The organism is Arsenicicoccus sp. oral taxon 190 (assembly GCF_001189535.1).
GTDB lineage: Bacteria > Actinomycetota > Actinomycetes > Actinomycetales > Dermatophilaceae > Arsenicicoccus.
Genome location: NZ_CP012070.1, coordinates 337,549 through 786,351, shown reverse-complemented (window position 1 = coordinate 786,351; position 448,803 = coordinate 337,549). Strand labels below are relative to the sequence as shown.

Annotated in this window: 425 protein-coding genes, 10 tRNA genes, 1 other RNA gene, 4 pseudogenes and 1 riboswitch (2 of these 441 cut by a window edge); of the genes and pseudogenes, 232 read left to right on the top strand and 208 right to left on the bottom strand. The window is 73.0% G+C overall.

Going from position 1 to position 448,803, the window contains the following annotated elements:
• Positions 1-526, bottom strand: the beginning of a protein-coding gene (locus ADJ73_RS03710; RefSeq protein WP_050347150.1) for a quinone-dependent dihydroorotate dehydrogenase. The gene continues 527 nt to the left of window position 1, outside the view; only the first 526 of its 1,053 coding nucleotides appear in the window; its start codon is at positions 524-526; its stop codon lies beyond the left edge, outside the window.
• A 115-nt stretch (positions 527-641) separates the two neighbouring features.
• Here ADJ73_RS03710 and ADJ73_RS03705 point away from each other — a divergent pair, with 115 nt between their 5' ends.
• On the top strand, positions 642-1,199 hold the full coding sequence (locus tag ADJ73_RS03705; protein ID WP_156188096.1) for a DUF402 domain-containing protein: 558 nt from the start codon (positions 642-644) through the stop codon (positions 1,197-1,199).
• 93 nt (positions 1,200-1,292) lie between these two features.
• Here the strand turns inward: ADJ73_RS03705 and ADJ73_RS03700 are convergent, their stop codons facing one another.
• Positions 1,293-2,483: a hypothetical protein gene (locus ADJ73_RS03700; protein WP_156188095.1), complete on the bottom strand. Its 1,191-nt coding sequence runs from the start codon at positions 2,481-2,483 to the stop codon at positions 1,293-1,295.
• A gap of 187 nt (positions 2,484-2,670) precedes the next feature.
• A complete protein-coding gene (locus tag ADJ73_RS03695; RefSeq protein ID WP_050347147.1) occupies positions 2,671-3,216 on the bottom strand; it encodes a YsnF/AvaK domain-containing protein in 546 nt (181 codons plus the stop codon).
• Positions 3,217-3,460: 244 nt separating this feature from the next.
• On the opposite strand from ADJ73_RS03695, the gene ADJ73_RS03690 reads away from it, so the two are divergent.
• Genes ADJ73_RS03690 through ADJ73_RS03680 form a run of 3 tightly spaced genes read left to right on the top strand, consistent with a single transcriptional unit; the run spans position 3,461 to position 5,548 of the window.
• Positions 3,461-3,895, top strand: coding sequence for an ATP-binding protein (locus ADJ73_RS03690; protein WP_050347146.1), 435 nt, complete (start codon positions 3,461-3,463; stop codon positions 3,893-3,895).
• Between the two features lie 40 nt (positions 3,896-3,935).
• Positions 3,936-4,799: a DUF5926 family protein gene (locus ADJ73_RS03685; RefSeq protein WP_050347145.1), complete on the top strand. Its 864-nt coding sequence runs from the start codon at positions 3,936-3,938 to the stop codon at positions 4,797-4,799.
• Positions 4,800-4,807: 8 nt separating this feature from the next.
• Entirely contained in the window at positions 4,808-5,548 is a 741-nt protein-coding gene (locus tag ADJ73_RS03680) for a glycosyltransferase (RefSeq protein WP_050347144.1), read from the top strand.
• Here the strand turns inward: ADJ73_RS03680 and ADJ73_RS03675 are convergent, their stop codons facing one another.
• The gene (locus ADJ73_RS03675; protein ID WP_050347143.1) at positions 5,549-6,571 is read right to left on the bottom strand and encodes an MFS transporter; all 1,023 of its coding nucleotides are present in this window, start codon (positions 6,569-6,571) and stop codon (positions 5,549-5,551) included. It abuts the gene before it with no gap.
• Positions 6,572-6,716: 145 nt separating this feature from the next.
• Between ADJ73_RS03675 and ADJ73_RS03670 the strand changes: the two genes are divergently transcribed.
• Entirely contained in the window at positions 6,717-7,355 is a 639-nt protein-coding gene (locus ADJ73_RS03670) for an ArsR/SmtB family transcription factor (RefSeq protein ID WP_050347142.1), read from the top strand.
• Here ADJ73_RS03670 and ADJ73_RS03665 read toward each other — a convergent pair.
• Positions 7,250-9,442 (bottom strand): hypothetical protein, encoded by a 2,193-nt coding sequence (locus ADJ73_RS03665; protein ID WP_156188094.1) that lies wholly within the window; start codon positions 9,440-9,442, stop codon positions 7,250-7,252. The genes ADJ73_RS03670 and ADJ73_RS03665 overlap by 106 nt on opposite strands.
• 106 nt (positions 9,443-9,548) lie before the next feature.
• On the opposite strand from ADJ73_RS03665, the gene ADJ73_RS03660 reads away from it, so the two are divergent.
• From ADJ73_RS03660 to ADJ73_RS03635, 6 genes are all read left to right on the top strand, one after another.
• Positions 9,549-10,949, top strand: coding sequence for a sensor histidine kinase (locus ADJ73_RS03660; RefSeq protein WP_050347140.1), 1,401 nt, complete (start codon positions 9,549-9,551; stop codon positions 10,947-10,949).
• Between the two features lie 31 nt (positions 10,950-10,980).
• Positions 10,981-11,667, top strand: coding sequence for a response regulator (locus tag ADJ73_RS03655; protein WP_050347139.1), 687 nt, complete (start codon positions 10,981-10,983; stop codon positions 11,665-11,667).
• A 78-nt stretch (positions 11,668-11,745) separates the two neighbouring features.
• Positions 11,746-12,675 (top strand): ABC transporter ATP-binding protein, encoded by a 930-nt coding sequence (locus tag ADJ73_RS03650; RefSeq protein WP_253272656.1) that lies wholly within the window; start codon positions 11,746-11,748, stop codon positions 12,673-12,675.
• Positions 12,672-13,967, top strand: coding sequence for an ABC transporter permease (locus ADJ73_RS03645; protein ID WP_050347138.1), 1,296 nt, complete (start codon positions 12,672-12,674; stop codon positions 13,965-13,967). Before ADJ73_RS03650 ends, ADJ73_RS03645 begins: the two co-directional genes overlap by 4 nt.
• 80 nt (positions 13,968-14,047) lie before the next feature.
• Entirely contained in the window at positions 14,048-15,013 is a 966-nt protein-coding gene (pheA, locus tag ADJ73_RS03640) for a prephenate dehydratase (RefSeq protein WP_050347137.1), read from the top strand.
• Positions 15,014-15,022: 9 nt separating this feature from the next.
• Positions 15,023-15,709, top strand: a complete 687-nt coding sequence (locus ADJ73_RS03635) for a peptidase E (RefSeq protein ID WP_050347136.1) — start codon at positions 15,023-15,025, stop codon at positions 15,707-15,709.
• Positions 15,710-15,726: 17 nt separating this feature from the next.
• On the opposite strand, the gene ADJ73_RS03630 is transcribed toward ADJ73_RS03635, so the two are convergent.
• Genes ADJ73_RS03630 through ADJ73_RS03615 form a run of 4 tightly spaced genes read right to left on the bottom strand, consistent with a single transcriptional unit; the run spans position 15,727 to position 18,788 of the window.
• Positions 15,727-16,191 carry an SRPBCC family protein gene (locus ADJ73_RS03630; RefSeq protein ID WP_050347135.1) on the bottom strand — a complete coding sequence of 155 codons (465 nt, stop codon included), beginning with the start codon at positions 16,189-16,191 and terminating at the stop codon, positions 15,727-15,729.
• Complete coding sequence (locus ADJ73_RS03625) at positions 16,188-16,883, bottom strand: phosphatase PAP2 family protein (protein ID WP_050347134.1); 696 nt, start codon at positions 16,881-16,883, stop codon at positions 16,188-16,190. The genes ADJ73_RS03630 and ADJ73_RS03625 overlap by 4 nt, the downstream gene beginning before the upstream one ends.
• Positions 16,883-17,623: a phosphatase PAP2 family protein gene (locus tag ADJ73_RS03620; protein ID WP_156188093.1), complete on the bottom strand. Its 741-nt coding sequence runs from the start codon at positions 17,621-17,623 to the stop codon at positions 16,883-16,885. Before ADJ73_RS03620 ends, ADJ73_RS03625 begins: the two co-directional genes overlap by 1 nt.
• Positions 17,624-17,627: 4 nt before the next feature.
• The gene (locus ADJ73_RS03615; protein WP_172669748.1) at positions 17,628-18,788 is read right to left on the bottom strand and encodes a diacylglycerol/lipid kinase family protein; all 1,161 of its coding nucleotides are present in this window, start codon (positions 18,786-18,788) and stop codon (positions 17,628-17,630) included.
• Between the two features lie 201 nt (positions 18,789-18,989).
• Here ADJ73_RS03615 and serS point away from each other — a divergent pair, with 201 nt between their 5' ends.
• The 6 genes from serS to ADJ73_RS03585 all read left to right on the top strand — a co-directional run bounded on the left by serS (position 18,990) and on the right by ADJ73_RS03585 (position 25,064).
• Entirely contained in the window at positions 18,990-20,324 is a 1,335-nt protein-coding gene (gene serS / locus ADJ73_RS03610; protein WP_050347133.1) for a serine--tRNA ligase, read from the top strand.
• A gap of 2 nt (positions 20,325-20,326) precedes the next feature.
• Positions 20,327-21,127 carry an HAD family hydrolase gene (locus tag ADJ73_RS03605; RefSeq protein WP_050347132.1) on the top strand — a complete coding sequence of 267 codons (801 nt, stop codon included), beginning with the start codon at positions 20,327-20,329 and terminating at the stop codon, positions 21,125-21,127.
• A 395-nt stretch (positions 21,128-21,522) separates the two neighbouring features.
• Complete coding sequence (locus tag ADJ73_RS03600; protein ID WP_050347131.1) at positions 21,523-22,638, top strand: M15 family metallopeptidase; 1,116 nt, start codon at positions 21,523-21,525, stop codon at positions 22,636-22,638.
• A gap of 8 nt (positions 22,639-22,646) precedes the next feature.
• On the top strand, positions 22,647-23,453 hold the full coding sequence (locus ADJ73_RS03595; RefSeq protein WP_050347130.1) for a hypothetical protein: 807 nt from the start codon (positions 22,647-22,649) through the stop codon (positions 23,451-23,453).
• Between the two features lie 65 nt (positions 23,454-23,518).
• On the top strand, positions 23,519-24,334 hold the full coding sequence (locus ADJ73_RS03590) for a TrmH family RNA methyltransferase (protein WP_050347129.1): 816 nt from the start codon (positions 23,519-23,521) through the stop codon (positions 24,332-24,334).
• A gap of 94 nt (positions 24,335-24,428) precedes the next feature.
• Positions 24,429-25,064, top strand: a complete 636-nt coding sequence (locus ADJ73_RS03585; protein WP_050347128.1) for a VOC family protein — start codon at positions 24,429-24,431, stop codon at positions 25,062-25,064.
• Between the two features lie 76 nt (positions 25,065-25,140).
• On the opposite strand, the gene ADJ73_RS03580 is transcribed toward ADJ73_RS03585, so the two are convergent.
• The 8 genes from ADJ73_RS03580 to purB all read right to left on the bottom strand — a co-directional run bounded on the left by ADJ73_RS03580 (position 25,141) and on the right by purB (position 32,421).
• Positions 25,141-27,432, bottom strand: a complete 2,292-nt coding sequence (locus tag ADJ73_RS03580) for a heavy metal translocating P-type ATPase (RefSeq protein ID WP_050349237.1) — start codon at positions 27,430-27,432, stop codon at positions 25,141-25,143.
• Positions 27,433-27,443: 11 nt separating this feature from the next.
• On the bottom strand, positions 27,444-27,662 hold the full coding sequence (locus ADJ73_RS03575) for a heavy-metal-associated domain-containing protein (RefSeq protein WP_050347127.1): 219 nt from the start codon (positions 27,660-27,662) through the stop codon (positions 27,444-27,446).
• A gap of 28 nt (positions 27,663-27,690) precedes the next feature.
• Positions 27,691-27,999 carry a metal-sensitive transcriptional regulator gene (locus ADJ73_RS03570; protein WP_050347126.1) on the bottom strand — a complete coding sequence of 103 codons (309 nt, stop codon included), beginning with the start codon at positions 27,997-27,999 and terminating at the stop codon, positions 27,691-27,693.
• 53 nt (positions 28,000-28,052) lie between these two features.
• Entirely contained in the window at positions 28,053-28,751 is a 699-nt protein-coding gene (locus tag ADJ73_RS03565) for a class I SAM-dependent methyltransferase (protein ID WP_050347125.1), read from the bottom strand.
• 9 nt (positions 28,752-28,760) lie between these two features.
• Positions 28,761-29,774, bottom strand: a complete 1,014-nt coding sequence (locus tag ADJ73_RS03560; RefSeq protein ID WP_050347124.1) for a GTP pyrophosphokinase — start codon at positions 29,772-29,774, stop codon at positions 28,761-28,763.
• A 30-nt stretch (positions 29,775-29,804) separates the two neighbouring features.
• Positions 29,805-30,359: a ribonuclease domain-containing protein gene (locus ADJ73_RS03555; protein ID WP_050347123.1), complete on the bottom strand. Its 555-nt coding sequence runs from the start codon at positions 30,357-30,359 to the stop codon at positions 29,805-29,807.
• Positions 30,360-30,367: 8 nt separating this feature from the next.
• A complete protein-coding gene (locus tag ADJ73_RS03550; RefSeq protein ID WP_050347122.1) occupies positions 30,368-30,892 on the bottom strand; it encodes a barstar family protein in 525 nt (174 codons plus the stop codon).
• Positions 30,893-30,987: 95 nt separating this feature from the next.
• Positions 30,988-32,421, bottom strand: coding sequence for an adenylosuccinate lyase (gene purB / locus ADJ73_RS03545; RefSeq protein WP_050349236.1), 1,434 nt, complete (start codon positions 32,419-32,421; stop codon positions 30,988-30,990).
• A gap of 167 nt (positions 32,422-32,588) precedes the next feature.
• Here purB and ADJ73_RS03540 point away from each other — a divergent pair, with 167 nt between their 5' ends.
• Positions 32,589-34,382, top strand: coding sequence for an HNH endonuclease signature motif containing protein (locus ADJ73_RS03540; RefSeq protein ID WP_050347121.1), 1,794 nt, complete (start codon positions 32,589-32,591; stop codon positions 34,380-34,382).
• A 66-nt stretch (positions 34,383-34,448) separates the two neighbouring features.
• On the top strand, positions 34,449-36,494 hold the full coding sequence (locus tag ADJ73_RS03535) for an NAD(+) synthase (RefSeq protein ID WP_050347120.1): 2,046 nt from the start codon (positions 34,449-34,451) through the stop codon (positions 36,492-36,494).
• Between the two features lie 30 nt (positions 36,495-36,524).
• Here ADJ73_RS03535 and ADJ73_RS03530 read toward each other — a convergent pair whose 3' ends face one another.
• From ADJ73_RS03530 to ADJ73_RS03515, 4 genes are read right to left on the bottom strand one after another with little or no spacing between them, the layout of a single operon-like run.
• Entirely contained in the window at positions 36,525-37,256 is a 732-nt protein-coding gene (locus ADJ73_RS03530; protein WP_050347119.1) for an ABC transporter permease subunit, read from the bottom strand.
• Complete coding sequence (locus ADJ73_RS03525) at positions 37,253-38,167, bottom strand: ABC transporter ATP-binding protein (protein WP_050347118.1); 915 nt, start codon at positions 38,165-38,167, stop codon at positions 37,253-37,255. The genes ADJ73_RS03530 and ADJ73_RS03525 overlap by 4 nt, the downstream gene beginning before the upstream one ends.
• Positions 38,164-39,042 carry an ABC transporter permease gene (locus ADJ73_RS03520; protein WP_050347117.1) on the bottom strand — a complete coding sequence of 293 codons (879 nt, stop codon included), beginning with the start codon at positions 39,040-39,042 and terminating at the stop codon, positions 38,164-38,166. Before ADJ73_RS03520 ends, ADJ73_RS03525 begins: the two co-directional genes overlap by 4 nt.
• On the bottom strand, positions 39,039-40,013 hold the full coding sequence (locus ADJ73_RS03515) for an ABC transporter ATP-binding protein (RefSeq protein WP_050347116.1): 975 nt from the start codon (positions 40,011-40,013) through the stop codon (positions 39,039-39,041). The genes ADJ73_RS03520 and ADJ73_RS03515 overlap by 4 nt, the downstream gene beginning before the upstream one ends.
• A 172-nt stretch (positions 40,014-40,185) precedes the next feature.
• On the opposite strand from ADJ73_RS03515, the gene ADJ73_RS03510 reads away from it, so the two are divergent.
• The 4 genes from ADJ73_RS03510 (at position 40,186) to ADJ73_RS03500 (ending at position 43,592) form a co-directional block, all read left to right on the top strand.
• Positions 40,186-40,587 (top strand): RNA polymerase sigma factor, encoded by a 402-nt coding sequence (locus ADJ73_RS03510; RefSeq protein ID WP_253272655.1) that lies wholly within the window; start codon positions 40,186-40,188, stop codon positions 40,585-40,587.
• Positions 40,527-40,727 carry a sigma factor-like helix-turn-helix DNA-binding protein gene (locus ADJ73_RS17765; RefSeq protein ID WP_367379595.1) on the top strand — a complete coding sequence of 67 codons (201 nt, stop codon included), beginning with the start codon at positions 40,527-40,529 and terminating at the stop codon, positions 40,725-40,727. The genes ADJ73_RS03510 and ADJ73_RS17765 overlap by 61 nt, the downstream gene beginning before the upstream one ends.
• 105 nt (positions 40,728-40,832) lie before the next feature.
• Complete coding sequence (locus ADJ73_RS03505) at positions 40,833-41,588, top strand: hypothetical protein (protein ID WP_050347115.1); 756 nt, start codon at positions 40,833-40,835, stop codon at positions 41,586-41,588.
• A 291-nt stretch (positions 41,589-41,879) separates the two neighbouring features.
• Positions 41,880-43,592 (top strand): ABC-F family ATP-binding cassette domain-containing protein, encoded by a 1,713-nt coding sequence (locus ADJ73_RS03500; RefSeq protein WP_050349235.1) that lies wholly within the window; start codon positions 41,880-41,882, stop codon positions 43,590-43,592.
• Positions 43,593-43,666: 74 nt separating this feature from the next.
• Here ADJ73_RS03500 and ADJ73_RS03495 read toward each other — a convergent pair whose 3' ends face one another.
• From ADJ73_RS03495 to galE, 8 genes are all read right to left on the bottom strand, one after another.
• The gene (locus ADJ73_RS03495; protein ID WP_050347114.1) at positions 43,667-44,395 is read right to left on the bottom strand and encodes a maleylpyruvate isomerase family mycothiol-dependent enzyme; all 729 of its coding nucleotides are present in this window, start codon (positions 44,393-44,395) and stop codon (positions 43,667-43,669) included.
• 24 nt (positions 44,396-44,419) lie between these two features.
• The gene (locus ADJ73_RS03490) at positions 44,420-45,202 is read right to left on the bottom strand and encodes a VOC family protein (protein ID WP_050347113.1); all 783 of its coding nucleotides are present in this window, start codon (positions 45,200-45,202) and stop codon (positions 44,420-44,422) included.
• A 201-nt stretch (positions 45,203-45,403) separates the two neighbouring features.
• Positions 45,404-45,898 (bottom strand): low molecular weight protein-tyrosine-phosphatase, encoded by a 495-nt coding sequence (locus ADJ73_RS03485; protein WP_050347112.1) that lies wholly within the window; start codon positions 45,896-45,898, stop codon positions 45,404-45,406.
• A gap of 25 nt (positions 45,899-45,923) precedes the next feature.
• Positions 45,924-47,546, bottom strand: coding sequence for a thiol reductant ABC exporter subunit CydC (cydC, locus tag ADJ73_RS03480; protein WP_050347111.1), 1,623 nt, complete (start codon positions 47,544-47,546; stop codon positions 45,924-45,926).
• Complete coding sequence (gene cydD, locus ADJ73_RS03475) at positions 47,543-49,210, bottom strand: thiol reductant ABC exporter subunit CydD (RefSeq protein ID WP_050347110.1); 1,668 nt, start codon at positions 49,208-49,210, stop codon at positions 47,543-47,545. Before cydD ends, cydC begins: the two co-directional genes overlap by 4 nt.
• A gap of 109 nt (positions 49,211-49,319) precedes the next feature.
• Complete coding sequence (gene cydB / locus ADJ73_RS03470; RefSeq protein ID WP_050347109.1) at positions 49,320-50,405, bottom strand: cytochrome d ubiquinol oxidase subunit II; 1,086 nt, start codon at positions 50,403-50,405, stop codon at positions 49,320-49,322.
• A gap of 20 nt (positions 50,406-50,425) precedes the next feature.
• Entirely contained in the window at positions 50,426-51,865 is a 1,440-nt protein-coding gene (locus ADJ73_RS03465; protein ID WP_050347108.1) for a cytochrome ubiquinol oxidase subunit I, read from the bottom strand.
• Positions 51,866-52,278: 413 nt separating this feature from the next.
• A complete protein-coding gene (gene galE, locus ADJ73_RS03460) occupies positions 52,279-53,295 on the bottom strand; it encodes a UDP-glucose 4-epimerase GalE (RefSeq protein WP_050347107.1) in 1,017 nt (338 codons plus the stop codon).
• A gap of 181 nt (positions 53,296-53,476) precedes the next feature.
• Between galE and ADJ73_RS03455 the strand changes: the two genes are divergently transcribed.
• Positions 53,477-54,562, top strand: a complete 1,086-nt coding sequence (locus ADJ73_RS03455; RefSeq protein ID WP_050347106.1) for an S-(hydroxymethyl)mycothiol dehydrogenase — start codon at positions 53,477-53,479, stop codon at positions 54,560-54,562.
• Positions 54,562-55,197 (top strand): MBL fold metallo-hydrolase, encoded by a 636-nt coding sequence (locus tag ADJ73_RS03450; RefSeq protein WP_050347105.1) that lies wholly within the window; start codon positions 54,562-54,564, stop codon positions 55,195-55,197. The genes ADJ73_RS03455 and ADJ73_RS03450 overlap by 1 nt, the downstream gene beginning before the upstream one ends.
• Positions 55,198-55,280: 83 nt before the next feature.
• On the opposite strand, the gene ADJ73_RS03445 is transcribed toward ADJ73_RS03450, so the two are convergent.
• Positions 55,281-56,723 (bottom strand): threonine/serine ThrE exporter family protein, encoded by a 1,443-nt coding sequence (locus ADJ73_RS03445; protein ID WP_050347104.1) that lies wholly within the window; start codon positions 56,721-56,723, stop codon positions 55,281-55,283.
• Between the two features lie 105 nt (positions 56,724-56,828).
• Here ADJ73_RS03445 and ADJ73_RS03440 point away from each other — a divergent pair, with 105 nt between their 5' ends.
• Together ADJ73_RS03440 and ADJ73_RS03435 are read left to right on the top strand one after the other, a co-directional pair.
• Positions 56,829-57,119, top strand: coding sequence for a YciI family protein (locus ADJ73_RS03440; protein WP_050347103.1), 291 nt, complete (start codon positions 56,829-56,831; stop codon positions 57,117-57,119).
• Positions 57,120-57,194: 75 nt separating this feature from the next.
• Positions 57,195-58,055, top strand: coding sequence for a class I SAM-dependent methyltransferase (locus ADJ73_RS03435; protein ID WP_050347102.1), 861 nt, complete (start codon positions 57,195-57,197; stop codon positions 58,053-58,055).
• A 66-nt stretch (positions 58,056-58,121) separates the two neighbouring features.
• Here the strand turns inward: ADJ73_RS03435 and ADJ73_RS03430 are convergent, their stop codons facing one another.
• The 6 genes from ADJ73_RS03430 to ADJ73_RS03405 all read right to left on the bottom strand — a co-directional run bounded on the left by ADJ73_RS03430 (position 58,122) and on the right by ADJ73_RS03405 (position 63,807).
• Positions 58,122-58,337 (bottom strand): hypothetical protein, encoded by a 216-nt coding sequence (locus ADJ73_RS03430; RefSeq protein ID WP_050347101.1) that lies wholly within the window; start codon positions 58,335-58,337, stop codon positions 58,122-58,124.
• Positions 58,334-59,143, bottom strand: coding sequence for an aminotransferase class IV (locus ADJ73_RS03425; RefSeq protein ID WP_050347100.1), 810 nt, complete (start codon positions 59,141-59,143; stop codon positions 58,334-58,336). Before ADJ73_RS03425 ends, ADJ73_RS03430 begins: the two co-directional genes overlap by 4 nt.
• A 66-nt stretch (positions 59,144-59,209) precedes the next feature.
• The gene (paaK, locus tag ADJ73_RS03420) at positions 59,210-60,526 is read right to left on the bottom strand and encodes a phenylacetate--CoA ligase PaaK (RefSeq protein ID WP_050347099.1); all 1,317 of its coding nucleotides are present in this window, start codon (positions 60,524-60,526) and stop codon (positions 59,210-59,212) included.
• A 106-nt stretch (positions 60,527-60,632) separates the two neighbouring features.
• Complete coding sequence (locus tag ADJ73_RS03415; protein ID WP_050346957.1) at positions 60,633-61,880, bottom strand: IS256 family transposase; 1,248 nt, start codon at positions 61,878-61,880, stop codon at positions 60,633-60,635.
• A gap of 157 nt (positions 61,881-62,037) precedes the next feature.
• Entirely contained in the window at positions 62,038-62,475 is a 438-nt protein-coding gene (gene paaI / locus ADJ73_RS03410; protein ID WP_216593666.1) for a hydroxyphenylacetyl-CoA thioesterase PaaI, read from the bottom strand.
• 87 nt (positions 62,476-62,562) lie between these two features.
• Positions 62,563-63,807, bottom strand: coding sequence for a 3-hydroxyacyl-CoA dehydrogenase NAD-binding domain-containing protein (locus tag ADJ73_RS03405; RefSeq protein WP_050347098.1), 1,245 nt, complete (start codon positions 63,805-63,807; stop codon positions 62,563-62,565).
• A gap of 62 nt (positions 63,808-63,869) precedes the next feature.
• On the opposite strand from ADJ73_RS03405, the gene paaN reads away from it, so the two are divergent.
• Together paaN and ADJ73_RS03395 are read left to right on the top strand one after the other, a co-directional pair.
• Positions 63,870-65,579, top strand: coding sequence for a phenylacetic acid degradation protein PaaN (paaN, locus tag ADJ73_RS03400; RefSeq protein WP_050347097.1), 1,710 nt, complete (start codon positions 63,870-63,872; stop codon positions 65,577-65,579).
• 77 nt (positions 65,580-65,656) lie between these two features.
• On the top strand, positions 65,657-66,577 hold the full coding sequence (locus ADJ73_RS03395) for an alpha/beta hydrolase (RefSeq protein WP_253272654.1): 921 nt from the start codon (positions 65,657-65,659) through the stop codon (positions 66,575-66,577).
• Between the two features lie 55 nt (positions 66,578-66,632).
• Here the strand turns inward: ADJ73_RS03395 and ADJ73_RS03390 are convergent, their stop codons facing one another.
• Positions 66,633-66,953, bottom strand: coding sequence for a DUF2853 family protein (locus ADJ73_RS03390; RefSeq protein WP_050347096.1), 321 nt, complete (start codon positions 66,951-66,953; stop codon positions 66,633-66,635).
• A 275-nt stretch (positions 66,954-67,228) separates the two neighbouring features.
• Here ADJ73_RS03390 and ADJ73_RS03385 point away from each other — a divergent pair, with 275 nt between their 5' ends.
• Positions 67,229-68,128: a GNAT family N-acetyltransferase gene (locus tag ADJ73_RS03385; RefSeq protein ID WP_050347095.1), complete on the top strand. Its 900-nt coding sequence runs from the start codon at positions 67,229-67,231 to the stop codon at positions 68,126-68,128.
• On the opposite strand, the gene ADJ73_RS03380 is transcribed toward ADJ73_RS03385, so the two are convergent.
• Both ADJ73_RS03380 and ADJ73_RS03375 read right to left on the bottom strand, forming a co-directional pair.
• Positions 68,102-68,602: an OsmC family protein gene (locus ADJ73_RS03380; RefSeq protein WP_050347094.1), complete on the bottom strand. Its 501-nt coding sequence runs from the start codon at positions 68,600-68,602 to the stop codon at positions 68,102-68,104. The two genes, ADJ73_RS03385 and ADJ73_RS03380, sit on opposite strands and share 27 nt — an antisense overlap.
• A gap of 176 nt (positions 68,603-68,778) precedes the next feature.
• Positions 68,779-69,108, bottom strand: a complete 330-nt coding sequence (locus tag ADJ73_RS03375; protein WP_216593665.1) for a hypothetical protein — start codon at positions 69,106-69,108, stop codon at positions 68,779-68,781.
• Between the two features lie 204 nt (positions 69,109-69,312).
• Between ADJ73_RS03375 and ADJ73_RS03370 the strand changes: the two genes are divergently transcribed.
• Positions 69,313-69,879, top strand: a complete 567-nt coding sequence (locus ADJ73_RS03370; RefSeq protein WP_050347093.1) for a GNAT family N-acetyltransferase — start codon at positions 69,313-69,315, stop codon at positions 69,877-69,879.
• Between the two features lie 10 nt (positions 69,880-69,889).
• On the opposite strand, the gene ADJ73_RS03365 is transcribed toward ADJ73_RS03370, so the two are convergent.
• From ADJ73_RS03365 to ADJ73_RS03340, 6 genes are all read right to left on the bottom strand, one after another.
• Positions 69,890-70,723 (bottom strand): LLM class flavin-dependent oxidoreductase, encoded by an 834-nt coding sequence (locus ADJ73_RS03365; protein ID WP_082176712.1) that lies wholly within the window; start codon positions 70,721-70,723, stop codon positions 69,890-69,892.
• Between the two features lie 227 nt (positions 70,724-70,950).
• Positions 70,951-71,541, bottom strand: a complete 591-nt coding sequence (locus tag ADJ73_RS03360; RefSeq protein WP_050347092.1) for a PIN domain-containing protein — start codon at positions 71,539-71,541, stop codon at positions 70,951-70,953.
• Positions 71,538-72,041, bottom strand: a complete 504-nt coding sequence (locus ADJ73_RS03355) for a helix-turn-helix domain-containing protein (protein ID WP_050347091.1) — start codon at positions 72,039-72,041, stop codon at positions 71,538-71,540. Before ADJ73_RS03355 ends, ADJ73_RS03360 begins: the two co-directional genes overlap by 4 nt.
• A 151-nt stretch (positions 72,042-72,192) precedes the next feature.
• Complete coding sequence (locus ADJ73_RS03350) at positions 72,193-72,846, bottom strand: MOSC domain-containing protein (RefSeq protein WP_156188287.1); 654 nt, start codon at positions 72,844-72,846, stop codon at positions 72,193-72,195.
• Positions 72,847-72,915: 69 nt separating this feature from the next.
• Positions 72,916-73,413 (bottom strand): nucleotidyltransferase family protein, encoded by a 498-nt coding sequence (locus ADJ73_RS03345; RefSeq protein WP_082177110.1) that lies wholly within the window; start codon positions 73,411-73,413, stop codon positions 72,916-72,918.
• Positions 73,414-73,541: 128 nt separating this feature from the next.
• A complete protein-coding gene (locus ADJ73_RS03340; protein ID WP_050349230.1) occupies positions 73,542-74,111 on the bottom strand; it encodes a TetR/AcrR family transcriptional regulator in 570 nt (189 codons plus the stop codon).
• Positions 74,112-74,142: 31 nt separating this feature from the next.
• On the opposite strand from ADJ73_RS03340, the gene ADJ73_RS03335 reads away from it, so the two are divergent.
• Positions 74,143-74,757, top strand: a complete 615-nt coding sequence (locus ADJ73_RS03335) for a dihydrofolate reductase family protein (protein WP_253272653.1) — start codon at positions 74,143-74,145, stop codon at positions 74,755-74,757.
• 370 nt (positions 74,758-75,127) lie between these two features.
• Entirely contained in the window at positions 75,128-75,454 is a 327-nt protein-coding gene (locus ADJ73_RS03330; RefSeq protein WP_050347088.1) for a glyoxalase superfamily protein, read from the top strand.
• Positions 75,455-75,458: 4 nt separating this feature from the next.
• Here ADJ73_RS03330 and ADJ73_RS03325 read toward each other — a convergent pair whose 3' ends face one another.
• The gene (locus ADJ73_RS03325; protein ID WP_050347087.1) at positions 75,459-76,280 is read right to left on the bottom strand and encodes an acyl-CoA thioester hydrolase/BAAT C-terminal domain-containing protein; all 822 of its coding nucleotides are present in this window, start codon (positions 76,278-76,280) and stop codon (positions 75,459-75,461) included.
• An 85-nt stretch (positions 76,281-76,365) separates the two neighbouring features.
• Between ADJ73_RS03325 and ADJ73_RS17245 the strand changes: the two genes are divergently transcribed.
• Positions 76,366-76,851, top strand: a complete 486-nt coding sequence (locus ADJ73_RS17245) for a hypothetical protein (RefSeq protein WP_050347086.1) — start codon at positions 76,366-76,368, stop codon at positions 76,849-76,851.
• On the opposite strand, the gene ADJ73_RS17435 is transcribed toward ADJ73_RS17245, so the two are convergent.
• The 5 genes from ADJ73_RS17435 to ADJ73_RS03300 all read right to left on the bottom strand — a co-directional run bounded on the left by ADJ73_RS17435 (position 76,815) and on the right by ADJ73_RS03300 (position 79,674).
• Complete coding sequence (locus tag ADJ73_RS17435) at positions 76,815-77,018, bottom strand: VOC family protein (RefSeq protein WP_253272652.1); 204 nt, start codon at positions 77,016-77,018, stop codon at positions 76,815-76,817. The two genes, ADJ73_RS17245 and ADJ73_RS17435, sit on opposite strands and share 37 nt — an antisense overlap.
• Complete coding sequence (locus ADJ73_RS16445; RefSeq protein WP_253272748.1) at positions 76,939-77,199, bottom strand: VOC family protein; 261 nt, start codon at positions 77,197-77,199, stop codon at positions 76,939-76,941. The genes ADJ73_RS17435 and ADJ73_RS16445 overlap by 80 nt, the downstream gene beginning before the upstream one ends.
• A gap of 10 nt (positions 77,200-77,209) precedes the next feature.
• Positions 77,210-78,466: an RNA polymerase sigma factor gene (locus ADJ73_RS03310; RefSeq protein WP_050347084.1), complete on the bottom strand. Its 1,257-nt coding sequence runs from the start codon at positions 78,464-78,466 to the stop codon at positions 77,210-77,212.
• Positions 78,466-78,855, bottom strand: a complete 390-nt coding sequence (locus ADJ73_RS03305; RefSeq protein ID WP_050347083.1) for a YciI family protein — start codon at positions 78,853-78,855, stop codon at positions 78,466-78,468. Before ADJ73_RS03305 ends, ADJ73_RS03310 begins: the two co-directional genes overlap by 1 nt.
• A 276-nt stretch (positions 78,856-79,131) precedes the next feature.
• Positions 79,132-79,674: a CGNR zinc finger domain-containing protein gene (locus ADJ73_RS03300; protein WP_050347082.1), complete on the bottom strand. Its 543-nt coding sequence runs from the start codon at positions 79,672-79,674 to the stop codon at positions 79,132-79,134.
• Between the two features lie 116 nt (positions 79,675-79,790).
• Between ADJ73_RS03300 and ADJ73_RS03295 the strand changes: the two genes are divergently transcribed.
• From ADJ73_RS03295 to ADJ73_RS03285, 3 genes are read left to right on the top strand one after another with little or no spacing between them, the layout of a single operon-like run.
• Positions 79,791-80,876 (top strand): EamA family transporter, encoded by a 1,086-nt coding sequence (locus tag ADJ73_RS03295; protein WP_050347081.1) that lies wholly within the window; start codon positions 79,791-79,793, stop codon positions 80,874-80,876.
• Positions 80,877-80,883: 7 nt separating this feature from the next.
• Positions 80,884-81,942: an alpha/beta hydrolase gene (locus ADJ73_RS03290; RefSeq protein WP_050347080.1), complete on the top strand. Its 1,059-nt coding sequence runs from the start codon at positions 80,884-80,886 to the stop codon at positions 81,940-81,942.
• Positions 81,939-82,706 (top strand): NUDIX hydrolase, encoded by a 768-nt coding sequence (locus tag ADJ73_RS03285; protein WP_253272651.1) that lies wholly within the window; start codon positions 81,939-81,941, stop codon positions 82,704-82,706. The genes ADJ73_RS03290 and ADJ73_RS03285 overlap by 4 nt, the downstream gene beginning before the upstream one ends.
• Before the next feature lie 120 nt (positions 82,707-82,826).
• Here the strand turns inward: ADJ73_RS03285 and ADJ73_RS03280 are convergent, their stop codons facing one another.
• Positions 82,827-83,219 (bottom strand): phage holin family protein, encoded by a 393-nt coding sequence (locus ADJ73_RS03280; RefSeq protein WP_050347079.1) that lies wholly within the window; start codon positions 83,217-83,219, stop codon positions 82,827-82,829.
• A 42-nt stretch (positions 83,220-83,261) separates the two neighbouring features.
• Here ADJ73_RS03280 and hisC point away from each other — a divergent pair, with 42 nt between their 5' ends.
• The 5 genes from hisC to ADJ73_RS03255 all read left to right on the top strand — a co-directional run bounded on the left by hisC (position 83,262) and on the right by ADJ73_RS03255 (position 89,582).
• On the top strand, positions 83,262-84,380 hold the full coding sequence (gene hisC, locus ADJ73_RS03275) for a histidinol-phosphate transaminase (protein WP_050347078.1): 1,119 nt from the start codon (positions 83,262-83,264) through the stop codon (positions 84,378-84,380).
• A gap of 65 nt (positions 84,381-84,445) precedes the next feature.
• Positions 84,446-85,627 (top strand): hypothetical protein, encoded by a 1,182-nt coding sequence (locus ADJ73_RS03270; protein ID WP_156188092.1) that lies wholly within the window; start codon positions 84,446-84,448, stop codon positions 85,625-85,627.
• Positions 85,628-85,891: 264 nt separating this feature from the next.
• Positions 85,892-87,070 (top strand): pyruvate dehydrogenase (acetyl-transferring) E1 component subunit alpha, encoded by a 1,179-nt coding sequence (gene pdhA / locus ADJ73_RS03265; protein ID WP_050347076.1) that lies wholly within the window; start codon positions 85,892-85,894, stop codon positions 87,068-87,070.
• Between the two features lie 3 nt (positions 87,071-87,073).
• Positions 87,074-88,054 carry an alpha-ketoacid dehydrogenase subunit beta gene (locus tag ADJ73_RS03260; RefSeq protein ID WP_050347075.1) on the top strand — a complete coding sequence of 327 codons (981 nt, stop codon included), beginning with the start codon at positions 87,074-87,076 and terminating at the stop codon, positions 88,052-88,054.
• A 22-nt stretch (positions 88,055-88,076) separates the two neighbouring features.
• Positions 88,077-89,582 (top strand): dihydrolipoamide acetyltransferase family protein, encoded by a 1,506-nt coding sequence (locus ADJ73_RS03255; protein ID WP_050347074.1) that lies wholly within the window; start codon positions 88,077-88,079, stop codon positions 89,580-89,582.
• Between the two features lie 319 nt (positions 89,583-89,901).
• Here the strand turns inward: ADJ73_RS03255 and purU are convergent, their stop codons facing one another.
• The 5 genes from purU to ADJ73_RS03230 form a co-directional block, all read right to left on the bottom strand.
• Complete coding sequence (gene purU / locus ADJ73_RS03250) at positions 89,902-90,768, bottom strand: formyltetrahydrofolate deformylase (protein WP_050347073.1); 867 nt, start codon at positions 90,766-90,768, stop codon at positions 89,902-89,904.
• A 79-nt stretch (positions 90,769-90,847) separates the two neighbouring features.
• The gene (locus ADJ73_RS17430; RefSeq protein ID WP_050347072.1) at positions 90,848-91,453 is read right to left on the bottom strand and encodes a class I SAM-dependent methyltransferase; all 606 of its coding nucleotides are present in this window, start codon (positions 91,451-91,453) and stop codon (positions 90,848-90,850) included.
• 139 nt (positions 91,454-91,592) lie between these two features.
• Positions 91,593-93,467 carry an MDR family MFS transporter gene (locus ADJ73_RS03240; RefSeq protein ID WP_082176709.1) on the bottom strand — a complete coding sequence of 625 codons (1,875 nt, stop codon included), beginning with the start codon at positions 93,465-93,467 and terminating at the stop codon, positions 91,593-91,595.
• Positions 93,467-93,943 carry a MarR family winged helix-turn-helix transcriptional regulator gene (locus tag ADJ73_RS03235; protein ID WP_050347071.1) on the bottom strand — a complete coding sequence of 159 codons (477 nt, stop codon included), beginning with the start codon at positions 93,941-93,943 and terminating at the stop codon, positions 93,467-93,469. Before ADJ73_RS03235 ends, ADJ73_RS03240 begins: the two co-directional genes overlap by 1 nt.
• 94 nt (positions 93,944-94,037) lie before the next feature.
• Positions 94,038-94,970 carry a maleylpyruvate isomerase family mycothiol-dependent enzyme gene (locus tag ADJ73_RS03230; RefSeq protein ID WP_050347070.1) on the bottom strand — a complete coding sequence of 311 codons (933 nt, stop codon included), beginning with the start codon at positions 94,968-94,970 and terminating at the stop codon, positions 94,038-94,040.
• A 78-nt stretch (positions 94,971-95,048) separates the two neighbouring features.
• On the opposite strand from ADJ73_RS03230, the gene ADJ73_RS03225 reads away from it, so the two are divergent.
• The 4 genes from ADJ73_RS03225 to ppk2 all read left to right on the top strand — a co-directional run bounded on the left by ADJ73_RS03225 (position 95,049) and on the right by ppk2 (position 100,229).
• Complete coding sequence (locus tag ADJ73_RS03225) at positions 95,049-97,064, top strand: bifunctional copper resistance protein CopD/cytochrome c oxidase assembly protein (RefSeq protein ID WP_082176708.1); 2,016 nt, start codon at positions 95,049-95,051, stop codon at positions 97,062-97,064.
• A gap of 9 nt (positions 97,065-97,073) precedes the next feature.
• The gene (locus ADJ73_RS03220) at positions 97,074-98,942 is read left to right on the top strand and encodes an NHL domain-containing thioredoxin family protein (RefSeq protein ID WP_050347069.1); all 1,869 of its coding nucleotides are present in this window, start codon (positions 97,074-97,076) and stop codon (positions 98,940-98,942) included.
• A 114-nt stretch (positions 98,943-99,056) separates the two neighbouring features.
• A complete protein-coding gene (locus ADJ73_RS03215) occupies positions 99,057-99,287 on the top strand; it encodes a DUF6458 family protein (protein WP_050349227.1) in 231 nt (76 codons plus the stop codon).
• 198 nt (positions 99,288-99,485) lie between these two features.
• Positions 99,486-100,229: a polyphosphate kinase 2 gene (gene ppk2 / locus ADJ73_RS03210; RefSeq protein ID WP_253272704.1), complete on the top strand. Its 744-nt coding sequence runs from the start codon at positions 99,486-99,488 to the stop codon at positions 100,227-100,229.
• 117 nt (positions 100,230-100,346) lie between these two features.
• Here ppk2 and ADJ73_RS03205 read toward each other — a convergent pair whose 3' ends face one another.
• From ADJ73_RS03205 to ADJ73_RS03190, 4 genes are all read right to left on the bottom strand, one after another.
• On the bottom strand, positions 100,347-101,093 hold the full coding sequence (locus tag ADJ73_RS03205; protein ID WP_050347068.1) for a DUF3618 domain-containing protein: 747 nt from the start codon (positions 101,091-101,093) through the stop codon (positions 100,347-100,349).
• Entirely contained in the window at positions 101,090-101,605 is a 516-nt protein-coding gene (locus ADJ73_RS03200; RefSeq protein WP_082176706.1) for a phage holin family protein, read from the bottom strand. Before ADJ73_RS03200 ends, ADJ73_RS03205 begins: the two co-directional genes overlap by 4 nt.
• A complete protein-coding gene (locus ADJ73_RS03195; RefSeq protein WP_050347067.1) occupies positions 101,602-102,342 on the bottom strand; it encodes a hypothetical protein in 741 nt (246 codons plus the stop codon). Before ADJ73_RS03195 ends, ADJ73_RS03200 begins: the two co-directional genes overlap by 4 nt.
• Positions 102,343-102,498: 156 nt before the next feature.
• Positions 102,499-103,101 carry an HAD family hydrolase gene (locus tag ADJ73_RS03190; RefSeq protein WP_050347066.1) on the bottom strand — a complete coding sequence of 201 codons (603 nt, stop codon included), beginning with the start codon at positions 103,099-103,101 and terminating at the stop codon, positions 102,499-102,501.
• Positions 103,102-103,223: 122 nt separating this feature from the next.
• Here ADJ73_RS03190 and ADJ73_RS03185 point away from each other — a divergent pair, with 122 nt between their 5' ends.
• From ADJ73_RS03185 to ADJ73_RS03140, 10 genes are all read left to right on the top strand, one after another.
• Positions 103,224-104,333, top strand: coding sequence for an ABC transporter ATP-binding protein (locus ADJ73_RS03185; RefSeq protein WP_050347065.1), 1,110 nt, complete (start codon positions 103,224-103,226; stop codon positions 104,331-104,333).
• Entirely contained in the window at positions 104,330-104,977 is a 648-nt protein-coding gene (locus ADJ73_RS03180) for an ABC transporter permease (protein WP_050347064.1), read from the top strand. Before ADJ73_RS03185 ends, ADJ73_RS03180 begins: the two co-directional genes overlap by 4 nt.
• Positions 104,974-105,762 (top strand): ABC transporter permease, encoded by a 789-nt coding sequence (locus ADJ73_RS03175; protein ID WP_050347063.1) that lies wholly within the window; start codon positions 104,974-104,976, stop codon positions 105,760-105,762. Before ADJ73_RS03180 ends, ADJ73_RS03175 begins: the two co-directional genes overlap by 4 nt.
• Positions 105,763-105,782: 20 nt before the next feature.
• Positions 105,783-106,715: an ABC transporter substrate-binding protein gene (locus ADJ73_RS03170; RefSeq protein WP_050349224.1), complete on the top strand. Its 933-nt coding sequence runs from the start codon at positions 105,783-105,785 to the stop codon at positions 106,713-106,715.
• Between the two features lie 435 nt (positions 106,716-107,150).
• Complete coding sequence (locus tag ADJ73_RS03165; RefSeq protein ID WP_050347062.1) at positions 107,151-108,848, top strand: nitrite/sulfite reductase; 1,698 nt, start codon at positions 107,151-107,153, stop codon at positions 108,846-108,848.
• Positions 108,845-109,042 carry a hypothetical protein gene (locus ADJ73_RS03160; protein ID WP_050347061.1) on the top strand — a complete coding sequence of 66 codons (198 nt, stop codon included), beginning with the start codon at positions 108,845-108,847 and terminating at the stop codon, positions 109,040-109,042. The genes ADJ73_RS03165 and ADJ73_RS03160 overlap by 4 nt, the downstream gene beginning before the upstream one ends.
• Complete coding sequence (locus ADJ73_RS03155; protein ID WP_050347060.1) at positions 109,039-109,746, top strand: phosphoadenylyl-sulfate reductase; 708 nt, start codon at positions 109,039-109,041, stop codon at positions 109,744-109,746. The genes ADJ73_RS03160 and ADJ73_RS03155 overlap by 4 nt, the downstream gene beginning before the upstream one ends.
• Positions 109,743-110,276, top strand: coding sequence for an adenylyl-sulfate kinase (gene cysC / locus ADJ73_RS03150; protein ID WP_050347059.1), 534 nt, complete (start codon positions 109,743-109,745; stop codon positions 110,274-110,276). The genes ADJ73_RS03155 and cysC overlap by 4 nt, the downstream gene beginning before the upstream one ends.
• Positions 110,273-111,193, top strand: coding sequence for a sulfate adenylyltransferase subunit CysD (gene cysD, locus ADJ73_RS03145; RefSeq protein WP_050347058.1), 921 nt, complete (start codon positions 110,273-110,275; stop codon positions 111,191-111,193). The genes cysC and cysD overlap by 4 nt, the downstream gene beginning before the upstream one ends.
• Complete coding sequence (locus tag ADJ73_RS03140) at positions 111,193-112,542, top strand: sulfate adenylyltransferase subunit 1 (RefSeq protein WP_082176704.1); 1,350 nt, start codon at positions 111,193-111,195, stop codon at positions 112,540-112,542. The genes cysD and ADJ73_RS03140 overlap by 1 nt, the downstream gene beginning before the upstream one ends.
• 3 nt (positions 112,543-112,545) lie before the next feature.
• Here the strand turns inward: ADJ73_RS03140 and ADJ73_RS03135 are convergent, their stop codons facing one another.
• On the bottom strand, positions 112,546-113,016 hold the full coding sequence (locus ADJ73_RS03135) for a DUF2231 domain-containing protein (RefSeq protein ID WP_050347057.1): 471 nt from the start codon (positions 113,014-113,016) through the stop codon (positions 112,546-112,548).
• A 54-nt stretch (positions 113,017-113,070) separates the two neighbouring features.
• Positions 113,071-113,787 (bottom strand): VIT1/CCC1 transporter family protein, encoded by a 717-nt coding sequence (locus tag ADJ73_RS03130; RefSeq protein ID WP_050347056.1) that lies wholly within the window; start codon positions 113,785-113,787, stop codon positions 113,071-113,073.
• 133 nt (positions 113,788-113,920) lie between these two features.
• Here ADJ73_RS03130 and ADJ73_RS03125 point away from each other — a divergent pair, with 133 nt between their 5' ends.
• Complete coding sequence (locus tag ADJ73_RS03125; RefSeq protein WP_082176703.1) at positions 113,921-114,262, top strand: ArsR/SmtB family transcription factor; 342 nt, start codon at positions 113,921-113,923, stop codon at positions 114,260-114,262.
• A gap of 75 nt (positions 114,263-114,337) precedes the next feature.
• Here the strand turns inward: ADJ73_RS03125 and ADJ73_RS03120 are convergent, their stop codons facing one another.
• The 3 genes from ADJ73_RS03120 to ADJ73_RS03110 form a co-directional block, all read right to left on the bottom strand.
• Positions 114,338-116,203 (bottom strand): acyl-CoA dehydrogenase, encoded by a 1,866-nt coding sequence (locus ADJ73_RS03120; protein WP_050347055.1) that lies wholly within the window; start codon positions 116,201-116,203, stop codon positions 114,338-114,340.
• A gap of 234 nt (positions 116,204-116,437) precedes the next feature.
• A complete protein-coding gene (locus ADJ73_RS03115; protein WP_050347054.1) occupies positions 116,438-119,002 on the bottom strand; it encodes a putative bifunctional diguanylate cyclase/phosphodiesterase in 2,565 nt (854 codons plus the stop codon).
• A gap of 92 nt (positions 119,003-119,094) precedes the next feature.
• Positions 119,095-119,168, bottom strand: a tRNA-Gly gene (locus ADJ73_RS03110).
• Positions 119,169-119,282: 114 nt separating this feature from the next.
• Between ADJ73_RS03110 and dcd the strand changes: the two genes are divergently transcribed.
• Together dcd and ADJ73_RS03100 are read left to right on the top strand one after the other, a co-directional pair.
• A complete protein-coding gene (gene dcd / locus ADJ73_RS03105) occupies positions 119,283-119,861 on the top strand; it encodes a dCTP deaminase (RefSeq protein ID WP_050347053.1) in 579 nt (192 codons plus the stop codon).
• Positions 119,858-120,469, top strand: a complete 612-nt coding sequence (locus tag ADJ73_RS03100; RefSeq protein ID WP_050347052.1) for an alpha/beta hydrolase family protein — start codon at positions 119,858-119,860, stop codon at positions 120,467-120,469. The genes dcd and ADJ73_RS03100 overlap by 4 nt, the downstream gene beginning before the upstream one ends.
• Positions 120,470-120,481: 12 nt before the next feature.
• On the opposite strand, the gene ADJ73_RS03095 is transcribed toward ADJ73_RS03100, so the two are convergent.
• Both ADJ73_RS03095 and ADJ73_RS03090 read right to left on the bottom strand, forming a co-directional pair.
• Complete coding sequence (locus ADJ73_RS03095; protein WP_050347051.1) at positions 120,482-120,913, bottom strand: universal stress protein; 432 nt, start codon at positions 120,911-120,913, stop codon at positions 120,482-120,484.
• A gap of 169 nt (positions 120,914-121,082) precedes the next feature.
• Positions 121,083-124,355 carry a (Fe-S)-binding protein gene (locus ADJ73_RS03090; protein ID WP_082176701.1) on the bottom strand — a complete coding sequence of 1,091 codons (3,273 nt, stop codon included), beginning with the start codon at positions 124,353-124,355 and terminating at the stop codon, positions 121,083-121,085.
• Between the two features lie 226 nt (positions 124,356-124,581).
• On the opposite strand from ADJ73_RS03090, the gene cysK reads away from it, so the two are divergent.
• Together cysK and epsC are read left to right on the top strand one after the other, a co-directional pair.
• Positions 124,582-125,514, top strand: a complete 933-nt coding sequence (gene cysK / locus ADJ73_RS03085) for a cysteine synthase A (protein ID WP_050349221.1) — start codon at positions 124,582-124,584, stop codon at positions 125,512-125,514.
• A 56-nt stretch (positions 125,515-125,570) separates the two neighbouring features.
• Positions 125,571-126,230, top strand: coding sequence for a serine O-acetyltransferase EpsC (epsC, locus tag ADJ73_RS03080; protein WP_082176700.1), 660 nt, complete (start codon positions 125,571-125,573; stop codon positions 126,228-126,230).
• Positions 126,231-126,303: 73 nt separating this feature from the next.
• Here epsC and ADJ73_RS03075 read toward each other — a convergent pair whose 3' ends face one another.
• Together ADJ73_RS03075 and ADJ73_RS03070 are read right to left on the bottom strand one after the other, a co-directional pair.
• Positions 126,304-126,714, bottom strand: a complete 411-nt coding sequence (locus ADJ73_RS03075) for a hypothetical protein (protein ID WP_050347050.1) — start codon at positions 126,712-126,714, stop codon at positions 126,304-126,306.
• Between the two features lie 30 nt (positions 126,715-126,744).
• Positions 126,745-127,128: a hypothetical protein gene (locus ADJ73_RS03070; protein WP_050347049.1), complete on the bottom strand. Its 384-nt coding sequence runs from the start codon at positions 127,126-127,128 to the stop codon at positions 126,745-126,747.
• Positions 127,129-127,317: 189 nt separating this feature from the next.
• On the opposite strand from ADJ73_RS03070, the gene ADJ73_RS03065 reads away from it, so the two are divergent.
• From ADJ73_RS03065 to ADJ73_RS03045, 5 genes are all read left to right on the top strand, one after another.
• Positions 127,318-127,404 (top strand) — tRNA-Ser (locus ADJ73_RS03065).
• A 276-nt stretch (positions 127,405-127,680) separates the two neighbouring features.
• Positions 127,681-127,884 carry a cold-shock protein gene (locus ADJ73_RS03060; RefSeq protein WP_013491183.1) on the top strand — a complete coding sequence of 68 codons (204 nt, stop codon included), beginning with the start codon at positions 127,681-127,683 and terminating at the stop codon, positions 127,882-127,884.
• 173 nt (positions 127,885-128,057) lie between these two features.
• Positions 128,058-129,743, top strand: a complete 1,686-nt coding sequence (locus tag ADJ73_RS03055; protein WP_050347048.1) for an LCP family protein — start codon at positions 128,058-128,060, stop codon at positions 129,741-129,743.
• 53 nt (positions 129,744-129,796) lie between these two features.
• Positions 129,797-129,884 (top strand) — tRNA-Ser (locus tag ADJ73_RS03050).
• Positions 129,885-130,074: 190 nt separating this feature from the next.
• Entirely contained in the window at positions 130,075-131,298 is a 1,224-nt protein-coding gene (locus ADJ73_RS03045; RefSeq protein WP_050349219.1) for an acyl-CoA dehydrogenase family protein, read from the top strand.
• A 64-nt stretch (positions 131,299-131,362) separates the two neighbouring features.
• Here the strand turns inward: ADJ73_RS03045 and ADJ73_RS03040 are convergent, their stop codons facing one another.
• From ADJ73_RS03040 to ADJ73_RS03025, 4 genes are all read right to left on the bottom strand, one after another.
• Entirely contained in the window at positions 131,363-133,483 is a 2,121-nt protein-coding gene (locus ADJ73_RS03040; protein ID WP_082176698.1) for an ArnT family glycosyltransferase, read from the bottom strand.
• Between the two features lie 101 nt (positions 133,484-133,584).
• Entirely contained in the window at positions 133,585-134,061 is a 477-nt protein-coding gene (locus ADJ73_RS03035) for a cupin domain-containing protein (protein ID WP_050347047.1), read from the bottom strand.
• A 28-nt stretch (positions 134,062-134,089) separates the two neighbouring features.
• A complete protein-coding gene (locus ADJ73_RS03030; RefSeq protein WP_050347046.1) occupies positions 134,090-135,562 on the bottom strand; it encodes a sensor histidine kinase in 1,473 nt (490 codons plus the stop codon).
• A gap of 31 nt (positions 135,563-135,593) precedes the next feature.
• On the bottom strand, positions 135,594-136,331 hold the full coding sequence (locus tag ADJ73_RS03025; protein WP_050347045.1) for a response regulator transcription factor: 738 nt from the start codon (positions 136,329-136,331) through the stop codon (positions 135,594-135,596).
• Positions 136,332-136,614: 283 nt separating this feature from the next.
• Between ADJ73_RS03025 and ADJ73_RS03020 the strand changes: the two genes are divergently transcribed.
• Complete coding sequence (locus tag ADJ73_RS03020; RefSeq protein ID WP_156188089.1) at positions 136,615-137,079, top strand: hypothetical protein; 465 nt, start codon at positions 136,615-136,617, stop codon at positions 137,077-137,079.
• Between the two features lie 273 nt (positions 137,080-137,352).
• On the opposite strand, the gene ADJ73_RS03015 is transcribed toward ADJ73_RS03020, so the two are convergent.
• On the bottom strand, positions 137,353-139,149 hold the full coding sequence (locus ADJ73_RS03015; RefSeq protein WP_050347043.1) for a phosphoenolpyruvate carboxykinase (GTP): 1,797 nt from the start codon (positions 139,147-139,149) through the stop codon (positions 137,353-137,355).
• A 152-nt stretch (positions 139,150-139,301) separates the two neighbouring features.
• Here ADJ73_RS03015 and ADJ73_RS03010 point away from each other — a divergent pair, with 152 nt between their 5' ends.
• Both ADJ73_RS03010 and ADJ73_RS03005 read left to right on the top strand, forming a co-directional pair.
• Positions 139,302-140,087, top strand: coding sequence for a WecB/TagA/CpsF family glycosyltransferase (locus ADJ73_RS03010; RefSeq protein WP_082176697.1), 786 nt, complete (start codon positions 139,302-139,304; stop codon positions 140,085-140,087).
• A gap of 557 nt (positions 140,088-140,644) precedes the next feature.
• Positions 140,645-140,717: transfer RNA gene (locus ADJ73_RS03005), tRNA-Arg, on the top strand.
• 134 nt (positions 140,718-140,851) lie between these two features.
• Here the strand turns inward: ADJ73_RS03005 and ADJ73_RS03000 are convergent.
• A complete protein-coding gene (locus ADJ73_RS03000) occupies positions 140,852-142,678 on the bottom strand; it encodes a condensation domain-containing protein (RefSeq protein ID WP_050347041.1) in 1,827 nt (608 codons plus the stop codon).
• 125 nt (positions 142,679-142,803) lie between these two features.
• On the opposite strand from ADJ73_RS03000, the gene ADJ73_RS02995 reads away from it, so the two are divergent.
• The 6 genes from ADJ73_RS02995 (at position 142,804) to ADJ73_RS02970 (ending at position 150,309) form a co-directional block, all read left to right on the top strand.
• Entirely contained in the window at positions 142,804-143,352 is a 549-nt protein-coding gene (locus ADJ73_RS02995) for a DUF5709 domain-containing protein (RefSeq protein ID WP_050347040.1), read from the top strand.
• A 199-nt stretch (positions 143,353-143,551) separates the two neighbouring features.
• Positions 143,552-144,760 (top strand): NAD(P)-dependent malic enzyme, encoded by a 1,209-nt coding sequence (locus tag ADJ73_RS02990; RefSeq protein WP_050347039.1) that lies wholly within the window; start codon positions 143,552-143,554, stop codon positions 144,758-144,760.
• Between the two features lie 280 nt (positions 144,761-145,040).
• Positions 145,041-146,429: a sugar transferase gene (locus ADJ73_RS02985; RefSeq protein ID WP_050347038.1), complete on the top strand. Its 1,389-nt coding sequence runs from the start codon at positions 145,041-145,043 to the stop codon at positions 146,427-146,429.
• Between the two features lie 16 nt (positions 146,430-146,445).
• Positions 146,446-147,828, top strand: coding sequence for a hypothetical protein (locus tag ADJ73_RS02980; protein WP_156188087.1), 1,383 nt, complete (start codon positions 146,446-146,448; stop codon positions 147,826-147,828).
• A complete protein-coding gene (locus tag ADJ73_RS02975) occupies positions 147,825-149,123 on the top strand; it encodes a hypothetical protein (RefSeq protein ID WP_050347036.1) in 1,299 nt (432 codons plus the stop codon). The genes ADJ73_RS02980 and ADJ73_RS02975 overlap by 4 nt, the downstream gene beginning before the upstream one ends.
• Positions 149,104-150,309, top strand: coding sequence for a YveK family protein (locus ADJ73_RS02970; protein WP_050347035.1), 1,206 nt, complete (start codon positions 149,104-149,106; stop codon positions 150,307-150,309). Before ADJ73_RS02975 ends, ADJ73_RS02970 begins: the two co-directional genes overlap by 20 nt.
• Positions 150,310-150,329: 20 nt before the next feature.
• Here the strand turns inward: ADJ73_RS02970 and ADJ73_RS02965 are convergent, their stop codons facing one another.
• Positions 150,330-151,547, bottom strand: coding sequence for a YveK family protein (locus ADJ73_RS02965; RefSeq protein ID WP_050347034.1), 1,218 nt, complete (start codon positions 151,545-151,547; stop codon positions 150,330-150,332).
• Positions 151,540-152,916: an oligosaccharide repeat unit polymerase gene (locus ADJ73_RS02960; protein WP_156188086.1), complete on the bottom strand. Its 1,377-nt coding sequence runs from the start codon at positions 152,914-152,916 to the stop codon at positions 151,540-151,542. The genes ADJ73_RS02965 and ADJ73_RS02960 overlap by 8 nt, the downstream gene beginning before the upstream one ends.
• A 353-nt stretch (positions 152,917-153,269) precedes the next feature.
• Here ADJ73_RS02960 and ADJ73_RS02955 point away from each other — a divergent pair, with 353 nt between their 5' ends.
• From ADJ73_RS02955 to ADJ73_RS02935, 5 genes are read left to right on the top strand one after another with little or no spacing between them, the layout of a single operon-like run.
• Entirely contained in the window at positions 153,270-153,806 is a 537-nt protein-coding gene (locus ADJ73_RS02955) for a DapH/DapD/GlmU-related protein (protein WP_050347032.1), read from the top strand.
• Positions 153,803-154,930 (top strand): glycosyltransferase, encoded by a 1,128-nt coding sequence (locus ADJ73_RS02950; protein ID WP_050347031.1) that lies wholly within the window; start codon positions 153,803-153,805, stop codon positions 154,928-154,930. The genes ADJ73_RS02955 and ADJ73_RS02950 overlap by 4 nt, the downstream gene beginning before the upstream one ends.
• Positions 154,931-154,945: 15 nt before the next feature.
• Complete coding sequence (locus tag ADJ73_RS02945) at positions 154,946-156,214, top strand: glycosyltransferase (RefSeq protein WP_050347030.1); 1,269 nt, start codon at positions 154,946-154,948, stop codon at positions 156,212-156,214.
• Positions 156,215-156,249: 35 nt separating this feature from the next.
• Positions 156,250-157,302 (top strand): GDP-mannose 4,6-dehydratase, encoded by a 1,053-nt coding sequence (gmd, locus tag ADJ73_RS02940; protein ID WP_050347029.1) that lies wholly within the window; start codon positions 156,250-156,252, stop codon positions 157,300-157,302.
• Positions 157,299-158,279 carry a GDP-L-fucose synthase family protein gene (locus ADJ73_RS02935; RefSeq protein ID WP_050349217.1) on the top strand — a complete coding sequence of 327 codons (981 nt, stop codon included), beginning with the start codon at positions 157,299-157,301 and terminating at the stop codon, positions 158,277-158,279. Before gmd ends, ADJ73_RS02935 begins: the two co-directional genes overlap by 4 nt.
• A 12-nt stretch (positions 158,280-158,291) precedes the next feature.
• Here the strand turns inward: ADJ73_RS02935 and ADJ73_RS02930 are convergent, their stop codons facing one another.
• Positions 158,292-159,536, bottom strand: a complete 1,245-nt coding sequence (locus tag ADJ73_RS02930; protein WP_172669693.1) for a right-handed parallel beta-helix repeat-containing protein — start codon at positions 159,534-159,536, stop codon at positions 158,292-158,294.
• A gap of 120 nt (positions 159,537-159,656) precedes the next feature.
• Here ADJ73_RS02930 and ADJ73_RS02925 point away from each other — a divergent pair, with 120 nt between their 5' ends.
• The 5 genes from ADJ73_RS02925 to ADJ73_RS02905 all read left to right on the top strand — a co-directional run bounded on the left by ADJ73_RS02925 (position 159,657) and on the right by ADJ73_RS02905 (position 164,790).
• Positions 159,657-160,313 carry a hypothetical protein gene (locus ADJ73_RS02925; protein ID WP_172669692.1) on the top strand — a complete coding sequence of 219 codons (657 nt, stop codon included), beginning with the start codon at positions 159,657-159,659 and terminating at the stop codon, positions 160,311-160,313.
• A 9-nt stretch (positions 160,314-160,322) separates the two neighbouring features.
• Positions 160,323-161,666 carry a hypothetical protein gene (locus tag ADJ73_RS02920; protein WP_050347026.1) on the top strand — a complete coding sequence of 448 codons (1,344 nt, stop codon included), beginning with the start codon at positions 160,323-160,325 and terminating at the stop codon, positions 161,664-161,666.
• A gap of 59 nt (positions 161,667-161,725) precedes the next feature.
• A complete protein-coding gene (locus ADJ73_RS02915; RefSeq protein ID WP_172669691.1) occupies positions 161,726-163,372 on the top strand; it encodes a serine aminopeptidase domain-containing protein in 1,647 nt (548 codons plus the stop codon).
• 56 nt (positions 163,373-163,428) lie between these two features.
• Positions 163,429-163,896, top strand: coding sequence for an ElyC/SanA/YdcF family protein (locus ADJ73_RS02910; protein WP_050347024.1), 468 nt, complete (start codon positions 163,429-163,431; stop codon positions 163,894-163,896).
• Positions 163,897-163,965: 69 nt separating this feature from the next.
• A complete protein-coding gene (locus tag ADJ73_RS02905) occupies positions 163,966-164,790 on the top strand; it encodes a hypothetical protein (RefSeq protein ID WP_050347023.1) in 825 nt (274 codons plus the stop codon).
• Here ADJ73_RS02905 and ADJ73_RS02900 read toward each other — a convergent pair.
• The 3 genes from ADJ73_RS02900 to ku all read right to left on the bottom strand — a co-directional run bounded on the left by ADJ73_RS02900 (position 164,787) and on the right by ku (position 167,540).
• A complete protein-coding gene (locus ADJ73_RS02900) occupies positions 164,787-165,632 on the bottom strand; it encodes an alpha/beta hydrolase-fold protein (RefSeq protein ID WP_082176694.1) in 846 nt (281 codons plus the stop codon). The two genes, ADJ73_RS02905 and ADJ73_RS02900, sit on opposite strands and share 4 nt — an antisense overlap.
• 63 nt (positions 165,633-165,695) lie before the next feature.
• Positions 165,696-166,559 (bottom strand): Fpg/Nei family DNA glycosylase, encoded by an 864-nt coding sequence (locus tag ADJ73_RS02895; RefSeq protein WP_050347021.1) that lies wholly within the window; start codon positions 166,557-166,559, stop codon positions 165,696-165,698.
• 3 nt (positions 166,560-166,562) lie between these two features.
• Positions 166,563-167,540, bottom strand: a complete 978-nt coding sequence (ku, locus tag ADJ73_RS02890) for a non-homologous end joining protein Ku (protein ID WP_050347020.1) — start codon at positions 167,538-167,540, stop codon at positions 166,563-166,565.
• Positions 167,541-167,600: 60 nt separating this feature from the next.
• Between ku and ADJ73_RS02885 the strand changes: the two genes are divergently transcribed.
• Complete coding sequence (locus tag ADJ73_RS02885; protein WP_050347019.1) at positions 167,601-168,569, top strand: ATP-dependent DNA ligase; 969 nt, start codon at positions 167,601-167,603, stop codon at positions 168,567-168,569.
• On the top strand, positions 168,562-169,443 hold the full coding sequence (gene ligD / locus ADJ73_RS02880; protein ID WP_050347018.1) for a non-homologous end-joining DNA ligase: 882 nt from the start codon (positions 168,562-168,564) through the stop codon (positions 169,441-169,443). Before ADJ73_RS02885 ends, ligD begins: the two co-directional genes overlap by 8 nt.
• A gap of 89 nt (positions 169,444-169,532) precedes the next feature.
• On the opposite strand, the gene ADJ73_RS02875 is transcribed toward ligD, so the two are convergent.
• Positions 169,533-170,450: a hypothetical protein gene (locus ADJ73_RS02875; RefSeq protein ID WP_050347017.1), complete on the bottom strand. Its 918-nt coding sequence runs from the start codon at positions 170,448-170,450 to the stop codon at positions 169,533-169,535.
• Between the two features lie 280 nt (positions 170,451-170,730).
• Here ADJ73_RS02875 and efeU point away from each other — a divergent pair, with 280 nt between their 5' ends.
• The 3 genes from efeU to efeB are packed head-to-tail and all read left to right on the top strand — an operon-like array spanning position 170,731 to position 174,085.
• Entirely contained in the window at positions 170,731-171,600 is an 870-nt protein-coding gene (gene efeU, locus ADJ73_RS02870) for an iron uptake transporter permease EfeU (protein ID WP_050347016.1), read from the top strand.
• A complete protein-coding gene (efeO, locus tag ADJ73_RS02865; RefSeq protein WP_050347015.1) occupies positions 171,597-172,769 on the top strand; it encodes an iron uptake system protein EfeO in 1,173 nt (390 codons plus the stop codon). The genes efeU and efeO overlap by 4 nt, the downstream gene beginning before the upstream one ends.
• The gene (gene efeB, locus ADJ73_RS02860; protein ID WP_050347014.1) at positions 172,769-174,085 is read left to right on the top strand and encodes an iron uptake transporter deferrochelatase/peroxidase subunit; all 1,317 of its coding nucleotides are present in this window, start codon (positions 172,769-172,771) and stop codon (positions 174,083-174,085) included. The genes efeO and efeB overlap by 1 nt, the downstream gene beginning before the upstream one ends.
• A gap of 126 nt (positions 174,086-174,211) precedes the next feature.
• Here efeB and ADJ73_RS02855 read toward each other — a convergent pair whose 3' ends face one another.
• The 3 genes from ADJ73_RS02855 to ADJ73_RS02845 form a co-directional block, all read right to left on the bottom strand.
• Complete coding sequence (locus ADJ73_RS02855) at positions 174,212-176,038, bottom strand: alpha/beta hydrolase (protein WP_156188083.1); 1,827 nt, start codon at positions 176,036-176,038, stop codon at positions 174,212-174,214.
• A 126-nt stretch (positions 176,039-176,164) separates the two neighbouring features.
• Positions 176,165-177,814: an FAD-binding dehydrogenase gene (locus ADJ73_RS02850; RefSeq protein WP_050347012.1), complete on the bottom strand. Its 1,650-nt coding sequence runs from the start codon at positions 177,812-177,814 to the stop codon at positions 176,165-176,167.
• Positions 177,815-177,874: 60 nt separating this feature from the next.
• Entirely contained in the window at positions 177,875-178,942 is a 1,068-nt protein-coding gene (locus ADJ73_RS02845; protein WP_050347011.1) for a threonine aldolase family protein, read from the bottom strand.
• A 142-nt stretch (positions 178,943-179,084) separates the two neighbouring features.
• On the opposite strand from ADJ73_RS02845, the gene ADJ73_RS02840 reads away from it, so the two are divergent.
• Genes ADJ73_RS02840 through ADJ73_RS02830 form a run of 3 tightly spaced genes read left to right on the top strand, consistent with a single transcriptional unit; the run spans position 179,085 to position 182,966 of the window.
• Positions 179,085-181,112: an MMPL family transporter gene (locus ADJ73_RS02840; protein ID WP_050347010.1), complete on the top strand. Its 2,028-nt coding sequence runs from the start codon at positions 179,085-179,087 to the stop codon at positions 181,110-181,112.
• Between the two features lies 1 nt (position 181,113).
• Entirely contained in the window at positions 181,114-182,346 is a 1,233-nt protein-coding gene (locus ADJ73_RS02835) for a sensor histidine kinase (RefSeq protein WP_050347009.1), read from the top strand.
• Entirely contained in the window at positions 182,343-182,966 is a 624-nt protein-coding gene (locus tag ADJ73_RS02830) for a response regulator (protein ID WP_050347008.1), read from the top strand. The genes ADJ73_RS02835 and ADJ73_RS02830 overlap by 4 nt, the downstream gene beginning before the upstream one ends.
• 51 nt (positions 182,967-183,017) lie before the next feature.
• On the opposite strand, the gene ADJ73_RS02825 is transcribed toward ADJ73_RS02830, so the two are convergent.
• Positions 183,018-183,629 (bottom strand): LysE/ArgO family amino acid transporter, encoded by a 612-nt coding sequence (locus tag ADJ73_RS02825; protein ID WP_050349216.1) that lies wholly within the window; start codon positions 183,627-183,629, stop codon positions 183,018-183,020.
• Between the two features lie 71 nt (positions 183,630-183,700).
• On the opposite strand from ADJ73_RS02825, the gene ADJ73_RS02820 reads away from it, so the two are divergent.
• Positions 183,701-184,588, top strand: a complete 888-nt coding sequence (locus tag ADJ73_RS02820) for an ArgP/LysG family DNA-binding transcriptional regulator (RefSeq protein WP_050347007.1) — start codon at positions 183,701-183,703, stop codon at positions 184,586-184,588.
• Here the strand turns inward: ADJ73_RS02820 and ADJ73_RS02815 are convergent.
• Positions 184,563-185,378, bottom strand: coding sequence for an HAD family hydrolase (locus ADJ73_RS02815; protein ID WP_050347006.1), 816 nt, complete (start codon positions 185,376-185,378; stop codon positions 184,563-184,565). The two genes, ADJ73_RS02820 and ADJ73_RS02815, sit on opposite strands and share 26 nt — an antisense overlap.
• Positions 185,379-185,512: 134 nt before the next feature.
• Here ADJ73_RS02815 and ADJ73_RS02810 point away from each other — a divergent pair, with 134 nt between their 5' ends.
• Genes ADJ73_RS02810 through ADJ73_RS02795 form a run of 4 tightly spaced genes read left to right on the top strand, consistent with a single transcriptional unit; the run spans position 185,513 to position 187,994 of the window.
• On the top strand, positions 185,513-185,773 hold the full coding sequence (locus ADJ73_RS02810) for a hypothetical protein (protein ID WP_156188082.1): 261 nt from the start codon (positions 185,513-185,515) through the stop codon (positions 185,771-185,773).
• A gap of 21 nt (positions 185,774-185,794) precedes the next feature.
• Positions 185,795-186,856, top strand: a complete 1,062-nt coding sequence (locus ADJ73_RS02805; RefSeq protein ID WP_082176693.1) for an FAD:protein FMN transferase — start codon at positions 185,795-185,797, stop codon at positions 186,854-186,856.
• Positions 186,853-187,536 (top strand): ferric reductase-like transmembrane domain-containing protein, encoded by a 684-nt coding sequence (locus tag ADJ73_RS02800; protein WP_082176692.1) that lies wholly within the window; start codon positions 186,853-186,855, stop codon positions 187,534-187,536. The genes ADJ73_RS02805 and ADJ73_RS02800 overlap by 4 nt, the downstream gene beginning before the upstream one ends.
• Positions 187,533-187,994 carry a hypothetical protein gene (locus tag ADJ73_RS02795; protein ID WP_050347004.1) on the top strand — a complete coding sequence of 154 codons (462 nt, stop codon included), beginning with the start codon at positions 187,533-187,535 and terminating at the stop codon, positions 187,992-187,994. Before ADJ73_RS02800 ends, ADJ73_RS02795 begins: the two co-directional genes overlap by 4 nt.
• A gap of 120 nt (positions 187,995-188,114) precedes the next feature.
• Here the strand turns inward: ADJ73_RS02795 and ADJ73_RS02790 are convergent, their stop codons facing one another.
• Positions 188,115-189,629 carry an amino acid permease gene (locus ADJ73_RS02790; protein WP_050347003.1) on the bottom strand — a complete coding sequence of 505 codons (1,515 nt, stop codon included), beginning with the start codon at positions 189,627-189,629 and terminating at the stop codon, positions 188,115-188,117.
• A 283-nt stretch (positions 189,630-189,912) separates the two neighbouring features.
• On the opposite strand from ADJ73_RS02790, the gene ADJ73_RS02785 reads away from it, so the two are divergent.
• The 6 genes from ADJ73_RS02785 (at position 189,913) to pntB (ending at position 196,788) form a co-directional block, all read left to right on the top strand.
• Positions 189,913-191,016 (top strand): energy-coupling factor ABC transporter permease, encoded by a 1,104-nt coding sequence (locus tag ADJ73_RS02785; RefSeq protein WP_050347002.1) that lies wholly within the window; start codon positions 189,913-189,915, stop codon positions 191,014-191,016.
• On the top strand, positions 191,013-191,867 hold the full coding sequence (gene cbiQ, locus ADJ73_RS02780; protein ID WP_253272650.1) for a cobalt ECF transporter T component CbiQ: 855 nt from the start codon (positions 191,013-191,015) through the stop codon (positions 191,865-191,867). The genes ADJ73_RS02785 and cbiQ overlap by 4 nt, the downstream gene beginning before the upstream one ends.
• A complete protein-coding gene (locus ADJ73_RS02775; protein ID WP_253272649.1) occupies positions 191,843-192,676 on the top strand; it encodes an energy-coupling factor ABC transporter ATP-binding protein in 834 nt (277 codons plus the stop codon). Before cbiQ ends, ADJ73_RS02775 begins: the two co-directional genes overlap by 25 nt.
• A 220-nt stretch (positions 192,677-192,896) precedes the next feature.
• Entirely contained in the window at positions 192,897-193,679 is a 783-nt protein-coding gene (locus tag ADJ73_RS02770) for a DUF4184 family protein (protein WP_050347000.1), read from the top strand.
• Between the two features lie 142 nt (positions 193,680-193,821).
• On the top strand, positions 193,822-195,390 hold the full coding sequence (locus tag ADJ73_RS16820) for a Re/Si-specific NAD(P)(+) transhydrogenase subunit alpha (RefSeq protein WP_050346999.1): 1,569 nt from the start codon (positions 193,822-193,824) through the stop codon (positions 195,388-195,390).
• Between the two features lie 3 nt (positions 195,391-195,393).
• Positions 195,394-196,788: a Re/Si-specific NAD(P)(+) transhydrogenase subunit beta gene (gene pntB / locus ADJ73_RS16815; protein WP_050346998.1), complete on the top strand. Its 1,395-nt coding sequence runs from the start codon at positions 195,394-195,396 to the stop codon at positions 196,786-196,788.
• Between the two features lie 126 nt (positions 196,789-196,914).
• Here the strand turns inward: pntB and ADJ73_RS02755 are convergent, their stop codons facing one another.
• The 4 genes from ADJ73_RS02755 to upp form a co-directional block, all read right to left on the bottom strand.
• Entirely contained in the window at positions 196,915-197,895 is a 981-nt protein-coding gene (locus ADJ73_RS02755) for a hypothetical protein (protein WP_050346997.1), read from the bottom strand.
• Positions 197,896-198,163: 268 nt separating this feature from the next.
• A complete protein-coding gene (locus ADJ73_RS17240) occupies positions 198,164-199,258 on the bottom strand; it encodes a PH domain-containing protein (protein ID WP_050346996.1) in 1,095 nt (364 codons plus the stop codon).
• 12 nt (positions 199,259-199,270) lie between these two features.
• On the bottom strand, positions 199,271-199,441 hold the full coding sequence (locus ADJ73_RS17120) for a hypothetical protein (RefSeq protein ID WP_172669690.1): 171 nt from the start codon (positions 199,439-199,441) through the stop codon (positions 199,271-199,273).
• Positions 199,442-199,619: 178 nt separating this feature from the next.
• Positions 199,620-200,258, bottom strand: a complete 639-nt coding sequence (gene upp / locus ADJ73_RS02745) for a uracil phosphoribosyltransferase (protein ID WP_050346995.1) — start codon at positions 200,256-200,258, stop codon at positions 199,620-199,622.
• 97 nt (positions 200,259-200,355) lie between these two features.
• Between upp and ADJ73_RS02740 the strand changes: the two genes are divergently transcribed.
• Positions 200,356-200,787, top strand: coding sequence for a nucleoside deaminase (locus ADJ73_RS02740; RefSeq protein WP_050349214.1), 432 nt, complete (start codon positions 200,356-200,358; stop codon positions 200,785-200,787).
• Positions 200,788-200,797: 10 nt separating this feature from the next.
• A tRNA-Ser gene (locus ADJ73_RS02735) sits at positions 200,798-200,887 on the top strand.
• A gap of 138 nt (positions 200,888-201,025) precedes the next feature.
• Here ADJ73_RS02735 and ADJ73_RS02730 read toward each other — a convergent pair.
• On the bottom strand, positions 201,026-201,844 hold the full coding sequence (locus ADJ73_RS02730; RefSeq protein ID WP_156188081.1) for a peptidoglycan-binding domain-containing protein: 819 nt from the start codon (positions 201,842-201,844) through the stop codon (positions 201,026-201,028).
• A 441-nt stretch (positions 201,845-202,285) separates the two neighbouring features.
• On the opposite strand from ADJ73_RS02730, the gene ADJ73_RS02725 reads away from it, so the two are divergent.
• Together ADJ73_RS02725 and ADJ73_RS02720 are read left to right on the top strand one after the other, a co-directional pair.
• The gene (locus tag ADJ73_RS02725) at positions 202,286-203,071 is read left to right on the top strand and encodes an enoyl-CoA hydratase/isomerase family protein (protein WP_050346993.1); all 786 of its coding nucleotides are present in this window, start codon (positions 202,286-202,288) and stop codon (positions 203,069-203,071) included.
• A 232-nt stretch (positions 203,072-203,303) separates the two neighbouring features.
• A complete protein-coding gene (locus ADJ73_RS02720) occupies positions 203,304-205,223 on the top strand; it encodes a S8 family serine peptidase (RefSeq protein WP_050346992.1) in 1,920 nt (639 codons plus the stop codon).
• Between the two features lie 121 nt (positions 205,224-205,344).
• Here ADJ73_RS02720 and ADJ73_RS02715 read toward each other — a convergent pair whose 3' ends face one another.
• The gene (locus tag ADJ73_RS02715; RefSeq protein ID WP_050346991.1) at positions 205,345-206,670 is read right to left on the bottom strand and encodes an alpha-amylase family glycosyl hydrolase; all 1,326 of its coding nucleotides are present in this window, start codon (positions 206,668-206,670) and stop codon (positions 205,345-205,347) included.
• A 106-nt stretch (positions 206,671-206,776) separates the two neighbouring features.
• Positions 206,777-207,112: a type II toxin-antitoxin system VapB family antitoxin gene (locus tag ADJ73_RS02710; RefSeq protein ID WP_050346990.1), complete on the bottom strand. Its 336-nt coding sequence runs from the start codon at positions 207,110-207,112 to the stop codon at positions 206,777-206,779.
• Positions 207,113-207,226: 114 nt separating this feature from the next.
• Here ADJ73_RS02710 and ADJ73_RS02705 point away from each other — a divergent pair, with 114 nt between their 5' ends.
• The 3 genes from ADJ73_RS02705 to ADJ73_RS02695 all read left to right on the top strand — a co-directional run bounded on the left by ADJ73_RS02705 (position 207,227) and on the right by ADJ73_RS02695 (position 209,450).
• Positions 207,227-208,789, top strand: coding sequence for a helicase HerA-like domain-containing protein (locus tag ADJ73_RS02705; protein WP_050346989.1), 1,563 nt, complete (start codon positions 207,227-207,229; stop codon positions 208,787-208,789).
• A gap of 1 nt (position 208,790) precedes the next feature.
• Complete coding sequence (locus ADJ73_RS02700) at positions 208,791-209,243, top strand: M4 family metallopeptidase (RefSeq protein WP_082176689.1); 453 nt, start codon at positions 208,791-208,793, stop codon at positions 209,241-209,243.
• 119 nt (positions 209,244-209,362) lie between these two features.
• A tRNA-Ser gene (locus ADJ73_RS02695) sits at positions 209,363-209,450 on the top strand.
• Positions 209,451-209,570: 120 nt separating this feature from the next.
• Here the strand turns inward: ADJ73_RS02695 and ADJ73_RS02690 are convergent.
• Positions 209,571-212,138, bottom strand: a complete 2,568-nt coding sequence (locus ADJ73_RS02690; protein WP_050346987.1) for a bifunctional FO biosynthesis protein CofGH — start codon at positions 212,136-212,138, stop codon at positions 209,571-209,573.
• 108 nt (positions 212,139-212,246) lie between these two features.
• Between ADJ73_RS02690 and ffs the strand changes: the two genes are divergently transcribed.
• From ffs to ADJ73_RS02680, 3 genes are all read left to right on the top strand, one after another.
• An RNA gene (gene ffs / locus ADJ73_RS16435) (signal recognition particle sRNA small type) lies at positions 212,247-212,343 on the top strand.
• A gap of 45 nt (positions 212,344-212,388) precedes the next feature.
• Positions 212,389-215,079 (top strand): DNA polymerase III subunit gamma and tau, encoded by a 2,691-nt coding sequence (locus ADJ73_RS02685; protein WP_050346986.1) that lies wholly within the window; start codon positions 212,389-212,391, stop codon positions 215,077-215,079.
• A 97-nt stretch (positions 215,080-215,176) separates the two neighbouring features.
• Complete coding sequence (locus ADJ73_RS02680) at positions 215,177-215,842, top strand: lysophospholipid acyltransferase family protein (protein WP_050346985.1); 666 nt, start codon at positions 215,177-215,179, stop codon at positions 215,840-215,842.
• Positions 215,843-215,896: 54 nt separating this feature from the next.
• Here the strand turns inward: ADJ73_RS02680 and ADJ73_RS02675 are convergent, their stop codons facing one another.
• A complete protein-coding gene (locus ADJ73_RS02675; protein WP_050346984.1) occupies positions 215,897-216,727 on the bottom strand; it encodes an LLM class F420-dependent oxidoreductase in 831 nt (276 codons plus the stop codon).
• 124 nt (positions 216,728-216,851) lie between these two features.
• On the opposite strand from ADJ73_RS02675, the gene recR reads away from it, so the two are divergent.
• Positions 216,852-217,451 carry a recombination mediator RecR gene (recR, locus tag ADJ73_RS02670; protein ID WP_050346983.1) on the top strand — a complete coding sequence of 200 codons (600 nt, stop codon included), beginning with the start codon at positions 216,852-216,854 and terminating at the stop codon, positions 217,449-217,451.
• Position 217,452: 1 nt separating this feature from the next.
• Positions 217,453-218,013: a DUF5063 domain-containing protein gene (locus ADJ73_RS02665; RefSeq protein ID WP_253272702.1), complete on the top strand. Its 561-nt coding sequence runs from the start codon at positions 217,453-217,455 to the stop codon at positions 218,011-218,013.
• 1 nt (position 218,014) lies between these two features.
• Here the strand turns inward: ADJ73_RS02665 and ADJ73_RS02660 are convergent, their stop codons facing one another.
• Positions 218,015-219,298, bottom strand: coding sequence for a glycosyltransferase (locus ADJ73_RS02660; protein ID WP_050346982.1), 1,284 nt, complete (start codon positions 219,296-219,298; stop codon positions 218,015-218,017).
• 182 nt (positions 219,299-219,480) lie between these two features.
• Between ADJ73_RS02660 and ADJ73_RS02655 the strand changes: the two genes are divergently transcribed.
• The gene (locus tag ADJ73_RS02655) at positions 219,481-220,605 is read left to right on the top strand and encodes an 8-amino-7-oxononanoate synthase (protein ID WP_050346981.1); all 1,125 of its coding nucleotides are present in this window, start codon (positions 219,481-219,483) and stop codon (positions 220,603-220,605) included.
• Here ADJ73_RS02655 and ADJ73_RS02650 read toward each other — a convergent pair.
• Positions 220,592-221,767: an AMP-binding protein gene (locus ADJ73_RS02650; RefSeq protein ID WP_050346980.1), complete on the bottom strand. Its 1,176-nt coding sequence runs from the start codon at positions 221,765-221,767 to the stop codon at positions 220,592-220,594. The two genes, ADJ73_RS02655 and ADJ73_RS02650, sit on opposite strands and share 14 nt — an antisense overlap.
• Before the next feature lie 127 nt (positions 221,768-221,894).
• Between ADJ73_RS02650 and ADJ73_RS02645 the strand changes: the two genes are divergently transcribed.
• A complete protein-coding gene (locus ADJ73_RS02645) occupies positions 221,895-223,163 on the top strand; it encodes an aspartate kinase (RefSeq protein ID WP_050346979.1) in 1,269 nt (422 codons plus the stop codon).
• Positions 223,164-223,247: 84 nt separating this feature from the next.
• Entirely contained in the window at positions 223,248-224,312 is a 1,065-nt protein-coding gene (locus tag ADJ73_RS02640) for an aspartate-semialdehyde dehydrogenase (protein WP_050346978.1), read from the top strand.
• 87 nt (positions 224,313-224,399) lie between these two features.
• Here ADJ73_RS02640 and ADJ73_RS02635 read toward each other — a convergent pair whose 3' ends face one another.
• Positions 224,400-225,539 (bottom strand): citrate/2-methylcitrate synthase, encoded by a 1,140-nt coding sequence (locus ADJ73_RS02635; RefSeq protein ID WP_216593663.1) that lies wholly within the window; start codon positions 225,537-225,539, stop codon positions 224,400-224,402.
• 81 nt (positions 225,540-225,620) lie between these two features.
• Between ADJ73_RS02635 and ADJ73_RS02630 the strand changes: the two genes are divergently transcribed.
• Positions 225,621-226,829, top strand: a complete 1,209-nt coding sequence (locus ADJ73_RS02630; protein WP_050346977.1) for a citrate synthase — start codon at positions 225,621-225,623, stop codon at positions 226,827-226,829.
• A gap of 3 nt (positions 226,830-226,832) precedes the next feature.
• On the opposite strand, the gene ADJ73_RS02625 is transcribed toward ADJ73_RS02630, so the two are convergent.
• Positions 226,833-227,810 (bottom strand): LLM class flavin-dependent oxidoreductase, encoded by a 978-nt coding sequence (locus ADJ73_RS02625; protein ID WP_050346976.1) that lies wholly within the window; start codon positions 227,808-227,810, stop codon positions 226,833-226,835.
• A 286-nt stretch (positions 227,811-228,096) separates the two neighbouring features.
• Between ADJ73_RS02625 and ADJ73_RS02620 the strand changes: the two genes are divergently transcribed.
• Positions 228,097-230,202 (top strand): PTS mannitol transporter subunit IICBA, encoded by a 2,106-nt coding sequence (locus ADJ73_RS02620; RefSeq protein ID WP_050346975.1) that lies wholly within the window; start codon positions 228,097-228,099, stop codon positions 230,200-230,202.
• Between the two features lie 151 nt (positions 230,203-230,353).
• On the opposite strand, the gene ADJ73_RS02615 is transcribed toward ADJ73_RS02620, so the two are convergent.
• The gene (locus ADJ73_RS02615) at positions 230,354-233,908 is read right to left on the bottom strand and encodes a TM0106 family RecB-like putative nuclease (RefSeq protein WP_050349211.1); all 3,555 of its coding nucleotides are present in this window, start codon (positions 233,906-233,908) and stop codon (positions 230,354-230,356) included.
• Positions 233,909-234,029: 121 nt separating this feature from the next.
• Here ADJ73_RS02615 and ADJ73_RS02610 point away from each other — a divergent pair, with 121 nt between their 5' ends.
• A complete protein-coding gene (locus tag ADJ73_RS02610; RefSeq protein WP_050346974.1) occupies positions 234,030-234,680 on the top strand; it encodes an NAD(P)-dependent oxidoreductase in 651 nt (216 codons plus the stop codon).
• Between the two features lie 22 nt (positions 234,681-234,702).
• Here ADJ73_RS02610 and rocD read toward each other — a convergent pair whose 3' ends face one another.
• A complete protein-coding gene (gene rocD, locus ADJ73_RS02605) occupies positions 234,703-235,920 on the bottom strand; it encodes an ornithine--oxo-acid transaminase (protein ID WP_050346973.1) in 1,218 nt (405 codons plus the stop codon).
• A 119-nt stretch (positions 235,921-236,039) separates the two neighbouring features.
• Between rocD and ADJ73_RS02600 the strand changes: the two genes are divergently transcribed.
• Positions 236,040-237,551: an amidohydrolase gene (locus tag ADJ73_RS02600; RefSeq protein WP_050346972.1), complete on the top strand. Its 1,512-nt coding sequence runs from the start codon at positions 236,040-236,042 to the stop codon at positions 237,549-237,551.
• Positions 237,552-237,633: 82 nt separating this feature from the next.
• On the opposite strand, the gene ADJ73_RS02595 is transcribed toward ADJ73_RS02600, so the two are convergent.
• The 5 genes from ADJ73_RS02595 to ADJ73_RS02575 all read right to left on the bottom strand — a co-directional run bounded on the left by ADJ73_RS02595 (position 237,634) and on the right by ADJ73_RS02575 (position 242,612).
• Positions 237,634-238,725: a threonine aldolase family protein gene (locus ADJ73_RS02595; RefSeq protein WP_050346971.1), complete on the bottom strand. Its 1,092-nt coding sequence runs from the start codon at positions 238,723-238,725 to the stop codon at positions 237,634-237,636.
• Positions 238,726-238,790: 65 nt separating this feature from the next.
• Positions 238,791-240,002, bottom strand: coding sequence for a globin domain-containing protein (locus tag ADJ73_RS02590; protein ID WP_050346970.1), 1,212 nt, complete (start codon positions 240,000-240,002; stop codon positions 238,791-238,793).
• 195 nt (positions 240,003-240,197) lie between these two features.
• Positions 240,198-241,364, bottom strand: coding sequence for an NAD(P)/FAD-dependent oxidoreductase (locus ADJ73_RS02585; RefSeq protein WP_156188079.1), 1,167 nt, complete (start codon positions 241,362-241,364; stop codon positions 240,198-240,200).
• A gap of 177 nt (positions 241,365-241,541) precedes the next feature.
• Positions 241,542-241,618 (bottom strand) — tRNA-Pro (locus tag ADJ73_RS02580).
• Positions 241,619-241,679: 61 nt separating this feature from the next.
• A complete protein-coding gene (locus tag ADJ73_RS02575) occupies positions 241,680-242,612 on the bottom strand; it encodes a metallophosphoesterase (RefSeq protein ID WP_050346968.1) in 933 nt (310 codons plus the stop codon).
• Positions 242,613-242,734: 122 nt separating this feature from the next.
• Here ADJ73_RS02575 and ADJ73_RS02570 point away from each other — a divergent pair, with 122 nt between their 5' ends.
• Complete coding sequence (locus ADJ73_RS02570; RefSeq protein ID WP_050346967.1) at positions 242,735-243,187, top strand: GatB/YqeY domain-containing protein; 453 nt, start codon at positions 242,735-242,737, stop codon at positions 243,185-243,187.
• 18 nt (positions 243,188-243,205) lie between these two features.
• On the opposite strand, the gene ADJ73_RS02565 is transcribed toward ADJ73_RS02570, so the two are convergent.
• Positions 243,206-245,689, bottom strand: a complete 2,484-nt coding sequence (locus ADJ73_RS02565; RefSeq protein ID WP_050346966.1) for a penicillin-binding protein — start codon at positions 245,687-245,689, stop codon at positions 243,206-243,208.
• A 187-nt stretch (positions 245,690-245,876) separates the two neighbouring features.
• Here ADJ73_RS02565 and ADJ73_RS02560 point away from each other — a divergent pair, with 187 nt between their 5' ends.
• On the top strand, positions 245,877-246,203 hold the full coding sequence (locus tag ADJ73_RS02560) for a WhiB family transcriptional regulator (protein ID WP_050349210.1): 327 nt from the start codon (positions 245,877-245,879) through the stop codon (positions 246,201-246,203).
• A 95-nt stretch (positions 246,204-246,298) separates the two neighbouring features.
• Here the strand turns inward: ADJ73_RS02560 and ADJ73_RS02555 are convergent, their stop codons facing one another.
• Together ADJ73_RS02555 and ADJ73_RS02550 are read right to left on the bottom strand one after the other, a co-directional pair.
• Entirely contained in the window at positions 246,299-247,498 is a 1,200-nt protein-coding gene (locus ADJ73_RS02555; RefSeq protein WP_082176688.1) for an ArsA-related P-loop ATPase, read from the bottom strand.
• The gene (locus tag ADJ73_RS02550; RefSeq protein WP_050346965.1) at positions 247,495-248,532 is read right to left on the bottom strand and encodes an ArsA-related P-loop ATPase; all 1,038 of its coding nucleotides are present in this window, start codon (positions 248,530-248,532) and stop codon (positions 247,495-247,497) included. The genes ADJ73_RS02555 and ADJ73_RS02550 overlap by 4 nt, the downstream gene beginning before the upstream one ends.
• A 50-nt stretch (positions 248,533-248,582) precedes the next feature.
• Here ADJ73_RS02550 and ADJ73_RS16805 point away from each other — a divergent pair, with 50 nt between their 5' ends.
• From ADJ73_RS16805 to ADJ73_RS02535, 4 genes are read left to right on the top strand one after another with little or no spacing between them, the layout of a single operon-like run.
• Positions 248,583-248,738: a DUF4177 domain-containing protein gene (locus ADJ73_RS16805; RefSeq protein ID WP_156188078.1), complete on the top strand. Its 156-nt coding sequence runs from the start codon at positions 248,583-248,585 to the stop codon at positions 248,736-248,738.
• Between the two features lie 36 nt (positions 248,739-248,774).
• A complete protein-coding gene (locus ADJ73_RS02545; RefSeq protein WP_050346964.1) occupies positions 248,775-249,251 on the top strand; it encodes a RidA family protein in 477 nt (158 codons plus the stop codon).
• A gap of 8 nt (positions 249,252-249,259) precedes the next feature.
• Positions 249,260-250,165 (top strand): NUDIX hydrolase, encoded by a 906-nt coding sequence (locus ADJ73_RS02540; protein ID WP_082176687.1) that lies wholly within the window; start codon positions 249,260-249,262, stop codon positions 250,163-250,165.
• A complete protein-coding gene (locus ADJ73_RS02535; RefSeq protein WP_050346963.1) occupies positions 250,162-250,995 on the top strand; it encodes an MBL fold metallo-hydrolase in 834 nt (277 codons plus the stop codon). Before ADJ73_RS02540 ends, ADJ73_RS02535 begins: the two co-directional genes overlap by 4 nt.
• On the opposite strand, the gene ADJ73_RS02530 is transcribed toward ADJ73_RS02535, so the two are convergent.
• Positions 250,977-251,654: a Crp/Fnr family transcriptional regulator gene (locus tag ADJ73_RS02530; RefSeq protein ID WP_050346962.1), complete on the bottom strand. Its 678-nt coding sequence runs from the start codon at positions 251,652-251,654 to the stop codon at positions 250,977-250,979. The two genes, ADJ73_RS02535 and ADJ73_RS02530, sit on opposite strands and share 19 nt — an antisense overlap.
• An 82-nt stretch (positions 251,655-251,736) precedes the next feature.
• On the opposite strand from ADJ73_RS02530, the gene nth reads away from it, so the two are divergent.
• From nth to ADJ73_RS02515, 3 genes are read left to right on the top strand one after another with little or no spacing between them, the layout of a single operon-like run.
• The gene (gene nth / locus ADJ73_RS02525) at positions 251,737-252,543 is read left to right on the top strand and encodes an endonuclease III (RefSeq protein ID WP_082176686.1); all 807 of its coding nucleotides are present in this window, start codon (positions 251,737-251,739) and stop codon (positions 252,541-252,543) included.
• Complete coding sequence (locus ADJ73_RS02520; protein WP_253272648.1) at positions 252,540-253,295, top strand: NUDIX hydrolase; 756 nt, start codon at positions 252,540-252,542, stop codon at positions 253,293-253,295. The genes nth and ADJ73_RS02520 overlap by 4 nt, the downstream gene beginning before the upstream one ends.
• A gap of 3 nt (positions 253,296-253,298) precedes the next feature.
• Complete coding sequence (locus tag ADJ73_RS02515) at positions 253,299-254,504, top strand: MarP family serine protease (RefSeq protein WP_050346961.1); 1,206 nt, start codon at positions 253,299-253,301, stop codon at positions 254,502-254,504.
• Between the two features lie 250 nt (positions 254,505-254,754).
• On the opposite strand, the gene ADJ73_RS02510 is transcribed toward ADJ73_RS02515, so the two are convergent.
• From ADJ73_RS02510 to nhaA, 4 genes are all read right to left on the bottom strand, one after another.
• Positions 254,755-255,684, bottom strand: a complete 930-nt coding sequence (locus ADJ73_RS02510) for an alpha/beta fold hydrolase (protein ID WP_253272647.1) — start codon at positions 255,682-255,684, stop codon at positions 254,755-254,757.
• Positions 255,685-255,784: 100 nt separating this feature from the next.
• Complete coding sequence (locus ADJ73_RS16430) at positions 255,785-256,441, bottom strand: phage holin family protein (RefSeq protein ID WP_082176685.1); 657 nt, start codon at positions 256,439-256,441, stop codon at positions 255,785-255,787.
• A gap of 164 nt (positions 256,442-256,605) precedes the next feature.
• Positions 256,606-257,472, bottom strand: coding sequence for a YwiC-like family protein (locus ADJ73_RS02500; RefSeq protein ID WP_082176684.1), 867 nt, complete (start codon positions 257,470-257,472; stop codon positions 256,606-256,608).
• Positions 257,469-258,773 carry a Na+/H+ antiporter NhaA gene (nhaA, locus tag ADJ73_RS02495; protein WP_050346959.1) on the bottom strand — a complete coding sequence of 435 codons (1,305 nt, stop codon included), beginning with the start codon at positions 258,771-258,773 and terminating at the stop codon, positions 257,469-257,471. The genes ADJ73_RS02500 and nhaA overlap by 4 nt, the downstream gene beginning before the upstream one ends.
• 199 nt (positions 258,774-258,972) lie before the next feature.
• Between nhaA and ADJ73_RS02490 the strand changes: the two genes are divergently transcribed.
• The 4 genes from ADJ73_RS02490 to ADJ73_RS02475 all read left to right on the top strand — a co-directional run bounded on the left by ADJ73_RS02490 (position 258,973) and on the right by ADJ73_RS02475 (position 262,824).
• Positions 258,973-259,275 carry a glycerophosphodiester phosphodiesterase gene (locus ADJ73_RS02490; protein WP_082177104.1) on the top strand — a complete coding sequence of 101 codons (303 nt, stop codon included), beginning with the start codon at positions 258,973-258,975 and terminating at the stop codon, positions 259,273-259,275.
• An 84-nt stretch (positions 259,276-259,359) separates the two neighbouring features.
• Positions 259,360-260,607, top strand: coding sequence for an IS256 family transposase (locus ADJ73_RS02485; RefSeq protein WP_050346957.1), 1,248 nt, complete (start codon positions 259,360-259,362; stop codon positions 260,605-260,607).
• A gap of 48 nt (positions 260,608-260,655) precedes the next feature.
• On the top strand, positions 260,656-261,222 hold the full coding sequence (locus ADJ73_RS02480; protein ID WP_156188077.1) for a glycerophosphodiester phosphodiesterase family protein: 567 nt from the start codon (positions 260,656-260,658) through the stop codon (positions 261,220-261,222).
• A gap of 51 nt (positions 261,223-261,273) precedes the next feature.
• The gene (locus ADJ73_RS02475; RefSeq protein ID WP_156188076.1) at positions 261,274-262,824 is read left to right on the top strand and encodes a hypothetical protein; all 1,551 of its coding nucleotides are present in this window, start codon (positions 261,274-261,276) and stop codon (positions 262,822-262,824) included.
• Between the two features lie 4 nt (positions 262,825-262,828).
• Here the strand turns inward: ADJ73_RS02475 and acs are convergent, their stop codons facing one another.
• Positions 262,829-264,790 carry an acetate--CoA ligase gene (gene acs, locus ADJ73_RS02470; protein WP_050346954.1) on the bottom strand — a complete coding sequence of 654 codons (1,962 nt, stop codon included), beginning with the start codon at positions 264,788-264,790 and terminating at the stop codon, positions 262,829-262,831.
• Between the two features lie 168 nt (positions 264,791-264,958).
• Between acs and ADJ73_RS02465 the strand changes: the two genes are divergently transcribed.
• The gene (locus tag ADJ73_RS02465) at positions 264,959-266,110 is read left to right on the top strand and encodes a toxic anion resistance protein (RefSeq protein ID WP_050346953.1); all 1,152 of its coding nucleotides are present in this window, start codon (positions 264,959-264,961) and stop codon (positions 266,108-266,110) included.
• Between the two features lie 4 nt (positions 266,111-266,114).
• Positions 266,115-266,750, top strand: a complete 636-nt coding sequence (locus ADJ73_RS02460) for a hypothetical protein (protein ID WP_156188075.1) — start codon at positions 266,115-266,117, stop codon at positions 266,748-266,750.
• 44 nt (positions 266,751-266,794) lie between these two features.
• Here ADJ73_RS02460 and ADJ73_RS02455 read toward each other — a convergent pair whose 3' ends face one another.
• The 3 genes from ADJ73_RS02455 to ADJ73_RS02445 are packed head-to-tail and all read right to left on the bottom strand — an operon-like array spanning position 266,795 to position 269,047.
• Positions 266,795-268,021, bottom strand: coding sequence for an MFS transporter (locus ADJ73_RS02455; RefSeq protein WP_050346951.1), 1,227 nt, complete (start codon positions 268,019-268,021; stop codon positions 266,795-266,797).
• Positions 268,022-268,028: 7 nt separating this feature from the next.
• Positions 268,029-268,340 (bottom strand): AzlD domain-containing protein, encoded by a 312-nt coding sequence (locus tag ADJ73_RS02450; RefSeq protein ID WP_050346950.1) that lies wholly within the window; start codon positions 268,338-268,340, stop codon positions 268,029-268,031.
• On the bottom strand, positions 268,337-269,047 hold the full coding sequence (locus tag ADJ73_RS02445; RefSeq protein WP_050346949.1) for an AzlC family ABC transporter permease: 711 nt from the start codon (positions 269,045-269,047) through the stop codon (positions 268,337-268,339). Before ADJ73_RS02445 ends, ADJ73_RS02450 begins: the two co-directional genes overlap by 4 nt.
• A gap of 250 nt (positions 269,048-269,297) precedes the next feature.
• Here ADJ73_RS02445 and ADJ73_RS02440 point away from each other — a divergent pair, with 250 nt between their 5' ends.
• From ADJ73_RS02440 to ADJ73_RS02430, 3 genes are read left to right on the top strand one after another with little or no spacing between them, the layout of a single operon-like run.
• Positions 269,298-270,521: a helix-turn-helix domain-containing protein gene (locus ADJ73_RS02440; RefSeq protein WP_172669689.1), complete on the top strand. Its 1,224-nt coding sequence runs from the start codon at positions 269,298-269,300 to the stop codon at positions 270,519-270,521.
• Between the two features lie 29 nt (positions 270,522-270,550).
• On the top strand, positions 270,551-271,198 hold the full coding sequence (locus tag ADJ73_RS02435; protein ID WP_050349205.1) for a histidine phosphatase family protein: 648 nt from the start codon (positions 270,551-270,553) through the stop codon (positions 271,196-271,198).
• Positions 271,199-271,235: 37 nt separating this feature from the next.
• Positions 271,236-271,712 (top strand): hypothetical protein, encoded by a 477-nt coding sequence (locus ADJ73_RS02430; protein ID WP_050346947.1) that lies wholly within the window; start codon positions 271,236-271,238, stop codon positions 271,710-271,712.
• Between the two features lie 136 nt (positions 271,713-271,848).
• Here ADJ73_RS02430 and ADJ73_RS02425 read toward each other — a convergent pair whose 3' ends face one another.
• Together ADJ73_RS02425 and ADJ73_RS02420 are read right to left on the bottom strand one after the other, a co-directional pair.
• Positions 271,849-272,316, bottom strand: a complete 468-nt coding sequence (locus tag ADJ73_RS02425) for an SRPBCC family protein (RefSeq protein ID WP_050346946.1) — start codon at positions 272,314-272,316, stop codon at positions 271,849-271,851.
• Positions 272,313-273,275 carry a hypothetical protein gene (locus tag ADJ73_RS02420; RefSeq protein WP_082176682.1) on the bottom strand — a complete coding sequence of 321 codons (963 nt, stop codon included), beginning with the start codon at positions 273,273-273,275 and terminating at the stop codon, positions 272,313-272,315. Before ADJ73_RS02420 ends, ADJ73_RS02425 begins: the two co-directional genes overlap by 4 nt.
• Before the next feature lie 208 nt (positions 273,276-273,483).
• On the opposite strand from ADJ73_RS02420, the gene ADJ73_RS02415 reads away from it, so the two are divergent.
• Positions 273,484-274,338 carry a LytR C-terminal domain-containing protein gene (locus ADJ73_RS02415; protein ID WP_172669688.1) on the top strand — a complete coding sequence of 285 codons (855 nt, stop codon included), beginning with the start codon at positions 273,484-273,486 and terminating at the stop codon, positions 274,336-274,338.
• A gap of 40 nt (positions 274,339-274,378) precedes the next feature.
• On the opposite strand, the gene ADJ73_RS02410 is transcribed toward ADJ73_RS02415, so the two are convergent.
• Together ADJ73_RS02410 and ADJ73_RS02405 are read right to left on the bottom strand one after the other, a co-directional pair.
• On the bottom strand, positions 274,379-275,200 hold the full coding sequence (locus tag ADJ73_RS02410; RefSeq protein WP_050346944.1) for a cytochrome c biogenesis CcdA family protein: 822 nt from the start codon (positions 275,198-275,200) through the stop codon (positions 274,379-274,381).
• A gap of 9 nt (positions 275,201-275,209) precedes the next feature.
• Positions 275,210-275,950, bottom strand: coding sequence for a DsbA family protein (locus ADJ73_RS02405; RefSeq protein ID WP_050346943.1), 741 nt, complete (start codon positions 275,948-275,950; stop codon positions 275,210-275,212).
• A 153-nt stretch (positions 275,951-276,103) separates the two neighbouring features.
• Here ADJ73_RS02405 and ADJ73_RS02400 point away from each other — a divergent pair, with 153 nt between their 5' ends.
• Genes ADJ73_RS02400 through ADJ73_RS02390 form a run of 3 tightly spaced genes read left to right on the top strand, consistent with a single transcriptional unit; the run spans position 276,104 to position 278,877 of the window.
• The gene (locus tag ADJ73_RS02400) at positions 276,104-277,195 is read left to right on the top strand and encodes an HpcH/HpaI aldolase/citrate lyase family protein (protein WP_050346942.1); all 1,092 of its coding nucleotides are present in this window, start codon (positions 276,104-276,106) and stop codon (positions 277,193-277,195) included.
• Between the two features lie 6 nt (positions 277,196-277,201).
• Positions 277,202-278,083 carry an HpcH/HpaI aldolase/citrate lyase family protein gene (locus tag ADJ73_RS02395; RefSeq protein WP_050346941.1) on the top strand — a complete coding sequence of 294 codons (882 nt, stop codon included), beginning with the start codon at positions 277,202-277,204 and terminating at the stop codon, positions 278,081-278,083.
• Between the two features lie 53 nt (positions 278,084-278,136).
• The gene (locus ADJ73_RS02390) at positions 278,137-278,877 is read left to right on the top strand and encodes a dienelactone hydrolase family protein (protein ID WP_050346940.1); all 741 of its coding nucleotides are present in this window, start codon (positions 278,137-278,139) and stop codon (positions 278,875-278,877) included.
• Positions 278,878-278,889: 12 nt separating this feature from the next.
• Here ADJ73_RS02390 and ADJ73_RS02385 read toward each other — a convergent pair whose 3' ends face one another.
• The 3 genes from ADJ73_RS02385 to ADJ73_RS02375 all read right to left on the bottom strand — a co-directional run bounded on the left by ADJ73_RS02385 (position 278,890) and on the right by ADJ73_RS02375 (position 283,778).
• Positions 278,890-280,266, bottom strand: a complete 1,377-nt coding sequence (locus ADJ73_RS02385; protein WP_216593662.1) for an FAD-binding oxidoreductase — start codon at positions 280,264-280,266, stop codon at positions 278,890-278,892.
• 116 nt (positions 280,267-280,382) lie between these two features.
• Positions 280,383-282,755, bottom strand: coding sequence for a transketolase-like TK C-terminal-containing protein (locus ADJ73_RS02380; RefSeq protein WP_050346938.1), 2,373 nt, complete (start codon positions 282,753-282,755; stop codon positions 280,383-280,385).
• Between the two features lie 3 nt (positions 282,756-282,758).
• Positions 282,759-283,778 carry a 1-aminocyclopropane-1-carboxylate deaminase gene (locus tag ADJ73_RS02375; RefSeq protein WP_050346937.1) on the bottom strand — a complete coding sequence of 340 codons (1,020 nt, stop codon included), beginning with the start codon at positions 283,776-283,778 and terminating at the stop codon, positions 282,759-282,761.
• A gap of 79 nt (positions 283,779-283,857) precedes the next feature.
• On the opposite strand from ADJ73_RS02375, the gene ADJ73_RS02370 reads away from it, so the two are divergent.
• Positions 283,858-284,511 (top strand): GntR family transcriptional regulator, encoded by a 654-nt coding sequence (locus ADJ73_RS02370; protein WP_050349203.1) that lies wholly within the window; start codon positions 283,858-283,860, stop codon positions 284,509-284,511.
• A gap of 89 nt (positions 284,512-284,600) precedes the next feature.
• On the opposite strand, the gene ADJ73_RS17690 is transcribed toward ADJ73_RS02370, so the two are convergent.
• From ADJ73_RS17690 to ADJ73_RS02345, 5 genes are all read right to left on the bottom strand, one after another.
• Entirely contained in the window at positions 284,601-284,966 is a 366-nt protein-coding gene (locus ADJ73_RS17690) for a biotin/lipoyl-containing protein (protein WP_050346936.1), read from the bottom strand.
• A gap of 25 nt (positions 284,967-284,991) precedes the next feature.
• Positions 284,992-285,252, bottom strand: coding sequence for a hypothetical protein (locus tag ADJ73_RS02360; RefSeq protein WP_050346935.1), 261 nt, complete (start codon positions 285,250-285,252; stop codon positions 284,992-284,994).
• A gap of 28 nt (positions 285,253-285,280) precedes the next feature.
• A complete protein-coding gene (locus ADJ73_RS02355; protein ID WP_050346934.1) occupies positions 285,281-286,849 on the bottom strand; it encodes an acyl-CoA carboxylase subunit beta in 1,569 nt (522 codons plus the stop codon).
• A 22-nt stretch (positions 286,850-286,871) separates the two neighbouring features.
• Positions 286,872-288,380, bottom strand: a complete 1,509-nt coding sequence (locus ADJ73_RS02350; RefSeq protein WP_082176680.1) for a methylmalonyl-CoA carboxytransferase subunit 5S — start codon at positions 288,378-288,380, stop codon at positions 286,872-286,874.
• Between the two features lie 62 nt (positions 288,381-288,442).
• Positions 288,443-290,044 carry a GGDEF domain-containing protein gene (locus ADJ73_RS02345; protein ID WP_050346933.1) on the bottom strand — a complete coding sequence of 534 codons (1,602 nt, stop codon included), beginning with the start codon at positions 290,042-290,044 and terminating at the stop codon, positions 288,443-288,445.
• 163 nt (positions 290,045-290,207) lie between these two features.
• Between ADJ73_RS02345 and ADJ73_RS02340 the strand changes: the two genes are divergently transcribed.
• The 4 genes from ADJ73_RS02340 to ADJ73_RS16425 all read left to right on the top strand — a co-directional run bounded on the left by ADJ73_RS02340 (position 290,208) and on the right by ADJ73_RS16425 (position 292,970).
• Positions 290,208-291,344 carry a glycerate kinase gene (locus ADJ73_RS02340; RefSeq protein ID WP_050346932.1) on the top strand — a complete coding sequence of 379 codons (1,137 nt, stop codon included), beginning with the start codon at positions 290,208-290,210 and terminating at the stop codon, positions 291,342-291,344.
• Between the two features lie 63 nt (positions 291,345-291,407).
• Complete coding sequence (locus ADJ73_RS02335) at positions 291,408-291,656, top strand: type II toxin-antitoxin system Phd/YefM family antitoxin (RefSeq protein WP_050346931.1); 249 nt, start codon at positions 291,408-291,410, stop codon at positions 291,654-291,656.
• A 148-nt stretch (positions 291,657-291,804) separates the two neighbouring features.
• Positions 291,805-292,077, top strand: a complete 273-nt coding sequence (locus ADJ73_RS02330) for a PIN domain-containing protein (RefSeq protein ID WP_253272646.1) — start codon at positions 291,805-291,807, stop codon at positions 292,075-292,077.
• Between the two features lie 449 nt (positions 292,078-292,526).
• The gene (locus ADJ73_RS16425) at positions 292,527-292,970 is read left to right on the top strand and encodes a pentapeptide repeat-containing protein (RefSeq protein ID WP_050346930.1); all 444 of its coding nucleotides are present in this window, start codon (positions 292,527-292,529) and stop codon (positions 292,968-292,970) included.
• A gap of 302 nt (positions 292,971-293,272) precedes the next feature.
• Here ADJ73_RS16425 and ADJ73_RS02315 read toward each other — a convergent pair whose 3' ends face one another.
• From ADJ73_RS02315 to ADJ73_RS02300, 4 genes are all read right to left on the bottom strand, one after another.
• The gene (locus ADJ73_RS02315; RefSeq protein ID WP_050346928.1) at positions 293,273-294,313 is read right to left on the bottom strand and encodes an MBL fold metallo-hydrolase; all 1,041 of its coding nucleotides are present in this window, start codon (positions 294,311-294,313) and stop codon (positions 293,273-293,275) included.
• 174 nt (positions 294,314-294,487) lie between these two features.
• On the bottom strand, positions 294,488-295,453 hold the full coding sequence (locus ADJ73_RS02310; protein WP_050349201.1) for a 2-hydroxyacid dehydrogenase: 966 nt from the start codon (positions 295,451-295,453) through the stop codon (positions 294,488-294,490).
• Positions 295,454-295,467: 14 nt separating this feature from the next.
• Positions 295,468-296,664, bottom strand: a complete 1,197-nt coding sequence (locus tag ADJ73_RS02305) for a pyridoxal phosphate-dependent aminotransferase (RefSeq protein ID WP_050346927.1) — start codon at positions 296,662-296,664, stop codon at positions 295,468-295,470.
• Positions 296,665-296,920: 256 nt separating this feature from the next.
• The gene (locus ADJ73_RS02300; RefSeq protein ID WP_253272645.1) at positions 296,921-297,784 is read right to left on the bottom strand and encodes a thioesterase family protein; all 864 of its coding nucleotides are present in this window, start codon (positions 297,782-297,784) and stop codon (positions 296,921-296,923) included.
• Between the two features lie 46 nt (positions 297,785-297,830).
• Between ADJ73_RS02300 and ADJ73_RS02295 the strand changes: the two genes are divergently transcribed.
• The 4 genes from ADJ73_RS02295 to ADJ73_RS02280 all read left to right on the top strand — a co-directional run bounded on the left by ADJ73_RS02295 (position 297,831) and on the right by ADJ73_RS02280 (position 303,901).
• Positions 297,831-298,454 carry a GNAT family N-acetyltransferase gene (locus ADJ73_RS02295; RefSeq protein WP_082176679.1) on the top strand — a complete coding sequence of 208 codons (624 nt, stop codon included), beginning with the start codon at positions 297,831-297,833 and terminating at the stop codon, positions 298,452-298,454.
• A gap of 23 nt (positions 298,455-298,477) precedes the next feature.
• Positions 298,478-301,099, top strand: coding sequence for an aminopeptidase N (gene pepN / locus ADJ73_RS02290; protein ID WP_050346926.1), 2,622 nt, complete (start codon positions 298,478-298,480; stop codon positions 301,097-301,099).
• Between the two features lie 94 nt (positions 301,100-301,193).
• Positions 301,194-303,155, top strand: a complete 1,962-nt coding sequence (locus ADJ73_RS02285; RefSeq protein ID WP_050346925.1) for a penicillin-binding transpeptidase domain-containing protein — start codon at positions 301,194-301,196, stop codon at positions 303,153-303,155.
• The gene (locus tag ADJ73_RS02280) at positions 303,152-303,901 is read left to right on the top strand and encodes a Rossmann-like domain-containing protein (RefSeq protein WP_050346924.1); all 750 of its coding nucleotides are present in this window, start codon (positions 303,152-303,154) and stop codon (positions 303,899-303,901) included. Before ADJ73_RS02285 ends, ADJ73_RS02280 begins: the two co-directional genes overlap by 4 nt.
• 147 nt (positions 303,902-304,048) lie before the next feature.
• On the opposite strand, the gene ADJ73_RS02275 is transcribed toward ADJ73_RS02280, so the two are convergent.
• The gene (locus ADJ73_RS02275; protein ID WP_050346923.1) at positions 304,049-304,987 is read right to left on the bottom strand and encodes a beta-ketoacyl-ACP synthase III; all 939 of its coding nucleotides are present in this window, start codon (positions 304,985-304,987) and stop codon (positions 304,049-304,051) included.
• 203 nt (positions 304,988-305,190) lie between these two features.
• On the opposite strand from ADJ73_RS02275, the gene ADJ73_RS02270 reads away from it, so the two are divergent.
• Positions 305,191-308,190 (top strand): S8 family peptidase, encoded by a 3,000-nt coding sequence (locus ADJ73_RS02270; RefSeq protein WP_216593661.1) that lies wholly within the window; start codon positions 305,191-305,193, stop codon positions 308,188-308,190.
• Between the two features lie 97 nt (positions 308,191-308,287).
• Here the strand turns inward: ADJ73_RS02270 and ADJ73_RS02265 are convergent, their stop codons facing one another.
• The 4 genes from ADJ73_RS02265 to ADJ73_RS02250 are packed head-to-tail and all read right to left on the bottom strand — an operon-like array spanning position 308,288 to position 310,746.
• Positions 308,288-308,962 (bottom strand): HAD family hydrolase, encoded by a 675-nt coding sequence (locus ADJ73_RS02265; RefSeq protein WP_050346922.1) that lies wholly within the window; start codon positions 308,960-308,962, stop codon positions 308,288-308,290.
• Position 308,963: 1 nt separating this feature from the next.
• Complete coding sequence (locus tag ADJ73_RS02260; protein WP_050349197.1) at positions 308,964-309,410, bottom strand: PTS sugar transporter subunit IIA; 447 nt, start codon at positions 309,408-309,410, stop codon at positions 308,964-308,966.
• Positions 309,410-309,640: a glucose PTS transporter subunit EIIB gene (locus ADJ73_RS02255; protein WP_050346921.1), complete on the bottom strand. Its 231-nt coding sequence runs from the start codon at positions 309,638-309,640 to the stop codon at positions 309,410-309,412. The genes ADJ73_RS02260 and ADJ73_RS02255 overlap by 1 nt, the downstream gene beginning before the upstream one ends.
• Before the next feature lie 35 nt (positions 309,641-309,675).
• Entirely contained in the window at positions 309,676-310,746 is a 1,071-nt protein-coding gene (locus ADJ73_RS02250; RefSeq protein WP_050346920.1) for an SIS domain-containing protein, read from the bottom strand.
• A 148-nt stretch (positions 310,747-310,894) separates the two neighbouring features.
• Here ADJ73_RS02250 and ADJ73_RS02245 point away from each other — a divergent pair, with 148 nt between their 5' ends.
• The 3 genes from ADJ73_RS02245 (at position 310,895) to nagA (ending at position 314,099) form a co-directional block, all read left to right on the top strand.
• Positions 310,895-311,623: a GntR family transcriptional regulator gene (locus ADJ73_RS02245; RefSeq protein ID WP_050346919.1), complete on the top strand. Its 729-nt coding sequence runs from the start codon at positions 310,895-310,897 to the stop codon at positions 311,621-311,623.
• Between the two features lie 74 nt (positions 311,624-311,697).
• Positions 311,698-312,951, top strand: coding sequence for a PTS transporter subunit EIIC (locus ADJ73_RS02240; RefSeq protein ID WP_050346918.1), 1,254 nt, complete (start codon positions 311,698-311,700; stop codon positions 312,949-312,951).
• Positions 312,948-314,099, top strand: a complete 1,152-nt coding sequence (gene nagA, locus ADJ73_RS02235) for an N-acetylglucosamine-6-phosphate deacetylase (protein ID WP_050346917.1) — start codon at positions 312,948-312,950, stop codon at positions 314,097-314,099. The genes ADJ73_RS02240 and nagA overlap by 4 nt, the downstream gene beginning before the upstream one ends.
• Before the next feature lie 64 nt (positions 314,100-314,163).
• Here nagA and ADJ73_RS02230 read toward each other — a convergent pair whose 3' ends face one another.
• Together ADJ73_RS02230 and ADJ73_RS02225 are read right to left on the bottom strand one after the other, a co-directional pair.
• The gene (locus tag ADJ73_RS02230; RefSeq protein ID WP_050346916.1) at positions 314,164-314,448 is read right to left on the bottom strand and encodes a hypothetical protein; all 285 of its coding nucleotides are present in this window, start codon (positions 314,446-314,448) and stop codon (positions 314,164-314,166) included.
• Between the two features lie 11 nt (positions 314,449-314,459).
• A complete protein-coding gene (locus ADJ73_RS02225; RefSeq protein ID WP_050346915.1) occupies positions 314,460-316,226 on the bottom strand; it encodes a sodium:solute symporter family protein in 1,767 nt (588 codons plus the stop codon).
• 119 nt (positions 316,227-316,345) lie between these two features.
• On the opposite strand from ADJ73_RS02225, the gene ADJ73_RS02220 reads away from it, so the two are divergent.
• Positions 316,346-317,539 (top strand): MFS transporter, encoded by a 1,194-nt coding sequence (locus ADJ73_RS02220; protein WP_050346914.1) that lies wholly within the window; start codon positions 316,346-316,348, stop codon positions 317,537-317,539.
• Between the two features lie 168 nt (positions 317,540-317,707).
• Here ADJ73_RS02220 and ADJ73_RS02215 read toward each other — a convergent pair whose 3' ends face one another.
• Positions 317,708-318,580: a hypothetical protein gene (locus tag ADJ73_RS02215; RefSeq protein WP_050346913.1), complete on the bottom strand. Its 873-nt coding sequence runs from the start codon at positions 318,578-318,580 to the stop codon at positions 317,708-317,710.
• A 207-nt stretch (positions 318,581-318,787) separates the two neighbouring features.
• Complete coding sequence (locus tag ADJ73_RS02210; protein WP_253272644.1) at positions 318,788-319,885, bottom strand: glycerophosphodiester phosphodiesterase family protein; 1,098 nt, start codon at positions 319,883-319,885, stop codon at positions 318,788-318,790.
• 174 nt (positions 319,886-320,059) lie between these two features.
• Between ADJ73_RS02210 and gdhA the strand changes: the two genes are divergently transcribed.
• The 5 genes and pseudogenes from gdhA (at position 320,060) to ADJ73_RS02190 (ending at position 326,223) form a co-directional block, all read left to right on the top strand.
• Positions 320,060-321,412: an NADP-specific glutamate dehydrogenase gene (gene gdhA / locus ADJ73_RS02205; protein ID WP_050346912.1), complete on the top strand. Its 1,353-nt coding sequence runs from the start codon at positions 320,060-320,062 to the stop codon at positions 321,410-321,412.
• A gap of 100 nt (positions 321,413-321,512) precedes the next feature.
• Positions 321,513-322,436: pseudogene (locus ADJ73_RS17760) on the top strand (hypothetical protein); the annotation flags it as partial.
• 392 nt (positions 322,437-322,828) lie between these two features.
• On the top strand, positions 322,829-323,527 hold the full coding sequence (locus ADJ73_RS16415) for a PEP-utilizing enzyme (RefSeq protein ID WP_082176675.1): 699 nt from the start codon (positions 322,829-322,831) through the stop codon (positions 323,525-323,527).
• A gap of 66 nt (positions 323,528-323,593) precedes the next feature.
• On the top strand, positions 323,594-324,388 hold the full coding sequence (locus ADJ73_RS02195) for a PEP/pyruvate-binding domain-containing protein (RefSeq protein WP_082176674.1): 795 nt from the start codon (positions 323,594-323,596) through the stop codon (positions 324,386-324,388).
• Positions 324,385-326,223, top strand: a complete 1,839-nt coding sequence (locus tag ADJ73_RS02190; RefSeq protein ID WP_253272642.1) for an AMP-dependent synthetase/ligase — start codon at positions 324,385-324,387, stop codon at positions 326,221-326,223. The genes ADJ73_RS02195 and ADJ73_RS02190 overlap by 4 nt, the downstream gene beginning before the upstream one ends.
• Positions 326,224-326,582: 359 nt before the next feature.
• Here ADJ73_RS02190 and ADJ73_RS02185 read toward each other — a convergent pair whose 3' ends face one another.
• From ADJ73_RS02185 to ADJ73_RS02165, 5 genes are all read right to left on the bottom strand, one after another.
• Positions 326,583-327,173: a DNA-3-methyladenine glycosylase I gene (locus tag ADJ73_RS02185; RefSeq protein ID WP_216593660.1), complete on the bottom strand. Its 591-nt coding sequence runs from the start codon at positions 327,171-327,173 to the stop codon at positions 326,583-326,585.
• The gene (locus ADJ73_RS02180; protein WP_050346909.1) at positions 327,170-327,805 is read right to left on the bottom strand and encodes a methylated-DNA--[protein]-cysteine S-methyltransferase; all 636 of its coding nucleotides are present in this window, start codon (positions 327,803-327,805) and stop codon (positions 327,170-327,172) included. The genes ADJ73_RS02185 and ADJ73_RS02180 overlap by 4 nt, the downstream gene beginning before the upstream one ends.
• Positions 327,798-328,295, bottom strand: a complete 498-nt coding sequence (locus tag ADJ73_RS02175) for an RNA polymerase sigma factor (protein ID WP_050346908.1) — start codon at positions 328,293-328,295, stop codon at positions 327,798-327,800. Before ADJ73_RS02175 ends, ADJ73_RS02180 begins: the two co-directional genes overlap by 8 nt.
• Before the next feature lie 10 nt (positions 328,296-328,305).
• Positions 328,306-328,809, bottom strand: coding sequence for a methylated-DNA--[protein]-cysteine S-methyltransferase (locus tag ADJ73_RS02170; RefSeq protein ID WP_050346907.1), 504 nt, complete (start codon positions 328,807-328,809; stop codon positions 328,306-328,308).
• 71 nt (positions 328,810-328,880) lie between these two features.
• Positions 328,881-329,516, bottom strand: coding sequence for a TetR/AcrR family transcriptional regulator (locus ADJ73_RS02165; protein ID WP_050346906.1), 636 nt, complete (start codon positions 329,514-329,516; stop codon positions 328,881-328,883).
• Positions 329,517-329,609: 93 nt separating this feature from the next.
• Here ADJ73_RS02165 and ADJ73_RS02160 point away from each other — a divergent pair, with 93 nt between their 5' ends.
• From ADJ73_RS02160 to ADJ73_RS02140, 5 genes are all read left to right on the top strand, one after another.
• A complete protein-coding gene (locus ADJ73_RS02160) occupies positions 329,610-330,887 on the top strand; it encodes an acetyl-CoA C-acetyltransferase (protein ID WP_050346905.1) in 1,278 nt (425 codons plus the stop codon).
• A gap of 1 nt (position 330,888) precedes the next feature.
• Entirely contained in the window at positions 330,889-332,241 is a 1,353-nt protein-coding gene (locus tag ADJ73_RS02155) for a 3-oxoacyl-ACP reductase (RefSeq protein ID WP_050346904.1), read from the top strand.
• Positions 332,242-332,248: 7 nt separating this feature from the next.
• Entirely contained in the window at positions 332,249-333,118 is an 870-nt protein-coding gene (locus ADJ73_RS02150) for a MaoC family dehydratase (RefSeq protein WP_050346903.1), read from the top strand.
• A 115-nt stretch (positions 333,119-333,233) separates the two neighbouring features.
• Entirely contained in the window at positions 333,234-333,578 is a 345-nt protein-coding gene (locus ADJ73_RS02145) for a PadR family transcriptional regulator (protein ID WP_050346902.1), read from the top strand.
• Positions 333,575-334,648: a hypothetical protein gene (locus ADJ73_RS02140; RefSeq protein ID WP_156188071.1), complete on the top strand. Its 1,074-nt coding sequence runs from the start codon at positions 333,575-333,577 to the stop codon at positions 334,646-334,648. The genes ADJ73_RS02145 and ADJ73_RS02140 overlap by 4 nt, the downstream gene beginning before the upstream one ends.
• Here ADJ73_RS02140 and ADJ73_RS02135 read toward each other — a convergent pair.
• Complete coding sequence (locus ADJ73_RS02135; protein WP_050346900.1) at positions 334,635-335,264, bottom strand: flavin reductase family protein; 630 nt, start codon at positions 335,262-335,264, stop codon at positions 334,635-334,637. The genes ADJ73_RS02140 and ADJ73_RS02135 overlap by 14 nt on opposite strands.
• Before the next feature lie 64 nt (positions 335,265-335,328).
• On the opposite strand from ADJ73_RS02135, the gene ADJ73_RS02130 reads away from it, so the two are divergent.
• The gene (locus ADJ73_RS02130; RefSeq protein WP_050346899.1) at positions 335,329-335,814 is read left to right on the top strand and encodes a hypothetical protein; all 486 of its coding nucleotides are present in this window, start codon (positions 335,329-335,331) and stop codon (positions 335,812-335,814) included.
• 30 nt (positions 335,815-335,844) lie between these two features.
• On the opposite strand, the gene ADJ73_RS02125 is transcribed toward ADJ73_RS02130, so the two are convergent.
• Both ADJ73_RS02125 and ADJ73_RS02120 read right to left on the bottom strand, forming a co-directional pair.
• Complete coding sequence (locus ADJ73_RS02125; RefSeq protein ID WP_050346898.1) at positions 335,845-338,376, bottom strand: glycoside hydrolase family 65 protein; 2,532 nt, start codon at positions 338,374-338,376, stop codon at positions 335,845-335,847.
• Complete coding sequence (locus ADJ73_RS02120; protein WP_050346897.1) at positions 338,373-339,086, bottom strand: HAD family hydrolase; 714 nt, start codon at positions 339,084-339,086, stop codon at positions 338,373-338,375. The genes ADJ73_RS02125 and ADJ73_RS02120 overlap by 4 nt, the downstream gene beginning before the upstream one ends.
• Positions 339,087-339,201: 115 nt before the next feature.
• Between ADJ73_RS02120 and ADJ73_RS02115 the strand changes: the two genes are divergently transcribed.
• Together ADJ73_RS02115 and ADJ73_RS02110 are read left to right on the top strand one after the other, a co-directional pair.
• Positions 339,202-340,131 (top strand): ROK family protein, encoded by a 930-nt coding sequence (locus ADJ73_RS02115; protein WP_050349194.1) that lies wholly within the window; start codon positions 339,202-339,204, stop codon positions 340,129-340,131.
• Between the two features lie 190 nt (positions 340,132-340,321).
• The gene (locus ADJ73_RS02110; protein WP_050346896.1) at positions 340,322-340,807 is read left to right on the top strand and encodes a DUF3817 domain-containing protein; all 486 of its coding nucleotides are present in this window, start codon (positions 340,322-340,324) and stop codon (positions 340,805-340,807) included.
• 91 nt (positions 340,808-340,898) lie between these two features.
• On the opposite strand, the gene ADJ73_RS02105 is transcribed toward ADJ73_RS02110, so the two are convergent.
• A complete protein-coding gene (locus ADJ73_RS02105) occupies positions 340,899-342,143 on the bottom strand; it encodes an MFS transporter (RefSeq protein WP_082176673.1) in 1,245 nt (414 codons plus the stop codon).
• On the opposite strand from ADJ73_RS02105, the pseudogene ADJ73_RS17755 reads away from it, so the two are divergent.
• The 3 genes and pseudogenes from ADJ73_RS17755 to ADJ73_RS02095 form a co-directional block, all read left to right on the top strand.
• Positions 342,043-342,426, top strand: a pseudogene (locus ADJ73_RS17755) (hypothetical protein); the annotation flags it as partial. The gene ADJ73_RS02105 and the pseudogene ADJ73_RS17755 overlap by 101 nt on opposite strands.
• Positions 342,427-342,838: 412 nt before the next feature.
• Positions 342,839-343,477: a hypothetical protein gene (locus ADJ73_RS02100; RefSeq protein ID WP_050346895.1), complete on the top strand. Its 639-nt coding sequence runs from the start codon at positions 342,839-342,841 to the stop codon at positions 343,475-343,477.
• Between the two features lie 209 nt (positions 343,478-343,686).
• Positions 343,687-343,899, top strand: coding sequence for an LPXTG cell wall anchor domain-containing protein (locus tag ADJ73_RS02095; RefSeq protein ID WP_050346894.1), 213 nt, complete (start codon positions 343,687-343,689; stop codon positions 343,897-343,899).
• Between the two features lie 16 nt (positions 343,900-343,915).
• Here the strand turns inward: ADJ73_RS02095 and ADJ73_RS02090 are convergent, their stop codons facing one another.
• From ADJ73_RS02090 to ADJ73_RS02080, 3 genes are read right to left on the bottom strand one after another with little or no spacing between them, the layout of a single operon-like run.
• Positions 343,916-344,119: a hypothetical protein gene (locus tag ADJ73_RS02090; RefSeq protein WP_156188070.1), complete on the bottom strand. Its 204-nt coding sequence runs from the start codon at positions 344,117-344,119 to the stop codon at positions 343,916-343,918.
• Positions 344,120-344,172: 53 nt separating this feature from the next.
• Positions 344,173-346,878, bottom strand: coding sequence for an ATP-dependent helicase HrpB (gene hrpB / locus ADJ73_RS02085; RefSeq protein WP_050346892.1), 2,706 nt, complete (start codon positions 346,876-346,878; stop codon positions 344,173-344,175).
• Positions 346,875-347,471 (bottom strand): NUDIX hydrolase, encoded by a 597-nt coding sequence (locus tag ADJ73_RS02080; protein WP_172669686.1) that lies wholly within the window; start codon positions 347,469-347,471, stop codon positions 346,875-346,877. The genes hrpB and ADJ73_RS02080 overlap by 4 nt, the downstream gene beginning before the upstream one ends.
• A gap of 85 nt (positions 347,472-347,556) precedes the next feature.
• Here ADJ73_RS02080 and ADJ73_RS02075 point away from each other — a divergent pair, with 85 nt between their 5' ends.
• Complete coding sequence (locus ADJ73_RS02075) at positions 347,557-349,968, top strand: nitric-oxide reductase large subunit (protein WP_050346891.1); 2,412 nt, start codon at positions 347,557-347,559, stop codon at positions 349,966-349,968.
• 472 nt (positions 349,969-350,440) lie between these two features.
• Here the strand turns inward: ADJ73_RS02075 and ADJ73_RS02070 are convergent, their stop codons facing one another.
• The 10 genes and pseudogenes from ADJ73_RS02070 to ADJ73_RS17110 all read right to left on the bottom strand — a co-directional run bounded on the left by ADJ73_RS02070 (position 350,441) and on the right by ADJ73_RS17110 (position 356,397).
• On the bottom strand, positions 350,441-351,505 hold the full coding sequence (locus ADJ73_RS02070) for a glutathione S-transferase family protein (protein ID WP_050346890.1): 1,065 nt from the start codon (positions 351,503-351,505) through the stop codon (positions 350,441-350,443).
• Positions 351,506-351,606: 101 nt separating this feature from the next.
• Entirely contained in the window at positions 351,607-351,759 is a 153-nt protein-coding gene (locus ADJ73_RS17415; RefSeq protein ID WP_253272641.1) for a DUF4334 domain-containing protein, read from the bottom strand.
• Positions 351,760-351,981: 222 nt separating this feature from the next.
• Positions 351,982-352,074: pseudogene (locus tag ADJ73_RS17750) on the bottom strand (GXWXG domain-containing protein); the annotation flags it as partial.
• A 40-nt stretch (positions 352,075-352,114) separates the two neighbouring features.
• Positions 352,115-352,585 (bottom strand): NUDIX domain-containing protein, encoded by a 471-nt coding sequence (locus ADJ73_RS02060; RefSeq protein ID WP_050346888.1) that lies wholly within the window; start codon positions 352,583-352,585, stop codon positions 352,115-352,117.
• 86 nt (positions 352,586-352,671) lie between these two features.
• Positions 352,672-353,073, bottom strand: coding sequence for a hypothetical protein (locus ADJ73_RS02055; protein ID WP_050346887.1), 402 nt, complete (start codon positions 353,071-353,073; stop codon positions 352,672-352,674).
• Between the two features lie 168 nt (positions 353,074-353,241).
• Positions 353,242-353,961 (bottom strand): hypothetical protein, encoded by a 720-nt coding sequence (locus tag ADJ73_RS02050; protein WP_050346886.1) that lies wholly within the window; start codon positions 353,959-353,961, stop codon positions 353,242-353,244.
• Between the two features lie 267 nt (positions 353,962-354,228).
• The gene (locus tag ADJ73_RS02045) at positions 354,229-354,930 is read right to left on the bottom strand and encodes a hypothetical protein (protein ID WP_050346885.1); all 702 of its coding nucleotides are present in this window, start codon (positions 354,928-354,930) and stop codon (positions 354,229-354,231) included.
• Between the two features lie 145 nt (positions 354,931-355,075).
• Complete coding sequence (locus ADJ73_RS02040; protein WP_050346884.1) at positions 355,076-355,933, bottom strand: fructosamine kinase family protein; 858 nt, start codon at positions 355,931-355,933, stop codon at positions 355,076-355,078.
• A 29-nt stretch (positions 355,934-355,962) separates the two neighbouring features.
• Positions 355,963-356,226, bottom strand: a complete 264-nt coding sequence (locus tag ADJ73_RS02035; protein ID WP_050346883.1) for a metal-sensitive transcriptional regulator — start codon at positions 356,224-356,226, stop codon at positions 355,963-355,965.
• 3 nt (positions 356,227-356,229) lie between these two features.
• Positions 356,230-356,397: a hypothetical protein gene (locus tag ADJ73_RS17110; protein WP_172669685.1), complete on the bottom strand. Its 168-nt coding sequence runs from the start codon at positions 356,395-356,397 to the stop codon at positions 356,230-356,232.
• Positions 356,398-356,470: 73 nt separating this feature from the next.
• Here ADJ73_RS17110 and ADJ73_RS02030 point away from each other — a divergent pair, with 73 nt between their 5' ends.
• Positions 356,471-358,096, top strand: coding sequence for an FAD-dependent oxidoreductase (locus ADJ73_RS02030; protein WP_050346882.1), 1,626 nt, complete (start codon positions 356,471-356,473; stop codon positions 358,094-358,096).
• 81 nt (positions 358,097-358,177) lie between these two features.
• Positions 358,178-359,989, top strand: a complete 1,812-nt coding sequence (locus ADJ73_RS02025) for a glycoside hydrolase family 15 protein (protein ID WP_050346881.1) — start codon at positions 358,178-358,180, stop codon at positions 359,987-359,989.
• Positions 359,990-359,999: 10 nt separating this feature from the next.
• On the opposite strand, the gene ADJ73_RS02020 is transcribed toward ADJ73_RS02025, so the two are convergent.
• Entirely contained in the window at positions 360,000-360,968 is a 969-nt protein-coding gene (locus tag ADJ73_RS02020; RefSeq protein ID WP_050346880.1) for an aldo/keto reductase, read from the bottom strand.
• Positions 360,969-361,048: 80 nt separating this feature from the next.
• On the opposite strand from ADJ73_RS02020, the gene ADJ73_RS02015 reads away from it, so the two are divergent.
• Entirely contained in the window at positions 361,049-362,293 is a 1,245-nt protein-coding gene (locus tag ADJ73_RS02015; RefSeq protein WP_050346879.1) for an AI-2E family transporter, read from the top strand.
• Positions 362,294-362,304: 11 nt separating this feature from the next.
• Here ADJ73_RS02015 and ADJ73_RS02010 read toward each other — a convergent pair whose 3' ends face one another.
• Positions 362,305-362,814, bottom strand: a complete 510-nt coding sequence (locus tag ADJ73_RS02010) for a metallophosphoesterase family protein (protein ID WP_050346878.1) — start codon at positions 362,812-362,814, stop codon at positions 362,305-362,307.
• Positions 362,815-363,028: 214 nt separating this feature from the next.
• Here ADJ73_RS02010 and ADJ73_RS02005 point away from each other — a divergent pair, with 214 nt between their 5' ends.
• The gene (locus ADJ73_RS02005) at positions 363,029-363,538 is read left to right on the top strand and encodes a DUF2087 domain-containing protein (protein WP_050346877.1); all 510 of its coding nucleotides are present in this window, start codon (positions 363,029-363,031) and stop codon (positions 363,536-363,538) included.
• A 71-nt stretch (positions 363,539-363,609) separates the two neighbouring features.
• Here the strand turns inward: ADJ73_RS02005 and ADJ73_RS02000 are convergent, their stop codons facing one another.
• Together ADJ73_RS02000 and ADJ73_RS01995 are read right to left on the bottom strand one after the other, a co-directional pair.
• Entirely contained in the window at positions 363,610-364,152 is a 543-nt protein-coding gene (locus tag ADJ73_RS02000) for a universal stress protein (RefSeq protein ID WP_172669684.1), read from the bottom strand.
• Between the two features lie 10 nt (positions 364,153-364,162).
• Complete coding sequence (locus ADJ73_RS01995) at positions 364,163-365,632, bottom strand: MFS transporter (protein WP_050346875.1); 1,470 nt, start codon at positions 365,630-365,632, stop codon at positions 364,163-364,165.
• Positions 365,633-365,925: 293 nt separating this feature from the next.
• Between ADJ73_RS01995 and ADJ73_RS01990 the strand changes: the two genes are divergently transcribed.
• From ADJ73_RS01990 to ADJ73_RS01980, 3 genes are all read left to right on the top strand, one after another.
• Positions 365,926-366,858 carry a cation diffusion facilitator family transporter gene (locus tag ADJ73_RS01990; RefSeq protein WP_050346874.1) on the top strand — a complete coding sequence of 311 codons (933 nt, stop codon included), beginning with the start codon at positions 365,926-365,928 and terminating at the stop codon, positions 366,856-366,858.
• Positions 366,859-367,071: 213 nt separating this feature from the next.
• A complete protein-coding gene (locus ADJ73_RS01985; protein ID WP_253272640.1) occupies positions 367,072-367,827 on the top strand; it encodes a hypothetical protein in 756 nt (251 codons plus the stop codon).
• Positions 367,828-368,093: 266 nt separating this feature from the next.
• Positions 368,094-368,486, top strand: a complete 393-nt coding sequence (locus ADJ73_RS01980) for a (R)-mandelonitrile lyase (RefSeq protein ID WP_050346873.1) — start codon at positions 368,094-368,096, stop codon at positions 368,484-368,486.
• Positions 368,487-368,668: 182 nt separating this feature from the next.
• Here ADJ73_RS01980 and ADJ73_RS01975 read toward each other — a convergent pair whose 3' ends face one another.
• Complete coding sequence (locus tag ADJ73_RS01975; protein WP_050346872.1) at positions 368,669-369,502, bottom strand: ABC transporter permease; 834 nt, start codon at positions 369,500-369,502, stop codon at positions 368,669-368,671.
• Positions 369,499-370,497 (bottom strand): ATP-binding cassette domain-containing protein, encoded by a 999-nt coding sequence (locus ADJ73_RS01970; protein ID WP_050346871.1) that lies wholly within the window; start codon positions 370,495-370,497, stop codon positions 369,499-369,501. The genes ADJ73_RS01975 and ADJ73_RS01970 overlap by 4 nt, the downstream gene beginning before the upstream one ends.
• Before the next feature lie 174 nt (positions 370,498-370,671).
• Between ADJ73_RS01970 and ADJ73_RS01965 the strand changes: the two genes are divergently transcribed.
• Positions 370,672-370,941: a hypothetical protein gene (locus ADJ73_RS01965; protein ID WP_156188069.1), complete on the top strand. Its 270-nt coding sequence runs from the start codon at positions 370,672-370,674 to the stop codon at positions 370,939-370,941.
• Here the strand turns inward: ADJ73_RS01965 and ADJ73_RS01960 are convergent.
• Together ADJ73_RS01960 and ADJ73_RS16800 are read right to left on the bottom strand one after the other, a co-directional pair.
• Positions 370,938-371,132: a hypothetical protein gene (locus ADJ73_RS01960; RefSeq protein WP_050346869.1), complete on the bottom strand. Its 195-nt coding sequence runs from the start codon at positions 371,130-371,132 to the stop codon at positions 370,938-370,940. The two genes, ADJ73_RS01965 and ADJ73_RS01960, sit on opposite strands and share 4 nt — an antisense overlap.
• A 166-nt stretch (positions 371,133-371,298) precedes the next feature.
• Positions 371,299-371,667 carry a hypothetical protein gene (locus tag ADJ73_RS16800; RefSeq protein WP_050346868.1) on the bottom strand — a complete coding sequence of 123 codons (369 nt, stop codon included), beginning with the start codon at positions 371,665-371,667 and terminating at the stop codon, positions 371,299-371,301.
• Positions 371,668-371,684: 17 nt separating this feature from the next.
• Here ADJ73_RS16800 and ADJ73_RS01950 point away from each other — a divergent pair, with 17 nt between their 5' ends.
• A complete protein-coding gene (locus ADJ73_RS01950) occupies positions 371,685-372,149 on the top strand; it encodes a hypothetical protein (protein WP_050346867.1) in 465 nt (154 codons plus the stop codon).
• Between the two features lie 195 nt (positions 372,150-372,344).
• On the opposite strand, the gene ADJ73_RS01945 is transcribed toward ADJ73_RS01950, so the two are convergent.
• Together ADJ73_RS01945 and ADJ73_RS01940 are read right to left on the bottom strand one after the other, a co-directional pair.
• Positions 372,345-372,782 carry a hypothetical protein gene (locus ADJ73_RS01945; RefSeq protein WP_050346866.1) on the bottom strand — a complete coding sequence of 146 codons (438 nt, stop codon included), beginning with the start codon at positions 372,780-372,782 and terminating at the stop codon, positions 372,345-372,347.
• The gene (locus tag ADJ73_RS01940) at positions 372,779-373,051 is read right to left on the bottom strand and encodes a DUF3253 domain-containing protein (protein ID WP_050346865.1); all 273 of its coding nucleotides are present in this window, start codon (positions 373,049-373,051) and stop codon (positions 372,779-372,781) included. The genes ADJ73_RS01945 and ADJ73_RS01940 overlap by 4 nt, the downstream gene beginning before the upstream one ends.
• A gap of 61 nt (positions 373,052-373,112) precedes the next feature.
• Here ADJ73_RS01940 and ADJ73_RS16795 point away from each other — a divergent pair, with 61 nt between their 5' ends.
• The 5 genes from ADJ73_RS16795 (at position 373,113) to ADJ73_RS01915 (ending at position 378,951) form a co-directional block, all read left to right on the top strand.
• A complete protein-coding gene (locus tag ADJ73_RS16795) occupies positions 373,113-374,342 on the top strand; it encodes a DUF429 domain-containing protein (protein ID WP_156188068.1) in 1,230 nt (409 codons plus the stop codon).
• Positions 374,343-374,566: 224 nt separating this feature from the next.
• Complete coding sequence (dnaK, locus tag ADJ73_RS01930; RefSeq protein ID WP_050346864.1) at positions 374,567-376,474, top strand: molecular chaperone DnaK; 1,908 nt, start codon at positions 374,567-374,569, stop codon at positions 376,472-376,474.
• The gene (gene grpE, locus ADJ73_RS01925) at positions 376,471-377,286 is read left to right on the top strand and encodes a nucleotide exchange factor GrpE (RefSeq protein WP_253272639.1); all 816 of its coding nucleotides are present in this window, start codon (positions 376,471-376,473) and stop codon (positions 377,284-377,286) included. The genes dnaK and grpE overlap by 4 nt, the downstream gene beginning before the upstream one ends.
• A gap of 139 nt (positions 377,287-377,425) precedes the next feature.
• Positions 377,426-378,490: a DnaJ C-terminal domain-containing protein gene (locus tag ADJ73_RS01920; RefSeq protein ID WP_050346863.1), complete on the top strand. Its 1,065-nt coding sequence runs from the start codon at positions 377,426-377,428 to the stop codon at positions 378,488-378,490.
• Between the two features lie 5 nt (positions 378,491-378,495).
• Positions 378,496-378,951 (top strand): heat shock protein transcriptional repressor HspR, encoded by a 456-nt coding sequence (locus tag ADJ73_RS01915; protein WP_050346862.1) that lies wholly within the window; start codon positions 378,496-378,498, stop codon positions 378,949-378,951.
• Positions 378,952-378,988: 37 nt separating this feature from the next.
• Here ADJ73_RS01915 and ADJ73_RS01910 read toward each other — a convergent pair whose 3' ends face one another.
• The 3 genes from ADJ73_RS01910 to ADJ73_RS01900 all read right to left on the bottom strand — a co-directional run bounded on the left by ADJ73_RS01910 (position 378,989) and on the right by ADJ73_RS01900 (position 382,216).
• Positions 378,989-380,680 carry a VWA domain-containing protein gene (locus ADJ73_RS01910; RefSeq protein WP_156188067.1) on the bottom strand — a complete coding sequence of 564 codons (1,692 nt, stop codon included), beginning with the start codon at positions 380,678-380,680 and terminating at the stop codon, positions 378,989-378,991.
• Between the two features lie 187 nt (positions 380,681-380,867).
• Entirely contained in the window at positions 380,868-381,671 is an 804-nt protein-coding gene (locus ADJ73_RS01905; RefSeq protein ID WP_050346860.1) for a carbon-nitrogen hydrolase family protein, read from the bottom strand.
• On the bottom strand, positions 381,668-382,216 hold the full coding sequence (locus ADJ73_RS01900; RefSeq protein WP_050346859.1) for an O-acetyl-ADP-ribose deacetylase: 549 nt from the start codon (positions 382,214-382,216) through the stop codon (positions 381,668-381,670). The genes ADJ73_RS01905 and ADJ73_RS01900 overlap by 4 nt, the downstream gene beginning before the upstream one ends.
• Before the next feature lie 132 nt (positions 382,217-382,348).
• Between ADJ73_RS01900 and ADJ73_RS01895 the strand changes: the two genes are divergently transcribed.
• Entirely contained in the window at positions 382,349-384,085 is a 1,737-nt protein-coding gene (locus tag ADJ73_RS01895) for a PHP domain-containing protein (RefSeq protein WP_050346858.1), read from the top strand.
• Positions 384,086-384,145: 60 nt separating this feature from the next.
• Here ADJ73_RS01895 and cls read toward each other — a convergent pair whose 3' ends face one another.
• From cls to ADJ73_RS01870, 5 genes are all read right to left on the bottom strand, one after another.
• Complete coding sequence (gene cls, locus ADJ73_RS01890; protein ID WP_441293937.1) at positions 384,146-385,642, bottom strand: cardiolipin synthase; 1,497 nt, start codon at positions 385,640-385,642, stop codon at positions 384,146-384,148.
• A gap of 9 nt (positions 385,643-385,651) precedes the next feature.
• The gene (locus ADJ73_RS01885; protein ID WP_050346857.1) at positions 385,652-385,960 is read right to left on the bottom strand and encodes a DUF3349 domain-containing protein; all 309 of its coding nucleotides are present in this window, start codon (positions 385,958-385,960) and stop codon (positions 385,652-385,654) included.
• A 122-nt stretch (positions 385,961-386,082) separates the two neighbouring features.
• A complete protein-coding gene (locus ADJ73_RS01880) occupies positions 386,083-386,445 on the bottom strand; it encodes a DUF3349 domain-containing protein (RefSeq protein ID WP_050346856.1) in 363 nt (120 codons plus the stop codon).
• Positions 386,446-386,450: 5 nt separating this feature from the next.
• Positions 386,451-386,756: a hypothetical protein gene (locus tag ADJ73_RS01875; protein ID WP_050346855.1), complete on the bottom strand. Its 306-nt coding sequence runs from the start codon at positions 386,754-386,756 to the stop codon at positions 386,451-386,453.
• Between the two features lie 15 nt (positions 386,757-386,771).
• Positions 386,772-388,001: an inorganic phosphate transporter gene (locus tag ADJ73_RS01870; protein WP_156188066.1), complete on the bottom strand. Its 1,230-nt coding sequence runs from the start codon at positions 387,999-388,001 to the stop codon at positions 386,772-386,774.
• Between the two features lie 345 nt (positions 388,002-388,346).
• Between ADJ73_RS01870 and clpB the strand changes: the two genes are divergently transcribed.
• Positions 388,347-390,902 carry an ATP-dependent chaperone ClpB gene (clpB, locus tag ADJ73_RS01865; protein WP_050346853.1) on the top strand — a complete coding sequence of 852 codons (2,556 nt, stop codon included), beginning with the start codon at positions 388,347-388,349 and terminating at the stop codon, positions 390,900-390,902.
• A gap of 88 nt (positions 390,903-390,990) precedes the next feature.
• Here clpB and bioD read toward each other — a convergent pair whose 3' ends face one another.
• Both bioD and ADJ73_RS01855 read right to left on the bottom strand, forming a co-directional pair.
• Complete coding sequence (bioD, locus tag ADJ73_RS01860; protein ID WP_216593659.1) at positions 390,991-391,692, bottom strand: dethiobiotin synthase; 702 nt, start codon at positions 391,690-391,692, stop codon at positions 390,991-390,993.
• The gene (locus tag ADJ73_RS01855; protein WP_441293936.1) at positions 391,689-392,789 is read right to left on the bottom strand and encodes an aminotransferase class III-fold pyridoxal phosphate-dependent enzyme; all 1,101 of its coding nucleotides are present in this window, start codon (positions 392,787-392,789) and stop codon (positions 391,689-391,691) included. Before ADJ73_RS01855 ends, bioD begins: the two co-directional genes overlap by 4 nt.
• A 165-nt stretch (positions 392,790-392,954) precedes the next feature.
• Here ADJ73_RS01855 and ADJ73_RS01850 point away from each other — a divergent pair, with 165 nt between their 5' ends.
• Positions 392,955-394,397, top strand: a complete 1,443-nt coding sequence (locus ADJ73_RS01850; RefSeq protein WP_082176669.1) for an amino acid permease — start codon at positions 392,955-392,957, stop codon at positions 394,395-394,397.
• A gap of 34 nt (positions 394,398-394,431) precedes the next feature.
• Here the strand turns inward: ADJ73_RS01850 and tenA are convergent, their stop codons facing one another.
• From tenA to thiM, 4 genes are all read right to left on the bottom strand, one after another.
• Positions 394,432-395,079 (bottom strand): thiaminase II, encoded by a 648-nt coding sequence (gene tenA / locus ADJ73_RS01845; RefSeq protein ID WP_050346852.1) that lies wholly within the window; start codon positions 395,077-395,079, stop codon positions 394,432-394,434.
• Positions 395,076-395,915 (bottom strand): bifunctional hydroxymethylpyrimidine kinase/phosphomethylpyrimidine kinase, encoded by an 840-nt coding sequence (gene thiD / locus ADJ73_RS01840; protein ID WP_050346851.1) that lies wholly within the window; start codon positions 395,913-395,915, stop codon positions 395,076-395,078. Before thiD ends, tenA begins: the two co-directional genes overlap by 4 nt.
• Positions 395,912-396,643, bottom strand: a complete 732-nt coding sequence (thiE, locus tag ADJ73_RS01835) for a thiamine phosphate synthase (RefSeq protein ID WP_050346850.1) — start codon at positions 396,641-396,643, stop codon at positions 395,912-395,914. Before thiE ends, thiD begins: the two co-directional genes overlap by 4 nt.
• Positions 396,640-397,455, bottom strand: a complete 816-nt coding sequence (gene thiM, locus ADJ73_RS01830) for a hydroxyethylthiazole kinase (protein WP_050346849.1) — start codon at positions 397,453-397,455, stop codon at positions 396,640-396,642. Before thiM ends, thiE begins: the two co-directional genes overlap by 4 nt.
• A riboswitch (TPP riboswitch) is annotated at positions 397,445-397,547 on the bottom strand. Its footprint overlaps the gene before it by 11 nt.
• Positions 397,548-397,657: 110 nt before the next feature.
• Between thiM and ADJ73_RS01825 the strand changes: the two genes are divergently transcribed.
• The 3 genes from ADJ73_RS01825 (at position 397,658) to ADJ73_RS01815 (ending at position 400,582) form a co-directional block, all read left to right on the top strand.
• Entirely contained in the window at positions 397,658-398,377 is a 720-nt protein-coding gene (locus tag ADJ73_RS01825; protein WP_172669682.1) for an LppX_LprAFG lipoprotein, read from the top strand.
• Complete coding sequence (locus ADJ73_RS01820) at positions 398,367-400,067, top strand: MFS transporter (RefSeq protein ID WP_253272638.1); 1,701 nt, start codon at positions 398,367-398,369, stop codon at positions 400,065-400,067. The genes ADJ73_RS01825 and ADJ73_RS01820 overlap by 11 nt, the downstream gene beginning before the upstream one ends.
• A gap of 104 nt (positions 400,068-400,171) precedes the next feature.
• The gene (locus ADJ73_RS01815; RefSeq protein ID WP_050346846.1) at positions 400,172-400,582 is read left to right on the top strand and encodes a hypothetical protein; all 411 of its coding nucleotides are present in this window, start codon (positions 400,172-400,174) and stop codon (positions 400,580-400,582) included.
• Between the two features lie 59 nt (positions 400,583-400,641).
• Here ADJ73_RS01815 and ADJ73_RS01810 read toward each other — a convergent pair whose 3' ends face one another.
• Positions 400,642-401,433 (bottom strand): exodeoxyribonuclease III, encoded by a 792-nt coding sequence (locus tag ADJ73_RS01810; protein WP_050346845.1) that lies wholly within the window; start codon positions 401,431-401,433, stop codon positions 400,642-400,644.
• A 63-nt stretch (positions 401,434-401,496) separates the two neighbouring features.
• Between ADJ73_RS01810 and ADJ73_RS01805 the strand changes: the two genes are divergently transcribed.
• From ADJ73_RS01805 to ADJ73_RS16395, 3 genes are all read left to right on the top strand, one after another.
• Positions 401,497-402,273, top strand: coding sequence for an SDR family NAD(P)-dependent oxidoreductase (locus tag ADJ73_RS01805; RefSeq protein WP_050346844.1), 777 nt, complete (start codon positions 401,497-401,499; stop codon positions 402,271-402,273).
• A gap of 39 nt (positions 402,274-402,312) precedes the next feature.
• Positions 402,313-402,867 (top strand): orotate phosphoribosyltransferase, encoded by a 555-nt coding sequence (gene pyrE, locus ADJ73_RS01800; RefSeq protein WP_050346843.1) that lies wholly within the window; start codon positions 402,313-402,315, stop codon positions 402,865-402,867.
• Between the two features lie 127 nt (positions 402,868-402,994).
• The gene (locus tag ADJ73_RS16395; protein WP_253272637.1) at positions 402,995-403,852 is read left to right on the top strand and encodes a LemA family protein; all 858 of its coding nucleotides are present in this window, start codon (positions 402,995-402,997) and stop codon (positions 403,850-403,852) included.
• An 84-nt stretch (positions 403,853-403,936) separates the two neighbouring features.
• Here ADJ73_RS16395 and ADJ73_RS01790 read toward each other — a convergent pair whose 3' ends face one another.
• Positions 403,937-404,602 carry a DedA family protein gene (locus ADJ73_RS01790; RefSeq protein WP_050346842.1) on the bottom strand — a complete coding sequence of 222 codons (666 nt, stop codon included), beginning with the start codon at positions 404,600-404,602 and terminating at the stop codon, positions 403,937-403,939.
• Positions 404,603-404,704: 102 nt separating this feature from the next.
• Between ADJ73_RS01790 and ADJ73_RS01785 the strand changes: the two genes are divergently transcribed.
• The 5 genes from ADJ73_RS01785 (at position 404,705) to ADJ73_RS01765 (ending at position 409,881) form a co-directional block, all read left to right on the top strand.
• Positions 404,705-405,436, top strand: a complete 732-nt coding sequence (locus tag ADJ73_RS01785; protein WP_050346841.1) for a TrmH family RNA methyltransferase — start codon at positions 404,705-404,707, stop codon at positions 405,434-405,436.
• Positions 405,437-405,693: 257 nt separating this feature from the next.
• Positions 405,694-406,722, top strand: a complete 1,029-nt coding sequence (gene fbaA, locus ADJ73_RS01780) for a class II fructose-bisphosphate aldolase (RefSeq protein ID WP_050346840.1) — start codon at positions 405,694-405,696, stop codon at positions 406,720-406,722.
• A gap of 11 nt (positions 406,723-406,733) precedes the next feature.
• Positions 406,734-407,156 (top strand): DUF3151 domain-containing protein, encoded by a 423-nt coding sequence (locus ADJ73_RS01775; protein ID WP_050346839.1) that lies wholly within the window; start codon positions 406,734-406,736, stop codon positions 407,154-407,156.
• A gap of 299 nt (positions 407,157-407,455) precedes the next feature.
• Positions 407,456-408,496, top strand: a complete 1,041-nt coding sequence (locus tag ADJ73_RS01770) for a helix-turn-helix domain-containing protein (protein ID WP_050346838.1) — start codon at positions 407,456-407,458, stop codon at positions 408,494-408,496.
• Positions 408,497-408,588: 92 nt separating this feature from the next.
• Positions 408,589-409,881 carry an adenylosuccinate synthase gene (locus ADJ73_RS01765; RefSeq protein ID WP_050346837.1) on the top strand — a complete coding sequence of 431 codons (1,293 nt, stop codon included), beginning with the start codon at positions 408,589-408,591 and terminating at the stop codon, positions 409,879-409,881.
• A 13-nt stretch (positions 409,882-409,894) separates the two neighbouring features.
• On the opposite strand, the gene ADJ73_RS01760 is transcribed toward ADJ73_RS01765, so the two are convergent.
• On the bottom strand, positions 409,895-410,227 hold the full coding sequence (locus ADJ73_RS01760) for a chorismate mutase (protein ID WP_050346836.1): 333 nt from the start codon (positions 410,225-410,227) through the stop codon (positions 409,895-409,897).
• A gap of 45 nt (positions 410,228-410,272) precedes the next feature.
• A complete protein-coding gene (locus ADJ73_RS01755; protein ID WP_050346835.1) occupies positions 410,273-412,495 on the bottom strand; it encodes a HelD family protein in 2,223 nt (740 codons plus the stop codon).
• A gap of 141 nt (positions 412,496-412,636) precedes the next feature.
• Here ADJ73_RS01755 and purD point away from each other — a divergent pair, with 141 nt between their 5' ends.
• The 5 genes from purD to ADJ73_RS01730 all read left to right on the top strand — a co-directional run bounded on the left by purD (position 412,637) and on the right by ADJ73_RS01730 (position 419,978).
• Positions 412,637-413,908, top strand: coding sequence for a phosphoribosylamine--glycine ligase (purD, locus tag ADJ73_RS01750; protein WP_050346834.1), 1,272 nt, complete (start codon positions 412,637-412,639; stop codon positions 413,906-413,908).
• Between the two features lie 11 nt (positions 413,909-413,919).
• Positions 413,920-414,930: a phosphoribosylaminoimidazolesuccinocarboxamide synthase gene (locus tag ADJ73_RS01745; protein WP_050346833.1), complete on the top strand. Its 1,011-nt coding sequence runs from the start codon at positions 413,920-413,922 to the stop codon at positions 414,928-414,930.
• A 120-nt stretch (positions 414,931-415,050) separates the two neighbouring features.
• Complete coding sequence (locus ADJ73_RS16785; RefSeq protein ID WP_050346832.1) at positions 415,051-415,476, top strand: hypothetical protein; 426 nt, start codon at positions 415,051-415,053, stop codon at positions 415,474-415,476.
• Positions 415,477-415,529: 53 nt separating this feature from the next.
• Entirely contained in the window at positions 415,530-419,420 is a 3,891-nt protein-coding gene (gene purL / locus ADJ73_RS01735; RefSeq protein WP_050346831.1) for a phosphoribosylformylglycinamidine synthase, read from the top strand.
• Between the two features lie 3 nt (positions 419,421-419,423).
• The gene (locus ADJ73_RS01730; protein WP_050346830.1) at positions 419,424-419,978 is read left to right on the top strand and encodes a protein-L-isoaspartate O-methyltransferase family protein; all 555 of its coding nucleotides are present in this window, start codon (positions 419,424-419,426) and stop codon (positions 419,976-419,978) included.
• A 95-nt stretch (positions 419,979-420,073) separates the two neighbouring features.
• On the opposite strand, the gene ADJ73_RS01725 is transcribed toward ADJ73_RS01730, so the two are convergent.
• Together ADJ73_RS01725 and ADJ73_RS01720 are read right to left on the bottom strand one after the other, a co-directional pair.
• Entirely contained in the window at positions 420,074-420,910 is an 837-nt protein-coding gene (locus ADJ73_RS01725; RefSeq protein WP_156188065.1) for a spermidine synthase, read from the bottom strand.
• 16 nt (positions 420,911-420,926) lie between these two features.
• Positions 420,927-421,973 (bottom strand): zinc-dependent alcohol dehydrogenase family protein, encoded by a 1,047-nt coding sequence (locus ADJ73_RS01720; protein WP_050346828.1) that lies wholly within the window; start codon positions 421,971-421,973, stop codon positions 420,927-420,929.
• Positions 421,974-422,028: 55 nt separating this feature from the next.
• Between ADJ73_RS01720 and ADJ73_RS01715 the strand changes: the two genes are divergently transcribed.
• The 6 genes from ADJ73_RS01715 (at position 422,029) to purM (ending at position 427,584) form a co-directional block, all read left to right on the top strand.
• The gene (locus ADJ73_RS01715; RefSeq protein ID WP_050346827.1) at positions 422,029-422,388 is read left to right on the top strand and encodes a sterol carrier family protein; all 360 of its coding nucleotides are present in this window, start codon (positions 422,029-422,031) and stop codon (positions 422,386-422,388) included.
• Between the two features lie 85 nt (positions 422,389-422,473).
• On the top strand, positions 422,474-423,340 hold the full coding sequence (locus tag ADJ73_RS01710; RefSeq protein ID WP_050346826.1) for an LLM class flavin-dependent oxidoreductase: 867 nt from the start codon (positions 422,474-422,476) through the stop codon (positions 423,338-423,340).
• 75 nt (positions 423,341-423,415) lie between these two features.
• Entirely contained in the window at positions 423,416-424,501 is a 1,086-nt protein-coding gene (locus ADJ73_RS01705) for a hypothetical protein (protein WP_156188064.1), read from the top strand.
• A 9-nt stretch (positions 424,502-424,510) separates the two neighbouring features.
• On the top strand, positions 424,511-424,846 hold the full coding sequence (locus ADJ73_RS16780; protein ID WP_156188063.1) for a hypothetical protein: 336 nt from the start codon (positions 424,511-424,513) through the stop codon (positions 424,844-424,846).
• A 30-nt stretch (positions 424,847-424,876) separates the two neighbouring features.
• Complete coding sequence (purF, locus tag ADJ73_RS01700) at positions 424,877-426,397, top strand: amidophosphoribosyltransferase (RefSeq protein WP_050346824.1); 1,521 nt, start codon at positions 424,877-424,879, stop codon at positions 426,395-426,397.
• Positions 426,398-426,477: 80 nt separating this feature from the next.
• Positions 426,478-427,584 (top strand): phosphoribosylformylglycinamidine cyclo-ligase, encoded by a 1,107-nt coding sequence (gene purM / locus ADJ73_RS01695; protein ID WP_050346823.1) that lies wholly within the window; start codon positions 426,478-426,480, stop codon positions 427,582-427,584.
• Between the two features lie 110 nt (positions 427,585-427,694).
• On the opposite strand, the gene ADJ73_RS01690 is transcribed toward purM, so the two are convergent.
• Positions 427,695-427,895 (bottom strand): DUF3073 domain-containing protein, encoded by a 201-nt coding sequence (locus ADJ73_RS01690; RefSeq protein ID WP_050346822.1) that lies wholly within the window; start codon positions 427,893-427,895, stop codon positions 427,695-427,697.
• 404 nt (positions 427,896-428,299) lie between these two features.
• Here ADJ73_RS01690 and ADJ73_RS01685 point away from each other — a divergent pair, with 404 nt between their 5' ends.
• The 4 genes from ADJ73_RS01685 to ADJ73_RS01670 all read left to right on the top strand — a co-directional run bounded on the left by ADJ73_RS01685 (position 428,300) and on the right by ADJ73_RS01670 (position 431,789).
• A complete protein-coding gene (locus ADJ73_RS01685) occupies positions 428,300-428,518 on the top strand; it encodes a BldC family transcriptional regulator (protein WP_050346821.1) in 219 nt (72 codons plus the stop codon).
• Between the two features lie 56 nt (positions 428,519-428,574).
• Positions 428,575-429,348 (top strand): SatD family protein, encoded by a 774-nt coding sequence (locus tag ADJ73_RS01680; RefSeq protein ID WP_050346820.1) that lies wholly within the window; start codon positions 428,575-428,577, stop codon positions 429,346-429,348.
• Positions 429,349-429,357: 9 nt separating this feature from the next.
• Positions 429,358-430,131 (top strand): hypothetical protein, encoded by a 774-nt coding sequence (locus ADJ73_RS01675; protein WP_050346819.1) that lies wholly within the window; start codon positions 429,358-429,360, stop codon positions 430,129-430,131.
• An 80-nt stretch (positions 430,132-430,211) separates the two neighbouring features.
• Positions 430,212-431,789 carry a protein kinase domain-containing protein gene (locus tag ADJ73_RS01670; protein ID WP_172669679.1) on the top strand — a complete coding sequence of 526 codons (1,578 nt, stop codon included), beginning with the start codon at positions 430,212-430,214 and terminating at the stop codon, positions 431,787-431,789.
• 237 nt (positions 431,790-432,026) lie between these two features.
• Here the strand turns inward: ADJ73_RS01670 and ADJ73_RS01665 are convergent.
• The 4 genes from ADJ73_RS01665 to ADJ73_RS01650 form a co-directional block, all read right to left on the bottom strand.
• Positions 432,027-432,103: transfer RNA gene (locus tag ADJ73_RS01665), tRNA-Phe, on the bottom strand.
• 56 nt (positions 432,104-432,159) lie between these two features.
• A tRNA-Asp gene (locus tag ADJ73_RS01660) sits at positions 432,160-432,236 on the bottom strand.
• Between the two features lie 77 nt (positions 432,237-432,313).
• Positions 432,314-432,386 (bottom strand) — tRNA-Glu (locus ADJ73_RS01655).
• Between the two features lie 135 nt (positions 432,387-432,521).
• Complete coding sequence (locus ADJ73_RS01650) at positions 432,522-433,619, bottom strand: PHP domain-containing protein (RefSeq protein ID WP_082176665.1); 1,098 nt, start codon at positions 433,617-433,619, stop codon at positions 432,522-432,524.
• A gap of 65 nt (positions 433,620-433,684) precedes the next feature.
• Between ADJ73_RS01650 and ADJ73_RS01645 the strand changes: the two genes are divergently transcribed.
• From ADJ73_RS01645 to ADJ73_RS01620, 6 genes are all read left to right on the top strand, one after another.
• Positions 433,685-435,058: an L-serine ammonia-lyase gene (locus tag ADJ73_RS01645; protein ID WP_050346817.1), complete on the top strand. Its 1,374-nt coding sequence runs from the start codon at positions 433,685-433,687 to the stop codon at positions 435,056-435,058.
• Positions 435,059-435,119: 61 nt separating this feature from the next.
• Positions 435,120-436,160, top strand: coding sequence for an L-glyceraldehyde 3-phosphate reductase (gene mgrA / locus ADJ73_RS01640; RefSeq protein ID WP_050346816.1), 1,041 nt, complete (start codon positions 435,120-435,122; stop codon positions 436,158-436,160).
• 312 nt (positions 436,161-436,472) lie between these two features.
• Positions 436,473-437,318: a sugar phosphate nucleotidyltransferase gene (locus tag ADJ73_RS01635; RefSeq protein ID WP_050346815.1), complete on the top strand. Its 846-nt coding sequence runs from the start codon at positions 436,473-436,475 to the stop codon at positions 437,316-437,318.
• 10 nt (positions 437,319-437,328) lie between these two features.
• Positions 437,329-438,369, top strand: coding sequence for an NAD-dependent epimerase/dehydratase family protein (locus ADJ73_RS01630; RefSeq protein ID WP_050346814.1), 1,041 nt, complete (start codon positions 437,329-437,331; stop codon positions 438,367-438,369).
• Positions 438,369-438,965 (top strand): dTDP-4-dehydrorhamnose 3,5-epimerase, encoded by a 597-nt coding sequence (gene rfbC / locus ADJ73_RS01625; protein ID WP_050346813.1) that lies wholly within the window; start codon positions 438,369-438,371, stop codon positions 438,963-438,965. The genes ADJ73_RS01630 and rfbC overlap by 1 nt, the downstream gene beginning before the upstream one ends.
• Positions 438,962-440,245, top strand: a complete 1,284-nt coding sequence (locus ADJ73_RS01620; RefSeq protein WP_050346812.1) for an NAD(P)H-dependent oxidoreductase — start codon at positions 438,962-438,964, stop codon at positions 440,243-440,245. The genes rfbC and ADJ73_RS01620 overlap by 4 nt, the downstream gene beginning before the upstream one ends.
• A gap of 76 nt (positions 440,246-440,321) precedes the next feature.
• Here ADJ73_RS01620 and ADJ73_RS01615 read toward each other — a convergent pair whose 3' ends face one another.
• Positions 440,322-440,942 (bottom strand): hypothetical protein, encoded by a 621-nt coding sequence (locus ADJ73_RS01615; protein WP_050346811.1) that lies wholly within the window; start codon positions 440,940-440,942, stop codon positions 440,322-440,324.
• 154 nt (positions 440,943-441,096) lie between these two features.
• Here ADJ73_RS01615 and ADJ73_RS16775 point away from each other — a divergent pair, with 154 nt between their 5' ends.
• Together ADJ73_RS16775 and ADJ73_RS01610 are read left to right on the top strand one after the other, a co-directional pair.
• Positions 441,097-441,267, top strand: coding sequence for a hypothetical protein (locus tag ADJ73_RS16775; RefSeq protein ID WP_156188062.1), 171 nt, complete (start codon positions 441,097-441,099; stop codon positions 441,265-441,267).
• A gap of 67 nt (positions 441,268-441,334) precedes the next feature.
• Entirely contained in the window at positions 441,335-443,080 is a 1,746-nt protein-coding gene (locus ADJ73_RS01610; RefSeq protein WP_082176664.1) for an MFS transporter, read from the top strand.
• Here the strand turns inward: ADJ73_RS01610 and ADJ73_RS01605 are convergent.
• Complete coding sequence (locus tag ADJ73_RS01605; protein WP_050346810.1) at positions 443,074-443,406, bottom strand: hypothetical protein; 333 nt, start codon at positions 443,404-443,406, stop codon at positions 443,074-443,076. The genes ADJ73_RS01610 and ADJ73_RS01605 overlap by 7 nt on opposite strands.
• 97 nt (positions 443,407-443,503) lie before the next feature.
• Here ADJ73_RS01605 and ADJ73_RS01600 point away from each other — a divergent pair, with 97 nt between their 5' ends.
• The gene (locus tag ADJ73_RS01600; RefSeq protein WP_050346809.1) at positions 443,504-444,238 is read left to right on the top strand and encodes a hypothetical protein; all 735 of its coding nucleotides are present in this window, start codon (positions 443,504-443,506) and stop codon (positions 444,236-444,238) included.
• Here ADJ73_RS01600 and ADJ73_RS01595 read toward each other — a convergent pair.
• On the bottom strand, positions 444,177-444,569 hold the full coding sequence (locus tag ADJ73_RS01595) for a DUF952 domain-containing protein (RefSeq protein WP_082176663.1): 393 nt from the start codon (positions 444,567-444,569) through the stop codon (positions 444,177-444,179). The genes ADJ73_RS01600 and ADJ73_RS01595 overlap by 62 nt on opposite strands.
• Before the next feature lie 80 nt (positions 444,570-444,649).
• Here ADJ73_RS01595 and ADJ73_RS01590 point away from each other — a divergent pair, with 80 nt between their 5' ends.
• The 4 genes and pseudogenes from ADJ73_RS01590 to ADJ73_RS17405 all read left to right on the top strand — a co-directional run bounded on the left by ADJ73_RS01590 (position 444,650) and on the right by ADJ73_RS17405 (position 447,486).
• The gene (locus tag ADJ73_RS01590) at positions 444,650-445,411 is read left to right on the top strand and encodes a GAF and ANTAR domain-containing protein (RefSeq protein ID WP_050346808.1); all 762 of its coding nucleotides are present in this window, start codon (positions 444,650-444,652) and stop codon (positions 445,409-445,411) included.
• 37 nt (positions 445,412-445,448) lie between these two features.
• Positions 445,449-446,135, top strand: a complete 687-nt coding sequence (locus tag ADJ73_RS01585) for an HAD family hydrolase (RefSeq protein WP_050346807.1) — start codon at positions 445,449-445,451, stop codon at positions 446,133-446,135.
• Positions 446,129-446,689 (top strand): annotated as a pseudogene (locus tag ADJ73_RS17410) (GTP cyclohydrolase II); the annotation flags it as partial. The gene ADJ73_RS01585 and the pseudogene ADJ73_RS17410, both read left to right, overlap by 7 nt.
• A 104-nt stretch (positions 446,690-446,793) precedes the next feature.
• Complete coding sequence (locus ADJ73_RS17405; protein WP_253272636.1) at positions 446,794-447,486, top strand: RibD family protein; 693 nt, start codon at positions 446,794-446,796, stop codon at positions 447,484-447,486.
• A 114-nt stretch (positions 447,487-447,600) separates the two neighbouring features.
• Here the strand turns inward: ADJ73_RS17405 and ADJ73_RS01570 are convergent, their stop codons facing one another.
• Complete coding sequence (locus ADJ73_RS01570) at positions 447,601-448,656, bottom strand: glycosyltransferase (protein WP_050346806.1); 1,056 nt, start codon at positions 448,654-448,656, stop codon at positions 447,601-447,603.
• Positions 448,653-448,803 carry the final stretch of a 6-pyruvoyl trahydropterin synthase family protein gene (locus tag ADJ73_RS17105; RefSeq protein WP_050346805.1) on the bottom strand. 233 nt of this gene lie beyond the right edge of the window, so only the last 151 of its 384 coding nucleotides appear in the window; its start codon lies beyond the right edge, outside the window; it ends in the stop codon at positions 448,653-448,655. The genes ADJ73_RS01570 and ADJ73_RS17105 overlap by 4 nt, the downstream gene beginning before the upstream one ends.

The following is a 448,803-nucleotide window of genomic DNA, read 5'->3' as shown; positions in this document are numbered from 1 at the left end:
GGCCCGCCAGTCGCCCGAACGAGTAGCGGTAGTCCGCCACCGCGTCCGGGAGCGGCGTCACCTTGGACTTGCCGATGCTGATGCCGAGGGTGCCGGCCGGGCGACGCCGGTCGAGCCGGTCGGCGAGGGCGTCGGCTCCGTCGTTGTTGAAGCCCATCCGGTTGATCACGGCGTCGGAGGCGGCCAGGGTGAAGAGCCGGGGCCGGTCGTTGCCCGGCTGGGGGTGCCGGGTGACGGTCCCCACCTCGACGAAGCCGAACCCGAGCGCCGGCCACACCGACAGCGCCCGGCCGTCCTTGTCCATGCCGGCCGCGAGGCCCACCCGGTTCGGGAAGCGGACGCCCGCCACGGTCACCGGGTCGTCGGTGCGGGTGCGGGCGGCCAGCGGCGAGAGCAGCCCCGGGCGGCGGTCCAGCCGCGCCAGCGCGCCCAGCGTGCGGTGGTGGACGGTCTCGGCGTCACCGCCCGAGAGGGCGTACAGGGTCGGACGCAGCAGGTGGTCGTAGGACCGGTCGAGGAGGGACACGGCAGCATTGTCGCAAAAGGGCGTCGGCGTACGGCATTGTCGCAAGGCGCCTCGTCGCACGGTCTCTCGCCCGCGTCGCCGTGGCACCGCCCGGACGCCGCGCTAGTCTGCCGGGGTGGACGGCACGAGGCATGAGGGGGGCCTCGCCCTGCGGGGCGGGGAGACCGTGGCGATCAGGTTCAGCAAGTGGGACGCGAGCCCGCACTGGGCCTACGACGGCTGCTACCTGGGCGCCGACGAGTTCGGGCACTGGGTGCGGGTGCCGGTGGGGGCGCGCATCGCCCGCCCGGGCCAGGCCTTCGACAACGAGCACGAGAGCGTCGTGTGCCTGCCCGTCGAGACGGGGCACGTCATCACGACCAACGCGGCGCCGCACAAGATCCGCCACTACGTCGACGTGACCACGGCGCCGATGTGGCGCCGGGTCGAGGGCGTCGCGACGGTGGCGATGGTCGACCTGGACCTCGACGTCGTCGAGCGCCGGACGGGGCGCACCTACATCGACGACGAGGACGAGTTCGCCGACCACCAGGTGCTCTTCGGCTACCCGCCCGAGCTGGTCACCGCCGCCGAGGCGCGGGCCCACCGGATGCTGCGGCTCGTCGAGTCGGGCGCCGAGCCGTTCGCCACCGTGGCGGAGGAGTGGTTGCGCCGCGCGGTCGCGGGCGCCTGACCCGTCCCGCCGCCGGCGCGAGCCGTATGCCGCGGAGCCCCCGGCCCCGCCGCGTGGCGGGGCCGGGGGCTCACGGCATACGGTCCTGGCCGGTCAGGCCGCCGCGGTGACCTTGTCGGGCGCGACGATGATCGGCAGCTGCGCGTCGAAGCGGCGCTGGAACTCCCGCGTGCTGTAGATCAGGCTCTTGGGCCGCGTGCTCTCCTGCAGCTGGTAGGCCCACTCGGCCGCCCGCATCCGCTGGTTGGGGGTGCCGTGGTGGCCGGGGCTGGTGAAGCTGCAGTCGCCGATCGTGTAGAAGACGGAGAGGAACTGCTTGACCCGCTTCCACTGCATCGACAGGCCCCGGGGGTGGGACAGGAAGTAGGCGGCGGACGCGTCGGCGTGCAGCTCGGTGCGGCGCGTGGTCTCGGGGGCGTCGATCGTGTCGGGGGTGATCATCCCGATCTCGAACTGCACGTGGTGGCCGAACTCGTGCGCCAGGATCGCCTGCGGGGCGACGTCGCCGAAGCCCAGCTCGTCGTAGGCGCGCAGGATGCCGTCGCCCATGATGATCCGGTCGCCGGGGATGATGCCCGGCACGACCTCGCGCCCGAAGGCGGTGAACGCGAACGCGTTGAGCGTGAAGATCGGGTGGTTGCCGCCCTGGAACTTCGGGTCGCTCAGGTAGTCCACGAGGGCGGGGGCCAGGGAGTCCGCCTGGGCCTTGGGGACGCCGAAGGCCACCTGCAGCACCCGCGACACCCGGACCGGGTCCAGGACCATCGACCCGTGCATCGCCATCAGGTCGATGTCGTCGCTGCGGATGTCCCAGAAGCCGCGGAGCTTGCGGAAGGTCTTGTCGAGCACCCCGGCGTGCGCGCCGAGGCGGTAGGCCGGGTCGCTGGACGAGCCGAAGAGCATCGCGTCGTAGGCGGCGTAGTCGAGCACCCCGTAGTTGTCGAGGATCATCCAGTCGACGCTGGTGAAGTCGGCCGTGGACTGCCGGATCCAGTCGCGGAAGACGGTCGGGCCGCACTGGTAGTCGCCCGGGTTGATGGCCTCGCGCGTGAGGCCGTGGCGCTGCGCGAGCTCGCGGCTACGGGCCAGCCGCTCGGGGGTGATCGTCGCGCGCAGCCGCGCGAGCAGGGCCTGGGCCTTGGCGTCGTCGGCCCGCACCAGCTGGGCGGACCTGGCGGCCGCTGGAGCGGCGGCCTGGGGGTGGGCCGCGAGCGCGGGGCCGGCGGCGAGACTGCCGATCAGGGTGGCGGCAGCGACCGCGGACCACATCCTTGTGGGCTTCATCAGGGGGCTCCCTCGAGTCGTCGAGACGTCCGGGCCGTATGGCGTCCCCCGCCGTCGGGGGGGGGGGCTACCCGGTGGCGACGAGTCTGCGGTGAGCGCCCGGCGGCGTCAAGGGATGCGGACGAGGCGCGGGGAAATGGCGCCGGGAAGAGGCGCCGGGAAGAGGCGCCGGGAAGAGGCGTGACGATCAGGCGTGGCCCACGTCCTCGGAGTCCACGTCGTCCGGCCCGGTCTGCTCGACCGTGACGACCTCCTTGGCGAGGTCGGCCTCGACCACCTCGTGGCGCGTGACTCGGTCGACGTGCACGCGGACCCGCTCGATCGGCACCACCTGGGTGACGATCCGCTCCTCGTGGAGGATGATCTCGATCCCGTTATCACTGTCCCTGTCACTGTCGCTGCCGCCGGCCCCGTTGTCGCTGCCGCCGCGGGGGCGGTGGGGCAGGCTCGCGTCGAGCGCGGCGTCCTTGGCGGGGTTGCCCTGGTCGGTGCCGCCGGCGGCGAGCTCGTCCGGGCCGAGCTCCTCGACGACCAGCTCCTCGCGCCGCACGGTCACGGTGCGCTCCTCGGTGACGACCCGCTTGGACAGCCGGACGCCGCCGCTGATCACGGGCCGGGTCTCGACCCAGAGCTGCTCCTCGTGGCGGGTGACGGTGCCGCCCTCCTCGCCCCGTCGGCCGAGGTGTGCCGTCCCGGGCTCCCGGTCGTCCTGTGCCGTGGTGTGGTCACGCATCGCTGGCTCCCTTGCTGCAGAGGATTCGCTTGCTCCGGTGAGTACCCGCGGCCGCGTGCCGGTATGCGCCCCTGCGGCGAGGACGTCCGGCCGCCCCGCCAGATCGACGGGCGGATTCGGGACTCCCCGCCCCGGGGCTGGGGTATCCGGCGAGCAGGCACGTCGACGGGCCGTCCCGGTCGGGCGGCGGCGCCGTGCGCCATACGCCTGGGTGGTCCGTGCCGCCCCGACCCAAGGAGAGCCGATGCCACCTCGTGTCCGCAACCTGGACGAGGTCGACGAGACCCGGTCGTTGCCGTGGGACGTCGCCTCCGCCGCCCTCGCCCGGGAGGAGCTCCGGTCGAGCCTCGCGGGCCAGCAGGTCTCGGACAGGACGGTCGACGAGGCGGTGCAGGTGCTGTCCGAGCTCGTCGCCAACGCCGTGACGCACGCGGTACCCCTCTCCGGTGACACCGTGAAGGTGCACTGGACGCTGCGCAAGGGGATCGTCGAGGTTGACGTCACCGACGGCGGCGCCGACACCCGGCCCCAGCCGCTGCCCGCCTCGCCGTGGCAGACCCGGGGGCGCGGCCTGCGCATCGTGCGGGCGTACGCCCACGAGTGGGGGGTGCTGGACCAGCCTGCGGGGCAGGTGGTGTGGGCCTCCCTCGGCGGCCCCTCGCGGCGGCGCACCCGCTGAGCCCGCGGGCGTCCGGTGGGCAGCGGATAGGGTTGCGGGCATGGGTAAGGCATCGCGTCGCAAGGGCGACACCAAGAAGTCCCGTCCCGCGCCGTTCGTCCGGCGCCCCTTCGAGGGGATCGAGGGCGAGACGGACCTGGTCGCGATGCGGGAGATCGTGCCCGCGGCCACCGCGACGCTGCGGCTGCGCGAGCCGGCGGGCGAGGTGAGCACCGCGACGGTGTGCACCGTGCTGCCGATGGCGTGGCCGGGCCTGCGCCGCGCCGACGGCGAGGTGCTCGTGGGGCTGCAGTCCGGCTCGGCCAGCAGCGACGCGAGCCGGGACCTGGCCCAGGTGCTGCTCGCCGCCACCACCACCGAGCCCGGCAACCCGGTCGTCGCGCTGCCGCTCGCCACCGCCGAGACCCCCCGGCTGCAGGACCTGCTCGACACCACCGCGCCGCTGGACCTGCAGGTCCACGAGGGCTTCGACTTCTGGGTCGCGCAGGAGGACCTCGACGAGGAGGGCAAGGCGTCCCTGGACCGGGCCAACGAGAGCGCGATCCCCACCGTCAAGCTCGACGGCGTGACCTCGGCCTACTGGTGCCTGATCGGTGAGCGCGCCTACGTGCGCCAGGTCCTGCCGGACGACGAGGACGCCGCCACCGACGCGCTCGCCCGGCTCCACGCCCGCGGCGAGAGCGCGCTCACCGAGGGGCACCGGCTGCTCGGCGCCTTCCGGGCGTGCGGGCTGCTCATCCCGGTGTGGGAGGTCGACCCCGAGGCGGAGCCGAGCTCCTGGGCCGACGCGGTGCAGGACATGCAGCGGCGCTACGCCGGGGCGCTGGCCGCGGCCGAGCCGCTGACCACCGACGAACGCCGGGCCCGGTCGGGCCTGCTCAGCCGCCAGATCACCCTGCGCTGAGGCAGCTCATGGCGAGCAGCGCCGACGACCGGGCGGTCGGGGTCGTCATACCGGCCAAGGACGAGGCCGACCGCATCGCCGCCACGATCAGCGCCGTGGCCGACCTGCCGCGCGTCGACCTGGTGGTGGTCGTCGACGACGGGTCGCACGACGACACCCAGACCGTCGCGCGCGACGCCGGAGCGATGGTGGCCCGCCACGCCCGCAACCGCGGCAAGGCGGCCGCCCTGGAGACGGGCGCCGCCGTCGTCGCGCGCCGTGACGCCCAGGAGGGGCGGGCGGGGGACCTGCGCCGGCTGCTGCTCTTCGTGGACGCGGACCTGGAGTCCTCCGCCGCGGCCGTCGGCGTGCTCGTGGACCCGGTCGCCGCCGGCGACGCGGACATGTCCGTCGCCGTCTTGCCCGCGCAGCGCACCGCCGGCGGCGGCCGGGGCATGGTCGTGCGGCTGGCGCGGGAGGGGATCGAGGAGCTGACGGGGTGGACCGCCACCCAGCCGCTGTCGGGGATGCGCTGCCTGACCCGGGAGGCGTTCGAGGGCGCGAGCCCGCTCGCCCGCGGCTGGGGCGTCGAGACCGCCATGACGATCGACGTCCTCGACGCCGGGCTCCGGGTGGTCGAGGTGCCGTGCGAGCTGCACCACCGCGTGTCCGGCGCCGACTGGCGCGGCCAGCTGCACCGGGCCGACCAGTACAAGGACGTGCTGCGGGCGCTCGCCGTCCGCCGGCTGCGCCGCCGCCTCGGCCGCTGATCACGCCGCCCGCGTCCGGACCCGGCGATAGCCCAGCGTGCCCAGCGTCCCGATGGTCAGCCCGACTGCGCCGATGACCAGGTAGGACCCCTGCGGGCCGAAGACCAGGTTGAGGGTGCCGCCCAGCGTCAGCGCCACCAACGTGCAGGAGCGCGCCGCGCCCTCCACGGCGGCGAGCACCCGACCCTGCTGCTCCCCGGGGATCTCGGTCAGCAGGATCGCGAAGAGCAGCGCGTTGAGGACGCCGAGCAGGGACGTCAGCATGACCTGCGCTCGCCGATCCGTGGAGCGCACGACCCCGGCGAGCAGCACCCCCAGGGTCGCGCTGGCGCCCGCCGCGGCCTCGGCCCAGCCGTAGTCGGCCGGGCTCGCGTGCAGCACGTCCCGCAGCACGTAGACCTCGACCGCGTTGACCGCCTCGATGGCGAGGATGAAGGGCAGGACGGCGGCGAGCAGCACCCCGACCGTGGCGTGCCGGCGCAGGATCGCGACGGCGGGGCCGGGCGACAGGCTCAGGGGCGTGGGCTCGGCGGCGCGCCGCCGCCGCACCCGCACGGTCAGGGCCGCGAGCGTCAGGGCGAGGAAGCTGGCGGCGTCCGCCAGCAGCGCCTGGTCGGCGCCGTGGTGCTGCACGAGGACCCCGCCGAGCGCGGCGCCGACCGGGTCGGCCGCGGTGCGCAGTCCCTGCCGCAGCGAGACCAGCGCACCGGTGTGCGCGGTGCCGGCGACGAGCGGCAGCAGGCTCGCCCAGACCGGGGTGGTGAAGGCGAAGGCCGTCTGCAGCAGTGCGACGAGCGCCAGGGTGGTGGCGTAGTCGTGGGTGAAGGCCAGTGCCGCCGCGGCCGCGGCCTGCACGAGGCTGCCGACCAGGAGCACCGTCCGCGAGTCGGCGCGGTCGGCGACCGACCCGACGAGGCCCATCGTCAGCACCAGCGGCAGGGCGAAGCACGCGAGCAGGCCCGAGATCGCGTAGGGGCTGGTGGTGGAGTCGTGGGTGCGCAGCATGAGCGTGACCAGCGCCATGGCGTCGCCCACCTGCGATGCGGCGCCCGCGACCAGCAGGATCCGGGGGTCGCGGGGGCGCAGCGCCTATAGATGACTCTGAAGGGACTCTTTCACAGTTATGAAGGTAGTGCTTCACGAGTCGAGGGGCAACTAGGCTCAGCAGGTGCCCCACCCCACGACGGAGCTGCGCATCTCGGATCCCCGGGCCCTGCGCGCGCTCGCCCACCCGGCCCGGCAGCGGCTCATCGACGAGCTCTACGCCGGCGAGGTCCTGACGGCCACCGAGGCCTCCCGCCTGGTCGGCCTCACCCCCTCGGCGACGAGCTATCACCTGCGGGCGCTGGCCGGCTGGGGGATCGTGACCCGGGACGAGCCGTCCGGCGACGGCCGGGAGCGGCCGTGGCGGGCGGCGGCCGGCTCGCTGTCGGTGACGCCGGAGGCGCACCGGCTGGTGGGCCCGGGGGACAGTCGCACGTTGCTGGACGCGTGGCTCGGAGACCTGTCCGCCGGCCTGGACCGGCTCTCGGAGTCCGTGGCCGGCGGAGGCTCCGGCAGGTCCTCGCGCGACCGCCTGTGGCTGACCGACGACGAGTACCTCGAGCTGCAGCGGCGGCTGGAGAGCCTGCTGCGGGACTACGGTGCCGCGTCCGGGCGGACCCGGCAGGCCCACCCCGAGGACGCGAGGCCCTGGGACGTCTACGCCCTGCTGCTCCCGGCGGAGTCACGCTCGGCGGAGTCACCCTCGGCTGAGTCGCGCCCGCCGGAGTCGCGCTCGCCGGACGAGGCGACCGACCCCGCCTGACCGGCTCGGTCGCCGCGCTCGTGCAGCACCAGCGCGACGAGCAGCGGCACCACCAGCATCCCCCCGACGGCCGGGATCGCGACGCCGGAGTCGTTGGTGGCGAAGCCGATCAGCCACATCACCAGCACCGCCGCGAGCCCGGCTCGCAGCAACGGCACCCGCTCGTATGCCGGGCGCAACGGCCTCCCGAGCCACGAGTCGGGCCGCGCCACCGCCCACGCGGCGGCCACCAGCGCCACCGGCACGAGGAACGCCAGGGGGGCGGTGAGCAGCATGTCGAGGTTCTGCTGGGCCTTGCGCAGCACGACGTCGGTGGCGCCCCCGTCGAGCGCCGTCTGCACGAACCTCCCGAGGTGCGAGCGCGACGACGCGGGCCGCAGGTAGTCCAGGACCGCCAGGGCGGTCACGAGGGTCACCGTCACCACGCCCAGCACCAGCACGCGCAGCCACGTGACGCGGGCGCCGAGCGCCACGATGGACAGCAGGGCCACGGCGGGGAGCAGGGCGATGGGGCCGCCGAGGTCGGCGCCCCACTGCGGGGCGCCGTCGACCACGACGGCGGCCAGCCCGACCGCCAGCGCGAGCAGGGCGCCGGCCCGGGGGCGTCCCCGGCGCCGGCCGACCGTGGCGATCCCGACCATGAGCAGCAGCACCGACGTCGCCAGCAGCGAGAACGCGACGTTGCCGAGGCCGTAGAACCGGCCGCCGATGGTGGGCTGCTCGCCCAGCAGCGTCGCCTGCGTGAGGTGGGAGCCGGTGACGGCGTCACCCCCGACGACCAGCGTCGTCAGCGCGGCGACCGCGGCCGGTGGCCCCAGCGGGTGACGTCGCCACGGCCCGAGGAGAGCCACCGCGGCGAGCGGGGCGGCCAGCAGGTAGATGACGAGCCACAGGGTGGGCACGGGCGCCGGGGAGCGCCACCACGGCACGAGGCCGGCGAGGTAGGTCGCGGCGGGCACGCACGTCATCGCCACCAGGCCACGGCGCAGCAGCCCGACGGCCTCGGCGCGGCCGCGGCGCGCGAGCAGCCATGCCGCCAGGCATCCCAGCAGCTGGAGCAGGGCCCAGGTCGGCCAGAACCCGAGCGCGACGGGCTGGACCAGGTCGGCCGCCGCCGCGTCGTCGCGCATCGCCTGCGCCCGCGCGGCGGCGTCCCCCGCCGGATGGACCGTCAAGGTGGCGCCGCGCCAGGACGGGTCGGGCCGCGCCCCGGCCCAGGCCGCGATCGTGGGGGCGAGGTCGGTGAGCAGCACGTAGCCGTCCTGCCGGGTGGAGCTCGACGCGAGCGTCCCGGACCCGCGACCGGCGACCACGACCGGGTGCAGCCGGGCGGTGGGCCCGTCGTCGGCCAGCGCCGCGACGATCACCGTGGCGCCGGTCGGCGTCGCCGCCAGCACCGCCCCGACCTGGGCGTCCAGCGCCCGCACCTGAGCGGCCCGGTCCCCGCGGTCCACGCTCACGCCGCCGGGGTCGACGAGCGTGACCGGGCACCCCGCGAGGTCCTGCCGCAGCGTGCCGGGCTGCAGCGGCCGCCACCGAGCCACGCGCCCCTGCGGGTCGGCCGCGGCGATCCCCGCGCCCGGCCCGAGCGCCGTGACGCAGTCGCCACCGGCGGTCAGCGCCTGGGCCAACGACCCCAGCCGTGCGTCCTGCTTGGTGGCTCGCGCCGCCGCGAGGTAGTCCGACCAGCCCGGCACCTGCGCTCCCGAGACGGGAGGCAGCGGCGGGCACGGCGGGGAGGCCTGCGACCCCGGCTGGGCCGCGCGGGTGCCCGCGCCCAGCGTCAACCACCCGTCGACCGGGCAGGTCGACAGGTGCACCGAGCGCACCACGAGGGACGCCGACGCGCCCCGCTGCAGCAGGCCCCACAGGTGCGGGGTGGCGGCCGGGCCGAGGTCCTCCGCCGTCAGCCCGCCGACCCCCACGAGCACGACCGGAGCCGTGCCGGACGTCGCGCGGGCGGCCGGTGCACCCGGTGCGGCGGCTCGGGCGGCCGGTGCCCCGAGCCCCAGCAGCCAGGCCATCAGCAGGATCCCCATCACGAGGACGCGCAGCAGCCGCGGGGGAGCGGCATACGGCCCAGGCACGGGGGTGAGGTCACGCGGTCAGACTAGGGCGCCTGTCCGACAGACCCCTGCAGATCCCCCTGCGGGGGGAGGTGCGCGCCCGGCAACCCCACCTAGGCTGGCGCCCATGTCCCGGACGAGCACCTCCGTCGCGGAGCGGCTCGGTGCCTTCTTCGCGGTCGACGACGAGTGGGAGCGCCCCGCGCCCACCGCCCGGCAGCGCCGCAACGACGTGTGGGTCGCCCTCGCCACCTGGGTGTGGGGCGCGGTCGGGATGGAGCTGCTGCGCAGCGTCGCCGACCCGAGGTACGTCGACCACCCCTGGTGGGTGCAGCACCTGCTCATCGCGCTCGGGACCGTCCCGCTCGTATGGCGCCGCAGCCACCCGCTCCTCGTCGGGGGCGGCCTGATGCTGCACATGTTCTTCGTCGGGATCACGGTGCCCGAGGTCATGCGCGGGTTCACGATGCAGTGCGTCTACGTCTTCGCCCTCTTCACGGCCGTCGCGTGGGCCCGCAACCGCCGCCCGATGCTCGCCATGGTCGGCGGCGTGCTGGTGCTGATGTTCGGGTGGATCGCGTGGCAGTACGCCCTCGGCACCGCGGTGCAGGAGATGCTCGACCGCAGCCGCGACGCGAAGCCGCCGAGCGGGCTCTTCCCGCAGATCCCGGCCGCCGTGGCCCTCGACGTGGTGATGAACGCCGTCTACTTCGGCGGCGGCATCGTCGGTGGTCAGGCCGCGTGGCGCCAGGCCCGCTCCCGGGCCCTGCTGGAGGACCAGTCGCGTCAGCTGGCCGAGCAGGCCGACGAGCTCGCCGACCGCAAGGTCGTCGAGGAGCGGCTGCGGATCGCCCGCGAGCTGCACGACGTCGTGGCCCACCACGTCTCGGTGATGGGGGTGCAGGCGGCCGCGGCGCGCCGGGTCCTGGACCGCAACCCGCAGGCCGCGGCGGACGCGCTGACCCACGTCGAGGAGTCGTCGCGGCAGGCCGTCGGGGAGATGCGCGGGCTGCTCGGCACGCTGCGGCGCACCGACCGGCGCACCGACCGTGGCGCCGACGGCGCCGGGTCAGGGCCGGGGGCCGCATCGGACGCCGGGCCCGGCTCCGAGGACCGTGCGCCGCAGCCGGGGGTCGAGCAGGTCGCGACCCTGGTGCAGGAGGCGGCGGGCCCCGGCTTCGCCGTGACCTACCAGGTCGTGGAGGACCGGCCGGGGGCGCTCACCGAGGTGCCGATGCCGGTGGGGTTGTCGGTCTACCGGACCGTCCAGGAGGCCCTCGCCAACGTGCGGCGCCACTCCACGGCCCACGCCGCAAGCGTGGTGGTGCGGCTGGGGGCGCAGGGAGGCCACCGCTACGTCGAGGCGGAGGTGCTGGACGAGGGGCGGCCGCGGACCGGCACGTCCGGGTCGGGGCTGGGCCTGCTCGGGATGCGCGAGCGGATCGCCTCCCACGGCGGCACCTCGGAGATCGGGCCGCGGGCGACCGGTGGCTACCGGGTGCGGGTCCGTTTCCCCCTGCCCGGCTGACGCGACGACCGCCGTCGGTAGGGTGGCTCGCATGGGGGACGAGCGACTGCGGGTGCTGCTGGCCGACGACCAGGCGCTGGTGCGCAGCGGGTTTCGGCTGATGCTGTCGGTGGAGGACGACCTCGAGGTGGTCGGCGAGGCCGCCGACGGCCGGCTGGCCGTCGAGCAGGCCCGCGCCCTGCGCCCCGACGTCGTGCTGATGGACGTGCAGATGCCCGTCATGGACGGCATCGAGGCCACCCGCGCCATCGCCGCCGACGGCCTCGCCAAGGTCCTCATCCTCACCACCTTCGACAACGACGACTACCTCTTCGACGGGCTCCGCGCCGGCGCCTCCGGCTTCCTGCTCAAGAACGCCGACCCCGACCAGCTCGTCGACGCCGTCCGCGCCGTCGGCCACGGCCACGCGCTGCTCGCCCCCGAGGTGACCCGGCGGGTCATCGCCCAGATGACGGCGGCCCCGGACCCGGCGGCGGCGGGGGCGGCGGCCCCGCCGGCTCGGCATACGGGCCTGGACGTGCTCACCGAGCGCGAGCGCGAGGTCCTGACGCTCGTCGCCCGCGGGCTGTCCAACGCCGAGATCGCGGCGCAGCTCTTCGTGGGGGAGGCGACGGTCAAGACCCACGTGTCCAGCTGCTTCGCCAAGCTGCACCTGCGCGACCGGGTCCAGGCGGTCGTCCTCGCCTACGAGTCCGGTCTCATCCAGCCGGGGGAGTAGCCCACCGCGCAGATCCTCCCCCGGGGGGAGGTGCACCGCGTCGCCCCACTCCTAGATTGGCTCGTGCGAGCAGGTCGTATGCCGGGAGCCCGTTCCCGCAACCGCTCGCTCGAGGAGGGGTGCGAGGTGCTCGAGATCCAGGGCCTGACCCGCCGCTTCGGTGACGTCACCGCGGTCGACGGGGTGTCCTTCGCCGTGCCGCGGGGTCAGCTGATCGGCTTCGTCGGCGGCAACGGCGCCGGTAAGACCACGACCATGCGGATGATCATGGGGCTGCTGCAGATCCACGCCGGGGAGGTGCTGTGGGAGGGGCGCCCGGCGACGACGGCGGACCGGCGGCGGTTCGGCTACATGCCCGAGGAGCGGGGGCTCTACCCCAAGCAGGGCATCGCCGACCAGCTCGTCTACCTGGCGCGGCTGCACGGGATGTCCCGGCAGGACGCTCAGCGGGCGACGGCCGAGCACCTGGACCGGTTCGGTCTGGGGGAGCGCGCCAAGGACAAGCTGGAGTCGCTGTCCCTCGGCAACCAGCAGCGGGTGCAGATCGCCGCGGCGGTGATGAGCCGGCCGCAGGCGCTGATCCTCGACGAGCCGTTCAGCGGGCTGGACCCGACCAGCGTCGACACGATGGTCGACCTGCTGCGCGAGCACACCCGCGCGGGCGTGCCGGTGCTCTTCTCCAGCCATCAGCTCGACCTCGTGGACCGTCTCTGCGACGGCATGGTCGTGCTGAGCAAGGGCCGCGTCGTCGCCCAGGGCACGGCGGACGCGCTGCGGGCGAGGGGGCCGCAGCGTCACCGCATCGTCCTGGGCGGCGACGCCGGGTGGGTCCGGGGACTGCCGGGCCTGCACGTCGTCGACGTGGACGGGTCGAGCGCTGTCCTGGAGCTGGTCGAGGCCGGCGCCGACCGCACCCTGCTCACCGAGGCCCTCGCACGCGGCCCGGTGGTCGAGTTCGCCCGCGTGCGACCCTCCCTGAGCGAGATCTACCGTGAGGTGACGGCATGAGCAGCACGAAGACCCAGCAGACGCGGCAGTCCCATCAGTCCGAGCAGGACCGGCAGGACCGGCAGACTCGGCAGGACCGGCAGGACCCGCAGGCCCAGCACGCCCCGCGCGACGCGTGGCAGCTCGTGGCGGGCCGGGAGATGGCCGTCAAGGTGCGGGACCGCAACTTCATCATGAGCACGGTCGTCACGATGGTGCTGATCCTGGCCATGATGGGCTTCCAGGCGTGGATGGCGTCCCGGTCCAGCACGACGACCGTCGCGGTCGTCAGCGCCGAGGGCCGGTCGCTGGCCGAGTCCGTGGGCAAGGCCATGGCGGGCAAGGAGGACCAGGGCGGCCAGGGGGACGGTGACTCCCTCAAGGTCGTGCAGGCCGCCGACGAGGCCGCCGGCCGACAGCTCGTCCTCGACGACAAGGCCGACCTGCTGCTGGTCCAGCACGGCCAGGGCTGGCAGGTCGCCGGCAACGACGAGCCGTCGGATCGCATCCCCACCTACGTGCGTCAGGTGGTCAACGCCCAGGTCCTCGCCCAGACCGCCGCCAAGGCCGGGACCACTCCCCAGGCGATCGCCCAGCAGACGACTGTGACCACGGCCGGGCTGTCCGGCAAGGACCAGGTCCAGAGCGTCGCTCAGCTGGTCCTCGGCGGGATCTTCGCGGCGCTGTTCTACATGGCGGCGCTGATGTTCGGGATGCAGATCGCCCAGTCGGTCATCGAGGAGAAGCAGTCGCGCATCGTGGAGATCCTTGCGTCGGCGATCCCGGTCCGGCAGCTGCTGGCCGGCAAGGTCGTGGGCAACACGATCATGGCGACGGCGCAGATCGTGCTCTACCTGGGCATCGGCCTGATCGGGGTGTCGTTCACGCCCTACAAGGCGATGCTGACCGGCCTGGCGGGCAGCGCGGTCTGGTACATCGCGTTCTTCCTCGCCGGCTTCCTCGCCCTGTCGTGCATCTGGGCCGTGGCGGGCTCGCTCGCCACGCGCAACGAGGACCTGCAGCAGACCACGACGCCGCTGACGATGGTGCTCGTGCTGGGCTTCTTCGGGTCGATCGGAGCGCAGGGCAGCGTCAAGGCGGCCCTGTCCTACATCCCGGTGATCTCCTCGATGATCATGCCGGGGCGGCTCTACGACGGGTCGGCCGCCTGGTGGGAGGGCCTGCTGGCGCTCGCGCTGACGATCGCCTTCGCCGCGGTGGCCATCGTGCTCGGGGAGCGGATGTACCGCCGCTCGCTGATGCAGACCTCGTCTCGGATGACGTTCAAGCAGGCGCTCCGCTCCGCCGACTGAGCCATGATCGTGGACGTCTTGTGTCGCGAGCGCGCCCAAGACGTCCACGATCGGGGCACACAGAGGGAGAGGGAGTGGGCATGCGCTACGCCTACCTCGGGCCGGCCGGCACGTTCACCGAGCAGGCGCTGCTGCAGCGCCCCGAGGCCTCGGCGCCCGACGCGGAGCGGGTGCCCTACGGGTCCGTCGACGCGGCGCTGGCGGCGCTGCGGGCGGGTGACGTGGACGCCGCGGTCGTCCCGATCGAGAACTCCGTCGAGGGCGGCGTCTCGGCCACCCTCGACGCCCTCGCCACCGGCGACCCGCTCGTCGTCATCGGCGAGATCCTCGTGCCGATCACCTTCGTCCTCGCCGCCCGGGCCGGCACCACCCTGGCCGACGTCCGCGCGGTCGGCACCCACTCCCACGCCTGGGCCCAGGTGCGCGGCTGGATGTCTAGGAGGCGGCCGGAGCCGACATACGTCCCGACCCTGTCGACGGCGGCAGCCGCGGCGGGGCTCGCCTCCGGCGACGACAGCCCGTATGACGCGGCCGTGTGCGCGCCCGTCGCCGCCACCGTCCACGGGCTGCAGGTCCTGGCGAGCGACATCGGCGACAACGCCGGGGCCGTGACCCGATTCGTGCTCGTGGCGCGGCCGGGGGAGGCTCCCGCCCCGACGGGCGCGGACAAGACGACCATGGTGCTCTTCCAGCGCGCCGACCACCCCGGTGGCCTGCTGACGCTGCTCGAGCAGTTCGCGGCGCGGGGCATCAACCTGACCCGGCTCGAGTCCCGCCCGACCGGCGAGGGGATGGGGCGCTACTGCTTCTCCATCGACGTGGAGGGCCACCTGGCCGACGAGCGCGTCGGCGAGGCGCTCATGGGGCTGCGGCGGGTCTGCGCCGACGTCCGCTACCTGGGGTCCTACCCGCGCGCCGACCGGCTCGCCGCGACGGTCGAGCTGGGCACCAGCGACGACGACTTCGTGGCGGCCCGGGACTGGCTGCACGCGCTGCGCACCCCGCAGGCCACCCCCGGGCAGGCGGGCTCTGCGCGCGCTGGCTAGGGTCGAGCCATGACGCACATCCTCTGCATGGGTGGTGGCGGCTTCTCACAGTCGCCGGACAACGCAGCCACGGCGCTCGACCGCTACGCCCTCGAGCTGACCGGCAAGGACAACCCGCTCGTGTGCTTCGCGCCGACCGCGTCGGCGGACGACCCGCAGTACATCCACCGGTTCCTGACGGCCTTCGGGTCCCTCGGGGTCCAGACGATGGTGCTGACGCTGTGGGAGGACGCGCGGCACGCGCTGGAGCGCTTCGGCGACATCGACCTGCTCTACGTCGGCGGCGGCTCGACCGTCAACCTCGTCGCGCTGTGGGACGCGCACGGCGTCAGCCAGGCGGTCCGGGACCTGCGGGCCGAGCGCGACGTCGTCTTCGCCGGCGTGAGCGCGGGCGCCAACGTCTGGTGCGAGGGCTGCACCACCGACTCCTTCGGCGGCATCGACGCGTGGCGCGGCGGCCTGGGCTTCGTGCGCGGGTCCTTCTCCCCGCACTTCGACTCCGAGGCGGAGCGGGCGCCGCAGTTCCTCAGCTGGGTACGCGAGGGCGAGCTGCCCGTCGGGTGGGCCGCCGACGACGGGGCTGCCCTGCACGTCCTGGACGGCAAGGTGCAGGCCTGCGTCGCCGAGCGCGACGCCGCCAAGGTCTACCGGGTCGACCGCCACGGCATCACCGCGCAGCAGATGACGCGGCTCTGAGACTGCCTGAGACGCGGTCAGGCGGTGACCGGCCGCCGCTCCAGCCAGCGGCGCAGGCCGGCCTCGCCGGACCGCATCATGTGGGCGTGGTTGAGCCGCAGCAGCCGGTGGCTGGTGATCGGCAGGCGCTGCAGCTTCTCGTGGGTGAGGTGCACGTCCTGGGTCCAGCGGGCCGCGGTCGTCGTGTCGCCCTGCCAGCTCAGCTGCCACTGGGCGTAGCCCTCGAGGTCTTCGGACAGCCCGACCCGCAGCACCCCCTGGTCGAGGTCGCCGACCTGTCCGGTGAGCACGACGTCGAGGGTGACCGGCAGCAGCGACCGGATGCCGAGCCGGCGCCGGTCGCCGTCGAGGGGCTGACAGCTGCGGATCTGCGGCCACCACGCGGCATAGCTGTCGACGTCGTCGAGCACGGCATAGGCCTGCTCGAGCGGGAGGGGCACCTGCCACACGTGCTCGAAGTGGTAGTGGTGCAGGGCGATCATGACGAGCGGGCCTCCTTGCGTCGCAACCAGAGCCAGGCCAGGACCGCGCAGACGATGCCGTTGAGCAGGCCGACGGCGACATCGATCGCGTGATGCATGCCACGGTACAGCCGCGCATAGGACACGAGCAGCGGGATCAGCACACAGACCACCTGGACGACACGGCGCAGCACGACGTTGTCGATGCGGTGCGCCATGAAGGCGAGGGTGAGGTAGAGCGCGGTCGAGGCGCCCACGTGCCCGCTGGGGTAGCTGGAGGTCGGGGGCGCCGGGTCGAGCTTGCTGACCTCGGGCCGCGGCCGGTCGGTCAGGTTGGTGGCGGCCACGAAGATGCTGGCCTGCAGCGCGATGGCGATCCCGGGGACGACCGCGAACCACCACTCCCGGGTGCGCCACCACACGAGCAGCATCATCAGGACGCAGAAGCCGATGACGTACTCCGTGTTGCCGATGTGCGACCACACCATGGTGATGGAGTTCCACAGGCTGGTGCGGTGGGACTCGAGGTCCTTGCTGATGGGCTCCTCGGCGGTGCTCCAGCTCTGCATCGGCCCGATCAGCGCCAGCCCGAAGCCGTAGATCGCCAGGAAGACCAGGACGCCCGGCGCGATGGCGCGCACGAGCAGGTCCTTGAAGGCCGCCCCCGCGCGGGGGCGGGAGCGGTCGAGGTCGTAGCGGAGCAGGAACGGCATCAGGGCCTCTTTGGTCGGGTGGTCGCCTCGGTCGAGGGGCCGGTGGGGTCGGTGGGGTCGGTCGGTATGCCGGGGGCGTGGTCACCGCTCGGCCGCACGAAGCCGCGCCAGGACCCGTAGACCAGGGCCGCCGCCAGCAGCAGGCCCGCCGTCACGTCGGACGGGTAGTGCACCCCGAGGAAGACCCGGTCGAGCATCACGGTGACGGTGACGACGGCGGCGAGGGTGACGGCGACGGCGCGCTCCATACGGGTGCGCAGGAGGGGCCACAGGAGCACGGTGAGGGTGAGGCACACGGCCGCGGTGTTGGCGGCGTGACCGGAGGGGAAGCTGTAGCCGGGGGCCTGCGAGACCGGGTCGTCGACGACCGGGCGCGCGCGCTGGACGAGCAGCTTGACCTGCAGGAAGAGGTTCCAGCCGAGCATCATCGTGACGAAGGCCCACAGCGAGCGGGCCTTCATGCCCTTGGCGAGCCAGGTCCACAGGCAGACCACGGTGGCGGCGACGTAGGCGCGCCAGGGCTGCCAGACCTCCTGCCAGACGATCAGGGCCGTGCGGAAGCCGTCGTGGCGCCGGGTGACGTCCGTCGCGTCGCGGATCGCCTGGACGTCGAGGTCGATGATCGGCGCGAACCGCTCCTGCACCAGCACGGCGAGCACGATGACGGGGGTGCTGAGCAGCAGGGCGGTGCCGACGGCGCGGGCGAGCCGGACCAGATGGTGACGGTGGAGTCGGGGCACGGGCTCACCGTGCGGCCGAGGCGCCCGAGGGGGCCGGGCGGTTGGGGTCGACGCGGACGCGCAGGGCCGAGGGCAGGACGGTCGCCTCGATGCGGGTGCGCTCCCCGATGGTGTCGCCGTCGACCTGCACCTGGACGTGGCGGTCCGCGGCGACGGTGACGCGGCGGGTGGTGTGGTGGGTGACGCGGTGGTGGCCCTTGCGCTGCGCGGTCGCGAGGCGCAGCGCGACGGCGCCCCAGCCGACGCCGCCGGTGGGGGACAGGACCAGGGCGTCCAGGTGGCCGTCGTCGATCTCGGCCTCGGGCATCAGCGTCAGCCCCTGGATGCGGCCGACGTTGCCGATCAGGACGCTGCGGGTGCGACGGGTGAAGTCCTCGTCGTCGGTGGTGACGTGGGCCTTGAACTGCGGTCCCCACAGATGCTTGACCCCGGAGACGAGGTAGGCGGGCCACCCCATCGCCGACTTGAGCTTCTCGGGGGCGTCGGCCATCACGTCGGCGTCGAATCCCATGCCCGCCATCACCAGGAAGTGGATCTTGCCCGGGCCGCGGTCCTGCGGCGCCAGGGCGTCGGCGTCGATGGGCGCGTCGTCGACCTCCGGCTCGCCGTCGACCGGCACGGGCGTGACCGTCAGCAGCCCGACGTCGACGGGCCGGTCGTCGCCGGTCAGGGCGATGAGCAGCGCGTCGCGCAGCGAGGCGATGGGCAGGTCGAGGTTGCGGGCCAGCAGGTTGCCGGTGCCGCCGGGCAGCAGCCCGAGGGGGATCGTGGAGCGGGCCTCGGTCAGCTCGCTGCCGACGGCGCGCACGGTGCCGTCGCCGCCGAGGGGGCAGATCACGTCGACCCCGGCCGCCATGGCCTCCTTGGTCTGGCCCGAGCCCGGGTCGTCCTCGGTGGTCTCGAACCACAGCGGCTCGTCCCAGCCCAGCTCCGCGCAGACCTCGGTGATCTCCGCGCGGACCTGCTCGACGTCGTCGAACTTCGTGGGGTTGACCACGACCGCCGCGCGGGGTCGCCGCGGCTCGGCGGCAGGCTCGGGCCGCGACTCGGGGGCCGGCGACTCCGGCTCCGGCTCGGTCGCGTCGGCACGCTGGCGGCCACGTCCGGCCACCACGGCGACGACGAGGAGCAGCACGACGACGGCTACGAGGATCCACACCCACATCTCTGGCACGGCTTGACGTTACCCGTGAGGAGGATCACCTAGTCGGCGGTTGCCCCACACGGGGGACCCGTGGCGTCCTGCCGCGAGCCCAGCAAGGCCGTATGCCGCCCCACCCCCCTCCCGGGTGGCGCATGTGGCCGGGCGGGCTCGTCCGGCATACGAGGTGGAGGGGTGTCACGGCAGGCCACTAGGCTCGGGTGCGTGATCGACATCAAGCTGCTGCGCGAGGACCCCGAGCGGGTCAAGAAGTCGCAACGTGCCCGCGGCGAGGACGACACCCTCGTCGACCAGATCCTCGAGCTGGACCAGCGTCGCCGGGCGGCGCAGTCCCGGTTCGAGCAGCTGCGGGCGGAGCAGAAGTCGGTCTCCAAGGACGTGGGCGGCCTCATGGGGCAGGCCCAGCGGGCCAGGAAGGCCGGTGCCGACGACGCCGACCAGCTGATGGAGCAGGCCCAGGCGGCCCGCGCCAAGGCCGGCGAGCTCAGCGACCAGGTCAAGGAGCTCGAGCAGGCCGCCGACGAGGCGGCCCGCGAGATGGACGTCATCGCCCACCGCATCGGCAATGTCATCGTCGACGGGGTGCCGACCGGCGGCGAGGAGGACTTCGAGCTGCGCGAGACCGTGGGCACGCCACGGGACTTCGCGGCCGAGGGCATCGAGGTCAAGGACCACGTCGAGCTCGGCACCGCCCTCGGCATCATCGACCTGGAGCGCGGCGCCAAGGTCGCCGGCAGCCGCTTCTACTACCTCAAGGGTGACGGCGCGCGGCTGGAGTACGCCCTCATGGCGCTGTGCCAGCAGATCGCGATGGAGGAGGGCTTCGTCCCCCTCGTCGTCCCCAACCTCGTCAAGGGCCAGACCATGGCGGGCGCCGGCTTCCTCGACAGCCACGCCGACGAGGTCTACCAGCTGCCCGCCGACGAGCTCTACCTCACCGGCACGTCTGAGGTCGGCCTTGCGGGCTACCACCTCGACGAGATCATCGACCTGACCGACGGGCCGCTGCGCTACACGGCGACGTCGACCTGCTACCGCCGCGAGGCGGGCAGCCACGGCAAGGACACCAAGGGCATCTTCCGGGTCCACCAGTTCCAGAAGACCGAGATGTTCGTCTACTGCCGACCCGAGGACGCCGAGGCCGAGCACGACAACCTCCTGCGCATCGAGCGGCGCATCCTCGACGCGCTCGAGCTGCCCTACCGCATCATCGACGTCGCCGCGGGCGACCTCGGCGGACCGGCCGCGCGCAAGTTCGACTGCGAGGCGTGGGTGCCGAGCCAGGAGCGCTTCCGCGAGCTGACGTCGACCTCCAACTGCACGACCTTCCAGGCGCGTCGGCTCGGCATCCGCGAGCGTGACCCGCAGGGTGGCGGCACGCGCGTGGTCGCCACGCTCAACGGGACGATGGCCACCAACACCCGCCCGATCGTCGCGCTGCTCGAGAACCACCAGCAGGCGGACGGGTCGGTGCGCATCCCTGAGGCGCTGCGGCCCTGGCTCGGCGGCCGCGAGCTGCTGCAGCCGCTCGGGCGGTGAGCATGGGCCCTCGTGCCCGGATGGTCTGCCTGGACATCGACGGCACGACGATCAACCACGCCGGCGTCATGTCCCCGGCTGTCCGCCAGGCGGTGCAGGACGTCGCGGCCGCCGGCGTGCACGTCGTCATGGCGACGGGGCGGGCCTGCGTGGCGACGATGCCGATCATCCGTGAGCTGGGCATCGAGGCCGGCCGGGCCGTGTGCTCCAACGGCGCCGTCACGCTGCGGCTCGACCCCCGCAAGAAGAAGGGCTACCGGTTCACCGAGGTCGTGACCTTCGACCCGGGGCCCTCGCTGCGGCTGCTGCGCGACAAGATGCCGGGCGCGCTCGCGGCGGTGGAGGAGCTCGGCAAGGGCTTCAAGGTCAACGCGCCCTTCCCGACCGGGGAGCTGGACGGCGAGATCCGGGTGGTGGGCTGGGAGGAGCTCATCGACACCCCCGCGACCCGCGTCACCCTGCGCCAGCCCGACGCCCCGGTCGAGGACTTCCTCGAGCGGGTGCACGCGGTGGGTCTGCACGGGGTGTCGTATGCCGTGGGCTTCTCCGCGTGGCTGGACATCGCCCCGGAGGGTGTGTCCAAGGCGTCCGCGCTGGAGCTCGTGCGCCGCAAGCTCGGCGTGGACCCCTCCGACACCGTGGCGGTGGGCGACCAGCGCAACGACCTGGAGATGCTCGCCTGGGCGGCCCGCGGCGTCGCCATGGGCAACGCCCCCGACGAGGTCAAGGAGGTCGCCGACGAGGTGACCGGCCACGTCGACGACGACGGCCTGGTGACCGTCCTGGAGTCGCTGCTGCCCTGACGGGTGCTTCGCTGCAACCCCAGCCTGACCCGGTGCGTCACTTAACGTGAGTGGATCAGCACGCTGAGTCTCACAGGGGGGACGTCGTGGACCGACGCATCAGGAGTGCCGGGGGCCTGCGGGCCCGGCCACGGTCGGCTCGGCGGGCCGCCGCAGCGGCTGTCGCGGTGGGGGTCGCGCTGATCGGTGGGGTGGCGCTGCCCACGACACCGGCCGTGGCGGTCGAGACGCCCGCGCCGACCGACGCTCCTACAGGTGCCCCGACGGACGCTCCTACAGGTGCCCCGACGGACGCCCCGGAAGGCATCCCGACAGGCGCCCCGACCGACGGGCCGACGGTCCCGGCGCCGCGGCCCACCCCGGTCCCGCGGACCGGGCAGGCCCAGAGCGTCCGGATGTCGCTGCGCTGCACCGGCTGCACCGGGCCCTGGCAGTGGGTGGCCGGCGTCGGCCAGACCACCGTCGTCGGCACGGTGCTCCCGCTCCGGGCCGGCACCCCGGTCGCCATCGAGCGCAAGGCGCCGGGGGCGGCGGCATACGTGCGGGTCGCGCAGGTGAGCACGGGGTCGGCCGGGACGTTCGCGTGGACCGGGCCGATGTCCCCGGTCGGCGCGACGAGCTACCGCGCTGTGCTGGCGGACCGGACCTCGTCCGCGCCGGTGGCCGTCACCGTCACCCCCGCGAGCGTGACCGCCGCGGCGCCGACCGCCCTGGACACGCTCGTCGACCCGACGGTCACCGGGGTCGCCACCCCGCGCGCCGCCGGGCTGCCGGTCCGCGCGGAGGTGCTCACCCCGGTCGGGTGGCGGCCCGCGCGGGTGGGCACGACCGGTCCGGGGGGAGGGTTCGCGCTGCCGGTGGCCTACGGCCACGGCGCCGTCGGGGTGATCACGGTGCGGACCGCGCTGACGCTCCCGACCGGCGCGGTCGTCGCGAGCCCGTCCCGCGGGATCACGCGCCTCGCCGTCCTGAGCCCGGTCGTGCGCCAGACGGTCGCGGCCGACGTGCCGCGCACCTATCGCGCCGGCTGCCCGGTCGGCCCGGCGAGCCTGCGCACCATCGACATGAACCACTGGGGCTTCGACGGGCGCATCCACCGCGGCCGGCTCGTCGTGCGGACCGCCAACGTGGGGCCGATCCTCACCAGCTTCCAGACCGCGTTCTCCGGGAGGTTCCCGATCCGGGAGATGCGCGACGCGAGCGTCTACGGCGGCGACGACGTCGTCTCGATGGAGCACGACAACACCAACGGCTTCAACTGCCGGCGCGTCACGGGCAACCCCTACCGGCTGTCGCCGCACAGCTATGGCACCTCGGTGGACATCAACACCGTCGAGAACCCCTACCGCATCCCCTCCGGCGTCTGGCTGCCCAAGAACGGTCAGGCCTACGTCCGGCGCACGCCTTATCGCCCCGGCATGCTGACCCCGTCGACGCCGTTCACCAAGGCGCTGATCGGCCAGGGCTTCACCTGGCTCAGCGGCTTCGACTGGCAGCACTTCCAGCGGTGACGGATCGTATGCCGTCCCGCCTCCTCGTTGCGTCGGCGCTGGTGGCTCTGCTGGGGTCGACGGCCGCCTGCTCGGGCGGGTCGACGACGTCCGCCGGGTCACCGAGCACCGCCACCGCAGCGGCGAGCAGCGGGTCGACCACCGCGTCGGCAGCGGCGTCGGCACCCGGGTCAGGCGCCGCGGCGCCGACCGCCGCAGCGAGCACCACGTCGACCGCCGGGCAGACCGCCGCGCCGTCCGTGGTCGAGCCTCCCGTCGTCGAGCCGCCCCGGCCGACCGCCCCCGCCGCCACCGTGGCCGGGCCGCTGGACCAGCGTGGTCTGCCGACCCCTTCCGGGTGGTCCACCGCGGTGGGGGACGGTGCGGACGGCGGCTACATCCCCAACGGCACCTGGGTCAACGCTCGCGACCCGCGCTCGACCGTCCACGAGCTGCTCGGCCTCGGCTGCCAGGGGGTCCCGGCGACCTACCCGGTGCCGACGGCGGCCCTCGAGGGCACCTACCGCGGGCCGGGCGGGGCGCCGGGGACCGTGGTGGCCGTGCAGCTGGCCGACCCGGCGGCGGCGCGCCGCCTCCTCGACCTCTACCGCCGGCAGGCCGAGTCCTGCCAGGGTCGGCCCGACGCGGCGTTCACCTACCAGCCGCTGCGGAGCGGCCCCGAGCTGGTGGACCGTCGGGTCTTCGCCGGGGAGCAGGCGTCGTGGCTGGAGGTCGTGGGGGTGCGGGGGAGCCGCGTGACCTTCCTGATGCTGCAGGAGAGCGCCGGTCGCCTCGCGCCGCAGCAGATCGAGGCGATCGTGCGCGACGTGACCTGAGCGCGGGCACAGAACCACCCCCTCCCACGTCCGAGGAGCTCCGCCTCGTGTCATGCTGTGGCCCTATGTCCGAGCTCGTGATCACCTCCGCCGCCAACCCTCGTCTGCGCGCCCTGTCCGGGCTGCGACGTCGTCGTGCGCGCGAGGAGAGCGGTGTGACCCTCCTCGAGGGTTACGAGGAGCTGGAGCTGGCGCTGTCGGCGGGCATCCGGCCGCTCACCCTCTACCACTGCCCCGAGCTCATGCTCGACCCGGCGGCGCAGGCGGCCGTGGTGCGGCAGGTGGCCGCGTCGGGTGCGGAGGTGGTCCGGCTCGGGCGGGCGGCGTTCGAGAAGGTTGCCTACCGGGAGGGCCCCGACGGCTTCCTGGCGGTGGTGGCCTCCGTGGTCCGGGGCATCGACGAGCTTCCGCTGCCGGCCGATCCGTTCCTGCTGGTCTGCGAGGGTGTCGAGAAGCCGGGCAACCTCGGCGCGATGCTGCGCACCGCCGACGCGGCCGGGGTCGACGCGGTGGTCGCGGCGGACCCGGTGACCGACTGGGGCAACCCCAACCTGGTGCGCGCGAGCAAGGGCACGGTCTTCTCGGTGCCGGTGGCGACGGCGTCGACCGCGGACACCCTGCGCGCCTGCCACGAGCGGGGCGTGCTCGTCGTCGCGGCCACCCCGGACACCGACGTGGAGTACACCGACGTCGACTTCACCGGCCCGGTCGCCATCGCCGTGGGCGCGGAGAAGACCGGCCTGACCGACTCCTTCCTCGACGCCGCCGACGTCCGGGTCCGGATCCCGATGACGGGCCGGGCCAACTCCCTCAACGTCGCGACCTCGGCCGCCATCGTGATCTACGAGGCGGTCCGGCAGCGTCGCGCGGCCGCTCGCTGACCGCTCGCCCCCTCGTCGCGGCCCTGGTCGCGCCCCCTTCCGGACCTCCCGGACCGGGTGCGGAGCACCCGCGCCCGTGTGTGAGGATGTGCCCATGCGCGTCGACCATGTGTCCTATGCCGCCGAGCCGGACGGCTCCATCGCGACCGCCGAGCGCCTCGCGGCCCGCCTCGGGGTGGAGCCGGTCTACGGCGGGGTGCACCCGCGCTTCGGGACCCGCAACATCATCCTGCCGCTCGCGCACCACCGCTACGTCGAGGTCGTGGAGTGCCTTGACCACCCGGTGACCGACAAGGTGCCCTTCGGTCAGGCGGTGCGCACCCGCTCGGAGCAGGGCGGCGGCTGGATGGGCTGGGTCGTGTGCGTGGACGACATCGCCTTGGTCGAGGCGCGCGTGGGTCGCGAGTCCGTCGAGGGCAGCCGCACCCGCCCCGACGGGGTGACCCACCGGTGGCGCCAGCTGGGCGTCAAGGGGTTGATCGCCGACCCGCAGCTGCCGTTCTTCGTGCAGTGGGACGCCGGCTCGGAGCACCCCTCGGAGGTCGCGCACACCGACATCACGATCAGCCGCCTCACCATCGGGGGTTCCCCGGACCGGGTGCGGGACTGGCTGGGCATCGACGCCACCGACACGTCCTCGGTCATCGACTTCGAGTTCGTGGCGCCGGCGGGGCACCCGGGTCTGCTCGCGGTGACCTTCGAGACGCCCCGCGGCGAGATCACCATCTGAGCCACCCGGGCCGTATGCCGCCAGGGCCCCCGCACCACCGGCTCGCGGGGTGAGGGGCCCTGGGGCGTCGCGGGGCTCAGGCCCGACCCGAAGCCCGGGACCGTCCGAAGGCCCGCAGCCGCAGGCTGTTGGTGACGACGAGGACGCTGGACAGCGCCATCGCGGCACCGGACACCATCGGGTCGAGGGCGCCGAGCACGGCCAGCGGGATCGCGACGAGGTTGTAGCCGAAGGCCCACGCGAGGTTCTGCTGGATGATCCGCAGCGTCCGGCGGGACAGCGCGATCGCGTCGGCGACGGCGCCGATCTCGGGGCGGACGAGCACGATGTCGGCGCTGTCGATGGCGACGTCGGAGCCGGTGCCCATCGCCATACCGAGATCGGCCTGGGCGAGGGCGGCGGCGTCGTTGACGCCGTCGCCGACCATGGCGACCACGCGGCCCTGCTCCTGCAGCCGGGCGACGGCGGCGTGCTTGTCGGCGGGCATGACCTCGGCGATGACGTCGGCGGGGTTGATGCCGACCTGCTCGGCGACCTGGCGCGCGGTGCGCTTGTTGTCGCCGGTGAGGAGCATGGTGCGCAGCCCGAGGTCGCGCAGCGCCTGGAGCGAGTCGGGGGAGGTGGGGCGGATCTCGTCGGCGACGGTGAGGGCGGCGTAGGCGACCCCGCCCCAGCCGACGTAGACCGTGGTGCCGACCCGGTCGCCCTCGAGGTCGCCAGGGACGACGTCGAAGAGGCTGGCGCGGCCCACCGTCACCTCGGTGTCCTTGATGGTGGCGCGGGCGCCGAGGCCGGGCAGGTTGGTGAAGTCCCGGATCGGCTTGAGCTCGATGCCGCGCTGGCGGGCGGCCCGCACGACGGCCAGGGCGACCGGGTGCTCGGACCCCGCCTCGACGGATGCTGCGGCCTGCAGCGCCGCGGTGGGCGTCAGCCGGCCGGAGGGGGTGACGTCGACGAGGGTCGCGGTGCCGGTCGTGATGGTGCCGGTCTTGTCGAGCACGACGGTGTCGATGCGGCGGGTGGACTCCAGGATCTCCGGGCCCTTGATGAGGATGCCCAGCTCGGCGCCGCGGCCGGTGCCGACGAGGAGGCCGGTGGGGGTGGCGAGGCCGAGCGCGCAGGGGCACGCGACGACGAGGACGGAGACGGCGGCGGAGAGCGCGGCGGCGGCGCCCTGGCCGGCGACGAGCCAGCCGAGGAAGGTCAGCGTCGCGATGACCAGCACCGCGGGCACGAAGACCGCGGAGATCCGGTCGGCCAGCCGCTGGACGGGGGCCTTGCCGGTCTGGGCCTGCTCGACGAGCCGGGTGATGGAGGCGAGGGTGGTGTCCGAGCCGACGCGGGTGGCGCGCACGACGAGACGGCCGTGGGTGTTGAGGGTCCCGCCGGTGACCTCGCCGCCGGGGGCGACCTCGACCGGCAGCGACTCGCCGGTGACGAGCGACCGGTCGATGGCGGAGCTGCCGTCGACGACGACGCCGTCGGTGGCGATCTTCTCGCCCGGGCGCACCACGAACTGCTCACCGACGGCGAGCTGCTCGATCGGGATGCGCACCTCGCGGGTGACCCGGTCGGTCGGGTCGATCCGCTGCACCGCGACGTCCTTGGCGCCGAGCTCGAGCAGCGTCGTCAGCGCCGACCGGCCCGCGGTGCGGGCCCGGTGCTCGGCGAGCCGCCCGGCCAGGAGGAAGGTCGTGACCACGGCGGCGACCTCGTAGTACATGTGCCCGGTGCTGCCGACGACGGTCGCCACCAGGCTCCACAGGAAGGCCGCGGTGACGCCGATCGAGACGAGGGTGTCCATGGTGGAGGCGCGGTGCCGGGCGTTGATGGCGGCCGAGCGGTGGAACGGCCAGGCCGCCCACAGCGCCACGGGCGCCGTCAGCGCCAGCTCGGCCCACGGTCGGGCGGCGCCGAGCAGGTGGTGGGCCGCCGGGACCATGGCCAGCACCACCACGAAGACGGTGAGCGGCAGCGCGACCTCCAGCCGGGTCCGCAGCGACGCGCGGCTCATCACGCGGTCCACGGCGTATGCCGGACCGCTGCCCACCTGGGCCTCGGGCGTCGTCTCGGTGAGGGCCTCGCCCCGGCCACCCCGCCGGGCGTCGGGCGTCAGGTCCGTGGCGGTGTAGCCGGTCTGCTCGACCACCGTGACGAGGTCCGCGACGCTCAGCGTGGCGGGGTAGGTCACGTGGGCCTTCTCGGTGGCGAGGTTGACGCTCGCCTCGACGCCGTCGAGCTTGTTGAGCTTGCGCTCGACCCGGCTCGAGCACGACGCGCAGGTCATCCCGCCGATGGCGAGGTCGACCGAGCGGGTGTCGGTGGCGGCCGGGCTGGAGGTGGGGCTGGGGGTGGGGCTGGGCGACATACGGGTGGCGGTCACGAGACCACCGTGTAGCCCGCCTCGTCCACGGCGGCCGCGATCGCGGCCGCGTCGACGGGACCCTCGCTGGTGATGATGACCGGGGAGTCGCCGCCCGCGACCAGGTCGATCTGGACGTCGGTGACGCCCGGGATCTCCTTGAGCTCGGAGGTGACGGCGCTCGTGCAGTGGCCGCAGGTCATGCCGTTGACGGTGATGGTGGTGGTCTGGCTCATGACGGATCTCCTTGACGCTCGGGTGGTTTCAGCTCTTGACGAGACGGGCGATGGCGGCGGAGGCCTCGGCGACCTTGGTGGCGGCGGCCTCGTCGGACTCGCGGGCGGCGCCGACGACGCAGTGGCCGATGTGGTCCTCGAGCAGGCCGAGGCTGACGGCCTGCAGGGCCTTGGTGATGGCCGAGATCTGGGTGAGGACGTCGATGCAGTAGGTGTCCTCGTCGACCATGCGCTGGACGCCGCGGACCTGCCCCTCGATGCGCTTGAGGCGCTTGAGGTAGGCGTCCTTGTGGTCGGTCTCCACGTAGGCCGGCGGGGTGTGGGTGTCGACGCGCATGATGGGAGCAACTCTATACCCCTAGGGGGTATTCCCCGACCTGCCGCGCGGGCCTACTCGTGCGGGCGCTGCAGGACGCGGCGGACGTTGACCGACCGCAGCTCGTAGGACCTGCCGTCCCGCTCCTCGGTGACGCCGAAGGGCGACTCGTCGCGCCGGTGCTCGGTCCAGTCGGCGTAGACCTCGTCGACGATCCGGACCGCCTCCTCGGTGGTCAGTGCGAGCTCGGCCTGGGCCGGGCGCGTCTCGCCGTCCGCCACCTCGTGCCGGTCGGTGGCGATGACCAGCACCACCACGCCGCCAGGGGCGGTGGCGTCGCGCATCCGCGCCAGCAGGTCCCGGAAGGCCTCGACGCTCGACACGTGCTCGAGCGTCGAGACGCCGAGGACCAGGTCGGCCGGCCCCCTGTCGAAGCGGTAACCCTCCTGGTCGGCCACCACCGGGATGACGACGTCGGCCACGGACTCGCGGGCGGCCCGCTCCTTGAGCGACTGCACGGCGGTGTCGAGCAGGTCCACGGCGACCACCCGCGACCCGGACGGCAGGGTCCGGGCGAGCGGGATCGTATGCCGCCCCGAGCCCGCCCCCAGGTCGTAGACGCGGACCGGCCGGGTGCGGTCGAGGTGCTGCAGCGCCCCCATGACGATCGGGGCGGGCTGGTTGAGCCACGCGTCGGGGTCGTGCGCCTCCGGAGCGGAGTAGAGCTCCTCGTGGTAGCGGATCGTCTCTGCCCGGCCCTCGTCGAATCCCATCCCCCCAGGCTAGGTCCCGCGCGGGGCGGGTGGGGCGAGGAGCCGCTCGAGGCGGGCGGCGAGCAGCGGGCGGCGGTGGCTGTTGCCGTGCAGCGCGACGTAGCGCTCGCCGAAGGACCACAGCAGCGCGTCGTCCAGCCGTCGCACCGCGCCGGGCGGGTAGTGGTAGGCCATGTGCTGCTCGATGGCGGCGTGGTCGACCCCGCGCAGGACCTCGCGCAGCTCGGCCAGGGACGTGACCCCGAGCTCCAGCAGCAGCCCGGACACCCACGAGTAGTGGTCGGTGCGCGACCACCCCGCGTCGGTGAACTGGCCGGCGAGGAAGGCCGCGAGGTCCTGCCCGCTGATCCGCGGGTCGTCCTCGTCCTGGGCGGCGGCGGGCTCGGTGCCCTCGCGCAGCCGCTCGCGGATCGTGGAGAACTCCTGGTCGGCGAGCTCGAGCAGCCCTGCCGCGAGGGTGAACCTGCGGTCCAGGTCGGGGCCGTGCTGCTCGGGCACCGAGCCCTTGTAGCGGATGTCGTGCTCGAACTCCGCCCAGGCGTGCTGCAGCACGGTGCGGACCTGCACGGACGCGGTGCGCCCGGCCATCGGGCCGCCGGCACCCTCGCGCGCGGGGTCGAGCTGCACGGTCAGGTGGCGGCTGGAGTAGCCGAACCGCCCCTCGGCGGCGGTCTCCTGCCCCATGTCGCGGTCCTCCAGCAGCTGCAGCTGGTCGGCGAGCAGCTGCGCCACGGCGGCGACGTCGGACAGGACGTAGGTCACGACACGGACGCCGACCTGGTCGGTGATGTCCGTCTCGGGGCGGGGGTGGACGAGCCGTCCGGCGACGCGGCGGGCGGCCTTCCCGGCATACGACTCGACCGTCTTGGCGCGGCCGGTCACCGCGAGGTAGTTGATGCCGGCGTCGTCGAGCAGCTGGGTGACCAGCGCGACGTAGGCCTCGGTCGCCGCCTGCACCCGCGGGAGGTCCTGGGCGTACCGTGCCGTCGCGCGCGCGATCCGCTGCGCCTGCCTACCTGCCATGGGGCAAGCCTGCACCACGTTGCGTCTGCGTCACGCGTCGGTGACCTCGCAGTAGCTCTGGTAGTGGTCGCCCGTGTAGTACCAGTGCTCGGGGGTGCGCGGCGCGGTCCCCCCGGTGATGACGCGGCGCGTGCCGCGGGTCGAGGCGCCGGGCGTGTCGACGGTGTACTCCCGGTAGTAGCCGCGCGCGGCCTGGGGGAGCAGGCGCTCGCGGTTGCCGAAGGTGACCCCGTCGTTGCGCGGGTGCTGGAACGGTCCCCCGGCGCGGACCGCGCGGATGACCCCGGGCACCTGGGGTGGCAGGTCGGCCACCGAGCACGCCCGGATCCCCCCGGAGCTCGTCGGTCGGCCCGGTCCGCGCGGGGCGTCCGTGGTGGGGGTGCGCTGCGCGCCGGTCGTATGCCGAGCGCCCGCCGTCCCGCCTCCGGAGGTCGCTTCCGCGCCAGTGGTGGTGCCGGCGGTCGTGCCGGGGCTCGTCGTGCCGCAGCCGGACAGCGCCAGGGCGGCGCCGAGCAGCAGGGCCGCCGGGCGCTCCGCGGCGCGGCGGGTGGAGAGGCGGTGGGTGGAGAGGCGGGGGGACGGCATACGGCCGGTCACTGGATCGAGGGGTCGGTCGGGTCGAGGGCGGCGGCCTCGGTGGCCGGGATCATCACGGTCTCCAGGACGCGTTCGTGCTCGTCGCCGGGCTGCTGCGCGGATCGGTCGCTGCGCCAGAGGAACTCGTGGGCCTCGGAGAGGATCGACACGAGCTCGTCGAAGCCGGCCCGGTCCGCGTCGCGGAGCACCTCGGCGTCGGACCACAGCAGCACCAGGCGGCGGGTGCGGGGCCACCACAGGTCGAGGTCGCGCAGCGCGTCGACGAGCCCGTCGAGGTTGGTCGCGGCGCTGCCGGGCAGCCGCAGCGCGCCGGCCACGGCGGTCTGCGCGGCGCGCAGCCCGGTCAGGCGCGCCCCGGGGACCGGGATCACCTGGAAGTCCTCGTCCAGCAGCAGGGCTCGCGCGCGAGAGGCCCCCATGTCGGGGTGCTCGACCCACCAGACCCCGGGGGCGAGCTGGTCGCCCGCGCGCTGCAGCCGGCGCGGCACGGTCGTCCAGTGGTCGATCGGGCTGGTGGACATGGCGGACCTCCTTGCGACCGGCGGTGGGGCGCCGGGTTTCTCGTCAGTGTGCCCCTCCTGGCGCGCCGAGCGGGGGACCTGCCCGCGATGCGACCTCAGCAGGTGGGTCGGGCCCGGTCGTCGCGGCCCAGGTAGTCGACGAGCGCCGACGCCTGGCCGACGTAGGTCTGCGGCGTCATCGCGGCGAGCCGCTGCTCGACGTCGCCCGGCAGCCCCAGCCCACGCACGAACTCGACCAGCTCGGTCTGCCCGATGCGGCGTCCGCGCGTCAGCTCCTTGAGCCGCTCGTAGGGGTTGTCCATGCCCGCGACGCCCTGCGCGCCAAGCGCCCGCATCGCCGACTGCACCGGCTCACCGAGCACCTCCCAGTTGCCGTCGAGGTCCGCGGCCATGCGCTCCGGCACGGCGTCGAGGCCGGCGAGCCCGCGAGCGACGTTGTCCAGCGCCAGCATCGAGTGGCCATAGGCCGTGCCGACGTTGCGCTGCATCGAGGAGTCCGTGAGGTCGCGCTGCAGCCGGGACTGCACGAGCGTGGAGCCGAGCACGTCGAGGAGCGCGCACGACACCTCGAGGTTGGCCTCGGCGTTCTCGAAGCGGATCGGGTTGACCTTGTGCGGCATCGTGCTCGACCCGACCGTGCCCTGGCCGCGCACCTGGGCGTAGTAGCCCATCGAGATGTAGGTCCAGAAGTCGGTGCACACGTTGTGCAGGATCCGGTTGAAGCGGGCGGTGTCGGCATACAGCTCGGCCTGCCAGTCGTGGCTCTCGATCTGGGTGGTCAGCGGATTCCAGGTCAGGCCAAGGGCTTCCACGAAGGACCGCGAGATTCCCGGCCAGTCGGCGGCCGGGACGGCGGCGAGGTGGGCGCCATACGTGCCGGTGGCGCCGTTGAGCTTGCCGAGGAACTCCTGGCCCTCGATCCGCCGCAGCTGTCGGCCCAGGCGGTGCGCCATGACCGCGATCTCCTTGCCCATCGTCGTGGGCGTCGCCGGCTGGCCGTGCGTGTGGGCGAGCAGGGGGACCTCGCGCAGGTCGCGGGCCATGTCGGCGAGCTGGTCGACGACCGAGCGGGCCTTGGGCAGCCACACCTCGCGGACCGCGCCCTGGACCATGAGGGCATAGCTGAGGTTGTTGATGTCCTCGCTGGTGCAGCAGAAGTGGATGAGCTGCTTGAGCTGCGCGGAGTCCTCGGGGGCGATCCGGTCGACGCGGCGCTGCAGGTAGTACTCGACCGCCTTGACGTCGTGCACCGTCTCCCGCTCGATCTCGGCGAGCTCGGCGATGTCCTCCGCGCCGAAGTCGCCGACGATCGCCCGCAGCTGCGCGATCTCGTCCTCGGTGAGGGCGCGGACGCCCGGGACGACCTGGTGCTGGGTGAGGTGGATCAGCCACTCGACCTCGACGTGCACGCGCATCCGGTTGAGCGCGGCCTCCGACAGGTGGTCGACCAGCGGCGCGACGGCCTTGCGGTACCTGCCGTCGAGGGCGCCGAGGGCGATGGGAGGGGTCACGTCAGCGAGGGAGGCCATGGTCGTCATTCTGCCAGGCAGGCCGTATGCCGCCTGCCGCCTCCTCCAGGGGTCATGACCGGGGCCTGCCGTGGCTGTCGGTGGTGGGATGATTCGCATGCGTGATCTACCCGCGTGATGGGGTGACTGGTCTGGCCGATCCTGTTGCCGCCGAGTAGAATAGGGGCATGACCACGGCCATCGGTGAGACGCGCGAGCGGGCCTTTGTGGCGCCCGATCTTGCGGGTGTCGCCGAGGCGATGGTCGGTGCCGTCCGGGAGCGCTACGAGCGGGCTGGTGCCGGCCCCGGCCGTGGATCGGACCCCGCGCGCGAGGACGCTGCGCGGGAGGACCTTGCGCGTGAGGACCTGGCCGAGCTGGTCACGCTGCAGCGGGCGATCGGGCTGCTGCAGGCGGCGTTCGTCGAGGGCCATGCCCGGCTGGTGGCTCACCTCGCCGCCGACCTCCTCGACGACCCGGTCCTTGGCGGGGGCCCCGCCAGGGCTGCGCGCGGGGCGGCCACGCTGGCCGGCGACGAGATCATGGCGGCGACCGGGATGGGACCCGGCGAGGTGCACCGGCTTACCCGTCTGGCGACCGCACCCGTCGGCGTGCGTGCGGAGATCGTCGCGGCCCTGCGGGAGGGGCGCACCCTGATGTCGCGGGCCACCGCCATCAGCGACGAGGTGCACCACCTGCCCGACGAGCAGCCCGAGGCCAAGGAGCGGGTCGCCCAGCACGCCCTCGCCCCACGCCGCGGCCACGACCGCCACGACGTGAGCCCGGACGGGCTCATCAAGCACGCGACCTTCCGGACCCGGCTGTCCTCGGCCATGTGCCGGGAGGAGTCGCGGCTGCCGGACCACGAGCACACCCGCCGCTCGCGACTGGCCGAGCGCGGCGTCTCCGCCGGCATCGATGCCCACGGCGTGGGGTCGCTGGCGATCACGGGGGCCGCCGACCAGGTCGCCGCTGCCCACGAGCGCATCGACGTCCTGGCCCGGCGCCTCAAGGCGGCCGGGGAGGACGACGGTCGCACGCTCCCGCAGCTGCGCAGCGACATCGCGCTGCACCTGCTGAGCCACGGCCACGATGACCAGCAGGTCCCGGTCGGGGCGGTGCCCCGCGCGCAGATCCAGGTCCGCGTCGGCCTGCTCACCCTCCTCGGGCTGTCCGACGACCCCGCCTGGATCGAGGGTTACGGCCCCGTCCCCGCGGAGGTCGCCCGGGACATCGCCCTGCGCCCCGAGTCCGTCTGGCACCGCGTGGTCACCGACCCCGTGACCGGTGCCGCCCTGACGGGTGTCCCGGCGACCGGTGCACGCGCGACCGAGGCGCACGCGCACGGTGACGGCACGGGCCGCCGGGTGGGCTACCGCCCGACCGCGGCGATGCGGGCCCAGGTCGAGGCCCGCGACGTGACCTGCCGGGCTCCCGGCTGCACCTGGCCGGCCGTGCGCTGCGAGCTCGACCACGCGGTCCCCTGGCCCCAGGGCCGCACCTGCCCGTGCAACCTGATCGCGCTCTGCAAGGGGCACCACCAGCGCAAGACCTACCGCCGCTGGTCCCACACGCTGCACCCGGACGGTTCGGCGACGTTCGTCACCCGCCTCGGGCAGACCCTCACCACCTCGCCGTGGCAGGACGACGACCCCACCCCGGCGCCCTGGGTCGTCTCACCGTGCGCCGTCTCACCCTGTGCGGCCCCGCGGGACGCCGGTCAGGAGCCGGGGTGGGCGGCATACGGCTCGAGCGGGCCCGCGGTCCCGCGGGCGTCACGATCAGCCGTCGAGGACCACCTGCGCCCGCTCGTGGCGCCCGACCTGCTGCGGGAGCTCGCGCACGTCGGCCCCGACGGCCCGCCCGCCGCGCGCCGGACCCACGACTGGCGGGACAATCTCGCCCTCCGCCTCGAGTGGCTGGCCCCGCCCCGGCACCAGCCGACCGGCAGGGGCATCCGCGGGGACGACCCCCCGTTCTAGGCCGTGACGCGCAGTCGTGACGACGCGCAGCCTGGATGCGTGGGGGCCGGATGGCAGGATGGCGGCATGCCAGCCGAGACGTTCTACAACGCCTACGCCCAGGGCTTCGCACGCGTCGCCGCGTGCACCTCGCCGACCCACATCGCCGACCCGGCGCGCAACGCCGACGGGATCGTCGCGGCGGCCCGAGAGCTGCACGACGACGGCGTAGCGGTGGCGGTCTTCCCCGAGCTCGGCATCAGCGGCTACGCCCTGGACGACCTCTTCCTGCAGCAGCCGCTGCTCGAGGCCGTCGACCGCGAGCTCGCACGCGTCGCCGCCGAGACCCGCGAGCTGCGGCCGATCCTGGTCGTGGGCGCCCCGCTGCGGCACCGCAACCGGCTCTACAACTGCGCCGTCGTGATCCACCGCGGCGAGATCCTCGGCGTGGCACCGAAGGCCAACCTCCCCACCTACCGCGAGTTCTACGAGCGGCGGCACTTCGCTCCCGGCGACGACATACGCGGCGAGATCGACGTCGCGGGCGGGCGGGTGCCCTTCGGGCCTGACCTGCTCTTCGTGGCGACGGACGTCCCGGGCTTCGTGCTGCACGTCGAGATCTGCGAGGACATGTGGGTGCCGGTGCCGCCGTCGGCCGAGGCTGCGCTCGCCGGCGCCACGATCCTCGCCAACCTGTCCGGCTCCCCGATCACCGTGGCCCGCGCGGAGGACCGCAAGCTGCTGGCCCGGTCGGCGAGCTCGCGCTGCCTCGCGGCATACGTGTATGCCGCCGCAGGCGAAGGTGAGTCGACCACCGACCTGTCCTGGGACGGGCAGACCTTCGTCTACGAGAACGGCGACCTGCTCGCCGAGTCCGAGCGATTCCCGGCGGGGCCGGCGCGGTCCGTCGCGGACCTCGACCTCGACCGGCTGGTGGCCGAGCGGCTGCGGATGGGGACCTTCGACGACAACCGGCGCACCCACGCCGACCGCACCGAGTGCTTCCGCACCATCGAGCTGCAGCTGCAGCCGCCCACCGGGGACATCGGCCTGCGCCGCCGCGTCGACCGGTTCCCGTTCGTCCCGGACGAGGCCGAGCGGCTCGCGCTGGACTGCTACGAGGCCTACAACATCCAGGTGTCCGGGCTGGAGCAGCGGATGCGCGCGATCGGTCACCCCAAGGCCGTGATCGGGGTCAGCGGGGGCCTGGACTCCACGCACGCGCTGCTGGTGTGCGCGCAGGCCATGGACCGGCTCGGGCGGCCGCGGACCGACATCCTGGCCTACACGATGCCCGGGTTCGCGACGACCGAGCACACCAAGTCCAACGCGGAGCGGCTGTGCGAGCAGCTCGGCGTGACCTTCGCTGAGCTCGACATCCGCCCCGCCGCGACGCAGATGCTGCGCGACATGGGCCACCCCTTCGGGCGCGGCGAGGAGGTCTACGACGTCACCTTCGAGAACGTCCAGGCCGGGCTGCGCTACGACTACCTCTTCCGCCTCGCCAACCACCAGGGCGGCATCGTCGTGGGGACGGGCGACCTGTCCGAGCTCGCGCTCGGCTGGTGCACGTATGGCGTCGGCGACCAGATGTCCCACTACGGCGTCAACACGGGGGTCCCCAAGACGCTGATGCAGCACCTGATCCGCTGGGTCGTGTCGTCCCGGCAGTTCTCCGACGAGGTGGGGGAGACGCTGACCTCGATCCTCGACACGGAGATCACGCCCGAGCTCGTGCCGACCCGCGAGGGCGAGGTGCCGCAGTCCACCGAGGCGTCCATCGGCCCCTATGCGCTGCAGGACTTCTCGCTCTACCACGTGCTGCGGCGCGGCTACCGGCCGTCCAAGATCGCCTTCCTCGCGTGGCACGCCTGGCACGACGCCGAGGCCGGCGACTGGCCCCCCGGCTACCCGCAGGACAAGCACGTTGCCTACGACCTGCCGGAGATCCGTCGGTGGCTCGAGGTCTTCTGCAAGCGCTTCGTGACGCAGCAGTTCAAGCGGTCGGCGCTGCCCAACGGCCCCAAGGTCGTCAACGGTGGGTCGTTGTCACCGCGCGGCGACTGGCGGATGCCCTCCGACGCCTCACCAGCCCTCTGGCTCGCCGACCTCGACACCCACGTCCCCTCCTGACCTCTCTCAGGTGAGGGCACGCCCTCGTGCTCAGTCGTCGCCGGTCAGCGACAACCCCCGCAGCCGGTATGACGCCCACCCCGCCCCCGCGAGCAGCACGACGGCCACCCCGACCAGGGCATACGTGAGCCCGAGCTGCACCGAGGTCAGCACCGACATGCTCCCCGCCTCGGCGGCGATGCGGGTGCTCCAGGCGCCGATCGACAACCAGCTGACCCCGCCCAGCAGGCCGCCGAGGACGCCCTCCCAGATCATGAGGTACATCAGGCCCCACACCACGGCGTGCTTCGTCATCGACGACAGGGCCATGAAGAGCCCGCAGTAGGCGACGGACGCCGCCGCGGCCCCCGCGCCCCAGCCGAGCGCCTTGGGGACGCTGCCCTGGTCGAGCAGCAGCGACGCCAGCACCATCGGCACCGCCCCCAGCACCAGGGTGGTCACGATGCCCGCGACGAGCTTGCCCCCCACGACGTGCCAGCGCGGGATCGGTTTGGACAGCAGGTAGTAGATCGTCCCGTCGTCCATCTCGTTGCCGAGGAGGCGGGTGACGACGAGCAGCGCGAGCAGCGGGACCACGACGACGAGCCCGAGCCCCGCGAGGATGGCGCGGCCCACCGGCCCGTCGGGGGAGACCGTCTCGCCCCCGGCGAACCGCGCGACCGCGCAGATGATCAGCAGCACGAGGGGCAGCGCGAGCAGCCCGAGCGAGCGGGTCCGGCCGAGCAGCGAGGAGAACGCGAGGCGGATGATGGTGGGATTCATGAGGACACCAGGTAGGAGAAGACGCTCTCGAGCGATTCGTCGGTGGGGCTGACCTCGATCAGGCGCACCCCTCGGGCCTGGGCGACGCGCGGCAGCACGTGCGTGAAGCGCCCGAAGTCGGTGGCCTCCACGTCCAGACCGCCCTTCGCGCGCAACGAGACTCCCCGGACGCACTCGTCGGAGACGAGCGCCGCCCCGAGCACGCGGTCGTCGGAGGAGCGGACGACATACCGGTTGGGCCGGTCGGTCATGAGCCGCCGTATGGCGCCGAAGTCCCCGCTCGCGGCGTGGCGTCCGGCCACAACGACCTCGATCTGGCGGGCGACCTGCTCGACCTCCTCCAGGATGTGGGAGCTGAACAGGACGGTGCGGCCGTCGGCCCCCATGTGCCGCAGCAGGTCCATGAGGTGCAGCCGCTGGCGGGGGTCCATGCCATTGAAGGGTTCGTCGAGGAGCAGCACCGCCGGGTCGTGGACCAGGGCGCTGGCCATCTTGACGCGCTGCCGCATCCCCTTGGAGTAGGTGCGGATCACGCGGTCGGCGGGGTCGGTCATCTCGACGAGACCGAGGGCCCGCTCGGTGGCCGCGCCCGGGTCCGCGAGCCCGTGCAGCTGCGCCATCGAGCGCACGAAGCCCCGGCCCGTGAGGTGCTCCATGATGCCTTCGCGCTCGGGCACGAGCCCCAGCAGGCGGTAGACCTCGGGGTTGCGCCAGGTCGGGGTGCCGTCGAGCTCGACGTGGCCGGCCGACGGGGACAAAAAGCCGGACATGAGCGCGATCAGCGTGGACTTGCCCGCGCCGTTGGGCCCGAGGAGGCCGGTGACGCCCGGCCCGACCTGCATGGTGACGTCGTTGACCGCCACCACGTCCCCGAACCACCGCGAGACGCCCTGCAGCGCGAGCGTGCTCATGCCGCACCCGCCTTGGCGTAGCGGCGCAGCACCACGGCGGTCGCGCCGGCCAGGGTCAGCGCCAGCACGGCCAGGTAGAGCCACCCGTCGCCGCCGCTGACGGTCGCCGGCAGGTCGGTCGGGAAGCCGAACCACCACGACTGCAGCCCGTCGGCGAGGGTGAACGGGTTGAGGACCCCCGCCCAGGAGCCGCGGATCCCGATCGGGCCGTTGCTGGACTGCACGATGGCGGCCACCGCGTTGGCGACGCCGCTGCTGACGATCAGCGTCGCGATGATGGCCACGACGGCGATCCCGCGCTTGGTGGTCAGCGAGGAGATGGCCCCCGAGACCACGGTGAGGACGGCGGTCAGGACGAGGATGCCGGGGACCGCCTTGAGGGCGTGCAGCGACTCGTCCTGCCAGGGCAGGCCACCGAGCAGCGCGCCCAGCCACAGCACCAGTACGGGGAGCCCGATGATGATGAGGGTCCCGGCGGCGAGCGAGGCCAGCCGCGCCATGACGTAGGTGGTGCGGCGCAGCGGCCGCGCGAGGTAGAGCGTGATGCTGCGGTAGCGCAGGTCTCGGGAGAAGATCACCGGCGCCTGCGCCGCCACGAAGATCGAGGTCAGCATCTGCATGATCATCGGGTAGCGCTCGTAGGGCACCGGCAGCTGCCCGATCTTGGTCATCACGGTGATGGCGACCATGATCAGCGCCGGCAGGACCGAGCACACGAGGATGCCGATCGGCAGCAGCCGGGACTTGAGCGAGCGCCCCAGGCCGAAGATGTGCCGCAGCCCCGTGACGAAGAGCGACCGCGCGACGGCCGCCTCCCCGAGCCGTTCGCCGTCGTATCCCCGGTAGCCGAGGTCGTGGATCTGGGCCGTGCTCATGGCTGCATCGCCTCCTCCGGGGGTGCGAAGACGTCCTGGATCCGGTGCCGCCCCTCCTGGATCCGCACCAGCCCCAGGTCGAGGTCGATCACGGTGTCGCGCACCAGGTCTCGCACGTCGGACCCCTCGTGCAGGCCGTCCGGGGGCGGCAGGACCTCGACCGCGCCCGCGACCGGGTGGCAGCGCAGGCCACGCCCCGCCAAGGCGTTGCCCAGCAGGTCCCGCTCGGTCGCCGACCCGAGCACCTCCACGAGCAGGGTGCCCGTCGTCTCGGTGAACTCCGACGTCGCCGACGACCGCAGCAGGCGGCCCGCGTCGAGCACGATCACGTGGTCGCTGACGCGCTCCAGCTCGCCCAGCAGGTGGCTCGTGACGAGCACCGCGATCCCGAAGTCGGTGCCGATGCGCCGGACCAGGTCGAGCATGTCCTCCCGGCTCGTGGGGTCCAGGCCGTTGGTCGGCTCGTCCAGCAGCACCAGGTCGGGGTCGTGGACCAGGGCCTGCGCCAGCTTGGCGCGCTGCTTCATGCCGGTCGAGTAGCCGCCCATCTCGCGGTACCGCTCCTCCGCGAGCCCCACGTGGCGCAGCACGTCGGCGGCCCGTTCGCGAGCGACGGCGTGGGGCAGGCCCGACATACGACCCATGTGGACCACGAACTCGCTGGCGTTGACATCCCCTGGGAGACAGTCGTGCTCGGGCATGTATCCCACCCTGGCGCGGATCGCCGCGCCCTCGGTGCGCACGTCGTGGCCGAGGACCTCCGCCTCGCCGGACGTCGGCGGCAGCAGGCCCAGCAGGATCTTGATCATCGTGGACTTGCCGGCGCCGTTGGCACCCACCAGGCCGGTCACGCCGCTGCCGACCGTCAGGTCCAGGTCGTCGAGCGCCCGCACCCGCGGGAACTCCTTGGTGAGCCGGCGGGTGCGGATCACCGGTGCACCCCTGCTGTCGACGTCCCCCTCGTCTGTCATGCCCCTCACCATAGGGGCTCGCCCGGAGCCGCCACCATGGGTGATCCCCCTGATCACGACCTACCGCCGGTAGCGCACCTGACCGGCCTCCCGTGACCAGGCGGGTCGTGCTACCGGCGGTAGGTTTTCAGCCCGGTGGCACACCGGCCTGACTGCCGGACAGGAGAAGGGTGTGAGACACGACAGCGAACGCGCGGAACGGTTCACCCGGGCCTACGCGGCGATCTACACCGACCTCCTCAGGTTCGTCCAACGGCGGGTCGAGACCGGGGCCGAGGACGTGGTCGCGGAGGCGATGACCGTCGCCTGGCGCCGCGTCGACGACCTCCCCGCGCCCCTCGACGACGCCCGCGCGTGGATGTTCGGGATCACCCATCACTGCCTGCTCAATCACCGCCGGTCGGGTCGTCGTCGTGAGGCCCTCGGTGTGCGTATGGCGACCGTGGGCCCGGCCGAGGAGGCGGCACCCGACGGTGCCGACCTCAGCGCCATCCGGCTCGACCTGGCCCGCGCCTGGCACCTCCTCGATCCCGGGACCAGGAGGTCATCGCGCTCACGGCCCTGGACGGCCTGACGTCCGAGCACGCCGGCCGGGTGCTCGACATCAGCGCCACGGCCTACCGCCACCGCCTGTCCCGCGCCCGCGCGGCCCTGCGCCGTCACCTCGACGGCACCGCCGCGTCCACGCCCACACGTCAGGAGATCTCGTCATGACCTGCACCGACGACCAGCTCGACGCCGCCCTCCGATCGCTCGATGTCGCGGACGCCCACCTCAGCCCCGACCAGGTCCCGCAGGAGAGCCCTGCTGAGCGAGCTGATGACCGCACCCGGCAGCACCCTGAGCGAGCTGCCCGCAGGCCGTCGCCGCCCTGGCGTCGTGCGGTGGCTGGTCCCCGTCGGTGCCGCGGCTGCGCTGGCACTGGCCTTCGCCCTCGCGGATGGGCCGGGAGAGCCCCATGCCTATGCGTCGTGGAGCCCCACCCCCCAGCCCGTCGAGGCCAAGCCCCTCGCGACGGCCGAGAAGGCGTGCCTCGACAACCTGCGGGACGACCTGGCGCGCATGGCCAAGGACGTCGCCGACCAGCGACCGACCACCGACCCGGACACCATGCGCACCGTCGTCGCCGAGAAGCGCGGTGGCTTCCTCTTCCTGGCCATGAGCGCGCCGGACGGCAGCACCCAGCAGTGCTTCTTCACGACGTCGGACCCGGCGACGGTCAACGGCGTCACAGGCGGCCTGGCCACCGCGTCCTCGGCCGCACCGGTCGCACTGAAGGACGGGCAGATCGAGGCCTGGGGCGGTGGCAAGAGCTCGGGACCGGAGGGGACCTACTCCTTCACCACCGGCCGCCTGGGCCCGGGCGTGAGGGCGGTCACCATCCGCACCCAGGGCAGGGACGTCAACGCGACGGTGAATGCCGGCAACTTCGCTGCCTGGTGGCCGTCGACCCCCACCCCGGCCGATGCCCCGTCCCCGGGCGAGACCTATGACCTCACCCTCGCGGATGGTCGCGTGGTGCGGAACGCCCCCAACGTCGCGACGAGCGGCCGGCAGCCGACGGGCGGGCGCTGATCGCAGGGACGTGGTGGGCCCAGCCGTCGGGGGAGGCTGGGCCCATCCCTGCGTGAGGCGGGCGGGCTCTCGGCATACGGCCCCCTCCGTGACACATCGACCGGCCCTGGTGAGATTGGCCGGTTTTGGTCAAGTCGACCGGCTTTGGTGAGATCGACCGGCCCTGGTGAGATCGACCGGCCTTGGTCAGATCGGCCTGGTCGAGGAAACCCGGCGGATTCTGCTGCCGCCGGTAGGCGGAAGCACGAAACCGGTGGAGCCGCGCCGGACACTGATGCCAGGGTGGCCGGCGTGGGACACCTCGACCTCAACCAGATCTCCTTCACCCTCCCCGACGGGCGACCGCTGCTCGACGAGGTGAGCTTCCGGGTCGGCGACGGCGCCGTGGTGGCCCTCGTCGGCCCCAACGGCACCGGCAAGACGACGCTCCTGCGCATCGTCGCGGGCGACCTCGACCCCCATGGCGGCGCCGTCACGAGGTCGGGCGGCCTCGGCACCATGCGGCAGTTCATCGGCAGCGTGCGCGGCGACGAGACCGTCCGGGACCTGCTCGTCGAGGCGGCGCCCGAGCGGATCGCCCACGCCGCCAAGGCCGTCGACGCGGCCGAGCTGCGGATCATGGAGGTCGACGACGAACCCGCCCAGATGGCCTACGCCCAGGCCCTCGCCGACTGGGGCGACGCCGGCGGCTACGACTACGAGACCCTCTGGGACACCGTCACGGTCGCGGCGCTCGGCGTCCCGCTCCAGCAGGCGGAGTACCGCCGCGCCGCCACCCTGTCCGGTGGCGAGCAGAAGCGCCTCGTCCTCGAGGCCCTCCTCCGCGGACCCGACGACGTGCTGCTCCTCGACGAGCCCGACAACTACCTCGACGTCCCCGGCAAGCGGTGGCTGGAGCAGCGCCTGCGCGAGACCGCCAAGACGGTCCTGCTCGTCAGTCACGACCGAGAGCTGTTGAGCCAGGCGGCGACTCGCGTCGTCACGCTCGAGCCCGGCGCGGCGGGCGCGACCGCGTGGACCCACCCCGGCAGCTTCGCGACGTGGCACCAGGCCCGTGCGGAGCGCAACGCCCGCCTCGAGGAGCAGCTCAAGCGCTGGGAGGAGGAGCACGCCAAGCTGCGGCAGCTCGTGCTGATGTACAAGCAGAAGGCCGCCTACAACGCGGACATGGCGGCGCGATACCAGGCGGCCCAGACCCGGATGCGGCGGTTCGAGGAGGCCGGGCCTCCCGAGAAGGTGGCCCGCGAGCAGCGAGTCCGCATGCGGCTCACCGGTGGTCGCACCGCCAAGCGGGCCGTCGTCTGTCAGCAGCTCGAGCTCCTGGCCCCGGATCCGACCGCAGCAGAGGCTGATTCGCTGATGCGGCCGTTCGACCTCGAGGTCTGGTACGGCGAGCGCGTCGCCGTCCTCGGCTCCAACGGCTCCGGCAAGTCGCACCTCCTGCGGCTGCTCGCGGCCGGCGGGTCCGACCCCGACGTCGAGCACCAGCCGGTGGGGGACGCGACGCCGCCCCGGGTGCGGCATACGGGCCTGGCACGGCTCGGGTCGCGGGTCCGGCCAGGCTGGTTCGCCCAGACCCACGACCACCACGCGTATGCCGGCCGCTCGCTCCTCGACATCCTGCATCGCGGCGACGACCACCGGGCGGGGCGGACCCGGGACGAGGCGGCTCGCGTGCTCGACCGGTACGAGCTGGCCCGGTCGGCGGAGCAGACCTTCGACTCGCTGAGCGGTGGCCAGCAGGCGAGGTTCCAGATCCTCATGCTGGAGCTGTCCGGAGCGACCCTGCTGTTGCTCGACGAGCCGACGGACAACCTGGACCTGCACTCGGCGGAGGCGCTGGAGGAGGGGCTGGCGGCGTTCGAGGGGACGGTGCTGGCGGTCACCCACGACCGGTGGTTCGCGCGGGGGTTCGACCGGTTCCTGGTGCTCGGGGCGGACGGCGAGGTCTACGAGTCGGACGAGCCGGTGTGGGACGAGACGCGGGTGCGCCGCCGCCGGTAGCCGAGGACGTGCCCTACCGGCGGCCGCCGGCCGATCCACCCTGCCGGCGGCCGCCGGCCGGGCAGCTCAGCACGCTAGGGGACGAGCTGCTCGGCCAGGAAGGCTCGCGCCGGCGCGCCCTCGCCCACCACCAGGAGGCTGCTGCGCGGGGCGCGACCCCACAGGGCCAGGTAGAGCTCGACCGCTCCGCTGCGGATCTCCCCGACGACCTCGCCCTCCTCGCCGCGGGTCGCTACGACCTGGCCGTCGTCCTCCTGGACGCACCACACCGACCCGGTGTCGGTGGCCCGGATCGCGAGCGGCAGCGGCAGCGCCCTGGCCGGGTCGGAGATGCGGTTGGGGACGAAGAGGTGGAGCAGCTCGTCGATCCCGTCGTCCGCCACCTCGGGGGTGATCTCGGCCTCGACGCCGTGGGCGTGCGCCAGGTCGGCCCAGTGGATCGTCGACTCGTGCAGCTGGCGCCGCACCCAGAAGCCCACCGTGCGGTCCTGCCGGTCGAAGGTCCAGCACTCCTCGGTCACGTCGGCCCCGGACAGCCGCTCGAGCAGCTGCTTGCCGCAGGCGGCATACCACTCGCCCAGGGTCTGGCCGTCGGACATCTCGCGCGGCCCGAGGTGCGGCCGCGTCGTCCCGAGCGTGGCCTGCCGGGCCCACAGGTGGACCCGGCCGAGGTGGTCCACGACGTCCTCCACGGTCCACCCGGGGCAGGTCTCGACGGGCACGTCGGGGGACAGGTTGGGGCCGTTGCCGGCGATCGCCGCGATGACGGCGCGGAGGGCCTCCAGGCGCTGCGCTGCATCCATGGTCTGCACCCTAGCCTCAGCCGCTCACTCGTCCAGGTGGTCCGGGCGGATCACGCTGAAGACCTCGCCCTGCGGCCCCCGCAGCACCGCCTGCTCCCCGAACGGCCCGCTCACCACGTCCATCAGCACGTCTGCGCCGAGGCGCCGCGCCGCCGACACCGTCGCCGCCGGCACGTCGGTGCACACGTAGGTCATCCAGTGCGGCCGGAAGCTGTCGTCGTACTCCGGGCCGATCAGGCCCAGCCCGGCGACGGGCCGGCCGTCGACGGTCACCATGGTGGCGTACGCGAGCTCGCCGTCGTCCTCGGTGAACTCCTCGTAGGAGTAGCCGAGCACCTCGCTGTAGAAGCCCATCGCCTCCTGGGGGTCCCGGGTCATCAGCTCGTTCCACACGGGGGCGTGGTGCTCGTTGTAGCGCTCGGTGCCGATGGCGGGCTCGGCCTGCCACAGACCGACGTGCTCGCCGGTGGGGGTCACGACCAGGGCGATCTGGGCGAGCCCCGGGACCGGGGTCGGCGGCAGCAGCTGCTGCGCGCCCTCGGCCTTGGCGTGACCGACGCTGCGGTGGATGTCCGTGACGGCGAGGTAGGTGGTCCACACCGCGGGCCACGGCGCCGCGGGCGGCTTGGGCCCGATCCCCGCGACGCGCTTGCCGTCACGCAGCATCAGCAGGTAGCCGTCCGGCCCCTCCTCGACCTCCCACCCGAAGACCTGCCCGTAGAACCTCGCCGCCGCCCTCGGGTCGTCGCACATGAGGTCGGGCCAGCACGGCGTGCCCTCGGGCCAGGTGGTGTCGCGGATCGGCATGGGGACTCCTTGGTGGGTCGCGGGTCCAGCTGAGTCGTGGGTCCAGTTGACCAGAGGGCGCGGCTCGTGTCAGCGAGGTGGGGATACCAGCCCGTATGGCGCGCCCCGCCCGGCCGGGCCGCCGAGGTCCCGCGCCGCCGAGGTCCCGGGCCGCCGAGGTCCCGCGCCGCCGAGGTCCCGCGCCGCCGAGGTCCCGCCCGGTCACCGCGCCGCCAGCTGCTCCTTCACGTGCTCGACCACGCCGCGCATCGCGGCCTCCACCTCGTCGCGGCACCGGTCGAATCCCGCCGCGTCGCCGTAGTAGGGGTCGTCCACCTCGAGCGTCCCGGCCGCCACCGCGTCGTCGTCGAACTCCCGCATCAGCCTTACCTTCTCGCGGTCGGCGTCGGTGGGGGCGCCGCGCCGCAGCTCCCGCTCGTGGCCGCGGTCGGCGACGAGGACGAGGTCGCGGTCGGCATACCACTCGCGCTGCCACTGGCGGGCGCGGTGCGCGGAGCCGTCATACCCGCCGGTGGTCAGCGAGGTGAGGGTGCGGGGGTCGGCGCCGTCGCCCTCGTGCCAGCCGCCGGTGCCGGCCGAGTCGACCGTGACCTGCTCGCCGAGCCCCTCCTCCTCGAGGAGGTGGCGCAGGATCACCTCCCCCATGGGGGAGCGGCAGATGTTGCCCGAGCAGATGACGCAGATGCGGTAGGTCATGGCCGCCAGTATCCCGCGCCCGCGGTCAGCCCAGCCGCAGCTCGCGGTCGAACCCGGCCACCCCGTCCTCCCGGTGGCTCACCATGACCAGGGTCCGGTCGCCGCGCGAGGCCAGAAGGTCGCCCAGGACCGCGGTGGCGGTGGCGTGGTCGAGGTGGGCGACGGGTTCGTCGAGCAGGAGGACCGGGCGGCCGGAGAGCAGCGCGCGGGCGAGCCCGAGGCGGGCGCGCTCGCCGCCGGAGACGCCGCGGTGACCGGTCCCCAGCATGGTGTCGAGGCCGTCGGGCAGGCCCGTCAGCCAGGCGTCGAGCCCGGCCCGGCGCAGGGCCGCCACCAGGTCGTCGTCGGTGGCGGCGGGACGGGCCAGGCGGAGGTTCTCGCGCACGGTGGAGGCGAAGACGTGGGGTTCGTCGTCCAGCACCGCCACCCGGGCGCGCAGCGACGCCACGCTGACGTCGCGGCTGTCCACCCCGCCGAGGGCGTAGCGGCCCGAGGCCGGGTCCAGGTGCGTGGCGAGCACGGCCAGCAGGGTCGACTTGCCGGACCCGTTGGGCCCGGTGACCAGCACCGACTCGCCGGGCTCGAGCGCCGCGGTCACGGGTCCCACGACGGCTCGTCCGGAGGTCCAGCGCGCCGTCACCTCGTCCACGGTCAACCGCGGAGGCCGTATGCCGTCCGCCCCTGGCGCCTCGCCCGGCCCGTGCTCCCCGAGGGGCGCCTCCTGGCCGAGGAGGGCGTCCAGGCGGGCGCGGCTGCCCTCGGCCCGGGCCCACGCGCCCATGGCGTCCGGCAGCGGCGTGAAGGCGTCGGCCGCGGCCACGGGCGTGAGCACGAGCAGGGCGGCGATGGCGTCGTTGAACCCGTGCTGCACGATCCCGTAGGCATAGACGGCCATCGCGATCGTCCCGGCCGCGCAGACGATCCCGGTGAGGGCCATGCCCAGCGCGCGGCCGCGGGCTCGGCGGGCGTTGGCGCGCGCGAGGCGGTCGTGCGCGGCCGCGAGCCAGGCGTCCGAGCCGCGGGTCGCGCCGATCGCCTGCAGCTCGAGCGCGTGGGACGTGACGAGGGACGCGACCCGCGCCACCTCGGCCCGGGCGTCCAGCCAGTCCCGTTGCGCCGCGCGCTCGCTGGCCAGCACCAGCCACGCCACGAGGGCGCACCCGACGAGGACCGCCGCCACGATCCCGGCCGCGGCGAAGGAGAACAGGGCCGTGGCCAGGACCGTCAGCACGCCCGCGAGGGCCGAGCCGACGACGGGCACCACCACCCGGATCTGCGCATAGACGCGGTCCTCCAGGTCGTCCACCGCGCCCGTCAGCACGTCGCTGCGGGACCGCCGGCCGAGGCGGGCCGGCGTCAGCGGCACCAGCGCGGCGTAGGCCTCGACACGCTGCTCGGCGAGGTCGCCGAGCGCGACGTCGTGCGACCGCACCCGCTCCGCGTAGCGCAGCACCGGCCGGGCCATGCCGAACGCCCGCACCGCCACGATCGCCGCCATCAGCGTCAGGATCTGCGGGCGGTGCGAGGCGGCCACGATCAGCCACCCGGAGGTGGTGGTGAGGGCGATGCCGCTGGCGGTGGACAGGCCGCCGAGGAGGGCGGCGACCCCGAGGCCGCGGGGCATGCGCCATACGGCTCGGGTGCTCATCGGGCCCCCTCCTCGGTGAGGACGAGGGAGGGGAGGGTGACGTGCTGGTCCGCCACGGCCACCAGCCCGGGTCGGTGCGTGACGACGACGACCGCGCGGCGCTCGGCGAGGGTGCGCAGCACGTCGTCGACGAGGGCGGTGGCGTGGGGGTCGAGGTGGGCGGTGGGTTCGTCGAGGGCGATCAGCGGGGCGTCGCTCAGCAGGGCGCGGGCCACGCCGAGGCGGGCGCGCTGCCCCGCGCTGAGGCCGAACCCGTCGTCCCCGAGCGCCGTCGCCAGCCCGTCGTCGAGACCGCGGACGAGCCCGCCGAGGCCGACCTGGTCCAGGGCTGCCAGCAGGTCGGCGTCGGGGATCTTGCCGGCGCCGAGGGTCAGGTTGCTGCGGATCGACCCCGACGTCAGGAACGGTCGCTGCGTGACCAGGTGGGCCGACGTCGCGAGCCGCGCCGTGCCCGACGTCGGCCGCCGCAGCCCGCACAGCAGCTCCAGGGCGGTCGTCTTGCCCGCCCCGGACGGCCCCGTGACGACGGTCAGGCCGCGGGGGACGCGCAGCGTGAGGTCGCGCAGGACCTCCGTCGTGGCGCCCGGGTAGGCGTAGCCAACGCCCACCAGCGCCGCGACTATCTCCTTGATCTCCCGCGATCCCCGCCCTTCCCGCGATCGTGGACGCCTTTGGTCGCCAGGTGACCCAAGACGTCCACGATCGGGGGAACAGGTGGGGGGAGGGGTGGGGGTTGAGGCGGCGTCGGCCACCGCGGCGAGCGCCTCGGCCCCGTCGGCCGCGTTGTGGAACTCCTGCCCCACCCGGCGGATCGGCCAGTAGGCCTCCGGCGCCAGCAGGATCGCCGCCAGCCCGGGCCCCAGCTCGATCGAGCCCCACGTCAGCCTGATCCCGACCGACACCGCGACGAGCGCGACCGAGATCGTCGCGAGCAGCTCCAGCGCCGCGGACGACAGGAAGGCCAGCCGCAGCGTCGCCACCGTGGCGCGCCGGTGCCGCACCGACACGTCGCGGATGGTGTCGGTCTGGCGCTCGGCCCGGCCGTAGCCGGCGAGGGTCGGCAGCCCGCGCATCATGTCCAGGAAGTGGCCCCCGAGCGCCGCCATGGCCTGCCACCGCTTCCCGGACGCGTCGGCCGTGGCGTGGCCGATCAGCGCGGCGAAGAGCGGCAGCAGCGGCAGGGTGAGCACGACGATCAGCGCCGACCACAGGTCCACGAAGGCCAGCGTCACCACGGCCATCACCGGCAGCGCCCCGGCGGCGACGAGGGCGGGAAGGTAGCGGGCGACATACGTCTCGATCGACGTGGTGCCCTGCGCGGCGAGGGTCTGGGCGGCCGCGGGGGCGGGGCGGTAGTCGGCGGGGTGCGCGAGCCAGGTGCGCAGCAGCAGCTCGCGCAGCCCGCAGCTGACGCGGGTGCCGGCGCGGGACGCGACGATCTCGTTGGCCGCGGTGAGCACCGCCCGTATGACGAGAACGCCCGCCAGCCACATCACCGCCGGCAGCACCGACCCGCCCCGGACGACGGTCACGACGACCGCCGCGACCGCGAAGGCCTGGCCGATCGCGGCGACCCCCTGCGCGGTCCCGACGAGGCCCAGCGCGAGGACGTCGCGGCGGGCCCCGGGGAGCAGCTGGAGCAGGCGGGGGTCGAACGGCTTCACGCGGAGCAGCTCCTCGTCGGACTCGTCGGTCTCGCCCCACGACGATCGTGAGGGTCTCGTCCACCCATGGTGGACGAAACCCTCACGATCACGGGGAGGTCGGCGGGGCTCAGCGGGCGCGGTGCGCGCCGCCCTCGGCGAGGTGCTCGGCCTCCAGCTCGTGCACCTCGCGCGGCTCGTGGGCCGGCGGGATGTGGTGGACCGAGATCCGCTTGCGGAAGATCCAGTAGGTCCACGCGGTGTAGGCCAGCACGATCGGGGTGAAGACCACGGCCGCGCCGGTCATGATCTTCAGCGTCAGGTCGGTGCTGGCGGCGTTGGTGTGCGTCAGGCTCCAGGCCGGGTTGGTCGACGAGGGCATCACGTCGGGGAAGAGCGCCGTGAAGAGCGCCCACACGGCCAGCGCGATCGCGGCGGCCGTGCCGGCGAAGCCGATGCCCTCCCGGCCGGCACGGGTCATGACCAGGCCGACGACCAGCGCGACGGCGGCGAGGATCGCGAGCACCCAGGAGCCGGCGTTGCCGGTCTTGAGCATGGTCCACACCAGGAAGACCACGGCCACCGCGGCCGCGGCGAGCCCCGACCTCCACGCGAAGGCCCGAGCCTCCTCACGGATCTCGCCGCTCGTCTTGAGCGCGACGAAGACCGCGCCGTGGGTGAGGAAGAGCAGCAGCGTGGTCACCCCGCCGAGCAGGCCGAAGGGGTTGAGCAGCGTGAAGAGGTTGCCGGTGTACTCCTTGTGCTCGTTGATCGGCACCCCCGCCACGATGTTGGCGAACGCGACACCCCACAGCAGCGCCGGAAGGAAGGAGCCGATGACGATGCACAGGTCCCAGTTGCGGCGCCAGCGGTCGTCGTCGCGCTTGTGGCGGTACTCGAAGCCCATGTTGCGGATGATCAGGGCGACCAGGATCAGCAGCAGCGGCAGGTAGAAGCCGGAGAAGAGGGTGGCGTACCAGTGCGGGAAGGCCGCGAAGGTCGCGCCGCCCGCGGTGAGCACCCACACCTCGTTGCCGTCCCAGTGGGGGCCGATCGTGTTGAGCAGGACCCGGCGACGGTTGTCACCGTCCAGCTGGTCGCGCCCCTTGCCGAGGATCGGCAGCAGCATGCCGACGCCGAAGTCGAACCCCTCGAGGACGAAGTAGCCGGTCCACAGGACCGCGATCAGGATGAACCAGATGACCGAGAGTTCCATGTCTGTGACTCCTCAGCGCCTCAGTAGGCGAAGACGAGGGGCTTGTCCTCGCCGGCGTCCGCGGGTGATTCGGTGTCGGCGGGCTCGGCCCCGACACGCGTGTACTTCAGGAAGAGCTTGACCTCGACGACCGCCAGGGCGGCATACAGGAGGGTGTAGACGACCATCGAGACCAGGACCGACCAGGCGGGCACGGACGGGCTGACGCCCGTGGCCGTCGACATCTGGCCGAAGACGATCCAGGGCTGACGCCCGACCTCGGTGAAGATCCAGCCGAAGGAGACCGCGACGACCGGCAGCAGCGGGCTCCAGATCACGACGTGCTTCCACCAGCGCGCGGTCGGCGGGGTCCCGCCCTTGCGGGTCGCCCACAGGGCCAGCGCCGACAGCAGCATCGACAGGAAGCCGACGCCGATCATCAGGCGGAAGGTCCAGTAGGTGGTCGGGATGTTGGGCACGTAGTTGGTGGCCGGGTCGGCGGTGAGCCGGTTGGCGGCGTACTTCTGCTGGTAGTCGGCCTGGATGTCGCGGATCCCCTTGACCTCGCCGTCGAAGGAGCCGGTGCCGAGGAAGCTCAGCAGGCCGGGGATCTTGATCGAGTAGACCTCGCGGGACCCGTCCAGCGAGCCGATGGTGAACGGTGAGAACCCGGCGGGCTTCTCGGTGTGGTAGAGCCCCTCGGCGGCGGCCATCTTCATGGGCTGCACGTCGGTCATGACCTTGCCCTGCAGGTCGCCGGTCACGATCACGCCGAGCGAGGCGACGAGGGAGACGATGGCGCCGACCCGGACGGCCTTGCGGTACATCTCGCGGTCGCGGTCGGCGATCCGGCCCCGCCGCAGGTAGTGCCACAGCGCCACGCCGACGACGACGGCGCCGCCGGTCATGTAGGAGGCGGTGATGACGTGGGGGAAGGTCACGAGCTGGACCTTGTTGGTCAGCACGGCGATGAAGTCGGCCATCTCGGCGCGCCCCGACTGCGGGTTGAAGCGGAACCCGACCGGGTGCTGCATGAACGAGTTGGCGGCGAGGATGAAGTAGGCGGACAGCACGGTGCCGATGTGGACGATCCACATGGTCCAGGCGTGCAGCCGCTCCGGGATCCGGCCCCAGCCGAAGATCCACAGCCCGAGGAAGGTCGACTCGAGGAAGAACGCGAGCAGCGCCTCGAACGCCAGCGGGGCGCCGAAGATGTCGCCGACGAACCGCGAGTAGTCCGACCAGTTCATCCCGAACTGGAACTCCTGGACGATGCCCGTGACCAGGCCGAGCGCGAAGTTGATCGTGAAGAGCTTGCCGAGCCACTTCGTCAGACGGAGGTACTCAGGCTTGCGGGTCCGCACCCAGGCGGTGTGGTAGCCGGCGACGATCGCCGACAGGCCGATGGTGATCGGCACGAAGAGGAAGTGGTAGACGGTGGTGATCGCGAACTGCCACCGGGCCAGGTCCAGGTTGTCCATGGACTTCTCCGTCGTGAGACGTGATGTTGACCCTTTGAATATTAACGATCGGTAACCGCGCCACGAGCCGCCCCCTGGCGTCTGCAACCCCGGCGTGACCTGCGGTTTTAGGCAACATCAGTGTTGTGCAAATCGCCCGGTTTTGCCGGACTCTGCACGGGGAGTGGGGGATTCGCTTCGGCGGTGACGGGCGGGTCGCGCCGCCGCGACCGGCTGCTTGTGACTGACTTCACAAGCACAGGACGTATGGCGGGCCGCCTCGCCCGCTCCCGTCCTGCGGGCGGGCGGGCGGGGTGGCAGTCCCGCCCCCGGCCCCGCCAGAGTGGTCGCACATCCGCCGCCAGCGGCGCGCAGACGTGGCATGTGCGACCGCTCTGTGCCGCGCCGAGCCGCCGCCATACGGCCAGGACGGCTCAGCTGGGGTAGCCCTCGGGGTTGCCGGACTGCCAGCGCCAGGTGTCGGCGCACATGTCGTCGACGGTCCGCGTCGCCTGCCAGCCGAGCTCGGCGTTGGCGCGCGAGGGGTCGGCATACGAGGCGGCGATGTCACCGGGTCGCCGCGGCGCGATCTTGTAGGGCAGATTGCGCCCCACGGCCCGCGAGAACGCCGCGAGCATCTCCTTGACGGAGGTCCCCTGGCCGGTGCCGAGGTTCCAGGTGGAGACGGGCTCGCTCACCTCGCCCAGACGGTTCAGGGCCGCGACGTGGCCGGCAGCGAGGTCCTCGACGTGAATGTAGTCGCGCAGACCCGTCCCGTCGGGGGTGTCGTAGTCGTCGCCGAAGATGTTGAGGTGCTCGCGCCGACCGACGGCAACCTGGGCGATGAACGGCACGAGGTTGTTGGGGATGCCCTGCGGGTCCTCGCCGATGGTGCCGGACGGGTGCGCGCCCACGGGGTTGAAGTAGCGCAGCAGCGCGATCCGCATCTGCGGGTCCGCGACGGCGACGTCCCGCAGGATCTGCTCGATCATCACCTTGGTCCAGCCGTAGGGGTTGGTCGCCGACGTCGGGAAGTCCTCCTTCATCGGGACGGGCGCGTCCTCGCCGTACACCGTTGCGCTGGAGGAGAAGACGAGCTTCTTGACGCCGTGGCGCTGCATGGCGCGCACGAGCGAGAACGTCGAGTCGAGGTTGTTCTCGTAGTACTCGAGCGGCTTCTCCACGGACTCGCCGACGGCCTTGAAGCCCGCGAAGTGGATGACCGCGTCGAACTTCTCGTGGGCGAAGAGGTGCTCGGTCTTGTCCCGGTCGGTCAGGTCGAAGCCGTGGACCTCGATCGGCTGCCCCGCGAGCGCCTCGAGCCGCGCCATCACGGACGGCTTGGCGTTGGAGAAGTTGTCGACGACGACCACGTCGTGGCCGGCGGCAAGGACCTGGAGGACGGTGTGCGAGCCAATGTAGCCGGCCCCACCGCTGACGAGAACGCGCATGGCACCACCTTAGGCGGAGCAGCGCCGGCCCGGCCGAGGCTCCCGGGATCCCGGTCGAGCGCAGCGCCTGCTGCACGCGAGACGGGCGCTTCCGGCATACGACCGGTTGATCGTCAGGGACCGCGGGCAAGGACATAGTGAGCGCAGGGACAACCGGCCGCGAGGCCAGGAAGGGGCGCGCATGCCCACCACCGTCAAGGGAGTGATCTCCCGAGCCAAGGGCGAGCCGGTCGAGCTCGTCGACATCGTGGTGCCCGACCCCGGGCCGGGCGAGGCCGTCGTCGACATCGAGGCGTGCGGCGTGTGCCACACCGACTACCACTACCAGCAGGGCGGGATCAACGACGAGTTCCCGTTCCTGCTCGGGCATGAGGCCGCCGGGCGGGTCAGCGCGGTGGGCGAGGGCGTCACCGAGGTTGCGGTGGGGGACTTCGTGATCCTCAACTGGCGCGCGGTGTGCGGCGAGTGCCGGGCCTGCCGCCGCGGCCGCCCGTGGTACTGCTTCAACACGCACAACGCCACCCAGAAGATGACGCTCACCGACGGCACCGAGCTGACGCCGGCCCTCGGGATCGGCGCCTTCGCGGAGAAGACGCTGGTCGCGGCCGGTCAGTGCACCAAGGTCGACGAGCGCGCCGGGGCCGAGGCGGCGGGTCTGCTGGGCTGCGGCGTCATGGCCGGGCTGGGCGCCGCGATCAACACCGGGGGTGTCGGCCGGGGCGACTCGGTGGCCGTCATCGGCCTCGGCGGAGTCGGTATGGCGGCCGTCGTGGGCGCGCGCCTCGCCGGCGCGGCCACGGTCATCGGCATCGACACGGACCCGCGCAAGCTGACCAAGGCCCGCGAGCTCGGCGCGACGCACACCATCGACCCCGCCGACGGGGACGTCGTCGAGGCGGTCCAGGCGCTCACCGACGGCAACGGCGCCGACGTCGTGATCGAGGCGGTGGGCCGCCCCGAGACCTACGAGCAGGCTTTCTACGCCAGGGATCTCGCGGGGACGGTCGTGCTCGTGGGCGTGCCGACGCCGGAGATGAAGATCGAGCTGCCGCTGCTCGACGTCTTCGGGCGGGGTGGGTCGCTCAAGTCCAGCTGGTATGGCGACTGCCTGCCGTCTCGCGACTTCCCGATGCTCGTGGACCTCTACCTGCAGGGGCGGCTCGACCTGGACGCGTTCGTGTCCGAGACGATCTCCCTGGACCAGGTCGAGGAGGCCTTCGCCACGATGAAGCGCGGCGACGTGCTGCGATCGGTGGTGACGCTCTGATGGCCGGCGACGTGCAGGTCCAGCAGCTCGTCACCTCGGGCACGTTCTCCCTCGACGGGGGGACGTGGGACGTCGACAACAACGTGTGGATCGTCGGTGACGGCGACGAGTGCGTGGTCTTCGACGCGCCGCACGACGCGGAGGCCATCGTGGCCGCGGTCGGGGACCGGACGCTCAAGGCCATCGTCTGCACCCACGCCCACGACGACCACGTCAACCGGGCGGCCGAGCTGGCGGAGGCGACGGGTGCCCAGATCCTGCTGAGCTTCCACGACCTCGAGCTGTGGCAGCAGACCTACGACACGCGCCAGCCGGACGAGGACGTGGTCGACGGCGAGACCGTCGAGGTCGCCGGGGTCACGCTGCAGGCCATCGCCACGCCGGGGCACACGCCGGGCGGCACCTGCTTCTACAGCGAGGAGCTGGGCTGCGTCTTCAGCGGAGACACCCTCTTCCAGGGAGGCCCGGGCGCCACGGGACGGTCGTTCTCGTCATACGACACGATCGTCGACTCGATCCGCACCCGACTCTTCGCGCTGCCCGACGACACGATCGTGCACACCGGGCACGGCCCGGACACGACGATCGGGGCGGAGAAGGCCGGTGCCGCCGGGTGGGAGGACCCCTCCGCCTGACCCCCCGCCGCCGGTAGCCCGATCCGCCGGGCTTCCTTCCCCAGGCGGGTCGCACTACCGGCGGCAGGTCTGCCTCGGCGAGGTCACGAGATCGTGGGCCGCTCCGATCTCGACTCAGCCTCCGACTCAGCCTCGGCCCCAACCTCCGATTCGGCCTCCGACTCCGCCTGCTCGTGCAGCGCCCCGATCGTGTCCACCAGGTAAGGGCGCCGGAAGGTCGGCGCGCTCAGCCACTGAGCGGTCAGGACGTGCGGGTTGGTGTGGATCGTCTCGTCCCCCTGCAGGCGCAACCGGTCGTGCCGCACCCGGCGGGTGTGGCCGATGACCTGCGCGGCGATGAACTGCCCCAGGACGGCACCGGCGCCCGTCGACAGCGCCACGCCGCCCGCCTCGAGGAAGGACGAGCTGCCCGGGTGGTGCAGAGCCATCGCGACGAAGCCCTGGTAGACGAGCATCCCCGGCAGGAGGGGCGCGAGGACCACGCCGAGGGCGCCCGACGAGGGGATCTTGATGTATGGCGCGATGAGCACCGTGATGACGCCGAGGGTGGTGGCTGCGGTCGCGGCGGAGACGAGCTTGCCCCAACCGATCGCTTGCATCCCGACGTAGACCAGGTAGACCAGCGCGGCGAGGGCGGCGACGGCCGGCATACGTCTCCACCGGAGCTGGCTCGCGATGGCGAAGCCCACCGACACGACCACCGCCGCCGCGGTGGTGGCGAGCAGCCCGTTCGCGGAGCCCGTCACGTCCTCGATCCGCAGCCGCACCCCGAGCCTGCTGGCCACGCTGATGGCGAGGATGACGCCAACCACCTGCCCCGAGGTGTTGAGAGCGACCTCGACCAGACGCCCCGCGGCGGTGATGAACCACCCCGTGAGGAGGTCGTGGGCCGCGCCGAAGGTCGCCGCCCCTGCCAGGCGACTCACCAGGGCGGCCGTGATCACCAGCGCCGATGCCTCTGTCGGGGCGATCTCCTGGGCGACGACGGCCGCGGCGCCGCCCGCGATGGCGTGGCTGAAGAAGCCCGGCAGCTCCGCGCGCGTGAGCCGGGAACCGGTCAGCTCGATGAGGATCGCGGTGAGGCACGCGAGCGTGCAGGCGGCCCAGTCGCCGCCGAGGAGCCACGCGAAGCCGGCCGCCATCAGACCCCAGCCCGCCAGCTGCACCGGTGGGGTGTGGCCGACCTGCTCCGGGTCGAGCTCGTCGAGGCGGTGCAGCCCCTCCTCGATGGTCAGCTCTCGGGTGATGACTGCTTCGACGATCTGCTCGGTCTCGGTCACGGCCTCGAGGTTGAAGCCGGACGCGCCGATGTTGTGCACCACTGCGATCGGTGGCTGCTCCGGGCGCAGCAGGCTGAGGCTGATCTGGCCCATCGTCACGCTCGCCGTCGCCCCCGGGAAACCGCGGGCGCTGGTGACGGCGAGGAGGACGTGGGTGACGTTGGCGGAGGCCGCGCCGTTGCGGACCATGAGGTCCCCGGCACGCAGGGCGAAGGTGAAGACGGCGTCAGCCGGGTCGAGGGGCACCGGTCCACGCTGCCACGAGTCTCTCTCGACGGTGCGCCTTGCCCGGCAAGGTTATCCGGTCGGGCCCATCGTCCGTCATCCCTGGGTCTCGCCTAGCCTGAGGGCATGGCCTACTTCGCTGTCCGCTACTCCTACTCCGACGACCCCCGCCTCGACGAGATCCGGCCCGAGCACCGCGCGTTCCTCGGCCGGCTCGCCGAGTCGGGGTCGTTGCAGGCGTCCGGTCCCTACGTCGACGTGAAGCCTGCGTCGGCGCTGCTGATCTTCCGCGCCGACAGTGCCGACGAGGTGCGCTCGCTGCTGGAGGACGACCCCTTCCAGCAGCACGGTCTCGTCGCCGGCATCGACGTCACCGAGTGGAACCCCGTCATCGGCATCTTCGCCGACCAGCGCTGACCTGCCGGGGGTAGGGGGGATCTGCCGGCCTTCCTTCACCAGGCCGATTCCTCTACCGCCGGTAGGTTCTTGCGCATGAGCGAGCAGCAGGGCGCCGACGTCGAGGTCGACTGGGCTGACGCCCGCGACGCCAACCGCGCCAACTGGGACGAGCGAGCAGCCCTCCACGAGGTCGCCTACGGGATCGAGCGATACGCGGCGGACCCGGCCTATGTCTCGACGGTGGTGAGCGACGACCTGCCGGTGCTCTGTGCCCACCTGCCCCAGGGCTCGCTCCGCGGCCGTGACGTGGTGCACCTGCAGTGCCACATCGGCACCGACACCATCAGCCTGGCCCGCGCCGGCGGTCGTATGACGGGCGTCGACTTCTCGCCCTCGTCCCTCGCCGCCGCACGACGGCTCGACGCCGCGACCGGGACCGGCGTCACCTGGGTGGAGTCGGACGTCCTCGACGCGCGCTCCGCGGTGACCGGCGACTTCGACGTCGTCTACACGAGCATCGGCACCATCGGCTGGCTCGGCGACCTCGCCCGCTGGGCCGAGCAGGTGGCCGGGCTGCTCCGGCCGGGCGGCATCCTCTTCATCCGGGACGGCCACCCCATGCTCTACGGCCTCGACGACACCGCCCCCGACCTGCGCATCCGCCACCGCTACTTCGCGGACGGCCGCGCCCAGACCTGGGACGAGGACACGACCTACATCGGCGACGGCCGGCTCACCAGCACCCGCACCTACGAGTACCCGCACCCGGTCTCGGAGACCATCGGCGCCGTGCTGGGCGCCGGCCTGGTGATCGAGCGGTATGACGAGGGCCGCACGCTGCCCTGGCGATTCGCCGATCGCATGGTGGAGGTCTCGCCGGAGCGATACGCCTGGCCGGAGGGGGAGCGCGACCTGGTGCCGTGCACGTTCACCCTGGTGGCGAGGAAGGCCTGAGGTGGGGCGGGGCGGTGGGACGGCGGGCCGCGCGACCCGGCCGGTGCGGTCGGCGGCGGGCGGACGTCATACGGGCTGGTGACGCTCGAGGCGGCGCACCGACGGGAGCGCCGCGGCGGCTACCGCCGAGACCGCCATGACCGTGGCGACCACGAGGAGCCAGCGCTGCTCGCCGACGGCCTCCGCGACGACGCCGGTGAGCGCCAGCCCGGCGGGGCGCGCGGCGAACGACCCGACCTGGTCGAAGGCGTAGACGGGCTGCGGGACCGGCTCGACGATCACGTGGTGAGCTGCTCGGGCAGCGGCCCGGTCGTCTCCTCGAGGGCGTCGCAGAGCAGCGAGGTGAGGCCCGCGGTCAGCGCGCCGTGGGGGGAGTGGCGGGGTTCGCCGCCGGGCAGCACCCAGCTCGAGACCTGCTGGATCCCCCTGGCCGCGTTGACCGCCCACACGGGCTTGTCGAGCAGCGCGTCGACGGTGACCCGGCCGCGCCGCAGCGGGTGCGAGGTGTCGGCAAGGGAGATCTCGAGGCACTCGATGGTCACCGACGGCAGCGACAGGTCGTCCACGGGGCGCGTCACGAAGGCCTCGCCGTCCCACCACACCAGCGCGGAGTACGTCGCCTCCAGGGCCTCGGGCAGCCGGTCCTCGACGCGCCACAGGAGGGCGTCGTCCGCACCCATCGCGCGGGCCCTCGCCTGCAGGTCGCCCTGCACGATGAGGTCAGGTCCCTTGACGTGCGGCCACTTTCGCGGATCAGGGACGTCGGCCACCCACAGCGTCACGTCCACCGGCGCGTCGGTCGCCTTGCGCAGCCACAGGGCGACCGCGTCGTTGTAGGCCTCCAGTCGCGGAAACCACTTGTCGGCCCGGGGGATTCGCTCCAGGACCTCGTCGACGACCACGTCGATGTCCTGGTGGCTGACGAAGAAGTCCGCCGTCGCCGCGAACCGCTGGATGTGTCGCTCCGGCCGCCGGGCGCGGCCCTCCTGCACGAGCCAGGAGTCGATCACCTGCGGGGGGTGGTCGCCCGGAGGCTGCGGGCCCCACCACCAGCGCTCGCCGTCACGGACGGCCTCGGTCTTCTTCACGAGCGCATCGTGCCACGTATGCCGCGCCCGCTCAGCACGTGGTCACCGCCCCTCGCGTCCGTCCCGTCAGCGCAGGTTGCGCTCGTCCACGATCCGGCGCGCCTTGCCGACGGAGCGCTCCACACCGCCCTCGCCGAGCACCTCGATCCGCGCGGACGTGCCGATGCGGGACTTGATGTGGTGCTGCACCTCGCGGACGATCGCGGCGCGACGTGCCTCGTCGACGCCCGGCGAGGCCTCGACGCGGACGGTCAGCTCGTCCATGCGGCCGGGGCGGGTGAGGACGCACTGGAAGTAGGGCGTGAGCCCGTCGACGGCCAGCACGATCTCCTCGATCTGGGTGGGGAAGACGTTGACGCCGCGGACGATCATCAGGTCGTCGGTGCGGCCGGTGATCTTCTGCAGCCGCCGCATCGCGGGGCGCGCGGTGCCGGGGAGCAGCCGGGTGAGGTCGCGGGTGCGGTAGCGCAGCACCGGCATGGCCTCCTTGGTCAGCGACGTGAAGACCAGCTCGCCCTCCTCGCCGTCGGCGACCGGCTCGTCGGTCAGCGGGTCGACGATCTCGGCGAGGAAGTGGTCCTCCCACAGGGTCAGCCCGTCCTTGGTCTCGACGCACTCCTGCGCGACGCCCGGGCCCATGAGCTCGGACAGCCCGAAGATGTCGGTGGCGTGCATGCCCGCGCGCTCCTGGATCTCCTGGCGCATGGCCTCGGTCCAGGGCTCGGCGCCGAAGATGCCGATCTCCAGCGAGGTCTCCCGCGGGTCGATCCCGAAGCCCTCCATCGCGTCGAGCATTGAAAGGAAGTAGGACGGCGTCACGCAGATGATCCGCGGCCGGAAGTCCTGGATCAGCTGGATCTGCTTCTCGGTGTTGCCGCCGCTCGCCGGGACGACGGTGCAGCCCGCGTGCTCGGCGCCGTAGTGGGCGCCCAGCCCGCCGGTGAACAGGCCGTAACCGTAGGAGTTGTGCAGGATGTCGCCGGGCCGGCCGCCCGCGGCGCGGATGCAGCGCGCCACGAGCGTGGCCCACGTGGTGATGTCCTGCTTGGTGTAGCCGACGACGGTGGGCTTGCCGGTCGTCCCCGACGACGCGTGGATGCGCACGACCTCCTCGCGCGGCACGGCGAACAGCCCGAAGGGATAGTTGTCGCGCAGGTCCTTCTTCGTCGTGAACGGCAGCAGCCGCACGTCCTCCAGGGACGTGATGTCGTCGGGGTGGACCTGGCGCTCCTCGAGCTGACGCCGATAGTGGGGGACGTGCTCGTATGCCGCCCGCACCGACGCCTGGAGGCTCTGCAGCTGGTGTGCGCGGAGCTGGTCCACCGACCATCGCTCGGCCTCGTCGTAGAGGTCGGGGCGCTCCTCGATGGGGGGCAGTGTCATGGCGACTCCTTCGTCGGTGGCTGCAGGCGGCTGGGCGCAGGCGGTGGGCGCAGGTCAAGTCCGCTGGGGTGGTGTATGAGGTTGATCCCTCGGTTGGGCGTGTCGGTCAGGCCGTGAGGGCCTGAAGTTCGAGGTCGGTGCTCACCTCCTCGGCGTGCTGGGTGTCGACGGCTTGGGCGCGGGCGAGGACGTCGAGTCCGAGGTAGCGGCGGCCTTCGGCCCACTCGTCGTGTTGCTCGGCCAGGACGGCGCCGACGAGCCGGATGATGGATGCGCGGTCGGGGAAGATCCCGACCACGTCGGTGCGTCGGCGGATCTCGCGGTTGAGCCGTTCGTTGGGGTTGTTCGACCAGATCTGACGCCAGACCTCCTTTGGGAACGGCGTGAACGCGAGGATGTCGGCACGAGCGTCCTGGAGATGTTCGGCGACGGCGGGAAGCTTCTCGGCCAGGGCGTCGACGACACGGTCGAACTGGGCGTGGACGGCGTCGGTGTCGGGCTGGTCGTAGATCGAGTGCAGCAACGCCTTGACCCATGGCCAGGACGACTTTGGGGTCGCGGACATCAGGTTCGCTGCGTAGTGGGTGCGGCAGCGCTGCCAGGCAGCGCCCGGGATGGTCGCGGCGATCGCGTTCACGAGCCCGGCGTGCGCGTCGGACGTGACGAGCTTGACGCCGGCCAGGCCGCGGGCTGTGAGGTCGCGGAAGAACGCGAGCCAGCCGGCGCCGTCCTCGCTGGTGGTGACCTGCACGCCGAGGATCTCGCGGTGCCCATCAGCGTTCACGCCGGTGGCTACCAGCACGTGCACCGGCACCACCCGCCCACCTTCGCGGACCTTGAGCACGAGCGCGTCGGCGGCGACGAAGGTGAACGGCCCGGCCTCTTCGAGCCGACGGGTGCGGAACTGCTCGACCTGCTCGTCGAGCTCCTTGGCCATCACCGAGACCTGGGACTTCGACAACCCGGTGATGCCGAGGGTCGCCACCAGCTTGTCCATCCGCCGGGTCGAGACCCCGAGCAGGTAGCAGGTCGCCACCACACTGGTCAGTGCTCGTTCGGCACGCTTCCTGCGTTCGAGCAGCCACTCCGGATACAGGCTTCCCTGGCGGAGCTTGGGCACTGCGACGTCGAGAGTCCCGACCCGGGTGTCGAGGTCGCGGTGGCGGTAGCCGTTGCGGGAGTTGACCCGCTCCGGGCTCCGCTCGTTGTAGCCGGCGCCGCACACCGCGTCGGCCTGGGCGGAGAGCAGTGCGTTGACGAACGTGGTGAGCAGCTCCCGCATCAGATCAGGGCTCGCCTGGGACAGCTGCTCGTCGAGGAAGCGGGCAGGGTCGATACTGGGTACAGCGGTCATCGTTGTGGTTCCTTCTTCGAGTCGGTTTTCGCAGATCACTCGAAGGATCCACCCGGTGGCCGCGCCTACGTTGGAGGCACGCGCTCACTCAGGTCCGTCGTACACCACTCTGCTGGACTTCACTTGGGCGCAGGTGGTGGGTGCGGTCGATGGCCGCTCAGGCGGAGGGGCGGGGCTTGAGGGCGCGGGACCGGCCACGGAAGTGGGCGATCAGCTCGCCGTCGCTCTCCCGGGTGACGGTGACGTCGGTGATGCCGTTGCGGCCGTAGCGGGCTCGTTCGACCCCCTCGGCGAGGAGGACGTCGCCGAGGGCCGCCGACCGCACGAAGTCGATGTCGCAGCCGGCCGCGACGGTCAGCTCGCCCCCGGCGTTGCAGGCCAGCGCGAAGGTCGAGTCGGCGAACGTGAAGATGTAGCCACCGTGCGTGATCTGGTGCCCGTTGACCATCGTGTCCGTCACCGGCATCCGGGTGCGGGCCCGGCCGAGACGGTCGTGGGCGTCATACGAGACCTCGAGCAGCTCGATGCCGAGGTGCCGCGAGGCGCCGTCCTGGTCCCACATCGTGCGGACGTGGGCCAGTGCGGGATCCAGCATGTGACTCCTTCGTCATGACCTACCGGCGGTAGGTGAATCAGCCTGCGGAACGAGGGCCGGTCGATCTGCCTGCCCCCGGTAGGGGCATCAGCCGGGGGTGCTGACCCCGGCGGGTGTGACCACCTGAGGGAGGTGCAAGCCCTTGGAGGGGCGGTAGCGGCCGGTGGGGTAGATCGCGGCGAGCTCCTCGAGCTGCGCCCCGACCACGTCGAGGCCGATCTCCCGGCCCCACTCGATCGGCCCGCGCGGGTAGTTGGTGCCGAGCCGCATCGCCGTGTCCACGTCCTCCGGGGCAGCCTCGCCGCGCGCGACGACGGCCACGGCCTCGTTGACGAGCATCGCCACGGTCCGGGCCACCGGGTCGGTGCGCACCGGGCCGCCCACGAGCGCCGTCACCGCGGCCAGGTCGGGCTCGGCGTCCAGCGGCTTGCCGGCGTCGTCATACCGGTAGACGCCGTGGCCGGTCTTGCGCCCCAAGGCTCCTTGGGCCACGAGGTCCTGCTGGAAGGCGGTCGGCTCGTAGCGGGGGTCGTGGTCGGTCTGCTCCCACACCGACGTGCCCACCGCGAGGTTGACGTCCTGCCCGATGAGGTCGGTCAGCTCCAGCGGCCCCATCCGGAACCCCGCCTGACGCAGCGCCTCGTCCACCGTCGCCGCCGAGCAGATCCCCTCCTGCACCATCCGCTGCGCCTCGCCGTAGAACGGCCGCGCCACCCGGTTGACGATGAACCCGGGGGTGCTCGTGCACCGCACCGGCGTCTTGCCCCAGGCCGTCATGAGCTCGACCGCCTCGGTCATGGTGTCGGCGCCGGACCGGGCGCCGCGCACGACCTCCACCAGCCTCATCAACGGCGGCGGGTTGAAGAAGTGCAGCCCGATGATCCGCTCGGGGTGGGCGATCCCCTCGGCGATGGCGGTGATCGACAGCGACGAGGTGTTGGACGCGAGGATCGTGTCCGCGTCCTGCCGGGACGCCAACGTGGCGAAGATCTCACGCTTGGCCTCGAGGTCCTCCACCACCGCCTCGACGACGAGCCGGCACGAGGGCAGGCTCCGCAGGTCGTCGACGCAGCTCAGCCGCGACCGGGCCGCGTCGGCGTCCTCCTGCGTGATCCTGCCCTTGCCGGCCAGGGTCCCCAGCGTCGCCCCGAGCCGCTCGACAGCGGCCTGAGCAGCGCCTTCGCGGGCATCCACCAGGATCACGTCGTGGCCGGCCTGGGCCGCCACCTGGGCGATCCCCGAGCCCATCGCCCCCGCGCCGACCACGGCGACGCAGCCGCGCCCCCCGGCGGCGTCGACGGCATCGCTGGACACGCTCGCATGGTCCGTCATGGGGGCATCGTGGCACGTCGGCGGGACTGCGGCGAGAGGAACCGCTCGTTAGGATCGGGCACGTGACGACCCAGGCAGCGACGCCCAGCCATCCCTTCCTCGACGCCCACGCGGCCACCCTCGACGAGGCCGCCGAGGCACTGCGCACCCGCAGCTACTACTCGCGATACCCGGCCTCGCCGAGCCCCCGGGTCTACGGCGAGGGCGCTGCCGAGGCCGGCCAGGAGGCGTATGCCGCCCACCTCGGTCGCCCCTTCACGGAGCTCGACGACCAGCCGAGCAGCGGGGATCGGGTCGGCGACGAGGTCTCGCCATACGGCCCGACGCTCGAGATCACCTATCCCGTGCTCGACCTCGACCGGGCGCTGCCCGCGGCCCGCGAGGCCATGAAGGCGTGGCGCGACGCGGGGCCCCGGGTCCGGGCCGCGGTGTGCGTGGAGATCATCGACCGGCTCAACAAGCGGTCCTTCGAGATGGCGGGCGCCGTGATGCACACGAGCGGACAGCCGTTCGTGATGAGCTTCCAGGCCGGCGGCCCGGAGGCGCAGGACCGGGCCCTGGAGGCCGTGGTCGCCGCGCTCGTCGAGCAGGAGCGCATCCCGTCGTCGGTCACGTGGGAGAAGCCCGCCAAGGGCGACCCGATCCGGATGCAGAAGGACTACAAGGTCGTCGGCCGCGGCGTCGGTCTGGTGATCGGGTGCAACACCTTCCCGACCTGGAACGCCTACCCCGGCATCTTCGCCTCGCTCGCCACCGCCAACGCCGTCGTCGTCAAGCCGCACCCGCGGGCGGTGCTGCCGCTCGCCATCACCGTGGCGGTCGCGCGCGAGGTGCTCGCGGAGGCGGGCTTCGACAAGGCCCTCGTGCAGCTCGCGGCGGACCACGACGGCGGGACGCTCGCCAAGGACCTCGCCGAGCGCGACGAGATCGCGATCATCGACTACACCGGCGGGCCCGGGTTCGGGGCGTGGCTGGAGACCGAGGCGGCGGCGCGCGGCAAGCTCGTCTACACCGAGAAGGCCGGCGTCAACACCATCGTCGTCGACTCCACCGACGCGCTGAAGCCGATGCTCGGCAACCTCGCGTTCTCGCTGTCGCTCTACTCCGGACAGATGTGCACGGCGCCGCAGAACATCTACGTCCCCAAGACCGGCGTCGACACCGACGAGGGTCACCTGTCCGTCGAGGAGTTCGCCGACAAGCTGGGTGCGGCGGTGGCGCGGTTCACCGGTGACGACGCCAAGGCGGTGGAGATCCTCGGCGCGACCGTCAACGACCAGGTCCGCACCAACGCCGGGTCGCTCGCCGACATCGCCGCCGAGGGCGAGGGGCGGGTCGTGCTCGACACCCGGCCCGTGACCCACCCGGCGTGGCCGGACGCCGTGGTCCGCACCCCCGGCATCGTGCAGGTCGACGTCAGGCACGAGGACGTCTACACGCAGGAGTACTTCGGGCCGGTGTCCTTCGTCATCGCGACCGAGTCCACCGAGCAGTCGCTCGCCCAGCTCGGCGACACGATCAAGGAGCACGGCGCGATGACCGCGTCGGTCTACTCGACGTCGGAGTCCGTGCTGGAGGAGGCGCGCGAGGCCGCCGCCGACGGTGGCGTCGCCCTGTCCGAGAACCTCCTCGGCCAGGTCTTCGTCAACCAGACCGCGGCGTTCTCGGACTACCACGGCACCGGCGCCAACCCCGCCGCCAACGCGGCGTACTCCGACGCGGCGTTCGTGGCCAACCGGTTCCGGGTGATCACGGCGCGCCGCCACGTCTGACCCGGGGCCGCCGCCCTCCCTCATGTGGGACGGCGGTGGCCACGGGGCGGCATACGCCGCGCTCCTAGGATGAGCGCGTGCCACGCATCACTCGTATGACGACCCTCGGGGCCGCCGCCTCCCTCGCCGCCACCGCTCTCGTCGGGGGCACGATCGGCTCGCTGGCGGCGGCCCGCCAGATCAGCGGGCCGCAGCGGCCGGCGCTGCCCTACGGGTTCACGCCGTTCGAGGTGGGGCTGGGCGAGGTGAGCGAGGACGTGCGCTTCGCCGCGGCCGACGGCACCCGGATCGCGGGCTGGTGGCTCGACCGGCCCGAGGCCACCCAGGTCGTCGTGGTCGCGCACGGTCACCGCGGCTCCAAGGCCGACATGCTGGGGATCGGACCGGGGCTCTACCGTGAGGGATTCGCGGTGCTGCTCTTCGACTTCCGCGGCTGCGGCGACTCCGACGACGGGCCGCAGTCGCTGGCCCACTACGAGCAGCAGGATCTCGAGGCGGCGATCGAGTGGGCTGCCGCGCGGCGCCCGGACGCCGAGCTGTCGCTGCTGGGCTTCTCGATGGGGGCGGCCACCTCGATCATGGTCGGCGCGCGCGACCCCCGGGTGCGACGCGTGCTCGCCGACTCCCCCTTCGCCGACATGCACGGTGTCGTGGCCGCGGCGGCGTCGTCGCTGCGCCTGCCACCCGTGCCGCTCGTGACCCTCGTCGACCACGCGACGCGGCTGCGCTACGGCTATGGGTTCGGGGAGGTCGAGCCCCTTGAGGTCGTCGGGGACCTCGCGCCCCGCCCGTTGCTGATCGTGCACGGGAGCGAGGACTCCGTGATCCCCGTCGAGCACGCGCACCGCCTGGCGGAGGCGGCCGGGGAGGGATCGCAGCTCGTGGTCGTCGACGGCGTCGACCACTGCGGCGCCTACTTCGAGGACCGGCCGGGCTACATCCGGCGGGCGGCGGGCTTCCTGAGCGGGGCGGGGGCCGCCCCCGGACGCCTCGGGTAGGGGCTGTCGGATGCCCCCGCCAGGACCGGCGGGACCGGCGGGACATCGTGGCTGGTCAGCCCTTGAAGACGTCGAGCTTGCCGAACTTCTCGGCCAGCAGGTAGTAGACGGCGAGGCGCGGGTTGGACTTGCCGTCCTTCATCGACGCCAGGACGTCCTTGATGGCGGCGTCCAGCTCGGCGTCGCTCTGGGTGAGGCCGAGCTTCTTCTTGAGGAAGTTGTCGCGGACGGTCTCGAGCTCGGCCGGATCGCTCGCGGACACCGTGGCGGCGTCGCGGTTGCTCAGCGCGAGGCGATAGGTGGCGGCCATCTTGTCGATGACGGCTTTGTCGGCGTGCGGGGCATAGGCCAGGACGCTCTGGTGGTGGTCGGTCATGCTGGCTCCTCCGTTGCTGGGAAGGTGTCGTGCCTTGGTGACGTCGTCACGCTACGCGCATGGCGGGGGGTGGCGTGGCGTGACGCGCTCGATCGGCATACGTCGGACCGGGCGTGCACCTGGGGTGGAGGGCACGATGAGGGGGCCGGCCGCGAACTCGCATGCACAACGACCTCCCGGGCAGAGTCGTCCTGCGGCGTTGCTCCGAAGTGCATGTGAGTGTCTGTCGCTCTGGCGGCGTCTGCCGCCGATCCTGCGGGTCATAGGCTGGCCGCGTGGCGGCATCGAGCGCAGACGTCCAGGTCCGGCGGGTCACCGAGCTCCCCCTGACCGTGCTCGCCGAGCACCTCACGGCCGGGTTCAGCGGGTATGCCATGCCCGTCGCCCTGGACGCCGAGGCGCTCGCCGACCGGGTGCGGGTCGAGGACATCGACCTGCACGCGTCCTTCGAGCTGTGGTCGGCAGGCGCGGTCGTCGCCACGGTGCTCGTGGCGCGCCGTGGGAGCCGGGCGCGCGTGGCCAGCATGTGCGTCCCGCCGGGGCTGCACGGTCACGGGTGGGGGCGCGTGGCCATGGATCAGGCTGTGGCAGAGGCGCAGTCGCGCGGCGAGGAGCTGCGGCTGGAGGTCCTGACCGACAACGACGCGGCGGTGCGCCTCTACGAGCGGTGCGGGTTCGAGCGCACGCGCCAGCTCGTGGGATTCGAGGCCGGGGCTGTCGAGCTGGCCGGTCGGGCCACGTCCGACGACGTGGTCGCCCTCCAGCCGGTCCCGACGGGCCGGGTCGCGGACGCCGTCGCGGCTGCGGGGGCGGACCTGAGCTGGCAGCTGTCCGCGCCCTCGCTGGCCGGCCTGTCCGGACAGTGGCGAGGCTGGGCCCTCGGGCCGGCACTGGCCGTCGCACGCCCCCGGGGCGAGACGCTGCAGCTCCTCGGGCTCGTCACCGAGCCGGGCGCGCGTCGCCGCGGGCACGCGCGGCGCCTCCTCGCCGCCCTGGCCGGGCGCGTGGTCGGCGACGCCCCCTCGGTCAGCCGGGTCGGGGTGATCTCGATCGTCCCCGCAGGCCTGCTGGACGACTTCGCGGCCCGCGCGGGCCTGCACCCCGCACCGGTGCGCCAGTGGGAGATGGTCCGGGCGCTCACGCCCGGGTCAGGCACCGGATCGCGGCTCGGCTGACTGCTCGATCGGTATGGCGGGCTCGTGGTCGACCGGGAAGCTCACCGACCGGGCGATGAAGCACAGGGCCGGCACGTCGGCGTGCAGCCTATGGGCTACCTCGGCGTCGCTGCCCTGGGAGATGGTGACGCGGGGTCGCAAGGTCACGCGCTCGAACTGACCCGACCCGTCGGCCTCCGTCGTCATGACCCCGTGCGGATGGTCCTCGTAGGCCACGACGGTGACGCCGGCCCGGGCGGCGAGGTGGAGGTACCACAGCATGTGGCACTGGGCGAGGGACGCGACGAGCAGCTGCTCGGGGTTCCACCGGGACGGGTCGCCGCGGAACGCCGGGTCGGCGGACCCCGCGATCGGGGGCAGGCCCGGAGCCGTCACCTCGTGGTCGCGGGCGTAGGCGGCATACGAGCTGGTCCCGGGGCCCTGGTTGCCGGTCCAGGTGACGGTCAGGTCGTAGGTGTGCTGGTGCGTGGCCATCGCGCCTCCTGCGTCGTGCCTCCGTCGTTGTGCCTCATTCGTCGTGCCTCATTCGTCGCTCGCAGGGTATCCACCCCTCCCGACAGCGTGGTCGGTTTGTGCGACGGGACGACCACCAACGTCCACGATCGGGGGAGGGGAGTGTCAGAGATGGCGCCGCCGGATCCGGCGGGGGGTCACGCGCCCGACGAGCGGGCTGGAAAGGCGCCGAGGAACGCGCACACGAGGAGCAGCTGGAGCGCGCCGACGCCGCCCCACAGAGCGTGCGGCCAGGAGAACGCGCCCAGCACGAGGCATTCGCCCGCGATCCAGCCGAGCATGACGGTGCCCGCGAGGGTGTGCGCCGTGACCCACCACCGCGACCGCCGCAGGTGCAGCGCGACGCCGACCCACTGAGGGCCCCCGACGACCAGCCCGAGCAAGATCGCCGCCAGCACCTGACGGCCGGCGAAACCGGTGCCGTCGAGCATCGGCGCGAACCATCGGGGCACGGCCAGCAGCTCCACGAACCCACCAGAGTCGACAGCGCCTGGAAGACCGCAAGACCCAGCATCCACCGACGCAGTGCCCCCATGATCTGTCCCCCCTCGTGCCCGAGCCCACCACCAGACTTCCGAGTGCCCGCTGGCCGTGACATCCGGTGCGACCCTGACCGGCCCCTGAGGTCTCGCCGGAGGCGCTGCCACGGCCCGTCGGGGAGGATGGCCCCCATGGCCCTCGAGACACCGACGCTGCACACGGACCGCCTGGTGCTGCGCCCGCTCGCCGAGTCCGACACCGACGCGCTGTGGGCGCTGCACACCGACCGGCATGTGCTGCGCTACTGGGACGAGCCGCCGTGGATGGAGCGGTCGCGGGCGCTGCAGCTCGTGACGCGCAGCCGCCAGCGGGCAGCGGACGGATCGGGGGTGCGGGTCGCCGTCGCCTGGCGCGACGCGGACGAGTGCGTCGGCTGGGTGGCGCTGCTGCGCTGGAACCCCGACTTCCGCAGCGCTGCCATCGGACTCATCTTCGGGCAGTCGGCGTGGGGGCAGGGCGTCGCGACCGAGGCGGCACGGGCGCTGCTGGGGTGGGCCTACGGGACGCTCGACCTCAACCGAGTCCAGGCCGAGGTCGACACGCGCAACGTGGCGTGCGCGCGGGTGCTGGAGAAGCTCGGTTTCGTGCGCGAGGGGACGATGCGTCAGGACTGCATCGTCGAGGGCGTCGTCTCCGACTCTTGGGTCTACGGGTTGCTCGGCAGCGACTGGGAGGCTGCCGAGGACGGGCGCGCCTGACCGCGGGCGGTCAGCTCACGGCGCCCAGCAGCTCGGCGAGGCGCAGCACGCGCTCGTCCCCGGCAGGAGACCCGTCGTCGTCGAAGGCCGCGACCGTCGCGGTCGTCACGCCGTGCTCGCGCAGGGTCGCGAGGCGCTCGTGCAGCTGGTCGGTGGTGATGTCGTCGCGGACCGGGAGCAGCGCCACGATCTCGGGCTCGCCCTCCTGGCCGGCCTGCGCGCGCGCCGCCCGGACCTGGCCGACGGCCTCCCGGAGACGGTCGACGTCGGGGATGCCGCGGCGCACCACGTCGTCGAGGATCGCCCCGGCCGCCAGCCCACCCGCGACGGCCAGGGTCTTGGGGCCGCGACCCCCGACGAGCAGCGACGGCACCTCGTGCGGCGGCCACCGCAGCGTCACGTCGTCGAGCTGGACGTAGCGACCGGCATACGACACGGTCTCTCCGCGCAGGAGGGCCCCGATCGTGGTGAGGTGCTCGCGCAGCAGGGTCAGCGGGGACTCGACGCCCACACCGGCCTGGCGCATCCAGTCGGCGACGCCGTGCCCGAGCCCCGGGCGGAACCTCCCCGGGCACATCCGCGCCAGGCTCGCGATCTCCATCGCGGTCAGGCTCGGGGCGCGCAGGGGCACCGGCATCAGGCCGATCCCGACGCGCAGTCGCGTCGTCGCGCCCAGGACAGCCGCGGCCGGGCCGAGCCCCGACGTCGCGAAACAGTCCTCCCAGAGCCACAGCTCGTCGACGCCGGAGTCCTCCGCGGTCTGGGCGACGCGCAGGATCTGCTCGGGCGGCAGGTCGGGCGGCGCGACGAGACCGACGGTGGGCAGCGGCGCGGATCCAGTCATGGGGGCCTCCGAGGGAGTGGGCTGGCGCGACCCAGCCTGGCACCCTTTGGTGGTCGGCGTCAGGTGGGTATGCCGCCCCCTTGCGCCTCCTCAGCCACGGTCGCGTCTCCAGGGGAGGAGGAGAAGCTCTACGAGCCGCCTTCGGTGCGACTGCTCCGCACGTGAAATCAGGTGCCGTGCTTCAGGTGTGCCCGGTGGCATGTCCGGGCCTCCTGCGTGGGCCCGGCTCAGGCAGGAGGGAGTTCAGATGTGTGTCGCCAGAGCTGTCGGCGCGCAGCAGCGGCCAACTCAGGCACGCCGCAGGCCGCGAGATGCCTCAGCAGCATCTCGGGTGTGATGGGCGGTTGCCGGGTGGCGCTGGCCTGGCGGTGCAGCGCCTCGATCGTGGCCGTCGGCGCGAGGTCCAGCTGATCAAGGAGGAACAAATCCGGCGGCTGAACGCTGATCCCCAGCTCATTCAGCTCTGAGGTGGGGAAGTCCCTGACGTTGGCGGTAACGATGGCGTCGGCCCGACCTCGGACGGCCGCGGCCACGACGTGTCGGTCGTCGGGGTCGGGCAGAGAGATGCCGTTGACGAGCGCCTGCCAACCGGTGACCAGCGCGTCAGGGAAGGCGGAGGCCATCGCGGCCGTGCGTCCCCTCGCCCGTCCGTCGGCGAGCTCGGGGTGGACGCGCTCGATGGCGGTGGTCGTCTCGTCGAGGATTCGATCGCTCCACAGCGGGCGGTAGAGGTCGTGCTCGGCGAGGCGCAGAAGTGTGTCGGCGAGGGCGACCGGGACGAGAACACAGGCGTCAAGCAGCGCGGTATAGCGGCTCACTGCCGGGAGTGCTCGCGTCGCGCACCAGCGAGGGCCTGGGTGTAGTCGGGCACGCTGTCGTAAAGGCCCGCGTCCGCGGCGTCGCGGGTCATGTCATCCAGGGCCGCCCGGCGGCCGGCCCGCTGGGAGTCCTGGTAGTCGATGACGTCCTGCAGTCTTACGCGGCGATGGCGGCCGGCGGCGGGGCGCTCGAAGGGGATGCGCCCGGACTCGAGGAGCTTGACGAGGGTGGGTCGGCTGATGCCAAGGAAGTCCGCCGCTTCCTGGGTGGTCAGGAGCTGATCCACGGGGGCGACGGTGATGGCCTTGCCCGCACGCATGGCGGTGGCGGCATTGACGAGGACCCGGTACGCCTCCAGCGGGAGCGGGACGGTTTGGCCGTCTGGGCCCACGAGAGCGGCGGGCTGGTCGTGCTGGGTCAGGAACGTCGACAGGTCCAGCATCGTCTCGAGGTCCTCAGGTGGCAGGACGGTGAGTCGGTCGTGGGCAGCGCTGGTCATGTGAGAAGCGTACGTCATTTCGCAATATTCGAACGGAATCGGGGCGTCGAATTCTTGCTCCGCGCCCTGAGAAGGTGAGGGCGCCCGACCTCGCCGCCGGGACCGTGATCCGGCACCCGGTGCGCCTCGCGCTGCCTGCGTCGCCGGCCGATCACCTCGGCGCTGGTGACACGGTGACGAGGTCACCCACGGCGACCGTGCCGGGCGTGCGGACGTCGGCATACATGGCCAGGAACATGTCGCGCTCGGCCGCGAGCGGCTTGAGCCACCTCCCGTCCGGTATGGCGCCGTCCTGGGCGACGTCCACCATCCGGCAGCGGGGGATCCGTTGTGCCCCGACGAGAGTCACGGAGCCCAGGGAGATCTCGCGTCCCGCCCAGGTCTCCTCGACGAAGGGTTCGGAGGTCTCGAGGAGCACGTTGACACGGAGGCGGCGAGGGTCCGCGTCGATGTCCCACCGGCTGCGGCACCATTCGAGGGTGGCGGTCCCGACCACCGACACGGCCCCCATGTCCTGGTGCGGGACGTCGGCCTCGGGCAGCACCATGACGGGCGTCCCCATGCGTCGGCTGAGGTGATGATCCAGGTCCTCGTCTCCCACCAGCCAGCTCCCCTCCGGTCCCGTCACGACGACGCCGCTCTCGCTCACGGCGGCCCGGTAGTCGAAGACCGCATCGCGTCGGCGGAACCTGCGGGTGTCCTTGCCGGACGCGAAACATCCCTCGCGGTCCGTCACGGCATACCAGCGGTCGAGCACGAGGCCGCGGGCATCCACATCAACGGTGCCCAGGGACTCGCCACCCATCGACTTCACGGGGTACCGCCGCAGTGCTCGCACCGTGATGTCCGTGACGCGAAGGCTAGCTGCCCCCTGTCACCAGGGGTCGTGGGTCAGGGATGGCCAGCGGGAGCGGTACTCGGCCACCTTGGTCTCGTAGACGTGCTGGGGCGCGATCCGGCGGTTGGGTCGCATGTGCAGGGCGAGGACGTCCTCGAGTCCGAAGGGGGCGTGCACGCGCAAAGCGTCCCGGTCACGGGTGATGCCGACGCAGCAGGTGGTCGAGGCAAAGGAGTCGATCGCGTCGGCGGCGCTGCGGTATGGCGCGATCTGGGTGCCGAACTTCGCTTCGTACCAGAGGTGTACGCGTGCCTCGTTACGGATCTCGACGCGGGCGTCCAGGTCGTCGAACAGGTCAGCAGCTCGACGGATGACAGCGTCCTCGGCCTCCCACGACAGGTCACAGTCGTCGAAGTAGAAGATGTCGTAGTCCTTGATGCCGTAGCCGGGCGGGCGACTGTCCACGGCGTTCCAGACGTTCTGGAACACAGCGCCGGCCGTCAGCCACCACTCGGCCAGCCCCAGGGACGGCATACGGTCGAGGATCGCAGCGCACACGGGGTCGGCACGCACGGCATCGACGACCCACTGCTGCGAAGGAGCCCGGGCATCCGCCGTCGTCCAGGCCGGTATGCCGCCCGCCGGGCCTCGGTCTCCGGGGGTCACGAACCGCCGCCCAGCGCGGTCGCCGCGAGGCGCACCTCGTCGAGGGGATCCCGCTCGGGAGCGAGGGGCACCGTCAGTGCGTCGAGGAGGATCCCGTTGACGAGGTGATGCAGTCGTATGACGTGATCCCGCCCTCCGGGTAGGCCGCGGTCGGTGTGGAAGGCGACGTCGGCGTCCAGACCGTCACGGAGGAATGTCGTCAGGGGTTCAGCCACGCTGGGGTTGCGGGACGCTTCGAGCCGCAGCTCGAGGAGGGCCCGGGCCAGGGTGGGTCGGGCGAGGAGCCGCTCCACCACGTACGCGGCATACTCCGGCCCAGCGTGGTCAGAGGGTAGTCGTTCCAGGTCGGCCAGGCGGTCTTCTGCCGGCGCCAGGAGCGCGAAGATGCGCGACGCCATGCCGGTGAGAAGGTCCGCGCGCGAAGGGAAGTAGTTGGCTGTCGTCCCCGCAGGGAGGTCGGCCTCGACGTCGACTGCTCGATGTGTGACGGCGCGTGCACCGTCGCGACCGAGGACTTCGAGCGCTGCGTCCAGGACGGCGGCACGGCGTGCGGGGTTGGCGACCACGTGGACAACCATAGACGCTCAACTGCCACGTGTGTTGTACTTCGGCAACCAGAACAACTGTAGTGATTGGAGCGGCATGCGTGACCTCGTCTACTACGTGGCTGTCTCGATGGACGGCTTCATCGCCGATGACGCAGGTGGCGTCAGCGCCTTCCCGCAAGCGCCGGAGACGGTGGCTGCGCTCTTCGAGCGGTACCCGGAGACCTGTCCAGCCCCGCTGCGGGAATCGCTCGGTGTCACCGCGACGCCACGTCGTTTCGACACCGTCGTCATGGGGCGCCGCACCTTCGAGCCTGCCCTGGCTGCGGGCTGGTGCGATGGTGCGTACACGCACCTTCGGCAGGTCGTCGTGACGCATGACGACCTGCCTGAGTGCTCAGGTCTGACGGTGCTGACGGGGGACATCGCATCTCAGGTCGAGACGATGAAGCGCGAGACGGGCAAGGACATCTGGTTGTGCGGGGGCGGGACTCTCGCAGCCCAGCTGGTCGAGGTGATCGACGAGATCCAGATCAAGGTCAACCCCGTGATGCTCGGCTCAGGCACCCCGCTGCTCCCCGCCCCGGGCGGACCGAAGGCCTGCCGCCTCGTCGCGGTCGAGGCGTTGCCTAGTGGCGTTGTGCTCCTCACCTATCGGTGCAGATAGGGAGGTGGCCCAGGGATCGCACGACGCTGGTCGGGGCGCTAACGTGGTGGCGGCCCCGGTCGGCCTGCCCTCTGCGCTTGTGGTGAACGACCGGTCCTGCCCATCCGTAGGACGATCTGACACCTTGAGCGCTACGTCTGGCAACGCAGAGACCCGGCCGCGCGCGGAGAGGCTGACCATGGTCACCACCGACGACGCCAAGGCCTTGGCCTAGACGCTGAGCCGACGCTCCGAGCTGACTCACTCCCAGGTCAGGGAGGAGGTGGCGCACGTCGCGGGCTTCCGGGACTGGAACACGTTTGTGGCATGCGCGCCGGGGGCCGCGTCCGGGGATGAGGTGGGAAGCCAAGGCGTCATCCCGGTCCTGCGAATGTTCGACCGCGTCCTGGCGCGCGAGTTCTACTGCGCCTTCCTCGGTTTCGAGTGGCAGTGGGAGCATCAGTTCGCGCCCGACCTGCCCGTCTATGCCCAGGTCGCGCGAGAAGGGCGCGTCCTCCACCTGTCCGAGCACCACGGTGACGCGACGCCCGGAGCGAAGGTCATGATCACGACATCGGGCATCCGCGACCTGCAGGCACACCTCGTCGACAAGGCCTATCGCAACGCGCGCCCAGGCCTCGAGGGCAACGACTGGGGCTTGACGATGACGGTGACCGACCCCTTCGGCAACACGGTCGTCTTCTGGGAACGCGCCTGAGCCGTCAGGGCTCGATGACGAGGAGGCGGGCGATGTGCGGCCACGCGGCTCGGCCCAGGCGCTGCGGAGCCCCCTCGTCACCACCCACCTGGTAGGGCCGGTCGAGGCTGGGTGCGGCTTCGCCGGGCAGCACGACGGGATGGCCGGCCCGAGCGTCGGTGACCACGGTCGTCGTCAGCCCTGCCTGCGCGCGGCGAGCCGCGATCCGGGTGGCACTCGCCGCCGACGGCCACACCTGGTCGTCGCCACCAGCGACCAGGACGACCTCGCCCGCGATCTGCTCCACCGGGATCGTCGCCGCCGCCACCGCAACTGGGCCCGCCAGCGCGCGACTGTGCTCGTAAAGGCCTACGAAAGCCGGCTTCCCAGGCGGCGGCTCCCAGCCCCGGTCGAGCGGCACGAACGGCACGGGCCGGCCGCGCCACGTCCACTTGCTGCGCACCGGGTCGTCATCGGCGCCGGCCTGGCCCTCCCACGCGACATCGGTGGGCGCGAACGCCACTACGCCAGACGGTCGTCGATCGATGGCGGTGGTGAGGAGCGCAGCTTCCGCGCCATACGAAAGACCAAGGACGACAAGGCGATCGCACTCACGAGCCAACTCATCGAGAGCCTGGACGAAGACCTCGAGCGGCACCTCCAGCGGCACCCGCGGGAGACCCTCGCCGCCGAACCAGCGCATCCCCAGCGCCGTCACACCGCGCCGCGCCAGCATCTGCACGCGGCCCGTGTCGATGCGGCCGCTGGAGCCGGCAAGCACCAGCGCACCGGTGCCGTTGGGGGAGTCGGGGCGCGCCCAGCACAGGTTGTCAGCTCGGACGGCCATGGCGGGCAGGGAGATCAGTGCGGGACACGGTCATGAATCCATGGTCACTGATGCTGGAGCGCGCGGCGTCGGCTTGGATGGAGGCATGGCGAGCGTCGTGAGGTCAGTTCAGCGCAGCGGGGTCCACGGTTTCAGCAAGGAGCCGGTGGACTCGATAACCCTGGTGGAGGGCATCGGGGTGGAGGGCGATGCGCACGCCGGCGTGACCGTCAAGCACCGCAGTCGCGTGGCCAAGGATGCCAGCACGCCCAACCTGCGGCAGGTGCACCTGATCCACGACGAGCTGTTCGACACGGTCGCAGGGGCGGGGCATGAGGTGGGGCCGGGCCACCTTGGCAAAAACATCACCACCGACGAGGGGTGCGGGTGGCTCGCCATACGATCGTGGGCCCAGGCGCACGTCGATCGCGTCCGTAGTCATGACGACACCGTCTTGCCTCAACACGGCGACCAGGTCACGTCCCCGCGGGCCATCACCAGTCGATCGGCTGTCCAGGGAGACGACGAGACGCATGAGTCCTCCTGCGGGCTGCGTCAGTCGGGGCGGACGACGCTGAGACAGAAGGGGTGACCCGCGGGGTCGAGCAGGACCCGCCTCCGGTCCGGCATCGGCTGGTGGTCGGCCAGGCGGGCGCCGATCGCGACGGCGGCGGCGACGTCACGATCGAGATCCTCCGCCGCCAGGTCGAGGTGCAGCTGCTGGTGCTGAGGTCCGTGAGGCCACGTGGGGGGCGGCATACGACTCGACGCGCATGAGGGTCAGCGCCGGGCCGGGTTCGGACCCGGCTAGGCAGATCACGCTGCGGTCGGGCAGCGCGAACACCTCCTGGTAGCCGAGGAGCTGGGCGTAGAAGGTGGCGAGAGCATCGGGGTCGGGGCAGTCGATCGAGATGGAGGCCAGCGGCGCGACGCGAGTCATGGCCCCCACGCTAGCGAGGGGCACTGACACACCCCAACCGGTCCCGGCGCGACCGCAGGTAGGCGCGCTCAGCGTCGTTGCGGCACAGGCGGAGGGCGTCGTCATACGCCTCGACCGCCCGGCCCGTCAGGCCCAGCCGGGCGTTCAGCTCGGCCCGCACGGCAGGCACCCGATGGCTGCGCGGCAGCCGGTCGTCGAGGTCGTCCAGGAGGGCGAGTCCCGCTGCCGCGCCATCAGACTCGGCGACGGCGACCGCGCGGTGGAGCCGCACGACCGGGCTGCCGGTGAGCGCCTCCAGCCGCTGGTAGCGGTCGACGATGGTGCGCCAGTCGGTGTCCTCGGAGGTCGGCGCGACGTCGTGCACGGCAGCGATCTGTGCCTGCAGTGTCAGCTCCAGCGCGTATGACGCGTCCGGGGTCACCGCGGCGAGCAGGCCCATCCCTTCGGCGATCTCGGCGCGCCGCCACTGCGACCGGTCCTGGTCGACGAGCAATACGAGGCCGCCCTGCCCGTCCACGCGGGCGTCGCGGCGGGCGTGCTGCAGCAGGAGCAGGGCCAGCAGGGCGCGCGGTACCTGCTGAGTCGGGACGAGTTCGACGAGGAGACGGGCCAGCCGGACGGCCTCGCCGGCCAGGTCCGCGCGCAGCAAGTCCGGGCCCTCGCCGGGCGCGTAGGCCGCCGTGAAGCACAGGTAGGCCGTGCGTGCCGCGGCCTCGACCCGCGCCGGCAGGTGGTCGCGGTCGGGCAGGGAGAGTGGGATGGCCGAGCGGGCGACGCGTCGCTTCGCCCGGGTGAGCCGGGCGGCCATCGTGGGCTCGGGGAGGAGGAACAGGCGCGCGACCTCCGAGGTCGGCAAGCCCAAGACCAGCCGGAGGGCAAGAGCGGCCTGGGCCTCCGGCGAGAGGGCGGGGTGGCAGCACAGCAGGAGGAGTCGCAGTCGTTCGTCGGGCAGGTCGGCGTCGAGGACCGCCTGCTCCACCGGGCTCGCGATGCTGCGCTCGCGCGCGATCTGCTCCACGACGAGCAGGGGCACCTTGCGACGCGCGGTCGCCGTTGCGCGCTGCTGGTCGATCAGGCGGCGTCTCGCAGTGGTGAGCAGCCACGCGGCGGGCTCGCGCGGGGTGCCGTCCTTGGGCCACGTGCGCAGCGCGGCCTCGACCGCATCGGCCAGCGCGTCCTCGGCCAGGTCGAGGTCCCGGCAGCGGACCGCGAGCAGGGCGAGCAGGCGCCCCCAGTGCTCGCGGCACGCTGCCTCGACCGGGTCCATCACACATCCAGGGTGGGACGGATCTCCATGACGTAGGTCGGCATCAGCTCGAGCAACCCGACCAGCGTGTCGAGGTCGGGCGCATCGATGAGGTAGAGCCCCCCGATCTGCTCGACCGCCTCGGCGTAGCACCCCTCGGTGAGGATCGTCCGGTCGCCCTGACGTCGGAGGACGGTCGCGTCGTCGGCGCCGGCGAGCGCCTCGCCCGCGACCATCCGGACCCGCTCGTGCGCGGTGACCGCCCGGGCGAAGGTCTCGTGCTGCGCCATCACCTCGCGCTGCTCGGCCTCGTCGAAGTCGCTCCACCCGCGCTTGGCGGGATCGGCGTAGTCGACGAGCAAGACCACGTAGCGGGTCAGGTCGCGGTCGGGCTGGGCGGTGTCGGGCATGGCTGGCTCCTGGTTCCGGAGGGAGTGGTCATCATCATGACGATCGAGGACGCCCCGGATCGACAAGCCGGGTCATCCCGTGGGGCAGAAGCGGTGGGGCGGGCCGTGGCTTGTGTGGCGACGATGGTCAGGTCGTCGTGCACCTTGATGCCACGGGACTGCAGCTCGAATGAGGCACCCGTCTCCGCGTGGCGTACTGCGTCGACGACGGAGTCCAGGGCAAGATCAGCCGGCCTTCGCGACATCGACCTGGTCAAAGAAGGCCGGTCGATTCTCCTACCCCCGGTAGGTCTTGCGGGAGCGGTAGGCCTGGACGGCCATGCGGTTGCCGCACCCGCGCTCGCAGTACCGGCGTGACCTGTTCTTGGACAGGTCGACGATCACGCCCGAGCAGTCCTCGGCCTCGCACACCCGCAGCCGGTCGAGCTCGCCGGACCGCACGACGTCGACCATCGCCATGGCCGACTCCACCGCGATCCGGTCCGCCAACGGCGCGGAGCTGGAGATCGCGTGCAGGTGCCAGTCCCACCATCCCTCGTGGCGGACGACCTGGGGCAGCGCCTGGTAGCGCGCGAGCAGCTCGTTGACGAGGCCGACCACGCCCTCCTCGTCCAGTTCCCAGAGTCGGTGCAGCTCGCGGCGCAGTCGTATGACGCCTGCCAGCTCCCGCTCGTCGTGGGTGCGGGACCCGGTGTAGCCGAACTCGGCCACGAACTCCTCGAGGTCTTCCCGCGTGCTCAGGGTCGCGGGCTCGACGCCGGTGTTGACCAGGGCGGCCATCGATACCAGAGCGTCACGGGTGTCATGGGCAAAAGTCATCTTGACTCCTTACGTCGCCCAGGTCTAGCGTCATCAGCGTAATCCCGTTTCGCTGATGACGCCCGCTGTCGTGCGTCACGACAGCCGTGCCCTGATACGCCCGAGAGGAGTGCCCCATGACCGCCATGACCAGCACCGCCGGCGCCACCCGCGCCACCCCCGTCGAGGAGACCCGCGTCCCCCGCGCCTTCGACCCGACCCTCACCGACCCGGTCGACGGCATGGACCTGCGCGACCTCGAGGTCGCCGAGGCGCTCCCGCCCGTCTCCGACGCCGAGGCGACCGAGGCCCGCACCGGCCGGGGCAGCTCGCACGGGCTCGTCCTCGCCCTCATCTCCGCGGCTGCCTTCGCCACCAGCGGTTCCTTCGCCAAGGCCCTGCTCGAGTCCGGCTGGTCCCCGGGCGCCGCCGTCACCGCCCGCATGGCCGGCGCTGCGCTCGCGCTGGCGCTGCCGGCGGCCTGGGTGCTGCGCGGCCGCTACCGCGCGCTCCTCGACAACTGGGGCATCATCCTCGGCTACGGCTTCGTGGCCGTGGCCGGCAGCCAGCTCTTCTACTTCAACGCCGTCAGCCACCTGTCGGTCGGGGTCGCTCTGCTGCTGGAGTACCTCGCCCCGATCCTCATCGTCGGCTACCTCTGGCTGCGCACCCGCCGCCGCCCGGCGCCCGCCACCCTCCTCGGCGCCACCTTCGCGATGGCGGGCCTGGCCCTGGTGATCGACCTCTTCGGCGGCATCGGCATCGACCCGGTCGGCCTCCTGTGGGGCCTCGCCGCGGCCTGCTGCAACGCCACCTACTTCCTCCTAGGCGCCCGCGAGACCAAGGGCCTGCCGCCGATCGCCCTCGCCGCGGGGGGCATGCTCGTCGGCGCCGCGGTCCTCGCCCTCTCCGGCCTGGTGGGTCTCGTCCCGATGGTCGCCTCCACGGCCCCCGCGGTCCTCGCTGGCCTGACCGTGCCGGTCTGGGTGCCGATCGCCGGCCTCGCGGTGGTCGCCGCCGCCGTGGCCTACGCCTTCGGCGTCGCCGCCACCCGGCGCCTCGGCTCCACCGTCGCGTCCTTCGTGGGGCTGACCGAGGTCGTCTTCGCCGTGATCTTCGCGTGGATCCTGCTCGGCGAGCTGCCAGGTCTGGTCCAGCTGGCCGGCGGGGCGCTGATCCTCGCGGGCGTCGCTACGGTCAAGGTCGGCGAGTCCCGGGCATGATGGAGGGGTGTCCTCGCCCCGCCCTCCGGTGACCCTCCGCGCGACCCGCTCCGTCCTGCGCGGCCTCGCCCGGCTGCCCGCTCCCGTGATCCGGGCCGTGGCCGGGCGACCACGGCGCGTCGACGGCTACACCCTGCGCGGTGACGTGCAGGCGGCCCTCCGGCTGCTCGAGGTGTCGCCCGGCAGCGACGCCGCCGAGCTCACCCCCGAGCAGTGGCGCGCCGAGATGGAGACCGAGGCGTGGCTCTTCGGCCACCGCCCGCACGTCGCGTCGGTCCGCGACGCTGCCGTCCCGGGGCCGGGCGGCGACATCCCGGTGCGCGTCTACAACCCGCGACCCGACCGGCCCGCCCCCGGCGTCGTCGTCTACTTCCACGGCGGCGGCTTCGTCTCCGGCTCCCTCGACACCGTCGATCCCGTATGCCGTTTCCTCGCCCGCTACTCCGGCTGCGTCGTGGTCTCGGTGGACTACCGCCTCGCGCCGGAGCACGCCTTCCCGTGCGCGGTCGAGGACGCGGTGGCGGCCTTCCGCCACGTGCGGGACCACCTCGGCGACTACGCCGCGCCGGACGCGCCGGTCGCCGTGATGGGCGACAGCGCCGGCGGCAACCTCGCGGCCGTCGTGTGCCACCGCACCGTGGAGGACGAGGCCGGCGGCCCCGACCTGCAGGTGCTCCTCACGCCGGTCGTCGACTGGAGCCGCAAGGCCCGCTCCTACACGTTGTTCGCCCAGGGCTACTACCTGACCGAGGCGACGATGGACTGGTACTCCCACCACTACCTACGCGAGCCGGAGCAGGCCGGCCACCCCGACGCGTCGCCCCTGCTGGCTCGCCACCTCGGGGGCCTGCCCCCGGCATACGTGCTGGTCGCGGCGTTCGACGTGCTCCGCGACGAGGGCCTGGCCTACGCCGCCCGCCTCGAGGAGGCCGGGGTGCCCGTGACGCTGCGCGTCGACGAGGACGGCACCCACGGCGACATCAACGCCATGGGCCTGTCGAGGGCGAGCCGGGACCTGGTCATCGAGGTCAGCGAGGCGGTCCGCGACCTGCTGGTGCGCCGGTGATCGTCCACGAAGTGGCGCCCGGCGTCGTCCAGCTCGACCTCGCGGGCGCCGATCCCGACCAGCTCGCCGACGTCGAGGCCCTCCGGGCGCGGCTCGCGGCCGGCATCGAGGGCGGCTGGCGACGCATCCAGGTGCACCACGCCCCGGAGGACGCCCGCACCCACCGCCTGGCGGCCCGCCTCGGCCTGCGCCGCGAAGGCGTGCTGCGCGGCCTCGGCCCCAGGCACGGGGACGTCGTGGTCATGGCCCGCCTGGCGGACGACCCGGGCCCGGAGACACGCGAGGGATTCCTCGGCGTGCTCAACACGACGATGCCCACCAAGCGCAACATCGCCCAGGCGCTGCTGCGCGACCCGCAGGGCCGGGTGCTGCTGTGCGAGCTCACCTACAAGCGGGAGTGGGACCTGCCCGGCGGCATCGTCGACCCCGGTGAGCCACCCTCGACGACCGCCGAGCGGGAGGTCACCGAGGAGCTCGGGATCGACCTGCAGGTCGGCGACCTCCTCGCGGTCGACTGGCTCCCGCCCTACCGCGGGTGGAGCGACGCGACGCTGTTCGTCTTCGACGGCGGCGACCACGACCCCGACGAGCTGCAGCGACGGATCACCGTGCAGCCCCGCGAGATCCGCGCGGTCCACTGGGCGACGCCGCGGGAGGTCGCCGAGCATTGCGCCCCCTACGTCGTCACCCTGCTGAACCACCTCGCGGCGACCCCGCGGGGCAGGGGGACGGCATACCTGATCGACGGGCGCCCGCGCCCCTGACCGTCCATTGGTCACCAATGGACGGATCAGGCCCCATATGAACGTTCCATCGCGGCATTGGTGACCAATGGCGGACGGTGGGGGGTGGCGGACGGTGCGCGGTGCGGACGGTGCGGGGGCTCAGAGCTCGTCGGCGTCGGGCAGCAGGATGTTGAGCAGCAGCGAGACGAAGGCCACCACCAGGGCGCCGAGGATCGCGTCCCAGAAGAAGTGCTCGACCCGGAAGTCCAGCCCGAGCGGCCCGGCCAGCCACGACGTGAGCTGCAGCATCAACGCGTTGATCACCCACGTGAAGAGCCCCAGCGTGAGGATGATCGCCGGGAGCGAGAAGAGCTTCACGATCGGCTTCACCACCGCGTTGAGCAGCCCGAAGAGGATGGCGACCAGGAGGATGGAGACCAGTCGCGTGGCGAGCGACGGCTTGTCCTCCCCGAGGTGTATGCCGGACACGACCATCGCCGCCACCCAGAGCGCGATGCCGTTGACGAGCGTCTTGATCGCGAAGTTCTTCATGCGCCTATGGTGGCACGCGAGGCCGGGCCTAAGGTGTGCACCATGACTGCTGCCGACGACGCCACCAGCCAGCCTCGACCCGTCCGTCTGCGCGAGGCGCTGGGCGGGGTCCCTGCCTACGCGCCCGGCCGGCCCGCCCCCGAGATCGCGGGGATGACGACGTTCAAGGTCAGCAGCAACGAGAACCCCTACCCGCCGCTGCCCGGCGTCCTCGAGATCGTCGCGGCCGCCGCCCGGACCATGAACCGCTACCCCGACATGGCGGTCACCGAGCTCACGCAGGCGCTCGCCGACTTCCTGGGCGTGCCGCACGACCACATCACCACGGGCACCGGCTCCTCCGGCGTCCTGACCCAGCTGGTCACCGCCACCTGCGACGCCGGCGACGAGATCGTCTACGCGTGGCGGTCGTTCGAGCTCTACCCGATCGTGACGGCGCTCGCGGGCGCGGTGGGCGTGCCGGTGCCGCTGACCGCCGACCACCGTCACGACCTCGACGCCATGGCCGACGCCATCACCGACCGGACCCGCCTGGTCATCGTGTGCAGCCCCAACAACCCCACCGGCCCGTCCGTCCACAGCGACGAGCTCGAGGCCTTCCTGGCCAAGGTGCCCCCGCACGTGCTGGTGGTCCTGGACGAGGCCTACCTGGAGTTCGTCCGCGACCCCGACACCCCGGACGCGCTGGACGTCTACCGCCGTCACTCCAACGTCGCCGTGCTGCGCACCTTCTCCAAGGCCTACGGGCTGGCGGGGCTGCGCGTGGGCTACGCGGTGGCGCCTGCCGAGGTCGCCACGGCCCTCCGCAAGACCGCGCTGCCCTTCGGCGTCAGCCGGATCGCCGAGGACGCGGCGGTCGCCAGCCTCGGGCTCTTCGCGGAGCTCGACGAGCGGGTCGAGGCCATCGTCGCCGAGCGGGAGCGGGTCGCCCAGGGGCTCGCCGCCCAGGGCTGGCGGCTGCCGGACACGCAGGCCAACTTCATCTACTTCCCGCTCGGTGAGCACTGCACGGAGCTCGCCGAGGCCTGTCGGGACGCCGGGCTGGTGGTGCGCCAGTATGGCGACGACGGGGTGCGCGTCACCATCGCCGAGCCCGAGGCCAACTCGCGGCTGCTCGAGCTGGCCGCAGGGTTGCGGGAGCGCCTCCAGCCCGATGACTAGTCACGGTGGACGGTTTACCCCGACTTCACTTGTTGGTGCCCAGGGCGTGACCCACCATGGGACTCGTGGGGAACCTTGGGCCTGGTGACGGGCGGACGCGACGTGGGGGGACGGCCTGGCGGCCGACCCTCGCGCTGGCGTCGCTCGGGGTCGGCAGCACCGCGGTGCTGGCCGCGCTGAGCCTGTCCACCGGCACCCTGGGCGGCGCCCACGGCAGTGCGGGGGCACCGCCGTCGCGGGCCCTCGCCCAGGCCGCCACCGCGGCCGACGACCTGGCGTCCGCGTCCTCCGCAGGGGCTCCCGGGACCCTCGCGGCGCGGCCCGACCGGGTCCGCGCGGTGCCGCTCATCGTGCAGCAGCCGCAGCGCACCGAGGCGACCGACCCCGACACGTCCCTGGACATCGCGCTGCCGTCGATCCTGTCGGCGGCCCCCCGCGGTCAGGTGCTCGAGCAGGTCGTCTTCGACCCGGCCGAACGGCGGCTCGCGGCGCTGCGCGACGTCGCGCCCGTCATCCAGGTCGCCGCGCCCCTCACCGGTCTGAGCGGCGACAGCCTGCTCGGGGCCTTGGTGAGGGCGGCCCAGCTCGTGCCCGCCGGGGTCGACCCGGGCGGAGCGACCCCCCTCGAGCAGTCGCCCCTGATCGCGCTCGCCGCCCCGGCCCCCACCCTGACGCTGATGATGGCGCCCGCCGAGCCGGGCACCGACCTCGCGGCCGGCCCCGGAGCCTGGCCGGGGACCCCCTCCAGCCCGCCGGACGTCCCCTCACCGACCAACCCCGACCCGGGGGACTGGCTGCGACGCGCCCACGAGCCCGACCCGGAGCCGACCACCCCGGCCCCGACCGACCCGACCTCGGGGGCGCCCACCACCGGCGGGTCCGCCCCGGCCCCCGCCCCCCCCAGCCCGACCGGCCCGTCGACCCCCACGTCGCCCGCCCCGGGGGAGAGCACGACCCCGAGCACCCCGACGCCGACGGCTGCGCCCACGAGCACGGTCACCGCGTCGCCCACGCCGGGGGTCTCCCCGCAGCCGTCCCCGACCACCCAGCCCCGTGGCGAGACCACGCCCAGCCCCACCTCCGGGGCTCCGGCCGCCGGCTCGGGTGCCGGGGGCGCCGGCTCGGGCGCTTCCGGCGCGGGAGGCGGCGCCGCGAGCGCCATACCGGCTGGTCCGACGGCCCAGACGACGGGCACGACTACGGGCACGGCCACGCCGCCTGCCCCCGCACGCACCAGCACGCCCTGACGCCGCCGGTGACGGCCGCCCGCGACGCGGCTCGCAGCTGCCCCGGGGCAGGGCCGTGGCAGACACACGCGGCCCCGGCAGGTACGCTGCCCTCGCTAGGCCCAAAGCGTCCACCGAGGCGCGTCGACCGCCACGATCGGCCGGCCCGGTCCGCCCGCGCGACCCGCGCAACGACCGAGCCTGGGCGGAGACCCCGCCCCGCGTGGCCCGAGCCCGGTCTGCGCAGCGACCCTGCGCGGCCCGACGGATCGAAGGAGATCTGACATGAGCGACCCCGTCGTCGCCCCGGGAGATGGCGAGCCCCGTCCCCGGCAGGACCGGACCCCCGCCCGCAACGACGCCTACGGCGGCCCGGAGATGATCCAGCTGCTGACACCCGAGGGTGAGCGCGTCGACCACCCGGAGTACTCCCGCTACGTCGAGCACCTCACCGACGAGGACCTGCGCGGGTTCTACCGCGACATGCTGCTGATCCGCCGCGTGGACACCGAGGGCACCGCGCTGCAGCGCCAGGGCCAGCTCGGGCTGTGGGTCTCGCTGCTCGGTCAGGAGGCCGCCCAGATCGGCGTCGGGCGGGCCATGCGCAAGCAGGACCACGCCTTCCCCGGGTACCGCGAGCACGGCGTGGGCTGGTGCCGCGGGATCAAGCCGTTGCAGGTGATGTCGCAGTTCCGCGGCGTCGACCAGGGCGGCTGGGACCCCCGCGAGGTCGGGATGCACCTCTACACCATCGTCATCGGCAACCAGGTGCTCATGGGCACGGGCTACGCCATGGGGATCACCCTCGACGGCGCCGTCGGCACCGGCGACCCGGACCGCGACGCCGCCGTCGTGGCCTTCTTCGGCGACGGGGCGACCGCCCAGGGCGACGTCAACGAGTCCTTCGTCTTCGCCGGCGTCAACAACGCCCCCATCGTCTTCTTCTGCCAGAACAACCAGTGGGCTATCTCCGAGCCCAACGAGCGGCAGACCCGCGGCCCGCTGCACCACCGCGCCAACGGCTTCGGTTTCCCCGGCCTGCGGGTCGACGGCAACGACGTGCTGGCGTCATACGCGGTCTCCAAGGCGATGCTGGACCGCGCCCGCGACGGGCAGGGCCCCTCGCTGATCGAGGCCTACACCTACCGCATGGCCGCGCACACCACGTCCGACGACCCCACGAAGTACCGCGTCGACGCCGAGGTCGAGGTGTGGAAGCACCGCGACCCGATCCAGCGGCTGCGCGCCTACCTGACCCGCACCGGCAAGGCCGACCAGGCGTTCTTCGAGGCCGTGGACGCCGAGGCCGACGCCATCGCCGAGGAGATCCGCACCGGCACGGTGGGGATGCCCGACCCGGACCCGCACGGGATGTTCGACCACCTCTACGTGGACGAGTTCCCCCTGGTCGAGGAGCAGCGCGCGGAGTTCGCTGCCTACGCCGCGAGCTTCGAGGAGAACTGAGCGATGACCAAGCTCACCATCGCCAAGGCCATCAACGCCGGCCTGCGCGCCGCCATGGAGCGCGACCCCAAGGTCGTGCTGTGCGGCGAGGACGTCGGCAAGCTCGGCGGCGTCTTCCGGATCACCGAGCACCTGCAGAAGGACTTCGGGGAGCACCGGGTCATGGACTCCGCGCTCGCCGAGTCCGGGATCATCGGGACCAGCGTCGGTATGGCGCTGCGGGGGTACCGCCCCGTCGCGGAGATCCAGTTCGACGGCTTCGTGTACCCGGCGTTCGACCAGATCGTGTCGCAGGTCTCCAAGATGCACTACCGCTCGCGCGGCAAGCTGCGGCTGCCCATGGTGATCCGCATCCCCATGGGTGGCGGCATCGGCGCGGTCGAGCACCACAGCGAGTCCAACGAGGCCTACTTCGCCCACACGGCGGGGCTGCGCACCGTCTTCGTGTCCAACCCCGAGGACGCCTACTGGGGCATCCAGCAGGCCATCGAGTCCGACGACCCGGTGATCTTCTACGAGCCCAAGCGCCGGTACCACGAGAAGGGTGAGGTCGACCTCGAGGCGCCGTCCGCGCCGCGAGGGCTCTACGGCGCCAACGTGATCGTGGCCGGCACCGACGTCACCGTCGCGTGCTACGGGCCGATGGTCAAGACCTGCATCCAGGCCGCCGCGGCCGCCGCGGAGGAGGGCACCTCCATCGAGGTGATCGACCTGCGGTCGGTCAGCCCGCTGGACATCGACACCGTGTGCGCGTCGGTCGAGCGCACCGGCCGCCTCGTCGTGGTGCACGAGGCTGCGTCCTTCCTCGGGCTCGGCGCCGAGATCGCCGCCCAGGTGCAGCAGCGCAGCTTCTACCACCTCGAGGCTCCGGTGCAGCGGGTCGCGGGCTATTACCTGCCCTACCCGCCGAGCAAATACGAGGACCACTACCTGCCCGACCTCGACCGCGTGCTCGACGGCGTCGACCGCGCGCTGGCCTACTGACCCCGAGAGGACCGCACCTGTCATGGCCATCAAGAAGTTCAACCTGCCGGACCCGGGCGAGGGCCTGCTCGAGGCGGAGATCGTGACCTGGAAGGTCAAGGAGGGCGACGCCGTCAAGGTCAACGACATCGTCGTCGAGATCGAGACCGCCAAGTCGCTCGTCGAGCTGCCGATCCCGTGGGCCGGCACCGTCGCCCAGATCCTCACCCCCGAGGGCGCGACCGTCGACGTCGGCACCCCGATCATCGCCATCGACGACGGCACCGGCGGCGGGGACGCCCCCGCGCAGCCCGACGACGCGTCTGCTGCCGCGGCCCAGGCCCAGCTCAACGAGGCCTCCGCAGCGGGCGGCGACGACGCGAGCGGCGCCGGCGCCACCGAGGAGCGCGTGTCGGTGCTCGTCGGATACGGCCCCAAGGTGACCGACGCCAAGCGGCGGCCCCGCAAGCACCAGCGCGGCCCGCTGCCCACCCCCAGCGAGACCAAGAACCCCGAGACCTGGGGTGGCCTCGCCACCGTCGCCGCCGTCACCGAGATGACCCACCCGACCGTGGTGGACCCCCACGGCGTCGACGTCGACGTCTCCGACGGCGCCGGGACCCGGCCGGGCAAGGCCCTCGCCAAGCCCCCGGTCCGCAAGTACGCCAAGGACCAGGGCGTCGACCTGGCCGCCGTCACCGGCACCGGCGACGGCGGGATCGTCACCCGCGCCGACGTGGACGCCTTCCTGGCCGGCGGGGGCCAGGGCGCGGGCGCGCCCGAGCCGCAGCAGGGCCGGGCAGCGGGCGCGGCGGCATACGGCACGGGTGGTGAGCGGGAGGTGCGCATCCCGATCAAGGGCGTGCGCAAGATGACCGCCCAGGCGATGGTCGGGTCGGCGTTCACGGCGCCGCACGTCACCGAGTTCATCACGATCGACGTGACCGAGATGATGGCGCTGGTCGAGCGGCTGAAGCGCGACAAGGAGTTCAAGGACGTCCGCGTCTCGCCGCTGCTCGTCGTCGCCAAGGCCCTCGTCGTGGCGATCCGGCGCAACCCGGGCGTCAACGCGACCTGGGACGAGGCCGCGCAGGAGATCGTGCAGAAGAACTACGTCAACCTCGGGATCGCCGCCGCGACCCCGCGCGGGCTGATCGTCCCCAACATCAAGGACGCCGACCGGATGACGATGCTCGAGCTGGCGCAGGCGATGGGCGGGCTGGTCGAGACGGCGCGAGCCGGGCGCACCCAGCCGGCCGACATGTCGGGCGGCACGATCACGATCACCAACGTCGGGGTCTTCGGCGTCGACACGGGCACGCCGATCATCAACCCCGGCGAGTCGGCGATCCTGGCCTTCGGCGCGGTGCGTCGTCAGCCGTGGGTCGTGACCGGAGCTGACGGGTCCGAGGAGATCGTGCCGCGGTGGGTCACGCAGCTCGCGCTGTCCTTCGACCACCGGCTGATCGACGGCGAGCTGGGCTCGCGGTTCCTGGCCGACGTGGCGGCGGTGCTCGCGGACCCCGCCCGGGGGCTGGTCTGGGGCTGAGCCGTCCTGGCCGTATGACGGGGGCGGGGTCGGCGCGTGGGCGCCGACCCCGCTCGTGTCCGTCGGCGACTCGGGGTGCGGCCCGGGCCTGACGACCGGTGGCCGGGCGGATGGCCGGCGGCCGTTCCCCGTGTCGCCTGCCGTTCCCGGTCTCGGTGGCCGTTTCCGGTCTCGGTGGCCGTTCCCCGTCTCGGCGGCCAGCTTCCGTCTGGGGCTGCAGCCGGAGACGGGGGCTGCATGTCAAGACGGGGGATGCAGGTCCAGACGGGGGACGGAGGGCGAGACGGCGACCGCGGGACCGCAGCCAGAGCGCTGCGGCTCAGCGGAAGACGATGGTGCGGTGGCCGTCCCGGATGATCCGGTGCTCCGCGTGCCACTCCACGGCCCGGGCCAGCACCTGCGTCTCGACGTCCCGGCCGATCGCGACCATGCGGTCCGGCGCGGCCCAGTGGTCGACGCGGGCGACGTCCTGCTCGATGATCGGCCCCTCGTCGAGGTCGGCGGTGACGTAGTGGGCCGTCGCGCCGATCAGCTTCACGCCGCGCGCGTGCGCCTGGTGGTAAGGCTTGGCGCCCTTGAAGCTCGGCAGGAACGAGTGGTGGATGTTGATGGCCCGCCCGTCCAGCGCGCGGCACAGGTCGTCGGAGAGCACCTGCATGTAGCGCGCGAGCACCACCAGCTCGACGTCCAGCTCCTCGACCAGCTCGAGCAGCCGCGCCTCGGCCTCAGGCTTGGTCTCGCGGGTGACGGGGACGTGGTGGAAGGGGATCCCGTAGCCCTCGACGAGTGCGCGGAAGTCCTCGTGGTTGGACACCACGGCAGGGATCTCGATGTTGAGGGCGCCCTGCCGCGCGCGGAAGAGCAGGTCGTTGAGGCAGTGCCCGAACCTGCTGACCATGAGCAGCGCCCGGGTCGGCACGGCCGCCTCGTGCAGGTCGAAGCTCATGCCGAACCGCCCCGCCACCCACCGGAACTCCTCGCGCAGCCGCGCCAGGTCGGGCACCGGCCCCCGGAACTGCACCCGCATGAAGAAGGCGTCGTCCTCGGTGTCCCCGAACTGGCTGGACTCCTCGATGGTGCAGCCGTGCTCGACCAGGAATCCGCTGACCGCGTGCACGATGCCCACCCGGTCGGGTCGGCTCGTGAGGGTCAGGACGTATGACGGGTCGGTGGTCGCCGTGGTCACGGGGGTCTCCTGCGGGGTCGAGGGCTCGGTGGTCGACGCTGCGTCGGGGCGGCAGCCACCCACTGTGCCGGTCGCGAGGTCAGCGGTGCAGCAGCGTCCGCAGTCGGGACAGCGGGTCCCGGCGGGCGGGGGCGCGGCGGTGGAGGCTGACCGCGTAACCGCCTCCCGCCCAGGCGTCGCCGGCCCACGTGGCGTACCGGTCGGCGAGCTGGAGGCCCGCTGCGGCGCACGCGGCGTCATAGTCCGCCAGGGAGACCGGCGCGACGTCGGCGGCGAGGTGCTGCGGGTCGAGCCCGAAGCCGGCGACGAGGGTGCCCGCGGGGCTCAGGCAGCCCGCGAGGTGCTGCAGGACCTGGGGCAGCGTCCCGGGCGCGAGGTGTGGGACCACGTCGCCCGCCATCACGATGACGTCGAAGCCCCCGCCGATGATGCCCTGCGGGATGTCGAGGTCGGCGAGGTCGCTGAGCCAGAACGGGATCCGCGGGTTGGCTTCGGCGGCGACCCGCAGCCGCGACAGGTCCGCGTCGACGCCGACTACGGGGTGCCCGAGCTCGTGCAGCCGCAGCGCCACCCGCCCCTCGCCGCACCCCGCGTCGAGCACCCGGCCGCCCTCCGGCAGCAACGAGGCCACCAGGGTGGCCTCCGCGTGCGGGTCGTCTCCGGGGCGCTGCCGTGTCTCGCTCATGGCGCACACGGTAGCCAGGCCCGGTCCGCGGTCAGACGTCGGTCCGCGGTCAGACGTCGGTCTGCGGTCAGACGTCGGTCTGCGGTCAGACGCGGGTCTGCCGTGAGACGCGCATCCGCGGTCAGACGCGCATCCGCGGTCAGACGCGGGTCCGCGGGTCCGAGGGGCGGTGGCGCCCCCGGCGGTCCGGGTCGAGGTGGTCCCAGGTGTCCTGCAGCTCGTCGAAGGTGTGGCCACCCGTCTCGAAGGCCGCGGCGTCGAGCAGGAACTTCTCGAGGGAGTCGTGCAGCCGCTTGTCGGACTCGTTGGCGTCGGCGTCGACCGGGTCGAGCGTGATCGCGGCCTTGGCCTCCTGGGCTGCCATCGCGGCGCGGGCCGACTGGTTGGACAGCACCAGGTTGGGCAGGAACGCGAGGACGAGCACCCCGATGCCGCAGACGATCGCACCGAGCAGGAAGACGTGGTCCATGGACGTCGCGAACCCGGCCTTGATGGGGTGAGCCAGGGTGGGGTGCAGCTTGTTGATGACCGAGGAGTCGCTGCCGACGTTGCCGAGCGAGCCCATGCCTTGGCCCGCGGCCATCGCCTTGACGAGTCCGGCCGACTCCGGGGAGTAGGCGGACACGGCGGGGTCGCGCAGCGCCGCGACGAAGGCGGGGTCCTTGGTCGCGCTGGCGAAGGCGTCCTTGATGCTGTCGCCGAGGGAGTTGAACAGCACCGACAGGAAGATCGCGACGCCGAGCGTGCCACCGATCTGGCGGAAGAAGGTGGCCGAGGAGGTGGCCATGCCCATCTCGCGCGGCTCCACGGCGGCCTGCACGGCGAGCGTCAGCGGCTGCATCGTGTTGCCGAGCCCGAGGCCGAAGAAGAACATCAGCGTCATGACCCAGCGCAGGTCGGTGTCGGCGGTGATTCGCGACAGGGCGATCAGGACCAGGGTCATCAGCACGACGCCGATCAGGGGGAAGATCTTGATGCGTCCGGTCCTGCTCATGAGCTGGCCGGAGACGATCGAGGCGATCATCATGCCGAGCACCATCGGGAGCATCTGGAAGCCGGACATCATCGGCGACGACCCGTGCACGATCTGCAGGTAGAGCGGGATCGACATCATGCCGCCGAACATCCCCGCGCCGATGACGAAGCCGCCGGTGAGGGAGATGACGATGGTGCGGTTGCGGAAGATCCGCAGCGGGATCAGCGCGTCGTCGCCGGCGCGGTGCTCGGCCCAGACGAATGCGGCCAGCCCGGCCAGGCCGATCGCGAAGCAGGCTAGCGACGCGGCGGACGTCCAGCCCCAGGTGCGGCCCTGCTCGGCGACCAGCAGCAGCGGCACGAGCCCGATGGCGATGGTGGTGGCGCCAGCCCAGTCGATGCGGGCCTTGCGGGGGGTGTGCGACAGGTGCAGCGTCGCCATGACGGCGGCGAAGGCGACCAGGCCGATCGGGACGTTCATGAAGAAGATCCAGCGCCAGCCCGACAGGCCGAGGATGGAGCTGCGCTCGGCGAAGAAGCCGCCGAGGACCGGGCCGATCACGCTGGAGGTGCCGAAGACCGCGAGGAAGTAGCCCTGGTACTTCGCGCGCTCCCGGGGCGGCACGACGTCGCCGATGATGGCGAGCGCCAGCGACATGAGACCGCCGGCGCCGAGGCCCTGGACCGCGCGGTAGGCGGCGAGCTGGTACATCGACTGCGCCAGGGTGCACAGCAGCGAGCCCGCCACGAAGATGGCGATGGCGGCCAGGTAGAACCGCTTGCGGCCGTAGATGTCGGAGAGCTTGCCGTAGATCGGCGTGGAGATCGTCGACGTGATCAGGTAGGCCGTGGTGACCCAGACCTGCTGGTCCAGGCCGGACAGGTCGTCGGCGATGGTCTTGATGGCGGTGCCGACGACGTTCTGGTCGAGGGCGGCGAGGAACATGCCGGCCATGAGGCCGAGGATGATGGTGACGATCTGCCGGTGGGACAGCTCGCCGTCGGGCCGCGAGGCTGCGGCGGGGGTGGCGGTGGACATCAGGCTCCCTTGGTGGTGCGGTGGTTGCGGAGGTAGGTGTCGACGCTGGTGACGAGGCGCTCGAGGTCGGCGGTCAGCTGGTCGAGGTCGGCCTGGTCCCAGTCGTGCAGGATCTGGGCGAAGAGCTCGGCGCGCTGCCGGCGCAGCGTCTCGACGGTCTGGCGGCCCTCGTCGGTGACGGTGATGACGAACGCTCGCCGGTCCTGCTCGTCGGGGGCCTTGCTGACCAGACCGAGCCGGGTCAGCGCGGTGACGTATCTGCTGGTGGTCGAGACGTCGGTGTGGCAGGCGGCGGCGATGTCGGAGACGCGTCGCTGCTGCTCGTGGACGGTGAAGAGCACGGGCAGCGCGCCGTGGTCGAGACCGGGGACGGTGGGGGGTGCGTGGTGCTTGACCAGGAAGCCGCCACGGATGACGCCGCTGATCGCGGCGGCGAGGGCGGTGATCGACTCCTGGGGGGTGCGCGAGTCAGTCATTTGGTTGCAGCATACAACTGTTTTGTTTGAACGTGCAACTTCGGATGTCCGGACGGTTGCGTATGGCGCCCCGTCCGCCTCGCCGACCCCCGCGTCAGGGGATGAAGGCCAGCGTCCCGAGCACCCGCCGGGCCACGTCCTGGTCCCCGCCGGCCACCGAGTAGGTGACGGCGTCGGGGGAGCGACGGCCGGCCGCCAGCCGCTCGAACGCACTGGTCGACAGCTTGATGGTGGTGATCTGGGTGTTGGGGTCGATGGCGCGCATCGTGGTCGTGGTGTTGGCGCCGCCGCTCGCCTCGGCGTCGGCCTCGCCGCCGAAGAGCACCGTGCCCACGGGTCGCGGGTCGTCCCCGGTGCCGGCCTCGACACGCACCCCGATGCGAGCGGTGACGGGACCGGTGAGCTCCAGGATCACGGTGTCGCCCACCGGGACCTCGGCCTTGCGGGCGATGCGGGCGGGGACGGCTCGGACCGCCGCGGCCACGAAGACCGCCGCCGCCGAGGAGTCGAGGTCCCCCGGGGCGTCGATGGCGGCGCGGATGTCCTGCTCGTGCACCCAGACGTCCATGCACCGGATCCGCAGCAGGTCCCCGGCAGGCACCGCGGGCCCGCCGGCCCCGGGGGCGTCGACGCCGGGGACGATGGAGTCGAGCTCGAGGCCGGGGCTGCCGAGGGTCGCGGTGCGGCGGGCGAGGAGGTACTCCAGCTCGCGCACCAGGTCCATGCCGGAGCGTCCCCGCCGGGCCTCCACGCCCCGCTCCATCCACCGGCCGAAGTCGTGCCGCACGTGCGCCGGCGGCTCGCCGTCGCCCCACGGGTCGGGCACGTCGTCGATCCCCTCGAGGTGGGCCTCCACCGCGGCCACGTGGGCGACGTGGTCCTTGATCGTCCAGCCGGGGCAGTCGGTGGGCAGGTCCCACTGGTCGTCGTGGAGCCGGTGACCCAGGTCGATCACGGCCTGGACGGTGTGCGTGAAGGCCGCGACGAGGCCGGGCAGGTCTGTGGGCGGTGCCGGGTGGATGGGCATGCCAACACCCTAACGACGGGGACCGCACGCTGCGTCCCTGCGCGTCGATGACGTCCCGGCGGGGCCTAGGCTGGTGCGGTGACCAGCACCACCCGCCCGGCCCGCCCGACCTCGACCCCGCACCCCCGCTCGGCCGTCCCGGTCGTCCCGCTGGTCACCGCCCTCGTGGCGGCGGTGCTGGCCGGCCTGGTCGGGGGCGCGTTCGCGGCGATCGCGCCGGGCATCGACGACGCGGGGGCCCTGGTCCGGTGGAGCCTGCCGGTGGTCCGGGTGGTCCACGACATCGCGCTGACGACGACGGTGGGGCTGCTGCTCGTCGGGACGATGCTGGTCCCGGACGACCGCGACGGCACGCGGCGGGTCGCGGCGGCCCGCGCCGCCAGCGCCACCGGGATGGTGTGGGTCGTGGCGGGCCTGGTCGGGGTGGTGCTGACCTTCGCCGACGCGGCGGGGATGTCGCCGGTGGATCCGCGGTTCGGCGACCAGTTCGGCGCCTTCGCCATGAGCTTCGACGCGATCCGGGCCATGGTCATCTCCGCGCTGCTGGGCATGGTCGTGACCATCGGCGCCGCGGTGGGCCGCAGCCGCTACGCCCTCGTGTGGATGCTCGTGCTCGGCCTGGTCGCGCTCTTCCCGCTCGGGCTGGCCGGCCACGCGGCAGGCGCCACGGCCCACGACACCGCGGTCACCTCGCTGCAGTACCACCTGCTCGGGGCGGTGCTGTGGCTCGGCGGCCTCGTCGGCATCCTCATGCTGCGGCCGCTGCTGGACGGCGCGGCGCTCGCCACCACCGTCGCGCGGTACTCCACCGTGGCCACCTGGTCCATCGCCTTCGTCGCCGCGTCGGGCGTGCTCAACGCCGCGATCCGGGTCGGGTCGCCGAGCGGGCTGGTCACGGCATACGGCCTGATCCTCGCGCTCAAGGTGGCCGCCATCGTTGCGCTCGCCCTGATCGGTCTGCGGCAACGACGGGCGTATGTCGCGCGCCTGCGCGCGAACCCCACCCTGGCCGGCGGGTTCGCGAGGTTCGCGGCTATCGAGACGGCCGTCATGGGGCTCGCGATCGGGCTGGGCGTGGCGCTGTCCCGCTCCGCGCCGCCGGTGCCCCAGCTGCGGCCCGGGCTCAGCCCGGTGGAGTCGCTGACCGGCTACCCGGCACCGGCCGAGCCGCAGAGCTGGTCCTGGCTGACGACCTGGCGCGTGGACTGGCTCTGGCTGTCGCTGTCGCTGATCGCCGTCGGGCTCTACCTGCACGGCGTGCGCGTGCTGCGACGCCGCGGCGACCGGTGGCCGCTGGTGCGGACGGTCTGCTGGCTGGTCGGGCACGCGATCTTCCTGCACACGACGCAGGGCGCCCCCGGCGTCTACGGCAAGGTGTCCTTCTCGTGGCACATGTCGATGCACATGGCCCTGTCTATGGCGGTGCCGATGTTCCTGGTGCTCGCGGCACCGTCGACGCTGGCGCTGCGGGTGCTGCGGCCGCGACGGGACGGCTCGTTCGGGCTGCGGGAGCTCCTGCTCGCCTGCCTGCACTCCCGGTGGGTGGGCTTCATGGCGAGCCCGGTCGTGGCGGCGGTCAACTTCTTCGGCAGCTTGATCCTCTTCTACTACTCGCCCCTCTTCGAGCTCGCGCTGCGCACCCACACCGGGCACGTGCTGATGGTCGTCCACTTCGTCCTGGCCGGCTACGGCTTCGCGTGGGTGCTGATCGGCATCGACCCCGGGCCGCGCAAGTGGCCGGCGCCGATGCGGCTCGTGCTGCTCCTCGCGACGCTGGGCTTCCACGCGTGGTTCGGGATCGCGATCATGTCCGGCGGGGATCTGCTCGCGCCCGACTACTACCGCTCGCTGCAGCTGCCGTGGGGCTGGGACCTGCTGCAGGACCAGCAGGACGGTGGCGGGATCGCCTGGGGCGTAGGGGAGTTCCCGACCATGGTGCTCGCGCTGCTGGTGGTGGCGGACTGGGTGCGCTCGGACGCCCGCGAGACCCGGAGGTACGACCGGGAGGCGACCCGCGACGAGGACGCCGAGCTGCGGGCCTACAACGAGCGCCTCGCCACGATGGCGCGCCGCGACCAGCACCCGACGTCGTAGCGTGACGGCATGACCGACACCCCCGCCCGCCGATCCCGGCTGCGCGCCCCCGAGCTGCGTGGCCGCGGCTGGCTCAACACCGGCGGCCGTGACCTGACCCTCGCCGACCTGCGCGGCCGGGTGGTCGTACTCGACTTCTGGACCTTCTGCTGCGTCAACTGCCTGCACGTCCTCGACGAGCTGCGGCCGCTGGAGGAGGAGCTCGCCGACGCGCTGGTGATCGTGGGGGTCCACTCCCCGAAGTTCGTGCACGAGGCCGACCCGGACGCCCTCGCCGCCGCCGTGGAGCGCTACGCCGTCCACCACCCCGTCCTGGACGACCCGGAGCTCGTCACGTGGCAGGCCTACACCGCGCGGGCCTGGCCGACGCTGGTCGTCGTCGACCCCGAGGGCTACATCGTGGCCAGCATGTCCGGGGAGGGGCACGCGCACGGGCTCGGGGTGCTGGCCCGCGAGCTGATCGCCGAGCACGAGGCCAAGGGCACCCTGCGCCGCGGTGACGGCCCGTATGTCGCCCCGCCGCCGCCGGCCACCCGGCTGCGCTTCCCGGGCAAGGCGGTGGAGCTGGGTGACGGCAGCGTCCTGGTCAGCGACACGGCCCACCACGAGCTGGTCCGGCTGGCACCCGACCTCGAGACCGAGACGGGACGCTGGGCGGCCGACCCGGCGCTGCAGGAGCCGCAGGGCCTCGCGCTGCTGCCTCCCGACGTGGCCGCCCGCGTGGGGGTCGACGTCGTGGTCGCCGACAGCGTCGGCCACCGGGTGCGCGGGCTCCACCTGGGCTCGGGGCGATGGGTGACCCTCGCCGGCACCGGGTCGCAGCTGCGCGAGCGCGGCGGCGGCGGCCCGGCCCTCGACCAGGACCTGTCGACGCCGTGGGACCTCGCGTGGTGGCAGGACCGGCTCGTCGTCGCGATGGCCGGCACCCACCAGCTGTGGGCGCTCGGCCTGCGGGCAGACCCGCGGGACAACGACATCCAGGTGCTGGCGGGCACGTCGGCCGAGGGGATCCGCGACGGCGCGGGCGACGAGGCGTGGTTCGCCCAGCCGTCGGGGCTGGCGGTGTCGACCGACGGGGCGAGCCTGTGGGTCGCCGACGCCGAGACCTCCGCGCTGCGTCAGCTGACGGTGGCCGACCCGGAGCGGGGGATCGACGGCGGCGTGCACGTCCGGACCGTCGTGGGTCGCGGGCTCTTCGACTTCGGGCACGTCGACGGCCCGGCCGCCGAGGCGCTGCTGCAGCACCCGCTCGGCGTCACGGCCCTCCCCGACGGCAGCGTGCTCCTCGCCGACACCTACAACGGCGCGATCCGACGCTACGAGCCGCAGGGCGACCGGGTGTCGACGCTCGCGACCGGGTTGGCCGAGCCGAGCGACGTGCTGGCTGCGCCGGTCGACGCCGACGGGGTGGTCGACCTCACCGTCGTCGAGTCAGCGGCCCACCGGGTCGGGCGGTTCGGCATACGGCTGGAGGGTGACGACGTGCGCGGGCTCAGCCACACGACCCGGCGCCCCAGGACCGCGCTCGCCCCCGGCGCCGTGGACCTCGTGGTCGACTTCGTCCCGCCGACCGGGCAGAAGCTCGACACGCGGTGGGGCGACCCCACCCAGCTGATGGTCTCCAGCTCGCCGGCGGCGCTGCTGCGGGAGGGGGCGGGCACCGCGCAGGGGCTGCGCCGACGGCTCGAGCTGGACCCACGCGTCGGCGACGGGATCCTGCACGTGTCGGTGCGGGCCGCCGCCTGCGACGGTGACGCCGTGACGGGCGAGGTGCCCGAGCACGCGGCCTGCCACCTCTACCAGCAGGACTGGGGGATCCCCGTCGTGCTGGCCGACGAGGCGCCGCGGGAGCTGCGGCTCGACCTGCGTGGGGCCTGACGCAGCTGAAGCCGAACGGGTGAATCGCCGCCCGGTTGAGGCCTATCTGTCCTCACGCTGGGTAATCCTCTCGTGAGCCCGGTCCCCTGCCGGGCCGTGATGATCGGAGTGACCATGGGCACCGGACTCGGCATCTTCCTGCTTGTCGTGGGCGCCATCCTCAAGTTCGCCGTCAAGGACTCCGTCCAGGGCGTCGACCTGGAGATGATCGGCCTCATCCTGATGGGCGCCGGCGTGCTGTCCCTCGTGCTGACGCTCATCATGCAGCAGCAGCGCCGGCACACCCGCCACGACGCCGTCATCGAGCGCCACGACACGACCCTGCCCCCGAGCGACCGCTACTGACCGGCCGGTCCGCGTCGTGCGCGAGGGCGACCCCGCGCGCACAATGGGGCGATGGCACGCCCCAAGACCCCTGACCGACCCACCACCGCTGCCCGAGGGAGCCGACCCGGCCCCGAGGTCGAGGCCGTCCGGCAGCCCAAGCTGCCCAAGCAGGCCTACGAGGACGAGCTGGCTCGGCTGCAGGCCGAGCTCGTCACGATGCAGCAGTGGGTCAAGGAGACCGGCCACCGCGTCGTCGTGATCTGCGAGGGCCGTGACGCCGCCGGCAAGGGCTCGGCGATCAAGCGGATCACGGAGTACCTCAACCCCCGGTCGGTGCGGATCGCCGCGCTGCCCGCACCGACCGAGCGCCAGAAGACCCAGTGGTACTTCCAGCGGTATGTCGAGCACCTGCCCGCCGCCGGGGAGATCGTCGTCTTCGACCGCAGCTGGTACAACCGGGCCGGCGTGGAGCGGGTGATGGGCTTCTGCACCGACGAGGAGTACTCCCGCTTCCTGCGGCAGGTGCCGGTCTTCGAGCAGATGCTGCTCGACGACGGGATCCTGCTGCGGAAGTACTGGTTCAGCGTCTCCGACGTCGAGCAGGAGAAGCGCTTCCGGTCACGGCTGGGCGACCCGATGCGCCGCTGGAAGCTGTCCCCCATGGACGTCGAGTCGATCACGCGGTGGGAGGACTACTCCCGGGCGAAGGACGCGATGTTCGCCCACACGGATCTCCCGAGCAGCCCGTGGTTCGTGGTCGAGTCGGAGGACAAGAAGCGCTCGCGGCTCAACGTCATCAAGCACCTGCTCGACTCCATCCCCTACCTGCGCCTGGAGCCTCCCACCGTGGAGATCCCGGACCGCCCCAAGGCGCGGGGCTACGTCCGGCCGCCGCGCGACCAGCAGCGCTACGTCCCCGACCATGCCGCGTCGCTGGTGAAGAAGGGCAAGAAGAAGTAGCCGCCCTTTCCCCCACCTTCTCGCGATCGTGGACCTTTGTGGCCGGAGACGACCACAAAGGTCCACGATGTCGGGAGGGGGAGGGGCGGGCAGCCCCGCCCCCGGGAGGGGCTCAGGTCAGCGGTCGGAGCGCTGCTGCTCCTGCACCGTCTCCTTGGAGTCCTTGGCCTGGGCCTTCACCGTCTCGGCGGCGTCCTGGCCCTCGCCCTTGACCTTCTCCACGCTCTCCTGGGCGCTGTCCTTCAGGGAGGCCGCAGCGTCCTGCAGCGGCTCCTTCAGGTTGTCGGCGGCCTCCTGCGCGATGGACTTGGCGCCCTCGACGAGCGGCTGGCCCTTCTCCTGGGCCGTCTCCTTGGCGCGGACGGCCAGCTCACGCTCCCGCTCGGAGACCGGCAGCAGCGAGCCGACGAGCCAGCCGGCGCCGAGCGCGATCAGGCCGGCAGCGAGCGGGTTGCCCCGGGTCTGCCGACGAGCCATCGCGGGGGCCTGCTCGAGGTTGCTGCGGGCGGTGCCCGCGGCGTCGCGCAGCCGGTCTCCGGTCTCGGACGCGGCGTCGCCGACGCGGTCGCCCGCGCCGCTCAGCCGCTGGCCGAGCCCGTCACGGTCGTCGGACACGTAGTAGCCGCGGTCCGCGTCGTAGCGGTAGCCGTCGTCGTCCGAGCCCATGATCCGCTCCTTCAGGCCGCGGCCCGCGCCGACGACGCGGTCCTGGACCTTCTCGGCCTGGCGCCGCGCGACGTTGCCGGGGTCGACGGCCTCGCCGAGGGCGTTGACGTTCTGGCTGAGGTTGCCTCGGGTGCGTTCGATCTCGCGGCGGAGGACCTCGGGGTCGTTGCTGCTGGTGGGGTTGGTGTCGTAGCTCATGCCCGGTTCTCGTTTCCCTTGAGCGCATCCGGGACCTGCTTGGCGGTCTCGATGGTGCGCGGTGCTCCATTGACGTTCTTGAGGTCCTTGCGTCCCATGGCGGCGAGGACGGCCGCGACGACCGCCCAGAGGACCGCCACGACGAGCGCAGAGACGGTGAGGTTGTCCATCAGCGAGCCGAGGCCCCACCACAGGGCCACGGACAGGAAGAGCAGCACGAAGTGCGCCGCCACCCCGGCCCCGCCGAGGAGGCCGACGCCCTTGCCGGCCGACTTGGCGGACTGCTGCACCTCGAGCTTGGCCAGGGCGGCCTCCTGGCGCAGCAGGGTCGTCATGTCGTTGGCGATGTCGCCCAGCAGGGCGCTGACCGACGACAGCTCGCCCTTCTCGTACGTCTGGTGCGAGCCCTCGAGGGGCTCGGCCGGGCGCACGTCGTGATGGGTGGCGGGCTCTCGCGCCGCGCGGCCGGCCCCGGCGGCGGTGGCGCCGTGGGAGTCGTCGTACGTGCTCATCGGCGCACGTCTCCGGAGCCCCAGGGCTCGTCGCGCTCCGGCAGCGAGCCGCGGTGGCCCGTCTCGGTGCCGAGGGGCGCGGTCGTGCCGGTGACGGTCGTGCCGACGGCCGGGGTGACCTCCTGGTCGTAGACCTCGGTGGTGGTGCGCTCCTGGCGGGGGTAGCTGGTCTCGACGTAGCCGGTGCCGCCGGTGTAGCCCGCGGGCCGCGCCGGGTAGCGGCGGGTGTCCTCACGGGCGGAGTCCGCCTGCAGACCGCGCGTGAGCCGGCCGCCGATCAGGCCGAGCAGGGCCGCGCCGGCGAGGAAGGTGCCGGGGTTGCGGCGCGCGTAGCGACGGACCTCGTCGAGCACGTCCGCCGGCTCGCGCTGCTCGAGCCAACGGGCGACGTTGTCGACCTGCCCGGCCGCCTGCGACACGAGGCCGGACGCGGTGGACGTCTGCGCGCCGTGCGCCATCTGGTCCAGCTCGCCGGAGACGGTGCGCATCGCGTCGGCGAGGCGCTGCTGCTGCGTGGAGAGCTGGGAGGTGGTCTCCGAGCGCACCTGGTGGAACAGGTCCTGCGCGTGGCCCTTGGCCTCGGAGGCCAGCGCCTGGGCCTCGCCCTTGGCGGTCTCGGTGACCTGCTGACCGCCTTGCTGTGCCGTGCTGGCAAGGTTCTTCGCCTCGTCGGCGGCGACGTCCTTGGTGGACGTGTCGTCGCGCGTGGCCGTCGGATCGAACGACTGGTTCGACATGGCAACCCCCTCTTAGGGTGAACGGTGTCGTGCCTGGTGGCGCGCCCGGGGCTGGAGCGCGAGGCGACGCCGGAAGGGCGTCACGTGGGTGGCCGGTGCATACCCACGGTGCCGGGATGAAACCCTGCGTCGTTCAGCAAACCGTTTCGCCGCAGGTCAGAGCGTTGCGAGGAGCCCAGGCAGACCGTCGAGGGTGGGCAGGGTGGGGGCGTCCTCGGAGTCGCGGCGGTCGCGCCGGTTGACCCAGACCGCGGCGAGGCCCGCGTCCAGCGCGCCCCGCACGTCGAGCGCGTGGTCGTCCCCGACGACGACGGTCTCCTGCGGGCTCGCGCCGACCGCGGCGCAGGCGGCGAGGTAGGCGCGCGGGTCCGGGCGGGCGGCCGGCAAGTCCGAGGGCGTCAGCAGGGTCACCTGGTCGGCGGCGACCCCGAGGGCAGCCAGGGCCGCGCTCGCCTGCCCCAGGTCCTCGTCGCCGCCGTCGGCGAGGATGCCGACCCGCAACCCCGCCTCCAGCAGCTGGTCGACGACGGGGCGGGCGTCGGCATACGGCCTGATCGCGCGGGCGTAGGCGGCCCGGAAGTGGTCCATCGCGTGGCGTCCGGGCAGCGCGGGCCGCACCCCCGCCCGGTCCAGGCCGGTGAAGTCCACGTCGAGCTCGCGCCCCACCTCCGCGAACGCGCGCGCCAGCGCCGCCCCGTGGTCCACGAGCGTGCCGTCCAGGTCCAGCAGCACCGCGCGGAGGCGGCCTTCGGTGCCCATGGGCCCTAGCGTATGCCGACCCGAAGCCCGACGAACGGGGTTGCATCCTGACGTGTGTCGGTGGCGTGTGATGGACTCTCTCCACGACGAAGGGTCCTGGCGGCCCAGGGAAGCGAGTGCCGATGATCCGGTTCGACGACGTCACCAAGACCTACCCCGACGGGACCACCGCCGTGGGCGGCCTCTCGCTCGAGGCTCCGACCGGCCAGATCACCGTCTTCGTCGGCCCCTCCGGCTGCGGCAAGACCACGAGCCTGCGCATGATCAACCGGATGATCGAGCCGACCAGCGGCACCATCAGCATCGACGGCGCGGACACCGGGTCGATGGACCCCGACGAGATGCGGCGGGGCATCGGCTACGTCATCCAGCACGCCGGCCTCTTCCCGCACCGCACGATCCTCGACAACGTCATGACGGTGCCGCGGCTGCTCGGCACCGACAAGGGCCGGGCCCGGTCGCGGGCGATGGAGCTCATGGAGCTCGTCGGCCTCGACCCGGCCCTGGCCAAGCGCTATCCCGCGCAGCTGTCGGGCGGTCAGCAGCAGCGGGTCGGGGTGGCCCGCGCGCTGGCGGCCGACCCGCCCGTGATGCTCATGGACGAGCCCTTCTCCGCGGTGGACCCGGTGGTGCGCGAGCAGCTGCAGGACGAGTTCCTGCGCCTGCAGGGCGAGCTCGGCAAGACCATCGTCTTCGTCACGCACGACATCGACGAGGCGGTCAAGCTCGGCGACCAGATCGCCGTGCTGCGCGTCGGTGGCGCGCTGGCCCAGCTGGACACGCCCGAGCGGCTGCTGCGGGACCCGCACGACGACTTCGTGGCCGACTTCGTGGGCCGGGACCGCGGCTACCGCGGGCTGGCCTTCCAGCGGGCGCCGCGGCTGCGGCTGCACGAGGAGGCGACGGTGCGGCTCGGCGACAGCCTGGCGTCCCTGCGGGAGGCGGCCGCGGGCCAGGACTGGGTGCTGGCCCTCGACGACGAGCGGCGGCCGCAGGGATGGGTCCGGATCGCCGCCGTGCGCGACGCCGTCACCCGCGACGTGCTGCACCGGGGCGGGACGACCGCCCGGGAGTCCGGCTCGCTGCGCGGGGCCCTGGACGCAGCCCTGTCCTCGCCGACGCGCAAGGGCGTGATCGTCGACGACGCCGGCGTCTTCGTCGGGACGGTGCGGGCGACCGAGGTGCTCGAGGAGATCGAGCGCACCCCCGCCGACGCCGAGGCGCGACCATGACCTGGCTGCAGGACAACTGGTCCGACGTGCTCGTGCTGGTCCGCCAGCACGTGTGGCTCGCGGGGCTGCCCCTCGTCGTCGGGCTGCTCGTGGCGCTGCCGCTGGGGTGGCTGGCCACCCGCTTCGGCTGGCTGCGGCAGCCCCTGGTCATCGGGTCCGGCCTGCTCTACACGATCCCGTCGCTCGCGCTCTTCATCCTCATGCCGCTGCTCATCGGCACCCAGATCCTCGACCCCACCAACGTCGTCGTCGCCATGACCCTCTACACCGTCGCGCTGCTCGTGCGCACCGTCGTGGACGGCCTCGGGTCCGTCCCGGACGACGTGCGCCAGGCCGCGACCGCGATGGGGATCGGCCGGGTGCGGCGGCTGCTGACCGTCGAGCTGCCCCTCGCGGTCCCGGTGATCGCCAGCGGCCTGCGGGTCGCCGCGGTCAGCAACGTCTCCATCGTCAGCGTCGCGGCCCTGATCGGCGTCCCCCAGCTCGGCACCCTCTTCACCGACGGGTTCTCCACGGCCTTCATGGACCCGATCGTCGTGGGGATCGTCGCGTGCGTCCTGCTGGCCTTCCTCTTCGACCTCGTCATCAACCTGTTCGCCCGGGCCCTGACCCCCTGGCGTCGAGGGACGGGGGCCCCGGCATGATCGCCTCGCTGCTGCAGTGGCTGTCGGACCCCGCGAGCTGGTCCGGCCCCGCCGGCATCCCCACCCGGCTGCTCGAGCACCTCCTCTACACCGCGGTCACGGTCCTGCTCGCCGCAGTGATCGCCATCCCGGTCGGCTTCTGGATCGGGCACACCGGCAAGGGCCGCATCGTCGTCGTCAACCTGCTGAACGGCGCCCGCTCCATCCCCACCCTGGGGCTGCTCTTCCTCGCGATCATCCTGCTCGGCCCCCGGCTGCACGGCGACGCCGCCTTCCTCGTGCCCGTCGTGCTGGTCCTCGTCGTGCTGGCCATCCCCCCCGTCCTCGCGGGGGCCTACAGCGGGATCGAGCAGGTCGACCCGGCCGCGCGCGACGCGGCCAGAGGGATGGGCATGACCGGCAGCCAGGTGCTGCGCCAGGTCGAGATCCCCTGCGCCATGCCGCTGGTCATGTCCGGCCTGCGCTCGGCGACGATGCAGGTCATCGCGACCGCCACCATCGCGGCCACCGTCAGCATCGGGGGCCTCGGGCGCTACCTCATCGACGGGCAGGCCGCCCGCGACTACGCCCAGATGGCCGGCGGCGGCATCCTCGTGGCCGCCCTGGCCCTGCTGGTCGACCTGCTGCTGGCGGCGGCGCAACGGCTGGTCGTCTCGCCCGGCCTGAGCGGCGCGGCGGGCCGCCCCGGTCGACGCAGCAGGCGCGGCATACGGACCACCGACCCCACCGCCCCCGAGCCCGACGAGTCCTCGACCCCCGACCGCACGACCGCGCCCGCGGCGTGACCAACCTGGAGGAGACCACCATGACGCGCACCACCCTCACCATCGCCACGGGCGTCGCCCTCGCGCTCGGGCTCTCCGCGTGCGGCGGCGGCAGCGACCCCCTCGCCACCAGCTCGTCGTCCGCCGGTGGCTCCGGTGCCTCCGGCAGCGGCGGCGGCATCACCGTGGGGTCCGCCGACTTCCCCGAGTCCAAGCTGCTGGCCGAGATCTACGCCGGAGCCCTGTCGGCCAAGGGCGTCAAGGTCGACAAGAAGCTCGGCATCGGGTCCCGGGAGACGTACATCCCGGCGCTCAAGGACGGCTCGATCGACGTCATCCCGGAGTACTCCGGCGCCCTGGACCGCTACGTCAACAAGGACGCCAAGGCCCAGACGTCCGAGGCGATCCTCACCGAGCTCAAGGGCGCCCTGCCGGCGCACCTCGAGGTCCTCGACCCGGCCAAGGCGGAGGACAAGGACGCCGTGGTGATGACCAAGGCCAAGGCCGGCGAGCTCGGGGTCACGTCCATCGCGGACCTCAAGGGCAAGGCCGAGCAGCTCACCATCGGCGGCCCCGCCGAGTGGCAGTCCCGGTCCTACGGCATCCCCGGCCTCGAGAAGACCTACGGCCTGAAGTTCAAGGGCTTCCGCAAGCTTGACGCCGGCGGGCCGCTCGCGGTGCAGGGCCTCAAGAACGGCCAGGTGGACCTCGCCAACATCTTCACCACCGACCCGGCGATCAAGGTCAACGACTTCGTGGTCCTGCAGGACCCGCAGAACTTCTTCGCCGCGCAGAACGTCCTGCCCCTCGCCGTCAAGGGCAAGCTCGACGCCAAGGGCAAGGAGGCGCTGAACGCCGTCTCCGCCAAGCTGGACACCCAGGGCCTCACCGACATGCTGACCAAGGTGTCGGTCGACCACAAGAAGCCCGAGGACGTGGCCACCGAGTGGCTGAAGGCCAACTCCCTGGGCTGAGCCCGCTCGCCGCGTCCCCTCATCCCCTTCTCGCCAGATCGTGGACGTCTTGTATCCCCCCGCGGCACAAGACGTCCACGATCTGTGTGGGGTGGGGGGGCGGCCGGGTGTTCGCATAATGAGAAGTTATCCGGATCTATGGTCTGGGTTATGCGTATGCCGCCCCGCCGTGGCAGCATCGTCGTCATGGACGCCACCGACTTCCGCGCCGTGACCCGCCGTCACGTCGATCTCGGTCGTCGCGTGTGCGCGGCCTGTCCGGCCTGACCGGCCGACGGCTCCCACCCGCACCGCCTTCCGCCGCGTCGCCTGCACCCGCGCCACCTCCCACCCGCGACGCGGTGGCACACGGGGTCGGCATACGCGCTCCCACCCCTCGACCTCCCAGGCCGCCCCGCCAGACCGGGCTGCGGTCTCCGGCACCCCGGAGGACCCATGACTGCGACGACCACCCGCTCGGACCAGGCCCGACGGCCCTCGGCGAGCACCGAGAAGGGCGAGGGCCAGTGGGCTCTCGGCCAGCGCGAGCCGCTCAACCACAACGAGGCGTTCAAGGCCGAGGAGGACCCCCTCGCGGTCCGGGGTCGCATCGAGGACGTCTACGCCCGTGAGGGATTCGCGTCCATCCCGAGCGACGACCTGCGCGGCCGGTTCCGGTGGTGGGGGCTCTACACCCAGCGGCGCCCCGGCATCGACGGCGGGCAGACCGCGACCCTCGAGCCGCACGAGCTGGACGACGAGTACTTCATGATGCGGATCCGCGTCGACGGCCAGGCGCTCACGCTGCCGCAGCTGCGGGCCATCGCCGACGTGTCCGAGCGCTACGGCCGCGGCACCGCGGACGTCACCGACCGGCAGAACATCCAGCTGCACTGGGTCCGCATCGAGGACGTCCCCGCGATCTGGAGCGCCCTGGAGGAGGTGGGGCTGTCGACGACGGAGGCCTGCGGCGACGTGCCCCGCGCCATCCTCGGGTCCCCCGTCGCGGGCATCGCCGCGGCCGAGCTGGTCGACCCCACCCCGGCGATCCTGGAGATCAAGCGTCGCTACATCGGCAACCCCGAGCTGTCCAACCTGCCGCGGAAGTTCAAGACCGCCATCTCCTGGCAGTGGGACACCGTCCCGGAGATCAACGACGTCTCCTTCGTCGGCGTCGTGCACCCCGAGCACGGTCCGGGCTTCGACCTGCTCGTCGGCGGCGGGCTGTCCACCAGCGCCCACTTCGCCCAGCGGCTCGGCGCCTGGGTCCCGCTCGAGGAGATCCCCGAGGTGTGGGAGGGCGTCTGCGCGATCTTCCGCGACTACGGCTACCGCCGGCTGCGCAACCGCGCGCGCCTGAAGTACCTCATGGCCGACTGGGGCGCCGAGCGCTTCCGCAAGGTCCTGGAGGGGGAGTACCTCCACCGCGCGCTCGTCGACGGCCCCGCCGCCGAGGCGCCCAGCGCGCCGATCGACCACGTCGGCATCCACGAGCAGAAGGACGGTCGCGTCTACGTCGGCGTGGCCCCCACCGTGGGGCGGGTCCGCGGCACCACGCTGAGAGGTCTCGCCGACGCGGTGGAGCGCCACGGCGGCGGGCGGGTCGCCTTCACGCCGCTGCAGAAGGTCGTGGTCCTCGACGTCGACCCCGCCCAGGCCGAGGCGCTGGTCGCCGACCTGGCCGCGGTCGGGCTGCCCGCCCGCCCGAGCGCCTGGCGCCGAGGCACCCTGGCGTGCACCGGGATCGAGTTCTGCAAGCTCGCGATCGTCGACACCAAAGACCGCGCCACCGCCCTCGTCGCGGAGCTCGAGGAGCGACTCGCCGACGTCGAGCCGCAGCTCGGGCAGCCCGTGGGGATCAGCCTCAACGGCTGCCCCAACTCGTGCGCCCGGATCCAGACCTCCGACATCGGGCTCAAGGGGCAGATCGTGCGCGACGCCGACGGCAACCGGGTCCCCGGATACCAGGTCCACCTCGGTGGTCAGCTGGGCGCCGAGGCGGGCTTCGGCCGCAAGATCCGTGGGCACAAGGTCACCGAGGCCGAGCTGGGTGACTACGTCGAGCGGGTCGTGCGCCGGTACGTCGCTGACCGGCAGGGCGACGAGACCTTCGCGCAGTGGACGACCCGCGTGGACGACGAGGCCCTGTCGTGAGCGCCACCCACGTGCCGGGCGCCGACGGAGCCCAGCGCGCGGCCGTCATGCACTGCCCATACTGCGCCGAGGAGGACCTGCGGCCCGTCGAGGAGCCGCGCGGTGCGTGGCGCTGCCTGGACTGCACCCGGGTCTTCGTGGTGCGGTTCGTCGGGCTCTCGCACGAGGGGATCGGGGAGGGGGCCGGCGCATGAGCACCAGGACGCTGCGGTCCGAGGAGGACCTGCGCGAGCTCGTCGAGCGTGACGCCGCCCACCTGGAGACGCTCTCCGCCCATGACGTGATCGCCTGGGCAGCAGGGGAGTTCGGTGAGCACTGGGCCGTCGCCGGCTCGATGCAGGACGGCATCCTCGCCCATCTCGTCGACCAGGTGGCTCCGGGCACCCGGCTCTACTTCCTCGACACCGGCTACCACTTCCCCGAGACGCTGGCGACCCGCGACGAGACCGTGCGCCGCACCCGCCTGGACGTCATCACCCTCACGCCCGCCCAGACCGTCGCCGAGCAGGACGCGGTCCACGGCCCCGCCCTGCACGACCGCGACCCCGACCTGTGCTGCGCCCTGCGCAAGACGCATCCCCTCGACGACGCCCTCGGTGAGCTCGAGGCCTGGGCAACCGGCGTGCGGCGCGTCCAGTCACCGACCCGCCGGGACACCCCCGTGATCGGCTTCGACGAGCGTCGGCTCATCGTCAAGGTCGCCCCGCTGGCGGCCTGGTCCGACCAGGACGTCGCGGACTACGCCGAGCGCCACGACGTGGTCCGCAACCCGCTGCTCGACCGGGGCTACCCCTCGATCGGGTGCGCGCCCTGCACCCGCCGCGTCGCGCCCGGCGAGGACCCTCGCGCCGGCCGGTGGAGCGGCACCGCCAAGATCGAGTGCGGGATCCAGCGGTGAGCGGCGCGACGGTCTGGCTGACCGGTCTGTCCGGCGCCGGCAAGTCCACCATCGCCGAGGCGCTCGCCGACGACCTGCGCGCCGAGGGCCGCCGGGTCGAGGTGCTCGACGGCGACGAGATCCGCACGAACCTCTCGGCCGGACTGGGGTTCTCGCGCGCGGACCGGGACACGCACGTGCAGCGCGTCGCCTACGTCGCGCGGCTCCTCGCCCGCAACGGCGTCCTCGCCCTCGTGCCGGTCATCGCGCCGTATGCCGCCACCCGCGCCACCGTCCGCGCCGACCACGAGGCGGCGGGCGTGCCCTATCTCGAGGCGCACGTCGCGACCCCCGTCGACGAGTGCGCCCGGCGTGACGTCAAGGGCCTCTACGCCGCGGCCGCCCGCGGGGAGGTCGCCACCCTCACGGGTGTCAGTGACCCCTACGAGCCGCCGGCGGCTCCCGACATACGGCTGGACACGACCGACCAGGAGCTGGCGGAGAGTGTCTCCGCCCTCCGAACCCTGCTCACCGACAAGGGGATCCGATGACGACCACGCTGACCACGGCGCCCCGGGCGTTGACGACCCTGGACTCCCTCGAGGCCGAGGGGATCCAGATCATCCGCGAGGTGGTGGCCGAGTTCGACCGCCCCGCACTGCTCTTCAGCGGGGGGAAGGACTCGGCGGTCCTGCTGCACCTGGCCCTCAAGGCGCTCGCGCCGGCGCCGCTGCCGATCACGCTGCTCCACGTCGACACGGGCCACAACTTCCCCGAGGTCATCGACTTCCGCGACCGCGTCGTCGCCGCGCACGGCCTGCAGCTGGTCGTCGCGCACGTCGAGGAGTGGCTCGCCGACGGCCGGCTGACCGAGCGCCCGGACGGCACCCGCAACCCGCTGCAGACCATCCCGCTGCTGGACTCCATCGCCGAGCACCGCTTCGACGCCGTCCTCGGCGGGGCGAGGCGCGACGAGGACCGGGCCCGCGCCAAGGAGCGGGTCTTCTCGATCCGCGACGCCTTCGGCGGCTGGGACCCGCGCACGCAGCGCCCCGAGCTGTGGCAGGTCTACAACGGTCGCCACGCGCCGGGCGAGCACACCCGCGTCTTCCCGCTGTCCAACTGGACCGAGCTGGACGTGTGGCACTACATCGAGCGCGAGGGGGTCGAGCTCCCGTCGATCTACTACGCGCACGAGCGGGACGTCCACGCGCGCGACGGGATGTGGATGACCAGCGGCCCCTGGGGCGGGCCGCGCGACGGCGAGACCGTCGAGCGGCGCAGCGTGCGCTACCGCACGGTCGGCGACGGATCCTGCACGGGCGCGGTCGAGTCCACCGCCGCGACCATCGCCGACGTGATCGCCGAGGTGTCGATCAGCCGGCTCACCGAGCGCGGCGCCACCCGCGCGGACGACCGCCTCTCCGAGGCCGCCATGGAGGACCGCAAGCGAGAGGGCTACTTCTGATGGGCACGAGCACGTATGACGCGGCCGGCGTCACCGGGGTCACCGACATCTCCGGGGTGACCGACGAGATCGCCGCGACCCGCCGCCAGCTGCGGCTGGTCGTCGCGGGGTCGGTCGACGACGGCAAGTCCACCCTCGTCGGGCGCCTGCTGCACGACACCAAGTCGATCCTGGCCGACACCTACGACGCGATCGAGGCGGCCAGCCGGCGCCGCGGGTCCGAGCAGGTGGACCTGGCGCTGCTGACCGACGGGCTGCGCTCCGAGCGCGAGCAGGGCATCACCATCGACGTCGCCTACCGCTACTTCACGACGCCGCGGCGCAGCTTCGTGCTGGCCGACACCCCCGGCCACACGCAGTACACCCGCAACACGGTCACCGGCGCCTCCACCGCCGACGCCGCGCTGGTGCTCGTCGACGTCCGCAACGGTGTGCTCCCGCAGACCCGCCGCCACCTCGCGGTCATGGCGCTGCTGGGGGTGCCGCACGTCGTGGTCGCGCTCAACAAGATGGATGCGATCGACTGGGACCAGCGTCGTTTCGAGGAGGTCGGGCGCGAGGTGGCGGGCATCGCCACGCGTCTCGGCCTCGGGGACGTGCGGATCGTGCCGATCTCGGCGCTCACGGGGGAGGGGGTCGTCAGCGCCGAGCCGGTCGGCTCGCCGGACGTGCCGCGGTGGTATGCCGGGCCGCCGCTGCTCACCCTCCTGGAGGACCTCGACGACGCGGCGGCCGAGGTCGACCGCCCGCTGCGGCTGCCCGTGCAGCTGGTGATCCGGCCGCGGACCGCCGAGCACCCCGACTACCGGGGGCTGGCCGGGCGGATCGCGTCCGGTCGGGTCGCCGTCGGGGACGAGATCACCGTGACGCCAGGCGGCCTCACGAGCGTCGTGACCGCCATCGACACCCCCGCCGGGCCGGCCCAGGTGGCCGGGGCGGGGGAGTCGGTGACGGTGCGGCTGCGCGACGAGCTCGACGTGGGACGCGGCTCCGTGCTGTCGTCGACCGAGGCGGGCCCCGTTGCGGTGCAGGAGATCTCGGGGACCGTGTGCTGGCTGGACGAGCGCCCGGCCACGCCCGGCCAGCGGGTGCTGGTCAAGGCCGGCACCCGCACGACCCGCGGGATCCTCACCACCGTCGGGGACCACTGGGACGTGGACACCCTGGAGTGGGTGGCGCCCGGGGCTCCCGTGCAGCTCAACGACATCGCGCGCGTCGAGCTGCGGCTGGCCGAGCCGGTGGCGGTCGACGACTACCGCGACGACCGGGCCACTGGGGCGTTCCTGGTGATCGACCCCGCGTCCGGGGCGACGCTGGCCGCAGGGCTCGTCGGAGCCGCCCTGCCGTAGGGGTCAGGGCGTGATCTGGTCGCCCCACACCGCGCGGGCGCCGGTGTGGCCGGTCACCACGGTCTGGTAGCAGACCGCCACGGACGCCAGCACCAGCACCACCGCAGTGATCATGGCGAGGGGGTTCCTGGCCTCCACCCGGCGACCGGCGGGCAGCAGCAGGAAGACCGCCAGCAGGACCAGCACCATGAAGATCACGCAGGCGACCTTGAGCAGGTCCCCCGCCTCGGTGTGCTCGTGGAGGGTGGGGTTGCCGCCGCCGAGGCGGTGCTCGAGCTTCTCCCCGGACTCGCCCGCCACGAAGCCGGTCACGCCGGTGGCGACCGCCAGCAGCGCGAGCGGCCACCGCAGACCGAGGCGTCGGGCGGGCGCGACCGCGTAGAGGACGGCGAGCAGGGCCGTGAGGGGGGCGAGCACGACCACGGCGTGCACGACGAGGGCGTGGACGGGCAGGCCGTCGAAGAGGTCGAACATGGGGTCTCCTGGGGGTCGGGGAGGGGTGGTCGAGGGTAGAGGTGCTGGTGGGGGTCAGGCGGCGGCCACGCCGAAGAGATGGCCGATGGTCCAGGTCAGGGCCATGGCCGCGCAACCGCCGATCACGTTGCGGGCGATGGGGGCGCCCTTGGGCGAGCCCGAGATCGCGGCGCTGGTCCAGCCCGTGGCCAGCAGCCCCACGACCGCCGCCACGATGGTGCACCAGATGCGGGCGCCGGAGGGCACGAGGATCATCGTGAGCAGCGGCAGCAGCGACCCGACGGTGAACGCCAGGGCGGAGGCCAGGGCCGCGTGCCAGGGGTTGGTGAGCTCGTCCGGGTGCATCCCGAACTCCGTCTGCAGGTGCGCGGCCAGCGCGTCGTGCTGCGTCATCTCGTGGGCGACGCGACGCGCGGTGTCCTCGGTGAGCCCCTGCCGCTGGTATGCCGTGACCAGCTCGGCCAGCTCGGCCTCGGGGTCGGCGGCCAGCTCGCGGGACTCGAGGGCGACGACGGCTCGCTCGGAGTCCCGCTGGCTGGAGACGGAGACGTACTCGCCCATGGCCATGGCGGCGGCCCCGGCCAGCAGCCCGGCCACGCCGGCGCCGATGATCGTGGCGGAGGCGCCGGGGTTGGCGGCGGCCACGCCGATGAGCAGGCCCGAGCCGGAGACGATGCCGTCGTTGGCGCCGAGCACGCCGGCACGCAACCAGTTGAGGCGAGCACCGAGTCCGCCCCGGTCGGGGTCGGGTCGGGTGGAGGCGGTTGTCATGGTGGTCCTAGCGGTGGTGGAGGGGAGCGGCGGCGCCCGCGGGCTCGCCGTGGGAGGTCGGCCGATCCATGGTGCGACGAGCCTCACCCTTTGTCAAACACTTCTAAGAATATTGGATCATTAGAATGACGGCATGGACGATGCCCTGAGCCGCTACGACCGCGACGACATCCAGTGCGACGACTTCGTGCGGGCCGCGGCGATGTTCGCGCTCATGGGCTCCCCGGTGCGGGTGCAGCTGCTGTGGCGGCTCGCCGAGCGGGAGTATGACGTCACCTCCCTCGCCGAGGCGCTCGGCGTCAGCGTCGCGACGGCGAGCCACCACCTCGGGCGGCTGCGCCTGTCCGGGCTGGTCTCGCACCGGGCCGACGGCCGCCGGCAGGTCTACTCGCTCGACGACCCGCACCTCGTCCACCTGGTCAGCGACGGCGTCGACCACTTCGCCGACCTGCGGCGCCGCGACCGCCGCGCCTGACCCACGTGCGAGAGCCCGCCGCCCCACGGTGATCCGTGGGGCGGCGGGCTCTCGGCATACGAGCTGGTCAGCGGGTCAGAAGGCGCCCTCCGGGACGTCCATGAGGTCGAGCCCGGTCATCTGGGCCATGACCATCTCGGACCGCAGCCGCGGCAGCACGTTGCGGGCGAAGAAGGACGCCGCCGCCACCTTGCCTAGGTAGAAGTCCTTGTCCTTGCCGCTCGCGCCCGCCGCCAGCGCGGCCTGGGCGACCTCGGCCTGGCGCAGCAGCAGCCACCCGACGACGAGGTCACCGGCGGCCAGCAGCAGCCGGGTGGTGTTGAGGCCGACCTTGTAGACGTTGCGCAGGTCGCCGTCCTGGCGCGGGTCGGAGTCCATGAGCTCGCCGGCCATGAAACCGAGGATCCCCTGGACCGACTCGAGCGCCTTGCCGAGCTGGGCCCGCTCCTCGGCCAGGGCCTCCGGGCCGCTCTCGCAGAAGGTCTCGATCTGCTCGGCCAGGGCTGCCAGCGCGGTGCCCTTGTCCCGGATGATCTTGCGAAAGAAGAAGTCCTGGCCCTGGATCGCCGTGGTGCCCTCGTAGAGCGTGTCGATCTTGGCGTCGCGGACGTACTGCTCGACGGGGTAGTCCTGCAGGAAGCCCGAGCCGCCGAGCGTCTGCAGCGACTCGGTGCCGAGGAGCACCCAGGCGCGCTCGGACCCGACGCCCTTGACCAGGGGCAGCAGCAGGTCGTTGATCTTCATGGCCAGCCGCGCGTCGGCGTCGTCCTCGGGGATGGGCGCGGCCGGGTTGGCCTCCTGCGCCTGGGCGACCTTGTCCTGCTGCACCGCCGCGTAGAGGACGAGGGCACGCAGGCCCTCGGCGTAGGCCTTCTGCAGCATCAGCGACCGGCGGACGTCCGGGTGGTGGGTGATGGTGACGCGGGGGGCGTCCTTGGCGGGGGTGGTCATGTCCGCCCCCTGCACCCGCTCCTTGGCGTACTCCAGCGCGTTGAGGTAGCCGGTGGAGAGCGTGGCGATCGCCTTGGTGCCCACGAACATCCGGGCGTTCTCGATGACCTTGAACATCTGGGCGATGCCGTCGTGGACGTCGCCGAGCAGGGTGCCGACGGCGGGCGTGCCGTTCTGACCGAAGCTGACCTCGCAGGTGGTGGACACCTTGAGGCCCATCTTGTGCTCGACGTTGGTGACGAAGGCGCCGTTGCGCTCGCCGAGCTCACCGGTCTCGACGTCGACGTGGTACTTCGGGACGATGAAGAGCGACAGGCCCTTGGTGCCGGCGCCCGCGCCCTCGGGGCGGGCGAGGACGAAGTGGACGACGTTGTCGACCATGTCGGACTCGGCGGAGGTGATGAAGCGCTTGACCCCGTCGATGGTCCAGGTGCCGTCGCCGTTGTCGGTGGCCTTGGTGCGGCCGGCGCCGACGTCGGACCCGGCGTCGGGCTCGGTGAGCACCATCGTGCAGTGCCAGCCCTTGTCGACGATGAGCTTGGCGAGCTTCTTCTGCTCCTCGGTGCCCAGGTAGTAGAGCAGGTTGGCGAAGGAGTAGCTGGCGGCGAACATGTGGACCGCGGGGTTGGCGCCGCAGACGAGCTCGGCCACCGACCACCGCAGCGACGGCGGGACCACCATGCCGCCGAGCTCGGCGGGGACGTCGAGGTTGCCCCACTCGGCGTCGATGTAGGCCTTGTAGGAGGCCTTGAAGGACTCGGGCATGGTCACCGAGAAGGTCTTGGGGTCGTAGACCGGGGGGTTGCGGTCGGAGTCCAGCAGGCTGTCGGCCAGCTCGTTCTCAGCCAGCCGGGCGACCTCGTGGAGGATCTCCTTGGCGGTGTCGGCGTCCACGTCCTCGTAGATGCCGTGCCCCAGGACGTCCTGGCGGCCGAAGACCTCGAAGAGGTTGAACTCGATGTCTCGCACGTTGCTCTTGTAGTGGCCCACGCGGGGTCCCCTTCCCTGACGTTCTGCCTGTCTGGGCGCTGGCAGGTATGACGTGCCCCGGCGGCTGGCGCCGAGGTCTCTCCATGATGCTACTGGCGAGTAGCGAGCGCAACCACTACCGCGATTCCGTGACCTCGGCCACGTGCGCCGGTCCCGGCCGTATGACGTGCCGGTGCTGCTGGCCGCGGGGCTGCTCGGGCTGCAGGGCTGCTCGGGGCTGCAGGGCTGCTCGGGCTACAGGTCCAGGGCGACGCCGCCGGCCAGCTGGTGGGCCAGCGGCAGGATCTGGGTCGCGGGCAGCGGCCGGGCGTAGAGGTAGCCCTGGGCGGCCGAGATGCCGAGCATGCGGGCCCGCGCCTCCTGCACCCGGGTCTCGATGCCCTCGGCGGTGATGGTGAGGCCGAGCTCGCGTCCGAGCCGGGACACCGCGGCGACCACGGCCTCGTCGCCGCCGGACTCGCCGAGGCCCTGGACGAAGGTCCGGTCGATCTTGAGGATGTCCAGCGGCAGCGACCGCAGGTTGGCCAGCCCGGAGTAGCCGGTGCCGAAGTCGTCGATGGCGACCCGGATCCCGAGGGTGCGCAGCTCCTCCAGGGTCGCGACGGTCTCGGCGGTCTGCTCGAGGACCACGGTCTCGGTGATCTCCAGGATGAGCAGCTCGGGCGGCAGCCCGGACTCGTCGAGCACCCGGCGGACCGTCGCGGCGAAGGTCGGGGCGACGAGCTGGTGGACGCTGATGTTGACGGCGACGGTCAGCGGGTAGCCCTCGCGGTACCACTGGAGAGCCTGGTCGACGGCCTGCTCCAGCACCCACGTGCCGATGCTGATGATCGAGCCGAACTCCTCGGCCAGCCGGATGATCTCCTCGATCCCGATGAAGTCGCCCTCGGGGTCGGTCCAGCGCAGCAGCGCCTCGACGCCCGAGACCTGCTCGGCGCGCAGGTTGATGATCGGTTGGTAGAGGACGGTCCACCGCTCCGGGCCCGGGGGTCGGGCCAGCCGGCGCCGCAGGTCGCGGGTGCGGGCGAACTGCGCCAGCATCGTGGGCTCGAAGCTGCGCACGGTGCCCGGACCCTCCCGGGTCGCCTGGCGCAGCGCGAGCTCGGCGTTGCGCACCAGCTCGAGCCCGGTGTGGGCGCCCACGCACAGGCCGCCGCAGGTGCGCAGGGTCACGTCGGGGACGAGGTCGGGGCGGTTGATGGTGTCGACGATGCGCTGCGCCTCGGTCAGCGCCTGCGCCCCCGAGGTGCCCGGCCGCAGCAGCACCGCGAAACGTTGGTCGCTGAAGCGGGCCAGGGCGTCGCCGGAGCGGATGGTGGCGCGCATCGTGCGGGCGACGGTGCGCAGCAGCTCCTCTCGCGAGTCGTCGCCGAGGGTGTTGTCGGCGAGCCCGGCGGGGGCGATGTCGAGCAGCAGCAGCGAGATCTCCCCGCTCGCGGACTCGTAGAGCCGGTGGCGGACCGCGCGGTCCAGGCTGGTGCGGTTGGGCAGGCCGGTGACGACGTCGTGGTAGGTGACCTGCTGCAGCCGGGACTGCAGACCCACCCGCTCGGTGACGTCGCGCACCGCGACGAGGTAGCCGCTGGGCAGGGGGGTGATCACGGACTCGACGTGGACGACGGCGGCGGTCGCGGTGGTCAGCGCCGACTCGAGCCGCAGCGTGGGCTGCATCCGGGCGGTCGGGGCGTGGGTGAGGTGCGCGAGCACCTCAGGCGTCACGTCGGGCAGGACGTCGCTCACGTGCTGGCCCGTGAGGTCGCTCTCGCGCAGGCCGAGCATGGTGCTGAGCGCCGCGGAGGCGAAGAGCACCCGGCCGGTGCCGTCGAGCTCGAGGATGATGTCGCGGGTCTCGCTGACCAGGAGCTGCATGTGGCGTGCCTGCTGCTCGATCGACCCCGCCAGACGCCGGTTGTGGTAGCCCTCGTAGATGTGCAGCGCCACCAGGAGCAGCAGCGCGACGCACAGGGCACGGGCGGTGCGCATGTCCAGCGGGACGGCCTGGGCCGTCGTGAAGATCACGGCCCCCACCACGAGGGTGAGGACGCTGACCACGAGCAGGTCCCGGTGCGGGTTGAGCAGCGAGCGCCCCAGCGTCGGCGTGGGCCGGCGGGCGACGGCGACGGCCGCGACGACGATCAGCGACGCCTGACCCACCCACAGCGCCTCGCACAGCACCCAGGGCTGACCGGACGGGAAGACCGAGGCCAGCATGTCGCCCACCATCGCGGCCAGCACGGACAGCCCGAGCAGGGTCTGGATCCACCGCGACCGCCCGGTGCGGCTCGGTATGACGAGCAGCCACGAGATGATCGCCGCCACGATGCCGCACACCAGGCCCATCGTGACCAGCTGGGCGTCCAACGTGGTGGGGGTGCGCTGCCCGGTCAGCCACGACTGGGGGTCCAGGTGCCAGGTGAGCAGCCAGATGCAGTCAATCAGCAGGGTGAGGTGCAGCAGGGCGGTCGGCAGCTGCCGGGGCGTGGTCACCGTGAAGAACACGAACGCCGGGATCATCAGCAGCGCCGCCATGGCGTAGAGCACGGTCGCCAGCTGCCCGGTGCCGATGGCGGGGTCCGTGAACATCAGGTTGCCCAGCCCGTTGGCGAGCATCGCCAGCGACACGAAACCCCATCCGATGCGCTGCATCACGCAGCTGCGTGCCCCGGCCACCACCGCGGCGGCCGCGGCGACCAGGGCGGTGATCCACATCAGGGGGCCCGCGAGGTCGCGGTCGAGGACGGCGACGACGGGTGGGGCGAGGACCAGGACGGCACCAACGATGCCTGTCCGTGAGTCCATAGGCCAATAGTGGGCCATGAACGGCCACGGAGCCACGAGAACCCACGGATGAGGGGGGGTTGATCGGCATACGTCCGCAGAAAGCGGACAACTGGAGCGGGTGACGAGAATCGAACTCGCACTAGCAGCTTGGGAAGCTGCTGTTCTGCCATTGAACTACACCCGCGAGCAGCACGACTGCTGGCGTGTGAGACAGCATACCCAATCTCGTGGGTGGTGCCGGCACGGCACGCGCGAGCGGTCGCGCCCCGGGCCGCCGCGCTGACGGTAGCGTGGCGTCGTGCTCCTCTCCGACCGCGACATCCGCGCCCAGATCGACGCCGGACGTGTCGTCCTCGACCCCTTCGACCCCGCCATGGTGCAGCCGTCCAGCGTGGACGTGCGCCTGGACCGCTACTTCCGGTTGTTCGACAACCACAAGTACCCCGTCATCGACCCGTCGCAGGACCAGCCCGAGCTGACCCGACTGGTGGAGGTGGAGCAGTCCGAGGGTTTCGTGCTGCACCCCGGCGAGTTCGTCCTGGGCTCGACGCTCGAGGCCGTCACGCTGCCCGAGGACCTCGCCGCCCGGGTCGAGGGGAAGTCGTCGCTCGGCCGGCTCGGCCTGCTGACGCACGCCACCGCGGGGTTCGTCGACCCCGGGTTCTCGGGCCACGTCACGCTCGAGCTGTCCAACGTCGCGACTCTGCCGATCGTGCTGTGGCCGGGCATGAAGGTCGGCCAGCTGTGCTTCATGCGCCTGACGTCGGCGTCCGAGCACCCCTACGGCAGCGACGTCTACGGCTCGCACTACCAGGGGCAGCGTGGACCCACGGCCAGCCGGTCCTTCCACAACTTCCACCGGACCGACCTGGGATGACCCGCGCCCGCGTGGCGCTGCTGCACGCACCGGCGAAGGTGCGCGGCATCGCCCTGCTGCTGCACGGCGGCCCCGTCAGCAGCACCAAGCCCGATCTGCGGCTCAGCCCTGCCTACCTGCGGATGCTGGCCTTCGGCCCCACCCTGGTCGCGCGCTCGCACGGCCACCTGGTGGTCGCGGCGCTGCGCTACCGGATGCAGGGGTGGAACGAACCCGACGCGCCGGCCGTGCAGGACGCCGAGGACGCGCTGGACCGGATCCAGGCTCGCTACCCCGACCGGCCGATCGCGGTGATCGGGCACTCCATGGGTGGCCGGGTCGCCCTGCGGGTCGCCGGGCACAGCGCCGTGCGCGTCGTCGTGGGGGTGAGCGCCTGGCTCCCCGAGACCGATCCGCGTCCCCCGGTGGACGGCAGGTCGGTGCTGCTGCTGCACGGCACCCACGACCTCATCACCCCGTGGAAGCGCAGCCGGCAGCTCGCCGAGGACCTGCGGGCCGACGGCGTCGACGCGACCTTCGTGCCGCTGCCGCGCCGTGGCCACAACCTGCTGCTCACCACCGACCCGCACCGGGCCGTGGCGGACTTCGTCGTCGACCGGATGGGGTAGCCGCCCGCGGCCTCAGCGGGCCGGGTGGCTCTGGCGCAGGTCAGGGGCGGCGTGGTCGGCGCGCACGGCGAGGACGGCGCAGGGAGCGTCGAGCAGGACCTGCTTGGTGGTGTCGCTGACGATGCGCTTCTCCACGTGGCTGCGGTCCGTGATGCCGATGACGACGAGCGAGACGTCCTCGTCCTCGGCGACCCCGATGATGGCATCGGCCCCGGTGACGCCGTCGGTCTGCTGCGCCCACCGCCAGGGGACCCCGGCGTCCGTCATGACCTCGGTCAGGTGCGCGGCCTCCTCGTGCGTGAGCTCGACCGGGATGCTGTCTCGCCACTCCCGGGTCGCGTTGACCACGACCACCTCGCTGGCGGTCGCCCTGGCCTCGGCTGCGCAGTGTCGCAAGGCAGCCCGACCGGGCTCGGTCGGCGCGTAGGCCAGGCAGATCGTCATCGGGGCTCCTGCAGATGAGGCGTCCGGCCCACCTTAGGTGGTGGTCGGGAGCCGTGCGGACAGGGGGTCCCCTCGCGGGGGTTCGCGTGCCCCGGCGCGTAGACAGCGGGAGGGGCCGCCCGTGATCGGGCAGCCCCTCCCGTGTGCGTCCCGGCAGACCGTCAGGGACTCAGTCGTCCCACGGGTCCGGGACCTCCTCGGCAGGCCGTATGGCGGCCTCCGGCTTCGTGGGCCCGGGCTCGGCGGGGGTCGCCGGGGCAGGGGCGGGCGGAGTCGCGGGCTCGGGCTTCGGGGCGGCCTCGGGAGCAGCCGGGGCTGCGGCGGCGGGGGTGGTGTCCTCGTCGTCGTCCCAGGGGTCCTTGACCTCATCGGTCGCGGGGACGGGCGCGGGGGCGGGCGGAGTCTCGGGCTCGGGCTTCGCGGCGGCCTCGGGAGCAGCCGGGGCTGCGGCGGCGGGGGTGGTGTCCCCGTCGTCGTCCCAGGGGTCCTTGACCTCATCGGTCGCGGGGACGGGCGCGGGGGCGGGCGGAGTCGCGGGCTCGGGCTTCGCGGCGGCCTCTGGAGCAGCCGGGGCTGCGGCGGCGGGGGTGGTGTCCCCGTCGTCGTCCCAGGGGTCCTTGACCTCATCGGTCGCGGGGACGGGCGCGGGGGCGGGCGGAGTCGCGGGCTCGGGCTCCGCAGCGGCTGGGGTTGCCGCGGCGGTGGGCTCGTCGTCCCACGGGTCGGCCACCTCGGACGTGGCGGCTGGGCTGGCTGCGGGCTCCGGCTTCGCAGCGCCCTCGGGTGCCGGGGTTGCCGCGGCGGCGGGCTCGTCGTCCCACGGGTCGGCGACCTCGGAGGTGGCGGCCGGGGCGGCTGCGGCCTCGGGCTTCGCAGCGGCTGGGGTTGCCGCGGTGGGGGTGGTGTCCTCGTCGTCCCACGGGTCTGCCACGTTGGCGGCCTCGGTCCCGGCCGTGCCGCCGGTGGCGGGGACGCGGACGTCCTCCTGGGCCTCGGCGGTGGCTTCCTCGGCCGGGGTGGTCCGGGTCTGGCGGTTGTCCTCGTCCGGCTTCACGTCCCCTCGGGGGACGTCGGCCCCGGCAGCAGCGCCAGCAGCACCGGCAGCGGCCGCCGCGGCAGGCGTGCCGGCCTTCTCCTCCTGCGCCGCCTCGTCGCGGTCCGCCTCGGCGACACCGGCGTCCTGCTCCTCGCCGCGTCGGACGGCGGCGAGCAGCATCTGGGCGACGTCGACCACCTCGACCGACTCGACGGCCGGGTCGTCGGCCTCCTTGGCGGTCACCCCGTCGGACAGCATGACGCGGCAGAACGGGCACCCGACGGCGATCCGGTCGGCACCCGTGGCCAAGGCCTCCTCGGTCCGGTTGAGGTTGATCCGGGTGCCGAGCTTCTCCTCCATCCACATGCGGGCACCGCCGGCGCCGCAGCAGAAGGACGTCTCGCCGTGCCGCGGCATCTCCCGCAGCTCGACGCCGGGCAGCGACCCGATGAGCTCGCGGGGCGGGGCATACACGTTGTTGTGCCGGCCCAGGTAGCACGGGTCGTGGTAGGTGACCACGGGCGCGCTCGAGGCAGGGTTCTTGGCGGTCGACTTCGCGGGGGCGTCGGCCGGGCGCGAGACCGGGACGAGCCGCTTCTCGCGCACCAGGCGGTTGAGCAGCTGCGTGTGGTGCAGGACCTCGTAGGAGCCCCCGACCTGCGGGTACTCGTTCTTGATCGTGTTGAAGCAGTGGGCGCAGGTCACCACGATCTTCGTGGCTCCGGCCTCGTTGAGCTGCTCGACGTTCTGCTGCGCCAGCATCTGGAAGAGCACCTCGTTGCCGGCGCGACGGGCCGAGTCGCCGGTGCAGGTCTCGCCGTCGCCGAGGACGGCGAACGACACCCCGGCGGTGTCGAGCAGCTCGGCCACGGCGCGGGAGGTCTTCTTGGCGCGGTCCTCGAAGGCGCCCGCGCAGCCCACCCAGAAGAGGTAGTCGACGGAGGACAGGTCCTCGACGTCCTTGCCCACCTGCTTGACCGGGAACGGCAGGTCCTTGGCCCAGTCGAGGCGAGCGCGCTGCGCCATACCCCAGGGGTTGCCCTTGGACTCCATGTTCTTGAAGAGCCCGCCCAGCTCGGCCGGGAAGGCCGACTCGATGAGCACCTGGTTGCGTCGCAGGTCGACGATCGCGTCGACGTGCTCGATGTCGACCGGGCACTGCTCGACGCAGGCGCCGCAGGTCGTGCACGACCACAGCACGTCCTCGTCGATGACCGCCTCGGGACCCAGGGCGTCGTATGCCGTGAGCGGGTGCTCCTCGTCGTAGCCGGTCTGGCCCACCAGCGGCGTGTGGGCGAGGGCCCGGGTGTGCTCGGGCAGGGCGTGCCGGGCCTCCTCGGACGCCATCATCCAGGGCGCCTTGGCGTGCGCGTGGTCGCGCAGCGTCATGACGAGCATCTTGGGGGAGAGGGGCTTGTCGGTGTTCCAGGCGGGGCACTGCGACTGGCACCGCCCGCACTCGGTGCAGGTGGTGAAGTCGAGCAGCTGCTTCCAGGTGAAGTCCTCGGCCTTGGCGACGCCGAGCGAGGTGTCCTCCTCGAGCTCCTCCATCGCCTCCAGGGAGAAGGGCTTGCCGTCGATGCCCATCGGCTGCAGGGCGCCGAGGGAGGTGCGGCCGTCCGCGTGGCGCTTGAACCAGATGTTGAAGAACGCCAGGAAGCGGTGCCAGGCCACGCCCATCGTCGGCTGCAGCGCGATCGTGATCATCCAGGCGAAGGAGACCAGGATCTTGATCATGGCGACGAGGTAGATGGACTCGCGCAGCCAGTGCTCGGACAGGCCGCCCCAGACCGGGGCCATCCAGAAGGTCAGCGGGAAGTGCAGCGGCAGGTTGACGCCCGGCTCGGTGAGCCGCAGCAGCGCGGCCTCCTGCGAGCGCAGCGACAGGATGCAGATGGTGACCGCGAGGATGGTGAACTCGACGTAGTAGGCCTGCCACCAGGTGGACCCGAAGAAGCGGGAGCGCCGGCCCTCGACGCCGGCGGCGCGGCGGGGGTGGTTGCGCTGGCGGACCACCATCAGCAGGAGGATGCCGGCGAACCCGGCCCACGCGAAGAGCTCGATCAGCCACTCGAAGGGCGGGAAGTGGCCGATGATCGGCAGCCGGTAGTCCGCCCACACGAGCTGGAAGAACGCGTTGACCAGCGTGGCGAAGAGGATGAGGAAGGACAGCGCCGTGAACCAGTGGGCGATCGAGACCCACGGCAGCCGCGCCATACGCGTATGCCCCAGGAACTCGCGCACCAGGGTCATCGTGCGGGCGGCGGGCTGATCGGTCCGGGACCGGTCCGGCTGGCCGGTGCGGAAGAGCCGGGTGAAGCGGAAGACCTGCCGGAAGAGCAGGATCCACCCGATGCTCGGGATCACGAAGCACAGCACGAGGGCCGTGATCTGCAGCGCTGACATGCGGTGATCCTACGGGCGGGTACGGACATCGGGGGAGACCGGACGGGGTGGTGTGACGGGTATCGCCTAGGCCATCGGGGTCCGGTGGGTGGGATCCGGCTGCGCGACCACGCCAGGCATAACACAATGTTGGCTAGTCAATAATCAGGGAATGCACCTCGTGGCCCCGCCGTTGGCCAGGGTGACGGACCCACTCGCCGAGACCCAGATCGGAGCCTGCACGCGCATGCCTATCTATGACGACGTCACCGCCCTCGTCGGCCGCACCCCGCTGGTGCGCCTCAACCGCATCATCGAGGCGGCGGACGGCACGACCGTCGCGGCCAAGCTCGAGTTCTACAACCCCGCCAGCTCCGTCAAGGACCGCATCGGCGTCGCCATCGTGGACGCCGCCGAGGAGTCCGGGCAGCTCAAGCCCGGCGGGACCATCATCGAGGCGACCTCCGGCAACACCGGCATCGCCCTGGCCATGGTCGGCGCGGCCCGCGGCTACAAGGTCGTCCTGACGATGCCCGAGACCATGAGCGCCGAGCGCAAGGCCCTGCTCAAGGCGTATGGCGCCGAGCTCGTCCTCACCCCCGGCTCCGAAGGCATGAAGGGCGCCGTCAGCAAGGCCGAGCAGATCGCGGCGGAGCGCGGCGGCGTCCTCGCCCGTCAGTTCGCCAACGCCGCCAACCCCGAGATCCACCGCCGCACGACGGCCGAGGAGATCTGGGCCGACACCGACGGCAAGGTCGACATCGTCGTCGCGGGCATCGGCACCGGCGGCACCATCACGGGCGTCGGCCAGGTCCTCAAGGAGCGCAAGCCGGACGTGCGGCTCGTCGCGGTGGAGCCCGCCGAGTCGCCGATCCTCAACGGCGGCCAGCCCGGCCCCCACAAGATCCAGGGCATCGGCGCCAACTTCGTCCCCGAGGTCCTCGACACCGAGATCTACGACGAGGTCATCGACGTCGACATCGACCAGTCGGTCGAGTGGGCCCGCAAGGCCGCCACGCAGGAAGGCCTGCTCGTGGGTCTGTCCTCCGGCGCGGCGCTCTACGCCGCCTCGCAGGTGGCCGCCCGCCCCGAGAACGCCGGCAAGACCATCGTGGTCATCATCCCGTCCTTCGGCGAGCGCTACCTGTCCACCGTCCTCTTCGAGGGCATCACGGACTGAGGTCCGTATGCCGGACCGCCCGCGTCCCCACCTCCGACACGAGACGAGCTGACGTCATGACGACCTTCTCCACCGCCGAGGCCCGCCGCCTCAAGGGCAGCATCAACCTGCCGCCCCTGATCACCCAGCGCGAGGGGCACGTGGGGCTCGTCCAGGGCGTCCTCGAAGACCTCGACGCCGCCATCGAGCGCGACCCGGCGGCGACCGGTCGGCTGCAGATGGCGCTCGTGTCGCCCGGCCTGCACGCGATCTGGGTGCACCGGGTGTCCCACCAGCTGTGGCAGCGCGAGTCGCTGCGGCTGCCGGCGCGGCTCCTGTCCAACCTGGCCCGCGCCGTCACCGGAGTGGAGATCCACCCGGGGGCGACCATCGGCCGACGGTTCTTCATCGACCACGGCATGGGGGTCGTCATCGGGGAGACCGCCGAGATCGGTGACGACTGCATGCTCTACAACAGCGTCAACCTCGGGGGGCGCTCCCTCGCCAAGGGCAAGCGTCACCCCACCCTCGGCAACGGCGTGACCGTCGGGTCGGGCGCCCGCGTCCTCGGCGCGATCACGCTGGGCGACGGCTCGCAGGTCGGCGCCAACGCCGTCGTCGTCAAGGACGTCCCGGCCAACGCCGTGGCCGTCGGCATCCCCGCCCAGGTCAAGGTGCCGAGCCCTGGTCAGAGCCCCACGGACGCGATGTACGACGACCCCGCCGTGTGGATCTGAGGCCACCGCAGCCACGCGCGACGGCGCCCGCCCCTCCTCGGGGCGGGCGCCGTCGCGGCATACGGGCTCGGCGTCAGCGGCCGGACTCGAACTTGACCTCGTGGGGCTCCACGTCGCTGCCCTTCTCGACCCCGATCTGGTTGCCGGAGTGGTCGCGGGACACCTTGGAGCGCACCGTCGAGGCGGCGTCGCTCGCCCGGGTCTGCGCGGAGCTGGCGAGCGTCTGCGCGCGCTCCTGCACCACGGGGGCCTGCTCCTTGACCTTGTCGGTCACCTGGGCGGCCAGCGCCTGGGCGCGCTCCTGCACGACGGGCGCCTGCTCCTTGACCTTGTCCGTCGCGAGCGCGACCTTCTCCTGGACGCGCGGGTCGTGCCAGACGGTGTCGGCCTGGGCCTTGATCTGCTCGTAGCGGGCGTGCCCGGCACGCGCACCCAGCACGTAGCCGAGGCCGGCGCCGACGATGAACATGAGTCGCTTCTGCATCTGGTCCTCCTGGTGGTGGTGGCCTGTGGCTCAGCTGGGGTGGCCGTTGGCTTCGCTGTCGGCGGGGACGCCCGGCATGCCCACGGGGTTGCCGGTGTAGCCGGGGCCGCCGGACACCGAGCCGGGGGTGCGCCCGCCGGTCGTGGTCCGCGACGGCTGGCTCGTCGTCTGGGTCGACGCCGGGGTGGTGCCGCCGGAGACCGCGTCGACCGCCTTGTCGACCAGCTTGTGCGCCGGCCCGGGGGTCTTGGCCTTGACGGCGTCGGCGGCCTCGGCCACCTTCTGCTGCACCGGCTCGCTCTGCCAGGCCTTGGCGGACTGGCGCTTGATCTGCTCGTAGCGCGTGCGGCCTGCCCGCGCGCCGGCGACGTAGCCAACGGCCAGCCCAGCCAGGAAGCTCAGCTTGTTCTGCATGGGTCGTCCTCTCCTCACGTGCTCTGTCGGAGTCCTCTTGCCCCGTTCGTGCCCAACTTATGACGACAACGCCTGGGTGATCCGGCATTCTCCCAGGGGCGCGGTCGTCTCGCCCACCGGACGAGGTGGGGTGTCGCGGCCCGGTACCCTGGAGCGGCGGACGCGCGGCGCAGACCCGGGCCTCCGCGAGGAGGGCTCGCATAGTGGCCGAGTGCGGCGGTCTTGAAAACCGCTAGGGGTGCAAGCTCCTCGTGGGTTCGAATCCCACGCCCTCCGCCCCGCGTCCCCACGGCACCCGAGGCCCGTCATCGAGTCAGGTCACCAAGTGTTCACCTGTCATCGCTCGCGACCGGGGTGCCCGATGATAGGTTGCTGGTGGTTGCTGAAGCAGTTCCTCGCAAGACGTAGATGTAGCCCTCTGACCGCCACCCCGGCGAGCGGGGGTTGTTCACGAAGACCGGGCATGTCCCGTGCAGTGGGGTGTTAGGCAATCTGACCGGTGGGCGTCCTGCCGGCCGGTCGTCAGCCAGACAACGAAAGTAGTTAGATCCCATGGCACAGGGCACCGTTAAGTGGTTCAACGCTGAGAAGGGCTTCGGCTTCATCGCTCAGGATGGTGGCGGTCCGGACGTGTTCGTCCACTACTCCGCGATCCAGAGCAACGGCTACCGCTCCCTCGACGAGGCGCAGCGCGTCGAGTTCGAGGTCACCCAGGGCCCCAAGGGCCCGCAGGCGGACGCCGTTCGTCCTCTCTGACCTGACTCGGTCACCCCGGCCCGACGGCCGGACCGACTGATCGCAGACCCCCGACAGGCAACCTGTCGGGGGTCTGCGGCGTCGTGGGAGCAGATCACGGAGCACCCCGTCGATACACTCGACGGGTAGCGCTGTGCCGAACTACTCCTGACGCCCTGATGAAAGGTCGGTCTGTGGCTGATCATGACGACGCCTCGCGGACTCCCGCGACGCCGGGTGACCCCGGGGCGGACCATGCGACCCGGCCGGGGCAGGGGGACCAGGATCTGACCCGCCGCGAGCTGCGCGCTCGCAAGGCCGCCCGGCGCCGCCCCGTGCTGCGGGCGATCGTCATCTCGCTCGTCGTCCTCCTCGCCGCCGTGCTGGGGCTGGGCGCCTACGCCGTGCTCCGCTTCAACGGCAACATCAAGGCCCTGGACATCCAGAGCAACCTGCTGCGCCCCAAGTCGGACGCCACCACCGACCCGACCAGCGGGCACACCGCGATGAACATCCTGCTCATGGGCGTCGACAGCCGCGCCGGCGCCAACGCCGGCTACGGCAACGCCGACGACGCCAGGTCCGGGGAGCGCTCGGACACCACGATGCTGGTCCACCTCGCCGCCGACCGACGCTCGGCCGTCGTGGTGTCGATCCCGCGCGACACGATGATGCCCGCCCCGCCCCGCAACGGTCAGCGCAGCGGCAGCTCCGGCGCCGCGTCCACCGCGACCACGTCGAGCCCGGCCGGGGCGTCGGCGACGGCCACGCCCCCCGGGTGCAACATCGACGCCCCGAGCAGCGAGTGGAAGGCGCAGCAGTTCAACAGCAACATCGAGGAAGGCGGCGTGACCTGCGTCATCGCGACGGTCATGCACAACACCGGCCTCAACATCGACCACGTCATGACGGTGGACTTCACCGGCTTCAAGCAGATCGTCGACGCCATGGGCACCGTCGAGATCTGCACCACCAAGCCGGTCAAGGACCAGTACAGCGGCCTCGACCTGCCCGCCGGGCGCCACCAGCTCGACGGCGAGGAGGCGCTGGCCTTCGTGCGCACCCGCCACGGCGTCGGCGACGGGAGCGACATCGGCCGGATGCGGCTGCAGCAGGACTTCGCGGCGGCCGTCGTGCGCAAGGCCACCTCCACCGGTGTCCTGCTCAACCCCGGCAAGCTGTATGGCGTCCTCGACGCCGCCACCAAGTCGCTGACCACCGACCCCCAGATCGCCAACGTGTCCGCGCTGTCGAGCCTCGCGGGCCAGCTGCGCGAGCTGAAGCCCGCCAACGTCCGCTTCATCACGGCGCCGACCGAGACCTACAAGCCCAACCCGGACCGGCTGCAGCTGAGCCCGGCCGCGCAGGACCTGTGGACCCTGCTGCGGGAGGACAAGCCGTGGCCGACCGCCCCGGCCGCCACCGCGAGCGCCTCGGCCACCCCGACCGTCACCCCGACCGTGGCCCCAAGCGCGGTCTCCGTCGCGATCGAGAACGCCGCCGGCACCGACGGCCTCGGCACCCAGGTGTCCAGGGCGCTCACGGTCCAGGGTTTCCGGGTCACCCGCGTCGCGTCCGCGGCCGCGCCCTCCGACGGGGTCGTCGTGCACCACTCGGCGTCGCAGATGGCCGCCGCCCAGGAGGTCGCCCTGGCCTTCCCGGGCGCCACCCTCAAGGCCGACGGCAAGGCCGGGCAGGCCGTCACGGTGTCGGTGGGGCGCGGCGCCCCCGCCGTGGTCCTGGTGCCCAACCGCGAGGGCGCGCAGCCGCTGCCCGCCCAGCCGCTCAAGGCCGCGCCGGTCCCCGGCTCGTCGGCCAGCCCGACGCTGCAGGCCAAGGCCGCCAGCGACGATGTCTGCAGCGACACGTCGAAGGGCTGATCGGCCGTTTTGCCCCTGCCAGCGCCCGACGGGTAGCCTGTGCGGGTTGCACTGGAGGTGTCGCATAGTGGCCTAGTGCGCCCGCCTGCTAAGCGGGTTGAGGTTGATAACCTCTCGCGGGTTCAAATCCCGCCACCTCCGCGCCGTCGTCCTCGGACACCTGACCCCAGGCCGGACCCTCATCGGGTCCGGCCTGGCGTCGTTCGTGGGGCCGGCCGCAGCCGGGCCGGTGGCGGTGCGGGCGAGGGGCGGCGTCTCGGCATACGGGCAGGGATCTGCACAGGGTGACCCCGCGCACATCGCCTGGACAGGCAAGCCTTACCGTGATGGCGTGGACTTTTCTCTCTCTCGCACGCAGGAGCAGTGGCAGGCCGCCATGGCCGAGTTCCTCGAGGCCGAGGTCTACCCGGCCGAGCCGATCGCGCGAGCCGAGGTCGCGGCCCTGACCCCCGAGCAGCGGTGGCAGCGGCCCGAGGTGCTGTCGCGGCTCGTCGAGGCGGCTCGCGGCGCCGGCCTCTGGGGCCTGTGGCTGCCCGAGCCGTATGGCGGAGGCCTGTCCCACCTCGACTTCGCGCCCGTCGTGGAGCTGTCCGGGCGCTCGCCCCACCTCGCGCCGGAGGCGATCAACGCCAACAGCCCCGACATCGGCAACATGGAGCTGCTGCAGCGGTTCGGGACGGACGCGCAGCGCGCCGAGTGGCTCGAGCCGCTGGCGGCGGGGGAGTTCCGGTCGTCCTTCGCCATGACCGAGCCGGACGTCGCGTCGTCCGACGCGGGCAACATCGCGACCTCCATCGAGGTCGACGAGGCCGCCGGGCAGGTCGTGATCAACGGCCGCAAGTGGTGGTCCAGCGGCGCCATGTCCCCGGACTGCCGGGTCCTGCTCGTGATGGGCAAGTCCAACCCGCGCGGCCAGCGGCACCAGCAGCACTCGCTGGTCATCGTCCCCATGGACACCCCCGGGGTGCAGGTGGAGCGGGCGATGACGGTGCTGGGCTTCCCCGACGCCTGCACGGGCGGGCACGGGGAGATCAGCTTCACCGACGTGCGGGTGCCGCTGAGCAACGTCGTCGGCGACCTGCACCGCGGCTTCGGGCTCGCGCAGGCGCGCATGGCACCCACGCGACTCATGCACTGCCTCAAGCTGATCGGTGTGGCCGAGCGCGCCTTCGACCTGATGGCGCAGCGGGTGCCCAAGCGGGTGGTCTTCGGCCGGCCGCTGGCCCAGCAGGGGCTGGTGCAGCAATGGATCGCCCACTCCCGCGTCGAGATCGACCAGGCGCGGCTGCTCGGCTACCGCGCCGCCTGGTCGCTGGACCACAAGGACGACCAGGACTCCGCGGCCGCGATCTCCGCGCTCAAGGTCGTCGCCCCCGCCATGGCCTCACGAGTCGTGGACCGGGCCATCCAGGCGCACGGCGCGCTGGGCCTCTCCCAGGACACGCCCCTGGCCGAGCTCAACGCCTACGCCCGGCAGATGCACATCGCCGACGGACCCGACGAGGTCCACATGATGGCGGTGGCGCGGCACGAGCTGCGGCGCTACTCCAGCTGATCGGCGGGCGCGAGCGGCCCGGCCCGGGGACCTCCCCGGGTCGGGCCGCTCGCGTCGTCCGTCGTCAGGACACCGGCTGCGTGAGGTCGTAGAACGTCGACCCGCCGATCGTGACGCTCTGGTAGTGGGACGCGGCCCACTGCAGGATCTGGCTCGACGTCGAGGTCGACGACCCGCCGCCGCCCATGCCCTGCGAGGCGAGCAGGTAGTGGATCCTGCCCTGCGCCACGTAGGCCTGGAACTGCGCCAGCGTCGGCGAGGGGTCGCTGCCGTTGAAGCCACCGAGGGCCATGACCGGCAGCTGCGTGCCGAGCTGGAGGCCGGCGGCGTTCTGCGAACCCACGGCGGCGGCCACCCAGGTGTAGCTGCTCGCGTCGGCCGACAGCGCGCTCACCACCTCCGTGCTCGGCGTCGAGGCCGAGAGCAGCCCGCCCATGCCGGCGCCGGTGCCAGGCGTCCCGCCTGTCGTTGTGCCAGGCGTCCCGCCTGTCGTCGCGCCAGGTGTCCTGCCTGTCGTCGCGCCCGGCATCGCGCCGGGTCCCCCGCCAGGCATGCCACCGGGCATGCCACCGGGGCCGCCCATCCCCGACCCGGTGCTGGGGCCGGCGCTGACGATGGACCCGGTGTGGCCGGTCGAGACGGTCTGGGCCGAGTAGGCCGCGGGCCCCGCGAGGACCGAGACCAGGGCGGCGCCGGCGATGACCGGCACCGCGGCCCGGTGGACCCGGTCCAGCACCAGCAGCAGCAGGGTGGCGGCGAGACCGGTCACGACCACGACCCAGCGCAGCCAGGGCAGGAAGTCCGCCGAGCGGGCCAGCAGCACGAAGGACCACGCGGCGGCGATCGCGGTGGCGGCGGCGAGGATCGCCATACCTCGACGGTCGTGACGCGACCACGCCTCCACGGCGCCGATGCCGACGAGGGCGGCGATGGCCGGGGCGAGCGCCACCGTGTAGTAGGCGTGGAAGATGCCCGCCATGAAGGAGAAGGTCAGGCCGGTGACCAGCAGCCACCCGCCCCACAGGACAAAGGAGGCGCGGAGCCGGTCGGTCCGGGGCCGGCGCCCGCGCAGCGCCAGCCCGGCGACCAGCAGGAGCAGCGCGGAGGGCAGCAGCCAGGAGATCTGGCCGCCGATCTCGCTGTCGAAGAGCCGCGTGATGCCGGTCGAGCCCCAGCCGCCGCCCCCGCCGACGGACCCGGTCTCGTCCCCCGTGAGTCGGCCGAAACCGTTGTAGCCGAACGTGAGCGACAGGAAGGAGTCGTCCTGCGAGCCGCCGACGTAGGGCCGCATCGACGCGGGGACCAGCTCCACGATCGCGACCCACCAGCCCGCCGAGACGAGGAAGGCCACGCCCGCCAGCAGCAGGTGCCGCACCCGCCGTCCCAGGGTGACGTCGGCCGCGAGCAGGTAGGTCAGCGCGAACGCCGGGACGACGAGGAAGACCTGCAGCGTCTTGGTCAGGAAGCCGAACCCGAGGAACACGCCCATCGCCACGAGCCAGCGGGCCCGTCGCTCGTCGAGGGCCTTGACGGTCGCCCACGCCCCGAGGGTCATCAGCAGGACCAGCAGCGCGTCCGGGTTGTTGAAGCGGAACATCAGCGTCGCGACCGGTGTCAGCGCCAGGGTGGTCCCCGCGAGGAGGCCGGCCACGGGGCCCGCGTGCCGCTTCACCGTCGCGTAGAGCACCCCCACCGTGGCGACGCCCAGGAGCACCTCGGGCAGCAGGATCGCGAACGAGCTGAGCCCGAAGACCCGCACGCTCAGCGCCATGAGCCACAGCGAGGCCGGCGGCTTGTCGACGGTGATCGCGCTCGCGGCGTCCGACGAGCCGTAGAAGAAGGCCTTCCACGACGCGCTGCCGGCCTGCGCCGCCGCGGAGTAGAAGGCGTTGGCCCACCCGGAGGCGGTGAGGTTGACCAGGTAGAACGCGGCGGTCGCGCAGAGCAGGATGATCAGGGCCGGGCGCGCCCAGCTGGGGTCGCTCTCGGGGCCGCGCCACAGGGCGGCCGGGCGGTTGGTGGTCCTGGTCCTGCTCCCGGCTCGCGTCGGGCTTGCGCTGGGGGCGTATGCCGCCCCGCCGCCGCCGATCGTGGCGGATCCGGTTGCCGGGGTAAGGGTCTCGCGCTGGCCGCGCCTCGACCGCAGGGCGGTGAGGGGGTTGCGCAGGGGGGTCGAGGTCGTCATACGTCCACGGTCGGCTGCCCGGTTGTGGAGCGGCTATGCGCCTGCTGAGGTGCTGCTACGACACGCGAGAGGTGCCCTGCCGACGGCAGGGCACCTCCGGGTCAGGCGTGCTTGTCCTCCGCGCCGTCGCCCGGCTGGACGGTCCAGGTCGGCGGCTCGTCCTTGCCGGACTCCTCGTCGCGCTCGGCGTCGGCCGCCGTGGCCTGCACGATGCCCTGCGCGTGGTGGCTGGGCGCGTAGACCGCGTAGACCTGCAGCGGCTCGTCGCCGGTGTTGATGACGTCGTGCCACATGCCGGCCGGGACCTGGATGGACCAACCGTCCTCGACGTCCTGCTGGAAGCTGAGGTCGTCCTCGGCGGGCCCCATCACGCACCGGCCGGTGCCGGCGTCGACCCGCAGGAACTGGTCGGTCTCGGGGTGCGCCTCGAGACCGATGGACTCGCCGACCGGGATCGACATGAGGGTGACCTGGAGGTACTTGCCGGTCCAGGCGGTGGTCCGGTAGTTGGTGTTGTCCTTGGTCGCGGTCTCGATGTCGAAGGCGTTGGGCTGGGGGCCGTTGTCGACGATCTGCATGAGTCGCTCCTGTCCTCGCTGGGGTGTGTCAGGCCCATCCTCGCGCGTGGTCGGTCGCCGGGTCCACGCGCCCCCCGCGCAGCGGCAGCCGCACGGTGAAGGTCGTCGACCCCGGCACCGACGCGACCGACACGTCGCCGTGGTGCGCCTTGACCACCGCGTCGACGATGGACAGCCCGAGCCCGGTGGAGCCGGCGGCCCGGTTGCGCGCAGTGTCGCCCCGCGTGAACCGCTGGAAGAGGTTGGGCTGCAGCTCCGGCGCGATGCCTGGTCCGTCGTCGTGGACCTGCAGCACGGCGTGAGACCCGTCGACGGCCAGGGAGGTGCGCACGACGGTGCCCGCGGGGGTGTACTTGTGGGCGTTGGCGAGCAGGTTGACCACCACCTGGTGCAGCCGGTCGCGGTCCCCGGTCGTCTCGATCGCCACCTCGGGCAGGTCCATCTCCCAGCGGTGGTCCCGCGCCGCGACCTGGGCGTCGCTGACGCACTCGAGGACGAGCATCGACAGGTCGACGGGTTCGTGCTCGAGCGGGCGACCGGCGTCGAGGCGGGCGAGCAGCAGCAGGTCCTCGACCAGGGTGCCCATCCGTAGCGCCTCCGACTCGATCCGGTCCAGGGCGTGGCGCACCCCGGCCGGGACGGGTTCGCGCTCGCGGCGGGAGAGCTCGGCATACCCCCTGATCGACGACAAAGGGGTGCGCAGCTCGTGCGACGCGTCGGCCACGAACTGGCGCACCCGGGTCTCCGACTGGTGCCGGGCCGTGAGGGCGTCGCCGACGTTGTCGAGGAGCGTGTTGAGGGCGTGCCCGACCTGACCGACCTCGGTGCGCTGGTTGGCGAGGTCGGCGGGGACGCGTTCGACCAGGGCGACCTCGCCGGAGGCCAGCTCCATCCGGGACACCTCGGTCGCGGTGTCGGCGACCCGGCGCAGCGGCCGCAGGTTGCGGCGGACCAGCCACGTGCCCAGCAGCCCCACGAGCAGCAGCCCGGTGAGGGAGGCGAGCGTGATGGTGCGCAGCAGCTCCCCGACGGCGTGGCGCACCCCGGTGAGGGGGACGCCGGTGACGATCGTGGTTCCGGCCCGGTAGGACGCCACCAGGCGGTAGTCGCCCAGCCCGTCGCCGAGGCTGACGGTCTTGGGACGCTCAGAGGCGCCGGAGCTCTCGACGGCGGCGGTCTGCTGGCCGGTGAGCTGGGCATAGCTGCCCCGGCTGATGACGTACCCGGTCAGCAGGTCCCCGTCCTGCAGGCAGGCGCGCAGCATCCCCTCGCCGGTCCCGGGCGGCCGGTTGGTGCACTGGCGCACGACGCCCCCGCCGTCGTCGCGCGGGTCCCGGCCGATCATCTGCCGCTGGTCGGCGAGCTGGGCGTCGACCTGCTGGGTGAGGCGTTGCTCCATGACGAGGACGGTGGCACCGCCGATCGCCACGGTCACGGCGAGGAAGAGCGCGACCACCGACGTGACGAGCTTGGTGGTCAGCGACCAGTCCTGGGGGCGCATGGGCTCCCTTCCGTATGCCGAGGGGGCCGGGTCAGGCGCCGGCGGGCTTGAGCACGTAGCCGACGCCGCGCATGGTGTGGATCATCGGCTCGCGGCCGGCGTCGATCTTCTTGCGCAGGTAGGAGATGTAGAGCTCCACGACGTTGGCCTGACCGCCGAAGTCGTAGTTCCACACCCGGTCCAGGATCTGCGCCTTGGACAGGACCCGCCGCGGGTTGCGCATCAGGAACCTCAGCAGCTCGAACTCCGTTGCCGTCAGCCGGATCTCGTCGCCTCCGCGGCGCACCTCGTGGGCGTCCTCGTCCATCACCAGGTCCCCGACGACGAGGTGGGACTCGGGGGCGGTCTCGGTCAGCACGGTGCGCCGCATCAGCGACCGCAGCCGCGCGACGACCTCCTCGAGCGAGAACGGCTTGGTGACGTAGTCGTCGCCCCCGGCGGTCAGCCCCGCGACGCGGTCCTCGACGGCGTCCTTGGCGGTCAGGAAGAGCACCGGGATGTCCGGGTCCTCCTGGCGCATCTTGCGCAGCACCTCCAGGCCGTCGAAGTCCGGGAGCATCATGTCGAGGGCCACCGCGTCGGGCTTGAACTCGCGGGCCGTGCGGACCGCCTCCAGCCCGGTGGCGGCGGTGCGGACCTCCCAGCCCTCGTAGCGCAGGGCCATGGACAGCAGCTCGGCGATGTTGTTCTCGTCGTCCACGACGAGGACCCGGACGGGGGAGCCGTCGAAGCGGTGCAGCGCGGGGGCGGCGGTGGGGTGCGTGCTCATGGGTCTCATGGTCCGGGGCCTCCCTGTGGCCGGCGCTGGGGAATCCTACGCGCTTCCTGTGACACCACTATGCCGTGGTCGGGGTGGGGGCGGGCGGTGTCGGGTGGTGTCGGTGCGGTGTCGGGTGGTGTCGGTGCGGTGCCGGGGGTGTCGGTGCGGAGCCGGGCGCCGGCCACTCCTAGCGCGGCGAGGGCCGCACCACAGCGACCCCACAGGCGCCAGGTCGAAGGTCCATGGCATGCCGATCGACGGCCCGCCCGTCACCTGCGACAAGGAGTCAGCCATGGATCCCCTCAAGTACGACGCCACCAACCCGGCACCGTCCTCCCCTCCCGATGCTGCCGCCCGGCCCCCGCGATGGTCGGGTCGCAGGACCGCAGCCGCCGCTGCCGTGGCGGTCGGGCTCGCCACCGTTGGCGGCGGAGCGGTCGCGGTCGCGGCTCCCGTCGTCAACAGCCACACCCAGGGCGGCGAGCGGGGGCCGGGTCGCGGTCACCCCGGCCGCGGGGGCTGGGGCGGCCAGCTCCCCGGTCAGCAGGGCCAGCTCCCCGGTCAGCAGGGAGCCGGTCAGCAGGGTCAGGCGCCCGGTATGCCGGGCCAGCTGCCCGGCGGGTCCCCCGGTCAGGCCGGCGGCTCCGGCTCGGGTGGTTCCGGCTCGGGTGGGTCTGGTTCGGTCGACTCGACCCCGGGCTCGGCCTCGGGCTCGGCCGGGGGCGCTGCCGCGGGTGGGACGGGGGTCGCGTCATGACCTGGCTGCTGCGACCGCACCATGCCGTGCGACGGCGGACGCCGGGGCGGGACCTCTCCGCGATCCCGGTGTGCGGTGGTGCCTCGGTGCCGCCGCTCGAGGCTCAGCGCCGGGCGGCGGCGCGGCGGGCTACCCGCGGGGCCTGACGGACGCGGTGCCCGTCGCCGATCGACGGCGGTGTGCGTGCCGCCCCCAACACAGATCGTGGACGTCTTGTGTCGCCATACGGCACAAAACGTCCACGATCGTGGGAGGGGAGTGGGGAGGGCCCGGTCAGGCCTGGGCGACCCGCTCCTTGAGCCCGTCCAGCTCGGCGCGGAGCTCGGCGGGCAGCTCGTCCCCGAACTTGCCGAACCACTCCTCGACCATCGGCAGCTCCTTCTCCCAGCCGGCCTTGTCGAAGGCGAGGGCAGTGGCGAGCTGCTCGTCGGTGAGCTCGAGGCCGTCGGTGTTGATCTCCTCGGGCTTGGGCAGCAGACCGATCGGCGACTCGACGCCCTCGGCCTTGCCCTCGAGGCGGTCGACCACCCAGGCGAGGACGCGGGAGTTCTCGCCGAAGCCCGGCCACACGAACTTGCCGTCGTCGTCCTTGCGGAACCAGTTGACCTGAAAGATCTTGGGCAGCTTGTCGGCGTCGCCCTTCTGGCCGATGGTGAGCCAGTGCTGGACGTAGTCACCGGCGTTGTAGCCGATGAACGGCAGCATGGCCATCGGGTCGCGGCGCACGACGCCCACGGCGCCGGTCGCGGCGGCGGTCGTCTCCGAGGAGAGCGTGGCGCCCATGTAGGTGCCGTGCGTCCAGTCGCGGGACTGGGCGACCAGCGGGATGGTCGTGGCGCGGCGCCCGCCGAAGAGGATCGCGGAGATCGGCACGCCGTTGGGGGAGTCGTACTCCGGGGCGACCATCGGGCACTGGTTGATGGGGGTGCAGAAGCGGGCGTTGGGGTGGGCGGCCTTGGTGCCGGACTCCGGCGTCCACTCGTTGCCCTTCCAGTCGATGAGCTCGGCGGGCTTGTCGTCCGTCATGCCCTCCCACCAGACGTCGCCGTCCTTGGTGCGCGCCACGTTGGTGAAGACCGAGTTGCCGGCCTCGATCGTCTCCATCGCGGACTTGTTGGTGCTCCAGCCCGTGCCGGGGGCCACGCCGAACAGACCGAACTCGGGGTTGACGGCATACAGCCGGCCGTCCTCGCCGAAGCGCATCCAGGCGATGTCGTCGCCGACCATCTCGGCCTTCCAGCCGGGGATGGTGGGGGCGAGCATGGCGAGGTTGGTCTTGCCGCAGGCGCTGGGGAAGGCGGCGGCGATGTAGTGGGTCTTGCCCTCGGGGTTGGTGAGCTTGAGGATCAGCATGTGCTCGGCCATCCAGCCCTCGTCGTGGGCGATGGCCGACGCGATGCGCAGGGCGTAGCACTTCTTGCCGAGCAGGGCGTTGCCGCCGTAGCCGGACCCGAAGGACCAGATCGCGCGCTCCTCGGGGAAGTGGACGATGTACTTGGTGTCGTTGCAGGGCCACGGGACGTCCTGCTCGCCCTCGGCCAGCGGTGCGCCGACGGAGTGCAGGCACTCGACGAAGTCGGCCTGCGTCTCCTCCATCTGCTTGAGCACGTCCGAGCCGACGCGGGCCATGACGCGCATCGAGGCGACAACGTAGGCGGAGTCGGTGATCTCGACGCCGTACATCGGCTGGTCGGCCTCGAGGTGGCCCATCACGAAGGGGATGACGTACATCGTGCGGCCCTTCATGCACCCCTGGTAGAGGTCGCGCATGATGCCCTTCATCTCGTCCGGGGCCATCCAGTTGTTGGTGAAGCCCGCGTCCTTCTCTTCCTTGGAGCAGATGTAGGTGCGGTCCTCCACGCGGGCCACGTCGTTGGGGTCGGAGGCGGCGTAGTAGCTGTTGGGCTTCTTGTCCTCGGCGAGCTTGATGAAGGTCCCGGAGTCGACCAGCGCCTGGTTGAGCTGCGCGGCCTCCTCGTCCGTGCCGGTGATCCAGTGGATCTGGTCCGGCGTCGTCAGAGCGGCGATCTCCTCGACCCAGGCCGCGAGCTTCTTGTGCGTGGTGGACATGTGGTACCGGCCATCCCTTCATTGCCGACGTTGGCAAGATCTGTGCTGTCACCGTAACCGCTGGCCCGGACCCCGGCCACAGCGCGGCGGCGATGTGCGGGCAACCTCACACTGAGGCAGACCTTGCCTGACATAGTTGAGTCGAGACCCGTATGACGAGACGTGAGGACGGCCCGGTGCAGCAGCTACGGATGGGCGGGGTCGTGGTCGACCTCGCGACCGAGCAGGAGACGATGGAGATCTACCGCGCGGCACTGCGCGGCGAGGGTGAGCCGGTGGCGATCGAGTCGGCCAACCTCGACCACCTCCACTGGTTCCCCACCGGGTCGCACGACCGCTCCGCGTCGGGCGGGCTGCGCTGGCTGACGCTGATGGACGGTGCACCCTTCGTGCTGACCGCCAAGCGCGTCACGGGGGTGGACCACGAGCGCCTCACGGGCGCGGACCTGCTCGAGCCGATGCTGCGGGCGGCCGCCGAGGAGGGCGCGTCGGTCGGGTTCTTCGGCGGTATGCCGGAGCTGCACGCGCGGCTGCGGGGTGAGCTGGAGCGGCGCCTGCCCGAGCTGCGGATCGCGGGCATGTGGGCGCCGGAGCGCTCGGACCTCGCCGACCCAGCGCGTGCCGCGAGGTGGGCCGAGGTGGTGCGCGAGTCGGGCGCGGACGTCGTGGCCGTGGCCCTCGGCAAGCCGCGCCAGGAGGACTGGATCCGCGAGCACGGCGTCGCGTCCGGGGCCCGTGCGCTGCTGGCCTTCGGTGCGGCGGCGGACTTCATCGCCGGCACCGTCGAGCGGGCGCCGCAGTTCTGGCAGGACAACCACCTCGAGTGGGCCTACCGACTGTCGCGCGAGCCCAAGCGCCTCGCCCGTCGTTACCTGCTGCAGGGGCCGCCGTCGCTGGTGCGGCTGCTGACCCGGACCGAGCGGCTGCTGCGGTACTGAAGCTGCGCCGGTACTCAACCGGTACTGGGCTGCGTCTGGACCAGGGGCGCTGGGACTGCCGCCGACGGCGAAAGCGCAGGCGGGCGCCAGTGGGTGGTTTTCACCGCCGTCCTCGATGGTTGAACCCACCCGATCAGGCCAGCGCCCCGACCGGCGGACTCCATCGGAGTCGCTCCACCACCGCCGCCGCCGGCGAGACCGCAGCCCAACGCGATCGGGTGGCTTTCACCGCCGTCTTCGACGGTCGAACCCACCCGATGAGGGCAGCGCCCCGACCGGCGGACTCCATGGGAGTCGCTCCACGACCGCCGCCGGCGGCGAGACCGCAGCCGGGCGCCGTCGGGTGGCTTTCACCGCCGTCCTCGATGGTCGAACCCACCCGATCAGGCCGCGGCCTTGGACGCCGCCCCCTGCGGGCGCACTCGACCACCGCCGCCGGCGAGACCGCAGCCCAACGCGATCGGGTGGCTTCGACCAGCGTGCCGACCCGATTTCATCTGGCGGGCACCCTGCGGTAAAGTTGCTCCTCGTTGCGACCCCCTCGGGGAGCGGCGACTGCACCCGTAGCTCAACGGATAGAGCATCTGACTACGGATCAGAAGGTTAGGGGTTCGAATCCCTTCGGGTGCGCTCTGTGTTGAGACAGAAGAAAAGGCCCTGGTCAGCGGAAACGCGAGCCAGGGCCTTTTGTCGTGTGCAGGCGCGTCAGTGCTGAGTCAGTCATCTTGTCAGTCATGTTGCGGGAGACGAGGGAACCGCCACCGCTAGCCGGGGCCGGGCGTGAAGGTGGTGCGGAGCCGGCATCCTGCCGGGGCGGCGCGGTGGACCTGCTCGCCGACCAGGTCCTCGTCGGCCCCCGGGGCGACCGTGATCCGGGCGACGAGTCGGCGACCCTCCCAGGCCGCCGTGGCGTCCTGCACCCCGGGCACGGCGGCCATGGTGGCGGCGACGGCGCCGGCCTCGACATACCGGCCGTGGACCTCCCGGCGCTCGTCCAGGGCGCCGCGGCTGACCAGGGTGCCGTCGGGGTCCTGGGAGACGAGCCACCCGGTCGGGTGCCGACCGGCCTCGGTGACGGCGACGAGCTCGCCGACCTGGTGCCAGCCGACGGGGTGGCCGAGCCGGTCGAGGACGACGTAGCCCCTCGGCGTCCCGCCGTCCAGCCCGGGCACGGCGAGCCCGTCCACGTCGACGACGGCACCCCATGGAGGCAGGTCGGCCGACCGCGCGGGCACCCGCGGCGTCGCCAGCCGCGCCGCCGTCTCGATCTCGGCGGCATGCCTGGTGTCCTGCTCCGCGACCACCACGCCCGGGCGCGACACCCGCGCCATGTATGCCGCGAACCTCTCGGCCCAACAGCGGGTCTCGTCCGCCGTGTAGAGCTCGCGGTGGGACTGCACCTCGACGGCGAGGGAGCCGTCGTCGAGCGGGCGGACCGTGAGCAGCAGGTCGTAGATCGGGCCCCGCTGCAGCGCGTCCGTCGCGAGACTGACGCCGGGGATGACGGGGTCGGCGTCATACGGCATGACGTTGACGACCGGGCCGTGGAACCGGCCCGCGCGCCAGGCCGACGGGACCGCCTCGAAGATCTCCTCCGCCTGGACGCCCTGGTGGGGCCGGGTCGCGCGGGCGTCGTCGACCGCGCGGCGGGTGACGTCCACCAGCCGGTCGTCCGCGTCCACGCGGATGCGGAGCGGGACGACGGTCATCATCTGCACCGGGACCCGCCTGGCCAGCGCGGACGCGCGGCCCGTCACCGGCGTGCCGATGACGGACTCGTGCTGCTCGCTGACCCGGGCGACGAAGGCGCCGGCCGCGGCGATCAGCGGGTAGGTCCACACCCGGTTGCCGAGCACGAGCGCGAGGTCGTCGCGCACCTCGACCGGTATGACGACGTCGTGCCGGTGAGGGTGGTCCGCGACGGGACGGTTGGCGTCGGCGGGGGACAGGCGCTCCGGTGCGCCGTGCAGGTAGTCGCGCCAGAACGCCTGGCCCTCAGGGGATCCGACGGTCCCCGTGGCGGCCACGAGGTCGGCCAGGGTCGGGAAGGGGGCGTCGTCCAGGGGCGTCCCGTTGACCGTGTGGAGGTAGTGCTCGATGACGCGGTGCCGCACGATCCACCCGCCGAAGCCGTCGACCGCGGCGTGCAGGCCGCGCTGCAGCCACCACACCCGCCCCGGCGCCACGACGAGGGTGTGGCTGAGGACGGGGGAGTCGGTCGTGAGGTCCCAGGGGCTTTCGCTGACGTCGCGGACCAGGGCGAGGGCCCGCGCGGCCACCTCGTCCGGGGTCCGGTCGGCGGTGCCGGTCAGGTGGCGGATCTCGACGGCGCCCGCGCTGGTGGGGGCCACGTGCTGCGTCGGGGGCTCCGTGGTCGTGTCGAAGCGCACCCGCAGCGCGTCCATCTCGTCGGTGGTCCGGCGGACCGCGTCCGCCAGCGCGTCGACGTCGACCGGGCCCGCCAGCTCCGACACCAGGGCGACGTGCCACGCGCTGCAGGTGGGGTCGACGAGGTGCCCGGACAGCATCCCCCGCTGCGGCGGCAGCAGCGGCAGCCGGGAGGGGGGCGGGTGGTCGGTCGTGCGGGGCACGCCCGGGGCGGGCTGGCTCAGCGTGACTCCTTGGTCCGCATGCGTCAGGGGAGCGTGACGAGTCTAGGCGCGATGGTGGGACGGCAGGCGGTGAAAGCAGCGACCGGTCTGGCAAGGTGGGCGTCATGAGCGACCAGTTCGACCTCGAGCCCGGAGACACCACCGACGACCAAAGCAGCTTTAGCGTCGACGACGAGGACCAGCTGTCCGCGGAGGATCAGCTCACCGACCGTGGCGTCGACGACCTGCTCGACGAGGGCTACTCCCCGCCCGAGCGTCCCCGGGAGGTGGAGAGCTATGGCATCACCGCCCAGGAGCAGCACGACGGCGAGACCATCGACATGCGCCTGCAGGAGGAGCTCCCGGACGACCCGACCGACGAGCATGACCCGCGGGCGCACGTCCGACCTGGTGAGGACCGGGTCGGCGGCGACGACTCCGACGCCATCGCGGTCGAGGACGACTTCCTCGGCGACCCGGAGGTCGGCGACCGGCGGGCCGGGCGGCTCATGGCGCCCGACGAGGGGGCGCACGAGGACGAGGAGAAGGACCTCGTGGCCGTGGACGAGGGGTTCAGCGGCGGAGCCGCGTCGGCCGAGGAGGCCGCGGTGCACATCATCGACGGCGACGGCGACGGCGACGAGGCCGACCGGGAGTACCCCCGTCTCGGCTGAGGCTGTGAGCGAGGTCTCGATGACGGGCACGGCTACCGGCGCGTAGCCTGGGCGGACCGTTGCGACGGTCGAGCTGATCCGACAGCGCCTCCCACCCGAGGCGGCGGGGGTGCTCGACAGCCGACATCCCCGGCGTGACGACGACCGATCGGGTCGACCTGACAGACCGCGAGCCGCTGCCTGCCGCCGAGGAGCCCTCATGTCCTATGCCCACGCCACCCGCCTGACCACCACCCCGGACCCGCACCAGCCCGATCCGGCGGACCCCGTCTTCGCCCTGCACCGCGGCGGCAAGCTCGAGACGGCCCTGCGCTGCGAGGTCAAGGACGCCCGCGACCTGTCGCTGGCCTACAGCCCGGGCGTGGCCAAGGTCTGCTCCGCCATCGCGGACGACCTCTCCCTGGTCGACGTCTACACGACCCGCGCCTCGACCATCGCGGTCGTCAGCGACGGGACCGCCGTGCTCGGGCTGGGGGACATCGGGCCGCACGCCGCGATGCCGGTGATGGAGGGCAAGGCCATGCTCTTCAAGGCCTTCGCCGGCATCAACGCCGTCCCGATCTGCCTGGACACCACCGACGCCGACCAGATCGTCGAGATGGTGGCGGCGCTCGCGCCCACCTTCGGCGGGGTCAACCTGGAGGACATCAGCGCGCCCCGCTGCTTCGAGATCGAGGAGCGGCTCAAGGCTCGGCTGGACATCCCGGTCTTCCACGACGACCAGCACGGCACGGCCGTGGTCACGCTGGCCGGTCTCACCAACGGCGCCCGCGTCCTCGGCCGGGAGCTGGGCTCGCTGCGCATCGTGATCACGGGCGCCGGCGCGGCCGGAGTCGCGATCACCCAGATGCTGCAGCGGGCCGGGGTGCGGGACATCGTCGTGTGCGACCGCCAGGGCATCATCGGCCCGGAGCGGCGCGACCTGCCCGAGCACAAGCGGCAGCTCGCGGCGACCACCAACCACCGCGGGCTGTCCGGTGACATCTCGCGGGCGCTGCGGGGCGCCGACGTGCTGATCGGGGTGGCCGGGGGCTCGGTGCCCGAGAGCGCGGTGGCCCGGATGGCCCTGGACGCCATGATCTTCGCCCTCGCCAACCCCGACCCCGAGGTGCACCCCGACGTTGCCGCCCGGCACGCCGCGATCGTCGCCACCGGCCGCAGCGACTACCCCAACCAGATCAACAACGTCCTCGCCTTCCCGGGGATCTTCAAGGGGGCCCTGGCCGCCGGGGCGACCCGCATCACCGAGGGGATGAAGCTGGCCGCCGCCCAGGCCATCGCGGACTGCGTGCCGGAGCCGACGCCGGAGCAGGTGGTGCCCAGCCCCTTCGACCCGCAGGTGGTGACCCGGGTCGCCGACGCCGTCGCCGAGCGTGCTCGCGCCGAGGGGGTGACTCGGTCGCGCTGACCGCGGGCACGGCATACGGCGGTCCCCTGCATGGGCGCATCCATGATCACGGGACGTGTTTGACAAGGCCCGTATGGGTGAGGGGGTTGTGCGAGTTGGCGGGAACGATACGTGCGCGTAACCCGGGTGCGGGACCCTCTAGGGGAGGTCAGGGAGGGCCTTGGTCCGGGCGTCGTCTCGTCGGGGCCGACCGTGCTGGTGGAGCAGGAAAGAAGTCATGTCAGACGTGATGGAAGTGCCCGGACAGCATCGCCCGCCGGCGGCGCCCGCCCGTGGCCGCGTGCTGACCGACCCTGAGCTCCACGAGTACGTCCCCACGCTGTGGACCCGGGTCCGCGGGGTGCGCACTATCACCCTGGCCTCGGACATCAGCGCGTGCCTGCTCGCCTGGCTCGTGACGGGGGCCTCGGCTCGGCCGGCGGTGCTTGTCAGCCTGGTGCTGGTCGTCCTTTTCCTTGGCAGCCGACTCTACGAGTCGCGCCTGAACCTGGCGGTCCTCGACGACCTGCCCGCCATCGTCGGGCGCTGGGTCATCGCGTGCGCCCTCGTCGCCATGGTGGGTGCCGGGATCGACAACCGGCCGGTGTCCAACGTCCTCGACGAGGTGCACCTGCTGGCCTACCCGCTCACCCTGCTGGTGCTCCTCGTCCTCGGGCGTGCGATCGCGTATGGCGTCATCCGCTGGGCCCGCCAGACGGGTCGCGTCGGTCACCGCGCGCTCATCCTCGGCGCCGGCGTGGTCGGCCACGAGATCGCCCACCTGCTGCAGGAGCACCCGCAGTACGGCCTGCGCCCCTACTGCTTCCTGGACTCCGACCCCAAGGTCGCCGAGTCCATCGACGGGCTCCCCACGCTCGGTGACCCCACCATGCTCGAGCACACGCTGGCCGAGCACCGCATCCACGTCGTCATCGTGGCCTTCTCCGCGATGAAGGAGTCGGAGATGGTGCCCCTCATCCGCACCTGCGACCGGCTGGAGGCGGAGCTCTTCGTCGTGCCGCGTCTCTACGAGCTGCACCACCTCGAGGGCGACATGGACACGGTGTGGGGCATCCCGCTGGTCCGGCTGCGCCGGGCTGCCTACCGCTCCCCGATGTGGCGCGTGAAGCGGCTCGCCGACATCGTGATGTCCGGGCTCGCGGTGCTGGTCCTGTCGCCCGTCATGGCGCTCGTCGCCCTGGGCGCACGGCTCGACGGTGGCCCCGGCATCATCTTCCGGCAGGAGCGCGTCGGGGTGGACGGCCGACCGGTGACCGTCATGAAGTTCCGCTCGATGCGACCCGTGAACGAGACCGAGTCCCAGACCAACTGGAACATCGCCAAGGACAACCGGCTGAGCAGGTTCGGCAAGTTCATCCGCAAGACCTCGCTCGACGAGCTGCCGCAGCTGATCAACATCCTGCGCGGGGACATGAGCGTGGTCGGCCCTCGGCCGGAGCGGCCCTACTTCGTCAGCCAGTTCCAGGAGATGTACCCGTCCTACGGCGCCCGGCACCGCGTGCCCTGCGGCCTCACGGGGTGGGCCGCCGTCAACGGGCTCCGCGGCGACACCTCGATCGCCGAGCGCGCCAGGTTCGACAACTACTACATCCAGAACTGGTCGCTCTGGCTCGACATCAAGATCATCCTGCGGACGATCGGCTCGGTCGTCACCGGTGCGGGTGGCTGACCAGCCCAGGAGCCGGGTGACAGTCGTGGACAGCGCCGGCCCCTCGACCCCCGCGCCGCGACGGCGACTGAGCCTGCTCGACCTGCGGGCCCGGCTCGCCGGCTCGCGACGCAACGGGTTGATGTTCGCCGACACCGCGATCAACGCCCTCACCGGGGTGTTCCTGGTGGCGGGGGCGGCCCGTCACCTGGATCCACGTCAGCTGGCGGCATTCTCGCTGGCCCAGCTCATGGTCACGACCATGATCGGGATCCTCCGCAGCGCGGTCTACGGCCCGGCCATGGCTGCCCAGCGCGCGACGGGCCGTGCCGTGGTGCCCGCGGACTGGGCCCTGGCCATCTCCGCGCCGACGGGGGTCGTGCTGAGCGCAGGCCTGGTCCTGCTCGTGCCCGGGCTGGGCGCGGACCGGCTGCGCGCCTTCTTGCTCATGGCGGTCGTGGCGGCGGTGGTGCTGGCCCAGGACGGGCTGCGGTCGGCGCTGCTGTCCCGCGAGCTGCCGGCCTGGGCCCTCGTCGCCGACGCGCTCACCTTCGTGGCCCTGCTGGCCCCCATCGTCCTGGGTGTCATGCCGGGGTCTGCCATCGGCGTGCTCGTGGTGTGGGCCGCCACCGTGGGCCTGGGGCTGCTCGTGTCGGTCGTGGGCCTGGTGCGCAGCCGACACGCCAACCACGTGCGACAGTCCCTGAGGTCGGCGTGGACGTTGGGGCGATGGGCGACCCTGGACGCCGTCTTCGCAGCCATCGCGTACCTCCTGCCCATGTTCATGGCGACGCTGTACGTCGGGAACTCGGCCGCAGGCACCTACCGCGTGCTCCAGACGGCGTTGGGTCCGCTCAACATCATCCAGACGACGGTCGTGACCGTCTTCGGGCTGGACGCCTGGCAGACGGCGACGCTGGAAGGGCTTCGCGCCCTCAAGCGCAAGGTCAACGTGCTGTTCGGCGGGCTGTTCGGTCTGGCAACCGCGTGCGCGGCCGTCGGCCTGCCCGTGATGATCGCCATCACCCATCTCTCCGACAGCCACCTCTCGCGCATCGCGTTGATCGTCGCCGCCCACGGGGTCATGACCGCGACGACGACGCCTTTCCTGGCGGCGTCTCTCGCCCTCGGCTACCAGAAGTTCGGGGCGATCATCCGGTTCGTCGTGCTGATCGCGTGCGTCGGCGTCAGCCTGCCGGTGGCGGGTGCGCGATGGGTCCCCTGGCACGACCCGATCGGTACCGCGATGCTCTTGTCCTCCGGCTTCACGCTGGCCGGCTGGATGATCTCCTATGCCGCGGCCTCCCGGCGAGAGGAGGCGCTGCTGGCGGGCGACGACCGCCGTCCCGTCGGGGCGGGGGGTCGCAAGCTGCAGGGCTACCGAGGGCGGCATCGTTCGTCCGGCAGACTTGACCCGTGACCTTGCCCCTCGCCGTGGCCCTGGTGCTTGCCGCGCTGGCGGGTGCGCTGGTGCGATCCCGCCCCACCGCGCTGCCCGGCCTGCTGTGCGGCGGGATCCTCCTGCTCGTGGCGGCAGCGAGCCCCCACGTGTGGAACTGGGCCAGGGTGCGCAACGGGTCCGGCCTCCCGACCGACTACATCGCTGACGTGTCGCTGGACTCCGAGGCGGCACAGGCGTTCCTCTTCGCGGCGGTCGGGTGCTTCCTGGGCGGTGTCCTGGTCGGCGTGTTCGTGCCGCCTGGGCCCAAGGTGGCGCCCCTGGGCGCCGACCGGGTCGCGCGCCTGGTGCGATGGGCGTCCGTGGTGCTGCTGGTGATGTGGTGCCTGGGGGCGGGCCCCAGCCTGTGGTACCGAGCGGTGTATCTCGAGAGCGACGGCATCAAGGCCTTCACCAACATCTCCAGCCTGCTCGGTCCGCTGGTGGGCGTGGCGGGTCTGGCCACCGCTCGTCAGGCCCCCACCCGACGCGACCGCCTCATGGCCTACGCCCTGGCGGGGGTGTGGTTCATCCTCACCTCCTCGCTGGGCTCCCGGGTGTCGCTGCTCTTTCCCGTCCTGGGCTTCGGACTCTTCCTGCAGTGGGTCCTCGGCCGGCGCTCGTGGCGGTGGGGGATCGTCGCGGCTGCTCTGACCTACCCGTTCATCTACGTCTGCCTGGCGGACTTCGCCCTGACCCTCCTGGTCAGGTCAACCCCTCACGGTCTCAGCATGTACCTGACCAACCTGAGCTCCCCGCAGGTGCCCCAGCTGGGTGATCCGGCCGGATGGGTCGCCCCGGTCCAGTGGCTGGGGTCCTCGATCTCGGCCTCCACGGTGATCACGGAGTTCTCGGTGGCCTACAACCCCGGCGCGGAGGTGCTGCTCGTCAACGCCAACCCGATGCCCTCCGGGCTCGCGTCCGCGGTGGATCCCTTCTCCGCCGAGCGGTTCTGGCCCTACGAGTGGATCCCGCTGTCGTTCGCCGGCGAGTGGTACGGCGCGCTGGGACCGATGGCCCAGGTGCTCCTCTTCGCCGGCATCACCGGGTATGCCGGGGCGGCGACCGAGGTCTTCCGGCGGCGGGGACTGCCGATCGGCACAGCCATGGTCCTGGCGCTGGTGCTGCTGTCCATGCTGATCTCGATCCAGTACCCGTCCAGGATGTTCTGGAGATTGATCAGCATGATCGTGCTGCTGCCGTTCGGGGCGCCCGTCCTGACCGCCCTGCTTCGCAGCGTCCCTACCAGGAGTGTGTATGCGTCTGTTGTCCGATGAGCGCGTCCGTCGCTGGCTCCTGCCGGTGCTGGCGGCGCTGGCGTGCGCCGTGCTGGGTGGCCTGCTCGGAGCCGTCGCCGTCCGCGGTGAACCCGCTGTCTACACGGCCTCCGGGAGCGTCCTGCTCACCCCGGGCGAGACGTCGGTCGGCAGCGATGCCATGGCGAACTCGACCTACATGCAGAGCCAGGTCCAGACGTATGCCGAGATGGTGGGGACCCCGCTCGTCCTCGGACGTGTCGTGAAGGAGCTGGGCCTGTCCGAGAGCGCGAGCCAGCTGAGCGGGCGGGTGTCCGGCAAGGCGACGCTCAACACGGCCATCATCGACGTCTCCGCGCGCGCGGCCTCTCCCGAGGAGGCCGTGAAGATCTCCGACGGTGCGCAGCGATCCCTGATCGCGACGGTGGAGGCGATCTCCCCGAAGTCCTCGAGGGGCGGAGCCCCGCTCGTCGAGGCCCGTGTCCTCCGCGCAGCGTCGGCGCCAGCGGGCCCGACGTCGCCCAAGCGGTCGGTCTGGGTCCTGATGGGAGCCGCCGTCGGCGCGGGCCTGGGCTGGCTGGTGGGCAGCCTGGCGAGCAGGCTGCGGGAGCGGGCTCGCCGCACCGCGCGCCACCACATGATCCCCGAGAACGACAAGGCGGACGATGCTGTGGTCGCGGTCGGGCGTCGGGGCCCTCGCGCCGCGGCCTACCGCGCTCTGGTCGCCCCGCTGCTCGGTGGGGCGCCCACGGACGAGGCGCGCACCGTCGTGGTGCTGGGGGACGACCGCGACCAACGCCATGGCGTCAACATCTCGCTGGTGCTCGCCGAGACCGGGCACCGCGTGGTCGCGCTCCTGCAGCGAACGGTTTCCGACGACCTTCCGGTGGTCACGTGGCGCGAGCTGATGACCGAGCAGCGACCGCCGTCGGAGGCCTCCCGCAACGCCCCGGTGTGGGTCGTCGACTGGGACGGTCTGGTCGCCCACGAGGTGCTGAGCCGACTCAAGCAGCGGTTTCCGCACGAGCCCGGCCGCCCCCTGATGGTCCTGGCCGCCTGCGGCTCTCTCGACGACACCCTCGGCAGCAGCTCGTGGATCGCGGAGGGAGGCACCGTGATCGCGACCGACGAGAAGGAGGGGCGGTTGGCGAGCAACCTCCTCGGGCCGGAGGATCTCGGTCGACTCGTCGTCCTCGGGGACGGCTGAGGGCTCATCGCTCTGCTGGCTCAGCCCCGCGAGGTCGCCCTCTCGGGCCAGGGGACCTCGTAGGCCCGAGCGGCTCGCCGGGTACGACCGATGTGGTTGACGACGAGCCCGACCCCCGGAGCCCCCGCGTCGACCAGACGCGCGACGGCGTCCTGGACGTCCTTCAGTCGAGCACGACGGGCGTCCACGACGAGGACCACCGCGTCGACGTCGGTCACGAGGGACTGAGCCAGCGCGGACGCGGATGCGGACGGCGCGTCCACCACCAGGGTGCGGGCCGGTGCCCGGCCGGCGATCACGGCGCGCTCGTCGGCCCCGCCCACCCCGCCGGACAGCTCGAGCAGGTGAGCGTCGTCGCCATCGTCCAGCCGGTCCGCGAGGAGCCACCGCGCGACGGTGCTTGAGCCTGACCCAGGCCGCACGGGTAGCACCAGCAGCACCGGCCGGGCTCCGTCACGCAGGCGGCCGGCCAGCAACGACCTGGCCTCCTGGAGCTGGCGATCAGCGCAGGACGTCCCTGGGGCAGCCCCGTCCAGCTCCGGCAGGTGAGGGAGAGCGGTCAGGACCGGAGCCCCGACGACATCCCTGAGCTGGCCGGCTGAGTAGACGCGCGGCCGCAGCAGGGTGCCCAGCAGGAGGACCCCGACCATCCCGATCAGGCCCAGCCCTGCCCCCAGGGCGATGTGGGCCGCGGCTCCGAGTCCGTCCTCGGCGACCGGGGTGCTCGGGGGGCTGATGGGCACCAGTCGGATGAACCCGCCGGGGGAGACCGCAAGCTTCTCCACCTCTGCGACCTTGGTCGTGAGCTGACGGGCCCAGGCATCGGCGAGTCGCCGCGCCTGCTCCTGGTCGGAGGAGACGGCGTGGATCACGATGTCGCTGGTGCCGGTGGGCGCGGTGAAGGACATGGACCGGAGCAGGTCGTCGTTGCTGCGGGACGTGCGCAGCTGACCGCGCACCTTGGCCGCGATCTCGTCGCTGCCGGCGAGGTCCTTGTAGGACAGGACCCGCCCCTGGAGCACGTCCGCGCTGGGCGGCTGGGCCGTGCTGGAGGTCGCCACGAAGCGCACGGAGGTCCGGACGTCGGAGGCATAGGTGGTGGCGTGCAGGGAGTGGGTCAGCCAGCCGAGAGCGGCTCCCAGCGCCGCCGACAGGAGCAACCAGCCGAGGTTGCGGCGCAGGGCCTCACGGGCGATCCCGGGGGCGAAGCGGTGGTCGACGTACTGCACCTCAGGCATGTCGTCTCCTTCGGGTGCCCTCTACGGGCCTCGGACGGGTGGTGGCCGGGCCACGGGGTGAGCGGGCCGACACGGACCAGATGGCGACGGCTGCGACCGCGAAGATCGAGACGGCCTGCAGCAGCGATCCCCGGATCAGCAGCAGCGAGTAGAACGGGAAGACGCACCCGGCCAGGGAGGGGGCGCTCTGATGCAGGAGCTCGAGGTGGTGTCGCCGATCGAGGACGCGAGCCAGGAGTCCCACCAGGAAGAAGCCGACGAGGACGCCCGCGATCCCGAAGTTGACGTAGAACTCCGACCAGAGCGGCGCGGACAGGTTCTTGAACCCGTAGGACTTGTACTGAGCGAGCAGGATGCCGGTGTCGAAGGGTTTGTCGGGCCACGCGGTCCGTGGCACCCAGAACAGCAGGACTCCGGCCAGCTGCCGACCGAACGAGACGCCCTCGTGAGCCACGAGGTCGACGGTGTTGACGATCTGCGCGAACGCATCGAAGTCGCCCGACTGCAGCGCGCCCACCGCGCTGCCGGAGTCGCCGCCGGGGGTGGATCCCCGGAAGGTGTTGAGAAGTGGAAAGACGACGATCAGACCCGCCAGGGCGGCGACCGCGACGGCGCGGAAGCGACGCTGGGTCGCGTAGCCGCCCACCGCCGCGAGCACACCCAGCACGACGGTCCCGACCATGAATCGCGGGCTGCTCAGAGGGTTGTTGAGGTAGGCGAGGGCCACCCCCGTGATCCACGCCAACACGAGCCACCGCCGCCGGTCGTGACCGCGCGACAGGCGGTAGATCTGCAGCTGAGCGATCAGCGCCACGAGCATCCCCATGCTGGCCCAACCACCGATGAGTGCCCCGACCACGGTGTTGGGGAACGCCTGCTCCTGCACGGCACCGAAGGCGTAGCGGTTGAGGAAGAGGCTTCCCGGGCCGACCTTCCAGACGTAGACGATGCTCATGATGAAGGCAAAGGCGCTCAGCGCGATGGTGCGGTGATGGCTGACGTCGGGCAGGGTGGTCCGTGCCGACAACGGGATCTTGCGGCCAACGGCACTTCCCGCGAGCGCTCCGAGAATTCCCACGAAGACGACGCCCCAAGCCGTCGAGAAATAGTGTGGGTCCAACCTCGGGGTGGTACCGATCTCGTCACCCAGTCGCTGCTGCACGAATGGTGCGCAGCCCATGAATACATAGGTGAAGAGCCAGAGCACCATCTCGTACAGATGTCGCGACGCGGATGCGACGATCCAGGCATATCGCGCTCCGGCGATGAGCATCACCCCGACGGCAGCCCAGGGGATCTCGGCGCGAAGGGGACTCTGGGTGGCGCCGATGAGGAGCGCCGGGACCACCGCGCACAGCAGCGCGGCCATCAGCCCTCCCAACCCCAGCGCGAGTCGCGACCCCTGCTCCACTCATACCCCCATCGTTGCGGAAGGAATGTCCGCCCGCCGCCTGGAAGTATGAATGACGGGCGCCGGGCAGGGGAAATGCTGAAACCATTTTGCCGGCTATCGGCCCGCCATTCACTCTCACGCCGTGAAGCGCCGCCAAAAGGTTGCTCAACGCATGCGTCCGACTACCTTGGGTGACCTTTCCGATTCGGTGGGTGTGCGAGCCCCGGAGGTGCTCAAATGATGCGGGATCTCGCCTCTAGGCTGGGTCCCGCATCAGGTGGGCCCGCGCTCGAGCAGGCCCTTGTCTGCCGAGTTGCGAGGAGAGACCCGTGCCCGTCCGACGTCGCTTGTCGACCTTCACCGGGTTCGGTTACGACAAGGGGAGGCCGCTGCCGGTCTGCGCCGCCTGGGTGGTCGTCGAGCCCCTGCTGCGGTCGGTGCTCGTCCCGAGCTCGCTCCGGGTCCGGGTGCTGCGAGCCTTCGGCGCCGAGATCGGGACCGGGGTGCTGCTGCGCCACGACGTCCGCATCCACTGGCCGTGGAAGCTCCGCGTCGGCAACGACTGCTGGGTCGGGGTGGGGGCCTGGCTCCTCAACCTCGAGCCGATCACGATCGGCGACGACGTCTGCATCTCCCAGGGCGTCCTGCTGTGCACCGGCAGCCACCAGGCCGACAACCCTGCCTTCGAGTTCGACAACGCGCCGATCGAGGTCCAGGACGGCGCCTGGATCGCGGCCCGCGCCACCGTCCTGCGGGGCGTCACGATCGGACGGGACGCCGTCGTGGGGGCTACCGCGCTCGTGGTCAGGGACGTCGAGCCGGGAGCGCGCGTGCTGGCTCCCCGCGCGGAGGTGCGGTCGGCGTGAGGGTGCTCCAAGTCGTCTCCCTCGTCAGCCCCCAGGGCGAGTATGGCGGACCAACCCGGGTGGCCCTCGCCCAGTGCCGGGCCCTGCGCGACGCCGGGCACGACGTGGTCCTGGCGGCGGGCAGCTGGGGCTACGACCCGGTGCCGAGCGAGGTGGAAGGCGTCCGGGTCAGGCTCTTCCGCGCGGTCGCGCCGGTGCCGGGCAGCTTCCACGGCCTCGCCAGCCCAGGGCTGGTGTCCTTCGTCGCCCGCGCGGGCGCCACGGCCGACGCCGTCCACGTCCACCTCGCCCGTGACCTCGTCACGCTCCCGGCCGCGCTGGCGACGCTCGTGCGACGGCGGCCCTACGTCCTGCAGACCCACGGGATGGTCATCCCCTCGACCAACCCGCTGGCCGGTCCCCTGGACCTGACCATGACCCGGCGGGTGCTTCGAGGGGCGGGACGCGTCTTCTACCTGACCGATGCCGAGCGCGACGGCCTGCAGCAGGTCGCCGCCCCGCTGCGGCTCGAGCAGCTCCGCAACGGCATCGACCTGCCGCCGGCGACCCCGCTGCCGTCCGAGACCGGCGCCGCGCCCCAGGTGCTCTTCCTCGCCCGGGTGCAGACCCGCAAGCGGCCCCTCGACTTCGTGGAGATGGCGGTGCGCCTGGCGCCGCGCCACCCTGGCGTGAGGTTCCGCATGGTCGGCCCCGACGAGGGGCTCGGCGACGAGGTCAGGGCCGCCATGGCCCGCAGCGGTCTCGGGGACCAGCTCGTCTGGGACGGCCCGCTCCCGCCGGACCGGACCGCCGCCGCCATGCGTGCCGCCGACATCTATGTCCTGCCGTCCGTGGACGAGCCCTACCCGATGTCGGTGCTGGAGGCGATGTCCCTGGGTCGTCCTGTGGTGGTGACCGACTCGTGCGGGCTGGCTCCGATCATCGCGCGCCGGGCCGCCGGCGACGTGGCGCCCGAGGGCCCCGCGGGGGTGGCCCAGGCGGTGGACCGGCTCCTGTCCGACCCTGCGCTGCGAGAGCTGGCCGGCGCCCATGCTCGCGAGGCCATCCGTGACGAGCTCGGCATGGAGTCCGTCGTCGCGCAGCTCGAGCGCTCCTACCTCGACCTCACCACCCGCACCAGCTAAGGACCGCGTCCCCTCATGAAGATCCTCATCGTCTGCCTGAACTATGCGCCCGAGCCGTCCGGCACCGCGCCATACACGGCCGGTCTCGCCCAGGGCCTGGTCGACCTCGGGCACGACGTCCGCGTCATCGCAGGCATCCCGCACTACCCCAGCTGGACCAACTACACGGGCTTCACGGGCCGCCGCCGGGACGAGGTCGTCGACGGGGTGCCGGTGACGCGGCTGTGGCACACCATCCCCAGCTCCGGCGGCGGCCCCGGCCTCGGCCGAGCGGTCATGGAGCTCACGTTCGGCATCCACACGTTGCTGGTGCGGTGGGGCAGGCCCGACCTGGTGCTGACCGTGAGCCCGGCGCTGATCTCGTCCGGATTCGCGCTGGCCCGCGCGCGGCTGAGCCCCGGGCGCCCCCGCACCGCCATCTGGGTGCAGGACATGTACTCCACCGGCCTCGCCGAGCTGGGGAGCGCCGGCGCGGTCGCGGCTGCGGCCTTCACGCTGCTCGAGCGCGGGGTGCTGGGTCTCGCCGACGGGGTGTCGGTGATCCACGAGCGGTTCCGTCGCTACGTGGTGGAGGAGGTCGGTGTCGACCCGCGCAAGGTGGCCGTCAACCGCAACTGGGCCCACCTGCGGACCGACCCTCACGGCGTCGACGTCCGCCAGATGCGGGCCACGCTCGCCGGGGACCCGGACCGTCCGATCGCGCTGCACGCCGGCAACATGGGCGCCAAGCAGGGCCTCGAGAACGTCGTGGAGGCCGCTCGGCTGGCGCAGGGCCGCGGCTCTGACGTGATGTTCGTGCTGGTGGGCGACGGCAACCAGCGTGCCCGGCTCGAGGAGCTCGGCACCGGCTGCGCCAACCTCCGGTTCGCCCCGGCGCTGCCGGACGGCGAGTTCCGGGCCGCCCTGGAGGCCGCGGACGTGCTCCTGGTCAACGAGAAGGCCGGGGTCAAGGAGATGGCGGTGCCGAGCAAGCTGACCTCCTACTTCCGCGTGGGTCGTCCCGTGGTGGCCGCGACCTCGGACGACGGCTCCTGCGCCGACGAGGTGCGGGCGGCGAACGCCGGGCCCGTCATACCGGCCGGGGACCCGGCTCTCATGCTGAGCACCATCGAGGCCCTGGTCGCCGACCCCGACCGCTCACGCACGTATGCCGAGTCCGCCACCGCCTTCGCGGCAGCCAACCTGTCGGCCGCGGCGGCCATCTCCGGCTTCTCGACGTGGCTGCGCGGCCTCGCCGAGCGCCGCCGGGCCGTCGCGGCGCCGGCGCTCGCCGACTCCCACTGAACTTCTTCGCACCACTACCCCTCGGAAGGCACCACATGACCAAGCGCGCGCTCATCACGGGCATCACCGGGCAGGACGGCTCCTACCTGGCCGAGCTCCTGCTCAGCAAGGGATACGAGGTGCACGGGCTCATCCGTCGTGCCTCGACCTTCAACACGCACCGCATCGACCACCTCTACGTGGACCCCCACGACGAGGGCGCCAAGCTCTTCCTGCACTACGGCGACCTCAGCGACGGCGCGCGGCTCGTGACGCTCGTCGGGGAGATCAACCCCGACGAGGTCTACAACCTCGCGGCGCAGTCCCACGTGCGCGTGTCCTTCGACGAGCCCGAGCACACGGCGGACACCACAGGGGTGGGGTCGATCCGCCTGCTCGAGGCCATCCGGGTCGCCGGTGTCCGACCGCGCTTCTACCAGGCGTCGACCTCCGAGCTGTTCGGCGCCACGCCGCCGCCGCAGGGCGAGGACACGCCGTTCTACCCGCGCTCGCCGTACGGCGTCGCCAAGCTCTACTCGTACTGGATCACGAAGAACTACCGCGAGGCGTACGACATGTTCGCCGTCAACGGGATCCTCTTCAACCACGAGTCCCCGCGCCGCGGCGAGACCTTCGTGACCCGCAAGATCACCCGCGCCGTGGCCGCGATCAAGGCCGGCCGCCAGAAGCACCTGTACATGGGCAACATCGACTCGGTCCGCGACTGGGGCTACGCACCCGAGTACGTCGAGGGCATGTGGCGGATGCTGCAGGTGGACGAGCCGGAGGACTTCGTCCTCGCGACGGGTCAGGACTACACCGTCAAGGACTTCCTGGCCATGGCCTTCGAGCACGCCGGCCTGGACTGGGAGGAGCACGTGCGCTTCGACGAGCGCTACCTGCGGCCCACCGAGGTGGACGCGCTCATCGGAGACGCCTCCAAGGCCAAGGACAAGCTGGGGTGGGAGGCCAAGGTCCACACCCCCGAGCTCGCGCGCATCATGGTGGACGCCGACATCGAGGCCCTGGAGCGCGCCGGCACCCCGTGGATCGACACGCCGACGACCCGCGGGCCGGGCACCCCCATCCCCGGGGCCGTGGCGCGATGACGGCCGCGGACGGGGTGGACTACACGCCGGGTCCCCTCGACCGGGACGCCGTGACATATGTCGCGGGCCACCGGGGACTCGTGGGGTCGGCGGTCTGGCGGCACCTGGAGTCCGCCGGCTTCGGTCGGCTCGTGGGGCGGTCGTCCTCCGAGCTGGACCTGAAGGATCGCGAGGCCACCTTCGCCTTCTTCGCCGAGACCAAGCCGCGCTACGTGGTGCTCGCGGCTGCCAAGGTGGGCGGGATCCTCGCCAACAACACCTACCCGGTGGACTTCCTCTCGGACAACGTCCGCATCCAGGTCAACGTGCTCGACGCCGCTCTGGAGCACGGGGTGGAGCGGGTGCTCTTCCTCGGGTCCTCCTGCATCTACCCCAAGCTCGCCGAGCAACCCATCCGGGAGGACTCGCTGCTCACGGGCCATCTCGAACCCACCAACGACGCCTACGCCATCGCCAAGATCGCTGGGATCCTGCACGTCCAGGCGGTGCGTCGGCAGTACGGCCTGCCGTGGATCTCGGCCATGCCGACCAATCTCTACGGCCCGGGCGACAACTTCGATCCCGCGGGGTCTCACGTCATGCCGGCCATGATCCGGCGGTATGACGAGGCCGCGGCTGCGGGTGCCCCGGTCGTGACCAACTGGGGCTCGGGCTCGCCGCGACGGGAGTTCCTGCACGTGGACGACATGGCCGCCGCCTGCCTGCACCTGCTGGAGCACTACGACGGCCCGGTCCAGGTCAACGTCGGCACCGGGACCGACGTCACCATCAAGGAGCTGGCGGGCATCGTCGCCGACGCCGTCGGCTACGAGGGATCCATCGAGTGGGACACCTCGAAGCCCGACGGCACGCCCCGCAAGCTCCTGGACGTGTCCACCCTCCGTGACTCGGGTTGGGCGCCGCGCATCAGCCTCGAGGAGGGGGTGCGCGCGACGGTCGAGTGGTACCGCGCGCACCGCTCCGAGCGACGCGGCTGATCGACCCGACGATCAACCCTGGGATCGGTTGTTCTTGCTCAGGAGCCGTTCGACGCCGTAGTCGCCCACCACCGGGCGGCCACCACCGCCGACGTCGAGGTTGTCCTGGACCACGACGTCGGCGGGCCACCCTGCGCCGCCGTGGCCCACCCAGACCGCCGTCGACGTGGTCCCGGGCGGAGTGGTGTGCCGAAAGGTGTTGGCCTCCACGCGAACCCGGGTGCTGCCCGACAGGACGATCACGTCGCTCTGATAGGCCAGCGGACGGGTGCCCACGTCCACGAAGGTGTTGCCGCGCACCACGACGTCGACCGAACGGTCCTCGACGTGCACCCCGCTCATGGAATATCCCCGGAACCGGTTGTCCGAGACGATGGCACCGCTGACGTGCGCCAGGCCGACCCCCCATCCGGACAGCTCGCCGCGCGACCTGTTGCTGGAGAAGTCGTTGTCGAGGATCTGCACGTCCTGCATGACACCGGCCGGGGCGTTGAGCTCGAGGTCCGACGCATGGTTGTCCGAGAAGCGGCTCCCCGACACCACCAGGTCGCGGACGGTGCCTTGGCCCCCTGAGGTCTGGAACAGCGCGTAGTCGGCCTGCTGCACGGCACTCGCGTCGATGCGAAGCCCACGTATGGTCTCGCCCTTGGCCGCCACGAGCTGGATGCCGTGGCAGGCCGAGGACCAGCGGTTCCTCGCGCAGTCGAGCCTGACTTGGGCCAGGGACGCCGCGCTCGACGAGCCGATCCCGACGAGGACGGCCGGAGCAGCCCCGGTCCGCGCCAGGCTGAGATCGGCAAGAGCGGGCCGGTCTCCGGTCAGGAGGAACAACGGGCCCAGCTCGGTGTCGGGTGGCTGCACGGCGAGGGTGGTGAGATCACTGCCGGCCCCCCGCACGGTGACGCCCGACGGGACCGTCACGGGGCGGTCCAGACGAAGACGCAGTGCTCCTTGAGGCAGCAGCAGCGTGGCCGGGGCGCGCCGGGCGGCCTGCTGCAGCGCCGTCGTGAGCACACCTCCGTCGATGACGCGGCCGTCGGCGAGCAGGCCCACCGACCTGCCGTCGACGATGCGCCCGGCTGCGGTCGATGCCGCGGCGGACACCCGGGTGCTCGGGACCGCGGGAGAAGGTGCCGCGTCACGGTGGCCGACGAGGGCGACGATCACGGCAGCCACTGCAGCCAGTGCCGCCGTGACCAGCACGGCAGGTCGGCGCCACATAAGTCGTCTCCCTTTTCTGATCTCGTCGTGGTTCATGCCGACGATGCGATGCGTTGCGTAGCCACGGGATGCATCCCAGCGAACATGGTAGGCCGAAGGGTTAAGACTGCAACGGGCCGGCTTTGTGTCTGAAGAGGCACCGTTAGCATCGCGTTCATGGGGGAAGTAACGGGGGTGTACCGCCGGGTGGACTATTGGACACTCGTGCAGAAGCACAGCAAGAGCCTGATCGCAGCCGTCGTGCTGGGTCTGGCTACAGCATTCTGCGCACATCAATTCCTACCGGGTGCGTATGTCGCTCGCACGGCAGCTCTGGTCGGGGTCGGGCCGGTGAAGTCGGTGCAGGACGCGGTGGCCGCCGACACGGCCGCTCAAGGGGGGGCCAGGACAGCGGTCTACCTCGGCGGGTCGGACCTGGTGGCCCAGGATGCTGCTCGTCAGCTCGGCTCCACCGCCTCGGCCCACCAGCTTCTCGACAGGGTGGCCGTCGAGTCGGACCTCGGCTCGAGCCTCGTCGTGATCTCCTCGACCGGCAGCTCTCCGTCCGAGGCCAAGGACCTGGCTGACGCGTGGGTGCGCGCCCTGCAGCGCGCCTTCGAGGCCCCGCGGGCCGGACGCTCGATGACCCTGGAACAGCTGGGGCCCACCACCACGCCGACGCGTGCGACCGCTCGGCCGTTCGTCCTGGAGCTCGCCGCCGGCGCGCTCGGCGGCCTCCTGGTGTGGGCGATCCTGTGGCGGGTCGGGGAGCGCCGACGTGCCAGTCATCGACCGATGCGCCGTGCCCGCCCCGCACTGGGTCGGGTGGAGTGAGAAGGTCTCGTGCACCCGTCTGCCGAGACCGCCGGGCCCCCTGCGAGGTCCTTCCCGCTGCTGAGGATGTGGCGCCAGCCCGACGGCCGGATCGCCCTGGTCTACGCCGCGTCCGTCGGCCTGTCGCTCCTGGCGTCATACGCACTGCTCGTGGCCGCGCCGCAGCTGCAGGAGTTCGCTCGCTTCGGCGTCGTCAAGCGGCTGACCCTTCCCGCGACCTACGCCCTGGTGCTCGCGGCAACCGTGTTGCCGTATGCCGGCGAGTGGTGGTCCCGTCGACCGCCGTTGTGGTGGTGGCTCATGGCCGTGAGCCTGGGCGTCGGCGTCATGTGGGCTCCGCTGCGCAACGGTGCCGTCACGGTGGTGGCGTTCGTGCAGGACGTGCTGCTCCTGGGGGGCTTCCTGGTCCTCTTCCTGGCGGCATCCCAGCCCGCGACGTGGAGCCGTGAGGCTCGCCGCCTGATCGTGGGGACCACGGTGGTGGGGGCCTTCGCGGCACTGCTGTCAGGCTTTCAGGTCGGTCCATTCGTCGCCGTCACGGCGCCAGGGGTGGCCGGGCTGATCTACCTGGGGCTGGGCGCGCGGCGCACGTCCTCCTGGGGGCTGCTGCTCGGTGCGGTGGGGGCCGCGGCGGTCGGCTGGCAGCTGGTGCACACGCCCAACCTCAGCATGGCGGTGCTGGGCCAGGTTCTGGCCTGCGTCGGTGTGCTCGTCATGATGCTCCTCCCCGCGCCCGTGCGCCCGGCAGTCCTCGTCCTGGGCGTCACCGGCTTCCTCTTGGCCCTCTCCCGCGACGGCACCATCAACCTCATCCAGGGTCGTTTCGCGGGCGTCCAGGACGTGACGCTGGCTCAGCGTGGGTGCGAGTCGCGGGCCGTGCTGCGTGCCCTGGACGGCCGCTTCTGGGAACCCCTGCTCGGCCTGGGGCCCGGAGGTACGGTCGACCTGCGCCTCTGCCCCGACGTGGAGACGCTCGTCGCCGCCGGGCGCGACCTCTCGGCCGTGGATGACGTGCACCTGCTCCCGGCGTGGGTGCTGATGAAGGCGGGGGCCCTGGGGGCGTCCTGGTTGGCCCTGCTGCTCGTCGGCCTGCTCGCGAGCACATGGGCGGTGGCTCGACACCGTCGCCCATCAGGCTTCGACGTGGTGATGGTGATGGCTGCGCTGGCAGGTCTGGTCGCTGCGCTGCCTGCCGGGACCAACGCCCTCTCCAACCCGTTGGTCCCGATCGCCCTGGGAATCCTGTGGTCTCGTCATGGGGCGGGCCGCGGCCCTGAGCTCCCGCCGGAGGGTGGTTCACGAGTTGAGGCTCGGCCTTGGCCCAGGGACACTGAGGGGGTGGCCGGGGGATGATGATGTCCGACAGCGACACCGGGGCCGGCGTGGGTCCCGTGGGGGACAGGGACGAAGGGATGGACACGATGTCGACCGTGGGGGAGCCGACCTGGATCGGTCGGCCGGGTCGGGCGTTGGCCGGGTGGGTGGAGATGCCGTCGTCGCGACGAGCGCGGGGGGTGGTGATCCTGGCCCCCACCATGGGGCGAGAAGGGGTGTCGTCCTACAGGTCGCTGCGTGCGCTGGCGGTGCGTCTCGCCGAGCGTGGGTTCGCCAGCGTGCGTTTCGACTGGCGCGGAGACGGCAACTCGGCGTCGGCCGAGGGGGCCGACGTCGTCGCCGGCTGGGTCGAGGACCTAGATGTCGTGCACGACGAGGTGCTGCGGATCGCGGGGGAGCTGCCGGTGCACCTGGTGGCGTTGCGTCTGGGCGCGTCGATCGCGCACCGCTGGGGTCGGCCTGTCTCGGGACGCACGATCCTGTGGGAGCCCATCTCGGGACGCGCCTACCTCCGCCTTCACCAGAAGCTGCGGGTGCTCGGCACCGACATCCCGGTGATGCCCCAGGAGTCCGGGACCGAGCTGAGCGGGTCCTTCTTCACCCCCGCCCAGGTGCAGCACCTCAAGGGTCTGGCAGCGCCGAAGCCTGCTGCGAGGCTGCAGGACCGAGCCTCCCTGCGTGTCGAGGAGGACCGCGACACCGCTGAGCACCTCTACTTCGCCGCCCCTCGGTACGCCCGGATCCCCTACGCCGCCATCGACGCCATCATCGATGACCTCGAGGAGGCGTCCCCGACGGCGTCGCCGCTCGCGGCCTGGCACGGCGTGTCCACCACGGCCTTCACCGTGGACGATGCGGCCGTCACCGAGACCTTCGTCCGGGTCGGTCCTCATGCGCTGCACGCGATCGAGACCCGGCCGACGGGTGAGGTCCTGCAGGCGTGCGCCTTCACGAGTGCCGGCGGCGAGCCCCTGGACGGTCCCACAGGGCTGTGGACCCAGGCTGCTCGCCGTGCCGCCGCCCGAGGGGCCCTCTGCCTCAGGTCCGAGAGGCGCGGTCTGGGGGTGCACCTGGATCCGGCCGTGCCCGTCGAGCCCAACCCGTACACCCTCGCAGCGGTCGAGGACGCCGCCGCGTCGATCCAGCACCTCCGCTCGCGTACCGACCGTCCCGTCGTGGCCGTCGGCCTGTGCGTCGGAGCCTGGCTCTTCCTGCGGGCCTGCGCGACAGCCGCCCCCGATCGGATCCTGGCGTTCGACAACATCGTCTGGCAGCCCGACCCCCGGTTCGTGGAGCGCTACTTCAAGGAGCCGTTGCTCCGCAGATTCCTGACCGAGAGCCCGGGCGTGGGTGATGACGCGGACGAGGGGATCCGAGCGCCGGGCGCCAGGACGCGGATCAAGGAGGCGCTCAAGCGGGGCCGGGAGGTCTCCCGCCGGCGTCCGCTGCCGGTGCGCCGGGTGCTGGCGCGTCGTGGCCTGGCCGAGTACCCCTACGAGCTCCTGTCCCTGGCGCCCCGGACGACCCGGATCGATCTGCAGTTCGGGGCAGCCGCGGCGCGCCACTTCGACGACGTCCACGGACAGGAGTCGTTGGCTCGACTCCGCGCGGAGGGCCGACCGATCGACGTGGCGCAGTGGGACGACCTCGACCATGCCCTGCTCGCGGAGACCGCGAGACGCCGGTCGCTGGAGTCCGTCGTGCGCGCGGTCACCGGACCGTGAGCAGACGCCTGCGCCTCGGCTGTCTGGCATCGCTGGGTGTTGCACTCACAGTCGTCGTGGCCCTGGTCGTCGTCATCCTGTTCCCGCGCCACGACCCCGTGGGCCGGTCGGACGCCATCGTCGTGCTCGGGCCATCTGTCGACGAGCGCATCACGCAGGCCGAGCTGCTCATGCAGCAGGGCGTCGCCGGGACGTTGGTGGTCTCCGCTCACCCCGCTGACATCGGGCGTGTCCCCGCCGTGTGCTCGCAGCAGAAGGCCTACCCCGTGGTGTGCTTCGACCCCGACCCCTCCACGACCCAGGGCGAGGCCAGGGCGGTGGCCGGCCTGGCGCGGGAGCGGGGCTGGACCTCACTGCAGGTCATCACCTTCGACCCGCAGGTCGAGCGAGCCAGGCTGATCCTCGGACGGTGCTTCCCCGGTCGCATCTCGATGCTGGAGCACAACGAGGGCTACGACCTGCCCCTCATGCTCGCCTACCAGAGCGCGGGATGGGCCAAGGCCCTGCTCTCACCCGGGTGCTGAGCCTCGCTCACAGGCGACCCACGGCCGGCATACGCCGGAGCCCTGGGACGTGCGGGGTAGCGTGACACCGTGATCCTCGCCGTCGTCATGCTCGCCCTCGGCGTCCTCGCGTACGGCGTCTCCGGTGCCCGCCTCCACCGCGGCTCGCAGTCGGAGGGCGGCCCGTTGCGGTCGGCGAGCTGGTGGATCGGCACCGGACTGCAGGGGGCGGGCTTCCTCTTCACGCTGGTGGCCCGCAGGTTCCTGCCCCTGCTGCTCGTGCAGGCGTGCGTGACCTCGGCGCTCGCGGTCACCGCGATCATCCAGCACGTGCAGGGGGTCCGCCGGCTGCGCGCCTCGGACGCTGCGGCCGTGGTCTCCGTGGTCTTCGGGATCGCGGCGCTGGGCTTCGTGACGGTGACCGGGCCCCCACCGCCGATCGAGCCGCTGCACATCTGGGTGCTGCTGGTGTGCGCCGCCCTGTGCGCGGGTGGCCTGGCGCTGCCGGGCGGCCCGGTGCGCAACGGGCTGCTGTCCGGCTTCGGCTTCTCCTTCTCCGCCATCTGCGCCCGACTGCTGGTGGGCGACCACGCGCACCCGCTGTGGCGCTTCTGGGAGCTGCCGCTGCTCAACTGGGTCGCGGGGCTGCTCATCGTCTCGGGCATGGCCCTCGGGCAGATCCACCTGACCAAGGGGTTGGCCCGGGGGCACGCGGCACCGGTGCTGGGCTGCAACTACGCGATGGCGACGGTCTTCCCGGCGGGGTTCGGGCTCGTCCTGCTGGGGGAGCACCCCCGACCGGGCTCGCTGCTGCAGCTGGTCGTCGGCCTGGTCCTCGCCCTCGCCGGCGCGCTGTGGCTGCTGCGCGCGGAGGACGAGGCAGGCATGCTCGACGACCGCGACGCGCACGCCTAGGCCCGGAAGCCGCGCGCCACGAACCTCAGCTGGTCCAGAGCCACCGACCCCCAGTAGTCGGCGTCGTGGCCACCGGGCGTGAGGTGGAACTCCGGGACGGGCCGCGCCCGCGGCAGGAAGTCCCAGTTGCACTGCAGGAAGGGGTCCCGGTCGCCGATGTCGACGCGCACCGGGATCCCCTCGAGCCGCGGCCACAGGGCTCGGATGTCGTGCTGCGCGAAGTCCTGGGCCGAGTCGTAGGCGCCCTGGCTCTGCTCGAACGACGGGATGAACGGGGTGCTGGCGGCCACGACGGAGGACACCCGCTCTTTCCCTACGGTCGCGCCGAGGTAGAGGGCCCCCACCCCGCCCATGGAGTAGCCGTAGACCGCGGGCCGTGACACGTCCAGCCCGAGCCCCTTGAGCACGGCGACGAACTCGTCGGTGATCAGGGCGGCGCTGTCGGTGCCGTCGCTGCGGGGATGCCACCACGTGTCCCCGCCCTTGATCCCCGCGCACGCGAAGGCGGGCAGGCCCTCGGCCTGCAGCTGGCGGGACGTCTGCGGCCAGCGCAGCGCCCACGGCGTGCTCTGGTCGCCGCCCGTCCCGTGCAGCGTCACCAGGACCGGGATCCGGCTGCCGGGCGGGTGCCCCGGGGGATACAGCACGAGCCACGGCGCCTGAGCACCCTTGAGGTGCTTGGACGCGAAGGCGCCGTCGACATACTGCACACCCTCGGTGCTGGACGGCACCACCGAGGGGCTCGTCGTGGCGGGGGAGGGCCCTTTATCATCGGTGCAGGCGGCCAGTGCCCCCACGGCCGTCGCACCCGTCATCAGGCCCAGCAGCTGGCGACGGTCCATGGTGGCAGCCTAGGCCGGGAGCCTGTCCGCGGCCCGGGCGGGCACCCGCGCGGACCGCTCAGGTCACCGTCGGCGCTGGCACCGGCCGCACCAGTAGAGCTCGCGGCCGCCCAGCTTCTCCGAGCGGATCCGGGACGCGCACCGCAGGCACGGCTCCCCGGTGCGCTTGTACGTCGCGAACTCCCGCGGGTAGGTCGTCCCGAGCGCCCGCCCGGTCAGCTCGGGCGGCACCTCCCCGGCCGCCACCCGCGCCTCGGCGTCGACCACCTGGTCCTCGAGGGTGAGGATCTGGCCGAACGCCACCCCGAGCGGCAGCAGCCGCACCAGATCGGCCCAGATCAGGTCCCAGGAGGCGCGCCGCAGCTCCCGGCCGGGCCGGCGCGGGTCGAGCCGGTGCCGCCACAGCACCTCGCAGCGATAGACGTTGCCGACCCCCGCGACCACCGCCTGGTCGAGCAGCAGCTCGGCGATCGTCTTGCGGGACCGAGAGATCCGGTCCCACGCCTGCTCCGGGTCGGCGTCCGGCCGCAGCGGGTCCGGACCCAGGCGACCGATCACGGACGCGACCTCGTCCGGCGTCACCAGCGCGCACACCATCGGCCCGCGCAGGTCCGCCACGTGCTCGGCCGAGCTGACCCGCAGCCGCACCTCCCCCTGCACGGGCACGTCATCAGGCCGTATGCCGTCACCCACCGGGGTCACCGCGAAGTTGCCGATGAGGCCGAGGTGGACGTGCAGCCAGCGGTCCTGCTCCAGCTCGACGAAGAGGTTCTTGCCGGCCGCCTGCGCCCGCACGAAACGGGTGCCGTCCAGCAGCGCCGCCGACTCCGCGAACCGCCCCTGCGGGGAGGTGATGCGGACGGGCAGGTCGGCATACGCCCGGTTGAGGCGCCGCGCGAGCGCGTGGATCGTGTGTCCCTCCGGCACCGGTCAGCCGGCCTTCTTGGTCTGTCGCTTGGCGGTCGACTTGGCCGCGGTCTTCTTGGCGGTCGTCTTCTTCGCGGTCGACTTCGCGGCGGACTTCTTGGCGGCCGGCTTGTCGTCGTCCGCTGCCTCGTCCGCCGGCTCGTCCGCCGTCTCGTCCGTGCCGGCCTCGTCCTGCGAGTCGCCCAACGCGCCCTCGCCCCGCGCCGCCTTGGCCCGGTCGACCGAGCGCTGCAGCGCCGCAAGCAGATCCACCACGTCGCCGCCCTCGTCGTCGCCCTTGGCCTTGGGCGCGGTCGTGACGTCGCCACCGGCCAGCTTGCGCTCCACCAGGGCCTGCACGGCGGCGTGGTAGTCGTCCTCGTAGTCGTTGGGCTCGAAGTCGTCCACCATCGACTCGATGAGCAGGTCGGCCATCTTGACCTCGCGCTCGCTGGGCTCCGGGATGTCGTCCAGCACGTCGAACGACGGCTTGCGGATCTCGTCCGGCCACAACATGGTCTGCAGCACGATCACGTCGTCCTTGACCCGCAGCACCGCCATGGACAGCCGGGTGCGGACGGCGACGGTGGTCACCGCCATACGGTCCGTGGAGCGCAGCGCCTCCCGCAGCAGCGCGTAGGGCTTGACGGCGCTCTTGTCCGGCTCGAGGTAGTAGGACTTGTCGAGCAGGAGCGGGTCGATCTGCCCGGCGGGCACGAACTTCTCGACCGAGATCTCCTTGGAGCTCTTGGAGTCCAGGCTCGCGAGGTCCTCGTCGGTGAGCATCACCATCTTGCCGTCGGGCGACTCGTAACCCTTGGCGATCTCCGAGTAGGGCACCTCCTCGCCGTCCGCCGCCGCGACTTTCTTGTACTTGATCCGCGAGCCGTCGCTCTTGCGCACCTGGTGGAACTGCAGGTCGTGGTTCTCGGTCGCGGTGTAGAGCCGCACCGGCACGGTCACCAGCCCGAAGGACACCGCGCCCCTCCAGATCGCTCGCATGACCTGCTCCTTCGTCGTCGATAGCTCACCGATCGGCATACCCATCAGTCAGGATGAGGTATGCGCACGATGCTCGCCACCCCCACCCGCGTGGTTCCCCCGGGTGACGGGTGGGCGCACGAGGTCAAGTGGGACGGCATGCGCATCCTCGCCGACCGCTCCCCGACGGGGCTGCGGCTCCGGGCCCGGTCGGGGGCCGACGCCACCGCACGGTTCCCCGAGCTGGGGGGTCTCGCGAGCGCCGGCCCGGACCTGCTGCTGGACGGCGAGGTGATCGCGCTGCAGGGCGGGGTGCCCTCCTTCGCCGCGCTCAGCGAACGCATCCACGTCGCGGATCCCCGTGCCGCGCAGGTGCTCTCGGAGGCGCGGCCGGTGACCTATATGGTCTTCGACCTGCTGCGCGTCGGCGGCCAGGTGCTGATCGACCAGCCCTGGTCGGTGCGGCGCTCGCTGCTGGAGCGGCTGGACCTGGAGTCCTTCGGCGGTGGTGGCGTCGCCTGGAAGGTCCCCGGCACGTATGACGACGGCGAGCTGCTCCTCGACGTCACCCGCCGCCAGGGGCTCGAGGGGGTGGTGTCCAAGCGCCGGTCGTCGACCTACCAGCCCGGCACTCGCAGCGCCGACTGGCTCAAGCTGCCGCACCGCGCGACCGTCTCGGTGGTGGTGGGCGGCTGGCGCCCCGAGACGTCCGGGCGCGACCGCGTCGGGGCGCTGCTGGTCGGGACGCCCACCGCCGACGGGTCGGGGCGGCTCGAGCTGGACGGCCGCGTGGGGGCCGGTCTCGCGGGTCGCGCCGGGGACGCGCTGCGGCCGCTGCTCGACGAACGTGCCTGCGAGACCTCGCCGTTCGCGACGGAGGTGCCCCGCGAGGACGCCACCGGAGCCCGGTGGGTCCGGCCGACGCTGGTCGTCGACGTGCAGTCCCTGGGGCGGTCGGGAGGGGGGCGGTTGCGGCAGCCGGCATACGTCGGGGTGCGCACCGACCTGACGCCCGCGGACCTGGCGGCGCAGGAGGTGACCGATGGCTGAGTCCGCGGACCACGTGCGGGTCGAGGTGGACGGGCGGACGCTGCGGCTGAGCTCGCTGGACAAGGTGCTCTACCCCGAGACCGGGACGACCAAGGCCCAGGTCATCTCCTACTACGCGCAGGTGGCGCCGCTGCTGCTCGAGCAGCTGCGCGACCGGGCGGTCACCCGCATCCGATGGCCCTCGGGGACGGGCGGGCCATCGTTCTTCGAGAAGAACCTGCCCCGCGGCGCGCCCTCCTGGATCCGCACGGTGACGCTGCCCGCGCCCGGCTCGACGAAGGCCCGCGAGACCATCACCTACCCGATCATCGACTCCGTCGCGGGGCTGACGTGGCTGGCCAACCTGGCCGCGCTCGAGCTGCACGTCCACCAGTGGCGGGTGTCGCCGTCGGGGGAGGCGCTGCACCCGGACCGGCTGGTCGTCGACCTCGACCCGGGGCCAGGCGCGGGGCTGGCCGAGTGCTCCCAGGTGGCGTTGTGGGCGCGGGACATCCTGTGCGACATGGGGATCCAGGAGCTGTGGCCGGTCACGTCGGGCTCCAAGGGACTCCAGCTGTATGCCGAGCTCGACGGCAGCCACCCCGTCGCCGTGGTGCGCGAGGTGGCCCAGGGGTTGGCGGTGGCGCTCGAGGCGGCCCACCCCAGGCTGGTGGTGTCGTCGATGGTCAAGGCCAAGCGCGGCGGCAAGGTGCTGGTCGACTGGAGCCAGAACACCGCCTCCAAGACGACCATCTGCCCGTGGTCGCTGCGGGGGAAGCTCGGCCGGCCGACGGTGGCGGCGCCGCGGGAGTGGACCGAGCTGGAGGATGCCGCGTCGGGGCGGGCGCTGCTCGAGCAGCTGTCCCTGGACGACGCGCTGAGTCGGATGGCTTGAGGGTCCCGCCCGGGCCACCCTGCCCCTGACGCTGAGGCGCCATTGGTCACCAATGACGTCTTGAGGGCACTTTTGAACGATCAGGTGCGTCATTGGTGACCAATGGCGAAGGGCTCGCCGAGGAGGCGGGCCTGCTCGGCCATCGCCGTGCGGAGGCGCCTGACGACTCCGCCGACGGCAGGGTAGTCGCGGGCGGTGCCCACCACGACTCGCACGTCCTGCTCCTCGACGCGCCTGATGCGGGCGACGTCGGCCTCCCGCTGCTGAGCCGAGGCGTAGTGCCACAGGCCGTCGTACTCGAAACCGACGCGGAGGCGGCGCCAGTACATGTCGAGGTAGGCAACCAGTCGGCCGAACGAGTCGTAGATCGCGGCGTTCAGCTCCGGCTCGGGCAGGCCGGCCTCCAGGAAGCGCAGCCGCAGCAACGTCTCGCGCGGTGAGGCGCTGCCCTCTCTGACGTGCTCCAGCGCAGCGAGCGCAGCCACGGCTCCGGGATGGCCGGGTCTGATGGCTGCCGCCAGGTGGTCCAGGGTGCGCCCGCTGCGCCACCCCACGACGGCGTCTCCCAGGATGATCAGGTCCTCGTGGGGCAGCTCCCCGGCCAGCTGTGCGAAGACATGCTCGTGGGCGACGACCGGCGTCCCCAGCCCGGGCAGGCGCAGGTGGGGCGGCACCGGACCGCGGTGGTCTCGCACCTCAGGGCGGCGGGAGGCGTGGGTGGACCCCGGGACCAGTACGTCGATGAGCTGCTCGGGGAGCCACTCGGACGGCAGCGGGAGCTCGAGCAGGCGGGCGGCAGTGACATGGCTGAGCGCCGCCCCCTCGGGGAGGACCACGGAGAGCATCCGGGCCTGTTCGAACGCAGACGTCGGACGGGCGAGCGCATAGACACCGTGGAAGACGCGGGTCAGCTGGCGCAGGTCGGCGACGCTGAGCCCGGCGCTGAGGGCATCGGCGCGGGTGAAGGCCGGATGCCCGGCAAGCGACGGGGGCAGGACGAGGGACATGCAGCGATGGTGGTGGCCCGGCCCCGCTGCGTCATACGGTCATCCACAGGCGGGGAAGTGAGCCGTGAGATGTCCACAGGCTCGTCGCCCCTGCGTGTCCGCCATTGGTCACCAATGACGGATTTGATCGTTCATGAAGGCCCGTGAGACGTCATTGGTGACCAATGGCGACGCCGGGGGTGGGCGGGGGCGGAGCGGAGGTGTGGGGGAGGTCATGTTGAGTTCTGAGGCGAGGCTGGCCTAAGTGAGGCAAGCCTTATCGTCTCGATCGAGGATCGTCATGCTCGCGAACTACCTGATCGGCCTCCGGGAGGGCCTGGAGGCGTCGCTCGTCGTCGTCATCCTCGTCGCCTACCTCGTGAAGTCCGGCCGGCAGCAGCTGCTGCCCCGCATCTGGGCGGGTGTCGCCGCGGCCGTCGCCATCTCGCTGGCGTTCGGCGCGGTCCTGACCTTCGGTCCCAAGGGGCTGACGTTCGAGGCGCAGGAGGCGATCGGCGGCGGGCTGTCCATCGTGGCAGTGGGATTCGTGACCTGGATGATCTTCTGGATGGCGCGCCACTCGCGGGCGCTGTCCGGCGAGCTCAAGGGCGCCGTCGACCGGGCCGTCGAGGGGGCCCGCGGCGGTCTCGTGCTCGTCGCGATGCTCGCCGTCGGCCGCGAGGGGCTCGAGACCGCGCTCTTCCTCTGGGCTGCCACCCAGGCCGCCGCCCGCGACAACGCCTCCACCACCGCCCCCCTCGTCGGGGCGCTGCTCGGGCTGCTCACGGCGGTCGCGCTGACCGTCGCCGTCTACAAGGGCGCCCTGCGGCTCGACCTCGGCGCCTTCTTCCGCTGGACCGGCGGCTTCCTCGTGCTCATCGCCGGCGGGGTGCTCGCCTACGCCGTGCACGACCTGCAGGAGGCCGGCCTCCTCCCCGGCCTGCACACCCTCGCCTTCGACGTGTCGCACATCATCGAGCCCAGCTCGTGGGGCGCCACCCTGCTCAAGGGCATCTTCAACTTCTCGCCCGCGATGACCGTGCTCGAGGTCACCGCCTGGCTCGCCTACGTCATCCCGGTGATGGCGCTCTTCGTCACCAAGGTGCGCCGCCCCACCCCACCCGCCGGCCGGGAAGCCGCGACCGGCATACGCCAAGGAGCCTCTGCATGACCCGCCTCGCCACCTCCGGCGCCCTCCTCGCCGTGGCCGCGCTCGCGCTGACCGCGTGCACCGACAACGCGCCCGCCTCGGGCGGCGGCACCCAGGCCGCGGCGGCCAAGGGCGCCCTCACGGTGTCCTCCACCGACACCGAGTGCCAGGTCTCCGCGGCCGAGGCGCCCTCGGGGACGGTGAAGTTCAGCGTCACCAACAACGGCTCCACAGTGACCGAGTTCTACCTGCTGGGGCAGGACGGCCTGCGCATCGTCGCCGAGGTGGAGAACATCGGGCCCGGCCTGAGCCGCGACCTGGTGACCAAGGTCGCGCCCGGCAGCTACTTCACGGCGTGCAAGCCGGGGATGGTGGGGGACGGCATCCGCAAGGCCTTCACCGTGACCGACTCCGGGGTCGGCCTCGAGGCGCAGGGCGCCGACAAGGAGCTCGTCGACACCGCCAACCGGCAGTACTCCTCCTACGTGAAGGACCAGACCGAGCAGCTGCTCGCCGGGACCAGGAAGTTCGCCGCCGCCTACAAGGCCGGCGACGTCGCGACCGCCAAGGCGCTCTACGCCCCGACGCGCGCGCACTGGGAGCGGATCGAGCCGGTGGCCGAGAGCTTCGGCGACCTCGACCCGATGATGGACGCCCGCGAGGCCGACCTCGAGCCCGGTCAGCAGTGGACCGGCTGGCACGTCGCCGAGAAGGACCTGTGGCCGCCGAAGACCGGCCACACCGCCCTCACGGCCGCCCGCCGCGCCGAGATCGCGGACAAGCTCGTCAAGGACACCGAGACCCTGCACGCCCGGACCCGCACCATGACCTTCACCGCCGACCAGATCGGCAACGGCGCCAAGAGCCTGCTCGAGGAGGTCGCCAAGGGCAAGGTCACCGGCGAGGAGGAGATCTGGAGCCACACCGACCTGTGGGACTTCCAGGCCAACGTGGACGGCGCCCGCGTCGCGTGGGAGGGGCTGCGACCGCTGCTCAAGCGCAAGGACCCAGGGCTGGACGCCCAGCTGCAGCTGCGCTTCGGTGCCCTGCAGAAGCTGCTGGACCAGCACCGCAGCGGCGCCGGCTTCGTCACCTACGACACGCTCTCCAAGGAGGAGGTGAAGGCGCTGTCCGACGCCGTCAACGCGCTGTCCGAGCCGTTGTCGCGACTGACCGCCGCCGTCGTCTGATGGGCGAGTCCCTCTCTCGTCGTGGGCTGCTCGGCTGGGGCGCTGCCTCGGCCGCGGTGGGTGCTGCCGGCTTCGCCGGTGGTATGGCGACCGCCTCCGCCTCGCCGGGGCAGGCCGGCCCGGGCGGCTCTGGCGGGTCTGGGTCTGGCGGGTCTGGGGCTGGTGGCTCCGGCTCGGGCGCGACCGACAGCCACCCGTTCTACGGGACCCACCAGGCCGGGATCGTGACGCCGGCCCAGGACCGGCTCCACTTCGCCGCCTTCGACGTGACCACCACTGCCCGTGAGGATCTCGTCGCGCTGCTCACCGCGTGGACCGCCGCTGCCGCCGAGCTCACCGCCGGCCGACCGGTCGGCGGCGACCCCACCAGCTATGACGCGCCACCCCACGACTCCGGCGAGGCGGAGGGCCTGCACGCGTCGCGGCTGACGCTGACCTTCGGCTTCGGGCCGTCGCTCTTCCGGGACGCGGCGGGGCGGGACCGGTTCGGCCTGGGGGCGCGGCAACCCGCTGCGCTGCAACGACTTCCGCACTTCCCCGGTGACGCGCTCGACCCCCGCCGCTCCGACGGAGACCTGTGCGTGCAGGCCTGCGCGGACGACCCGCAGATCGCGGTGCACGCCATACGCAACCTGGCCCGGATCGGGATGGGCGTCGTCTCGCTGCGGTGGTCCCAGCTGGGCTACGGTCGGACCTCGTCGACCTCGACCGCGCAGGCCACGCCGCGAAATCTCTTCGGCTTCAAGGACGGCACCGCCAACCTCAAGGCGGAGGACCCGTCCGCGCTGGACGCCCACCTGTGGGTGGGGCGCGGCGACGACGCCCGGGCCGGGTGGCTGGCCGGGGGCTCCTACCTCGTGGCCCGCCGGATCGCCATGAACCTCGAGACCTGGGACCGGACCTCGCTGCGCGAGCAGGAGGCGATCATCGGCCGGGACCGACGCGAGGGGGCGCCGCTGTCGGGCGGCAAGGAGTTCACCGGCGTCGACTTCGGCGTCGCCGGTCGCGGCGGCAAGCCGCTCGTGCCCGCGAGCTCCCATGTGGCGATGGCACATCCGTCCCGCAACGGCGGCGTGCAGATGCTGCGGCGCGGCTACAACTACACGGACGGGTCGGACGACCTCGGGCGGATGGACGCGGGGCTGTTCTTCATCGCCTACGTCCGGGACCCCCGCAAGCAGTACATCCCCATGCAGACCCGGATGGCCAAGCAGGACGCCCTGCAGGAGTACCTCCAGCACCGGGCGTCGGCGTTGTTCGCCATACCGCCGGGTGTCCGCGAGGGTGAGCACCTCGGTCAGGCCCTCTTTACCTGACCGCCCCCCATCCGCGATCCCCGCCCCCATCCGCGATCCGCGCCCCCATCCGCGATCGTGGACGTTGTGTGCCGCGGGGCGACCACAAACGTCCACGATCGCGGGAGAGGGGAGGGGGCACAGTGGCTAGTCGAGGCGGGTGAACAGCTCGTGGTCGGGGTTGCAGGTCACGTCAGCGGCCGGGACCAGCCGGTTGACGAGGTACTGCGTGCGGACCTTGTCTACGCACCCGCTCACCCCGAGGGCGCCGTGGCCGAAGCCGTTGCGCAGCGTCACCAGCCGTGAGGTCGGCAGCAGCTTGCGGTAGGCCACCGCCCCGCTGTAGGGCGTCGCGGGGTCGTGGTGGTTGCCGATGATGAGGACGGGGGCGGAGGTCTTCTTGGTGAAGGGGCCCCGGTAGGCGTCCCCGGACATCCCCGGCCACCCCGGGCAGGGGCTGGCCGCCCACAGCCAGGCCGGCCCGAATCCCGGTGCCTCCCACTTGGTCCGGCGGTCGGCCATGATGAACGACCGGGGGTCGGCGGGGTTGACGGAGTCCGAGCACAGCACCCCGTGGAAGCCCGCGTCGTAGACCGGCGCGTCGGGCTCCGGCTCCGCAGCCGCAGCCGCACCCGAAGCAGAACCGGCGGGGGCGAGCGACAGCGACGGGCCGTTGGTGCGGTGGGCCCGCTTGGGCGCGGCGGACCCGGTCAGCGGTGCCGGCACGGGGTGCTTGCGGTCGACCTTGGCGACGAGGGCCTTGAAGCGCTTCACGACGTCGGCGGTCCCGGCGCGCGGCGCGGCAGCCGCAGCGCGGCGCGTGGCCGGAGTCGAGGGGGCGATCTGCTCGCGCAGCTGGTGGATCAGCTGCATGAGCATCGGGATGTCGTCGGGGGAGTAGAGCACCCGCAGCGCCTGGCCGATGACGTCGTCGTAGCGCAGGTAGTTGCCGTCCCCGAGGTCCACGGGCTCCTTGGACAGCTTGGCCAGGATGGCGTCCCAGTCCTTGCGGACCGTCTTGGCCTCGGCGCAGCGGGCCGTGCCGACGCGCTCGCACTCGGCGAAGGCGGACATCAGCGCCTCCTGGGCGCCCTTGTGCGACAGCAGCCGCTCCGTGACGGGCTTGGTCCGGGCCTCGTTGCCGCGGCCGGTGGTCCAGGCGACGGGGTCGAGCACGCCGTCGACCACGAGGGCCCGCACCTTGTCCGGGAAGAGCGCGGCGTAGGTCTCGCCGAGGAAGCTGCCGTAGGAGATGCCGTAGTAGCTCAGCTGCTTGTCCCCGAGGGCGCGCCGAGCGAGGTCCATGTCGCGGGCCGTGTCGGCGGTGGACATGTGCTGCAGGATCCGGGGCATGTTGGTCCGGCAGGTCTTGCGGTAGGCCCGGTCGTAGGCGAAGTGCTCCTCGAACTCCTTGTCCCACAACGGGAACGCGTGCTCGGAGAGCTGCGGCATGACGTCACCGGGCTTGCCCACGCACCGGGCGAGGTCCTGGCCCTCGATCCCCCGCGGCCCCACCCCGATGATGTCGAAGCGGGCCCGCACCTGCGGGCCCAGCAGCTGGGCGAAGAGCGGCACCGACTGGGTGGCCGGGCCGCCGGGGCCGCCCGGGTTGGTGAAGAGCGACCCGATCCGGTTGCCCGGCTTGTCGGCCGGCCGGCGGCTCACGTCGAGCTTGGTCGTGCCGAGCGCCGGGTTGTCGTAGTCGAGCGGCACCTCGAGCGTGCCGCACTGCAGCCCCGGGCCGCAGCGGGTCCAGGTGATGCGCGGCGTCGCCATGGCTCGCAGCGCCGCGGCCCGGGCCGCGTCGTCCTTGCGGACCGAGGCGTATGCCGCCGCGGGGCCGCCCGCCCGCGCCGCAGGCGTCGAACCGGGCGTCGAAGCGGGCGTCGCGGCGGTCGCCGGCAGCGTGGCCGCGACGGTCGTGGACAGGGTGGTCAGCGCGATCACGGCCGCAGCCGTGCGGTGTCGAGTCACGAGATCTCCTCGGTGAATCAGGTCGGTCCCCCGGATGCGCGGTGGCCCCCCACACCCCGCCGACCGGTCCATCCTGACCCGGATGGACCAACACCGCCACCCGTCCGGGTGAACAATCTGGCGCGCTCACGCCGTGGCTGCAGCCACCGCCCGCCCGGCCTGCCGCCCGCTGAAGAGGCACCCGCCGAGGAAGGTCCCCTCCAGGGCGCGGTAGCCGTGCATCCCGCCACCCCCGAAGCCGGCGGCCTCGCCGGCGGCATACAGGCCGGGGAGCACGGCGCCGCCGGGGCGCAGGACCCGCCCCGACAGGTCGGTCTCGATGCCGCCGAGCGTCTTGCGGGTCAGCACGGACAGTCGGATCGCGATCATCGGGCCGTGCTCGGGGTCCTCGAGGCGGTGCGGCGGTGCGGTGCGGATCAGCTTGTCGCCCAGGTAGTTCCGGGAGTCGCGGACGTGCGCCAGCTGGCCGTCCTTGCCGAAGGGGTTGGCGACCTGCAGGTCCCGGGCGCGCACCTCCCGGCGCACCTGCTCGGGGTCGAGGCCGGCACCCGGCTCCAGCGCCGTCATCTGCTCGATCAGCCCGTCAAGGGTGGGGGCCTGCAGGAAGTCCTCCCCGTGGTCGAGGAAGGCCTGGACGGCGGCCGGGACGTCGGTCGTCGCGCGCTGGGCGACGCCCCGCCAGGACCGTTGCGTCAGGTCGAGGTTCTGCTCCTGCCCGGACAGCGCGAGCTCCTTGCCGGCGATGGTCCGGGTCAGCACGAACCAGCTGTGGTCCGCACCGGTCCGACGCAGGTGCGCCAGCGTCCCCAGCGTGTCGAAGCCGGGGTAGAGCGGCCCGGGCAGCCGCCGGCCGTGCGCGTCCAGCCACAGCGAGGAGGGACCGGGCAGGATCCGGATCCCGTGGCCCGGCCAGATCGGGTCCCAGTCGTGGACCCCCTCGGTGTAGTGCCACATGCGGTCCGGGTGGATCAGGCTGGCGCCCGCCGCGTGGGCGATCCCGATCCCGCGGCCGTCGACGTGCGCGGGGACGCCGGTGACCATGCGGGTCGGCACCTGCCCGAGCCGGGGCGGCCAGGCCGCGCGGACCAGCTCGTGGTCGCCGCCGATGCCGCCGGTCGTCAGCACCACCGCCTGGGCGCGGATCTCCTGCTCCGCCAAGACGGTTCGTGAGGTGGGTCGACCCCGCTCGGCGTCGTCCGGCTCCAGCACCGACACCCGCACCCCGACCACCTCGTCGCCCTCCACGACGAGCGAGTCCACCCGGTGCCGGAAGCCGAAGCGCACCAGCCCGCGGTGCGCCAGGTCCCGCACCCGCCGCTCGAAGGGCTCGACGACGCCGGGCCCGGTGCCCCACGTGATGTGGAAGCGCGGGACGGAGTTGCCGGGCCCGAGGGCGGCATACCCACCGCGCTCGGCCCACCCGACGACGGGGAAGAGCCGGTGCCCGAGCTGCCGCAGCCAGGACCGCTTCTCGCCGGCGGCGAAGTGCACGTAGGCGCGCGCCCACTCCCGCGGCCAGTGGTCCTCCGGCCGGTCGAACCCGGCGGTGCCCTCCCAGTCGGCCCACGCCAGCTCCTCGCTGTCGCGCACCCGCAGCCGTCGCTGCTCCGGCGAGTCGACGAGGAAGAGACCCCCGAAGGACCAGTAGGCCTGCCCGCCCAGGGACTGCTCGCCCTCCTGGTCCAGCAGCAGCACCTGCCGCCCCGCGTCCGCGGCCTCGCACGCGGCCACGAGCCCGGCCAGCCCGGCTCCCACGACGATCACGTCGGCGTCCATGGCACCTCTCCCACGCTGGAGTCGTCCTTCCCGGACCTCACCGTATGCCGCAACCGCCCGTCACGCCGGGTTGTCGCCCTCGCGCGCCAGCTCCTCGGCCAGCGCCGCCACGAACCCGTCGACGTCCTCCGGGGTGGTGTCCCACGAGCACATGAGCCGCACCACGTGGGTGGCCTCGTCCCAGACGTAGAAGGGGTAGTGGGCCTGCATCCGCAGGGTGACCTGCGGCGGGATGACGGCGAAGACGCCGTTGGCGGCGACCTCCTGGGTGAGGGTCACCCCGTCGAGGGCGCGCAGCCCCTCGCCGAGCCGCCGGGCCATGGCGTTGGCGTGCCGGGCCGTCTCGAGCCACAGGTCCTCGGAGTAGAGCGCGAGCAGCTGCGCGGACAGGAACCTCATCTTGGAGGCGAGCTGCATCGACAGCTTGCGCACGAAGTCCATCCGCCGGACCGCGTCGGGGTTGACCACGACGACGGCCTCCACGCCCATCAGCCCCGCCTTGGTGCCGCCCAGGGACACCACGTCCACGCCGACGTCGGTCGTCATCTCCCGCAGCGAGACCTTTAGCGCCGCAGCGGCGTTGGCGATGCGCGCGCCGTCCATGTGGATGACCATGCCGAGCGCGTGGGCGTGCTCGGTGACCGCCCGGACCTGCTCGAGGGTGTGGACCGTGCCGACCTCGGTCGACTGGGTGATGCTGACGACGCGCGGCTGCGCGTGGTGCTCGAAGCCGAACCCGTAGGCCTCCCGGTCGATCAGCGCCGGCGTCATGATGGCGTCCGGGCTGTCGACCGTGACGACCTTGATGCCCGCGACCTTCTCGGGGGCGCCGCACTCGTCGACGTGGATGTGGGCGTGCCCGGTCGCGATGACCGCGTCCCAGCGGTCGGTCATCGCCGACAGGGCCACGACGTTGGCGCCGGTCCCGTTGAAGACCGGCCAGCACGAGGCCTGCTCGCCGAAGTGGCGGCGGGTCACGTCTTGCAGCGCCGCGGTGTAGGGGTCGGCGCCGTACGACCCGACGTGGCCGCCGTTGACCACGGCGAGCGCGTCGAGCACCGCGGGGTGCACCCCCGCGTAGTTGTCGCTGGCGAAACCCGTGCGCGTGACGTCGTGCAACCTCTCCATGCCCGGACCCTAGCGCGGCCACGGGAGCGCCTGCGGGGTCCATCGAAAGGATGACCCGCGGCCTGACCGCCCGGCGGATGGGGTCGCCCGGGAGCGGGGGTGGACTGGAGGCATCGTCCCGCCACCTCTCCCAAGGACCCTCATGCTCACCTGGCGTCACCTCGCCGACCGGGTCACCTCGCGCCGCGGCGCCTGGGTCACCCTCGCCCTCGTCCTGCTCGTCACCACCGCCCTCATGGGGGCCCTGCGGGGCGCCACCGTCGCGCGCGGCGACGAGACGCTGCCGTCGTCCTCGGAGTCGGCGCGGGTCGCCGAGCTGCAGCGGGAGTTCCCCGGCCACGAGCTGTCACCCGTCGTGGTCGTGATCACCCGGTATGACGAGAACCCACTCGCCGCAACCGATCTCGCGTCGGCCCAGCGCGTGAGCGCGGCCGCTGCCGGCGCCGTGGCCCAGCAGCCGTCCCGCCCGGTCCCCTCGCAGGACGGGCGTGCGGTCCTCGTCAACGTGCCGGTCCGGGCCGACCGCCCCGGCACCGAGGTCGCCCCCGACGTCGACGCGATGCGCTCGGCCATCCACGCCGCCACGCCCGCCGGGCTGCGGGCCCAGGTGACCGGCGGGCCGGCCTTCGGCGCCGACGTCGCCTCCGCCTTCCGGGGCGCCGACCTGCGGCTGCTGCTCGTGACCGTCGGCATCGTCGCGGTCCTGCTGCTGCTCACCTACCGCTCCCCGGTGCTGTGGCTGGTGCCGCTTGCGGTGGTCGGCCTCGCCGATGGGCTGGCCGGGACGGCCACCAAGGCGCTCGGGTCCGCGCTCGGCCTCAGCTTCGACAGCGGCATCGTCAGCGTCCTCGTCTTCGGCGCGGGCACCAACTACGCGTTGCTGCTGATCTCGCGGTACCGCGAGGAGCTGCGCCGCACCCCCGACCACCGCGAGGCCCTGCGGGACGCCCTGGTCGCCACCGGGCCGGCTGTGCTGGCCTCCAACGCCACCGTCGTGCTGGCGCTGCTCACGCTGGTGCTGGCCGTCATGCCCGGCACCCGCGGCCTCGGGCCGACGTCGGCGCTCGGCCTGGTGATCGCGGGGGTCTTCGCCCTCACCGCGCTCCCCGCGGCGCTCGCGATCTGTGGCCGGCGCGTCTTCTGGCCCTTCGTGCCCCGGCCCGGGCACGAGCAGGCGACCGAGTCGGGGACCTGGGGGCGGATCGCGGCCCGGGTCGTCGCCCGCCCCTTTCCCGTCCTGCTGGTCGGCGCGGTCGTGGCGGCCCTGATGGCGGCCGGCCTCCTCGGGACCCGGGTCGGCCTCGCCCAGACCGAGCAGTTCCGGGTCGCCTCGGAGTCGCAGCAGGGCCTGGAGGTGCTGGCCGCGCACTACCCCGCGGGGGAGTCCGCGCCGTTGGTGATCATGGCGCCCCAGGGCGAGGCGGCGGCCGTCGAGGCGGCGGCACGGCATACGCCCGGGGTGACCCGCGTGATGCGCACCGGGACCGCGGGGGAGACGGTGCGGCTCATGGCCGTCGCCTCCGCCGAGCCCGGGTCGACCCAGGCCCAGGACACGGTGCGGGCGCTGCGCGACGCGGTCCACCCGCACTCCGCCCTCGTGGGGGGCCAGACGGCGCAGCAGGTCGACGCCCTGGCCGCCGCCGGCCGTGACCTGCGGGTCGTCGCGCCGCTCATCCTCGGCCTCGTGCTCCTCGTGCTCGTCCTGCTGCTGCGCGCCGTCGTGGGGCCGCTGGTGCTGCTCGCCGTCAACGTCGTCAGCGCGCTCGCGGCGATCGGCGCCGGGACCTGGGTGGGGGAGCGGCTCCTCGGCTTCCCCGGGCTGGACGTGCACGTGCCGCTGCTGGCGTTCCTCTTCCTGGTCGCCCTCGGGATCGACTACACGATCTTCCTGGCCCACCGGGCGCTGCACGAGGCGACCGAGCACGGCACCCGCGCCGGCATCGTGCGGGCCGTCGCCCACACCGGCGGGGTCATCACCAGCGCCGGGGTGGTGCTGGCCGCCGTCTTCGCCGCCCTCGGGGTGCTGCCGCTGGTCACCCTCGGTCAGCTCGGGCTCATCGTCGGGCTCGGCGTGCTCGTCGACACGCTGCTGGTGCGGGCCCTCGTGGTGCCCGCGGTGTGCGGGGCGCTCGGGGACCGGCTGTGGTGGCCCCGGCGGCTAACCTCCTGACATGAGCACCGTCGCGCGCATGCACGTCGGCCTGCACGTGCTGTGGGGCCTGCTGCTCGTGCTGGCGACGGTGCGGGCGGTGTGGCTCGGGGCGTCGCCGTGGCTCGTCGTGCCGGCCGCCCTCGCCGAGGGAGCCTGGTATGCCGCCGGCCACCGTCTCGCCCGCCCCCGATCCGCAGGCCAGCGTCTCCCGAACGAGCGGCACGGCACGGGGACCTCGTCGGCGCGGTGGTGGCTGGCCGGCCTGGTCGTCGGCTGGGTGCTGCTGGTGTCGCTGGTCTCCGTCGAGTTCTCCTGGCTGGTCTACCCGCTCATCCTGATCGCGGTGGCGATGCTGCCGACGCTCGCGGCCCACCCGCTGGCGGCGGCGATGACGCTGCTCGTCGTGGTGCTCCAGCTGGGCAGTCGGCAGCAGGCGACCGCGGGGCTCGTGATCGGGCCCGTCGTCGGGGCGCTCGTGGCGATCGGCACGGCGGCCACCTACCAGCGGCTCGTGCGCGAGTCGGAGGAGCGGCGCCGGCTGGTCGAGCAGCTCCTCGCCACCCAGGAGGACCTCGTCGCCGTGCACGACGAGCTCGCGGCGACCCAGCGCGAGGCGGGGGTGGTCGCCGAGCGGGCCCGCCTCGCCCGGGACATCCACGACACGTTGGCCCAGGGCTTCAGCTCGGTGGTGCTGCTGGCGCGCGCGGGGCAGGCCGACCCCACGTCGGCCGCCCGGATGCTCGACCAGATCGAGACGACCGCCGCGGACAACCTCGACGAGGCGCGGCGGGTGGTGCAGGCGCTCACCCCGGCGCCCCTCGAGACCGCTCCGCTGCCCGGTGCGCTCGGCCGGCTGCTGGACCGCCTCGGCGCCCAGACCGGCATGAGCACGTCGCTGGACGTGGACGGCGAGGCCCGCCAGGTGCCCACCACCGTCGAGGTGGCGCTGCTGCGGGTGGCGCAGAGCGCGCTCGCCAACGTCCGCCAGCACTCGGGCGCGCAGCGGGTGGGGCTCACCCTCACCTACGACGACGACGCGGTGACCCTCGACGTGCTGGACGACGGCCGCGGCTTCGACCGGGCCCGGGTGGAGGCGACCCCGGTGGGGCTCACCGGATTCGGGCTGCGGGCGATGCGCGAGCGGCTGGCGGTCCTGGGTGGGCGGCTCGAGGTGGAGACGGCGCCGGGCGAGGGGACCGCCGTTGTGGCGACCATCCCCCTCACCGGCCAGGGTGCAGGAGGTGCGGCATGAGCGTGCGCGTCGTGATCGTCGACGACCACCCGGTGGTGCGGGCAGGCCTGCGGGCGCTGCTGTCCACCGACCACCGCGTCGAGGTCGTCGGGGAGGCCGCCTCCGGGGAGGAGGCCCTCGTCGTGGTCGCCCGCCGGGCGCCCGAGGTCGTGCTCATGGACCTGCGCCTCGGGGCCGGCATGGACGGCGTCGCCACCACGACCGCCCTGCTCGGCCGGCCCGACCCGCCGCGGGTGCTCATCCTCACCACCTACGACACCGACGCCGACATCGTGCGGGCCGTCGAGGCGGGGGCCTCCGGATACCTCCTCAAGGACGCGCCGTCCACGTCGCTGGTCGAGGCGGTCGAGCAGGCCGCGCGCGGCGAGACGGTGCTGGCGCCGCGGGTCGCGCAGCTGCTCATGACGCGCCTGCGCGACCCCCGCCCGGACCTGTCGGCGCGCGAGGTCGACGTGCTGCGAGGCGTGGCGGAAGGCCTGAGCAACAAGGCGATCGCGCGCTCGCTCTTCATCAGCGAGGCGACCGTCAAGACCCACCTCGTGCACTGCTTCGACAAGCTCGGGGTGGACTCGCGCACCGCCGCGGTCGCCGAGGCCCGGCGCCGTGGGGTGGTGCGCTGAGCGAGCGCGACCTCGGCCGGTGGCGGGGCGGGGGGACGGCATACGGGCGGGTCAGGCACCCACGACCAGGCTCACCCCGAGCGTGATCATGACGACCGCGATGACCAGGTCGAGCACCTGCCACGCCCGCGGGCGCGCGAAGACCGGCCGCAGCCACCGCGCGCCGTAGCCGAGCGCGGTGAACCACAGCAGCGACCCGCAGGTCGCCCCGAGGCCGAACCACCACCGCCCGTCCCGGCCGTGCGTCGCCGACAGCGACCCGAGCATCACCACGGTGTCGAGGTAGACGTGGGGGTTGAGCCAGGTGAACGCGACGGTCGTCGCCACGGCCGCGCGCAGGCTGGTGACGCCGCGCTCCTCCGGGGTCATCGCGCCCGGGTGCCGCGCGGCCAGGGCGCTGCGGATCCCGAACTGCACCAGGAAGATCGCGCCGCCCCACCGGGCCACCGTCACGATCGTCGGGTGCGCGGTGATGAGGGCACCGACGCCCGCCACGCCGGCCAGGATCAGGACCGCGTCGGACAGCGCGCAGATCGCCACCACCACGCCGACGTAGCGTCGGACGAGGCCCTGCCGCAGCACGAAAGCGTTCTGGGCGCCGATGGCGACGATGAGCCCGAGGCCGGTGAGCAGGCCCGACAGGGCGCTGTGCAGGGGTGACATGACCACGACGCTAGGTGGTGGGCGTCGGTGCAGTCCAACGATAGTTTCTGCACGATCATTAGCATGGCTTCATGCGTCTCGATCCCCAGCAGCTCGCGGCCCTGCGAGCGGTGGTGCAGCACGGCACCTTCGACGCGGCGGCGGTCACGCTCGGCGTCACGCCCTCCGCGGTGAGCCAGCGGGTCAAGGCGCTCGAGCGGGAGGTCGGCCAGGTGGTCGTGCGGCGGGTCCGACCGTGCCGGCCCACCGGCGCCGGCGAGGTGCTCCTGCGTATGGCGACCCAGCTGGCGCTCGTCGAGGCCGAGGCCGAGGCGGCGCTGCGGCCGACCGAGGCAGGCCCGGTGCCGCTGTCGGTGGCGGTCAACGCGGACTCGCTCGGAACGTGGTTCCGCCAGGTGCTGGCAGCGGTGGCGCAGGACCAGCAGGTCGCGCTGACGGTGCTGGCCGAGGACCAGGGCCACAGCGCCGAGCTGCTGCGCAGCGGCGCGGTGATGGCGGCAGTGACGGCGGATCCCGCTGCGGTGCAAGGGTGCTCGGTGGTCGAGCTGCGACCGATGCGCTACCTGCCGGTCGCGACGCCGGCGCTGGTCGAGCGGCACCTCTCGCGCGGACGCAAGCGGGACGGCCTCGCCCGCATGCCGATGGTGCGCTTCAACGCCAAGGACGACCTGCAGCACGAGGTGCTGCGCCGCCTCGACGCCCCCGACCCCGCCGTCGTGCACCACGTCCCGTCGACCGAGGACTTCGCGGTGGCGGTGCGGCTCGGGCTGGGCTGGGGGATGCTCCCCGAGCAGCAGCTGGGCGACGACCTGCAGGCGGGACGGTTGGTGCGGGTCGCGCGGGGCGCGGTGAGCGTGCCGTTGTACTGGCAGCGGTGGCGGATCGAGTCGGCCGCCCTGGACCGGCTGACCGGGTGGGTGCGGGCCGCCGCGGTCAGCGGCGCAGCGCGGCCTCGATGACCTCGGCGACGCCGTCCTCGTCGTTGGCAGGGCACCGGTGGGACGCGGCGGCCACGGCGTCCGGGTGTGCGTTGGCCACGGCGTAGCCACGGCCGGCCCACGCGAGCATCGGGACGTCGTTGGGCATGTCCCCGAAGGTCCACACGTCCGCCGCGTCGATGTCCCGCTCGCGGCACCAGCGCTGCAGCGCGGTGGCCTTGGTGACGCCGGGCGCGGTCATCTCCGCGAGACCGGGGGCGCCGGAGTAGGCCAGGTGCGCCAGGTCGCCCACGACCGCCGTGGCCCGCGCGATGAACTCGTCGCCGGTCAGCGAGTCGTGCCGCGCCAGCAGCTTGCCCGGCAGCTCGTCGGCGAGCAGCTCCTCGAGCGGGGCGACCCGGCGGGCGTCCGTGACCTGCTCGCCGCCCGGCCCCCGCAGGTCCAGCAACGACGGCTCGGCGCCCAGCCCGGACCGCCCCTCGACGCCGAAGGCGGTGCCCGGCAACGCGGTCCGCAGCCGGTCGGCGACCTCGAGCGCGGCCTCCAGGGACATGGTGTGCTCCTCGACCACCGCGCCGGCGTGCAGGTCCAGCACGAAGGCGCCATTGGTGCACAGCACCAGCCCGTGCGAACCCACCTGCTGGGCAAAGGGGTCCATCCAGCGCGGCGGCCGGGCCGTGGCGACGATGACGACGCAGCCCGCGGCCTCCGCGGCGACGATCGCCCGCGCGGTGCGCTGGGAGATCGTGCCGTCCGAGCGCAGCAGGGTCCCGTCGAAGTCGGTGGCGAAGACGCGCGGCGGGACCGTCATACGGCCCACTCTCGCACGGCCGAGCACTCACAGGGATGCCACAGGACGAGCCCACGAGGGCCATAGCGGGCGCCGGTGGAGTGGGGGACATCGACCAGGACGGCTCCGCGCCGACGACACCGAAGGAGCAGGACATGGGAAGCGCCAAGCAGATCGGTGCCCGGCGGATCCGGCAGGCCACCGCCACCATCGCGGGCGTCGGCGTCGCCGTGACCGCCGCGGCCCTCGGCCTGACGGTCTCCGACCACGTCGGGTCCACGACCGCGGCGACGACGGCCGCCACCTCGACCAGCACGAGCAGCACCACCACCAGCAGCACCACCGACACCAGCGCGACCACCGGCGGCCTGACCGCCGCCCAGGGCGCCCCGGTCGCCCACTCGGCCGGCAGCTGACCTGCGACAGGAGACACCACCATGCAGACCATCACCGAGACCCGCGGCCCCGCCCTGGAGTGGGCGCTGTGGTCGACCACCATGCGGCTCGTGACGAGCGACGCCCGCGCCCTGCCCGCCGCCAAGCGGCTCGTGGACCAGGAGCTGGTCCAGGTCGAGCTGGCGGCGAGCAGGTTCCGCCACGACTCGGAGGTGATGCGCCTCGCCCGGGCCGGGGGCCGCCCGGTCTCGGTCAGTGACACGCTGCTCGACCTGACGGACGCCGCGCTCGCCGCGGCTGTCGTCACGGGCGGCGCGGTCGACCCCACGATGGGGTCGGCGCTGGCCCGGCTCGGCTACGACCGCGACCTGACCGGTGTCGGCCACGCGCGCCCCTTCGCCGGCGGCACGGTCCGGGTCGTCCCGGCCGCGGCACCGGGCTATCGGCGGGTGCGCGTGGACCGCGCCGCCGGCACCATCACCGTGCCCCCGGACGTCACCCTCGACCTCGGCGCCACCGCCAAGGCGTGGGCGGCCGACCGGTGCGCCCGCGTGGTCGCCGACCAGCTCGGCACGGGGGTGCTGGTCAGCCTCGGCGGCGACGTCGCCACGAGCGGCCCGGCCCCGCGGGAGGGGTGGACGGTGTCGATCCAGGACCTGCCCGACGACCCCGCCGCGCTGGTGAGCCTGCCGGCCGGGTGGGCGCTCGCCACCTCGAGCACGCGCCGGCGCCGCTGGCAGGTCGAGGGTCGCGAGCTCAACCACGTCCTCGACCCGGCGACCTGCCTGCCCGTGACCCCGTGCTGGTCCTCGGCTACCGTCGCGGCGCCCAGCTGCGTCGAGGCCAACACCTGGTCGACCGCGGCCCTGGTCGCCGGACCCTCGGCGCCGGGTGTCCTGGCCCGGCAGCGCCTGCAGGCGCGGCTGCTGCACCTGGACGGGCAGGTCACCTTCGTGGGCGGGTGGCCCGCCGACGCCGAGGCCCTCACCCAGGACCAGGCGCGTATGCCGATCGCCCCCGCCGGCGACCTGGCTGCCGGCCACCGGTCCGCCGACTCCCTCGCCGCCCACCCTCTCCCCGTGAGCGCGGGCGGTGCGGCATGAACGAGGCACTCTGGGCCCTCGGCCGCGGCACCGGCGTCAGCGCCCTCGTGCTGCTCACCCTCGCCACCGTCCTCGGGCTGGTGCTGGGGGCCGGCTTCCGGCACCGGCAGCTGCCACGGTTCGCGCTCACCGAGATCCACCGGCGCGCGTCGCTCGGGGCCACCGGGCTCCTGCTGCTGCACGTCGTCTCGCTGCTGCTCGACCCCGAGGCGCAGCTGCGGCTCGTCGACGCCGTCGTGCCCTTCCTCAACGCCCGCAACCCGCTGTGGTGGGGGCTCGGGACGCTGGCGGTGGACCTGCTGCTCGTCGTGATGATCAGCTCCCTGCTGCGCAAGCACCTGCGGCACAGCACGTGGAAGGCGCTGCACTGGCTCGCCTACGCCCTGTGGCCGGTGGCGCTGCTCCACGGGATCGGCGGAGGCACCGACGCCGCGACGCCGTGGCTGCGGCTCACCGCGATCTGCTGCTCGGCCGCGGTCGGTGCCGCGGCGGCCTACCGCCTGACGCGTCGTCGCGACCCCGGTCCTCGTCTGATCGGCGGCCCGGCACGATCGGGCGGCCTCTCGGTCGGCGCTCGGGTGGCCGTGCCGCGCGAGCTCGTGCGGACCGGGCCGCTCACCAAGACCACCACCATCGACGTCGAGCGCGCCTCGACCCGCACCCCAGGAGACCCCTCGTGAGCACCACGCCGTCCGCCACCCCCAGCAGACCCCGCCCCGACCGGGACGGGCCCGGCCCGCGGCAGGCCGGAGCCTCCGCCGTCCGCACCGCCACCGCGGTCCTCGCGGGGACCGGTGTCGGGGTGGCCCTCGCGGTCGGCGGCATCGCCGCGGCCGGTCACGGCACTGCGAGCGCCGCTACCGGCGGCCGGAGCACCGGGCAGCTCGCCCCGGTGCCGCAGCAGCAGGGCAGCAACCTCGACCCCGGCCAGGGCCAGCAGGGGCTGCAGGACCAGCAGGGTCAGCAGGGCCAGCTGGACCCGAGCCAGCAGGACCCCAGCCAAGGGCAGCAGGGGTGGGGGCAGCAGGCTCCCGGCATACCGGGAAACAGCGCACCCGGCTGGAGCCAGCAGGACCAGGGGACCACGGGCCTGACCCCCGGGCAGGGACCCGCCATGGGCCGCAGCCACGGCAGCTGACCGCCGGGACGACGACGGGCCCCGGGGAGAGTCTCCCCGGGGCCCGTCGTGCGCCTGCGACTAGTAGCGCCCGCCTGCGACTAGTACCTCCCGCCTGCGGCTAGTACCTCCCGCCTGCGGCTAGTACCGCCCGCCTGCGGCGGGGTTGCCGTGGTGCTCGTGCGTCGTCGCCGAGTCCCCCATCCGGTGCAGCCGGCTGTGGGTGCGGGAGTAGACGAAGTAGATGACGAACCCGAGCGCCATCCACAGCAGGAACCGGATCCACGTGTCCAGCGGCAGGTTGAGCATCAGGTAGAAGGACACCAGCGCGGCCAGCCAGGGCAGGACCGGCGACCCGGGCACCCGGAACGAGCGCTCCAGGTCGGGGCGCCGCTTGCGCAGCACCGGCACGGCGACCGAGACCAGCACGAAGGCCGACAGCGTCCCGATGTTGACCATCTCCTCGAGCTTGCCGATCGGGGTCAGCGAGGCGACGAGGGCGACCAGCAGGCCGACGGTGATGGTGATGCGGACCGGGGTGCCGGTGCGGGGGTTGGTCTTGCCGAAGGCCGGCGGCAGCAGCCAGTCGCGGCACATCGCGAAGATCACGCGGGTGCCACCGATGAGCAGCGTCATGACGACGGTGAAGAGGCCGGCGACGGCGCCGGCGGAGATCAGCGTCGACGCCCAGCCCTGGCCCACCGACTCGAAGGCGGAGGCGAGCGCGGCCTTGGGGTTGATCTGGTCGTACTTCACCATGCCGGTGACGACCAGCGAGACGGCGATGTAGAGGATCGTGCAGATGACCAGCGAGGCGATGATGCCGATGGGCAGGTCCTTCTGCGGGTTGCGGGCCTCCTCGGCGGTGGTCGCGACGACGTCGAAGCCGATGTAGGCGAAGAACACCAGGGAGGCGCCGGCGAGGATGCCGCCCCAGCCGTAGGTCGTCGGGTTGAGCCCGAAGAGCAGCTGCACCAGCGGCTGGTGCATGACGCCCGCCTCGGCGGCCTTGGGGGCGACGGCCTCGGGGATGAACGGCGCGTAGTTGCTGGTGTGCACGAAGCGCAGCCCCGCCACGATGACGAACAGCACGATGAAGAGCTTGACCGCCACGAAGACCAGGTTGACCCGCATGGACTCCTTGATGCCGTAGGCGATCAGCGCGGTGATGACCGCGACGAGCAGGAACGCCGGAAGGTCGAAGTGCGAGCCGGGCGCCATCGACTCCGGCCACGTGATGCCGAGGTGCTTGAGGAAGACGACGAAGTACTGCGACCAGCCCTGCGCGACCACGGACGCGCCGAGCATCATCTCGAGCAGCAGGTCCCAGCCGATGATCCAGGCGACGAGCTCGCCGAGGGTGGCGTAGGAGAACGTGTACGCCGATCCCGAGACCGGCACCGTCGACGCGAACTCCGCGTAGCAGAGCGCCGCGAGACCGCAGGAGAAGGCGGCGATGACGAAGGAGATGACGATGGCGGGGCCGGCATACTGCGCGGCGGCGCGTCCGGTGAGGGTGAAGATGCCCGCACCGATGATGACCCCGATGCCGAAGACCGTGAGGTCCACCGCGGTGAGGTTCTTCTTGAGCTGGTACTCCTGCTCGGTGGTCTCGGCGATCGATGTCTCGATCGACTTGGTGCGGAACAAGTTCATCCGGTCAGCTCCTCGAGGGGTGTGCGGCGGGGGTCGCGGCGCAGGGACGCGCGTGATGCGACCCACAGCCTGCCCCCAGACACCGGGACGGGGGAAGGTCGTGGCGGCTGATCAAGCCGCACCGTGACCAGATCGTGCCGGACTCGTCCGTATGCCGGACGGGTGACGTCCGGCGCGCGACGGTGGTGTGCCGCCGCCCCCTCGCAGCGGCGGCACACCCGACCACCTCACCACGTCAGGACCTGTATTGCAATAACTTCGCAACAGTGCCCATGATGGCGCCATGCACATCCCTGACGGGTTCCTCGACGCCCCCACGTCCCTCGGCACCGGCGTCCTGGCGGTGGGAGCGGTCGGGCTGGCCCTGCGCCAGGCCCGCAAGGAGCTCGGGGAGACCGGCCCGGTCCTCGCGGGGCTCGTGGCGTGCTTCGTCTTCGCGGTGCAGATGGTCAACTTCCCGGTCGGGGCGGGCACCAGCGGCCACCTGCTCGGCGGCGCCCTCGCCGCCACCCTCGTCGGCCCGTGGACCGGGGTGCTCGTCATGACCACCGTCCTGCTCGTGCAGGGGTTGGTCTTCGCCGACGGCGGTCTGACCGCGCTCGGCGCCAACGTCACCGACATGGGGATCGTGGGCGTCCTGGTCGGCTACCTCGTCGTGCGGGGGGTGCTCGCGGTGCTGCCGCGCCGACCCGGCTCGGTCGTCCCGGCCGCCGCCGTCGGCGGGCTGCTGTCCGTGCCGGCCGCCGCGCTCGCCTTCACCGCCATGTATGCCGTGGGCGGCACCGCCCCCATCCCGCTCGGACGGCTCGCCGCAGCGATGCTCGGCTGGCACGCGATCATCGGCGTGGGGGAGGCCGTCATCACCGCGGCGGTCGTCGCCGCCGTCGTCGCCTCGCGGCCGGACCTGGTCCACGCTGCTCGCCACCTCGTCCCGGACCTCGAGCTGGTCGACGCCGAGGGCCGCCGCACCGTGGTACGGGCCGACGCCCCGGTGGCGCGCCGCTCGACCCGGCTGACGCCGCGGTTCGCGGGCGGGCTGCTCGCCGCGAGCCTGGTCGTCGGCGGAGGCCTCAGCCTGCTGGCCAGCAGCCACCCCGACGGGCTGGAGTACGTCGGGGAGACCCTCGGTTTCGGCAGCACCGCCACCGACTCGGCCGCCGCCTCGTCCCCGCTCGCGGGCTACTCGCTGCGCTGGCTGGGCGACGGCACGTGGGGCTCGGTCGTGGCCGGGATCCTCGGGGTGCTGCTCACCCTGCTCGTCGGGGTGCTGCTGTCGAGCATGGCCGGGCGGCGCCGCGAGGGGCTCGAGGGGTCTCAGACGTCCGCGGGGGCCGAGGGGTGCACGGAGGAGACGCTCGTCGGCTCGGAGCAGAGCGAGCGCCGGTGAGCGCGACGGCCATCCGGCGTCCCCTGGACCCGCAGGACCGGATCGTCCTCGACGCGACCGCCCACGGTCACCAGCACGGTGGCGGCCCCGGCGAGGAAGGCCTGGTCATCCCCGGCGACACCCTCGTCCACCGGCTGCCCGCCCAGGTGAAGGTGGTGGTCCTCGTGGCCTTCGCCGTGGTCGTCGTGGCCGCCCCCCAGGGTGCCTGGTGGCTGCTGCTGGCCGACGCGATCCTGCTCGTCGGGGTCGTCCTGGCGGCGCGGCTGCCCTGGTCCCACGTGCTGCGGCGGCTCCTCGTCGAGACACCGTTCGTCCTCTTCGCGCTGGTGACGCCGCTGGTCGCGACGGGTCCGCAGGTCAGGGTCCTCGGCATACCGCTGTCCGTGCCGGGGCTCGTCGCCGCAGGCACCATGCTGGCCAAGGCGACCCTCGGGGTGCTCGCCGCCGTCGTCCTCGCCTCGACCACCTCGCCGCGCGAGCTCATCGCCGGGCTGGACCGGCTCCGGCTCCCGTCGGCGTTCGTCGCGATCCTGACCTTCATGGTCCGCTACCTCGGGGTCGTGACCGGTGACCTGCACCGGATGCGCGTGGCTCGCGAGTCGCGCGGCTACACCGGTGGCCGGACCGGCCACCTCGTCGCGGTCGCCGGGGGAGCCGGCGCCCTCTTCGTCCGCTCCTACGAGCGCGGCGAGCGGGTGCACCAGGCCATGCTGGCCCGCGCGTATGCCGGCCGCCTGCCGTCGGCCACCTCGGCGCGCGCCGCGACGGCCGCCGAGTGGACCCGCGGACTCCTGCTGCCGCTGGCCGCGGCCGTACTCTGGGCGGGATGGCTCCTGCTCGCGCCCCGATGACCGACCCGTCCGCCACTGCTGCGGCCGCCGTTCCCGCGGCGGACGCTGCTCCCGCCGCGCTGGACGTGTCCCGCCTAGCCTTCGCCTACCCCGACGGGCGGCAGGTGCTCTTCGGCGTCGACCTGCAGGTCGCGCCGGGGGAGCGGGTGGCGCTGCTCGGCCCCAACGGCGCCGGCAAGACGACCCTGCTGCTCCACCTCAACGGCATCCTCGGGGCGGTCAGCGGAGGCACCGGCACCGGCGCCGTCACGGTGGCCGGGGTGCCGCTGCGGCGCGAGTCGCTCGCCGACGTGCGCCGCCGGGTCGGGATCGTCTTCCAGGACCCCGACGACCAGCTCTTCATGCCCACGGTCGGCGACGACGTCGCCTTCGGCCCCCACAACCTGGGGCTGCGCGGCGCCGAGCTCGACGAGCGGGTGCGCTGGGCGCTCGCGCAGGTCGGGATGCAGGACGTGGTGGACCGGCCGCCGCACCACCTGTCCTTCGGCCAGCGGCGCCGGGTCGCGGTCGCCACGGTGCTCGCGATGCAGCCCGACGTGCTGGTGCTGGACGAGCCGTCCTCCAACCTGGACCCGGCGAGCCGGCGCGAGCTGAGCGAGATCCTCACGTCCCTCGACGTGGCGATGCTGATGGTCACGCACGACCTGCCCTACGCCCTGCAGCTGTGCCCACGCTCGCTGCTGCTCGACGACGGCCGGATCGTGGCCGACGGGCCCACCCGGGACCTGCTGGCCGACGACGAGCTGATGCGGGCCCACCGGCTCGAGCTGCCCTACGGCTTCGACCCCCTGTCGGTGCCGGGCGCCTGAGGCGGGGCGAGAGGCCCCTCGCATGCTGCTCGTGACGCCCCCGATGTGCCACGAGCCCCCTGAACCGACGCGAGGAGCCCCTCACTCGTCACGCTATCAACCTGTGACCTGGATCGGACACAATTCGGACACAGTCGGCGGATCCCGACACCCTCGGTGGTGACCAGTGGCTCGCCGCGACCTCCCGGGAGGCCCCAGCCGGTGACGGCATGCTGGGGGTGTGCCCTTCACCCTGGCCCACCCCGCCTTCGCGTTGCCGCTGCGCCGGCTCGGGCTCCCCGTCGCCGCCCTGGCGGCGGGCTCGATGGCGCCGGACCTGCCGCTCTACGCGGCAGCCGTCGGGCCGGTCCCGGTGGCCGGGCGGTATGCCCACACCCACTCCGCGGTCGGCATCGTCACCCTCGACCTCGCGCTCGGCCTGGCGCTCTGGGCGGTCTGGGAGTGGCTCCTGCGCGCACCGGTGCACGACGCGCTGCCCGACGCCGTCCGGCGGCGGGCGCACGCCCTGGTCGGCCCCGGCCCGCGGGGGCCGGTGGCCGGGCTGACGGTGGTCCTCGCGGTGGTGCTCGGCGCGGCCAGCCACGTGGGCGTCGACGAGCTCACCCACCCGGGGCGGTGGGGCGCCACCCACGTGTCGTGGCTGGCGCAGACCCACCTCGGCCTGCCCGGCACCGCGTGGCTGCAGCTGGCCGGCGGCGCGGGCGGCCTGCTCGTGCTGGGCGCCGTGACCGCGCTCGGCTGGTGGCGCTCACCCGTCGTCGAGCGGCCACGGCGGTGCCCGGCATACGCGCCGTGGATCGCGCGCGCGGCGGCGCTGGCGACCGGAGTGGTGGTGTCGGCCGCGACAGTCGCGGCCGTGGCGGGGGTCGGGACGCATCAGGTGGCCTACCACGTCGCGACGCTCGGGGTGCTCCTCATGGGTGGGGTCCTGCTCGTCGCCGCGGTCGGCTGGCACCTCGCCCGAGCCCGGGCCGAGGCGGCGGAGCAACCCTCTGAGACTTGACCACGACTTGACCACGACCTGACCACGGCCTGACGGGGGGTGCGCCGTCATCCGGGCCCGGGCATGGACATACAGTGAGGGCGCCCGCGACGCCGCGGCGAGGCGCCCACGAGGTGCCTCCCCTTCGACGGAAGGCCCGCCCATGCAGATCGGCATCCCTCGCGAGACGGTGCCCGGCGAGACCCGCGTGGCCGCCACGCCCACCAGCGTCGAGCAGCTGGTCCGCCTCGGCTACGACGTCGTGGTGGAGACCGGCGCCGGCGCCCTCGCCAGCGTCGACGACCGGGCGTATGCCGACGCTGGAGCCACGGTCGCCGAACGCGCCACCACGTGGGCCGCCGACGCCGTCTACAAGATCAACGCCCCCACCCGCGACGAGCTGGACCAGCTGCGGGAGGGCGCCACCCTGGTCAGCCTGGTCGGCCCGGCCCTGCACCCGGAGCTGCTGCAGGAGCTGGCCGCGCGCCGCCTCACCGTGCTCGCGACCGACGCCGTGCCGCGGATCTCCCGCGCGCAGGCGCTCGACGTGCTGAGCTCCATGGCCAACATCTCCGGCTACCGCGCCGTGGTGGAGGCGGCCCACGAGTTTGGCCGGTTCTTCACGGGGCAGGTCACGGCCGCGGGCAAGGTCCCGCCGGCCACCGTCCTCGTCGCCGGGGCCGGGGTCGCGGGCCTGTCCGCCATCGGCACCGCCGTCTCGCTCGGCGCCGTGGTCCGGGCCACCGACGCCCGCGCCGAGGTCGCCGAGCAGGTCGAGTCGATGGGTGGGGAGTTCCTGCACGTCGACGTGGGCGAGCAGCAGGTGTCCACCGACGGCTACGCCCGCGAGACCTCCGAGGCCTACGACGTGGCGGCGCGGCGGCTCTACGCCGAGGCCGTGCCCGCGAGCGACATCGTCATCACCACGGCCCTGATCCCCGGCCGGCCGGCGCCCCGCCTCATCACCGCCGACATGGTCGCCGCGATGCGACCCGGGTCGGTCATCGTCGACATGGCCGCCGCCACCGGCGGCAACGTCGAGGGCAGCGTCCCCGACCAGAAGGTCGTTACCGACCACGGCGTCACGATCATCGGCTACACCGACCTGCCCGCCCGGCTGCCCGGGCAGGCGTCGCAGCTCTACGCCACCAACCTGGTCAACCTCACCACGCTCATCACGCCCGGCAAGGACGGGCAGATGGTCCTCGACATGGAGGACGTCGTGCAGCGCGGCATGACGGTCGTGCTGCAGGGGGAGGTCCTGTGGCCGCCCCCACCGATCCGGGTCTCGGCGGCCCCACCCCCGGCCACGGGTGCCGGCGCCGGCGCGACCGCGGGCGGCGCGACCGTCGCCGCCCCGCCCGAGGCGGCTGCACCCAGGCCGCGGGCGCCATACGTGCGTCCCGTGCTGGCCGTGCTCGGACTGGTGGCCTTCCTCGCGCTCGCCGCCTCCGCGCCTCCGTCCTTCCTCGGCCACTTCATGGTCTTCATGCTGGCCTGCGTGGTCGGCTACTACGTCATCGGCAACGTCCACCACGCGCTGCACACGCCCCTGATGTCGGTCACCAACGCCATCAGCGGCATCATCATCGTGGGGGCGCTCGCCCAGCTCGGCCGCGGCGACCTCGTGGTCAACGTGCTGGCCTTCGCCGCCGTCCTCGTCGCCAGCATCAACATCTTCGGCGGCTTCACGGTGACCCAGCGCATGCTCTCGATGTTCCGGAGGGGCTGACCGATGACGACCGCCCTGTCCTACGCCGCGCACATCGTCGCCGGGCTGCTCTTCATCCTCGCGCTCGCGGGGCTCTCCAAGCACGAGTCGGCCCGCCGCGGCAACACCGCCGGCATCATCGGCATGGTCCTCGCGCTGGTCGCCACCATCGCCCTGGTCACCTCCCTCAGCGGCGTCAGCGCCCTCGGCCTGATGCTCGTCGCCATGGTCATCGGCGGCGCGATCGGCGTGCACCGGGCGCTGCGCGTCGAGATGACCGGGATGCCCGAGCTCATCGCGCTGCTGCACAGCTTCGTCGGGCTCGCGGCCGTGCTCGTGGGCTACAACTCCTGGCTCGCCACCACCGCCGGCGAGACCGCCGAGGGCTCCCTGCACCGGATCCACAACGGCGAGGTCTTCCTCGGCATCTTCATCGGCGCCGTGACGCTGACCGGGTCCATCGTGGCCTTCCTCAAGCTGTCGGCGCGGATCAAGTCCGCACCGCTCATGCTGCCCGCGCACAACCTGGTCAACCTCGCCGCGATCGTGGCATCCCTCGGGCTCATGGTGTGGTTCGTGCCCACCGGCAACGCCGTGCCGCTCGCCCTCATGACCGTGATCGCGCTCGCCCTCGGGTGGCACCTCGTGTCGTCCATCGGCGGCGGCGACATGCCGGTGGTCGTGTCCATGCTCAACAGCTACAGCGGGTGGGCCGCGGCCGCCGCCGGCTTCATGCTCGGCGACGACCTGCTCATCATCACCGGCGCGCTGGTCGGCTCCTCCGGTGCCTACCTCTCCTACATCATGTGCCGCGCCATGAACCGCTCCTTCCTGTCGGTCATCGCCGGCGGCTTCGGCTCCGACGGGGCCGTGACCGGCGAGGCCAAGGACTATGGCGACCACCGGGAGACCTCCGCCGACGAGGTCGCCGAGCTGCTGCGCGACGCCCGGTCCGTGGTGATCACACCCGGGTACGGCATGGCGGTCGCCCAGGCGCAGTATGGCGTCGCCGACCTCGCCGCCCGGCTGCGCGAGCGCGGGGCACAGGTGAGGTTCGGCATCCACCCGGTCGCCGGTCGCCTGCCCGGCCACATGAACGTCCTGCTCGCCGAGGCCAAGGTCCCCTACGACATCGTGCTCGAGATGGACGAGGTCCAGGACGACCTGGCCGCCACCGACGTGGTGCTGGTGATCGGGGCCAACGACACCGTCAACCCCGCCGCGCTCGACGACCCGTCCAGCCCCATCGCCGGCATGCCCGTCCTCGAGGTGTGGCACGCACGAGACGTGATCGTCTTCAAGCGGTCCATGTCGACGGGGTACGCCGGCGTCCAGAACCCGCTGTTCTTCAAGGACAACACCCGGATGCTCTTCGGGGACGCGAAGGAGCGGGTGGACGACATCCTGCGCGCGCTCTGACGGCGGCTCGGGCGGGCTGCGGGGCACCGCTGCGGCACGTGGTGGCGGCGGTCGCCGGGGATCGGGTGGGTTTGTCCGGCGTCGTCGGTGGTGCTTCCCACCCGGTGTGGTCGGGGTTGGGCGTGCTCAGGCGGCGAGCGGGCGTCCCGCCATACCGGGCGGGTAGCGGCGGCACGGGGTGAAGCAGGGCCGGCCACCCCGCGCGACCCGGGCGGTGTCGATGCGCATTGCCAGCTCGCACGCCTGGGTGAAGACCAGCTGATGGCTGGTGCGGATCGTCGACCAGCCGAGACCCAGGTGCTCGGTGTCCAGCGCGAGGTCGGCCAGACGGAACATCCCGTCGTGGAACGCAGATCCGTCGTGCTCGAGCAGGAGTCGTTCCCGCTCGTAGGCTCCGTCTCTGCGATGGCCGGTGCCGGGCACCACGAACTGCCGCGTGGCCGGCGGCAACCGATGGGCCCGCTCGACGTGGGTGACATACCCGTGCTCGAGATGGCTCGCGGTGCCGGTGGCCACATCCTCGAGCACCGCGACGAGCAGCGCCCGGCGCGGATGGCGACGGCGGGCGCCCAGCCGCGCGAGGAGTCGGGGCGCCTGGGTGAGGCCACGTTGGCAGGCCGCAGTCAGGAACCCGATCGCGTCGCTGTCGCTGCCCGTCGCAGCCAGGTCCAGCACGACGTCCTCGACGCGCAAGGTCGGAAGGTCTCGCGGCAGTGGTTCGGCGTGGACGTCGGGACGGTGCCGCACGAACGCGTAACCGGATTGCGGCGCGATGGTCCGGCGATGCGGCACGGCGATCTCGATGATGGCCGGCGGCCGGTCGAGCAGCCCGAGGTGGTGCCCCGCCGCACGCCCGGCGAGCGCGGCGCCGCGGCCGGCATGCAGCACCCCAGCCCAGGCCCGGCGCTCTGCGTCCAAGGGCGCGCGGTTGTTGGACGCGCCGCTCACGAGATAGATGCCGGGCAGCACGGTGGTCGCTCGCGCGGCCACCCCGTCCACCGACGGGCGGGACAGACCTGCTGCCAACAGCTCGGCGCGCGCGAGCAGGCCGCCGCGACGCTCGGCCAGCTGCAAGAGATGCGGCGGTATGGCGGTCCGGGGGTGCATGCCGCTCAGCGTGACGGAGCCGCGTCCCGCTGTGGCGTCGACCTGCTCCCCCTGTGGACGAGTGCGCGGATCGCCGCGTCGCCGGGCTCGCCTGTGGACAGACAGCGGGTGGGATCCACCGTCGTGGTCGGGGTGGCGGAGGCGTGGTGGGGCAGTGGGTGGGTTTGACCGTGGTGTTCGGTGGTGAAGTCCACCCGATGTGGGGCGGGGTCGGGAGGACGCGAGGCGGCTGGGGGCGGTTCGGCCGGGCGAGGGCTACGGGGAGCCGTCAGGACAGCGGGTCGTCGCCGCTGCGGTAGATGGAGGTGCCGCTGTCGTAGCCGCGCTCCGGCTTGCGGTCGTAGCGCTCGGCGAAGCGTTCCCAGCTCGAGAGGAGCTCCCGGGCCTCAGCGTCCTGGGCCAGCGGCGGCTGGACGACGGGCAGGTCGGCGGTGTCGTGGCCGTCCCGCGGCGGAAAGTAGCCCCGGCGGGTGTCCCGGCCTCGTGCCGCGTCGCGCTCGCCGCGCCACCGGCCCTGGCCACGATCCCCGCGATCCCGGTCCCCGGGACCCCGGTCCCGGCGATCCCTGCCGTCGCGATCCCTGCCGTCGCGATCCCGCTCCCCGCGATCCCAGCCGTCGCGCTCCCGCTCCCCGCGACCTCCGTCGCTGCGACGACCGCCCCCGTCGCGTGCGGCATACCGGTCGTCCTCGTCTCGCCAGGTGGAGCCGTTGCGGTGCCCGGCGACCCGCTGCATCCGGGCCGGCCCGGGCTCGACCTGCACGACATCGCCCCACCGGTCGCCGTCGTGCTCGTCCGGCCAGTCGTGGGCCTCCTGCACGTCCTCGTCGACATCGGTCACGCGTTCGCGGTCCTCGACGCCGAAGATCTCGGCGCACAGGGCCCGGTAGTTGTGGTCCGGCTGCGGCACGAACTTGATCTCGGACAGGGCCTGCTGCTGCCCGGCCGACTCCATCACGAAGGTCCCCCACCCGAAGATCCGCCCCGCGATCGAGCGGTGGTAGGACATGTCGGTGACCTTGGACAGCGGCATCATCGCGACCTTGCGGATGATGAAGCCGTAGGTCATCATCAGCCGCTTGTCCGTGGCGATGACCCACTGCTTGCGCCACTCCCACACCATCCAGACCGCCCGCGCCACCGCCGCGAACCACACCCACCACAGGACGTCCACGACGTTGGCGGCCGTGCCGCTCACGTTGGCGTCCACGGCGATGACCAGCACCAGCACGGCCAGCGCGGTCGCGACGGGCTCGGCGACGACGACGGGGTGCTGGTGGATCGCCACGACCAGCTGCTCCCCGTCCAGGACGTAGCGGCGGCGCACCGACGGTGGCAGCTGCGGCTCGTCAGACGGGTCCACGTCGGCTCCGGGTCAGCGGTTGAGCAGCTTGTCGAAGAAGCGGCCGAGCGACTGGACGGCCTGGACGAGGATGTCCCAGACGGTGCGCACAATGTCAGCGGCTCGGTCGGGCGACACGATGATCGCGTAGATCAGGAACGCGACGAGCAGCCACAGAAGGACCTTCTTGATCTTCGGGTTCACGAGGTGGGCTCCTTGCTGGGGGCGCTGCAGGGGCAGGGATCAGCGACCAGTCAAGCAGCGCAGCCGGTCCCGTCGCCGAGCGGCTCGCCGCCGGTCGTGGTCGAGATTGGATAACGGGCGGGTCGCGGCGCGATCACGGCGGTGGGGCCGGGTGGCGGGCCGCGGCATACGGCTCGGCTCAGACGACGCCGTAGAGCCGGTCTCCCGCGTCGCCGAGCCCGGGGACGATGTAGCCGTGCTCGTTGAGGCGCTCGTCGATCGCGCCGGTGACGAGCCGCACCGGGATGCCGATGTCGGTGATGGAGTCGCGCACGTGCTCGATCCCCTCGGGCGCGGCGAGCAGGCAGACGGCGGTGATGTCGTCGGCGCCCAGGTCGCGCAGGAACTCGAAGGCCATGACCAGCGTGTGCCCGGTCGCGAGCATCGGGTCGACGACGAAGACCTGGCGGCCGTGCAGCGACTCCGGCAGGCGGTTGGCGTAGGCGCTGACCTCGAGCGTCTCCTCGTCGCGCACCATCCCGAGGAACCCGACCTCGGCGCTCGGCAGCAGCCGCACCATGCCCTCGAGCATGCCCAGCCCGGCGCGCAGGATGGGCACGATGACGGGCTTGGGGTTGGCGAGCTTGATGCCCTTGGTCGGCGCCACGGGCGTCTCGATGTCGATCGGCTCGACCCGCACCTCGCGCGTCGCCTCGTAGGCCAGCAGCGTCACGAGCTCCTCGGCCAGCCGCCGGAAGGTCGGGCTGTCGGTGCGCTTGTCGCGCAGGTAGGTGAGCTTGTGGTTGATGAGCGGGTGATCGGCCACGTGAACCTGCATGGGGGAAACTTATCCCGTGACCGACCCCATCGCCGCGTCGCACCCCCGGCCGGTGCCCGACGACGGCTTCCCCGTCGACCCGCGCTGGCCGGGCTGGATGGCCGACGCCCTCTCCCTGGCCTCCTCGTGCGACGCGGACGTCCCCGTCGGTGCCGGTCTGTATGACGAGAGCGGGGCCCTGGTCTCGCGGGGCCGCAACGAGCGGGAGCGGCGCGGCGACCCGACGGCTCACGCCGAGGTGGAGGCGCTCCGGGCCGGCGCGGCCGCGCTGGGGCGGTGGCGGCTCGACGGATGCACCCTCGTGGTGACCCTGGAGCCGTGCGTGATGTGCGCGGGGGCGCTGGTGTCGGCGCGCGTCGACCGGGTCGTCTTCGGGGCGTGGGACGCCAAGGCCGGAGCCGTCGGGAGCGTGTGGGACGTGGTGCGCGACCGGCGGGCATTGCACCAGGTCGAGGTGGTCGGCGGGGTGCTCACGCAGGAGTGCTCGCAGGTCCTGACGGATTTCTTCGCCCGGCGCCGCTCCGTGTAAAGTCTCCGGCGGTGGCGTGTCCGAGCGGCCGAAGGAGTACGCCTCGAAAGCGTATGAGGGTTTACGCCCTCCGTGGGTTCAAATCCCACCGCCACCGCCAACCTCGAGGGCCCTGCGCATCGCCTGATGCTCGGGGCCTTCGGCATGTCCGGTCGCGCACACCGGGCGCCCGCCGGACGGAGCGACGGCCCGCGTGACGGCATCCGGCCAGGGGTGGGCGCCCTGGCCGGACGCGGTCTCAGCGGGGCGCGGGCTGGTTGGCGGCGAGCAGCGCCCGCCACGTCGCCGGGTCGGTGCGGCCGGTCGGCGTGACCCCGTGACCGCGCTGCCAGTCCGTGAGCGCCTGACCCGTGGCCGTGTCGAATCTGCCCGTCGCCGCCGTCCCGACCGCCTGCTGCAGCACCCGGACCGAGGGGTTGCGCGAGCCGGGGCCGAGCGGGAGGCCGGAGTACCTCACGAGCGCGCCCAGCAGCGGCGTCGCGCCCGCGGGCGTGGCGGGACGGGGCAGGACGGGGCAGGGGCGGGCGCGCGGGGCGGCATACGGCTCGGCCCAGGTGAGGTCGGGGGTGCGGCAGGGGCCGAAGTCGCGGGACGCGACCCGCCCGGTCCACCACGAGGTGCGGCCCATCGCGCCCTCCCAGGACAACGAGACGTGGACGTGGTCGCGGTGGCAGGGGGTGTCGAGGCGCGGGTCGGGGCGGGCCGCGCAGCCGGAGTAGGGACGCCACCCCTCGGAGAGGCGGTAGCTGGACCAGATGCGGTCGTTCCAGATGAGGTACATGACGCCGAGGCGGCGGGCGTTGCCGGCTGGCACCCCCTGCTCGTCCGGCCCGGTGAGCCAGGCGACGGCCGACTCGGCCTGCGCGAGGCTCTCGGGCCGGCGCGCCGAGGCGAACCAGTCGACCGCCCGGCCGTCGTAGTGCTCCGTGGTCGGCAGCGCGTCCGTGCCGCAGGGCCGCGTGATGGCCGTGGACGTGCCCGGGTAGGTCCGGCGCAGCAGCGCCGCGAGGGCCACCGTCCCCGGCTTGGCCTGCTCGTCGCACGAGGTCGCCGGCACGTATGCCGCCGGCAGCTCGATCGCGGGGCTTAGGTCCCGGGCCCTGCTGGGGGTGGCCGGGGCCGGGGTGGGGGTGCTCGCGGCGCGGACGCCGGCTGCCGGCTTGTCCGCGGGGCCGGATGTGGGGCCGACCGTGAGGCTGGGCATGGCGGCGGCGCCGGCCAGGGGGACCGTCGCGAGCGCGAGGGCGGTCAGGAGGGTCGCCGAGGTGAGCCGGCGCCGGGCGGGGGAGGGCGGAGCGGCCGTACGGGTCGGGGCGGGACGGTGCCGCCCGGCCAGGGGTCGCAGCATGAGTGGTGCCTCTCTCGTCGGGACCGCCGCAGGGTCCGGGCGATCGCGCCTCGACTGTGGCAAGTGCGGCAAACCCCGCGAAAGGGGCAGGAACGAACGTTCACCACCCCGTCGGACGACGTTGTCCCGCTGGTGTGGTGGAGTGTGCCCATGACCCGCTTCGAGGGCCTGCGCACCACCGTCGAGGGTGGGGTCGGCAGGCTCGTGGTCGACCGACCTGCCAAGCGCAACGCCATGAGCCTCGCGATGTGGCGGGCGCTGCCGGACGCTCTGGCGGCGCTCGTCGCGGACCCCGCCGTGCTCGTGGTGGTCGTGGCGGGTGAGGGCGAGCACTTCTGCGCGGGCGCGGACATCGGGGACCTGCTCCGCGGGCCCGACCCGCAGGACCCCATGCAGCTCGTGCGGGAGGCCGACCTGGCCGCGCAGCGGGCGCTGCTGGCCTGCCCCAAGCCCACGGTCGCTGCCGTGCGCGGCAGCTGCATCGGGGGTGGCCTGGAGCTGGCGATCTCCTGCGACCTGCGGGTCGCCGAGGAGACCGCACGCCTCGGCATCACCCCCGCGCGCCTCGGAGTCGCCTACGCCCCCACGGGGATCCGGACGCTGCTGGAGCTCGTGGGGCCGGGCGCCGCGCGCCGGCTCCTCTTCACCGCCGGGATCGTCGACGCGGTCGAGGCGCACCGGATCGGCCTCGTCGACGTCATGGCCGGGCCGGGCGACCTGGAGGACGCGCTCGGGGAGCTCGTCGACGAGCTCGGCAGCCGGTCGCAGCTGACGATCGCGGCGGCCAAGGAGTCGATCCGGCTGATCCTGGACGGCGCCGATCCGGAGCCGGCGGCGCAGGCGCGCTACCGGGAGACGATCGCCAGCGGTGAGCTCGCCGAAGGGGTGGCCGCCTTCGCGGAGCGGCGGGCCCCGGTCTTCCGCTGGCGCCGGTGAGGTGCGGCAGTTGGTGAGGTGGTGCTGCCGGAGCGGGCTGTCCGTTTTCGGGGTCGTTGTCGGATCTGTCGGGGTGATTCGTCCCGATTCGTCACGCCCAGCCGGGTGAGGTTTGGGCGGTGGGCGGGGCCTGATGCCCACAGATGACGAACACTTTGCGTGATCTTTCATCACGCTGTGTGGCTGTTCGCGCCTCCCCGGACCGCGGCCGCCGCTGTCCGAAGGAACCCCCATGCCCCTGCGCCCCCACGCCCGCGTGCTCCGCCGCGCCGGTGCGCGCCCCGTCGCCGCGCTCGCAGCCGCAGCCCTGGCCGGCATCGGTCTGGCTGCGCCCGCCCCGGCAGCTCCCGTCGCCCCCGCGGCCCAGTCGTCGGCCCCTGCAACGGGCCCGGCCGTCACCGCCGATCCGGCGCCCGTCCCTGCACCCGCCCCGGCGCCCAACCCCACGCCGCTCCCGCCGCTGCCGGCGCCGGCCCCCGCGGCCGGCCGCCAGGCGTGGACGACGCCTGGCTCCTCGGTGCGCACCGCCGCGCGCGTCGTGGCCGCGCCGGCGCTCGCCACGGGCGCCCGGCAGGTCCGGGTCGTGACCACGCAGGTGGTCGCTGGGAGCCCCGTCGTGTCGACGAGCACCGTGGCGGCCACCCAGGCGGTGGCGGCGGTCGACAAGGCGCAGGACGCCCCCGGCGCGGTCGCCGTGGCCGTCGACACCCGAGTCGCGACCAGCACCTACAACGACCCGCTGCGCCCCGAGAAGTGGGACCTCACGGCCCTCGGCGGCGAGACCTTCCACGCGCGCGTCGCCACCTCTCGGGTGACCGTGGCCGTGGTGGACACGGGCGTCGACGGGACCCACCCCGACCTGCGGGGGGTGCTCGTGCCAGGCGCCGAGTTCCTCTCCAAGAAGCCAGGATCCACGGCCTCGACCGGGTCGGGCGCGGTCGACGCCAACGGTCACGGCACCCACGTCGCCGGCATCATCGCGGCGGTCGCCGACAACCGCATCGGGACGGCGGGGCTGGCCCCGGGGACCCACGTCATGCCGGTGCGCACCATGGGCGCCGACGGGTCCGGCTGGTGCTCCGACGTGGCGCGCGGCATCTACTACGCGACGCAGCACGGCGCCGCGGTCATCAACCTGTCCCTCACCGGGGGGTCGGACGCCACCCTGGCCAAGGCCGTGGAGTACGCCACCTCCCACGGCGTCGTCGTGGTCGCCGCCGCCGGCAACGATCGTCTCGCGGGCAATCCCATCAGCTACCCCGCGGCCTACCCCGGCGTCATCGGGGTCGGTGCGGCCACCCGGACCAGGGCCGCGGCGCCCTTCTCCAACACCGGCTCCTACGTGGATCTCGTGGCGCCCGGTGTGGACATCGTCTCGACCTATCCCACGCGCAAGATCGCGTCCGGCTACGCCGCCATGGACGGCACGTCCATGGCCACGCCGATGGTGAGCGCCACCGTCGCCGGCCTCAAGGCCGCCCGCCCGTCGCTGACGCCCGCGCAGGTCCAGGCCGTCCTCGCGAGCACCGCCACCGACCTGGGTGTCCGGGGCACCGACCAGACCTTCGGGGCCGGGCTGGTCAACCCGGTCCGGGCGCTGTGCACGGTCTCGCTGTGCCCGGCGACGCTGGGCTGGTCCGCGCCGACCTGGACGCCCGCCTTCGGCACGCTCGCCCGCCCGACGCTGGTGGTCCGCACCGCCATCGGCGCGCCCGTGCCCGGCGCGCCTGTCCAGGCCTGCTACCGCCTCGCCACCAGCGGCTCGACCAGCTGCGTGACCCGCCGCGCCGACGCCGCCGGCCGGGTCGACCTGTCCTTCGCGGCCCGCACGCTGACCACCGTCACGGCCCGCTTCCTCGGCACCGCGACGGCGACCCCGGCGACCAGCGTCGCCACGGTGCGCACCACCTACGCCGTGCGAGCGGCGGCCGCCCCCCGCGCGGTCACCACCGCGGTCTCGCCGCGGCAGACCACCGTCAACCTGGACCGGTGGGACACGCGCCGTCGGTCCTGGGCCTACGCCCGCACGCTGCGCACCACCCCCGGTGGGGCCGCCACCTTCACCGGGGTCGCGCCGGGGAGCTACCGCGTCTACGTGCCGGGCTCCTCGGTCCTGGCCGCAGCGGCCACCGGGGCGGTCGTGGTCCGCTGACCCCGGTCGTGGTCCACTGACAGCGGCCGTGGTCCGCTGACCCCGTCCGCTGACCCCACCGGTCCTGTGCCGCCCCCTTCGCGGTCACGCCGCCGCGCGGCAGGGGCGGTATACGGCCTGATCAGCGGAGCAGCAGCAGGTATCCCCAGGCGGGGAGCGTGACCGGCTCGCCCTCGACGATGGTCACCTCGGCGTCAGTGCCAGTTCCGGCGCCGTCGGCGAGGGCGTGCCGGTAGGTCCCCGGCGCGAGCGCCTCGCGGAAGGCCACCTCGACCGGCTCGGCGGACAGGTTGACGGCCACGAAAACCCGTGACGCGTCGTCCTGCCGCACGAAGGCGAGGACCCGGTCGTCCGCGGTGGTCGGCACCGGCAGCATCGGTGCGCCGTGCTTGCCGCTCCACAGCGCGGTCGTGTCGCGGCGCAGCGCCACCAGGCGGCGGTAGAACGACCCCATCGGGTGGTCCTGCCAGACGATCTCGTCCTTGTCGAAGAAGGACAGCCGCTTGTCCATGCCGGCCTCCTGGCCGTTGTGGATCAGCGGCATGCCCTTGCTGGCGACGGACAGCACGATCGCGGCCTGCAGGGCGTCGCCGAACTGCTCGTACTCCGTGCCCTCCCAGGCGTTCTTGTCGTGGTTGGAGACGAAGAGCATCCGGATCGAGTCGCGCTGGTAGGCCTTGGCGTCCCACGCGTAGTAGACGCGCAGCGCCTCCAGGTCGGCCTTGCCGTGGGCGATGTGGTGCAGGGCGTCGTTCCAGCTCCAGGCGTAGGTCATGTCGAAGGCGCGGTGGTGCAGGTCCCGCGCCTCCCACTCGGCGAGCAGGAAGATCGGCTTGATCTCGTCGAGCACCGCGCGGACGGTCTCCCAGAAGTCGGTCGGCACCATCCCCGCCACGTCGCAGCGGTAGCCGTCGACGTCGACCTCTCGCACCCACCAGGCCATCGCCTCGGTCATCCACTCGCGCAGCGCGGCGTGGGAGTAGTCCAGGTCGATGATGTCGTCCCAGTCCCACCACGGGGTGGGGCGGAAGTCGCCCTTCCAGTCGCGGGCGTACCACTCGGGGTGCTGCTCGACGAGCACGTTGTCCCAGGCCGTGTGGTTGGCGACCCAGTCGAGGATGACCTTGAGGCCGAGGTCGTGGGCGGCGGCCACGAAGGCCTTGAGGTCCTCGACGGTCCCCAGCTCCGAGCTCACCGAGTAGTAGTCGCGCACCGCGTAGGGGGACCCGAGCCGCCCCTTGCGGTTGACCTCGCCGATCTCGTGGACCGGCATGAGCCACAGGATCCCGACGCCCAGCTCGGCGAGCCGCGGCAGGTGCGCCATGGCGGCGCGGATCGTCCCCTCGGGCGTGAAGTGGCGCGTGTTGATCTGGTAGATCGTCGCGTTCACCGACCAGGTCGGGTGCTCGAAGGGGGTCTCGGGGGCGGGCTGGAAGCTGCGGGTCACGCCGCCCAGGCTCACACCGCGCCCCGTCGGGCCGCAACCGAGCCCGTATGCCGAGGCCCGCTGCCCGGCGGGGCTGCGGCATACGGCCGCCCACTGGGCCCGTGGGTCACAGCTCGCGCAGCGGCTCTCCGACGGGGGTGCCGGGCGCGTCGAGGTTGAGGACGCGGGCATGCAGGTGGGGTCGCTGCTGCAGCGCCGCCCGCAGCGCGCGGTGCAGCCCGTCCTCGACGTAGAGCTGGCCGCGCCACTGCACCACGTGCGCGAAGAGGTCGCCGTAGAAGGTCGAGTCCTCCGAGAGCAGCTGGTGCAGGTCCAGGGTGGCGCGGGTCGTGACGAGCTGGTCCAGGCGCACCAGGCTCGGCGAGATGCTCGCCCAGTCGCGCGTCGAGGTCATGCCATGGTCGGGGTAGGGGCGGTCCTCGCCGACGGCCTTGAAGATCACGCTCCGTAGCGTAGTCGTCGCGCGTGCTCGCGGATGGGATACCCGTCGGACTCGTCGCGGCTTCGGCTTCGGCTTCGGCTGCGGGGGTGGGGGTGCCCGTCTAGAGTCAGCACCGTGACCGACGCCAGCACCACGCAGATCGACACCATCCGCTCCGGCTACGCCTTCGACGGGCCGGCCCTGGACTTCGGGGCCGCGGTCGTCGACGGCCAGGCGCACCCCGACGCCCCGGTGCGGATCCCGTTGTCCGTCATGAACCGTCACGGCCTGGTCGCCGGCGCCACCGGCACCGGCAAGACCAAGACGCTGCAGCTCATGGCCGAGCAGCTGTCGCGCGGCGGGGTGCCGGTCTTCCTCGCTGACGTCAAGGGCGACCTGTCCGGCATCGCCTCGCCCGGCGTGGCCAACGACAAGGTGTCGGCGCGGGCCGCGGACGTCGGGCAGACCTGGGAGGCCTCCGGCTTCCCGACCCAGATCTTCTCCCTCGGCGGCCAGGGCAAGGGCATCCCGCTGCGCGCCTCGGTGACGAGCTTCGGCCCCACCCTGCTGTCGAAGGTGCTGGGGCTCAACGACACCCAGGAGTCCAGCCTCGGCCTGATCTTCCACTACGCCGACAGCAAGGGCCTGCTGCTGGACGACCTCAAGGACCTGCGCGAGGTCATCACCTACCTCGCCGGTGACGAGGGCAAGGCCGAGCTCAAGTCCATCGGCGGCCTGTCGAGCGCCACGGCCGGGGTGATCCTGCGCGAGCTGGTCACCTTCCAGAACCAGGGCGCAGACGTCTTCTTCGGGCTGCCGGAGTTCGACTCGGCGGACCTGCTGCAGGTGGGCGAGGACGGCCGCGGCCTCGTGTCTTGCCTGGAGCTGCCCGCCGTCCAGGACCGGCCGCAGCTCTTCTCCACCTTCCTGATGTGGCTGCTCGCCGACCTCTTCCACGACCTGCCCGAGGTCGGTGACGTCGACAAGCCCAAGCTGGTCTTCTTCTTCGACGAGGCGCACCTGCTCTTCGACGACGCGTCCAAGGCCTTCCTCGAGGCGATCGAGCAGACCGTGCGGCTCATCCGGTCCAAGGGCATCGGCGTCTTCTTCGTCACCCAGTCCCCCAAGGACGTGCCCGCCGGGGTCCTCGGCCAGCTCGGCAACCGGGTGCAGCACGCGCTGCGGGCGTTCACCCCGGACGACGCGAAGGCTCTCAAGGCGGCGGTGTCGACCTACCCGCGCTCCGGCTACGACCTGGAGCAGCTGCTCACCCAGCTCGGCACCGGCGAGGCCGTCATCACCGTCCTGTCCGAGCGCGGCGCCCCGACGCCGGTGGCCTGGACCCGGATGCGGGCGCCGCAGTCCCTCATGGGCCCGAGCGACCCCGCCGTCATGGACCAGCTGATCGCCGGCTCGCCGCTCGCCGCCAGGTACACCACCGCCGAGGACCGCGAGTCGGCCTACGAGAAGCTCACGGCCGCGCAGCAGGCCGCGCAGCCGGCGCAGGCTCCGGACCAGGGGACCGCCCCGACCTCGCCGGCACCCGCACCGGCTCCCAAGCCGGCCAAGGAGGAGCCGGGCCTCGTGGAGCAGGTCGTCCAGTCCTCGGCGTTCAAGTCGATGCTGCGGTCGGCGGGCACCCAGATCGGGCGGGAGATCACCCGCTCGCTCTTCGGCACCGCCCGCCGTCGCCGCTGACCTGCCTCAGGTCGTCACGTCCGCCGGGGTCAGCACCCCAGGCAGCGCGCCGTTCCGCTACCTGGACAAGCCGAGCAAGGACGGCCGCAGCGCCGACTGCTGGTCCTCCAAGGTCGGCCGGCTCAACGTGCACTACTCCTCGGGACCGCTCAACCACTGGTTCTACCTGGCCTCCGAGGGCTCGGGCGCCAAGACCGTCAACGGCGTGAGCTCCAACAGCCCGACCTGCAACAACAAGCCCGTCACCGGTGCCGGCCGCGACGTCGCCGCCAAGGTCTGGTACGCCACGCTCACCAACGAGCTGACCTCCCGCTCCGGCTACGCCGAGGCGCGCGAGGGGGCGATCCGCCAGGCAAAGGCGATCTACGGCAAGGGCTCCGCGCAGTGCACCTCGGTCGCCGCCGCCTTCGACGGGATCGCCGTGCCCGCCGGGACGCAGACCTGCAGCAACTGACCCGCTCGCGCCTGCGGCCACGACGCGCCTGCGCCGTGGTCGGGGCCGGTGAACGGCCGGCGACGGGGCGGTGACGCTCGATTGTGAGCGGGGCCGCCCCATCCGGTACATTTCTCGGCGGAGGATTCGCATAGTGGCCTAGTGCGCACGATTGGAAATCGTGTTGGGATAAAACCCTCGGGGGTTCAAATCCCCCATCCTCCGCCAGTCCAGAGGCCCCGCACCGTTCGTCGGTGCGGGGCCTCTGCGCGTCGGTCGGCGCCCGTCCCCGCCCGGCTCGGTCGACCGCCCGGCTCGGTCGACCGCCCGGCCCCGGTCGGCCCGCGATCAGGACGTGGGCTGCAGCGGGGCGTAGGTCGTCGAGCGCTGGCGCAGGGGGCGCCCGATCCCGTCGGTGATCTCCCGCAGCTCCGCGACCGTCTTGGCCGAGCCGTGCTCCGAGCCCGCCATACGGCTGATGGTCTCCTCCATCAGGGTGCCGCCGAGGTCGTCGGCGCCGCCGCGCAGCATGAGCCGGGTCCCGTCGACGCCGAGCTTGACCCACGAGGTCTGCACGTGGCGGATGCGGCCGTGCAGCAGGATGCGGGCGACCGCGTGCACGGCCCGGTTGTCGCGCAGCGTCGGCCCGGGTCGCGCGACCCCGGCGAGGTAGACCGGCGCGTTGGTGTGCACGAACGGCAGCGGCACGAACTCCGTGAACCCACCCGTGCGGTCCTGGATCCCGGCGAGGGTGCGCAGGTGGCCGACCCAGTGGCGGGGGTGGTCGACGTGGCCGTACATCATGGTCGAGGAGCTGGGGATGCCGAGCGCGTGGGCGGTCTCGACGATCTCGATCCACTGCGCGGTCGGCAGCTTGCCCTTGGTCAGCACCCAGCGGACGTCGTCGTCGAGGATCTCGGCGGCCGTGCCCGGGATGGAGTCCAGGCCGGCCTCGCGCAGCTCCTCGAGCCAGGCGCGCGGCGAGACGCCGGCCTTGGCGGAGGCGGTCGCGATCTCCATGGGGGAGAAGGCGTGCACGTGCAGCTGCGGCTGGACGTCCTTGATGGCCCGCACGATCCGCGCGTAGTCGCCGGGCCGCAGGGCGGGGCTGATGCCGCCCTGCAGGCACACCTCGGTGGCACCGAGCGCCACGGCCTCGCCCGCCCGCTGCGCGATGTCGTCCAGGGACAGGGTGAACGCGTCGGCGTCGGTCTTGCGCTGCGCGAACGCGCAGAACCGGCACCCGACGTAGCAGACGTTGGTGAAGTTGATGTTGCGGTTGAGGACGTACGTGACCTCCTCGCCCACGGTCTCGCGGCGCAGCTCGTCCGCCAGCCGGGTCACGGCCTCGAGGTCGTCGCCGTCGCACGTCAGCAGCGCCAGGTAGTCCTCGTCGGACAGCCCCGCGGGGTCCTGCTCGGCCCGCGCCAGCGCCTGCCGGGCGTCGGAGGGCGTCGACACCTGCAGCCCGTATGCCGCGCCCGCCGCGCCACCGTCGCCGGTGGCGCTCCTCGTCGCCCGCTCGGCGACGGCCGCCCAGTCGCCGTAGACCTCGCCGAAGTCGCTGCGTCGGTCCTCGCTGCGGCCGGTCGTGTCGATGGAGGCGTGCAGGTCGACCCGGCCCCGGCTCGCGGCCAGCCCGCTGGTGGCGAACCCGCCGTCCGGCTCCTGCCACGTCCGTCCCTGCGGCCGCGCGTCCTCCCGGGCCAGGCCCGTCGTGGGGTCGGCCAGCGCGGCGACGTGTCCGTGCAGGCGCGGGTCGATCCACGGCTCGTCGCGGGTCAGCGACCCCTGCACGAACCTCGGGTGGGCGGTGAGGCGCTCGCGCAGCTCGAGTCCGGCGGCTGCGGTGGCCGCGCGCAGGCGCTCGATCTCGGGCCAGGGACGCTCGGGGTTGACGTGGTCGGGCGTGACGGGGGAGACGCCGCCCCAGTCGTCCACCCCCGCGGCCAGCAGCCGGGAGCAGTCGTCGAGGTCGGTGAGGTTGGGTGGCGCCTGCACGCTGGTGCCCGGGCCGAGCAGGATGCGGGTGACGGCGATCGTGGCGAGGTACTCCTCGAGCCCGACGTCCTCGGCACCCCGCATCGCGGTGTCGTCCTTGGCGCGGAAGTTCTGGACGATCACCTCCTGCACGTGGTGGTACTCCCGCGCGAGGCGACGGATCGCGAGGATCGACTCGACGCGGTCGGCCGGCGTCTCGCCGATGCCGACGAGGATCCCGGTCGTGAACGGCACCCCGACCCGTCCCGCGTCCTCGATCACCCGCAGCCGGACGACGGGGTCCTTGTCGGGCGAGCCGAAGTGAGGGCCGCCGGGCTCGGTCAGCGCCGTCGAGGTGGACTCGAGCATCATCCCCATCGACGGCGCGACGGGCTTGAGGCGCTGCAGGTCGGACCAGCTCAGGACGCCGGGGTTGAGGTGGGGGAGCAGGCCGGTCTCCTCCAGCACCCGGATCGCGGCGGCGCGGACATACGCCAGGGTGTCGTCATACCCCTTGCTGTCCAACCACTCTCGCGCTGCGGGCCAGCGGTCCTCGGGCCGGTCGCCGAGGGTGAAGAGCGCCTCCTTGCAGCCCTGGGCGGCGCCCTCCCGAGCGATCTGGACGACCTCGTCGAGCGAGAGGTATGCCGCCTCGACGCGTCCCGGGGTCGTCGCGAACGTGCAGTAGTGGCAACGGTCCCGGCACAGCCGGGTAAGGGGCACGAAGACCTTGCGGGAGTAGGTGACGACGCCCGGGCGCCCCGCCCGGGTCAGGGCGGCGTCCCGGACCCGGGTGGCCACGGCGGACAGCGCCTCGAGGTCAGCGCCGCGAGCGCCGAGCAGCACCTCCGCCTCGGCGGCGTCCAGCGCCTTGCCGTCCCTCGCCCGGGCGAGGGCCCGGCGCATCGCGTGGCTGGACCCGGTGTCGTGCGTCATGGCCACCACGCTACGTCGGGGCGCCGACAGACCCCACCGCCCGTCCAGGGGGAGCACGGCGCGGGCGCCGGGATTGGTTGGGCGGCCCGGGGCTGGACTACGATGGGAGCCGGCCCCCCGCGTGGTGGTACCTCTCCCAACTCCCCCAGGGCAGGAATGCAGCAAGGGTAAGAGAGCTCTTCCAGGTGCGCGGGGGGTCCTGCATGCCACGGCGTACCCCTTGTCGGTGGTGACGGCTAGGGTCTGACCCGTGAGCACAGCCCTCTACCGCCGCTACCGCCCCGAGGCGTTCGCCGACGTCATCGGGCAGGAGCACGTCACCGAGCCGTTGATGCAGGCCCTGCGCAGCGGGCGCATCAGCCACGCGTACCTCTTCAGCGGGCCCCGCGGCTGCGGCAAGACCACCTCCGCGCGGATCCTGGCCCGCTGCCTCAACTGCGAGCAGGGGCCGACCGACACCCCCTGCGGCACCTGTGAGTCGTGCGTGGCGCTGGCGCGTGGCGGGAGCGGGTCCGTCGACGTCATCGAGATCGACGCCGCGTCCCACGGTGGTGTCGACGACGCCCGTGACCTGCGGGAGAAGGCGTCCTACGGCCCGGCGCGCTCGCGCTTCAAGGTCTACATCATCGACGAGGCGCACATGGTGACGCCGCAGGGCTTCAACGCGCTGCTCAAGATCGTCGAGGAGCCGCCGGAGCACGTGAAGTTCGTCTTCGCGACGACCGAGCCGGAGAAGGTCATCGGGACGATCCGCTCCCGCACCCACCACTACCCCTTCCGGCTGGTGCCCCCGGCCCGGCTGACGGACTACCTGCAGCAGCTGTGCGACACCGAGGGGGTCAAGGTGGCCCCGGGTGTCCTGTCCTTCGTGATCCGGGCCGGTGGCGGCTCGGTGCGGGACTCGCTGTCGGTGCTGGACCAGCTGATGGCCGGCGCCGGGGACGAGGGGCTGACCTACGAGCGCGCCGCCGCGCTGCTCGGCTTCACCGAGGTCGAGCTGCTCGACGCCACCGTGGACGCCCTCGCCGCCGGCGACGGCGCCTCCGTGTTCCGCCAGGTCGACCGGGTCATCGAGTCCGGGCAGGACCCGCGGCGCTTCCTCGAGGACCTGCTCGAGCGGTTGCGCGACCTCATCGTGGTGCTGGCCACGGGGGAGGGAGCGGGTGCGGTCCTGCGGGGGGCGCCCGAGGACCAGCTGGAGCGGATGCGCGCCCAGGCCGCGGCCTTCGGCGGCGGGGCGCTGTCCCGGGCCGCCGACGTGGTCAACACCGGCCTCACCGAGATGACCGGGGCGACCTCGCCGCGGCTGCAGCTGGAGCTGGTGTGTGCCCGGCTGCTGCTGCCCGGAGCCGTGGGGGAGCAGGGGTATGCCGCCCGCCTGGACCGGCTCGAGCGTCGCCTGGAGCTCGGCGGGCACCCCGGAGCAGCGGCGTCCCCGCTGCCCACCGGGGGACCGACGGCCGCTGGTGGTCGGGTGTCGGCCGTCGCCGACCAGGGCGTGGACCAGCGCGAGTCCGTGGCGGCGTCCGCCGCGCGGGTCACCGAGGAGCCGTTGCGACCGGCCCAGGCCGCCGACCAGCAGCCCCCTGCCAGCGGGGGCGTCTCCGCCGAGGAGCGTGAGGCGCTGCAGCAGCAGCACGCGCGCCAGGACGAGGCGCAACACGGTGAGCAGCGGGAGAGCGCAGCAGCGGGCCCGGCCGGCGGCGGCCAGCCTGGCGGGGCTCAGCCTGGCGGGGGTCGCCCTTGCGAGGCTCAGCCTGGTGGGGGCCGGCTGGCAGCGGAGCAGCCCGGAAGCCCGCAGCGCGGCGCGGACCACACCGTGGGCCGGGCGTCCGGTGCCGCCAGGCCGGCCGCGGCCCCGGGCGGCGTCGACGCCGACATGCTGCGCCGTGCGTGGCCCGACGTCCTCGCCCGGGTCTTCCGGGAGAAGCGCGTCACCTGGACGATGCTGTCCGAGCACGCGCAGGTGCTGGAGTTCGACGGGCGCCGCGTGGTGCTCGGCATCAACAACCCCGGCGTCGCGCGCAACTTCTCGACCAGCAAGGTGCACCCGGAGGTGGTGCGGCAGGCCCTCATCGACGTCATCGGCGTCGACGCGGTCGTCGAGGGCGTGCCGCTCGCGTCCCACGCGGCCGAGGCACCGCGTCGGACGACGCCGCCGCAGGCCGCGCCCCCGCCCCGCCCGACCGAGGCTCCGGCCCCACCGGCCGGCCACGGGCCCGCGGACCGTAGCGGCACCACGGACCGCACCGACACGGCTGCCCGCAACGACGCCCCCCACGGCAACGACGCGCCCGACGGCAACGGCGGCGCCATCGCCGGTGCTGCTGCTCGTGCCGGTGCGCCGGGCGGCGCGGCCGGCGGCGGAGCCGCCCCGAGCGCCGGTTCACCGGGGCTGCGGGAGGCGCTCGGCGTCCCCGACCGCGCCCCCGACCCGGGCGGCGGCTGGGAGGCCGGTGGTCCGGCCCCGGACTGGGCGACCGCCGGTGGACCCGACACCGCGGGCGATGGCGAGCAGCCGGGCGGGGAAGACAACGCGGGTGGTCCCGGTGCGGCCACCGCGCCGCCGCCCCCTCGCCACGGCGAGGCGCCCGGCGGTGACCCTGACGGCGGCACCGGCGACGGCCCTGACGACGACACCGGCGACGGCCGCGGCGACGTCAGCGATGACCCCGGCCCGAGGTCCGACGAGGGCCCGCAGGACGACGACGAGCCGGTCGACGAGGAGAGCGTGCCGGTCGACGTGGCCGCGCTGTCGCCATACCAACGAGCCATGCAGCGAGCCCGCCGCGAGGAGGAGCGGTCTCCCCAGGTCAGGCGCGTCTCCGACGACGACGTCAGCCGCGACGACGAGAGCGTGGACGACGCCGGCGGCACCGCCGGCCCCCAGGTGATCGCCTCGGTCCTGGGCGGCACGATCATCTCCGACAGCCAGGCCTGACCGCGGTGCGACGCGGACGCGGTGGACCCGCCGGGTGCGCGATGCGCGGCACGGCTAGGCTCGCCCCGCACGCCCACCACGACGCCTGCGAGGGTTGATGTTCTACCGAATCGTCCACTCGGTGCTCAAGCCGCTGACCCATGCGGTCTACCGGCCCACGATCGAGGGCATCGACAACGTGCCGCGGTCCGGGCCGGTCATCCTGGCGAGCAACCACTTGTCCTTCATCGACAGCTTCGTGATCCCGCTCGCCGCGCCCCGCCAGGTGGCCTTCCTCGCCAAGGCGGAGTACTTCACCGGCACCGGGGTGAGCGGCACCATCCGGCGCGAGCTCTTCGAGGCGGTGGGTGCGATCCCGGTCGACCGGGACTCCTCCCGGGCCGCCCAGCAGTCGCTGCAGGCGCAGCTCGACGTGCTGCGAGCCGGCGGCGCGACCGGCATCTACCCCGAGGGGACCCGCTCCCGGGACGGCCGCCTCTACAAGGGCAAGACGGGGGTCGCGTGGCTGGCGCTCGAGGCGCGCTGCCCCATCGTCCCCGTCGGTCTGCTCGGCACCGAGCAGATCCAGCCGGTGGGCGCCTCCCTGCCCAGGCTGGCCAAGGTCGTCGTGAGGTTCGGCACCCCGATCCAGGTGGGCGACCGGTTCGACGACGTGCCCGCGGGTCGGGCCCGCCGCGAGCTGACCGACGAGGTGATGACCGCGATCCAGGCCCTCACCGGGCAGGAGCCCGCCGGCGTCGCCAACGACCGGTCGACGCAGTAGCCGCGCCCAGCATCACGAGCCGGCCCCGAGCCGGCGGTCCCCGTCGGCCGTCGATCAGGAGGAGCGACCGGCGTTGACCTCGTCGCGCCACCGCAGCCACGGCTCGACCATCGCCAGGTCGTGGTCCGGGCCACCGGTGCCCATCGTGAAGGTCGTCGCGCCGAGCTCGAGCAGCGGCCCTCCCTCGACCTCCGGCGCCTCCGGCTGGCGTCCCTCGCGACCCCGGCCCCCGACCCCCACGGACACCTCGATCTCGGCGGGGTCCCGGCCCACGTCCGAGCAGTGACGACGCAGCACCTCCAGCTTGTGCGCCAGCTCCTCGCCACCGGTGAAGGTGTGCCACACGTCGGCGTGCTCGGCGACGATGCGCAGGGTCTTGCGCTCCCCGCCGCCACCGACCAGCACGGGGATCGGCCGGGTCGGCGGTGGGTTGAGCCGCTCCCAGCGAGCCTTGATCCGCGGCATCGCGGCCGCCAGGTCGTCGAGCCGGGACCCCGCGGTCCCGAAGTCGTAGCCGTACTCGACGTAGTCCCGCTCGAACCAGCCCGACCCGATGCCGAGGATCAGCCGGCCGTCGCTGATGTGGTCCACGGTGCGCGCCATGTCCGCCAGCAGGTCCGGGTTGCGATAGCTGTTGCAGGTCACGAGCGCCGCGATCTGCACCCGGCTCGTCTGCTCGGCCCACGCCGCCAGCGTCGTCCAGCACTCGAAGTGGGCCCCGTCCGGGTCGCCGTAGAGCGGATAGAAGTGGTCCCACGTGTAGACGATGTCGACGCCGAGGTCCTCGGCGCGCCGCACGGCGTCGCGCAGCTGGGGATAGGTGGCGTGCTGGGGCTGCAGCTGGACGCCGATGCGGACGGGACGCGAGGCAGGGGTGCTCGTCATACGTCCACTGTCACCCACGACGGCGCGCGCCACCACCCAGGCTGACGAGAGGGAGGCTGCGCCCGGACGACTCCGCGCGGCGTGGGCGCCGGGTTTGTCGGTGGCAGGGCATAGGCTCGCGGTTGTGTATGAAGGCGCGGTCCAGGACCTGATCGACGAGCTCGGCAGACTTCCCGGGGTCGGTCCCAAGAGTGCGCAGCGCATCGCGTTCCACATCCTGCAGGCCGACCAGGCCGACGTGAGCCGGCTCGTGGAGGCGCTCAATCAGGTCAAGGCCAAGGTGCGGTTCTGCGTGGTGTGCGGCAACGTCGCCGAGGCCGAGCAGTGCCGCATCTGCCAGGACCCGCGCCGCGACCCAGGCCTGATCTGCGTGGTCGAGGAGCCCAAGGACGTCGTGGCCATCGAGCGGACCCGCGAGTTCCGGGGCCGCTACCACGTGCTCGGCGGCGCGATCAGCCCCATCGACGGCATCGGGCCCGACGACCTGCGCATCACCGAGCTCATGTCCCGGCTGGGCTCGACCGAGGTCACCGAGATCATCATCGCCACCGACCCCAACCTCGAGGGCGAGGCCACCGCGAGCTACCTGGCCCGGCTGCTCGGGCCGATGGGCCTACGGGTGAGCCGCCTCGCGAGCGGGCTGCCGGTGGGTGGAGACTTGGAGTACGCCGACGAAGTCACGCTCGGGAGGGCGTTCGAGGGCAGGAGGATGCTCAGTGTCTGACATGACCATGGCCGACGACCTGGCTGGCGTGGAGCGCCGGACCGCTGAGGACGTCCGCGCCTTCTGCGACATCGTGACCGACGTGGCCCGCGGCGACGCCCCCGACTCGGCGATCCCGTTCCTGCTGCTGGGGCTGTCCCAGATCTTGATGGCCGGGGCCCGCCTCGGCGCGATCCAGGACGTGATGCCCGACGAGCAGTTCGAGGCCGACCCGGGCGAGGACGCCGACACCGACCCGATCCGCGAGGGCCTGTCCACGCTCTTCGAGGGCCTGGACGAGTACGCCGACGTCGTGGACCCGGTCACCTCGGGCGAGCTGGTGCAGGGCTCGCTGTCCAACGACCTCGCCTCGATCTGCGTGGACCTCGTGCACGGGCTGCGGCACCACGACGCCGGTCGACCCGTCGAGGCGCTGTGGTGGTGGCAGTTCTCCTACCTGTCCAGCTGGGGTGACCGCGCCGCGTCGGCCCTGCGGGTGCTCCAGTCGATCCTGGCGCACATCCGGCTGGACGCGGACGCGGACACCGTCGCCGAGGCGGAGTTCGAGGCGCTGCACACCTGAGTCAGCGCGCGAAGGTCGCGTCGAGGTGGGCGACGGCCGCCGCGACGCCGTCCTCGTCGCGCACCTGGTCGCCCAGCCTGCGGGCCGCGTCGACGCACCCGGGGGACAGAGCCGCCCGTATGCCGCCCGCCAGCCGCTCCGCCGTGAGCTGTCGTCGCGCGAGGGGCGCTGGGCCGCAACCGAGCTCGTGCACCCGTCGCCCCCAGTAGGGCTGGTCGCCCATGTGGGGCACCACGACCTGCGGCACCCCGGCGCGGAACGCCGCCCCGGTCGTGCCGGCCCCGCCGTGCCCGACCACGGCCGCCACCTGGGGGAAGAGTCGGCCGTGGGGTGCCCCCTCGATCAGGAGGACGTCGTCGCCGGTGATGTGCAGGTCGGCGTGACCGCGCAGCACCACGGCGCGCACCCCGGCGGCCCGGCAGGCCTCGCCCACGACCCGTGAGATCCCTCGCGGGTCAGCGCTGCTCATCGACCCGAAGCCGACGTAGACCGGCGGTGGCCCGGCCTCGAGGAAATCTACCAGGGCGGCGTCGAGGTCGTCCCCTCGACCGGGGCTCTCCAGGCCGGGGGCGCCCGCGGGCGCGTCGGGCAGCGTCCACCACCCCGTGACCTGCACCGGCATCGGCCAGTCCGGCGCGGGCGGGACGACGTGCGGGCTCACCGCCAGCAACGTCGGCGTGGAGCGGATGTCGTCGCGCAGCTGCCGCAGGGTGGGGCGGCGGCTCCCGAGCCGGCGACGCAGCTCGGCGGCGATCGGGGCGATGACGGGCTGGACCGCCGTGGAGGTCAGCGCCCCGAGCACCCGGTTGAGGGTGCTGCGGCGGCCGGGGAGGGCGGCATACACGTAGGACGACCCGAGGGAGGTCTGCACCGCGGGCGCGAACAAGGCGATGGCGTGGCCGATCCGGGTGGCGCGGGCGAGGGCCCAGCCGGCCTCGAAGGTCAGCGTGCTCGACACCAGCACGTCGTGGCCCGGGGCGGCGCGCAGCAGCGTGGTGGTGACGACGTCGGCGGCGAGGGTGCTGACCTCGTGCATCAGCCGCAGCTCGCCGACGAGGGTGCGGGAGGTCCCGCCGAGCCAGCGGCGCCCGAGGTCGGTCCGGGACAGCTCGGCCACCGACACCCCGAAGTCCGTGTAGCCGAGCCCCTGCTCGCGGATCCACGCCTCGAAGTCGAGCGTCGCGGCGACGGTCACCTCGTGCCCGGCCGCGCGCAGCCCGAGCCCCAGCGCGACGAAGGGCTGCACGTCGCCGCGCGAGCCCCACGCGAGCAGCAGGTAGCGCACGGGACGAACCTATCCGAGGCCTGAGCGCAACGGGGCCGGGCGGTCGGGAGCCCAGCCCCGCCCCACAGAGCGGTCACAGATGCGACGTGAGCCGTCAACGCGCAGATGTCGTGTCTGCGACCAGGGTGTGCCCACGCAGACCCGGCGACCGGTCGACCGGCTGCCTCCGGTACGTTCGTCCCATGCCGACCCCGCTGCTGCGACACCTCGCGGCGCAGGACGACCGTCGCGAGTCCCTCGGCCTGACGCGACGGCTGCGCGCCCGGGACGGCGAGCGGCTCGTGGACCTGGCGGGCAACGACTACCTTGGCCTGCTGCGGCACCCGCGGGTGCGGCTCGGCGCGACCGACGCGGTGGACACGTATGGCGGCGGCGCCGGCGCCTCCCGTCTCGTCTCCGGCACGTTGGCGATCCACGACCGGCTGGAGCAGGAGCTCGCCGAGCTGACCGGCGCCGCAACGGGTCTCGCGCTGTCGACGGGATACCACGCCAACCTTGCGGCGGTCACGGCGCTCGCGGACGCGGACACCACGATCGTCTCCGACGCCCACGTCCACGCCTCCCTCATCGACGGCTGCCGGCTCGCCCGGGCGCGGGTGGTCGTCGCGCGCCACCACGACGTCGACGACCTCGTGCGGCTCGTCCGCGAGGCCACCACGCCGCGGGTGCTGGTGGTCGTCGAGTCGGTCTACTCCGTCCTCGGCGACGCCGCCCCGCTCGCCGAGATTGTCGGCGCCACCAGCGATCTCGGGGCCACGCTACTCGTCGACGAGGCGCACGGCATCGGGGTCCGCGGCGACCGCGGCCAGGGGCTGGTCCACGAGCTCGGGCTCGCCGGGCGCGGGGACGTCGTCGTCACCGCGACCCTGTCCAAGTCGCTCGCCGCGCAGGGCGGCGTCGTCCTCGCCCACGAGGCGATCCGCCACCACCTCGTCAACACGGCGCGGCCCTTCATCTACGACACCGGCCTGGCCCCCGCGGCGGCCGGCGCCGCCCTCGGTGCCCTCGCGGCGCTGCGCGAGGAGCCGTGGCGCCCAGGCAGGCTCGCCACGATCATGGCCGCGCTCGCGGACGCCGTCGACGTGCCCCGCCCGGCCGGTGCCGTCCTGAGCATCCCCATGCCCGGCCCGCACGAAGCCGTCGCGGCCGTCGCCGCCGCGGCCGAGCAGGGCGTGCGGATCGGCTGCTTCCGCCCGCCGTCGAGCCCCGACGGCGAGTCCCGGCTGCGGCTCACCGGTCACGCGGACCTCACGGACGACCAGGTGGCCCAGGCGATCTCGGTGGTGCGCGCCGTCAGCGGGCGCTGAGCGCAGCGCCCGCCAGAGCCCGGGCGCGCACCCGGTCCGGCTTGCCCGGCCCCCGCACCGGCAGGCTCGCCACCAGGTGCAGCACCCGCGGCAGCGCGTGCGAGGGCAGGTGGTCGGCCAGGCAGGCCCGTATGCCGTCCAGCCCCGGGGTCGCCCCCTGCCGGGGCACCGCCACCACCGCCACCGCCTCGCCCCACTCGGGGTCGGGGACCCCGACGACCATCGCCTCGGCGATCCCCGGGCAGCGGGCCAGGCCGATCGCGTCCTCCACCGCGGTGGGGGCGACCTTGAGGCCACCCGAGTTGATGAGGTCGTCGAGGCGTCCGTCGACGACCAGCCGCCCGGTCGCGTCACGATGACCGTGGTCGTAGGTGCGATACCAGCGCGCCTCGTCCGCGTCGGTGGTGAAGGCGCCTGCCGCGTCGGGACGGTCGAGGTAGCCCAGCGCCACCTGGGTGCCGCCGAGGTGGATCCGGCCGCCCTCGCCGAGGTGGGTGAGCACGTGGGGCAGCGGGCGTCCGTCATACAGGCAACCGCCCGCGGTCTCGCTGCAGCCGTAGCCGTCGACGATCGCGAGACCCCGCCTGAGCGCCCGGTCCCGGTCGGCGGCCGGGAGCGGCGCGGCCCCCACGAGGATGGTGTCGTACTCCCGTGCCGCAGCGACCGCCTCGGGACAGGCCAGCACCCGGCGCAGCTGCGTCGGCACCAGCGTGACGTAGTGCCGGGGCGCCCGGGGGTCCCACCGTCGGGTGAGGTCCACGAAGGCCTCGGGCCCGAAGTGGCCCGGCGTCACCGCAGTCGGCGCGAAGCCCGCCCACAGGTTGCGCAGGATCACGGTGATGCCGGTGATGTGCGTGGGCGGGACCGCCAGCATCGACTGGCCGGGGCCGCCGAGGACGTCCTGCACCCCGCCGACCGCGAGCTCGAGGGCGCGGGCCGGCAGCAGCGCGGGCTTGGGGCGCCCGGTCGTGCCGGAGGTCGCGACGACGACGGCGGTCTCGTCGGGGACCCGGGTGACCCCGACGTCGCCGCGATCCAGGGCGCCGGGCACCGCGACCGCGGGTCCGGTCCCCGCCATCGCCGCCTCGAGGACCGACAGGTCGGCCACCACCTCCTGCGCCGTGGCTCCGGGCGGGGGCCAGGTGACGACGGGGCGGCTCATGGGGCGACTCTAGCCACCCCACCTGAACACCGTTCAGGTGGTGTCTCGACATGCGGCGTTGCACAGGACCGACCACCGAGATCGCTAGGCTGGGCGGGCCCGATCCCCGTCCCGAGAGGCGAGACCTGTGAGCCTGGTGGTCATGAAGTTCGGCGGTTCGTCCGTCGCGGACGCCGACAGCGTCAAGCGCGTCGCGCGCCGGATCGTCGAGACCAAGCGGGCCGGCAACGACGTGTGCGTCGTCGTCTCGGCCATGGGTGACACCACCGACGACCTCATCGACCTCGCCACCCAGATCAGCCCGCTGCCACCGCTGCGCGAGATGGACATGCTGCTGACCGCCGGCGAGCGCATCTCGATGGCCGTCATGGCCATGGCGATCGCCAACCTCGGCCATACGGCGCAGTCCTTCACCGGCAGCCAGGCCGGCATCATCACCGACGAGCAGCACGGCAAGGCGCGGATCCTCGACGTCACGCCGGGCCGGGTGCGCGCGGCCATGGACGCCGGCCACATCGCGATCGTCGCCGGCTTCCAGGGCGTCTCCAGCGAGACCAAGAACATCACCACCCTGGGCCGCGGCGGCTCGGACACCACCGCCGTCGCGCTCGCCGCCGCCCTCGAGGCCGACGTCTGCGAGATCTACACCGACGTCGACGGCGTCTTCACCGCGGACCCGCGCATCGTGCCCTCGGCGCGCAAGATCGACCGCATCTCCTCCGAGGAGATGCTGGAGATGGCCGCCAACGGCGCCAAGATCCTCATGCTGCGCTGCGTCGAGTACGCCCGCCGCTACAACCTCCCGATCCACGTGCGGTCGTCCTTCTCCCACAAGGAGGGCACGCTCGTCATCGACCCACCCGAAGGAGCAGATGTGGAAGCGTCCCTGATCTCCGGTGTCGCGCACGACCGCAGCGAGGCCAAGGTCACCGTCGTCGGCGTGCCCGACCGGCCCGGCAAGGCGGCCGAGATCTTCGAGGTGCTGACCCAGGCCGGCGTCAACATCGACATGATCGTGCAGAACGTCTCCGCCGTGGAGACCGGCCTCACCGACATCTCGTTCACCCTGCCCAAGTCCGACGGCCCGCAGGCGGCGCAGTTCCTCGGCCGGGTGCAGGAGCGCATCGGGTTCACGGCGCTGCAGTACGACGACCAGATCGGCAAGCTGTCCCTCATCGGCGCCGGCATGAAGTCCAACCCGGGCGTCTCGGCGACGTTCTTCAAGGCGCTGTCCGAGGCCGGCATCAACATCGAGATGATCTCGACCTCCGAGATCCGCATCTCGGTGATCACCCGGGACGACCAGCTCGACGACGCGGTGCGCTCCGTGCACACCGCCTTCGGCCTGGACTCCGCCTCCGGCGAGGCCGTCGTGTATGGCGGCACCGGCCGCTGACCCGCCCTGGCCGGCCCGGCGGCGGCGACCACGCGCCGCGGGCTTGCGGCATACCCACCCCGCTCGTCGCACAAGGAGACTGACATGAGCACTGGCGTCAACCTCGGCGTCGTCGGCGCCACCGGCCAGGTCGGCACCGTCGTCCTGCGCATCCTGGAGGAGCGCGACTTCCCCGTCGCGTCGCTGCGGCTCTTCGCGTCGGCGCGCTCGGCCGGCAAGTCCCTGACCTACCGCGGGCAGGAGATCACCGTCGAGGACGCCGCCACGGCCGACCCGAGCGGGCTGGACATCGCGATCTTCTCGGCGGGGGCCACGACGTCCAAGGCGCAGGCGCCGCGGTTCGCCGAGGCCGGGGTGGTCGTCGTCGACAACTCCTCCGGCTGGCGCAAGGACCCGCAGGTCCCGCTCGTCGTGTCCGAGGTCAACCCGGGCGCCATCAAGGACCGCCCCAAGGGCATCATCGCCAACCCCAACTGCACGACCATGGCCGCGATGCCGGTGCTCAAGCCGCTCGCCGACGAGGCGGGGCTGGAGCGGCTGATCGTCTCCAGCTACCAGGCCGTGTCCGGGTCGGGGCTGGCCGGGGTCGAGGAGCTCGCCGGGCAGGTCCGGCGCGGCACCGACGCGGGGGAGGGTGCCCTCGAGGGGCTGACCCACGACGGGTCCGCCGTCGACCTCGGCGAGCCCTCGAAGTACGTCGCACCCATCGCCTACAACGTCCTGCCCATGGCCGGCTCCATCGTCGACGACGGGTCGCTCGAGACCGACGAGGAGCAGAAGCTCCGCAACGAGTCCCGCAAGATCCTCGACCTGCCCGAGCTGCGGGTCTCCGGGACCTGCGTGCGGGTGCCGGTCTTCAGCGGGCACTCGCTGTCGATCAACGCGGAGTTCGCGCGGCCGCTGTCGGTCGAGCGGGCCACCGAGCTGCTGGCGTCCGCGCCGGGGGTGGAGCTGCGGGAGGTCCCCACGCCCCTCGAGGCGGCGGGGGCGGACCCCTCCCTGGTGGGCCGGATCCGTCAGGACCAGTCGGTGCCCGACGGCAAGGGGCTCGTGCTCTTCGTCGCGGGGGACAACCTGCGCAAGGGCGCGGCGCTCAACGCCGTGCAGATCGCCGAGCTGGTGGCCGACGAGCTCGGGCTGCGCCGCTAAGCCCCCCCGCCTCCTCCCTCCCCCCTCCCCCCTCCCTGCGATCGTGGACGGTTGTGGCGCCCAGGCGACACAACCCGCCCACGATCGTCAGGGGTGGGGGCGACGCACCGGCGGGCCCACGTAGCGCGCCGCCGGCCGGTAGATCTTCGTCGTCGCCGCCTGCTCCAGGATGTGGGCGCTCCACCCGATGACCCGGCTCACCGCAAACGTCGGGGTGAACATCGACCGCGGGATGCCGCACTGCTCCATCACGACCCCCGCGTAGTACTCCACGTTGGCGTAGAGCTGCCGCCCGGGCTTGAGCTCGGCCAACGTCTCCTCGACCACCTGCTCGACCGCGACGGCGAGGTCGGCGAGCGGGCCGCCGAGCCGCAGCGCCTCCGCCTTGAGCATCTCGGCCCGCGGGTCGTGGGTGGTGTAGACGGCGTGCCCGAAGCCCATGATCCGGTCGCCCGCCTCGACCCGCTCGCGGACCCACGCCTGCGCCCGGTCCACCGCACCGATCTCGTCCAGCGCGTCCAGGGCCCGGTCCGGCGCGCCGCCGTGCAGCGGCCCCGCGAAGGCCCCCAGCGCCGCGCACATCGCCGAGCCCACGTCGGCGCCCGAGGAGGCCACCACCCGCGCGGCGAAGGTCGAGTTGTTGAAGCCGTGGTCGACCGTCGCGACCAGGTAGCGGTTGATGGCCCGCTCCTCGGGCTCGCCCGGCCGCTCGCCCCGGACCAGCCACAGCCAGTTGCCCGCGGCCGACAGCGCCGGGTCGGGGTCGAGGACGGGCAGCCCCGCCCGACGCCGGTGCAGGGCCGCGAGGATCGTCGGGGTGGCCGCGGCGAGCCGCAACGCGTCGGCGCGCACCTGGGCAGGGGTGGCGCCATACGTGGGGTGGGCGCCGGTCGCGAGGTGCGACAGCACGGTGCGCAGCTGCGCGAGCGGCGCGCCCTCGACGCCGGTGCGGGCCTCGCGATCGATCAGCTCGAGCGTCTGCTCGTCGAGCACCCGCAACGGCGCGAGCTCCGCCCGGAAGGCCTCGTCCTGCGCCTCGTCGGGCAGCGCCCCGGTCAGCATCAGCCACCACACCTGCTCGAGCGTGCAGCGCTCCACGAGGTCGAGCGCCGAGTGCTCGCGGTAGTGGTAGTAACCCTCGGCGCCGCGCACGTCGCCGATCGTGGTGTCGGCGACGGGGACGCCCTTGAGGCCGGGCGGGACGACGAGGTCTGCGATGTCGGTCATGCCGCTAGAGTCAGTCTGCATCAACAGGTTGTCAACGTTGATCGAATCCATGGTTGACGCCCTCAACGCGGGAGGCCACGTATGCCGAAGAAGTCTGTCTCGCAAGGGGATCTGCTCTCCACGGCCCAGGTCGCCCGGCTGCTCGGCGTCAAGACGCAGACGGTCTACGCGTACGTCAGCCGGGGCCAGCTGCGGGCGGTCCGACGCCCGGGGGAGCGGACCAGCTACTTCCGGCTGGCGGACGTCGAGGCGCTGCGCGACCGGGTCGGGGCGCCGGGGCGCGGGTCCGGCCTGGCCGAGTCGATCCGCACGTCGATCACGCTGCTCGAGCACGACCGGCTGCGCTATCGCGGCGTCGACGCGTCCACGCTCGCGGCGACCGCCACGGTGGAGGAGGTGGCCGGGCTGCTGTGGGAGGCGGAGGCGGGCGGCCTCTTCACCGTCGACGTGGCGCTGGCGGACCGGGTGCGGGACGGCCTCGAGGTGCTGCCGACCGGCACCCGGACCGTGGAGCGGCTGCGGCTCGCGATGCTGCTCGCCGGGGTCGACGACCCGCTGCGGCACGACCTCGACCCCGGCGCGGTACGACGACGGTGCGGGAGGGCGCTTGCCAGCATCGCGGCGGCGCTGGCCCCGGGACCACGGGCGGGGGCGGCATACGGCGCGGGTGACCTGGCGACGGCCTGGACCGGTGCGGTCGGGGGAGACCCGGCCGACCCGCGGCTGCGGGACCTGGTGCGGCGGGCGCTGGTGCTGCTGGCCGATCACGACATGGCCGGCTCGACCACCGCGGTGCGGGTGAGCGCGAGCGTCCGCGCCGACCCCTGCTCGTGCCTGCTCGCCGGCCTGGCCGCCATGGACAGCCCGCTGCACGGCGCCGCCGGGGTGGCCGCCCGCGGCCTGCTCGAGGACCTGCTGCGCGACCCGGCCGGGACCCTCGGGCGGGTGCTCGCGCAGGAGACGGACGTGCCGGGGTTCGGGCACCGGATCTACCGGGAGCAGGACCCGCGGGCCGAGCACCTGCTCGGGGTGCTGCGCGAGCAGGGGCTCGGCGAGCTGGCCGGGCCGACGCGGCTGCTCGAGGAGGCGCTGTGGGAGCGGCGGGGCCTCTTCCCCAACAGCGACTGGGCGCTCGCGGTGCTCACCCGCCGGCACGGGCTGGCGGTGGACGCCACGGAGACGCTCTTCGCCGCTGGCCGGCTCGTGGGGTGGGTCGCCCACCTGCTGGAGGAGTATGCCGCCCCGCCGCTGAGGTTCCGGCTGGCCGGGGTCTACCACGGCCCCCGGTGAGCCTCACACGGTCGCGAGGATCTCCAGGGCGCGCTCGCGCCGCTCGAGGCCGGGGATCGCGTTGGTGACCATGAGCTCGTCGGCGCCGGTCTCGGCCCGGAAGTCCTCGAGGTAGCGCGCGACCTCGTCGCGGGTGCCCACGGCGGTGCGGCTCATCATGTGCTGCACCTGCAGGCCGAAGGCCGTGCCCATGGCCTCCTCGACCTGCTCGTCGGTGAGGTCCGCGCCGCGGCGCCCGGCCATCGCCCGGACCCGCAGGCGCAGCACCTGCTGGTGGAGCTCCTCGGCCTCGGCGGCGTCGTCGGCGGCGATCACGTTGAGCGCCGCGATGGCATGGGGCTGGGCCAGCTGCTCGGACGGCTGGAAGCGCTCGCGGTAGAGCCGCATCGCCTCGTGCAGCGCGTCCGGCGCGAAGTGGCTCGCGAACGCGTAGGGCAGCCCCAGCGCCGCCGCCAGCTGGGCACCGAAGGTGGACGAGCCGAGGATGTAGAGCGGCACCCGCGTCCCCCACCCGGGGTAGGCGTGGATGCCCGGGACCAGGGTGTGCTCGGAGAGGTAGCCCTGCAACTCCTGCACGTCCTGCGGGAACCGGTCGGAGGCGCGGGGGTCGCGCCGCAGCGCGGCCCAGGTCTGCTGGTCGGTGCCCGGGGCGCGACCCAGCCCGAGGTCGACGCGGCCCGGGTGGAGCTCGGCGAGCGTGCCGAACTGCTCGGCGATGACCAGCGGGGAGTGGTTGGGCAGCATCACGCCGCCGGCGCCGACCCGGATCGAGGTCGTCGCGGACAGCACGTGCCCGATCAGCACGGACGTCGCCGCGGAGGCGATGGTCCGCATGTTGTGGTGCTCGGCGAACCAGATCCGCTCGAACCTGCCGGTCTCCTCCGCCTTCTGCGCCAGGCGCACGCTCTCGAGGATGGCGTCGCGGGTGGACTGGCCGGGCAGGGCGGTGGCGAGGTCGAGGATCGACAGCGGAGTGGTCATGGGTTCGTCAACCGGGCGCGTCCGGGCGGGATTCCCCGAGCCGTATGCCGAACCGCCCGTCCGAGTGGCGGCGCCCTGGGTGGACGTATCGCGGGGAGGCGGGGGGATCGTCATACGAATGTTGGTTTGCGCCCGGGATGGAGGTCTCTCGGGGGCTCAGGTGTCCGTTCGGGACCCGGAAATTTCTGACTTGGGGGTCTTCTGCTCTTGACTGGGCAGAAGTGGGCGATTACAAAGGTAATCACAGATCTTCGACGGTGAAGGTCCCCTCGGAAAGGAACGGCCAGTGGCCAGTACCACGGCAACCTCGGGTGGGGCGGAGCGCGTCTCGGCCCGGGTGCACGTCCAGAAGTTCGGCACCTTCCTGTCGAACATGATCATGCCCAACATCGGCGCCATCATCGCGTGGGGCCTGCTCACCGCCTTCTTCATCCCGGTCGGTTGGACCCCCAACGAGCGCGTCGCGACGATCGTCGGGCCGGCCATCACCTACCTGCTGCCGATCCTGATCGCCTACACCGGTGGCTTCAACGTCTACGGCGTCCGCGGCGGCGTCGTCGGTGCCTTCGGCGTCATGGGGGTCATCATGGCGACCTCCGACCCGCTCTTCATCGGCAAGGACGGGCACGGGTCGCCCATGTTCCTCGGCGCCATGATCATGGGCCCGCTCACGGCGTGGACCATGAAGAAGATCGACTCGCTGTGGGACGGCAAGATCAAGCCAGGCTTCGAGATGCTGGTCAACAACTTCGCGGCCGGCATCTGGGCCATGATCATGTCCATCGCCGGGATGTTCCTGCTCGCGCCGGTCGTCCGCGTGATCATCGGCTGGCTGGGTGACCTGGTCAACTTCCTCGTCTCCCACAACATCCTGCCGCTGACCTCGATCGTCATCGAGCCCGCCAAGGTCTTCTTCCTCAACAACGCCATCAACCACGGTGTCCTGACCCCGCTCGGCATCCAGGAGGCGTCCGGCTCGGCGCACAAGTCGGTCCTCTTCCTGCTCGAGGCCAACCCCGGCCCCGGCCTGGGCCTGCTGCTCGCCTACATGCTCTTCGGGCGGGGGATGGCCAGGGCGTCCGCCCCCGGCGCCGCGATCATCCACTTCCTCGGTGGCATCCACGAGATCTACTTCCCCTACGTCCTCGCCAAGCCGAAGCTCATCGCGGCCGTGGTGCTGGGCGGCATGACCGGTGTCTTCACCAACGTCCTCTTCCACGTCGGTCTCCGGGCCCCCGCCGCGCCCGGCTCGATCATCGCGGTCTACGCCCAGACGGCGGGCGACAGCTACCTCGGCGTCACGCTGTCCTGGATCCTCGCGGCTGCTGTCACGTTCCTGGTCGCGGCGTTCCTGCTGCGCACCGACAAGAGCGACGACGGTGACCTGACCGCCGCCACCGCGCAGATGGAGGCCAACAAGGGCAAGAAGTCCTCGGTGGCGTCGGCCCTGACCGGTGGCTCCGCCGCCGCGGCCGGTGGCGTCGCGACCGAGGGCCACACCGGGCCGATCCACAAGATCGTCTTCGCCTGCGACGCCGGGATGGGCTCGTCCGCCATGGGGGCCTCGGTGCTGCGCCGCAAGGTGCAGGCCGCCGGCCACCAGGACGTCACCGTGGTCAACAAGGCCATCTCGACGCTCGGCGACGAGTGGGACCTCGTCGTCACGCACCAGGACCTCACCGACCGCGCCCGGCAGCGGACCGGCTCGGCCGTCCACGTCTCCGTCGACAACTTCATGAACTCCCCGCGGTACGACGAGATCGTCGACCTGCTCGAGCGGACCAACCGCGACGAGCACGGCGAGCACGGCGAGCACGGTGCGCACGGCGAGCCGGCCTCCGTCGGGGCTGCCCACCACGGCGGCGCCACGACCGGCGCCACGGCGGGCGTGGCCACCGCGACGTCCGCGGGCGCTGCGACGGCCGCGGGCGCCGGGCACGCCGAGCGCGCGGACCACGCGAGCGGCGTCCTCGGCCGTGAGGGCATCGAGCTCCACGGTCGTGGTCGCGGGCGTGACGAGGCCATCGAGGAGGCCGGTCGCCTGCTGGTCGCCCAGGGCAGCGTCGACGAGTCCTACGTCGCCTCGATGCACGAGCGCGAGCAGTCGGTGTCCACCTACATGGGCAACCTGCTGGCCATCCCGCACGGCACCAACGAGGCCAAGGGTTCGATCCGCCGCACCGCGATGTCCTTCGTGCGGTATGCCGACCCCATCGACTGGAACGGCAACGAGGTGAAGTTCGTCGTCGGCATCGCCGGTGCCGGTGACGACCACCTGGCGCTGCTGGCCAAGCTGGCCCAGGTCTTCCTGGACGAGGAGCAGGTCGCTCGCCTGGAGGCCGCCACCTCGGCCGACGAGGTGGAGCAGATCCTGTCCTCGGTCCAGGCCTGACCGGCCCCCTCACCCCGGCGGGGCCGCCGCGTAGACCGGACTGCGGCGGCCTCGTCGGCCCCAGACCCCAGGAGGGGCTGTTGCGCTCGAGCGCGGCGGCCCCTCCTGGCATGTCCGCCGTGGACCGGACCCGACATCCGGTGGGCCCGCCTCAGTGGCCCTGTCCCGGCGCGGCCTCGGTGACGGCGGATCCGCAGAGCCGGATGAATCTCCCGAGCTGCAGGAGCTGCTCAGGGGTCGTGGGGGTGAGGTCCGTGAGCACTCGCGACCGGACGACGACGGCGAGCCACTGGGCTCGGGAGATGGCGACGTTGAGGCGGTTGCGGCTGAGCAGGAAGTCTGTGCCCCGCGGCAGGTCGGTCAGCGCGGACGCCGTCATCGACATGATCGCCACCGGCGCCTCCTGCCCCTGGAAGAGATCGACGGTCCCGACCCTCACGTCAGGCAGGCCCGCGCGGTCCAGCGCCTCCCGCAGCTCGCCGACCTGCGCGTTGTAGGGCGCCACCACCACGAACCCGTCCTGACCCAGCGGTGTCGCGACTCCGCCCGGCGTGGTTCGCCACGGTGTCCCGAGCAGGCCCCGCACGACCTCGACGACGGCGTCGGCCTCCTCGGGCGAGCTGCTGGATCTGTCCCGGTGGTCGACCGTCACGACGCGCAGACCGGGCTCGACGTCGGCCAGCGACCGGCCCAACGTCTTCGACTCCTCCGAGCGCAGACGCCCGGCATACGCCAGGTGCGAGATGGGCTCGCACACCGCCGGGTGCATCCGCCACGTCCGCTCGAGGAAGTAGCCCAGCTCGGCGGGGAGGGTGTCGTGCCCGTCCGCGAGCCAGCCGAGGGCGGACTCGTCGACCGGCTCGGGATGGAAGCCCTGGGACACCTGGGGGAGCTGTTGGGGGTCGCCGAGCAGCAGCAGCCGGGAGGTGCTGCGGGCCACGGCGAGGGTGTTGGCCAGGGAGTACTGCCCGGCCTCGTCGATGACGAGCAGGTCGAGCTCGCCCTCGTCGACGGCCTTGACGTTGCAGAAGTCCCACATCGTGCCGCCGACGACGCAGCCACGGGACGCGGCCCGGTGCTCGTCGAGGAAGCCCCGCACGGCGCGGGCGTCCTTGAGCGGCGTCCACGCGGGGTCCTCGTGCCTGCTCTTGGGCTTGCCCACGTCCTCGCCGGGGACGCCGGCCGTGACGACCTTGTCGAAGACGTTCTCCACGGTCTTGTGCGACTGGGCGACCACGCCCACCCGCCAGCCCAGCTGGACCAGCTTGGCGATCATGAGGGAGGCGACATACGTCTTGCCGGTCCCTGGGGGGCCCTGCACCGCCAGGTAGGACCCGTCGAGCGCCTGCACGGCCTCCGTGATCGCGCTCACCGCGTCGCCGTCCACCACGGGCGGCAGGCGGTCCAGACCCTCCAGCCGCGGAGGACGTCGGCGCAGGATCTCGACCCCCGGGTGCGGTGGCAGCGTCGCGACGCCACCGGCCGCGTCCACCCGTGACGCCAGGGTCAGCAGAACGTCCTTGATGTCCTCGACCCGGGGGCCTCGTCCGACGGTGAGGGCCACCGGGAGGTTGTCATGCTCGTCCGCGCCCTTGGCGAGGCGCTCCTCGATGGTCAGGCTCAGCCGCCCGCCGGGCACCACCTCGGCCGCGGTCACCGACAGGGTGCTGGTCGCCCCCATCGCCTCTGGGCTCGCCGCCTTGATGCTGACGGGCACGGGGGCGGGGTAGACGAGGAAAGCCGCCCCGTCGCCCTTGCCGAAGGACATGCCTGGCTCATGCCGCCCCACCGCCGACAGCACGCGGCGGACGCTGCGCTTGCCGGTGGGCTTGCCCCAGCCGTCCAGGACCTCGACGCGGTCCAGCACGATCGCGTCCTTGGTCTCCGGCCAGTCGTCCAGCGAGGACTGCAGCCGGTCGAAGTGCGCCCACCAGAACGGCTTCTCCTCGCGTCGGTGGTAGTCGACGGCCGCCGCAACCATGGCGACGGCCTGGCGGTCCGCGTCCCGCTCGTCGGCCGGGCCAGCCAGGGCGAGCAGCCGTTGCACGACCACCGCCCCCGGGTCGGCGCCGTCTCCCCCCGCCGGGGCGTCGCCATCGGGCTCGGCGTCGACCAGGGAGTCGCCGGCCACACCCTCCCGGGCGATCCCGGACTCGGCGAGCCGGTCGAGCAGCCAGTCGCGCAGGCGCAGCGTCGAGACGCAGTCGTACTCGTTGTAGTCGGCGATGGACTGCAGCAGCCGGTCAGCCTCGTCGACGTCCCCCCGCGCCCGGGCCTCGCTCCACCGGTGGTACTCCACGATGGAGTCGCCGGCGGTCGTGACCTCGCCGCCGCGCAGGTCGTCGCCCATGTAGAGGGGCTCGAGCTTCTTGATGGAGTAGGACGGCTGGGAGACGCGCAGGGACCGCTTGACCACGGTGTAGAGGTCGACCAGGACGCCCTCCTGCAGCAGCCGGTCGACGGCCTCCTCGCCGACCCCGTGCCTGCCCGCGAGGCGCAGCAGGGCGGTCCGCTCGTAGGCGGCGTAGTGGTAGATGTGGAGGCCCGGGTGACGGGCCCGACGCTCCTCGACGTAGGCCAGGAAGTCGACCAGCGCCTGCCGCTCCTCGACCCGGTCGTGCGCCCAGAACGGACGGAAGGTCCCGTCGGTCTCGACCACACCGAAGAGGTACTCCAGGCCCTGGTCGCCCGCCTCGTCGCCGGCCCACATCGGGTCGCCCTCGAAGTCGAAGAAGATGTCGCCCTCGTCGGGGGCCGGGATCGCGCGGATCGCCTCGGGCGTGTGGACCTCGAACTCGACGGGCCGCGTCGACCCGTCGGGCGGGCACTGGCGCACCTGCAGCCGAGCCTGGGCGCGCAGCTTGTCGAAGGTCGTCCGCGCCATGCCCTCGACCGGCTCCTCGCACGCGGCGAGCTCATCGATCGTGCGGATCCCGGCGGCCAGCAGCTTCTTGCGCTGCACCGCGCGCACTCCCGCCACCAGCCAGACGTCGCGGTGCGCCGCCACCTCGGCGGAGCACACGTCGCACGACCCGCAGGCCGTCACCCCCTCGTCGCCCCAGGCCACGGGCGCGTCGGCGGCCAGGCGACGCTCCACCAGGGAGCGCAGGCGGGCGTGGCGCTCGGTGTGCACGGCCTCGATCTCGGCCACCGGATAGGTGGGTCGGGAGCGGTCACCCAGCACCAGGGTCACTCGGTCCGTCGGGTCGATGCCGCCCCGACGGAGCTGGTCGGCATAGGCCGCGAGCTGCAGCAGCGCCGGCACCTTGGCGTGGCGCGCGAGCTTGGTGTCGTGCACCTCGTAGGCGGGGCGCTCCGGCGTCCACGAGTCGGCGCGCACGAGGAAGTCGGCGAAACCGAGGAATCCCCCGTCGTAGAGGCAGCCCTGGTAGACGACGGGGACGCCCTCGCGCATCGCGGCGAAGGTCGCCTCGCGGGCCGCCCAGAGCGCGATCGGCGTCGGTCGTGGCCGCTCCATCCGACGCACGCCCTCCTCGCCGTGCAGCGCCAGCCACCGCTCGAGCTCCACCTGCTCGTGCGCGTCCCCCAGGGTCGCGAGCTGGGCCATCATCGGGTCCGGCGCCGCGTCGGCCCGGGGCACCCGCCCGAGCATCACGTCGAGGTCGCGCAGCAGCGCCAGCTCGCAGTCCGTCGCCCGGGACAGGTCCGTGGCGCTGATGACGACGTCGTCGCCGATCTGATGCATGTCGACCCCCTTGGTCCTCTGCACGGGAACCTAGCAACGACCACCGACAGACCCTCGGAACACGCGACGCCGGGGAGCCGTTGACGCGGGGGACAGCACCGCCCCCCGCGAAGGAGCCAGCATGTCCCGCATCGTCGTCCTCGGTGGCCACGGCAAGGTCGCCCTCCTGCTCGCCCCGCTGCTGGTCCAGGCCGGGCACGAGGTCACGTCCGTGGTCCGCAACCTCGACCACGAGCGGGAGGTCGCCGCGACCGGTGCGACGCCCGTGGTCGCCGACCTGGAGCAGCTCGACGTCCCCGGGATCATGGAGATCATCACGGGCCACGACGCGGTGGTGTGGTCGGCGGGGGCCGGCGGCGGCAACCCGTCGCGCACCTACGCGGTGGACCGCGACGCGGCGATCCGCAGCATGCAGGCCGCGATGGAGGCCGGGGTGCCGCGCTACGTCATGGTGTCCTACCTCGGCGCGGGCAAGGACCACGGCGTGGCGCAGGACGACCCCTTCCACGCCTACGCCGAGGCCAAGGCCGCCGCGGACGACCACCTGCGCGGCACGGACCTGGAGTGGACCATCCTCGGCCCGACGACCCTCACGCTCGGGCCCGCGACGGGCCGGATCGAGGTGGGCGACCACCCCGCGAGCGGGGAGGTGTCGCGCGCGGACGTGGCGCAGGCGGTCGTGGACACCCTGGCCGACCGGGGCACGATCCACCGGCGGATCGGCTTCGCGTCGGGCGAGACCCCGATCGCGCAGGCCCTGCAGGCCGTATGACGCCCGCCGGCTCGCCCACCCCTCAGTCCCGGTCGGCGAGCGACTCCCGCACCACCCGCACCAGCAGGTCGACGTCGTCCTCCGTCGCGACCAGCGGGGGCGCCAGGCGGATGGTCGAGCCGTGGGTGTCCTTGGCGAGGACGCCGCGGGCCATCATCCGCTCGATGAGCTGACGGCCCGACATCAGCGAGGGGTCGACGTCGACGCCGGCCCACAGGCCCCGCGCCCGCACCGCGACGACGCCGTGGTCGCTCAGGGCCTCCAGGCCGGCCGCGAGCTGCGCGCCGAGCTCGGCCGACCGGCGCTGGAACTCGCCCTCCTGCAGCATCAGGCACACCTCGTGGCCGATCGCCGCGGCCAGGGGGTTGCCGCCGAAGGTCGACCCGTGCGTCCCCGGCGTGATCACCCCGAGCACGTCGCGGTCCGCGGCCACCGCCGAGACCGGCATGATGCCGCCTCCGAGGGCCTTGCCGAGCACGTAGACGTCGGGCACGACGTCCTCGTGGTCGCAGGCGAAGGTCCGGCCGGTGCGCGCGAGCCCCGACTGGATCTCGTCGGCGACCATGAGCGTGCGGGTCTGCGAGCAGATCTCGCGCACCTCCCGCAGGTAGCCCTCCGGGGGCAGGACGACCCCGCCCTCGCCCTGGATCGGCTCCAGCAGCACCGCGACCGTGGTGTCGTCGACGGCGCGCCGCAACGCGTCGGCATCGCCATACGGCACCGCCCGAAAACCGGGCGTGTAGGGGCCGTAGTCGCCGCGGGCCTCCTTGTCGTCGGAGAACGACACGATGGTGGTGGTGCGGCCGTGGAAGTTGCCGTCCATCACCACGATCGACGCCTCGCCCTCGGGCACCCCCTTGACCTGGTAGCCCCACTTGCGGGCGACCTTGAGGGCGGTCTCCACGGCCTCGGCGCCGGAGTTCATCGGCAGGATCTGCTCCTTGCCGGTCAGCCTCCCCAGCTCGTGGGCGAAGGGGCCGAGCTGGTCGTTGTGGAAGGCCCGCGACGTCAGCGTCAGCCGGTGCATCTGGTCCTGCGCGCGCCGCACCAGCCGGGCGTTGGCGTGCCCGAAGTTGAGCGCCGAGTAGCCGGCCAGCGCGTCCAGGTAGCGGTGCCCCTCCACGTCGGTGACCCAGCAGCCCTCGCCGCGGGCGAGGACCACCTCGAGCGGGTGGTAGTTGTGCGCGGACGTGGCCTCGACGAGGTCGATGTGCTGGGACGTCGTGGTGGGGCGGGTCATCGTGCGGGTCTCCTCGGTCGGTCGGCCCGGGGCACGGGCGTGGTCAAGGCCGTATGACGGGGGCCTGATGCCACGGTAGGCCCCCGGCATACGGCCGGGAAGGGGCTAGGGTCCGAGGCGTGAGCCCGCGCAGCCTCCTGCTCCGTGACGTCCGCCCGATCGGCCTCGACGACGACGCCGCGGGTCCCCCCGACCTGGTGGACGTGCTCGTGGAGGCCGGGATGATCCGTCAGGTGGCGGCCGGTCTGACCGCGCCCGCCGACGTGCCGGTGGTGGACGGTGGCGGCCGCTTCGTCGCGCCGGGGCTCTGGGACCACCACGTGCACCTCGAGCAGTGGGCGCTGCAGCAGGTGCGCCTCGACACGGCGGGCACCTCGTCCGTGGACGAGGTGGTCGCCCTGCTCCGCGACCACATCGCGCAGCTGGGCGAGGGGGACCCCGGCAGCGTCGTCCACGCGTGGGGCCACCGCTCCGCCGGGTGGTCGCGCCGCGGCACCGCCGCCGAGCTGGACGCCGTCTGCGGGTCCCACCCCGTCGTCCTCATCAGCGGGGACGGCCACCACGGCTGGCTGAGCTCCTCCGCGCTGCGCCGGCTCGGCCTGCCGACCGGCGAGGGCACCGGCGTGGTGGAGGAGGCCGAGTGGTTCGCGGCCTACGCCCGCCTGACGGAGGTGTTCGGGCCCGACCCGCACCTCGAGGACGGCCTGCGGCTCGCGCTGGAGGACGCCGCGGCACGAGGCGTCGTGGGGATCGTCGACCTGGAGTTCAGCGGGTCCTACGGCCCCTGGCCCGACCGGGTCGCGCGGGGCCTGGACACGCTGCGCGTCGTCACGGCGACCTACGAGGACGGCCTGGACGATGTCGTCGGGCGCGGGCTCCGCACCGGAGATCCGTTGGGGGACAGCGGACTCGTGACCATGGGGCCGCTCAAGATCATCAGCGACGGCTCGCTCAACACCCGGACCGCCTTCTGCTGCGCGCCCTACGGCGGCGGCGGCGATCACGGGGTGCAGAACTACCCGCCGGAGCGGCTGCGCGAGGTCGCCGCCCGGGCGCACGCCGCGGGGCTCGAGTGCGCGGTCCACGCGATCGGGGACGCCGCGGTGCGCGACGCCCTCGACGCGTTCGAGGCGACGGGGGCGCGCGGCTCCCTCGAGCACGCCCAGCTCGTGCGGTGGCAGGACGTGCCCCGGATGGCGGCCCTCCGCCTCCGGGCCAGCGTCCAGCCCGCCCACCTGCTCGACGACCGGGACGTGACAGAGACCTGCTGGGGCGACCGCACCGACCGCTGCTTCGCGCTGCGGGCCATGGCCGACGCCGGGGTGCGTCTGGCCCTGGGCTCGGACGCCCCCGTGTCCCCGCTGGACCCGTGGCTCGCCATGGCGGCCGCCGTGCACCGCTCGGCCGACGAGCGCGGGGCCTGGCACCCGGAGCAGGCCCTGACGGTGCGGGAGGCCTTCGCCGCCTCGGTGGACGGCCAGCGCGTGACGCGCGGCGCGCGCGGCGACCTCGTCCTGCTCGACGCCGATCCGACGGTGTGGCACGGGGACTCGGCCGAGGTGGGGGCACGTCTGCGCGGGCTGCGGCCGACCCTGACGGTGGTGGCCGGGCGGGTGGTGCACGGCGCCTGAGGCGGGATCGGGTGGGGTCCACCAGCGAGGACGCTGGTGGACCCCACCCGATCCCGTCCGGCGCAGCCCGACCGACGGCCGGTCAACCCAGGAGCCGGCCCAGCAGCTCGGCGGACGCCTCGATCGGGCGGGCCGCGACGTGCGGCGTCACGGTGACCTCGGTCCACACCCACCCGGGCAGGTCCGCCGCGCGCCACTGGTGGGGCAGCGCCACCCGGTCCCGCTCCATCACCGACACCGCCCGATCCCGCAGCTCGGTCGGCGTCCCCGGCGCGAAGACCCGGAACGCCAGCGACCGCACCTCCTGCGGCGCCACCACGAACCCCCGCCCGGGCAGGGCCGCCGCGAGCTCCCGGGCGTACGCGTGCAGCTCACCCATCCTCGGCAGCATCGTCTCCAGCCCGTGCAGCGCCGCCAGCGCGACCGGGTATGCCGTGAAGACCGTCCCGCCCAGCCGCCGCCGCCACAGCCGCAGCTCCTCGGCCACGTCCGCGCTCGCGCCGACCGCGGCCCCCGCGAGGCCGCCGAGCCCCTTGTAGAAGGACACGTAGGTGGAGTCGGCGAGGGCGGACACCTCGTGGGGCGGCACGCCGAGGCCGGCCGCCGCCTCCCACAGCCGCGCCCCGTCGAGGTGCAGCGGGATCGAGCGGTACCGGCAGGTGGCCGAGATCGCCTGCAGCTCAACGAGGTCCGGGAGCAGGTAGCCGCCGTCCCGCAGCGGCAGCTCCACGAGGACGGCGCCGACGTGGCCGGGCAGCGCCTCCACGTCGACCGCTGTGGGCGTGACCGGGCCGGTGGTCAGGTGGCACACCTCGAAGCCGTGCAGGACCCGCGGGCCGTCCTCCTCGTGCACCAGCAGGTGCGACAGGTCCGGCATCGCCACCCGCCGCGACCCGCTGCGGTCGCACCAGACCCGCAGCGCCGCCTGCTGGGCCATCACCCCGCTCGGGAAGAACACCGCAGCCTCGGCCGCGAGCTCCTGCGCCACCCGGGCCTCCAGCAGCGCCACCGGGCCGCCGTCCCCGTAGAGGTCACGCTCGGTCGAGTCCGCACCCGCCACCGAGGCCAGCGCCCGCAGCTCGTCCGCCATCGTCACCGGCGGCCTCGCGAACCAGTCGGTGCAGCCGCCCTTCGCTGCCTCGAGACGGTCATCGGGGGCCGGGGTGCGCGTCATACGGCTGATCCTGGCACGCGGACGGCCCGCCCCTGGGTGCTGGGCGGGCCGTCGGTGCGCGTCGGTCAGGCGGCGTCCGGGTTCTGCGCCCACAGGTCGGGGCCGAAGACCTCGTAGCGGATGTGCTCGGCCGGGACGCCCTTGGCCAGGAGCGCCTTGCGGGCGGCCTGCATGAAGGGCAGCGGGCCACACATGAAGACCTTGGCGCCCGAAGGGATCTCGGCGTCCGTCAGGTCCATGAGGCCGGCGCGCGCCGGGTGGATGGTGGGGGCGTTCTCGGCGTCCTCCTCGTACCAGAACTGACCGACCACGTCGTGCATCGCCTCGGCCTGCCCGCGCATCGAGGTGTAGAGCGCCTGCGTCCCGTGCGAGCGGTCGGCGTGGAAGACGCGCACCGAGCGGTGCGGCTGCCGCTGGGACAGGTCCTCCAGGATCGCGGCCATGGGGGTGATCCCGATGCCGGCGGAGACGAGCACCAGCGGGTCCTCGGAGTCGTCGAGGATGACGTCGCCGGCGGGCTGCGACACGTCCAGCACGGTGCCGACGACCGCGTTGTCGGCGAGCCAGTTGCTGACCTGGCCGTCGGGCACGTCGTCCCCGCCGTGCACGCGCTTGATGGTGAGGCGGAAGGCCTCGCGCCCGGGCACCCCGGAGATGGTGTACTGCCGCGGCTGGCGCTCGCCGCCCGGCAGGTCGACCGCCACGGCGACGTACTGACCGGTGCGGTGCTCCGGCAGGTCGCCCTCGACGGGCTTGATAACCAGCGAGAAGGACTCCTCGGTCTCGTCGCTGCGCTCCACGACGGAGTACCGACGCCACGGGTGCTCGGGGTCGGTCCCGCCGAGCGCGTAGAGCTTGCCCTCCTCGGCGATCAGCTGGCACGCGAAGAGCCAGTAGACCTCGTCCCACGCCGCAGCGATCTCGGGGGTGACGGCGTCGCCGAGCACGTCGCCGATCGCCCACATGAGGTGGTGCCCGACGATGGTGTACTCGTAGCTCTTGATCCCCAGCGACACGTGCTTGTGCGCGATGCGCTGCATGATCGGCGTGAAGTCCGGGGCGTCCGGGTCGATCAGGTTGACGGCGTAGGCCACGACGCTGGCGGCCAGGGCCTTGGGCTGCTCGCCGATGGCCTGGTTGGCCTTGTTGAACACCCGGAGCAGCTCGGGGTGCGCCGCGAACATGTGCGGGTAGAAGCGCTTGGTGATCTCTTCGGCGTGCTCGGCAACCACGCCGGCAGTGGCCTGGACGACGGCGGTCGACTCGGGGGACAGCACGGATGAGCTCCTTCGGTCAGGTCCCGCAGGACTGAGAAAAATGGAAATAAAAGGAACGCCGTCAGGGTAACCCCATCCGCCCCCCGCCGCCCCCTCTCGCGATCGTGGTCGGTTTTGGCGCGCAGGTGACCAAAAGGGACCACGATCGCGGGGTGGCGCGGGGTGGCGGGGGGTGGCGCGGGGGCGCCTGGGCCCTCAGGGTTGCGCGAGCACGGCGTCGATGGGGGCGCCGTCGCGCACCAGCGCCTCCGCCCGCTCGTAGTCCTCGTCGGCCTCGTAGGTGAGGGCGCCGACCACGACCCCGTCGCGGGAGTACCACACGGTCAGGGAGCCCGGTCGCTCGTCGACCCGGACGTCGTCGAAGCCGTCGCCCCAGGCGGTGTACTTGAGGGTGCGGTCGCCGATCTCGGACCAGAAGCCCGGCACCGCGTCCCACGCCTCGTCCCCGCCGGCGGCGTTGCGCGCCGCGATCTCGCCCATGGTCAGCGCGTCGCCCCAGTGCTCCACCTCGATGGGCCTGCCGGCGGCCGCGTGGTGGGCCCGGGCCACGTCGCCCGCCGCCCACACGCCCGGCACCGAGGTCCGCAGGTGGTCGTCGACGACCACGCGTCCCTCGTGCATCTGCACGCCCGAGCCCTCCAGGTAGTCCGTGGAGGGGGCCACCCCTAGCGCGGCGAGCACCAGGTCGGGGGAGTGGGTGGTGCCGTCGGACAGGTGCACCTCGCGGCGCGCCTGCACCCCGGTGACCTGCACGTCCGTGACGAGGACGACGCCTTCCTCGGTCAACCAGTCTCGCAGCAGCCGGGACGCCCGCTCGCCGAGACGCTCCACCTGGGGGCCGCGCTCGGTGGTCACGACGGTGACGTCGACGCCCCGCCGCGCCAGGGATGCCGCGGCCTCGCACCCGATGAAGCCGGAGCCGATCACGACCGCGGTCCGGGCGTGCGTCGCGGCCTCCACGAGCCGGCGCGCGTCGGCGAGGCTGCGCAGCTGCCGGACCTCGGCGTCGGGGTCCGCACCGGGCAGCGGTGCCGGGTGCGTCCCCGAGGCGAGCACGAGTGCGGCATACGGGATCTCGCGGCCCCCCGCGTGGACCACCTGCCGCTGGGGGTCGACCCGGTCGACGCGGGTCCCGAGGTGGAGGGTGATCCCCTGCAGGTCCGGGTCCGCCTCGTCGATCGGGACGGGCTCGGCCGGGGCGACGCCCGCCAGGACGTCCTTGCTCAGCGGGGGTCGCTGGTATGGCGGGTCGATGTCGGCGCTGACGATGACGACGGGACCGTCACCTCCCGCATCCCGGTAGGCCTGGGCCGCGGACACGCCCGCCGGCCCGGATCCGACGACGACCAGTCCGTGACTCATGGTGTGCTCCCTCGGGTGCGCGTGGGCGGCTTCGCACGGGCGCATACCCGGGGGCAACCGGGTCATTCGGGAGCCGCCTCCACCACGGGTGCCGGGGCGGCCGCGCCCGACAGCTCGACCACCCCCGCCAACGCCACCGGCCCTGGTCCGCGAGCTGCGGACCAGGGCCGGTGATCATGGTCGGGGTGACAGGATTTGAACCTGCGACCTCGTCGTCCCGAACGACGCGCGCTACCAAGCTGCGCCACACCCCGTGATGACTGGTCGAGGATAGCCGACGAACGCCGCGGGAGACGAATCCGTCCGGCTCCGCGCTCAGCTGCGGGCGCGCAGCGTCAGCAGCGTGGCCTCCGGTCGGCAGGCGAGCCGCACCGGCGCGAACGGCGAGGTGCCGAGCCCGGCCGAGACGTTGAGCCACGCGGCGTCGGTCGGGGCCTGGTCGGACGGGGCGTTGTCGCAGCCCTCCCACCAGCGCGACAGCCCCTTGACCCGCTCGGTGCCGAGGTCGCAGTTGGTGACCAGTGCGCCGTAGAAGGGCACGCACACCTGGCCGCCGTGGGTGTGCCCGGCGATGATCAGGCGGGCGCCGTCGTGGGCGAAGGCGTCGAGGGTGCGCAGGTAGGGCGCGTGGGCGATCCCGACGGTCAGGTCGGCGTCGGGGTCGGCGGGCCCTGCGACCTCCTCGTAGCGGTCGCGCCTGATGTGGGGGTCGTCCACGCCGATGAGCTCGAGGGCGCGGCCGTCGACCTCGAGGGTCGAGCGGTGGTTGTTGAGGTTGACCCACCCGGCCGTCTCGAACCCGGCGATCAGGTCCCCGGTCGGGAGCGTGCGCCGCTCGCCCTTCACCCTCGCGTGGTCGGAGGTGAAGTAGGTGAACGGGTTCTTGGCGTGCGGGGCCAGGTAGTCGTTGGAGCCCATCACGAAGGCCCCCGGCAGCTCCAGCAGCGGCTCGAGCGCCCGCATCGCGACCGGGACGGCCTGCAGGTGGGCGAGGTTGTCGCCGGTGTTGACGACCAGGTCGGGCTCGAGCGCGGCGAGCGAGCGCACCCACTCGACCTTGCGCTCCTGGCCGGGCACCAGGTGCATGTCCGACAGGTGCAGCACCCGCAGCGGCGCCTGGCCGCGGGGCAGCACCGGCGCGGTGACGCGGCGCAGCACGAAGGCGTTGCGCTCGACGACCGAGGCGTAGGCGACCGTCGCGGCGCCGGCCGCGGTCAGTCCGGCGAGGGTGCGCAGCAGAGTCTTCATCGCCGTCATCGTCGCAGACTTCCCGGCCGTATGCCGTGCCACCGCGGACCTTCGTGCTGCGTCGGGGGCGGTGGCGGCATACGCGCGTGCCCTCGCGGGGCCGGGGGGAGCAGACTGGGCCCATGACCACTCTGAAGCAGACCCTGCAGCACGACCTGACCGAGGCGATGCGCGCCCACGACAAGGTGCGCACCGCCACGCTGCGGATGGCGCTGACGGCCGTGACCACCGCCGAGGTGGCGGGCACGGCGCACGAGCTGACCGACGACGAGGTCCTGAAGGTGCTGGCCAAGGAGGCCAAGAAGCGGACCGACGCGGTGGAGGCCTACCAGGCGGCGGGCCGCGAGGAGCTGGCCGCGGCGGAGACGGCGGAGCGGGAGGTGCTGGAGGGATACCTGCCGGCGCAGCTGGAGGACGCGGCGATCGAGGCGCTGGTGGCCGAGGCGGTCGGCGAGACCGGCGCCACGGGGATGGCGCAGATGGGTCAGGTCATGAAGGTCGCGCAGGCCAAGGCCGCCGGCCGGGCAGAGGGTGGCCGGGTCGCGGCCGCGGTGCGGCGGGCCCTGGCGTCCTGACGCCCCTCGACGCGAGGGTCAGCGGGGCGCCGGGGCCGGCGGCGCAGCAGGCGGAGCGGCCGGGGCCGGCGCGGCAGGCGCCGGAGCGGGTGCTGCCGGGGCAGGAGCTGCCGGAGCAGGTGCTGCGGGTGCCGGAGCCGGCGCCGCGGGCGCCGGCGCGTTGGGCCGCGGAGCCGCCGCGCGGGCGCGCTGACCGGTGGAGACCCGCAGCGTGATCGTGCTGCCCTTGGGCGCCTGGCTGGTGGGTCGGGTCCGGGCCACGGTGCCGCGGGGGTAGCCGGAGGCGACCCGGCCGCCCACGGTCACCTGGAAGCCGGCCGCCTCCAGGGTGGTCGTGGCCTCCTCCACCGACATGCCCCCCACGTCGGGGATCGCGGTGCTGGTGCCGTCCGCGACGGGCTGCGCGGCGTTGCCGAAGGGCACGACCGGCAGGCCCTCGTGGGCGGCGCTCATGATGCCCTGCCAGATCGGTCCGGGGATCAGGTAGCCCATCGCCTTGGGGTAGAACTGCGAGCTGCCGTCCGTGGCGTGCAGCCGCAGGTTGCGCCACGAGCCGTCGTTGCTGTCGGGGGTGCCGGCCCACACGGCGGTGGAGTACTGCGGGGTGGCCCCGACGAACCAGGTCTCGTTGTCGGCGTCGGTGCCGGTCTTGCCGATGGCGGGCCGACCGATCTGGCGGGCCTTGCCGGTGCCGTCGGTCATGACGCCCTGGAAGATCCCGGCCGCCTGGTTGGCGATGTTCTCGTCCAGCACCCGCTTGCAGCCGGGCAGCTTGAGGTCGACCTTCTTGCCGGCGCTGTCGGTGATCGCCTCGATGGGGGTGTTGGGGCAGGAGATGCCGCGGTTGGCGATGATGGCGTACATCGACGCCATGGTCTCGGGGCTGGCGTCCTCACCCAGCAGCAGGATCTGGGGGTAGGTGCTGAGCGGCTTGCCGTCCGGCGCCTCGGAGGCGCGGCTGGAGTTGTGCATCCCCATCTCGAGCGCGGTGTTGCGGATGTTGCACGTCCCGATGTCCGCGGAGAGGGCGAGGAAGGCCGTGTTGATCGAGTTGCGGGTGGCCCCGCCGATGGTCTCCCCGGGCTTGGGGTTGTCGCCCTCGGCGTTGCCGATCTTCAGCGGGCCGCCCGGCTGGCAGCCGGCCTGGAACTCGCGGGGGTACCACGGCGTGCCGGGCGGGCGGATCCCCGGGATCGGGTAGCTCTCGCCCTTGCCCTGCTTGAGCGCCTCGACGACGGCGAAGAGCTTCATCGTCGACCCCACGCTGAAGCCGCCGGACGCGCCGTAGCGGTAGTCGGCGGCCCAGTTGACCTGGGTCGATCCGGGCGCCGCCTTGCCCGAGGGGTTGTAGCCCGTGGACTGCACCATCGCCCGGATCTTGCCGGTGCTGGTCTCCACGGTGGTCGCGGCGGACCCGAACTTCGGGTAGTCCTGCGCCGAGATCACCCGGCCCATCGAGGCGGCTGCCTGCTTCTGCAGCTCGGGGTCGATGGTCGTGACGATGCGGTAGCCGCCACGCAGGACCCGCCCCTCGCGCTCCTGCGGGGTCGCCCCGAGCGCCGGCAGCGTCTTGAGGTAGTTGACGACGTAGTCGCACCAGAAGGGGTAGGTCGCCGCCGCGCAGCTGTTCTTGGGCGGGTCGGACTTGACGACGCCGAGCGGCGAGGCCTTCGCGGCCGCGAGCTGCTTGGCGTCGATGTACCCGTAGCGGTGCATCGCGTCCAGCACCACGTTGCGGCGGGCCAGCGCGGCCTTGGGGTTGCGGATCGGGTCGTTGGCCCCGGGCTGCTGCACCACGCCGGCCAGGGTCGCCGCCTGCGGGACCGTGAGCTTGGCCGCGGTGGTGCGGAAGTAGTGACGGGCGGCGGCCTCCACGCCATACGCCTGGTCCCCGAAGTAGACGAGGTTGAGGTAGTTCTGGAGGATCTGCTCCTTGGTCATCTGCTTCTCGACCTGGACGGCGTACTTCAGCTCCTGGAGCTTGCGGGACGCCGTGACCGCCTTGGCGGCCTTGGCCGCCTGGGTGTCACCGCGGTCCAGGGCGGACTTCTCGAGGGTGACCTTGACGTACTGCTGGGTGAGGGTGGAGGCACCGCGCGGCGCGCCGCCCATCGCAGCCCCCGCCACGGCCGAGCCGATGCCCTCGAGGTCGACGCCGCCGTGCTCGTAGAAGCGGTGGTCCTCGATCGACACCTGGGCCTTCTGCATCCAGGGGGAGATCGCCGTGATGGGGACGATGATGCGGTTCTGGACGTAGAGCGTCGCGATGACCGTCTTGCCGTCCGCCGCGAGGATCTCGGACTGCTGCTCGGGCACCACGGAGGTGAACTCCGTCGGCAGCTCCTCGTAGACCTCGACCCCGGACTTGACGACGGTCCCCATCAGCGCCGTCGCCGGGATCAGCAGCCCCGCGCCGAGGAATCCGCCGACCACCGCCACCGCGAGGAAGGCCGTCAACAGGCTCATCACGGTGGGGATGGCGCTCAGTCGTCCCTGCTTCATGGGGCCCAGCGTACTTTTTTTCGACCCACCCGTAACCCACCGAGGACGTGCGCGTTTACAGCCTGAGAGCCTGACCCGGCAGCGCAGTGACTAGTCCTTCTGGACCACCGTAACCGCCTGATCGAGTCATTGGGCCGGAATCAGCAGACACGTACCCTCATGGGTGAACATCTGGGAGGCAGACGACATGACTGTTCTGACTGCGCGCGCGGGGGAGCGTGCCGGACAGTGGATCCAGGAGTGGGCGCCGCTCGGCAACTGCGTCACCCAGGATCCGGACGCGTTGTTCGTCCAAGGTGCCGCCCAGCAGCAGGCGAAGCAGATCTGCGTCGGCTGCCCCGTCATCGCCGAGTGCCTGGCCGACGCCCTTGACAACCGCACGGAGTTCGGCGTGTGGGGTGGCATGACCGAGCGCGAGCGTCGCGCCCTGCTCAAGCGTCGCCCGGACGTCCGCAGCTGGCGCCCCGTCCTCGAGGCCATGATGACGCGCAGCAAGGACCACAAGGTCGCCTGACGCGTCCGGCCCGAGGCGTATGCCGGCTGACGCCTGACCTCACCTGATCATCTGACGAGCGGCCGAGCCGGTCCGGCCAGGTCGCTCGGGCTCGCTCACAGCGACGCCGCGACCCCGCGCAGGCCCTCGAGGTCGTGGACGTCGGTGGCCGCGACCGGCACCTGCGGCACCAGCAACCCCGGCAGCAGCCTCCGCTGCTCGGCCACGACCTCGGCGTGCCGCTGGGCCACGTCGTCCGAGGCCGCACCCGTCGTCAGCAGGACCCGCGCCGCCCGCGCGGCGTCGTCCTCCCCCGTCACGCGCTCGGCCAGCGCCCGCATCTCTCGTGCGCCCGGTGTCCCCGTCACCGGGCGCACGAGCCTGTTGACGACCAGGGCCGCGAGCGGCATCTCCTCGCTGCGCAGCCGCCGCACGAAGTAGTCGGCCTCCCGCACGGCCGCCGGCTCGGGGGTGGTCACGACGACGAAGGCCGTGCCCGGCTCGGACAGCTGGGCATAGGTGCGGTCGGCCCGCTCGCGGAAGCCGCCGAACATCGTGTCCAGCGCCAGCACGAAGGTCTGCACGTCCGCCAGCAGCTGGCCCCCGAGCAGCCTGCCGAGCACCCCGGCCGCCAGCGACATCCCGCCCGTCAGCGTGCGGACCCCGAGGCGGCCGCCGACCCGCGCCGGGGCGGTGAGCAGCCGCACCAGCCGGCCGTCGAGGAAGGACCCCAGCCGCGCCGGCGCGTCCAGGAAGTCCAGCGCCGACCGGCTCGGTGGCGTGTCCACGACGATGAGGTCCCAGCGCCCGTCGCGGTCGGCCTCGGCGCGCAGCTGCCCGAGCTTCTCCATCGCCATGTACTCCTGGGTGCCCGCGAAGGAGCTCGACACCGAGCGGTAGAACGGGTTGGCCAGGATCTGCTCCGCGGCCTGCGGCGACGCGTGGGCGAGCACCACCTCGTCGAAGGTGCGCTTCATGTCCAGCATCATCGCGTCGAGGTGGCCGCCCGCGGACTCGTCCACCCCCGCCACCCGCCTCGGCGTGTTGTCGAGCTCGGCCAGCCCGAGGGCCTGCGCGAGCCGCCGGGCCGGGTCGATCGTCAGCACCACGACGCGTCGGCCGGCCTCCGCCGCGTCCAGCGCCAGCGCGGCCGAGGTGGTCGTCTTGCCCACCCCTCCCGAGCCGCAGCAGAGCACGACCCGGGTGCGTGGGTCGCGCACCAGGTCGGTGAGCCGCTCCTCCGTATGCCGCTCCTCCGTATGCCGTGCCGCCGCGTCCCGTGCCGCCTCGGCGGGCCGGGTCTCGTCATGGGTCACAGGTCCTCACCCACCTGCTCGGCCACCGACCGCGCCAGCTCCCGCAACCCTCGCGGCCCCACCCCTGCGGGCAGGTGGGGGAGCAGCACCGTGGGCAGGCCCAGCGGGTCGAGCAGCTCCTGCTGGGCGCCCTCGGCCTCCAGCCGGGCCGCGTGGTCACGGGCATGGGCGACGAGGCCGGCCGCCAGCGCGTCCGGGTCGGGTGCGCCCGCGCGGCGCAGCGCGTCCGCCACCTGCGAGGCCCCCACCCGGTCGTCCACGACCGCGTCGAAGACGTCCAGGTCCCCCTCCGACAGGCCGTCGTCCCGCACCTGGTCGACGACCACCATCCCCGGGTGCAGGCCGGCCTCGCGCAGCTGGGCCACCGCCTCGACGGTCTCGGCCACGGGCATCTCCTCGAGCAGGGTCACGAGGTGCACGACGACCTGGTCGGAGTGCACCAACGTCGTCACGGCGTCGGCCTGGTGCCGGATCGGGCCGACCTTGGCGAGGTCGGCGACCTGCGTGTTGGCCTCCAGGAATCTCACGACCCGTCCCGTCGGGGGCGCGTCCACCACGACCTGGTCGTAATGGTCCGGGGCGCCGCGGGGCCGCTGGTGGGCCGGGGTGCGGCGGGTCGCCTCGTAGAGCTTGCCCATCACGAGCACGTCCGCGAGCCCGGGCGCGATGTCGGTCGCGAACTCCACGGCCCCGACCTGGTCGAGCAGCGCCCCTGCGGGCCCGAGCCTGTAGTAGAGCCGGAGGTACTCCATCAGGGCGGCGCGCGGGTCGACGGCCAGGGCGTAGAGCTCCCCGCCCGCGGGGGTCGTCTGCACAAGCCGCTCGTGGTCCCCCACGGGGCTGCACCCGAGCACCGGGGCCAGCGCCTGCCGCTGCTCCACCTCGGCCAGCAGCACCCGGCGACCCCGCTCGGCCAGGGCCAGCGCGAGCGCGGCCGCCACGGTGGTCTTGCCCGTCCCGCCCTTGCCGGTGACGACGTGGAGCCTCGGTCGACGCCGCGGGCCGGCGGGGGACCCGGGGGCGGCGATCGGCATGGTGACAGGCTAGTGCTCCCGCTGTCGGTGGTGGTGGATAGAGTGCCGACATGACCACCTGGGAGTACGCCACCGTGCCGCTGATCGTCCACGCCACCAAGCAGATCCTCGACCAGTGGGGCGAGGACGGCTGGGAGCTCGTGCAGGTGCTGCAGGGTCCGGAGGGCAACCTCGTGGCCTACCTCAAGCGGCCCAAGCAGGGCTGAGCGGCATACGCGAGCGTCCGTCGAAGGAGACATGCCATGAGTGAAGTCGAGCGTCGCCTGGCCGAGCTGGGGCTGTCGGTCCCCGACGTCGCGGCCCCGGTCGCGGCCTATGTCCCGGCGCTGCAGGACGGCCGCCGGATCCACACCTCCGGGCAGCTGCCGATGGTGCAGGGCTCCCTCGCCGAGACGGGCAAGGTCGGCGAGGGCGACGGGCTCGTGCCCCCCGAGCGCGCCAAGGAGCTCGCGCAGGTGTGCGCCCTCAACGCCATCGCCGCCGTGAAGTCCGTCGTCGGTGACCTGGACCGGGTGGCCCAGGTCGTCAAGGTGGTCGGGTTCGTGGCGAGCGACCCGTCGTTCACCGGCCAGCCCGGCGTCGTCAACGGCGCGAGCGAGCTGCTCGGCCACGCCTTCGGCGAGCACGGCGTGCACGCGCGGTCCGCGGTCGGGGTCGTCGTGCTGCCGCTGGACGCGCCGGTCGAGCTCGAGATCACCGTCGCGCTCGCCGACGACTGAGCAGCGGCGTGGAGCGCGAGCACGGCGTCGTGCGCGACTTCCCCGCGGGTGGGCTCGGGTCGCGCGCGCGGGCGTGGCTCGACGGTGACGCCGAGGTGCGCCGCTACCAGGAGCCGCGGTATGCCGCCACCGTGCAGCTGGTGCGCGAGGCGCGCACCGGTGGTGCCCCGGGCGGTGGGTCTGCCGACGGTGTCGAGGTGTTCATGCTGCGCCGCGTCGCCTCGATGGCCTTCGCGCCGCGCATGATGGTCTTCCCCGGCGGCGGGGTGGACCCGCGCGACGCCGACCCCGCCCTGGTGGCCGACCACTGGGCCGGGCCGTCGCCCGCGCGGTGGGCCGAGCGGATGGACTGCCCCGAGGACGTCGCGCAGCAGCTGGTCGTGGCGGCGGTGCGGGAGGTCTTCGAGGAGTGCGGGGTGCTGCTGGCCGGGCCCGATGCCGGCTCGGTGGTCGCCGACGTGCGCGACGCCGGCTGGCACGCCGACCGGGTGGCGCTCGAGGCGCGCGAGCTGTCCTTCACCGAGCTGCTGCGGCGGCGCGGGCTGGTGCTGCGGTCCGACCTGCTGTCCTACCGCGCCCACTGGGTCACCCCGGAGTTCGAGCCGCGCCGCTACGACACGGCGTTCTTCGCGGCGCTGCTCCCGACCGGGCAGGTCCCCGACGACGCCACCTCCGAGGCCGACGCGGCGGGGTGGTGGCGCCCGGCCGACGTGCTCGCCGGCGCGGCCGACGGCTCCGTGCTGATGCTGCCGCCGACGATCGTGGCGGTCGAGGAGCTGGCCCGCGCGGCCTCCTCGGCGGCCTTCGTCGCCGAGGAGCCCCTGGTCTGGTCGATCTCGCCGCACCTGGTCGAGGACGACGAGGGCGGCATCTGGATGCGGGCGCGGGTGCCCGACACCGGAGCCGCCTCGTGACCGCCCCCGGCGCCCGGCTCGCGCCACCGCCCCCGACCGCCACGCCCTGGCTCGGCGGCGCGGTGACCGAGCGGGCGACCTGCGTCCTCGCGCCCAACCCCGGGCCGATGACCCTCGACGGGACCAACACCTGGCTGCTGTCCGAGCCGGGCAGCGAGCAGGTCGCCGTCGTCGACCCCGGCCCCCTCGACGAGGCTCACCTGCAGGCGGTGCTGGCGGCCGCGACCGCACGAGGGGCCCGGGTCACCCACACCCTGCTGACCCACGGCCACCCCGACCACGCCGAGGGCGCGGCGAGGTTCGCGGAGCTGACCGGGACCACGGTGCGCGCGATCGGCAGCGGGCCGCAGGACCTGCACGAGGGCTCCGTCATACGGGTCGGGGAGCTGGAGGTGGTCGTGCTCGCGACCCCCGGCCACACGGGCGACTCCGTGTCCTTCGTGGTCGCGGCCGACAACGCCGTGCTCACCGGAGACACGCTGCTCGGGCGCGGCACGACGGTGGTGGCCCACCCGGACGGGGTCCTCGAGGACTACCTGGCGTCGCTGCGACGGCTGCGGTCCCTCACCGGCTCCGGGGCCGTCACCCGCATCCTGCCTGGTCACGGGCCCACGGTGACGGCCGCCGACCACGCCGTGGCCTACTACCTGCAGCACCGCGCGGACCGGCTCGATCAGGTGCGGTCTGCCCTCGCCGCGGGGGACACGACCGCCGACGAGGTCGTCGCGCGGGTGTATGCCGACGTCCCCCGCGAGGTCTGGCCCGCGGCGCGGCTGAGCGTCCTCGCCCAGCTGGGCTACCTCGAGCGGGGTCAGCGGGCGCGGCGGTAGAGCCGCTCGATGTCGAGCAGGACGACCGCCCGCGCCTCGAGCCGGATCCAGCCGCGGCTCGCGAAGTCGGCCAGCGACTTGTTGACGGTCTCGCGGGAGGCGCCCACCAGCTGGGCCAGCTCCTCCTGCGTGAGGTCGTGCGCCACGAGGACGCCGTCCTCGCACGGCCGGCCGAACCTGCGCGACAGGTCGACCAGCGCCTTGGCCACCCGGCCGGGCACGTCGGTGAAGACCATGTCGGCGAGCGACTCGTTGGTGCGCCGCAGCCGCCTGGCCAGCGCCTGCAGCAAGGTCAGCGACAGGTCCGGGCGACCCTGCAGCCAGGTGCGCAGGCTGTCGTGGCCGAGCCCCACCAGCTCGGTCTCCGCCACCGCCGTGGCCGTCAGGGTGCGCGGGCCCGGGTCGAAGAGCGACAGCTCCCCGAACATCTCGCCCGGACCCAGCACGGCAAAGAGGTTCTCGCGGCCGTCGCCGGAGGTGCGGCCGAGCTTGACCTTGCCGTCGCGGATCACGTAGAGGGCGTCCCCCTGGGCGCCCTCGTGGAAGAGCACCTCGCCGCGCTCCAGGTGCACCGGACTCATCGAGGCCTGCAGCGCGCCGGCAGCCTCGTCGTCGAGCGCCGCGAAGAGCGGAGACCTTCTCACCACGTCGTTGTCCACGCGGTCATTGTGCCACCAGTCACGTGCAGGCACCGGAAGTCCTCCCCCGGGGTATGTCGGCGCCCGCGGGTAGCCTGACGCCGTGGCCACCCTCGATCCCGCCTCGCGACCCACCCCGACCGGGGAGAGCGCGCTCGCCCTCACCCGTCGCGCCCGCAAGATCTACCGCGTCCTTCACGACACCTACCCCTACGCGATCGCCGAGCTGGACTTCACCACCCCGCTCGAGCTGCTCGTGGCCACCGTGCTGTCCGCCCAGACCACCGACGTGGGGGTCAACAAGGTCACCCCCACCCTCTTCGCGCGCTATCCCGACGCCGCGGCGTATGCCGCCGCCGACCGCACCGAGCTCGAGGAGCTGATCCGCCCGACGGGGTTCTTCCGCGCCAAGACGGACTCCCTGATCAAGCTGGGCGGCGCGCTGGTCGAGCGGTTCGGCGGGCAGGTGCCCGGGCGGCTCAAGGACCTGGTCACCCTGCCCGGGGTGGGCCGCAAGACCGCCAACGTCGTCCTCGGCAACGCCTTCGACGTCCCCGGCATCACCGTCGACACCCACTTCGGTCGGCTCGCGCGCCGGCTGGGGCTCACCGACCAGGACGACCCGGTCAAGGTCGAGCACGAGGTCGGCGCGCTCTTCCCGCGCAAGGACTGGACCATGCTGTCCCACGTCCTCATCTACCACGGCCGGCGCATCTGCCACGCCCGCAAGCCGGCGTGCGGCGTGTGCCCCGTCGCCGGGCTGTGCCCCTCCTACGGCGCGGGCGAGACGGACCCGGTCAAGGCCCGCAAGCTGGCGGCCTACGAGCTGGCGCCCGGCGCGCCCTGGCCCGCCCGGCTCGGCGCGGCGCCCAGCGGTCTGGCCGCCCGCTGGGCCGAGGAGGTCCGGTGACCGAGCGGCGGGACGGCTTCTGGGACCGCGAGGACCCGCTCAGCCCCCTTGACGACGGCACGGAGCGGGCGGGGGGTGCGGCATACGTGGACCGGGGGCCCACGGCGGAGCGGCCCGACTGGCTGGACCACCTCGTGACCCAGATCGGAGCGACGCCACCGAGCTACTACTCCCGGTTCCTGCCGCCGGAGGCGGGGGCGGGGCGGCGTGCGGGGGTGCTCGTCCTGGTCGGGCCCCGCGACGACGACCCCACCCAGCACGACGTCGTGCTCACCGAGCGCTCCCACACCATGCGGTCCCACGCCGGGCAGGTGGCCTTCCCCGGCGGCTCCGTCGACCCCGGCGACCGCGACGTCGTGGACGCGGCGCTGCGGGAGGCCGCCGAGGAGGTCGGGCTGCGGCGCGACACCGTCGAGATCCTGGCCACCGTGCCCGAGCTCTACATGCCGCACCGCGACTTCGGGGTGACCCCGGTGCTGGGCTGGTGGCGGTCGCCGCACCCGCTGTCCCAGGGCGACCCGCTCGAGGTGGCGTCGGTGCTGCGCGCTCCCATCAGCGAGCTCGTCGACCCCGCCAACCGGTTCGTGGTGACCCACCCCAGCGGCTACCGCGGGCCGGCCTTCGAGGTCGACGGGCTGCTCGTGTGGGGCTTCACCGCCGGCGTCCTCGCCAAGCTCCTCCACCTGTCCGGCCTCGAGCAGCCCTGGGACACGGGCCGGCTCGAGACGCTGCCGGACCGGATGTGGGGCTGACGCGTGGATCCCCTGCTCGTGGACGTGCTGCTGGCGCTGCTGCTGCTGTCGGCCGCCCTCAACGGGTGGCGCCACGGCTTCGTGCTCGCGACCTTCTCGACGGCAGGGCTCGTGGGTGGGGCGGCGCTCGGGATGTGGCTGCTGCCGCCGCTGCTGGACGACGTGGCTGCGCTGCAGCGCTCGCTGCCGCTGCGCGCCGGGGCGCTGTGCCTCGGGGTGCTGGTGATCGCGAGCCTCGGGCAGCTGCTGCTCGGCCGCCTGGGGGCGGGACTGCGGGCTCACAACCGGCTGCGGCCCACCCAGCTGGTCGATGCCCTCGCGGGCGCGGTCGCGTCGGTGCTGGTGGTGGCCGCGCTGGCCTGGTTCGCGGGGGACACGCTGCGGCTGGCGGCGCCGGGCGGCGTCGCGCGGACCGTGGCCGGCTCCCGGGTGCTGCGGGGCATCGACGCCGTCATGCCGGCGCAGGTGGGACGGGTCTTCGCGGGGTTCCGCAGCCAGCTGGAGGCCAGCGACTTCCCTCGCGTCTTCGAGGGGCTGGGCGCCGAGCCGATCGCCCCGGCCCAGCCGCCCGACCCGCGCGTCGCCCAGACCCCCGGCGTCGTCGCCGCGCGGCGCTCGGTGGTCAAGGTCGTCGGGGACGCCCCGTCCTGCCGCCGCCAGCAGGACGGCAGCGGCTGGGTGACCGCGCCCCACCGCGTCGTCACCAACGCCCACGTGGTCGCCGGCACCACCCAGGTGCGTGTCCAGGCCGGCGGCGAGGGCCGCGCGTATGCCGCCACCGTCGTGGCCTTCGACCCCCGCCTCGACGTGGCCGTGCTGCTCGTGCCCGAGCTGCAGGCCGCCCCGCTGCAGGTCGCCGGCACCCTGCCGGCCAACGCCGGCGCCGTGGTGGCCGGCTTCCCCGGTGGCGGGCCCTACCGACTCGGGGCAGCCCGGGTCCGGTCCGTGATGGCCGCGCGCGGGTCCGACATCTACGGCAGCGCTGGCGCGCTCCGCCAGGTCTACTCCCTCTACGCCACCGTGCGCCCCGGCAACTCCGGAGGCCCGCTGCTCACGACCGACGGACGCGTGGCCGGCACGATCTTCGCGCAGTCGGTGGACGACCCCAGCACCGGCTACGCCCTGACGACCAGCGCGACCCAGGAGGCCGTGGCGGCCGGTGCGACCAGCACGGCGCCCGCCGCCACCGGCCGCTGCACCGTGGGCTGACCGACCGGCTGGCGACGAATCCCGCACCCTCGGGTGTGCCTGTGGTCGCCTCGGGGCCTGTCAGCGACGCAAACCGCACCTTCGGGTGTGGTTGTGGTCGGGTGGGCGCCCCTGCCCGCCCCCCTTCCCTGCCCCCTTAACCCGTTGAGAGGCGACAAACCGGGGTCATCCAGGTCCGCTGACCCCGGTTTGTCGCCTCTCAACGATGGGGGGGTGTGGTGCTGGTCGATCGGGGGCCCATCGGGCGCCCTCAGCGTGGCAGCGCGGCCAGCCATTCGCCGATCGCGGTCGAGACCCGCACCGGCGCTTCCTCGGCGACGAAGTGGCCGACGCCCGGGAGCAGGTGGGCGTCGAGACCGGCGGCGGCATACCGCATGGACCCGCCCATGGTCTCGGGCAGCACGGCTCGATCCTGCGCTCCGTGCAGGTGCAGCACGGGCACGGTGATGGGGCGGCGCAGCGCCGCCGCCCAGCGTCGCCCGGAGACCCACAGCTGTGACCGGGCCATCCAGCGGTAGTACTCCGCGGCGGAGTGCGCCACGAAGGGCAGGGCCATCTGGTCGGCATACCGGCTCGTGATGGCCACGTCCAGCCAGTTCGCGCCGGGCGCCGACCACTCCGTGAGGAGCCGGGCGACGTATCCCGACGCCGGGTCGCCCATCTGCCGCTCGGGCACGAACGGCCGCTGCAGCCCCGCGAAGGTGCGGCCCGCCTGGAGCTGGGTGGGCAGAGTCAAGGAGGCCGCGCGCAGCGCCAGCGGGTGCGGGCACCCCAGCGCCACGACCGCGCGGGTGACGTCGGGTTGCAGCGAGGGCATCGACCACGCGATCCAGGCACCGAGACCCTGGCCGATGACGACGGCCGAGCCCTCGCCGAGGGAGCGCACCACGCTGGCGGCGTCCGCGGCCGACGTGAACGTGTCGTAGCCCACCGGTGGCTTGTCGCTGGCACCGAATCCCCGCAGGTCGAGCGCCGCGACCCGCCACCCCGCCTCGGCGAGCGTCACCAGCTGGTGACGCCAGGCCCACCAGAACTCGGGGAAGTCGTGCAGCAGCAGCACCAAGGGGCCGTCGCCCAGCTCGGCCACGTGGAAGCGAGCGCCGTTGGCCGACACGAAACGATGCCGCCACGGCCCCTCGACCAGGGTGCTGGCGGCATCGCGCATCGTGCCATCGGTCATCGCCGCCATCCTTGCAAAGCGGGGCGGCCGGTGCGAGCGACACGCAAACGGCCGGGCCGCCCCTCGCGAGGAGGGGCGGCCCGGCCGCGGGCGATCGAGGTCAGACGCGCGTGGACGTCGCGTCCGTGTCGGTGCGGGTGACCGAGTCGGCATCGACGCGGTGCGCGCCCTGGGTCTCGCCGGCGACCCGGCCCGTGTCCGTGGTCGAGTGCGCGGTGGTCGAGTGCGAGGTGTAGGAGGCCGAGCCGTAGGAGGACGCCGACGGCGAGGTCGTCGACGCGGACGACGCGGCCCCGGGGATGCTGGGCTTGAGGGCCTCGACGGTCTCCTGCGCGTTGCGGATCGTGCGCTCCGGCTTGAACTTCGCCTTGGCGAGGGCGCCCTTGCCGATCATCGCGAGGATGCCGGCCACGACGAGCAGCAGCACCGCCACGATCAGGAACGCCAGCCAAGGGGCCAGCCCGAGGGCGATGAGGCCGTAGGCCAGCGCGATGAGCAGCAGGATCAGGGCGAGGAAGGCGAGGACCCCCGCGCCGGCGAACATGCCGATGCCCTTGCCGGCCTTGGCGACGTCGGTCTTGACCTCGGACTTGGCCAGCTGGATCTCGTTGCGCAGGATGCTCGAGACGTCCTGGGTCGCGTCGGCCACGAGCTGGCCGATGGTGCGCGCGGACGTGTCGTGCCCGTAGGACCGCGCCTCACGGTCGCGGTAAGCGCGACGGGCCTCGTGCTCCTGCTCGTTGTACGACGTCGACATGGGGGTGCTCCTCTGGTGGCTCGGCGAGCGATCCGATGGTCTCCCGCGATCGGTCATGTCATGCACACATTCAGCAGAAACCATACCCACAACGGGTGTCGGCAGCAGGAACTCCGCACACTCGCCGGTCCGTCCCGCCCGTCGAGGCGCATCCGACCGCTGCCTCACGCCAGCAGCAGCCCGACCAGCACGGCCACGCTGAAACCGATCTCCAGCAGCCCCACCTGCAGCGGCGTGATCCGTCGTCCCCGCAGCGGTCCCAGCACCGGCATGAGCCACGCTCGCGCGGTGGCCAGTCCCAGCACCACGGCCAACCCCCACCGGGCCACCCCCGAGACGCCCGCCGGTATGCCGGACCATGCCGCCGCCACCAGGGCTGCGGTCGCGGCCGCGTGGTAGCCGATCGATGCCCGCCACCACGAGCGTTGGCCGCGCTCGCGGATCATCGTCTTGACGTAGACCACCGTCCCGACGAAGTAGGCCAGCTCGACGATGGTCGCGAAGACCACGACACCGAACCGTTGGGCCGGGACCGCCCCGGCTCCCCGGGCGACGTCGGCGACGGCGCTGAGGGCGCCCAGCGGCGCCCGGGCCGGCAGCCCCGCGCTCCACAGCACCGGGGTGAGGAGGCAGGCGGCGGCCACGGTGACCACGCCGCTCAGCAGCGCTCGGTCCCGCCGCTGCGACGCCAGCCACAGCGCCACCGCGAGCAGGGGCGCCGCCACGAGCAGCCACCCCGCGAGCCCGGGCCCCGTCGCCAGCACGCCGAGGCCGAGGAGGGCGCCGGTGGCGGCATACGCGCGCACCGGGGGGAGATAGCGCGGCTTGCGACGCGCCTTGAGCCACAGCGTCACCGCGTTGAGGGCGAGGTAGCCGACGAGGGTGACCCCGAGGACCGGGAGCGCCACCCAGCGCCAGCCGTGGTCGCGCACCAGCAGGGTGGTGCCGACGACGGCGGGGACGACGAGCATCGCCCAGGCTCCGTGCTGCTGCGGCACCCACCCGGGCGGTCGTGGGGCGCGGCGCGTCATGACGACAGCGTGCCACCCCGGCCGCCGGCGCCCGCGGCGGGGTCGTGCCGCTCGTAGACGTCCGGCACGCCGCCGGCGTCGAGGTCCTCCGCCTCCCGGGCCTCCACCAGCGCGTAGTGGCGGTTGCGCCGCCGCAGCACCACGGTCGCCAGCACCGCCGCCAGCAGCGACCCGACGAGCACCGCGAGCTTGACGTGCTCGTCCCGCGGCGAGCCGGGGCCGTAGGCGAGCTCGCCCACCAGCAGCGAGACGGTGAAGCCGATCCCGGCGAGCAGCGACAGCCCCGCGAGGTCGGACCAGGACAGGTCCTCGTCCAGCTCGGCGCGGGTGAACCGCGCGAGCAGCCAGGTGCCCCCGAGGATCCCGACGAACTTGCCGACCACGAGCCCCGCCACGACGCCCTGGGCCGCGGGGTCGCGCACCGCGTCGCCGAAGCCGCCCCCGACCACCGTCACCCCGGCCGCGAAGAACGCGAACAGCGGCACCGCGAGGCCCGCGGAGACCGGCCGGACCCGGTGCTCGAGCCGGTGCCCGACGTCCACCGGGGTCACCAGGCCCAGCAGGACGCCGGCGACGGTGGCGTGCACGCCCGACAGGTGCACCAGCCACCACGTCACCAGCGCCAGCGGGACCAGCAGCAGCGGGGAGGTCCAGCCGCGCCGCGTCGCCAGCGCGAAGAGCAGCAGCGGCACCAGCGCCCCGAGCAGCGCCCACACCTGCAGCGAGGAGGTGTAGGCCACGGCGATGATCGTGATGGCGATGAGGTCGTCCACCACCGCGAGGGTGAGCAGAAAGGACCGCAGCGCCGACGGCAGGTGCGTGCCGATCACGGCGAGCACGGCGAGCGCGAACGCGATGTCGGTGGCCGTGGGCACCGCCCAGCCCCGCATCACGTCGCCGCCCCCACCACGGATCCCGGTGACCGCCAGGAAGATCAGCGCCGGCAGCAGCACCCCGGCGCATGCGGCCGCCACGGGGACGGTGGCCTTGCGAGGGTCGGACAGGTCGCCGCGCGTGAACTCGTGCTTGAGCTCGACGCCCGCCACGAAGAAGAAGATCGCGAGGAGCCCGTCGGCGGCCCAGTGGCCGACGGACAGGTCCAGGTGCAGGGCGGCGGGCCCGAGGTGCAGGTCGCGGAGCGCGGCATACGACTCGCGCCAGGGGGTGTTGGCCCACACGAGGGCGGCGAGGGCGGCGACGAGCAGCACGGCTCCGCCGACGGTCTCGGTGCGCAGCGCGGCCGTGATGCGCTGGGTCTCGGCCCAGGTGCCACGGCTGAAGAGGCGGGAGGGGGTGGACATGCGGGGGCCTTCCGGATGAGGGGTCGAGAGATCACGTCGCCGACCAGACTTCCCGGCACACCAGTCGACCATCCTATCGCGGCTGCGACCGCCGGGGCTCATGTCCACCCCATGACCTCCCCGGGAAGGTCCGGTGAACACCTCGGGCGGCTGCACCGCAACGGCCGTCCGGGCCGGTCCGGCGGGTGACCATGGGTTCATGGCGTATGGCGACGGCCCCGGTCCCCTCGCGCTGGCCCACCGCGGTGGTGCCCAGCTCGCACCGGAGAACACCCTCGCGGCGTTCGAGCGTTCGGTGGCGCTCGGCGTGCGCTACCTGGAGTCCGACGTGCGGCTGACGGCCGACCGGCACCTGGTGTGCTTCCACGACGAGACGCTGGACCGGGTGACAGACGGCACCGGCCCGGTGGCGGCGCGGACGCTGGAGCAGGTGCGGCGGCTGCGCGTCTGCGGCCAGGAGCAAGTGAAGTCCAGCAGAGTGGTGTACGACGGACCTGAGTGAGCGCGTGCCTCCAACGTAGGCGCGGCCACCGGGTGGATCCTTCGAGTGATCTGCGAAAACCGACTCGAAGAAGGAACCACAACGATGACCGCTGTACCCAGTATCGACCCTGCCCGCTTCCTCGACGAGCAGCTGTCCCAGGCGAGCCCTGATCTGATGCGGGAGCTGCTCACCACGTTCGTCAACGCACTGCTCTCCGCCCAGGCCGACGCGGTGTGCGGCGCCGGCTACAACGAGCGGAGCCCGGAGCGGGTCAACTCCCGCAACGGCTACCGCCACCGCGACCTCGACACCCGGGTCGGGACTCTCGACGTCGCAGTGCCCAAGCTCCGCCAGGGAAGCCTGTATCCGGAGTGGCTGCTCGAACGCAGGAAGCGTGCCGAACGAGCACTGACCAGTGTGGTGGCGACCTGCTACCTGCTCGGGGTCTCGACCCGGCGGATGGACAAGCTGGTGGCGACCCTCGGCATCACCGGGTTGTCGAAGTCCCAGGTCTCGGTGATGGCCAAGGAGCTCGACGAGCAGGTCGAGCAGTTCCGCACCCGTCGGCTCGAAGAGGCCGGGCCGTTCACCTTCGTCGCCGCCGACGCGCTCGTGCTCAAGGTCCGCGAAGGTGGGCGGGTGGTGCCGGTGCACGTGCTGGTAGCCACCGGCGTGAACGCTGATGGGCACCGCGAGATCCTCGGCGTGCAGGTCACCACCAGCGAGGACGGCGCCGGCTGGCTCGCGTTCTTCCGCGACCTCACAGCCCGCGGCCTGGCCGGCGTCAAGCTCGTCACGTCCGACGCGCACGCCGGGCTCGTGAACGCGATCGCCGCGACCATCCCGGGCGCTGCCTGGCAGCGCTGCCGCACCCACTACGCAGCGAACCTGATGTCCGCGACCCCAAAGTCGTCCTGGCCATGGGTCAAGGCGTTGCTGCACTCGATCTACGACCAGCCCGACACCGACGCCGTCCACGCCCAGTTCGACCGTGTCGTCGACGCCCTGGCCGAGAAGCTTCCCGCCGTCGCCGAACATCTCCAGGACGCTCGTGCCGACATCCTCGCGTTCACGCCGTTCCCAAAGGAGGTCTGGCGTCAGATCTGGTCGAACAACCCCAACGAACGGCTCAACCGCGAGATCCGCCGACGCACCGACGTGGTCGGGATCTTCCCCGACCGCGCATCCATCATCCGGCTCGTCGGCGCCGTCCTGGCCGAGCAACACGACGAGTGGGCCGAAGGCCGCCGCTACCTCGGACTCGACGTCCTCGCCCGCGCCCAAGCCGTCGACACCCAGCACGCCGAGGAGGTGAGCACCGACCTCGAACTTCAGGCCCTCACGGCCTGACCGACACGCCCAACCGAGGGATCAACCTCATACACCACCCCAGCGGACTTGACCCAGGAGCAGGTGCCGACCCTGGCGGAGGCGCTGGAGGCGTTCCCGGAGGCCTGCTTCTCCGTCGACCTCAAGGACGAGGTGGCGCTGGAGCCGCTGGTCCAGCTGCTGCGGATCCGCCGTTACCGCGAGCGCGTGTGCGTGGCAGGCGCGTGGGACGGCTGGTTGCGGCGGGTGCGGGAGGGTGCCCCCGGCGTCGCCACGTCCCTCGGCTGGCGCTCGCTGACGACGCTGATCGGCTGCTCGCGCATGGGGATCCCCGTGCCGCAGTGGATCGGGGCGGCGCCGTTCGCGCACGTGCCGATCCACCTGGGTCGGGTCCCGGTCTTCGTCGAGGAGGTCGTCCACCTCGCCCACTCGGTGGGGGTGCGCGTCATCACCTGGACCTGCAACGACCCGGTGGTGATGGACCGGCTCTACAGCCTCGGCGTGGACGGCGTCATCTCCGACCGCCCGGACCTGCTGCGCGAGGTGCTCGTGGCGCGCGGGGACTGGGCGCCCATGCCCGGCGGCGCGGTCCGGGTGTCCACCGCGCGTCGGCGGGAGCTGTCGGGCAACCTGTGATCGACGGGACGCGTCTCGAGGACGGGACGAACCTGGATCGAGGTGGTGCTCGTGGTCGAGGACCTGGAGGCGCTGGTCGCGGAGGCCGGGCCGGTCGTGTGGCGCTGCGCCACGGCCGTGCTGCCCCCTGAGGTCGCGACGGACGCGACGGCCGACGTGCTGGCCCGGTTGGCCCGAGGGCCTCGGCTGCCCGACGAGCAGCAGGTCCGCGCGACGACGACGAGGTTGCTGGCGCGCTGGTGCCGGGACGAGGACCTGCCCGTCCCCGGTGCCGACGAGCTGCGCACCATCTGGGCGCAGGCCCGCACCCGCGCCGTCGACGGCTCCTGCCCGGTCACCCCCGACCACCTACGAGACCGTATGTCGGCCGCCCGCCGTCAGCGGTGGTTGGCGCTCGGCGCGGTCACCGTCGTCCTCGCCGGCGCCGGGTGGCTGGCCGTCGACGGTGTGGCCCGGATCCAGGGGACGCCCGCGCCGTCACCGACGGACTCCTCGACGAGTGCCCCTTCGACGGGTGCCGCCCCGACCCCGAGCGAGAGCCTGGGCCCCGACGGCCAGGTGGACGTGGGCCGCGCCTACCGCGCGGCGCTGGACACCGCGGCGGGGCGTGCTACCTCGGTGCTGCCCCGGCTGGAGCAGGCGGGTCGGCGGGTCCGGCTGGTCCGCGCGTCCGGGACGGCGATGCTTGGTGCGCTGGGGCCGTTCGGCCCGGCTCAGACGGGGGTGATGCCCCTCGGGCCGGACGGCGGCGTGGTGCTGCTGATCGAGCCCGGGTCGGCGGACCAGCCCGGGGGTCTGGCCCCGCAGATCTGGTGGTGGCGCGGGGAGTCGCCCCCGGGGCGGGTCAGGTCCGGGGACGTGCTGGGGCTCGCGGGCAGCCCCGACGGCAGCCGCCTGGCCTTCGTCGACGCCCCGTCGGGGCCGGAGGGCGCCGGCCAGGGCCTGCGCCTGCGGGTCATCGACACCGGCTCGGGCCGCGAGGTCGCCCAGCAGGGCGTGCCGGGCGGCACGAGCGTGGTGGCCTGGGTCACGACGGGGGTGCTGCTGGTGACCCCGCTGCCGGAGAGCACCACCCCCACGACCGGTGCGGATGGCAGCGTCACCGTGGACCACAGCCAGTCGCGGCAGCGGCACCTGCTGTGGCAGCCGGGCCGGGCGCCGCAACCGGTGGACGTCCCCGTGACCACCGCCCTCGCCGCGGACCTCTACGACCCCGGCCACCTGCTGCGCGCCGACGCCGGCGACCAGTGTCTTCACCGGGTACCGGTCAGCGACCTCGGCCGCCGGGGACGGGAGTGCGCCGAGCAGGTGCAGGTCACGAGCCCCGACGGCTCGCGGGTGGTGCAGCCGGGGCCGCTGCCCAGCATCCGCGACGTGAAGACCGGCGCCGTCACCACCTATCGCGGCGACAACCTGGCGCTGCGCTCGCCGACCGCCACAATCCTCGCGTGGGAGGACGACCAGCGGGTCCTGGTGCAGGTCACGAGCGAGCAGACCGAGCGTTCGCCGGTGCTGCTGCGGTGGGACACCACCAGCGACACCGTCGAGCGGGTGCCCGGCCCGGTGCTGGCGGTGGACCCCCGCCAGCACCGAGCCGGCTAGGTGGTCAGCGCTGCGCCATACCCTGCTTGATGAAGTCCATGACGGACGCATCGGTCAAGGTGGTGGCGTCGCCGATCTCCCGGCCCTCGGCGACGTCCTTGAGCAGGCGCCGCATGATCTTGCCGGAGCGCGTCTTGGGCAGCTCGGACACGATCATCACCGACTTGGGCTTGGCGATCGGGCTGATCTCCTGCGCGACGTGGGCCCGCAGCTCCTCCACGGTGGAGTCGGTCTGCTCGGCGCCCTCCCGCAGGATCACGAAGGCGCACACCGCCTGGCCGGTCATGTCGTCCGCGGCCCCGACGACGGCGGCCTCGGCCACCGACGGGTGGGAGACCAGCGCCGACTCGATCTCCGCGGTGGAGAGCCGGTGGCCCGAGACGTTCATGACGTCGTCGACGCGGCCGAGCAGCCAGATGTTGCCGTCGGCGTCGTACTTCGCGCCGTCCCCGGCGAAGTAGTACTTGTCGCCGAACCTGCTCCAGTAGGTGTCCTTGTAGCGCTCCGGGTCGCCCCAGATGCCGCGCAGCATCGACGGCCACGGCTTGGTGAGCACCAGGTAGCCGACCTTCTCGGCCTCGGTGAAGGGCTCGCCGGCGTCGTCGAGGATCTCGGCGCTGATGCCCGGGATCGGGCGCTGCGCGGAGCCCGGCTCGAGCGAGGTGACCCCCGGCAGCGGGCTGATCATGATGCCGCCGGTCTCGGTCTGCCACCAGGTGTCCACGATGGGGCAGCGGTCGCCGCCGATGTTCTTGCGGTACCACAGCCACGCCTCGGGGTTGATGGGCTCGCCCACCGACCCGAGCACCCGCAGCGAGGACAGGTCATACCTCGCGGGGATCTCGGCGCCCCACTTCATGCAGGTGCGGATCGCGGTCGGCGCGGTGTAGAGGATGGTGACGCCGTACTTCTGCACGATCTCCCACCAGCGGCCCTGGTGCGGGTGGTCGGGGGTGCCCTCGTAGACGACCTGGGTCGCGCCGTTGGCGAGCGGGCCGTAGACGAGGTAGGAGTGCCCGGTGACCCAGCCGATGTCGGCGGTGCACCAGTAGACGTCGGTCTCGGGGTGCACGTCGTGCACGATCGCGTTGGTGTAGGCCGCCTGCGTCAGGTAGCCCCCCGAGGTGTGCAGGATGCCCTTGGGCTTCCCGGTCGTGCCGGAGGTGTAGAGGATGTAGAGCGGGTGCTCCGCGGGCATCGGCTGCGCCTCGTGCTGGTCGCTCTGCCGGTCCACGAGGTCGTGCCACCACACGTCGCGCTCGGACCACTCGACGTCCGCCCCGGTGCGGCGCACCACGACGACGTGCTCGACGGGGGAGTCGTCCCCGGAGACGGCCTGGTCGACGGCGGCCTTCAGCGGCGCGACCTTGCCCTTGCGATGCTGCCCGTCCGCGGTGATGACGACGCGCGCCTCGGCGTCGGCCACCCGGGAGCGGATCGCGTCGGCGCTGAACCCGCCGAAGATCACCGAGTGGGGCGCGCCGAGGCGGGCGCACGCCAGCATCGCGACGATCGCCTCGGGGATCATCGGCAGGTAGATCGCCACCCGGTCGCCCTTCGCCACGCCCAGCTCGGTGAGCGCGTTGGCGGCCTGGGACACGCGCCGTTGCAGGTCGGCATACGTGATCGTCTGCGTGTCGCCCTCGGCGCCCTCGAAGTGGAGGGCGACGCGGTCGCCATTGCCGGCCTCGACGTGGCGGTCGACGCAGTTGTGGGCGACGTTGAGCTCGCCGTCGGCGAACCACCGCGCGAAGGGGGCGTCGCTCCAGTCCAGCACCTGCGTGAAGTCCTTGCTCCACGTCACGTAGCGGCGGGCCTGCTCCGCCCAGAACCCCTCGTGGTCCGCCTCCGCCTGCTCGAAGAGCTCGGCCCGCCCGACGGCCTGCTCGGCGAAGGCCGGGTCCGGCGGGAACTGCTGGTGGTCGTGCGTGGCGCTGCCCTGCTGGGCGGTCTCCTGCTCGGACACGGTCGCTCCTCCTCGAGACGGTGGTGACCTCCTTCATATCCCGGGCCCCCGGCCGCCTGCCAGGCGAGGTCGCCCAGTGGTCGCTGCGCGTCGGTCGGCGGCGGTGCGGGTGTGACACGATGCGAGGGTCCCGTTGGCGGCCGCAGCGGTCGCGTCGTTGGAGGTGGCATGTCGTCGCTCGACCTGACCCCGCTCACCCCTCCCGAGGGGGAGGGCGCCGCGACCGCAGGCCGTATGCCGCCCGCCACCGCCTCCCAGTCCGCCACCTCCCAGCCCGCCGCCGCCCAGGCGCCGGCCGGTCCTGCCGTGGACCCGGCGACGGCGGAGGCGCTGCGCCGCAACGCCGGGGCCTTCGTGCGGGACGTGCTCGCTCTGGACCCGCACTCCCCGGCGCTCGACGCCCGGGTCCGGGACATCACGACGATGGGGGACGCCGAGGTGGCGGCGTCCGCGCAGCTCTCGCGGCGGATGCTGGACCGGCAGGCCCGCGCCGCGTCGGTGGGGCGCCGTCAGGGCGGCCCGGAGCAGGCGGCGTCCGAGCAGCTGGTGCAGCTGCGGCGCGAGGTGGAGGCCCTGGACCCGGCCGACCTGGACAAGCCGGCGCGCAAGCTGCTGGGGCTCGTCCCGATGGGCGACCGGGTCGCCGACTACTTCGAGCGCTACTACGCCAGCCAGGACCGCATCAACCTGCTCATCCTCGCGCTGCGCACCGACCAGGACGAGCTGCGCAAGGACAACGCCGCGATCGCGGGGGAGAAGGCCAACCTGTGGCGGCTGATGGGCCAGCTGCAGGAGTACTCCCTGCTGGCCGGCGCCATCGACGACCAGCTGGAGCGGGCCCTGGCGCAGGTGGCGGCCCCGGAGCAGGTGGCGGCGCTGCGGGACCGGGTGCAGCGTGCCGCCCGTCAGAAGCACCAGGACCTGCTGACCCACATCGCTGTCTGCACCCAGGGCTACCTGGCGCTGGACATCGTGCGGTCCAACAACGAGCTGCTCGTGGCGGGCATCGACCGGGCGGCGAGCACGACGCTGGCGGCGTTGCGCACCGCCGTCGTCGTGTCCGACGCGCTGCGCGGCCAGCGGCTGGTGCTGGACCGGATCCAGGGGATGGACCGCTCGTCGACCGGGATGCTGGAGGATGCCGCGGGCCGGGTGGCCGGCACCGCCGGGTCCGGGGAGGCCGGCGGGATCGGCCGGCTCAAGCAGGCCTTCGGCGAGGTGTATGCCGCGCTGGACGACACCGCCGCCGCCCACCAGCGCGGGGCCGAGGCGGAGGAAGCGGCGCGGCGCTCGCTCGGCCAGGCCCCGCCGCTAGGCTGACCTCGTGGCTGGCAACCCTGTGACGCGCTATCTCGCGTCCACCAAGAACATCGTCGGATCGGTCCTCGGGCTCGGCGCGGCGGCCGTCACGGTGCCCACCGATCTCGCGGGTGGCTGGTGGCCCGCCGCCGTGGTGGGGGCGTATGCCGTCGGCGCCGCCGTCGCCCCGGGGGTCCGGCGACGGCGCGGGCTGGTCACCGGCACCCAGGGCACCCAGCAGCTGATCATGGAGCTGCGCACCGAGCTGCAGCGGCTCGTCGACCAGACCGACAAGGTGTCCAACCGGCTCCCGGAGGAGGGCTATCTGGCCTTCCACCGCGTGGTCGCGGTGCTGCGGGACATCCTGCAGCGGGCGGAGCAGCTGGCGACCTCCCCGGACGACCTGCACGTCGTGGACCGCACCATCCGGGACTACCTGCCGACGTCGCTGCAGGCCTACCTCAACCTCCCCTCGTCCTACGCCCGCGAGACCACCCTGGCGGACGGCCGAACCCCGGCCCAGGAGCTGGTGCACCAGATGCAGGTGCTCGAGCAGCGGCTGGGCACGGTGCAGAGCGCCATCTACGCGGGGGACGCGCAGACCCTGGTCGACCAGGGCCGGTTCCTCGAGGAGAAGTTCCACGAGTCGCGGCTGGACTGAGCGTCCGGCTCACCGGGGCCAGGCGAGTCAGGCGGGCCAGCGAGTCAGGCCGGGGCGGCCCACCGCTCCAGGGCGCGCTGCTCACCCCGTATGACGCGCCCGCCGAAGACCAGCGCCAGGCCGAAGGCGACGGCACCGGCCCCGACCGGCACGGCGAAGGCCTCCGAGGCGCCCCACGCCTCGACCGCCGCGCCGCCGAGGAAGGACCCGGAGGAGACGCCGAGCAGCATCCCGGTCATCACGATCGTCATGCCCTCGTTGATCTGCGACGGCGGGACCAGCCGCTGGGCCAGCATCGTCGAGGTGATGAGGGTGGGGGCGATGGCGGACCCGGCGACCAGCACGACGGCGGCGAAGGTCCACACGTGGTCCACGGCCAGCACCGGCAGCAGCAGCAGGAACATCGCGAGGGTGCCCCACCGCAGCCGACGGGCGATGGCGCCGGTGACCGGGATCGCGCCGTAGAGCAGCGCCCCGACCAGGGACCCGCCGGCGAAGCAGCCGAGCGCCACACCGCCGAGCTCCTTGGCGTGGTGCTCCTCGGCGAAGGCCAGCGCGACGACGTCCATGGACCCGAAGATCGCGCCGGTCAGGGCCAGCGTGACGGCGAGCACGAGCAGACCCGGCGCCCGCCAGGCGCGCCCGGTGTGGTGCTCCCCGGCCTCGTGGACCGGCGGCTCCGTGGCGGTCTGCAGGGTGAGGCCGACGGTGCCGACGGCATACAGCGTGACGGCGAGCAGCAGACCGGCCTCGGGGAAGACCATCGTGGCGAGCGCGCCGCCGAGGGCCGGGCCGAGCATGAAGCAGGACTCCTCGGCCACCTGCTCGAAGGAGTTGGCGGTGTGCAGGGCCCGTGGGTCACCCGCGAGCAGGTGCGCCCAGCGGGACCGGACGAGGGTGCCGACCTGCGGCATCACGGCGTTGCCGAGCGCCCCGACGACCAGCAGCCAGGCGGGGGCGCCGCGCCAGGTCGCCACCAGCAGGCCGCTCAGCACCGCGACGGAGACCAGGGCCAGGGGCAGCGCCACGCGTCGCTGGCCACGGCGGTCGATGAGGCGACCGATCAAGGGGCCGGCGAGCGCCATACCGATGAGACCCACCGCCGAGATCGCCCCCGCGAGGCCGTAGGACCCGCGTCGGGCCGAGAGCATCGCGATGATGCTGACCCCCATCATGGCGCCGCCGAAGCGGGCGAGGTAGCCCGACAGCATGAACCTGCGCGCCCCCGGCACCCGGAAGAGCGACCCGTAGGTGTCGCTGAACGACGTCACCGGCAGCTCACCCCAGCCCGAGGAGGCGCAGCAGCGCGGCCGCGAGGGCGCCGAGCACCACGACGACGATGAAGGGGAGCCGGAGCAGCAGCGCGATGCCGGCGACGACCAGGGAGCCGAGGCGGGCGTCGACCACCACGGTGCGGCCGGTCACGAAGGCGTTGGCGGCCACGAGCGCGGCCAGCAGCCCGACCGTCATGGTGGATGAGACCCGCGCCACCAGCGGGTGCTCGAGGTGGTGGCTCGGCACGAGGTAGCCGGACAGCTTGGTCAGGTAGCAGACGAGGGCTGCGAGCAGGATCGCGCTGGTCAGGGTCATGCCGGGCCTCCTGCCGACTCGGGGTCCGGGGACGGGTGGCCGGGGCGCGGCGGGCGCCGCACCAGGGCCAGCAGCAGCGCCACGACGGCGGCGACGATGATCGGGATGCCGCTCGGCAGGCTCGGGGTGACCAGGACCGTCGCCAGCGCGCACACGACGGCCACCGCCTGCCCCTCGCGGCGGCGCAGGCGGGGCCAGAGCAGCCCCAGGAAGCCGGCCACGGCGGCGCCGTCGAGCCCGTAGGTCTTGGGGTCGCCGATGGCGTCGCCGAGCAACGCTCCGGCGAGGGTGAAGAGGTTCCACAGCAGGTAGATCCCGACCCCCGCGGTCCAGAAGCCCCGGCGCTCCTCCTCGGGCGTCTCCTGCGCCACGGCCGTGGCCGTGGACTCGTCGATGGTCACCTGGGCCTGCAGCGGGCGCAGCGGCCAGGAGGGCCGCAGCAGGGCGTTCATCTGTATGCCGTAGAGCGCGTTGCGGATCCCGAGCAGGGCGGCCGTCGACAACGCCGTCACGGGGGCGCCGCCGGCTCCCACGACCCCGATGAAGCCGAACTGCGAGCCCCCGGTGAACATCAGCAGCGACAGCAGGCAGGTCTGCCACACGTCCAGCCCCGCGCCGACGCCGAGGGCGCCGAAGGAGAGCCCATAAAGCCCGGTCGCGGCCGCGATCGACAGACCCATCCGGGTGGCGGGGGTGAGACTGGGCATGATGCCCAGGATCGCACGAGCGCAGGGCGGCCCACGACGCGGTCCACGACGCGGAGACGGCCCGCCCGGTCCCGTGCTCCCCTGCGGGCACGGGGCCGGGCGGGCCCCTGAGAGAAGCCACGCGTGCCTGCTCGCCCCTCAACGAACCGACACGCGGGCACTACACTTGATATCACTGTCAACTAGGTTGACACAATGGTCTCGGTGCGTCGATGTGGCGGGGGGAGCCGTGATGGTCGAGAGTGAGGACATGAGCTTCGCCGCGCGACTGCGCCAGGCTCGCCTGGAGGCAGGGCTCTCGCAGGCGGACCTGGGCGGTGACGAGTTCACGGTGAGCTATGTCTCCCACCTGGAGGCCGGCCGCCGGGAGCCGAGCGCTCGGGTCACGGCGACCTTCGAGCGGCGGTTGGACCTGCCCCGCGGCTACCTCGCCGGCGGCGACTGGGGGCGACCGCGGCACGAGGAGCATGCGACGGTCGTGTCTACCGCGGACCTCGCCGCCCTCGTGTCGGGGGTGACGCGGGCGCGGTCCACCTCCGACGACGCGGACGTCGCCGCGCTGGCACGTCAGACCGCCGACCTGGCGCTGCGGCAGGACCGCCCGGAGGTCTGGTGGGCGATGTCGCTCGCCGAGGTCCGGGCCCTGGTGAGCATGGGGGCGTATGCCGCAGCCGCCCGCACCGCCACCGCGCTGACCACCCACCCGTGGGTGCAGTCCCATCCCTCGCTCCTCGCGGAGGCCCACACCACCGCCAGCCGCACCCACCGGCGGGCCGTCGACCGCACCGCCGCCACCCACCACGCGCACGCGGCCCTGGCCGCCACCCAGGACCTCGGCGACCCGGGGCTGCGGGCCGAGGCCGTCATCGCGGCGCTCGCGACCCGCACCATGCCGGCCGACGGCCTGGTCGCCGAGCTGGAGACGCTGCACCACCGGCTGGGACCGTGCCACCTCGCCGGTCTGGTGGCCTGGACCATCGGCAACGAGGCCTTCAACGCCGGCGACACGGACGCCGGCCTGGCCTGGCACCGGCGCGCGTCCGAGCAGCTCAACCCCGACGTCGACCACCGCAACTGGGCGAGGTTCCTGTCGGCGACGGTGCTGCAGCGCGTGCGCCACCACGTCGACGAGGACCTGGTCGAGCTCTTCGCCGTCGGCCGCCAGCACCTCGCGCGGCTCGGCACCACCGAGGAGCTCGCCGACCTGGCCCGCACCGAGGCGCAGTGGCACGTCCAGAGCGATCGCGCCGAGCAGGCCGTGACCGTGCTCGACGACGCCTTCCGGCTGACCGACCTGACCGACCTCGCCGAGGGGCGGCTACGGCTGGCCCGGGCGGAGGCGCACGCCGCGGCCGGCCACCGCGACGAGGCGACGACGGATGCGCTGGCCGCGGCCCGCCAGCTCACCCTGGAGGGCGACGAGCCGGCAGCCCGCCAAGCGTGGCAGCTGCACGACGAGGTCACGCGCGCCTGAGGCCTACGCGAGGCGCTAGCGTGCAGGTCATGCGCCTCATCCTGCTGCGACACGGTCAGACCACGTCCAACGTCGACGGCCTCCTCGACACCGCGGTCCCCGGGGCCGACCTCACCGAGCGCGGCCACGAGCAGGCGGCCGCCGTCGTCGAGGCGCTCGCCGACCACCCGATCGACGCCATCTACGTCTCCGACCTGGTGCGGACCCACCAGACCGCGGCCCCGCTGGCGGCCGCCCTGTCCCTCGAGCCGACCGAGGTCGGGGGGCTGCGGGAGATCAGCGCCGGCGACGTCGAGATGCGCGGCGACCGGCTGGCCATCCGCACCTACCTCGACGTCCTCTTCGCCTGGGCCCGCGGCGAGCTCGACGCGGGGATGCCCGGCGCCGAGACCGGCCACGACGTCCTCGCGCGGTTCGACGCCGCCATCGAGCAGGTGGCCGCGTCGGGTGCCGAGTGCGCGGTCGTGGTGAGCCACGGCGCCGTCCTGCGGCTCTGGACGGCGATGCGCTGCGACAACCTCACCGGGGAGTTCCTCGCCGACCGCCTCATCAGCAACACCGGTGTGGTCATGCTCGACGGCCACCCGGAGCAGGGGTGGCGCTGCCTGCTGTGGGAGGACGAGCCCGTGGGCGGGGAGGAGCCGGGCGATGTCGCGGCCGACGGCCCCACCGCGTGAGCCGGAACACCGCGGGCCGGCGGCGCGTCATACGGGCATGACCATCACGCGCCCGACCGCCGCCGCTCTGGGCTCGGTCCTGCTGGCCCTCGCGCTCGCCGGCTGCGGGGGCACCGGCCCCGCTCAGCCCACGACCAGCTCACCCGGCACCGCCGCCGGCCAGAGTCCCGCCACCAGTGCCACCACCAGCCCGGGCGCGTCGCCGACCGGCCCGGCCCAGCCCACCACCCCTGGAGGCACCATGACCTCGCCCCTCGTCCCCAGCCACGACGTCAGCGACAGCGGCAAGCCCGCCCCCCTGCGCACGGTCACCGGCACCGTGAGCGCCGGGGTCGAGGCCGGGTGCCTGGTGCTCACGTCCGCCGACGGCCGGGAGGTGCTGCAGCCGCTCGGCGGGGGCCTCAAGGTGGGCGACCACGTGACCGTCGAGGGCCGTGACGCCCGGGGGGTCGCCACGACCTGTCAGCAGGGGATGCCCTTCCAGGTCACGCGCGTGGTCAGCCACGACGACTAGAGCACGACGACCAGTCCACGACGACCAGACCACGACGACCAGACGTGCTCGGCCCCCGATCCCCGGGCACCCGCACACGGTCGGGGCCGTCACCCGGTGAGGGTGACGGCCCCGACGGCGTCGTGGGGAGGGTCGGTCAGCTGCCGGAGACGGCGCCGGCCAGCCGATCGAGGGAGTCCTCCAGCTGCTCCTTGGAGACCAGCGGGAAGGACACCTTCTGCAGCAGCGCCTTGTCGGTGACCTTGCTCCAGTCGTAGGTGAGCGTGACCAGGGTGGAGTCGGCGCCCTGGGCCTCCAGCTCCCACAGCCACTCCCAGCCCTTGGGCTCGGTGCCGGCCGGCGCGGTCTGCCAGCCGACCATCTTGTGGTCGAGGTAGGCGGTGACGTGGTTGTCGGTCTGGTAGTCGCCGCCCATGTGGTCGCCGGTCATGTTCATCGTGAAGACCTGGCCGGTGCCGGTGATCCGGTCGGCCTTGGAGTCGCTGCGCACGAAGCCGGACCCGTCGATCTCGGCGTGCCGGGACGGCAGGGTCAGGCCGTCGAAGATGTCCTTGGCCGGGGCGTCGATGGTCCGCTGGACGGTGATCTTCTTGTCATCGGTCATGACGGACCCTTACCCATCGGGTAGTCGACATACGCGACGTGGCGCGAGTCGGGGGCCCAGCCGTTGACGTTGGTCGCTCCCTGGCCGCCGAAGACGTCGGCCAGCACCCGCACCGGCAGCTGCGGCCTGCCGAGGCGCGGGTCGGACAGGTCGATCAGCCGCAGCTGCGCCGGGAGGTTGGGCGGGTGCTGCTCGACGCCGGGCTCGTAGGCGAGCGAGAGCAGCCACCTCCCGTCGGGGGAGGGGTGGGGGAACCAGCTGACCCGCTCGTCGAAGGTGATCTGCTGCAGCTGCGTGCCGTCGGGCCGCATGCGGTAGATCTGCGAGTGCCCCGGGACCTGCGCCCGCAGCTCGCTGTTGAACCACAGCCAGGCGTCGTGCGGCTCCCCGGGGCCGCCCGGGCCGAGCTCGGGACCGTCGCAGGCCTCGGTGTCGGTCAGCACCGTCACCTCTCCCTCGGTCAGGAGCGCGACGTTGGTCCGTATGACGTCGCCGCTGCCCAGCCGGCCGGTGAGGACCGTCAGGGCGAGGGTGCGGCCATCGCCGCTCTGCCCGTGCAGGTAGTAGCGGACGGGCTCGGCTCCCGGGTCGGGTGTCACGCAGCGTGGTCGGCCCCCGTGCCACGGCACCCGGTAGACCCGGCCGTCCGCGGTGAGCAGGTGGCTGGCCCCGTCAGGGCTGACGAGGTGGTCGTTGTTGACCTGGGCGATGGGGTCGGTGTCGACCTCCCGCAGCGGCCCGGCGGCGCGCAGGTCGGGGGTCAGCTCGAGCACCCGCAGCCGGCCGGCAGCGTTGAGGACCAGGTGGCGTCCGTCGGGGGTGAAGGTGGGCGCCTCGAGCACGAGTTCCGTGCTCTCCAGCAGGATCTGGCGGGTGCCGGTGACGACGTCGTGCAGGCGGACGACGCTGCGCTGACCGGGGAGCAGCGGGCGCCCGAAGGCGGGTCTCGGCTGGCTCACGGGGACCTCCCTGGTGGGCCTCCGGGGGCGGTCCGGCGGCCGGATGGTGACGACTTGGACACGAGTTGATCACGCGGCGGTCGCTCGCGGCGTGCCACCGGCGGGGGCGTCTCACACTGGTACTGCCACATCGTTGGCGTCAATCCACAGGCCCGCTTCGTCACCGAGAGTGATGTCGGGCCGCGAGCGAATCCGGGGGGTTCACGGCATGCCTGCATCACTCTCAGAGGCCGACACGCTGCGTCGTCGGCGGCGCCGCCGGGTGACCGTGTTCGTCACCTTCCCGGCCGTCCTCATCGGGACCGCGGGCGTGGGCAGCGCCGCCGGCATGGGGTGGCTCGACCGCCCGCCGAAGGCCGTCTGCTCGCCGACCGTCGTCGCGGCGCCGGCCCGGACCGCCTTCGTCACCAACGTGCTCAACGCCAGCGGCAAGGACGGCGCGGCCGGTCCCATCCACAAGGAGCTGGGCAAGCGCGGCTTCCGCCTCGGGCAGCTGGGCAACGACCAGGCGCTGCGGGCGGTGACCCCCGCCGGGGAGATCCGCTACGGGCCGCGCGGGCTGGACCAGGCACTGCTCATCCAGCAGCAGGTGCCCGGTGCGCGCATGGTGGAGCTGCCGGACCGCTGGGACACCAGCGTCGACGTCGTGGTGGGCACCGACTTCTCGGGGCTGGCGCCGCGTCCGCCGCGGCCCCCGGCCCGGCCCTCCCAGGTGCTGCTCAACGTCTACAACACCACCTACTACGAGAACCTCGCCACCAACACCATGGCCGAGATGACGGCGCGCGGCTTCCGCCGCGGCGGGGTGTCCGCGGACCCGAAGAAGACCTGGGTCACCGACGTCGCGGTCATCCGCTACGGCGAGAACGGCGAGCTCAACGCCAAGCTCGTGCAGCAGCACGTCCCGGGCGCCACGCTGCAGCTGGACGACCGGACCGACGCCTCCGTCGACCTCCTGCTCGGGATGAAGTGGAAGGGGCTGACGCCGCGCGACCAGGTCCCGGTCGTGCCGCCGGAGCCGCCGAAGGTCGTGCCCACGGTGTCGCGCCCCTGCGGCGACTGACCCGTCCCGGGCCACCCGGGCCGCCGCGCCAGCGGCGCGCTCAGCCCTCGCGGCGTCGCAGCACCCGCACCGCGAGCACGACGATCGCGGCCACCACGAGCGCCAGCAGCAGGCCCAGGTCCCCGACCTGGGCCTGCCAGGTCTGGATGCGGGTCTGCCACGCCAGCTGGGTGCCGGTGTCGGTGAGGGCAGGCAGCGTGGTCGTGCCGTCGCTCAGCAGGAAGAGCAGGCCGATCCCGACGAACACCGCGCCGGTCAGCAGGCTGGTGGTGTGGGTGCGCAGCGGCCCGACGGTGATCGGCCGACCCCGCAGCCACCGCCGGTCGCGCAGCCCCGCGCGGTCCCACAGCAGGGCGAGCAGGGCGAGGGGGAGCGTCATGCCGGCCGCATAGGTGGCCATGAGCACCGCGCCGTATGCCGCCGACCCGCCCGCCAGCGAGATCGTCAGGATCGACCCCAGCAGCGGCCCGGAGCAGAAGCCGGACAGGCCGTAGACCGCGCCGAGCGCCACCACGGACAGGGCGGACCCGAGCCGCAACCGCCCCTTGGCGCGCTGCGCCGCCCCGAGCTCGAAGCCGCCACCCAGCGCCAGGACGACGCCGAGGGCGATGACCACCAGCCCGCCGACCCGCGTGGCGGTGGTGCGGTGGACCGTGAGCAGCGACCCCACGGCGCCGACCCCCGCGCCGAGCGGGGCGAGCACCAGCACGAGGCCCAGGTAGAACGCCGCGACCCGGCGCAGCAGCACCAGCGGCTGCTCGAAGGCCAGGGCGAAGAAGGAGGGGAGCAGCAGCGCCGAGCAGGGGCTCACCAGGGACAGCACCCCGCCGAGCAGTGCCCCGAGGAGCCCGACGTCACCCACGGGCGGGGCTCACCGCTGCGCTGCGGCGGCCGCCCGGTCGATGACCTGGACGAAGGCCTCCAGCGGCTGCGCGCCGACCACCGGGGTGCCGTTGATGACGAAGACCGGGGTGCTGGACGCACCGAGCTGCTGGGCCACCTGCGTCTCCGCGCTCACCGCCTCGGCGACGGCGCCGGAGGCCAGGTCGCGCTGGTAGCGCGGCAGGTCCGGGACCCCGGCCTCGCGGGCGAACCCGAGCAGCCTGTCGTCGGTGAGGTCGGGGTGGCCCGAGGTCGGGGACGCCCGGAAGAGCGCGTCGTGGAACTGCCAGAACCGCCCCTGCTGCGCGGCGGCGCGGGCGGCCTGCGCGGCCCGCTGCGACTTCTCCCCGAAGATCACCAGGTCGTGCCACTCGATCCGCAGGACCCCGCGGTCGACGTAGCGTCGCACCAGCTCGGGCTGGGTCTCGACCGCGAACTTCGCGCAGAAGGGGCAGGCGTAGTCGGCGTACTCCACCATCACGACCGGCGCGTCGACCCGGCCGAGGGCCATGGGGTCGCCGGGCTGCCGGCGGGCGGTGTCCTTGACCTTGCCTGGCGTGGCGGGAGTGCCGGTCGACGGCGCACCCGACGAGGGTGCGGTCGCCGTCGCGCCGGCGCCCGGCGCCGCGGCCGGCGGGCGCATCAGCAGCATCCCGATGATGACGACGGCCACCGCGAGCAGCACGGCGAGCACCGTGACCTCGCGGCTGCGCGTGGACGCGCTGGACATGTCTGGAGCCTCCCCGGTCGATGGCAGTCCACAGGATAGGCGGTGGCGCCGACAGGCCCTCGGCCGGCCCGCACCGGCGCGCGGGTCGGGCGCACGGCGGGCAGTGGCGCCCGTCATACCGGCATGTCGGTCCTCGCTGCTAGCGTCCGCGTCATGCGCAGCGCCAAGGACTTCTTCGCCCCCCTCGCCGTGGGTGCCCCGGCCCCCCTGCGGGAGATCCCGGCCCGACCGTCGCGGGCGATCCACTTCTTCGACCCGAGCAACGCCAAGATGGCGGCCAAGGTCCCGGCCATGGTCGGCCAGGTCGACGTCCTCCTCGGCAACCTCGAGGACGCCATCAAGGCGGACAACAAGGAGGCCGCCCGCCAGGGACTGGTCGACATCGCCCGGGCGACCGACTTCGGGCCCACCCAGCTGTGGACGCGGCTCAACGCCCTCGACTCGCCCTGGTTCCTCGACGACGTGACGACGCTGGTCACCGAGATCGGGCATCAGCTCGACGTCGTGATGATCCCCAAGGTGCAGGGCGCCGAGGACATCCACTACGTCGACCGGCTCCTCGCCCAGCTCGAGGCCAAGGCCGGGCTGCAGCGCCCGATCCTCGTCCACGCGATCCTCGAGACCGCCCGCGGCATGGGCAACGTCGAGGAGATCGCCGGCGCCTCCCCGCGCATGCAGGGCATCTCCCTCGGCCCCGCCGACCTGGCCGCCGACCGCCGCATGAAGACCACCCGCGTCGGGGGCGGCCACCCCGGTTACCTCGTGCGGCAGGACCCGCCCCGCGGCGCCGACGGCACCTCGCAGATCGACGCCGACCGCTCGACCTACCAGCAGGACCTGTGGCACTACACGATCGCGCGCATGGTCGACGCGTGCGCGATGCACGGCATCTACGCCTACTACGGGCCGTTCGGGGACATCACCGACGTCGTGGCCTGCGAGGACCAGTTCCGCAACGCCTTCCTGCTCGGGTGCGTGGGCACCTGGACCCTGCACCCCAAGCAGATCGACATCGCCAAGCGCGTCTTCAGCCCGTCCGTCGAGGACATCGCCCACGCCTACCAGGTCAAGGAGGCCATGGGCGATGGCACCGGCGCGGTGATGGTCGACGGCAAGATGGAGGACGACGCGTCGCTCAAGCAGTGCCTGGTCCTGGTCGAGCTGGCCGAGCAGCTCGCCGCAATCGACCCCGATCTCCGGAGCGCGTATGCCGACGCCCGCGCCGCCTCGACGAGCGGGGAGTGAGCGACGATGTCTGACACCACCTTCCGCCCCCGCCGCTCGGTCCTCTACATGCCCTCGTCCAACGCCCGCGCGCTAGAGAAGGCCAGGACGATCCGGTGCGACGCGCTGATCCTCGACCTCGAGGACGCCGTCGCGCCCGACGCCAAGGGGGCGGCACGCGAGGCCGCGTGCGCCGCGGTGCGGTCGGGGGACTACGGCCGTCGCGAGCTGACGATCCGGATCAACGGCATCGGCACGCCCTGGCACGACGAGGACCTGCGCGCCGCTGCCGCGGCCGGGCCCGACGCGATCGTGGTGCCCAAGGTCGGCTCGGCCGACGAGGTGCGCACGCTCGTGGCCGCGATGGAGGCAGCCGGTGCGCCCGAGCGGACCACCCTGTGGGCCATGGTCGAGACCCCGGGCGCGATGCTGCGCGTCGAGGAGATCGCCTCCGCGTCCGAGCGGCTCAGCGTGCTCGTGATGGGGACCAACGACCTGGTCAAGGAGCTGTATGCCGAGCACGTGCCCGGCCGCCAGCCGCTCCTCGCCGGGCTCGGGCTGGCCCTGCTGGGCGCCCGCGCGGCCGGCAAGGCGATCCTCGACGGCGTCTACAACGACGTGAAGGACACCGACGGCTTCCTCGCCGAGTGCACCCAGGGCCGGCAGCTGGGCTTCGACGGCAAGACGCTGATCCACCCGGGTCAGGTCGCGGGGGCCAACGAGGCCTTCGCCCCCTCCGAGCAGGCCGTCGAGGACGCCCGCGGCATCCTACGGGCCTGGGAGGACGGCCAGGGCTCCGGCGTCGTGACCTACAACGGCAAGATGATCGAGAACCTCCACGTCGAGTCCGCCCAGCGCGTCCTGACGATGCACGAGGCCATCACCGCTCTGGAGGCCGACGCCACCTAGCGCGGAGGCGCCGCGGAGGTGCCGCGGGGGGCAGCCCGTGACAGGGTGTCCGCATGGCCATGTTCGAGCAGCTCGACCTGCCCATGCCCGACGGGGTGTGCGACGCATATCTCGCCCGCCCCGCCGAGGACGGACCGCACCCGCCGGTGCTGATGATCATGGACGCCATCGGGCTGCGCCCCCGCCTCCGCGAGATGGCGGAGCGCCTGGCCGACGACGGCTACCTGGTGCTCGCGCCCAACGTCTACTACCGGGCCGGCCGGCAACCCCTGTTCGACATACGGCTGCTGTCTCCGGGGCGCGAGCAGGAGCGGCGCGCGGTCATCGACCGGCTGCTGACGAGCCTGACGCCCGACCTCTGGCGGGTGGACGGGCCGGCCTACCTGACGCAGCTGTCGGAGCTGCCGGGTGCGACGGAGGAGGACGTCCGGGTGGTCGGCTACTGCATGGGCGGCGGGCTCGGGCTGCGTCTGGCCGCGCAGTGCCCGGACGACGTCGCGGTGGTGTGCGGCTTCCACGCGGGGCGGCTCGTGACCGACCGGCCGGACAGCCCGCACCTGCTGCTGCCCGACGTCGAGGCGAGGCTGTACTTCGGGTTCGCCGACGAGGACGCGTCCATGACCCGGGACGACATCGAGCGGCTGCGGCTGGCCGCGGAGGAGGCGGACTGCGACTACGAGGGCGAGATCTACCCCGCGGCGCACGGGTTCACGATGAGCGACCTCCCGGCCTACGACGAGGGCGCCACCGCGCGGCACTGGGAGGCGCTGCTGCAGGTCTTCGACGAGGCCTGACCCCGGGTCGGCCTAGGGGCGGAAGACCTTGCCGGGGTTCATGATCCCGTGCGGGTCCAGCGCCGACTTGATCGCCCGGTGCAGCTCCACGACCGGCTCGCCCAGCTCGGCGTGCAGCCCGTCCCGCTTGAGGGTCCCCACGCCGTGCTCGCCGGAGATGGTGCCGCCGAGCTCGAGGCAGGCCGCGATGATCTCCCCGAAGGCGTGGTGCGCCCGGTCGAGCTGCTCGGTGTTGCCGGGCTCGGTCACGAGCAGCGGGTGCAGGTTGCCGTCGCCGGCGTGGGCGGCGTTGGCGATCGTGGTGCCGTGGCGGCGGCCGATCTCCTGGATGCGCTCCAGCATCGGCACGACCTGGTCCTTGGGCACGCACACGTCCTCGGTGAGGATCGTGCCGAGCCGCTCGGCGGCGGGGTAGGCGAGCCGGCGCGCGGCGAAGAGCAGCTCGCCCTCCTCCTCGTCCTCGGCCACTGCGGCGTCGACCGCCCCGGCGGCCCGGAACACCTCGGCCATCGCCTCCGCCTCCGCGTCGCCGCACTCGCCGGGGGTGTCGATGCGGCCGAGGAGCATGGTGTCGGCCTCGGTCGTCAACCCCATGTGCTTCCAGTCGTCGACGGCCTGGAGCAGGGTGCGGTCCATGAGCTCCAGCAGCGACGGCGTCAGCCCCGCCTCGGCCACGGCGGTGACGGCGCGTCCGGCGGACAGCAGGTCGGGGAAGAACCCGGCCACCGTCCGCTCCGGCTCGCGCGCAGGCCGCAGCCGCACGGTGACCTCGGTGATGATGCCGAGCGTGCCCTCCGAGCCGGTCAGCAGCCCGACCAGGTCGTAGCCCACGACGCCCTTGGCGGTGCGCCGGCCCACGCGGACGACCTCCCCGGTGCCGGTCACCACCTCGAGCGCGAGCACGTAGTCGCGGGTGACGCCATACTTGACGCAGCACATGCCACCGGCATTGGTGGCGACGTTGCCGCCGATGGTGGACCAGGGGGCGCTGCCCGGGTCCGGGGGATACCAGAGGCCGTGCTCGGCCGCGGCGGCGCGCAGCTGGTCGTTGATGACGCCGGGCTGGACCACGGCGAGCCGGTCCAGGGTGTTGACCTCCAGGACCTGGTCCATGCGCTCCAGGCTGAGCACGACCCAGCCGGCCTCGGCGTTGGCGGCGCCGGAGAGCCCGGTCCCGGCGCCACGCGCGACGATCGGGGTGCCGTGCTGCAGGCACGCGCGGACGGTCGCCTGCACCTCGTCGGTCGAGCGGGCGCGCACCACGGCCGACGGCGCGCCCCACGCGCCCCACTCGGCCTGGTCGCGCGCGTAGGCGACCATCGCGTCCGGGTCGGTCATCACCCTGTCGACGGGCAGGGAGGCGAGGAGATCAGCAACGATGGTGGTCACGGTCCCCCTTAGGGTAGTCGGCGCACCAGCGCGGTCGGGCACGTATGCCGAGACCGACCGTGGCCCACCTCCCCGCCCCGAGCGGACGCGCCGTCTCGGGGCGGTGACGGCCGTGGTCAGCGTGCGAGCGCCGCTGCCGCGCGCACGATGTGGTCGGCGTCGATGCCGTGCAGGGCGTAGGCGCCCTCCACGCTGGAGGACTGCCCGAAGTCCGTCACCCCGAGGTTGCGGGTGCGGTCGCCGCGCACGCCGGCCAGGAAGGCGAGGGTGTGCGGGTGCCCGTCGAGCGCCGTCACCAGGGGTGCGGGGCGGTCGCGGGGGAGCAGGACGTCGAGGATCGCGGCGTTGCCGCCCGTCACGTCGTCGCGGGCCTGGGCGGCGGCGAAGACGAGGTCGGGGCTGGTCAGGCAGACGACGCCGGCGGCGATGCCCGCGGCCTCGAGCCGGTCGGCCGCCTCGAGCACCTCCGTCATCATGGCGCCGACCCCGACGAGGGTGACGGCCTCGCCGTGCGGGCTGCGCAGGCGGTAGCCGCCGGCGACGGCGTGTCGGCGGCGCAGCTCGCGCAGCGCCGGGTCCTGCGGCAGGGCCGCGAGCGACTGTTCGACGGGTCGGGTCGAGAGCCGGAAGTAGGCCGATCGCCCGTCGGGGCATCCGATCCGGGACATGGCCCGCAGCAGGCACCACTCGAGGTCCTGCGCGAAGGCCGGCTCCCAGGCCGTGACGCCGGGCTGCTCCAGGCCGATCGACGGGGTCGTGATCGATTGGTGTGCCCCACCCTCCGGGGCGAGGGTGACGCCCGAGGGAGTGCCGACGAGGATCGACTGACCGCCTGCGTAGACGCCGAACGCCCAGGGCTCGAGCGCGCGCCCGACGAAGGGGTCGTAGAGGGTGGCGATCGGGATGAGCGGCTGCCCCCAGCGGCTCCACGTCGCCCCGAGCTCGGCGGCCAGCCCGACCAGGTTGGTCTCGGCGATGCCCAGCTCGATGTGCTGCCCGCGGGACCCCTCGGTCCAGCGCAGGACGCGCTCGGCGTCGTCGGCGAACCAGTCGTGCCGCTCGCCGACCGACCAGACGCCGGTCTTGTTGATCCACCCGCCGAGGTTGGTGGAGGACGCGACGTCGGGGCTCACGGTGACCACGCGCCGCGCGACCTCCGGGGCGGCTCGGGTCAGGTCGGACAGGACCCGCCCGAAGGCCGCCTGCGTGGACGTGACCGCCTTGTGCCCCCAGGGCAGCTCGTCGGGCACGCCGGTGATCGGGTGCTGCTCGGGCTCGTCCCGACGCAGCCGCGCGGCGGTGGTGGCCACGAGGGCGCCGGCGGCCGAGGTCGGCTCGAAGCGCTGCCAGGGCGCGTCGAGGGACATGCCCGAGAGGTCGGCGAGCTCGCGCAGCTGCTGCTCGGTGAGCTGCGCCGCGTGGTTGTTGGGGTGTCCCTCGGTGGCGAGGCCGCGCCCCTTGACGGTGTAGGCGAAGATCACCGTCGGTCGGGTGTCGTCGATCTGCTCGTAGGTGTCGAGCAGCAGGCGGAGGTCGTGGCCGCCGAGGTCGCGCACGGCCGTGGCCAGCTCCACGGCGGGCAGCGAGGCGAGCAGCTCCCGCAGCTCCGCGCTCGGCGCCGCGCCGAGGACCCGGTCGTGCAGCTCGTCGGGGTGGCTGCGCAGCAGCCGCTGGTACTCCTCGTTGGGCATCTCATCCATGCGGCGCCGCAGGTCCGCCCCACCCGGCCGGTCGAAGAGGGCCGAGGTGTGGTGTCCCCCCTTGCACGTCAGCACCTGCCAGTCGGCGGCGGCGAACATGCCGACCAGTCGCTCGATCTGCACGTCCGGGATGACCCGGTCCAGCGACTGTCGGTTGAGGTCGACGATCCACAGCAGCTCGCCGAGGGAACGCGCCCCGGGGTCGGTGATCGCCTCCCAGATCGCGCCCTCGTCCAGCTCGGCGTCGCCGAGCAGGCTGATGAATCGGCCGGCCCGCGGCGTCGACGGCAGCTGGTCGCGCAGGTAGCGATGGCTCATTGCGGCCCACAGCGGTGCCGTCGCACCGATGCCCACGGACCCGGTCGAGAAGTCGACGCGGTCGGGGTCCTTGGTCCGGCTCGGGTAGCTTTGCAGCCCGCCCTTGTCCCGCAGCCGGGTCAGGTAGGACTCGTCGAGGTCGCCGAGCAGGTAGTTGATGGCGTGCAGCACCGGCGAGGCGTGCGGCTTGACCGACACCCGGTCCTGCGCCGTGAGCTCGGAGAACCACAGCGAGGTCATGATCCCGGCCATCGAGGCGCTGGACGCCTGGTGACCGCCGACCTTGACCCCGGACAGGTTGGGGCGGCCGCGGTTGGCGGCGTCGATCATGGCGGTGGCGAGCCAGAACACCCGCTGGGCGATGGTGTCGAGGGTGGTCTCGTCGGCGGTGGCTCCGGCCGAGAGCGGCCGACCGTTGACGGTCGGCTCGGTCTCGGGGGCGCAGGACCGGGTGGGGTCGGCGTCCAGCATCGGTCAGGGCACCACCGCGGTGTAGGCGTTCAGCGCCATCTGCCCGCCGAGGTGGGCGTAGAGGACGTCGCTGTCGGCGGGGATCGTCCTGGAGGAGACGAGGTCGATCAGGCCGGCCATCGACTTGCCCTCGTAGACGGGGTCGATGATGACGCCCTCCATCCGGCCGGTGAGCCGGATCGCCTCGATCGTGGACTCCACGGGGATGCCGTACTCGTCGCCGGCCCAGCCCTCGAGGACGGTGATCTCGTCGTCACGCAGGCCCCGCTCCAGGCCGATGAGGCCGGCGGTGTGGCGGGCGATGCGGCCGACCTGGTCGCGGGTCTTGTCACGGGTCGCCGAGGCGTCGATGCCGAGGATGCGGCGGGGACGGCCGCCAGCGGCCTCCAGCTCGGCGAAGCCGGCGATCATGCCCGCGTGGGTCGAGCCCGTGACCGTGCACACGACGATGGTGTCGAAGAAGACGCCGAGCTCCGCCTCCTGTGCCGCGACCTCGTGCGCCCAGCCCGCGAAGCCGAGCCCGCCCAGGTGGTGCTCCGAGGCGCCCGCGGGGATGGCGTAGGGCTTGCCGCCGCGGTCCTCGACCTCCCTGATGGCGTCCTCCCAGCTGCTGCGGATGCCGATGTCGAAGCCGTGCGGGTCGATGCGGACGTCCGCGCCCATGATCCGCGAGAGCTGGATGTTGCCGACGCGGTCGTTGAGGGGGTCCGGCCAGTTGACCCAGGTCTCCTGCACGAGGAGCGCCTTGAGACCGAGGTGCGCGGCGACGGCGGCGACCTGACGCGTGTGGTTGCTCTGGTATCCGCCGATGGAGACGAGGGTGTCAGCGCCGGTCGCGAGCACGTCGGGGACGATGTACTCCAGCTTGCGCGTCTTGTTGCCGCCGAAGGCGAGCCCGGAGCTGACGTCCTCGCGCTTGGCCCAGACGCGGGCCCCTCCGAGGTGCTTGCTCAGACGGTCCAGCGGGTGGATGGGGCTGGGGCCGAAGGTCAACGGGTAGCGGGCGAAGTCTGCGATGCCCATGGTGGAGCTCCTTTGCTCGACAGTGAAATGCAATATATTGGATGCACGCGGACCTGGCAAGGGGGCCATAATGCTCACCATGCCGATCCCCGAGTCGCCCGGCCTGCCGAAACGGTCCTTGCTGCGCGACCACGCCTACGAGGCGATCCGCGACGCCATCGTCGCCGGCACCCTCGCGCCCGGCGAGCGCCTGCGCGACCCCGAGCTCGAGGGGTGGCTCGGCGTGAGCCGCACCCCGATCCGCGAGGCCCTGCTGCGCCTCGAGCGCGCGCGCCTGGTGGTGGCCACCCCGGGGCGGGCGACCATCGTGGCGCCCGTCGACCAGGAGTCGACACGGGACGCCCAGCAGGTCGCCGCCGCCATGCACGAGCTCGCCGCGCGGGTGGCCACGCCCGTGCTGACCGCTGCGGACCTCGAGCAGCTCGACCGCAGCAACCAGGCCTTCGCCGAGGCGCTGCAGGACCTGGACGCCGAGCGCGCCATCGCGGCTGACGACGCCTTCCACGGCGTCTTCGTCGCGCGGAGCGGCAACACGGTCGTGCCCGAGGTGCTCGAGCGCGTCGTGCCCGTCCTGCGCCGCGTCGAGCGGATGCGCTTTTCGTCATACGCCGGTCGCGGCAGCGTGGAGCAGCACGCCGCGATCATCGCGGCGGCGCGCGAGGGAGACCCGGAGCGGGCAGCGCAGCTGACCCGCGACAACTGGCTCTCCCTGCGCTTCACCTTCACCCGCTGACGCCGTCGTATGCCGCGGAAGCGGCCCCCCAGGGCTGGGGGGCCGCTCCGGTAGTGCTGCCCGGGGTCGTCGGGCCCGCGGGGTGAGGGTCAGTCCTCCCACTCCACGAGCACCTGGCCGCCCTGCACCGCGTCGCCCACGGCCACGTCGATCACCGCCACCGTGCCGTCCTTGGGCGCGGTGACCTCGGTCTCCATCTTCATGGCCTCGAGGACGAGGAGGGTCTCGCCCTCCTTGACCTTCTGCCCGGCCTCGACGAGCACCTTGACGACGGTGCCCGCGATGTTGGCGGTGAGGGCGTTGGACGCGCTGGCCGGGGCCTTCGCGCTGGTGGGGGCCACGCCGTGGGCGGACATGCTGCCCACGAGGACGGCGCCCAGGCTGGGGCGGGGCTCCTCCTCCACCTCGACGTCGACGTCGTAGACCGATCCGTTGACGGTCACCTTCAGCTTCATGTCAGTCCTTCGGTTGCGTCGGCGGTCAGCGCACGCCGTGCTGGATCGAGTGCGAGTGGTGGATGTCCGAGCGCCCCTGGGACGCCCACGCCGAGCCGCGACGCAGGTGGACCTGCTTGACGGTGGCGCGCTTGCCCAGGTAGGCCGCGACGGCCGCGGAGATCGCGAGCAGCACCTCGTCGCTGACCTCGTCGTCCCGGGCGGAGACCTTGGCCTCCAGGGCCTCCAGGCGGGCGGTGAGGTCGGCGACCAGAGCCTGCAGCTCGGCGACGGTGGGTTCGCTCATGATGTGTCCTTCCGTGACAGTCGGTCGATCAGAGCGGGATCAGGCCGTGCTTCTTGGCCGGGCGCATGTCGCGCTTGCCGGCAAGCATCTCCAGCGAGCGCGCGATGTGACGACGCGTGTCCGCCGGCTCGATGATGTCGTCGACGAGCCCGCGCGCGGCCGAGACGTACGGCGTCGAGAAGGCGTCGCGGTAGAGCTGGACCAGCTCGGCCCGCTTGGCGTCCGGGTCCTCCGCGTCGGCGATCTCCTTGCGGAAGACCACGCCCGCGGCGCCCTCGGCACCCATGACCGCGATCTCGGCCGTCGGCCAGGCGAAGACGCGGTCCGCGCCCAGGTCCTTGGAGCACATGGCGAGGTAGGCGCCGCCATACGCCTTGCGCAGGACCACGGTGATCTTGGGGACCGTCGCGGAGGAGTAGGCGAAGAGCATCTTGGCGCCGTGGCGGATGATGCCGCCGTACTCCTGCTGGACTCCCGGCAGGAAGCCGGGCACGTCGACCAGGGTCACCAGCGGGATGTTGAAGGCGTTGCAGAAGCGCACGAACCGCGCGCCCTTGTCGGAGGAGTCGATGTCGAGGACGCCGCTCATCACGCTGGGCTGGTTGGCGATGACGCCCACCGTGCGACCGGTGATCCGGGCGAAGCCGACGACGATGTTGGGCGCGAAGCCCGCGTGCACCTCGAGGAAGTCGGCGCCGTCCACGATCGAGCCGATGACGTCGCGGACGTCATACCCCTTCTTGGGGTCCTCGGGGATGACGGCCGTGAGGGACTCGTCGGGCTCGACGTCCTCGAAACCGTCGACCAGCGGCGGCTCCTCGGTGTTGTTGCTCGGCAGGAAGCTCAGCAGCTTCTGCGCGATCAGCACCGCCTGCTCGTCGTCCTCGGCCATGAAGTGGGTGACGCCGGAGCGCGCCATGTGCGCCGCGGGACCGCCCAGCTCCTCGGCCGTCACCTGCTCGCCGGTGACCTGCTTGATCACGTCGGGGCCGGTGATGAACATCCGGGAGTTCTTTGTCTGGATGATGAAGTCCGTGAGGGCGGGGGAGTATGCCGCTCCACCGGCGCACGGCCCGGCGATGATCGAGACCTGCGGGACGACGCCGGACAGCGCGACGTTCTGGAAGAACACCTTGCCGTAGCCGGACAGCGAGTCGATGCCCTCCTGGACGCGGGCGCCGCCCGAGTCGTTGATGAAGACGAACGGCGTGCCGTTCTCGAGGGCCGCGTGCAGGGTCTTGGCGACCTTGGTGGAGTGCATCTCGCCCGCGGAGCCGCCGGCGACGCTGAAGTCCTGGCTGGCGATGTGCACCGGGCGGCCGAAAACCGTGCCGGTGCCGGTCACGACGCCGTCCGCCGGCATGACGGCCTTGTCCATCCCGAAGAGCGTGGTGCGGTGCTCGGCAAAGAGGCCGATCTCCTCGAAGGAGCCGGGGTCGACCAGGTCGGACACGCGCTCGCGGGCGGTCTTCTTGCCGGCCTCGTGCTGCTTGGCGTGGCGCTTCTCGCCACCGCCGGCCTCGACCGCGGCGCGGCGCTCGCGGAGCTCCGCGATGCGGTCGGCCATCGTCCTGGGTGTCTGGGGTGCCTTGCTCATGGTGAGGTTCCTTCTCCTGCCGTCAGGCCGGCTTCACGGCGACGGAGTGCTTCTTGCCGTCGATGGTGATCTCGTACGTGATCGGCCCGCGGACCGGGCCGGTCTTGCTGTCGCCCATCGCGGCGGCGGCCTTCTCGGCCTCCAGCTCGGCAGGGTCCTTGCCGACGTTCTTGGGTCCCTCGGGGCGGGTGGCGAAGAAGCCGGGGGCGACCTTGGGGAACATCGCGTAGGTGAGCACGTCCTCGTCGGAGCCGTCGAAGCCCTCGAGCCGGGCCGCCTCGTCGCGCAGCGAGTCCCACTCGTCCTCGATGAGGTCGGCGGGCCGCACGTCGATCGGCTCCTTGCCGGTCTGCTGCTTGGCCTTGTCGACGACCTCCTGGTCGAGCTCGCCCATGACCGAGCCGTAGTAGCCGAGCATCAGGTCCGCGAACTCCGCGGTCAGCACCTTGTAGCGGCCCATCAGCACGTTGAAGACGGCCTGCGTGCCGACGATCTGGCTGGACGGGGTCACGAGGGGCGGGTAGCCGGCGTCCTTGCGCACGCGCGGCACCTCCTCGAGCACCTCCCGCAGCTTGTCCCCGGCGCCCTGCTGCTTGAGCTGGGACTCCATGTTGGAGATCATGCCGCCCGGGATCTGGCTGTCGAAGATGTCGGTCTCGACGTTGAAGGACGACATGAACTGCGTGTAGCGGGGCCGGATCTCGGCGAAGTGGTCCTTGATGTGGCCGAGCCGGACCTTGTCCAGGTCGGCGATGAAGCCGGTGCCCTCGAGCATCTCCTGCAGCGACTCGGTGGGGTTGTGGCCCGGGCCGAGCGAGAGCGAGGAGATCGCGGTGTCGACGACGTCGGCGCCGCCCTCGATGGCCTTCATCAGGGACACGAGGGTCACGCCGGTCGTGGCGTGGCAGTGCACGTTGACCTGCATGTCCGGCATCTCGGCCTTGATCGCCTGGACCAGGTCGAAGGCCGGCTGCGGCTTGAGCAGCGCCGCCATGTCCTTGATGGCGATGGAGTCGACGCCGACGTCGCGGAGCTCGCGCGCCTGCTTGAGGTAGACGTCGACGTCGTGCAGCGGGCTCGTGGTGTAGCAGATGGTGCCCTGCGCGTGCTTGCCGACCTTCTTGACGGCGGCGATGGCGCGCTCGACGTTGCGGGTGTCGTTGAGGGCGTCGAAGGTGCGGAAGACGTCCATGCCGTTCTCGGCGGCCTTCTCCACGAAGTGGTCCACCACGTCGTCGCCGTAGTGGCGGTAGCCGAGGAGGTTCTGCCCCCGCAGGAGCATCTGGAGACGGGAGTTGGGCAGCAGCCTGCGGAAGGTCCGCAGCCGCTCCCACGGGTCCTCGTTGAGGAACCGGATGCAGGCGTCGAAGGTCGCGCCGCCCCAGCACTCCACGGACCAGTAGCCCGCCTGGTCGATGTCCTCGCAGGCACCAACCATGTCCTCCAGGGCCATGCGGGTCGCCATCAGACTCTGGTGCGCGTCCCGCAGGGCCAGCTCCGTCACGCCGATCTGTCGCTGCTGTGTGTCCACGTCTCAATCCTGCCGCACCGACCGGCGACGGGGCCCGGCGGGGTGGGCTTAGCGCGCCTCCCTCAGCCGGCGTCCGGGCTCGCGACGACACGGTCGCGGCCGGCGGCCTTGGCGGCATACAGCGCACTGTCGGCGCGGCGCAGCAGGTCCCGAGGAGCGTCGCCGCCGCGGGAGGTCGCGACGCCGATGCTCACCGTCACCTGCAGCCGTATGCCGAGAACCGCCCGCCAGTCCACCTCCCGGATCCGGACCCGCAGCCGCTCCGCGAGGCCGGTCGCGGCCGTCAGGTCCGTGGCGGGCTGCAGCACCGCCAGCTCCTCGCCCCCGAAGCGAGCCGCCACGTCGCTGGAGCGGACCTCGGTGCGCAGGATCCGGCCGAGCTCGTGCAGCACCTGGTCGCCGACGAGGTGGCCGTGGCAGTCGTTGACGGCCTTGAAGTGGTCGAGGTCGAGCAGCAGCAGGCTGACGGGGTGGCTGGCGCCCGCCTCGCCGAGGTCGCGGCGGAGCCGGTCGTTGAGCAGGCGCCGGTTGTGCAGCCCGGTGAGCTCGTCCCGGATGGAGATCTCCTGGACCGCGCGGTGCTCGGACCGCAGCTCGCTGACCTCGGCGACGAGCAGCTGCTCGCGCTCGCGGGCGAGGGCAGCCTCCTCCTCGACGGTCTGGACGTGATGCAGCACCACGAGCGCCGCGGCGCGCCGCTGCGCCATGGAGTCCTCGTGGTGGTCCTTGGTGTCCACGTGGGACCGCAGCGTCCAGTACGCCGACTCGTGGTCGCCGCGCGCCGCGTAGCCCTCCGAGAGCAGGTCGGTGAGCGCGATCGCCTGGCGTCCGCTGAGGGGGGCGCTGGTGAGGGGTTCGAGCAGCTCGACGACCCGGTCGGGGGCGGCGAGCGCGGACCAGACCCGGGCGAGCTCGATGGACACGTCGACGACGAGCGGGTCCCGGGCTCCCTGCAGCTGGGCGACCACCTCCCCGGCGAGCACCTCGGCATGCAACCGGTGCCCGAGCCGGGCCGAGCCGAGCGCCTCCATCACCCGGGCGTGGGCCCGCACGTCCTCGGTGCCGGCGCGGACCGCGGCGTCGCCGGCCCGGCGCGCCGCGGTCGTGGCCTCGTGGTGGCGCATCTGCGCCGCGAGGGCGTGCGCCAGGTCCAGGTGGGCGTAAGCCTGCCCCTCGTCGTCACCGATCTGCGTGAAGATGGCCAGGGCCTCGCGGAAGTCGCGGATCTGGTCGCCGGGGTCGACGTGGTCGAGGGCGGCGTTGAGCAGGCACTGGGCCACGAGCTGACGGTCCCCGACCCGGCGGGCCACCTGGATCGCCTCGTTGAAGAAGCCGGTGGCCCGGACCGGCTCGCCGATCTCGGCGCTGACGTTGGCGAGGACGAGCAGCAGACGTCCCAACCACCGGTCGTCGCGGATCTGCGGCAGCGCGTCGCGGGCGAGCCCCAGCGTCCGCTGGTAGTCCTGGTGGGTGAAGGCCACCGCGGCCTGCACCACGCGGGCCCGCAGCGCGAGCTGGGGGTCCGGGGCGGCGCCCTCGAGCACCTCCGCGGCCAGGGCGGACGACCTCGCCTCGTCCCGGTGCCGCAGCTGCCAGGCCTCCTCGACGGCACGGGCGGGATCGGTGGGGAGAGCGGCGCCCGCTGCCTCGTCGGGCTGCACCATGGACCACCTCCGCTCCTGCCGGTCCGGGTGGGGCATCGTCGGGCCGACCGGGACGCATGATGGCAAATCAGGGTGCTGACCGCCAGGGTCGCAGGGCCACGGCAGTCCTGCGCGACCCGATGCTACGTTGAGGCCAGCATCCGGTGCTGCGAAGGAGCGAACCATGGCTGCGCCCGTCGTCCTGGTGGCCTGCGACAAGTTCAAGGGCACGCTGGTGGCCGAGGAGGTGGCGGCGCGCATCGCCGCGGGCGTGCGCGCCGAGGCCCCGCAGGCGACGGTCCGGTCGCTGCTCGTCGCCGACGGTGGCGACGGCACGATCGAGGCGGCGCTCGCGGCCGGCTACTCGCCCCGCACGGTGACGGTCGCGGGGCCCGTGGGCAAGCCGCGCCCCGCCTGGTACGCCGTCAAGGGGTCGACCGCGGTGGTCGAGCTCGCCGAGACCTGCGGCATCGTGCACCTGCCCCGGGGCGAGCTGGCGCCGCTGACGGCCACCAGCCGAGGGGTGGGGGAGGCGATGCGGGAGGCTCTGGACGACGGCTGCGAGGAGCTGGTCCTCGGGATCGGCGGCTCGGCCAGCACCGACGGCGGGACGGGCATGCTCTCCGCGCTGGGCGCGCGGTTCCTCGACGCCGAGGGGCAGGAGATCCCGGACGGCGCAGGCGGACTCGCGCTGCTGGAGCGGGTCGACCTGTCCGGGCTGCACCCCCGGCTCGCGCAGGTGCGGCTCGTCGTGGCCTGCGACGTCAACAACCCCTTGCTGGGTCGTCAGGGCGCGGCCGCCGTCTTCGGTCCGCAGAAGGGCGTGACCGAGCAGCTGCGCCCGCAGGTGGACGCCGGCCTGACGCGCCTGGCGGACCTGCTGGCCGCGGCCACCGGTCGCGACGTCCGCGACCAGCCCGGTGCCGGCGCGGCCGGCGGGGTGGGCTATGCCGCCCTCCAGGTCCTGGGCGCGCGGATGCGCCCCGGCGTCGAGCTCGTCCTGGAGCTGGCGGGATTCGCCGAGCAGGCCGCCGGCGCCGACCTCGTCGTGACCGGGGAGGGCTCCTTGGACGAGCAGTCCCTCATGGGCAAGACGCCGATGGGGGTCGCGGACGCGGCCGGTCGCCTCGGGATCCCGGTGGTCGCGGTGTGCGGCCGGTCCCAGCTGGCTCCGGGGCAGGCTGAGGCCCGCGGGATTCGCCGGGTCTACGCCCTCACCCAGATCGAGCCCAGCACCGCGCGCTGCCTGGCCGAGGCCGGGCCGCTGCTGCAGGAGCTCGCCGGCATCGTGACCCGCGACCTGGTCCAGCGTCGCCTCTGACCCGTGTGTCCCCCGGCCTCGGCATACGGGTCGACTGCGTAGCACAAGCGCTACCTTCGCGACATGGACACGGTAGGACTTCGCGAGCTGAGGCAGGACGCCTCTGGGCTGCTCCGACGCGTGAAGCGAGGCGAGGAGATCGTCATCACCGTCTCCGGCCGGCCGAGTGCACGACTCGTGCCAGCTCGACAGACTCGTTGGCGCCGGTGGGATGACGTCTCGGACCTGCTCGCCGGGCCGGTCGACGCAGACTGGGCAACCGACCGGGAGCTGGTGGAGGACAGTCTCCGCGACCCCTGGGCAGACCAGTGACCGAAGGGATCACGTCACGCGAGCGTGGCCTGCTCGACACGAGCGTGGTGATCGCAGAGGACGTCACGCCCATCCCCGGCGTCCTGGCCATCAGCGCCGTGACTCTCGCCGAGCTGCACTGCGGTGTCCTGGTGGCCAGGTCGCACAGGTGCGGGCCGAGCGCCTGCGGCGACTGAGCGTTCTGCAACGCCGGTTCGACGCCCTCCCCGTCGACGACGTGGTCGCGGCGAGCTACGGTCGCCTCGCGGGCGCGGTGGTCGAGGCTGGGCGTCAGCCCCGTCGACGCACGATGGATCTGCTCATCGCGGCCACCGCCCACGCGCATGACGCCGTGCTCTACACCCGCGATCCAGATGACTTTGCCGGACTTGAGGACCTCATCGAGGTCCGGGTGGTCCAGCCGCCGCGACTCGCTCGCTGAGCCGCTGGATGCCGTGTCGGATCATGGCGCCGTATCCCTCGGTCGGTAGGTGACGGGCTGACGCGCGTGCATGGTCGACCTGGGTGGCAGCCTCCTCGACGCGTCCAGCACTGGTGCAGGGCGTCGCGGGCGCCTGCGCTGCGGCCGGTGAGGGCATACTGGACGGCGGCGAGGATGTCGTCCCAGGTCTGCATGTCCGAGACCCTAGCGACCGGCATGGCTCCTGGGCGTCAACGGCGTCAGGTCCGGTCCGAAGGGGGCGTGATGGAGTTCGTCGGCGACTGCACGCAGTGCGTGGGGCTGTGCTGTGTCGCCTTGTCCCGTTCTCGGGCCGGTGGTTTCGGCGCCGACGCTCCCGCAGGGACGCCATGTCACCACCTGCAGCGGGACAACCGGTGCGAGATCCACGCCCGTCTGCGCGACGAGGGCTGGCCCGCGACGTCCACGACATGCTCGTCGAGCTGGAGCGCCTCGCGAAGTCCCCGGCGAGCCAGCTGGCCGAGGTGGTCATCAGCGGCCTTCGGGGTCGTGTCGGCCCGCTGCTGGGACGGGTGAGCGAGCAGTACCGCCACCCTGCGCCCACGTCGCGTCGCTTCCAGCCCGGCGCCCAGCTCCTGGGCGCGGGCCTGGCCCGGCACGACCTGAGTCGTCACTGCCTGCGTAGCGCGCTGCTGATCGGAGCCGACCTCCGCGGCGCCACCCTGAACCGGACCGACGTGCTGGGCGCTGACCTGCGCGACGCCCAGCTGGCAGGCGCGGACCTTCGAGGCGCCATCTTCTTGACCCAGCAGCAGGTGGACGCGGCCCAGGGGGACCGGGACACCCGCCTCCCCGCAGGCCTGAAGACCCCCGATCACTGGGATTGGCAGGGCGGCAACCGTCGAGTCGAGTAGCCGCGATGCGCGGCATACGGTTCCTCGACGTCTTTGACGAGGTCTTCGTCCTCCACGTCGACTCCGCCACCCTGCGGCCGCGACTGTCACAGCGGCCCGAAGACGAGTTCGGATCCACGCCCGCAGAGCAGGACTTCACCCTGGGCCTGCAATCCAGCGGTGCCGATGTTCCTGCCCCGGGCACCCCATCGACGCCACGCGCCCGCTGACCAGCGTCGTCGACGAGCTTCTCGGCCGAGCCGGGGTCCGCCGCGCCTGATCAAACGCACGCCGAGCGGCAGGAGCGGACGCCACCCCGCACGTCAGCGACGGGAGCGGTATTGTGAGGGCCAGCCCCGCGCCTCACCCGGACCACGGCCGTCGGCTACGTCGTCCTCGACCCAATCCCGGGGAAACGGCAGGCCGAAGACCCACGGGTCCGTCGGGGAGTGCGGCGCGGATGCGCGCACGCGCTGGCCGTCGTCGGTGAGGGCTCCGGAACTCAGCATCCCGGCGACGAGGTCCTCGGCGAAGGCCTGGCGGTCCTGCCCCAGCGTCGCGGCGGCGGCGTCGATCCACTCGCGGGCGAGGAGGTAGTCGATCAGCTCCTCGTCGAGCATGCCCTGGCGGATCATGAGGGCGTAGGCGAGGATGCGCCAGGCCCCGTACAGAACGGCAGCATGGGCGTTCCCCCGCTGCCGATCAAGGCGCTCGATGGCCTTGGCGATCGCCCCCTCAGGGTGGCGGACCAGCTCGCCGTGGCCTGGCAGGACGGCCTCGATGTCGAGCTCCTGGAGCCGGTGGAGCGACGCGATCGAGTCGTCGATCCCCTGCATGCCGTCGCGCATGACGTCGACCCAGCCCACGTCGTAGGTGCTGAGCGTGTCGCCGAGCGCGAGCAGCCGGTGCTCGGGCGACCACAGCGCGATGTGCCCGGGCGTGTGCCCAGGCACGGCGATGGCCTCCCACTCGCCGTCGCCGAGGTGGAGGCGCTCGCCGTCGCCGACGGGGCGGTCGACGAGGTATTGCGGGACGGGCTGGTCGAGGTACTCCGAGACGCAGCAGCCGGGGTCGCGCCGCGCCAGCGCGTCGGCGTCGACGTGGCTCGCAACGACCTGCGCGCCGCGCCGGCGCAACTCGGCGTTGCCGCCGACGTGGTCGGAATGCCAGTGCGTGTTGACGACGTGCTCCAGCCTCGGCGAGTAGCGGCCGACGAGGTCCGCGGTCTGCTCCGCGTGCGCGACGAACCCGCTGTCGACCAGCGTCGGCTCCTCGCCGGGCAGCAGCAGGAAGTTGGAGTCGGGGAACGGTCGTGGTGCCCAGACGATGCCGCCGGGCAAGGTGCGGTCGATGTCGCCGAGCATGGAGGTCCCTCCGGGGTCGATGCGTTCGCCAGGTCTACGCCAGCCCGCGAGGGGCAACACTCGCGCCGCGGCAGTTCAGCGCAGCATCAGCGGCGATGTCAAGGAGGGGCGGCCGTATGACGACGCCCCTCACCCCGCCGCACGGCGGGGTGAGGGGCGCGTCATACAGGGCTGTCAGTGGGACGTGACCGGGGTGACCGGAGCCTTGCCGGCGAGAACGGCCAGGACGTTCTCCGCCGCGAGATCGGCCATGGCCGTGCGGGTCTCGATGGTCGCCGACCCCAGGTGGGGGAGCAGCACCACGTCGTCGCGGTCGAGCAGACCCTTGTGCACGGCCGGCTCGTCCTCGAAGACGTCGAGCCCGGCGCCGGCGATCTCGCCCGCCTCCAGGGCCGCCACCAGGGCGGCCTCGTCGACGATCGGGCCGCGGGCCGAGTTGACGACGTACGCAGTCTTCTTCATCTTCTGCAGCGCGGCGGCATCGATCAGGTGCCTGGTGGAGTCCATGAGCGGGCAGTGCAGGGACACCACGTCGGAGGTCTCCAGCAGCTCGTCCATCTCGACCTTGCGGGCGCCCAGCTCCTGCGCGACCGCCGGGTCCAGCTCGTAGGCGTCCGAGTAGATGATGTCCATGCCGAAGGCCTTGGCGCGGCGGGCCATCGCGATGCCGATCTGGCCCATCCCGACGATGCCGAGCGTCTTGTCCTGCAGGCCCGTGCCGAGCAGGTAGAACATGCCCCACTGCCACGGGGTGCGGGAGCGGATGACCCGCTCACCCTCCCCGAACCGGCGCGTGACCATGAGCATCAGGCCGAACGCCGTGTCGGCCGTCGTCTCGGTCAGCACCTTGGGGGTGTTGGTGGCCACGACGCCCCGGCGCTCGCACGCCGGCACGTCGATGTTGTTGTAGCCCACCGCGACGTTGGCGACGACCTTGAGCTGGTCGCCGCAGGCGTCGAGGAACTCGTCGTCGACCTTCTCGGTCAGCAGGGTGACGACCGCGTCGGCGCCCTTGACGGCCTCGAGGCAGGCCTCGCGGGTGATGCAGTCGTCGGCGTCGTGGTAGAAGACGACGTCGTGCTCGGCCTTGAGGGCGTCGACGGCCGACTGCGGGATCTTGTTGGTGATGACGACCTTCATCTGCTGCTCCCCGCTCACTTGCTCTCGATCCAGTCCTTGAGCTTGCCGAGGCCCTCGCGGATGCGGTCCTCGCTGATGCCGGAGTAGGCGAACCGGATGTAGTCGCGGTCCTCGCCCGGCTGACGGCGGCCGAAGTGGTTGCGGGTGCAGAAGGACACACCCGTCGCGTGCAGCGCCTGCGTGGCGAAGTCGTCGACGTCGCTCGCGCCGACCCGCCGCACCGCCTCCGTCACGTCGGGGAAGAGGTAGAAGGTCGACTCCGGCGTCGCCACGTCCACGCCCGGGATCTGGTTGATCATCGCGCAGGCCGCGTCCCGCCGACCGCGGAGCACGTCGAGCATGTCCTGGACGGGCTTCTGGTCGCCGGTGAGGCCGGCGATCCCGGCATACTGGATGAAGTGGGTGGTGCAGGACTCGTTGTTGGTGTTCATCGTGGAGAAGACCTGGGCCACCTCGGCGGGGGCGATGCCGGCCCCGAGGCGCCAGCCCGTCATCGCGAACTTCTTGGAGAAGGTGTAGAGGATGACGGTGCGGTCCTTCATCCCGTCGATCGACGAGATCGAGTGCGACCGGCCGGAGTAGCGCGTCTCGAAGTACGCCTCGTCGGACAGCACCCACAGGTCGTGCTCCTGCGCGAGCGCCGCGATCGCCTCGCGCTCCTCCTGCGTGGACTCCGCGGAGATGGGGTTCTGCAGGTCGTTGTAGATGATCGCCTTGGTCTTGGGCGTGATCAGCGACCGGACCTGCTCCAGGTCGATCGCGAAACCCTTGTCCGTCGGCAGGTAGCGGTAGGCCTTGGCCACGCCACCGAGGTACTCGATCTGCGACTCGTAGATGGGGAACCCCGGGTTCGGGTAGAGCACCTCGTCACCCTCGTCCATCACGGCCTGCAGGAACTTCGTGATGACGGGCTTTCCGCCGGGCTGGATCGCCACGTTGTCGGCGGTGTAGTCGGTGCCCCGCAGCCGGTTGATGTCGGCGGCCATGGCCTCGCGCAGCTGCGGGATGCCCGGGCCGGGGCAGTACCCGGTCTTGCCGTCGGCGATGGCCTTGTTCATGGCCTCGGTGATGTGCGCCGGGGTGGCCAGGTCGATGTCGCCCAGGTGGAAGGGGTAGATGGTGTTGCCCTTGGCCCCCCACGCCGCGGCAGCCGCGGAGACGGCGAAGGCCGTCTCGGTGCCGAGTCGTGACAGACGATGTGCCAGCGCCATTGCTGCGTCTCCTTCAAGTGGTGTGTCGTCGGTGACGGCGAGCGATGCCGGGTGGGCATCGTCCTCGCACTGTAGCGACCGCCGGACCGGCCGGATCGGCCGCCCCTGCGGGTCGGGCGCCAGTATGCGCACGGGTGCTCGGCGGGGGTCAACGACGCCGTATGCCGCCCCGCACCTCCGCATGCCGCCCCGCGCGAGGGTGGGGGCCGGCCGCATATCCGGCCGGCCCCGGGGGCTCGTCGGTCAGGGCGTCCGGTCAGCCCCGGGGGAAGGGCCGCACCGTGAGGATCTGCTCGACCCGCCCGACCGGGCCGTCCTCGTCGTAGAGGTCGGAGGAGGTCAGCCCGAGCCCGGTCTCGCCGAAGGTCACCTGGGTGTCCAGCCCCAGCCAGCCGAACCTCGGCCGCCGGAAGAGGTGCACGGTGAGGTCGACGTTGGGGAACATCCACTCGCCGGGGTGCTGCCGCACCGCGATGCCGTTGGCGGTGTCGACCAGGCCGAGGAACCTCGCGACCTCGCTGGACTCCTCGCCGTCGACGAGCCCGAGGTCGGTGCCCACCCAGGCCTTGCCGCGGCCGGGGACGCCACCCTCGACGGAGCGGAAGTCCAGCGAGCGGATGAAGCCGCCGCCCCAGATCGTCGTGCTGTCCCACGGCTCGGCCTGGTCCGGCGCCGGCAGCCCGGGCTGGAAGCCGCCGGCCACCTCCGTCGTGTCCTGCTGGATCAGCCGCCAGGCGGTGGCGCGGACGACGGGCTTGTCGGCATACGCGCCGTCGGAGGTGACCGTCGGAGCCAGCATGGTGGCCTCGACCAGCTCGATCGTGCGGCCCGGGCGGACCGTCCGGCACTCGATGCGGACCTCCGCGGCCGGGATCACGCCGAGGATCTCGAAGGTGATCCGCGCCAGCTGCATGTCGGCCCGCACCTCGTGCTGCTCGAGGGCGTGGACGAGCAGGCCCGACGCGGGGGCCATGTGCTGCTCCCAGTCGTTCCAGGCGCCCTGGGCGTGCAGCGTGGGTTGGTATCGCCCCTCGCCGAGCGCCGCGTAGTAGTAACGGGACTCGCCGTCCAGCGTGCTGGGGTCGGGGCGGCCGGGACGGGAGGCGGGTGCAGCGGTCACGGCGTTCACGGTAGACGGGGGTGGGCCGCTCTGCCACGCTGAGCACATGTCGCGCGCCCCCACCGACCCCCGGGCCGCCGAGCAGCGCCCCGCCGGACTCGGCCTGCGCCCCGAGGACCATAGGGACCACGCGGCGGTGCGGGACATCGTCGAGCGCGCCTTCGTGGACGAGCCGAGCGTCGCCGACCTGGTCGGGGTGCTGCGCGCCGACTCCGCCGTGGCAGAGGGCTACTCGGTCGTCGCCGAGCTGGGCGGAGCCGTGGTCGGGCACGTCATGCTCTCCCGCGGGTGGGTCGACGCCCCGGACCGGCTGGTCAAGGTGCTCGTCCTGTCGCCGCTGTCGGTGGCGCCGGAGTGGCAGGGTCAGGGCATCGGTGCGGCGCTGGTCCGGCACGCGCTGGGGCTCGCGGCCGAGGCGGGGTGGCCGGCGGTCTTCCTCGAGGGATCCCCGCTCTACTACAGCAAGTTCGGGTTCAGGAGGGCGGGGCGGCTCGGCTTCACGGCGCCGTCGCCGCGGGTGCCCGCCGCCGCCTTCCAGGTGGTCACGCTCCCGGGCCACGAGAGCTGGATGACCGGCGCCCTGGTCTACCCCGACGTGTTCTGGCGCCTGGACTCCGTGGGTCTGCGCGGGGACGCCCTGACGGAGGTGCTCGCGGCGCTGGGCGAGTGACGGGGTTTGGATAGGGTCGCCGCATGAGCACCCGCAACCTCCTGCGCACCGAGGCCCAGCACCGGTCGCAGCACCTGTCCGTGTCGACCTACCGGGTCGAGCTGGACCTGTCCGAGGCTGCCGACCTGGCCCGGACCACCTTCCCGACGGTCAGCACGGTCACCTTCGCGTCGACCACGGCAGAGACCTTCCTGGACTTCCTCGGCGAGCGCGTGCTGTCCGTGGAGGTCAACGGCGAGCAGGTCGAGGTGGAGCACGACGGCAACCGCGTGCTGCTGCGCGGGCTGCGGCAGGACGGCGACAACGTAGTGACGGTGCGGGGGGAGGCGGCATACTCGCGCTCCGGGGAGGGGCTGCACCGCTACCGCGACCCGGTCGACGGGCAGGTCTACCTCTACACGCACTTCGAGCCCACCGACGCCCGGCGGGTCTTCGCGGGCTTCGACCAGCCCGACCTCAAGGGCAGGTTCACGGTGGTCCTGACCGGCCCGGACGACTGGGAGCTGCTCGCCAACCAGCCTGTCATGACGCGAGAGATGGTGGGGCACAACGCTGCCGGGGTGGCGATCGCGCGGCAGGAGCACGCGCCGACGCCGCCGCTGTCGACCTACATCTGGTGCGTCGCCGCCGGCCCCTACCACCGGGTGGAGTCCGTATGGCGCGGCCGCGGCCCGGACGGGGAGCCGCTCGAGGTGCCGCTGGCGGCGCTGTGCCGGCGCTCCCTGGCCGAGTCCTTCGACGGGGAGCGGATCCTCGACACGACGCGCCGCGGGCTGGACTTCTTCGCCCAGCAGTTCGCCTTCCCCTACCCGTGGGGCAAGTACGACTCGATCTTCGTGCCGGAGTACAACATCGGCGCGATGGAGAACCCCGGCCTGGTGACCTTCAACGACGCCGGCTACGTCTACCAGTCGGCCGCCACGCGCTCGCAGCACGAGCTGCGGTCCAACACGATCCTGCACGAGATGGCGCACATGTGGTTCGGGGACCTCGTGACGCCGCGCTGGTGGGACGACCTGTGGCTCAAGGAGTCCTTCGCCGACTACATGGGCACCGAGGCCAACTCTCGCGCAACGGAGTTCACCGACGCCTGGACCCCCTTCTGCGCGCGGCGCAAGGCCTGGGCCTACCTGCAGGACCAGCTGCCGACGACGCACCCGATCGTGGCCGACATCCCCGACGTCGAGGCGGCGCGGCAGAACTTCGACGGGATCACCTACGCCAAGGGCGCCTCGGTGCTCAAGCAGCTCGTCGCCTACGTCGGCAAGGACGCGTTCTTCGCGGGGGCCCGGGCCTACTTCGCCGAGCACGCCTACGGCTCCACGGGGTTGAGCGACCTGCTGGAGGCGCTGGAGGCGGCCTCGGGGCGCGACCTCGGGGAGTGGAGCCGGCTGTGGCTGCAGACGGCCGGGATCGGGACGCTCACCTCCGAGCTGACCGTGTCCGCGGCGGGCGACGCCGTCGAGCGGCTCGTGGTGCGCCAGGCCGCGGTCGACGCGATGACCGGCGAGCCCGTCACGCGTCCCCACCGCCTCGTCGTGGGTCTGTATGCGCTGCAGGGCGACTCGCTCGTCCGGACCGCCCGCCTCGAGCTGGACCTGGTCGCCGACGAGCTGGAGGTCGAGGAGGCCCGCGGCCTCCCGGTCCCTGACCTCGTCGTGGTCAACGACGACGACCTCACCTACGCCAAGGTCCGCCTGGACGACCGCTCGCTGCGGACCGTCCGCAGCCACCTCAGCTCCATCGAGTCCTCGCTGACGCGGGCCGTGCTGTGGTCGGCGCTCTGGAACGCCTGCCGCGACGGCGAGCTCGCCCCGGCCGACTACGTCCAGACCGTCCTCGACCACGCGCCGCGGGAGGAGGACGTCGCGCTCCTCGCGATCGTCACCGCCAACGCCGCCACGGCCGTCGAGGCCTACACCCCGGTGCGCGGGCGGGAGGAGCTGCGGACGGCATACCTCGAGGGCGTGGGCCACGAGCTCACCTCTGCCGAGCCGGGATCCGGCCACCAGCTGGTGTGGGCCCGGACCCTGGCCGCGGGCTCCGCGACGAGCGCCACCTGCGCCGACCGGGTGCGGGCGCTCCTGGAGGGCAGCCTCGTCGTGCCCGGGCTCGCGCTCGACCCGGAGCTGCGCTGGTCCTTCCTGCAGTCGCTGGCCGCCCAGGACCGGGTGTCGCCGACCGAGCTGGACGCCGAGCTGGACGCCGACCGGACCTCCCTGGCGCCGGTGCGGCACCGCTGCGCCCTGGCCTCCTACCCGCGCGCGGAGCTCAAGCGGGAGGCCTTCCGCACCGTGGTGGAGGACACCTCGCTCACCAACGACCTGGTGACGGCGTGGACGACCGGATACTCCCAGCCGGGGCACGCCGAGCTGACCCGCGAGCTGCTGCCCGACTACTTCGCGGCGCTCGAGCAGATCTGGTCCTCCCGCAGCCAGGAGCTCGCGTCCCGGGCGGTGCTCGGGTTGTTCCCGCGCGGCGCGGACCTGGCCGACGGGCAGGCGCCCGAGGAGCACCCCGTGCCGGTGGCGGCCCAGGCGTGGCTCGACGAGCACCCGTCCGCGCCCGGCGGGCTGCGGCGGCTCGTCGTGGAGCAGCGCGACCACGTGCTGCGCGCCCTCCGTGCGCAGACCTCCCGGCGGTAGGAGACCTCGCCTGCTCGACCGACCCCGGCGGCATCGCCGACCGGCGGCAGGTCCGGGTCCCTAGGATCGGGGGAGACCGACGAGAGGATCGATCGTGCTGAGCACAACCCAGCGGTGCGGGGGCGCCGCCGTGGCGATCGCGTTGGCCCTGGGGGCCGCCGGGTGCACCACCGACACGCCGAGCTCGCGTGACGTCGCCCAGGCGTATGCCGAGGGCCTCGCGCGGCTGGACCTGACGGGCGTGGCGCTGGACGGCACCGACGCCGCCACCGCCACCACCGCGCTGCAGTCGCTCGGCACGCCGCTGGGCGAGCGCCGGCCCCGCGTCACCGTCGTGGACGGCGGCTCCGACGAGGGGGACTCCACCACCGCGCGGCTGTCGGTGAGCTGGCAGCTCGGGCCGGCGCAGCCGTGGAGCTACGAGACGTCGGTGCCGTTGGTGCGCAAGGACGGTCGGTGGCGGGCCACGTGGTCCCCGGCGACCGTCGTCCCGGGTGCCGCCGCCGGCGACAGCCTCGCCGTCACCCGCACCCCGGCCACCCGGGGGCGGGTCCTCGGCGCCGGTGGCACCCCGATCGTGCAGCCGCGGCCCGTGGTCCGGGTGGGGGTCGACAAGGCGCACGTCACGCCGCAGCAGGCCGAGGCCGCCGCGCCCAGGGTGGCGGCCTTCGCCGGGCTCGACGACGTCGCGGGCTACACCGCGCGGGTGCGCGGCGCCGGGCCGCGAGCCTTCGTGGAGGCGATCACGCTGCGCCGGGACGACCCGCAGGCCAAGGGGATCGACGCCCTGGTGGCCTCGGTGCCCGGCGTCACGGCGGTCGACGACCAGCGCCCGCTGGCGCCGACCCGCACCTTCGCCCGACCGATCCTCGGCTCGGTCGGCGAGGCGACGGCCGAGATCGTGCAGGCCTCCCACGGTGCCATCGCCGCGGGCGACGTGGTCGGGCTGGGCGGCCTGCAGCGCAGCGAGGACGAGACCCTGCGCGGCACCCCGGGCCTGCGGGTCGCGCTGCGGCACGCCGGCGCGACCAACCCCCTCTATGCCGCCGATCCCGTTGCGGGACGCGACGTCTCGACGACCCTGGACGTGTCGGTGCAGACCCGCGCCGAGCAGCTCCTCGCCGCGGTGAAGCCCGCCAGCGCCGTCGTGGCGCTGCGACCCTCCACCGGCGACGTGCTGGCCGCCGCGAGCGGCCCTGGGGGACAAGGGCAGTCGACGGCCACGCTCGGCAAGTACGCCCCCGGCTCCACCTTCAAGATCGTGTCCACGCTGGCGCTGCTGCGGGCCGGCCGTAGCTCCACCACCCCCGTCGCGTGCACGCCCACCGTGGCCGTCGACGGGCGCGTCTTCGAGAACTACGACGCCTACCCGGCCGACGGTCTCGGGCAGGTCCCGCTGGCCACGGCGTTCGCCAAGAGCTGCAACACCGCGTTCATCTCCCAGCGGGACGCCGCCTCCAGCAGCGAGATCGCCCGCGCCGCAGCAGGGCTCGGCCTGACCGCGAGCCCCGCCCTGGGGGTCCCGGGCTTCCTCGGCTCGGTCCCGGACGCCACCTCCCAGACCGAGCACGCCGCCCAGATGATCGGTCAGAGCCAGATCACGGCCAGCCCGCTCGGCATGGCCACGGTGGCCGCGAGCGTCGTGGCGGGCAGGCCGGTGGCCCCGCGGATCGTCATACCGGCTGCCGGGGCGGGAGCGACGACGCCCGGGACGGGCACGACGCCCGGGGCGGCGGAGACGTCCACGGCCCCCTCGGCGTCGACGACGCCGGCGCCGCCCGCCGCTCCCGTCACCCCCGCCGAGGCCGCCGCGCTGCGGTCGCTGATGCGCGGCGTCGTGACCGGCGGCAGCGGGGAGCTGCTGCGCAGGCTGCCGGGGGAGGTCCTGGCCAAGACCGGGACCGCGGAGTTCGGGACGACCACGCCGCCCAGGAAGCACGCCTGGATGGTGGCGGCGCGCGGCGACCTGGCGGTGGCCGTGTTCGTGGACGAGGGGGAGGGCGGCTCCCGGACCGCCGGTCCGATCCTCAAGAGCTTCCTGGAGGGGACGCCATGACCAGCGCCTGGAGCCTCTACGACGACCTGGTGGCCCTGGTGCCGCGGGGCATCGCCGTCACCACCTGCGTGGTGTCGCGGTGGGCCCTGGTCGAGACCGACTCGGGCGGCGCGGGCATCGCCAGCGTCCCCGACGTCGGGCGGCCCGACCGCGAGGGCCCGCAGGACGTGGTGGGCTCCGACCTCGCCGACGTCGCCGCCCTGGTGCGGTCCTGGGACCCCCGGCTGGCGGCCATCGGGCTCGCCGCCATCAACGCCTGGTGCAACACCCAGCAGCGGCTGGAGCAGCACGCGGGGGACGTGATCGACTGGGACGCCTCGGCGTTCGAGCGGTCGGTGGACCTCGTGGCGGGGCGTCGGGTCGCGGTGGTGGGCAGGTTCCGCCACCTCGACCAGCTGGCGGGGCGCTGCGACCTCGCGGTCCTCGAGCGTCACCCCCAGGGGGACGACCTGCCCGACGCGGCAGCGGAGTTCGTGCTGCCCGAGGTCGACCACGCCTTCGTGACGAGCATGACCCTGGCCAACAAGACCGCGCCCCGGCTGCTCGAGCTGGCGGCGCAGGCCCGGACCACGCTGGTGGGGCCGAGCACGCCGCTCGCGCCGGAGGCCTTCGCCGGCCGGGTGGACGAGCTGAGCGGGTCGGTGGTCTACGACGCGCCGTGGTGCCGGCGCGCGCTGATGCAGGGGCAGGGCATGGCGTCGATGCGGGGCGCCCTCACCCTCTTCAACCTGCGCGTCCCCGCCTGACCCACCCTCGCTGCCGCCGCCATTGGTCACCAATGGCGATTTTCGGGGCCATCTGAACGATCGAATCGGTCATTGGTGACCAATGGCGCGGCCGTATGGCGGGGCCGTATGGCGGGGCCGTATGGCGCGGGGCGGGGCGGCGGGCGGTCAGGGACAGCGGATGACCTGGCCGGCGTAGGCCAGGCCGCCACCGAAGCCGAAGAGCAGGATCGGCTCGCCGCTCGCCACCTGGCCGCTGCGGACCAGCTTGGACAGCGCCAGCGGCACCGACGCCGCCGAGGTGTTGCCGGACTCCACCACGTCGGTGGCGACGACGGCCCGGGTCGCGCCGATCTTGGCGGCGAGCGGCTCGATGATCCGCAGATTGGCCTGGTGCAGCACGATCCCGCCGAGGTCGTGCGGGTCGAGGCCGGCCCGTTCGCAGATCTGCCGGGCGATCTGCGGCAGCGCCGTCGTGGTCCAGCGGAAGACCGACTGGCCCTCCTGGCTGAAGCCCTCCGGCAGCTCCTTGATGACGACCGCGTCACCCATCTCGGGGACGGAGCCCCACACGACCGGCCCGACCGTGGGGGTGCCCGACGCCTCGACCACCACCGCCCCGGCGCCGTCGCCGACGAGGATGCAGGTCGCGCGGTCGCTCCAGTCCACGAAGTCCGTGAACTTGTCCACCCCCACCACGACCGCCCTTGTGGCGCTGCCCGCCGCGATCGCCTGGTCGGCGAGGGCGAGGGCGTGGCAGAAGCCCGAGCACACGGCGTTGACGTCCATGACGGCCGGCGAGGCGATCCCCAGGCGCCGCGCCACCTGGGCGGCGGTGCTGGGGGACCGGTCGTGGTTGGTGCAGGTGGCGACGAGCACGAGGTCCACGCCGCCCGGGTCGACGCCGGCGGACCGCAGCGCGTCGAGCGCCGCCGCCGTCGCCATGTCGGCCACCGACTCCTGGGGTGCGGCGACCCGGCGCTCGCGGATGCCGACCCGCCGCGTGATCCACTCGTCGCTGGTGTCCACCAACCGCGCCAGCTCGTGGTTGTCGAGCACCCGGGCGGGCTGGTAGTGACCGACGGCGACGACGGACGATCCGGGCACGGCAGGCTCCTCGGGTGGCGGCTCGGGCTCGCCCCAGCATGAGCGTTACCGAGAGGTACTCAGAATCGGCACGGGATCGGCGCGGGATCGGGTTGACAGGACGTGATGCGCTCCCCAACGGCACCTATGGACCCCGGGCCGATACGGACATAGGGTCCAGGAGCGGCACTCCTTCTGCCGCGTGCCATCAACTGGGAGGAAATGTGCACAAGCACCAGTGGGCCGGACGACGACGTCCGGCCGTCATCTCCGCGGCGGCCCTGGCCGTCGCGCTCGGGCCGGTGGCGATGACCAGCCTGCCCGCTCAGGCCGCCGGCGAGGGGGCCTCGGACCTCTACATCGTCCAGCTGGCCGGCAACCCGATCGCCACCTACACCGGTGGGGTCCAGGGCATCGCGGCCACCAAGCCCGCCGCGGGCAAGAAGGTCAAGGTCGCCTCCGACGCGGGTCGTCGCTACAAGCAGCACCTGGAGAGCACGCACTCCGCGGCCCTCGCCAAGGTGGGCGTCCCGGCCTCGGCCAAGACCCGCGACTACACCACGTCCTTCAACGGCATGGCCGTCCGGCTGACGCCCTCGCAGGCTGCCAAGCTGGAGAAGTCCAAGGACGTCGTGAGGGTGTGGAAGAACGAGATCCGCACCATCGACACCAACACCACGCCGAAGTTCCTCGGCCTCGACGGCCCGGGTGGCGTGTGGCAGAAGCAGTTCGGCGGCAACGCCAACTCCGGCTCCGGCATGATCGTCGGCGTCATCGACTCCGGCATCTGGCCGGAGAACCCCTCCTTCGCACCCCTGGCCAACCCGCAGGACCAGTGGCGGGTCGACCAGAACTGGAACGGCGTCTGCGACGGCGGCACCGGCCCCGACAAGGTCGTCTGCAACAACAAGATCATCGGTGCCCGCGCCTACTACAGCGCCTCCAAGGTCGAGCCCTTCGAGTTCAAGACCCCGCGCGGCTACAACGACCACGGCACCCACACCGCGAGCACCGCGGCCGGCAACTACGGGGTCGACGCCTCCATCAACGGCACCCCGGTCGGCAAGATCTCCGGTATGGCGCCCGCCGCCCGCATCGCCGTCTACAAGGCCCTGTGGGCCACCCCCGACGGCCGCGCCAGCGGCGCCACCGCGGACCTCGTGGCCGCGATCGACCAGTCGGTCGCCGACGGTGTCGACGTGATCAACTACTCCGTCTCGGGGTCCAGCGTCTACTCGGTCACGCCGGACGAGGTGGCCTTCTTCAACGCCGCCAGCGCCGGTGTCTTCGTGTCCGCCTCCGCGGGCAACTCCGGTGACACCGTGGGCGTCTCGTCGGTCGCGCACAACTCCCCGTGGGAGATGACCGTGGCCGCGAGCACCGCGCCCAAGGCCGTCTCCAAGACGCTGACCCTCGGCAACGGCAAGACCTACACCGGCGTCGGCACCGGCGCCAAGGTCGGCCCGGCCCCGGTCATCGACTCCGAGAAGGCAGGCCTGCCGGGCGCCGACCCGGCCAAGGTCAAGTTCTGCTACTCGGACGCCGACGACAACCACAACAACGGCATCACCCCGGTCCTCGACCCGGCGAAGATCAAGGGCAAGATCGTCCTGTGCACCCGCGGCGGCAACGCCCGCGTCGACAAGGGCGAGGCCGTCAAGGCCGCCGGCGGCATCGGCATGATCCAGATCAACACCTCCGACGCGCAGTCGCTCAACGCCGACTACACGCCGGTGCCGATGGTGCACCTGTCGGCCACCGACGGCGCGCCGGTCAAGGCCTACGTCAACTCCGACCCCAACCCCACGGCGACGCTGGGCGACCCCTTCCTGGACCCGGCCGCCCGCAACCCGCAGATGGCGGGCTTCTCGTCATACGGCCCGGCCCTGGCCGGTGGCGGTGACCTGCTCAAGCCCGACATCACCGCGCCCGGCGTGGACATCGTCGCTGCGGTCTCGCCCAAGGCGGACGGCCACAACAACTTCAACTCGATGTCCGGCACCTCGATGTCCGCCCCGCACATCGCGGGCATCGCGGCCCTCATCAAGCAGAAGCACCCCGAGTGGACCTGGTCGCCGATGGCGGTCAAGTCCGCGATGATGACGACGGCGACCACCCTGGACGACAAGGGCCTGCCGATCCAGCGCAGCGGCGAGAACGCCACCCCGCTGGACTTCGGTGCCGGTCACGTCCGCCCGGCCAACGCCATGGAGCCGGGTCTGGTCTACGACTCCTACGCTCCCGACTGGATGATGTATCTCTGCGGCATCAACCAGCTCGAGCTGATCCAGCCCGCGGGCACCTGCAACAAGGTCGGGACCATCGACCCGAGCGACCTCAACTACCCGAGCATCGCGATCGGTGACCTGGCCGGCACGCAGACCGTGACCCGCTACGTCCGCAACGTCGAGAGCAAGACCTCGACCTACAAGGCGCGGGTCCAGCAGCCGACGGGCGTCAACGTCAAGGTGGAGCCGTCGGTCCTGACGGTCAAGCCGGGCGAGACCAAGAAGTTCACGGTCACCTTCACCCGCACCGCGGCGCAGTTCGACCAGTACGGCTTCGGCGCGCTGACCTGGCAGGGCAACCGTGGCCAGGTCGTCCGCAGCCCGCTGGCGATCCGCCCCGTCGCGCTGTCGGTCAACCCGGGCGAGGTCAAGGCCGCCACGACGTCCGGCTCGCAGGCCCTGACGATCCGTCCCGGCTCGTCCGGCACCCTGACGGCCAAGCCGGCCGGTGCCATCCCGTCGCAGGTCAATACCGGCACGGTCGCCCAGGGCGGCGTGCTGACCACCACGGTCCAGGTCCCGGCGGGGGCAAAGGTGGCGCGGTTCGCGACCTTCGACTCCGACTACACCCCGGGCGTGGACATCGACCTGACGGTCAAGAAGGACGGCAAGGAGGTCGGCACCAGCGGTGAGGCGACGGCCGAGGAGCAGGTGACCCTGCTCAAGCCCGAGCCCGGCACCTACACCGTCGAGGCCAAGCTCTTCGCCGGCGCGAGCTCGCTGGCGATCAAGCAGCACTCCTTCGTGCTGACCGACAAGGCGGAGGGCAACCTCACGGCCACCCCGGCCAGCCAGTCGGTGTTGGTGGGCAAGCCGGCCACCGTCACGGTCGGCTGGTCCGGTCTGACCGCGGGTCAGCACTACCTCGGCGCGGTGTCGCTCGCGCAGGGCGCCGCTCCGGCCAAGGACGTGCTCGTCACGCTCGACCCGAAGTGAGCTGAGCAGCAGGCGAGAGCCCGCCGTCCCCGTCCGGGGGCGGCGGGTTCCGTCGTGCCGTTTGCCGGGCCGTGCCGCGCGCTGGGTCGCGCTCGGCTCAGGCCTGGTAGGGCGCCAGCAGCGGCTGCAGGTCGGGCACCACCAGGTCCGCGCCGGCCTCGATCAGCACGCCCTCGGGGAAGCTGGTCGACACCCCGACGACGGCCCCGGCGCCGGCTGCGCGCCCCGCGCGCACCCCGGCCGGCGTGTCCTCGGCCACCAGGCAGTGGTCGGCCGGGACCCCGAGCGCCCGTATGGCGAGCCGGTAGCCCTCCGGGGACGGCTTGCCCTCGGCGACGTCGTCGCGGGTCACCACCACGGCGAATCGCTCGGACCCGCCGAGCAGCTCGAGCGCGGTCAGGGCCCAGCGCGGCCCCGCGGACGTGACGAGGGCGCACGGCACACCGGCGTCCCCGGCCAGCTCCACGAGCAGGCGCGCGCCCGCGACCGGGACCGGGGACACGTCCTGCGGCATGTGCCCGACGACCTCGTCGAAGAGCGCCACCGGGTCCTCGCCCTCCCAGGGCCCCGGGGTGGTGGCGAAGACGTCGTCGGCCCGCCGACCCGTGAACTGCGCGAGCAGCTCGTCGTCGTGGTGCCAGCCCCGGGCGGCGAAGAACCGCCGGAAGGACTCGCGGTGCACGGGCTCGCTGTCGACGAGCGTGCCGTCCAGGTCCAGCAGGAGCGCGGCCGCCCGGTCGGTCAGCGCCGACAGCGTGGGCTCGGCGCCCACCTCAGGCGGGCCACTCGAAGAGCAGGTCGCCGACGGCTACGTCGGTGCCCGCCCGGTCGGCGCTCACCGACCCGGCCGGCTGGTCGAGGACGCACACCATGACCACGGGGGCGCGCCCGCCCGCCTCGATCGCGGCCGGGTCCCAGCGGACGAGCTCCTGGCCCGCCGCGACCTCGGCACCCTCCTGCGCGAGCAGGGTGAAGCCCTCTCCGCCCAGCTGCACGGTGTCGATGCCGAGGTGGACGAGCACGGCGACGCCGTCCCCGGCGATGGCGAAGGCGTGGGGGTGCAGCTTGGCGATGGTCCCGGCGACCGGGGCGATCGCGGTCTGCTCTGCACGGGTCGGCTCGACCGCCAGCCCGGGCCCCACCATCTCGGCGGCGAAGACCGGGTCGGGCACCTCGGACAGCGGCCGGATCGTCCCGGCCGCCGGGCTGAGCACCTGCATCACAGGAGGTCCTCGATGTCCTCGGCTAGGTTGTCGGCCTCGGGACCGACGACGACCTGCACGACCGTGCCCGCGACGACGACCCCGTGGGCCCCGGCAGCCTTGAGGGCGCCCTGGTCGACCACGGCGGCGTCCTTGACCTCGGTGCGCAGCCGGGTGATGCACGGCTCGATCTCGACGATGTTGGCGGGGCCGCCGAGTGCGGCGAGGATCTGCTCGGCCTTGTTCATGGTCGGGTCCTTTCGGAAGAGGGTGCGCCGCGCGGTCAGCCGCGCGGGTCGGTGCTCGAGTCTGCGTCGGTCTGGGTGACCTTGGCCAGCCCGCGGGGGTTGTCCGGGTCCAGGCCGAGCCGGGCGGCGAGCCGCTCGACGACGAGCTGGGCGGGGACGATGGTGCCGATCGGTGCCAGCGTCTCAGGCAGCCGGGGCGTCGGCACGTGCAACGCGCACGCCTCGACGAAACCCGCCGCGCCGCCGATCCCGACGACCGTCGCCCCACGCTCGGTGAGGCCACCGGCCAGCTCGGTCAGCGGCTCCACCATCGGGCCGTCCTCGGCGCAGACCAGCACGGCCACGGCGCCGGGGCGCACCACCGCGATCGGGCCGTGGCGCAGGTCGGCGTAGGAGTAGCCGCGCACCGGGCGCAGGCAGGTCTCCTCGATCTTCAGGGCCGTCTCGAGGGCCGTGCCGAGCAGCAGCCCGCGGCCGGTGACGATGGTCGGGCCGGTGGCCTCGACCAGCGCGCAGGCCGCCTCGTCGACACCCTCGCCCCGCTCGATGATCTCGGCGAGCTCGCCCGGCAGGCCGCGCAGCCGGTCGTCGAGCGCCTCGGGCTCGGGAGCCAGGGCGGTCGCGAGCACCGCCATGGCGATCGTCTGGGTGAGATAGGTCTTGGTCGCGGGCACGGCGATCTCCGGGCCGGCCTGGGTCACCAGCGCCAGGTCCGCCTCGGCGGCGAGGGGGGAGTCGGCGACGTTGGTCACCGCGATCGTCGCGGCCCCTCGCTCCCGCACCATCGCCTGGGTCTCCACGAGCTCCTGCGTCCCCCCGGACTGGCTCACCGTGACGACGACGGTGTCGTCGAGGTCGACCGGCGCGCGGTAGTGGGTGAAGACGCTGGGCGCCAGCATGGCTGCGGGGCGGCCGGCATACGTCTCCAGCAGGTAGCGGCCGTAGAGGCCGGCGTTGTCGCTGGACCCCCGGGCGGAGAACATCACGTGCCGGCGGCCCGCGGCGACCCGGGCGATCTCCTCGCGCAGCGGGAGCAGGCTCTCGATGGTCCGGTCGGCGGCCTGCGGCTGCTCCTGGATCTCGCGCAGCATCTGGCTGGAGTACATGACGTCTCCTTCGAGTCACGATCTCGCCCCCGGTCCTGCGCCTCGTTGACAGGGGTGGGGCCTAGGTGGATCATACAGGTCCGTACTGGTACGGACCAGTGTAGTTGATGGCGAGGCCGCCACGTCGGGTGGCCGGAGAGGAGGGGCGTTGCGCTCCGCCACCCGTCTCGATGGTCCCGTCCCCAAGCACCTGCAGCTGCGGGACACCCTCGCCCGACAGGTCCGCGACCTCGCCCCCGGGTCCGCCATCGCCTCCGAGCGTGAGCTCATGGTCACGTATGCCGTGAGCCGCGCCACCGTCCGTCGCGCCGTCGAGGCCCTCATCGCCGACGGGGTGCTGCACCGCATCCAGGGCAAGGGGACCTTCGTCGCCCGGCCGCGCGTGCAGTCGCACCTGCACCTGGCGTCCTTCACCCAGGACATGCAGCGGCGGGGCCTCACCCCGTCCACCCGCGTCGTCAGCGTCGTCGCGCGACGGCCGCCGGACGAGGTGGCCGCCGACCTGCAGCTCGCGTCCGGGGCACACGCGTGGTTCCTGGAGCGGGTGCGCCTCGCCGACGGGGAGCCGATGGCCTACGAGCGGGCGTGGTACCCCCAGGCCATGCTGCCCGACCTCGACCGGCACGACCTCACCGGCTCGCTCTACGACCTGTTCGCCCAGACCTACGGCCGCACCGTCGACACCGCCGAGCAGACCGCCTGGGCGGACCAGGCCCGCGCCGCCGCCCCCCACCTCGGCATCGCCGTCACCGAGCCGGTGATGGTCTTCGACCGGATCTCCTGCTCGGCCGCCCAACCCCTCGAGCGGATCCGCAGCTTCTACCGCGGCGACCGCTACCAGCTGCACATGAGCCTCGACCGCTCGATGCACCCCTAGCCCCCGGACCCCCGCCCCGCAGCACGTCGGGCGCGGCATACGGGCACCATCCCCAATGGAGAGGAAAACCCCTGATGAGCACAGCAACCGCGGCCAACCCGCCGCGCGAGAAGCGGGGCTACGCAGCCCTCGTGAAGTTCGGCCGCAGCCTCATGCTGCCGATCGCCTCCCTCCCCGCGGCGGCGCTGCTGCTGCGCCTCGGGCAGCCGGACATGCTGGGAGCCGACGGTCTCGGGTGGACCAAGGTCGCTCCCGTCTTCGCGGCGGCCGGTGACGCGCTCTTCGCCAACCTGCCCCTGCTCTTCGCGGTCGGCGTGGCCATCGGCTGGGCCAAGAAGGCCGACGGCTCGACCGCCCTGGCCGCGGTCATCGGCTACCTCGTCTTCAAGGGCGTCGGCGACGCCATGTCGCTCATGGTGCTCAAGCAGCCCACGGCGGCGGGCGCCAAGCCGGCGCTGATCAACTACGGCGTCCTCGGCGGCATCGTGATCGGTCTGCTCGCGGGCTATCTGTGGCAGCGCTACTACCGCATCTCGCTGCCGCCCTACCTCGCGTTCTTCGGCGGTCGCCGGTTCGTGCCGATCGTGACGGCCTTCGCCGCGCTGCTGCTCGCCGTGGCGACAGCCTTCCTCTACCCGGCCTTCAACGCCGGCCTCACCGCCGTCGGCGAGTGGGTCGGGCGCAACGGCATCATCGGCGGCTTCGTCTACGGCACGCTCAACCGCCTCCTGATCCCGCTGGGCCTGCACCACATCCTCAACTCCGTGCCGTGGTTCATCCTCGGCGACTACGCCGCCGCGTCCGGCAAGGTCGTCCACGGTGACATCGCGCGATTCCTGGCCGGGGACAAGACGGCCGGCGCCTTCATGACCGGCTTCTTCCCGATCATGATGTTCGCCCTCCCGGCCGCCGCCATCGCCATCTGGCAGGAGGCCGGCCCGAAGCAGAAGAAGGCCGTCGGTGGCCTCATGCTCTCGGCCGCGCTCACCGCCTTCCTCACCGGCGTGACCGAGCCGCTGGAGTTCGCGTTCATGTTCGTGGCGTGGCCGCTCTACGTCATCCACGCCGTGCTGACCGGCACCTCGCTCGCCCTGGTCAACGCGCTGGGCATCAAGGACGGCTTCGGCTTCTCCGCGGGCCTGTTCGACTACGTGCTCAACCTCGGCATCGCCACCAAGCCGCTGCTGCTCATCCCGATCGGGTTGGCCTACGCGGCGATCTACTACGTGCTGTTCCGCTTCGTGATCCGGCGGTGGAACCTCAAGACGCCCGGCCGCGAGGACGACGTCGAGGAGACCGCCACCGTCGACGGCGACGCCCGCCGATGATCCTGACGGCGTCGCGGCTGCTGCACCCGGACGGTCACCTCACCGGCCCCGGCTGGGTGCGGGTCGAGGGGGACACCCTGGTCGAGGTGGGGGAGGGCACCGCGCCCGCGGCGGCCGAGCCGCCGGTCGACCTCGGTGCGGTCACCCTGGCGCCGGGTCTGGTCGACCAGCACAGCCACGGCGGCGGGGGAGCGGCGTTCACCGACGGCACGGTGGCGGCGGCCCGACGGGTCGTCGCCACCCACGCCGAGCACGGCACCACCACCATGATGGCGAGCCTGGTCACCGACACCATCGACCAGCTCGGCCACCTGGTCGGGGTGCTGGCGCCTCTGGTGGCGTCCGGCGAGCTCGTCGGGATCCACCTCGAGGGCCCGTGGCTGTCGCGGTGCCACAGGGGCGCCCACGACCCCGACAAGCTGGTGCCCCCGACGCGCGAGGACCTGGACCGGCTCCTCGGGGGACACCCGGGGGCGGTGCGGATGGTCACCCTCGCCCCCGAGCTGCCGGGTGGCATCGAGGCGGTGCGGACCACCGTCGCGCACGGTGCCCTCGCCGCGATCGGGCACTCGGACGCCACCCTGGAGGTCGCCGCCGAGGCGGTCGACGCCGGGGCGACCGTCGCCACGCACCTCTTCAACGCGATGCGGCCGCTGCACCACCGCGAGCCGGGGATCGTCGGTGCCACCCTCACCGACCCCCGGGTCATGCTCGAGATCATCTGCGACGGCATCCACGTGCACCCGGCGGTCGTGGGGCACGTGGCGGCGAGCTGCCCCGAGCGGCTCGTCCTGGTCACCGACGCGATGGCCGCTGCGGGGGCTCCGGACGGGCGATACCTGCTCGGGCCGCTCGACGTCGACGTGGTCGACGGGGTCGCCCGGCTGGTCGCGGGCGGTGCCATCGCCGGGAGCACCCTCACGCTGGACCGGGCGGTGCGCTACGCCGTGCAGGTGGCCGGGGTGCCGCTCGCGGTGACCCTCATGGCCGCCACGGCCCACCCCGCCCGGACCCTCGGCCTCACCGACCGCGGCGTCCTGCGCGCCGGCACCCGGGCCGACCTCGTCACCCTGGACGACGACCTGCAGGTGACCGCCGTCATGCGCGGCGGCACCTGGCTGCGGCCGCCCGAGACCCGCGAGCCGTAGCCGGGGGAGACAGCACAGGGCCCGTCCCGCGCGTCAACGCGGGACGGGCCCTGCGGCATACGGCTCAGTGGCTGGGAGCCTGGTCCATGCCCTCGGTGTCGACGTGGTCCGGCACCACCAGGGGCCGCAGCCGGGCCCACGCGAGGAAGAACGCCGACACCACCAGCAGGCCGAGCCCGGCCCACAGGTTGGCGTTGACGTTGCCGGTCTTGTCGAGCTCCTTGTCCGCCACGAGACCCATGACGGTGAGGATCAGGCCGTAGAGCCCGAGCAGGATCCCGATGAAGTTGCGGATGTCGAAGGCGCCGGCCTTGTGCCGGCCCGTGGACGCGTCGGTGCGAGTGCTCATGAGCGGCCTCCTCAGGCGAAGACGAAGTTGAGGACGATGACCATGCCGAGCGCGAGCATCGCGAGCGGCACCGGCCGGGACATCAGCGGCAGGGCGTGGGCGTCGGCGTCCACCAGGGAGTCACGCGGGGTCTCGGAGTAGACCAGACCCACCAGCTGCTCCGCCGGCTTCGGCCGGGTCACCATGGTCACGACCACGCTCACCAGGATGTCCACGACGAAGGCCGCGGACGCGGCGACGAAGCTCGCGCCCTGACCCTTCAGACCCCACAGCCCCACGCTGAGGCCGCCCAGCACGTCCGTGCTGAGGATCGCGACGACGACGGCCGCCAGGGTGCCGCTCACGAGACCGACCCACCCCGCGGTGGGCGTCATCCGCTTCCAGAACATGCCGAGGATGAAGGTCGCGAAGAGCGGCGCGTTGAAGAACCCGAACAGCGTCTGCAGGTAGTCCATCATGTTGCTGAAGTTGGACGCCAGCAGGGCCGTGCCGATCGCGATGACCGTCGCCGCGACCGTCGCCAGCCGCCCGAACCGCAGGTAGTAGTCGTCGTCGCGGTCCTTGATGAGGTACTGCTGCGTGATGTCGTAGCTGATGACGGTGTTGAAGGCCGAGATGTTGGCCGCCATGCCCGCCATGAACGCCGCTAGCAGACCCGTGATCGCCAGGCCGAGCAGACCGTTGGGCAGCACGTCGCGCATGAGCAGCAGCAGCGCGTCGTTGTACTTCACGCCGGTGCCCGCAGCGCCGCCAGCGGGGTGACCGCCGGCCTTGAGCTGGATCATCTCCTGCACCAGGACCGCCGAGATCATGCCGGGGATGATCACGATGAAGGGCACGAACATCTTGGGGAAGGCGCCGATGATCGGCGTCTTGCGGGCCGCGGTGATCGAGTTGGACGCCATCGCGCGCTGCACCTCGACGAAGTTGGTCGTCCAGTAGCCGAAGGACAGCACGAAGCCCAGCCCGAAGACGATGCCGATCACGGACAGCACCGGCGAGTCGAAGCCCGTCAGCGCCGTCCCCGGCCACGAGGTCAGCTGGTCGGCGCCGGAGGGGACCTTCGCGGCGGCCGGGGCCGAGCTCGCGGCCTGGTTGATGCGCTCCGTCAGGCCGCCCCAGCCGCCGACGCGGTGGAGGCCGATCAGCGTCATCGGCAGCAGGCCCGCGACGATGACGAAGAACTGCAGCACCTCGTTGTAGATCGCCGCCGACAGGCCACCGAGGGTGATGTAGGACAGGACGATCGCGGCCGCGACGATCAGCGTCACCCACAGCGGCCAGCCGAGCAGCGCGTGCACGATCGAGCCCAGCAGGAAGAGGTTGACGCCCGCGATCAGCAGCTGCGCCAGGGCGAACGAGATGGCGTTGACGAGGTGCGCGCCCGGCCCGAACCGGCGGAGCATGAACTCCGGCACCGACCGGACCTTGGAGCCGTAGTAAAAGGGCATCATCACGATGCCGAGGAAGAGCATCGCGGGGATGGCGCCGATCCAGAAGTAGTGGACGGTCGACAGGCCCTTCTCGGCGCCGGTGGCGCTCATACCCATGATCTCGACGGCACCGAGGTTGGCCGATATGAAGGCCAGCCCCGTCACCCACGCGGGCAGCGAGCGGCCGGACAGGAAGAAGTCGATCGAGCTCGACACCTGGCGGCGAGCCGCCCACCCGATGCCGAGGACGAACAGGAAGTACAGGGCGATCAGGCTGTAGTCGACCCACGTCGCGGTGATGAGGGTCTCGCGTGCAGCCAGCGCCGAGGGAGCAAGTGCAGTCATGGACCACCCCTACGTCGTCGGAAAGGTACCCCGGGACCCTATGCCCGCAGGCGGCGACCGCGGCGCTCGGGCAGCAGCCCCGCGACGGTTGTGGCCGAACCGTCATACTGGCTCCTGCCATGCCAGCCACCACCGCTCACGACCGGATCCCCCGCGAGATCTGGGTCCTCGTCGCCGCAGCCCTCGTCATCGCCCTCGGCTTCGGGCTCATCGCGCCCGTGCTGCCGGCGTACGCCCGCTCCTTCGACGTGGGGGTGACCGCGGCGTCCATCGTCGTGAGCAGCTTCGCGCTGATGCGGCTGCTGTGGGCGCCGGTGGGCGGCAGGCTGATCGGCCGCCTGGGCGAACGCCCCGTCTACCTGATCGGGCTGCTGGTCGTGGCCGCGTCGACCGGTGCGTGCGCGTTCGCGGCGAGCTACTGGCAGCTGCTGGTCTTCCGGGCGCTCGGCGGCATCGGGTCGACGATGTTCACGGTGTCGGCGGCGGGGCTGATCGTGCGGCTCGCCCCGCCGGCGCTGAGGGGCCGGGTCTCGTCGGCCTACGCGTCGGCCTTCCTCATCGGCAACATCCTCGGGCCCGTCGTCGGCGGCGCGCTGGCGGGGCTCGGCTACCGGGTGCCCTTCCTGGTCTATGCGGTGGCGCTGGTCGTGGCCTCGTTGGTGGTGTGGCTCTTCCTGTCCGGGGCGTCGCTGCGGCCGGCTCCCGGCTCCGTGCCGCTGCCGCCGCTGCGGGTCCGCGACGCGCTGACCCACCCGACCTACCGCGCCATCCTCGGCTCCGGCTTCGCCAACGGCTGGACCAACTTCGGGCTGCGGGTGGCGCTGCTGCCGCTCTTCGCCGTCGCCGTGCTCGGGACCTCGCCCGCCGTGGCGGGGCTGGCGCTCGCGGTCTTCGCCGTCGGCAACGCCTGCGCCCTCACCTTCTCCGGCCGTATGACGGACCTGCGGGGCCGCCGCCCCCTCGTCATCACCGGTCTGGCCGTCAACGGCGTCTTCACGGCGCTCGTCGGGGTCACCGGGTCGCTGTGGCTCCTCTTCGCGGTGTCCCTGCTCGCGGGGGTCGGGGCGGGACTCTTCAACCCCGCCCAGCAGGCGGCCGTCGCCGACGTCGTCGGGTCCGAACGATCCGCCGGTGAGGCGGTGGCGGCGTTCCAGATGGTGCAGGACGCCGGGACGATCGTGGGGCCCGTGCTGGCCGGCGTGATCGTGGACCACGTCGGGTACTCGTGGGCGTTCGTGCTGTCGGGGGTGATCGTGCTGGCGTCGGCGGTGCCGTGGCTGCGCGCGCCCGAGACGGCGCCCCAGGCGACCTGAGACCCCTCGCGGGGTAGTTCGACTACCGGCTGGCGGCCCGTGTCGGCCGCCGTGCTCGGTCGCCGTGCTGAGCGGATCGGGGAACGTGGGGTGCTCCATGGGCGCGCCAGGTTCCCCGATGTGGCCGCGACGCCGCCACCGGACGTGCTCCAGCGGGCGTCGTCCTGCTCAGGCGCACCGATCCGTCCGGACGCGGCACCATCGACACGTCGTCGGCGTGCCGTTCCAGCCGCGCTGCCGCAGCAGCGCGCCGACCTGCTGCGCCACCCGGCAGGGCTGCTCGGCCACCTGCCCCCACCCGAACCGCAGCGTCGCCTTGCCCCGGACCGTGTGCAGGTTGTCGCGGTCCATGTCGCGGAAGGCGCCGTCCTCGACGTGGCCCCGCCGGCCGTCCAGCTCGACGATGGTGTCGAAGTCGCCGTAGTCGTTGTCGCTGATGGCCCCCGTCGCCAGCTGACGCACCTGCCTCCTCGCAGTAGGCAGGCCATGTGGGCGCTCGACGGCGCGCACGTAGGCCAGCTCGAGCTGGGTGGTGCTGCCGTCCTCGACGTCCGCGAGCAGTGCCTCGAGCAGCCCCCGCCAGCGGTGGCGGGAACGGTCACGCAGCCGCGACCGGATCCGGCTCGGGGTGGTGAGTCCCCGCTGGCAGCTGTCGAGCACGGGCGACATCGCGGCTCGCGGCGCGAAGACATAACCCTCCTGACGCACCCGGCGCCGGGTTCCGTGCGGGATCGCCAGCTCGATGGTCACCGGTGGCTGGTCCACGAGCCCATGCAGGTATGCCGCGGCCAGGCCACCAGCCACCGCCCCGTCTCCGGCGAAGCACAGGCCCGCCCACAGTCGGGCTCGCCAGCTCAGCCGCCTCCGGTCGGCGACGGCGTGCAGGTCGACGCAGTACACGCCCGGCAGGACGCGCAGCCACGCCCGGGCGTGGCCGGCGATCCAGGCGTAGGAGTGGCCGAGGGCTCGCAGCTGCCGCCGGCTGACGATGCCGTCCTGCCGTCGTGCCAGCTGCAGGACCTCCGGTGGGGTGGGGCGCATGACCCGAACGTGCCACCGTCCACCGTCGGGCGTCGGGCCTCGCGCGGCACCTGTGGAGGACGACGCGGCTTCCCGCCGAGACGCGCCCGGGTTGTGGACAACTCCACCGCCCTTCCGGGGCTGGAGCGTGATCGGGGAACCCCGTGCGCCGCACAGGCACCCGGCGTTCCCCGATCTGCACCCCCGACGGTGGTGACCCGCCCTGCCTCAGCGAGAGGGGTAGGCCTTGGGCAGCCGCAGCCCGTTGAGGGACATCACGCGGCGACCCAGGTCCGGGTAGTTCGTGATGAACCCGTCGACCCCGTTGTCGATGAGGGCCTGCATCGTGGCGGGGTCGTCGACGGTCCAGGGGACGACCTTCAGGCCGCGCCGGTGGGCGGCCGTGGTCATGGCGGCATCGGCATACAGCCGGAAACCGGGCTCGCCCACCTTGCCGTTCTGGGGGAAGCCGTAGTTGGGGGACAGGGTCGTCACGCCCTCGATGGACGCGGCCGCTGCCACGAAGTCGCCCCCGAAGTCGTCGGCGTCGATCCCCCCGAGCCAGGGCGAGGCGCCCGGCTTGCCGACCTGCAGGAAGTCGTAGTTGGTCAGGGCCACCAAGGGGATCGAGCGGTCCAGGCGGTGCATGACCTTCAGCGCCCCCCAGTCGAAGCTCTGGATCGTCACCTGCTTCTTCAGCCCGGACCGCGCGATCTCGCCGTAGACCGTCCGCACGAACAGGTTGCGCTCCATGGTCTGCTCCGGGGCGCCGGCCTCGACCTTGGTCTCGATGTTCATCATGACCTTCTTGGCCCTGTGCGCCCGCACGACCGCGAAGACGTCGCGCAGCTCCGCCATCTTGTTGCCCCAGATCACCTCCTGCCGCGGGAAGCCGGGCAGCTGCTGGTAGCCGCAGTTCATCGACTTGATCTGGGCGAGCGTCAGGTCCTTGATGTACTTCCCGACGTACGGGTACATCGGGTCCCCCGCCACGACGGGCGCGGTGTCGGCGCACTTGCCGGCAGCCACCTGCCGGTCGTGGGTGACGACGACCTTGAGGTCCTTTGTCACCTGGGTGTCGAGCTCGAGGGTGGTGACACCGAGCTCCAGGGCCTTGGCAAAGCCCTCGGGCGACTCCTCGGTGGTCAGGCCGATCCCGCCGCGGTGGGCCTGGAGGTCGAAGGCCCGGACCGGCTTCGGCCGCGAGCCGTCACCGGCAGCAGTGGCGGCACTGGCGGCACCGGCGGCATCGGCGACAGGGGTGGTCAGGCAGGCGACGACGGCGCTCGTGGCGAGCGTGGCCGCGGCGATGCGGGTGAGGTTCACGAGTTCTCCTGCGTTGTCCGGCGAGCGACGTGCTCGCGTCCCGTGGAACTGTGGCGCGGGCGACGCTACGGGGCCGGGGTGACGCCGGGACGAGCAGCGGATGGCCGGTGGGGGGCGGATCGGCATACGGCGGATCCCATAGGCTTGCGGTGACCGAGCCGATCTGGAGGACCGATGAACGCCGCAGCGCTGCACCCCCGCCTCGACAAGGTCCGCGCGACGATCCTGCGCCGCAACCCGGGGGAGGCGGAGTTCCACCAGGTCGTCGACGAGGTGCTGGACAGCCTGGGGCCGGTGCTCGAGCGCCGACCCGACTACGTGGACGCCAGCATCCTGGAGCGGCTCGCCGAGCCCGAGCGGCAGATCATCTTCCGCGTGCCGTGGGTCGACGACGAGGGGCGGGTGCGCGTCAACCGCGGCTTCCGGGTCGAGTTCAACTCCGCGCTGGGGCCGTACAAGGGTGGCCTGCGCTTCCACCCCAGCGTCTACCTCGGCATCGTGAAGTTCCTCGGCTTCGAGCAGGTCTTCAAGAACTCCCTCACCGGCCTGCCCATCGGCGGCGGCAAGGGTGGCTCCGACTTCGACCCCAAGGGCAAGTCGGACGGCGAGGTGATGCGGTTCTGCCAGTCCTTCATGACCGAGCTCTACCGCCACATCGGGGAGTACACCGACGTCCCCGCCGGCGACATCGGCGTCGGCGGCCGCGAGATCGGTTACCTCTTCGGGCAGTACAAGCGCATCACCAACCGCTACGAGGCCGGCGTCCTCACCGGCAAGGGCATCACCTGGGGCGGCGCGCAGACCCGCACCGAGGCGACGGGATACGGCACCGTCTTCTTCGCCGAGGAGATGCTGGCGATGCGCAAGCGGACCTTCGAGGGGCTGCGCGTGGTCGTGTCCGGGTCGGGCAACGTCGCGGTCTACGCGGCGCAGAAGGTCGAGCAGCTCGGCGGGACCGTCGTCGCGATGAGCGACTCCGGCGGCTACGTCGTGGACGAGGGCGGCATCGACGTCGAGGAGATGCGGGTGCTCAAGGAGGAGCGTCGCGAGCGGATCAGCGCGTATGCCGAGAACCGCTCCACCGCCCGCCACATCACCGACGGCTCCATCTGGGACGTGCCCTGCGACGTGGCGCTGCCCTGCGCGACGCAGAACGAGCTGTCCCTCGACGGCGCCCGATCGCTGATCAAGGGCGGCTGCCGGATCGTCGCGGAGGGCGCCAACATGCCCACCACCCCCGACGCGACCGACGCGCTGCAGCAGGCGGGGGTGCTCTTCGCGCCGGGGAAGGCGTCCAACTGCGGCGGCGTCGCGGTGTCGGCGCTCGAGATGCAGCAGAACGCCTCCCGCGACTCGTGGACCTTCGAGCACACCGAGGAGCGGCTGCGCGAGATCATGTCCGGCGTCTTCGGCAGCTGCGCCATGACCGCCGAGGAGTATGGCGTGCCAGGGGACTTCGTGAAGGGCGCCAACATCGCGGGCTTCGTGAAGGTGGCCGACGCGATGCTGTCCCTCGGCGTCATCTGACCGCACCGGGAGGTCGTCCGACCGACCCCCTGCCAGACGGGGCGTTCCTGCCTGGGGAACGCCCCTTCGGCATGCTCGGGCGGCAGGGTTGGGTGTCGGCATGACACCGTTCATGCTCCGGGTCGCCGAGCTGGTGGGGGCTGACACCGACGACGAGCACGTGGACCTGCCCGTCGTCCCCACCCGGCCCGTCACGGCGACCGCCGTCAACGAGGGGACCGACCGCCAGATCGCGATCCGCTCGCTCGCCGAGCAGCTCGTCTGCGAGGCCAACGCCGTCCTGGGGGACGCCGACGACCACCTCACCCTCGACGACGAGGTCGGGGGAGAGGAGCTCGCCAAGGCGAAGAAGCTGTCGATGAAGGCGCGCTACAGCGCCCTCACCCGCGACCTCGACTGGGAGCCGAGCTATGTCGACCACGACAAGCTCTACCCCCACACCACCTACGAGGGCATCACGATCCACGACTGGAGCAAGTGGGAGGACCCCTTCCGCCTGACCGTCGACGCCTACTACAAGTACCAGGCGGAGAAGGACAAGCGGCTCTACTCGGTCCTCGACGGCTTCGCCCAGGGGCAGGGGCACCTGACCCTGTCCGACGCCAGCTACCTCAACGCCATGAAGGTCTTCCTCGCCGGCGTGACCCCGCTGGAGTACCAGGCGCACCGCCACTTGGCCTACCTGTCGCGGCACTTCAACGGGCCGGGACCCCGCTTCGCCGCGCTGTGCCAGTCGGTCGACGAGATGCGCCACTGCCAGACCGAGATCCACACGCTGTCCAACTACAACAAGTACTACTCGGGCTTCCACAACTTCGCCCAGCAGCACGACCGCGTCTGGTACCTGTCCGTCCCCAAGTCCTTCTTCGACGACGCCCTGTCGGCCGGCCCCTTCGAGTTCCTGATCGCGATCGGGTTCTCCTTCGAGTTCCTGCTGACCAACCTGCTCTTCGTGCCGTTCATGTCGGCGGCGTCCTTCAACGGCGACCTGTCGACGATGACCTTCGGCTTCTCGGCGCAGTCGGACGAGTCCCGGCACATGACCCTCGGCCTGGAGGCCATCAAGTTCCTGCTCGAGCAGGACGAGGCCAACGTGCCGATCGTGCAGGAGTGGGTCGACAAGTGGTTCTGGCGGGGCGACCGCGTCGCCGCGATCGTCGCCCAGATGCTCGACTACATGCTGCCGCGGCCGGTGATGAGCTGGAAGGAGGCCTTCGAGCTCTACTTCGAGAAGCAGATGATGGACGGCCTCTTCGCCGACCTCGCCTACTACGGCATACGGCCGCCGCGGCACGTGCAGCAGGCGATCGACGAGAAGGACCACCTCTCGCACCTCGTCTACTGGGTGTTCTACAACTTCTCGTTCGCCGCCAACTTCACCACGGGCATCCCGAGCGAGTCGCACCAGCAGTGGTTGTGCGAGGCCTACCCGCCCCTTGGTGGAACGAGCAGCACAACGCGGTCATCGACCTGCGCGCCCACCTGCCGGTGCGTCGTCTCGGGATGCACCTGGGGACGCTGGTGGGCCTGGACCGGCCGGACGACGCGTTCTACCTGCTGCACGAGGAGCTCGTCGCCGTGGTCGCGGGGGAGGTGGGGCCGGCCGCAGGGCTGCGTGAGCTCGTGGCGGCCCGTCGGTCCTACGTCGCGGACTGGCGGCGACGGCGCAGCGAGCTGCCGCCGTCGTGGGGGCAGGGCGGCGGCGGGGACGACGTGGTGCTGCGTCAGGTCCTCGGGCTGCCGGGTACGGGGGCGGGGGCCGCGGACGCGTTCGAAGGGACCCTGCAGGGCAGGGGCGTCTCGCCGGGTCGGGCCCGCGGCCGCGCCCGCGTGTGCCGGCACGCCGACGACATCGACCGGGTCCGCCACGGCGAGATCCTGGTGTGCGAGGCCACCGCGCCGAGCTGGACGCCGGCCTTCGCACGGGTGGCGGCGGCGGTGTGCGAGGGCGGAGGCATGCTCACCCACGCCGCCATCATCAGCCGGGAGTACGGCCTGCCGTGCGTCTGCGCCGCCGTCGGTGCCACGCGCCGCGTCCGGGACGGCGACCTGCTCGAGGTGGACGGCGACTCCGGCCTGGTGCGGATCCTGGACGGAGGGCTCCTGCATGGGTGAACCCACGCTGCCGCTCACCGATCCCGGGGCGCGAGACCCGGCGGTGGCCGGCGCGCCAAGGCGGCCGTGCTGGCGCAGGCCCTCGCCGCCGGGCTGCCGGTGCCGGCCGGTGTCGTGGTCCCGGCGGGACTCGACCCCACGTCCCAGGACGGCGCCGCGTCGGTGCGCCAGGCGTATGCCGACCTGGTCGCCGCTCTCCCCGACGACACGGCTGTGGCGGTGCGGGCGTCCTCACCGGCGGAGGACGGCCTGCTGCGCAGCGCCGCCGGTCTGCTGCCCACGCTGCTGCCGGTCACGGGCGCGGACGACGTGCTGGCGGCCGTGGTCGCGGTGCGGCGCAGCGCCGAGGGGGCGCTGGCTGGGTACGACCTGACGGAGGGCTCTGGCGGGGCCGGCGGCCCTGGTGTGGCCGGCGGGCCTGGCGGGGCCGGCGGCGCTGGCGGGCCCTGCCCGGTGCTGGTCCAGCTGCTCGTCGACGCCGAGTGCGCCGGGGTGGCCTTCACCGCCCACCCGGTCACCGGCTCGCCCGACGACGTGCTCGTCGAGGCCGCCGCGGGTCTCGGTGACGCGGTCTCGGCGGGGATGGTCGTGCCGGCCGCGGTGCAGGTCACCCGCTCCGATGCCGGTGCTGGGGTGGTACGCCGGGGAGCGGCATACGAGGTCCTGTCGCCGGAGGCGGCGCTGGAGGTGGCGCGCACGGCGCTGCGGGCCGAGGCTCTGCTCGGGCGCCCGGCCGACGTCGAGTGGGCGCTCGGCACCGTCGCCGGTCGCCGCGAGGTCTGGTGCCTGCAGGCCCGACCGATCACGACGCTTCCGCAGCCCTGCCCCGGCGCGGATGAGCCGGTACGGTGGGCGCCGTGACCTCCCCCGCACCGTCCCGCACGCCCGCCACCCCCTCGTCCCGGCGCTGGTGGCAGACCGAGCCCGCCCCCAACCTGGCCGCCCTGGCGCCCGAGGTGGCCAGGCGCACCCCGGACGCCGTGATGGCCCGCCGCCGTCAGGGCTCGCAGTGGGTGCCCGTGACGGCGACCCGGCTCGCCGCCGAGATCGCCGAGCTGGCCAAGGGATTCGTGGCCGCCGGGATCCAGCCCGGGGACCGAGTCGCGCTGATGAGCAAGACCCGCTACGAGTGGTCGCTGGTCGACCTGGCGCTGTGGACCGCCGGCGCGGTGCCGGTCGCGGTCTACGACTCCTCCTCCGCGTCGCAGCTGGCCTGGATCCTCGAGGACTCCGGCGCGGTCGGCGTGGTCGTGGAGGGGCGGAGCGGGGTGTCCCTCGTCGAGGAGATCGCTGACGGGCTGCCGGCGCTCACGCACCGCTGGAGCATCGACCCGGCCGACGGCGCGGAGAGCCTGGACGCGTTGCGCGCGCGGGGCGAGGGCGAGGCCGACGGGGACGACGAGCTGGCCCGGCGCCGCGCCGCCATGAGCCGTGACGACGTCGCCACCCTCATCTACACCTCGGGCACCACGGGGCGGCCCAAGGGCTGCATGCTCACCCACGACAACCTGCTGCGCGAGGCGGAGCTGGCGATCGAGCGACTGCCGGAGCTCTTCGACGACCCGGACGCCTCCTGCCTGTTCTTCCTGCCGCTGGCCCACGTCCTCGGGCGTCTGATGGAGGTGGCCTTCGTCATGTCGGCCACGACCGTCGGCCACAGCGACCCCGGCCGTGTCACCGTGGACCTCGCCTCGCTGCAGCCGACCTTCACCGTTGCCGTCCCCCGCATCTTCGAGCGCATCCAGGACGGGGCGCGGCGCAAGGCGGCCAAGGACGGCAAGGGTCGCGTCTTCGACCTGGCCGCGGCCACCGCGATCCGCTGGAGCCGGGCCAAGCAGTCCGGTCGGGTCGGGCCGTTGCTGGCCGCCCAGCACGCGCTGTTCGACCGGCTCGTCTACGGCAAGATCCGCGAGGTCTTCGGAGGCCGTGTCGGTTTCGTCGTGAGCGGGGGCGCCCCGCTGGGGGAGCGCCTCGGGCACTTCTTCCGCGGCATCGGCATCACCGTCCTCGAGGGCTACGGCCTCACCGAGACCACCGGCGCGGCCACGGTCAACACTCGCGACGAGCTGCGGATCGGCTCCGTGGGCCGGCCGCTGCCGAGCTACGAGGCCCGGGTCGACCCTCACGGAGAGCTGCTGGTCCGCGGCCGGCACGTCTTCCGCGGCTACTGGCATGACGACGCCGCCACGGCTGCCGTGCTCGACGCCGACGGGTGGTTCCGCACCGGCGACCTGGCGCGCATCGACGAGGACGGCTACGTCTACATCACCGGCCGGGTCAAGGAGATCATCGTCACCGACTCCGGCAAGAACGTCTCCCCGGGGCCGCTGGAGGACGTCATACGGGCCAACCCGCTGGTGTCCCAGGCCGTGGTGGTCGGGGACGGCCGCCCGGCCATCGGCGCGCTCATCACCGTGGACGAGGAGGCCGTGGCCGACTGGCTGCGGGACCAGGGGCGCCCCGCCGTGCCCGTCGCCGAGCTGGTCGACGACCCCGCGCTGCGCGCCGAGCTGCAGAAGGCCGTCGACGCCGCCAACGCGACGGTCTCCAGCGCGGAGCGCATCGTGCGGTTCCGGCTGCTCCCGGCCGACCTCACCGAGGGCTCCGGCCACCTCACCCCGACGATGAAGCTCAAGCGCAACGTCGTCATCCGGGACTTCGCCGACGACGTGGACGCGCTCTACCAGCGCGCCTGAGCGGTGCGTGGGGGGACGGCCCGTATGCCGTCCGCTGCGGCTCGCCGTCCTCCGTCTGGGTGGCCATCCCCCGTCTATGTGGCCGTCCCCCGTCTGGGCGGCCATCCCCTGTCTGTTTGGCCATCCCCCGTCTATTTGGCCGTCCCCCGTCTCGAGCTGCAGCCCAAGACGGGGGATGCGACTCGAGACGGGGGACGCAACCGCAGACGGAGGACGCCGACGCGACCCCGGACGGAAGCTGCAGCCCAAGGCGGGGGATGGGACTCGAGACGGGGGACGCAACCGCAGACGGAGGACGCCGACGCGACCCCGGACGGAAGCCGCAACCCCAGACGGGGGACGCGACCCCGGACCAGGGCCTAGTCCCAGATCCCCGAGGAACCGCGCCGGTGGCTGTCGACCAGGTGGGTGTCGACGATCCCCAGCGCCTCCATCAGGGCGTGCATGGTCGTGGGCCCGACGAACCGGAAGCCCCGGCCCTTCAGCGCTCGCGACAGCGCCACGGACTCCGGTGACGTCGTGGGGATCTCGGTGAGGGTCTTCGGCTCGGAGGTCGTGGCCGGCCGGAATGACCAGACGAGCTCGGCCAGCCCGCCCTCGTCGCGCAGCGCGAGGGTTGCCGCGGCGTTGGTGATGGTCGCCTCGATCTTGCGGCGGTTGCGGACGATGCCGGCGTCGCTCATCAGCCGCTCGACGTCGTCCTCGCCGAAGGTCGCGACGACATCGGGGTCGAACTCCGCGAAGGCGCTGCGGAAGGCGGGCCGCTTGCGCAGGATCGTCGCCCAGGACAGCCCGGACTGGAAGGCCTCCAGGCTCAGCCGCTCGAAGACCCCGCGCTCGTCGCGGACCGGCATCCCCCACTCGGTGTCGTAGTACTCCCGCAGCAGCGGGTCGGTGGCCGCCCACGGGGGCCGCGCCAGTCCGTCCTCACCGATCACGATGTCGCTCAACGGGATCCGCCCTTCGCCGTATGCCGCGCCCGCTGCTCGCCCGCCGCGTGCTCGAGGGCCAGCAGCCACCGCTTGGCCTCCGCGCCACCACGGTAGGCGCCGGGCGTACCGTCGCTGCGCACCACTCGATGGCAGGGCACGAGCAGCGGGACCGGGTTGGTGGCGCAGGCCGTCCCGACGGCCCGCACGGCGCGGGGGCTGCCGGAGGCGGTGGCGACGACGGCATACGACTCTGTGCTCCCGTAGGGGATCTCGCGCAGGTGACCCAGGACCTCTCGCCGAAATCCCTTGGCCAGCACCAGGTCCACCGGGGTGGTGAAGGAGGTGCGGGCACCCGTGAAGTACTCGTCGAGCTCGCGGGCGACGTCATCCAGCGACGAGCGCGCCTGCAGCACACGGGGTCCCAGCGCCGCCGCCAACGAGTCCAGCACCGCCTCGTGGTCCTCGCCGGCGAAGGCGACCCGGGCCACCCCGCGTGCCGTCGACGCGACGAGCAGGGGTCCGAAGGGGGAGTCCACGTCCCGGTGACGCACGTCGAGATCGCTTGTGGCGTGGGCGCTTTCGGCGAGCCGGTCACGCAGCAGCGCAAGGTGGGCCGGGTCGACGATGTCGAGGGTGGTGAGGTCAGTCATCCGAGTCCTCCTCGGGCAGCAGGGGATAGGTGCGGCGGAGCGCCGCGATGCCGTCGGCGCAGGCGCGCCGCGCGGCGGCCGGGGTGCTGCCGAGGATCGCCGCGACCTCGGCGTGCGGCAGCCCGGCCAGGTGGTGGTAGGCCACGGCCTGCCGCTGCCGCAGGGTCAGCCCGGCCATCGCCGACCACAGGTCCGGGTGGCGGTCCTGCGGATCCCCGTGCGCCACGACGCCGTCCGGGACCTCCGGCACGGGCACCGCCTGACGCTGCCGACGCCGGGTGACGTCGATGGCCTTGCGGTGCGCGATGGTGACCAGCCAGGCCTCGACGTTGGCGTCGTCGGGGAGTGCCTCCCAGGCCTGCAGCGCGGCGAGGAAGGTGTCCGACCAGGCGTCGTCCGCGTCGTCGGGTCCCAGCACGGCGCGGCAGACCCGCAGGACGGTGGCCCCGTGGTCGGTGACCACGCGGTCGAAGGGGCGGGAGCGCGGCATACGGGCCCTGTCAGAAGAGGCGACCGGACGACGCGGCGGCGGGTTCCTCGTGGGCGAGGAGCCAGCGCTTGCGCTCCAGCCCGCCCGCGTAGCCGGTCAGGGACCCGTCGGACCCGATCACGCGGTGGCAGGGGACGACGATGGAGAGGGGGTTGGCGCCGTTGGCGTTGCCGACCGCCTGGGCCGCGCCGGGCTGACCGAGGGCCCGCGCGAGCTGGCCGTAGGACCGCGTCTGGCCGTAGGGGATCTCGCGCAGCTGCGCCCAGACCCGCTGCTGGAAGGCGTCGCCCCGTGGCGCGAGCGGCAGGTCGAAGCCCGTGCGTCGGCCGGCGAAGTAGTCGGCGAGCTGGTCCCGCGCCGCCGCCAGGACGGGGTGGTCGTCGGTGCGCTCGCCATGCTCGGTGACGGCGGGGGCGCGCCCGTGCCGCTCGAAGTAGATCGCGATCAGCGCCTCGTCGTCCGCGACGGCGGTCAGTGGCCCGACCGGGCTGTCGATGATCGTATGGCGACGCATGCTGCTCCTCGGGCTGGGGCTGTCCACACACGGTAGACGCCTCACGACCCCGATCCGTGAGGTCCGGCTCGCTAGCTGCGGTAGGTCTGCGCGACGCCGTGCCACGCCAGGTCGGCGAGCTGACGCGTCAGCTCGGAGCGGCTCAGCCTCGACGAAGCGTCCGCGGCGAGCCAGTCGTCGGCGCACGCCTGCACCGACCCCACCAGCGCGACCGCCCACAGGTGCGCGACCCCCGCCGGGGTCGAGCCGCCGAGCACGCCGGCGATGGTGTCCGCGACCTGGCTGGTGATCCCGGGCACCGGGTCGTCGTCGAGCGGGCCGTCGACCAGGGGGCGCCGGATGACGAAGCGGTACAGCTCCGGGTCGCGCTCGACCAGCCCGAGGTAGGCGTCGATCACGGACTCCAGGACCTCGCGGGGGGAGGCGTCGGCGGTCACCGAGGACCGCACCCGCCCGACGATCTGCCCCTCGACGCGCTCGGTGACGGCGCGGTAGAGCCCCGTGCGGTCCTCGAAGTGGCGGTAGAGCACCGTCTTGCTGGTCCCCGCCTGGGCCGCGATGTCGTCCAGCCCCACCCCGGCGCCGTGGCGGCGGATGGCCCGCACAGTGTGGTCGACGAGCTCGACGCGGCGCTGGCGGCGGTGCTCCTCCCACCGGGAGGCGCGGCCGTCGACCCGGGCGTCGGGCGGGGGCGTGGCGCTCGTCATACGGCTGAAATTATCAGGTGACCACGGTATCGGGTACTGCAGGTATCGGTTAGATTGGCGGCAGCGTCAGACCCATCTCGCACAGGAGCACCCATGACGAGCACGCGCCGCGTCGCCATCCTCGGTGGCAACCGCATCCCCTTCGCCCGGTCCAACGGCCCCTACGCCAAGGCCTCCAACCAGGACATGCTGACCGCCGCGCTCGACGGCCTGGTCGCCCGCTACGGCCTGGCCGGCGAGCGGCTCGGCGAGGTCGCCGCCGGCGCCGTGATCAAGCACAGCCGCGACTTCAACCTGGTCCGCGAGTCGGTCCTCGGCTCGCGCCTGTCGCCCCAGACGCCCGCCTACGACCTGCAGCAGGCCTGCGGCACCGGCCTGGAGGCCGCGATCCTCGTCAGCAACAAGATCGCCCTCGGGCAGATCGACGCCGGCATCGCCGGCGGCGTCGACACGACCTCCGACGCCCCCATCGTCGTGACGGAGGGTCTGCGCACCGCCCTCCTCGCCGCGATGCGCGCCAAGACCCCCGTGCAGCGGGCCAAGGCTCTCGCCGGGCTGCGCCCCCAGCACCTGCAGCCCGTCGCCCCGCAGACCGCCGAGCCCCGCACCGGTCTCGGCATGGGCGACCACATGGCCATCACTGCCAAGCGGTGGGGCATCACCCGCGAGGACCAGGACGAGCTGGCCGCCGCCTCCCACCGCAACCTCGCCGCCGCCTACGACCGCGGCTTCTTCGACGACCTCATGACGCCCTACCTCGGGGTCACCAAGGACACCAACCTGCGCCCCGGCTCCACCGTGGACAAGCTCGCGACCCTCAAGCCGGTCTTCGGCAAGGGGGAGGGCGCGACCATGACGGCCGGCAACTCGACCCCGCTCACCGACGGCGCGTCCGTGGTCCTGCTGTCCAGCGAGGACTGGGCCCGGGAGCACCGGCTCGAGCCGCTCGCGTGGTTCGTCGACGGGGAGACCGCCGCGGTCGACTACGTCCACGGCGACGAGGGCCTGCTCATGGCGCCGGTCTACGCCGTCCCGCGCCTCCTCGCGCGCCACGGCCTGACCCTGCAGGACTTCGACTTCTACGAGATCCACGAGGCCTTCGCCTCGACCGTCCTCGCCACGCTGAAGGCCTGGGAGGACGAGGAGTTCTGCCGCGAGCGACTCGGTCTGGACACGCCGCTCGGCTCGATCGACCGGAGCAAGCTCAACGTCAACGGCTCGTCCCTCGCGGCGGGCCACCCCTTCGCGGCCACCGGTGGTCGCATCCTCGCCAGCCTCGCCAAGATGCTCCACGAGCGGGGCTCGGGCCGCGGCCTGATCTCCATCTGCGCGGCCGGTGGCCAGGGCGTCGTCGCGATCGTGGAGGCCTGAGATGGCTGACCAGTACTCCGACTTCATCAACACCCCCTTCGGCAAGAACCTCGCCAAGCGGCTCGGTCTGCCCGCCCCGGTGCGGCTGCGCCGCTACGAGCCGGGCCAGATCCTCTGCGAGTCACCGGTCCTCGTCGCCGGTGACGGGCCGTATGCCAAGAGCCTGCGCGCCCTGCTGACGACCGCCGGCGTCTCGGCGATCTCCGCCCTCGAGGAGTTCGGCGACGGCCGGCTCGGCGGCGTCGTGCTCGACCTCGCCGCGGCTCGCCGCCCCGAGGAGCTGGCCCGGCTGCGCGAGCTCGGGGCCCCAGCCGTCAAGAAGCTCGGTCGCAACGCCCGCGTCGTCGTCGTCGGCACCGACCACACCCACCTCGCCGACCCGGTGCACGTCGCGACCCAGCGGGCCCTCGACGGGTTCACCCGCTCCCTGGCCAAGGAGCTCCGCGCGGGCGCCACGGCCAACCTCGTCCTCGGCCCCGCCGCCGAGGTGGGGGACCAGGCCCGGGCCAACGTGGGTGAGGCCGTGCGCTTCTTCCTCTCGGGGCGGTCGGCCTTCGTCGACGGCCAGACGGTGCGCGTCAGCGACGCTGCGGCCCAGCCGAACCCGTCCGTCGACAAGCCGCTCGCCGGCACCGTCGCCGTGGTCACGGGCGCTGCCCGGGGCATCGGCGCGGCCATCGCCCGCACCCTGCACCGGGACGGCGCGACCGTCGTGTGCGTCGACGTCCCGGCCGCCGGCGACGCCCTCGCCACGGTCGCGGGCGAGGTGGGCGGCACCGCCCTGCAGCTCGACGTCACGGCACCCGACGCGGGTCGCCGCATCGTCGACCACGCCCGCAGCCGCCACGGCGGTCTCGACATCGTGGTCCACAACGCCGGCATCACCCGGGACAAGCTCTTCGTCAACATGGACGAGTCTCGTTGGGACAGCGTGATGGCCGTCAACCTGCAGTCGATCCTCGCGATCAACGAGGCGCTGCTCGGCGAGGGCGGCCTCGGCGAGGGCGGGCGCATCATCTGCCTGTCCTCCCAGTCCGGCTACGCGGGCAACCGCGGCCAGACCAACTACTCGGCGACCAAGGCCGCCATCATCGGTCTGGTGTCCGCCCTCGCGCCGTCACTGTCCGAGCGTGGCATCACGGTGACCGGCGTGGCGCCCGGCCTGATCGAGACCGAGATGACCGCCAAGATGCCCTTCGCGACGCGGGAGGCGGCCCGCCGGCTGTCCTCGCTGCAGCAGGGCGGCCTGCCCGTCGACGTCGCCGACACCATCGCCTGGCTCGCGCAGCCCGCCTCCGCGGGCGTGACGGGGCAGGTCGTGCGGGTCTGCGGCCAGAACATGATCGGGGCGTGAGCGCCGCATGACGACCGATCAGCCTGCCGTCGCCACGCAGGAGATCTCCGGGGCGCCGTCGCTGGTGCGCTCGCTCGCCCGGGGCGCCCTCACGGCCCGGGGCCGCAGTGGCGACCTCGCCCCCCGGCGCCTGGTCCGCCGGGGCGTGCAGGTCGACCGCGACCACCTGGCGCGCTACCAGCGGCTCGTGGAGGCGCCCGTCGGGGACGTGCTGCCGCACGCCTACCCGCACCTGCTGGGCTTCCCGCTGGCTGCAAAGATCATGTCCGACAAGGACTTCCCGCTGCCCATGCCCGGTCTGGTGCACGTGGAGAACGCCACCACCGTGCACCGGACCCTCACCGCCGACGACACCGTCGACGTGACCGTCTGGGCCGAGGCGCTGCGCCCCCACCCCAAGGGCCGCACCGTCGACCTGGTCACCCTGCTCGAGGCGGACGGCGAGACCGTATGGCGCGAGACCAGCACCTACCTGCAGCGCGGACGCGGCGACGCCACCGCCGACAGGGGGCGTGAGGCTCCCGGCATACGGGAAGGGGTCGGGTGTGCCCGCTGGCCGTTGGCGGCTGACCTGGGCCGTCGCTATGCCGCGGTCTCCGGGGACGTCAACCCGATCCACCTGCACCCGTGGACGGCCCGGGCGATGGGCTTCCCGCGGGCCATCGCGCACGGCATGTGGACCGGGGCGCGCACGCTCGCCGCGCTCGGCCCGCAGAGCACCGGCCCGAGCCGGTCCCACGTGTGGTTCCGCAAGCCGGTGCTGCTGCCGACGACCGTCGAGCTCGTGGTGGACCGATCCGTGTCCCCGCAGCTGGCGGTGCTGCGGTCGGCCTCGCGCCCGGAGACGGTCCACCTGGTCGCCACGCTCGACGCCTGAGGGTCACCACCACCATCCCGCGGGGCGCTCCTGATGACATCAGGGGCGCCCCGCGGCATGTGCCGGCGCGGCGGGCGCCTTGCGTCGTATCTAGATATGGCGTGTACTTAGATACGTGACGGACGACATCTCGCGCTGGCCGCTCCCGTGGGTGCGGGCCCTCCTGGAGCCCGCGATCCTGGGTGTGCTCAGCTCCGGACCGGGCCACGGCTACGCCGTCGCGGCGTCGCTGGAGGCTGCGGGGCTCGGCCGTCTCAAGGGGGGTTCGCTCTATCCCGTGCTCGCTCGGCTCGAGGAGCGCGGTGACGTCACGACCACGTGGACCCCCGGCGAGAGCGGGCCCGGCCGGCGCAGCTACACGCTGACCGAGCAGGGCAGGGCCCGCCTCGCCGACGACCTCGCCGCGCTAAGGGACCTGCAGGCCACCCTCGTGCGGCTCGCCACGAAGGGGGAACGATGATGAGCAGCACGCGGCAACCAGACGTCCTCGCCGTCCTCGACGGCTTCCACGAGGCGCGGGGGAGCGCCGACGACCGGGCCTGGGCCGAGCGGGCCTATGCCTGCCTCTTCCGCGAGGACGTGCGCTCCGCCGCGGCCGCCCGGGCGCTGGACCAGGCGCTGGACCTGGTCCGCGAGTCCGGGGAGGCGCCGGGGGAGCTGTACGGCTCGGCCGACGAGTGGGCCGCCGACCAGCGGGCGCGGTGGGTCGAGGAGGGCGTGGACGTCACCGATGACACCGGTGCGCAGCTGCGCGACGTCCCGCTCGTGGCCTCGGTCGGGGCGGTCGTCCTCACCCTCCTGCTGGGCGTCGTGCACGCGCTGTCCGGGGACTGGCAGGTGACCTACACGGTCGGCCTGATCACCATGCCCTTCACCGTGTCCGCCGCCGCTCTGCTCGGCCTGTGGACCTACGAGCGGCTGCTGCGGCGCCGCCGCGCCGCCGTCGCCGCGGCGGTGGGCACGGTGCTGGTCTGCGCCGTCGCCATCGCCCTGGTCTTCGCGGTCGGCAACCCCCACCCGGTCGCCCAGGCCTCCGTGCTGTGGCTCGTCCCCCTGGCGGCCGGGTATGCCGGGCTCGCCTGGGTGCTCGGCAGGGCCGTCCCGGACCGCCCTGCCGCGGTCATCTCGAGCCGTCGCCGACTGCCGGACGACGACTGGACCGCCGAGCTGGCCCGGCTCCTGCGGTCCCGCGGCGACGTGACGGAGGACCGCGTCCGCACCATCACCGAGGAGGCGCGGGCGCACGCGGCGCAGGCCGGCTCGACCCTGGACGAGGAGTTCGGGGCGCCCGGGGCCTATGCGCAGCGGATCGCGCGCAACCCCCGCGTGCGGGCCCGACGGGGTGTGGTCGCGCGGCTCGCCCTGCTCGGGATCTGGGTGTGGCTGCTGCTGGACGCCGGGCTCGGCGGTGCGTCCGCCTGGACCATCGGGTGGCGGAGCCTGCTCCTGCTGATCCTCGTCGTCGAGGCGGCGCGCGTCTGCTGGCGCTACCGCGAGCTGGTGCGGTCCGGTCCCGTCAGTGACCGCTGATGCGGGAGTAAGGGATTCGCTTGATCTCGAGCACCCTGCCGACCGTGCCCCACTCGTCGCGGCCGAGCCGGGCGAGCGGGGCCAGGTCGCTGACCCGGGCGTGCGGGCGCTCCGGCCGCTCGAGGTCGAGCACCGCCTCGTCCACCGCGACGTGCTGCACCGCGCCGATCACCAGCGTCGAGTCGCCGAGGGTGAGGGCGGCGTGCAGCCGGCACTCGATCGCGACCGGCGAGGCGGCCAGCCGGGGCACCGCGACGCTGGCGCTCGGCTCCCGCTCCAGACCCAGGGCGTCCAGCTCGCTGACCTCCGGCGGGTAGTCGGTGCCGGAGGCGTTGCCGACCTCGAGGTGCCGCTCGCCGAGCAGGTGCACCACGAACTCCCCGGTCTCGCGCACGTTGCGCAGGGTGTCCTTCACGCCCACCGAGGTGAACTGCACCATCGGCGGGTCGACGCACGCGACCGTGAAGAACGAGTGCGGCGCCAGGTTGTCGACGCCCGCCGCCGAGCGGGAGGTCACCCAGGCGATGGGGCGGGGCACGACGACGGAGGTCAGCAGGCCGTAGAGCGACCGGGTGGTCAGGGCGCCGTCGCCGGTCACGGGATAGTCCATGCGCATGGCGCCACCCTAGGCACGCCCGGGGCCGGGCGACGTCCCGCGGCGCCTCGCTAGAGTCGTCGCCATGGAGATCCTCGACCACGACGGCGGCCCGGTCGTGACGGCGACGCCCGACCTCGTGGGCCGCCTCGCCGAGGCCGTCGACGGCCCGACCCGCCGCAAGGCCCGCGTGCTCGAGGTGGTCCTGCTGGTGCTCGCCGCGGCCGCAGCGATCGCCGTGGCCCTGTCCGGCGGCCGGGTCGGGTGGTGGCTCGCGCTCGCGCCCGTGGTCCTCGCCGCCGTGCTGCTGGCTGCCGACGTGGGCCGTCGCCGCACGGTCACCCGGGCGCTGGGGCGCCAGGAACGCTTCGCGGTCCGGTATGACGCCACCGCCCGGCTCGTGAGGTTCCCGCTCTCCGGGACCGAGCACCCCCTCGACCGGTTTCGCCGGGCACGGGTCAGCGGGGACGTGCTGGTGCTGGAGCGCAGGGACAGCACCCGCACGCCGGTGCCCGCCGACGCGATGCCGGCGGAGCAGCGCGAGGCCCTCCTCGCCGACCTGTCCCGCTAGGACCCAGGACGACCGACAGGGCGCCGCCGACTAGCCGGCGACGCGCGGGCCCTCGTCGTCGACGAGCATCGGCTGGGGCTGCCACTGGTCCGGGTCGGGGACACCGGCGGTGATGACGGTGCCGTCGGCGCGCACGTCACCGATGACCGGGTGGGTCCCCTCCAGGCTCTTGAGGCGCTCGCCCTGGCCGTGCAGCGGGACGGTGAGGGGGGAGCCGGCGGTGACGGCATACGGCTCGCCGCGCACCTCGAGGTCCACCCGCTCGCCCTCCTCGATCTCGAAGGAGATCGAGGACTGCCGCACGGTGACGCGGACCCGCACCCCGCGGACCCGGATCGGGAAGGTCAGCTGCGGCCAGTCGGCGGGCAGCCGGGGGTCGAAGGTCAGGTTGCCCTGGTAGTCGCGCATCCCCGCGAAGCCGTAGACCAGCGCGTGCCACACGCCGCCCGCGGAGGCGATGTGCACCCCGTCGGAGGTGTTGCGGTGCAGGTCGGCGAGGTCGACGAAGAGGCCGTTGTAGAAGTACTTCAGGGCCATGTCGGCGTAGCCGACCTCGGCCGCCATGATCGCCTGCACCACGGCGGACAGCGTCGAGTCGCCCGTCGTGATGGGGTCGTAGTAGTCGAAGTCGCGGCGCTTCTCCTCCAGGGTGAAGCGGTCGCCCTGCAGGAAGGTCGCGAGCACCACGTCGGCCTGCTTGAGCACCTGGAAGCGGTAGATGACCAGCGGGTGGTAGTGCAGCAGCAGCGGGCGCTTGGCCGGGTCGGTGCGCGACAGGTCCCACACCTCCCGGTCCAGGAAGTGGTCGTCCTGCGGATGGATGCCCAACGTCTCGTCGTAGGGGATGGTCATCCCCGCCGCGCAGTCCTCCCACTCCTCGACCTCGCCCGGCTGCAGCGACAGCCGCCGCACGAGCCGGGCATGACCGGCCGGTTCGTCCTGCTCCAGCTGGCGGACCGCCTGCGCCGCGCGAGCGAGGTTGTCGCGGGCCATGACGTTGGTGAAGAGGTTGTTGTTGACGACGGTGGTGTACTCGTCGGGCCCGGTCACGCCGTGGATGTGGAAGGACCGCTCGCCGTTCTGCCGCCAGAAGCCGAGATCCGCCCACATCCGCGCCGTCTCGACGAGCACGTCGACGCCGTCGCGGGCCATGAAGCCCACGTCCCCCGTCACGTCGTGGAACTTGCTGAAGGCGTAGGCCACGTCCGCGTCGATGTGGTACTGCGCGGTGCCGGCGGCGTAGTAGGCCGAGGCCTCCTCGCCGTTGATGGTGCGCCACGGGAAGAGCGCGCCCCGCTGGGAGAGGTCACGCGCGCGCTCGCGGGCCTTGGGCAGCATCTGGATGCGGGCGCGCAGCGCGTTGCGGGCCACCTCGGGGGAGGTGTAGACGAGGAACGGGAGCACGTAGATCTCGGTGTCCCAGAAGTAGTGCCCCTCGTAGCCGGAGCCGGTGACGCCCTTGGCGGCGATCCCCAGCTGGTCCGCGCGCGCCGACGCCTGGGCGAGCTGGAAGAGGCTCCAGCGCACCGCCTGCTGCAGCGCCGGGTGCCCCTCGATCTCGACGTCGGTGTTGGCCCAGTAACGGTCCATCCACTCCCGCTGCTGCTCGACGTAGAAGTCGGCGCCGTGCTCGCGGACCCGGTCCAGGGTGCGCCGGCAGCGGTCGACGAGCTCGCGGACCGGCACGCCGCGGGAGGTGTGGTAGCTGACGGCCTTGGTGATGGTGACCGTCTGCCCCTCCTTGGCGTTGACGCGGTAGATCTTGCGACCGCGGTCCTCGTCGCTGTCGATGAGCTCCTCGAAGTCGGCGTCGGTGTCGATGACGTGGTCCGCCCCCACCGCGAGGGTCATCCGGGACCGGGCGGTGCGGTAGCCGAGGATCATCCGGCGGTCACTGTGCCAGTGGGACTGCGGCTGGAGCACCCGGTCGGAGAAGGTCCCGGCCTTGCGCGGGTCGCGGCCCTCACCCATGGCGGCGGACTGGACGTGGTACTCGTCCTTGCCGTCCTGCCGGTTGATGATCTGGCTGGACACCACGATCGGCGCGTCGCCCTCGAGCATGGTGACCTGCAGCGTCATCAGCACCAGGTGCCGCTCGGTGAAGCTCACCATCCGCGTGGAGTCCACCTGGACCCGCTTGCCGGAGGCGGTGCGCACCTCGACCGAGCGGGTCAGCATGCCGGTGCGGAAGTCCAGGGCCCGCTCATAGCTGACGAGGTCGGCGACCGGCAGCAGCAGCGGCTCGTCGTCGATGTAGAGCTTCATCAGCTTGGAGTCGGGGACGTTGACGATGGTCTGGCCGACCTTGGCGAAGCCGAAGGCCTGCTCGGCGTGCCGGATGTCCCAGGTCTCGTGGAACCCGTTGATGAAGGTGCCGTGGGTGTGCGCCTCGCGACCCTCGGGCGGGTTGCCCCGCATGCCGAGGTAGCCGTTGCCGACGGCGAAGAGCGTCTCGGTCGTGCCGAGGTCGTCGCTGGAGTAGTCGGTCTCCACGAGCCGCCACGGGTCGACCGGGAAGCGGGTGCGGTCCAGCGGGTCGGAGGGCGTGTGCAGCGGGGTCATCGCGTCAGCTCCGCCAGGTCGGCGACCACTAGGTCGGCGCCGGCCTCGGTCAGCCGGTCCACGCCGGCGCCGCGGTCCACCCCCACCACGAGCCCGAAGTCCCCGGCGCGACCCGCCGCGACCCCGGACTCGGCGTCCTCCAGCACGACCGCCCGCCCCCGGGGCACCCCGAGCTGCTCGGCGGCGGCGAGGAAGGTGTCGGGGGCCGGCTTGCCGGGCAGGCCTTCCGCCCGGGCGACGAGGCCGTCCACCACCACGGGGAAGCGCTCGAGCAGCCCGGCGGCCGCGAGCACCGGCCTGGCGTTCTGCGAGGAGGACACCACCGCCACCCGGGTGCCCCGGGCCGCAAGGTGGTCGAGCAGCTGCACCGAGCCGGCATACGGCTCCACGCCGTCGCGCTCGAGCACGGTCCGGAAGGCGTCGTTCTTGCTGTTGCCGAGGCTGCAGACGGTCTCGGTGCCCGGGGGGTCGGTGGGCTCGCCCTGGGGCAGGATGATGCCGCGGGAGGCGAGGAAGGTCGCGACCCCGTCGTAGCGGGGCTTGCCGTCGACGTAGGCGAAGTAGTCCTCGTCGGTGTAGGGCTTGGTGATGCCCCGGCCCACGAGGAAGGCGTTGAACATCTCGCTCCAGGCGCGCATGTGCACGACCGCCGTCGGCGTGAGCACGCCGTCGAGGTCGAAGAGTGCAGCGTCGTATCGAGTCCAGTCCACGACACGAGCCTAGCGACGAACCGGGCCGTGTTGAACGTTCCACCACGGAATGGCGGCCACTCGTGTGGCCGCCCTCGCGCAGCGTGACGAACTCGTGCAGGGCACCATGGGTGCCATGACGACGCAACGACGCACCGTGGCGGGGATCGAGATGGGGGGCACCAAGGTCGTGTGCGCCCTCGCCGGGGAGCCGCAGGACCTGCGCGCCCGCACCGTGATCCCCACGACCACCCCGCAGGAGACGCTCGAGGCGGTCGCGGCGTGGCTCGACGAGCAGATCGCGGCGGGGGAGGGCATCGAGGCGCTCGGGGTCGCGTCGTTCGGGCCGGTGTGCCTGGACGCCGAGGACGCGGCATACGGCTCGATCACGTCCACGCCCAAGCCGGGCTGGCAGGACACGGACGTGCTCGGCTTCCTGCAGGAGAGGTACGACCTGCCCGTGGGATGGGACACCGACGTCAACGGCGCGGCGCTGGCCGAGCAGCGATGGGGCGCCGGGCAGGGCGTCGGGTCCGTCGTCTACCTCACCGTCGGGACCGGGATCGGCGGCGGCGCGGTGCTCGAGGGGCGGCCCGTCCACGGCCTCCTCCACCCCGAGATGGGGCACATCCTCGTCGAGCCTCACCCGGACGACGACTACGAGGGCCGTTGCCCCTTCCACGGCCGCTGCGCGGAGGGTATGGCGAGCGGCCCGGCCTTCGCGGACCGCTACGGCACGCGCCTGGAGCTGCTGGACCCGGACCGTCAGGCCGAGGCGGGGCGGCTCGCGGGGTTCTACGTCGGGCAGGTGCTCGCCGCCCTGGTCCTGGTGCTGGCTCCGCAACGGATCGTCGTGGGCGGCGGCGTGCCGCACCTGCCCGGGATGCTGGACGCCACCCGTGAGGCGCTGGTGGAGCGGCTGGGGGGCTACATCCGGCGGCCCGAGATCACCGAGCGGGCAGGCGAGTTCGTGGTGACGCCGGGGCTGGGCGACGACGCGGGGGTGCTCGGGGCCGTGGCGCTCGGGCTCGACGGGCTGCAGCCTGCGGGGCGGGACGGGCGCTGAGGGGCGGGGTGGCGTGGCGACCACGACCACTCCCTGGGGTGGGTTGTGGTCGTTCCGGGGGCTTCAGGCGACCACAACCACTCCCTGGGGTGGGTTGTGGTCGCTGGCAGACCGACGACGGCGGTCGGCTGACGTCCAGGAGCGCATGACACCGTCTGCGGCGCAGTCCGCACCCACGTCAAGGAGTCTCGTGAGCCCCCGCCTGCTCTACCGCCGCCTCGCCCGGGCCGAGGTGGTCACCTGGACGCTGCTGATCATCGGCATGGTCCTCAAGTACGCCACGCGCACCACCGAGCTGGGGGTGCGCGTCGGCGGCCTGGTCCACGGCGTGGTCTTCCTCGCCTACGCCCTGGTCACGGTCGTGGTCGCGGTCGACCGGCGCTGGCCGGCCGGCACGACGGTCCTCGGGTTGGTCTCCGCCGTGGTGCCCTACGCCACCGTGCCGTTCGAGTCGTATGCCGAGCGCCGCCGCCTGCTCACCGACCGCTGGCGCCTGGCCCCGGGCGGCGCCCCGCGCGGCGATGCCTCGGGCGGTGATGCGCCGCGCACGCTCCCGGAGCGCGTCGTCGCCGCCGGCCTGGCTCGCCCGCTGGCGGCCGTCCTCGTGGCGGTGGTCGTCGTCGCCGTAGTCACGGCCGTGCTGCTGTGGCTCGGCCCGCCGGTCCCGCAGCGCTGAGCGCTGGACCGGCGGACCGAGCCCGCCGCGGGACCGAGCCCGCCGCGGGGCCGAGCCCGCCGCGGGGCCGAGCCCGCGCAGGGTCGAGACGTCAGGCGCGAGCCGTCCCGTCGTGCTCCTGGCGCGTGGCGTCGTGCTGCTCGAAGGGCAGCTCGCTGGTGTCCAGGTCGGGGTTGTCGTCCTGGGTCGCGACGAGCTCGCGCGCCTCCTGCGGCGAGGCCACGGTCGGCATCGAGCCGGGCAGCGGTCGGCGTGCCGTCTCCTTCATGGTGAGCAGGGCGATGCCGCCCAGCACGGCGAAGAGGATGGTGTAGAACGCCGGCGCGATGGTGACGCCCGTGAGGCGGATGAGGAGCTCGCCGATCATGGGGGCGGTGCCGCCGAAGAGGGAGACCGACACGTTGTAGGCGATCGCCATGGCGCCGTAGCGCGACGCGGTCGGGAACAACGCGGGGAGCGCCGAGGCGGAGATGGCGATGTAGAACAGCACCGAGAACGCCAGCATCGCCATGGCGATAGCGACCAGCGAGCGGTTGGCCATCATGAGGTAGGCCGGGACGGTCAGCACGATCGCGGAGATCACGGCGATGGCGTAGACCGGCTTGCGGCCGATCCGGTCCGACAGCCGCCCGACGAAGGGCACGGCCGCGGACAGCGCCACGAGCGCCGGGATCGTCGCCAGCGAGGACTGCACGGCGGTGTAGCCGTGGGTGGTCTCGAGGTAGGACGGCATGTAGGAGGTCAGCGAGTAGCCGGCCGTGTTGGTGGCGCCGACCAGGGCGATCGCGATGAGGATCGCGCGCCAGTGGTGGCGCAGGATGCCGCGCACGCCGAGGCGGGTCTGCGACTCGTCGACGTCCAGCGCCTCGGTGTCGACCTCCTGGGCCTGCACGAAGGTCGGCGGCTCCTCGATCTTGAGCCGGAAGTACATGGCCACGGCGCCGAGCGGCAGCGCCAGCAGGAAGGGCACCCGCCAGCCCCAGCCGAGCATGGTCTGCTCGCCCAGGGTGACCTGGCACAGGGCCACGACGCCGGCGCCGACCGCGAAGCCGAGGTAGGAGCCCACGTCGAGGATGCTCGCGAGGAAGCCGCGGCGCGCGTCCGGGGCGTACTCCGAGACGAAGGTGGTGGCTCCGGCATACTCGCCACCGGTGGAGAAGCCCTGCACCATCCGGCACACCAGCAACCCGACGAACGCCCAGCTGCCGACCTGCGCGCTCGTGGGCAGCAGGCCGATGGCGGCGGTGGCGAGCGACATCATGATCATGGTCAGCGCGAGGGTGCGCTGCCGGCCGATGCGGTCCCCGATCGGGCCGAGCACCAGGCCACACCACATGCTCACCCCGATCCTGGCCGGCGCCGCCTGCCTCGTCCTGCTCGCCCGCCTGGCGCTGCTCGTGCGCCTGCACACGGTGGGGTCGGGATACCACCCGGTCCACCACGCCGTCAGCGACTACGCCGTCGGGCGCAATCGCCCCCTCGCGACCGCGGCCTCGGTCGCCAACGCCGTCGGGTCGGCCCTGCTGGCCGCAGCGCTCGCGACGACCTTCCAGAGCTGGTCCCGGCACACCGAGATCGTCGCCCTGCTCGCGGCCTACGCCCTGCTCGCGGTGGTGGTCGTGGCCTTCCCCACCGACCTGGAGGGGCAGCGGCGCACCCGCACCGGGATGCTTCACCTCTCGTCGCGGTCGCGTCGTTCACGGTGGGGTATGAGATCACCTCCGACGGCACGGCGGGGCTCGCGGCGATGCCCGGGTGGGGCGGCGTCGGCGGGATCCTCGAGGCGCTGCGCTGGACCACGCTGGCTGGCCTCGGGGGGTCGTGGTCACGCTGGTCGTGCGTCCGCTGCGGACCGTCTTCGGCCTCGTGGAGCGGGTCTTCCTGGGGTCGCTGCTGCTGTGGCTGGTGGTCGTCGCGGGGCAGCTCGCGCTCGCCGGCCCAGGCGGGGCGTGACCACGGGGCGCGCGTCCTTCGTCACGGCGCCGTACGTGCGGCGTTGGCCGTGGTCGCGGGACCTGGGATGATGGGTCCATGGGCGACCCCCGACTGATGAGCCTGCAGCAGCGACACGAGATCTGGGCCGACCACGCCCTGGCCGTCCTGATGGAGACGGCGGCGGTGCACCAGACCGCGATCACCTACGCCGACCTGGCCGCGCGGGTGCAGGAGCGATCCGGCATCACCACCGACGTCCCGGCCCGCAGCTGGCTGGTCAAGGTGCTGACCATCGTGGGGCGCCGCACCCGCGAGGCCGAGGAGCCGGACCTCGTCTCGCTCGTGGTCGAGGCCAACGGCAGCGTGGGCCCCGGTTACGACACCGTCCGCAGCGCCCTCGGGGAGCCGCCCCACGGTCCGGCCCATCGCGAGCAGGCCGCCGCGGAGGCCCGGCTGGCGTGCAACCGCCGTTACGCCCCCGCGGTGCCGGAGGACGCGCAGCCGTTGCTGCACCCGGTGACCACGCTGGAGTCGCTCGGGACGCGGACCTCGCGCGCTCCCAAGGCAGCTCGCGCCGCTCGCGAGCCCAGGGAGCCGCGGGCCGCCCGCCCGGCTGCGGGGCCGGCTGCGCGCCCGGCGGCACGATCCGCCAAGCCGGTGGAGCGGGAGGCGGCCTTCTGCCCGACCTGCTTCCTGCAGCTGCCGCTGTCCGGCACCTGCCCCAACTGCGCCTGACCGGCGGCGGTCTTGCCCGGGGTTTGCTGCGCCCGCAGCAGCGACGGAGGTCGGGAGCGGTGCGCTCCGCCTGCAGGGGGAGGGGGCCCCGCCAGATCTCCCTCCCGGGGCCGATGCGCCGAGCCGCTCACCGCGATGGGATGGAGCCATCGACGACGACGGGCCGGCACCCTCGCCGGCCCCGGATCGTCGCCCCGCAGGAGGTCGTCATGGCTCGCTCCACGCAGTCCCGCCAGCAGGCCGTCGTCGCCAGCTTCATCGCTCCGCTGATCGTGCAGCTGTGGATCTTTGGTCAGCTGATCCGCACCGGCTCCGACCCGATCTGGCTGGTGCTCCTGGGCGCCGCCATGGCGAGCCTGGTCGGCGCCGCCCTCTGGACGACCCGGCAGGTGCGGCGGGACGCGCAGCCCGCTCGCGGCTGACCAACCGACAGCTCTCTCAGGCGGATCCGTCGCGGCCGCGGCCGTGGCCGCTGCGACCGCGGCCGCCGGGAGCCTCCCGCCGCCGGGCCGTCACGGGGTCGCGGTCCCGCCCACGGGTCGCCGCCCAGCCCACGCCGACGGTGGCCAGCAGGGCCAGGAACGCACCGAAGACCCGTCCGAAGCCGGACGGCTCGTGCTCGCGCGAGATCGGGTCGGTCATGAGCCCAGGGTAGCCATCGGCGGGCGCCCGCCGATGGCTACCGGGCGTCAGGCTCACCGGCGCCGTGTGGTGCGGGCCGTGGCCGTCGCCGACCACGGGTCCTCCGGCCAGGGGTGCTTGGGGTAGCGGCCGCGCAGCTCGGCCCGCACCTGCTGATAGGGCCCATCCCAGAACGACCGCAGGTCGTCGGTGATCGCGACCGGTCGCCGGGCCGGCGACAGCAGGTGGAAGGTGATGGGCACCCGCCCGTCGGCCACCGTGGGCGTCGCCGCCCACCCGAAGCACTCCTGCAGCTTGACCTGCACCGTCGGGCGTGCGGTCGGTTCGTCGTATGGCGGGTAGCTGATGCGCACCTGCGAGCCGCTGGCCACCGTCAGCCGCTCCGGGGCGAGCTCGTCGAGCCGGGCCGCCTCCGGCCACGGCAGCAACCGGCGCAGGGGCTCGGTCAGGTCGACCCGGTCGGCCGCCAGACCCCGTGCCAGGGCGTCGATCTCGGGGCCGAGCCACTCGTCCAGGCGGCGCGCCAGCGCCGGGTCGGACACGTCCGGCCACGGCTCGCCGAGGTGGGCGTGCAGCAGCGCCAGGCGATCTCGCAGCGCGGCGGCAGCCGGGGACCAGGTGAAGACGTCGATCCCCTTGTCCTGCACCGCGTTCCGCACGGCATCGCGGACCGCGTCGTGCACGGCAGCAGCCTCCGGGCCGGGCGCAGCCCCACGTCCGCCACCTGCCTTGGCGCTCACCGGGGTCGACGACAGCTCGATGGCCCCGAGGGCGCGCACCTCCCGGGCCCGCACCCGGCCTCCGACGAGCTCGGCGCGGACCTCCTGCACGAGGAGGTGCGCTGCGGCCAGCTCGGCCGTGTCCTGGTCGAGCGGTGCCGCGGCTCGGATCACGGCACCGGTCCCGGCCGTGGCAGGGCCCGTCGCGCGGGCCACGTCCGCGACGGCCAGCCACTCCTCGTGCTGCAGCGAGCTGCCCTGCGGAAGCGCGGCTCTCGTGCCGCTCGCCAGCAGCCAGGTGTCGCCGACGCGGCGCGCCACGCGATGCGGGCCGGCTAGCGCCACGACCAGCCCGACGCCGTAGGCCGTGCCGAGCGCCGCCGCACCGAGACCGTTCCTGCCCGTCCCTGCCGCGCCGGTCTCCTGACCCGCCCGCACGCCCGGGCCGACCTCGGGCACCAGTCGGGCCAGACGGCGGGCCTCGGCGCGCCACCGACCCGACTGGTGCCCGAGGTCGCCCGACCGCAGCTCCCGCAGCAGCGCGGTCAGGTCGGCCCCCGGGGACCGCAGGTCTTCGGAGACGGCGGCCACCACCTCCGCGGCGAGCTGCGGCCCCACCAGGCTGGATCCGACGGCGAGGCTACGAGCGAGCCTGGCGCTCACCGGGATCCTCGACAGTGCGCGGCCCTGCGCGGTCACCTGGCCGGCCTCGTCGACGGCGCCCAGCTCGCGCAGCGTCGCCTCGCCGGCCCGCACCGCGACCGCGGGTGGGGGCGCAGGCAGCCGGAGCCCGGCGCCGCGCGGGGTGCCCCAGCACGCCAGCGTCAGCAGCGCGTCCGTCAGGTCGCTGGTCGCGATCTGGGGGGTGACGTGAGCGGGCATGGCGGCATACGTGGCCTCGTCGTAGCAGCGGACCACGGCGCCCGGCCCCAGCCGCCCGGCGCGACCGGCGCGCTGGTCGGCCGAGGCGCGCGAGCACGTCACCGTGACCAGGCCGGACATGCCGCGCCCGGTGTCGCGGCGCGGCTCGCGCGCCAGGCCCGCGTCGACGACGAGCCGGACGCCGGGGACGGTGAGCGAGGACTCGGCGAGCGAGGTCGAGACGATGATCCGCGGTGGGTCACCCGGTTCGCGGCCACCGACCGCTCGGTCCTGCTCCCGCGGCCCGACCTGGCCGTGCAGCTCCAGCACCGTTGTGCCACGTGTGATCTCGCGGAGGCGACGCGCCACCTCGCCGACCTCCCACGCGCCGGGCAGGAAGACCAACGCGTCGACCGCCGGGTGGGCCGCCACCGCCGAGGCGTACGCCTCGGCGGTCACCTGCGCCACGTGCGTGAGGAACTCCCGGCGCACCCCGCGCGCGTCGGTGCGCGCCGCGCCACCGCCTGCCGGTCGCCACGTCACCGCCACCGGGTGCAGCGCCGACGGGCAGTCCACGACCGGGGCCGCCTCGTCGCCACCGAGCAGCCCCGCGAACGCCGCCGCATCCACCGTCGCGGACATCGCGACCAGCACGAGGTCCTCGCGCAGCTGCCGCAGGTCCGTCAGCAGCCCGACCAGCAGATCCGTCTCCAACCCCCGCTCGTGGACCTCGTCCAGGATCACCGCGGCCACGCCCGGTATGGCGGCGTCCGCCAGGAGCCGGCGCAGCAGGATCCCCGGGGTCACGACCTCGACGAGGGCAGTTGCGTCGCAGCGACGTTCGCCCCGGACGGTGTAGCCCACCCGCTGTCCGAGCGGGGTCCCCGTCAGCGTCGCGAGGCGGGCCGCAGCGGCACGGGCCGCCACCCGGCGGGGCTGCACCACGACGACGCGGCCGGGCGCCCGGTCGTCCGATCGACGACCCGTCCCCGGGCTGGTCGCGAGGGCGCCCACGTGGTTGGCCACCGCGGGCGGCACCAGCGTCGTCTTGCCGGTGCCGGGCGGTGCCTGCACCACGGCGACCCCGCCGGCCATCGCGTCCTGCAGCAGCGGCACCGCGGTCGCGAAAGGCAGCCCGACGCCGATCCGGTCCAGGTCGAAGGGTGGCTGGGCCGTCACGCCGGCGAGGCTCCTCGGAGCGCCCCGTCATCGGGGCCCCCACGCCCCGCGTCACCGGGTCCCCCACGCCCCGCGTCGCCGGGGCCCACGCGCCGGGCTTCACCATCGGCCCCATCGGCCCCATCGGCCCCATCGGCCCCATCGGCACCCCCGCCCTCACCCGCCGCCAGCAGCGCCGGCACCACCGCCTCGGTCAGCAGCGGCGCCAGGTCCGGCGGCAACGCCCCCGCCGGGTCGAGCCACCGGATCTCGGCGATCTCGGCCGCAGCCGCCACCGGCTCGGCGGCACGGAAGGCGGGGGGAGCGGCATACGTCCAGCAGCGGACCAGGTGACCCGGCTCGTTGGCGGCGTCGGTGGTGAAATCGCCCACCAGCACGAGGGACTCGGGGTGGACGACGAGGCCGACCTCTTCCTGCGCCTCGCGGGCCGCGGTCACCGCCGGGGCTTCGCCGGGCTCGAGCTTGCCCCCTGGCAGCATGAACCGCTCGGTCCCCGCCTTGCGCACCGTCAGCAGCCGGCCGCCCGGGTCGCGCACCACCACCGCTGCCACTGTGATGACCCCGCCGGAGATCGCCGGGTGGGGTGTGAGCATGCCCACGAGGGTACCCCCCTGCCAGTCTGCTCCCAGCCTGTGGCACTATTTGGCACGGCATATCCCGTGAATAAATGGAGGGGCGATGAGCCTCAAAGAACCTCGAACCACCGGGGCGACCGTCGAGCGCGGTCACGTCTCGCGCCGCGACAAGCGGTGGTGGATCGCCCTGATCTGCGTCGTGCTCGGGTCCTTCGGCGTGCTGCTGTGGATGGGCAAGCAGATCGACACCAACAAGCCGCCGATCCCCGCGCACGTGGTCGCCGCCGACGGCAGGGAGCTCTTCACCGGCGACGACATCATCCACGGCCAGCAGGTCTGGCAGTCCCTCGGTGGCCAGGAGATCGGGTCGGTGTGGGGCCACGGCGCCTACGTCGCGCCCGACTGGACCGCCGACTGGCTCCACCGCGAGGCCACGACCTTGCTCGACCAGTGGGCCCGCCAGGAGGGCGGGACCACCTACGACAAGGCCACCGTGGAGCGCCAGGGCGCCCTGCAGGCCCGGCTCAAGCAGGAGCTGCGCACCAACACCTACGACGCCCGGACCGGCACGGTCACCCTGTCCGGCGCGCGAGCGCACGTCTTCGACACCAACGCCGCCCACTACACCGCGATGTTCGCGGGCGGCCACGTCCACTACGCCATCCCCAAGGGCACCCTCACCGACGCCGCCGACGCCAAGGACATGATGGCGTTCTTCTGGTGGACCAGCTGGTCGGCGTCGACGGACGCGCCGGGCAAGACCGTCACCTACACCCAGAACTGGCCCCACGAGCCGCTCATCGACAACGTCCCGCCGGCCGACAACGTCCTGTGGAGCATCGTCAGCTTCATCCTGCTGCTCGCCGGGATCGCCGGGATGGTGTGGTACCACCAGGCGCACGACGCCGAGGACCGCGACGAGGACCACGTCCGGTCGATCCCCAGCAAGGACCCGCTCCTCGGATACCGCGCCACCCCCTCCCAGCGCGCCACGCTCAAGTACTTCTTCGTCGTCGGGCTGCTCTTCATGCTGCAGATCGCCTGCGGCATCATCGGCGCGCACTACGGCGTCGAGGGGGGCGCGCTGTTCGGCATACCGATCGACCAGGTCCTGCCCTATGCCGTGGTGCGCACCTGGCACACCCAGCTCGGCATCTTCTGGATCGCCACCGCGTGGCTCGCCACGGGGCTCTACGTCGCGCCCGCCGTGGGTGGCCGTGAGCCGCGGCTGCAGCGCCTCGGCGTCAACGTGCTCTTCGGCGCGCTCCTGGTCGTGGTGCTCGGCTCGATGGCCGGTGAGTGGCTGTCGATCATGGGCAAGATGGGCCACGGCAACGCGCTCAACTTCTGGCTCGGCACGCAGGGATACGAGTATGTCGACCTCGGCCGCGCCTTCCAGATCGGGCTCTTCGTGGGGCTGTTCCTGTGGTTCGCGCTGATGTGGCGGGGCCTGGCACCGGCGCTGCGGCGCGCCAAGGCCACGGGCGCCGGCCTGGACCCGAGCGCCGAGGCACCCCTCGCGTCCGGCACCCAGCGCTCGCTGACTGCCATGCTGCTGATGAGCTGCCTGGCCATCGCCGGGTTCTACGGCGCGGCCTTCGGCGTCGGCCACTCCACGCACCTGTCCATCGCGGAGTACTGGCGCTGGTGGGTCGTGCACCTGTGGGTCGAGGGGTTCTTCGAGGTCTTCGCCACCACCGTGATCGCCTTCCTCTTCGCCCGGCTCGGGCTGATCCGCGCGGCGACGGCCACCACCTCGGTCGTGTCCTCGACCACGATCTTCCTCGCCGGCGGGATCATCGGCACCGCGCACCACCTCTACTTCACGGGCTCGCCGTCGCCGGTGCTCGCCCTGGGCGCCGTCTTCAGCGCGCTCGAGGTCGTGCCGCTGGCGCTGGTCGGCTTCGAGGCCTTCCGTAACCTGCGGCTGCTGCGCGTGCGGGAGTGGGTGGCCGGCTACAAGTGGGCGATCTACTTCTTCGTGTCCGTGTCGTTCTGGAACATGCTGGGAGCCGGCGTCTTCGGCTTCCTCATCAACCCGCCGATCTCGCTGTTCTACGTGCAGGGCCTCAACCTGACGCCGCTGCACGGCCACACCGCGCTGTTCGGGGTCTACGGCATGCTCGGCATCGGCCTGATGCTCTTCTGCATCCGCTCGCTGATGCCCGGCCGCGAGTGGAACGACCGCCCGATCAAGTGGGGCTTCTGGCTGCTCAACGGCGGGCTCCTCGCCATGGCCGTCATCTCGCTGCTGCCGCTCGGGCTGGCCCAGGCGTGGGCGTCGGTGCAGCACGGCCTCTGGTACGCCCGCAGCGAGGAGTTCCTCTACACCCCGGTCCTCACCGTGGTGCGGTGGCTGCGCGTGCCGGGCGACGTCATCTTCAGCCTCGGGGCGCTCGCGATCGGGGTGTTCATGGTGGGCCTGCTCACCGGGCACTCGCTGCGTGGCCGCGCCGACGACGTCGAGGCCGGCGAGGTGCTGAGCGCCGACAAGGAGCCTGCGCTCCACGAGTGAGGTATGCCGGAGCCCCGGCGACCGCGGCCGGTCGCCGGGGCTCCGTCGCGTCGGCGTCTCCGTCCCCCGTCTGCGCCGCCATCCCCGGTCTGTCTGGCCAACTCCGGTCTGGAGCTGCAGCTCAAGACGGGGGACGCGGGCACAGACGGGGCAGGCAAGTGCAGATGGCGGCGCGGGTCGGTCTGCGCGGCCATCCCCGGTCTGGGATTGCAGCTCAAGACGGGGGTCGTAGGTCAAGACGGGGGCTGTAGGTCAAGACGGGGGAGGCAGGTGCAGACGGCGGCCCGGCTCGGTCTGCCCGGCCATCCCCGGTCTGCCTGGCCATCCCCGGTCTGCCTGGCCAACTCCGGTCTGGGGCTGCAGCTCAAGACGGGGGTTGTAGGTCAAGACGGAGGTTGTGGGTCAAGACGGGGGACGCGGGTGCAGACGGAGGGGCGGTGGGCACGGCCAGGCCGTATGGCGGGCCGGACCGTCAGACCCAGGCGCGCTCGCCCAACGGCGTGCTGGCGGCGGGCACCCGCTCGGCCTCCGGCACCGGGCCCGGCGCCGTGCCTGACCCCCAGGGGGTCCCGCCCAGGCCTTGGCGGCCGCTGGGCTCGAGGAGGCCGGCCAGGTCCGGGCCCTTCGGGACGACCTTGGTGGGGTTGATGTCGGTGTGCACCACGTAGTAGTGCTCCTTGATCTGCACGAAGTCCGTGGTGTCGCCGAACCCGGGCGTCTGGAACAGGTCTCGCAGGTAGGCCGCCAGCACCGGCATCTCCGACAGCTTCTGCCGGTTGCACTTGAAGTGGCCGTGGTAGACGGCGTCGAAGCGGACGAGGGTGGTGTAGAGCCGCACGTCGGCCTCGGTGATGTGGTCGCCGACGAGGTAGCGCCGCTCCCGCAGGTGGTCCTCCAGCCAGTCGAGGGCGTGCCAGAGACGGTCGTAGGCGTCGTCATACGCCTGCTGGTCGGCGGCGAAGCCGCAGCGGTAGACGCCGTTGTTGACCTCCGTGTAGATCCGGCGCATCAGCGGTTCCATCTCCTCGCGCAGCGCCTCCGGCCACAGGTCGGGGGCACCGTCGCGGTGGTGCTCGCGCCACTCGGTCGACAGGTCCAGGGTGATCTGCGGGAAGTCGTTGGTGACGACCTGCCCGGTCGGCACGTCGACGATGGCCGGCACCGTGATCCCCTTGGGGTAGTCCGGGACTCGCGCGTCGTAGGCCTCGCGCAGCAGGTGGATCCCGAGCACCGGGTCGCGTCCGTCCGGGTCGAGGTCGAAGCGCCACGACTCCTCCCCGTGGGTGGGCGACACCAGGCCGAGGGAGATGACGTCCTCCAGCCCGAGCAGGCGCCGGACGATGACGCTGCGGTGGGCCCAGGGGCAGGCCCGCGCCGCCACCAGCCGGTAGCGGCCGGGCTCGACCGGCCAGCGCATCGCCCCGACCCGCTCGCCGGTGGGGTCTCCCGCAGGCGCGTCGGAGGTGATGCGGTCGTTGATGTAGCTCTCGTCCCGCTCGAAGGCGCCGGCGGTGGAGGCGTTGCGTGCGTCAGCCATGCCCTCACCATGCCCCAGGAGGGGCGGGTTCAGCACCGTCGTGCCACTCTCCGCCGCATGCCCGGCCCATCATTAGGCAAAAGCTTATGAGTATGCCGTTATCAGCGGCAGCCTTCAGGGTTTCGGGTGAGCTCGAAGAGGTAGGGCGTCGCCATGCCGCGCAGGTCCATCGCCCCCATGACCACGTCCGGCCCGACCCTCCGGAAGGCGTCGAGGATCGGCTGGTGGTCGTAGACCAGTGTCGCGGTGCTCACGCCACGAAAGGTGCTGACCCGCAAACGGCCTCGCGGTCTGGTCGTCCCCAGCATGGGCGCCACGGCGTGAAAACCCGCCACGGCCACCCGAGCTCGCAACAACGGTGCGCACGGGATCATGAGGGACAACGGGATTCGGACAGGGTCGAGCTCCTGGCACCCGCCGTCTCGGCGGCGGAAGACCAGCGGGTGCGCGTCGTCAGGCCCCCCGAACCACTTGCCCCACCACCCCAGGGGCTCCAGGATCCCGGACAGCGGGTGTTCGGTGCTCAGCTCGCGGCCCCGCCACCATCCCCGCAGCTCCTCGACGCCCACGGGGCCCAGGGCGTCGTAGCGAGCGAGAAGCGTCGCGTCCTCACCCGACCTCGTCACGCCGCTGCCCGTCCTCGAGATAGACGCAGCCGCCGTCCGCCTCCAGCGCGGCCGCCACGCGCCGGCGAACCCGCTTGCGCAGCAACGACAACGCCTCCTCCACCGGGGCGAACCGGTGCTCGGCGATCTCCTCCTCCTGCAGCCGGATCCTGCCGGCCTGGCGCCGCGTCACGGTGCCGCAGTGGAAGAGGAAGCGGATCCCCAGCTGCTCGTCACGCTTGGCGCCGCGGGTGTCTACGACGGCCAGGCGCCCGTCGGTGACCTCGATCCCCGTCTCCTCCAGGACTTCTCGACGGCAGGCCTCCCACGGCGTCTCCCCGTCGGCCTCCATGACCCCGCCGGGGATCGTCCACCCGGACTTGTAGGTCGGGCGCAGGATCAGCAGCCGGCCCTGCTCGTCGAGGAGCACCGCTCCGCAGGACACCGGGATGGTCGGGTCGGTCCAATCGCTCACCCCCGCAACCTACCCGGCAGGGCCGCGCCCATTCCGGGCGCGCGCCGACGGTGTTGCGACCACCAGACCGTATGCCGCCCGCGTCCTCACTCCGCCTCGCGGGTCGCCCGCACCGCCCATGCCGTGAGGACCGCGGCGACCGGCAGCTCGACGGCGGCCATCAGCAACGACGTGGGCAGGTCGGACGCCGCGGCCGTCGCGCAGTCGAACCACGCGTCCAGCACCAGGGCGACCGCGGTGGCGAGCCCGGCCGCGGGCGCCAGCCGGTCGTGGCGGTGGAGCAGCCACGCCGTCGCGGCGAAGAGCCCGGCCAGCAGCACGTCGAACCCGGCCCAGGCCGCAGCCCACCGGTCGACGGTGTAGCTGGCCGGCAGGGAGTGCTGCAGCACCAGCGTCCACGCGGCCAGCCCCAGCGCCACCGCACCGAGCGCGGCCGACAGGACGACGCGGACGTCGGGGCGGGGGAGGGCGATGGTCTCGGTGCTCATGACATCAGCGTGCGCGGGCCGCCTTCCGACGCCCTGTCGCGATGCTGTCGAGGGCCTGTGAGGGCGGGCGGCATACGACAGGTGGCCGGGCACGCCGAGGCCCGGCGGCCGGGGGAGGGCCGCCGGGCTCCGGCAAGGGTGTCAGGGGTGAGTGTCAGGAGGTCGGCGTCAGGAGGCGGCTCCGCTGGTCGCCGCCCCGCTGGGCGCCTGCTGACCAGGCTGCTGGCCCTGCTGGCCCTGGTCGCCGCCGCGGCGGCCGGCGCCCTGGTCGCGCTGCGTGATCGTCTTCAGGTCCTTCGAGACGTCGAAGAAGACCTGCTGCCCGGCCTTGGTGCCGAGGGCGTCGTAGGAGCCGTCGGGGTCCTTGCGGACCTCGGTGATGGTGACCGAGGAGTCCTTGGCCGTCACGGCGTCCTTGACCTTGGTGGCCTCGGCTCCCGTCACGGCGGTGTCCTGCGAGCCCCCGTGGTCGCCCCGGCCGCCGCGCCCGCCGCCGCTGTCGACGGTCACCGTCGCGTAGTCGGCGGACACCTCGACCCGGACCTGCTGGCCGGCCTTGGTCCCGAGCGCGTCGAACGACCCGTCCGGGTCCTTCTGCACCGTGGTGACGGTGATCGCGGAGTCCTTGGCCGTGACGGCCTCCTTGACCTTGGTGGTCTCCGCGGCGGAGGCCGCGGTGTGCTGGTGCGGGGCGTGCCGGCCGTCGCCGCCGGAGGACCCGACGGCTCCGGGGGCGCCGTAGCCTCCGGCCGCGGGGGCGCCGTAGCCGTAGCCCGTGGCGCTCGTGGTGTCTCCGCTCGTCGCGGCGCTGGCGGCGGCTGCTCCGCCGGCGATCATGAGGCCAGCCGCCGCCACGGCGGCAGCGGTCAGCGTGCGGTTGGTAGGCATCGTGTACTCCTGCTGGGTCGAGTGGGTCGGGTGCCGGGGCACCAGCGGGGCCTCTGCCCGCCACCCCTCACGCTCCGGGTCGGGCCTGTCGGGACCCTGTCAGGGCGGTGGGTCGCACCTACGAGCAGCGGCGCCTCCCTGTGCCTCTCGAGCCCGTATGCCGCGGATGCCTCTCGAGCCCGTATGCCGCGACCGGGCCCCCGCCCCTCCCTGGTCGTGCGGGGAGGCGGGGGCCCGGATCGGCATACGGCTCGGTCGGGGTCGCGATCAGACGGCGTAGCCGGCGGGCGCGGCGCCCGGGGTGCTCGAGGGCGTCTGGCCCGGCCCGCCCTGGCCGCGTCGGCCCCAGCCGCCGGTGCGGACCTCGACGGTCGCGAGGTCCTTGCTGACCTCGACCATGACGCGCTGGCCGGCCTTGGTGCCGACGACGTGGAAGGACCCGTCCGGGTCCTTCAGGACGCGCTCGACGGTCACGGCGGAGTCCTTGGCCTTGACGGCGGCGGTGACCTTGGCGGTCTCGTCGGCCGTGGCGGGGGTGTGGCGGCCGCCGTGCCGGCCCTCGCCGCGGTGCCCGCCGCTGCGGACCTCGACGGTCGCGAGGTCCTTGCTGACCTCCACCCGGACGCGCTGGCCGGCCTTGGTGCCGACGACGTCGTAGGACCCGTCCTGGTCCTTCAGGACGCGCTCGACGGTCACGGCGGAGTCCTTGGCCTTGACGGCGGCGGTGACCTTGGCGGTCTCGTCGGCGGACGCCGCGGTGTGGCGGCCACCGCCGCACCCGTGCCGGTCGCCGTCGCCGGACATGCCGTAGCCCGACATCCCGTAGCCCGCGCCGTAGCCGGACGCCCCGTTGCCGGTCGCGGCGGGCGTGCGGCCGTTGGCCGCCTGGGCAGCTGCGGCTCCGCCCGCGATCATCAGGCCGGCGGCGACGACGGCGCCGGCGGTGAGCATGCGGTTGTGGTCGGACATGCTGACTCCCTGTCGCGGTGGGGGTGCCGGCGCCAAGGGGGTCGGCGTCGGCACCAGGCGCCGGTGGGTGCGGCGCCAAGGTCAGTGTGCCGCGCCGCCCTGTCGTGACGCTGTCGCGAACCTATGGATCACCTGTCAGGTGCGGTCAGAGGTAGGACCGCATCGCCCGCAGCGCGCTCGCGCCGTAGCCGCCGCCGAAGAGGATGGCGTGCACCAGCAGGGGTGGCAGCTGGTACCACGACACGCGGTCTCGCCACCCGTCGGCGAGCGGGAAGGTCTCGTCGTAGGCGCGGAAGACCTCGGCGCCGAAGCCACCGAAGAGCTGCATCATCGCCAGGTCGACCTCGCGGTGGCCCCACGAGGCTGCCGGGTCGATGAGCCAGCTGCCACCCGCCTTGTCCACCAGGCGATTGCCGCCCCACAGGTCGCCGTGGATCAGGGCCGGGGGCTCCGGCGGTCCGCACAGTTCGTCGGCCCGGGCGGCGAGCCGGTCGACCAGGGACGTGGCGACGGGGTCGATCCGGCCCTCGCGGACCGCGCGCTCGGTCAGGGGCCGCAGCCGCCGCTCCACGAAGAAGTCGCACCAGGAGTCGGTCGGCGTCAGGTCCACCTGCGCCGAGCCCAGGTAGCCCGCCAGCGCACCGTCGATCGCCCCGAAGGTCGGGTGGGTCGCGCGGTGCAGACCGGCCAGCCCCTGGCCCAGGGCCTCCTCCGTATGCCGCCCCGCCCGCCCCTCCTCGATCCACTCCAGGACCAGGCCGCTCGCGTCGGAGCGCACCACCTCGGGGACGCCGATCTGGGCAGGCGCGTGCTCCCGCAGGATCGCCAGCCCGGCGGCCTCCCGCTCGAAGAGGTCCGGCGTCGGACGCTCCTTGGTCTTGAGGAAGTAGGTGCCGTCGCGGGTGTCGAGGCGGTAGGCGAGCGCGATGTCGCCACCGCTGAGGGGGGTGGCGCGGCATACGTCCAGGCCGGCGACCAGCGACTCGGGCAGGTGAGGGGACATGTCTCCTCCCTACCCGCCCGGCGGGCCGCTCAGGCCAGGGACAGGAAGAGCTTCTCCATCGCCGCGAGGTCGGCCTCGCGCTCCGGGTTGTCCTGGACCAGGCACTGCTGCAGGCCGGTCGAGATCAGCGCGAAGCCGGCTCGGTCGAGCGCCTTGCTGCACGCCGACAGCTGCGTGAGGACGTCGCGGCAGTCCTGCTCCTCCTCGATCATGCGGATGACGGCGGTCAGCTGCCCCTGGGCGCGGCGGAGCCGCTTGAGGACGGGGTCGAGGTCGTCGGCGGGGAGCTGCATCGGTCACCGACCCAGCAGGCGGCCGAGAAAGCCGCCGCGCCTGGTCGGCTGCTCCGGGTGGCCGGGGCACCACTGGCCGGCGGGGACGGACCGCTGGACCTGGTCCACGTGCTGGCCGCAGCCGGCCCAGGTGGTCTTGCCGCAGGTCTTGCAGGTGACGGGGCGACACATGTCGGTCTCCTTCAGGGGTGGGGTGTGACGGGCTTCATCACGGAGCATATACCCCCAGGGGTATGCTGGTCTCATGAACATCGTGATCATCGGAGGCGTGGCCGGCGGGATGTCCGCCGCCGCCCGGCTGCGCCGCCTGGACGAGTCGGCCACCATCACCGTCGTCGAGCGCAGCGGGCACGTGTCCTTCGCCAGCTGCGGCCTGCCCTACCACGTCGGCGGCGTCATCGAGCAGCGCTCGTCGCTGCTGCTGCAGACGCCGGAGTCGCTGCGGGCGCGCTTCGACCTCGACGTGCGGGTCCGCACCGAGGCGGTGCGGATCGACCGCGACCGGCGGGTCGTCGTGGTCCGCTCCCTCGCGGGTGGCGAGGAGAGCGAGCTGCCGTATGACGCCCTCGTGCTCGCCCCCGGCGCCCGCCCCGTGCGGCCTCCGATCCCGGGCATCGAGCGCGCCCTCGCGCTGCGCAGCGTGGAGGACACCGACGCGATGGTGGCCGCCGTGGCGGGGGCACGCACCGCCGTCGTGGTGGGCGGGGGGTTCATCGGTGTCGAGACCGCCGAGAACCTCCTGCGCCGCGGCCTCGCCGTGACCATGGTCGAGGCGACCCCGCAGGTCATGGCACCCCTCGACCCGGAGATGGCCGCCCCGGTCCACGCCGCCCTGCGCGAGGCCGGGGTCGACCTGCGCCTGTCGACCTCGGTCACGGCCATCGGTGAGCAGGACGTGGAGCTGTCCACCGGGGAGCGGGTCCCCGCCGACCTCGTGGTCGCCGCGATCGGGGTCCGTCCCGACACCGCCCTCGCCGAGGCCGCCGGCCTCGCGATCGGTGAGCGCGGCGGGATCGTCGTCGACGACCATCTCCGCACCAGCGACCCCGCGATCTACGCCGTCGGCGACGCGGTGGAGAAGGCGGACGCCCTCGACGGTTCGGCGATGCTGGTGCCGCTCGCCAACACCGCCAACCTGCAGGGACGCCGCGTCGCCGACCTGATCGCGGGCCGCGACGTCCGGGACCGGCCGGTCCTCGGGACCGCCATCGTCGGGGTGCTCGGTCTGCAGGTGGCGACCGTGGGGTGGAACGAGAAGCGTCTCGTCGCCGCCGGCCGCCCCCACCGGGTCATCCACACCCACCCGCTCTCGCACGCCGGCTACTACCCCGGGGCGCAGGGGCTCGCCCTCAAGCTGCTCGTCGACCCCGGCACCGACGCGATCCTCGGGGCCCAGGCGGTCGGCCGGGACGGCGCCGACAAGCGCATCGACGTCATCGCCACGGCCATGCGCGGGGGCCTGACCGCGAGCGACCTCGCCGAGCTCGAGCTGGCCTACGCCCCGCAGTTCGGCTCCGCGAAGGACCCCGTCAACATGCTGGGCTTCGTCGCCGAGAACCTCGCCACCGGCCTCGACGACTCCCTCCAGTGGCACGAGGTCGAGGACGCCCAGCGGCGCGGCGCGACCGTGCTCGACGTGCGGACGCCGCGGGAGCACGCGGCGGGCGCCATACCGGGGGCGGTGAACCTGCCCGTCGACGAGCTGCGGGACCGCCTCGCCGAGGTGCCCGAGGGAGAGCTCGTCGTCCACTGCGCGGTGGGGGTCCGGGGGCACGTGGCGACCCGGATCCTGGCCGCCGAGGGCCGGGCCGCGCGCAACCTGGACGGCGGGTACGCGACCTGGGCCGCGGGCGTCGCCGCGCGATCCTGACGCGGGGACGGCGTTGGGACGGTGCTGACAGCGCTGCCGGCGTCGCCGCCAGGAGACCGGGTGGACCTGGTACAACAAGGCATGGGCACGACGACGCACCCGGTGACCCCGATCGAGGACTACGCGATGCTCAGCGACATGCGCACCGCGGCCCTGGTCAGCCGGGAGGGCTCCATCGACTGGCTCTGCCTGCCGCGGTTCGACTCCGAGGCGTGCTTCGCCGCGCTCCTCGGTGGGCCCGACAACGGCCGCTGGCTGCTCGGGCCTGCGGCGGCCGCCCGCACCACCCGCACCTACGAGGCGGGCACGCTGGCGCTGGTCGCCGTGCAGGAGACGGCCGGCGGCCGGGTCCAGGTCGAGGACTTCATGCCGACCAGCGACGACGCCACGCACGTCGTGCGCCGCGTCACCGGGCTGGCCGGGGAGGTGGTGATGCGCCACGAGTGGACGCTGCGGTTCGGCTACGGCCAGGTGCGGCCGTGGATCCACCGGCTGCCCGACCATAGCGACCTCGGCTGCGACCAGATGCTCGTCGCGACGGCCGGCCCGAGCTCGGTCCTGCTGCGCGGCCCACGGCTGCCGCGCGCCGAAGGGCGCTCGCACACCGACGAGTTCGCGGTCCGCGCGGGGGAGACGATGACCTTCGTCATGTCCTGGTGGCGCTCCTACCAGGACCCGCCGGAGCCCTTCGACGTGGCGCGGGCGCGGGCCCAGACGCTGGACCACTACCGCGGCTGGACCCGCCACGCCGGCTACCACGGCGCCTACGCCGAGGCGGTGCGCACCTCGCTCGCCGTGCTGCGGGGCCTGACCGACCGGGACACCGGCGGGATCGTCGCGGCGGCCACCATGGGCCTGCCCGAGCAGCTCGGCGGCGCCCGCAACTGGGACTACCGCTACTGCTGGCTGCGGGACGCCTCGCTGACCCTCGCGGCCTTCCTCGAGTGCGGCTACCGGCACGAGGCGCGCACCTGGCGGGACTGGCTGCTGCGCGCCGTCGCCGGCGACCCCGAGCGGATGCAGATCATGTATGCCGTCGACGGCCGCCGCGACCTCACCGAGCGCACCCTCGACCACCTGCCCGGGTATGCCGACTCCCGCCCGGTGCTGCTCGGCAACGCCGCCTCCGACCAGCAGCAGCTCGACGTGCTCGGCGAGGTGATGAGCTCGCTGCACGTCGCCCGGCAGCACGGGCTGGCCGAGACCGCCGACTCCTGGGCGCTGCAGGTCGCCCTCGTCGACCACCTCGCCGAGACCTGGGACCGCCCGGACAACGGGCTGTGGGAGATCCGGGGCCCCGCGCGCCGGTTCACCCACTCCCGGGCGATGGTGTGGTGCGCCCTGGACCGCGCGGTCAAGGGCGACGAGGAGCACCACCTGGACGGGCCGGTGGACCGCTGGCGCGCCGTGCGGGACCAGGTGCGGGACGACGTGCTGTCCCGCGGGGTCAGCGAGGCCGGGCACTTCCGCCAGCACGACGAGACCGACGAGGTCGACGCGTCGCTGCTGCTGCTCGCCCCCATCGGGATCGTCGCGGCGGACGACCCCCGATACGTCGCCACGGTCGCCAAGGTCGAGCAGGACCTGCTTCACCACGGACTGGTGCTGCGCTACCGCACCGCGTCCGGCGTCGACGGCCTCGCCGGCGACGAGAGCCCCTTCCTCGCCTGCTCGTTCTGGCTGGTCACGGCCTATGCGCTGCTGGGGCGGCGGGACGACGCGGTCGCGCTCATGGACCGCCTCGTGGGGCTGCGCAACGACGTCGGGCTGCTGTCGGAGGAGTACGACCCGGTGCACGAGCGGTTCGTCGGCAACGTGCCGCAGGCGTTCTCGCACCTGGCGCTGATCGACGCCGCGACGGCGCTCGCCCCGACCGGGCCGTCGCGCCCTTGACCGGTCGCGGTCAGAAGCCCGCCGGCAGGTGCGGCGCGTAGGGCTCCTCCAGCGCGGCGATCTCCTCCTCGCTCAGCGTCAGGTCCAGGGCAGCGACCGCGTCGGCCAGGTGGTGCGGCTTGGTCGCGCCGACGATGGGCGCCGTCACCGCGGGCTTGCTCAGCACCCACGCCAGGGCGACCTGCGCCATGGGCACGCCCCGCTGCTCGGCGACCCGCTGGACGGCGGCGACGATCGGGGCGTCGGTGTCGGCATACAGCGTCTTGCCGAAGGCATCGGTCTCGGTGCGCCGGGTCGACTCGCCCCACGGGCGGGTCAGCCGGCCGCGCGCCAGCGGGCTCCACGGCAGCACGCCGACGCCGGTGTGCGCACAGTAGGGGTGCATCTCGCGCTCCTCCTCCCGCTGGAGGAGGGAGTACTGGTCCTGCATGGACACGAACCTCGTCCACCCGCCGAGGTCCGCCGCGTGCTGCATCTCGGCGAGCTGCCAGGTCCACATCGAGCTCGCCCCGAGGTAGCGGACCTTGCCGGCGCGCACGACGTCGTGCAGCGCCTCCATCGTCTCCTCCACCGGGGTCCCCGGGTCGAACCGGTGGATCTGGTAGAGGTCGATGTAGTCGGTCTGCAACCGGGTCAATGACGCGTCCACCTGCTCCAGGACCGCCTTGCGCGACAGCCCGGAGCCGCCCGGGCCGTCGTGCATCCTCCCGTTGAGCTTCGTGGCGAGGACGATGTCCTCGCGTCGCGAGTGCGCCCGTATGGCGCGCCCGACGAACTCCTCCGAGCTGCCCATCGAGTAGATGTTGGCGGTGTCCCAGAAGGTGATCCCGAGGTCGACGGCCTGCGCGAAGAACGCCTGCGCCTCGTCCTCCGGCAGCGCCCACGGGTGGCCGCCCCGGGACGCGTCGCCGTAGCTCATGCAGCCGAGGGCGAGGCGGCTCACCCGCAGCCCGCTGGTGCCCAGTCGCGTGGTCTCCATGGGCTCGACTCTAGGCGCCGGGCGAGGGTGGCTGCCGGGCGCCGGGCGACAAGCCCGGGGCGCCCGGGCGAGGATGAGGCATGCCTGTGCCCCTGCCGCGGACCGTCGACCGCGCCCCCGACAGCCCCACCTGGCTGCGCACCGAAGCCACCATCGCCGGGCGGCTGCTCGTCGTCGGGGTCGCCACGCTGGCGGCGGGCTGGGTGCTGCTGCAGCTGGGCGTCGTGGCCGTGGCGGGCTTCCTCGCCTTCGCGCTGACGGCGATGCTCTGGCCCGTCGTGGCGCGGCTGCGCCGCTGGATGCCGGGCGTGCTCGCGGCGCTGCTGGCGGTGCTCGCCGTGGTGGCCCTGCTGGTGGGGCTGCTGTGGTTCGTCGTCAGCCAGGTGATCGCCGCGATGCCGCAGCTGGAGGGCTCGGTGATGGACGGGCTGTCGTCGCTGGACGCGTGGGCCGCGAGCCGCAACATCACGCCGTCGGGCGAGCTGATGGACCAGGCCGTCACCATGGCGCAGCGCCGGGCCGGCGAGATCTTCACCGGTGTGCGGGCCGTCGCCCGCAGCAGCGCCCGCTTCCTGCAGGCGACCGGGACGCTGCTGCTCGTCACGGTCTTCGGGACCGTCTTCGCGCTCGCCGGGGGGCGTGAGCTCCCGCGGACCGTGCTCGGCTGGGCACCGGCGGCGCGCCGCCGCGAGCTGGACGGCGCGGTGCGGTCGTCCTTCACCACCGCCCGCTGGTGGATGTGGGCCTCCACGGTGACCGGTCTCGTGGACGGCGTCTTCATCGCCCTCGGGCTGGCGCTGCTGGGCGTCCCGCTCGCGATCCCCATCGGGGCGCTGACCTTCGTGCTCGGCTTCATCCCGCTCATCGGCGCCACCGTCGCCGGGGCCGTCGCCGTGGTCGTGGCGCTCGTCTTCGGTGGCGTGACCACCGCGCTCTTCGCGCTGGTCGTGGTGATCCTGGTGCAGCAGGTCGAGGGCAACGTGCTGTCGCCGCTGCTGCTGTCGCGCGCCATGAGCTTCCCCCCGGTGGTGACGCTCTTCCTGTCCATGGCCGGCGGGGCGGCGCTCGGGATGGCCGGCATCTTCCTGGCCGTGCCGGTCGCCGGTGTGGTCGTGGCCTTCCGCAAGGGGTGGGTCGAGGCGCGGCAGGACGACGCCGACGAGACGAGCTCCCGTGAGGGCAAGCGCCCGAGCGATGACGCGAGCGACGAGGCGGCGCAGGACGATTCGAGCGACGAGGCGCGCGATCAGGCAGGGCAGGAGGGCTCGGGCGACGATTCGAGCGACGAGGTTTCGGACCCGCCGGCCGACGCGCGGGGGCGCTGAGCGTCGGCCGCTCAGACCACCCGGCGCGGGTCGTCCAGGGCCACCACCTGGCTGGCCACGAGACGTCCCGCGGCGATCTGGAGCACGGCATACGTGCCGTGCGGTTGTCGTCGCCGGTCGGTGGGGGAGCCGGGGTTGAGCAGGTGGACCGCCCCCTCCGGCTCGTCGAGGGGGATGTGGGAGTGGCCGTAGACGACGAGGTCCGCGTCCGGGAACCTGCGCCGCATCCGCCGGTCGCGCCCGGCCCGCGGCCCGGCGTCGTGGATCATCGCCACCCGCAGGCCGTCGAGGTCGAGCTCGAGGGTCTCGGGGGCGCCCCAGGCCGCCACGGCGGGTCCGTCGTTGTTGCCGAGCACGACGTGGACCGGGGCGTGCTCGGCGAGGGTGTCCAGCACCTCCGGCGTGCACACGTCGCCGGCGTGGAGCACGACGTCGGCCTCCTGCAGCGGCGCGAGGAGCTCGACGGGCAGGCCCTTCCAGCGGCGGGGGGCGTGGGTGTCGGCGAGGACGAGGACGCGCATGACGTCATCCTGCCCCGGCGCGAAGCCCGTGGCCGCCCGCGCCCGGGTATGGCATGGTGGGGGCGGCGCGGTCGAGCGCCCAGCCTGCACCTGGACCCCAGCTCCGGTGCGTCGGCGAAGGGGAGCAGATCCTCCGGCCACACCCGTCGTCCACGTCATCACGTCCGACTGCGTCGACACGCTGGGGGTGCGCTGCGCAGTCGTGAGGTGCGACATGACCGACGACAAGGACTTCAAGGCGATCGTCCGGGCGCGGATGCGCGAGACCGGGCAGCGCTACACCGCGGCCCGGGCCGACCTGTTGGCTCCCCCTGACGGGCCCGTCCCGCAGACCCCGCCCCCCGAGCACGACGAGGCGTATGCCGCCGCCCACCGCGAGCACCGACGCGTCGTCGACCGGTTCTTCGACGGGGAGCGGCTCGTCTCGATCCCCGTCAAGCGCAAGGTGCGCGCGTCGATCCTGCTCGAGCTGGTGGCACTCTTCGAGCCAGGCCGTCGCTACAGCGAGCCGGAGGTCAACCACGAGATCCTCGGTCGTGTGCACGAGGACTACGCCTACCTGCGCCGCGAGCTCGTCAACTACGGCTACCTGCACCGGGACTCGGGCATCTACTGGCTCCCCTCGTGGCCGCCGCTGCGCGACGCTGCGTGGGGGCAGGAGCTGCCCGAGTGGGAGGCCGTCTGGCTCCCCGGCTACCTGGCCGGCACGGAGCGGCGCCGATAGCCGGACGGACCGACACGTCGGGCCGTCGACCACGTGGTCGACGGCCCGACGTCAGGGCAGCGCGGTCCGTGTCAGCGGGCCGGCGGGATCTGGTAGCCCGGCCTGCCGGCGGTCCCGGCCGCCCGCAGCGCCGACCGGCCGACGGCGCTCGCCGCCCGCGCCAGCGCGGTGGGCGGCTCGCCGGAGATGCGTGGCGGCATGATGACCACCGGGCAGTCGGCGGCGTAGACGAGCCGCTGCGCGAAGGCGGTGCGGCCCGGCATACCGCGGGGTGCATCCACGACGAGCAGGTCCGCGTCGCGAGCCGCCTGCAGGAGGGCCTTGCGGCGCCCGCCGCGCACGGTCACGAGCTCGGCCCCGTTGTCGGGGCCGAGGACCGCGGCGACGTCGTCGGCCAGGGACTGCCTGACCTCGGACTCGACGTCGGTCGAGACCGCGACCCGCCCGGTCGAGATGCCGGACGGGGTGGCCTGCGGCGAGGGGACCTTCCACGCCCGGACCGCCACCAGCCGGCCGCCGTGGGCTGCGGCCTGGGACGCCGCCCACCGCAGGCCCGCGGGGGAGCCGGAGGTGGCGCTGACGCCGACCACGACGGTGTAGGGGTGCTCGCTCACGTCCACCACCTCAGACCGGGAGCCGCGTGGACTCGTTGCCGTGCTCGTCATAGCTGGTGAGCGGCGGCGCGATCTCCTCGAGCGACTTGCCCTCGGCGTCGACGCCCCACTTCATGGCGACCAGTCCACCCAAGAGCATGATCGCCGAGGCGATGATGTAGCCCCAGAACATCGGGCCGCGGTCCTTGCCGTCCCCGATCAGCCAGCCGTAGAAGACCGGTCCGAGCGAGCCGAAGACCTGGGCGATCGCGAAGAAGTAGGAGATGGCCTGCCCGCGGACCTCCAGCGGGAAGATCTCCGAGACCGTCAGGTAGCCGGCCGACGCGCCCGCGGAGGCGAAGAAGAAGGCCACGCACCAGAAGGCGGTGTGCGTCCACGCGGACAGCATGTTGGCCTGGAACATCCACGCCGACACGGCCAGCACGATCCCGGCGAAGGCGTAGCAGCCGAAGATCATCTTGCGCCGCCCGACGGTGTCGAAGAGCGGGCCGAGCAGCAGCGGCCCGAGGAGGTTGCCGATCGCGAAGGGGAAGAAGTAGACGGCCGCGTTGGCTGCGCTGAGGCCGTAGAAGTTCTGCAGCACCAGGGAGTAGGTGAAGAAGATCGCGTTGTAGAGGAAGGACTGCGTGATCATCAGCGTCGCGCCGAGGAAGGTGCGGCTGGGGTACATCGTGAAGAAGACGTAGCGCAGCTGCTTGGGCGTCAGGCCCTCGCGCGCCTTGATCCACATGCCGTCGTCCTCGTGGATCCGCGGCAGCTCCTTGCCCTGGCTGCGGATGTCCTCCTCGATGCCGGCGACGATCTCCTCGGCCTCCTTGCCGCGCCCGTGCGTCAGCATCCAGCGCGGGCTCTCGGGGATGTGGCGTCGCAGGTAGATGATCCCGAGACCCAGGATCGGGCCGAGGAAGAAGGCGATGCGCCAGCCGATGTTCTGGTCGAAGCGGCTGGTGTCCAGCAGCCAGGCGCTCGCGACGGCGCCGAGCATGGCCCCGAACCAGTAGGTGCCGTTGATGGCCAGGTCGACGCGGCCGCGGAACTTGCCGGGGATCAGCTCGTCGATGGCGGAGTTGACGGCGGAGTACTCACCGCCGATGCCAGCGCCGGAGATGAACCGGCAGACGTAGAAGATGATCGCGTTGGGCGCGAGCGCGGCCAGCGCGGAACCGATCAGGTAGACGAACAGCGTCAGGACGAAGAGCTTCTTGCGGCCCAGCGAGTCGGTCATCCGCCCGAAGGTCAGCGCCCCGACGACCTCACCGATGAGGTAGACGGTGGCGGCCAGGCCCACGTCGGCCGGCGTCATGTGCAGCGACTTCTCGAAGCCGCCGGCCGCGACGATCTGGACCTCGAGTCCGTCGAGGATCCACGCCGTGCCGAGGCCGAAGATGACCATCCAGTGGAATCGTGCCCACGGCATCTTGTCCATGCGTGCCGGGATCATGCTGAGCATCGGCTTGTCGTCGGTGTGAGCAGCCGTCATGGGTGCCTCCTTCCAGTCGGTCCCCCCGAAGGGGTGGTCGGGCGGGCGTTGCCCTCGCGGCAACCTACGCCCCGGGCCTCTCCGGTGGAAGGTTCATCTCCGAGCGGGCTGGCAATTAGGCCGAGCGAGTGACACGTATGGCGCGATTGGTGCGGCCGGACGGCGCCGTCGACCTGGCCGGGGATCCCCACGGGGGGGTGGAGGTGGGGGACCTATCATCGCGGCATGACCTCGGCCGAGACCTCGCAGCGCGACCGCACGGTGACCGGGGGCGGCCCGGCGGGGGAGGCGCGGTGAGCGGCGGGCACGACCACGGCCACGGACACGCTCACGGCTCAGGCTCGACCGACCGGCATCGGCTTGCCGTCGCGCTGACCATCACCGCCGTCATCCTGCTCGCCGAGGTCGCGGGCGCCGTGATCACCGGGAGCCTGGCGCTGCTCGTCGACGCGGCCCACATGCTGACCGATGTGCTCGGGCTCGTGGTCGCCCTGGTGGCGGCGACGCTCGTGGCGCGCCCGCCGTCGGCCCGTCGCACCTGGGGGTGGCAGCGCGCCGAGGTGATCGCGGCCGCCGCCCAGGCCGCGATCCTGCTGGTGGTGGGCGTGTATGCCACCGTCGAGGGGGTGCAGCGGCTCGCCGCGCCGCCCGAGGTCGCGGCGGGCGGCATGGCCCTGGTCGGCGCGCTCGGCCTGGCCGGCAACGTCGCGTCGCTGCTGGTCCTCAGCGGGGGCCGCGACAACAACCTCAACATGCGCGCGGCGTTCCTGGAGGTGCTCAACGACGCGCTGGGGTCGGTGGCGGTGCTCGTCGCGGCCGCCGTCATCGCGCTGACGGGCTGGGCCCGGGCCGACGCCGTGGCCGGCCTGCTGGTGGCGCTGCTGATCCTGCCCCGCGCGGTGATCCTGCTGCGCCGCTCCGGGTCGATCCTGCTCGAGACCGTCCCGGCGGGCCTCGACCTGCAGGACGTGCGCCGACACATCCTCGAGGTGCCGCACGTGGTCGCCGTCCACGACCTGCACGCCTCGGTGGTCGCCACGGGCCTGCCGGTGCTCACCGCCCACGTCGTCCTGGACGATGAGTGCTTCACCGACGGCCACTGCGCGCAGATCCTGGACCACCTGCAGGAGTGCGTGGCCTCCCACTTCGACGTCAGCGTGGAGCACTCGACCTTCCAGCTGGAGCCGGCCGGCCACGCCGAGCACGAGGGCCGCACCCACGGCTGACCGCCGGTCCGCAGGTGGTCCCGCCATCCCACCGCCGGTGACGGTGGACGCGTAGGGTGAGCCCGCCGCAGCCCACCGTCGGGCGACGGCTCGCAGGACCAACCCGCAGGACGAACGAAGCGGGACCAACCAAGCTGGACCGACCAAGCTGGACCGACCCAGCGGGACGGACCAGGCTGGGCCAGGACCGCGCCGACATGGCAGGCAGGTGACATGCGCAGCACGCCGCACGGACCGGCCCCGGACCAGCGACCGCAGCCGTCGTGGGCCGGGCCCCGGCTGGGGTCCCGCCAGCAGTCGGGGGAGTCCCTCCTGCTGCCCACGATCGCGGTGGCCGTGGCGGCCGTCGTCTACGGCTTGCTGCCCGACCCCCTGCTCCTGCTGCCCCGGCTGCTGATCCCCGGCATCGAGGGGGTGCTGCTGGTGGCGCTGGTCGCGACCCACCGGTGGCGCACCCCGGCCCTCACCCGGTGGTCACGGGTCCTGTCGATCGTGTTGTCACTCATCGTGATCGGGACCAACCTGGTGGCCCTCGGCCTGATGGTCTCCTCGCTCGGCTCCGACGCCCCGGGCCCCGCGATGCTGCTCGGCGCGATGCAGGTCTGGGTCACCGGGATCATCGGCTTCGCGCTGCTCTACTGGGAGCTGGACCGCGGCGGCCCGGTGGCGCGGCACACCTGGCCCCGCGAGGTGGTGCCGCTCGCGGACTGGAGGTTCTCCCAGGACGAGAACGACGACGCCGTCACCGAGGTCGCCGACGGCGCCAGCAAGAAGGCAGCCTGGATGCCGCACTTCATCGACTACGCCTACCTGTCGCTGACCAACTCGAGCGCCTTCAGCCCCACCGACACGATGCCGCTGAGCGCCCGAGCCAAGGCGCTGATGGGGCTGCAGGGGACGGCGGCGTTGCTGACGTCGCTGCTGGTGGTGGCCAGGGCGGTCGGGTCGATGTCCGGCGGGGGCGGCTGACGGCATACGGGCTGGTCGGGAAGAGGCGACGGGCTCTCAAGCCGCTCCACTGATGAAGGGCCCCAGGGGCGTGGGCCCGCCGATGTATCGGGATTGGGGAACGCTGGATCGCGTATGCCGCACTGGCGTTCCCCAATCCTGGGCAGCGGCCACGGCAGGACGCGGCGACCCGAGTGACGGCATACGGCCGGGGTCTCGACGCGCACCCGGGCGCGCCGAGGAGTTGACTGGAGGGGCACCCGACCCTCCACCCAAGGAGCGACCCGATGAAGTTCACGCAGAGCGGCGGCAGCTCGGCCCCGGGCCCCGGCGAGTGGTTCACGGGCACCGTCTTCATCGACGGGATCCGCAACCCCGACGAGCAGTCCGCCGTCGGTTGCGCGCACGTCCGCTTCATGCCGGGGGCCCGCACCGCCTGGCACACCCACCCCAAAGGCCAGACGCTCTACGTCACCGACGGGATCGGGCTCATCGGCACACGCGAGGGCGTGCGCGAGTTCCGGCCGGGCGACGTGGTCTACATCGAGCCGGGGGAGGAGCACTGGCACGGCGCGACGCCCGACCGCTTCATGAGCCACGTCGCGATCCAGGAGGCGGACGAGTCGGGGCAGGTCGTCACCTGGGGCGAGCACGTCACGGACGAGGAGTACGGCGTCTGACCGGCGCCCCACCACCACACAAGACAGCGACCCACCACCACCGAGGCGCGGGAAGCAGGATGCAATGCGTACGCACCTACGGCGTTGCTGACGTCGCTGCTGGTGGTGGCCCGGACAGTCGGGTCGATGTCCGGCGGGGGCGCCTGACGGCATACGGGCTGGTCGGGGGAGTGGCGACCGGCTCAGCGGGCGACCGACCGCTGGTAGGCCCGGATCGACAGGGGCACGAAGACCAGCATCAGGACCGCTGCCCACCCGAGCGTGTAGAGCGCGGCGTGCTGCAGGGCCCAGGTGTACTCGATGGAGGCGCGCGTCGCCTCGCCCTGCGCCGCACCGCCCGGGGTGAGGGCGAAGAGGTTGCCGAAGAGGTCGCGTGCGGCGTGGGTCAGCGTGGAGACGGGGTTCCAGCCGGCGATGGTGCGCAGCACGGCGGGCATGTTCTCGCTGGGCACGAAGGTGTTGGCGATGAAGGTCAACGGGAAGATCAGCATGAAGGTCGCGTTGTTGAAGATCTCCGGTGCCCGCACCTTGAGGCCCACGTAGGCCATCACCCAGCTCATGGCGTAGGCGAACAGCAGCATCACCAGGTAGGCGAGGGCCGCGTGCAGCAGCCCGTCCCGGATCCGCCACCCGATCGCGAGGCCGGTCAGGGTCATCACGACGAGCACGATGACGTTGTTGAGCAGGTCGCTGAGGGTGCGCCCGAGCAGCACCGCGCCCGGGTGCATCGGCAGGGTGCGGAACCGGTCGATGACGCCCTTCTGCATGTCCTCGGCCATGCCGGACCCGGTGATCGTGGCGCCGAAGATGATCGTCTGCGCGAAGATGCCGGCCATCAGGAACTCGCGGTAGCCCTGGCCGTTGCCGGAGCCGGCGAGCGAGCCGAAGACGTAGCCGAACAGCAGGATGAACATGATCGGCTGCAGCGTCGTGAAGACGATCAGGTCCGGGACCCGCTTGATCTTGATCAGGTTGCGGCGGGCGATGGTGTCCGCGTCGCGGAAGATCGTGGTCATCGGGCGGCCTCCTGCAGCTCGGTCTCGGTGGTCGTCTCGGTGGTGCGTCCGGTCAGCGTCAGGAAGGCGTCGTCCAGCGTCGGCCGTCGGATCCCGATGTCCTGCACCGTGATCCCGTCGTCCGCGAGGACCCGGACCGCCTCGACGAGGGTGCGGGTGCCGCCCTCGGCGGGCAGCGTGAGCTCGCGGGTGTGCTCCTCCACCTCGACGTGGCCCTCGCCCAGCCGGGCGAGAGCCTGCTGCGCACGCCGTATGTCGGAGGCCTCCGCCACCGTCACGTGCAGGCGGCCACCGCCGACCTGGTCCTTGAGCTGGTCGGCGGTGCCCTCGGCAATGACGCGACCGTGGTCGACGACGACGATGTTGTCGGCGAGCCGGTCGGCCTCCTCGAGGTACTGCGTGGTGAGCAGCACCGAGGTGCCCTCGCGGACGAGATCGCCGATGACGTCCCACATGTCGCCGCGGCTGCGGGGGTCCAGTCCCGTGGTGGGTTCGTCGAGGAAGATCACGGGCGGCCGGGCGACCAGGGCGCCCGCCAGGTCGAGGCGGCGGCGCATCCCGCCGGAGTAGGTCTTGGCGGGGCGGTCGGCGGCGTCCTCGAGGCGGAACTCCGCGAGGAGCTCGCGCGCCCGAGCCCTCGCCTGGGCGGTCGGCAGGTGGTAGAGCCGACCCACCATGTGGAGGTTCTCGTAGCCGGTGAGGTACTCGTCGACGGCGGCATACTGCCCGCTCACGCCGATGAGCCGGCGGACGCTCTGGGGGTCCGCGACGACGTCGGCGCCGGCGACGGTCGCCCGCCCGGAGTCCGGGCGGATGAGGGTGGTGAGCATGCGGACCGTGGTGGTCTTGCCGGCGCCGTTGGGCCCGAGGACACCGAGGACGCTGCCCTCGGGCACGGTCAGGGAGATCCCGTCGGCCGCCTTGACCACCGCCCCCTTGCTCCCCCGGTAGTGCTTGACGAGGTCTTCAGCGATCACCGCTGGGCTGGATGACATGAGGCGAGCATGGCAGAGGTGAGGCACCCCTTCCCAGTCGTTTGCGGTCAGGTCCTGTCCGCAGCGTCCTCCCGGTATGCCGACGGCACGGTGTGCCAGAGTGGGAGCACGTCACGAGACCCGCCTGCGTCGCGCAGGGCTGAGGACGGCGGGTCGCCGACCACAGGGGGAGTCGTGAGTGCTGGATCGCACGCGGTCGTCATCAGGAGGCCACGCCGGATGTCCCGGCGTCCGGTGGAGACGGTGTACCTGGGGGTCATCTCGCTGCTGGGATTCCTCCTCTTCGCGTCGGGATACCTCGCCGCCATGGAGATCACCGACCTGGGCGCCGCAGCCGCCCCGCCGTGGGCCGATGTGCTCAGCGTGGTCGGGCTGAGCGTCGCGGTCCTGGCCTTCGGCGCCATGCTCGTCAGCCTCGTGCGGCGCCCGCCCGCCGAGGCCTAGAACTGGTCGGTGCCCCGCAGCGCCCGGGGCCGGCCGTCCGGGTCGTCGCCGTAGCGGTAGACGACGCCGCCCAGGGCGCGCTCCACCCGTCCGAGCGTGGGCGGCACGTAGGGCCGCAGCCGTCCGGGCGGGCGGGGTCCGGCGCAGCCGGCGGCATACCACTGCTGGAGGCGGTCCGCGCTGTCCCGCAAGGCCGTGAACCACCCGGTCGGGTCGACCAGGTCGGCGTCGTCGCCGTCCTCCCGGTCCAGGTGCTCGCGGGCCAGGGTGAGGCGGGTGTCGCGGGGGAAGCGGCGTGCCTCGTCGCCGCCCGGGCCGAGCAGGCGGGGCTCGCGCGGGTCCCGGGTCTCGACCGGTCTACGTCCACACCAAGATCTGCGTGGTCGACGACGTGTGGATGACCCTCGGCTCGGACAACGTCAACCGCCGGTCCTGGACCAGCGCCTTGGCGAAGCAGGAGACGACCTCCCCGCTCCAGAAGTACTGGTCCTCGAGGTAGACCAGCCGACGCGCCCGCCGGACCGCCTTGTCGTAGCCCCGCGCCACGCTGCGCTCCCCGCGCGGCGCGAAGGGGAACCGCGGCACCTTGGCCGGGTAGGTCCGCAGCAGCTGCACCTGCATCGAGCCGGTCCGCGGCGGGTCGGGCTGCTGCGGCGGCAGCGGCCGGGGGTGCTCGTCGTCGCGGTGCAGCAGCGCCTGCGCCCGCGAGATCGGGTCGAGCGCCACCGGCGTCGGGTCGCGGGGTGGTCGTCAAGGGCTTGTTCTGGCGCTCGCACCTGGACCGGTTCGCCTACTCCGAGGCCGAGAACCGCTCGCTCGCCGACGGCGTCCGCGACGCGGGCGGGGAGGTGGTGCTCGACATGCGGGTGCTGCCGCTCGGCACGCACCACCAGAAGTTCGTGGTGCTGCGGCACCCGGGGCGGCCGGAGCAGGACCGCGCCTTCGTGGGCGGGATCGACCTGTGCCACACCCGCCGGGACACGCGCGAGCACCGCGGCGACCCCCAGACGGTGGACATGGGCGACGTGTGGGGGCCCACCCCGCCGTGGCACGACGCGATGCTCGAGGTGTCCGGGCCCGTGGTGGGTGACATCGAGGCGACCTTCCGGGAGCGCTGGGACGGCGCGCCGCGTCGGCCAGGAGCTCCACGACGGTCAGGTCGTCCTCGTCGCCGAGCCGCTCGTCCGGGTCGCCGCGCCAGTCGGTGAAGAGCAGCAGGTCGCCCGGCTGCTGCGCCTGCACCAGCTCCCGCAGCCGCGCGAAGTAGTCCGCGCCGTGCAGCACCACCTGCGCGTCGTTGCCGCTGGTCCAGGCCTCCCCGCCGTGCCGCAGGTCAATGCGTGTCCACGGGTTGTCGCGCTCCTCGGTGGTCAGGAACCAGTCGTCGACGGCCATGAGGGCAGTCAACCGCACCCCAGGCCCGTATGCCGGGAACCGGGGAGCGCGTCATACGTCGCCGTCAGGACCCGCGCTGCGGCCTCCCGGGCGCGGCACGTGGACATCGGGACCTGACCGAACTCACTGCGCGGCAACGGGTCTCGCCCCAGCGCGGCCGTGCGGGCGGCATCCCAACCCACCAGGACGAACCACCGCTCGCCCTCCTGCACGACCTCGCGCACCGCGCCGACCGCGCACAGCTCCTGCCGGCGGGACAGGTAGGCCCAGATGGTGTCGCCCGCCCGCATCGTCCGGTACCCGGAGCGCAGGCACCAGCGGTCGATCGGCTGGGACCGGGCGACCGCCTCCCAGACCGGGCCGGCGTCGGGGCGGGTGCGCCAGTCCGCGGGCTGATGCTCGGCGTGGGCCGCCGGGTCGACCGGCAGCAGCCAGTGCGTCGTCACGGCGCCCAGCCGGGTCCTCGGCGCAGGCGCACGGGGCCGCGCGCCGTGCGCACGTCGACCGGCGCGCCACCCTGGACCACCTCGACGACACCGTCGTCCGCGAGGCGGGCGGCCGCGTCCCGCGTGGGCTGCATCAGGTCTCGCCACCGCTCGCCCCCGAGCCGGCGCGCCACCTCGGACGGGCAGATCGTCACGTCCGGGGACCGCAGCCGGAGCAGGTCGACGATGCCGGCCTGCAGCTCGGCGTCGCTCGGCGGTGAGGAGGGCACCTCCGCACTCTAGGCGGTGGCCGGCCGCCCGACCCCGCGTGCCAGGTGTCATCCTGGGCGCGTGCGACCACGAGGGTATGTCGGTGTCGTCGGCCCGGGCGCGGCCACGTCGGAGCAGGTGCAGCAGGCGGTCACGGTGGGCCGGTTGCTCGCCGAGCAGGGCCTCGTCGTCGTCACCGGAGGGCTCGGCGGCGTGATGGCCGGGGCCGCGCTGGGCTGCACCGAGGTCGGCGGGACCAGCCTCGGGCTGCTGCCCGGCGACGACCGCTCCGCCGCCAACCCGCACCTGTCCGTCACCGTGCCGACCGGGATGGGAGAGATGCGCAACGCCCTGCTCGTGCGGGCCTGCGACGCCGTGATCGCGGTCGGCAACAGTTGGGGGACGGTGAGCGAGATCGCCCTGGCCGCCCGGACCGGGGTGCCGGTGGTGCTGCTGGGCGGGCTGCGGCTCTTCGACGAGGTGCCGGTGGCCGGCGACGACGTGCGGGCGCCGCGCCACGCCGCCTCGCCCGAGGGTGCCGTGGCCGCCGTCCTGGAAGAGCTCGGGCTGGCGTCGCGCCCGGAGTCGTCGGACGGGGGAACGGCATACGACGGGTGGGTGCTCGGCGTCGACGGCGCGCGCGGCGGGTGGACGGGTGCGCTGCTGCCGGCGTCCGGGCGGGGGACGGTGCGGCTCGTCGCCGGGCCCGACCTCGCGACCCTCGTGGCTCGCGCGACGGACCAGGGCGAGGTCCGGCTCGTCGCGGTCGACACCCCCGTCGGGCTCCCGGACACCGGCCGGCGGCAGGCGGACGTGCAGGTGAGGAAGCGGCTGGGGAGGCGGGGCAGCTCGGTCTTCCCGACACCGGTGCGCGACGCGCTCGCCGCCGAGTCGTATGCCGAGGCCCGCCGCATCAGCGTCGCCCGGACCGGCGGGACCAGCCTGGCGGCGCAGAGCTATGCGCTGCGGCGGGCCATCCTCGACGTCGACGGGTACGTCCGCTCCCAGGACCCGGGGCGGGTGCGGGTCGTGGAGGTGCACCCCGAGCTGTGCTTCGCGATCATGGCGGGCGCCCCGCTCGGCTCGAGCAAGAAGACCGCCGACGGCGTGCGCGAACGCGAGGGGCTGCTGCTGGCGCAGGGGGTCCGCCTGCCGAGCGGCGCCGACCTGGACCGCCGCGGCGCCGACGACCTGCTCGACGCCGCTGCGGCGGCCTGGAGCGCAGCGCGGGTCGTGCGAGGCGAGGCGGTGCGGCACCCCGAGGTGCCGGAACGCTTCAGCGACGGGATCGACGCGGCGATCTGGGTGTGACGCGCGGGCGACCACAACCTGTCCCGGGGGTGTGGTTGTGGTCGGTCTGGCGGCGAGGCGGCGACGCGGGAGGTTGGCATACGGGCCGGGAATGAAGTCGGGACGGGGAGAGTTGAGCCAGATAGACTCAAGTTCACTGACACGGGCTTGCACAGGGATCGCAGGCGGTCATACCTTGAGTGCTGACGACTCAACATCCGCTAGTCATCAAGGAGAAGCCACACATGGCACGTGCAGTCGGCATCGACCTCGGCACCACCAACTCCGCCGTCTCCGTCCTCGAGGGCGGGGAGCCGGAGATCATCGCCAACGCCGAGGGTGGGCGCACCACCCCGTCGGTGGTGGCGTTCAGCAAGAACGGCGAGGTGCTCGTCGGCGAGATCGCCAAGCGCCAGGCCGTCACCAACGTCGACCGGACCATCCGCTCGGTCAAGCGCCACATGGGCACCGACTGGAGCCAGGAGGTCGACGGCAAGAAGTACACCGCGCAGGAGATCAGCGCCCGCATCCTGATGAAGCTCAAGCGCGACGCCGAGTCCTACCTCGGCGAGCCCGTCACCGACGCGGTCATCACCGTCCCGGCGTACTTCGACGACGCCGAGCGCCAGGCCACCAAGGAGGCCGGCGAGATCGCGGGCCTCAACGTCCTGCGCATCGTCAACGAGCCCACCGCCGCGGCTCTCGCCTACGGCCTGGACAAGGGCAAGGAGGACGAGCTCATCCTCGTCTTCGACCTCGGCGGCGGCACCTTCGACGTGTCCCTGCTCGAGGTGGGCAAGGACGCCGAGGACGGCTTCGCGACCATCCAGGTCCGCGCCACCAACGGTGACAACCGCCTCGGCGGCGACGACTGGGACGACCGGATCGTCAAGCACCTCCTCACGCAGGTCAAGAACACCACGGGCGTCGACCTGTCCAACGACAAGATCGCCATGCAGCGCCTCAAGGACGCCGCGGAGCAGGCCAAGAAGGAGCTGTCCACCGCGACCAGCACCAACATCAACCTGCAGTACCTCTCGATGGGCGAGAACGGCCCGATCCACCTGGACGAGACGCTGACCCGCACCCAGTTCGAGCAGATGACGGCGGACCTGCTGGCTCGCACCAAGGAGCCCTTCCACAACGTCATCAAGGACGCGGGCATCTCCGTGGGCGACATCGCGCACGTCGTGCTCGTCGGCGGCTCGACCCGTATGCCGGCCGTGTCCAACCTGGTCAAGGAGCTCACCGGCAAGGAGCCCAACAAGGGCGTCAACCCGGACGAGGTCGTGGCCATGGGCGCGTCCCTGCAGGCCGGTGTCCTCAAGGGCGAGCGCAAGGACGTGCTGCTCATCGACGTCACCCCGCTGTCCCTCGGCATCGAGACCAAGGGCGGCCTGATGACCAAGCTCATCGAGCGCAACACGGCCATCCCGACCAAGCGCTCGGAGGTCTTCACGACCGCCGAGGACAACCAGCCGTCGGTGCTGATCCAGGTCTTCCAGGGCGAGCGTGAGCTGGCCCAGCAGAACAAGGGTCTCGGCACCTTCGAGCTCACCGGCATCGCCCCGGCCCCCCGCGGCATGCCCAAGATCGAGGTGACCTTCGACATCGACGCCAACGGCATCGTGCACGTGTCCGCCAAGGACCAGGGCACGGGCAAGGAGCAGTCGATGACGATCTCCGGCGGCAGCGCGCTGTCCAAGGACGAGATCGACCGCATGGTCAAGGACGCCGAGGCGCACGCCGACGAGGACAAGAAGCGGCGCGAGGAGGCGGAGGCCCGCAACAACGCGGAGCAGCTCGTCTACTCCACCGAGAAGTTCCTCACCGACAACGCCGACAAGCTGCCCGAGGACGGCCGCAAGCCCGTCGACGAGGCCCTCAAGGACCTCAAGGACGCGCTGGCCGCCGACGGCACCTCGTCGGAGGACATCTCCACCAAGGCCACCACGCTCTCCGAGGAGTCCCAGAAGCTCGGCGCCGCGCTCTACGCGCAGCAGTCCGAGCAGGGCACCCCGGGTGCTGCCGGGGCGGGCGCTGCCGGGGCCGGTGCTGGCGGCGCGGGCGCGGCCGGTGCCGGTCAGGCCAAGGGCAAGGACGACGACGTCATCGACGCCGAGGTCGTCGACGACGACAAGGGCACCAAGTGACCGATCCCGCCGCCGGCCGCGTGGGCTCCCCCGACGGGGAGCCCACCGGCCCGGTGATCCGGGACAAGCGGCGCATCGACCCCACCACGGGCCAGGTGCGCGACCCGGGCTCGCCTCCCGCGGGCCCCGCCAGCAACGACAGGGAGGTCCCCATGGCAGACATGTCGGACAGCTCGCACCAGCAGGACGACCAGCACGCCCGGATGGCGGAGGGCGACGACTCCTTCGCCGGCGCCGTCGGGGACGCGCTCCCCGGCCGGCAGGACCAGGACGGTATGCCGTCCAGCCCCTTCTCGCCCGAGGAGGTCGCCGCGCAGGAGGCGACGCTCGACGCGCAGAAGGCTCGCGCGGAGGCCGCCGCCGACCCCGAGCAGCACCCCGACACGGTGCTGGCCGCGGAGCGGCTCGCGGACCTGCAGCGGCTGCAGGCGGAGTACGTCAACTACAAGCGCCGCGTCGACCGCGACAAGGTCATGCTCAAGGACCTCGGGGTCGCCTCCGTGATCGAGGCGCTGATGCCGGTCCTCGACGAGATCTCGCTGGCCCGCCAGCACGGCGACCTGGCCGAGGGCACCCCCTTCGCCTCGATCGCCGACAAGCTGCAGGGCGCGCTCGGGCGGTTCGGGCTCGAGCAGTTCGGCGAGGCCGGGGACGCCTTCGACCCGACCATCCACGAGGCCCTCATGCACGTCGAGGCCGAGCTCCCCGAGGGAGTCACGGGCACGACGGTCGTGCAGGTCCTCCAGCCCGGCTACCGGCAGGGCGAGCGCGTGCTGCGCGCCGCCCGCGTGTCGGTCGCCGACCCGCAGTAGCCGCGCCGGAGCCGGGGCGGGGTCCACGACCCCGCCCCGGCCCCCCGGGCCGACGCCCGGCCCGACGCGACGACCCATGATCGCCAAGCACCTTCGACGGATTGCGAAGCACCTTTGACAGACACGGAAGGAGACGCCGGTGGCCAGCCAGGACTGGTTCGAGAAGGACTTCTACGCCACGCTGGGCGTCCCGGCGGACGCTGACGCGGACGCCATCAAGCGCGAGTACCGCAAGCTCGCGCGCAAGCACCACCCCGACCAGAACCCCGGCGACGCTGCCGCCGAGCAGAAGTTCAAGGAGGTGGGGGAGGCCTACTCGGTGCTCTCCGACCCCGAGCAGCGCCAGCAGTACGACGCCATACGCCAGATGGCCCGCGGGGGCGCGAGGTTCGCGCCCGGCGCGGGGGCCGGCGCGGGCGGCGGCTTCGAGGACGTCTTCAGCCACCTCTTCACCCAGGGCGGCGCGGGCGGTCCCGGCATGCGCTTCACCACGTCCGGCGGCGGGGCGGGCCAGCCCGACCTGGACGACCTGCTGCGGATGTTCGGCGGCGCCGGCGGAGGCGGCCAGTCCCCCTTCGGCCAGGGCTACGGGGCGTATGGCGCCCCCACCGGCCCCCGGCCCGGCGCCGACGTCCAGGCCACCGTCACGATCGGTTTCACCGAGGCGGTCCGCGGCGACACGGTCACGCTGACGGCCGTCGACGGGGAGCGCGTCACCACGCGGATCCCGGCCGGTGTCAAGGACGGTCAGCGGATCCGGCTGCGCGGCAAGGGCGAGCACGGTGACCCGCAGGCCCCGCGCGGCGACCTGATCCTCACGGTGCAGGTGAGCCCGCACGAGGTCTTCGGCCGCGACGGCGACAACCTGACCGTCGAGGTGCCGGTGACCTTCGCCGAGGCGGCCCTCGGCGCCACGATCTCCGTCCCGACGCTCGGCGCCGCCGACAGCGGCAGCGACGGCCACGGTCGCGGCCATCTCGTCAAGGTCAAGATCGCCCCCGGCACCCAGAGCGGGCAGAAGCTGCGCGTCAAGGGTCGGGGCGTCGCGGCCAAGCACGGCACCGGCGACCTCATCGTCACGGTCCACGTGCTGGTCCCCACCACCCTCAGCGACGAGGCGCGCGCCGCCGTCGAGGTGCTGCACGCCGAGGACGCCGCCGGCGACGTCCGCGCCGACCTGCGCGCCCGCGCCGCCCGGGGGTGAGCGACATGGCCGTCGACGACCGGTTCCAGCCCGACGAGGACGCGCCGCTCTTCGTGATCTCGGTGGCGGCGGAGCTGGCCGGCATGCACGCGCAGACGCTGCGGCAGTACGACCGGCTCGGCCTGGTCACCCCGCACCGCACGGGAGGCGGCGGCCGGCGCTACTCCCAGCGGGACGTCGCGCAGCTGCGCGAGGTGCAGCGGTTGTCCCAGGAGGAGGGCGTCAGCCTGTCCGGCATACGCCGGATCCTGGAGCTCGAGGACCACGTGAGCGCGCTGCGGTCCCGCGTGGAGGAGCTGACCGGCGAGGTCGACGGGCTGCGAGCCATCGCGAGCTACGGCCACCGGGTCTTCGCGGCCGGGCGCGGCGAGATCGTGGCGATGCCCCCCGGGCGACGCCCCCGGTCCGGGCGCTCCACCAGCCAGGCCCTCGTGGTCTGGCGACCGGAGCCACCCCGCTGAGGGCCGACGCTGCCGCCGACCACGGTCGGCGGCAGCGTCACTGCGCCGGGGCCACCAGCCCGCGGGTCGTCAGGATCTCCTGCATGATCGGGTAGATGTTCTCCGGCTGCCGGGCGTCGTAGGCGTGACCGTCCGGGACCGCCTCGGCGATCCGCTGCAGCGCCGCCAGGTCGGCGTCCTGGCTGATCCCGATGAGCGCGATGCGCACCGGGCGGCCGGCGTCCTTGCTGGCCCGCGTCAGGTTGGCGACGAGCTGCTGCTCGGTGAGCGAGCTGGGGTCCTCGTTCTTGCCGTCGGTCAGCAGGATGAGCGCGTTGGCGAAGTCCGGCTGATAGCTGCGCTGCAGCTCCTGGTAGCCCGCCCAGATGGTGTCGTGCAGGGCCGTGCCGTTGGCCTGGTGCCAGGTGAGCGTCGACGCGACGTGCCCGAGCACCAGCCGCTGGTTGGCCAGGCCCGCCCCGTGGTTGAGCGGCTGGATCGGCACGAGCGGCGCCCAGTCCTGCGGCTGGCCGGGGTGCGCCAGGTCGAAGCTCCACAGCCCGATCTGGCTGGTCTCGGGGAACTTCGCGAGCGCCTTGATGGCCGCGGTCCGCGCCAGCTCGATGCGGTTCATGCCGGGGATGGCCTGCTTCTTCATCGACTCCGAGGTGTCGATGACCGCGAGCATCCGGGTCTGGCGCGACATCGTCACCCACATCCGGAGCGCGGTGTCGGCGTCGGCGGCCCGGGGGGTCGCGATGATCCGCGGCATCGCGGCGGGCACCCCCGTGACGCCGGGTCCCGCGGACCCGCCGACCCGGAAGCCGGCCGCGCGCAGCACGTCGATCGACTGCTGCTGCGCCAGCCCGTCACGCAGCGCCTGTATGGCGCGAGCGGGCGCCGCGCCCGGGCCGCCCACCGTGATCAGCGGGTAGTCCAGCTGGGGCACCGCCTCGGCGGGCGCGAGGGCCCCGACCTGCGCGGTCGGGTGCGCCTGGTTCATCGCGTAGATCTGCTGCTCGGAGGCGGGGAAGGACGCCGCCGTGCCCTGGCTGGCCGTGGCCTGGCGCCGCAGCGCGTCCTCGGTCGCCGTGCTGCGCGACAGCGTCAGCAGCAGGCCCTGCAGCGCGCGGGAGTCCTGCGGCGAGGCGCTGACCGCCTCCTTGGCCCCGAGCAGGGCGAGCAGCGAGGCGGTGCTGCGCTCCGGGGTGGCCACCCGCAGCGGGGCGACCCCCTGGTTGACCACGGCGCTCCAGGCGACGGTGCCCGCGCGGCCCTTGCTGCCGGACCCCTGCGGCGCCGTGAAGAGCACCGGCGAGGTCGCGACGACCGGGCCGCGGGTCAGCGGGACGCTGGGCGCCGCCGCGCGGACCCGCTCGGCCCACAGCGAGGAGTCCGGGACCCACACCTGGGTGGCGGCGTCGTCGCCGCTCATCAGCCCCGAGGCGGCGTCCGCCGCGCTGCGGGCCGTCACGGTGTAGTCCACGCAGTCGCGGGTCGAGCTCTCGAGCCTGGCCGTGATCTGGCGCAGCGCGGGGGCGAGGTCGTCGGTCGTGGTGATGCGCAGCGGGGTGACCGTGCCGCACCCGGGCAGGGCGCCCGCGGCGGCCACGGCCGGGACCCGGGAGCCGGGGTCGTCGGCGCCCGGCCGCGTCAGCGCGAACGTGCCGACGATGCCGGCGAGGGCCACAAGAGGCAAGGCGACGACGGCGGCCTTCGGGGCGGTGCGCGGGGCAGAGTGGCGTCCCATGCGGGCAATGTAGCGGAGCCGTGTCGCCCCAGGTCAGGGCATCGGGCCTCCCGGTGCGGATGTGAAGTCCGTTCGGGAGCAGCGAATTACGCTAGGTAGTCACTCTTCAGCGTTGGGTGACGCGAGGTGGCTGGGTCAGGTGGCTGGGTCAGGTGGCTGGGTCAGGTGGCTGAGACCGGTGCTCAGGTCAGGTGGCCAGGGAGCGCACCGCGGGAGAGCTCCGCAGGATCGGGACCTGCTCGCGGGTGCGGTCCACCAGGTCCAGGTCCACGTCGGCGACGAGCAGCTCCGACGCCCCGCCCAGCCGGGCCCGGACCGCGCCGGTCGGGTCCACGACGGCGCTGCGTCCGATCCCCAGGGGCTTGCGCACCGACTCCGGCTGCCAGGCCTGCCCGGCGGCGACCAGCCAGGCCTGCGCATCGTGCGCCCGCGCGGCGGTCAGCAGGTCCCACTGCTGGGCCTTGCCGGGGCCGTCGCCCCACGACGCCGGCAGCGCGACGACCTGGGCGCCGGCCCGACCCAGCGCGGTGAACTGGTCGGGGAAGCGGACGTCGTAGCAGGTCGCGAGGCCCACCCGCACCCCGTCGACGTCCACCGTCACGTAACCGTCGCCCGGTGCCACCGTCTCGGACTCCCGGGTCGTGAACGCGTCGAAGAGGTGCACCTTGCGATAGGTCGCCTCGGCGTGCGGCCCGGTCAGCAGCAGGGTGTTGTGCACCCGACCGTCGTCGGCCGGCTCGAAGAGCCCCGCCACCACGGTGACGCCGGCGTCGCGGGCGGCTGCCCGCAGCGCGTCCGCGAAGGGGCCGTCGAGCGGCTCGGCGTGGTCCCGAAGCGGCGTCGCGAAGCTCACCATCGTCGCCTCGGGCAGCACCACCAGCCAGGCCCCCGCGTCGGCCGCCTCGCGCACCAGGCGCACCGCCTCGGCGAGGTTGGCCGCCTTGTCGTCGCTGCTGCGCAGCTGCCCCGCCGCGAGCCGGCGCGTCGTCACCGCTGCTCGCCGCCCGCCGCGGGGCCGCCCAGCGCCTCGTAGGCCGCGACGAAGGCGGCATACGACGTGGGGTCGAAGGGGACGAAGCGCACCAGGTCGATGCCGTCCTTGGGGTGCTCGAGCACGCGGGTCAGGGCGATCCGCGCCACGTCGGCGACCTTCCAGCCGTAGGCGCCCGCGCTCACCGCGGGGAAGGCGATCGTGCGAACCCCCAGCTCCTGGGCCACGTCGAGGCAGCGGGTGTAGCAGGACCCGAGCAGGTTGGGGTCGATCTGGCCCTCGTGACGGTTGGGCCCCACGGTGTGGATGACGTAGCGGCAGGGCAGGTCACCCGCCCCCGTCGCGACCGCCTCGCCGACCGGCAGCCCGCCCGGGAACTCCGTCGCCCGCACGTGCCGGCACTCGCCGCGCAGCGTCGGCCCGGCCGCGCGGTGGATCGCGCCGTCCACCCCGCCGCCCCCCATGAGCGACGAGTTGGCCGCGTCCACGATGGCGTCGACGGCCTGCTGGGTGATGTCTCCCTGCACGATCTCGATGGCAGCCATGCGGCCAAGCCTACGTCGGCGGCCCGGTCGGCACCTGCCGTCTCCCGCGCGTTAACCGGCGACGGGTCGCCCCGACACCTCACGCCCCTAGCGTCGGTCGGACCACACGACCGCTCCCGACGGAGGACCTCGATGCGCCGCGACGACCACCCCCGCCCCGCCGACCACCCCATGGAGCCCGTCGGGCCCGTCGAGCCCGTCGAGCCCGTCGGGCCCGTCCCCGCGGCCTCGACCGGGCGCCCAGGGGCGTCGCGGCGCCAGCTGCTCGCCGGAGCCGGCGCGGCGCTCGGGCTGGGCCTCGTCCCCGGCACCTTCGCGGCGACCCCGGCCGACGCGCGGCCGCGGCCACGACCGCAGCGGTGGCAGTGGCTCGTCGGCGACCACCACGTGCACACGGTCTTCTCCCACGACGCGAAGTACCTCGTCGGCACCCAGGTCGCCAAGGCCCGGGAGTTCGGCGTCGACTGGATGGTCTTCACCGAGCACGCCAACGTCGCCCACCACACCAAGGGCGCCGCCATGGAGAAGGCGCTGCTGGAGCAGCTGCGCCGGGACCACCCCGAGCTGCTGATCTACCAGGGCCTGGAGTGGTACATCCCCGCCGCCGAGCACTGCTCGGTCATCGTGGCGCCCGGCCCGCGGGACGTCGACCTGATCCGGGAGTTCGAGCAGCGCTGGGACGGCAAGCTCAACCGGTGGGAGAAGCCCGCCCCCGGCACGCCGCAGGTCGCCGAGTGGGAGGCCAAGGCCGTCCAGGCGTTGCAGTGGCTGGCCGAGCAGCGTCGAGCCCGCGTGGTCGACGACCTGCTCGTCCTCGCCAACCACCCGCTGCGCCTAGGCATCGACTCGCCGCACGAGCTGCGGGCGTGGCGCGACGCCGCCCCCGACCTCATGATCGGCATGGAGGGTGCGCCCGGGGCGCAGGCCGGGGCGTGGGGTCCCAACCCTCAGCCCAGCCACCAGCGGGGGGAGTACGAGAACGCGCCGTCGCCCTACTCCTGGCCCGGCTTCCCGCTCGAGGCCTACCGGACCCGAGGCGGGTTCGACTGGGCCACCGCCGTGGTCGGTGGCCTGTGGGACTCGCTGCTGGCCGAGGGGCGCCCCTACTGGATCACCAGCAACTCCGACCACCACAACGAGTCGCGGGACCGCACGACGACGGGCCCCTACCCGGCCGGGGAGAGCTTCGACACGATGGGGCGCCGTCCCGACCCGGTCCCGACCGCCGACCCGCAGGGCGGCGGGGACTACTGGCCGGGGGAGTTCAGCCGCAACCACACCGGGGTCGAGCAGCGCACCTACCGCGGCGTCCTGCAGGCGCTGCGCGAGGGCCGCAGCTGGGTCGACCACGGCCACCTCGTCCACCACGTCGAGGTCGAGGTGACCGGGGGAGGACCGGCGGGTCGCGGGCGCGGCCACGGCTACGGCCGGCAGGTGTCAGCCACCCTGGGCGGCCGGGTCCGGGTGCGCCGCGGCTCGACCGTCACGGTGTCCGTGACCATCCACCCGACGACCTACCGCAACGCCTGGGGCATCCTGCCCCGCCTCGCCCACGTCGACGTCATCGCCGGGCGGGTCACCGGGCCCGCCGCCGACCGCGACACCTGGCAGGCGCCGGGCACCCGGGTGGTCCGCACCTTCGACACCACCGGCCGCGGAGGCCCCTTCACGCTGCGCCACGAGCTCGTCGCCGAGGAGCCCGGCTACGTCCGGCTGCGCGGCAGCGACGGCAACCGTCACGGCGTCGGGCCGATGGGGGCGGCCGTGGACCCGCACGGCCCGGTGCCCCACGACGGCACCCCGGGTGCGGGCAACCCGTGGACCGACACGTGGTTCTACACCAACCCCGTCTTCATCGACGTCGTCTGAGCAGCGCGCGAGGCCGTATGCCGGAGCCCGGGCGGGCGCCATCCGGCATACGGCCGCTGCTCACATGAGGGCCGACGCGAGCCGGCAGAAGCCGTCGGCGATCTGCTCGTGCCAGGGGCGGCGCTTCCACTCGGTGAGGGTGAGGCGGCGCGACCGGCTGCGCAGCAGGTCCTCGAACTCCGCGAGGTCCGCCGCGAAGTCCGCCCCCTCGACCAGGACGGACACCTCCAGGTTGAGGGTGAAGGAGCGCATGTCCATGTTGCTCGACCCGATCACCGAGGTGCGGCCGTCGATGGTGAGCGTCTTGGCGTGCAGGACGAAGGGCTGGGGATACATCCAGATGTCGACGCCGGACGCCAGCAGCAGCTCGTAGTAGGAGCGCTGCGCGTGGTGCACGATCGGCTGGTCGCCCTGCTCGGAGACGAAGAGCTCGACCACCAGCCCCTGCTCCGCCGCGCTCGTCACCGCCATGAGCAGCGACTCGTCGGGCACGAAGTAGGGGCTGATCATCCGCACCGACTCGTTGGCGTTGTGGATCAGCGCATTGAAGAGCTTGAGGTTGTTCTGGGCCTCGAAGCCGGGCCCGCTCGGCACGCACTGGGCGTAGAGGTCGCCGGTGGCCTCGGCGCGGACCAGGGTGCCGCCGGCGCCGACGTCCAGGAGGTCGTCGGTCTCGGAGTACCAGTCGGTGCGGAAGACGGCGTCGAGCTCCTGCACCACCGGGCCGGTGAACCGCGCCATGATGTCGATCCACTCCCGGCCGAGGCGGCGGTTGCGGCGCTTGCCGTAGCGGGCGTCGATGAGGTTCTGCGAGCCGATGAAGCCGACCTGGCCGTCGATGATCAGCAGCTTGCGGTGGTTGCGCAGGTCGGGCCGCAGGACCTCCCGCTTGCAGGGGGTGAACGGCAGCATCCGGGCCCACTGCACCCCGATCCGGTCCAGGTGGCGGATGGTGCGGCGGTAACCGGGGATCCGCAGCGACGCCAGGTGGTCGAAGAGCACCCGCACGGTCACGCCGCGCTCGACCGCCCGGCCCAGGGCGTCGAAGACCGGCTGCGTGGTCTCGTCGAGGGACAGGATGTAGAACTCGGCGTGCACGAACTCGCGGGCCAGGTCGATCTCGTCGGCCATCTGGTGCAGCGACGCGACGTAGTCGGTCTCGAGGGTGGCGTCGGCGCCGGCCAGCATGGGCATGGCGCCGAGCCGGCGGTTCATCCGGGTGACGGGCTCCAGCCAGGGGGGACCGTCGTCAGGGCGCTCGATGTCGATGTCGGCGGTGCGCGCGAGGATCACCTCGGAGACCCGGCGCTGCTTGTTGCGGCGGCGCCGCGGCAGCTTGGAGGACCCGATCAGCAGGAACGCGAACAACCCGAGGAAGGGGATGAAGAAGATCGCGAGCAGCCACGCCACGGCGCTGGAGGGGCGCCGGTTGTTGGAGACGACCGAGGCCGCGACGACGCGGAACGCCAGGTCGAGGGCGACCGCGATCTCCACCCCCAGGTTGCCGAGGGTGGGCGGCCAGTCGAACCAGCCCCACCAGGCGTAGACCCACTCCACCCCGGCAGGTCAGTGCTGCTCGCGGCCGACGCGGTCCACGTCGACGGGGAACCCGCTCTCGCGCAGTCGCGAGCCCACTCGCTGGATCTCGTCCTCGGTGGGCAGGTCGTCGGTAACCTTGATGATGCCGACCCCGACGTCGATCTTGTCGGCGGGGACCATGCCGTTGCGGACCAGCTCGTCGCCGAGCTCCTCCACCTCGGTGTCGGTCAGCCGGCGCCGCAGCAGCGCGAGCAGCGGCTGGTAGTCGTTGTCGGGCACGCCGTTGGGATAACCGGCGCGCAGCCAGTTGACCACGCGCTCCAGGTAAGGATTCATGGGGGATCCTCCTCGGGTCTGGACGGCTCCGACGGGTGAGCCCCGCCGGACGCCGCAGGGCGCCTCCGGTTGCTCGGACCGGGGCGCCCGCAGGGCCAGGACGCACGCGTCCCAGTATGCCGTCAGCCGGCCTCGCTCACCTGGTTGTCGGACCGGTCGGTCGCTTCCTCGTCGGCCAGGCCGATCGCCTCGTCGGCGCCGGCGAGCGGCCAGCCTCCGGCGGCGAGGCGGCTCGCGACCCGGGTGACGTCCTGCTCCGACGGCCGCTCCAGGATCATCTGCCGGATCCGCGCGGTGATCGCGTCCCGGTCGATGTCGGCGTCGCCGCGCTCGGCGCGCAGGGCCACCGCGAGGTCGGTGACCTCCGTCTCGGTGAGGTCGCGGTGCAGGATCCCGAGGAGGGCGATGTAGTCGCTCTGCGGCACCCCGTCCGGGTAGCCGGCGCGCAGCCACCCGAGGAGCCGGGCGAAGGGGTTGGTGCCCATGGCGCTCAGTGCTTCTTGTCGACGATGGTCGGGATGATGTGGTCGAAGCTCACGGCCTTGCCGAAGCCGGAGGCGACGATGATCGTGATGCCGGTGATGATGGCCGCGGCGACGAGCGCGAAGCACAGGATGCCAATGACCCGACCCACCGGGTGGGGGCGGGCGGTGCTGTCGATCTCGGCGCTGCCGCCCTGGCCGTAGGCCATCGCGCGGATGCCCGTGGCGAAGATCGCGGGGAGGCCGGCGCCGAGCAGCAGGCCGACGGCGAGGACCTTCCAGGCGGCGTCGAAGAGGAGCTCGAGGTTCTTCATGAGGTGGTCTCCTGCTCAGGCCCGGACGTCGGCGGACGCCGCGATCGCCTCGTTGGCGTCGTCGCGGGTGTCCCACTCGTCGTTGACGTTGTTGTGGTCGATCGGCTTCTGCCGCGAGCGGTGGTACATGTAGCCGGACAGGGCGCACAGGATCGCGAAGATCACGACGACGCCGGCCAGACCGCCGATGACATGGCCGATGAACCACATCACCGCACCCACGACCGCCGCGGACGGCAGCGTGATCAGCCAGGCCGCGACCATGCGCGCGGCGACGCCCCAGCGCACCTCGGCGCCCTTCTTGCCGATGCCGGTGCCGAGGATGGAGCCGGTGGCCACGTGCGTGGTCGACAGCGCGAAGCCCAGGTGGCTGGACACGAGGATCGTGGCCGCCGACGCGGACTCGGCCGCCATGCCCTGGGGGGAGGCGATCTCGACGAGCCCCTTGCCGAGCGTGCGGATGATCCGCCAGCCGCCGAGGTAGGTGCCGAGCGCGATCGCGAGGGCGCAGGACAGCTTGACCCAGAACGGCACCGAGTGGGTGTCGGTGTGGGAGCCGTAGGCGATGAGGGCGAGCGTGATGACGCCCATGGTCTTCTGCGCGTCGTTGGTGCCGTGGGCGAGGGAGACCAGCGAGGCCGACCCGATCTGGCCCCAGCGGAAGCCCGACTCCTTCCACCGCTCGTTGACGCCGGTGGTGATCTTGTAGATCAGCCACGTGCCGGTGGCCGCGACGACGGCGGCGATCACGGGGGACAGCAGCGCGGGCATGATGACCTTGCCGAGGACGCCGTCGAGCTTGCTGCCGTCGCCGTTCCACTTCACGCCGGCCCAACCGATGCCCGCGATGGTGGAGCCGATCAGGCCGCCGAAGAGCGCGTGGGAGGAGCTGGACGGCAGGCCGAGCAGCCAGGTCAGGAGGTTCCAGACGATGCCGCCGATGAGGCCGGCGAGCACGATGAGCAGCAGCGCCTGGCCGTGGTCGGCGACCAGGGAGGTGATGGGGGAGCCGTCCTTGTTCTGGATCTTGATGACGGCGTTGGTGACGGTGAGGGCGACCTCGACGCTCAGGAAGGCGCCGACGAGGTTGAGGATCCCGGAGAGCAGCACCGCGGTCTTGGGCTTGAGCGCCCCGGTGGCGATGGACGTCGCCATCGCGTTGCCGGTGTCGTGGAAGCCGTTGGTGAAGTCGAAGGCCAGGGCCGTGATGACGACCAGCACGAGGAGGATGAGGGAAACGTCCACGCCGACCATTGTGGCCACCTCCAGCACGCCGCTGAACCCGCTGGGCGGATTCCGCACCGTTGGGCACCAAGTGTTAACCCGGGTGACGCCTGCGGTTGGCCGCAACCGGTGGTGACGCGGATCAAACGGACACGATGCTGTGACGGAGATCACGCCATGGATCGTTCATCGTTGGCGGGGTCGGCGGGGCTCGGTCGGTCGCGCGGCCGGTTCCCGCGACCCGGTGACGGTCGAGGTTGAGCGGAATAGACTCAACTTTGACGGGGTTGTCGCCAGTGAAGCCGGGCTTGCCGGCATACGAGACCCACGGCCCGCAGGGCCGTCAGACCCACCGAGGAGCCGCACATGGAGCTGACCACCAAGGCAGCCGAGGCCGTCAACGCGGCCGTGCACGACGCGACCTCCGCGCACCACGCGCAGGTCGAGCCCGCCCACCTGCTCGTCGCCCTGCTCGGGCAGCAGGACACCACGACCGGGCCGCTGATCGCCGCGACCGGCGCCACGCCCCAGGCCGTGGGCGCCGCAGCCGCCCGAGTCCTCGCCTCCCTGCCCACCGTGACCGGCAGCACCAGCACGCCTACCGCCTCCCAGGCGACCCAGGCCGTGCTGCAGCAGGCCGGCAACGCGGCGGCCGCGATGGGCGACAGCTACATCTCCACCGACCACCTGCTCGTGGCGATCGCCCGCAGCGGCAGCTTCGGGCTGGACGCGGCGGCGCTCGAGGCCAAGATCCCCGAGATCCGCGGCGGCCGCACGATCACGTCCGCCAACCCCGAGGGCACCTTCGAGGCGCTCGAGAAGTACGGCACCGACCTGACCCAGGTCGCCCGCGACGGCAAGCTCGACCCGGTCATCGGCCGGGACTCCGAGATCCGCCGCGTCGTGCAGGTGCTGTCCCGCCGCACCAAGAACAACCCTGTGCTGATCGGCGAGCCCGGCGTCGGCAAGACCGCCGTCGTCGAGGGCCTCGCCCAGCGCATCGTCGCCGGTGACGTCCCCGAGAGCCTGCGCGGCAAGCGCCTCATCTCCCTCGACCTCGGCGCGATGGTCGCGGGCGCGAAGTACCGCGGCGAGTTCGAGGAGCGGCTCAAGGCCGTGCTCGACGAGATCAAGGGCTCCGACGGTGAGGTCATCACCTTCATCGACGAGATCCACACGATTGTGGGCGCCGGCGCCACCGGTGACTCCGCGATGGACGCCGGCAACATGCTCAAGCCGATGCTGGCCCGCGGCGAGCTGCGGCTGATCGGCGCCACCACCCTGGACGAGTACCGCGAGAACATCGAGAAGGACTCGGCGCTCGAGCGGCGCTTCCAGCAGGTCTTCGTGGGGGAGCCGTCCGTGGAGGACACCATCGCGATCCTGCGGGGGCTCAAGGAGAGGTACGAGGCGCACCACAAGGTCGCCATCGCTGACTCCGCGCTCGTCGCGGCCGCAGCGCTGTCCGACCGCTACATCACCGGGCGGCAGCTGCCCGACAAGGCCATCGACCTGGTCGACGAGGCCGCGTCCCGGCTGCGCATGGAGATCGACTCCTCGCCCGTCGAGATTGACGAGCTGCGCCGCCAGGTCGACCGGCTCCGCATGGAGGAGCTGCACCTCGAGCAGGAGACCGACGCGGCCTCCCGGGAGCGGCTCGAGCGGCTGCGCAAGGAGATCGCCGACCGCAGCGAGGAGCTCGCCGGGCTCAACGCCCGCTGGGAGGCCGAGAAGGCCGGCCTCAACAAGGTCGGTGACCTCAAGGCCAAGCTCGACGAGGCCCGCTCGCGCGCCGAGGTGCTGGTCCGCGAGGGCCGGCTCAACGACGCCGCCCCGATCATGTATGGCGAGATCCCCCGTCTCGAGCGGGAGGTCGACGAGGCTCAGGCCGAGGAGCAGCAGGATGCCGGCGCCGGCACCGCGCCGATGGTGCAGGAGGAGGTCGACGCGGACGCGATCGCCGACGTCATCTCGTCCTGGACCGGGATCCCGGCCGGTCGGCTGCTCGAGGGCGAGACCGAGAAGCTCCTCCACATGGAGCAGGTCATCGGCGAGCGCCTCATCGGGCAGGCCGAGGCCGTGCGGGCCGTGTCGGACGCGGTCCGGCGGGCGCGGGCCGGGGTCGCCGACCCCAACCGTCCCACCGGGTCCTTCCTCTTCCTCGGCCCGACGGGTGTCGGCAAGACCGAGCTGGCCAAGTCGCTGGCCGACTTCCTCTTCGACGACGAGCGGGCCATGGTGCGCATCGACATGTCGGAGTACTCCGAGCGGCACTCCGTCGCCCGGCTCGTCGGAGCCCCTCCCGGCTACGTCGGCTACGAGGAGGGCGGTCAGCTGACCGAGGCGGTCCGCCGGCGCCCCTACAGCGTGGTCCTGCTCGACGAGGTGGAGAAGGCCCACCCGGAGACCTTCGACATCCTGCTGCAGGTCCTCGACGACGGTCGGCTGACCGACGGTCAGGGCCGGACGGTCGACTTCCGCAACGTCATCCTCGTCATGACCTCCAACCTGGGCTCGCAGTTCCTCGTGGACCCGACCCTGGACGAGACGGCCAAGCGGGAGGCGGTCATGGCGACCGTGCGGTCCTCCTTCAAGCCGGAGTTCCTCAACCGGCTGGACGAGGTCGTGATCTTCGACCCGTTGTCGATGGACGAGCTCGGGCACATCGTCGAGCTGCAGGTCGCGGAGATGGGCCGCCGGCTGGCGGACCGGCGGATCACCCTGGAGGTGACCGAGGCGGCCCGCGAGTGGCTGGCGCTGACGGGCTACGACCCGGCCTACGGCGCGCGGCCGCTGCGGCGGCTCGTGCAGCGCGAGATCGGCGACCGGCTGGCCAAGGCGCTGCTGTCGGGCGAGGTCCAGGACGGGCAGACCGTGGTCGTCGACCGCGACGGCGACGCCGACGCGCTCACCCTGGGCTGACCGCTCGCCCCAGTCGCAGATCTTCGGGTTGCAGCCCGAAGATCTGCGACTGTCGTGAAGCCCGGCCCCTCCTGCGAGCCTGCGAGGGTCAGAGGATCGGGAGCCAGGCGCCCGCCCGGTCCTGGAAGGTCTGCGGATCCCACGACCCCGCCCCCTCCGGGACCTTCCCCAGGAGGGGAGCGCCCGTGACGGCGGGCAGGTCGTCCACGTTGAGGCGCTCGGCGAGGCCGGGGGACTCCGGCCACGACCCGATCACGAAACCGAGGCACTCCAGCCCCCGCAGCTGCAGCGCCTCGGCGGTCAGCGCGGAGTGGTTGAGCGTCCCGAGGCCGGCCGTGGCGACCACGATGACGCCGACCGTGAGGCCGAGCTCCTGCAGGCACAGCGCCAGGTCGGCCAGCGTGCCACCCGCCAGGTCGAGCCGGACCAGCAGCCCGCCCGCGCCCTCCACCAGCACGATGTCGACGTCGTCGCGCCGCGCGACCTGGGCGATCTGCGAGGCGAGGACCGGCACCGGGGGGAGCTCCCGGCCCGTATGCCGTGCCGCCGCGTCCGGGGACAGGGGATCGGGCAGCCGCACCAGCTCGACCGTCTCCACGCCGCCGGCCAGCCGGTCGACGACGGCCAGGTCGCCGTCCTCGCCCGGCTGGAGCCCGGTCTGGCACGGCTTGACGACGGCGACGCGCAGCCGCTGCTCCTGGAGCCCGACGGCGAGCGCCGCGGTGGCGATGGTCTTGCCGACCTCGGTGCCGGTGCCGGTGACGACGATGATGGGTGCGGGGGTGCTCACGGGTCCAGCCTCTCAGGGGTGGGCGACGGCGACGGCCTCGACCAGCGCGCCGGTGATGGTGGCCACGTCGTCGTCGGTGCAGGCGTAGGGCGGCATCGTGTAGACGAGGTCGCGGAAGGGCCGCACCCACACCCCTCGGTCGAGCGCGGCCCGGGTGACCTCGGCCACGCGCACCGGCTCGTCGTGCACAGCGTCGCCGCCAGTGTGAGGTAGCCGCCGGTCAGGGCCTTGCCCACGCACAGGATGTCGGGGACGACCCCGCACCGGTCGACGGCCCACAGCGTCCCGGTCCGCCCGAGGCCCGTCGCGATCTCGTCGGCCACCAGCAGCGCGCCGGAGCCGGCGGCGAGGGAGGCGAGCACGCGCACGGCATACGGGCTGTAGACGTGCATGCCGCCGGCGCCCTGCAGGACCGGCTCCACCACCACGGCCGCGATCTCGGCCGCGTGCTCGGCATAGAGCGCGCGCGTCTCGCGCTCCCAGGCCGCCATCGCCGGGTCGGACCCGTCCAGGTCGAGGCCCGCGGGCGGACGCGGGGCGAAGACCTGCTCCGGCAGCACCCCGGTGAAGAGCGTGTGCATCCCGCTCACGGGGTCGCACACGCTCATCGGAGCGACGGTGTCCCCGTGGTAGCCGCCGCGGATCGTGAACATCCGCCGTCGCGGGCGCCCGAGGGCCACGTGGTACTGCCAGGCCATCTTGAGGGCCACCTCCACCGCGACGGAGCCCGAGTCGGCGAGGAAGGCGTGCTGCAGCGGTGACTCGTCAGCCTGGCCGCTGGGAGCCAGGGCGACGAGCCGCCGCCCCAGGGTCACGGCCGGCTCGTGGGTGAGGCCGCCGAACATCACGTGGCTCATCGCGCCCAGCTGGTCGCGCACCGCCGCGTCCAGCTCCGGGACGGCATAACCATGCACCGCGCACCACCACGAGGACATCGCGTCGACCACCTCCCGTGGGCGGCCGTCGACCTCGAGCCGCAGCCGCACGCCGCGGGCGCTGCGCACGAGATAGGGGTCGGCCGCGGCCGGGAAGGTCGAGTAGGGGTGCCACAGGTGCCGTCGGTCCCACGCCAGCAACGACTCCTGAACACCGTTCATGAGGCCAGTATGCCGCCCGCCCCTCCCTGCCCTCGCCCCCCCGGAGGCCCCCACCGCCGCCGATAGCGGCACCCCGATGTCGGGGGGATGCGCTGGGGTGCATAGAATCCCAGGCGCACCGTCCCCACCACCCATCGGGGGCACCAATCTGACAGCGAGGTCAGCATGGCCACAGTCGATGCTCGTCCGCCCGGCGACCAGCCCAACCAGCCCACCACCGGGTCCGGCGAACAGCTCCAGCGCAACCTGTCCAACCGTCACGTCCAGCTCATCGCCATCGGCGGTGCCATCGGCACCGGCCTGTTCATGGGCTCCGGCAAGACCATCCACGCCGCCGGCCCCTCCATCCTCCTGGTCTACGTCACCGTGGGGGTGATGCTCTTCTTCGTCATGCGGGCGATGGGCGAACTGCTCCTGCACAACCTCGACTACAAGTCCTTCCAGGACTTCTCGGCCGACATGCTCGGGCCGTGGGCGGGGTTCATGTCCGGCTGGACCTACTGGCTGTGCTGGGTCGTCACCGGCATGGCGGAGATCATCGCGGTCGCGGGCTACTGGGACTTCTGGGTCCACGACAAGACGCTGTCGATCCTGCTGGCCGTGGCCATGCTGGCCTTCCTGCTCTTGCTCAACCTGCTGACCGTGCGGCTCTTCGGCGAGATGGAGTTCTGGTTCGCGATCATCAAGGTCGTCGCCATCATCGCGCTGATCCTCATGGGGCTGTTCATGCTCGTCACGGTGTTCCGCTCGCCGGACGGCACCAAGGCGTCCGTGACCTACCTGTGGGACCACGGCGGCTTCTTCCCCAAGGGCGTCAACGGCTTCTTCGAGGGCTTCCAGATCGCGGTCTTCGCGTTCGTCGGCATCGAGCTGGTCGGCACCACGGCCGCCGAGACCAAGGACCCCACCCGGACCCTGCCGAAGGCCATCAACTCGATCCCGATCCGCGTGATCATCTTCTACGTCTTCGCGCTCTTCGTGATCATGACGATCACGCCGTGGAGCTCGATCAACCCCGAGGTCTCGCCCTTCGTCAACCTCTTCAGCCTGGCCGGGCTCGCCGCGGCCGCGTCCGTGATGAACTTCGTCGTCCTGACGTCCGCCTCGTCGAGCTGCAACTCGGGGCTCTTCTCGACCTCCCGGATGCTCTACGGCCTGTCCCACAAGGGTATGGCGCCCGCCACCTTCGGCCAGCTCTCCCGGCGCCACGTCCCCCGCAACGGCCTCTTCGTGTCGGTGCTGCTCGTGGGCCTGTCCGTCATCCTGATGCTGAGCGACACGGTGATGGGCGCCTTCACCGTCGTCACCACCATCTCGGCGGTGCTGTTCATTTTCGTCTGGGGGATGATCCTGGTCAGCTACATCGTCTACCTGCGCCGCCACCCCGAGGCCCACGCGCGCTCCACCTACAAGATGCCGGGAGCGCACGTGATGCCCTGGGTGGTGCTGGCCTTCTTCGCCTTCGTGCTGTGGGTGCTGACGCAGTTCGAGGACACGCTGCAGGCCATGATGTGGACGCCGATCTGGTTCGTCCTGCTGGTGGCGAGCTGGTTCGTGGTCCGCCGCAGGGTCCGTCACGACGACTCCACCACCGAGGTGTCCGCCTGACGCGGTCAGACCCGCCCAGCCGGCCGGCGGTAGGTCAGACCGGCCAGGTCTCCTGCCGCCAGGCGGCGTCCCAGAACATCCACTCGTAGCGCGCCGCCGTCGCGTAGGCCTCGTGCATCCGCGCCACCACGTCGCCGTCGGCCCCGGCGGCGCACCGGTCCACGATGGCCTTCGCGCGCGACACCGAGGCGGCGAACTCCGCGTCGGAGTACATCCCGATCCAGTCGCCGTAGGCGTGCCCGTCGAGCGCCCCGGCCTGCCGCAGCAGGTGGTCACCCACGTCCTGGTAGATCCAGAAGCACGGGAGCACGCCGGCCGCGGCCACGGCATACGAGCCCTGGGTCGTGAGCGAGGCGAGGTAGGACGTGTAGGCCAGGCACGTGGGGGAGCGGCGCGCGGCCGCGAGGTCGGCGACGTGGGTGCCGTGCAGCTCCCGCTCGACGACGACGGTGGTGCGGGCGGACTCGGCCCAGAAGAGCATCTCGTCGGGGTCGGTGGCCTGGCTCGCGAGCGCGGCGAGGACCCGGCCGTAGTCCGCGAGGTAGAGCGCGTCCTGGGCCATGTAGTACGCGAAGCGTTCGCGCTCGAGGGTCCCGTCGGCCAGCCCCTGCACGAAGGGGAGCTCGTCGATCGCGGACCGGACGTCCGCGGTGTGGGTCCAGGCGTCGGCGGTGAAGGTCATGGCCTGCTCCAGGTCTCGTGGAAGTGGTGGACCGGCCCGTGCCCGTGGCCGACCTGCAGCTCGTCGGCGTGGCGCAGGGCCTCGGTGAGCCAGCGCTTGGCGTCCTGGACGGTCTCCGTCCAGGTCTCGCGCTGGGGGCGCAGGGCGGCGAGGGCGGAGGACAGGGTGCACCCGGTGCCGTGCGTGCTGCGGGTGTCGATGCGCTCGCTCCACCCGGCGACGGTCGTCTCGGCGTCGGCGTAGACGTCGGTGGCCCGGTCGGGCTCGTCGAGGTGACCGCCCTTGAGGTAGACGCGGCGGGCACCCTGCTCGACGAGGCGGCGGGCCTGCTCGAGCATCTCGCCGGGGGTGGTGGCCTGCGCCGTGCCCAGCAGCAGGGCGGCCTCGGGCAGGTTGGGCGTGACGATGCTGGCGAGGGGGACGAGCTCACGGACCGCGCCCACCGCGTCCTCGGTGAGCAGCCGGTCCCCGCTGGTGGCGACCATGACGGGGTCGAGGACGATCGGCAGCTCCTTTCGCTCCTCGGCGCGCAGCCGCTCGACGGCGGCCCTGACGGCGCCGGTCACCTCGGCGTCGGCGAGCATGCCGATCTTGACGGCGTCGGGGGTGATGTCGGCGAGCAGGGTGTCCAGCTGCTGCGTCACGAAGTCGGCGGGCACCGCGTGCACCCCCGTGACGCCCTGCGTGGACTGGGCGGTCAGGGCGGTGAGGACGCACATGCCGTAGGTGCCGAGCGCGCTGAACGTCTTGAGGTCGGCCTGGATCCCGGCGCCCCCGGAGGGGTCGCTCCCGGCGATGGACAGAGCCTTGGGGGGCGGGCCGGCTGCCGCGGTCATGGCGTCACCTCGTGAGTCGGGTCGGTCGGGTCCGTCAAGTCGGTCGGGTCTGTCAAGCCCTTCGAGTCCGTATGCCGCGCCGCCGCCTCCCGCCACCGGGCCAGCAGGGTGGCGGCCGCCTGGCGGGGGTCGGGCGCGGCGCAGATGGCGCTGACCACGGCGGCGCCGTCGACGCCGGTGCCGGGCAGCTCGTTGATGCGCGGCGCGGAGATGCCGCCGATCGCGACGGTGGGCCAGGGGCTCGCGGCGGCGAGGGCGGCGATGCCCTCGGGTCCGGCGGGCGTGGCGGCGTCGGGCTTGGTGGCCTGGTCCCACACGGGGCCGAGGCCGAGGTAGTCGAGCGTGCCGGCGGCCAGCTGCCGGGCCGCGTCGACGTGGGCGAGGGTCTGGCAGGACAGGCCGAGCAGCCGGTCCGGCCCGAGGATCTCGCGGGCCCGCTCCGGGGACAGGTCACCCTGGCCGACGTGGGCGCCGTCCGCCCCTGCCGCCTCGACGAGCTCCACGCGGTCGTTGAGGACGACCGGGACGCCGGTGCCGTGGAGTGCCTGCACCACCGACCGGGCGATCTGCAGGAAGTCGGCGTCCGACGCGTCCGGGTCCCGGACCTGCACCAGCGTGGCGCCCCCGGCGACCGCGTCCCGGGCGACCTGGGCGACCCGGTCCGGGCCGCCGGACAGGGCGGTGTCGGTCACGAGGTAGAGCGTGAGGTCGCAGCGCGGGCGACTCATGACAGCCGCACCCCGACGGCCAGCTCGGTGGGGGTGACCAGCGAGATCTCGTCGAGCAGGTGCACCGCGAAGCTGCCGGGCCCGCGGGAGCGCCCGACCGCGCGGTCGGCGGCCACGGTGAGCAGCGCGGTCGCGCCGGTCGCGGCGACGAGGGGGTCCTCGCAGACCGCGGCGAAGCCCGCCATCAGCGCCCCGAGCGCGCACCCCACCCCGGTGACCCGGGTGAGCAGCGGGTCGCCGTTGTGCACCCGCACCAGCCGGTCGCCGTTGGTGAGGTGGTCGACCGCGCCGCTGACGGCGACGACGGTGCGGCGCTGCGCGGCCAGCTCCCGCGCCCGGTCGAGGACCCGCTCGGGGGAGTCGGCGCTGTCGACGCCGCGACCGCCCACGCCGCCGAGCAGGCCCGCGATCTCCGAGCCGTTGCCGCGCACGATCGTCGGTGGGTGCAGGTCCATCAGCGAGACGGCGACCTCGGTGCGCCAGGGGAGCCCGCCGGCGGCGACCGGGTCGAGCACCCACGGGGTGCCGGCGTCGGCCGCGCCGGCGACGGCCTCGCGCATGGCTGCCGTCGTGTCGTCGTACGGCGTGCCGGTGTTGACCAGGAGCCCACCCGCCACCGTCGCGAAGAGCCGGGACTCGTGCGGGTTGTCGACCATCGCCGGGGCCGCGCCCGCCGCGAGCAGCAGGTTGGCGGTCCACTGGGCGACCACGATGTTGGTGATGCTCTGGACGAGCGGCGAGCCGTCCCGCAGCGCGGCCAGCGCGTCGGCGAGCTGCTCGGGGGTCACCGGGGGCGTGGGGGTGCGCGTCATGCGACGTCCCTTCGCTAGTGCGAGCTAGATCAGGTTCGACGGGTGTGATCTCAGCCTCGGCCGTGGTGGTCGTGGCACCCCGCGTCGTCCTTGCACCCTAGCCCACGGGGTGGTGGCCCGAGCGGGGTGGCTGCGGCTGCGGCGGTCGATGGCCTACGGTCGGTGGTGGACGAGGGGGAGCGACGACCAGGGGGAGCACCACATGACGGTCAGCACCGGGGCGCGGGGGCGCCCCACCAGGACGTCTGCCGCCGCGCTGCTCACCGCCGTGGCCGTCGTCACGGCCGGCGGCTGCTCCGGCGGGGAGGACCAGCGCCCCGAGCCGACCGCCGCCGACCGGCTCGCCGCCGCGAAGCGCCAGCTGGACACCTCCTCGTCGGTGCGGGTGGCGATCAGCAGCCCGGACTTCCCGAGCGGAGCGCAGGGGGTGAGCGCCGCGGAGGGCGTCGCGACCCACCAGCCCGCCTTCCAGGGGACGCTCACCGTGCGGGCCCGCGGCCTGTCCGGCACGGTCGACGTCGTCTCGGTCGACCGCAAGCTGCACCTGCGGCTGCCCTTCACGCCGCGATTCGTGCAGGCCGACCCGGCGCAGTACGGCGCCCCGGACCCCGCGCAGCTGCTGTCGCCGGACCGCGGGATCAGCTCGCTGCTGACGGCGACCCGATCGCCGCAGCTGGGGGCCAAGCAGCGCGACGGCACCGCGGTGCTGCAGACCGTGACCGGCACCATCCCGGGCGGCGCGGTGGCGGACGTGCTGGCGACCGGGGACCGGCAGGGCAGCTTCGCGGCGACCTACACCATCGCCGACGACGACCGGCTCCGGTCGGTGCAGCTCAAGGGCCCCTTCTTCGCCGGCTCCCAGTCCACCTACGACGTCCGGCTGGACGGGTATGGCGAACCGGTCACCGTCCGTGCGCCCTGACCCCCGCCGACGGCCGCACGCGCTGCTGACGGCCGCCGCGGTCGGTGTCCTGCTCGCTGCCGCCGACACCTATGTGGTCGTGCTGGCGCTGCCGGACATGATGACCGGCGTCGGCCTGGGCGTCGACGCGATGCAGCGGGCCACCCCGATCGTGAGCGGCTTCCTCCTCGGGTACGTCGCGACGCTGCCGCTGGTCGGCCGCCTCGCGGACCTCGTCGACCGCCGCCGGGTCCTGCAGGGCCTGCTCGCGGTCTTCCTCGTGGGGTCGGTGGTCACGGCCCTGGCCGTCGAGCTGCCGGTGCTCGTCGCGGGGCGGGTGCTGCAAGGGCTCGGCGGTGGCGGGCTGGTCCCGGCGACCCTGGCCCTGGTGGCCGGGGGCTGGCCCCCGGACCGTCGCGGGGTCCCGCTCGGCGTGGTGGGGGCCGTGCAGGAGCTCGGGTCGGTGCTCGGCCCGCTGCTGGGCGCCGCCGTCCTGGCGGTCGGCACGTGGCGGGACATCTTCTGGCTCAACGCGGTCGCGGCGGTCGGCCTGTGGCTCGTGGTGGGTGCGCTGGCGGGGCTGGGGCCGCGGGTCGGCATGCGGTCGCTGCCGCTGCTGCTCGGGCTGGTCGCGCTGGCCCTGGCCCTGTGGGCGCCGCCGGCCCTGGTGACCGACCTGACCTGGGGATGGGGCTACGTCCCCCTCGGTGGCCGCGCCCGGGTGCAGACCCCGCTCGGGGTCGCCGCGCTGCTGCTGCTGATCGTGTGGCTGCTGGTGTCCTGGCCGCGGTGGCGGTCGCTGCGGCGCGAGCTCGACCTGGTCGGCGCGGGTCTGGCCGCGACGGCCCTCGGCTGCCTCGTGCTGACCTTCGCGACCTCGGACCCGGCCGTGGAGGTGGTCGGCCGCACCGCCTGGTGGTGGGTGCCGCTCGGGCTCCTGGCGGCGATCGCGTATGCCGTCCGCCACCGCACCGCGGCGCGCCCGCTCGTGGCCCGGGGCGTGGTGCGGGGGACCGGCCTGCGCGCGCTGGTGGTGTCGTTGCTCGTGGGCGCGGCGCTGGCGGCCGTCGTGGTGGACGTGCCCGTGCTGGCCCGGCTGACGGTGGCGCAGAGCCAGGCGCAGGCGGCGTTCGTGCTGCTGAGGTTCCTCGTGGGGGTGCCCGTGGGCGCGCTCGCGGGCGGGGCCCTGCTGCGGCGGCTCGGGCCGGCGCCAGTGGCCACCGCCGGGGTGGCGCTGGCCGCGGTCGGTCTCGCCGACATGGCGCGGTGGGGCACGGGGTCCCTGGCGACGCCCTGGTCGACGGTGTCGCTGCTGGTCGTGGGCCTGGGGCTGGGCCTGGCCGTCGCCCCCGTCAACGCCGCCGCGCTCGACGCGGTCGAGGCTGCCGCCCACGGGATCACGAGCTCGCTGGTCGTGCTCGCGCGGATGATGGGGATGATCGCCGGCCTGGCGCTGCTCACCGCGGTGGGGCTGCGGCGCTTCTACGCGGCGACGGCCGCGCTGCCGGACCCGACCGACCCGCAGGCCCTCCTCGGGGCGGCGCTGCTGCAGGTGCAGACGGTCTTCTGGGGCGCCGCGGCGTGCTGCGCCGTGGCTGCGGTGGTGGCGCTGACGCTGGGAGGCCGACGGACACGGCCCGCTGCTGACGGCGCGGTGCCGCAGGGGACGCCGTCGACCACCCCGCGTGCGGCGGCGCGACCGGACGGGTGACGCGCTGTCCACAGGCAGGGCGGCCGCCGCGGCGATCCGCGCCCGGGGCCTGAGGCTGTGGACGACCCGGGACGGTCGCCGTCCCGTCGGCCCAGGATCGGGCCATGGACATCTACTCGATCATCGCCGACCGCCCGCTGACCGACCCCGAGCTCGTGCGGCAGGTGCTGCGCGACACGCTCCGGGGCCCGGACACCGAGCCCGACCTGGGCTTCATGCTGTGCGACCTCAACGGCCGGCTGGTGACGCCGCTGCTGCTCGCCGGGCTGGCGCCGCCCACCGACCCGGCGCAGGTCCGCTCCCTGCTCGACGCCACCATCGGCACGCTGTGCCGGCACGGGTCGGTCGCGAGCTATGTCGTCCGGCACGGTCCGGTGCACGCGACGGCGCCGGACCTGCAGTGGCAGGAGGCGGTGCAGCGCTACTGCGCCGGCACGGGGGTGCGGGACCTGGGCTTCTTCGTGGTGGGGACGCGCGGCGTCGACGCGCTGCCCCGGCTGGAGCTCGTCGCCTGACGCCCAGCGCCGCCGGTCGCCGGTCGCCAGCCGCCGGGGCGCCGGTGCGCCCGTGGAGATCAGTCGAGGTCGACGATCACCGGGGCGTGGTCGCTGGCGCCCTTGCCCTTGCGCTCCTCGCGGTCGATGAGGGCGCCCCCGACCCGGGACGCCAGCGCCGGCGAGGCGAGGCAGAAGTCGATGCGCATGCCCTGCTTCTTGGGGAACCGCAGCTGCGTGTAGTCCCAGTAGGTGAAGGTCCCCGGGCCCGGGGCGTGCGGGCGCACGACGTCGGTGAAGCCGGCCTCGACCACGGCCTGGAAGGCGGCGCGCTCGGGCGCGGACACGTGGGTCTTGCCCTCGAAGAAGCCCATGTCCCAGACGTCGTCGTCCTGCGGGGCGATGTTCCAGTCGCCCATCAGCGCGACCTGCGCCTGCGGGTCGGCGCCGAGCCACTGCGCGCCCTGGTCCCGGAGCCGGGCCAGCCAGTCCAGCTTGTAGGCGTAGTGCGTGTGGCCGAGCTCGCGGCCGTTGGGGACGTAGAGCGACCACACCCGCACGCCGTCGCAGGTCGCGCCGAGGGCCCGGGCCTCGGCGATCGCCTCGGGCTCGCCATACGTGGGCATCTGGTCGAAGCCGACCTGCACGTCGGTCAACCCGACCCGGGAGGCGACGGCCACGCCGTTCCACTGGTTGAGGCCGTGGTGGGCGACCTCGTAGCCCGCCTGCTCGAACGGCAGCATCGGGAACTGCGCGTCCGTGCACTTGGTCTCCTGCAGGGCGAGCACGTCGACGTCGTGCCGATCGAGGAAGGCGACCACGCGGTCGACGCGGCTGCGGATGCTGTTGACGTTCCACGTTGCGATGCGCACGTGCCCAACTCTAGGTGCCCGCCGGCACCCGCCGGTCTGGCGTGGGGCCCTACCGTGGGGCCCATGGCAACCGCACTCGTCACCGGAGCGTCCTCCGGCATCGGCCTGGCCTTCGCCCGCGAGCTCGCCCGCCGCGGGCACGACCTCGTCCTCGTCGCCCGCACCGAGGAGCGGCTGCGGGCGCTCGCCGCCGACCTGGGCGACCGGCACGGCACGCGCTGCGAGGTCCTCGTCGCCGACCTGGTGGACCGGGACGACCTGCACCGGGTCGCGGACCGCGTCAGCGACCCGCAGGCCCCCGTGGACCTCGTGGTCAACAACGCCGGGTACGGCCTGCGCACCGACTTCCTGCGCACCCCCGTCGAGCAGGAGGAGCACCACCTGCTGCTGCACACCCGGGCGGTCCTCGTGCTCTCCCAGGCCGCCGCGCTCGCGATGCGTGCCCGCGGATGCGGGGCGATCGTCAACGTCTCCTCGGTCGCGTCCTTCGTGTCGATGGGCACCTACTCGGCCGCCAAGGCCTGGTGCACCACCTTCACCGAGGGCCTGGCCGCAGAGCTCGCGGGCACCGGGGTGACGGCGACCGCGCTGTGCCCCGGCTTCACGCACACGGAGTTCCACGAGCGGGCCGCCATGAACATGTCGCACCTGCCGGAGGCCGCTTGGCTCGACGCGGACCGGCTCGTGCGGGACTGCCTGGACGACGTCGCGCGCGGTGCCGTGGTCTCCGTCCCCGGCCCGCTCTACAAGGGCCTGGTCGGGGTGGTGCAGCTCGCGCCGCGCGGCCTCGTCCGCCGCGTCAGCGCGCAGCTCGCCCACGGCCGCCGCACCCGCCGCTGACTGCTCCCGCCGCTGACCGGCCCGGCTAGGCTCGCTGCCATGAACCCCGCCGACGCCCGCGCCCGCCTGCTCGAGATCATCAAGGACAAGGCCGTCGTGCACGGTCGGGTCACCCTGTCCTCCGGCAAGGAGGCCGACTACTACGTCGACCTGCGCCGCATCACGCTCGACGGGGAGGCCGCCCCCCTCGTGGGGGTCGTGATGCGTGACCTCACCCGGGACCTCGCGTATGACGCCGTCGGCGGCCTCACGCTCGGCGCCGACCCGGTCGCCACGTCGATGCTGCACGCGTCCGCCGCCGCGGGGGAGCGCCTCGACGCGTTCGTGGTCCGCAAGGCCGGCAAGGCCCACGGCCTGCAGCAGCGGATCGAGGGCCCCTCGATCAGGGGCCGGCGGGTGCTGGTCGTCGAGGACACTACGACCACCGGCGGGTCCCCGCTCGACGCGGTCGCCGCCGCCCGGGAGGAGGGCGCCGAGGTGGTGGCTGTCGCCACCATCGCCGACCGGGCGACCGGCGCGGGGGAGCGCATCCAGGACGAGGCGGGGGTGCCCTACCTGCACGTCTACTCCCTCGAGGAGCTCGGGCTGGCCTGAGCGGCGCGGGAGCGGCAGCCCACCGGTCGGGAACCCCCACCGGCGGGCGGTTCGTCATACGACCAACGGCCGCAGCCGCCCGGCTAGGCTGGCCACGACCTCACGTCCCACCATGGAGGGAGCCGACGTGACACCCGTCCTCATCACGCTGATCGTCCTGCTCGTCATCATCGCCCTGATCGTCATGTGGCTCGTCGGCATGCACAACAGCCTCATCGGGCTGCGCAACCGCACGCAGGAGTCCTGGCGCCAGATCGACGTCGAGCTCAAGCGGCGGCACGACCTGATCCCCAACCTCGTCGAGACCGTCAAGGGCTTCGCCACGCACGAGCGCGGCACCCTCGACGACGTGATGAGCGCGCGCGCCGCAGCCGTCCGCAGCGGCTCCAACCCCGCCGAGACGGCGGCGGCCGAGCAGCAGCTCACCGGCGCGATCGGCCGGTTGATGGCGGTGGCCGAGGCCTACCCGCAGCTGCAGGCCAACAGCAACTTCCTCGCCCTGCAGCAGGAGCTGTCCTCGACCGAGGACCGCATCGCGTCCGGCCGCCGCTACTACAACGCCACGGTCCGCGAGCTCAACACCAAGGTCGAGTCCTTCCCGAGCAACATGATCGCCAAGCAGTTCGGCATCCACCAGGAGCAGTACTTCGAGGCGGAGGCGCAGGCCCGCAGCACCCCGCAGGTCAACTTCGACACCGGGTCGGCCCGCACCTACGAGACCGATCCCGAGCCCGCGCAGGGCGGCCCGGTCCGCGGCGGCGCCGCTCCGGCCCCGACCTCGGCCCCCGCCCCGGCCCCGCAGCCGGGTCAGGGTCAGCCGGGCACCGGCGAGGGCGCCCACGCCCCGGCCGGCGGTCTGCCGGCCGGCGCCGCGGACAACGCCCAGGGCGCCGGGCGTCAGGGCGACATGCCGGACACCAACCCGCACCAGGAGGGTGGCGCGCTGAGCTGGCCCTCGAGCCAGCCCGACCGGCCGCAGCAGTAGGACCGCACCTCCCGCAGCACCGAGCGAGGGCCGGCCCAGGAGATCCTGGGCCGGCCCTCGCGCCGTGCTCGGCGGGCGCCGGGGTCAGCGCTCGGCGCGGGTCAAGCCGGCGCCGGCGGTGGGGTCGCTGGTGGGGCGCGCCTTGCGCCGCCTGTGCATCCACCACTCGAAGAACATGGGCAGCACCGAGATCAGCACGATGAGCAGGATCGCCGCCTCGAGGTGGTCGTGGACCAGCGCGATCCCCCCGAGCAGGTAGCCCGCGAGCGTGACGCTGCAGGCCCACAGCACCGCTCCGACCGCGGACCACGTGAAGAAGCGACGGCGGTCCATCTTGCCGACGCCCGCGACCACGGTGATGAAGGTCCGCACGATCGGGACGAACCGGCCGATGACCAGCGCCTTGTTGCCGTACTTGTCGAAGAAGTCGATGGTCTGGTCGAAGTACTTGCGCTTGAGGATGCGCCCGTCGCGGTTGTAGAGGGGGGTGCCGATGGCCCGGCCGATCTCGTAGCCCACGACGTTGCCCGCGAAGGCCGCCACCGACAGCAGCGCGAGCGCCACGCCGAGGTTGATGCCGACGTCGCCGCGCTTGATGAACATGCCGATGGCGAAGAGCAGCGAGTCGCCCGGCAGGATCGGGAAGAGCAGGCCGCACTCGATGAAGACGATCGCCATCGAGATCCAGAAGAACGCGTTGCCGTAGTGGTCCAGGAGGTACTGCGGGTCCATCCACTGCAGGGAGGACATCACGTGGGGGAGGGTCACGCCGATCAGGGTACGGCGGCTTGCTGTACGTCCGCTGTCGGTCGCCACAACCTGCGCGCGTCACCCGCTCACCCGCAGGCCCGTATGCCGGGTAGCCTGCCGCTCGTGGCGGCAGCGGCGGACGGCAGGGGTGAGGTGGGCGTCGGACCCTGGCCGGGGCCGTGGCCCACGACGGCGGACGGCAGCCCGGACCCGCGCTACGACCCCGAGCTGCTGCGCGCGGGGGACCGCCGCAACGTCGAGGACCGGTTCCGCTACCTCACCCTGGAGGCGATCGTCGCCGAGCTCGACCGGTCCCGCCACGCGCTGCACGTCGCGGTCGAGAACTGGGAGCACGACTTCAACATCGGGTCGGTGATCCGCACCGCCAACGCCTTCAACGTCGCGGCCTTCCACATCGTCGGCAGGCGCCGCTGGAACCGCCGCGGCGCGATGGTCACCGACCGCTACCAGCACGAGATCCACCACCCCGACGTCGTCGACCTGGTGCGCTGGTGCCACGCGGGAGGCGGCGGTGTGGGGGAGCGGTCGAGCGCCATACCGCTCGTGGCCGTCGACAACGTGCCGGGGTCGCAGCCGCTGGAGGAGGTCGGGCTGCCCCGGCGGTGCGTGCTGGCCTTCGGCCAGGAGGGGCCCGGGCTGAGCCCAGAGCTGCTCGCGGCCGCCGACCAGGTCGTGCACATCACGCAGTTCGGCTCGACCCGCTCGCTCAACGCCGGCGCCGCCGCCGCGATCGCGATGCACGCGTGGGTGCGTCAGCACGTCTTCGGGCCGGGCTCCGGGGAGAGGGGCGGGCGAGGCGCCGGGCAGGCCTAGGCAGCGGGTAGGTATGACTACTCAGGCGGGTCGGTCGCCCGCGCCCCTAGCCTGGCAGTGCGCGATGCACTTTGAGGGGGAGGTGCATCGCGCACCTCTGTGTCGGGGGCGGGCCGCCAGGGTGCGGACAACGCTTCCAGCAGGTGGACGGGCCACCCTGCGGGTCGTCGTTTTGCGGACCAGGGTGCCAGGATGGGGAGCAGCGCTGCGGCGAGACTCCGCGGCCCGGAGACGACCGATCGAAGGAGAACTCCCTCATGCCCATCGCAACCCCCGAGGTCTACCGCGACATGCTGGACCGCGCGAAGGCAGGGGCCTTCGCCTACCCCGCCATCAACGTCACCTCCTCCCAGACCGCGACCGCTGCCATCCGAGGGTTCGCCGAGGCGGGCAGCGACGGCATCATCCAGGTCTCGACCGGCGGTGCGGAGTACCTCTCCGGCGCGACGATCAAGGACATGGTGACCGGGTCCCTGGCGCTCGCGGCCTACGCCACCGAGGTCGCCAAGAACTACGACGTCAACATCGCGCTGCACACCGACCACTGCCCGGAGAACAAGCTGGACGGCTTCGTCCGCCCGCTGCTCAAGGCGTCGGAGGCCAACTACGAGAAGCACGGCGTCCCGATCTTCCAGTCCCACATGTGGGACGGCTCTGCGGTGCCGCTGGACCACAACCTCGAGATCGCCCAGGAGCTGCTGGCGATCTGCCACAAGCTCGACGTCATCCTCGAGGTCGAGATCGGCGTCGTCGGCGGCGAGGAGGACGGCGTCGCCAACGAGATCAACGAGCAGCTCTACACCACCCCCGAGGACGCGCTGAAGACCGTCGAGGCGCTAGGCCTCGGCGAGAAGGGCCGCTACATGGCCGCCCTGACCTTCGGCAACGTGCACGGCGTCTACAAGCCCGGCAACGTCAAGCTGCGCCCCGAGATCCTCAAGGAGTGCCAGGACGCGGTCGTCGCCAAGTACGGCTCCGACAAGGGCGACAAGCCGCTGGACCTGGTCTTCCACGGCGGCTCCGGCTCGCTGCCGCAGGAGATCTCCGACGCCGTCGACTTCGGCGTCGTGAAGATGAACGTCGACACCGACACGCAGTACGCCTTCACCCGCCCCGTCGCGGACTGGATGCTGAAGAACTACGACGGCGTCCTGAAGGTCGACGGCGAGGTCGGCAACAAGAAGCAGTACGACCCGCGCGCGTGGGGCAAGGAGGCCGAGGCGGCCATGGCCCGCCGTGTCGTCGAGGCCTGCGAGAACCTCCGCTCCGCCGGCACCCACAAGTGAGCTGAGGTCCGATGACCGAGCGCCCCAACCTGCTGGGGCCCGAGCCGACGCGGCTGCCGGAGGACCCGGCAGCCGCGTCGCTCGCGACGGGCCAGGACCCCATGGCCGTCGCCGCGGCCCATCCCACCTCGTCGCTGGTGTGGGCGACGTTGGCCGAGCACGCCCTGGCCGGCGGTCGCCCGGTCGAGGCCTACGCGTACGCCCGCACCGGATACCACCGGGGTCTGGACTCGCTGCGTCGCGCCGGCTGGCGGGGCCAGGGCGAGGTGCCCTGGGAGCACGAGCCCAACCGAGGCTTCCTGTGCGCCGTGGCGGCGCTGGCGTATGCCGCCGACGCGATCGGCGAGGAGGACGAGCGCGACCGCTGCGCCCAGCTGCTGCGCGACTCGTCGCTGGAGGCGGCCCGTCAGATGGGTCTGGCGCCGCGCGGCTGAGGTTCCGCGTCGCTGACGCGCTGCGTCGGCGACGCTGCGCCACGCCGACCGGGCCCGGACATGGGTGGTGCCGGGGCATCCCCTGCCCCGGCACCCGTTCCCCCTGTGAGGCCTGCGCCGCCATCAAGCGCGTAACCTCGCTCCGCCCGCGTCCGCGACGTGGTGCTCAGTCACGTCGCTGCGTGGAGCACGGGCGATGTCTCCATTATGCCGACGCCGGCGCCCCGAGGGTGTCCCTTTTCGGTCAATGGCACTAACCTGTCACCGGTCCGGTGTAACACGCCCCTGGAGGAGGCCCGATGCCTGGGTTCCTGGCCGCCTTCGACATCGCCCCCGGGGGCGAGCGGCTCTACCGCCGGATCCTGCGGCACACGCCCGTCTCGCCGCCCGACCTCGCCGCCGAGCTGGGCTGGGACGAGGCCATGGTGCGCCGCACCGCGGCCCAGCTCGTCGAGAGCGGCCTGGTCACCGAGACCCGGGACGGGATGCTGGAGGCAGAGGACCCGCGCGCCGCCGTCGGCCGGCTCGTGGAGGGCGCCCTCGCGGACGTCCGGCGCCGGGAGGCCGAGCTGCACCGCACCCGCGGCTCGATCGCCCACTTCACCAACGACTTCCAGGACAAGGGGCGCCCCGGTCGGCGCCCCACCTGGGAGGTCGTCCCGACCGAGCTCGTCGCCGGCGTCGCCCTCGAGTCGATCCAGACGACCACCGGCCCCATCCGCTCCTCCGCCGTGACCGCGGAGTGGAGCCCCGAGGGCCTGGAGCAGCTCATCGGGCTCACCCGCGACACCGTCCGCTCGGGCCGCAGCAAGCGCTCCCTCTACCCCGTCTCGGCGCTGGCCTCGGCGTCGTCCCGCCGCTGGATCGCGCGGTTCGCCGCCGCGGGGGAGGAGCAGCGGCTGATCGCCGAGCCGCTGTCGGAGTTCGCGATCCTCGGCACCGACATGGTGCTGGCGACGGCCGAGTGGGGCGCCCTCGACGTCGACTACGTCAAGATCCGCGACCCCATGCTCGTGCAGGCCTTCACCCACCTCTTCGACCTGGCGTGGGCCCAGGGCATTGTCCCGCCCGACCAGGCCACCGACGGCGCCGACGAGCGCCGCCTGCTCACCCTGCTCGCCGCCGGCCACAAGGACGAGGCCATCGCGCGGCACCTCGGGGTGTCGCTGCGCACCGTGCGGCGGCGGCTGGCGCTGCTGATGGACGACCACGGCGTGGCCACGAGGTTCCAGCTCGGGATGGCGGTGGCGGGACGAGACCTGAGCCGGCCCGCGGCCGGTGGCGGCGGCGGGCAGGGGGGCGGCATACGAGGCGCGCAGCGCGGTCCCGTCCGGACGTGACGGGGGCGACGGCGTAAACTCCTGGGGCACGGGCGCCTGTCTCGTGCAGCCATGCAGGCAACTGCACAGACCACCGGAAGGCGACCATTCATATGCCAGGCATCGTGCTCGTCGGGGCGCAGTGGGGCGACGAGGGCAAGGGCAAGGCGACCGACCTGCTCGGGTCCGACATCGACTACGTCGTGAAGTTCAACGGCGGCAACAACGCCGGGCACACCGTCGTCATCGACGGCGAGAAGTACGCCCTGCACCTGCTGCCGTCGGGGATCCTCACCCCGGGCGTCACCCCCGTCATCGGCAACGGCGTCGTGGTGGACCTGTCGGTGCTCATGGAGGAGCTCGACGGGCTCGAGGCCCGCGGCATCGACACCTCCCGGCTGCGGATCAGCGCCAACGCCCACGTCATCGCGTCCTACAACACGACGATGGACAAGGTGGGGGAGCGATTCCTCGGCAAGCGCAAGATCGGCACGACGGGCCGCGGCATCGGCCCCACCTACGCCGACAAGATGAACCGCGTCGGCATCCGCGTCCAGGACCTCTTCGACGAGTCGATCCTGCGGCAGAAGGTCGAGGCCGCCCTGGTCTCCAAGAACCAGATGCTCACCAAGCTCTACAACCGCCGCGCGATCGAGGCCGAGGAGGTCGTGCAGGAGCTGCTGTCGTACGTCGACCGCCTGCGCCCCATGGTCGCCGACACCTCCCTGGAGATCTCCGAGGCCCTGGACGCCGGCAAGGTCGTGCTGTGCGAGGCGGGGCAGGCGACGCTGCTGGACGTCGACCACGGCACCTACCCCTACGTGACCTCCTCCAACGCGACCGCGGGCGGCGCGTGCACGGGCGCGGGCATCCCGCCGACCCGCATCGACCGGGTCATCGCGATCCTCAAGGCCTTCACCACCCGCGTCGGCGAGGGTCCCTTCCCGACCGAGCTGCACGACGAGGTGGGTGACCGGCTGCGCGAGATCGGCCACGAGTTCGGGACGACCACGGGTCGTCCGCGGCGCATCGGCTGGCTCGACGTCGTGATCGGTCGTTACGCCACCCGCATCAACGGTGTCACCGACTTCGTCATCACCAAGCTCGACAACCTCGACACCTTCGCCGAGATCCCGGTGTGCGTGGCCTACGAGATCAATGGCGAGCGGGTCGAGGAGATGCCGGTGTCGCAGAGCGACTTCCACCACGCGAAGCCGATCTACGAGGTGCTGCCCGGGTGGCAGCAGGACATCACGGGGTGCCGCACCTTCGAGGAGCTGCCCGACAACGCCCGCCGCTACGTGGAGTTCGTCGAGGCGCAGATCGGCGCCCGGGTCTCGGTCATCGGGGTCGGCCCCGGCCGCGACGAGGTGATCGTGCGGCACGACATGCTCGGCCGCGGCTGACGGACCCGGGCGGTCAGCGGCCGGGCTGCTCGCGCTCGCGGATCCGCTCGTGGTGGTGGATCACCTCGTCGATCACGAACCTCAGGAACTTCTCGCTGAAGCCCGGGTCGAGCTGCGCCGCCTCCGCCAGCCGCCGCAGCCGCGCGATCTGACGCTCCTCACGGTCCGGGTCCGCAGGCGGCAGCTCCGCGGTGGCCTTGTACTCCCCGACCTTCTGGGTGATCTTGAAGCGCTCGGCGAGCATGTGGATCAGCGCGGCGTCGATGTTGTCGATGCTCTGCCGGTAGGCCGCGAGGACCGGGTCGTCGCTCGCCTGCTCGGTCGACTGGTGCGCCTGCTCGCTCATGGCACCCGAGTCTGGCCCGCGCGCGCCGGCGCAGGTAGCCCCGTCTCAGCGTGCGTCGGCGGGCCGCACCACGGTCATGCGGTGGGCGGCGCGCGTGAGGACGACATACAGGGTCCGTATGCCGCCCGCCGTCTGCGCGACGATCGCGTCGGGGTCGACCACCACCGTGGCGTCGTACTCCAGCCCCTTGGTGGAGAGGGGGTCGATGGCGACGACGCGGTCGCCGAGGGGCTCGAGGTCGGGGCGCAGGTCGTCCCAGGAGGCCGGCAGGATCACCGTGACGAGGCCGTCGACCTCCTCGAGCAGCGCGCGGGCGGCCGCGACCACGTGGCCGGCGAGGTCGCGGCGCGGCACGGTCACGTCGACCGGCTCGACGCCGGTCTCGCGCACCGCCTGCGGGATGTCGGCGTCGGGGACCGCGGCCCGGATGACGCGGGAGGCGTAGTCGAAGATCTCGGCGGCGTTGCGGTAGTTGGTGGTCATGTGGAACCGCGCGGGTTCCTTGCCGCCCCAGGCCTCGTCGCGGGCCTCGGCGGCCTCGGCCGCGTCGGGCCAGGAGGCCTGCGCGGCGTCCCCGACGACTGTCCAGGAGCCCCACCGGCCGCGCCGCCCGAGGGCGCGCCACTGCATCGGCGAGACGTCCTGGGCCTCGTCGACGAGGACGTGGGCGTACTCGTCGACCTCGCCGATGCGCCCGGCGAGCAGCCGATCGCGCGCCGTGGCGGGGGCGAGCTCGGCGCGGGGCTCGACGGCCTCGAGCCGGTGGCGGCCGACGGTGACCTCGTGGACGCCGTGACGCTCGACGGCGTCCAGCTCCTCGATCTCGTAGAAGCCGCGCTCCTCCTGCTCCAGCTCGACGTAGGGACCGACGCGCGCCGCGACCTCGTCCACCAGCGCGACGTCGGCCACGGACCAGATGCCGGTGCGCAGCGCCACCTGCAGCGACGCCGCGACCTCGGCCTGCTCCTCGGGCGACAGCAGGCCCCGGGCGTGCCGGGCCAGGAGCTCGGGGTCGGCGAGCCAGAGCACCACCTCGCGCGGGTCGAGGGGGCGCCACCAGTCGCGCAGGAAGGCGTCGACCTCGAGGTGGTCGTCGTAGGCGTCGAAGAACTCCTCGCGGTCGCCGCCGTGCACGACCGACCACGCGGCCTCGCCGAGGGCCTGGTGGGCGGCGTCCCACGAGCCGTTGCGGCGCTGGTGGCGCAGCACGGTGCGGCGCACCCGGTCCAGCGCCCCGGCGTCCAGGCGCACCGGGTGGCCGGCGATCATGGTGCGGAGCTCGGTGGGGGCCAGGGGGTCTCGTCCCCGCGCCGCGCGGGCCAGGACGGCGCGCATCCGCAGCGACCCCTTGACGGCGGCCGCGGCGGGGGAGTCCAGCCGCTCGGTGGACATGCCGTCGACGAGGTCGCCGAGCGCCCGCAGCGCGACCGAGTCCTCGCCGAGGGACGGCAGCACCCGCTCGATGTAGGCGGTGTAGGCCGCGCTCGGCCCGACGACCAGCACCCCGCCGCTCTCGAAGCGGCGGCGGTCGGAGTAGAGCAGGTAGGCCGCCCGGTGCAGCGCCACGACGGTCTTGCCGGTGCCGGGGCCGCCGGTGATCTCGGTGACCCCACGGGCCGACGCCCGGATCGCCTCGTCCTGGTGCTGCTGGATCGTGGCCACGATGTCGCGCATCCGCGCCCCGCGGGATCGGGTCAGCGCCGCCATCAAGGCGCCGTCCCCGATCACCACCAGGTCGTCGGGGGCCTCCGGGACCATGAGGTCGTCCTCGACGCCCACCACCTGCGGGCCCCGGCAGCGCAGCACCCGGCGCCGCAGCACGCCCATCGGGTCCGCCGGGGTGGAGCGGTAGAACGGCGCCGCCGCGGGGGCGCGCCAGTCGATCACCAGCGGCTCGTAGTCCTCGTCACGGACCCCGAGGCGGCCGACATACCGGACCTCCCGGCCCTCGCCCGGACCGGCCGGGTGGTCGATGTCGAGCCGGCCGAAGACCAGGCCCTCGTGCTGGCTGTCGAGCGAGGCGCGGCGCCGGGCTGCGTTGAACATCAGGGCGTCCCGCTCGAAGAGCGCCGACGCCTCCTCGTCCCGCACGTCCCCCACCCGGTCGGTGCGACCCCGGCTCAGGCCCTCGGCCTCCAGCAGCCGGGCCCGCACCGAGGCGCGCTCCAGCTCGGCGTAGACCCGGTCCACGTGCGTCTGCTCGGTCGCGAGCTCGGCGTGCAGGAGGTCGTCGGCCGAAGGGGCGGTGCGTTGCTGGGAGTCCGTCACGAGTCCTCTCACCTGGTGCGCTGGGTCTGCGGGGCCACGGCCGCGTGAGCATCCGCGGCCGCCCACGGAATCTCCCACTCTATAGCGGGGTCGGCGCGAGCGCCGTCAGTCCGCGCGGGTCCAGCCACTAGGGTTGGCGACGTGAAGGTACTCGTCATCGGCACCGGTGCCCGTGAGCACGCCCTCGTCCACGCCCTGGCCCAGGACTCCGCCGTCGAGACGGTCGTCGCGGCCCCCGGCAACCCCGGCATCGACCAGGTGGCGCTGTGCCGCGACCTGCCGACCGGTATGACGGACGGGGCTGCGGTCGCCGACCTCGCCGTCGAGCTGGGCGTCGACCTCGTCGTGATCGGCCCCGAGGCGCCGCTCGTCGCCGGCGTGGCGGACACGGTGCGGCAGCGCGGCGTCGCGGTCTTCGGGCCCAGCGCGGCGGCCGCGCAGCTCGAGGGCTCCAAGGCCTTCGCCAAGGAGGTCATGGCGGCGGCGGGCGTGCCGACGGCGCTCGCCCACGTGTGCACCACCGAGGACGAGGTGGCGGCCGCGCTCGACGGCTTCGGTGCCCCCCACGTCGTCAAGGACGACGGGCTCGCCGCGGGCAAGGGCGTCATCGTGACCGACGACCGGGCGGCCGCCCTGGACCACGCCCGGGCCTGCCTGGCCAAGGCGGGCGGGCGCGTGGTCGTCGAGGAGTTCCTCGACGGGCCCGAGGCCAGCCTCTTCTGCATCTGCGACGGCGAGACCGTCGTGCCGCTGGCCCTGGCCCAGGACTTCAAGCGGGTCGGGGACGGCGACGCCGGCCCCAACACCGGTGGCATGGGCGCCTACTCGCCGCTGGACTGGGCCCCGGAGGGCCTCGTCGCCGACGTGGTCGCCCGGGTCGCGCAGCCGACCATCGAGGAGATGGCCCGCCGCGGCACACCGTTCGTGGGAGTGCTCTACGTCGGGCTCGCCCTCACCTCGCGGGGGCCGCGGGTCGTGGAGTTCAACGCGAGGTTCGGCGACCCCGAGACGCAGGTCGTGCTGGCGCGGCTGGCCACGCCGCTCGGCGCGGTGCTGTGGTCCGCCGCCGTCGGCACCCTCGACGAGCTGGCCCCCCTGCAGTGGCGCGACGAGGCGGCGGTGACCGTCGTCGTGGCCTCCGAGGGATACCCCGAGGCCCCGGTCACCGGGCGCCCCATCAGCGGCGTGGTGGACGTGCGCGACGCGTCGGTGCTCCACGCCGGCACCGCCCTGGACGCCGAGGGGCTGCTCGTGAGCGCCGGCGGCCGGGTGCTGTCGGTCGTCGCGCTCGGCCGCGACCTCGCCGAGGCCCGCGAGCGCGCCTACGCCGCGGTCGAGCGCATCGAGCTGCCCGGCTCCCACCACCGCACCGACATCGCCCTGGCTGCCCAGCGCGGCCAGATCTCCTGCTGACGAGGACCACCATGACCACGCCCCACCCCAGCAACAGCCCAAGCCCGAGCCCCAACCACAGCCCGAGCCCCAGCCCCAGCCCCAGCCTTCCTGGCTACCAGCACCTCTACTCCGGCAAGGTCCGCGACCTCTACGCCCCGCTGGACGCCCAGGGCCGCCCCCGCGAGGACCAGCTGCTGCTCGTCGCCAGCGACCGGATCTCCGCCTACGACTTCGTGCTCGACACCCCCATCCCCGACAAGGGCACGGTGCTGACCCAGCTCAGCCTGTGGTGGTTCGAGCAGCTGGCCGACATCCTGCCCAACCACGTGGTCAGCGCCGAGGTCCCCGAGGCCGTCGCCGGCCGCGCGGTGCTGGTCGAGCGGCTCGAGATGGTGCCGGTGGAGTGCATCGGCCGCGCCTACCTCACCGGCGGCGGCCTGGAGGAGTACTCCTCCACCGGGTCCGTCTGCGGCGTCCCGCTGCCGCCCGGCCTGACCGACGGCTCGCCGCTGCCCGCCCCGATCTTCACCCCTACCACCAAGGCCCCCGTCGGGGAGCACGACCAGCCGATGACCCACGCCGAGGTCGAGCAGCTCGTCGGAGCCCCGCTGGCCCGCCGGCTCGCCGAGCTGACGACGCGGATCCTGGCGCGGGGCAACGAGATCGCCCGCGACCGCGGGATCATCCTGGCCGACACCAAGGTGGAGTTCGGGATGCGCGGCGGGTCCGCCGCTCCTTCGGGGGCTGCAGCGTCCGAAGCGTCCACAGCGTCCCCTGACGACGTGGAGCTGGTCCTCGCCGACGAGGTGCTCACCCCCGACTCGAGCCGCTTCTGGCCGGCCGCGTCGTGGGAGCCGGGCCACCCGCAGGAGTCCTACGACAAGCAGTACGTCCGTGACTGGCTCACCTCCCCGGCCTCGGGCTGGGACCGCCGCTCCGGCGAGCAGCCCCCGGCGCTGCCGGACGAGGTCGTCGAGCGCACCCGCGCCAAGTACGTCGAGGCCTATGAGACGCTCACCGGGCGCCGCTTCCAGGCCTGACGCGGGCCCGCGGGGGTGAGGCGCACGTCATACGGCCTGAGCCGCACCCGGCCGGTCGAGCGCACCCCCTGCTCGATATCCTCGGGGCAGACCGCAGCCCGCGCCCCGAGGAGGCACGCCATGGCCCGCATCGTCGTCAACGTCATGCCCAGCGCCGACGGGCCGGACGCCGAGGGGCACGCGGCGTTGCCCCGGGCCGCCGAGCTGGGCTTCGCGGAGTTCACCCGGATCCGCCAGGGCCGCCGCTACGTGCTGAGCGTCCCGGGCGTGGTCACCGCGGCGCACCTGGCGCGGGCCGGCGAGCTCGGCGCCCAGCTGTCCCCGGAGGGCTTCGAGGTGACCGGCGTCCACCCCGAGGGGGCGAGCATCGTGGTCGGCGACCACGACGACGACTGGGACGCCTACGAGGACGGCATCGGCGCCATCGCCCCCATCCCCGAGGGCGCGGGGCGCCGCGAGGGCCGGACCACCACCCACCACGACGTCGAGCTCGACCACGGGGTCGAAGAGTTCGGCACCGGCGTCTACTCGGGCGAGGACGACTGACCTCACTCCGGTAGCCTGAGCACGCTTCGTCGCGTCGTCCTCAGGAGACCCCCATGCCCTCGCCCGACCACGTCCTCACCGTCGTCGAGGGGGGCCGGGCCCTGTCGGACTTCCGGACCGCCGGACTCCTCGCCCGGGTGCAGGCCGTCGTCCCGCAGGTGACCGGGCTGGAGGCGCGGCACGTCCACTGGGTGGCCAGCGAGAGCGCGCTCACCCCCGCCGAGACCGCCACCCTGGAGCGGCTGCTCACGTATGGCGACCCCGCCACCGGCCCCGCCCGCGGCACCCTCGTGGTCGTCGCCCCCCGGCTCGGGACGGTCTCGCCGTGGGCGTCCAAGGCCACCGACATCGCGCACAGCTGCGGCCTGGACGTGGCCCGGGTCGAGCGGGTCACCGAGGTGTGGCTGGCCGGTCCCGAGCTGTCCGACGCCGACTGGGTGGCGTGCGCGGCGGTGCTGCACGACCGGATGACCGAGACGGTGCTCGCGTCCCGGGCCGAGGCGGCGGCGCTCTTCGCCACCCGCCCGGCCGAGCCGATGGAGCACGTCGACGTGCTGGGCGCCGGGCGCGAGGCGCTGCTGGAGGCCGACGTGCGCTTCGGGCTGGCGCTGTCCGAGGACGAGGTCGACTACCTCGTCGAGGCGTTCACGGGGCTGCGGCGCAACCCGACCGACGTCGAGCTGATGATGTTCGCCCAGGCCAACTCCGAGCACTGCCGGCACAAGATCTTCAACGCCGACTTCGTGATCGACGGTGAGCCGCAAGGGCGTTCGCTCTTCGGGATGATCCGGCACACCGAAGAGGTCAACGGCCAGGGCACCGTCGTCGCCTATGCCGACAACGCCTCGGTGATGGAGGGCGGACGCCGCGTGCGGTGGCTGCCGGACTCCCAGGACGGCCCCGGGGTCTACGGCCCGGTCGAGGACGACGTGCACGTCCTGATGAAGGTCGAGACCCACAACCACCCGACCGCCATCTCACCCTTCCCGGGCGCGGCCACGGGCGCGGGCGGGGAGATCCGCGACGAGGGTGCGACCGGGCGCGGCTCGGCCCCCAAGGCGGGGCTGTCGGGTTTTGCGGTCAGCAACCTGCACCTGCCCGGCACCGACGAGCCGTGGGAGCGCTCGCCGTATGGCGCACCCTCCCACCTGGCCTCGCCGCTGCAGATCATGGTCGAGGGGCCGATCGGGGCGGCGGCCTTCAACAACGAGTTCGGGCGGCCGGTGCTCGGGGGCTTCTTCCGGGTCTACGAGCAGACCGTCGACGGGGTGCGTCGCGGCTACCACAAGCCGATCATGAGCGCCGGCGGCCTCGGCACCATCTCGGCGTCGCAGACCGCCAAGGTCACCTTCGAGCCGGGCACCCTGCTGGTGCAGCTCGGCGGCCCGGGCATGCGCATCGGGATGGGCGGCGGCGCCGCCTCCTCGCTCGCCGCGGGCGCCAATGCCGCCGAGCTCGACTTCGACTCGGTGCAGCGCGGCAACCCCGAGATCGAGCGCCGCGCGCAGGAGGTCATCACCCACTGCTGGGCGCTCGGCGACGACAACCCGATCCTGGCGATCCACGACGTCGGCGCGGGTGGGCTGTCCAACGCCTTCCCCGAGCTGGTGGACGGCGCCGGGCTGGGCGCCCGCTTCGACCTCGCGGCGGTGCCGCTCGAGGAGAGCGGCCTCGCGCCCAAGGAGATCTGGTGCAACGAGTCGCAGGAGCGCTACGTCGTCGCGATCGCGCCCTCGTCGCTGTCGCTGCTCGCCTCCCTCGCTGACCGGGAGCGGTGCCCGTGGGCGGTCGTGGGCGTGGCCACCGACGACGGTCAGCTGCGGCTCACCGACGACCGGCTCGACGACGACCTGGCCCAGCCGGTCGAGCAGCGCGCGATCGACATGCCCATGGAGGTGCTGCTCGGCAAGCCGCCGCGCATGACCCGCGACGTGAGCCGGGTCGACCGACAGGGGGACTCGCTCGACGTCGATGCCCTCGACGTGCGCGAGGCGGCCTACGCCGTGCTGCGGCACCCCACCGTCGCGTCCAAGCGCTTCCTCGTCACCATCGGGGACCGGACCGTCGGCGGCCTCACCCACCGCGACCAGATGGTCGGGCCCTGGCAGGTGCCGGTGGCCGACGTCGCCGTGACCCTCGGCGACCTCGTCGGTCTCGCCGGGGAGGCGATGGCGAGCGGGGAGCGCATGCCGCTTGCGGCGATCGACGCCCCCGCCTCCGGCCGGATGGCGGTCGGCGAGGCCATCACCAACCTGATCGCGGCGCCCGTCGACCTGCCGCGCGTGAAGCTGTCGTGCAACTGGATGGCCGCGTGCGGCGAGGAGGGCGAGGACGCCGCGCTCTACGACACCGTCGAGGCCGTCGCGATGGAGCTTTGCCCGGCGCTCGGCATCGGGGTGCCGGTCGGCAAGGACTCGCTGTCGATGCGCACCCGGTGGACCGCCGAGGCCGGGGAGGCCCGGCAGGTCACGTCGCCGGTCTCGCTGGTGGTGACGGCCTTCGCGTCGCTGGACGACGTCCGCGGCACCCTCACCCCGCTGGTCCTGCCCGGGTTGGCCCTGGTCCTGGTCGACCTCGGTGACGGGGCCGACCGGCTCGGGGGTTCGGTGCTGGCTCAGGTCAACGACCGTTTCGGCACGCAGGTCCCGGACCTGGACGACCCCTCCCGCCTCGTGGCCCTGGCCTCCGCCGTCGCCGAGCTGCGGGCCGAGGGCCTGGTCACCGCCTACCACGACCGCTCCGACGGCGGCCTGTGGGCGACCGCGTGCGAGATGGCCTTCGCCTCGGCGCAGGGCCTCGAGCTCGAGGTGCCGTCCGTGGCGGCGCTCTTCGCCGAGGAGCTCGGCGCCGTGCTGGGCTGCCGCGCCGAGGACGCCGACCGCGTGGTCGCCGTGCTCGACTCCCACGGTCTCGGCGGCCTCACCACCGTGGCTGGCCGCACCCTCGAGGAGCGTCGGGTGCGGGTGCTCGGCCCCGACCGCGAGCCGCTCCTCGACGAGCCGCTGCGCGACCTCGCCCAGGCGTGGGACGAGGTGTCCTGGCGGATCGCCCGGCTGCGCGACGACCCCGCCTGCGCCGACGAGGAGCACGCCGCCGTGGGCGCCCCGGTCACGGGTCTGGTGGTGGCCCCCAGCTTCGACCCCGGTGACGACGTGGCGGCGGCATACGTGCACCGCGGCGCGCGCCCGCGCGTCGCGATCCTGCGCGAGCAGGGGGTCAACTCGCACGTGGAGACGGCCTTCGCCTTCGACCGCGCCGGCTTCGAGACCCTCGACGTGCACATGACCGACCTGCAGGCAGGGCGGTTCTCGCTGACCGACGTGGTGGGTCTGGTCGCGGCGGGCGGGTTCTCGTACGGCGACACCCTCGGCGCCGGGGCCGGCTGGGCCCGGTCGGTGCTGCTCGACCCCCGACTGACCGACCAGTTCCGCGAGTTCTTCACGCGCACCGACACCTTCGGGCTCGGCATCTGCAACGGCTGCCAGATGTTCGGCGAGCTCGCCGAGCTCGTCCCCGGCGCCGAGGCCTGGCCCCGCTGGTCGCGCAACCGCAGCGAGCAGTACGAGGCGCGCCTGTCCCAGGTGGAGGTCCTCGACAGCCCGTCGCTGTTCTTCGACGGGATGGCGGGGTCGCTGCTGCCGATCGCCGTGGCGCACGGCGAGGGCCGCGCCGACTTCTCGCGGCACGGCTCCGAGACCGACGTGGTCCGGGCGCTGCGCTACGTCGACGGCGCGGGCGCGCCCGCCACGACCTACCCGACCAACCCCAACGGGTCCCCGGGCGGGCTGACGGCGGTGACGACGCCGGACGGGAGGTTCACCGCGATGATGCCGCACCCCGAGCGGGTGCAGCGCAACGCCCAGATGTCGTGGACCGACGGCCCGGTCGACGAGGCGAGCCCCTGGCTGCGGATGTTCCGCAACGCCCGGCGGGCGCTCGGCTGAGCCATGGACCCGGTGGCGGCGGCCTTCGCCGCGACCGGGCGGGCAGGCTTCCTCCCGCCCGGCGCCGGTGACCCGACGCTGGACGCCCCGATCCCGATAGGCCACGGCCAGACCAACTCCCAGCCGAGCACCGTCGCGGCGATGCTGCGCCTGCTCGACGTCCGCGCCGGTCAACGGGTCCTCGACGTCGGCTCCGGGTCGGGCTGGAGCACGGCCCTGCTCGCCCACCTCGTGGGACCCACCGGGGTCGTCACCGGCGTGGAGATCGAGCCCGACCTCGTCGAGCGGGGAGCCCGCAACCTCGCGGCCACCGGCCAGCCGTGGGCGACCATCACCGCGGCGTTGCCGGGAGTGCTCGGCCTGCCCGACGCCGGGCCCTACGACCGGATCCTGGTGTCCGCCATGCCGCGCCGGCTGCCGCAGCAGCTCGTGGACCAGCTGGCCACGCCCGGGCGGCTGGTCATCCCCGTCGCCGGGGAGATGGTGCTGGTCGAGCGGCACCGGGGCGGGACCCGCACCAGCCGGCACGGCTACTACCGGTTCGTGCCGCTGCGCTGACAGCCCCCGGACACCCGGACGCAGGTGCCGCTGCGGCGGCGCAGGTCAGGGCATGTCGGGGCAGGTCAGCACGAGTCAGGGCAGATCGGCGCAGGTCAGCGCAGCCGCCACCGGCCGAGGGTGGGGGGCGGCGGCGAGGACGCGGCGTCCGGGTCCGCGGCGGCCGTCGCGTCGGTCAGCGCCCGCACCGACCGCACCCGGCCGGCCAGCTCGGCGCCCGAGCGCACCCCGGTCGGGAAGGGTGAGCGCGCCGCGCGCCGCCGGATCCCGTCGACGTCCAGCACCCCCGCGGTCGCCACCAGCACCGAGTTGCCGAACCGTCGCCCCTTCAGCACCTCGTGCGTCGCCACCACGCACTGCCCGGCCAGCCCGGCGGCGGACGCACCGGCGGCCACGGCCGCGACGTAGCGTCCCGCGGGCTCGTCGGCCAGGTTGAGCAGGACCACCCCACCGGGCGACAGCACCCGGGCCACGTCGGTCAGGAACTCCACCGTCCCGAGCTCGGGCGGGACGCGGCCGTCGGCATACGCATCGACGACGACGACGTCCGCGGAGGCGTCCCGCAGCGCCGCGACGCCGGACCGCCCGTCGACCGGCCGCACCCGGATCCGGTGCCGTCTCGGCAGCGGCAGCTCGCGCCGGACCACCTCGGTGAGCGCGGCGTCCGGCTCGAGCACGATCTGCGGCGAGCCCGGCCGGGTCGCCTCGACGTAGCGCGCCAGGGACAGCCCGGCCCCACCGACGTGCGTGACCGCGAGCGGCCCGTCGGGCAGCGCGTCGAGCACCCCCGCGAAGTGCTGGACGTACTCGAAGGCGAGCACCGTCGGGTCGTCCAGGTCCACGAAGGACTGGGGGTGCCCGTCGCGCATCACCGTCGCGGCCCGACCCGCCCGACCGGTCACCCAGTCGAGCCGTATGCCGTTGTCGCTCACCACGTCTCGCGGGCCGTCACGGCGTGAGCAGCACCTTGGTGGCGCGGCGCTCGTCCATGGCGCGGTAGCCCTCGGCCACGTCGTCCAGCGGCAGCGTCAGGTCGAAGACCCGGCCCGGGTCGATGCGGCCGTCGAGGACCCGCCCGAGCAGGTCGGGCAGGTAGGCGCGGACCGGGGCCATGCCGCCGCGCAGCCCGATGTTCTTGCGGAACATCCGCTCCATCGGGGCCTCGCCGCCGTGCGGCACCCCGACGAAACCGACCATGCCGCCCGGCCGCGCCGACGCGAAGGCCTGCGCCATGGAGTCCTTCGTGCCGACGCACTCGAGCACCGCGTGGGCCCCGAAGCCGCCGGTCAGCTCGTGCACGCGGGCGGCGCCCTCGTCGCCGCGCTCGGCCACGACGTCGGTCGCCCCGAAGTCGCGGGCGATCTGCTGGCGGGCCTCGTGCCGGGACATCGCGATGATCCGCTCGGCGCCCAGCTCCCGCGCCGCGAGCACGCCGCACAGCCCCACAGCGCCGTCGCCGACGACCGCCACGGTTGACCCCTCGCGCACCCCCGCGGACACCGCCGCGTGCCACCCGGTGGCCATGACGTCCGAGAGGGTCAGCAGCGAGGGCAGCAGGTCGTCCGAGGGCATCTCGGGGGTGGCGACGAGGGTGCCGTCGGCGAGCGGCACCCGGAGGTACTCCGCCTGGCAGCCGCCCACCGGCAGCCCGGCGCGGTCGGGGGACCCGTAGTAGCCGACCTGCACGCAGGCGCTCTGGACGCCCTCGCGGCAGATCTCGCAGGTGTTGTCGGAGTACGTGAACCCGCCCACCACGAACTCCCCGGCCCGCACCGAGCGGACCTCGTCGCCGACGGCCTCGACGACGCCGACGTACTCGTGCCCGATGGGGTGCGGCTCGTCCGTCGGGTTGACGCCGCGGTAGGGCCACAGGTCGGAGCCGCAGATGCAGGAGCGCACCACGCGGATCACGGCGTCGGTGGGCGCCAGCACGGACGGGTCGTCGGCCTGCTCGAGGCGGATGTCCCGGGGGGCGTGGATCATCGTTGCTCTCATGCCTGCATGGTGGCACGGCGCCGCGCGGGTCCGCGGGTCTGCCAGGATGCTGGACATGCCGCCCCGTCGCCGTGTCCCCGTCACCCAGGGCCGGGAGGCGCTCGCCGCCTGGCAGGCCGACCCCGCGGCGCCGCGCCCGGTCGTCGCCACCGCGGTCCGCTACACCCTGGAGGAGCTCGGGGTCCGCCAGCCCGGGCGGTCCGTCGAGGTGCGGGTCCCGCCCTTCGGCGCGGTGCAGTGCGTCGCCGGCCCGGTCCACACGCGCGGCACCCCGCCGAGCACCGTCGAGACCGACTCCGGCACCTGGCTGGAGGTCGCCACGGGCACCCTGGCCTGGGACGACGCGGTGGCCGCCGGCCGCGTCCGCGCGAGCGGCCAGCGGTCCTCGCTGGCCCCCTACCTGCCCCTCACCTAGTCCGACCCGCACCGGGGCCGTATGCCGCAGCCCCCGTCGCGGCAGGCCCCCGGCATACGAGCACCCACCCCGCGAGGAGCGAGACATGACCCCATCACCGGACCGGCCGCGGATCGGCGTGACGATCCTGCCGGAGCTGCGCTGGCGCGACGCCGAGCCGCGGTGGCGGGCGGCGGAGGAGATGGGCTTCGCCCACCTGTGGACCTACGACCACCTGACATGGAGCGGGTTGCCGGACTCGCCGTGGTTCGGGACGGTGTCCACGCTGACGGCGGCGGCGCTGGTGACCGAGCGCGTGGGGATCGGGACCTTCGTGGCGTCGCCCAACTACCGCCACCCGGGCGCCTTCGTGCGGGACGTGCTGGCGCTCGACGACATGTCCGACGGGCGGCTGCTGCTCGGCATCGGCACCGGCGGCGACCTGGACTCCCGCACGCTCGGCGGCCCCGAGCTCGGCATCCGCGAGCGGGTGGACCGGTTCGAGGAGTTCGCGCGGCTGCTGGACCGGCTGCTGCGGGAGGACCACGTCGACCACCGCGGGACCTATTTCACCTGCGAGGACGTGCGGACGCTGCCGGTCCCGCAGACCCGGCCGGCGCTGGTGATGGCCGGCAACGGGCCCCGCTCGCAGCGGCTGGCCGTGGAGCTCGGCGACGCCTGGGCGACCACGGGGAGGCACGGCGACGACCTCGCCGCCTGGTGGCGGTCCCTGGCGGAGCTGGCCTCCCGGATGGACGACCTCGGCCCCCGGGAGGGCTTCCGGCGATACGTCCACGTCGACCCGGCGGCGAGGTTCTCGCTGTCGTCGGCGGCGTGGTTCGACGAGGTCGCCGGCCGGTGCGGGGAGCTCGGCTACACCGACCTCGTCACCCACTGGCCGCGGCCGGACGGCCCCTACGCCGGGGACGTCGCGGTGCTCGAGGAGGTCGCGCAGCGCCACTGCCAGGGCTGATCGGTGGGCGCCCGGTGCTCACGGCCGCGGGCGGGCGCGTAGGCTCAGGCGACGTCCAGCGATGAAGGGGGACCCGTGAGCGGTGAGGGATGCTTCTGCTACGTGGTGATGTGCCACACCGACCCGGCCGGCATCGCGCGCACCCTGCGCAGCATCCGCCGGCTCAGCCCGGGCGCCGACATCGTCGTGCGGCACAGCGTGCCCGGCCTCGTCACGCCCGAGCTGCTGGACGAGGTGGGCGCGACGGCGCTGCGCAGCGAGATCCAGATCGTCTGGGGTGACTGGACGATGACCCGGGCCGCCCTGGAGGCCCTCGAGCGCGCGCGCGGTGTCAGCGACGCCGACCACGTCGTGCTGGTGTCCGGCCAGGACCACCCGATCCGCGACCTCGCCGCGTGGGAGGAGCAGGTCCGCGCCGACGGCGGTGACGCCATGCTGGACGTCTTCCCGCCGATGACCGACGACTGGCACTACCGCTGGTGGCTGCTCGACCCGCCCCACGTGGGGCCGGTGCTGGCCCGCCGCGGCCTCAAGTGGGGCTGGCGCCACGTCGCCCCCTCCCTGCGGTCGGCGCTCATGCTCTACCAGGGTCGCCGGGACCCCCGGTGGATTCTCGGCATCCGCCGCCCCGGGCCGGCCCGCCGCGAGCCGCCGGTCGCCGTGCTCAAGGCCAGCCTGTGGATGACGCTGTCCGCCCGCGCCGTCGACAGCGTCCTCGCCCGCCACCGCGCCGGGGGACCGGTGCTCCGGTTCTTCGAGCGCGTCCGGATCCCCGACGAGTCCTACCTGCAGTCCCTGCTGCTCGCCGATCCGCAGCTGCGGATCATCGACTGCCCCACCGCCTACGCCTACTTCCCCTACGACCACTGGAGCCCGGCCTGGGTGGACGCCGAGCAGCTCGCCCGGGCGGCGCGGACGCCCGCGGCCTTCGCGCGCAAGGTGCCCGAGGACGTCACCCCCGAGCTGGTCGCCGCGATGGAGGCGCTGACCCGACGACCCGCCGCGGAGGTGCCGCCGGTGCGGGACGCGGAGGTGGGGGAGGCCAAGCTCACCGGCGCGGAGCTGCGCCCCGGGGAGCCGCCGGTGGCCACCGGCCTGCCGCCGCGGGTCGGGCCCGGGGCCGCCCTCGGCGGCGGCCGTCCGGTGCTCGCGCGCCGCTAGACTGCCCGGGTGAGCGACGACCCCACCACCCGACCGGCGCAGCCGGCCTCCGCGTCCCAGACGGATGGGGGTGCTTCGTCGGCTGGGGCGGCTCCGCCGGCTGGACCCGCTCGGTCGGCTCGGCCGCGGCGCGGCCAGCCGATCTTCGCCCGGTTCATCATCGCGGGCGCCGTCGTCGGGGTGATTCTGATGACGCTGGTCGCCCAGCTCGCCGAGGGCCACAACGAGCCCAGCCACGTCGCCTACAGCCTGGGCCGCACCCTCGCCTACTTCGCCGTGATCGGCGGTGGGCTCGGGGCCCTGGCCGGGGCTGTCGTGGCGCTGCTGCTCGACCGGCGGCGCTGACCGCCGCCGCAGCTGTGGGAGACTGACGCCGTGGCACGAGGCGACGGTCGACTCAATCACGACATCCTCCCCGGCGAGTCCGGCCCGCAGGACGCCTGCGGCGTCTTCGGGGTGTGGGCACCCGGCGAGGAGGTCGGCAAGCTCACCTACTACGGCCTCTACGCGTTGCAGCACCGCGGCCAGGAGTCCGCGGGCATCGCCACCTCCGACGGGTCGCGGATGCTCGTCTACAAGGACATGGGGCTGGTGTCCCAGGTCTTCGACGAGGCCTCGCTGACCCCGCTGCACGGGCACCTCGCGATCGGCCACACCCGCTACTCGACCACCGGCGCCAGCCGGTGGGAGAACGCCCAGCCCACCCTGGGCGGCACCGAGCACCACACCATCGCCCTCGCCCACAACGGCAACCTCATCAACACCGAGGAGCTCCGCGAGGTCCTCGCCCAGCGGCACGTCGACGGCTACGGCGAGGCGGGCGGCGAGCTGCGCCGCGGCAACACCACCGACACCGCGATCATCACCTCGCTGCTCGGCAGCCGCGCCGAGGACGTCAGCCTCGAGGAGGCCGCCGTCCGGGACCTGCCGCTGGTCCAGGGCGCCTACTGCTTCGTCTTCATGGACGAGCACACCCTCTACGCCGCGCGCGACCCGCAGGGCGTGCGGCCCCTCGTCATCGGCCGCCTCGAGCGCGGCTGGGTGGTCGCGTCGGAGACCGCCGCCCTCGACATCGTCGGGGCGAGCTTCGTGCGCGAGGTCGAGCCCGGCGAGCTCGTCGTCGTCGACGAGATCGGGCTGCGGACCCGCAGGTTCGCCGAGCCGGCACCCAAGGGCTGCGTCTTCGAGTACGTCTACCTGGCCCGGCCCGACACCACCATCGCCGGGCGCGGCGTCTACGAGGCCCGGGTCGAGATGGGCCGCCGGCTCGCCCAGGAGCACCCCGTCGAGGCGGACATGGTCATGCCCTCCCCGGAGTCCGGGACGCCCGCCGCCATCGGCTACGCCGAGGAGTCGGGCATCCCCTACGGCCAGGGCCTGGTCAAGAACGCCTACGTCGGGCGCACCTTCATCGCCCCCTCCCAGACTATCCGCCAGCTCGGGATCCGCCTCAAGCTCAACCCGCTCAAGGAGGTCATCCGCGGCAAGCGACTCGTCGTCGTCGACGACTCCATCGTGCGCGGCAACACCCAGCGCGCCCTCGTGCGGATGCTGCGGGAGGCCGGAGCGGCGGAGGTGCACGTGCGGATCTCCTCCCCGCCGGTGCGCTGGCCCTGCTTCTACGGCATCGACTTCGCCAGCCGTGCCGAGCTCATCGCCACCGGCATCGACGTCGAGGGCGTCCAGCAGGCCATCGGCGCTGACAGCCTCGGCTACATCTCCGAGGACGCCATGGTGGAGGCGACCCGCCAGGACCGCGACCGGCTCTGCACCGCCTGCTTCTCCGGGCACTACCCCCTCGGCGTCCCCCGGGACCAGGAGAAGGTGCTCGGCACGCCGCGGGAGGCCGACACCCCGCGAGGCGCACCGGCGGCGACCGTGACGGCACCGGCCTGAGGGCGGCGGCGGTCCGCCATACACGCTCCCGGCCGGGACCGGCCGGACAGTCCCACCCACCACCACCCGAGAGGTCACCCGTGAGCGACCCGATCACGTATGCATCCGCCGGCGTCGACGTCGAGGCCGGCGACCGGGCCGTCGAGCTGATGAAGGCCTCGGTGCGGCGCGCGACCCGGCCGGAGGTGCTGGGCGGGCTCGGCGGCTTCGCCGGGATGTTCGACGCGTCCGCGCTGGCGGGCATGCGGCGGCCCGTCCTCGCCACGTCCACGGACGGGGTGGGGACCAAGGTGGCCGTGGCGCAGGCGATGGACGTCCACGACACCATCGGCTACGACCTGGTCGGGATGGTGGTCGACGACATCGTGGTCTGCGGCGCCGAGCCGCTCTTCATGACCGACTACATCGCGACCGGCAAGGTCGTCCCCGAGCGGATCGCCGCGATCGTCTCCGGCATCGCGGCCGCCTGCGAGCAGGCGGGTGTCGCCCTGGTCGGCGGCGAGACGGCCGAGCACCCCGGGCTGCTGGACCCCGACGAGTACGACTGCGCGGGCGCCGCCACGGGCGTCGTCGAGCACGACGAGGTCCTCGGACCGCAGCGGGTGCACCCCGGCGACGTCGTGCTCGGGATCGGGTCCTCCGGGCTGCACTCCAACGGCTACTCGCTGGTGCGGCGGGTCTTCGCCGCCGCCGGCTGGGACTACGACCGGGAGGTGCCCGAGCTGGGTGGCCGGCTGGGGGAGACCCTGCTGACCCCGACCCGGGTCTACGCCCGGGACCTGCTGGCGCTGATCCGCACCGACGGCGTCGACGTGCACGCCCTCTCGCACGTGACCGGCGGAGGGCTCGCCGCCAACCTCGCGCGGGTGCTGCCGCAGGGCGTGCTCGCAACCGTCGACCGGGCGACGTGGACGCCGGCGCCGATCTTCGCGCTGGTGCAGCAGCTCGGCGGCGTGCCGCAGGCCGACCTCGAGCGCACCCTCAACATGGGCGTCGGCTTCGTCGCGGTCGTGAGCGAGGCCTCCGCGGACCGCGCGCTCGAGGTGCTGGCCGGCCAGGGGCTGACCGGATGGGTGCTGGGCGAGGTGACGGACGGGACCACGCCGCGGCCCGGCGACGAGGTCGTGCAGGGCGCCAAGGGCGTCGACGGTGGCGCGGTGCAGGTGGTGGGGGCGCACCCGCGCTGAGGCCCCCACTGTCGGTGAGATCGGACGACGGCTCGCGTCACCGAGCCGGACGGCGCGCAGCGACGCCCCAGGTCAACGGGATCGTGCGAGGCGCGCGGGCTGCCGAGGGGTCAACGCCCTCCGGCGGCCCACCGGTCGTAGTCGTCGTAACCGTCATCGTCGTCATCCTGCGCGAACCGGGACTGCCCGGAGTCGTGCTGCGACGATGCGTGTAGTTCTCGCTCAAGCGCACTCAGGTCGGTGTCGGGAGAGAAGTACTTCAGCTCCCGGGCAACCTTTGTCTGCTTGGCCTTGGCCCGGCCGCGCCCCATGGCGTGACCCCCTCGCGCGTCTGCCGGAGTGGCATCGCTGGCTGCGGCTGACGGCCGTAGCGCGCGGAGCGACCCCGGGAATCTCGTGTCTTCGTGAGGGACACGCTACATGCTGGGAGGCCGATCTGTGGAGTTGACCACCCGGGGCGCCGGAGCGGCACGCACGCTCGGTGACTGGCGGTAGCGTCATGGATGAGGGCACCCGGGTTCAAATACACCCAATCGGGGGTCTATTCTTACTTAGACCGCTCAAATGTCACATTACGTAGTAGCGTCAGCGAGCAACAGGACCCGGCTGCTCCCAGCGCCAACTACCGAGGGTGACCTCGGGCTGGGCTGTGGTCCGGGGGAGAGGTCCATCAGGACGCGAGGTCGCCGTGCCTCGACGAGTACGGGGAGAACACATGCCGCACCGGGAGCAGGACAGCGAGAAGCTGCTGACGCCCGCCGAGGTCGCTGAGCTGTTCCGGGTCGACCCCAAGACGGTCACCCGCTGGGCGAAGGCCGGCAAGCTCAACTCCATCCGCACGCTGGGGGGTCATCGGCGGTACCGGGAGAGCGAGATCCGGCAGCTTCTGGACGGCGTCTCCGACGGTGGACGGGTCGGCCACGTCGCGTCCTGAGGACGTTCTATCAGTCATAGACTGATAGAAGCCTGATTATCAGATATTCTGGGGTCATGGCTGCTGCCGTGCCCACCCCCAGCGCGCCCTTCACCGGCGCGTATGACGCCGTCGCCCTGCTCGGCGACCTCGTCGCCTCCCGCGCTGCCCCCGATCGCGGGGACCTGCACCAGCGGCTGACCGCGGCGCTGTCCTGGGTCGACGATCTCGTGCCACCGCTCGACCCCCTGGTCGTGACGGTGGCCGACGAGTTCCAGGGCGTCTACGCCACGGCCGGGGACGCCGTGCTCGCCTCCCTGCTGGTCCGGCTCGCGCTGCTGCCGGCGCAGGACGTGCGCTGCGGGATCGGGCGCGGCGAGGTGCGGGTCATCGACGCGTCCCGGACCCCCGCCCTGCAGGACGGCTCGGCCTGGTGGGCCGCCCGGGCGGCCATCGAGGAGGCGGAGCGACGAGCCGGGAGCCCAGCGACCCGCGGCTGCCGGACGTGGTACCTCGAGGGGGAGCGGGGCCGCGGTGCCGCCGGTGCTGAGGCCGGGGGCGGCGGTGGCGGGGCCGGGGTCAGCGGTGCTGAGGCGGGGCAGCAACCGGACGGGTGGCCGTCGGCGAGCGCCATACAGGCTCTGCTGGTGCTGCGGGACGAGCTGGTGTCGCACCTCGACGACCGGCCGCTGCGCGTGCTGCGGGGGGTCATGTCAGACCTGACGCAGACAATGGTGGCTGAGCAGGAGGGCATCACCCAGTCCGCCGTGTCCCAGCTGATCAGCCGTGGGGGCCTGGCAGCGGTCAAGGAGGCCCACGCGATCCTGCGCCGACCTGTCCCGAGCGCGTGAGGTGACCCGATGACCTACCTGGCCCTGTGGTTGCTGGCGCTCGGCGCGGGGGACCTGCTGCGCCCCGGCGCCGAGCTCACCGGGCGGCGCCCGTGGTGGTGGCCGCTGCTGGCCTCCGTCCCGGTGCTGCTGCTCGGCTGGCCGCTGCTGGGGCTGGGCGCCGGCCCACGGCTGGTATCGCTGCCGCTCATGCTGCTCGCCCTGGTCGCGTGGACCCGCACCTCGGTCACCGCCGTGGCAGCCGGGGGCCGCACCAGGTACGACCAGGCGCCGGCCCTGTCCCGCCGCGCTCGTCGCTCCCGGGTGGCCGCGCTGTCGGCGCTGCTGGTGGCCGTCGCGGTCGGCTTCGCCGTGGCCGGGGTGGACCCGCCGGTGGCCGGCCCGGTCGCCACGTGGTGGCACGGCCTCGGCCTCCCCCGGCTCGCGGCGGTCCCGCCCACGCGGGCCGTCATGGTCCTCGCCGCGATGCTGGTGCAGGTCGGCACGGCCAACGTCGTAGTCCGGCTCGTGCTCGACGCCGCCGGCGCCCACAGCGAGCCCGGGGTGCTGCGCGGCGGTCGCTGGCTCGGCCCGATGGAGCGGGTCTTCGTGGTGGGGCTCGCGCTCGCGGGGCAGTGGACGGCGGCGTCCGTCGTCGTGGCCGCCAAGGGGATCCTGCGGTTTCCCGAGCTGCAGGCCCAGCGGGCCCAGGGGCAGCGCATCGACGCCGTGACGGAGTACTTCCTGGTCGGCAGCTTCACCTCCTGGATCGTCGCGCTGGGCGCTGCGGTCCTGGCCCTGTAGCAGCCGTCGCGACGCGTCCGGTTCCGCCCACCCGGGCAGGGTCGACCATCTCGGCAGGAGGATGCGGGACAATGGCGGGCATGAGTGGAGACACGGTGCTCGCAGGCCGCTACCGCCTGGACCGGCAGATCGGCCGCGGGGGGATGGGCCAGGTGTGGTCGGCGATCGACACCCGTCTGCAACGGCAGGTGGCGGTCAAGACGGTCGACCTCGCCTCCAGCGGTGACGAGATCGCGGCCCAGCGCTTCCAGCAGGAGGCGCACGCGACGGCGGCGCTCTCCCACCCCAACATCGTGACGATCTTCGACAACGGGGTGGACGGGTCGACGGCCTACCTCGTCATGGAGCTGCTGAGCGGCCCCAGCCTGGAGGAGCTCGTTCGCGCGGAGGGGCCGTTGCCGGTGGACCGGGCCCTCGACTACGCCCAGGCCGTGGCGTCCGCGCTGGGCGCGGCCCACCGGGCCGGGGTCGTGCACCGTGACGTCAAGCCGAGCAACCTGATGCTCGACCAGCGCGGCACCCTCAAGATGGTGGACTTCGGCATCGCCCGGCTGGACCAGGCCCGCACCAGCCAGCTGACCGCGACGGCCACCGTGATCGGGAGCGCCCCCTACCTGTCGCCGGAGCAGGCCACGGGCAGCACGGCCACCCCGCAGAGCGACCTCTACTCGCTGGGGTGCGTCCTGATGACGCTGCTCACCGGGGAGCCGCCCTTCGAGGGCGAGCACCCGCTGTCGGTGCTGCACCACCACCTCAGCACGCCGGCGCCCCGTCCCTCCGACCGCCGCCCCGGGATCCCGCCCGCGGTCGACGCGCTCGTGGCCCAGCTGCTGGCCAAGCGGCCCGAGGACCGGCCGGCGAGCGCCTCCGACGTGGCCGGGCGCATCGCGGCGATCCGCCGGGGCGCGGCGCCGGAGACGACGGTGCTGCCGGCGGCGGGTGCGGCCGCAGCCACCACCGTCCTGCCGCCCGTGCCTGCGCGCGAGGAGCCGCGCACCCGCACCAGCTCGGCCCCGGTGGCGGCGTATGCCGACCCGCCCGCTCGGGCGCCACGCCGGCGCGGGACAGGGGCGCTGTGGTTCCTCGTGCTGCTGCTCGCCGCCACGGTCGCCGCCATGTGGTGGTTCGTGCTGGGGCCGGGGCGCAGCACCAGCCCGACGCCGACGCCGACCGGCACCACGCGCACCGTGACGGCGACCGCCACGACCACCCCGACCCCGTCGTCGTCCCGCCCGTCCACGTCCGTGGCGAGCACGCCCCCGACGAGCGCCCCGACGACGCCGCCCACCACGAGCATCACCCCGGCGCCGACCACGACGGCGCCAGCCACCACCGCGACCACCCCGCCGCCCGCGACCACGGCCCCCACCGCCTCGGCGACGCCCACCCCGAGCTGGCCCGGCGCCTCCTCGGCCGCGCAGGCGCTGCAGAGCACCGTCGACGGCGCGGGGCTGCCCAAGGACGCCGCGAAGGAGGCCTCGGCGTCCCTCCGGGACGTCCGCAAGGCGATCGACAAGCAGGACGGCTCGGGCGCCCAGGCGGCGTTGGGTCAGCTGACCGGGGTGATCGACGGCCAGGGTGACGCGCTCTCGCCGGAGACCCGGCAGGCCATCGCGGCCGCGACCGAGCAGGTGCAGGGGCAGCTGCCGGCCGCCTGACCTGTGCTCCGGCGGTGCTCGGCGATCACGAGGTGTCCCAGGGGTGTGGTTGTGGTCGGTATGGCGCCCGCTGGCGGCCACAAGGTGTCCCGGGGGTGTGGTTGTGGTCGGTATGGCGCCCCGGGCGACCACAAGGTGTCCCCAGGGGGTGGTTATGGTCGGCGCGACGCAGGGCGCTCCCGCTGCGGGCACGACGAAGCCCCAGCGTCAGACCGGGATCTGACCTGGGGCTCTGGGTGGTGGCCAGGGGCGGGGTCGAACCGCCGACCTTCCGATTTTCAGTCGGACGCTCGTACCAACTGAGCTACCTGGCCTCGCGAGACCGCCGAGGCAGTGCCTCGAGCTGTCGCGACGTCTCTGCGAGAGAGACTGGCGACCCCGACCGGGCTCGAACCGGCGACCTCCGCCGTGACAGGGCGGCGCGCTAACCAACTGCGCTACGGGGCCAATGGTGAGGAGTGACTACCTCAAGCACTCCGACAACCTCGCTGGCCGTGGCCAGCTCGTCCATCGTACATGCTCTGTATCCCCAACGGGATTCGAACCCGTGCTACCGCCGTGAAAGGGCGGGGTCCTAGGCCGCTAGACGATGGGGACCCGAATCTCATCGGGCCCTCTGCCGCTAGCGCTCTAGTAGCTCGAGCCCGTCGAGGACTCCGAAAGCATAGGGGACACCCGTCGCCAACTCCTAATCGGGCGACGGCACCAGCCCCGCCCAGCCCCCGACCCGGCTCAGCGCTGCGCCGCCCACTCCACCAGCCGCTCCCGGGGCCACGTGGTCACGACGCGCTCCGCGGGGACGTCCAGGTGCCAGGCGCGCTCCGCCCCCAGCTGCTGGAAGTCCAGCTGGCCCGGGGCGTGCGCGTCGGTGTCGATCGCGAAGAGGCAACCGATCTCCAGCGCCAGCTGGATCAGGTCGTCCGGTGGGTCCTGCCGCTCGGGGCGGGAGTTGATCTCCACGGCGACGTCGTGCTCGGCGCAGGCCTCGAAGACCGCGCGGGCGTCGAAGGACGACTGTGGCCGCTTGCCCCGGCCCCCGGTCACGAGCCGGCCGGTGCAGTGCCCCAGCACGTTGGTGCGGGGGTTGCTGACGGCGGTGACCATCCGGCGGGTCATGGCGGCGCTCTCCATCTTGAGCTTGGAGTGCACCGAGGCGACGACGACGTCCAGCTCCTCGAGCAGGTCGGGCTCCTGGTCCAGGGACCCGTCGTCGAGGATGTCGACCTCGATGCCGCTGAGCAGGCGGAAGTCGTCCGGCACGATCTGGTTGATGCCCTCGACGACCCCGAGCTGGCGCCGCAGCCGGGCGGGGGACAGGCCGTTGGCGACGGTGAGGCGGGGGGAGTGGTCGGTGAGGACCTGGTACTCCCGACCCAGCTCGATGGCCGTCATCACCATCTCGTCGATGGGCGAGCCGCCGTCGGACCAGTCGCTGTGGCTGTGCAGGTCGCCACGCTGCAGGGCGGCCAGCTCGGCGCCGTCGTGGGCGAGCGGCGCGGCCTGGCGCTCCTCGAGCTGGTCCAGGTAGGCGGGCGACTCGCCACGCAGCACCGCCAGCGCGATCGCCTCGCTGCCCTTGCCGATGCCCGGGAGCTCCTGCAGCGTCCCGGCCTGGGCGCGCGCGGCCAGCTCCTCGTCGGTCAGCGCGCCCAGGGCGGCGGCGGCGCCACGGAAGGCCTTGATGCGGTAGGACGACTCCAGCGCCCGCTCCAGCAGGAACGAGATCCGGCGCAGCGCCAGCACCACACCGGCGACGTCGGGGGTCAGCTCGGCGGTGATGGGGGTGAGCGAGGCGGAGCCGTGGCGAGGACGGGCGGCGGGCTTCGGCATACGGCCATCGTCGCACCGGGCGGGGCAGGTTGGTGCGCCCGGCGCAGGTCACATACCGTCGCGGCATGGCCCTCAGCGTCTTCGACCTCTTCTCCGTCGGCATCGGCCCGTCGAGCTCGCACACCGTCGGCCCGATGCGGGCGGCGCTGATGTTCGCGCAGGGGCTGGAGGCCGACGGGCTCCTCGACCGGGTGCGCCGCGTGCGGGTGGAGCTCTACGGCTCGCTGGGGGCGACCGGCCACGGTCACGGCAGCGACAAGGCGGTGCTGCTGGGGCTGTCCGGCGAGGCGCCCGAGCTCGTCGACCCGCGCTCGGTGCAGGGGCGCCTGGACGAGATGCGCGCCACCCGGCGCCTCGCGCTGCTCGGGCGGCACGAGATCGACTTCGACGAGGACACCGACCTGGTCATGCACCGCACGCGCTCGCTCCCGGGCCACTCCAACGGCATGACCTGCGAGGCCGAGGTCGAGGGACTGGCAGAGCCGGTGCGGCGCACCTACTACTCCGTGGGCGGCGGGTTCGTCGTGACCGAGGACGGCAGCGGGGTCCGCCGCATCGTGGAGGACACCACGGCGGTCGCCCACCCCTTCCGCACCGGTGACGAGCTGCTGGCCATCTGCCACGAGACCGGCCGGTCGATCGCGCAGGTCATGCTGGACAACGAGCAGGCCTGGCGCAGCGTCCCGGAGGTCTACGAGGGGCTGCTCCACATCTGGGCGGTCATGCAGGAGTGCGTGGCCAACGGCGTCGTCACCGAGGGGGTCCTGCCCGGCGGGCTGCGGGTCCGGCGGCGGGCCCCCGAGCTGGCGCTGCGGCTGGGCCTGGAGCAGGGCAACGAGGACCCGCTGCGCGGGCTGGACTGGATCACGCTCTACGCCCTCGCCGTCAACGAGGAGAACGCCGCCGGCGGCCGCGTCGTCACCGCCCCCACCAACGGGGCGGCCGGGATCATCCCCGCGGTGCTGCACTACTACGTGCGGTTCGTGCCCGGGGCCGACGACCTCGGGGTGGTGAGGTTCCTGCTGACCGCGGCCGCCATCGGGATGATCATCAAGGAGACCGCCTCGATCTCGGGGGCGGAGGTCGGCTGCCAGGGCGAGGTCGGCTCGGCGTGCGCGATGGCTGCGGCCGGGATGGCGGCCGTGCTCGGCGGCACCCCCCGCCAGGTCGAGAACGCCGCCGAGATCGGCATGGAGCACAACCTCGGGCTGACCTGCGACCCGGTCGGCGGGCTCGTCCAGATCCCCTGCATCGAGCGCAACGCCGTCGCCGCGGTCAAGGCCGTCACGGCGGCGCGCACCGCGCTGCGCGGCGACGGCACGCACATCGTCTCCCTGGACAAGGTGGTCAAGACGATGCGCGAGACCGGCGCCGACATGAAGGTGAAGTACAAGGAGACCGCCCGCGGCGGCCTTGCCGTCAACGTCATCGAGTGCTGACGGCGGGGGTGCGACCCCCGCCAACGGGCTTTCCCGGGCCTTCGTGGGCTTTGATGGTCGTATGACGAACGCCTACCGCCCCGCCCAGGACCGTTACGACGGCGACATGATCTACCGCCGGGCCGGCGCCAGCGGGCTGCAGCTGCCGGTGATCTCGCTGGGCCTGTGGCAGAACTTCGGCACCGACCGGCCCCGGGAGACCCAGCGGGCCATCCTGCGCCGGGCCTTCGACCGCGGAATCACCCACTTCGACCTGGCCAACAACTACGGACCGCCCTACGGCCAGGCCGAGATCCACATGGGGGAGTACCTCCGCGACGACTTCGCCGGGCTGCGCGACGAGCTGATCATCTCCACCAAGGCGGGCTACGACATGTGGCCCGGCCCCTACGGCCAGGGCGGGGGCTCGCGCAAGTACGTCCTCGCGAGCCTCGACCAGTCGCTGCAGCGGCTCGGGCTGGACTACGTCGACATCTTCTACAGCCACCGCTTCGACCCGGACACCCCGGTGGAGGAGACCATGATGGCGCTGGACCACGCGGTCCGGTCGGGCAAGGCGCTCTACGTCGGGATCTCGTCGTACTCCGCGGCCCGCACCCGGGAGGCGGCCGAGATCGCCCGGGACCTCGGCACCCCGCTGCTGATCCACCAGCCGTCCTACTCCATGCTCAACCGGTGGATCGAGGAGGACCTCCTCGATGAGCTGGAAAAGCAGGGTATGGGGTGTATTGCGTTCACCGCTCTGGCCCAGGGACTCCTCACGGAGCGTTACCTCGACGGGATCCCGGAGGACAGCCGGGCCGCCCGGACTGCCAGCACCCTGTCCCAGGACCACCTGTCCGACCAGACGCTGGCCCACGTGCGGGCGCTAGCGGGGGTGGCGCAGCGCCGCGGCAGCACCCTGTCCCAGCTGGCCCTCGCCTGGGTGCTGCGGGACCCGCGGATGACGTCAACGCTGGTCGGAGCGTCGAGCGTGGAGCAGCTGGACCAGAATCTCGGCGCCCTGGAGCACCTCGACATCTCCGACGAGGAGCTGCGGGAGATCGACCAGGACGCCGTGGACGCGGGCATCAACCTGTGGGCGCGATCCACGCAAGAGTGACCTCTCGGGGCGGATCGGGACAGCTCGGGCATCACTGTCCGCGCATGATCGTGACGCTGCGCGCACGGTTTGACGCATCTTCGTGATTAACCCCCGGTCGCCTTCGCGCCGCGATCACCGACACCTAGAGTCATGAAGGTCGTGACCTTCCCGAGACCAGTGATCGAGCCGAGCATCCATCGAGGCCGTCGCACGTCGACGCCGGGTCGGCGGGGAGGGATCCAGGAGCAGCACCACGCTCCTGCGGTCGGGGGCACGGCATACCGAGGCGCAGCCGACGCGCCAGTCTCCACGAGAGAAAGAAGCTGAAGAGTGACTGCTGACCAGGCTCAGGGGCCGGGGGGCGCCGCCGTGGACGTCTCCGAGATCCCCGTCGTGATCCTCTGCGGCGGACAGGGCACCCGCATCCGGGAGGCGAGCGAGAAGCTCCCCAAGCCCATGATCGCCATCGGCGACAAGCCCATCGTGTGGCACATCATGAAGACCTACTACGAGCACGGCTTCCGCAAGTTCGTGCTGTGCCTCGGCTACAAGTCCGACGTCATCAAGAGCTACTTCCTGGACCGCAAGCGGCTCTCCGCCGACGTGGTCCTGCGCCCCGGCCAGGAGCCGGAGTTCATCGGCGGCGACAAGACCGAGGAGGACTGGGAGATCACCCTGGTCGAGACCGGTCTGGACGCCGGCACCGGCGGCCGCGTCAAGCTCGTCGCGAAGTACCTCGACGCCCCGTGGTTCATGCTCACCTACGGCGACGGCATCGGCGACATCGACATCACCGCCGAGGTCAACCACGCCGTCCGCATGGACAAGATGGCCTGCGTCACCGGTGTCCACCCCGCCTCCCGCTACGGCGAGATGCACGTGGACGACGCGGGCGAGATGGTCACGGAGTTCAACGAGAAGCCGACCCTCGCGACCGGTTGGGTCAGCGGCGGCTTCTTCATGATGAAGCGCGAGTTCGTCGACCGCTACCTCGCGGACATCGACGACGAGGACATGCTCGAGAAGGGCCCGCTGCGCCACGTCTCCCGCGACGGCGAGCTCGCCGTCTACGAGCACGAGGGCTTCTGGATGGGCATGGACACCTTCCGCGACTGGAAGGAGCTCAACGGGCTCTGGGACGAGGACAAGGCTCCCTGGAAGATCTGGAAGGACTGAGGACATCCACATGAAGGTTCTGGTTACTGGTACCGAGGGCTACCTCGGCTGTCTCGTCGCCGCGGAGCTCATCCGTGACGGCCACGACGTCACCGGCGTCGACACGGGCTTCTACGCCCAGGGCTGGCTCTACAACGGCGTCGACCTCGGCGCCAAGACCCTGCGCAAGGACATCCGCAACCTCACGGTCGAGGACGTCCGCGGCCACGACGCCATCGTGCACATGGCCGAGCTGTCCAACGACCCGCTCGGCGCGCTGATCCCCAACGTCACCTACGACGTCAACCACAAGGGCTCGGTCAAGCTCGCCGAGCTGGCCAAGCAGGCCGGCGTCCCGCGGTTCGTCTACATGTCCAGCTGCTCCGTGTACGGCGTGGCCGACGGCGTGGTCGACGAGCAGTCCCAGGTCAACCCGCAGACCGCGTATGCCGAGTGCAAGGCGATGGTCGAGCGGGACGTGCTGCCGATGGGCGACGACAACTTCTCGCCCACCTTCATGCGCAACGCGACGGCGTACGGCGCCTCCCCGCGCATGCGCTTCGACATCGTGCTCAACAACCTGTCGGGCCTCGCCTACACCACCAAGAGGATCGCGATGACCTCCGACGGTACCCCGTGGCGTCCGCTGGTCCACGCCCTGGACATCGCCAAGTCGATCCGCTGCGCGATCACCGCGCCGCGCGAGGCCGTGCACCAGCAGATCTTCAACGTCGGCAAGACCGAGCACAACTGGCGGGTCCGCGAGATCGCCGAGATCGTCGGCGCGGCCTTCCCGGGCTGCGAGGTCACCTTCGGCGACAACGCCGGCGACAACCGCTCCTACAAGGTCAACTTCGACAAGATCGCCACCCAGCTCCCGGGCTACGCGAGCGAGTGGGACGCCGAGCGCGGCGCCCAGCAGCTGGCCGAGGTCTTCACGACCATCGACCTGGACGAGGCGACCTTCACCGGCCGCGGCCACACCCGCCTCAAGCAGCTGGAGCACCTGATGCGCACCAAGCAGATCGACGACCAGATGTTCTGGACCAAGCCGGCGGGGAGCATCCTCTGATGGAGTTCCGCACCTTCGACATCGAGGGCCCGGCCCTGATCGACCTCAAGCTGCTCGAGGACGACCGTGGCTTCTTCGCCCGGACCTTCTGCACCCAGGAGTTCGAGGCCGCCGGCCTCAACCCGGCCGTCATCCAGTGCAACATGTCCTACAACTACAGGGCCGGCACCATCCGCGGCATGCACCAGCAGATCGACCCGGCCCCCGAGGCCAAGCTGGTCCGCTGCATCCGCGGCCGCATCATCGACGTGATCGTCGACATGCGCCCCGAGAGCCCCACCTACCTGCAGCACGTCAAGGTGGAGCTGACGGCCGACAACCGCCAGGCGCTCTACGTGCCGGAGTACTTCGCGCACGGCTACCTGACGCTCGAGGACGACTGCGAGGTCACCTACCAGGTGTCCCACGCCTACACGCCCAACACCGAGCGCGGCTTCCGCTACGACGACCCGGCCTTCGGCATCGACTGGGGCCGCGAGATCGAGGTCATCTCCGACAAGGACGCGTCCTGGCCGCTCTTCGCCGACCGCGACGACGTCGACAAGCCCGCGACCCTGCCCGCGCCGCGCCAGGCGCAGCTCAAGGAGGACGCATGATCATCGTCGACACCGCCCTGGCCCAGCGCGAGGCCGAGGGCAACCCGATCAAGGTCGCGCTGGTCGGTGCGGGCTTCATGGGCCGCGGCTTCGTCAATCAGGTGACCAGCTCGGTGCCCGGCATGGAGGTCGTCGCGATCGTCAACCGCACGCAGGCCAACGCCGAGCGCGCCTACTCCGAGGCCGGCATCAGCGAGTGGGAGGTCGTCGACAGCGCCGAGGCGCTCGACGCGGCCGTCCAGGCCGGCAAGCACGTCATCACGAGCGACCACACGGCCGTCACCGGCTCGCAGTCGGTCGACGCGATCGTCGAGGCCACCGGCGCGGTGGAGTACGGCGCGCACGTGGTCGCCGACGCGATCGAGGGCGGCAAGCACGTCGTGCTGCTCAACGCCGAGGTCGACGGCACCGTCGGCTACGCGCTCAAGCAGCGGGCGCTGGCCAAGGGCGTCATCATCACCGGGTGCGACGGCGACCAGCCGGGCGTGCAGATGAACCTCTACCGCTTCGTGAAGTCCATCGGGCTCACCCCGCTGGTCATGGGCAACATCAAGGGCCTGCAGGACGAGTACCGCAACCCCACCACGCAGGAGGGGTTCGCCAAGCAGTGGGGGCAGGACCCCTACATGGTGACCAGCTTCGCGGACGGCACCAAGGTGTCCTTCGAGCAGGCGCTCGTCGCCAACGCCACGGGCATGACGGTCGAGAAGCGCGGCCTCAAGGGCGCCGACCACCGCGAGCACATCGACGCCGCGACCAAGCTCTACGACGTCGAGCGGCTCAAGGAGCTCGGCGGTGTCGTGGACTACGTCGTGGGGGCCCAGCCGGGCCCGGGCGTCTACTGCTTCGCCACGCACGACGACCCCAAGCAGCAGCACTACCTCAAGCTCTACAAGCTGGGCGACGGGCCGCTCTATTCCTTCTACACGCCCTACCACCTGTGCCACTTCGAGGTGCCGCTGACGGTGGCCCGCGCGGTCCTCTTCGGGGACTACGCGATCACCCCCGCCGGCAAGCCCACCGTCGAGGTCATCACCGTGGCCAAGCGTGACCTGCAGGCCGGGCACACGCTCGACGGGCTGGGCGGCTACGACACCTACGGCCAGTGCGAGGCCGCGGGCGTCACCGCCGCCGAGGACCTGCTGCCGATGGGCGTGGCCGAGGGCTGCGTGCTCACGCGCGACGTCAAGAAGGACGAATACCTCACCTACGCCGACGTCGAGCTGCCCCAGGGCCGGCTCGTCGACGCGCTGCGCGAGGAGCAGGCCGGGCTGGCCTGACCTGCGCCGTATGCCGCCGCCCGCCGCCCGCCTCCACGAGGCAGGCGGCGGGCTTCGGCATACGGGGCTGAGCGGGTCAGGCGATGAACTCGCGCACCACGGCGGCGACCTCGTCGTCCAGCCCCTCGAGCAGCTCCCGCGCGGAGCCGACGTGGTAGGTGCGCGGCCCCTGCCAGTCGCTGGCCACGACCTCGTGGCTGTCGAACCAGTGCCGCTCGGTCGGCTCTTCGTCGCGGTAAAGCGTCACGCTGCCCAGCTCGCGCGTGCCCTGGCCGGGGAGGGTCACCTGCTCGGGGTTGCCGACGCTGTAGTGCGCCGGCACCGGGTCGGCCAGGGGGTCGGCCTCGTCGAGGGCGTGGAACTCCGCCTCGGTGTGGCAGCCCGCCAGCATCTGCGCCAGCACGACCGGGCCCGCGCACCCGGGCAGGGTGTCGGCCGGCACCGCCCGGGTCCGGCCCTGCGCCTCCAACGACGTGGGCGTCACCCGGCGCGCCGACGTGCTCCCCGACGGGGTGGTCACCGTCAGGGTCGTCCAGTCCCGCACGTCCCCCGTGTGCGTCAGCACCCGGTCGACCCGCTGCAGCCCCCCGTCGCCGCGGTAGACCGTCACGGCCCGCAGCTCGGTCGGCCCCAGCCGACGCAGCACGGCCCCCCGCTTGGTCCCCCCGTCGTGGAAGCTCTCCATCGAGATGTCCATGCGCGTGACGCTAGCGGGGCGCACCGGGGCACCCAACCCGTGCTCGCATGGCGGGCGGGGGCGGCCCCTGACCGACCCGGCAGACGCACCCCGGGTGCGGTCCCCGCGCCCGGGGTGTCAAGATGTGCAGAACCCGTGACAAGGAGGTCACCCCATGGAAGACCGTCGACTCAACGCCCTCGACGCCGTCGTGCGCGCCTGGCTCGAGACCGGCAGCGACCCGGACTACCTCGCCCGCCAGCACGACACGGTCCGCGCCGCGATGCCGACGCTGGCCCGGGCCCTCGACGACCTCGTCGTGGAGCTCAAGGGCGGCGGCCGCTGACGGCAGCGCCGATCGCAGCGCGGCGGTGATCGACCCCGGGGGGACCCCGGGGTCCACCTTTTGCGCGATGCCGCGCCCGGGAGACGGGGTGACGCTGGTCGAGGACGACCCGAGGAGCGACACCGTGACCACCCCCACCCCCACCCCGACCGCCATCACCCCACCCCAGGACCCGCAGCGGTGGAAGGCGCTCGCCGTGCTCGCCGCCGGTCTGGCGATGATCGTGCTGGACGGCACCATCGTCGGGGTGGCGCTCCCGACCATCATGGGCGCCCTGCACCTGGACCTCACCGACGCCCAGTGGGTCAACAGCATCTACAGCGTCGTCTTCGCGGCGCTGCTGCTGACCGCGGGGCGCGTGGGGGACCGGGTCGGCCGCCGCACCACCTTCGTGGTGGGGGTCCTCGCCTTCCTCGTCGGCAGCCTGCTGGCCGCGACCGCGACGAGCGTGACCCCGCTCATCTGGTCGCGGGTCGTGCAGGGCGTCGGCGGCGCGCTGATCCTGCCGTCCACCCTGTCGACGGTGAGCTCGACCTTCCGGGGCAGGGACCGGGCGGCCGCCTTCGGGGTGTGGGGCGCGGTGATGTCCGGCAGCGCCGCCCTGGGCCCGCTGCTCGGTGGCTGGCTCACGGAGACGTTCTCGTGGCCGTGGATCTTCTGGGTCAACGTGCCCATCGGGCTGGCCGTGGTCGCGGGGACGCTGCTGTGGGTGCCGCAGACCCGCGGTCGCCCGGCCGCCCGGGGGGTCGACGTGGACGGGCTGCTGACCAGCGGCATCGGCTTCGGCCTCGTGGTCTTCGCGCTCATCGAGGGCAGCACCCTCGGCTGGTGGGCGCCGGCGCAGCGCTTCACGGTGGCGGGGTGGTCATGGCCCGCCGGCGCGCCCGTCAGCGTGGTGCCCGTCGCCCTGGTGGTGGGCCTGCTCTTCGTCGGTCTCTTCGTGCTCTGGGAGCGGCACCGCGCCCGGGTCCGCCGTGACGCCCTGCTCGACCTCAGCGTCTTCGGCTACCCGACCTTCTCGTGGGGCAACCTGACCGCCGGGGCGGTCGCGGTGGGGGAGTTCGCCCTGGTGCTGGTGCTGCCGCTCTACCTCGTCAACGTCGCCGGCCTGTCCACGATGGGCACGGGGCTGGTGCTCGCCGCGATGGCCCTCGGCGCCTTCGCGAGCGGCGCGGCGGCCCGGCACGTGGCGGCGAGGCTGGGCGCCCCCACGGTCGTCGTCGTCGGGCTGCTGCTGGAGCTCGTGGGCGTCCTCGCCGTCGCCCTCGTCGTGGGTGCCCGCAGCGCGGTGCCCCTCCTGGTCCTGCCGCTGGTGGTCTACGGCGTGGGCCTCGGGCTGGCCTCGGCCCAGCTCACCAGCACGGTCCTCGCGGACCTGCCCACCGACCTGTCCGGTCAGGGCTCGGCGACCCAGAGCACCGTGCGCCAGCTGGGCGCAGCGCTGGGGTCCGCCCTCGGCGGATCGGCCCTCGCCGCCGGGCTGGCCGCCGCGGTGCCGGCGCGGCTCGGCGAGGTGGTGGGCCTGCCGCCGGCGACGGCGGACCGGCTGGTCAGCCGCACCGTGGACTCTGCCGGCGGCCTCCTGGCGGGGCTCCGCGCCCAGGGCGAGCACGGGCCGCTCGGGCCGTTGACCGGCCCGGTGGTGGAGGCCGTGGCGTCGGGCGCTGCCGCAGCGACCCGCACCGCCCTGCTGGTCGCGGCGGGGGCGTTGCTGCTCGGCCTGGCCGGGGCGCTACGAGTGCGCCGCGAGGCCGGGCGCCGCTCCTCGACGGACGCGGCTGAGGTGGGCGGGGCGGCCCGCCCCCGTCACTGAGGGCGGTTGCGGCGGGTGCGCAGGAACCACGCGCCCATCGCCACGAGCGCAGCCAGCACGACCGCGCCCAGGAAGTAGCCGGAGCGCAGGTCCCCGCCCTCGCCCTGGGTCACGGCGCGACCGGTGGTCGTCGTGGTGGGAGCCGGGGTCGAGGTGTCGGCGACCACGGCGGTCCCGGGGAGCCGCTGGGCGTGGGGCACCTGTCCGGTCGCCCCGGCCGGGAGCGGCTGGGCGGACGCGACGCCCGGCGCGAGCACCACGGCGGTGGCGGCCACGGCGGCGGCACTCCGGGCGGCGATGCGGCGCAGCAGGATGGTGGTCAGCATGCGATTCTCCTTCGGCTCGCGGACACGCTCGTGCCGAGCGCATACCCACGTGCCAGGCGGCTACCCGTCGACGGCGGGGGAGCGGCATACTGCCGGGATGAGTCTGGGCGAGCCTCTCGGCGGGCCGGTCGTCCTGGTGGACCGTGGCGACGGGGTCAACGGCGAGCTGGCGCTGCGGTGGGACGGCGCCGACTTCGAGGTCATCGCCAACGGGGTCTTCCTCATGGACACCCGCCGCACCGCGTCGGAGCGCCGCCTGGTCCGGGCGGTCCTCGCCCGCGCCCGCCCCGGCGCCCGCCTGCTGGTCGGCGGCCTCGGGGTCGGCGCCTCGGTGCACGAGGCGCTGCAGACCGACGTCGGCGCGGTGGACGTGGTCGAGATCGAGCCGCTGGTCGTGACCTGGTGGGAGCGCTACCTGCGGGCGCACTGGGGGCTGTCGGCCACCGACCTGGCGCGGGTGCGGATCGCGACGATGCCGCTCCAGGCGTATGCCGCCACCCCCGCCCCGCCCTACGACGCCATCGCGCTGGACACCGACAACGGCCCGGACTGGCTGGTGGCGCAACGCAACTCGGAGATCTACGAGCCGGACGGCCTGCGTGCCGTGGCCCGGATGCTCGCCCCCGGCGGGGTGTGCGGCTACTGGTCGGCGTCGCCGTCGCCCGCCTTCGAGAGGCGGCTGCGGGAGGTCTACGCCGAGGTCACCGTCGAGCTGGTGGACCGGGGGGCCGGGCCGCCGGACGTGGTCCACGTCTGCGCCGCGCCCCGGGTCAGCGGCTCGAGCCGAGCCGCAGCTCCCCCTCCTCGAACCACGCCGGGACCACCGCGATGACGGCCTCCGGCGGCAGCGCGCCATACAGGTGGGGGAAGGTCTCGTCGCCGACCTGCTCGAGCTTGAGGTGGCTGCGGCCGAGCAGCGCCGGCTCGATGATCAGCACGACCAGCGGCCCGGGGACGTCCTGGTAGAAGCGGCGCGCCGTCTGCGGCAGCTGCTCCGGCGACGAGCAGTGGATGAAACCCTCCCGCTCGAGGGTCCGGCCGTGCGTCGAGGTGGTGTAGGCGCCGGCGTCGCGGCCCTCCTCCCAGGCCGCGAGGGTGGTCAGGTGGCCGACGATGTCGGCGCTCTGCGGCTTGCCGGCGTTGCGGCGAGGGCGGCGGGTCATGGGTCAACCTCATCACATCGACCGGGTGGTTAGAGTGGGCACCGAGGTCGAAGAGAGGCCTACGGTACCGAGGAGCAGTCATGTCCGAACCGCCCGCGACGAAGGCCACGACCGAGGCACCCCTCAGCGAGCTCGGGACGCAGTATGCCGCCCTCGCCCGGGTCCTCGGGTTCCCCCGCGGTGAGGCCAAGCCGCAGCGCATCGTGGAGTTCACGCACGAAGCCGTCCCGCATGCCCAGGCGTGCGCGCTCACGCTGGTCCGCGACCGGACGCGTCCGCGGACCGTGGCGTCGACCCACGAGCTGGCCGGCGCCCTCGACGAGCTGCAGTACACCTACGGCGAGGGTCCGTGCCTGGAGGCGTCCGAGGGGGACGACCTGGTGCTCGTCCCCGACCTGGCCGACGAGGACCGCTGGCCGCGCTTCACGAACGCCGCGGTCGCCCGCTCCGGGGTCCGCGCCATGATGTGCGCGCGGCTGCAGCTCGGCGACGGGGACCGGGCGGCGCTCAACCTCTACGCCAACGAGCCGGGCGCCTTCGACGAGGCGGACATGGCCGCGGCGTCGGTGATCGCCCCCTACGCCGCGCTGTCCATCGAGCACGCGCTGCGCGGCGAGGACGTCGCCAACCTCCAGCAGGCGCTGAACAGCAACCGGCAGATCGGCCGCGCCGTCGGGATCCTCATGGCACGCGAGCTGGTGACCGCCGACAAGGCCTACGACATGCTCAAGCTGGCCAGCCAGCTGCTCAACCGCAAGCTGCGCGACGTCGCGGTGGACGTGGAGGACACCGGGGGGCTGCCCGACGGTGTCCGGCGCCGGGAGCGGCCCCAGGGCGCCTAGCCCATCACCGGGCCGGGTGAGCCACTAGGGTCGGGGCATGGCCGCCACGACTCTGCTGCTAGACCTCGACGGCCCGCTGACCAGGCTCTTCCCTGACCCCGCGCACCTCGAGCTCGCCGAGGAGCTCGCGGGCGTCCTCGCCGCGCGCACCGGTCACCGGCTCGCGGACGCGGTCGACCACGTGCAGGTGCTGCGCTCGGTGCGCGAGCTGGCTCCGGGGTTGCTGCCCGAGCTGGAGCATCGCGCTGCCGCGGCGGAGGTGCGTGCTGCCCGGCAGGCTCTCCCGGCGCCGGGTGCGGTCGCCTTCCTGCAGCGGGCCCACGACCACGGGTATGCCGTCGCCGTCGTCTCCAACAATGCGGACGAGGCGGTCCGGGTGGCCCTGCAGCAGTGCGACCTGCTGGGGCTCGTCGATTACGTGGCGGCGCGGCAGGGTGCCGACGTGGACCGGCTCAAGCCGGATCCCGCGCTCCTGCTGGACGCCCTGGGGGCGCTAGGGGCGCTGGGGGCGCTGGGGGCGCCAGCCGACCGGACGGCGTTCTACGGCGATAGTGTGAGCGACATGGTGGCGGCGTCCAGGGCAGGTGTGCGAGGCATCGGGGTGAGCGCGGACCCACGGCGCGTGGCGGAGCTGGTGGCAGCCGGGGCGGTGGCCGTCGTGCCGCACCTGGGGGACCCCGCCGAGCACCTGCCGGTGCCGACCCGGACGGAGGCCGCATGGTGACCGCGTCGCCGACGCCGGGCACCGGCGAGATCGTCGAGCGGGTGGTCGAGACGGTCCTGCCCACGCGGCACGGGACCTTCCGCATGGTCGGCTACCTGGGGTACGACGGCACCGAGCACGTCGCGCTGACCGTCGGCGTGCACGACGACGCCGCCCCCGCCGTCCCGCCCCTGGTGCGGCTGCACTCGGAATGCCTGACCGGCGACGGCCTCGGCTCCTGGCGCTGCGACTGCGGGGTGCAGCTGGACGCCGCGCTCGCCCGCATCGCCGGCGAGGGTCTCGGGGTGCTGGTCTACGTCCGTGGCCACGAGGGCCGGGGCATCGGGCTGCTCGAGAAGCTCAAGGCCTACCGGCTCCAGGACGCCGGGGTCGACACGGTCGACGCCAACCTGGCGCTCGGGCACCCCAGCGACGCGCGTGACTACGCCCAGGCCGCCGCGATCCTCGCCGACCTCGGCCTCCCGCGGATCCGCCTGATGAGCTCCAACCCCGGCAAGGAGGAGGCGCTCGCCGCGCTCGGCATCCAGGTGGTCGAGCGGACCGGCATGTTCGTCCCCGAGCCCCCGGACAGCGTCTTCTACCTGCAGACCAAGCGGGCCCGGATGCGCCACGACGCCCCGCCCAGGTGTCGGTGTGGCAGGAGCTGCTCGACGGGCGGGTGCCGGTCTCCGCGGCGTCCAACGAGGACCTGCAGCTGGTCGAGCGCTACGGCCCCCTCGTCGCGCAGCCGACGGCGGTGGTCGCGCAGATGGCTCAGAGCCTGGACGGCTTCATCGCCACCCGGTCCGGCGACGGCGCCGGCCTGTCCGGCACCGCGGACCACGAGCACCTGCACCGGCTGCGGGCCCTGGTCGACGCCGTGGTGGTCGGCGCCGGCACGGTGGTCGCCGACGACCCGCGGCTGACCGTCCGGGAGGTGAGCGGCCCCCACCCGACCCGGGTCGTCCTGGACCCCCACGCCCGGGTGCCACACGACGCCACCGTCCTCGTCGATGCCACCTCGCCGACGCTGTGGCTCGTGGGCCCGGACGCGCAGGTGCCCGAGGTCGCCGACCACGTCACCGTGCTGCGGCTGCCGACCAAGGACTTCGCGCCCGCCGAGGTGCTGGCGACGCTGCGAGCCCGTGGCCTCGGGCGGGTGCTCGTCGAGGGCGGGGGGCGCACCGTGTCGCGGTTCGTCGACGCGGGGGAGCTGGACCGGCTCTACATCACCACGGTGCCGGTGCTGCTCGGTGACGGCGTCCCGGGGTTGCGGGTGCAGCCGGCCGCCCGGATCGGCGACGCCGCGCGTCACCCCTCCCGTCGCTTCGTCCTCGGCGACGACGTCTGCACGGAGCTGGTGCTGCGCTGACCGCAGTCCTCCGATGCCGCTCGGTGCCCCTCCCCGGCTGACCGCCGGGCGCCCCCCGCTGACGCCATTGGTCGCCAATGGCGTCTCAGGGGCGTGTATGAACGATCGATTCGATCATTGGTGACCAATGGCGGGGGAGTGGGGGGCGGCGCGGCAGACGTCGGCGATGGTGCGGGCCGTGTCGTCCCACCGCGGCAGCCGGCCCCGGGCCGCCTCGGCCGCGGCGCGCCAGCGGTCGCGAATCGCGGTGTCCTGCGCGAAGGTTCGCAGCGCCGACGCCAGCTCCGCCGGGTCGTCCGTGGCCACCGCCGCGCCGGGCAGGTCCAGCGGGTCGGACCCGCCGGCGGCCAGGGCCTCCTCGGCGCCGGTGCCGCGCCCGACCAGTGCCGGCAGGCCGCGCGCCAGCCCCTCGGTGACGGTCAACCCATAGGTCTCGGTGGTGGCGACGCTGACCAGCAGGTCGGCCCCGGCCAGGAGGGCGGCGACCCCGGTGGCGTCGGTGCCGGGCAGGATCTGCGCTCGTGGCCCCAGCGGTCGGACGGCCTCGGTGAGGCGGGCGGCATACTGCTCGTCGACGACCGGCCCCACGAACCTCACCGCCAGGTCCACGTCCCGGCAGGCGAGCAACGCCTCGGCGGTCAGCAGCTGGTTCTTGAGCGGCCCGATGGCCCCGACCTGCACGACCAACGGGTGCGGCTGCCGCGCCCGCGGCTGGGACGGAGGGGCCGGCGCCACGCCCGGGACGGCCACCACCGCCCCCGCCACCCCGTAACGACGCTGCAGGTCCGCGGCCGCCCACCGGCTCGGCACGACGACACCCCGGGCCGCTCGCAGCGCGGCGGCCTCGAGCCCCGCGAGCCGTCGTCGGTCGTCCTCGGTGAGGCCGGAGTCCGCCGGTCGGGGCAGGTGGACCAGCAGCACGGTCGCGTGCCCCGCGGCGGCGGCGTCGGCGAGCACGTCCGGGTGCTCGCAGCCCACGAGCCCGTCCACGACCGTCACCGGGTGCCGGCGCAGCGCCGCCGCGAGCGCGTCCGGCGGGGTCGGGTGCGCGACCGCGATCGGGTGGACCGGGGGCGCCTCGGAGGGCCAGGCCTGGACCACCTTGTCGTCAAACGTCGAGCCCCCGGAGGGCCGCCCGAGGTCCGGTATGACGAACCCGACCGACGTCACGCCGACAGGTCGATGCGGTAGCTCGCCCAGGCGTCGGCGTGCTCGCGGAGCAGCACCTGCAGGGCGTGCAGGCCGGTCAGGTCCATGGTCTCGGTGAGCCGCTCGGCGATGTGCTGCGCCATCCGCTCGGTGGTCGTCAGGAGGCCG

Bases quoted from the DNA above. Each gene is read 5' to 3' on its own strand.
- ADJ73_RS03700 (WP_156188095.1), bottom strand. From the start codon at position 2,483: ATGAAGCCCACAAGGATGTGGTCCGCGGTCGCTGCCGCCACCCTGATC.
- ADJ73_RS03695 (WP_050347147.1), bottom strand. From the start codon at position 3,216: ATGCGTGACCACACCACGGCACAGGACGACCGGGAGCCCGGGACGGCA.
- ADJ73_RS03690 (WP_050347146.1), top strand. From the start codon at position 3,461: ATGCCACCTCGTGTCCGCAACCTGGACGAGGTCGACGAGACCCGGTCG.
- ADJ73_RS03685 (WP_050347145.1), top strand. From the start codon at position 3,936: ATGGGTAAGGCATCGCGTCGCAAGGGCGACACCAAGAAGTCCCGTCCC.
- ADJ73_RS03680 (WP_050347144.1), top strand. From the start codon at position 4,808: ATGGCGAGCAGCGCCGACGACCGGGCGGTCGGGGTCGTCATACCGGCC.
- ADJ73_RS03675 (WP_050347143.1), bottom strand. From the start codon at position 6,571: ATGGCGCTGGTCACGCTCATGCTGCGCACCCACGACTCCACCACCAGC.
- ADJ73_RS03660 (WP_050347140.1), top strand. From the start codon at position 9,549: ATGTCCCGGACGAGCACCTCCGTCGCGGAGCGGCTCGGTGCCTTCTTC.
- ADJ73_RS03655 (WP_050347139.1), top strand. From the start codon at position 10,981: ATGGGGGACGAGCGACTGCGGGTGCTGCTGGCCGACGACCAGGCGCTG.
- ADJ73_RS03650 (WP_253272656.1), top strand. From the start codon at position 11,746: ATGCCGGGAGCCCGTTCCCGCAACCGCTCGCTCGAGGAGGGGTGCGAG.
- ADJ73_RS03645 (WP_050347138.1), top strand. From the start codon at position 12,672: ATGAGCAGCACGAAGACCCAGCAGACGCGGCAGTCCCATCAGTCCGAG.
- pheA (WP_050347137.1), top strand. From the start codon at position 14,048: ATGCGCTACGCCTACCTCGGGCCGGCCGGCACGTTCACCGAGCAGGCG.
- ADJ73_RS03635 (WP_050347136.1), top strand. From the start codon at position 15,023: ATGACGCACATCCTCTGCATGGGTGGTGGCGGCTTCTCACAGTCGCCG.
- ADJ73_RS03630 (WP_050347135.1), bottom strand. From the start codon at position 16,191: ATGATCGCCCTGCACCACTACCACTTCGAGCACGTGTGGCAGGTGCCC.
- ADJ73_RS03625 (WP_050347134.1), bottom strand. From the start codon at position 16,883: ATGCCGTTCCTGCTCCGCTACGACCTCGACCGCTCCCGCCCCCGCGCG.
- ADJ73_RS03615 (WP_172669748.1), bottom strand. From the start codon at position 18,788: ATGTGGGTGTGGATCCTCGTAGCCGTCGTCGTGCTGCTCCTCGTCGTC.
- ADJ73_RS03605 (WP_050347132.1), top strand. From the start codon at position 20,327: ATGGGCCCTCGTGCCCGGATGGTCTGCCTGGACATCGACGGCACGACG.
- ADJ73_RS03600 (WP_050347131.1), top strand. From the start codon at position 21,523: ATGTCGCTGCGCTGCACCGGCTGCACCGGGCCCTGGCAGTGGGTGGCC.
- ADJ73_RS03595 (WP_050347130.1), top strand. From the start codon at position 22,647: ATGCCGTCCCGCCTCCTCGTTGCGTCGGCGCTGGTGGCTCTGCTGGGG.
- ADJ73_RS03590 (WP_050347129.1), top strand. From the start codon at position 23,519: ATGTCCGAGCTCGTGATCACCTCCGCCGCCAACCCTCGTCTGCGCGCC.
- ADJ73_RS03585 (WP_050347128.1), top strand. From the start codon at position 24,429: ATGCGCGTCGACCATGTGTCCTATGCCGCCGAGCCGGACGGCTCCATC.
- ADJ73_RS03580 (WP_050349237.1), bottom strand. From the start codon at position 27,432: ATGTCGCCCAGCCCCACCCCCAGCCCCACCTCCAGCCCGGCCGCCACC.
- ADJ73_RS03575 (WP_050347127.1), bottom strand. From the start codon at position 27,662: ATGAGCCAGACCACCACCATCACCGTCAACGGCATGACCTGCGGCCAC.
- ADJ73_RS03570 (WP_050347126.1), bottom strand. From the start codon at position 27,999: ATGCGCGTCGACACCCACACCCCGCCGGCCTACGTGGAGACCGACCAC.
- ADJ73_RS03565 (WP_050347125.1), bottom strand. From the start codon at position 28,751: ATGGGATTCGACGAGGGCCGGGCAGAGACGATCCGCTACCACGAGGAG.
- ADJ73_RS03560 (WP_050347124.1), bottom strand. From the start codon at position 29,774: ATGGCAGGTAGGCAGGCGCAGCGGATCGCGCGCGCGACGGCACGGTAC.
- ADJ73_RS03555 (WP_050347123.1), bottom strand. From the start codon at position 30,359: ATGCCGTCCCCCCGCCTCTCCACCCACCGCCTCTCCACCCGCCGCGCC.
- ADJ73_RS03550 (WP_050347122.1), bottom strand. From the start codon at position 30,892: ATGTCCACCAGCCCGATCGACCACTGGACGACCGTGCCGCGCCGGCTG.
- purB (WP_050349236.1), bottom strand. From the start codon at position 32,421: ATGGCCTCCCTCGCTGACGTGACCCCTCCCATCGCCCTCGGCGCCCTC.
- ADJ73_RS03540 (WP_050347121.1), top strand. From the start codon at position 32,589: ATGACCACGGCCATCGGTGAGACGCGCGAGCGGGCCTTTGTGGCGCCC.
- ADJ73_RS03535 (WP_050347120.1), top strand. From the start codon at position 34,449: ATGCCAGCCGAGACGTTCTACAACGCCTACGCCCAGGGCTTCGCACGC.
- ADJ73_RS03530 (WP_050347119.1), bottom strand. From the start codon at position 37,256: ATGAATCCCACCATCATCCGCCTCGCGTTCTCCTCGCTGCTCGGCCGG.
- ADJ73_RS03525 (WP_050347118.1), bottom strand. From the start codon at position 38,167: ATGAGCACGCTCGCGCTGCAGGGCGTCTCGCGGTGGTTCGGGGACGTG.
- ADJ73_RS03520 (WP_050347117.1), bottom strand. From the start codon at position 39,042: ATGAGCACGGCCCAGATCCACGACCTCGGCTACCGGGGATACGACGGC.
- ADJ73_RS03515 (WP_050347116.1), bottom strand. From the start codon at position 40,013: ATGACAGACGAGGGGGACGTCGACAGCAGGGGTGCACCGGTGATCCGC.
- ADJ73_RS03505 (WP_050347115.1), top strand. From the start codon at position 40,833: ATGACCGCACCCGGCAGCACCCTGAGCGAGCTGCCCGCAGGCCGTCGC.
- ADJ73_RS03495 (WP_050347114.1), bottom strand. From the start codon at position 44,395: ATGGATGCAGCGCAGCGCCTGGAGGCCCTCCGCGCCGTCATCGCGGCG.
- ADJ73_RS03490 (WP_050347113.1), bottom strand. From the start codon at position 45,202: ATGCCGATCCGCGACACCACCTGGCCCGAGGGCACGCCGTGCTGGCCC.
- ADJ73_RS03485 (WP_050347112.1), bottom strand. From the start codon at position 45,898: ATGACCTACCGCATCTGCGTCATCTGCTCGGGCAACATCTGCCGCTCC.
- cydC (WP_050347111.1), bottom strand. From the start codon at position 47,546: ATGAGCACCCGAGCCGTATGGCGCATGCCCCGCGGCCTCGGGGTCGCC.
- cydB (WP_050347109.1), bottom strand. From the start codon at position 50,405: ATGGAACTCTCGGTCATCTGGTTCATCCTGATCGCGGTCCTGTGGACC.
- ADJ73_RS03465 (WP_050347108.1), bottom strand. From the start codon at position 51,865: ATGGACAACCTGGACCTGGCCCGGTGGCAGTTCGCGATCACCACCGTC.
- galE (WP_050347107.1), bottom strand. From the start codon at position 53,295: ATGCGCGTTCTCGTCAGCGGTGGGGCCGGCTACATTGGCTCGCACACC.
- ADJ73_RS03455 (WP_050347106.1), top strand. From the start codon at position 53,477: ATGCCCACCACCGTCAAGGGAGTGATCTCCCGAGCCAAGGGCGAGCCG.
- ADJ73_RS03450 (WP_050347105.1), top strand. From the start codon at position 54,562: ATGGCCGGCGACGTGCAGGTCCAGCAGCTCGTCACCTCGGGCACGTTC.
- ADJ73_RS03440 (WP_050347103.1), top strand. From the start codon at position 56,829: ATGGCCTACTTCGCTGTCCGCTACTCCTACTCCGACGACCCCCGCCTC.
- ADJ73_RS03435 (WP_050347102.1), top strand. From the start codon at position 57,195: ATGAGCGAGCAGCAGGGCGCCGACGTCGAGGTCGACTGGGCTGACGCC.
- paaK (WP_050347099.1), bottom strand. From the start codon at position 60,526: ATGACACTGCCCCCCATCGAGGAGCGCCCCGACCTCTACGACGAGGCC.
- ADJ73_RS03415 (WP_050346957.1), bottom strand. From the start codon at position 61,880: ATGACCGCTGTACCCAGTATCGACCCTGCCCGCTTCCTCGACGAGCAG.
- paaI (WP_216593666.1), bottom strand. From the start codon at position 62,475: ATGCTGGATCCCGCACTGGCCCACGTCCGCACGATGTGGGACCAGGAC.
- ADJ73_RS03405 (WP_050347098.1), bottom strand. From the start codon at position 63,807: ATGACGGACCATGCGAGCGTGTCCAGCGATGCCGTCGACGCCGCCGGG.
- ADJ73_RS03390 (WP_050347096.1), bottom strand. From the start codon at position 66,953: ATGACCGACCACCACCAGAGCGTCCTGGCCTATGCCCCGCACGCCGAC.
- ADJ73_RS03380 (WP_050347094.1), bottom strand. From the start codon at position 68,602: ATGGCCACGCACCAGCACACCTACGACCTGACCGTCACCTGGACCGGC.
- ADJ73_RS03370 (WP_050347093.1), top strand. From the start codon at position 69,313: ATGGCCCTCGAGACACCGACGCTGCACACGGACCGCCTGGTGCTGCGC.
- ADJ73_RS03365 (WP_082176712.1), bottom strand. From the start codon at position 70,723: ATGACTGGATCCGCGCCGCTGCCCACCGTCGGTCTCGTCGCGCCGCCC.
- ADJ73_RS03355 (WP_050347091.1), bottom strand. From the start codon at position 72,041: ATGACCAGCGCTGCCCACGACCGACTCACCGTCCTGCCACCTGAGGAC.
- ADJ73_RS03350 (WP_156188287.1), bottom strand. From the start codon at position 72,846: ATGGGTGGCGAGTCCCTGGGCACCGTTGATGTGGATGCCCGCGGCCTC.
- ADJ73_RS03345 (WP_082177110.1), bottom strand. From the start codon at position 73,413: ATGCCGTCCCTGGGGCTGGCCGAGTGGTGGCTGACGGCCGGCGCTGTG.
- ADJ73_RS03330 (WP_050347088.1), top strand. From the start codon at position 75,128: ATGTTCGACCGCGTCCTGGCGCGCGAGTTCTACTGCGCCTTCCTCGGT.
- ADJ73_RS03325 (WP_050347087.1), bottom strand. From the start codon at position 76,280: ATGGCCGTCCGAGCTGACAACCTGTGCTGGGCGCGCCCCGACTCCCCC.
- ADJ73_RS17245 (WP_050347086.1), top strand. From the start codon at position 76,366: ATGGCGAGCGTCGTGAGGTCAGTTCAGCGCAGCGGGGTCCACGGTTTC.
- ADJ73_RS17435 (WP_253272652.1), bottom strand. From the start codon at position 77,018: ATGCCGCCCCCCACGTGGCCTCACGGACCTCAGCACCAGCAGCTGCAC.
- ADJ73_RS16445 (WP_253272748.1), bottom strand. From the start codon at position 77,199: ATGACTCGCGTCGCGCCGCTGGCCTCCATCTCGATCGACTGCCCCGAC.
- ADJ73_RS03310 (WP_050347084.1), bottom strand. From the start codon at position 78,466: ATGGACCCGGTCGAGGCAGCGTGCCGCGAGCACTGGGGGCGCCTGCTC.
- ADJ73_RS03305 (WP_050347083.1), bottom strand. From the start codon at position 78,855: ATGCCCGACACCGCCCAGCCCGACCGCGACCTGACCCGCTACGTGGTC.
- ADJ73_RS03300 (WP_050347082.1), bottom strand. From the start codon at position 79,674: ATGACTTTTGCCCATGACACCCGTGACGCTCTGGTATCGATGGCCGCC.
- ADJ73_RS03295 (WP_050347081.1), top strand. From the start codon at position 79,791: ATGACCGCCATGACCAGCACCGCCGGCGCCACCCGCGCCACCCCCGTC.
- ADJ73_RS03280 (WP_050347079.1), bottom strand. From the start codon at position 83,219: ATGAAGAACTTCGCGATCAAGACGCTCGTCAACGGCATCGCGCTCTGG.
- hisC (WP_050347078.1), top strand. From the start codon at position 83,262: ATGACTGCTGCCGACGACGCCACCAGCCAGCCTCGACCCGTCCGTCTG.
- pdhA (WP_050347076.1), top strand. From the start codon at position 85,892: ATGAGCGACCCCGTCGTCGCCCCGGGAGATGGCGAGCCCCGTCCCCGG.
- ADJ73_RS03260 (WP_050347075.1), top strand. From the start codon at position 87,074: ATGACCAAGCTCACCATCGCCAAGGCCATCAACGCCGGCCTGCGCGCC.
- ADJ73_RS03255 (WP_050347074.1), top strand. From the start codon at position 88,077: ATGGCCATCAAGAAGTTCAACCTGCCGGACCCGGGCGAGGGCCTGCTC.
- ADJ73_RS17430 (WP_050347072.1), bottom strand. From the start codon at position 91,453: ATGAGCGAGACACGGCAGCGCCCCGGAGACGACCCGCACGCGGAGGCC.
- ADJ73_RS03240 (WP_082176709.1), bottom strand. From the start codon at position 93,467: ATGTCCACCGCCACCCCCGCCGCAGCCTCGCGGCCCGACGGCGAGCTG.
- ADJ73_RS03235 (WP_050347071.1), bottom strand. From the start codon at position 93,943: ATGACTGACTCGCGCACCCCCCAGGAGTCGATCACCGCCCTCGCCGCC.
- ADJ73_RS03230 (WP_050347070.1), bottom strand. From the start codon at position 94,970: ATGCCCATCCACCCGGCACCGCCCACAGACCTGCCCGGCCTCGTCGCG.
- ADJ73_RS03220 (WP_050347069.1), top strand. From the start codon at position 97,074: ATGACCGACACCCCCGCCCGCCGATCCCGGCTGCGCGCCCCCGAGCTG.
- ADJ73_RS03215 (WP_050349227.1), top strand. From the start codon at position 99,057: ATGGGCACCGGACTCGGCATCTTCCTGCTTGTCGTGGGCGCCATCCTC.
- ppk2 (WP_253272704.1), top strand. From the start codon at position 99,486: ATGCAGCAGTGGGTCAAGGAGACCGGCCACCGCGTCGTCGTGATCTGC.
- ADJ73_RS03205 (WP_050347068.1), bottom strand. From the start codon at position 101,093: ATGAGCTACGACACCAACCCCACCAGCAGCAACGACCCCGAGGTCCTC.
- ADJ73_RS03200 (WP_082176706.1), bottom strand. From the start codon at position 101,605: ATGAGCACGTACGACGACTCCCACGGCGCCACCGCCGCCGGGGCCGGC.
- ADJ73_RS03195 (WP_050347067.1), bottom strand. From the start codon at position 102,342: ATGTCGAACCAGTCGTTCGATCCGACGGCCACGCGCGACGACACGTCC.
- ADJ73_RS03190 (WP_050347066.1), bottom strand. From the start codon at position 103,101: ATGGGCACCGAAGGCCGCCTCCGCGCGGTGCTGCTGGACCTGGACGGC.
- ADJ73_RS03185 (WP_050347065.1), top strand. From the start codon at position 103,224: ATGATCCGGTTCGACGACGTCACCAAGACCTACCCCGACGGGACCACC.
- ADJ73_RS03180 (WP_050347064.1), top strand. From the start codon at position 104,330: ATGACCTGGCTGCAGGACAACTGGTCCGACGTGCTCGTGCTGGTCCGC.
- ADJ73_RS03175 (WP_050347063.1), top strand. From the start codon at position 104,974: ATGATCGCCTCGCTGCTGCAGTGGCTGTCGGACCCCGCGAGCTGGTCC.
- ADJ73_RS03170 (WP_050349224.1), top strand. From the start codon at position 105,783: ATGACGCGCACCACCCTCACCATCGCCACGGGCGTCGCCCTCGCGCTC.
- ADJ73_RS03165 (WP_050347062.1), top strand. From the start codon at position 107,151: ATGACTGCGACGACCACCCGCTCGGACCAGGCCCGACGGCCCTCGGCG.
- ADJ73_RS03155 (WP_050347060.1), top strand. From the start codon at position 109,039: ATGAGCACCAGGACGCTGCGGTCCGAGGAGGACCTGCGCGAGCTCGTC.
- cysD (WP_050347058.1), top strand. From the start codon at position 110,273: ATGACGACCACGCTGACCACGGCGCCCCGGGCGTTGACGACCCTGGAC.
- ADJ73_RS03140 (WP_082176704.1), top strand. From the start codon at position 111,193: ATGGGCACGAGCACGTATGACGCGGCCGGCGTCACCGGGGTCACCGAC.
- ADJ73_RS03135 (WP_050347057.1), bottom strand. From the start codon at position 113,016: ATGTTCGACCTCTTCGACGGCCTGCCCGTCCACGCCCTCGTCGTGCAC.
- ADJ73_RS03130 (WP_050347056.1), bottom strand. From the start codon at position 113,787: ATGACAACCGCCTCCACCCGACCCGACCCCGACCGGGGCGGACTCGGT.
- ADJ73_RS03125 (WP_082176703.1), top strand. From the start codon at position 113,921: ATGGACGATGCCCTGAGCCGCTACGACCGCGACGACATCCAGTGCGAC.
- ADJ73_RS03115 (WP_050347054.1), bottom strand. From the start codon at position 119,002: ATGGACTCACGGACAGGCATCGTTGGTGCCGTCCTGGTCCTCGCCCCA.
- ADJ73_RS03100 (WP_050347052.1), top strand. From the start codon at position 119,858: ATGACCCGCGCCCGCGTGGCGCTGCTGCACGCACCGGCGAAGGTGCGC.
- ADJ73_RS03095 (WP_050347051.1), bottom strand. From the start codon at position 120,913: ATGACGATCTGCCTGGCCTACGCGCCGACCGAGCCCGGTCGGGCTGCC.
- ADJ73_RS03090 (WP_082176701.1), bottom strand. From the start codon at position 124,355: ATGTCAGCGCTGCAGATCACGGCCCTCGTGCTGTGCTTCGTGATCCCG.
- cysK (WP_050349221.1), top strand. From the start codon at position 124,582: ATGCCTATCTATGACGACGTCACCGCCCTCGTCGGCCGCACCCCGCTG.
- epsC (WP_082176700.1), top strand. From the start codon at position 125,571: ATGACGACCTTCTCCACCGCCGAGGCCCGCCGCCTCAAGGGCAGCATC.
- ADJ73_RS03075 (WP_050347050.1), bottom strand. From the start codon at position 126,714: ATGCAGAAGCGACTCATGTTCATCGTCGGCGCCGGCCTCGGCTACGTG.
- ADJ73_RS03070 (WP_050347049.1), bottom strand. From the start codon at position 127,128: ATGCAGAACAAGCTGAGCTTCCTGGCTGGGCTGGCCGTTGGCTACGTC.
- ADJ73_RS03060 (WP_013491183.1), top strand. From the start codon at position 127,681: ATGGCACAGGGCACCGTTAAGTGGTTCAACGCTGAGAAGGGCTTCGGC.
- ADJ73_RS03040 (WP_082176698.1), bottom strand. From the start codon at position 133,483: ATGACGACCTCGACCCCCCTGCGCAACCCCCTCACCGCCCTGCGGTCG.
- ADJ73_RS03035 (WP_050347047.1), bottom strand. From the start codon at position 134,061: ATGCAGATCGTCGACAACGGCCCCCAGCCCAACGCCTTCGACATCGAG.
- ADJ73_RS03030 (WP_050347046.1), bottom strand. From the start codon at position 135,562: ATGCGCCCCCAGGACTGGTCGCTGACCACCAAGCTCGTCACGTCGGTG.
- ADJ73_RS03025 (WP_050347045.1), bottom strand. From the start codon at position 136,331: ATGAGCACGCACCCCACCGCCGCCCCCGCGCTGCACCGCTTCGACGGC.
- ADJ73_RS03020 (WP_156188089.1), top strand. From the start codon at position 136,615: ATGGATCCCCTCAAGTACGACGCCACCAACCCGGCACCGTCCTCCCCT.
- ADJ73_RS03015 (WP_050347043.1), bottom strand. From the start codon at position 139,149: ATGTCCACCACGCACAAGAAGCTCGCGGCCTGGGTCGAGGAGATCGCC.
- ADJ73_RS03010 (WP_082176697.1), top strand. From the start codon at position 139,302: ATGACGAGACGTGAGGACGGCCCGGTGCAGCAGCTACGGATGGGCGGG.
- ADJ73_RS02995 (WP_050347040.1), top strand. From the start codon at position 142,804: ATGAGCGACCAGTTCGACCTCGAGCCCGGAGACACCACCGACGACCAA.
- ADJ73_RS02990 (WP_050347039.1), top strand. From the start codon at position 143,552: ATGTCCTATGCCCACGCCACCCGCCTGACCACCACCCCGGACCCGCAC.
- ADJ73_RS02970 (WP_050347035.1), top strand. From the start codon at position 149,104: ATGCGTCTGTTGTCCGATGAGCGCGTCCGTCGCTGGCTCCTGCCGGTG.
- ADJ73_RS02965 (WP_050347034.1), bottom strand. From the start codon at position 151,547: ATGCCTGAGGTGCAGTACGTCGACCACCGCTTCGCCCCCGGGATCGCC.
- ADJ73_RS02960 (WP_156188086.1), bottom strand. From the start codon at position 152,916: ATGGCCGCGCTGCTGTGCGCGGTGGTCCCGGCGCTCCTCATCGGCGCC.
- ADJ73_RS02945 (WP_050347030.1), top strand. From the start codon at position 154,946: ATGAAGATCCTCATCGTCTGCCTGAACTATGCGCCCGAGCCGTCCGGC.
- gmd (WP_050347029.1), top strand. From the start codon at position 156,250: ATGACCAAGCGCGCGCTCATCACGGGCATCACCGGGCAGGACGGCTCC.
- ADJ73_RS02935 (WP_050349217.1), top strand. From the start codon at position 157,299: ATGACGGCCGCGGACGGGGTGGACTACACGCCGGGTCCCCTCGACCGG.
- ADJ73_RS02930 (WP_172669693.1), bottom strand. From the start codon at position 159,536: ATGAACCACGACGAGATCAGAAAAGGGAGACGACTTATGTGGCGCCGA.
- ADJ73_RS02925 (WP_172669692.1), top strand. From the start codon at position 159,657: ATGGGGGAAGTAACGGGGGTGTACCGCCGGGTGGACTATTGGACACTC.
- ADJ73_RS02915 (WP_172669691.1), top strand. From the start codon at position 161,726: ATGGACACGATGTCGACCGTGGGGGAGCCGACCTGGATCGGTCGGCCG.
- ADJ73_RS02900 (WP_082176694.1), bottom strand. From the start codon at position 165,632: ATGGACCGTCGCCAGCTGCTGGGCCTGATGACGGGTGCGACGGCCGTG.
- ku (WP_050347020.1), bottom strand. From the start codon at position 167,540: ATGCGAGCGATCTGGAGGGGCGCGGTGTCCTTCGGGCTGGTGACCGTG.
- ADJ73_RS02885 (WP_050347019.1), top strand. From the start codon at position 167,601: ATGCGCACGATGCTCGCCACCCCCACCCGCGTGGTTCCCCCGGGTGAC.
- ligD (WP_050347018.1), top strand. From the start codon at position 168,562: ATGGCTGAGTCCGCGGACCACGTGCGGGTCGAGGTGGACGGGCGGACG.
- ADJ73_RS02875 (WP_050347017.1), bottom strand. From the start codon at position 170,450: ATGTCCCTCGTCCTGCCCCCGTCGCTTGCCGGGCATCCGGCCTTCACC.
- efeU (WP_050347016.1), top strand. From the start codon at position 170,731: ATGCTCGCGAACTACCTGATCGGCCTCCGGGAGGGCCTGGAGGCGTCG.
- efeO (WP_050347015.1), top strand. From the start codon at position 171,597: ATGACCCGCCTCGCCACCTCCGGCGCCCTCCTCGCCGTGGCCGCGCTC.
- efeB (WP_050347014.1), top strand. From the start codon at position 172,769: ATGGGCGAGTCCCTCTCTCGTCGTGGGCTGCTCGGCTGGGGCGCTGCC.
- ADJ73_RS02850 (WP_050347012.1), bottom strand. From the start codon at position 177,814: ATGGACGCCGACGTGATCGTCGTGGGAGCCGGGCTGGCCGGGCTCGTG.
- ADJ73_RS02845 (WP_050347011.1), bottom strand. From the start codon at position 178,942: ATGGAGAGGTTGCACGACGTCACGCGCACGGGTTTCGCCAGCGACAAC.
- ADJ73_RS02840 (WP_050347010.1), top strand. From the start codon at position 179,085: ATGCTCACCTGGCGTCACCTCGCCGACCGGGTCACCTCGCGCCGCGGC.
- ADJ73_RS02835 (WP_050347009.1), top strand. From the start codon at position 181,114: ATGAGCACCGTCGCGCGCATGCACGTCGGCCTGCACGTGCTGTGGGGC.
- ADJ73_RS02830 (WP_050347008.1), top strand. From the start codon at position 182,343: ATGAGCGTGCGCGTCGTGATCGTCGACGACCACCCGGTGGTGCGGGCA.
- ADJ73_RS02825 (WP_050349216.1), bottom strand. From the start codon at position 183,629: ATGTCACCCCTGCACAGCGCCCTGTCGGGCCTGCTCACCGGCCTCGGG.
- ADJ73_RS02820 (WP_050347007.1), top strand. From the start codon at position 183,701: ATGCGTCTCGATCCCCAGCAGCTCGCGGCCCTGCGAGCGGTGGTGCAG.
- ADJ73_RS02815 (WP_050347006.1), bottom strand. From the start codon at position 185,378: ATGACGGTCCCGCCGCGCGTCTTCGCCACCGACTTCGACGGGACCCTG.
- ADJ73_RS02810 (WP_156188082.1), top strand. From the start codon at position 185,513: ATGGGAAGCGCCAAGCAGATCGGTGCCCGGCGGATCCGGCAGGCCACC.
- ADJ73_RS02805 (WP_082176693.1), top strand. From the start codon at position 185,795: ATGCAGACCATCACCGAGACCCGCGGCCCCGCCCTGGAGTGGGCGCTG.
- ADJ73_RS02800 (WP_082176692.1), top strand. From the start codon at position 186,853: ATGAACGAGGCACTCTGGGCCCTCGGCCGCGGCACCGGCGTCAGCGCC.
- ADJ73_RS02790 (WP_050347003.1), bottom strand. From the start codon at position 189,629: ATGAACTTGTTCCGCACCAAGTCGATCGAGACATCGATCGCCGAGACC.
- ADJ73_RS02785 (WP_050347002.1), top strand. From the start codon at position 189,913: ATGCACATCCCTGACGGGTTCCTCGACGCCCCCACGTCCCTCGGCACC.
- ADJ73_RS02775 (WP_253272649.1), top strand. From the start codon at position 191,843: ATGGCTCCTGCTCGCGCCCCGATGACCGACCCGTCCGCCACTGCTGCG.
- ADJ73_RS16820 (WP_050346999.1), top strand. From the start codon at position 193,822: ATGCAGATCGGCATCCCTCGCGAGACGGTGCCCGGCGAGACCCGCGTG.
- pntB (WP_050346998.1), top strand. From the start codon at position 195,394: ATGACGACCGCCCTGTCCTACGCCGCGCACATCGTCGCCGGGCTGCTC.
- ADJ73_RS02755 (WP_050346997.1), bottom strand. From the start codon at position 197,895: ATGCACCCCCGGACCGCCATACCGCCGCATCTCTTGCAGCTGGCCGAG.
- upp (WP_050346995.1), bottom strand. From the start codon at position 200,258: ATGCAGGTTCACGTGGCCGATCACCCGCTCATCAACCACAAGCTCACC.
- ADJ73_RS02740 (WP_050349214.1), top strand. From the start codon at position 200,356: ATGGCCGACGCCCTCTCCCTGGCCTCCTCGTGCGACGCGGACGTCCCC.
- ADJ73_RS02725 (WP_050346993.1), top strand. From the start codon at position 202,286: ATGACCCGCTTCGAGGGCCTGCGCACCACCGTCGAGGGTGGGGTCGGC.
- ADJ73_RS02720 (WP_050346992.1), top strand. From the start codon at position 203,304: ATGCCCCTGCGCCCCCACGCCCGCGTGCTCCGCCGCGCCGGTGCGCGC.
- ADJ73_RS02690 (WP_050346987.1), bottom strand. From the start codon at position 212,138: ATGACGCACGACACCGGGTCCAGCCACGCGATGCGCCGGGCCCTCGCC.
- ADJ73_RS02680 (WP_050346985.1), top strand. From the start codon at position 215,177: ATGTTCTACCGAATCGTCCACTCGGTGCTCAAGCCGCTGACCCATGCG.
- ADJ73_RS02675 (WP_050346984.1), bottom strand. From the start codon at position 216,727: ATGACGAGCACCCCTGCCTCGCGTCCCGTCCGCATCGGCGTCCAGCTG.
- ADJ73_RS02665 (WP_253272702.1), top strand. From the start codon at position 217,453: ATGACCATGGCCGACGACCTGGCTGGCGTGGAGCGCCGGACCGCTGAG.
- ADJ73_RS02655 (WP_050346981.1), top strand. From the start codon at position 219,481: ATGCCGACCCCGCTGCTGCGACACCTCGCGGCGCAGGACGACCGTCGC.
- ADJ73_RS02650 (WP_050346980.1), bottom strand. From the start codon at position 221,767: ATGAGCCGCCCCGTCGTCACCTGGCCCCCGCCCGGAGCCACGGCGCAG.
- ADJ73_RS02640 (WP_050346978.1), top strand. From the start codon at position 223,248: ATGAGCACTGGCGTCAACCTCGGCGTCGTCGGCGCCACCGGCCAGGTC.
- ADJ73_RS02635 (WP_216593663.1), bottom strand. From the start codon at position 225,539: ATGACCGACATCGCAGACCTCGTCGTCCCGCCCGGCCTCAAGGGCGTC.
- ADJ73_RS02630 (WP_050346977.1), top strand. From the start codon at position 225,621: ATGCCGAAGAAGTCTGTCTCGCAAGGGGATCTGCTCTCCACGGCCCAG.
- ADJ73_RS02625 (WP_050346976.1), bottom strand. From the start codon at position 227,810: ATGACCACTCCGCTGTCGATCCTCGACCTCGCCACCGCCCTGCCCGGC.
- ADJ73_RS02615 (WP_050349211.1), bottom strand. From the start codon at position 233,908: ATGCATCAGATCGGCGACGACGTCGTCATCAGCGCCACGGACCTGTCC.
- ADJ73_RS02610 (WP_050346974.1), top strand. From the start codon at position 234,030: ATGTCCCGCATCGTCGTCCTCGGTGGCCACGGCAAGGTCGCCCTCCTG.
- rocD (WP_050346973.1), bottom strand. From the start codon at position 235,920: ATGACCCGCCCCACCACGACGTCCCAGCACATCGACCTCGTCGAGGCC.
- ADJ73_RS02595 (WP_050346971.1), bottom strand. From the start codon at position 238,725: ATGACGCGCACCCCGGCCCCCGATGACCGTCTCGAGGCAGCGAAGGGC.
- ADJ73_RS02585 (WP_156188079.1), bottom strand. From the start codon at position 241,364: ATGAGTCACGGACTGGTCGTCGTCGGATCCGGGCCGGCGGGCGTGTCC.
- ADJ73_RS02575 (WP_050346968.1), bottom strand. From the start codon at position 242,612: ATGAAGACTCTGCTGCGCACCCTCGCCGGACTGACCGCGGCCGGCGCC.
- ADJ73_RS02570 (WP_050346967.1), top strand. From the start codon at position 242,735: ATGACCACTCTGAAGCAGACCCTGCAGCACGACCTGACCGAGGCGATG.
- ADJ73_RS02565 (WP_050346966.1), bottom strand. From the start codon at position 245,689: ATGAAGCAGGGACGACTGAGCGCCATCCCCACCGTGATGAGCCTGTTG.
- ADJ73_RS02560 (WP_050349210.1), top strand. From the start codon at position 245,877: ATGACTGTTCTGACTGCGCGCGCGGGGGAGCGTGCCGGACAGTGGATC.
- ADJ73_RS02550 (WP_050346965.1), bottom strand. From the start codon at position 248,532: ATGCCGATCGCCGCCCCCGGGTCCCCCGCCGGCCCGCGGCGTCGACCG.
- ADJ73_RS16805 (WP_156188078.1), top strand. From the start codon at position 248,583: ATGACCACCTGGGAGTACGCCACCGTGCCGCTGATCGTCCACGCCACC.
- ADJ73_RS02545 (WP_050346964.1), top strand. From the start codon at position 248,775: ATGAGTGAAGTCGAGCGTCGCCTGGCCGAGCTGGGGCTGTCGGTCCCC.
- ADJ73_RS02510 (WP_253272647.1), bottom strand. From the start codon at position 255,684: ATGACCGATGGCACGATGCGCGATGCCGCCAGCACCCTGGTCGAGGGG.
- ADJ73_RS16430 (WP_082176685.1), bottom strand. From the start codon at position 256,441: ATGTCGACGTCGTACAACGAGCAGGAGCACGAGGCCCGTCGCGCTTAC.
- ADJ73_RS02500 (WP_082176684.1), bottom strand. From the start codon at position 257,472: ATGACGCGCCGCGCCCCACGACCGCCCGGGTGGGTGCCGCAGCAGCAC.
- nhaA (WP_050346959.1), bottom strand. From the start codon at position 258,773: ATGTCCACCCCCTCCCGCCTCTTCAGCCGTGGCACCTGGGCCGAGACC.
- ADJ73_RS02490 (WP_082177104.1), top strand. From the start codon at position 258,973: ATGGCGTATGGCGACGGCCCCGGTCCCCTCGCGCTGGCCCACCGCGGT.
- ADJ73_RS02485 (WP_050346957.1), top strand. From the start codon at position 259,360: ATGACCGCTGTACCCAGTATCGACCCTGCCCGCTTCCTCGACGAGCAG.
- ADJ73_RS02465 (WP_050346953.1), top strand. From the start codon at position 264,959: ATGTCGTCGCTCGACCTGACCCCGCTCACCCCTCCCGAGGGGGAGGGC.
- ADJ73_RS02450 (WP_050346950.1), bottom strand. From the start codon at position 268,340: ATGACCCTGACCAGCGCGATCCTGCTCGCAGCCCTCGTCTGCTACCTG.
- ADJ73_RS02445 (WP_050346949.1), bottom strand. From the start codon at position 269,047: ATGCCCAGTCTCACCCCCGCCACCCGGATGGGTCTGTCGATCGCGGCC.
- ADJ73_RS02440 (WP_172669689.1), top strand. From the start codon at position 269,298: ATGAGCTTCGCCGCGCGACTGCGCCAGGCTCGCCTGGAGGCAGGGCTC.
- ADJ73_RS02435 (WP_050349205.1), top strand. From the start codon at position 270,551: ATGCGCCTCATCCTGCTGCGACACGGTCAGACCACGTCCAACGTCGAC.
- ADJ73_RS02430 (WP_050346947.1), top strand. From the start codon at position 271,236: ATGACCATCACGCGCCCGACCGCCGCCGCTCTGGGCTCGGTCCTGCTG.
- ADJ73_RS02425 (WP_050346946.1), bottom strand. From the start codon at position 272,316: ATGACCGATGACAAGAAGATCACCGTCCAGCGGACCATCGACGCCCCG.
- ADJ73_RS02415 (WP_172669688.1), top strand. From the start codon at position 273,484: ATGCCTGCATCACTCTCAGAGGCCGACACGCTGCGTCGTCGGCGGCGC.
- ADJ73_RS02405 (WP_050346943.1), bottom strand. From the start codon at position 275,950: ATGTCCAGCGCGTCCACGCGCAGCCGCGAGGTCACGGTGCTCGCCGTG.
- ADJ73_RS02400 (WP_050346942.1), top strand. From the start codon at position 276,104: ATGCGCAGCGCCAAGGACTTCTTCGCCCCCCTCGCCGTGGGTGCCCCG.
- ADJ73_RS02395 (WP_050346941.1), top strand. From the start codon at position 277,202: ATGTCTGACACCACCTTCCGCCCCCGCCGCTCGGTCCTCTACATGCCC.
- ADJ73_RS02390 (WP_050346940.1), top strand. From the start codon at position 278,137: ATGGCCATGTTCGAGCAGCTCGACCTGCCCATGCCCGACGGGGTGTGC.
- ADJ73_RS02380 (WP_050346938.1), bottom strand. From the start codon at position 282,755: ATGCTGGACGCCGACCCCACCCGGTCCTGCGCCCCCGAGACCGAGCCG.
- ADJ73_RS02375 (WP_050346937.1), bottom strand. From the start codon at position 283,778: ATGGGCATCGCAGACTTCGCCCGCTACCCGTTGACCTTCGGCCCCAGC.
- ADJ73_RS02370 (WP_050349203.1), top strand. From the start codon at position 283,858: ATGCCGATCCCCGAGTCGCCCGGCCTGCCGAAACGGTCCTTGCTGCGC.
- ADJ73_RS17690 (WP_050346936.1), bottom strand. From the start codon at position 284,966: ATGAAGCTGAAGGTGACCGTCAACGGATCGGTCTACGACGTCGACGTC.
- ADJ73_RS02360 (WP_050346935.1), bottom strand. From the start codon at position 285,252: ATGAGCGAACCCACCGTCGCCGAGCTGCAGGCTCTGGTCGCCGACCTC.
- ADJ73_RS02355 (WP_050346934.1), bottom strand. From the start codon at position 286,849: ATGAGCAAGGCACCCCAGACACCCAGGACGATGGCCGACCGCATCGCG.
- ADJ73_RS02345 (WP_050346933.1), bottom strand. From the start codon at position 290,044: ATGGTGCAGCCCGACGAGGCAGCGGGCGCCGCTCTCCCCACCGATCCC.
- ADJ73_RS02340 (WP_050346932.1), top strand. From the start codon at position 290,208: ATGGCTGCGCCCGTCGTCCTGGTGGCCTGCGACAAGTTCAAGGGCACG.
- ADJ73_RS02335 (WP_050346931.1), top strand. From the start codon at position 291,408: ATGGACACGGTAGGACTTCGCGAGCTGAGGCAGGACGCCTCTGGGCTG.
- ADJ73_RS16425 (WP_050346930.1), top strand. From the start codon at position 292,527: ATGCTCGTCGAGCTGGAGCGCCTCGCGAAGTCCCCGGCGAGCCAGCTG.
- ADJ73_RS02315 (WP_050346928.1), bottom strand. From the start codon at position 294,313: ATGCTCGGCGACATCGACCGCACCTTGCCCGGCGGCATCGTCTGGGCA.
- ADJ73_RS02310 (WP_050349201.1), bottom strand. From the start codon at position 295,453: ATGAAGGTCGTCATCACCAACAAGATCCCGCAGTCGGCCGTCGACGCC.
- ADJ73_RS02305 (WP_050346927.1), bottom strand. From the start codon at position 296,664: ATGGCGCTGGCACATCGTCTGTCACGACTCGGCACCGAGACGGCCTTC.
- ADJ73_RS02295 (WP_082176679.1), top strand. From the start codon at position 297,831: ATGTCGCGCGCCCCCACCGACCCCCGGGCCGCCGAGCAGCGCCCCGCC.
- pepN (WP_050346926.1), top strand. From the start codon at position 298,478: ATGAGCACCCGCAACCTCCTGCGCACCGAGGCCCAGCACCGGTCGCAG.
- ADJ73_RS02280 (WP_050346924.1), top strand. From the start codon at position 303,152: ATGACCAGCGCCTGGAGCCTCTACGACGACCTGGTGGCCCTGGTGCCG.
- ADJ73_RS02260 (WP_050349197.1), bottom strand. From the start codon at position 309,410: ATGCAGGTGCTCAGCCCGGCGGCCGGGACGATCCGGCCGCTGTCCGAG.
- ADJ73_RS02255 (WP_050346921.1), bottom strand. From the start codon at position 309,640: ATGAACAAGGCCGAGCAGATCCTCGCCGCACTCGGCGGCCCCGCCAAC.
- ADJ73_RS02250 (WP_050346920.1), bottom strand. From the start codon at position 310,746: ATGTACTCCAGCCAGATGCTGCGCGAGATCCAGGAGCAGCCGCAGGCC.
- ADJ73_RS02240 (WP_050346918.1), top strand. From the start codon at position 311,698: ATGAGCACAGCAACCGCGGCCAACCCGCCGCGCGAGAAGCGGGGCTAC.
- nagA (WP_050346917.1), top strand. From the start codon at position 312,948: ATGATCCTGACGGCGTCGCGGCTGCTGCACCCGGACGGTCACCTCACC.
- ADJ73_RS02230 (WP_050346916.1), bottom strand. From the start codon at position 314,448: ATGAGCACTCGCACCGACGCGTCCACGGGCCGGCACAAGGCCGGCGCC.
- ADJ73_RS02225 (WP_050346915.1), bottom strand. From the start codon at position 316,226: ATGACTGCACTTGCTCCCTCGGCGCTGGCTGCACGCGAGACCCTCATC.
- ADJ73_RS02220 (WP_050346914.1), top strand. From the start codon at position 316,346: ATGCCAGCCACCACCGCTCACGACCGGATCCCCCGCGAGATCTGGGTC.
- ADJ73_RS02215 (WP_050346913.1), bottom strand. From the start codon at position 318,580: ATGCGCCCCACCCCACCGGAGGTCCTGCAGCTGGCACGACGGCAGGAC.
- gdhA (WP_050346912.1), top strand. From the start codon at position 320,060: ATGAACGCCGCAGCGCTGCACCCCCGCCTCGACAAGGTCCGCGCGACG.
- ADJ73_RS02180 (WP_050346909.1), bottom strand. From the start codon at position 327,805: ATGACTGACCTCACCACCCTCGACATCGTCGACCCGGCCCACCTTGCG.
- ADJ73_RS02175 (WP_050346908.1), bottom strand. From the start codon at position 328,295: ATGCCGCGCTCCCGCCCCTTCGACCGCGTGGTCACCGACCACGGGGCC.
- ADJ73_RS02170 (WP_050346907.1), bottom strand. From the start codon at position 328,809: ATGCGTCGCCATACGATCATCGACAGCCCGGTCGGGCCACTGACCGCC.
- ADJ73_RS02165 (WP_050346906.1), bottom strand. From the start codon at position 329,516: ATGACGAGCGCCACGCCCCCGCCCGACGCCCGGGTCGACGGCCGCGCC.
- ADJ73_RS02160 (WP_050346905.1), top strand. From the start codon at position 329,610: ATGACGAGCACGCGCCGCGTCGCCATCCTCGGTGGCAACCGCATCCCC.
- ADJ73_RS02155 (WP_050346904.1), top strand. From the start codon at position 330,889: ATGGCTGACCAGTACTCCGACTTCATCAACACCCCCTTCGGCAAGAAC.
- ADJ73_RS02150 (WP_050346903.1), top strand. From the start codon at position 332,249: ATGACGACCGATCAGCCTGCCGTCGCCACGCAGGAGATCTCCGGGGCG.
- ADJ73_RS02140 (WP_156188071.1), top strand. From the start codon at position 333,575: ATGATGAGCAGCACGCGGCAACCAGACGTCCTCGCCGTCCTCGACGGC.
- ADJ73_RS02135 (WP_050346900.1), bottom strand. From the start codon at position 335,264: ATGCGCATGGACTATCCCGTGACCGGCGACGGCGCCCTGACCACCCGG.
- ADJ73_RS02130 (WP_050346899.1), top strand. From the start codon at position 335,329: ATGGAGATCCTCGACCACGACGGCGGCCCGGTCGTGACGGCGACGCCC.
- ADJ73_RS02125 (WP_050346898.1), bottom strand. From the start codon at position 338,376: ATGACCCCGCTGCACACGCCCTCCGACCCGCTGGACCGCACCCGCTTC.
- ADJ73_RS02115 (WP_050349194.1), top strand. From the start codon at position 339,202: ATGACGACGCAACGACGCACCGTGGCGGGGATCGAGATGGGGGGCACC.
- ADJ73_RS02105 (WP_082176673.1), bottom strand. From the start codon at position 342,143: ATGTGGTGTGGCCTGGTGCTCGGCCCGATCGGGGACCGCATCGGCCGG.
- ADJ73_RS02100 (WP_050346895.1), top strand. From the start codon at position 342,839: ATGGGCGACCCCCGACTGATGAGCCTGCAGCAGCGACACGAGATCTGG.
- ADJ73_RS02095 (WP_050346894.1), top strand. From the start codon at position 343,687: ATGGCTCGCTCCACGCAGTCCCGCCAGCAGGCCGTCGTCGCCAGCTTC.
- ADJ73_RS02090 (WP_156188070.1), bottom strand. From the start codon at position 344,119: ATGACCGACCCGATCTCGCGCGAGCACGAGCCGTCCGGCTTCGGACGG.
- ADJ73_RS02080 (WP_172669686.1), bottom strand. From the start codon at position 347,471: ATGCTCACACCCCACCCGGCGATCTCCGGCGGGGTCATCACAGTGGCA.
- ADJ73_RS02075 (WP_050346891.1), top strand. From the start codon at position 347,557: ATGAGCCTCAAAGAACCTCGAACCACCGGGGCGACCGTCGAGCGCGGT.
- ADJ73_RS02070 (WP_050346890.1), bottom strand. From the start codon at position 351,505: ATGGCTGACGCACGCAACGCCTCCACCGCCGGCGCCTTCGAGCGGGAC.
- ADJ73_RS02055 (WP_050346887.1), bottom strand. From the start codon at position 353,073: ATGAGCACCGAGACCATCGCCCTCCCCCGCCCCGACGTCCGCGTCGTC.
- ADJ73_RS02050 (WP_050346886.1), bottom strand. From the start codon at position 353,961: ATGCCTACCAACCGCACGCTGACCGCTGCCGCCGTGGCGGCGGCTGGC.
- ADJ73_RS02045 (WP_050346885.1), bottom strand. From the start codon at position 354,930: ATGTCCGACCACAACCGCATGCTCACCGCCGGCGCCGTCGTCGCCGCC.
- ADJ73_RS02040 (WP_050346884.1), bottom strand. From the start codon at position 355,933: ATGTCCCCTCACCTGCCCGAGTCGCTGGTCGCCGGCCTGGACGTATGC.
- ADJ73_RS02035 (WP_050346883.1), bottom strand. From the start codon at position 356,226: ATGCAGCTCCCCGCCGACGACCTCGACCCCGTCCTCAAGCGGCTCCGC.
- ADJ73_RS17110 (WP_172669685.1), bottom strand. From the start codon at position 356,397: ATGTGTCGCCCCGTCACCTGCAAGACCTGCGGCAAGACCACCTGGGCC.
- ADJ73_RS02030 (WP_050346882.1), top strand. From the start codon at position 356,471: ATGAACATCGTGATCATCGGAGGCGTGGCCGGCGGGATGTCCGCCGCC.
- ADJ73_RS02025 (WP_050346881.1), top strand. From the start codon at position 358,178: ATGGGCACGACGACGCACCCGGTGACCCCGATCGAGGACTACGCGATG.
- ADJ73_RS02020 (WP_050346880.1), bottom strand. From the start codon at position 360,968: ATGGAGACCACGCGACTGGGCACCAGCGGGCTGCGGGTGAGCCGCCTC.
- ADJ73_RS02015 (WP_050346879.1), top strand. From the start codon at position 361,049: ATGCCTGTGCCCCTGCCGCGGACCGTCGACCGCGCCCCCGACAGCCCC.
- ADJ73_RS02010 (WP_050346878.1), bottom strand. From the start codon at position 362,814: ATGCGCGTCCTCGTCCTCGCCGACACCCACGCCCCCCGCCGCTGGAAG.
- ADJ73_RS02005 (WP_050346877.1), top strand. From the start codon at position 363,029: ATGACCGACGACAAGGACTTCAAGGCGATCGTCCGGGCGCGGATGCGC.
- ADJ73_RS01995 (WP_050346875.1), bottom strand. From the start codon at position 365,632: ATGACGGCTGCTCACACCGACGACAAGCCGATGCTCAGCATGATCCCG.
- ADJ73_RS01985 (WP_253272640.1), top strand. From the start codon at position 367,072: ATGCGCAGCACGCCGCACGGACCGGCCCCGGACCAGCGACCGCAGCCG.
- ADJ73_RS01980 (WP_050346873.1), top strand. From the start codon at position 368,094: ATGAAGTTCACGCAGAGCGGCGGCAGCTCGGCCCCGGGCCCCGGCGAG.
- ADJ73_RS01975 (WP_050346872.1), bottom strand. From the start codon at position 369,502: ATGACCACGATCTTCCGCGACGCGGACACCATCGCCCGCCGCAACCTG.
- ADJ73_RS01970 (WP_050346871.1), bottom strand. From the start codon at position 370,497: ATGTCATCCAGCCCAGCGGTGATCGCTGAAGACCTCGTCAAGCACTAC.
- dnaK (WP_050346864.1), top strand. From the start codon at position 374,567: ATGGCACGTGCAGTCGGCATCGACCTCGGCACCACCAACTCCGCCGTC.
- ADJ73_RS01915 (WP_050346862.1), top strand. From the start codon at position 378,496: ATGGCCGTCGACGACCGGTTCCAGCCCGACGAGGACGCGCCGCTCTTC.
- ADJ73_RS01910 (WP_156188067.1), bottom strand. From the start codon at position 380,680: ATGGGACGCCACTCTGCCCCGCGCACCGCCCCGAAGGCCGCCGTCGTC.
- ADJ73_RS01900 (WP_050346859.1), bottom strand. From the start codon at position 382,216: ATGGCTGCCATCGAGATCGTGCAGGGAGACATCACCCAGCAGGCCGTC.
- ADJ73_RS01895 (WP_050346858.1), top strand. From the start codon at position 382,349: ATGCGCCGCGACGACCACCCCCGCCCCGCCGACCACCCCATGGAGCCC.
- ADJ73_RS01885 (WP_050346857.1), bottom strand. From the start codon at position 385,960: ATGAATCCTTACCTGGAGCGCGTGGTCAACTGGCTGCGCGCCGGTTAT.
- ADJ73_RS01880 (WP_050346856.1), bottom strand. From the start codon at position 386,445: ATGGGCACCAACCCCTTCGCCCGGCTCCTCGGGTGGCTGCGCGCCGGC.
- ADJ73_RS01875 (WP_050346855.1), bottom strand. From the start codon at position 386,756: ATGAAGAACCTCGAGCTCCTCTTCGACGCCGCCTGGAAGGTCCTCGCC.
- clpB (WP_050346853.1), top strand. From the start codon at position 388,347: ATGGAGCTGACCACCAAGGCAGCCGAGGCCGTCAACGCGGCCGTGCAC.
- ADJ73_RS01855 (WP_441293936.1), bottom strand. From the start codon at position 392,789: ATGAACGGTGTTCAGGAGTCGTTGCTGGCGTGGGACCGACGGCACCTG.
- ADJ73_RS01850 (WP_082176669.1), top strand. From the start codon at position 392,955: ATGGCCACAGTCGATGCTCGTCCGCCCGGCGACCAGCCCAACCAGCCC.
- tenA (WP_050346852.1), bottom strand. From the start codon at position 395,079: ATGACCTTCACCGCCGACGCCTGGACCCACACCGCGGACGTCCGGTCC.
- thiD (WP_050346851.1), bottom strand. From the start codon at position 395,915: ATGACCGCGGCAGCCGGCCCGCCCCCCAAGGCTCTGTCCATCGCCGGG.
- thiE (WP_050346850.1), bottom strand. From the start codon at position 396,643: ATGAGTCGCCCGCGCTGCGACCTCACGCTCTACCTCGTGACCGACACC.
- thiM (WP_050346849.1), bottom strand. From the start codon at position 397,455: ATGACGCGCACCCCCACGCCCCCGGTGACCCCCGAGCAGCTCGCCGAC.
- ADJ73_RS01825 (WP_172669682.1), top strand. From the start codon at position 397,658: ATGACGGTCAGCACCGGGGCGCGGGGGCGCCCCACCAGGACGTCTGCC.
- ADJ73_RS01815 (WP_050346846.1), top strand. From the start codon at position 400,172: ATGGACATCTACTCGATCATCGCCGACCGCCCGCTGACCGACCCCGAG.
- ADJ73_RS01805 (WP_050346844.1), top strand. From the start codon at position 401,497: ATGGCAACCGCACTCGTCACCGGAGCGTCCTCCGGCATCGGCCTGGCC.
- pyrE (WP_050346843.1), top strand. From the start codon at position 402,313: ATGAACCCCGCCGACGCCCGCGCCCGCCTGCTCGAGATCATCAAGGAC.
- ADJ73_RS01790 (WP_050346842.1), bottom strand. From the start codon at position 404,602: ATGTCCTCCCTGCAGTGGATGGACCCGCAGTACCTCCTGGACCACTAC.
- ADJ73_RS01785 (WP_050346841.1), top strand. From the start codon at position 404,705: ATGCCGGGTAGCCTGCCGCTCGTGGCGGCAGCGGCGGACGGCAGGGGT.
- fbaA (WP_050346840.1), top strand. From the start codon at position 405,694: ATGCCCATCGCAACCCCCGAGGTCTACCGCGACATGCTGGACCGCGCG.
- ADJ73_RS01775 (WP_050346839.1), top strand. From the start codon at position 406,734: ATGACCGAGCGCCCCAACCTGCTGGGGCCCGAGCCGACGCGGCTGCCG.
- ADJ73_RS01770 (WP_050346838.1), top strand. From the start codon at position 407,456: ATGCCTGGGTTCCTGGCCGCCTTCGACATCGCCCCCGGGGGCGAGCGG.
- ADJ73_RS01765 (WP_050346837.1), top strand. From the start codon at position 408,589: ATGCCAGGCATCGTGCTCGTCGGGGCGCAGTGGGGCGACGAGGGCAAG.
- ADJ73_RS01760 (WP_050346836.1), bottom strand. From the start codon at position 410,227: ATGAGCGAGCAGGCGCACCAGTCGACCGAGCAGGCGAGCGACGACCCG.
- ADJ73_RS01745 (WP_050346833.1), top strand. From the start codon at position 413,920: ATGACCACGCCCCACCCCAGCAACAGCCCAAGCCCGAGCCCCAACCAC.
- ADJ73_RS16785 (WP_050346832.1), top strand. From the start codon at position 415,051: ATGGCCCGCATCGTCGTCAACGTCATGCCCAGCGCCGACGGGCCGGAC.
- purL (WP_050346831.1), top strand. From the start codon at position 415,530: ATGCCCTCGCCCGACCACGTCCTCACCGTCGTCGAGGGGGGCCGGGCC.
- ADJ73_RS01730 (WP_050346830.1), top strand. From the start codon at position 419,424: ATGGACCCGGTGGCGGCGGCCTTCGCCGCGACCGGGCGGGCAGGCTTC.
- ADJ73_RS01720 (WP_050346828.1), bottom strand. From the start codon at position 421,973: ATGAGAGCAACGATGATCCACGCCCCCCGGGACATCCGCCTCGAGCAG.
- ADJ73_RS01715 (WP_050346827.1), top strand. From the start codon at position 422,029: ATGCCGCCCCGTCGCCGTGTCCCCGTCACCCAGGGCCGGGAGGCGCTC.
- ADJ73_RS01710 (WP_050346826.1), top strand. From the start codon at position 422,474: ATGACCCCATCACCGGACCGGCCGCGGATCGGCGTGACGATCCTGCCG.
- ADJ73_RS01690 (WP_050346822.1), bottom strand. From the start codon at position 427,895: ATGGGGCGCGGCCGGGCCAAGGCCAAGCAGACAAAGGTTGCCCGGGAG.
- ADJ73_RS01685 (WP_050346821.1), top strand. From the start codon at position 428,300: ATGCCGCACCGGGAGCAGGACAGCGAGAAGCTGCTGACGCCCGCCGAG.
- ADJ73_RS01680 (WP_050346820.1), top strand. From the start codon at position 428,575: ATGGCTGCTGCCGTGCCCACCCCCAGCGCGCCCTTCACCGGCGCGTAT.
- ADJ73_RS01675 (WP_050346819.1), top strand. From the start codon at position 429,358: ATGACCTACCTGGCCCTGTGGTTGCTGGCGCTCGGCGCGGGGGACCTG.
- ADJ73_RS01670 (WP_172669679.1), top strand. From the start codon at position 430,212: ATGAGTGGAGACACGGTGCTCGCAGGCCGCTACCGCCTGGACCGGCAG.
- ADJ73_RS01650 (WP_082176665.1), bottom strand. From the start codon at position 433,619: ATGCCGAAGCCCGCCGCCCGTCCTCGCCACGGCTCCGCCTCGCTCACC.
- ADJ73_RS01645 (WP_050346817.1), top strand. From the start codon at position 433,685: ATGGCCCTCAGCGTCTTCGACCTCTTCTCCGTCGGCATCGGCCCGTCG.
- mgrA (WP_050346816.1), top strand. From the start codon at position 435,120: ATGACGAACGCCTACCGCCCCGCCCAGGACCGTTACGACGGCGACATG.
- ADJ73_RS01630 (WP_050346814.1), top strand. From the start codon at position 437,329: ATGAAGGTTCTGGTTACTGGTACCGAGGGCTACCTCGGCTGTCTCGTC.
- rfbC (WP_050346813.1), top strand. From the start codon at position 438,369: ATGGAGTTCCGCACCTTCGACATCGAGGGCCCGGCCCTGATCGACCTC.
- ADJ73_RS01620 (WP_050346812.1), top strand. From the start codon at position 438,962: ATGATCATCGTCGACACCGCCCTGGCCCAGCGCGAGGCCGAGGGCAAC.
- ADJ73_RS01615 (WP_050346811.1), bottom strand. From the start codon at position 440,942: ATGGACATCTCGATGGAGAGCTTCCACGACGGGGGGACCAAGCGGGGG.
- ADJ73_RS16775 (WP_156188062.1), top strand. From the start codon at position 441,097: ATGGAAGACCGTCGACTCAACGCCCTCGACGCCGTCGTGCGCGCCTGG.
- ADJ73_RS01610 (WP_082176664.1), top strand. From the start codon at position 441,335: ATGCCGCGCCCGGGAGACGGGGTGACGCTGGTCGAGGACGACCCGAGG.
- ADJ73_RS01605 (WP_050346810.1), bottom strand. From the start codon at position 443,406: ATGCTGACCACCATCCTGCTGCGCCGCATCGCCGCCCGGAGTGCCGCC.
- ADJ73_RS01600 (WP_050346809.1), top strand. From the start codon at position 443,504: ATGAGTCTGGGCGAGCCTCTCGGCGGGCCGGTCGTCCTGGTGGACCGT.
- ADJ73_RS01595 (WP_082176663.1), bottom strand. From the start codon at position 444,569: ATGACCCGCCGCCCTCGCCGCAACGCCGGCAAGCCGCAGAGCGCCGAC.
- ADJ73_RS01590 (WP_050346808.1), top strand. From the start codon at position 444,650: ATGTCCGAACCGCCCGCGACGAAGGCCACGACCGAGGCACCCCTCAGC.
- ADJ73_RS01585 (WP_050346807.1), top strand. From the start codon at position 445,449: ATGGCCGCCACGACTCTGCTGCTAGACCTCGACGGCCCGCTGACCAGG.